General features: G+C 59.6%; 441 protein-coding genes, 17 tRNA genes, 9 rRNA genes, 1 other RNA gene, 4 pseudogenes and 1 riboswitch (2 of these 473 only partly in view). Of the genes and pseudogenes, 198 read left to right on the plus strand and 274 right to left on the minus strand.

The window, feature by feature from the left end; all coding sequences use genetic code 11:
* Positions 1-309, minus strand: the beginning of a protein-coding gene (gene ald, locus FY550_RS13170; protein ID WP_070978386.1) for an alanine dehydrogenase. It extends 810 nt beyond the left edge of the window; only the first 309 of its 1119 coding nucleotides appear in the window; its start codon is at positions 307-309; the stop codon falls past the left edge of the window.
* Here ald and FY550_RS13175 point away from each other — a divergent pair.
* Complete coding sequence (locus FY550_RS13175) at positions 308-490, plus strand: hypothetical protein (protein ID WP_070978385.1); 183 nt, start codon at positions 308-310, stop codon at positions 488-490. The genes ald and FY550_RS13175 overlap by 2 nt on opposite strands.
* A gap of 82 nt (positions 491-572) precedes the next feature.
* Here the strand turns inward: FY550_RS13175 and FY550_RS13180 are convergent, their stop codons facing one another.
* The 6 genes from FY550_RS13180 to radC form a co-directional block, all read right to left on the minus strand.
* The gene (locus FY550_RS13180; protein WP_070978384.1) at positions 573-908 is read right to left on the minus strand and encodes a putative signal transducing protein; all 336 of its coding nucleotides are present in this window, start codon (positions 906-908) and stop codon (positions 573-575) included.
* Positions 909-965: 57 nt separating this feature from the next.
* On the minus strand, positions 966-2156 hold the full coding sequence (locus tag FY550_RS13185; RefSeq protein WP_070978383.1) for a class I SAM-dependent rRNA methyltransferase: 1191 nt from the start codon (positions 2154-2156) through the stop codon (positions 966-968).
* 106 nt (positions 2157-2262) lie between these two features.
* Complete coding sequence (gene mutM, locus FY550_RS13190; RefSeq protein WP_070978382.1) at positions 2263-3078, minus strand: bifunctional DNA-formamidopyrimidine glycosylase/DNA-(apurinic or apyrimidinic site) lyase; 816 nt, start codon at positions 3076-3078, stop codon at positions 2263-2265.
* A 105-nt stretch (positions 3079-3183) separates the two neighbouring features.
* Positions 3184-3339: a 50S ribosomal protein L33 gene (gene rpmG / locus FY550_RS13195; RefSeq protein ID WP_070978379.1), complete on the minus strand. Its 156-nt coding sequence runs from the start codon at positions 3337-3339 to the stop codon at positions 3184-3186.
* Positions 3340-3404: 65 nt separating this feature from the next.
* Positions 3405-3641 carry a 50S ribosomal protein L28 gene (gene rpmB, locus FY550_RS13200; protein WP_070978374.1) on the minus strand — a complete coding sequence of 79 codons (237 nt, stop codon included), beginning with the start codon at positions 3639-3641 and terminating at the stop codon, positions 3405-3407.
* A 200-nt stretch (positions 3642-3841) separates the two neighbouring features.
* Entirely contained in the window at positions 3842-4516 is a 675-nt protein-coding gene (gene radC, locus FY550_RS13205; protein ID WP_070978402.1) for a RadC family protein, read from the minus strand.
* Positions 4517-4657: 141 nt separating this feature from the next.
* Here radC and FY550_RS13210 point away from each other — a divergent pair, with 141 nt between their 5' ends.
* The 7 genes from FY550_RS13210 (at position 4658) to slmA (ending at position 11589) form a co-directional block, all read left to right on the plus strand.
* Positions 4658-5671 (plus strand): zinc-dependent alcohol dehydrogenase family protein, encoded by a 1014-nt coding sequence (locus tag FY550_RS13210; RefSeq protein ID WP_070978372.1) that lies wholly within the window; start codon positions 4658-4660, stop codon positions 5669-5671.
* A gap of 66 nt (positions 5672-5737) precedes the next feature.
* The gene (gene gpmA, locus FY550_RS13215; RefSeq protein ID WP_070978369.1) at positions 5738-6430 is read left to right on the plus strand and encodes a 2,3-diphosphoglycerate-dependent phosphoglycerate mutase; all 693 of its coding nucleotides are present in this window, start codon (positions 5738-5740) and stop codon (positions 6428-6430) included.
* An 86-nt stretch (positions 6431-6516) separates the two neighbouring features.
* Positions 6517-7848, plus strand: coding sequence for a bifunctional phosphopantothenoylcysteine decarboxylase/phosphopantothenate synthase (locus FY550_RS13220; RefSeq protein WP_070978367.1), 1332 nt, complete (start codon positions 6517-6519; stop codon positions 7846-7848).
* Positions 7849-7894: 46 nt separating this feature from the next.
* Positions 7895-8377, plus strand: a complete 483-nt coding sequence (dut, locus tag FY550_RS13225; RefSeq protein WP_070978365.1) for a dUTP diphosphatase — start codon at positions 7895-7897, stop codon at positions 8375-8377.
* A gap of 56 nt (positions 8378-8433) precedes the next feature.
* A complete protein-coding gene (locus FY550_RS13230) occupies positions 8434-9840 on the plus strand; it encodes a phosphomannomutase/phosphoglucomutase (protein ID WP_070978362.1) in 1407 nt (468 codons plus the stop codon).
* Positions 9841-9940: 100 nt separating this feature from the next.
* Positions 9941-10888: an acetylglutamate kinase gene (gene argB, locus FY550_RS13235; RefSeq protein ID WP_070978360.1), complete on the plus strand. Its 948-nt coding sequence runs from the start codon at positions 9941-9943 to the stop codon at positions 10886-10888.
* Positions 10889-10968: 80 nt separating this feature from the next.
* Positions 10969-11589, plus strand: coding sequence for a nucleoid occlusion factor SlmA (gene slmA, locus FY550_RS13240; RefSeq protein WP_070978357.1), 621 nt, complete (start codon positions 10969-10971; stop codon positions 11587-11589).
* Between the two features lie 84 nt (positions 11590-11673).
* On the opposite strand, the gene rpoH is transcribed toward slmA, so the two are convergent.
* From rpoH to ftsY, 4 genes are all read right to left on the minus strand, one after another.
* Entirely contained in the window at positions 11674-12552 is an 879-nt protein-coding gene (rpoH, locus tag FY550_RS13245; protein ID WP_070978355.1) for an RNA polymerase sigma factor RpoH, read from the minus strand.
* 133 nt (positions 12553-12685) lie between these two features.
* Positions 12686-13657 carry a permease-like cell division protein FtsX gene (gene ftsX, locus FY550_RS13250; RefSeq protein WP_070978353.1) on the minus strand — a complete coding sequence of 324 codons (972 nt, stop codon included), beginning with the start codon at positions 13655-13657 and terminating at the stop codon, positions 12686-12688.
* Positions 13654-14322, minus strand: a complete 669-nt coding sequence (gene ftsE / locus FY550_RS13255; RefSeq protein WP_070978399.1) for a cell division ATP-binding protein FtsE — start codon at positions 14320-14322, stop codon at positions 13654-13656. Before ftsE ends, ftsX begins: the two co-directional genes overlap by 4 nt.
* A gap of 60 nt (positions 14323-14382) precedes the next feature.
* On the minus strand, positions 14383-15828 hold the full coding sequence (gene ftsY, locus FY550_RS13260; protein ID WP_070978351.1) for a signal recognition particle-docking protein FtsY: 1446 nt from the start codon (positions 15826-15828) through the stop codon (positions 14383-14385).
* 156 nt (positions 15829-15984) lie between these two features.
* Between ftsY and rsmD the strand changes: the two genes are divergently transcribed.
* Together rsmD and zapB are read left to right on the plus strand one after the other, a co-directional pair.
* Positions 15985-16611 (plus strand): 16S rRNA (guanine(966)-N(2))-methyltransferase RsmD, encoded by a 627-nt coding sequence (gene rsmD, locus FY550_RS13265; protein ID WP_070978350.1) that lies wholly within the window; start codon positions 15985-15987, stop codon positions 16609-16611.
* A gap of 146 nt (positions 16612-16757) precedes the next feature.
* Positions 16758-16952 carry a cell division protein ZapB gene (zapB, locus tag FY550_RS13270; protein WP_070978349.1) on the plus strand — a complete coding sequence of 65 codons (195 nt, stop codon included), beginning with the start codon at positions 16758-16760 and terminating at the stop codon, positions 16950-16952.
* Here the strand turns inward: zapB and FY550_RS13275 are convergent.
* The 7 genes from FY550_RS13275 to prfB form a co-directional block, all read right to left on the minus strand.
* Positions 16937-17410, minus strand: coding sequence for a GNAT family N-acetyltransferase (locus tag FY550_RS13275; protein ID WP_070978348.1), 474 nt, complete (start codon positions 17408-17410; stop codon positions 16937-16939). The genes zapB and FY550_RS13275 overlap by 16 nt on opposite strands.
* Positions 17407-18291, minus strand: a complete 885-nt coding sequence (locus FY550_RS13280) for a hypothetical protein (protein WP_070978347.1) — start codon at positions 18289-18291, stop codon at positions 17407-17409. The genes FY550_RS13275 and FY550_RS13280 overlap by 4 nt, the downstream gene beginning before the upstream one ends.
* Positions 18292-18314: 23 nt before the next feature.
* Positions 18315-18629 (minus strand): BolA family protein, encoded by a 315-nt coding sequence (locus FY550_RS13285; RefSeq protein WP_070978345.1) that lies wholly within the window; start codon positions 18627-18629, stop codon positions 18315-18317.
* Between the two features lie 82 nt (positions 18630-18711).
* The gene (locus FY550_RS13290; RefSeq protein WP_084388093.1) at positions 18712-20124 is read right to left on the minus strand and encodes an MFS transporter; all 1413 of its coding nucleotides are present in this window, start codon (positions 20122-20124) and stop codon (positions 18712-18714) included.
* A 35-nt stretch (positions 20125-20159) separates the two neighbouring features.
* Positions 20160-20546, minus strand: coding sequence for a hypothetical protein (locus FY550_RS13295; protein WP_070978339.1), 387 nt, complete (start codon positions 20544-20546; stop codon positions 20160-20162).
* A 95-nt stretch (positions 20547-20641) separates the two neighbouring features.
* Positions 20642-22159 (minus strand): lysine--tRNA ligase, encoded by a 1518-nt coding sequence (gene lysS / locus FY550_RS13300; RefSeq protein ID WP_070978337.1) that lies wholly within the window; start codon positions 22157-22159, stop codon positions 20642-20644.
* Positions 22160-22332: 173 nt separating this feature from the next.
* Positions 22333-23431 (minus strand): peptide chain release factor 2 gene (gene prfB, locus FY550_RS13305; RefSeq protein ID WP_149054589.1). Its coding sequence is split into 2 segments (ribosomal slippage): positions 22333-23355 and positions 23357-23431, totalling 1098 coding nucleotides; the frame shifts between segments, so codons are not numbered across the junction.
* Positions 23432-23571: 140 nt separating this feature from the next.
* Between prfB and FY550_RS13310 the strand changes: the two genes are divergently transcribed.
* The 15 genes from FY550_RS13310 to FY550_RS13380 all read left to right on the plus strand — a co-directional run bounded on the left by FY550_RS13310 (position 23572) and on the right by FY550_RS13380 (position 44494).
* Positions 23572-25167 carry a peptide ABC transporter substrate-binding protein gene (locus FY550_RS13310; protein WP_233350212.1) on the plus strand — a complete coding sequence of 532 codons (1596 nt, stop codon included), beginning with the start codon at positions 23572-23574 and terminating at the stop codon, positions 25165-25167.
* Positions 25168-25309: 142 nt separating this feature from the next.
* The gene (locus FY550_RS13315) at positions 25310-26911 is read left to right on the plus strand and encodes a peptide ABC transporter substrate-binding protein (protein WP_070978333.1); all 1602 of its coding nucleotides are present in this window, start codon (positions 25310-25312) and stop codon (positions 26909-26911) included.
* A gap of 123 nt (positions 26912-27034) precedes the next feature.
* Complete coding sequence (locus tag FY550_RS13320) at positions 27035-28621, plus strand: peptide ABC transporter substrate-binding protein (RefSeq protein WP_070978331.1); 1587 nt, start codon at positions 27035-27037, stop codon at positions 28619-28621.
* A 3-nt stretch (positions 28622-28624) separates the two neighbouring features.
* Entirely contained in the window at positions 28625-30262 is a 1638-nt protein-coding gene (locus FY550_RS13325; protein ID WP_233350213.1) for a peptide ABC transporter substrate-binding protein, read from the plus strand.
* Positions 30263-30312: 50 nt separating this feature from the next.
* Entirely contained in the window at positions 30313-31239 is a 927-nt protein-coding gene (oppB, locus tag FY550_RS13330) for an oligopeptide ABC transporter permease OppB (RefSeq protein WP_070978329.1), read from the plus strand.
* Between the two features lie 18 nt (positions 31240-31257).
* Positions 31258-32199, plus strand: a complete 942-nt coding sequence (locus tag FY550_RS13335) for an ABC transporter permease (protein ID WP_070978327.1) — start codon at positions 31258-31260, stop codon at positions 32197-32199.
* A 10-nt stretch (positions 32200-32209) separates the two neighbouring features.
* On the plus strand, positions 32210-33808 hold the full coding sequence (locus FY550_RS13340; RefSeq protein ID WP_149054590.1) for an ABC transporter ATP-binding protein: 1599 nt from the start codon (positions 32210-32212) through the stop codon (positions 33806-33808).
* 119 nt (positions 33809-33927) lie between these two features.
* A complete protein-coding gene (locus tag FY550_RS13345) occupies positions 33928-34242 on the plus strand; it encodes an EF-hand domain-containing protein (RefSeq protein WP_070978324.1) in 315 nt (104 codons plus the stop codon).
* 18 nt (positions 34243-34260) lie between these two features.
* Positions 34261-35421: a porin gene (locus FY550_RS13350; protein WP_070978322.1), complete on the plus strand. Its 1161-nt coding sequence runs from the start codon at positions 34261-34263 to the stop codon at positions 35419-35421.
* Between the two features lie 156 nt (positions 35422-35577).
* Positions 35578-37494: an oligoendopeptidase F gene (pepF, locus tag FY550_RS13355; protein ID WP_070978320.1), complete on the plus strand. Its 1917-nt coding sequence runs from the start codon at positions 35578-35580 to the stop codon at positions 37492-37494.
* Positions 37495-37611: 117 nt separating this feature from the next.
* Positions 37612-38067, plus strand: coding sequence for a MerR family transcriptional regulator (locus FY550_RS13360; RefSeq protein ID WP_070978393.1), 456 nt, complete (start codon positions 37612-37614; stop codon positions 38065-38067).
* Between the two features lie 443 nt (positions 38068-38510).
* Positions 38511-41096: a heavy metal translocating P-type ATPase gene (locus FY550_RS13365; protein ID WP_233350330.1), complete on the plus strand. Its 2586-nt coding sequence runs from the start codon at positions 38511-38513 to the stop codon at positions 41094-41096.
* A 188-nt stretch (positions 41097-41284) separates the two neighbouring features.
* Positions 41285-42511: an HlyD family efflux transporter periplasmic adaptor subunit gene (locus FY550_RS13370; RefSeq protein ID WP_149054591.1), complete on the plus strand. Its 1227-nt coding sequence runs from the start codon at positions 41285-41287 to the stop codon at positions 42509-42511.
* The gene (locus FY550_RS13375; protein ID WP_149054592.1) at positions 42508-44037 is read left to right on the plus strand and encodes a DHA2 family efflux MFS transporter permease subunit; all 1530 of its coding nucleotides are present in this window, start codon (positions 42508-42510) and stop codon (positions 44035-44037) included. Before FY550_RS13370 ends, FY550_RS13375 begins: the two co-directional genes overlap by 4 nt.
* A gap of 43 nt (positions 44038-44080) precedes the next feature.
* Positions 44081-44494, plus strand: a complete 414-nt coding sequence (locus FY550_RS13380) for a VOC family protein (protein WP_070978319.1) — start codon at positions 44081-44083, stop codon at positions 44492-44494.
* 67 nt (positions 44495-44561) lie between these two features.
* Here FY550_RS13380 and FY550_RS13385 read toward each other — a convergent pair whose 3' ends face one another.
* From FY550_RS13385 to FY550_RS13450, 14 genes are all read right to left on the minus strand, one after another.
* The gene (locus FY550_RS13385) at positions 44562-45185 is read right to left on the minus strand and encodes a YitT family protein (RefSeq protein ID WP_070978318.1); all 624 of its coding nucleotides are present in this window, start codon (positions 45183-45185) and stop codon (positions 44562-44564) included.
* 129 nt (positions 45186-45314) lie between these two features.
* Complete coding sequence (locus FY550_RS13390; RefSeq protein WP_070978312.1) at positions 45315-47123, minus strand: single-stranded-DNA-specific exonuclease RecJ; 1809 nt, start codon at positions 47121-47123, stop codon at positions 45315-45317.
* A 57-nt stretch (positions 47124-47180) separates the two neighbouring features.
* Positions 47181-48569 carry a threonine synthase gene (gene thrC / locus FY550_RS13395; protein WP_149054593.1) on the minus strand — a complete coding sequence of 463 codons (1389 nt, stop codon included), beginning with the start codon at positions 48567-48569 and terminating at the stop codon, positions 47181-47183.
* 61 nt (positions 48570-48630) lie between these two features.
* Entirely contained in the window at positions 48631-49944 is a 1314-nt protein-coding gene (locus FY550_RS13400; protein WP_070978310.1) for a homoserine dehydrogenase, read from the minus strand.
* Positions 49945-50042: 98 nt separating this feature from the next.
* On the minus strand, positions 50043-50834 hold the full coding sequence (locus tag FY550_RS13405; RefSeq protein ID WP_070978307.1) for a DsbC family protein: 792 nt from the start codon (positions 50832-50834) through the stop codon (positions 50043-50045).
* A gap of 6 nt (positions 50835-50840) precedes the next feature.
* Positions 50841-51731 carry a site-specific tyrosine recombinase XerD gene (xerD, locus tag FY550_RS13410; RefSeq protein WP_070978305.1) on the minus strand — a complete coding sequence of 297 codons (891 nt, stop codon included), beginning with the start codon at positions 51729-51731 and terminating at the stop codon, positions 50841-50843.
* A gap of 136 nt (positions 51732-51867) precedes the next feature.
* Complete coding sequence (gene rplS, locus FY550_RS13415) at positions 51868-52233, minus strand: 50S ribosomal protein L19 (protein ID WP_070978302.1); 366 nt, start codon at positions 52231-52233, stop codon at positions 51868-51870.
* A gap of 144 nt (positions 52234-52377) precedes the next feature.
* Positions 52378-53178 (minus strand): tRNA (guanosine(37)-N1)-methyltransferase TrmD, encoded by an 801-nt coding sequence (trmD, locus tag FY550_RS13420; protein WP_070978301.1) that lies wholly within the window; start codon positions 53176-53178, stop codon positions 52378-52380.
* A gap of 15 nt (positions 53179-53193) precedes the next feature.
* Positions 53194-53718, minus strand: coding sequence for a ribosome maturation factor RimM (gene rimM, locus FY550_RS13425; RefSeq protein ID WP_070978300.1), 525 nt, complete (start codon positions 53716-53718; stop codon positions 53194-53196).
* Between the two features lie 38 nt (positions 53719-53756).
* Positions 53757-54014 (minus strand): 30S ribosomal protein S16, encoded by a 258-nt coding sequence (rpsP, locus tag FY550_RS13430; protein WP_070978299.1) that lies wholly within the window; start codon positions 54012-54014, stop codon positions 53757-53759.
* Positions 54015-54227: 213 nt separating this feature from the next.
* The gene (ffh, locus tag FY550_RS13435; protein ID WP_070978298.1) at positions 54228-55688 is read right to left on the minus strand and encodes a signal recognition particle protein; all 1461 of its coding nucleotides are present in this window, start codon (positions 55686-55688) and stop codon (positions 54228-54230) included.
* A gap of 121 nt (positions 55689-55809) precedes the next feature.
* Positions 55810-56502 carry a LutC/YkgG family protein gene (locus FY550_RS13440; protein ID WP_199287813.1) on the minus strand — a complete coding sequence of 231 codons (693 nt, stop codon included), beginning with the start codon at positions 56500-56502 and terminating at the stop codon, positions 55810-55812.
* Positions 56486-57976, minus strand: coding sequence for a lactate utilization protein B (locus tag FY550_RS13445; RefSeq protein ID WP_070978291.1), 1491 nt, complete (start codon positions 57974-57976; stop codon positions 56486-56488). The genes FY550_RS13440 and FY550_RS13445 overlap by 17 nt, the downstream gene beginning before the upstream one ends.
* Positions 57977-57978: 2 nt before the next feature.
* Positions 57979-58734: a (Fe-S)-binding protein gene (locus FY550_RS13450; protein WP_070978289.1), complete on the minus strand. Its 756-nt coding sequence runs from the start codon at positions 58732-58734 to the stop codon at positions 57979-57981.
* A gap of 190 nt (positions 58735-58924) precedes the next feature.
* On the opposite strand from FY550_RS13450, the gene FY550_RS13455 reads away from it, so the two are divergent.
* The 5 genes from FY550_RS13455 (at position 58925) to FY550_RS13475 (ending at position 63607) form a co-directional block, all read left to right on the plus strand.
* Complete coding sequence (locus tag FY550_RS13455) at positions 58925-59728, plus strand: cytochrome C assembly family protein (protein WP_070978287.1); 804 nt, start codon at positions 58925-58927, stop codon at positions 59726-59728.
* Positions 59729-59813: 85 nt separating this feature from the next.
* A complete protein-coding gene (locus FY550_RS13460; RefSeq protein ID WP_070978282.1) occupies positions 59814-61100 on the plus strand; it encodes an HlyC/CorC family transporter in 1287 nt (428 codons plus the stop codon).
* A gap of 81 nt (positions 61101-61181) precedes the next feature.
* The gene (locus FY550_RS13465) at positions 61182-61571 is read left to right on the plus strand and encodes a PepSY domain-containing protein (RefSeq protein ID WP_149054594.1); all 390 of its coding nucleotides are present in this window, start codon (positions 61182-61184) and stop codon (positions 61569-61571) included.
* A gap of 6 nt (positions 61572-61577) precedes the next feature.
* Positions 61578-62258: a response regulator transcription factor gene (locus tag FY550_RS13470; RefSeq protein WP_070978280.1), complete on the plus strand. Its 681-nt coding sequence runs from the start codon at positions 61578-61580 to the stop codon at positions 62256-62258.
* Positions 62258-63607 (plus strand): sensor histidine kinase, encoded by a 1350-nt coding sequence (locus FY550_RS13475; RefSeq protein ID WP_084388088.1) that lies wholly within the window; start codon positions 62258-62260, stop codon positions 63605-63607. The genes FY550_RS13470 and FY550_RS13475 overlap by 1 nt, the downstream gene beginning before the upstream one ends.
* 21 nt (positions 63608-63628) lie before the next feature.
* Here the strand turns inward: FY550_RS13475 and FY550_RS13480 are convergent, their stop codons facing one another.
* Complete coding sequence (locus FY550_RS13480) at positions 63629-65482, minus strand: MFS transporter (RefSeq protein WP_149054595.1); 1854 nt, start codon at positions 65480-65482, stop codon at positions 63629-63631.
* 11 nt (positions 65483-65493) lie between these two features.
* Positions 65494-66114 carry a TetR/AcrR family transcriptional regulator gene (locus FY550_RS13485; RefSeq protein WP_070978272.1) on the minus strand — a complete coding sequence of 207 codons (621 nt, stop codon included), beginning with the start codon at positions 66112-66114 and terminating at the stop codon, positions 65494-65496.
* A gap of 163 nt (positions 66115-66277) precedes the next feature.
* Here FY550_RS13485 and FY550_RS13490 point away from each other — a divergent pair, with 163 nt between their 5' ends.
* A complete protein-coding gene (locus tag FY550_RS13490; protein WP_070978269.1) occupies positions 66278-66958 on the plus strand; it encodes an SOS response-associated peptidase in 681 nt (226 codons plus the stop codon).
* 31 nt (positions 66959-66989) lie between these two features.
* On the opposite strand, the pseudogene sbcB reads toward FY550_RS13490, so the two are convergent.
* The 4 genes and pseudogenes from sbcB to minC form a co-directional block, all read right to left on the minus strand.
* Positions 66990-68431: pseudogene (gene sbcB / locus FY550_RS13495) on the minus strand (exodeoxyribonuclease I).
* Between the two features lie 65 nt (positions 68432-68496).
* Positions 68497-68751, minus strand: coding sequence for a cell division topological specificity factor MinE (gene minE / locus FY550_RS13500; protein WP_070978264.1), 255 nt, complete (start codon positions 68749-68751; stop codon positions 68497-68499).
* Positions 68748-69566, minus strand: coding sequence for a septum site-determining protein MinD (minD, locus tag FY550_RS13505; protein ID WP_070978262.1), 819 nt, complete (start codon positions 69564-69566; stop codon positions 68748-68750). Before minD ends, minE begins: the two co-directional genes overlap by 4 nt.
* A 66-nt stretch (positions 69567-69632) precedes the next feature.
* Positions 69633-70373: a septum site-determining protein MinC gene (gene minC, locus FY550_RS13510; RefSeq protein WP_070978260.1), complete on the minus strand. Its 741-nt coding sequence runs from the start codon at positions 70371-70373 to the stop codon at positions 69633-69635.
* Positions 70374-70610: 237 nt separating this feature from the next.
* Here minC and FY550_RS13515 point away from each other — a divergent pair, with 237 nt between their 5' ends.
* Positions 70611-73415, plus strand: a complete 2805-nt coding sequence (locus FY550_RS13515; RefSeq protein WP_149054596.1) for a DUF349 domain-containing protein — start codon at positions 70611-70613, stop codon at positions 73413-73415.
* A 58-nt stretch (positions 73416-73473) separates the two neighbouring features.
* Positions 73474-73550: transfer RNA gene (locus FY550_RS13520), tRNA-Met, on the plus strand.
* 84 nt (positions 73551-73634) lie between these two features.
* Here the strand turns inward: FY550_RS13520 and FY550_RS13525 are convergent.
* Positions 73635-74384: a DUF3750 domain-containing protein gene (locus FY550_RS13525; protein WP_070978256.1), complete on the minus strand. Its 750-nt coding sequence runs from the start codon at positions 74382-74384 to the stop codon at positions 73635-73637.
* Between the two features lie 62 nt (positions 74385-74446).
* A complete protein-coding gene (locus FY550_RS13530; RefSeq protein WP_070978253.1) occupies positions 74447-75181 on the minus strand; it encodes an SDR family oxidoreductase in 735 nt (244 codons plus the stop codon).
* Between the two features lie 247 nt (positions 75182-75428).
* Between FY550_RS13530 and FY550_RS13535 the strand changes: the two genes are divergently transcribed.
* A complete protein-coding gene (locus FY550_RS13535) occupies positions 75429-76370 on the plus strand; it encodes a tetratricopeptide repeat protein (protein ID WP_070978249.1) in 942 nt (313 codons plus the stop codon).
* A gap of 59 nt (positions 76371-76429) precedes the next feature.
* On the opposite strand, the gene FY550_RS13540 is transcribed toward FY550_RS13535, so the two are convergent.
* Positions 76430-77584: a MalY/PatB family protein gene (locus FY550_RS13540; protein WP_070978247.1), complete on the minus strand. Its 1155-nt coding sequence runs from the start codon at positions 77582-77584 to the stop codon at positions 76430-76432.
* A 69-nt stretch (positions 77585-77653) separates the two neighbouring features.
* On the opposite strand from FY550_RS13540, the gene FY550_RS13545 reads away from it, so the two are divergent.
* A complete protein-coding gene (locus FY550_RS13545; protein ID WP_070978245.1) occupies positions 77654-78079 on the plus strand; it encodes a hypothetical protein in 426 nt (141 codons plus the stop codon).
* A 14-nt stretch (positions 78080-78093) separates the two neighbouring features.
* Here FY550_RS13545 and FY550_RS13550 read toward each other — a convergent pair whose 3' ends face one another.
* Positions 78094-78429, minus strand: a complete 336-nt coding sequence (locus tag FY550_RS13550; RefSeq protein ID WP_070978244.1) for a hypothetical protein — start codon at positions 78427-78429, stop codon at positions 78094-78096.
* Between the two features lie 88 nt (positions 78430-78517).
* Between FY550_RS13550 and FY550_RS13555 the strand changes: the two genes are divergently transcribed.
* From FY550_RS13555 to FY550_RS13565, 3 genes are all read left to right on the plus strand, one after another.
* Positions 78518-79042, plus strand: a complete 525-nt coding sequence (locus FY550_RS13555) for a DUF501 domain-containing protein (RefSeq protein WP_070978243.1) — start codon at positions 78518-78520, stop codon at positions 79040-79042.
* A 29-nt stretch (positions 79043-79071) separates the two neighbouring features.
* On the plus strand, positions 79072-79632 hold the full coding sequence (locus tag FY550_RS13560) for an LOG family protein (protein WP_070978242.1): 561 nt from the start codon (positions 79072-79074) through the stop codon (positions 79630-79632).
* Positions 79633-79703: 71 nt separating this feature from the next.
* On the plus strand, positions 79704-80672 hold the full coding sequence (locus FY550_RS13565; RefSeq protein ID WP_070978240.1) for an NAD(P)H-quinone oxidoreductase: 969 nt from the start codon (positions 79704-79706) through the stop codon (positions 80670-80672).
* A gap of 93 nt (positions 80673-80765) precedes the next feature.
* Here FY550_RS13565 and FY550_RS13570 read toward each other — a convergent pair whose 3' ends face one another.
* Positions 80766-81269 carry a tetratricopeptide repeat protein gene (locus FY550_RS13570; protein ID WP_070978239.1) on the minus strand — a complete coding sequence of 168 codons (504 nt, stop codon included), beginning with the start codon at positions 81267-81269 and terminating at the stop codon, positions 80766-80768.
* Positions 81270-81543: 274 nt separating this feature from the next.
* On the opposite strand from FY550_RS13570, the gene FY550_RS13575 reads away from it, so the two are divergent.
* The 4 genes from FY550_RS13575 to FY550_RS13590 all read left to right on the plus strand — a co-directional run bounded on the left by FY550_RS13575 (position 81544) and on the right by FY550_RS13590 (position 84804).
* Positions 81544-82581, plus strand: a complete 1038-nt coding sequence (locus FY550_RS13575; protein WP_149054597.1) for an NADP(H)-dependent aldo-keto reductase — start codon at positions 81544-81546, stop codon at positions 82579-82581.
* A 12-nt stretch (positions 82582-82593) separates the two neighbouring features.
* Positions 82594-83037: a DMT family transporter gene (locus FY550_RS13580; RefSeq protein ID WP_070978238.1), complete on the plus strand. Its 444-nt coding sequence runs from the start codon at positions 82594-82596 to the stop codon at positions 83035-83037.
* Between the two features lie 95 nt (positions 83038-83132).
* Positions 83133-83906 (plus strand): peroxide stress protein YaaA, encoded by a 774-nt coding sequence (gene yaaA / locus FY550_RS13585; RefSeq protein ID WP_070978237.1) that lies wholly within the window; start codon positions 83133-83135, stop codon positions 83904-83906.
* A gap of 43 nt (positions 83907-83949) precedes the next feature.
* On the plus strand, positions 83950-84804 hold the full coding sequence (locus FY550_RS13590) for a Tim44 domain-containing protein (protein ID WP_070978234.1): 855 nt from the start codon (positions 83950-83952) through the stop codon (positions 84802-84804).
* A gap of 78 nt (positions 84805-84882) precedes the next feature.
* Here FY550_RS13590 and FY550_RS13595 read toward each other — a convergent pair whose 3' ends face one another.
* From FY550_RS13595 to pssA, 7 genes are all read right to left on the minus strand, one after another.
* Positions 84883-85230 (minus strand): hypothetical protein, encoded by a 348-nt coding sequence (locus FY550_RS13595; protein ID WP_070978232.1) that lies wholly within the window; start codon positions 85228-85230, stop codon positions 84883-84885.
* A 288-nt stretch (positions 85231-85518) separates the two neighbouring features.
* Positions 85519-85634: ribosomal RNA gene (rrf, locus tag FY550_RS13600) — 5S ribosomal RNA — on the minus strand.
* Positions 85635-85743: 109 nt separating this feature from the next.
* A 23S ribosomal RNA gene (locus FY550_RS13605) occupies positions 85744-88636 on the minus strand.
* Positions 88637-88880: 244 nt separating this feature from the next.
* Positions 88881-88956: transfer RNA gene (locus FY550_RS13610), tRNA-Ala, on the minus strand.
* A 107-nt stretch (positions 88957-89063) separates the two neighbouring features.
* Positions 89064-89140, minus strand: a tRNA-Ile gene (locus tag FY550_RS13615).
* A 70-nt stretch (positions 89141-89210) separates the two neighbouring features.
* Positions 89211-90746 (minus strand): 16S ribosomal RNA (locus FY550_RS13620).
* Together the 16S, 23S and 5S rRNA genes with 2 tRNA genes alongside form the textbook arrangement of a ribosomal RNA operon.
* A gap of 451 nt (positions 90747-91197) precedes the next feature.
* Positions 91198-92142: a CDP-diacylglycerol--serine O-phosphatidyltransferase gene (gene pssA / locus FY550_RS13625; protein WP_070977934.1), complete on the minus strand. Its 945-nt coding sequence runs from the start codon at positions 92140-92142 to the stop codon at positions 91198-91200.
* 66 nt (positions 92143-92208) lie between these two features.
* Here pssA and FY550_RS13630 point away from each other — a divergent pair, with 66 nt between their 5' ends.
* The gene (locus tag FY550_RS13630; RefSeq protein ID WP_070977935.1) at positions 92209-92709 is read left to right on the plus strand and encodes an MOSC domain-containing protein; all 501 of its coding nucleotides are present in this window, start codon (positions 92209-92211) and stop codon (positions 92707-92709) included.
* Between the two features lie 69 nt (positions 92710-92778).
* Here the strand turns inward: FY550_RS13630 and ilvC are convergent, their stop codons facing one another.
* From ilvC to FY550_RS13645, 3 genes are all read right to left on the minus strand, one after another.
* Positions 92779-93795, minus strand: coding sequence for a ketol-acid reductoisomerase (gene ilvC, locus FY550_RS13635; protein WP_070977936.1), 1017 nt, complete (start codon positions 93793-93795; stop codon positions 92779-92781).
* A gap of 77 nt (positions 93796-93872) precedes the next feature.
* Positions 93873-94370 (minus strand): acetolactate synthase small subunit, encoded by a 498-nt coding sequence (gene ilvN, locus FY550_RS13640; protein ID WP_070977937.1) that lies wholly within the window; start codon positions 94368-94370, stop codon positions 93873-93875.
* Complete coding sequence (locus FY550_RS13645; RefSeq protein WP_070977938.1) at positions 94370-96094, minus strand: acetolactate synthase 3 large subunit; 1725 nt, start codon at positions 96092-96094, stop codon at positions 94370-94372. The genes ilvN and FY550_RS13645 overlap by 1 nt, the downstream gene beginning before the upstream one ends.
* A 642-nt stretch (positions 96095-96736) precedes the next feature.
* Between FY550_RS13645 and treF the strand changes: the two genes are divergently transcribed.
* A complete protein-coding gene (gene treF, locus FY550_RS13650) occupies positions 96737-98365 on the plus strand; it encodes an alpha,alpha-trehalase TreF (RefSeq protein ID WP_149054598.1) in 1629 nt (542 codons plus the stop codon).
* A gap of 76 nt (positions 98366-98441) precedes the next feature.
* Here treF and clpB read toward each other — a convergent pair whose 3' ends face one another.
* From clpB to rluD, 3 genes are all read right to left on the minus strand, one after another.
* A complete protein-coding gene (gene clpB / locus FY550_RS13655; RefSeq protein WP_149054599.1) occupies positions 98442-101063 on the minus strand; it encodes an ATP-dependent chaperone ClpB in 2622 nt (873 codons plus the stop codon).
* A gap of 241 nt (positions 101064-101304) precedes the next feature.
* On the minus strand, positions 101305-102051 hold the full coding sequence (gene pgeF / locus FY550_RS13660) for a peptidoglycan editing factor PgeF (RefSeq protein ID WP_070977941.1): 747 nt from the start codon (positions 102049-102051) through the stop codon (positions 101305-101307).
* Positions 102048-103037 (minus strand): 23S rRNA pseudouridine(1911/1915/1917) synthase RluD, encoded by a 990-nt coding sequence (gene rluD / locus FY550_RS13665; RefSeq protein ID WP_149054600.1) that lies wholly within the window; start codon positions 103035-103037, stop codon positions 102048-102050. Before rluD ends, pgeF begins: the two co-directional genes overlap by 4 nt.
* 212 nt (positions 103038-103249) lie before the next feature.
* Between rluD and FY550_RS13670 the strand changes: the two are divergent.
* Positions 103250-104044: pseudogene (locus FY550_RS13670) on the plus strand (outer membrane protein assembly factor BamD); the annotation flags it as partial.
* 260 nt (positions 104045-104304) lie between these two features.
* Here the strand turns inward: FY550_RS13670 and FY550_RS13675 are convergent.
* Both FY550_RS13675 and FY550_RS13680 read right to left on the minus strand, forming a co-directional pair.
* Positions 104305-105957, minus strand: coding sequence for an NAD+ synthase (locus FY550_RS13675; protein WP_149054601.1), 1653 nt, complete (start codon positions 105955-105957; stop codon positions 104305-104307).
* Positions 105958-106091: 134 nt separating this feature from the next.
* Positions 106092-107210 carry an NAD(P)/FAD-dependent oxidoreductase gene (locus FY550_RS13680; protein WP_149054602.1) on the minus strand — a complete coding sequence of 373 codons (1119 nt, stop codon included), beginning with the start codon at positions 107208-107210 and terminating at the stop codon, positions 106092-106094.
* A gap of 144 nt (positions 107211-107354) precedes the next feature.
* Between FY550_RS13680 and FY550_RS13685 the strand changes: the two genes are divergently transcribed.
* A complete protein-coding gene (locus tag FY550_RS13685) occupies positions 107355-107873 on the plus strand; it encodes a GspH/FimT family pseudopilin (RefSeq protein ID WP_139148679.1) in 519 nt (172 codons plus the stop codon).
* On the opposite strand, the gene FY550_RS13690 is transcribed toward FY550_RS13685, so the two are convergent.
* The 17 genes from FY550_RS13690 to rplU all read right to left on the minus strand — a co-directional run bounded on the left by FY550_RS13690 (position 107874) and on the right by rplU (position 128107).
* On the minus strand, positions 107874-110891 hold the full coding sequence (locus tag FY550_RS13690; protein WP_070977944.1) for an EAL domain-containing protein: 3018 nt from the start codon (positions 110889-110891) through the stop codon (positions 107874-107876).
* Between the two features lie 70 nt (positions 110892-110961).
* The gene (locus tag FY550_RS13695; protein ID WP_070977945.1) at positions 110962-114114 is read right to left on the minus strand and encodes a pilus assembly protein; all 3153 of its coding nucleotides are present in this window, start codon (positions 114112-114114) and stop codon (positions 110962-110964) included.
* Positions 114111-114683: a hypothetical protein gene (locus FY550_RS13700; RefSeq protein ID WP_070977946.1), complete on the minus strand. Its 573-nt coding sequence runs from the start codon at positions 114681-114683 to the stop codon at positions 114111-114113. Before FY550_RS13700 ends, FY550_RS13695 begins: the two co-directional genes overlap by 4 nt.
* On the minus strand, positions 114680-115564 hold the full coding sequence (locus tag FY550_RS13705; protein ID WP_070977947.1) for a PilW family protein: 885 nt from the start codon (positions 115562-115564) through the stop codon (positions 114680-114682). Before FY550_RS13705 ends, FY550_RS13700 begins: the two co-directional genes overlap by 4 nt.
* The gene (pilV, locus tag FY550_RS13710; protein ID WP_070977948.1) at positions 115561-116151 is read right to left on the minus strand and encodes a type IV pilus modification protein PilV; all 591 of its coding nucleotides are present in this window, start codon (positions 116149-116151) and stop codon (positions 115561-115563) included. Before pilV ends, FY550_RS13705 begins: the two co-directional genes overlap by 4 nt.
* A gap of 88 nt (positions 116152-116239) precedes the next feature.
* Positions 116240-116728: a sterol desaturase family protein gene (locus tag FY550_RS13715; protein WP_084388068.1), complete on the minus strand. Its 489-nt coding sequence runs from the start codon at positions 116726-116728 to the stop codon at positions 116240-116242.
* Positions 116729-116747: 19 nt separating this feature from the next.
* Complete coding sequence (gene ispH / locus FY550_RS13720) at positions 116748-117701, minus strand: 4-hydroxy-3-methylbut-2-enyl diphosphate reductase (RefSeq protein WP_149054603.1); 954 nt, start codon at positions 117699-117701, stop codon at positions 116748-116750.
* A 132-nt stretch (positions 117702-117833) separates the two neighbouring features.
* Positions 117834-118295: an FKBP-type peptidyl-prolyl cis-trans isomerase gene (gene fkpB / locus FY550_RS13725; RefSeq protein ID WP_070977950.1), complete on the minus strand. Its 462-nt coding sequence runs from the start codon at positions 118293-118295 to the stop codon at positions 117834-117836.
* Positions 118288-118815, minus strand: a complete 528-nt coding sequence (lspA, locus tag FY550_RS13730) for a signal peptidase II (RefSeq protein ID WP_070977951.1) — start codon at positions 118813-118815, stop codon at positions 118288-118290. Before lspA ends, fkpB begins: the two co-directional genes overlap by 8 nt.
* Positions 118808-121660 (minus strand): isoleucine--tRNA ligase, encoded by a 2853-nt coding sequence (ileS, locus tag FY550_RS13735; RefSeq protein ID WP_149054604.1) that lies wholly within the window; start codon positions 121658-121660, stop codon positions 118808-118810. The genes lspA and ileS overlap by 8 nt, the downstream gene beginning before the upstream one ends.
* 9 nt (positions 121661-121669) lie before the next feature.
* Positions 121670-122692: a bifunctional riboflavin kinase/FAD synthetase gene (gene ribF, locus FY550_RS13740; protein WP_070977952.1), complete on the minus strand. Its 1023-nt coding sequence runs from the start codon at positions 122690-122692 to the stop codon at positions 121670-121672.
* A 183-nt stretch (positions 122693-122875) separates the two neighbouring features.
* Positions 122876-124432 carry a murein biosynthesis integral membrane protein MurJ gene (murJ, locus tag FY550_RS13745; protein ID WP_149054605.1) on the minus strand — a complete coding sequence of 519 codons (1557 nt, stop codon included), beginning with the start codon at positions 124430-124432 and terminating at the stop codon, positions 122876-122878.
* Positions 124433-124565: 133 nt separating this feature from the next.
* Positions 124566-124832 carry a 30S ribosomal protein S20 gene (gene rpsT, locus FY550_RS13750; protein ID WP_070977954.1) on the minus strand — a complete coding sequence of 89 codons (267 nt, stop codon included), beginning with the start codon at positions 124830-124832 and terminating at the stop codon, positions 124566-124568.
* 165 nt (positions 124833-124997) lie between these two features.
* Positions 124998-126131, minus strand: a complete 1134-nt coding sequence (gene proB, locus FY550_RS13755; RefSeq protein WP_149054606.1) for a glutamate 5-kinase — start codon at positions 126129-126131, stop codon at positions 124998-125000.
* 44 nt (positions 126132-126175) lie between these two features.
* Positions 126176-127360 carry an Obg family GTPase CgtA gene (cgtA, locus tag FY550_RS13760; protein ID WP_070977955.1) on the minus strand — a complete coding sequence of 395 codons (1185 nt, stop codon included), beginning with the start codon at positions 127358-127360 and terminating at the stop codon, positions 126176-126178.
* 143 nt (positions 127361-127503) lie between these two features.
* Positions 127504-127761 carry a 50S ribosomal protein L27 gene (gene rpmA / locus FY550_RS13765; RefSeq protein WP_070977956.1) on the minus strand — a complete coding sequence of 86 codons (258 nt, stop codon included), beginning with the start codon at positions 127759-127761 and terminating at the stop codon, positions 127504-127506.
* 37 nt (positions 127762-127798) lie between these two features.
* Positions 127799-128107, minus strand: coding sequence for a 50S ribosomal protein L21 (rplU, locus tag FY550_RS13770; protein ID WP_070977957.1), 309 nt, complete (start codon positions 128105-128107; stop codon positions 127799-127801).
* 392 nt (positions 128108-128499) lie between these two features.
* On the opposite strand from rplU, the gene ispB reads away from it, so the two are divergent.
* The 4 genes from ispB to FY550_RS13790 all read left to right on the plus strand — a co-directional run bounded on the left by ispB (position 128500) and on the right by FY550_RS13790 (position 130985).
* Entirely contained in the window at positions 128500-129474 is a 975-nt protein-coding gene (ispB, locus tag FY550_RS13775; protein WP_070977958.1) for an octaprenyl diphosphate synthase, read from the plus strand.
* 74 nt (positions 129475-129548) lie between these two features.
* Positions 129549-129625 (plus strand) — tRNA-Pro (locus tag FY550_RS13780).
* 247 nt (positions 129626-129872) lie between these two features.
* Positions 129873-130178 (plus strand): hypothetical protein, encoded by a 306-nt coding sequence (locus tag FY550_RS13785; protein ID WP_070977959.1) that lies wholly within the window; start codon positions 129873-129875, stop codon positions 130176-130178.
* 84 nt (positions 130179-130262) lie between these two features.
* Positions 130263-130985: a DUF4396 domain-containing protein gene (locus FY550_RS13790; protein WP_233350214.1), complete on the plus strand. Its 723-nt coding sequence runs from the start codon at positions 130263-130265 to the stop codon at positions 130983-130985.
* Positions 130986-131035: 50 nt separating this feature from the next.
* Here the strand turns inward: FY550_RS13790 and FY550_RS13795 are convergent, their stop codons facing one another.
* From FY550_RS13795 to FY550_RS13805, 3 genes are all read right to left on the minus strand, one after another.
* Entirely contained in the window at positions 131036-131167 is a 132-nt protein-coding gene (locus tag FY550_RS13795) for an entericidin A/B family lipoprotein (protein WP_070977960.1), read from the minus strand.
* Between the two features lie 92 nt (positions 131168-131259).
* Complete coding sequence (locus FY550_RS13800; protein WP_070977961.1) at positions 131260-132771, minus strand: phospholipase D family protein; 1512 nt, start codon at positions 132769-132771, stop codon at positions 131260-131262.
* Positions 132764-132988, minus strand: coding sequence for a hypothetical protein (locus FY550_RS13805; protein WP_233350215.1), 225 nt, complete (start codon positions 132986-132988; stop codon positions 132764-132766). Before FY550_RS13805 ends, FY550_RS13800 begins: the two co-directional genes overlap by 8 nt.
* Positions 132989-133086: 98 nt before the next feature.
* On the opposite strand from FY550_RS13805, the gene FY550_RS13810 reads away from it, so the two are divergent.
* Together FY550_RS13810 and rapA are read left to right on the plus strand one after the other, a co-directional pair.
* Positions 133087-133911: a TlpA family protein disulfide reductase gene (locus FY550_RS13810; protein ID WP_070977962.1), complete on the plus strand. Its 825-nt coding sequence runs from the start codon at positions 133087-133089 to the stop codon at positions 133909-133911.
* A 112-nt stretch (positions 133912-134023) separates the two neighbouring features.
* On the plus strand, positions 134024-136951 hold the full coding sequence (gene rapA, locus FY550_RS13815) for an RNA polymerase-associated protein RapA (protein WP_149054607.1): 2928 nt from the start codon (positions 134024-134026) through the stop codon (positions 136949-136951).
* 11 nt (positions 136952-136962) lie between these two features.
* Here rapA and FY550_RS13820 read toward each other — a convergent pair whose 3' ends face one another.
* On the minus strand, positions 136963-137865 hold the full coding sequence (locus FY550_RS13820; RefSeq protein ID WP_070977963.1) for a TIGR01777 family oxidoreductase: 903 nt from the start codon (positions 137863-137865) through the stop codon (positions 136963-136965).
* Between the two features lie 336 nt (positions 137866-138201).
* On the opposite strand from FY550_RS13820, the gene FY550_RS13825 reads away from it, so the two are divergent.
* From FY550_RS13825 to fabB, 6 genes are all read left to right on the plus strand, one after another.
* Positions 138202-139218: a lipopolysaccharide kinase InaA family protein gene (locus FY550_RS13825; RefSeq protein WP_168169307.1), complete on the plus strand. Its 1017-nt coding sequence runs from the start codon at positions 138202-138204 to the stop codon at positions 139216-139218.
* A 373-nt stretch (positions 139219-139591) separates the two neighbouring features.
* Complete coding sequence (locus FY550_RS13830) at positions 139592-139993, plus strand: sirohydrochlorin chelatase (RefSeq protein ID WP_070977965.1); 402 nt, start codon at positions 139592-139594, stop codon at positions 139991-139993.
* Between the two features lie 167 nt (positions 139994-140160).
* Positions 140161-141105, plus strand: a complete 945-nt coding sequence (locus FY550_RS13835; RefSeq protein ID WP_070977966.1) for a MerR family transcriptional regulator — start codon at positions 140161-140163, stop codon at positions 141103-141105.
* Between the two features lie 91 nt (positions 141106-141196).
* A complete protein-coding gene (gene phrB / locus FY550_RS13840; RefSeq protein ID WP_070977967.1) occupies positions 141197-142621 on the plus strand; it encodes a deoxyribodipyrimidine photo-lyase in 1425 nt (474 codons plus the stop codon).
* Positions 142622-142781: 160 nt separating this feature from the next.
* Complete coding sequence (gene fabA, locus FY550_RS13845) at positions 142782-143297, plus strand: 3-hydroxyacyl-[acyl-carrier-protein] dehydratase FabA (RefSeq protein WP_070977968.1); 516 nt, start codon at positions 142782-142784, stop codon at positions 143295-143297.
* 13 nt (positions 143298-143310) lie between these two features.
* Positions 143311-144528, plus strand: a complete 1218-nt coding sequence (fabB, locus tag FY550_RS13850; protein ID WP_149054608.1) for a beta-ketoacyl-ACP synthase I — start codon at positions 143311-143313, stop codon at positions 144526-144528.
* A gap of 44 nt (positions 144529-144572) precedes the next feature.
* Here fabB and FY550_RS13855 read toward each other — a convergent pair whose 3' ends face one another.
* From FY550_RS13855 to ssb, 3 genes are all read right to left on the minus strand, one after another.
* Positions 144573-145331 carry a lysophospholipid acyltransferase family protein gene (locus FY550_RS13855; RefSeq protein ID WP_070977969.1) on the minus strand — a complete coding sequence of 253 codons (759 nt, stop codon included), beginning with the start codon at positions 145329-145331 and terminating at the stop codon, positions 144573-144575.
* Positions 145328-146206 (minus strand): sugar nucleotide-binding protein, encoded by an 879-nt coding sequence (locus FY550_RS13860; RefSeq protein WP_149054609.1) that lies wholly within the window; start codon positions 146204-146206, stop codon positions 145328-145330. Before FY550_RS13860 ends, FY550_RS13855 begins: the two co-directional genes overlap by 4 nt.
* Positions 146207-146586: 380 nt before the next feature.
* On the minus strand, positions 146587-147141 hold the full coding sequence (gene ssb / locus FY550_RS13865) for a single-stranded DNA-binding protein (RefSeq protein ID WP_070977970.1): 555 nt from the start codon (positions 147139-147141) through the stop codon (positions 146587-146589).
* 290 nt (positions 147142-147431) lie between these two features.
* On the opposite strand from ssb, the gene uvrA reads away from it, so the two are divergent.
* On the plus strand, positions 147432-150263 hold the full coding sequence (gene uvrA / locus FY550_RS13870; protein ID WP_149054610.1) for an excinuclease ABC subunit UvrA: 2832 nt from the start codon (positions 147432-147434) through the stop codon (positions 150261-150263).
* Between the two features lie 92 nt (positions 150264-150355).
* Here the strand turns inward: uvrA and rplQ are convergent, their stop codons facing one another.
* The 53 genes from rplQ to cyoA all read right to left on the minus strand — a co-directional run bounded on the left by rplQ (position 150356) and on the right by cyoA (position 190741).
* Positions 150356-150742, minus strand: coding sequence for a 50S ribosomal protein L17 (rplQ, locus tag FY550_RS13875; RefSeq protein WP_149054611.1), 387 nt, complete (start codon positions 150740-150742; stop codon positions 150356-150358).
* A 40-nt stretch (positions 150743-150782) separates the two neighbouring features.
* Complete coding sequence (locus FY550_RS13880) at positions 150783-151781, minus strand: DNA-directed RNA polymerase subunit alpha (RefSeq protein ID WP_070977971.1); 999 nt, start codon at positions 151779-151781, stop codon at positions 150783-150785.
* A 50-nt stretch (positions 151782-151831) separates the two neighbouring features.
* Complete coding sequence (rpsD, locus tag FY550_RS13885; RefSeq protein WP_070977972.1) at positions 151832-152452, minus strand: 30S ribosomal protein S4; 621 nt, start codon at positions 152450-152452, stop codon at positions 151832-151834.
* A 12-nt stretch (positions 152453-152464) separates the two neighbouring features.
* Entirely contained in the window at positions 152465-152851 is a 387-nt protein-coding gene (rpsK, locus tag FY550_RS13890) for a 30S ribosomal protein S11 (protein ID WP_009723883.1), read from the minus strand.
* A gap of 37 nt (positions 152852-152888) precedes the next feature.
* A complete protein-coding gene (rpsM, locus tag FY550_RS13895) occupies positions 152889-153245 on the minus strand; it encodes a 30S ribosomal protein S13 (protein ID WP_070977973.1) in 357 nt (118 codons plus the stop codon).
* Positions 153246-153370: 125 nt separating this feature from the next.
* The gene (gene rpmJ, locus FY550_RS13900; protein WP_070977974.1) at positions 153371-153484 is read right to left on the minus strand and encodes a 50S ribosomal protein L36; all 114 of its coding nucleotides are present in this window, start codon (positions 153482-153484) and stop codon (positions 153371-153373) included.
* Between the two features lie 24 nt (positions 153485-153508).
* Positions 153509-154843 (minus strand): preprotein translocase subunit SecY, encoded by a 1335-nt coding sequence (gene secY, locus FY550_RS13905; RefSeq protein WP_149054612.1) that lies wholly within the window; start codon positions 154841-154843, stop codon positions 153509-153511.
* Positions 154844-155278: a 50S ribosomal protein L15 gene (rplO, locus tag FY550_RS13910; protein WP_070978016.1), complete on the minus strand. Its 435-nt coding sequence runs from the start codon at positions 155276-155278 to the stop codon at positions 154844-154846.
* Positions 155279-155280: 2 nt separating this feature from the next.
* On the minus strand, positions 155281-155469 hold the full coding sequence (gene rpmD, locus FY550_RS13915; protein WP_070977976.1) for a 50S ribosomal protein L30: 189 nt from the start codon (positions 155467-155469) through the stop codon (positions 155281-155283).
* Positions 155470-155474: 5 nt separating this feature from the next.
* Positions 155475-155978 carry a 30S ribosomal protein S5 gene (gene rpsE / locus FY550_RS13920; RefSeq protein ID WP_070977977.1) on the minus strand — a complete coding sequence of 168 codons (504 nt, stop codon included), beginning with the start codon at positions 155976-155978 and terminating at the stop codon, positions 155475-155477.
* 11 nt (positions 155979-155989) lie between these two features.
* The gene (rplR, locus tag FY550_RS13925) at positions 155990-156340 is read right to left on the minus strand and encodes a 50S ribosomal protein L18 (protein WP_070977978.1); all 351 of its coding nucleotides are present in this window, start codon (positions 156338-156340) and stop codon (positions 155990-155992) included.
* 9 nt (positions 156341-156349) lie between these two features.
* Entirely contained in the window at positions 156350-156880 is a 531-nt protein-coding gene (gene rplF / locus FY550_RS13930; RefSeq protein ID WP_070977979.1) for a 50S ribosomal protein L6, read from the minus strand.
* 9 nt (positions 156881-156889) lie between these two features.
* On the minus strand, positions 156890-157282 hold the full coding sequence (gene rpsH / locus FY550_RS13935; protein WP_070977980.1) for a 30S ribosomal protein S8: 393 nt from the start codon (positions 157280-157282) through the stop codon (positions 156890-156892).
* 20 nt (positions 157283-157302) lie between these two features.
* Positions 157303-157608: a 30S ribosomal protein S14 gene (gene rpsN / locus FY550_RS13940; protein ID WP_070977981.1), complete on the minus strand. Its 306-nt coding sequence runs from the start codon at positions 157606-157608 to the stop codon at positions 157303-157305.
* Between the two features lie 10 nt (positions 157609-157618).
* Positions 157619-158158, minus strand: a complete 540-nt coding sequence (rplE, locus tag FY550_RS13945; protein WP_070977982.1) for a 50S ribosomal protein L5 — start codon at positions 158156-158158, stop codon at positions 157619-157621.
* A gap of 18 nt (positions 158159-158176) precedes the next feature.
* Positions 158177-158494, minus strand: a complete 318-nt coding sequence (gene rplX, locus FY550_RS13950; RefSeq protein ID WP_149054613.1) for a 50S ribosomal protein L24 — start codon at positions 158492-158494, stop codon at positions 158177-158179.
* Between the two features lie 16 nt (positions 158495-158510).
* Complete coding sequence (rplN, locus tag FY550_RS13955) at positions 158511-158882, minus strand: 50S ribosomal protein L14 (RefSeq protein ID WP_070977984.1); 372 nt, start codon at positions 158880-158882, stop codon at positions 158511-158513.
* Positions 158883-158932: 50 nt separating this feature from the next.
* Positions 158933-159193, minus strand: a complete 261-nt coding sequence (rpsQ, locus tag FY550_RS13960) for a 30S ribosomal protein S17 (RefSeq protein ID WP_070977985.1) — start codon at positions 159191-159193, stop codon at positions 158933-158935.
* Positions 159194-159195: 2 nt separating this feature from the next.
* Complete coding sequence (rpmC, locus tag FY550_RS13965; protein WP_070977986.1) at positions 159196-159387, minus strand: 50S ribosomal protein L29; 192 nt, start codon at positions 159385-159387, stop codon at positions 159196-159198.
* Positions 159387-159800, minus strand: a complete 414-nt coding sequence (gene rplP / locus FY550_RS13970; protein WP_070977987.1) for a 50S ribosomal protein L16 — start codon at positions 159798-159800, stop codon at positions 159387-159389. The genes rpmC and rplP overlap by 1 nt, the downstream gene beginning before the upstream one ends.
* A gap of 11 nt (positions 159801-159811) precedes the next feature.
* Positions 159812-160516 carry a 30S ribosomal protein S3 gene (rpsC, locus tag FY550_RS13975; protein WP_070977988.1) on the minus strand — a complete coding sequence of 235 codons (705 nt, stop codon included), beginning with the start codon at positions 160514-160516 and terminating at the stop codon, positions 159812-159814.
* An 11-nt stretch (positions 160517-160527) separates the two neighbouring features.
* Positions 160528-160863: a 50S ribosomal protein L22 gene (gene rplV, locus FY550_RS13980; protein WP_070977989.1), complete on the minus strand. Its 336-nt coding sequence runs from the start codon at positions 160861-160863 to the stop codon at positions 160528-160530.
* A 14-nt stretch (positions 160864-160877) separates the two neighbouring features.
* Positions 160878-161153 carry a 30S ribosomal protein S19 gene (gene rpsS, locus FY550_RS13985; protein WP_070977990.1) on the minus strand — a complete coding sequence of 92 codons (276 nt, stop codon included), beginning with the start codon at positions 161151-161153 and terminating at the stop codon, positions 160878-160880.
* A 42-nt stretch (positions 161154-161195) separates the two neighbouring features.
* A complete protein-coding gene (gene rplB / locus FY550_RS13990; RefSeq protein ID WP_070977991.1) occupies positions 161196-162026 on the minus strand; it encodes a 50S ribosomal protein L2 in 831 nt (276 codons plus the stop codon).
* Positions 162027-162042: 16 nt separating this feature from the next.
* Positions 162043-162339, minus strand: coding sequence for a 50S ribosomal protein L23 (gene rplW, locus FY550_RS13995; protein WP_070977992.1), 297 nt, complete (start codon positions 162337-162339; stop codon positions 162043-162045).
* On the minus strand, positions 162336-162944 hold the full coding sequence (gene rplD, locus FY550_RS14000; RefSeq protein ID WP_070977993.1) for a 50S ribosomal protein L4: 609 nt from the start codon (positions 162942-162944) through the stop codon (positions 162336-162338). The genes rplW and rplD overlap by 4 nt, the downstream gene beginning before the upstream one ends.
* Before the next feature lie 11 nt (positions 162945-162955).
* Positions 162956-163594 carry a 50S ribosomal protein L3 gene (gene rplC / locus FY550_RS14005; protein ID WP_070977994.1) on the minus strand — a complete coding sequence of 213 codons (639 nt, stop codon included), beginning with the start codon at positions 163592-163594 and terminating at the stop codon, positions 162956-162958.
* Positions 163595-163732: 138 nt separating this feature from the next.
* The gene (gene rpsJ, locus FY550_RS14010) at positions 163733-164044 is read right to left on the minus strand and encodes a 30S ribosomal protein S10 (RefSeq protein WP_070977995.1); all 312 of its coding nucleotides are present in this window, start codon (positions 164042-164044) and stop codon (positions 163733-163735) included.
* Positions 164045-164214: 170 nt separating this feature from the next.
* Positions 164215-165408 (minus strand): elongation factor Tu, encoded by a 1194-nt coding sequence (tuf, locus tag FY550_RS14015; RefSeq protein WP_070977996.1) that lies wholly within the window; start codon positions 165406-165408, stop codon positions 164215-164217.
* 31 nt (positions 165409-165439) lie between these two features.
* The gene (fusA, locus tag FY550_RS14020; RefSeq protein WP_149054614.1) at positions 165440-167557 is read right to left on the minus strand and encodes an elongation factor G; all 2118 of its coding nucleotides are present in this window, start codon (positions 167555-167557) and stop codon (positions 165440-165442) included.
* 42 nt (positions 167558-167599) lie between these two features.
* Complete coding sequence (gene rpsG / locus FY550_RS14025) at positions 167600-168070, minus strand: 30S ribosomal protein S7 (RefSeq protein ID WP_070977998.1); 471 nt, start codon at positions 168068-168070, stop codon at positions 167600-167602.
* Between the two features lie 111 nt (positions 168071-168181).
* On the minus strand, positions 168182-168556 hold the full coding sequence (gene rpsL, locus FY550_RS14030) for a 30S ribosomal protein S12 (protein ID WP_070977999.1): 375 nt from the start codon (positions 168554-168556) through the stop codon (positions 168182-168184).
* Between the two features lie 160 nt (positions 168557-168716).
* Positions 168717-172931, minus strand: a complete 4215-nt coding sequence (gene rpoC / locus FY550_RS14035) for a DNA-directed RNA polymerase subunit beta' (protein WP_149054615.1) — start codon at positions 172929-172931, stop codon at positions 168717-168719.
* A gap of 80 nt (positions 172932-173011) precedes the next feature.
* Positions 173012-177088, minus strand: a complete 4077-nt coding sequence (gene rpoB, locus FY550_RS14040) for a DNA-directed RNA polymerase subunit beta (RefSeq protein ID WP_149054616.1) — start codon at positions 177086-177088, stop codon at positions 173012-173014.
* 288 nt (positions 177089-177376) lie between these two features.
* Positions 177377-177754 carry a 50S ribosomal protein L7/L12 gene (gene rplL / locus FY550_RS14045; protein WP_070978000.1) on the minus strand — a complete coding sequence of 126 codons (378 nt, stop codon included), beginning with the start codon at positions 177752-177754 and terminating at the stop codon, positions 177377-177379.
* Positions 177755-177838: 84 nt separating this feature from the next.
* Positions 177839-178342 carry a 50S ribosomal protein L10 gene (rplJ, locus tag FY550_RS14050; protein WP_070978001.1) on the minus strand — a complete coding sequence of 168 codons (504 nt, stop codon included), beginning with the start codon at positions 178340-178342 and terminating at the stop codon, positions 177839-177841.
* Between the two features lie 256 nt (positions 178343-178598).
* Positions 178599-179291 (minus strand): 50S ribosomal protein L1, encoded by a 693-nt coding sequence (gene rplA, locus FY550_RS14055; protein ID WP_070978002.1) that lies wholly within the window; start codon positions 179289-179291, stop codon positions 178599-178601.
* 2 nt (positions 179292-179293) lie between these two features.
* A complete protein-coding gene (gene rplK / locus FY550_RS14060) occupies positions 179294-179725 on the minus strand; it encodes a 50S ribosomal protein L11 (protein ID WP_070978003.1) in 432 nt (143 codons plus the stop codon).
* Between the two features lie 85 nt (positions 179726-179810).
* A complete protein-coding gene (nusG, locus tag FY550_RS14065) occupies positions 179811-180344 on the minus strand; it encodes a transcription termination/antitermination protein NusG (protein ID WP_070978004.1) in 534 nt (177 codons plus the stop codon).
* 8 nt (positions 180345-180352) lie between these two features.
* On the minus strand, positions 180353-180727 hold the full coding sequence (gene secE / locus FY550_RS14070) for a preprotein translocase subunit SecE (RefSeq protein WP_070978005.1): 375 nt from the start codon (positions 180725-180727) through the stop codon (positions 180353-180355).
* Positions 180728-180800: 73 nt separating this feature from the next.
* Positions 180801-180876 (minus strand) — tRNA-Trp (locus tag FY550_RS14075).
* Positions 180877-181005: 129 nt separating this feature from the next.
* Positions 181006-181080, minus strand: a tRNA-Thr gene (locus FY550_RS14080).
* A gap of 15 nt (positions 181081-181095) precedes the next feature.
* Positions 181096-181169, minus strand: a tRNA-Gly gene (locus FY550_RS14085).
* 44 nt (positions 181170-181213) lie between these two features.
* Positions 181214-181297, minus strand: a tRNA-Tyr gene (locus FY550_RS14090).
* A gap of 106 nt (positions 181298-181403) precedes the next feature.
* Positions 181404-182243 carry a type III pantothenate kinase gene (locus FY550_RS14095; RefSeq protein WP_070978006.1) on the minus strand — a complete coding sequence of 280 codons (840 nt, stop codon included), beginning with the start codon at positions 182241-182243 and terminating at the stop codon, positions 181404-181406.
* On the minus strand, positions 182240-183220 hold the full coding sequence (locus tag FY550_RS14100) for a biotin--[acetyl-CoA-carboxylase] ligase (RefSeq protein ID WP_149054617.1): 981 nt from the start codon (positions 183218-183220) through the stop codon (positions 182240-182242). Before FY550_RS14100 ends, FY550_RS14095 begins: the two co-directional genes overlap by 4 nt.
* Positions 183221-183421: 201 nt before the next feature.
* On the minus strand, positions 183422-184426 hold the full coding sequence (cydB, locus tag FY550_RS14105; protein ID WP_070978017.1) for a cytochrome d ubiquinol oxidase subunit II: 1005 nt from the start codon (positions 184424-184426) through the stop codon (positions 183422-183424).
* Between the two features lie 11 nt (positions 184427-184437).
* Entirely contained in the window at positions 184438-185844 is a 1407-nt protein-coding gene (locus FY550_RS14110; RefSeq protein WP_149054618.1) for a cytochrome ubiquinol oxidase subunit I, read from the minus strand.
* Positions 185845-185994: 150 nt separating this feature from the next.
* Complete coding sequence (gene cyoE, locus FY550_RS14115) at positions 185995-186873, minus strand: heme o synthase (protein WP_070978008.1); 879 nt, start codon at positions 186871-186873, stop codon at positions 185995-185997.
* A gap of 12 nt (positions 186874-186885) precedes the next feature.
* Entirely contained in the window at positions 186886-187239 is a 354-nt protein-coding gene (cyoD, locus tag FY550_RS14120; RefSeq protein WP_070978009.1) for a cytochrome o ubiquinol oxidase subunit IV, read from the minus strand.
* Positions 187236-187865, minus strand: coding sequence for a cytochrome o ubiquinol oxidase subunit III (locus FY550_RS14125; protein WP_070978010.1), 630 nt, complete (start codon positions 187863-187865; stop codon positions 187236-187238). The genes cyoD and FY550_RS14125 overlap by 4 nt, the downstream gene beginning before the upstream one ends.
* A 3-nt stretch (positions 187866-187868) precedes the next feature.
* The gene (gene cyoB / locus FY550_RS14130) at positions 187869-189848 is read right to left on the minus strand and encodes a cytochrome o ubiquinol oxidase subunit I (RefSeq protein ID WP_149054619.1); all 1980 of its coding nucleotides are present in this window, start codon (positions 189846-189848) and stop codon (positions 187869-187871) included.
* Between the two features lie 5 nt (positions 189849-189853).
* Positions 189854-190741 carry a ubiquinol oxidase subunit II gene (gene cyoA, locus FY550_RS14135; protein WP_325062964.1) on the minus strand — a complete coding sequence of 296 codons (888 nt, stop codon included), beginning with the start codon at positions 190739-190741 and terminating at the stop codon, positions 189854-189856.
* A 648-nt stretch (positions 190742-191389) separates the two neighbouring features.
* On the opposite strand from cyoA, the gene FY550_RS14140 reads away from it, so the two are divergent.
* Together FY550_RS14140 and FY550_RS17145 are read left to right on the plus strand one after the other, a co-directional pair.
* The gene (locus FY550_RS14140; protein WP_149054620.1) at positions 191390-192760 is read left to right on the plus strand and encodes an MFS transporter; all 1371 of its coding nucleotides are present in this window, start codon (positions 191390-191392) and stop codon (positions 192758-192760) included.
* Positions 192761-192968: 208 nt separating this feature from the next.
* On the plus strand, positions 192969-193097 hold the full coding sequence (locus FY550_RS17145; protein ID WP_267902456.1) for a hypothetical protein: 129 nt from the start codon (positions 192969-192971) through the stop codon (positions 193095-193097).
* Between the two features lie 123 nt (positions 193098-193220).
* On the opposite strand, the gene rrf (FY550_RS14145) is transcribed toward FY550_RS17145, so the two are convergent.
* The 6 genes from rrf (FY550_RS14145) to tyrS form a co-directional block, all read right to left on the minus strand.
* Positions 193221-193336: ribosomal RNA gene (gene rrf, locus FY550_RS14145) — 5S ribosomal RNA — on the minus strand.
* A gap of 109 nt (positions 193337-193445) precedes the next feature.
* A 23S ribosomal RNA gene (locus FY550_RS14150) occupies positions 193446-196338 on the minus strand.
* A 244-nt stretch (positions 196339-196582) separates the two neighbouring features.
* A tRNA-Ala gene (locus FY550_RS14155) sits at positions 196583-196658 on the minus strand.
* Positions 196659-196749: 91 nt separating this feature from the next.
* A tRNA-Ile gene (locus tag FY550_RS14160) sits at positions 196750-196826 on the minus strand.
* A 70-nt stretch (positions 196827-196896) separates the two neighbouring features.
* Positions 196897-198432: ribosomal RNA gene (locus FY550_RS14165) — 16S ribosomal RNA — on the minus strand.
* Positions 198433-199146: 714 nt separating this feature from the next.
* Positions 199147-200346, minus strand: coding sequence for a tyrosine--tRNA ligase (tyrS, locus tag FY550_RS14170; RefSeq protein ID WP_149054621.1), 1200 nt, complete (start codon positions 200344-200346; stop codon positions 199147-199149).
* Between the two features lie 143 nt (positions 200347-200489).
* Between tyrS and FY550_RS14175 the strand changes: the two genes are divergently transcribed.
* Positions 200490-201611, plus strand: a complete 1122-nt coding sequence (locus tag FY550_RS14175; RefSeq protein ID WP_070978208.1) for an anhydro-N-acetylmuramic acid kinase — start codon at positions 200490-200492, stop codon at positions 201609-201611.
* 28 nt (positions 201612-201639) lie between these two features.
* Here the strand turns inward: FY550_RS14175 and FY550_RS14180 are convergent, their stop codons facing one another.
* Positions 201640-202653, minus strand: coding sequence for a type IV pilus twitching motility protein PilT (locus tag FY550_RS14180; protein WP_070978206.1), 1014 nt, complete (start codon positions 202651-202653; stop codon positions 201640-201642).
* A 29-nt stretch (positions 202654-202682) separates the two neighbouring features.
* Here FY550_RS14180 and FY550_RS14185 point away from each other — a divergent pair, with 29 nt between their 5' ends.
* The 7 genes from FY550_RS14185 to FY550_RS14215 all read left to right on the plus strand — a co-directional run bounded on the left by FY550_RS14185 (position 202683) and on the right by FY550_RS14215 (position 208794).
* The gene (locus FY550_RS14185) at positions 202683-203414 is read left to right on the plus strand and encodes a YggS family pyridoxal phosphate-dependent enzyme (RefSeq protein ID WP_070978202.1); all 732 of its coding nucleotides are present in this window, start codon (positions 202683-202685) and stop codon (positions 203412-203414) included.
* A 52-nt stretch (positions 203415-203466) separates the two neighbouring features.
* Positions 203467-204294, plus strand: a complete 828-nt coding sequence (proC, locus tag FY550_RS14190) for a pyrroline-5-carboxylate reductase (RefSeq protein ID WP_070978201.1) — start codon at positions 203467-203469, stop codon at positions 204292-204294.
* Positions 204295-204340: 46 nt separating this feature from the next.
* On the plus strand, positions 204341-204928 hold the full coding sequence (locus tag FY550_RS14195; RefSeq protein ID WP_070978200.1) for a YggT family protein: 588 nt from the start codon (positions 204341-204343) through the stop codon (positions 204926-204928).
* Between the two features lie 126 nt (positions 204929-205054).
* Positions 205055-206236, plus strand: a complete 1182-nt coding sequence (gene metX, locus FY550_RS14200; RefSeq protein ID WP_070978196.1) for a homoserine O-succinyltransferase MetX — start codon at positions 205055-205057, stop codon at positions 206234-206236.
* Positions 206236-206823, plus strand: a complete 588-nt coding sequence (gene metW, locus FY550_RS14205; RefSeq protein WP_070978193.1) for a methionine biosynthesis protein MetW — start codon at positions 206236-206238, stop codon at positions 206821-206823. Before metX ends, metW begins: the two co-directional genes overlap by 1 nt.
* 126 nt (positions 206824-206949) lie before the next feature.
* Positions 206950-208311: a hypothetical protein gene (locus FY550_RS14210; protein ID WP_070978191.1), complete on the plus strand. Its 1362-nt coding sequence runs from the start codon at positions 206950-206952 to the stop codon at positions 208309-208311.
* Positions 208312-208386: 75 nt separating this feature from the next.
* Complete coding sequence (locus FY550_RS14215; protein ID WP_070978188.1) at positions 208387-208794, plus strand: acyl-CoA thioesterase; 408 nt, start codon at positions 208387-208389, stop codon at positions 208792-208794.
* 29 nt (positions 208795-208823) lie between these two features.
* Here the strand turns inward: FY550_RS14215 and sfsA are convergent, their stop codons facing one another.
* On the minus strand, positions 208824-209540 hold the full coding sequence (sfsA, locus tag FY550_RS14220; protein WP_149054622.1) for a DNA/RNA nuclease SfsA: 717 nt from the start codon (positions 209538-209540) through the stop codon (positions 208824-208826).
* Between the two features lie 354 nt (positions 209541-209894).
* Between sfsA and dksA the strand changes: the two genes are divergently transcribed.
* The 7 genes from dksA (at position 209895) to FY550_RS14255 (ending at position 216184) form a co-directional block, all read left to right on the plus strand.
* A complete protein-coding gene (gene dksA / locus FY550_RS14225) occupies positions 209895-210332 on the plus strand; it encodes an RNA polymerase-binding protein DksA (RefSeq protein WP_070978182.1) in 438 nt (145 codons plus the stop codon).
* A 44-nt stretch (positions 210333-210376) separates the two neighbouring features.
* The gene (gluQRS, locus tag FY550_RS14230) at positions 210377-211267 is read left to right on the plus strand and encodes a tRNA glutamyl-Q(34) synthetase GluQRS (protein WP_070978180.1); all 891 of its coding nucleotides are present in this window, start codon (positions 210377-210379) and stop codon (positions 211265-211267) included.
* A gap of 880 nt (positions 211268-212147) precedes the next feature.
* Positions 212148-213503: a polynucleotide adenylyltransferase PcnB gene (pcnB, locus tag FY550_RS14235; protein WP_325062965.1), complete on the plus strand. Its 1356-nt coding sequence runs from the start codon at positions 212148-212150 to the stop codon at positions 213501-213503.
* 3 nt (positions 213504-213506) lie between these two features.
* Complete coding sequence (gene folK / locus FY550_RS14240; protein ID WP_070978175.1) at positions 213507-213992, plus strand: 2-amino-4-hydroxy-6-hydroxymethyldihydropteridine diphosphokinase; 486 nt, start codon at positions 213507-213509, stop codon at positions 213990-213992.
* 59 nt (positions 213993-214051) lie between these two features.
* A complete protein-coding gene (gene panB / locus FY550_RS14245; protein ID WP_070978172.1) occupies positions 214052-214843 on the plus strand; it encodes a 3-methyl-2-oxobutanoate hydroxymethyltransferase in 792 nt (263 codons plus the stop codon).
* 25 nt (positions 214844-214868) lie between these two features.
* On the plus strand, positions 214869-215720 hold the full coding sequence (gene panC / locus FY550_RS14250; protein WP_070978169.1) for a pantoate--beta-alanine ligase: 852 nt from the start codon (positions 214869-214871) through the stop codon (positions 215718-215720).
* Between the two features lie 20 nt (positions 215721-215740).
* Positions 215741-216184, plus strand: coding sequence for a GNAT family N-acetyltransferase (locus FY550_RS14255; protein ID WP_168201489.1), 444 nt, complete (start codon positions 215741-215743; stop codon positions 216182-216184).
* A 54-nt stretch (positions 216185-216238) separates the two neighbouring features.
* Here FY550_RS14255 and pnp read toward each other — a convergent pair whose 3' ends face one another.
* The 15 genes from pnp to rlmE all read right to left on the minus strand — a co-directional run bounded on the left by pnp (position 216239) and on the right by rlmE (position 231726).
* The gene (pnp, locus tag FY550_RS14260; protein ID WP_149054716.1) at positions 216239-218371 is read right to left on the minus strand and encodes a polyribonucleotide nucleotidyltransferase; all 2133 of its coding nucleotides are present in this window, start codon (positions 218369-218371) and stop codon (positions 216239-216241) included.
* Between the two features lie 192 nt (positions 218372-218563).
* Positions 218564-218833, minus strand: coding sequence for a 30S ribosomal protein S15 (gene rpsO, locus FY550_RS14265; RefSeq protein ID WP_070978164.1), 270 nt, complete (start codon positions 218831-218833; stop codon positions 218564-218566).
* Positions 218834-218937: 104 nt separating this feature from the next.
* On the minus strand, positions 218938-219885 hold the full coding sequence (truB, locus tag FY550_RS14270) for a tRNA pseudouridine(55) synthase TruB (RefSeq protein WP_070978162.1): 948 nt from the start codon (positions 219883-219885) through the stop codon (positions 218938-218940).
* Positions 219885-220304: a 30S ribosome-binding factor RbfA gene (gene rbfA / locus FY550_RS14275; protein ID WP_070978160.1), complete on the minus strand. Its 420-nt coding sequence runs from the start codon at positions 220302-220304 to the stop codon at positions 219885-219887. Before rbfA ends, truB begins: the two co-directional genes overlap by 1 nt.
* Positions 220304-222841: a translation initiation factor IF-2 gene (infB, locus tag FY550_RS14280; protein ID WP_070978158.1), complete on the minus strand. Its 2538-nt coding sequence runs from the start codon at positions 222839-222841 to the stop codon at positions 220304-220306. Before infB ends, rbfA begins: the two co-directional genes overlap by 1 nt.
* 43 nt (positions 222842-222884) lie before the next feature.
* Entirely contained in the window at positions 222885-224378 is a 1494-nt protein-coding gene (nusA, locus tag FY550_RS14285) for a transcription termination factor NusA (protein WP_070978229.1), read from the minus strand.
* Between the two features lie 31 nt (positions 224379-224409).
* Positions 224410-224883 (minus strand): ribosome maturation factor RimP, encoded by a 474-nt coding sequence (gene rimP, locus FY550_RS14290; protein WP_070978156.1) that lies wholly within the window; start codon positions 224881-224883, stop codon positions 224410-224412.
* Between the two features lie 172 nt (positions 224884-225055).
* Positions 225056-225132 (minus strand) — tRNA-Met (locus FY550_RS14295).
* A gap of 86 nt (positions 225133-225218) precedes the next feature.
* Positions 225219-225305 (minus strand) — tRNA-Leu (locus FY550_RS14300).
* A 50-nt stretch (positions 225306-225355) separates the two neighbouring features.
* Entirely contained in the window at positions 225356-225859 is a 504-nt protein-coding gene (gene secG / locus FY550_RS14305) for a preprotein translocase subunit SecG (RefSeq protein WP_070978154.1), read from the minus strand.
* Between the two features lie 4 nt (positions 225860-225863).
* Positions 225864-226613 carry a triose-phosphate isomerase gene (gene tpiA / locus FY550_RS14310; RefSeq protein WP_070978152.1) on the minus strand — a complete coding sequence of 250 codons (750 nt, stop codon included), beginning with the start codon at positions 226611-226613 and terminating at the stop codon, positions 225864-225866.
* Positions 226614-226739: 126 nt separating this feature from the next.
* Positions 226740-228101, minus strand: coding sequence for a phosphoglucosamine mutase (gene glmM / locus FY550_RS14315; RefSeq protein WP_149054624.1), 1362 nt, complete (start codon positions 228099-228101; stop codon positions 226740-226742).
* Entirely contained in the window at positions 228098-228922 is an 825-nt protein-coding gene (gene folP, locus FY550_RS14320) for a dihydropteroate synthase (RefSeq protein ID WP_233350217.1), read from the minus strand. The genes glmM and folP overlap by 4 nt, the downstream gene beginning before the upstream one ends.
* 160 nt (positions 228923-229082) lie before the next feature.
* Positions 229083-231038 carry an ATP-dependent zinc metalloprotease FtsH gene (gene ftsH / locus FY550_RS14325; protein WP_070978150.1) on the minus strand — a complete coding sequence of 652 codons (1956 nt, stop codon included), beginning with the start codon at positions 231036-231038 and terminating at the stop codon, positions 229083-229085.
* A 97-nt stretch (positions 231039-231135) separates the two neighbouring features.
* Positions 231136-231726, minus strand: a complete 591-nt coding sequence (gene rlmE, locus FY550_RS14330) for a 23S rRNA (uridine(2552)-2'-O)-methyltransferase RlmE (protein WP_070978148.1) — start codon at positions 231724-231726, stop codon at positions 231136-231138.
* A gap of 179 nt (positions 231727-231905) precedes the next feature.
* Between rlmE and FY550_RS14335 the strand changes: the two genes are divergently transcribed.
* Positions 231906-232217 (plus strand): YhbY family RNA-binding protein, encoded by a 312-nt coding sequence (locus FY550_RS14335; protein ID WP_070978146.1) that lies wholly within the window; start codon positions 231906-231908, stop codon positions 232215-232217.
* Between the two features lie 105 nt (positions 232218-232322).
* Here FY550_RS14335 and greA read toward each other — a convergent pair whose 3' ends face one another.
* The 6 genes from greA to dapB all read right to left on the minus strand — a co-directional run bounded on the left by greA (position 232323) and on the right by dapB (position 240019).
* Positions 232323-232799, minus strand: coding sequence for a transcription elongation factor GreA (greA, locus tag FY550_RS14340; RefSeq protein ID WP_070978143.1), 477 nt, complete (start codon positions 232797-232799; stop codon positions 232323-232325).
* Complete coding sequence (gene carB / locus FY550_RS14345; protein ID WP_070978223.1) at positions 232796-236029, minus strand: carbamoyl-phosphate synthase large subunit; 3234 nt, start codon at positions 236027-236029, stop codon at positions 232796-232798. Before carB ends, greA begins: the two co-directional genes overlap by 4 nt.
* A gap of 77 nt (positions 236030-236106) precedes the next feature.
* The gene (carA, locus tag FY550_RS14350) at positions 236107-237261 is read right to left on the minus strand and encodes a glutamine-hydrolyzing carbamoyl-phosphate synthase small subunit (RefSeq protein WP_070978140.1); all 1155 of its coding nucleotides are present in this window, start codon (positions 237259-237261) and stop codon (positions 236107-236109) included.
* Between the two features lie 235 nt (positions 237262-237496).
* Entirely contained in the window at positions 237497-238588 is a 1092-nt protein-coding gene (locus tag FY550_RS14355; protein ID WP_070978138.1) for an MBL fold metallo-hydrolase, read from the minus strand.
* Positions 238589-238595: 7 nt separating this feature from the next.
* Positions 238596-239162: a GNAT family N-acetyltransferase gene (locus FY550_RS14360; protein WP_070978136.1), complete on the minus strand. Its 567-nt coding sequence runs from the start codon at positions 239160-239162 to the stop codon at positions 238596-238598.
* Between the two features lie 47 nt (positions 239163-239209).
* A complete protein-coding gene (dapB, locus tag FY550_RS14365; protein ID WP_070978134.1) occupies positions 239210-240019 on the minus strand; it encodes a 4-hydroxy-tetrahydrodipicolinate reductase in 810 nt (269 codons plus the stop codon).
* A 101-nt stretch (positions 240020-240120) separates the two neighbouring features.
* Here dapB and FY550_RS14370 point away from each other — a divergent pair, with 101 nt between their 5' ends.
* The gene (locus tag FY550_RS14370) at positions 240121-241095 is read left to right on the plus strand and encodes an esterase-like activity of phytase family protein (protein WP_070978132.1); all 975 of its coding nucleotides are present in this window, start codon (positions 240121-240123) and stop codon (positions 241093-241095) included.
* A gap of 4 nt (positions 241096-241099) precedes the next feature.
* Here FY550_RS14370 and FY550_RS14375 read toward each other — a convergent pair whose 3' ends face one another.
* The 5 genes from FY550_RS14375 to grpE form a co-directional block, all read right to left on the minus strand.
* Entirely contained in the window at positions 241100-241507 is a 408-nt protein-coding gene (locus FY550_RS14375) for a septal ring lytic transglycosylase RlpA family protein (RefSeq protein WP_149054625.1), read from the minus strand.
* Positions 241508-241586: 79 nt separating this feature from the next.
* Complete coding sequence (locus FY550_RS14380; RefSeq protein ID WP_070978127.1) at positions 241587-241994, minus strand: Ohr family peroxiredoxin; 408 nt, start codon at positions 241992-241994, stop codon at positions 241587-241589.
* A 174-nt stretch (positions 241995-242168) separates the two neighbouring features.
* Positions 242169-243320 carry a molecular chaperone DnaJ gene (gene dnaJ / locus FY550_RS14385; protein ID WP_070978125.1) on the minus strand — a complete coding sequence of 384 codons (1152 nt, stop codon included), beginning with the start codon at positions 243318-243320 and terminating at the stop codon, positions 242169-242171.
* A gap of 86 nt (positions 243321-243406) precedes the next feature.
* Entirely contained in the window at positions 243407-245332 is a 1926-nt protein-coding gene (gene dnaK / locus FY550_RS14390) for a molecular chaperone DnaK (RefSeq protein WP_070978221.1), read from the minus strand.
* 124 nt (positions 245333-245456) lie between these two features.
* Positions 245457-246110, minus strand: coding sequence for a nucleotide exchange factor GrpE (gene grpE, locus FY550_RS14395; protein WP_070978123.1), 654 nt, complete (start codon positions 246108-246110; stop codon positions 245457-245459).
* A 232-nt stretch (positions 246111-246342) separates the two neighbouring features.
* On the opposite strand from grpE, the gene recN reads away from it, so the two are divergent.
* Entirely contained in the window at positions 246343-248016 is a 1674-nt protein-coding gene (gene recN / locus FY550_RS14400) for a DNA repair protein RecN (RefSeq protein WP_070978121.1), read from the plus strand.
* 122 nt (positions 248017-248138) lie between these two features.
* Here the strand turns inward: recN and fur are convergent, their stop codons facing one another.
* Positions 248139-248594: a ferric iron uptake transcriptional regulator gene (fur, locus tag FY550_RS14405; RefSeq protein ID WP_070978119.1), complete on the minus strand. Its 456-nt coding sequence runs from the start codon at positions 248592-248594 to the stop codon at positions 248139-248141.
* Between the two features lie 73 nt (positions 248595-248667).
* Between fur and FY550_RS14410 the strand changes: the two genes are divergently transcribed.
* Complete coding sequence (locus FY550_RS14410) at positions 248668-249078, plus strand: outer membrane protein assembly factor BamE (RefSeq protein ID WP_070978116.1); 411 nt, start codon at positions 248668-248670, stop codon at positions 249076-249078.
* Between the two features lie 20 nt (positions 249079-249098).
* Here FY550_RS14410 and FY550_RS14415 read toward each other — a convergent pair whose 3' ends face one another.
* Complete coding sequence (locus FY550_RS14415; RefSeq protein ID WP_070978114.1) at positions 249099-249401, minus strand: RnfH family protein; 303 nt, start codon at positions 249399-249401, stop codon at positions 249099-249101.
* Positions 249391-249825, minus strand: a complete 435-nt coding sequence (locus FY550_RS14420; protein ID WP_070978112.1) for a type II toxin-antitoxin system RatA family toxin — start codon at positions 249823-249825, stop codon at positions 249391-249393. Before FY550_RS14420 ends, FY550_RS14415 begins: the two co-directional genes overlap by 11 nt.
* Positions 249826-249991: 166 nt before the next feature.
* On the opposite strand from FY550_RS14420, the gene smpB reads away from it, so the two are divergent.
* The 3 genes from smpB (at position 249992) to FY550_RS14435 (ending at position 252161) form a co-directional block, all read left to right on the plus strand.
* Positions 249992-250471 (plus strand): SsrA-binding protein SmpB, encoded by a 480-nt coding sequence (smpB, locus tag FY550_RS14425; RefSeq protein WP_070978109.1) that lies wholly within the window; start codon positions 249992-249994, stop codon positions 250469-250471.
* 54 nt (positions 250472-250525) lie between these two features.
* Positions 250526-250907: a transfer-messenger RNA gene (ssrA, locus tag FY550_RS14430) on the plus strand.
* 423 nt (positions 250908-251330) lie between these two features.
* A complete protein-coding gene (locus tag FY550_RS14435) occupies positions 251331-252161 on the plus strand; it encodes an HNH endonuclease (RefSeq protein WP_070978107.1) in 831 nt (276 codons plus the stop codon).
* A 37-nt stretch (positions 252162-252198) separates the two neighbouring features.
* On the opposite strand, the gene FY550_RS14440 is transcribed toward FY550_RS14435, so the two are convergent.
* The 3 genes from FY550_RS14440 to FY550_RS14450 all read right to left on the minus strand — a co-directional run bounded on the left by FY550_RS14440 (position 252199) and on the right by FY550_RS14450 (position 255963).
* Positions 252199-252966 (minus strand): DNA adenine methylase, encoded by a 768-nt coding sequence (locus FY550_RS14440; protein WP_070978105.1) that lies wholly within the window; start codon positions 252964-252966, stop codon positions 252199-252201.
* Positions 252967-253081: 115 nt separating this feature from the next.
* Positions 253082-254149, minus strand: coding sequence for a phage portal protein (locus FY550_RS14445; protein WP_199287814.1), 1068 nt, complete (start codon positions 254147-254149; stop codon positions 253082-253084).
* Complete coding sequence (locus tag FY550_RS14450; protein WP_407657370.1) at positions 254146-255963, minus strand: terminase large subunit domain-containing protein; 1818 nt, start codon at positions 255961-255963, stop codon at positions 254146-254148. The genes FY550_RS14445 and FY550_RS14450 overlap by 4 nt, the downstream gene beginning before the upstream one ends.
* 143 nt (positions 255964-256106) lie before the next feature.
* On the opposite strand from FY550_RS14450, the gene FY550_RS14455 reads away from it, so the two are divergent.
* The 17 genes and pseudogenes from FY550_RS14455 to FY550_RS14530 all read left to right on the plus strand — a co-directional run bounded on the left by FY550_RS14455 (position 256107) and on the right by FY550_RS14530 (position 266105).
* Positions 256107-256925, plus strand: coding sequence for a GPO family capsid scaffolding protein (locus FY550_RS14455; protein ID WP_070978100.1), 819 nt, complete (start codon positions 256107-256109; stop codon positions 256923-256925).
* A gap of 14 nt (positions 256926-256939) precedes the next feature.
* Complete coding sequence (locus FY550_RS14460; RefSeq protein ID WP_070978098.1) at positions 256940-257998, plus strand: phage major capsid protein, P2 family; 1059 nt, start codon at positions 256940-256942, stop codon at positions 257996-257998.
* Between the two features lie 12 nt (positions 257999-258010).
* Positions 258011-258691 carry a phage terminase small subunit gene (gene gpM / locus FY550_RS14465; protein WP_070978096.1) on the plus strand — a complete coding sequence of 227 codons (681 nt, stop codon included), beginning with the start codon at positions 258011-258013 and terminating at the stop codon, positions 258689-258691.
* Between the two features lie 101 nt (positions 258692-258792).
* On the plus strand, positions 258793-259263 hold the full coding sequence (locus tag FY550_RS14470) for a head completion/stabilization protein (RefSeq protein ID WP_070978093.1): 471 nt from the start codon (positions 258793-258795) through the stop codon (positions 259261-259263).
* Between the two features lies 1 nt (position 259264).
* On the plus strand, positions 259265-259474 hold the full coding sequence (locus tag FY550_RS14475) for a tail protein X (RefSeq protein ID WP_070978091.1): 210 nt from the start codon (positions 259265-259267) through the stop codon (positions 259472-259474).
* A 94-nt stretch (positions 259475-259568) separates the two neighbouring features.
* On the plus strand, positions 259569-259778 hold the full coding sequence (locus FY550_RS16915; protein WP_070978089.1) for a hypothetical protein: 210 nt from the start codon (positions 259569-259571) through the stop codon (positions 259776-259778).
* Positions 259775-260278 carry a lysozyme gene (locus tag FY550_RS14485; RefSeq protein WP_070978087.1) on the plus strand — a complete coding sequence of 168 codons (504 nt, stop codon included), beginning with the start codon at positions 259775-259777 and terminating at the stop codon, positions 260276-260278. Before FY550_RS16915 ends, FY550_RS14485 begins: the two co-directional genes overlap by 4 nt.
* Positions 260275-260715: pseudogene (gene lysB / locus FY550_RS14490) on the plus strand (Rz-like lysis system protein LysB); the annotation flags it as partial. The gene FY550_RS14485 and the pseudogene lysB, both read left to right, overlap by 4 nt.
* Positions 260633-260851, plus strand: coding sequence for an Rz1-like lysis system protein LysC (lysC, locus tag FY550_RS17120; RefSeq protein ID WP_267902466.1), 219 nt, complete (start codon positions 260633-260635; stop codon positions 260849-260851). The pseudogene lysB and the gene lysC, both read left to right, overlap by 83 nt.
* Entirely contained in the window at positions 260848-261348 is a 501-nt protein-coding gene (locus FY550_RS14495; RefSeq protein ID WP_070978083.1) for a phage tail protein, read from the plus strand. The genes lysC and FY550_RS14495 overlap by 4 nt, the downstream gene beginning before the upstream one ends.
* Positions 261338-261793: a phage virion morphogenesis protein gene (locus FY550_RS14500; RefSeq protein ID WP_070978081.1), complete on the plus strand. Its 456-nt coding sequence runs from the start codon at positions 261338-261340 to the stop codon at positions 261791-261793. Before FY550_RS14495 ends, FY550_RS14500 begins: the two co-directional genes overlap by 11 nt.
* Positions 261794-261878: 85 nt before the next feature.
* On the plus strand, positions 261879-262424 hold the full coding sequence (locus FY550_RS14505) for a phage baseplate assembly protein V (protein WP_070978078.1): 546 nt from the start codon (positions 261879-261881) through the stop codon (positions 262422-262424).
* Between the two features lie 5 nt (positions 262425-262429).
* Complete coding sequence (locus FY550_RS14510) at positions 262430-262771, plus strand: GPW/gp25 family protein (protein ID WP_233350220.1); 342 nt, start codon at positions 262430-262432, stop codon at positions 262769-262771.
* Positions 262768-263679 carry a baseplate J/gp47 family protein gene (locus FY550_RS14515; RefSeq protein WP_070978074.1) on the plus strand — a complete coding sequence of 304 codons (912 nt, stop codon included), beginning with the start codon at positions 262768-262770 and terminating at the stop codon, positions 263677-263679. Before FY550_RS14510 ends, FY550_RS14515 begins: the two co-directional genes overlap by 4 nt.
* Positions 263672-264301 (plus strand): phage tail protein I, encoded by a 630-nt coding sequence (locus FY550_RS14520; RefSeq protein ID WP_070978072.1) that lies wholly within the window; start codon positions 263672-263674, stop codon positions 264299-264301. Before FY550_RS14515 ends, FY550_RS14520 begins: the two co-directional genes overlap by 8 nt.
* A complete protein-coding gene (locus FY550_RS14525) occupies positions 264298-265488 on the plus strand; it encodes a phage tail protein (protein WP_149054626.1) in 1191 nt (396 codons plus the stop codon). The genes FY550_RS14520 and FY550_RS14525 overlap by 4 nt, the downstream gene beginning before the upstream one ends.
* A gap of 2 nt (positions 265489-265490) precedes the next feature.
* Positions 265491-266105: a tail fiber assembly protein gene (locus tag FY550_RS14530; protein ID WP_070978067.1), complete on the plus strand. Its 615-nt coding sequence runs from the start codon at positions 265491-265493 to the stop codon at positions 266103-266105.
* Positions 266106-266370: 265 nt separating this feature from the next.
* Here FY550_RS14530 and FY550_RS14535 read toward each other — a convergent pair whose 3' ends face one another.
* Positions 266371-266700: a YegP family protein gene (locus tag FY550_RS14535; RefSeq protein WP_084388083.1), complete on the minus strand. Its 330-nt coding sequence runs from the start codon at positions 266698-266700 to the stop codon at positions 266371-266373.
* 222 nt (positions 266701-266922) lie between these two features.
* On the opposite strand from FY550_RS14535, the gene FY550_RS14540 reads away from it, so the two are divergent.
* The 15 genes from FY550_RS14540 to FY550_RS14610 all read left to right on the plus strand — a co-directional run bounded on the left by FY550_RS14540 (position 266923) and on the right by FY550_RS14610 (position 278067).
* Positions 266923-268116 carry a phage tail sheath protein gene (locus tag FY550_RS14540; RefSeq protein ID WP_070978066.1) on the plus strand — a complete coding sequence of 398 codons (1194 nt, stop codon included), beginning with the start codon at positions 266923-266925 and terminating at the stop codon, positions 268114-268116.
* 17 nt (positions 268117-268133) lie between these two features.
* Positions 268134-268646, plus strand: coding sequence for a phage major tail tube protein (locus tag FY550_RS14545; protein ID WP_149054627.1), 513 nt, complete (start codon positions 268134-268136; stop codon positions 268644-268646).
* Between the two features lie 50 nt (positions 268647-268696).
* A complete protein-coding gene (locus FY550_RS14550; protein ID WP_070978064.1) occupies positions 268697-269011 on the plus strand; it encodes a phage tail assembly protein in 315 nt (104 codons plus the stop codon).
* 26 nt (positions 269012-269037) lie between these two features.
* Positions 269038-269205: a GpE family phage tail protein gene (locus tag FY550_RS17265; RefSeq protein ID WP_084388082.1), complete on the plus strand. Its 168-nt coding sequence runs from the start codon at positions 269038-269040 to the stop codon at positions 269203-269205.
* Positions 269159-271930 carry a phage tail tape measure protein gene (locus FY550_RS14560; RefSeq protein ID WP_070978063.1) on the plus strand — a complete coding sequence of 924 codons (2772 nt, stop codon included), beginning with the start codon at positions 269159-269161 and terminating at the stop codon, positions 271928-271930. The genes FY550_RS17265 and FY550_RS14560 overlap by 47 nt, the downstream gene beginning before the upstream one ends.
* A gap of 131 nt (positions 271931-272061) precedes the next feature.
* Entirely contained in the window at positions 272062-272301 is a 240-nt protein-coding gene (locus tag FY550_RS14565) for a hypothetical protein (protein WP_149054628.1), read from the plus strand.
* A 106-nt stretch (positions 272302-272407) separates the two neighbouring features.
* Entirely contained in the window at positions 272408-272851 is a 444-nt protein-coding gene (locus FY550_RS14570) for a phage tail protein (protein ID WP_070978062.1), read from the plus strand.
* Positions 272851-273867 (plus strand): contractile injection system protein, VgrG/Pvc8 family, encoded by a 1017-nt coding sequence (locus tag FY550_RS14575; RefSeq protein ID WP_070978061.1) that lies wholly within the window; start codon positions 272851-272853, stop codon positions 273865-273867. The genes FY550_RS14570 and FY550_RS14575 overlap by 1 nt, the downstream gene beginning before the upstream one ends.
* Before the next feature lie 66 nt (positions 273868-273933).
* The gene (locus FY550_RS14580) at positions 273934-274431 is read left to right on the plus strand and encodes a hypothetical protein (RefSeq protein WP_070978060.1); all 498 of its coding nucleotides are present in this window, start codon (positions 273934-273936) and stop codon (positions 274429-274431) included.
* Positions 274432-274685: 254 nt separating this feature from the next.
* Positions 274686-274877, plus strand: a complete 192-nt coding sequence (locus FY550_RS14585; protein ID WP_070978059.1) for a hypothetical protein — start codon at positions 274686-274688, stop codon at positions 274875-274877.
* The gene (locus tag FY550_RS14590; protein ID WP_070978219.1) at positions 274877-275326 is read left to right on the plus strand and encodes a LexA family protein; all 450 of its coding nucleotides are present in this window, start codon (positions 274877-274879) and stop codon (positions 275324-275326) included. The genes FY550_RS14585 and FY550_RS14590 overlap by 1 nt, the downstream gene beginning before the upstream one ends.
* Positions 275323-276612: a Y-family DNA polymerase gene (locus FY550_RS14595; protein WP_070978058.1), complete on the plus strand. Its 1290-nt coding sequence runs from the start codon at positions 275323-275325 to the stop codon at positions 276610-276612. Before FY550_RS14590 ends, FY550_RS14595 begins: the two co-directional genes overlap by 4 nt.
* Positions 276613-276662: 50 nt before the next feature.
* On the plus strand, positions 276663-277103 hold the full coding sequence (locus FY550_RS14600) for a thermonuclease family protein (protein WP_149054629.1): 441 nt from the start codon (positions 276663-276665) through the stop codon (positions 277101-277103).
* Between the two features lie 171 nt (positions 277104-277274).
* Positions 277275-277520 carry an ArsR/SmtB family transcription factor gene (locus tag FY550_RS14605; protein ID WP_267902467.1) on the plus strand — a complete coding sequence of 82 codons (246 nt, stop codon included), beginning with the start codon at positions 277275-277277 and terminating at the stop codon, positions 277518-277520.
* Between the two features lie 274 nt (positions 277521-277794).
* Complete coding sequence (locus FY550_RS14610) at positions 277795-278067, plus strand: hypothetical protein (protein ID WP_070978056.1); 273 nt, start codon at positions 277795-277797, stop codon at positions 278065-278067.
* On the opposite strand, the gene FY550_RS14615 is transcribed toward FY550_RS14610, so the two are convergent.
* From FY550_RS14615 to FY550_RS14635, 5 genes are all read right to left on the minus strand, one after another.
* Positions 278053-278541, minus strand: coding sequence for a hypothetical protein (locus FY550_RS14615; protein ID WP_070978055.1), 489 nt, complete (start codon positions 278539-278541; stop codon positions 278053-278055). The two genes, FY550_RS14610 and FY550_RS14615, sit on opposite strands and share 15 nt — an antisense overlap.
* Positions 278542-279027: 486 nt before the next feature.
* Entirely contained in the window at positions 279028-279354 is a 327-nt protein-coding gene (locus FY550_RS14620; protein WP_070978054.1) for a hypothetical protein, read from the minus strand.
* 9 nt (positions 279355-279363) lie between these two features.
* Complete coding sequence (locus FY550_RS14625) at positions 279364-279699, minus strand: hypothetical protein (RefSeq protein ID WP_070978053.1); 336 nt, start codon at positions 279697-279699, stop codon at positions 279364-279366.
* Positions 279700-280098: 399 nt separating this feature from the next.
* On the minus strand, positions 280099-281205 hold the full coding sequence (locus FY550_RS14630; RefSeq protein WP_084388081.1) for a DUF4238 domain-containing protein: 1107 nt from the start codon (positions 281203-281205) through the stop codon (positions 280099-280101).
* A 9-nt stretch (positions 281206-281214) separates the two neighbouring features.
* Positions 281215-281874: a helix-turn-helix domain-containing protein gene (locus FY550_RS14635; protein ID WP_168169314.1), complete on the minus strand. Its 660-nt coding sequence runs from the start codon at positions 281872-281874 to the stop codon at positions 281215-281217.
* A gap of 107 nt (positions 281875-281981) precedes the next feature.
* Between FY550_RS14635 and FY550_RS14640 the strand changes: the two genes are divergently transcribed.
* Entirely contained in the window at positions 281982-282191 is a 210-nt protein-coding gene (locus FY550_RS14640; RefSeq protein WP_070978050.1) for a hypothetical protein, read from the plus strand.
* Here FY550_RS14640 and FY550_RS14645 read toward each other — a convergent pair whose 3' ends face one another.
* Entirely contained in the window at positions 282192-282671 is a 480-nt protein-coding gene (locus FY550_RS14645) for a hypothetical protein (RefSeq protein WP_070978049.1), read from the minus strand.
* An 82-nt stretch (positions 282672-282753) separates the two neighbouring features.
* Between FY550_RS14645 and FY550_RS14650 the strand changes: the two genes are divergently transcribed.
* The 11 genes from FY550_RS14650 to FY550_RS14690 all read left to right on the plus strand — a co-directional run bounded on the left by FY550_RS14650 (position 282754) and on the right by FY550_RS14690 (position 288446).
* On the plus strand, positions 282754-282981 hold the full coding sequence (locus FY550_RS14650) for a hypothetical protein (RefSeq protein ID WP_070978048.1): 228 nt from the start codon (positions 282754-282756) through the stop codon (positions 282979-282981).
* A gap of 40 nt (positions 282982-283021) precedes the next feature.
* Positions 283022-283207, plus strand: coding sequence for a hypothetical protein (locus FY550_RS14655; protein ID WP_070978047.1), 186 nt, complete (start codon positions 283022-283024; stop codon positions 283205-283207).
* 26 nt (positions 283208-283233) lie between these two features.
* Positions 283234-283497, plus strand: coding sequence for an ogr/Delta-like zinc finger family protein (locus FY550_RS17270; protein ID WP_407657389.1), 264 nt, complete (start codon positions 283234-283236; stop codon positions 283495-283497).
* Positions 283494-283724, plus strand: coding sequence for a hypothetical protein (locus FY550_RS14665; protein WP_070978045.1), 231 nt, complete (start codon positions 283494-283496; stop codon positions 283722-283724). The genes FY550_RS17270 and FY550_RS14665 overlap by 4 nt, the downstream gene beginning before the upstream one ends.
* Positions 283712-284047 (plus strand): hypothetical protein, encoded by a 336-nt coding sequence (locus FY550_RS14670; protein ID WP_070978044.1) that lies wholly within the window; start codon positions 283712-283714, stop codon positions 284045-284047. The genes FY550_RS14665 and FY550_RS14670 overlap by 13 nt, the downstream gene beginning before the upstream one ends.
* 11 nt (positions 284048-284058) lie before the next feature.
* Positions 284059-284514, plus strand: coding sequence for a hypothetical protein (locus FY550_RS14675; RefSeq protein ID WP_139148684.1), 456 nt, complete (start codon positions 284059-284061; stop codon positions 284512-284514).
* The gene (locus FY550_RS14680) at positions 284511-286463 is read left to right on the plus strand and encodes a replication endonuclease (RefSeq protein ID WP_149054630.1); all 1953 of its coding nucleotides are present in this window, start codon (positions 284511-284513) and stop codon (positions 286461-286463) included. The genes FY550_RS14675 and FY550_RS14680 overlap by 4 nt, the downstream gene beginning before the upstream one ends.
* Before the next feature lie 35 nt (positions 286464-286498).
* Positions 286499-286714: a TraR/DksA C4-type zinc finger protein gene (locus FY550_RS14685; protein WP_070978040.1), complete on the plus strand. Its 216-nt coding sequence runs from the start codon at positions 286499-286501 to the stop codon at positions 286712-286714.
* Complete coding sequence (locus FY550_RS16920) at positions 286714-286878, plus strand: hypothetical protein (RefSeq protein ID WP_168169312.1); 165 nt, start codon at positions 286714-286716, stop codon at positions 286876-286878. Before FY550_RS14685 ends, FY550_RS16920 begins: the two co-directional genes overlap by 1 nt.
* On the plus strand, positions 286875-287051 hold the full coding sequence (locus tag FY550_RS16925) for a hypothetical protein (RefSeq protein ID WP_168169311.1): 177 nt from the start codon (positions 286875-286877) through the stop codon (positions 287049-287051). The genes FY550_RS16920 and FY550_RS16925 overlap by 4 nt, the downstream gene beginning before the upstream one ends.
* A gap of 237 nt (positions 287052-287288) precedes the next feature.
* Complete coding sequence (locus FY550_RS14690; RefSeq protein WP_070978039.1) at positions 287289-288446, plus strand: Arm DNA-binding domain-containing protein; 1158 nt, start codon at positions 287289-287291, stop codon at positions 288444-288446.
* Here FY550_RS14690 and FY550_RS14695 read toward each other — a convergent pair.
* Complete coding sequence (locus FY550_RS14695; protein ID WP_084388076.1) at positions 288435-288938, minus strand: helix-turn-helix domain-containing protein; 504 nt, start codon at positions 288936-288938, stop codon at positions 288435-288437. The two genes, FY550_RS14690 and FY550_RS14695, sit on opposite strands and share 12 nt — an antisense overlap.
* Before the next feature lie 1554 nt (positions 288939-290492).
* Between FY550_RS14695 and FY550_RS14700 the strand changes: the two genes are divergently transcribed.
* Complete coding sequence (locus tag FY550_RS14700; protein WP_070978037.1) at positions 290493-291461, plus strand: calcium/sodium antiporter; 969 nt, start codon at positions 290493-290495, stop codon at positions 291459-291461.
* Between the two features lie 546 nt (positions 291462-292007).
* Here the strand turns inward: FY550_RS14700 and FY550_RS14705 are convergent.
* Positions 292008-292223 (minus strand): hypothetical protein, encoded by a 216-nt coding sequence (locus FY550_RS14705; RefSeq protein ID WP_070978036.1) that lies wholly within the window; start codon positions 292221-292223, stop codon positions 292008-292010.
* Between the two features lie 605 nt (positions 292224-292828).
* Between FY550_RS14705 and FY550_RS14710 the strand changes: the two genes are divergently transcribed.
* On the plus strand, positions 292829-293737 hold the full coding sequence (locus tag FY550_RS14710; protein ID WP_168201490.1) for an ATP-grasp fold amidoligase family protein: 909 nt from the start codon (positions 292829-292831) through the stop codon (positions 293735-293737).
* Between the two features lie 35 nt (positions 293738-293772).
* Here the strand turns inward: FY550_RS14710 and FY550_RS14715 are convergent, their stop codons facing one another.
* Positions 293773-293970, minus strand: coding sequence for a hypothetical protein (locus tag FY550_RS14715; protein ID WP_070978035.1), 198 nt, complete (start codon positions 293968-293970; stop codon positions 293773-293775).
* Between the two features lie 26 nt (positions 293971-293996).
* On the minus strand, positions 293997-294254 hold the full coding sequence (locus FY550_RS14720; RefSeq protein ID WP_168169309.1) for an ogr/Delta-like zinc finger family protein: 258 nt from the start codon (positions 294252-294254) through the stop codon (positions 293997-293999).
* A gap of 187 nt (positions 294255-294441) precedes the next feature.
* On the opposite strand from FY550_RS14720, the gene FY550_RS14725 reads away from it, so the two are divergent.
* On the plus strand, positions 294442-295164 hold the full coding sequence (locus FY550_RS14725; RefSeq protein ID WP_070978034.1) for a LexA family transcriptional regulator: 723 nt from the start codon (positions 294442-294444) through the stop codon (positions 295162-295164).
* A gap of 112 nt (positions 295165-295276) precedes the next feature.
* A complete protein-coding gene (locus FY550_RS14730; protein ID WP_149054632.1) occupies positions 295277-295639 on the plus strand; it encodes a hypothetical protein in 363 nt (120 codons plus the stop codon).
* Between the two features lie 533 nt (positions 295640-296172).
* Here FY550_RS14730 and FY550_RS14735 read toward each other — a convergent pair.
* From FY550_RS14735 to FY550_RS14760, 6 genes are all read right to left on the minus strand, one after another.
* A tRNA-Thr gene (locus tag FY550_RS14735) sits at positions 296173-296248 on the minus strand.
* 32 nt (positions 296249-296280) lie between these two features.
* A tRNA-Gln gene (locus tag FY550_RS14740) sits at positions 296281-296355 on the minus strand.
* Positions 296356-296361: 6 nt separating this feature from the next.
* Positions 296362-296437: transfer RNA gene (locus FY550_RS14745), tRNA-Phe, on the minus strand.
* An 88-nt stretch (positions 296438-296525) separates the two neighbouring features.
* A complete protein-coding gene (locus tag FY550_RS14750) occupies positions 296526-296798 on the minus strand; it encodes an oxidative damage protection protein (RefSeq protein ID WP_070978032.1) in 273 nt (90 codons plus the stop codon).
* Between the two features lie 38 nt (positions 296799-296836).
* On the minus strand, positions 296837-297955 hold the full coding sequence (gene mutY, locus FY550_RS14755; RefSeq protein ID WP_084388073.1) for an A/G-specific adenine glycosylase: 1119 nt from the start codon (positions 297953-297955) through the stop codon (positions 296837-296839).
* Between the two features lie 57 nt (positions 297956-298012).
* Positions 298013-300364 carry an AsmA family protein gene (locus tag FY550_RS14760; protein ID WP_070978031.1) on the minus strand — a complete coding sequence of 784 codons (2352 nt, stop codon included), beginning with the start codon at positions 300362-300364 and terminating at the stop codon, positions 298013-298015.
* A gap of 265 nt (positions 300365-300629) precedes the next feature.
* Here FY550_RS14760 and hisB point away from each other — a divergent pair, with 265 nt between their 5' ends.
* Genes hisB through hisF form a run of 4 tightly spaced genes read left to right on the plus strand, consistent with a single transcriptional unit; the run spans position 300630 to position 303487 of the window.
* On the plus strand, positions 300630-301232 hold the full coding sequence (gene hisB, locus FY550_RS14765; RefSeq protein ID WP_070978030.1) for an imidazoleglycerol-phosphate dehydratase HisB: 603 nt from the start codon (positions 300630-300632) through the stop codon (positions 301230-301232).
* 46 nt (positions 301233-301278) lie between these two features.
* A complete protein-coding gene (gene hisH, locus FY550_RS14770) occupies positions 301279-301923 on the plus strand; it encodes an imidazole glycerol phosphate synthase subunit HisH (protein WP_070978029.1) in 645 nt (214 codons plus the stop codon).
* A 32-nt stretch (positions 301924-301955) separates the two neighbouring features.
* Entirely contained in the window at positions 301956-302708 is a 753-nt protein-coding gene (gene hisA, locus FY550_RS14775) for a 1-(5-phosphoribosyl)-5-[(5-phosphoribosylamino)methylideneamino]imidazole-4-carboxamide isomerase (protein ID WP_070978028.1), read from the plus strand.
* 5 nt (positions 302709-302713) lie between these two features.
* A complete protein-coding gene (gene hisF, locus FY550_RS14780) occupies positions 302714-303487 on the plus strand; it encodes an imidazole glycerol phosphate synthase subunit HisF (protein WP_070978027.1) in 774 nt (257 codons plus the stop codon).
* Positions 303488-303525: 38 nt separating this feature from the next.
* On the opposite strand, the gene FY550_RS14785 is transcribed toward hisF, so the two are convergent.
* Both FY550_RS14785 and FY550_RS14790 read right to left on the minus strand, forming a co-directional pair.
* Positions 303526-304143 (minus strand): YjaG family protein, encoded by a 618-nt coding sequence (locus FY550_RS14785; protein WP_149054633.1) that lies wholly within the window; start codon positions 304141-304143, stop codon positions 303526-303528.
* A gap of 36 nt (positions 304144-304179) precedes the next feature.
* On the minus strand, positions 304180-304476 hold the full coding sequence (locus FY550_RS14790) for an MGMT family protein (protein ID WP_070978026.1): 297 nt from the start codon (positions 304474-304476) through the stop codon (positions 304180-304182).
* A gap of 29 nt (positions 304477-304505) precedes the next feature.
* Here FY550_RS14790 and FY550_RS14795 point away from each other — a divergent pair, with 29 nt between their 5' ends.
* On the plus strand, positions 304506-305228 hold the full coding sequence (locus FY550_RS14795) for a type 1 glutamine amidotransferase (RefSeq protein ID WP_325062966.1): 723 nt from the start codon (positions 304506-304508) through the stop codon (positions 305226-305228).
* A 70-nt stretch (positions 305229-305298) separates the two neighbouring features.
* Here FY550_RS14795 and mnmH read toward each other — a convergent pair whose 3' ends face one another.
* From mnmH to FY550_RS14830, 7 genes are all read right to left on the minus strand, one after another.
* The gene (mnmH, locus tag FY550_RS14800) at positions 305299-306420 is read right to left on the minus strand and encodes a tRNA 2-selenouridine(34) synthase MnmH (protein WP_070978024.1); all 1122 of its coding nucleotides are present in this window, start codon (positions 306418-306420) and stop codon (positions 305299-305301) included.
* Positions 306421-306426: 6 nt separating this feature from the next.
* On the minus strand, positions 306427-307464 hold the full coding sequence (gene selD / locus FY550_RS14805; protein WP_070978023.1) for a selenide, water dikinase SelD: 1038 nt from the start codon (positions 307462-307464) through the stop codon (positions 306427-306429).
* Between the two features lie 116 nt (positions 307465-307580).
* Positions 307581-308954 (minus strand): DNA repair protein RadA, encoded by a 1374-nt coding sequence (gene radA / locus FY550_RS14810; RefSeq protein WP_070978022.1) that lies wholly within the window; start codon positions 308952-308954, stop codon positions 307581-307583.
* Between the two features lie 145 nt (positions 308955-309099).
* Positions 309100-309558 carry a copper resistance protein NlpE N-terminal domain-containing protein gene (locus FY550_RS14815; protein ID WP_070978021.1) on the minus strand — a complete coding sequence of 153 codons (459 nt, stop codon included), beginning with the start codon at positions 309556-309558 and terminating at the stop codon, positions 309100-309102.
* 136 nt (positions 309559-309694) lie between these two features.
* The gene (locus FY550_RS14820; RefSeq protein WP_070978020.1) at positions 309695-310810 is read right to left on the minus strand and encodes an alkene reductase; all 1116 of its coding nucleotides are present in this window, start codon (positions 310808-310810) and stop codon (positions 309695-309697) included.
* A 91-nt stretch (positions 310811-310901) separates the two neighbouring features.
* Positions 310902-312575: an alkaline phosphatase family protein gene (locus tag FY550_RS14825; RefSeq protein WP_070978019.1), complete on the minus strand. Its 1674-nt coding sequence runs from the start codon at positions 312573-312575 to the stop codon at positions 310902-310904.
* 24 nt (positions 312576-312599) lie between these two features.
* Positions 312600-314498, minus strand: coding sequence for a DUF3413 domain-containing protein (locus FY550_RS14830; RefSeq protein ID WP_084388071.1), 1899 nt, complete (start codon positions 314496-314498; stop codon positions 312600-312602).
* A gap of 182 nt (positions 314499-314680) precedes the next feature.
* On the opposite strand from FY550_RS14830, the gene hisC reads away from it, so the two are divergent.
* Positions 314681-315739 (plus strand): histidinol-phosphate transaminase, encoded by a 1059-nt coding sequence (hisC, locus tag FY550_RS14835; RefSeq protein WP_149054634.1) that lies wholly within the window; start codon positions 314681-314683, stop codon positions 315737-315739.
* A gap of 123 nt (positions 315740-315862) precedes the next feature.
* Here the strand turns inward: hisC and rrf (FY550_RS14840) are convergent.
* The 9 genes from rrf (FY550_RS14840) to FY550_RS14880 form a co-directional block, all read right to left on the minus strand.
* Positions 315863-315978: ribosomal RNA gene (gene rrf, locus FY550_RS14840) — 5S ribosomal RNA — on the minus strand.
* A 109-nt stretch (positions 315979-316087) separates the two neighbouring features.
* Positions 316088-318980 (minus strand): 23S ribosomal RNA (locus FY550_RS14845).
* A 244-nt stretch (positions 318981-319224) separates the two neighbouring features.
* Positions 319225-319300 (minus strand) — tRNA-Ala (locus FY550_RS14850).
* A 91-nt stretch (positions 319301-319391) separates the two neighbouring features.
* A tRNA-Ile gene (locus tag FY550_RS14855) sits at positions 319392-319468 on the minus strand.
* 70 nt (positions 319469-319538) lie between these two features.
* A 16S ribosomal RNA gene (locus FY550_RS14860) occupies positions 319539-321074 on the minus strand.
* A gap of 460 nt (positions 321075-321534) precedes the next feature.
* The gene (locus FY550_RS14865; RefSeq protein ID WP_070979476.1) at positions 321535-322158 is read right to left on the minus strand and encodes an HAD family hydrolase; all 624 of its coding nucleotides are present in this window, start codon (positions 322156-322158) and stop codon (positions 321535-321537) included.
* 61 nt (positions 322159-322219) lie between these two features.
* A complete protein-coding gene (locus FY550_RS14870) occupies positions 322220-322900 on the minus strand; it encodes a metal-dependent hydrolase (RefSeq protein ID WP_070979478.1) in 681 nt (226 codons plus the stop codon).
* A gap of 110 nt (positions 322901-323010) precedes the next feature.
* Positions 323011-323550 (minus strand): gamma carbonic anhydrase family protein, encoded by a 540-nt coding sequence (locus FY550_RS14875; protein ID WP_070979481.1) that lies wholly within the window; start codon positions 323548-323550, stop codon positions 323011-323013.
* A gap of 34 nt (positions 323551-323584) precedes the next feature.
* The gene (locus FY550_RS14880; protein ID WP_233350222.1) at positions 323585-324946 is read right to left on the minus strand and encodes a sodium-dependent transporter; all 1362 of its coding nucleotides are present in this window, start codon (positions 324944-324946) and stop codon (positions 323585-323587) included.
* A 125-nt stretch (positions 324947-325071) separates the two neighbouring features.
* Between FY550_RS14880 and prlC the strand changes: the two genes are divergently transcribed.
* Together prlC and FY550_RS14890 are read left to right on the plus strand one after the other, a co-directional pair.
* A complete protein-coding gene (gene prlC, locus FY550_RS14885) occupies positions 325072-327135 on the plus strand; it encodes an oligopeptidase A (protein WP_149054717.1) in 2064 nt (687 codons plus the stop codon).
* A 72-nt stretch (positions 327136-327207) separates the two neighbouring features.
* On the plus strand, positions 327208-327465 hold the full coding sequence (locus FY550_RS14890) for a YheV family putative zinc ribbon protein (protein ID WP_070979486.1): 258 nt from the start codon (positions 327208-327210) through the stop codon (positions 327463-327465).
* A 75-nt stretch (positions 327466-327540) separates the two neighbouring features.
* On the opposite strand, the gene FY550_RS14895 is transcribed toward FY550_RS14890, so the two are convergent.
* Together FY550_RS14895 and metF are read right to left on the minus strand one after the other, a co-directional pair.
* A complete protein-coding gene (locus FY550_RS14895; RefSeq protein WP_070979488.1) occupies positions 327541-328068 on the minus strand; it encodes a superoxide dismutase family protein in 528 nt (175 codons plus the stop codon).
* A gap of 95 nt (positions 328069-328163) precedes the next feature.
* Positions 328164-329024, minus strand: a complete 861-nt coding sequence (metF, locus tag FY550_RS14900; RefSeq protein WP_070979490.1) for a methylenetetrahydrofolate reductase [NAD(P)H] — start codon at positions 329022-329024, stop codon at positions 328164-328166.
* Positions 329025-329595: 571 nt separating this feature from the next.
* Here metF and FY550_RS14905 point away from each other — a divergent pair.
* The 4 genes and pseudogenes from FY550_RS14905 (at position 329596) to FY550_RS17130 (ending at position 332976) form a co-directional block, all read left to right on the plus strand.
* Positions 329596-330867: a flippase gene (locus FY550_RS14905; protein WP_070979492.1), complete on the plus strand. Its 1272-nt coding sequence runs from the start codon at positions 329596-329598 to the stop codon at positions 330865-330867.
* Positions 330860-331870: a glycosyltransferase gene (locus FY550_RS14910; protein WP_070979495.1), complete on the plus strand. Its 1011-nt coding sequence runs from the start codon at positions 330860-330862 to the stop codon at positions 331868-331870. Before FY550_RS14905 ends, FY550_RS14910 begins: the two co-directional genes overlap by 8 nt.
* A pseudogene (locus tag FY550_RS17275) lies at positions 331867-332313 on the plus strand (glycosyltransferase); the annotation flags it as partial. The gene FY550_RS14910 and the pseudogene FY550_RS17275, both read left to right, overlap by 4 nt.
* A 39-nt stretch (positions 332314-332352) precedes the next feature.
* A complete protein-coding gene (locus FY550_RS17130) occupies positions 332353-332976 on the plus strand; it encodes a glycosyltransferase (protein ID WP_233350224.1) in 624 nt (207 codons plus the stop codon).
* Positions 332977-333160: 184 nt separating this feature from the next.
* Here the strand turns inward: FY550_RS17130 and FY550_RS14920 are convergent, their stop codons facing one another.
* The 3 genes from FY550_RS14920 to FY550_RS14930 all read right to left on the minus strand — a co-directional run bounded on the left by FY550_RS14920 (position 333161) and on the right by FY550_RS14930 (position 335705).
* Positions 333161-333976 (minus strand): UDP-2,3-diacylglucosamine diphosphatase, encoded by an 816-nt coding sequence (locus tag FY550_RS14920; RefSeq protein ID WP_070979502.1) that lies wholly within the window; start codon positions 333974-333976, stop codon positions 333161-333163.
* A gap of 101 nt (positions 333977-334077) precedes the next feature.
* Positions 334078-334938, minus strand: coding sequence for a UDP-2,3-diacylglucosamine diphosphatase (locus tag FY550_RS14925; protein WP_070979504.1), 861 nt, complete (start codon positions 334936-334938; stop codon positions 334078-334080).
* 182 nt (positions 334939-335120) lie between these two features.
* Positions 335121-335705, minus strand: coding sequence for a pesticin C-terminus-like muramidase (locus tag FY550_RS14930; protein WP_070979507.1), 585 nt, complete (start codon positions 335703-335705; stop codon positions 335121-335123).
* Between the two features lie 139 nt (positions 335706-335844).
* Between FY550_RS14930 and polX the strand changes: the two genes are divergently transcribed.
* On the plus strand, positions 335845-337560 hold the full coding sequence (gene polX, locus FY550_RS14935) for a DNA polymerase/3'-5' exonuclease PolX (protein ID WP_139148722.1): 1716 nt from the start codon (positions 335845-335847) through the stop codon (positions 337558-337560).
* Between the two features lie 40 nt (positions 337561-337600).
* Here polX and FY550_RS14940 read toward each other — a convergent pair whose 3' ends face one another.
* Positions 337601-338494 carry a polysaccharide deacetylase family protein gene (locus tag FY550_RS14940; protein ID WP_070979512.1) on the minus strand — a complete coding sequence of 298 codons (894 nt, stop codon included), beginning with the start codon at positions 338492-338494 and terminating at the stop codon, positions 337601-337603.
* Positions 338495-338529: 35 nt separating this feature from the next.
* A complete protein-coding gene (locus tag FY550_RS14945; protein ID WP_084388166.1) occupies positions 338530-339843 on the minus strand; it encodes an MFS transporter in 1314 nt (437 codons plus the stop codon).
* A gap of 140 nt (positions 339844-339983) precedes the next feature.
* Here FY550_RS14945 and FY550_RS14950 point away from each other — a divergent pair, with 140 nt between their 5' ends.
* Both FY550_RS14950 and FY550_RS14955 read left to right on the plus strand, forming a co-directional pair.
* On the plus strand, positions 339984-340763 hold the full coding sequence (locus tag FY550_RS14950) for an IclR family transcriptional regulator (RefSeq protein WP_070979514.1): 780 nt from the start codon (positions 339984-339986) through the stop codon (positions 340761-340763).
* A 196-nt stretch (positions 340764-340959) separates the two neighbouring features.
* Positions 340960-342090 (plus strand): glycerol dehydrogenase, encoded by a 1131-nt coding sequence (locus tag FY550_RS14955; RefSeq protein WP_084388167.1) that lies wholly within the window; start codon positions 340960-340962, stop codon positions 342088-342090.
* A 61-nt stretch (positions 342091-342151) separates the two neighbouring features.
* Here FY550_RS14955 and ahcY read toward each other — a convergent pair whose 3' ends face one another.
* From ahcY to FY550_RS15015, 12 genes are all read right to left on the minus strand, one after another.
* Positions 342152-343555: an adenosylhomocysteinase gene (gene ahcY / locus FY550_RS14960; RefSeq protein WP_070979516.1), complete on the minus strand. Its 1404-nt coding sequence runs from the start codon at positions 343553-343555 to the stop codon at positions 342152-342154.
* A 14-nt stretch (positions 343556-343569) separates the two neighbouring features.
* Positions 343570-343644: riboswitch (S-adenosyl-L-homocysteine riboswitch) on the minus strand.
* Between the two features lie 98 nt (positions 343645-343742).
* Complete coding sequence (locus tag FY550_RS14965) at positions 343743-344993, minus strand: cation:proton antiporter (RefSeq protein WP_149054636.1); 1251 nt, start codon at positions 344991-344993, stop codon at positions 343743-343745.
* Positions 344994-345132: 139 nt separating this feature from the next.
* Positions 345133-346356, minus strand: coding sequence for a methionine adenosyltransferase (metK, locus tag FY550_RS14970; protein ID WP_070979520.1), 1224 nt, complete (start codon positions 346354-346356; stop codon positions 345133-345135).
* A gap of 141 nt (positions 346357-346497) precedes the next feature.
* Positions 346498-348225: a putative bifunctional diguanylate cyclase/phosphodiesterase gene (locus tag FY550_RS14975; protein WP_070979522.1), complete on the minus strand. Its 1728-nt coding sequence runs from the start codon at positions 348223-348225 to the stop codon at positions 346498-346500.
* Between the two features lie 143 nt (positions 348226-348368).
* Entirely contained in the window at positions 348369-349118 is a 750-nt protein-coding gene (locus FY550_RS14980) for a GolD/DthD family dehydrogenase (protein WP_070979525.1), read from the minus strand.
* Positions 349105-350460: an MFS transporter gene (locus FY550_RS14985; RefSeq protein WP_070979527.1), complete on the minus strand. Its 1356-nt coding sequence runs from the start codon at positions 350458-350460 to the stop codon at positions 349105-349107. Before FY550_RS14985 ends, FY550_RS14980 begins: the two co-directional genes overlap by 14 nt.
* A 108-nt stretch (positions 350461-350568) precedes the next feature.
* Positions 350569-351684, minus strand: a complete 1116-nt coding sequence (locus FY550_RS14990; protein ID WP_070979529.1) for an MDR/zinc-dependent alcohol dehydrogenase-like family protein — start codon at positions 351682-351684, stop codon at positions 350569-350571.
* 367 nt (positions 351685-352051) lie between these two features.
* Positions 352052-353014 carry a D-ribose ABC transporter substrate-binding protein gene (locus FY550_RS14995; RefSeq protein ID WP_070979532.1) on the minus strand — a complete coding sequence of 321 codons (963 nt, stop codon included), beginning with the start codon at positions 353012-353014 and terminating at the stop codon, positions 352052-352054.
* A gap of 71 nt (positions 353015-353085) precedes the next feature.
* Entirely contained in the window at positions 353086-354189 is a 1104-nt protein-coding gene (locus FY550_RS15000; RefSeq protein WP_070979534.1) for an ABC transporter permease, read from the minus strand.
* 26 nt (positions 354190-354215) lie between these two features.
* Positions 354216-355769: a sugar ABC transporter ATP-binding protein gene (locus tag FY550_RS15005; protein ID WP_199287815.1), complete on the minus strand. Its 1554-nt coding sequence runs from the start codon at positions 355767-355769 to the stop codon at positions 354216-354218.
* Positions 355770-355786: 17 nt separating this feature from the next.
* Positions 355787-356440 carry a DUF2291 family protein gene (locus FY550_RS15010; RefSeq protein WP_070979540.1) on the minus strand — a complete coding sequence of 218 codons (654 nt, stop codon included), beginning with the start codon at positions 356438-356440 and terminating at the stop codon, positions 355787-355789.
* A gap of 79 nt (positions 356441-356519) precedes the next feature.
* Positions 356520-357635 (minus strand): MDR/zinc-dependent alcohol dehydrogenase-like family protein, encoded by a 1116-nt coding sequence (locus FY550_RS15015; RefSeq protein WP_149054637.1) that lies wholly within the window; start codon positions 357633-357635, stop codon positions 356520-356522.
* Positions 357636-358000: 365 nt separating this feature from the next.
* Between FY550_RS15015 and FY550_RS15020 the strand changes: the two genes are divergently transcribed.
* Entirely contained in the window at positions 358001-358663 is a 663-nt protein-coding gene (locus tag FY550_RS15020) for a GntR family transcriptional regulator (protein WP_070979554.1), read from the plus strand.
* A gap of 55 nt (positions 358664-358718) precedes the next feature.
* Here FY550_RS15020 and FY550_RS15025 read toward each other — a convergent pair whose 3' ends face one another.
* From FY550_RS15025 to rpiB, 7 genes are all read right to left on the minus strand, one after another.
* Entirely contained in the window at positions 358719-359477 is a 759-nt protein-coding gene (locus FY550_RS15025; RefSeq protein ID WP_070979556.1) for an SDR family NAD(P)-dependent oxidoreductase, read from the minus strand.
* Between the two features lie 13 nt (positions 359478-359490).
* A complete protein-coding gene (locus FY550_RS15030) occupies positions 359491-360372 on the minus strand; it encodes a sugar phosphate isomerase/epimerase family protein (RefSeq protein WP_084388168.1) in 882 nt (293 codons plus the stop codon).
* A 101-nt stretch (positions 360373-360473) separates the two neighbouring features.
* Positions 360474-361733 carry a TRAP transporter large permease gene (locus FY550_RS15035; RefSeq protein ID WP_070979558.1) on the minus strand — a complete coding sequence of 420 codons (1260 nt, stop codon included), beginning with the start codon at positions 361731-361733 and terminating at the stop codon, positions 360474-360476.
* On the minus strand, positions 361730-362299 hold the full coding sequence (locus tag FY550_RS15040; protein WP_070979561.1) for a TRAP transporter small permease: 570 nt from the start codon (positions 362297-362299) through the stop codon (positions 361730-361732). Before FY550_RS15040 ends, FY550_RS15035 begins: the two co-directional genes overlap by 4 nt.
* A gap of 68 nt (positions 362300-362367) precedes the next feature.
* Positions 362368-363441, minus strand: a complete 1074-nt coding sequence (locus tag FY550_RS15045) for a TRAP transporter substrate-binding protein (protein ID WP_084388170.1) — start codon at positions 363439-363441, stop codon at positions 362368-362370.
* A gap of 358 nt (positions 363442-363799) precedes the next feature.
* Positions 363800-364774 (minus strand): sugar-binding transcriptional regulator, encoded by a 975-nt coding sequence (locus tag FY550_RS15050; RefSeq protein WP_070979563.1) that lies wholly within the window; start codon positions 364772-364774, stop codon positions 363800-363802.
* 257 nt (positions 364775-365031) lie between these two features.
* Entirely contained in the window at positions 365032-365514 is a 483-nt protein-coding gene (rpiB, locus tag FY550_RS15055; protein WP_070979589.1) for a ribose 5-phosphate isomerase B, read from the minus strand.
* 438 nt (positions 365515-365952) lie between these two features.
* Between rpiB and FY550_RS15060 the strand changes: the two genes are divergently transcribed.
* From FY550_RS15060 to tkt, 3 genes are all read left to right on the plus strand, one after another.
* Positions 365953-367689 (plus strand): dihydroxyacetone kinase family protein, encoded by a 1737-nt coding sequence (locus tag FY550_RS15060; RefSeq protein ID WP_070979566.1) that lies wholly within the window; start codon positions 365953-365955, stop codon positions 367687-367689.
* Between the two features lie 36 nt (positions 367690-367725).
* Complete coding sequence (locus tag FY550_RS15065; RefSeq protein ID WP_070979568.1) at positions 367726-368493, plus strand: triose-phosphate isomerase family protein; 768 nt, start codon at positions 367726-367728, stop codon at positions 368491-368493.
* A 179-nt stretch (positions 368494-368672) separates the two neighbouring features.
* Positions 368673-370667, plus strand: coding sequence for a transketolase (gene tkt / locus FY550_RS15070; protein WP_070979570.1), 1995 nt, complete (start codon positions 368673-368675; stop codon positions 370665-370667).
* A gap of 142 nt (positions 370668-370809) precedes the next feature.
* Here tkt and FY550_RS15075 read toward each other — a convergent pair whose 3' ends face one another.
* Positions 370810-371862: a class I fructose-bisphosphate aldolase gene (locus FY550_RS15075; protein WP_070979573.1), complete on the minus strand. Its 1053-nt coding sequence runs from the start codon at positions 371860-371862 to the stop codon at positions 370810-370812.
* A gap of 608 nt (positions 371863-372470) precedes the next feature.
* On the opposite strand from FY550_RS15075, the gene FY550_RS15080 reads away from it, so the two are divergent.
* Entirely contained in the window at positions 372471-373637 is a 1167-nt protein-coding gene (locus FY550_RS15080) for a phosphoglycerate kinase (RefSeq protein WP_070979575.1), read from the plus strand.
* A 494-nt stretch (positions 373638-374131) separates the two neighbouring features.
* Here the strand turns inward: FY550_RS15080 and FY550_RS15085 are convergent, their stop codons facing one another.
* Positions 374132-374998, minus strand: coding sequence for a M23 family metallopeptidase (locus FY550_RS15085; protein WP_199287816.1), 867 nt, complete (start codon positions 374996-374998; stop codon positions 374132-374134).
* 172 nt (positions 374999-375170) lie between these two features.
* Between FY550_RS15085 and FY550_RS15090 the strand changes: the two genes are divergently transcribed.
* From FY550_RS15090 to FY550_RS15100, 3 genes are read left to right on the plus strand one after another with little or no spacing between them, the layout of a single operon-like run.
* Positions 375171-376118: a DnaJ C-terminal domain-containing protein gene (locus FY550_RS15090; RefSeq protein ID WP_070979578.1), complete on the plus strand. Its 948-nt coding sequence runs from the start codon at positions 375171-375173 to the stop codon at positions 376116-376118.
* A 3-nt stretch (positions 376119-376121) separates the two neighbouring features.
* Positions 376122-376436, plus strand: a complete 315-nt coding sequence (locus FY550_RS15095) for a chaperone modulator CbpM (protein ID WP_070979580.1) — start codon at positions 376122-376124, stop codon at positions 376434-376436.
* Positions 376437-376470: 34 nt separating this feature from the next.
* A complete protein-coding gene (locus tag FY550_RS15100) occupies positions 376471-377376 on the plus strand; it encodes a ketopantoate reductase family protein (protein ID WP_070979582.1) in 906 nt (301 codons plus the stop codon).
* Positions 377377-378065: 689 nt separating this feature from the next.
* On the opposite strand, the gene FY550_RS15105 is transcribed toward FY550_RS15100, so the two are convergent.
* The 5 genes from FY550_RS15105 to FY550_RS15125 all read right to left on the minus strand — a co-directional run bounded on the left by FY550_RS15105 (position 378066) and on the right by FY550_RS15125 (position 383631).
* On the minus strand, positions 378066-378407 hold the full coding sequence (locus FY550_RS15105) for a thioredoxin family protein (RefSeq protein ID WP_070979594.1): 342 nt from the start codon (positions 378405-378407) through the stop codon (positions 378066-378068).
* The gene (locus tag FY550_RS15110; protein WP_070979597.1) at positions 378379-378873 is read right to left on the minus strand and encodes a flavodoxin; all 495 of its coding nucleotides are present in this window, start codon (positions 378871-378873) and stop codon (positions 378379-378381) included. Before FY550_RS15110 ends, FY550_RS15105 begins: the two co-directional genes overlap by 29 nt.
* A 53-nt stretch (positions 378874-378926) precedes the next feature.
* The gene (locus FY550_RS15115; RefSeq protein ID WP_070979599.1) at positions 378927-379997 is read right to left on the minus strand and encodes a ribonucleotide-diphosphate reductase subunit beta; all 1071 of its coding nucleotides are present in this window, start codon (positions 379995-379997) and stop codon (positions 378927-378929) included.
* 73 nt (positions 379998-380070) lie between these two features.
* The gene (locus tag FY550_RS15120) at positions 380071-382386 is read right to left on the minus strand and encodes a ribonucleoside-diphosphate reductase subunit alpha (RefSeq protein ID WP_070979602.1); all 2316 of its coding nucleotides are present in this window, start codon (positions 382384-382386) and stop codon (positions 380071-380073) included.
* A gap of 423 nt (positions 382387-382809) precedes the next feature.
* Positions 382810-383631, minus strand: a complete 822-nt coding sequence (locus FY550_RS15125; protein ID WP_084388172.1) for a TraX family protein — start codon at positions 383629-383631, stop codon at positions 382810-382812.
* Between the two features lie 147 nt (positions 383632-383778).
* Between FY550_RS15125 and FY550_RS15130 the strand changes: the two genes are divergently transcribed.
* Entirely contained in the window at positions 383779-384261 is a 483-nt protein-coding gene (locus FY550_RS15130) for a hypothetical protein (protein WP_070979604.1), read from the plus strand.
* Between the two features lie 17 nt (positions 384262-384278).
* Here the strand turns inward: FY550_RS15130 and FY550_RS15135 are convergent, their stop codons facing one another.
* On the minus strand, positions 384279-384566 hold the full coding sequence (locus FY550_RS15135) for a DUF4235 domain-containing protein (protein ID WP_070979607.1): 288 nt from the start codon (positions 384564-384566) through the stop codon (positions 384279-384281).
* Between the two features lie 172 nt (positions 384567-384738).
* On the opposite strand from FY550_RS15135, the gene FY550_RS16930 reads away from it, so the two are divergent.
* The 21 genes from FY550_RS16930 to FY550_RS15235 all read left to right on the plus strand — a co-directional run bounded on the left by FY550_RS16930 (position 384739) and on the right by FY550_RS15235 (position 402809).
* Positions 384739-384897, plus strand: a complete 159-nt coding sequence (locus FY550_RS16930; RefSeq protein ID WP_168169336.1) for a hypothetical protein — start codon at positions 384739-384741, stop codon at positions 384895-384897.
* A gap of 247 nt (positions 384898-385144) precedes the next feature.
* Entirely contained in the window at positions 385145-385984 is an 840-nt protein-coding gene (phnC, locus tag FY550_RS15140) for a phosphonate ABC transporter ATP-binding protein (protein WP_149054638.1), read from the plus strand.
* 42 nt (positions 385985-386026) lie between these two features.
* Positions 386027-387052 carry a phosphonate ABC transporter substrate-binding protein gene (phnD, locus tag FY550_RS15145; protein ID WP_070979612.1) on the plus strand — a complete coding sequence of 342 codons (1026 nt, stop codon included), beginning with the start codon at positions 386027-386029 and terminating at the stop codon, positions 387050-387052.
* Positions 387053-387107: 55 nt separating this feature from the next.
* Complete coding sequence (gene phnE / locus FY550_RS15150; protein ID WP_149054639.1) at positions 387108-387908, plus strand: phosphonate ABC transporter, permease protein PhnE; 801 nt, start codon at positions 387108-387110, stop codon at positions 387906-387908.
* 37 nt (positions 387909-387945) lie between these two features.
* Complete coding sequence (gene phnF, locus FY550_RS15155) at positions 387946-388731, plus strand: phosphonate metabolism transcriptional regulator PhnF (protein ID WP_149054640.1); 786 nt, start codon at positions 387946-387948, stop codon at positions 388729-388731.
* On the plus strand, positions 388728-389201 hold the full coding sequence (phnG, locus tag FY550_RS15160; protein WP_070979616.1) for a phosphonate C-P lyase system protein PhnG: 474 nt from the start codon (positions 388728-388730) through the stop codon (positions 389199-389201). The genes phnF and phnG overlap by 4 nt, the downstream gene beginning before the upstream one ends.
* 4 nt (positions 389202-389205) lie before the next feature.
* Positions 389206-389856, plus strand: coding sequence for a phosphonate C-P lyase system protein PhnH (gene phnH / locus FY550_RS15165; RefSeq protein ID WP_070979619.1), 651 nt, complete (start codon positions 389206-389208; stop codon positions 389854-389856).
* A complete protein-coding gene (locus FY550_RS15170; protein ID WP_084388174.1) occupies positions 389856-391001 on the plus strand; it encodes a carbon-phosphorus lyase complex subunit PhnI in 1146 nt (381 codons plus the stop codon). Before phnH ends, FY550_RS15170 begins: the two co-directional genes overlap by 1 nt.
* Positions 390998-391906 (plus strand): alpha-D-ribose 1-methylphosphonate 5-phosphate C-P-lyase PhnJ, encoded by a 909-nt coding sequence (locus tag FY550_RS15175; protein ID WP_149054641.1) that lies wholly within the window; start codon positions 390998-391000, stop codon positions 391904-391906. The genes FY550_RS15170 and FY550_RS15175 overlap by 4 nt, the downstream gene beginning before the upstream one ends.
* Entirely contained in the window at positions 391903-392742 is an 840-nt protein-coding gene (gene phnK, locus FY550_RS15180) for a phosphonate C-P lyase system protein PhnK (RefSeq protein ID WP_233350225.1), read from the plus strand. Before FY550_RS15175 ends, phnK begins: the two co-directional genes overlap by 4 nt.
* A 7-nt stretch (positions 392743-392749) precedes the next feature.
* On the plus strand, positions 392750-393514 hold the full coding sequence (gene phnL, locus FY550_RS15185; protein ID WP_084388175.1) for a phosphonate C-P lyase system protein PhnL: 765 nt from the start codon (positions 392750-392752) through the stop codon (positions 393512-393514).
* Positions 393511-394653, plus strand: coding sequence for an alpha-D-ribose 1-methylphosphonate 5-triphosphate diphosphatase (locus FY550_RS15190; protein ID WP_070979621.1), 1143 nt, complete (start codon positions 393511-393513; stop codon positions 394651-394653). The genes phnL and FY550_RS15190 overlap by 4 nt, the downstream gene beginning before the upstream one ends.
* A 13-nt stretch (positions 394654-394666) precedes the next feature.
* Positions 394667-395263, plus strand: a complete 597-nt coding sequence (phnN, locus tag FY550_RS15195) for a ribose 1,5-bisphosphokinase (RefSeq protein WP_070979623.1) — start codon at positions 394667-394669, stop codon at positions 395261-395263.
* Positions 395260-395904: an LbetaH domain-containing protein gene (locus FY550_RS15200; RefSeq protein WP_149054642.1), complete on the plus strand. Its 645-nt coding sequence runs from the start codon at positions 395260-395262 to the stop codon at positions 395902-395904. Before phnN ends, FY550_RS15200 begins: the two co-directional genes overlap by 4 nt.
* Before the next feature lie 26 nt (positions 395905-395930).
* The gene (gene phnP, locus FY550_RS15205; RefSeq protein ID WP_084388176.1) at positions 395931-396779 is read left to right on the plus strand and encodes a phosphonate metabolism protein PhnP; all 849 of its coding nucleotides are present in this window, start codon (positions 395931-395933) and stop codon (positions 396777-396779) included.
* Between the two features lie 95 nt (positions 396780-396874).
* Complete coding sequence (locus tag FY550_RS15210) at positions 396875-397549, plus strand: alpha/beta hydrolase (protein WP_070979625.1); 675 nt, start codon at positions 396875-396877, stop codon at positions 397547-397549.
* Positions 397550-397567: 18 nt separating this feature from the next.
* Entirely contained in the window at positions 397568-398161 is a 594-nt protein-coding gene (locus FY550_RS15215) for a cupin domain-containing protein (protein WP_070979627.1), read from the plus strand.
* Between the two features lie 116 nt (positions 398162-398277).
* On the plus strand, positions 398278-399600 hold the full coding sequence (hisD, locus tag FY550_RS15220) for a histidinol dehydrogenase (protein WP_070979629.1): 1323 nt from the start codon (positions 398278-398280) through the stop codon (positions 399598-399600).
* 65 nt (positions 399601-399665) lie between these two features.
* Complete coding sequence (locus tag FY550_RS15225) at positions 399666-401027, plus strand: APC family permease (protein ID WP_070979633.1); 1362 nt, start codon at positions 399666-399668, stop codon at positions 401025-401027.
* A gap of 19 nt (positions 401028-401046) precedes the next feature.
* Complete coding sequence (locus tag FY550_RS15230; RefSeq protein ID WP_070979635.1) at positions 401047-401865, plus strand: nitrilase-related carbon-nitrogen hydrolase; 819 nt, start codon at positions 401047-401049, stop codon at positions 401863-401865.
* Between the two features lie 254 nt (positions 401866-402119).
* Positions 402120-402809 (plus strand): alpha/beta hydrolase, encoded by a 690-nt coding sequence (locus FY550_RS15235; protein WP_149054643.1) that lies wholly within the window; start codon positions 402120-402122, stop codon positions 402807-402809.
* 11 nt (positions 402810-402820) lie between these two features.
* Here the strand turns inward: FY550_RS15235 and FY550_RS15240 are convergent, their stop codons facing one another.
* The 3 genes from FY550_RS15240 to pdxR form a co-directional block, all read right to left on the minus strand.
* On the minus strand, positions 402821-403741 hold the full coding sequence (locus tag FY550_RS15240) for a DNA/RNA non-specific endonuclease (RefSeq protein WP_070979639.1): 921 nt from the start codon (positions 403739-403741) through the stop codon (positions 402821-402823).
* Between the two features lie 84 nt (positions 403742-403825).
* Complete coding sequence (locus FY550_RS15245; RefSeq protein WP_070979642.1) at positions 403826-404095, minus strand: DksA/TraR family C4-type zinc finger protein; 270 nt, start codon at positions 404093-404095, stop codon at positions 403826-403828.
* An 18-nt stretch (positions 404096-404113) separates the two neighbouring features.
* Positions 404114-405550 (minus strand): MocR-like pyridoxine biosynthesis transcription factor PdxR, encoded by a 1437-nt coding sequence (gene pdxR / locus FY550_RS15250; protein ID WP_070980400.1) that lies wholly within the window; start codon positions 405548-405550, stop codon positions 404114-404116.
* A 137-nt stretch (positions 405551-405687) separates the two neighbouring features.
* Between pdxR and FY550_RS15255 the strand changes: the two genes are divergently transcribed.
* From FY550_RS15255 to FY550_RS15265, 3 genes are read left to right on the plus strand one after another with little or no spacing between them, the layout of a single operon-like run.
* Positions 405688-406158: a GNAT family N-acetyltransferase gene (locus tag FY550_RS15255; RefSeq protein ID WP_070979644.1), complete on the plus strand. Its 471-nt coding sequence runs from the start codon at positions 405688-405690 to the stop codon at positions 406156-406158.
* A complete protein-coding gene (locus tag FY550_RS15260; RefSeq protein WP_070979647.1) occupies positions 406155-406886 on the plus strand; it encodes a GNAT family N-acetyltransferase in 732 nt (243 codons plus the stop codon). The genes FY550_RS15255 and FY550_RS15260 overlap by 4 nt, the downstream gene beginning before the upstream one ends.
* Before the next feature lie 3 nt (positions 406887-406889).
* Positions 406890-407540, plus strand: a complete 651-nt coding sequence (locus FY550_RS15265) for an FMN-binding negative transcriptional regulator (protein ID WP_070979650.1) — start codon at positions 406890-406892, stop codon at positions 407538-407540.
* A gap of 67 nt (positions 407541-407607) precedes the next feature.
* Here the strand turns inward: FY550_RS15265 and FY550_RS15270 are convergent, their stop codons facing one another.
* From FY550_RS15270 to FY550_RS15295, 6 genes are all read right to left on the minus strand, one after another.
* Positions 407608-408693: an SMP-30/gluconolactonase/LRE family protein gene (locus tag FY550_RS15270; RefSeq protein WP_070979652.1), complete on the minus strand. Its 1086-nt coding sequence runs from the start codon at positions 408691-408693 to the stop codon at positions 407608-407610.
* 203 nt (positions 408694-408896) lie between these two features.
* Positions 408897-409157: a hypothetical protein gene (locus FY550_RS15275; RefSeq protein WP_139148724.1), complete on the minus strand. Its 261-nt coding sequence runs from the start codon at positions 409155-409157 to the stop codon at positions 408897-408899.
* Positions 409158-409337: 180 nt separating this feature from the next.
* A complete protein-coding gene (locus FY550_RS15280; RefSeq protein ID WP_070979657.1) occupies positions 409338-409949 on the minus strand; it encodes a YqaA family protein in 612 nt (203 codons plus the stop codon).
* A gap of 126 nt (positions 409950-410075) precedes the next feature.
* The gene (locus tag FY550_RS15285) at positions 410076-410450 is read right to left on the minus strand and encodes a hypothetical protein (RefSeq protein ID WP_139148725.1); all 375 of its coding nucleotides are present in this window, start codon (positions 410448-410450) and stop codon (positions 410076-410078) included.
* Positions 410451-410566: 116 nt separating this feature from the next.
* On the minus strand, positions 410567-412021 hold the full coding sequence (locus FY550_RS15290) for a sodium:solute symporter family protein (RefSeq protein WP_070979661.1): 1455 nt from the start codon (positions 412019-412021) through the stop codon (positions 410567-410569).
* Complete coding sequence (locus tag FY550_RS15295) at positions 412014-412211, minus strand: hypothetical protein (protein WP_070979664.1); 198 nt, start codon at positions 412209-412211, stop codon at positions 412014-412016. Before FY550_RS15295 ends, FY550_RS15290 begins: the two co-directional genes overlap by 8 nt.
* Positions 412212-412505: 294 nt before the next feature.
* On the opposite strand from FY550_RS15295, the gene FY550_RS15300 reads away from it, so the two are divergent.
* Both FY550_RS15300 and FY550_RS15305 read left to right on the plus strand, forming a co-directional pair.
* Positions 412506-414740, plus strand: a complete 2235-nt coding sequence (locus tag FY550_RS15300; protein WP_070979666.1) for an NADP-dependent isocitrate dehydrogenase — start codon at positions 412506-412508, stop codon at positions 414738-414740.
* A gap of 112 nt (positions 414741-414852) precedes the next feature.
* Positions 414853-415260, plus strand: coding sequence for a VOC family protein (locus FY550_RS15305; protein WP_149054644.1), 408 nt, complete (start codon positions 414853-414855; stop codon positions 415258-415260).
* Between the two features lie 78 nt (positions 415261-415338).
* On the opposite strand, the gene FY550_RS15310 is transcribed toward FY550_RS15305, so the two are convergent.
* Positions 415339-415878 (minus strand): hypothetical protein, encoded by a 540-nt coding sequence (locus FY550_RS15310; protein ID WP_070980404.1) that lies wholly within the window; start codon positions 415876-415878, stop codon positions 415339-415341.
* A 189-nt stretch (positions 415879-416067) separates the two neighbouring features.
* On the opposite strand from FY550_RS15310, the gene FY550_RS15315 reads away from it, so the two are divergent.
* The 3 genes from FY550_RS15315 to FY550_RS15325 all read left to right on the plus strand — a co-directional run bounded on the left by FY550_RS15315 (position 416068) and on the right by FY550_RS15325 (position 418764).
* Entirely contained in the window at positions 416068-416973 is a 906-nt protein-coding gene (locus FY550_RS15315; protein ID WP_070980406.1) for a DMT family transporter, read from the plus strand.
* 204 nt (positions 416974-417177) lie between these two features.
* Positions 417178-417630, plus strand: a complete 453-nt coding sequence (locus FY550_RS15320) for a hypothetical protein (RefSeq protein WP_070979671.1) — start codon at positions 417178-417180, stop codon at positions 417628-417630.
* Positions 417631-417702: 72 nt separating this feature from the next.
* Positions 417703-418764 carry a PA0069 family radical SAM protein gene (locus FY550_RS15325; protein ID WP_070979673.1) on the plus strand — a complete coding sequence of 354 codons (1062 nt, stop codon included), beginning with the start codon at positions 417703-417705 and terminating at the stop codon, positions 418762-418764.
* 88 nt (positions 418765-418852) lie between these two features.
* Here the strand turns inward: FY550_RS15325 and FY550_RS15330 are convergent, their stop codons facing one another.
* Positions 418853-420058, minus strand: a complete 1206-nt coding sequence (locus FY550_RS15330; RefSeq protein ID WP_070979675.1) for a GGDEF domain-containing protein — start codon at positions 420056-420058, stop codon at positions 418853-418855.
* 376 nt (positions 420059-420434) lie between these two features.
* Here FY550_RS15330 and FY550_RS15335 point away from each other — a divergent pair, with 376 nt between their 5' ends.
* Entirely contained in the window at positions 420435-422129 is a 1695-nt protein-coding gene (locus tag FY550_RS15335; RefSeq protein WP_070979678.1) for a hypothetical protein, read from the plus strand.
* A 169-nt stretch (positions 422130-422298) separates the two neighbouring features.
* Here FY550_RS15335 and betT read toward each other — a convergent pair whose 3' ends face one another.
* Both betT and FY550_RS15345 read right to left on the minus strand, forming a co-directional pair.
* Positions 422299-424365 carry a choline BCCT transporter BetT gene (gene betT, locus FY550_RS15340; protein WP_149054645.1) on the minus strand — a complete coding sequence of 689 codons (2067 nt, stop codon included), beginning with the start codon at positions 424363-424365 and terminating at the stop codon, positions 422299-422301.
* A gap of 310 nt (positions 424366-424675) precedes the next feature.
* Complete coding sequence (locus FY550_RS15345; RefSeq protein WP_149054646.1) at positions 424676-425359, minus strand: hypothetical protein; 684 nt, start codon at positions 425357-425359, stop codon at positions 424676-424678.
* Between the two features lie 237 nt (positions 425360-425596).
* Here FY550_RS15345 and yciH point away from each other — a divergent pair, with 237 nt between their 5' ends.
* Both yciH and FY550_RS15355 read left to right on the plus strand, forming a co-directional pair.
* Positions 425597-425950 (plus strand): stress response translation initiation inhibitor YciH, encoded by a 354-nt coding sequence (gene yciH / locus FY550_RS15350; protein WP_070979683.1) that lies wholly within the window; start codon positions 425597-425599, stop codon positions 425948-425950.
* A 2-nt stretch (positions 425951-425952) separates the two neighbouring features.
* Positions 425953-426375, plus strand: a complete 423-nt coding sequence (locus FY550_RS15355; RefSeq protein WP_070979685.1) for a YbaY family lipoprotein — start codon at positions 425953-425955, stop codon at positions 426373-426375.
* On the opposite strand, the gene FY550_RS15360 is transcribed toward FY550_RS15355, so the two are convergent.
* Entirely contained in the window at positions 426356-427225 is an 870-nt protein-coding gene (locus FY550_RS15360) for an NAD-dependent protein deacetylase (RefSeq protein WP_070979687.1), read from the minus strand. The two genes, FY550_RS15355 and FY550_RS15360, sit on opposite strands and share 20 nt — an antisense overlap.
* 96 nt (positions 427226-427321) lie before the next feature.
* Between FY550_RS15360 and FY550_RS15365 the strand changes: the two genes are divergently transcribed.
* On the plus strand, positions 427322-428218 hold the full coding sequence (locus FY550_RS15365) for an NERD domain-containing protein (protein WP_149054647.1): 897 nt from the start codon (positions 427322-427324) through the stop codon (positions 428216-428218).
* A 15-nt stretch (positions 428219-428233) separates the two neighbouring features.
* Here the strand turns inward: FY550_RS15365 and FY550_RS15370 are convergent, their stop codons facing one another.
* Positions 428234-429022: a ribonuclease T2 family protein gene (locus tag FY550_RS15370; RefSeq protein WP_084388182.1), complete on the minus strand. Its 789-nt coding sequence runs from the start codon at positions 429020-429022 to the stop codon at positions 428234-428236.
* Positions 429023-429722: 700 nt separating this feature from the next.
* Between FY550_RS15370 and FY550_RS15375 the strand changes: the two genes are divergently transcribed.
* Positions 429723-431099 (plus strand): maltoporin, encoded by a 1377-nt coding sequence (locus FY550_RS15375; RefSeq protein ID WP_084388183.1) that lies wholly within the window; start codon positions 429723-429725, stop codon positions 431097-431099.
* A 92-nt stretch (positions 431100-431191) separates the two neighbouring features.
* Positions 431192-432145: a MalM family protein gene (locus FY550_RS15380; RefSeq protein WP_070979692.1), complete on the plus strand. Its 954-nt coding sequence runs from the start codon at positions 431192-431194 to the stop codon at positions 432143-432145.
* A gap of 54 nt (positions 432146-432199) precedes the next feature.
* Here FY550_RS15380 and FY550_RS15385 read toward each other — a convergent pair whose 3' ends face one another.
* From FY550_RS15385 to FY550_RS15405, 5 genes are read right to left on the minus strand one after another with little or no spacing between them, the layout of a single operon-like run.
* Positions 432200-433822 carry a glycoside hydrolase family 13 protein gene (locus FY550_RS15385; protein WP_070979694.1) on the minus strand — a complete coding sequence of 541 codons (1623 nt, stop codon included), beginning with the start codon at positions 433820-433822 and terminating at the stop codon, positions 432200-432202.
* A gap of 57 nt (positions 433823-433879) precedes the next feature.
* Complete coding sequence (locus FY550_RS15390) at positions 433880-434983, minus strand: ABC transporter ATP-binding protein (RefSeq protein WP_070979696.1); 1104 nt, start codon at positions 434981-434983, stop codon at positions 433880-433882.
* Between the two features lie 41 nt (positions 434984-435024).
* A complete protein-coding gene (locus FY550_RS15395; protein ID WP_070979698.1) occupies positions 435025-435867 on the minus strand; it encodes a carbohydrate ABC transporter permease in 843 nt (280 codons plus the stop codon).
* Positions 435864-436883, minus strand: coding sequence for a carbohydrate ABC transporter permease (locus tag FY550_RS15400; RefSeq protein ID WP_084388184.1), 1020 nt, complete (start codon positions 436881-436883; stop codon positions 435864-435866). The genes FY550_RS15395 and FY550_RS15400 overlap by 4 nt, the downstream gene beginning before the upstream one ends.
* Before the next feature lie 15 nt (positions 436884-436898).
* A complete protein-coding gene (locus tag FY550_RS15405; protein WP_070979701.1) occupies positions 436899-438167 on the minus strand; it encodes an ABC transporter substrate-binding protein in 1269 nt (422 codons plus the stop codon).
* Positions 438168-438472: 305 nt separating this feature from the next.
* Between FY550_RS15405 and FY550_RS15410 the strand changes: the two genes are divergently transcribed.
* Positions 438473-439255 (plus strand): ATP-grasp domain-containing protein, encoded by a 783-nt coding sequence (locus FY550_RS15410; RefSeq protein WP_070979703.1) that lies wholly within the window; start codon positions 438473-438475, stop codon positions 439253-439255.
* 8 nt (positions 439256-439263) lie between these two features.
* Here the strand turns inward: FY550_RS15410 and FY550_RS15415 are convergent, their stop codons facing one another.
* From FY550_RS15415 to FY550_RS15435, 5 genes are all read right to left on the minus strand, one after another.
* Positions 439264-440601 (minus strand): deoxyguanosinetriphosphate triphosphohydrolase, encoded by a 1338-nt coding sequence (locus tag FY550_RS15415; RefSeq protein ID WP_070979706.1) that lies wholly within the window; start codon positions 440599-440601, stop codon positions 439264-439266.
* Positions 440602-440650: 49 nt separating this feature from the next.
* Positions 440651-441514 (minus strand): isocitrate lyase/PEP mutase family protein, encoded by an 864-nt coding sequence (locus FY550_RS15420; RefSeq protein WP_070979709.1) that lies wholly within the window; start codon positions 441512-441514, stop codon positions 440651-440653.
* A gap of 157 nt (positions 441515-441671) precedes the next feature.
* Positions 441672-443087 carry a nitrogen regulation protein NR(I) gene (gene glnG / locus FY550_RS15425; protein WP_070979711.1) on the minus strand — a complete coding sequence of 472 codons (1416 nt, stop codon included), beginning with the start codon at positions 443085-443087 and terminating at the stop codon, positions 441672-441674.
* Positions 443084-444163, minus strand: a complete 1080-nt coding sequence (gene glnL / locus FY550_RS15430; RefSeq protein ID WP_149054719.1) for a nitrogen regulation protein NR(II) — start codon at positions 444161-444163, stop codon at positions 443084-443086. Before glnL ends, glnG begins: the two co-directional genes overlap by 4 nt.
* A gap of 166 nt (positions 444164-444329) precedes the next feature.
* Entirely contained in the window at positions 444330-444875 is a 546-nt protein-coding gene (locus tag FY550_RS15435) for a DUF4124 domain-containing protein (protein WP_168169337.1), read from the minus strand.
* A 275-nt stretch (positions 444876-445150) separates the two neighbouring features.
* Here FY550_RS15435 and FY550_RS15440 point away from each other — a divergent pair, with 275 nt between their 5' ends.
* Positions 445151-446680, plus strand: a complete 1530-nt coding sequence (locus tag FY550_RS15440; protein WP_070979716.1) for a hypothetical protein — start codon at positions 445151-445153, stop codon at positions 446678-446680.
* 99 nt (positions 446681-446779) lie between these two features.
* Here FY550_RS15440 and glnA read toward each other — a convergent pair whose 3' ends face one another.
* Entirely contained in the window at positions 446780-448186 is a 1407-nt protein-coding gene (gene glnA, locus FY550_RS15445; protein WP_070979718.1) for a glutamate--ammonia ligase, read from the minus strand.
* Positions 448187-448662: 476 nt separating this feature from the next.
* Here glnA and typA point away from each other — a divergent pair, with 476 nt between their 5' ends.
* Positions 448663-450495: a translational GTPase TypA gene (gene typA, locus FY550_RS15450; RefSeq protein WP_070979720.1), complete on the plus strand. Its 1833-nt coding sequence runs from the start codon at positions 448663-448665 to the stop codon at positions 450493-450495.
* Between the two features lie 118 nt (positions 450496-450613).
* Here the strand turns inward: typA and FY550_RS15455 are convergent, their stop codons facing one another.
* Together FY550_RS15455 and ligB are read right to left on the minus strand one after the other, a co-directional pair.
* A complete protein-coding gene (locus FY550_RS15455) occupies positions 450614-450817 on the minus strand; it encodes a hypothetical protein (RefSeq protein ID WP_070979722.1) in 204 nt (67 codons plus the stop codon).
* Positions 450818-451257: 440 nt separating this feature from the next.
* Positions 451258-452937 carry an NAD-dependent DNA ligase LigB gene (gene ligB / locus FY550_RS15460; RefSeq protein ID WP_070979725.1) on the minus strand — a complete coding sequence of 560 codons (1680 nt, stop codon included), beginning with the start codon at positions 452935-452937 and terminating at the stop codon, positions 451258-451260.
* A 137-nt stretch (positions 452938-453074) separates the two neighbouring features.
* Here ligB and FY550_RS15465 point away from each other — a divergent pair, with 137 nt between their 5' ends.
* Together FY550_RS15465 and FY550_RS15470 are read left to right on the plus strand one after the other, a co-directional pair.
* Positions 453075-453392 (plus strand): hypothetical protein, encoded by a 318-nt coding sequence (locus tag FY550_RS15465; protein ID WP_139148728.1) that lies wholly within the window; start codon positions 453075-453077, stop codon positions 453390-453392.
* A 171-nt stretch (positions 453393-453563) separates the two neighbouring features.
* Positions 453564-454199, plus strand: coding sequence for a peroxiredoxin (locus FY550_RS15470; protein WP_070979730.1), 636 nt, complete (start codon positions 453564-453566; stop codon positions 454197-454199).
* 89 nt (positions 454200-454288) lie between these two features.
* On the opposite strand, the gene wrbA is transcribed toward FY550_RS15470, so the two are convergent.
* Complete coding sequence (gene wrbA, locus FY550_RS15475; protein ID WP_070979732.1) at positions 454289-454888, minus strand: NAD(P)H:quinone oxidoreductase; 600 nt, start codon at positions 454886-454888, stop codon at positions 454289-454291.
* 227 nt (positions 454889-455115) lie between these two features.
* On the opposite strand from wrbA, the gene FY550_RS15480 reads away from it, so the two are divergent.
* Together FY550_RS15480 and FY550_RS15485 are read left to right on the plus strand one after the other, a co-directional pair.
* Positions 455116-456270: an efflux RND transporter periplasmic adaptor subunit gene (locus FY550_RS15480; RefSeq protein WP_070979735.1), complete on the plus strand. Its 1155-nt coding sequence runs from the start codon at positions 455116-455118 to the stop codon at positions 456268-456270.
* Entirely contained in the window at positions 456267-459377 is a 3111-nt protein-coding gene (locus tag FY550_RS15485; RefSeq protein ID WP_070979737.1) for an efflux RND transporter permease subunit, read from the plus strand. Before FY550_RS15480 ends, FY550_RS15485 begins: the two co-directional genes overlap by 4 nt.
* Before the next feature lie 22 nt (positions 459378-459399).
* Here FY550_RS15485 and FY550_RS15490 read toward each other — a convergent pair whose 3' ends face one another.
* Positions 459400-460395 carry an aldose 1-epimerase gene (locus FY550_RS15490; protein WP_070979739.1) on the minus strand — a complete coding sequence of 332 codons (996 nt, stop codon included), beginning with the start codon at positions 460393-460395 and terminating at the stop codon, positions 459400-459402.
* A gap of 295 nt (positions 460396-460690) precedes the next feature.
* Here FY550_RS15490 and FY550_RS15495 point away from each other — a divergent pair, with 295 nt between their 5' ends.
* On the plus strand, positions 460691-461373 hold the 5' end (the start) of the coding sequence (locus tag FY550_RS15495; protein ID WP_070979741.1) for an FAD-dependent oxidoreductase. Its footprint extends 832 nt past the window's final position; the window shows 683 of its 1515 coding nt (coding positions 1-683); it begins with the start codon at positions 460691-460693; its stop codon lies beyond the right edge, outside the window.

Below are 461373 nucleotides of genomic sequence, written 5' to 3' on the forward strand. Positions count from 1 at the left end.
CAGTTGCTCATCTGCGGCCAGATGCAGATAGGTAAACAGGGTATGTTCGGGCGTCAGCCGGTCGATTTCCTCGGGTTGCGGCTCCTTGACCTTGACGATCAGCTCGGCGCCAGCCCAGAGCGCTTCAACGTCACTCTCGACTCGGGCCCCGACCCCCTCATAAGCAGCGTCTTCGTAACCGGTACCGATCCCGGCCCCTCGTTGTACGGTAACGTCATGGCCATGTTCGACCAGTTCACGCACGCCTGCAGGGGTCAGGGCAACGCGATACTCGTGGTTCTTGATTTCGGCAGGAACAGCAATCCTCATGGCAAGAGCTCCAGCAGGCAGTTTGATTGTCGGCGATGCCGGCATTACAGCACAGCTTGACAATCAGCGAATCGGGTCAATCAAAATAACGATTCTGTCTGGAAAAATGCCTTTCCATCAGGGGATTTTATCAAAAATGGGCAATAAGGCAGTTGATATCACCACAAGGCCGTTTGGATGATGACCACACAAATCCATCGACATGACGTTGAGCCCGGATTTCGCACAGAGTCAGAGCACCGGACAGAAGCCACGCACTACGCTCAAAGGTGGGCCTGGAAGATAGCAGGACGCTCGCTGCCACACTGCCAGCAACGGTCAAAGTGGCCAGCATGGCGCTCGCCACAATGCGGACAGCACCAGTCGATTTCAGGCCCATCGGGCTCAAAACCGCGGCTGATCAGTGCCTCGGCTCGCTCGAGGTTATGTGGCGCCACCCACAGTTCGGGCTCGCACTCCAGTGGCGGTAGTTCACCCGCGCCACCGGCCAGTGACCAGTTACGCAATTCGCAAGGGATACCGGCGTTTTCCAGCAGATTGTGCAGATGGCCGATCAACAGCGAATCGGGATGGCAAAAGAGGCGCACGAATGCAGCCATGAGAACACTCCAGGCCCGCGGTCATGCCGATGTTCAACCATCGACATGACCATTGGATCAGTCGCGGAAGATACGCACCCCCAGCGCCTTGAGATAGGCCGTCTCGGGAATGGCAGGATGAATCGGATGATCCGGGCCCTGATGACCGTTGAAGATCAACTGGGCATGACGATCCTGATGCCGGGCCGCCCCCCGCACAATATCCACCAGACGCTCGTTCGCCAGATGCATCGAGCAGGAGGCAGAGACCAGCAGGCCATCACGCCCCAGCAGGCGAATCGCTTCACGATTGAGTCGCGCATAGGCGCGCTCACCGTTGGGAATATCCTTGCGCTTGCGGATAAAGGCCGGCGGATCGAGCACCACTACATCAAATTGCTCACCTTCAGCCTTGAGCGCCGCCAGCAATTCGAAGGCATCACCTTCGCGGGTGGTCACCCGGTCACCAACACCATTGAGCGCGGCATTCTCGCTGACCGCTTCCAGTGCCGGGGCAGAGCTGTCAATACAGGTCACCGACTCGGCGCCGTGTGCCGCAGCCTGGACGCCCCAACCACCGAGATAGCTGAAAACATCGAGTACCCGTTTACCTTCGACCAGCGGATTGAGCCAGCTGCGGTTAACGCGATGATCGAAAAACCAGCCGGTTTTCTGGCCTTCCAGAACCGGTGCCAGAAAGTGAACGCCATTCTCCTCAAGCGCCACCGGTCCATCGAGTGTTCCCTGTACCACCTCAACATCGGGTGCCAACTGCTCCAGCCGGCGGCCGGCACTGTCACCACGCAGCACGATCACACGTGGTTCGATCACCTTGTTGAGGGCATCAATGACGTCATCACGCATCCGATCCATCCCCAGGGTGTTGAGCTGCACGACCAGCACATCGCCGAACCGATCCACCACCAGCCCGGGCAACAGATCTCCCTCCCCGTGCACCAGACGATAAAAGGGCTGCTGAAACAGCCGTTGACGTAGTCCCAGCGCCTGATTGAGGCGATGGACCAGCAGTGAGCGATCGAGCCGGATATCAGGATCGCGCGATACGATGCGGGCACAGATCAGCGAATGCGGGTTGACGTAAGCCACCCCCATCGGTTTGCCGTTGGCTGCCTCGACAATGGCCTGAGCGCCCGGCTCGAAACCCTTGAGTGGCGTAGTCTCGGTATCGATCTCGTTGGAGTACAGCCAGAGATGGCCAGCCTTGAGTCGACGGTCAGCGTTTTTCTTGAGGCGCAGGCGTAGGGTCACGATGAAATCCGAAAGCTGTCAGTGAATCGGGACATGATATCAGCGCAGGCCGCCCGGGCCGATGGGTCTGCAGGGATCGACCGGACTGGCGTGATGTTGCCGTTTGTCAGGTCTGGCAAACCGGGCAGTAGACACTGGCCCGCTGCCCAAGAGTCAGGGAGAGTAACTCGGCCCCACAGACGCGACAGGGTAAACCGCTACGGCCATAGACATTGAGCTGCTGGGCAAAATAGCCCGGGCTGCCACTGCCACTGACAAAGTCACGCAGGGTAGTCCCGCCCTGAGTAATGGCCGCGGTCAATACCTGCTTGATCGCTTCGCCGAGGCGACTGTAACGCTTTTGACTGATGCGTCCGGCTTCCCGTCGCGGATCGATACCGGCCAGAAACAGGGACTCGGCCGCATAGATATTTCCCACACCGACCACTACAGCGTTGTCCATGATCAGTGACTTGACCGCCACACGCCGTCGCCGCGAAGCACGAAACAGATGAGCCCCATCAAAGCCGGTCGACAGCGGCTCGGGGCCCAGCCGCACCAGACGGCGATCCTGATACGGATCACCGGTAATAAAATCGAGCACCCCAAAGCGGCGCGGATCGTGATAGCGCAGCACAGTATCCGACCCCATGACCAGATCGACATGGTCGTGTTTTTGCGGAGGCGTCCCAATTGGCACCAGACGCAGACTGCCCGACATACCCAGATGCCAGAGCAGATGGCCGCCAGCTACCGGCAGCAACAGATATTTCGCTCGGCGTTCAATGGGGCCGACCCGTTCGCCCACCAGTCTTTCGGCGAGATCGTCGGGAATACGGGTACGCAGCTGCGGCTGACGCACGATGACCTCATTGATCATCTGGTGTTCGACCGCCGACATGATGCCACGACGGGTGGTTTCCACTTCGGGTAATTCGGGCATGGCTATCCTGACCGTTGTCCACACTTCCGGCGGGAATACCCCAGACGCAGGAAACCCGGCAACGGCCGGGTTTCCTTAACACACGCTCTGTCAGAGACAGCGGTGTTACTTGATCTTGGCTTCGCGATAAACCACGTGCTTGCGAACCACCGGATCGTATTTTTTGAATTCAAGCTTGTCGGGCGTATTACGCTTGTTCTTCTTGGTAGTGTAGAAGTGACCAGTGCCGGCGCTGGACACCATCTTGATCTTGTCGCGCATGGGTATGCTCTCCCGTAAACAGTATGCCCGCGCCTCTCATGGCGCAGGCCGTGAACATGGCGGCGTCAGACGCGGATATCGCGTTTCTTGAGGTCGGCAAGAACGGCTTCGATACCCTTCTTGTCGATGATGCGCAGCCCCTTGGTGGACACCTGCAGACGCACAAAGCGCTTCTCGGACTCGACCCAGAAGCGATGGGTGTGCAGGTTGGGCTCAAAACGACGCCGCGTTTTGCGCTGGGAGTGAGAAACGTTGTTACCGGTCATCGGACGCTTGCCGGTAACCTGACAGACCTGTGACATGGAAGCCTCCAGCCGTGAGCCCCGGATGCCGGGACGCAGTAGAAAGTGTCGGGATGATCTCGGGCAAACCGGTAAGCGTGGCAGGCATCCGCCTGGCTGCCCCTGTTCATGGCCCGCGGGAACTCAAAGGCCGTACTTTATACCAGAGAGCCCCTTTTCAGGCAAGGCATGGTCGATACAAAAGCGACCCTGGCCCTGGGTCACAACCAACCCCGCTCTGCCATCGAGATGACCACGCCGTCACCAATCACGAAATGATCCAGCACCCGAATATCGAACAACCCCAGCGCCTGGCACAAACGTTCGGTGATGCGCCGGTCGGCATCGCTGGGTTCAGCCATGCCCGAAGGATGATTATGGGCAAAGATCACTGCCCCGGCATTCAGTGTCAGCGCGCGTCGCGCCACCTCGCGGGGGTAAACCGAAGCTGCATCGAGTGTGCCGGTAAACAACCGTTCGAAGCGCAATACCCGGTGACGGGTATCAAGGAACAGTGCGGCGAACACTTCATGCTCGAGATCTCGCAGGTGCGCAGAGAGAAAGCGCCGGACAATCACTGGTGAGGTCAGTGCCTCGCCACGCTCGAGCAGGGTTTCCAGATGACGGCGCGACAACTCCAGTGCTGCTTGCAACTGCACATACTTGGCCTGTCCCAGTCCATGCGCCTGACAGAAACGTGCCTGGTCTGCGCTCAACAGCTGACGCAGTCCACCAAATTCACCCAGTAGATCGCGTGCCAGATCGACCGCCGAACGACCGCGCACACCGACCCGAAGGAAGATGGCCAGTAGCTCGGCATCGGAGAGCACCTGCGGCCCGAGGCTCATCAGTTTTTCGCGCGGACGCTCGCCTTCCGGCCAGTGGTTGATCCCCATGGTCATTCCATTTCATCGTATTATCCGAATATAACGACGAGATACGCACGGGCTTGAGGCGCGCGCCTGCCCGGGTGTATCAGCTACGCTATGAATCATCACCAGCGGCCCTGGGCCGTCATGCCAGACAAGGAGGGTTTCATGAAGCGTTATATCCTGCCGAAAACCGGTGCCATCAGTGATCTGACACTCGATGAGTGCGCCACACCGCAACCCGGACGCGGTCAGGTGCTGGTCAGGATGAAGGCGACCTCGCTGAATTACCGCGATCTGATGATCGTGCAGGGGCGCTATGCGCGCGGCGGTGTTGCCGCCAACCGAGTACCGCTCTCCGATGGTGCCGGCGAAGTGGTCGAGCTCGGCGAGGAGGTCAGTGACTGGCAGGTGGGTGATCGGGTAGCCGGTCTGTTCATGCAGGACTGGCTGGGTGGCGAGGTCGATGCACGCTACAGTGCCTCGGCGATGGGCGGCGCCATCGATGGGGCGCTCACCGAATACCGAGTCTTCGATGCTCACGGCCTGGTGCGTCTACCCGAGCACTTCTCGTTCGAGCAGGGCGCTACCCTGCCCTGCGCCGCCGTTACTGCATGGAACGCGCTCTATGCCGGTCAGCGCCCGTTGAAGAGCGGCGACAGCGTCTTGCTGCTGGGGACCGGCGGTGTTTCGATCTTCGCCCTTCAGCTGGCACGCGCAGCCGGTGCACGCGTCATTCAGACTTCCTCGAGCGATGACAAACTCAAGCGCGCTCGCGAACTGGGCGCCAATGACACCATCAACTACCGCCAGCACCCCGAGTGGCAGGAGGAAGTGCAGCGGTTGACCAATAATCGTGGTGTTGATCATGTGGTGGAAGTCGGCGGTGCCGGCACCCTGCCCCGCTCGCTGGCGTCAAGCCGGGTCGGTGGCACGGTCAATCTGATCGGCGTACTCACCGGCGGCGAAATCGATCCCAGCCTGATCATGCGCAAAAGCGTCACTCTACGCGGCATCTATGTGGGCTCAAGGGAGATGTTCGAAGCCATGAACCGGACCATCGAGTTGCACCACATCGAGCCGGTGATTGATCGCACCTTCGCTTTCGACGAAGCGCAGACGGCTTTCGAGCATCTCGAAAGCCAGCGCCACCTGGGCAAGGTGGTCATTCGTATTGACTGAGCACCACGGGGCGCCGTTCGGAGTCGGACGGCGTTTTCACCTTCATCTGCCATTTCAGGAGGACCCATGCCCCATCTGGTCATGGTGAGACACGGTCAGAGTGAATGGAATGCCAAAAACCTGTTTACCGGCTGGGTCGATGTTCCGCTCTCCGAGCAGGGTATCGAGGAGGCCCGTAACGCCGGGCGCCATTTGCGCCATGCCGGCTACCGCTTTGATATCGCCTACACCTCTGTACTCAAGCGCGCCATCCATACATTGCATCATGCACTTGGCGAACTCGAACAGGAGTGGGTCGACGAAATCAAGTCGTGGCGGCTCAACGAGCGTCACTACGGTGCCCTGCAGGGACTCGATAAGCAGGCCACGGCAGAGAAATACGGCGAGGATCAGGTCCATCGCTGGCGCCGCAGCTATGATGTGCTCCCACCGCTACTCGAAGAGAACGATGAACAGCACCCACGCTTCGACCCGCGCTATCGCGACCTCGATCCCAGGCTGCTGCCCGCCGGCGAAAACCTCAAGCTCACTCTCGAGCGGGTGATGCCCTTCTGGCAGGATCATATCGCCCCGGATCTGCGTGCCGGGCGTACCGTCCTGATCGCCGCGCACGGCAACAGTTTGCGGGCTCTGATCAAGTATCTTGATGGCATCAGCGATGAGGATATTCCGGGACTGGAGCTGCCAACAGGGGTGCCGCTGGTCTACGAACTTGATGACACCCTGGCCGTTGAAAAGCACTACCGGCTGGAAACGTAACCCGTATCGGCGCCGCTCCGGCGGCGCTACGCAATTCCCCCGGCCGAATGGTAAGGTAGTCCGCTGATGACTGTCGGAGCCTTCCCATGTCGCGACTCGTTGGTCGGCGCATCCTGCTGGGCATCACCGCGGGTATTGCTGCCTATAAATCCGCTGTTCTCGCCCGCCTTTTGAAAAAGGCCGGGGCCGAGGTGCGTGTCGTCATGACAGAAGGCGCTCAGGCATTCATTACGCCTCTGACCCTTCAGGCACTGACCGGGGAGCCGGTGCGTACCTCATTGCTTGACCCTGCCGCCGAAGCTGGCATGGGTCATATCGAGCTGGCCAGGTGGGCGGAAGATATCCTGATTGCGCCAGCCACGGCCGATATCATGGCACGCCTGGCGCACGGTCACGCTGATGACCTGCTGACCACCCTGTGCCTGGCCACCAAAGCTCATTGTTATTATGCCCCAGCGATGAATCAGGCCATGTGGCGCCATCCGGCGACCCAGGCCAACAGCCAGCGACTGGCAACGCTTGGGTGGCGCGCCCTGGGGCCCGATAGCGGCGACCAGGCCTGTGGCGATATCGGTAGCGGGCGAATGCTCGAGCCCGAGGCCATCGTGACCGAACTGACCCTGGCCATCGATCAAACCCGTCCGGGGCCTGGGGAGATACCACTGGATGCGCCACCGGCGCACGATGACAGGGAACCACCCGCCGATCCTCGAGCGCCTTTGAATGCTTCGGCAACCCCTCTGCTGCATGGCCTTCATATCGCCATTACGGCCGGCCCGACCCGCGAAGCCATCGATCCGGTGCGCTATCTCTCCAATCACAGCTCGGGACGCATGGGCTTTGCACTGGCCGAAGCCGCTGTAGCGCTGGGCGCACGGGTAACGCTGATCAGCGGCCCGGTCACCCTGGAGACCCCGGCAGGTGTCGAGCGCATTGATGTGGTCAGCGCTCTAGAGATGCTGGCGGCTGCCGAGCAGACGGCACCGCACTGCGACTGGTTCATTGGCTGCGCGGCTGTGGCTGACTATCGCCTTGCGCAGATCAGCGAACACAAGCTCAAAAAACAATCGGATCATGGCGCCATGACGCTGCATCTGATCGAGAACCCCGATATCATCGCCGCCGTCGCTGCTCGCCCGACGCCGCCCTGGACCATCGGCTTTGCAGCAGAAACCCGGGAGCTGGCGCAATATGCCGGCGACAAGCTGCGTCGCAAGGGGCTCGACATGATTGCGGCCAATGATGTGACCGCTCCGGGGCTTGGCTTTGGCGCCGAGGAAAACGCCCTGACGCTCTATCATCATGGCGAGGGTGCCGAACTGGTCAGCCATGTGTTGCCCACCTGCCACAAGCGTGCGCTTGCCGAAGCACTGCTGCGTTACGCGCATGACCGCTATCGAGCGCACCAGCCGCGCTAGCCCAACGGCCAAACCATTCAGGAAATTCTCGAATACTGGAGCATGCATGCCCGGTCCACGACTGGAAGTAAAAATCCTTGATGAGCGAGTACGCGAGTATCCGCTGCCACATTACGCCACCAGCGGTAGCGCCGGCATGGATCTGCGGGCCCTGCTCGATGAGCCGCTGCCTCTTGCGCCGGGCGATTGTGAGCTGGTTCGCACCGGTCTGGCCGTACATATTCGTGATCGTGCTTATGCCGGACTGATTCTGCCGCGATCAGGGCTGGGACATAAACACGGTATCGTGCTGGGCAATCTGGTTGGGCTGATCGATGCCGACTATCAGGGTGAACTGATGATTTCGGTCTGGAACCGTGGTCGGGACACCGTCACGCTCGATCCATACGAGCGCATCGCCCAGTATGTCCTCGTGCCGGTCATGCAGGCTGAACTGGACATCGTGGAGGATTTCAGTACCGCCGATGACCCCGACATCGAACACGAACCACGCGGCAGCGGTGGCTTCGGCCATTCCGGCCGCCACTGATCTGCCTGCAACCAAACCGGGTCAGGCGACCCGATGACCACGACAGGGATGCCAGCATGAGTTCATTGAACAGTTCTGCCCAAAAGCGGGTACCTGCCTCGATCTTTCGAGCCTATGACATTCGCGGCGTGGTCGATGAGCAGCTTACCGAGCAAAGTGTACGCCTGATCGGCCAGGCAGTCGGCAGTGCCGCACTGGCAAGCGGCGAATCCAGTATTGCGGTGGGTCGGGATGGACGACTTTCCGGCCCGCACCTGGCAACAGCCCTGATCGAAGGCGTACGCGCCGCCGGCTGCAATATCATCGACCTTGGCATGGTCCCCACGCCGGTCGTCTATTTTGCCGCCGCAACGCTGCCCGACACTCATTCCGGGATTGCTGTCACCGGCAGTCACAACCCGCCGAACTACAATGGCTTCAAGATCGTATTGGGCGGCGTGACACTCGCCAACGAAGCGATCTCCGATCTGTATCACCGTATCCGGGATGACGACCTGGCCGAGGGCCACGGTGATTATCGGGCACATGACATTCGCCCAACCTATCTCGAGCGTATTCTCGGTGATGTTCAGCTCGACCGCTCACTCAAGGCGGTAGTCGACTGCGGTAATGGTGTCACCGGTGAGCTGGGACCGGAACTGATCCGAAAACTGGGCGTGGACACCATCCCGCTGTTTGACGACATCGATGGTCGCTTTCCCAACCACCACCCCGACCCCGGGAAGTTCGAAAATCTCACGGACCTGATCGCTAAAGTGCGCGAGACCGGCGCCGATATCGGGCTGGCCTTTGATGGTGACGGTGACCGCGTCGGCGTGGTAACGCCGGCCGGCGAAATCATCTATCCCGATCGCCTGCTGATGGCCTTCGCCGATGATCTGCTCAAGCGTCAGCCCGGTGCTCGCATCATTTTCGATATCAAGTGCACCGGAAACCTGATCGATATTATCGAATCACGCGGCGGCACACCGGAGATGTGGCGCACCGGGCACTCGCTGATCAAGGCGCGCATGAAGGAGACCGGCGCCCAGCTTGCCGGCGAGATGAGTGGTCACATCTTCTTCGGCGAACGCTGGTACGGCTTCGATGACGGCCTTTACGCCGCTGCTCGACTGCTGGAAATCCTCTCCAGAGAGACCGGTAGTGCAGATGACTACTTTGCGCGGTTTCCACAGGATCACGGCACAGCCGAGATCAATGTTCGGGTGACGGATGACAACAAGTTCGATATCGTCAAAAGACTGGCACGCGATACCGATTTCGGTAACCACGCCACCAAAACCACGCTTGATGGCATCCGCGTCGACTACCCCGATTGCTGGGGATTGTGCCGTGCTTCCAACACCACTCCCATGCTGGTGTTTCGCTTCGAAGGTAGAACGCCGGAAGCGCTCGACCGCGTCCGGGATCGTTTCCGCGAAGCGCTCAGGTCGGCCGCTCCCGAGATCGAGCCCGACTTCTGAACCGAGTACCGGTCTCTCTCCGAGAGGCCTCCGGTACTGACACACTATGCCGTGCGGGGCGTCCCACAACGCCCCGTTGCATGACAAGGACCCGAGTTCGATGACCCAGTCCGAACGCGATCCCCGCCAGGTCGTGGAAATTCTTTCCGAGGCACTGCCCTATATTCAGCGCTTCTCGGGCAAGACCGTAGTGGTCAAGTACGGCGGTAACGCCATGACCGAGGATACCCTGATCGACTCCTTTGCACGCGATATCGTGCTACTCAAGGAAGTCGGGCTCAATCCGATTGTGGTGCATGGTGGTGGCCCGCAGATCGGCGAACTGCTTGAGCGCCTGTCGATCGAGTCGCGCTTCGTTGATGGCATGCGTGTCACTGATGCCCAGACCATGGATGTGGTCGAGATGGTACTTGGCGGCTTGGTCAACAAGAGCATCGTCAACCTGATCAATCGTGCCGGTGGTCAGGCCATCGGCCTGACCGGCAAGGATAATGCCCAGATCCGTGCCCGGCAGTTGAAGGTCACCCGCCAGACGCCGGAAATGACTGCCCCCGAGATTATCGACATTGGTCATGTAGGCGAGGTCGAACATGTCTCCACCGATCTGATCGAGATGCTCACAAGCGCCCATTATATCCCGGTCATTGCTCCGATCGGCGTTGACGAGGCAGGCAATGCCTATAACATCAATGCCGATCTGGTCGCCGGACGCGTCGCCGAAGCACTGAATGCCGAAAAGCTGATGCTGTTGACCAATGTGGCCGGACTGATGAACGAGCATGGCGAGATCGTCACCGGTCTATCAACGGCCGAAGTCGACCGTCTGATCGATCTCGGGGTCATTCACGGCGGCATGCTGCCCAAGATCCGTTGCGCTCTGGAAGCGGTCAAGCACGGCGTGGCCAGCGCCCATATCGTCGATGGGCGGGTCCCGCACGCCACCCTGCTGGAAATCTTTACCAACGCCGGAGTTGGTACCCTGATTACCGACACCCGGGAAGTACCCACGCGAGAGACTGATCGGTCGGACAACGCCGACGCCGGATAAACGGCTGACTGGCGGCAACGGATACCCGACAATAAACGGCTGGGCTTCGCTCAACGCCAACCGGAGAAGAATGTTCCATCATGACGCAGGCCAACCCACGCCCGAAGCGCCGCGATCAGATCCTGCAGGCGCTGGCGCATATGCTCGAGGAGGACCGTGGCCGTCGTATCACCACGGCAGCGCTGGCCCGTCAGGTCGGTGTTTCGGAAGCCGCGCTCTATCGCCATTTTCCCAGCAAGGCCAAGATGTTCGAAGCACTGATCGAGTTTATCGAGCAGTCACTGTTCGAACGGGTCCAGCGCATTCTGGAAGAAGAAAGCGATTCCCAAACGCGTTGTCGACTGGTGCTTGCCCTGTTGCTGGGCTTTGCCGAAAAGAACCCCGGGCTATGTCGCCTGATGACCGGCGATGCCCTGAATGGCGAAAACGCCCGGTTGCGAGCCCGTGTGGCCCAGCTGTTTGATCGTCTGGAAACCCAGCTCAAGCAGGTATTGCGTGAAGCCCAGGCACGCCAGGAGTTTCAGCCGGTCATAACCATTACGGCGACTGCCAATCTGCTGATGGCGACTGTCGAAGGGCGCATTACCCAGTATGTGCGCAGCGATTATCAGCGCCACCCCACCGAGCACTGGGAAGATCAATGGCAGTTGCTGGCGCGTCATCTGCTCACCGGTCAGTCGGTTTCATCATCGACCAGCTAAGACGAGGCAACGATGAGCGGCAAGCATGAAAAGGGCCCGCTCCATTCGGAGCGGGCCCTTTTATAAACATCCGCAGACAACAACTCAGGCGAAGTCGTGCATTTCCTCGCCCATGGCCTGCTTGAGCTTCTTCATAGCGTTCTTCTCCAGCTGGCGAATACGCTCCGCCGAAACACCATAGACATCGGCCAGTTCATGCAGCGTCGATTTGTGCTCGGAGAGCCAGCGCCGCTGCAGTATATCGCGCGAACGCTCATCAAGCTGCATCAGTCCACCCTGCAGACGCCGCATGGAATCGGCTTCCCAATCGCTGTCCTCGAGTGAGCGTGCCGGATCAAAGCGCGAATCCTCGAGATACTGCGAAGGCGATTGATAGCTTTGCTCATCGTCATCGCCGGGGGTGGCATCAAAACCGGCATCGTAGGCCGAGAGACGACTTTCCATCTCACGAACGACCGACGGTTTGACGTCGAGATCGGAAGCGATGGCTTCGACCTCGTCATTATTGAGCCACGATAGCCGCTTCTTGGCGCTGCGAAGATTGAAGAACAGCTTGCGCTGCGCCTTGGTGGTCGCCACCTTGACGATACGCCAGTTGCGCAGCACGAATTCATGAATCTCGGCCTTGATCCAGTGTACGGCAAACGATACCAGACGCACGTTCTGTGCCGGATCGAACCGCTTGACGGCCTTCATCAGACCGACGTTGCCTTCCTGAATCAGATCCGCCTGCGGCAGACCGTAGCCCGAATAGCTTCGCGCGATATGCACCACGAAGCGCAGATGCGACATGACCAGCTGTCGCGCTGCTTCCAGATCGCCGTGATCATGCAGCTTCACGGCCAGCTCGTGCTCCTCCTCGGCGGAGAGCACGGGAATGCCATTGATCGCCTGAATATAGCCGTTGAGGTCATGCCCCGGCGAAAGATGACCAATAGGCTGAAGACTGGTGCTGGTGGTCATAGATACCCTGTGTTGTTTCCTTGAGACTCGACCCTGAACCACTCTATATATTTGGACCACTACCGTTGTATTCGGTTCCGGTAGCGGTCTTCACATGACACTGACAAATCGGTCGAGTACCCGGTTGATCGTATCAGCGCGGCCGAATCCCCGCCAGATGTCGATCTACTGCCAACCATGCCCCTATCAAGCCTAGCAGGGTACCACATGATAGCAAAAACATTGAGCCACCGAATCCCAGGGCCGGCAGGGTATAGTGGGTGCCAAAGCTTTGGGCGAGCGCATTGATCGGCGCTGACAGCCAGTGCCGGCCAATGAGCAGAAGCACCAGCGCCATGAAACCACCGCCCAGGCCATACCAGGCACCGCTATAGAGAAAGGGCCTGCGAACGAAGGCATGAGTGGCTCCTACCAGAGTCACCACCTCAATCTCCCGGCGCCGGCTCTCCACGGCCAGGCGCACCGTGTTGCCCACGACCAGCAGCACACCACAGGCAAACAGCACGCCCAGCGCGATAACCAGTCGCTGCCCCAGTTCTGCAAGCTGACGCAGTCTTTCCAGCCAGGCCATATCCAGGCGGGCACTATCGACCCCCCTGAGCTGGCTCAATCGATCCGCCAGCGCCTGTACCTGCTGTGGGTCGCGGGAATTCGGCTGGACCACGATAGTGGCCGGCAGCGGATTGTCATCAAGCAGGGAAAGGATATCCCCACTGCCCAGACGTTGCTGAAACTCCTGCAATCCGGCTGCTGCGGTGATCAATCGGGTGGAGATCACCCCATCCATGCTGCCGACCTGATCGGAAATATCCATCGCCTGCGACTCGGTGAGCTGCGGCGCAAGATACAGCGTCATCTGGGCGCTGTCATCGAGGTTGCGATCCAGCAGCGAGGCGCTGCTCAACAACAACCACAGGATGGCGGGCAGCATCAGCGCCACGGCGATGGCCAGCATCGTCATCAGGCTGGCCAGCGGGCGCTCGCGCAAGCGCCGGGCACTATCGACCGCCATCTGTGCATGGTGGCGACGCCACGCTCGCGAGCGGCTATCAATGCCCATCCGATGACCATGACGACGTGCGCCCCGACGCGATGGCAGATTCATGCCGCCTCCTCGTCACCGATCAGCCGTCCTTCGCGCAAGCGCAGAACCCGATGGCGCAGTCGGGCAATCAGAGCCAGATCATGGCTGGCAATCAGCACCGTGGTCCCGATGCGATTGAAGTCTTCAAACAGGCGCATGATATCGGCAGAGAGCTGGGGGTCGAGATTACCGGTCGGCTCATCGGCCATCAGCAGAGCCGGCTTGTTCACCACGGCCCGTGCGATACCCACCCGCTGCTGCTCACCGCCGGAGAGTTCGATCGGTAGTGCATTCTCGCGATGCAGCAGACCGATCTTGTCGAGCGCAGCGCGCACCCGACGGCGTGCATCTTCCGGCATGACGCCACGAATGATCAGCGGTAGAGCAACATTGTCAAAAACGGTGCGATCAAACAGCAGCTGGTGATCCTGATATACCACACCGATCTGGCGCCGATAGTAGGGAATCTGCGACACCGGCAGACGACCCAGATCATAACCGCCAACCGAGAGCTTACCCCGGGAGGGGCGCTCCAGGCAGGTGAGCAGGCGCAACACCGAACTCTTGCCGGCACCGGAATGACCGGTGAGAAAAACCATCTCACCTCGCTCGATGGTGAAGTTGAGATCGGCCAGCGCCTCGAAACGCCCACCATATCGCTTGCCCACATGCTCAAAGGCGATCATGGCCATGTTGAACTCCACCTGCTCACTGCATCACCCCATCTGCCACCAGTGCCACAGCCCTTACTCGCGCTCACGGGAGAACAGCGCGCCAACGAAGTCTCTGGCCTCGAACGGGCGCAGATCATCGAGCGTTTCACCCACGCCGATATAGCGAATGGGAATGCCCAGCTGCTTGGCTACCGCAAAGATAATGCCACCCTTGGCAGTACCATCCAGCTTGGTAAGCGTAATACCAGTGATCGGCACCGCTTCATGAAAGGTCTGTGCCTGGCTGATGGCATTCTGGCCAGTGCCGGCATCAAGCACCAGCATCACTTCATGCGGTGCCTGCTCGTCGAGCCGTGCCATTACTCGCTGTACCTTCTTGAGCTCCTCCATCAGCGGCCCCTTGTTCTGCAGCCGCCCGGCGGTATCGGCAATCAGTACATCGATACCACGCGCCTTCGCGGAAGAGAGCGCATCATAAATCACCGAAGCGCTGTCGGCGCCGGTGTGCTGAGCCACAACCGGCACTTCGTTGCGCTCGCCCCACACCTTGAGCTGTTCAACTGCAGCAGCACGGAAGGTATCCCCCGCCGCCAGCATTACACTGCGGCCCTGGCGCTGGAAGCGCTGGGTGAGCTTGCCGATGGTGGTGGTCTTGCCCACACCATTGACCCCGACCATCAGAATCACGAACGGGCCCTCGCCCTTTGGCGGCAGCTTCAGGGTTTTTGCCACCGGCTCAAGCATATTCGACAGTTCTTCCTGCAGCGCCTCGTAGAGGGCTTCAACGTTCTTCAGCTCGCGCCGCGAAATACGCGCTTCGAGATTGGTCATGATCTCGGTGGTCGCCTCGACCCCGACGTCAGCCAGCAGCAACTGGGTCTCGAGCTCTTCCAGCAGATCGTCATCAATCTCCTTGTGGCCCAGCAGCAGCGTCGAGAGATTATCGGTCAGATTGGCGCGGGTCTTGCCCAGCCCCTGACGCATTCGCCTGAGCCACCCCTGCTTGCGCGGCGCGCTTTGCGCGTCATCGGCTGTTTCCGGGCCCACTTCGATTTCATCATCGCGGGGCTTGCCGGAGCGCCGCTCACCGGGGCGTAATGCCGGCTCGGCTGTCGAAGAAGGCGCATCGGCGGTACTCGCTACCCCGACATCCTCGGAAGCGGCGACATCCTCGGGCGCCGGCTGCAGTCCCGGAGCCGGCTCGGGAGCGGCCTCTTGCGGCTCCGGGATATCCGCGGATCGATCACGAGCCTCATCGGAGCGCGTCTGCTGATAGCGCTCTTTTTCATCGCCGGAGGTGTCATCCTGCTCGGGTTCGGCGACAGCTGATTCGTCTTCGACAGCGTCTTCACCGATATGCTCTTCTACCGGTTGCTGCCGGGCCGAAACCTCTTCCGGCGCCGACTGTTCATCAGACTCGGCAGGGGCATCGCTGCGTTCTTCGTCAGACGGATGCGCTGTCTGCTCCTCGTCGCGAGGCGGCTGGTTGTGCTTCCTGCGTTTCAGAAAACCGAACATGAACGCTCTACCATGAGAAATGAAGTCCAAAGGGCACGGGCGCAGGGAACGCCACAAGCGGCGCTGGCATGACACCGCCAACTGGCGCTCATCCTATCACTCCCGCCGGGGCGCGGGTACAATCGTGCCGCCCTCAGCACGATTCCGGAGCCCTGCATGGCACGCAGAACCTCTCGCCGGCCGGCCTCGAAAAGCGCCGACCGAGGGCGCGGCACGCTGCGCCTGATCGGTGGCGACTTTCGCCGTCGCCGTCTGCCGATCCCCGATCGACCGGGACTACGTCCGACGCCCGACCGCGTCAGGGAGACGCTGTTCAACTGGCTGATGCCGCTGCCCGGTACCGCCCGAGTGCTCGATCTCTATGCCGGGACCGGTGCGCTCGGGCTTGAAGCGCTTTCCAGGGGCGCAGGCACAGCCTGTTTTGTCGAGCATGACCCAGCCGCAGCCGAGCAGTTACGCACCAACCTTGCCACCCTGTTCAACTCCCCGCTGCCTGACGGGCGCCCGGTTCCCACTCATCAGGTCATCGAAGAGCAAGTCTCCGCCTTTCTGGCCCGCTCCCCCGAAGCGCCGTTTAATCTGGTGCTGCTGGACCCTCCCTTCCGTCAGGCACTGGTCGAGAAGGAGAGTCATCGGCTCGAAACCGGCGGCTGGCTGGCACAGGATGCTCGGATCTATATCGAAACCGAACCCGATGCCGAACCCATCCTGCCCACCAACTGGCAGCTTTACCGTCAGACCCGGGCTGGCGACAGTCTGGCGCGCCTCTATATTCGTCATTGATGACACTGTCCATCAAAGGCGCCATCATTAACCGCCTCGGCAGGCTTGCCCGTGTGGCAACGGGCGCGTAGGCTGGCTTCGAAGCGCCGCGCCGCCGGCCTGCCTTACCATTGGAATGACCAGGGCGTATCAGGAGACGGATCAGGATGAGTACCGAACTTTTCGATCAGCTCGAGCAGCGGGTTCACAATGCTCTGGAAACGATCGAAATGCAGCGCATGGAGCTTGATGAGCTGCGTCAGGAGAATGAGCAGCTCAAGCAGCAGCAACAACAGTGGGAAGGCCGTCTCAACAGCATCCTCTCCCGTTTTCGGGAACTGGAGGGTCAGAGCGGTGAGTGAGGCGCCGCGAGGGTGAGCGACATCAGTATCGCATCCTCGCGCTGACCGCCGGGTGCAGGCGCCTCATAGTAGGCCCGGCGGCGTCCATCGATCCGAAAGCCATGTCGTTCATACAACGCTCGGGCGGGTTGATTGCTGTGACGCACTTCAAGCAGCAACCGCTCACGCCGGGTAGTTTCCAGGCGCTCCCGCGCCAGTGCCAGCAAACACTCCCCCAGACCACGCCTTCGCCAATCGACATCCACACCGATCAATTCCAGTTCAATATCCCAGGGCCCGAAAGCCAGCACCATCATGGCAATCAGCTCGCCGGCATCACTCATGATGCCCCACAGCTCGGCCTCCTGACGCATGGCCAGCGCGTGATACACCGCTTCCGACCAGGGATCCATCCGCACTCTGCGATCCAGCGCCGCCATCGCCACCGCCTGTGCAGGCCCCAGTGCGACGGGTGTCATTCGCCTGCATCCGAAGATGCAGCGCCGGTGTCATGCCACCACCAGGTTGCCCATGACTGCATCTGTCGCCAGAGATCGCGACGTCCTTCGGCATGCGCCAGCGCCTCCGGAGCGGGCCCCTGCCAATAAGGTACGCCCAGCAGGGCCGCCTGCTCATCCCCCAGCTGTAATGCCCGCGCCAGCGACGGCGGTGTACCAAACAGCAGCACCCGCTCGATGAACCATCCCCGCCCACGGCGCCCGGCAATAAAGGCACGCAACCCTTCGCGAGCCTCGGCCAACGGATCCTCGACCGGCAAACCTTCCATCATCGGCCACTGAAAAAGCTGAAATTCGAAGGGCCGCTCAGGACGTACCCCGGCCGCGTGGAAGATATTACCAAGCAATTGGCGCTGCTCTGGTGAGGGCGGCTCAGCCTGCGCCAGCATGATCAGCCAGCGTCCATCCAGCGCCGCTACCTGCAGCGCAAACCGCAGCGGCTCAAGAGGTGCCGCTGTTTCAGTATTGTCCTGCTGCCGAGCCACGGGCGTCGAATCATCTGTCGCCGGCTCTGTCGTGGGCACACGCTCGGCGTCAGCCCCCCTGCTTTCGGAGTCCGGAACCGTATTCTCCAGCAGAGCCCGAGCCGAGCGGGGAGCACCAACTGCCCGGGGGGGGGCCACCGGCGCACTGTCTTCTTCACCGCGAACGTCATCGATCAGCGCATGCAGCTGGGCACCGTGATCGGCTGAAGGCGTATCATCCTGTGGCGATTCGGGCCAATCACAGACTGGCGTCGGCGCGGCGTTGGGCAGCCGAAAACGGGCCACATGCGGCGTAATGCCCATGGCCTCGAGATACTGCAGGCGTGCCTGCTCGGACACCTGAGTCGGCTGACCCATGACATGGCCTCCGTTCGGCGCGATCAGCGTCCGCCGCCGCCGCGGCAGTCAGGCGAATCCGGGCGGGTGTTGCCCCTCGCTTCCCATTGCGCTGGTGTATAAAGATGCAGCGCCAGAGCATGCACCGGGCCAGCCATTTCGTCAGCCAGTTCGCAGTAGATCTGCTGATGACGCTTGACCGGCATCAGCCCTTCAAACCGTTCACTGACCATGGTGACCTTGAAATGGGTTTCCGAATCCGGTGGCACATTGTGCATGTGGCTTTCGTTTTCGACGCTGAGCCAACGGGGTGCAAAGGCTTTCTGCAATTTCTCTTCGATCCGGGCCTGCATACTCATTGTTCACCTCCTGAGCAGGACATGTGCCTGGGGCAGCGAGGCAGACGAGAGGACACACGCCCTCGGCTGCTGCATCTTGAAATCAGTCGGATATGGTGCACTGACGCCGGTAGAGAGGTATGCGCAATGCGCACAGTCCGCAGGCAATGATGCCCGCCAGAGCACCACCCCAGAGAGCCAGACCTACCGGCATCGCCTCGGCCGACCCCTGAAACATTATCCCAGAAAGCACCAGTGCGACCAAGGCAGCACCCAGTGACTGACCGAAGGTTCGTACGCTGGCCATGACCCCGGCAGCACTCCCACTACGCTCACGTGGCAGACTGCCCATCAGTTCACGATTGTTGGGCGCCTGATAGAAGCCAAAGCCGATCCCGCATACGGCACTGCGCCAGAGGATATCGCCCACCGCAGCCTCCTGATCGAGCAGCGCCAGCAGTGCCATGCCGACAACCAGCACGGCCATGCCACAGGCCGCGATCAGCGGCGGGGAGAAACGATCTGCCAGTCGGCCACCCAGCGGCGCCCCGAGCATCGTCCCCAGTGGCCATGGGGTAAACAGCAATGCCGAAGCCAGCGGCGTATAACCCTGCACGCTCTGAAACAGAAACGGCAGACTGATAAAGGCCATGCTCTGGGCAATGAAAGCAAACAGTGACGTCAGCGCCGCCGAGGAGAAACGCGGCTCGGTAAAAATCGCCAGCGGCAGCAATGGATGGGCCACACGACGCTGACGGAGGATAAAGAAGCTCGCCGACGCCAGGCTTACTGCCAACAGCGTCAGGGTCTGTTCTGTCGACGTACCACGCGAAAAACCATCCACCATGATCACGAAAGCACCCAGCGCCACAGCTGACAACACTGCTCCGATCACATCAAAGGGAAAGCTGCGCCCCTGCTCAAAGGGTAGCGCACGTACCGCCAGGCAGAGCGACAGCACGCCTATTGGCAGATTGATCCAGAACAACCAGGGCCAGCCAGCCACCGCCAGGATAGCGCCTCCCAGCGTCGGACCACCGGCGACGCCGACCGACACGGTCATCGCGGTCAGCCCCATCGCCTGTCCCAGCAACCGAGAGGGAAAAATGACCCGATAAAGTGATGGCCCGATGCTCATCATGGCAGCGGCACCAAGCCCCTGAATAATCCGGAAGCCTATCAGCACCGGCAAGCCAGTCGAGAGCGCACAGCCGATCGAAGTCAGGGTAAAAACCGCCATACCACCGATATAGAGACGATAACGACCGATCCGGTAACCCAGTGCTGCAAAGGTCAGGATCGCAGCCGCCCCCACCAGCTGATAGACGTTGATGATCCATACCGAGGCCGACGATGACACCCCGAGATCACGAGCCATCGTCGGTAGCGCAATATTGATCAGATTGATGTTGAGCACCGCCATCAGCGAGCCCGACATCAGCACCGCTATCGCCAGGATGCGCTGCCGCGGAGGCAGCCCGTCATCACCTTCGCGCCATGACAGCAGTGCTTTCAAGAGAACACTCTTCGTCGGATAAATGCAGGCCTGGTTCAGGCCTCGTCGTTGTCCAGCAGGAGATCATCGTCCAGCTCAACACTGTCGAGCGCATCATCGTCACCCAGATCCAGCGTCATATAGCTGTACTCGATACGCAGCAGGCTTTCGAACAGGGCTTCGTCGAGCGGTTCAGGCCAGTAGCGGCGATCCTCTTCCCACGCCTGCAACTCGTTTTCGAGAATATCGAGATAGCGCTCCCGAACGTAGGCCTGCAGCGCCTCGAGCGAATCCATCTCAGGGATCAGGTAGACCGTACTTTCCTGCTCGACATCGGCCAGTGTCAGATCATCCTCGCCTTCCGTGGCTTCCAGCGAATTGATCCAATCGACAAAGGCATGGGTCGGGCGCACGCTGAGCGCCGAACGGTTGACCATTTGCATCACATGACTCCTCGAGCGGAAAGATAACTGCCAACAGCGGGACAGGCGGCCGACAGTATGGGCCCTTCCTGACGACCCGGCCAGTGCCGTAAACGCTAGCCGGACTGTGGCCGCATGGCGGGGAACAGCAGGACATCGCGAATCGAGGGAGAATCCGTCAGCAGCATGACCAGTCGATCAATACCGATGCCCTCACCCGCTGTCGGCGGCAGTCCATATTCAAGCGCCCGAATATAATCCGCATCGTAATACATCGCCTCAAGATCCCCTGCCTCCTTCTCCGCCGCCTGGGCCGCGAAACGCTCGGCCTGGTCTTCGGCATCGTTGAGCTCGGAGAAGCCGTTGGCAATTTCGCGACCACTGATAAAGAACTCGAAGCGGTCGGTAATGAAGGGATTGTCATCATTACGCCGTGCCAGCGGACTGACTTCGGCCGGATATTCGGTAATGAAGGTCGGCGCATCGAGTCGATGCTCGGCCACCGTCTCGAAGATTTCGGTCTGCAGCTTGCCGAGCCCCCAGCCGGCGCCGACTTCCAGTCCCAGTCGATCGGCAACGCCACAGGCCGCTTCGAAACTATCGAGCTCGGCAGCCTCGATACCCGCCCCATAGCGCAGAATCGCCTCGCGCATGGTCAGGCGCTCGAACGGCTGGCTCAGATCGTAATCCGCGCCCTGATAGTGAACCCGCGTCGTCCCCAACGCCTGCTCGGCACAGAATCGTACCAGTGCCTCGGTCAGATCGATCAGGTCATGATAGTCGGCATAGGCCCAGTAGAATTCGAGCATGGTGAACTCGGGATTGTGACGCGTCGACAATCCCTCGTTGCGGAAGTTGCGATTGATCTCGAAGACCCGTTCGAAGCCGCCAACCACCAGCCGTTTCAGATAGAGCTCGGGGGCAATGCGCAGATACATGTCGATATCCAGCGCATTGTGATGAGTGACGAAGGGTCGCGCCGTAGCGCCGCCGGGGATCGGCTGGAGCATCGGCGTTTCGACTTCCATGAAGTCATGTTCGGTGAAGTAGCGACGGATGGCACTGATCACGGCAGCACGAATTCGGAAGGTTTCACGCACTTCCGGGTTCATGATCAGATCAACATAACGCTGACGATAGCGCGCTTCCTGATCGGTCAGACCATGAAACTTGTCAGGCAGCGGTCGCAGGCTTTTGGTCAGTAGCCGGGCCTCGTGCATCATGACGTAGAGATCGCCCTTGCCGGACTTGTGCACCGGCCCGCGGCCGAAGACGATATCGCCGATATCCCAGCCGCTGATGTCTTCGAGCACTTCCGCCGGCAGTCCCTTCTTGTCGACATAGAGCTGAATCTGCCCGGAACCGTCCTGAATGACGATGAAAGGGCCGCGCTTGCGCATGATGCGCCCGGCAACCGCAGCATGACGATCAAGCTGCTCAAGGGTGGGCTTGTCGTATTCGCCCAGCTCTGCCTGCAGTGTCGACGCCAGGCTGTCACGGCGCAGATGATTGGGAAAGGCGCTCGTCCCACCGGCTTCGGCGCGCTCGCGATGCGCTGCCAGTTTGGTCCGGCGCTCACTGATCAGCTGATTATCGTCGTCGCGTAAAGTGTCCTGCTGATCCTGCTTCGCCATGATGCTACCTGTTGAAAAATACTTGAATCGTCGCTCTATTATCCGAGCCAGGCGGTTGCGGCAAGAGCAGAGGCAAGACCGGAAGTGAAGCGCTGCGCCCGCGCAGTTGAATACCCCCCACGGGCACGGCACATCACTTCACGACACTGCCTCGGCCACTACAACATCGCCGTTCACAGCCCCTGCTTGAGACTCGCCTCGATGAACTGATCCAGTTCTCCGTCCAGTACCTTCTCGCAATTGCTGGTCTGAACACCGGTGCGCAGATCCTTGATGCGCTGATCATCAAGCACGTAGGAGCGGATCTGGCTGCCCCAGCCGATATCCGACTTGGCATCCTCGGCCTTCTGCTTCTCGGCATTGCGCTTTTGCATCTCGATTTCCCAGAGCTTGGCGCGCAACTGCTTCATGGCGAAATCACGGTTGGCATGCTGACTGCGCTGGCTCTGGCACGACACCACAACACCGGTCGGCTCGTGGGTGATACGCACCGCGGAGTCGGTCGTGTTGACGTGCTGACCACCGGCTCCACTGGAGCGATAGGTATCGACGCGCAGGTCCGAAGGATTGATCTCGACTTCAAAGCTGTCGTCGATTTCCGGAGACAGGAAGACTGAAGCAAAAGACGTATGTCGCCGCCCGCCGGAATCGAAAGGACTCTTGCGCACCAGGCGGTGAACACCGGTTTCGGTACGCAGCCAGCCAAAGGCATACTCGCCCTGGATGTGGATGGTGGCAGATTTGATACCAGCCACCTCCCCGGCACTGACCTCGAGCAGGTCCGCAGTAAAGCCGTGATGCTCGATCCAGCGCAGATACATCCGCAGCAGCATGTTGGCCCAGTCCTGGGCCTCGGTGCCACCGGAACCGGCCTGAATATCAAGATAGGCGTTATTGGCATCCATCTCGCCGGCAAACATGCGCCGGAACTCAAGCTTCGCCAGCTCACGTTCGTAGCGGTCGAGATCGCTGCGGATCTCATCGACGGTATCGTCATCCTCCTCGCTGATCGCCAGTTCCAGCAGATCGGCATTATCGGAGACGCCAGTGGAGAGCCGGTCGAGGGTAGTGACCAGCTCATCGAGCTGGGCACGCTCACGGCCCAGTTTCTGCGCGTGATCCGGATCATCCCAGACGTGCGGATTCTCCAGTTCCCGGGTTACCTCTTCCAGCCGATCCTTTTTCTCGGCATAGTCAAAGATACCCCCTCAGGACTTCTGTCCGTTCGGACAGGTCCTTGATCTGCTGATTGATCGGTGTAATTTCCTGCATGCTGAACTCGCTCAGGCGAAGCCGGTAACACCCGCTCCGCGGGATTCATGGAACAAAAGGGGCATTTATTGTAGCCAACCGGTGGCATGGCCGTCATCCACCGGCTTTACTGACTGCCAGGGAATAAAAGGAAGACAATAATGCAACGACTGACGCTGATGATGGCGACCACCTCGCTGGCAGGAGCCCTGAGCCTCGCGCCTTCTTTCATCGATACCGCAGCAGCTGCCACGCTCCGGATCGGTATCAGCAGCGATCCGGCGTCACTGGATCCGGGTCACATCACCGGCGGGGTCTGGGAAGAAGATGTGCTGCGTGACATCTACGAGGGCCTGATCAGCATCGATGCCAGTGGTCACATCATCCCCGGGGTGGCCAAAAGCTGGCAGCTTTCCGATGACGGCACCACCTGGACCTTTGAACTGCGTCAGGATGCAAAATGGTCGGATGGCCAACCGGTCACCGCCGAGGATTTCGTCCGGGCGCTGCGCTATCACGCCAATCCGAAAACGGCCTCGAACTACGCGCATCGGCTCTATCCCATCGTCAATGCAGAGGCGATCACCCGGGGCGACAAGCCGGTCGACTCACTGGGTGTGGAGAGTCGCGACAACGGTAATACGCTGGTTATTCATCTGAACGAACCTACGGCCTATTTCCTGAAAACACTGGTCCTGCCCTTCGGTTACCCGTTGCCGAAACACGTGATGGCGCAATACGGAAAGTCCTGGAGCGATATCGACCATATCGTCACCAATGGCCCCTTCAGACCGGTCAAATGGGTCTCCAACACCGAGCTGGATACGGTAAAAAACCCGCAGTTCCATGACGCCGATCAGATCAGCCTCGACGGGGTCGACTTCTACCCGCTGGAAGACAAGAACGCGGCCATTACCCGGTTCCGCGCCGGCGAGGTGGATATCGTGCGCGACTTCCCGGCGGCGCGATATCAATGGCTGAAGGAACATCTGCCAGATGCCGTGCATCTGACGCCCTCACTGGGCAGCTATTATTATGTATTCAATACCCGCAAGGACACACCCACGGCCGACAAGCGCATTCGTCAGGCGCTGAGTCTGGCGATCAATCGCGATGTCATTGCCAACAAACTGCTCGATGGTGCGGTCAAGCCCTCTCATGCCCTGGTCCCAGGCGGGGTCAGCCACTACACGCCTCAGCCTCAGCCGGGACTTGAGGCCTCGATGGATGAGCGCATGAAGCAGGCGAAGCAGCTGATGCAGGCAGCCGGCTACGGTCCGGATCATCCGCTCAAGCTGACCCTGCGCTACAACGCAGGCACCGAGCATCAGCGGATTGCCGTGGCTGTGGCAGCGATGTGGAAGCCACTGGGGGTAGACGTCAGTCTGCGCTCCAGCGAAGCCAACGTGCATTATGCCGACCTGATGCAGGGCGATTTTCAGGTAGCCCGGGCCGCCTGGATCTCAAGCTACGATGACGCCCAGAACTTTCTGCAGCTGCTCTCGGCGGAGACCAACAACTACGGCGCCTGGCACAGTGATGAGTACAGCCGTTTGATGGCGCGCTCCGATCGTGAACAGGACCCCGACAAGCGAGAGGCACTGCTCGAACAGGCCGAACGGACAGGTCTGGCGGATTATCCGCTGGCGCCGATTTATATCTACGCCTCGCGCAATCTGGTCAACCCCGACATCGAAGGCTGGCAGGATAACGCACTGGACATGCACCCTTCGCGCTATCTTTCGCTGGGGCAGTGATCACCCGGCTCATCAGACCTTGGTATAACGGGATGGACACTACGTTCAACCAGAGATAAGGTCTTTGACAACGGTATGATCTACCGGCATCACAATCCTCCGCCATCCGCGGAAATAACAAGTACACAGATCAGGACATACAATGCATCATCCTCGTCTTCTCTCCAGCGCCATCGCGCTGGCTACGGCCGTACTGCTTACCCCCACACAGGCCACGGCCGCCGATCAGTCTCACACCCTCAATATCGGCATTACCGGTGAACCCGCTTCACTCGACCCGGCCAAGGCCTCGGGTGGTGTATGGGAATCCGACGTTTTCTATGACCTGTATTCCGGGTTGATCGTCGAAAATGCAAAAGGGGAACATATCCCCGGCGTGGCGAAGAGCTGGGAAGTCTCCGATGATGGCCTGACCTATACCTTCCATCTGCGCGATGATGCCAAGTGGTCGGACGGCCAACCGGTCACCGCGGAAGATTTCGTGTTCGGCTGGCAACATCAGCTCGATCCGAAGAGTGCCTCCAAATACGCCTACATGCTCTACCCGGTCAAAAACGCCAAAGCGGTCAATACCGGCAAGAAGCCACTGGATGCACTGGGGGTCAAATCACTGGATGACGGGCATACCTTCCAAGTGACGCTGGCCCAGCCGACGCCCTACTTCATCAAGATCCTGACGCATTACACCTCACTGCCAGTGCCCAAACACGTGGTCAAAAAGTACGGCGACCAATGGACACAGATGGATCACATCGTGACCGATGGCGCCTTCAAGCCGACCAACTGGATTTCCCACGATCACATCACGGCAGTCAGGAATCCGGACTTCTACGATGCGAAGGACGTATCGCTGGAGCAGATCAACTACTACCCCACCGAAGACGCCAATGCCGGGGTGCAGCGCTATCGTGCCGGTGAGCTCGATATTCTGCGCAACTATACGTCCGACCGTTATGACTGGCTGAAGAAAAATCTGCCCCAGGCCACACACATGGACACCTACCTGGGCTCGTACTACTACGTGCTCAATAGCCGCGACGGTCGCCCCACTGCCGATCCGCGTGTCCGTGAAGCGCTTAATCTGGCCATTCGGCGCAATGTGCTCTCCGAACAGATCATGAACGGCACCTTCAAACCCGCCTATGCGCTGGTGCCGCCGGGGGTTTCCCACTATGACGCCCAGCCCATGGCCCTCAAGGGCATGTCCATGGACGAGCGCATGAAAAAGGCCAAACAGCTGATGCAGGACGCCGGCTATGGCCCGGATCACCCGCTCAAGCTGATGCTGCGCTACAACACCAACGATGAGCACAAGAAAATCGCCATCGCCGTGGCGGCCATGTGGCGACCGCTCGGCGTACAGGTCGAGATGACCAATGCCGAGGTCACGGTACACTATCAGGCACTGCAGGAAGGTGACTTCGATGTCGGCCGCGCCGGCTGGATTGCCGACTACAACGACGCCGAGAACTTCCTCACTCTGCTGCACACCGGGGTGGGCAACAACTATGGTGCCTACCATAGTGAGCAGTTCGATCAGTTGATGGACAAGGCCAACGTCACCCTGGATAACGACAAGCGTGAAAAGCTCATGGAACAGGCAGAAAGCGTTGCCATGAATGATTACGCGCTGATTCCCCTGCTCTATTACGTGTCACGTAACCTGGTCAATCCGAAGCTGAAGGGCTGGCATGACAATATCGAGGACAACCACCCCTCCCGCTGGGTGAAGTTCTCGCAGTAATCTTCCCCTGACCTGATTGCGCACAGGTCTCGCGCAAGCGTTATTCACCCGCCCGGCAACGAGGCCGGCGGGTGCATGAACCATTGCCATAAGCGAGCGTTACGACACACAGGGGAACGACGCATGGTGAAATATCGTCTGGCTGCTGCAGCGGCCACGGGCCTATGGTTGTCACTGGCCAGCCTGACCGGGCAGGCCGCGACACTGAATATCGGCACCCAGGGTGAGCCGGCTTCACTCGATCCGGCACGCGTCAATGGCACGGTATTCGAAAATACCGTACTGGGCGATCTCTACGAGGGGTTGATCACGCTGGGCCCGGGTGGTGAGTACCTGCCTGGCGTGGCAAAGCAGTGGGACACCTCATCGGATGGCCGCCGCTGGACCTTTCATCTGCGTGATGATGCCCGCTGGTCCGATGGTGAACCGGTGACAGCAAGGGATTTCGTGGTGGCCTTTCGCCGCGTCCTCGACCCGGCCACCGCCTCGGTCTATGCCAGCCTGCTGTATCCGTTGCATAACGCCAGCGCCATCAGCCAGGGCAAGGCGTCCGTCGAATCACTGGGCATTTCGGCACCCGATCCTCATACCCTGGTGCTCGAACTCGATGACAACACGCCGTGGCTACCCTCACTGCTGGCACATATTGTCACCTCTCCGGTACCGGCGCATCTGATCGAGCGCTATGGTCAGCAGTGGAGCGGGATCGAGCATATTGCCACCAACGGGGCTTTCACCCCCGAAAGCTGGCGCTCGCATGATCATATCGCCGCAGTGCGCAACCGCTATTTCCACGATGCCGAAGATGTCGTCCTGGATGGAGTCAATTACTACCCCGCCGAGGATCTGCAGGCCGGGCTATCGCGCTTTCGTGCCGGTGAACTCGATATCATGCGCGACTTCGACCCACAGCGTTATCAGTGGCTCCGGGAGCATCTGGGCAGCGCCGTGCATTTGCATAACCAGCTGGCCACCTATTACTACGCGCTGAATTCGCGGCAGGGACATCCCACTGCGGACCCGCGAGTTCGCCAGGCACTCAATCTTGCCCTGCGCCGCCGCGTGGTCACCAGGCAGATTCTCAAGGGCGCGGTCGAACCGACCACATCACTGGTGCCTGCGGGGATCAGTCACTACCAGCCCCAGCCGATGCCCGGCCTCGATCAGCCCATGGCACAGCGTCAGAGCGAAGCACGCACCCTGCTCGAAGAGGCCGGTTATGGCCCTGATCATCCACTCACCCTGCGGCTGCGCTACAACTCCCGCGACGACCATCGCCGTATCGCGGTGGCCGTCGCCGCCATGTGGCGACCACTCGGGATCAGGGTCGACCTGATCAATGCCGAAGCCAGCGTGCACTACTCAAGCCTCGCCCAGGGTGACTTCGATGTCGGCCGGGCCAGCTGGGTCGCCGACTTCGACGATGCCAGCAACTTCCTCGGCATCCTGCAAAGCGGCAATCCCAAGAACTATGGCGGTTATCACAGCCCGGCGTTCGACAGGCTGATGGCAGAGGCCGCCACCGAAACCGATCCCGACCAACGCCAGGCGCTACTGGAACAGGCCGAACGGGTCGCCATGAGCGATTACGCCATGGCCCCCATCTATTCCGATGCCTCGCGCAACCTGGTCAATCCGAAACTCGCAGGCTGGCAGGATAACGCCATCAATCGTCATCCGGCCCGCTGGATGCATTTCGACGAGTCATAGGCCATGCAGAACAACAAACCGCTATTCGACATGAACCGTATCGCCCGACTGCGCGCCATGCCGACCGGAAAGATGCCAAGCAAGGCTTTACTGATTGGCAGCCTGCTGCTCAGCACCGCAGTGCAGGCCACGACACTGCGCATCGATAACGAAGGCGAACCGGGCTCACTGGACCCGCAGCAGTCCAATAACCTGTGGGACTCCCGTATCCAGCGCGAGCTGTTCGATCGGCTGGTGGACTATAGCGCCGAGGGTGAACTGGTCCCCGGTCTGGCCGAGCGCTGGGAAGTCAGTGATGACGGGCTGACCTGGACCTTTCATCTGCGCGATGCGCAGTGGTCGGATGGGCAGCCGATCACCGCAGATGATGCCGTCTACTCGTTGCGTCGGCTGCTCTCACCGGCGATGGCCAATCAGAACGCCAATCTTTATTACCCCATCGTCAATGCCCGGGCGATCAATACCGGCAAGCTGGCCCCCGAGCAGCTGGGTGTTAAAGAGCTTGATGCACACACCCTGCAGATCCGTCTCGAACAGCCCACGCCCTGGTTCCTCCAGACCATGGCGATGAGCGAGGCCGCCCCGCTGCCTCGCCACTACATCGAAGCCAACACGCAATGGATCAACCCCGGAGAAACGGTCGTCAGCGGTCCCTTCAGACTGGCCGAATGGGCCTCCCAATCGAAGGTAGTGCTACAGAAGAATCCGCGTTTCTACGCCGCTGATGACGTCGCCATTGACCGCGCCGTGTTCTATCCCATTGATAATAGCGGCGCCGCCCTGCGACGGTTTCGCGCCGGGGATCTGGACATCTCCTACTCAAGCGTCCCCTCCACCCGCTTTGACTGGGTGCGCGAGCATCTGGGCAAGTCGCTGCGCTCGGGGCCGCTGAATGCCGAATATTTCTACATGTTCAATCTGCGCCACGACTCTCCTTTGGCTGACAAACGCGTACGCGAGGCGCTCAACCTGGCAGTACGGCGTAACGTGATTACCGGGCAGATCCTGGGCATGGGGCAGCAGCCCAGCTACTGGCTGGTGCCGCACGCTACGGCTGGCGACGTCCGCAGTCGCATGGCATTTGCCGACATGCCCATGGAAGAGCGCATGGCCCGGGCGCAGAAGCTGATGCAGCAGGCAGGTTACGGCCCCGATCATCCGCTGTCGCTGACGCTGCGCTATAACACCAGCGAGGACCACAAGAAGATCGCCATCGCCATTGCTGCGATGTGGAAGCCGCTGGGTGTGCAGGTAAAGATGGTGAACTCGGAGGCCGCCGTACACTACGCCAGCATTCAGCAGGGCGACTTTCAGGTCGCTCGCTATGGCATGGTGGCCACGGTCAATGATCCCTTTGACTTCCTGGGCAGCTATGCCAGCGGAGGGTCTGCCGCACGCAGCAGCGGTTATCACAGTGACCGCTATGACGAACTGATCGAACAGGGCAACCGGACGCTGGAACCGCAGCAGCGCGCCGAAGTGCTTGGCCAGGCACAACAGCTGCTACTCGACGATTACGCCCTGCTCCCCATTTATGACTACGTCACTCATCACCTGGTGTCACCGCAGGTCCGGGGATGGCAGAGCAACGCCATGGACATTCACCCATTACGCTGGGTCAGCCTCGCACCGGAATCCTGAACGGAGCATCTCATGTCGATTTCACTTAACGCATCACGGGTTTTCAACGCATGCTGACCTATACCGCCAAACGGCTGGCCATGGCGATCCCGACACTGCTGATCGTCATTACCGTATCGTTTTTCCTGATGCGCGTGGCGCCCGGTGGACCGTTCGATGGCGAGCGCCAGCTTCCCCCCGAGATCGAACACAACCTGCAGGCGGCCTATCATCTCGATGAGCCGTTGCCCATGCAGTATCTGCGCTACATGGGCAATCTGCTGCAGGGCGATTTCGGACCGTCATTCAAGTACAAGGATTTCTCGGTCACCCAGCTGATCCTGCAGGGCTTTCCGGTCAGTCTTGAACTTGGCGGGCTGGCGATCGGACTGGCGCTGATCATTGGGCTGCCCCTGGGCGTTATTGCGGCGCTCAGACGCAATTCGACAGTCGACTACATGGTCATGGGGGTCGCGCTGGGAGGCATCGCCGTGCCCAATTTCGTGATCGCCCCGATCCTCGCGCTGGTCTTCGGCGTCCTGCTGGCCTGGCTACCGGCCGGGGGGTGGAATGGTGGCGCCCTTCCCAATCTGGTACTGCCGGTGATCGCGCTGGCGATTCAGCAGATCGCCTACATCGCCCGCATGATGCGCGCCTCGATGATCGAGATTCTGGGCAGTCACTTCATTCGTACCGCCCGCGCCAAGGGGCTCTCCGAACGCCAGGTCATCTGGCGTCATGCCCTGCGCCCGGCGATGCTACCGGTCATTTCCTATCTCGGCCCTGCCATCGCCGGCATCATCACCGGCTCGGTGGTGATCGAACAGATCTTCGGACTGCCCGGCATCGGTCGCTACTTCGTCCAGGGCGCACTCAACCGTGACTACACCCTGGTGATGGGCACGGTGGTGTTCTACGGCGTGCTGATCGTGCTGATGAATCTGGTGGTCGACCTGCTCTACTCCGCACTCGATCCACAAATCCGCTATGACGACTGACCTTCGGACCCTCTGCTCATGACCAGTCACACTTCTACCCATGACGGTTTCGAAGACCGCCACGACCGGCCGGCCGGCAATCCCAATCCACCGCCGGAACCCGACCTCGATCCCGGCGAGAGCCTGGGGCGCGAAGCCTGGCGCCGGCTGAAACAGAATCATGCCGCCATGTTCAGCCTGGTGCTGCTGATCGTGATCGCCATTGCCTGCGTGGCCGGCCCCTGGCTCTCTCCCTGGGGGCTCGCCGATGTCGACTGGAATGCCTTTGGCGTACCGCCGACGCTGGAAGGCATGCACCTGCTCGGCACCGATGCCAATGGCCGTGACCTGCTCACCCGTACACTTTATGGCGGCCGCGTATCGCTGTCGGTCGCACTGGTCGCGACCGTGGTCAGCCTGGTGATCGGCGTACTTTATGGCGCCATCTCAGGGTATGTCGGCGGGCGCACCGACAATCTCATGATGCGGTTTGTCGACATCATGTACTCGCTGCCATTCATGTTCCTGGTGATCCTGCTGATGGTGGTATTCGGCCGCAATATCTTTTTGATCTATGCCGCCATCGGTGCCGTGGAATGGCTCGACATGGCGCGCATCGTGCGTGGTCAGACACTCGCCCTCAAGCGTCGCGAGTTCATCGAGGCCGCCCATGCGCTGGGGGTCAGGGACAGTCGCATCGTTACCCGACATCTGATTCCCAACACGCTCGGCCCGGTGATCATCTACGTCACCCTGACCGTACCCAAGGTCATTCTGCTGGAAAGCTTTCTCTCCTTCCTCGGTCTCGGCGTGCAGGAACCGCTGACCAGCTGGGGCGTCCTGATCAGCGAAGGCACCGATCAGATGCAGAGCGCCCCCTGGATGCTGCTGGTTCCGGCGGTATTCCTCGCCCTCACCCTCTTCTGTCTCAACTTCCTCGGCGATGGGCTGCGTGACGCCCTCGACCCGCGAACGCGCTAGGAGTACGACCATGTCGACACCGCTACTTGAAATCGACAATCTCCAGGTCGACTTCCAGCTGCCCACCGGTACCGTCAACGCCGTTCGCGGCGTCAGCTTCTCGATCAACGAGGGCGAGACCATGGCACTGGTCGGTGAATCCGGCTCGGGAAAATCGGTGACCTCTACCGCGCTGATGCGCCTGCTGCCGGAGATGGCGCACGTCAGTGGGAGCGCGCGGCTGGGTGAACAGGACCTGTTGAAGATCACCAGCCGTCAGATGCGTCGGGTGCGCGGCGACGAAATGTCGATGATCTTCCAGGAACCGATGACTTCGCTCAACCCCCTGCACCGGATCGGCCGGCAGATCGCCGAAGTACTGGAACGCCACCGCGGCATGACCGGCCAGAAGGCCCAGGCACGAGTGCTTGAACTGCTTCATCAGGTCGGCATCCCCGAGCCCGAGCGACGCGTGCGCAGCTATCCTCATGAGCTCTCCGGCGGCCAGCGCCAGCGCGTGATGATTGCCATTGCGCTGGCCTGCGAACCGAAGCTTTTGATCGCCGATGAGCCCACCACGGCACTCGATGTCACCGTTCAGGCACAGATTCTGGCCCTGCTGAAGGATCTCCAGCAGCGTTACGGCATGGCCATCCTGTTCATCACCCACGACCTGACTCTGGTGCGCCACTTTGCCGAACGTGTCTGCGTAATGCGTTACGGTGAAATCGTCGAATCGGGCGACACCGCTACCGTCTTTGAGCAGCCGCAGCACGACTATACCCGCATGCTGCTCGATGCCGAGCCCAGCGGTACCAAGGCCGCCGCCGACGAGCAGGCGCCGATGTTGCTGGAAGCCCACGATCTCCGTGTACGGTTTCCGATCAAAAAGCGACTGTTCGGTAAAAGCGATTATTTCGAAGCGGTGCGCGGTATCACCCTGAACATCCGCCGCGGTCAGACAGTCGGCATTGTCGGCGAATCCGGTTCCGGCAAGTCAACTCTGGGCCGCGCATTGCTGCGCCTGCTGGAGAGCGAAGGCTCGATCACCTTCGACAATACCGATATCACCCATCTCGATAAATCCGCCATGCGGCCGCTGCGCTCGCGCATGCAGGTCGTCTTCCAGGACCCGTTCGGGTCACTGTCACCACGTCAGACAGTCGGCGAAATCATCAGCGAGGGGCTCAGGGTGCACTATCCCGAGCTTACCCGCCGCGATCGTGAAGCACGCATTATCGAGGCGCTGCAGGAAGTCTCGCTCGATCCGGCCATGCGCCGCCGTTACCCGCACGAATTCTCCGGTGGTCAGCGCCAGCGGATTGCCATCGCTCGTGCGCTGGTACTCAAACCCCGTTTTCTGCTGCTCGATGAGCCCACCTCGGCACTTGATCGTTCGGTGCAGATGACGGTCATCAAACTGTTGCGCGAGATTCAGCGCCGTCATGATCTGACCTATCTGTTCATCAGCCACGACCTTGCGGTCGTGCGCGCGCTTTCCGATACCGTGCTGGTCATGAAGGATGGCCAGGTGGTCGAACAGGGTACCTCCGAAACCATATTCACCCAGCCGCGCGAGGAGTACACGAAGACGCTGCTGAAAGCCGCGTTCATGACCAGCGCTGCCTGAACCCGATCACAGGGTCGCTCAAGCGACCTGCATGACTTGCGAATGCTCTCTCGCGAGGGCATTCCAGGGGGGCTTTTGCCTCGAAATACCCGAAGTCCAATACACAACAAGGGAAAACGATGCACAAGAAACGACAAACAACCGCGCTGATCGGCAGCGCCATCGCAGGCCTGACGCTGGCGGGATGTACCGGCCCGCTGTTCGGTCCCGGCGGTTTCGATGATGCAAAAATGGAGAGCAGTGCCCCACCTGCACTGGTGAAACAGTTCCACCAGGCCGATGCCGATGGCAATGGTGAAATCGATCCGACCGAAGCTTCGACAGCAGGACTCCGGGCCCAGTTCACTCAGCTGGATCTGGACCAGGATCGCAACATCTCCGAAGACGAATTCCTGAGCGGCATGCAGGAACTCAACAACAACAACACTCAGTGATTGCAGGGTTTGAACACAATGACATTCAACAGGACACGTCTGGCACTCTCCGTCTGTACCGCCACGCTGCTGTTCTCCCAGCAGGCCCTGGCCGTCAATCTCTACGAGGACACCCAGAACCGGCTGGAGTTCAGCGGTCGTATCGCCGCGGGCAGCTCCTACGTCGACGACATCGAGGACGATCATGATGTGGTCAATGCCGGCTCCCGTGTACGACTGATCTACGAGCACAACTTTACCGATGGCTGGTCATCGATCGCCCGTGCCGAGTGGGGGTTCGATCCGTTCTACCGTGATGGCAGCGATGCCCATTACAAGCGCATGCTCTATGCCGGGGTCAGCAACGACGAGTACGGCACCATCCTGATCGGCAAGCAGTACTCGATGTGGTATGACATGGTCGCCTACTGGACCGACTGGTTCTGGTATAACGGCGCCACCGCCCAGGGCAGCTTCAATGGTCGGGATGGCGATGGCGGCTTCGAGGGTAATGGCCGCCCGGATCGTGCCATCTCCTACAAGAACACCTGGGGGGACTGGTCGGTGGGACTGCTGTTCCAGACCTCGCGCGATGATCATGAGACCGACAGCGTACCTGAATACACCAACATCGGTGGTCAGCAGCTGGTTTCCGGTTATCGTCAGCGCGTCGACGGTTTTGATCGCAAGTATACCGGTCAGGGCGCAGTCGTCTGGCAGCCGGTCGAGGACTGGTCGTTCGGGGCCACTTATACTCACAGCTCGATCGACGCTTACACCACCGGTGAAGAGAAGGATGAGGATGTCGATGCCGGGCTGCTGGCAGCGCGCTGGACACCGGGCAACTGGTACTTCGCCCTGACCGCCGGCGAATATCACAACCTGGTGCGCAGCGACGATAACTTCGGCAACGATGAAGGCGATGGCATCGTCGACAAGGCACGCGGCTACGAAGGGGTGGCGCTCTATAACCTCAAGCAGCCGATGCCGGGTACGGTACAGCTCTATACCGGTTTGAACCGGCTGGAGAATACCGATACCGATGCGCGCCAGGCCTTCTATCTGGCCGGTGTGGCGTGGCTGACGTTCAACGAGAACCTGATCCTTTCGGTGGAACGCAAGTTCGATGATTCGAAGGGTGATGATGGCAGCGATGTCGGGCATGACGAGACCGACCTGCTGGTTCGTTACAACTTCTGATCCGTCGTGTTGACCGACCGGAGTGGCGCGCTCGCGTCGCTCCGGTTGTCATTGAATGATCGGGCTCGCCGCCGATTCCGGGATACCGCTAAACTGATCCCTCACCTGCCCGCCGGCGATGATGACACCATTCGCTCCATTTTGTGAGGTTCCGCCATGCCCTGTCGTATCGCACGCTTTTCCGGCCATCCGGCTTTCGGTCTGCTGCTTGCCGGCGCCCTGGCCCTGTCCGGTAACAGTACCTGGGCCGACGACGGCGAAGCCCGCGATGGCAGATCATCCCCAAGGGCGCCGGACGAATGGCAACTGAGCGATCTCTATGCCTCTGACAAAACCTGGCAGCAGGCCTTTGATCGCATTTCCCAGCGTATCGAACGCCTTGATCATTTCCAGAACACACTGACCGCGGCACCCGAAGCGCTGAATACCGCGCTGACGACCATCAATGAGGTGGAAAAGGACGCACTGCGGTTGCGTGCCTATGCCAGCCTGAATGCGGATGAAAACCTTCGCGACAGTGCTGCCCAGGAGCGCCGGGATCGGGTTGATCGTCTGCTGGCACGTTTGCAGACGGTGACCAGCTATGTGCGCCCGGCATTGACCTCGATGGATCAACAGAAGCTCTCAAAGTGGGCACAACAACCGGTACTGTCAGAGCATCAGCGCTTTCTCGAGCAGGTCATGCGCGATGCACCGCATACGCTCTCCCCGGCCACCGAATCAGCACTGGCAGCACTGTCGCCCGTGACCGATCGCGAAGACAGCTATTCCCTGCTGACCAACGCCGATATGCACTGGCCAGAGCTCATCATCGACGGCAAAAACAGAACGCTCGATCAGGCCGGCTATGCACGCTGGCGTGGCAGTGAAGACCGGGCACTGCGACAGCGGGTTTTCGAGACCTTCTGGCCGGTCTGGCAACAGTATGAGTCGACCTTTGGTTCACTGCTGGGCAAACAGGTACTGGCACATGTCATCGAAGCGCGTCAGCGTCACTACGACAGTGCACTGAGCGCAGCGCTCTCGCCCAATGATATTCCGGTGGCGGTCTATCATCAGCTGATCGAATCAACCAACGAGCATCTGCCCACCCTGCATCGGTATTTGCGCCTGCGTCAGCGCATGCTCGGCGTTGATCAGCTGCATTACTACGACATTTATCCACCGCTGGTAAAAAGCGACCGGACCTTCACGCTGACCGATGCGCGACAGCTGACCCGGGCTGCTACCGCGCCCCTGGGCGAGCACTACGCCAGCCTGCTGAAGCGCGCCACCGGTGCTCACTGGACCAGCGCCCGGCCACAGCCCGGCAAACGCTCCGGGGCCTACATGAACGGTTCAGCCTATGATGTACATCCTTATGTACTGATGAACTTCAACGGTCGCTATGAGGATGTCTCGACCTACGCCCACGAGTGGGGACACGGCATCCATTCGATGCTTGCCAACGAGCAGCAGCCTTACGCCACGGCCAGTTACCCCATCTTTACCGCCGAAGTGGCCTCGACCACCAATGAGCAACTGCTGGTCGATTACATGCGCCACCATGCGCAAAGCGATCGCGAAAAGCTTTTCTACATCGGTCAGGCCCTGGAGTCGCTGCGCAGCACCTTCTTTCGTCAGACGCAGTTCGCCGAATTCGAACTCGCCATCCACGAAGCCGTCGCCGATGGCCAGGCACTCTCCGGTGCGCGCCTGACCCGCATGTACGCAGATCTGTTGAAGAAGTATTACGGGGTTGATCAGGGCGTCACGAAGATCAATCCCGACAATTTCATTGAATGGGCCTATGTGCCGCACTTCTATTACAACTTCTATGTCTATCAGTACGCGACCTCGATAACCGCCGCGCATCAGTTTGCCGAACGGCTTGAACAGGGAAATGACGCTGACCGGCAGCGTTATCTGCAGGTACTCGCCAGTGGTGGTGCCGAAGGCGGGTATCAGTTGCTGAAGAAGGCCGGCGTCGATCTTGCCACCCCAGCCCCCTACGATGCGCTGATGGCCTGGATGAATCGACTGATGGATCAGGCCGAAACCCTGCTGGATCGGCTCGATCAACCCGGTAGCTGATACGATCTCGCCCGTTCGACCGGAACGGGCTCTCTCCCGGCTTTCTGCTTGACCCAGGTCCTACCCCAGGGTTTTAGGCTAATGATATCTTCAGCCTGATTCCCGAGAGGTATGCTCATGAAAGTCAGCCAATTGGCCCGTCAGGCCGGCGTCACGGCGGAAACCGTACGCCATTACACCCGACTCGGCCTGCTGACCCCGCAGCGCAACCCCAATAACGGTTATCAGCTCTATGACGAGGACGCGCTGCGACGACTGCGTTTTATTCAGCGCGCCCGCACCCTGGGCTTCAGCCTCGGCGAGATCGGCGAGATCTTCGAACATACCGATCACGGCGACTCCCCCTGCCCCCTGGTGCGTGATCTGCTCACTGAGCGATTGCCGCAGGTCCGTCAGCAGATCACCGAGCTGCAAGCGCTGGCCAATCGTATGGAACAGGCGCTGGAAACCTGGTCGCACATGCCTGATGGCGCTCCCGATGGCCATACCCTGTGCCGACTGATCGAACATTGGGAGCAACCTGCTACAGAAGAGACGACTTCGCCTTCAAGCGAAGTCAGGGAGGATGCATGACCGTACGTCGGACCCATCATCTTGAACTGGAAGGTCTTGCCTGCAATGGCTGCATCAGCAAGACCCGACAGGCGCTGGGCGAACTGGACCCTCAGGCGGAGATCGAACTCGATCGCCATCATGCTCGTATCACAACCTCGCATGAACCGAACGAACTTATTGCCGCCGTCGAAAGTGCCGGGTTTACTGCGCGGCCAGTGACGCGTGAACGCACCATCCCCGGCATGAACTGTCAGGGGTGCGTCGCCAATATGCGCCGCGCTGTTCAGGGCCATGATGAACAGGCCGAAGTCGAAGGTGAGCCCGAGCGCAAACGCCTGTCAGTGGTGACCACGCTTGATAACGACACGCTCGATCAGGTGCTCACCGAGGCCGGCTATCCACCGGATACAGGACACAACACCGGGCCCCAGCCGAGTGAACGAGAGCGTTATATTCCCGGCATGAGCTGCCAGGGCTGTGTCGCCAATATGCGCCGTGCGGTACAGGCCCATGATGAACAGGCCAAGGTCGAAGGTGAGCCCGGGAGCAAGCACCTGTCAGTGGTAACCACACTTGATAGCGACACGCTCGATCAGGTGCTCACCGATGCCGGCTATCCGCCGGGCGCCCCTGGCAACTCTCCCGGCGACAACGAGACCGACACCCGGACTTCGAATGCGTCGGCGGCCGATACGTCGACCGCCACCTCGTCAGCCCGCGGCAAATCCGACAAGGACGAGCATACGATCGAGCTGGCCCTGACCGGGATCACCTGTGCCGGCTGCGTGCAGACCATTTCCAATGCACTCAACAGTGTCAATGGCGTCGACAATGCTCAGGTCAACTTCGCCAGCCGTAACGCCCTGGTAACCGGTAGCGCCACACAGCAGCAGCTGATCGAAGCGGTACAGAATGTCGGCTATGGTGCCGAAGTGGTGGAAAGTGCCGAAGAAGGCGATGCCCGACGGGAGGAGAATTCGCGCCAGGAGTATCGCGCCAAATGGCGGGACAGCCTGCTGGCGCTGATCCCCGGCATACTGCTGATGGTGAGCATGTTTTTCCATGAGCCACAGCTGGCCGGCGCGGAGCGCTGGATCTGGCTGGGTATCGGTCTCGGCGTGCTGGGTATCATGGCCACAGCCGGACGCGGTTTCTTCTCCGCTGCCGGCAAGGCATTACGCCATCATCAGGCCAACATGGATCTGCTGGTCGCGACCGGTTCGCTTGCTGCCTGGGTCTACTCCATGGCCGTGGTCCTGGCCCCGGCCCTGTTTCCGGATGCTGCCCGCGCCCTCTACTTCGAATCACCCCTGATGATCATCGGTCTGATCAGCATCGGCCAGGCACTGGAGGTCCGCGCTCGCGGTCGCACCTCCAGTGCGCTGCGTCAGTTGCTGGAAATGCGCGCCACCACGGCGCGGGTGATTCGCAATGGCGAGGAGATCGACGTCGATATCAGCGATGTCACGGAAGGCGATCGGCTGCGGGTCCGCCCCGGCGAGCGTATTGCCGTGGATGGTGAGGTACTTGAAGGTGACAGCTTCGTCGATGAATCGATGCTGACCGGCGAGCCCGATCCGGTACGCAAGGCCCACGATGCCAGGGTCTCGGCCGGCACCGTCAACGGCCGCGGCACGCTGATCTATCGTGCCACTCGGGTAGGCAACGAGACCCGGCTGTCCCGCATCATCGAACAGGTTCGCAGTGCACAGAACTCGCGCCCGCCAATCAGTGCTCTGGCCGATCGGGTGTCGAGCATCTTTGTGCCGGCAGTAATGATCGTTGCAGTGCTGACTGCTCTGGTCTGGTTCAATTTTGGCCCCGAGCCGCGCATCACCCACATGTTGATCGCCGCCACCACGGTGCTGATTATCGCCTGCCCCTGCTCACTGGGACTGGCGACTCCGATATCAACCATGATCGGCGTCGGTCGCGCCGCCGAGCGCGGGGTACTGATTCGTCATGGCGAAGCGCTGCAGCGTGCCGGTGATCTTGATGCACTGGTAGTTGACAAGACCGGCACTCTCACCGAAGGCCGTCCGCGCGTGACCGAGTGTGAAACACCCGGCAGCAGTGCGTCGCTCTCCCGGGAAACGCTCGGTCTACTGGTCGGTATCGAGGCCGGTTCCGAGCACCCGCTGGCCACCGCCATCACGCAATGGTGTCAAAAGCAGGGAGCCACTGCCACGGAGGTTTCCGACTTTCAGGCGCACTCCGGTCGCGGCGTGACCGCCACGACGCACGATGGCACCCGGCTGGCACTCGGTAATCCGGCGCTGATGGCAGATCACGGGATCGATATCAGCGCTGTACGGGATCGCGTCGAAACGTTGGAGTCGCAGGCCCGTACGGTGATGTTGTTCGCTGTGGGCGACGAACTGCGCGCGCTGCTGGCGGTGCATGATCCACTGCGCGAGGATGCTCGCGAGGCTATCGCCCGTCTCAAGAAGGCCGGCCTTACCCCGATCATGCTGACAGGCGATGCCCCGGCGACTGCTCGAGCCATTGCCCATGAAGCCGGTATCGAGGAGGTCGAAGCCGGACTGATGCCGGAAGACAAGCACGCTCATATCGAACGTCTGCAGCAGGCCGGCCGGGTGGTCGGCATGGTAGGCGACGGCATCAACGATGCACCGGCGCTGGCACGTGCCGATGTCGGCTTTGCCATCGGCGCCGGCACTTCGGTAGCCATCGAATCCGCTGGCGTGGCGCTGATGCGCAACTCACTGCATGGTGTGGCCGATGCCATCGAGATCAGCCGTGCCACCATGCATAACATCCGCCAGAACCTGTGGGGCGCCTTTGGCTATAACGTGCTGGGCATCCCGGTAGCCGCCGGAATTTTCTATCCACTGACCGGTGCATTGCTATCACCGGTCATCGCGGCGCTGGCCATGGCAGCCTCCTCGGTAACAGTGGTCAGCAATGCCAGTCGCCTGCGCCACTTTACGCCAGGTGGCCCCGCGAACAAGGCATCGACACCCACAAAAAGTGACAGCACCCACCACTCAGGTCGTGCATCCGAAGCGACGGGAGGACAGCAATGAGCTGGCTGATCAATCTGGCAGGATTAGTGCTGATCGTGGCCATTGTCTACTGGTTCCGGCTCGGCCAGCGACAGCGCCATGACAGAGGGAATTGACGCTTACCCGGGGCTGAATTAGTCTGCTAATCCTTTTTCAGCGCCGTCTCTCGCCGCTTCGCTGTGACGGCAAAGCGGCTTGAGGAGAGCACGGTGAGCGATTTTGAACAAAACCCTTCCCCCGATGAAGCCTCCGATGATGGCCGGCGCAAGCGCCGTCTGAGAATCCGGCTACTGCTGGGTCTGGTCGTCATCTTTCTGCTGGCCGGCGCCGCCTGGGGCGCGTGGTGGTATTTCGTGGCGCAATATCGCGTTACCACCGATGATGCCTATGTACACGGCAATCAGATTTCGATCATGCCGCGCGTCTCGGGCACGGTGACTACCATCGAGGCGGAGGATACCGATCGGGTGCGTCAGGGCCAGACCCTGGTTCGGCTGGATGACAGTGACTATCGGGTGGCGCTGGATCAGGCACTCGCCAATCTCGGCCAGACGGTTCGTCAGGTCGGCCAGCTCTATGCCCAGCTGAATGAGCAAAAGGCCGTGATTGCCCAACGTCAGGCCACCCTTCGCCAGCGCCGCGACGACTATCAGCGCGCCCACTCCCTCTATCAGCGTCACGCGATCTCTCAGGCAGACGAGGAACAGGCGCAAACCGATTACCAGGCAGCACAGGCCGATCTGCAGGCCGCCCGCGGCCAGCTCGGCGCGCTCGAGACCCAGACCCGCGGGACCCAACCGGAAGAACATCCACGCATCCGAGCCGCTGCCCAGCAGGTGCGTCAGGCCTGGCTGGATCTTCAGCGCACTACCCTGCAGGCTCCGGTCAGCGGTCAGATCGCCCAGCGCAGCGTACAGCTGGGTCAACAGGTGTCGGGAGACTCCCCCCTGATGGCCATCGTGCCACTCGATCAGCTCTGGGTAGAAGCCAATTACAAGGAGACGGAGCTTGCGAAGGTGCGTATCGGCCAGCCGGTACGTATTGTGGCCGATTTCTACGGCGATGACGTGGTCTATCACGGGCGGGTGCAGGGTATCTCCGCCGGTACTGGCAGTGCCTTCGAGCTACTGCCACCGCAGAATGCCACCGGCAACTGGATCAAGGTTGTCCAGCGTGTGCCGGTACGCATCGGCCTCGATCCCGACGAGCTGCGCCAGCATCCTCTGCGCATCGGGCTATCCCTGACGGCCACCATCGACGTACACGACACCAGCGGCCGGGCGGTAACAGAGCAACCCATCACCTCACCCCGTTTTGCCACACCGGTCTATGACAGCGACCTGCAGCCGATCAATCGCCGCATCGAAGCCATCATCGGGCATAATCTCGATCACTCGCTGATGACAGCGGCCAGCGATGCGAGTTCGCGGGAATGAGTGACGCTGCCGCGCAGGCTCAAATGCCACCCCTGAGTGGTGTACGCCTGGCGGTGGCCTCGGTCTCGCTGGCACTGGCAGTGTTCATGAACGTGCTGGACGTGTCGATCGCCAACGTCTCGATCCCCACGCTGGCCGGTGATCTCGGCGTCAGTGCCAATCAGGGCACCTGGGTCATTACGGTATTTGCCGTCTGCAACGCAATCACCGTGCCCATCTCCGGCTGGCTGTCCCGTCGCGTCGGTCAGGTTCGACTGTTTGTCACCTGCACCCTGCTGTTCACACTTGCCTCGTGGCTGTGCGGCTTTGCCCAGAGCTTTCCCATGCTGCTGGCCTTTCGCGGTTTTCAGGGCGCGGTAGCGGGGCCGATGATTCCGCTGTCACAGAGCCTGCTACTGGCCTGTTATCCCCGCGACAAGCGCGGCGCCGCCAACGGCATCTTCGGCATGACCGCGGTGGTGGGCCCGGTAGCCGGCCCCATTCTGGGGGGGTGGATCACCGATAACATCAGCTGGCCGTGGATCTTCTATATCAACGTCCCGATCGGCCTGATCGTCGCCCCGATCTGCTGGACCCTGCTGAAGGAACGGGAAACACCGACTCGCCGGGATCCGCTCGATGTGATCGGACTGGTGCTGCTGATCATCGGTGTCGGCAGCCTGCAGGTCATGCTGGACCAGGGCAACGACAAGGCCTGGTTTCAGTCGGGCTACATCATTACTTTGGCCGTTATTGCGACCGTCTTTCTGTGTTTCTTCGTGGTCTGGGAATTGACCGCAGAGCGCCCGGTGGTCGATCTGAGCCTGTTTCGCGATCGCAATTTCACCATCGCCACCACTGTGCTCTGCCTGGGCTACATGGCGTTTTTCAGTGCCATCGTGATCCTGCCACTGTGGCTGCAAACCGGACTCGGTTATACGCCCACCTGGGCGGGGCTGGCGACCGCTTCACTGGGCATGATGGGTGTGGTCGCCTCACCCATCGCCGGTCGCCTGAGTGACAAAATGGACGCCCGCATTCTGGTCACCATCGGCTTCACCCTGTTTGCCGGTATCTCATTTTTCACCAGCAACTCCAGCACACAGATGAGCTTTGCCGAGATATTCCTGCCCCGGCTGCCCTGGGGCATTGGTACGGCATTGTTCTTCATTCCGCTTTTGAGCATTGCCTTTTCGCGCCTGCCCCAGGATGAAGTGGCCAGCGCTTCGGGAGTGCTCAATTTCCTGCGCCAGCTGTCTCTGGGCTTTGGGACCTCTTTTGCCACTACACTCTGGGATGACCGTACCAGCTTCCACGATCATCGCCTCAACAGCCACGTCACCCCCTTTGAGCCGGCAACGCAGCAGTGGCTGGATCAGGCGCAGTCACTGGGCATGACCAGCGACCAGGCACACCGTCAATTGGCCGATATCATCAGCAACCAGGCGCTGATGATGGCTACCAACGATCTCTTCTATATCTCCGGCTGGGTCTTCCTGGGCCTGATGCTGTTGATCTGGTTCGCCCGGCCGGCCCATCGCCACTGAGCAAGCTGCTACGCTGTGAAGAGTTTCTCACGGAGCGTGTCTCATGCAGCCTGACGGTATCATCGAAACCGTGCTTTATACTGGTGACATGACCGCCAGTCGCACCTTTTTCGAAAGTGTCATGGGGCTGGAGCCCCACAACAGCGACGAACGTTTCACAGCCTATCCGGTGGGTCACTCGATGCTATTGATCTTTCAGCAGGGTCAGACTGACGAAACCGTCCGATTACCCGAGGGCATGGGCACCATTCCACCGCATAACGGCGGCGGCGAGCAGCATATTGCGCTGGCCGTTGGGGCAGACACGCTGCCGGCATGGGAAACACGGCTGGCCGAACACGGTATCGCCATCGAGGGGCGTACCCACTGGCCTCCGGGCGGCGAGAGTATCTATTTTCGCGACCCGGACCACCATCTGATCGAGCTGGTCACCCCGGGGCTGTGGCCGAACTACTGATCACAGCGGCAAACGCAGCAGGAAAGACACAAGTCGGCTCAAGTGCACGCCGGCTTTTCGTCGGCGATCAATTGCTGCTTACGCCGGTATAGCGCCCGGGCCGGTGATTAAAGGTCAGGATCACCGCCAACACTACTGCGCCCAGCATCGAGTAGAGCACATTTTCGACCGGCAGTACGGAAAAGGCTGCCAGCATCACCAGTCCATCGAGCGCCATCTGAACGTTACCGGCGCGCCAGCCATGGCGATCCTGTACGTACAGCGCAAGGATATTGAAACCACCCAAACTGCCCCGGTGACGAAACAGTGCCAGTGCGCCCAGTCCGATCAGGGCGCCCCCCATCAGTGCAGCAAACAGCGGCTCGACCCTACCGATCTCGATCCACCCCGGCAGACACCAGCTGATCCAGGACAGCAGGGCAATGGCGGCAAAGGTCTTCAGAGTGAACTGGTGCCCCACTCGTTGCCAGGCAAGCCAGTAGAACGGCATGTTGACGACAAAGAACACCGGCCCGAAAGCCCAGCCGGTAGCGTAGCTGATCAACAATGAGATGCCGGCCGTGCTACCAATCAGTATCTCGGCATGCGCATAGAGCCCCAATCCCAGTGCGGCACAGGCCGACCCCAGCATAATAGCCATGAAATCTTCCCAGGGGCGATGGCGCTGGGCGATGGTCTCGGTAGAAGTCATCGTCGAGGTTCTCCTCGCTTTTTGTTTGTTATCAGGGTCATGGATCGCATGACGTATCCCGGGCCGGCGCTTGTGGCGCCAGCCCGACTCAGGCTCGGAGATTAACCGCCGCCCGGGCAGGTGTCGAGTTCAGGCGTCGGCGAGTTCGGCGTGCTCGATCATCAGCTGCAGACTCTCGCGCCCACGCCAGCGATTGCGGGAAAGCCGATAGGCACAGTGGATCGTTTCACCCAGCCCGAAGGGCGAGCGCTCGCCCGGTGATACCGCGCGGAACCAGATGGCACGCAACATGACCCTGCCACTGGAGAGATCCATCATCAGATGATTGCCCTCGGCGCCCACCAGTCGGGTCTTCTCCACCAGAAAACGGCCTTCGAACAGCGGCGCTTCGAATTCGCGGCCAAAGGGCGTCAGGGCTTCGATTTCGTCGAGAATGGTGAGTTGCAGCTGATCATCGGACAGCGCCCCATCGGAGAGAATCAGTGGATAGAGCTCTCGCTCGCCAAGCTGTTCATCCACCGCCCGGGTCAGCGCCTCGCGAAACGCCTCCAGAGACTCAAGCGGCACTCCGATACCGGCGGCCCCGCTGTGTCCGCCGAAACGCGGCAGTGCCTCGGGCGCGAGTTCATGTGCGCGCTGCAGGGCATTACGCAGATGGACACCCTCGACCGAACGCCCCGATCCGGTCAGCATGCCGGGCTGGGCAGCCGGCGTCAGTACAAAGGTTGGTCGCCCCCAGGCCTGGACCAGTCTTGAGGCCACAATGCCCTGCACGCCGGGATGGCCATCTTCCAGATGGACCGCCAGTACCCGTGCCCCCTCATCGAGCTGCGTCCGAGCCAGTGTGCGAGCACTCTCCACCATGTCGGCTTCGATCGACTTGCGCGACTGGTTGTCTTCATCCAGCACGGCCAGGTAGCGCCGGGCTGTAGCATCATCGCGTGCCAGCATGAAATGCAGCGCAGCGTAGGGATCATCGAGTCGGGAACGAGCGTTGATCCGCGGCCCCATCTGGAAGGCCAGCGTCTCGGCATCGAAGGGGGTACTGTCCTCGCCCAGCCACTCGGCCATTGCGCGCCAGCAGGGTTCCTCCATGCGATTGATCAGCGTCAGGCCGAGCGTCACCACGGCCCTGTTGATGGCACTGTCGCCCAGCGAGACACAGTCTGCCACCGTGCCCAGAGCCACATAGGAGAGCCAGGGCGAAAGTTTGGGCGTATCGGGCATCAGCAAGCCAAGTTCGATCAGCACCGCCCGAGTCAGCGACATCAGCAGCCACGACACCATACAACCGGCGATGGTGTTATCAGGGTAGTCGCAGTCATGACGCGACGGATTGACCACTGCATGCGCCGAGGGCGGGGGCCCCTCTACGGGCAGTGCGTGATGATCAGTGACGACCACATCGATGCCTGCCTCGCGCAACCGGGCAAGCCGTGGTTCATCGCTGGAACCGCAATCGGCGCTGATGATCAGGCTCGGTTGCGGCGCCAGCGTCAGAATGCGTTCGACCAGCGGCAGGCTGATGCCGTAGCCATCATGGATGCGATGGCCGATCAGACTATGTACGCGATCGGCGGGGACACCGAACAGTTCGGTCAGAGTACGCAGAATCACCACGTGCGAGGTAATGCCATCGACATCGTAGTCGGTGAGCACCCCGATATGCTCCCCCTCGGCCACGGCGCGAGCAATGCGCTCGGCGGCGCGGCGGCTGTCACACAGTTTTTCCGGATGCTCGATATACTTCAGCGCCGGGCGGATCAGAGCTTCCAGGGGCGCCCGGGGAGAGCCGAGGCGGCCGGCCACGATGCGAGCCTGCAGCTCCGACAAACCGGCGTCGAGCGCTTCGCGATAGAGCCCCTCATGACGCGGTCGGGAGGTGATGCGCTTGCGCAATGAGTCGGCAATGCGCATCGGAGCGGCATCAACTGGCATCGGAAGACCTCACAATCGGGCGAAGAGCCCCGGGGCCGCATGCCCCCGGGGAAATACTCAGTGGCGGTGCTCGGCAATAAAGCGCTGAACCTCGGCCAGTTCGGCCGGCAGGACATCATAACGCTCTTCACGGGTCATCAGATCCTGCATCGACTCGGGTAGCGGTGCACCTTCGAAGCCCGCGCGTACCACGGCCTCCTCGAACTTGGCCGGGTGAGCGGTGGCCAGCGTGATCATTGGCGTAGTGTCGTCCGAACGGGCACGCTGCGCGGCGCGGTAGCCAATCGCGGTATGCGGATCGAGCAGCTCCCCGGTGGCCGTGAAGGCTTCGCGGATCACTTCAAGGATAGTGTCGTCATCAACCCGATGGCTGGCAAACAGCCGGCGCAGCTCGGCCAGCGGTGCATCGGCCAGCATGGCAGGCTCACGCTGGAACCGCTCGAGCACGTCGCGTACCGCCGTACTGTCGCGGCCATAGGCCTCGAACAACAGACGCTCGAAGTTCGACGACACCACGATATCCATCGAGGGCGCCAGCGTCGCCTGCAGCTCTCGCTTTGAGAAGTCGTTTTCGGTCAGGGTGCGATGAAGGATGTCGTTGACATTGGTAGCAATCACGAACTGCTTTACCGGCAGTCCCATGCAGCGTGCCATATAGCCGGCAAAGAGATTGCCGAAATTGGCCGAGGGCACGGTGAAACTGACCTCGCGATGCGGCGCCCCCAGCGCCACGCCTGCCGCCACGTAGTAGACGATCTGGGCCATGATGCGCGCCCAGTTGATCGAGTTGACCGCAATCAACCGGGTTCCGCGCAGGAAGGCCTGATCGGCGAAGCTGCCCTTGACGATCGCCTGGGCGTCATCGAAGTTGCCCTCGATGGCGATGTTATGAACATTATCCGCCAGCACCGTGGTCATTTGACGGCGTTGTACCGGTGATACCCGGTTGTGCGGATGCAGAATGAAGATATCGAGATTATCGCAGTGTCGACATCCCTCGATCGCTGCAGAGCCGGTATCCCCCGAGGTCGCGCCCATGATGACACCCTTCTCGCCACGCCGGGAGAGAAAGTGATCCAGCAGCCGACCCAGCAGCTGCAGCGCTACATCCTTGAACGCGAGCGTCGGACCGTGGAACAGCTCGAGCAGCCAGTGATTGTGATCGAGCTGATTGAGGGGCGTAACGGCCGCATGCTTGAAGGTACCGTAGGTCTCCTCGATCAGCCGACGAAAGGTCGCATCGTCGATCTCGTCACCAACGAAGGGCTTCATCACCCGAAAGGCCACCTCGGTATAGGGCTGCCCCGCCATCGCCTCGAGTTCCTCGCGCGAAAACTGCGGAATCTCCTCGGGAACGTAAAGCCCGCCATCCCCGGCCAGCCCGGTCAGCACCACTTCCTCGAAATTCAGCGTCGGCGCCTGCCCACGGGTACTGATATAACGCATATCGATTCTCCTGATCGTCCCGTCCGAAGGTGAGTGACGATCCTCATCTGATGGCCGAAGGTCAGGCGTCGTCGAGATCCTCGACCCGAATGCGTGTCACCGAACCGGCCACATCGGCCAGCGACTCGAGCTGACGAATGGCCTCGTTCATGTTGGCCTCACGGGTGCGGTGGGTCAGGATGATGATCGGCACCAGCTCCCCTTCGGTCGCTTCCTTCTGGGTCAGCGCCTCGATGCTCACCCCCTGCTCGGCAAGAATGGTAGCCACGCGTGCCAGAACACCCGGGCGATCGACGGCCAGCAGACGCAGGTAGTAGGCAGTAACGATGCTCTCCATCGGCAGGATGGGCGGATGCTGATCATCGTGATCGATACCACTGAAGGCCAGATACGGGGTGCGATAATCGTGATGGGTGGCAATATCCCGGGCCACATCGAGCAGATCCGCCACAACGGCCGAAGCGGTCGGCTCGGCACCGGCGCCCGCACCGTAGTAGAGCGTTGGCCCTACGGCATCGCCCATCACTTCGATGGCATTCTTGACCCCGTGAACATTGGCCAGCAGCCGTTCCTTCGGGATCAGGGTAGGATGGACGCGCAGTTCGACACCTTCGTCGGTGCGCCGGGAGATGCCCAGATGCTTGATGATGTAACCCAGCTGATCGGCCTGCTCGACATCCTCGGCCGTAATGCGCGAGATACCTTCGGTATAGGCGCGTTCGAACTGCAGCGGTACGCCGAAGGCAATCGAGGCAAGAATGGTCAGCTTGTGGGCAGCATCAATGCCTTCAACATCGAAGGTCGGGTCGGATTCGGCATATCCCAGCGACTGAGCTTCGGCAAGCACATCATCAAAGGCCCGTCCCTCATCACGCATATGGGTAAGGATATAGTTCCCGGTACCGTTGATGATGCCGGCCAGCCACTGAATGCGGTTGGCGCCCAGCCCCTCGCGCAGTGACTTGATCACCGGGATACCACCGGCCACCGCAGCCTCGAAAGCTACAATCACACCCTGCTCGGCGGCCGCGCGAAACAGCTCGTTGCCATGCACCGCGATCAGCGCCTTGTTGGCCGTCACTACATGCTTGCCATGCCGGATCGCTTCGAGCACCAGCTCCCGGGCCACATCATAGCCGCCGATCAGCTCGACCAGGACATCGATATCAGGATTGCGCGCCACTTCGAAGATATCGCGGGTCACGTGGATATCTGTGAGATCGCACTCGGCATTATCGCGGCGGGCACCTACCTGCTCGATCACGATCGGACGACCGGCACGGCGTGCAATTTCATCAGCGTTGCGGGTCAGTACATTGAAGGTACCGCTACCCACCGTGCCCAGTCCACAGATGCCTACTCTCACTGGTTCCACACTCTATCCCCTGTCGCTGGAGCAAGCCTTGCAGCTGGCTCGCCGAATGGTTCATCACGTGTGGCGTAGTGTAACGCCTCAGGCCGCTGCAATGAACGCTACTGCCCGCTATCGGATGAACTGTCGCTCTCCTGATTGATCATCGCGGTCAGCCGATCTACCGGCAGATAGCCGGGAACCATGCGGCCATCAGGGAAAACGATGGCAGGCGTGCCCTGTACACCCAGTTGCTGGCCCAGTTGATACTGCTTCGCGATCGGTGCGTCACAATCGTCACTGCTCTGGTCAAGGTCGCCGTCAATGGCGGCCGTGAAGGCCTCGCTGCGATTATCGCTGCACCAGACCCGACGCAACTCCCGGGCGCCCTCACCATGAAGGCCGGCCCTCGGGAAAGCCAGATAGCGCACCTCGATGCCCCGCTTGTTGAGCTCCGGCACTTCATGGTGCAGTTTCTGGCAGTAGGGACAGGTGGTATCAGTGAAGACAGTCAGCACCGAGTGAACCTTGCCGGCCGGTTTGAACACCACCGCTTCGCTATCCGGGATATCCATGATGGCCTTGTGGCGCTGCTGATTCTGGGCCTGCTCGGTGAGGTTCACCAGCCGTTTGCCATTATTGTGATACAGGCTGCCCACCAGCAGATACTGACCGCTGCGATCGGTATAGAAGGTTTCACCACTATCGAGCTGAACTTCAAAGATACCTTCCATGGGCGTACTGCCGATCGACTGGACGGGCATCTTCTGGCCATTGACGACCAGTTTGTCGGAGAGATCCGCCGGCGTTGGAGCACTGCTGTCGGTCGCGGCCAGTGCCGGAGTCATGACACAGGCCCCGAGCGCAAGGACAGCGGTCAGACGACGAACAAGGGCGACAGGAGTCGGATTCATGAAGATTCAACCTCGTGGATGGTGTTGCGCATGAATGGCTTCCAGCCGGGCCTGGGCCACATGGGTATAGATCTGGGTCGTCGACAGATCGCGATGACCCAGCAGTTCCTGTACGACACGCAAATGGGCGCCATGATTCAACAGATGAGTAGCAAAGGCATGACGCAGGGTATGTGGCGACAGCGGTGAGGTAATACTGGCACTGACGGCATGGCGCTTGATGCGATGCCAGAAGGTCTGACGGGTCATGAAACCATCACCGCGTCCCGGGAAGAGCGGAGCACGACTGATGTCGCTCATCAGTTCGCTACGCCCCTGGCGCAGATAGCGCTCGAGCCAGTCCAGCGCTTCTTCTCCCATGGGGACCAGCCGCTCGGTTTCCCCCTTGCCGATGACACGTAGTACGCCCTGGCGCTGATTGACGCTATCGATACGCAGCATCACCAGCTCGGAGACCCGCAATCCGCAAGCGTAGAGCACTTCCAGCATCGCCCTGTCACGCAGACCCAGCGGCGTACTCACATCGGGCGCGGCCAGCAGGCGCTCAACTTCGGTTTCATCGAGAGTCGATGGCAGGTCCGGACGCACTCGCGGCGAGATCGCCTCACTGAGCGGATCGCGCTCAAGCCGCCCTTCCAGCAGTGCCCAGCGATAGAAGCGACGCAGACTCGACGTCAGCCGCGCATCGGAACGCGCCTGATAGCCGGAGGTCTGACGGTCATCGAGAAAACGCTCGAAACACTCGGGAGTGGCGGTCAGCAGTGAGGCCTCCCGCTCGATCAGCCAACGCTGCCAATGGACCAGATCACGGCGATAGGCCGCCAGGGTGTTGTCACTGGCGCCACGCTCAAGCCAAAGCGCATCCAGGAAAGCATCGCGCAGCTCATCGTCGGTCATGGTGATCCTCGTTCAATGACAATCCGGCCCGGCCAGCACCCGTTGAACATCAGCAGCCCCGTTCAGTCATGAAAAACCCCGCACCATCAACGATGATACGGGGCTTCGACTACCGGCCATCAGATGCCCGGGCTCATCACCGCTTGGTGGTGATTTTTTCCTTGATGCGAGCGGCCTTGCCACTGCGCTCACGCAGATAGTAGAGCTTGGCCTGACGCACATCACCACGACGCTTGACATCGATGGAGGCGATCAGCGGGCTATAGGTCTGAAAGGTACGCTCAACCCCAACGCCGCTGGAGACCTTGCGCACGGTGAAGGCAGAGTTCAGACCACGATTGCGCTTGCCGATCACCACGCCTTCGAAGGCCTGCAAACGCTCGCGATTGCCTTCCACGACCTTGACCTGCACGGACACGGTATCACCGGCTCCGAATTCCGGAATTTCGCGATTGACCTGCTCGGCTTCGATCGCCTGGATAATCTTGTTACGACTGCTCATGTGCTGCTCCTTGTTGCAGCCCGACGGCATGAATGGCCTGTTCGGGCGCTGATCCCGGCGCCGAAGCGCGGAACCGATGATGGGTGACGCGGGTCATCCGGGCGGTAAATCACCGCTACGCTCCCGCACCGCCGGCGGCGAGGTTCAGAAAATCCCGCCACCGTCTTCCGGAGAGCCCGAAGGATCCACTGCCTGTTCGGCAATGTACTCCTCGAGCAACTGGCGCTGTTCTTCATTCAGCGTTCTGCCGGCCAGCAACTCCGGTCGTCTTGACCAGGTCCGACCCAGCGACTGTTTGAGCCGCCAGCGTCGGATATGGTCGTGATTGCCGCCGAGCAGTACCGCTGGTACACGACGCCCATCAATAACTTCAGGGCGGGTATAGTGCGGACAGTCAAGCAACCCGTCGGCAAATGAATCGGCTTCAGCCGAACCACTGTGCCCCAGCACCTCGGGCACCATGCGTGCCACGGCATCGCAGACCACCATGGCTGGCAATTCACCACCGCTGAGCACGTAATCACCGATCGACCACTCTTCGTCGATATCGGCTTCGACCACGCGCTCATCAATGCCTTCATAACGCCCGGCTACCAGAATCAGGCGCCGATGACCCGCCAGCTCCCGAACACCTTCCTGATCCAGCACCCGCCCCTGTGGCGAAAGATAAATCACATGAGTGTCCGCGGTACTGCCGCCATCAAGCTCGGCAGCGCGCTGACGTGCAGCGTGGATGGCACCTCGCAGCGTATCCACTTTCATCAGCATGCCGGGACCGCCCCCATAGGGCCGATCATCAACACTGCGATGACGGTCGGTGGCGTGATCACGCGGGTTGAAGAACTCGATCTCTACCAGCCCGCGATCCACTGCCCGACCGGTTACCCCATGACGGGTCACCGCTTCGAACATATCGGGGAACAGTGACACGACACCCATCCACATGGTCACCGCTCCGCTTCAGAAATCGGGATCCCAGTTAACCGTCATGGTACCGGCATCCAGATCAATGTCCTGAATCACCTCATCAGGTAGAAACGGGATCAATCGCTCCCGATCGCCCTTGATGACCAGCACATCGTTGGCGCCGGTTTCAAACAGCCAGGCGACCGTGCCGAGAGACTGGCCATCAATCGTCGAAACCGTTAGCCCTTCGAGCTGATACCAGTAGTATTCACCCGATTCGAGTGTCGGCAGGGCCTCTGTCGGCAACAGAATACGGGCATTGGTCAGCTCTTCGGCGTCCGAGCGTGAATCGACGCCTTCGAGGCGAGCGATCAGCCCCTTGCCATGGCGCTGCCCCTCGACCACATTCAGACAACGTCGACTGTCACCCACTTCGACTGTCCAGCGCGGATAGTCGAAGATACCGTCGATGGGTGTGGTCCAGGAGTAGACCCGAATCCAGCCTCGCACACCGTGCGGGCTGTTGAGCTTGCCCAGCACCACGAACTCATCGTTACCGTTAGCGACCACTGTCTGCATCGACGCCTCCGGACTCATGAATCCGTGCGAGACTCGACTCAGGCCGCGCTCTGCTGCTTGCGTGCGTAACGCACCAGCTCAGCGACACGATCGGAGAGCTGTGCACCCTGGCTCTGCCAGTATTCGATACGCTCGAGATCGATACGCATGCGCTGCTGCTGCCCGCGAGCAACCGGGTTAAAGAAACCAACCTGCTCAATGAAACGACCATCACGCTTAACGCGCGAATCGGTCACGTGCAGGTGATAGAAGGGACGCTTGCGAGCGCCGCCTCGTGCCAGACGAATGGTTACCATGGCCTTGACTGTCCTTTGATTCACGGGTCCTTGCGCCCGGATCGGGAACACAACGGGACCGAGGATTCGTATCGAGCGCGCTTGCGTCTCATCGGCGAGACCCGGGCTGCGACCTGTCGATCGCCGACTAAACGCGCTACCCGGAAGGTGCGGCATTTTACGTGATAATTGCGACGTTGGAAACCACCCTCGGCAGTTCGTCACCCATTCGGCTCAGCGACGCGGAAAACGACCGGAACCGCCGCCCATGCCGGAGCCGCCCATACCACCCATGCCGCCACCGGGACCGCCCATGCCACCACCGGGGCCTCCCATACCACCGCCAGCGCCGCCACCCATCATGCCGCTCATGCCACGCATCATCTTCTGCATACCGCCCTTCTTGCCCATCTTCTTCATCATCTTCTGCATCTGACGGTGCTGTTTGAGCAGGCGATTGAGATCAGGCACCTGGGTACCGGAACCGGCACAGATACGGCGCTTGCGCGAGCCATTGATCAAATCGGGCTTGCGACGCTCTTTCGGCGTCATCGAATTGATCATGGCCTCGAGCTTGCCGAATTCCTTCTCGCTGTTCTGGCTCTGGGCCATCTCGGCCATCTGCCCCATGCCGGGCATTTTTTCCAGCAGGCTGCCCATGCCGCCCATATTCTTGAGCTGCTGAAGCTGATCGCGGAAGTCCTCGAGATCGAAGCTCTCGCCCTTCTTGAGTTTCTTCGACAGCTGATCGGCTTTGCTGCGATCGACCTTGCGTTCGGCTTCCTCGATCAGGCTGAGCACATCACCCATGCCGAGGATACGCGAGGCCACACGATCAGGATGGAAAGGCTCGAGGGCATCGACCTTTTCACCCATGCCCATGAACTTGATCGGTTTGCCGGTAATCTGGCGTACCGAGAGCGCGGCACCTCCGCGAGAATCACCATCCGCCTTGGTCAGAATCACGCCGGTCAGCGGCAATGCCTCGTGAAAGGCGCGAGCCGTGGTAGCGGCGTCCTGACCGGTCATTGCATCGACGGTGAACAGGGTTTCCTGCGGCGAGATGGCCTGATGCAGATCCCTGATCTCACTCATCATGTGTTCATCGACGTGCAGGCGGCCAGCGGTATCCACCAGCACCACGTCATGAAACTGAATGCGGGCATGTCGAATCGCTGCTTCGGCGATATCGGTCGGCTTCTGATCACTCGAGGAGGGGAAGAACTCGACACCGACCTCGGCCGCCAGCGTCTCCAGCTGATCGATGGCCGCCGGGCGATAGACGTCCGCCGAAACCACCAACACCTTTTTCTTCTCGCGCTCACGCAGGTACTTGGCCAGCTTGGCCACCGAGGTGGTCTTGCCCGCGCCCTGCAGACCGGCCATCAGGATGATCGAAGGCTTTTGCTTCAGTTCCAGCGGCACATTGGCCTCGCCCATGATCGCTTCCAGCTCCTGCTGAACGATCTTGACGAACTGCTGGCCCGGCGAGAGGCTCTTCGATACTTCCTGACCCACGGCGCGCTGACGCACGCGCTCGACGAAATCCTTGACGACCGGCAACGCCACATCGGCCTCGAGCAGCGCCCGGCGGACTTCGCGCAGGGTATCCTTGATGTTCTCTTCGGTCAGTTTCGCCTGCCCGGTTACCGACTTCAGTGTCTGCGACAGACGATCGGTCAAGCTGTCAAACATGGGCTTCTCCGACGATAGGGATGCGGCGCCAGGCAGTAGGCCGGCGCTGATGGCACACATTATAACCGGCCCGTCGAGATGGATGCATCCGCCCCGGCCGCTTCAGCCGATCAACGAAACGCTACGCTTCAGCCACCAGAATGACTTCCAGTCGGCGCGGGCCGTGCACACCGGCCACCCGACTCAGTTCGATATCGGCCGTTGCCGAGGGCCCGGTAATAAAGGTGATCGGCGCTCGGGTACGCTCTGCTGTTACGAGTTGCGACATCGCCTCGGGCACCAGACCGACAATCTGGTCGGCATGGATCACGCACAGATGGTAATCCGGCATCAGCGTCAGCAGTCGCCGGCCCTGGCCCGGCCCGGTATCGAGCACGATCGACCCGGTCTCGGCGATTGCCAGCCGACAGCCGGTAATCACGCCAGCAATGTCGTTGATCGCTTGTGCCGAGTGTCGGTCATCCTCGATGAGCGTGACCCCTTCGCCTTCGGGACGCCACGTCCGAGGCAGATCAGGCGGCACCATCACGGAAGCGACCGCATTCGCCTTCAAGCGCTGCTCAACAATGCCCACCACGTCGTTCACACTACCGGCATGCAACACCCGGACGCCGAGCCCCTCGAGGCGCTTTTCAAAGCGCTCAAGCAGGGTCTCGCCGTCGGCATCATCGCGTTGGCGATAACGCCGTTCGATACGGCCCCAGTCTTCCTGGCGGGATATGGCACCCGTTTCGACGGCCTGTGCCGATTCGCGCCCCAGCGCCTGACGGATAGCCCCGAGCATCACGTCGCGCCCATCAGCCCGTTGCGTCATCACTGTCTCCGCTGTTGCTGCTGCCATGCTGCGTTTCAGGTTGAGTTGAAGATTGGCGCGTCGCCCACCACTCGCGAAAGGATTGCCGTGGCAATGCCGGCAGGTCCCGGGTCCGGGTCCAGCCGCCCAATGCCCCCGGCAGGCGATCAATCTGCCCCTCACGGGCGATCAGCTTCTGCCCCTGGCGTGCCAGCCGCTGTAGTGAATGCAGCCGCTCACTACGCTCGAACATCCAGTGCGCGCTGCGCATCGCCAACGACTCCGGCGACCAGCGCCCGATCACTCGCTGTCGCTGGTAATCCACCTTCTCGCTTCGCAGGCGCACCAGAATCGAGGGGATATCAATCTTCACCGGACACGCCTCCTGACAGGCGCCACACAGGGTGGAGGCCTCGGCCAGCGTACCGGCCTGCTCCACCCCGCGCAGCTGCGGCGTAAGGATGGCGCCGATCGGCCCCTGATACATCGAATCATAGGCGTGACCACCGGTGCGCTCGTAGACCGGACAGACATTGAGGCAGCGCGAACAGCGAATACAGTGCAATGTCTGGCGTTTCTGCTCATCAGCAAGGATGCGGCTGCGACCGTTGTCGAGCAGCACCAGATGAAAGGTCTGTGGCCCATCACCTTCGTACACACCGGTCCATAGCGAGGTGTATGGGTTCATCCGCTCACCGGTCGAGGCACGCGGCAGCAACTGCAGAAAAACTTCCAGATCCTGCCAGCGCGGGATCAGCTTCTCGATTCCCATCAGGGAAATCATCACGTCCGGCACCGTCAGACACATGCGGCCGTTACCTTCGGACTCCACTACGCTCACGGAGCCGGTCTCGGCAATGGCAAAATTTGCTCCCGAGATTGCCACCCGGGTGTTGAGAAAGCGGCTGCGCAGGTAACGACGTGCGGTGGCCGTCAGTTCAGGAGGGTCATCGGAAAGGGTTTCGAAGGTCAGGTCCTGCATGTCGCGCATCTCACGCACGAACAGCTCGCGAATCTCGGCGCGATTGCGATGGATCGCCGGCACCAGGATATGCGACGGCCGATCCCCGCCAAGCTGTACAATCATGTCTGCCAGATCGGTTTCCACCGGCTCGATACCGGCCTCCGAGAGCGCCGGGTTGAGTTCAACTTCATCAGTGGTCATGGACTTGATCTTGATCGCTCGATCGGCCTCGTGCTCGCGCGCCAGCCCGACCACGATACGACGCGCTTCCTCGGCATCTCTCGCCCAATGCACCTGACCACCCGCCTCCTGCACCCGCTCCTCGAGTTCGAGCAGGTACTCATCAAGATGGGCCAGGGTGTGCGCCTTGAGGGCGCTACCGGCCTCACGCAGCGCTTCCCAGTCAGGAAGTTCACTGGTCATACGCGCAGTGCGTTCGCGTATGGTTGTAGTGGCTTTTTTGACATTACGACGCAACTGGCTGTCACGCAGTGCGTAATGGGCCCGTTCGGGAAAGGTGGTATCGCTCATGATCACTCCCTGCCTGCTGCCAGCGGCCCCGGCGCGGTCGAGGCGAGGATTTCCGCCAGATGCACGGTGCGCACCCCGGTCTGCTGACGCGACAACCCTCCACCAATATGCATCAGACAGGAGTTGTCACCGGCCGTGCAGATCTCGGCTCCGGTTTCCAGAATCGCAGCCATCTTGTCGCTCATCATGGCAGTGGAGACTTCGGCGTTTTTGATCGAGAAGGTGCCGCCAAAACCGCAGCATTCCTCTATTCGGGGCAACTCTACATACTCCAGACCGGCGACATTTTCGAGCAGTCGCTTCGGTGCCTCGCCAATCCCCAGAGCCCTTAGCGAGTTGCAGGAGGCGTGATAGGTCACCCGATGCGGGTAATAGGCGCCCACGTCGGTAACCCCAAGGATTCTGACCAGAAATTCTGCGAACTCATGTACCCGAGGCAGCAATTGCTCGAGTCGATGCAACAGAGCGTGGTCACCGGCCTGCCGGGCAAGCTGCGGGTACTGGTGCCGCACCATCGCGGTACATGAGGTAGAGGGAATGACCACGGCCTCGGCCGACTCGAACTGTTCGACGAAGCGATGCACCAGCGCCACCGCGTGATCACGATAGCCACTATTGTGATGCATCTGGCCGCAACAGGTCTGGCCCATTGGAAAATCGATCTGATGGCCGAGCCGCTCGAGCACCGACACGACCGCCCGGCCCGTCTCCGGAAAAAGCGTATCGTTGAAGCAGGTAACAAACAGGGAAACGCGCATTCCAACCTCGGCTTCCGCGTGACATGGATGATGCCGGGCAACGTCAGGTCGTCCGGTAACACCGACACCAGGTTTCGATCCACCCACGGCGCCGGTATAGTGGTTACTTAATGAAGACTGGCACCCCAAACCCGGTTGTGCGAGTTCCTTTCGATCATCACATGACGTCCCGAGGCCGTATTCGCCCCCGATGCCAACGTTGCTCATCGCTTTCCTGGCCGTGATGCTCTATGCCAGTGCCGCCCTTCATCAGGCGCTAGCGCTCAATCGCCTGGTGCCCATGCGTCCGCGTCTGATTCAGTGTGTTGGCGCACTGGCCGTGCTCTGTCACGCCATCATCGTCTACAACAGCCTCGCAGCACATGGCGGTCTGCATGTCGGGCTGTTCGAGAGCGCTTCACTGATTGCCTGGCTGATAGCCCTGACCCTGCTGCTGGTCAGTCTGTTCAGACCGGTCCTGGCGGCTGCTACCGGGCTTTTCCCGCTTGCCGCCCTTTCGGTTACGGGCGTTGTCGGCCTGCCAAGCCCCATGGTGGAGTCCAGTTTTCCACCGGGTCTGATCATTCACATCGTGACCTCGACGCTGGCCTATGCCTTCCTGATGATCGCCGCCGGCCAGGCCATATTGATTGCATTGCAGACGCAGGCACTCAAGCGTCACCGCATCCGCGGTATCATCCAGGTACTGCCACCGCTGACCAGCATGGAACGGCTGATGTTTCAGTTGATCATCTGCGGCATGGTACTGCTGACGGCCTCCCTGATCAGCGGCGCAGTCACTCTGGATCATCTGGTCGCCCGTCACCTGGCGCACAAGACAGGATTATCGGTGCTGGCCTGGCTGATCTTTGGTGGCCTGTTGTGGGGGCGCTATCAGCGTGGCTGGCGAGGGCCTCGCGCCATTCGCTGGACCCTGGCCGGCGTAGCCGTATTGCTATTGGCCTATTTCGGTAGCAAGTTCGTGCTCGAAATCATGCTGCATCGCAGCTGGTAGTGCAGCATGTATCGGCATTGCTTGACACTCGTCACGGGGGTTCCCAAGAATACGCAGACTCCCCCTACCCGAGGATCCGCCGACCTTGAGCGATGACACGCCCCTGACGCTCATGTTTGTAATGCTGATTGCACTGATCCTGCTGTCGGCATTCTTCTCCAGCTCTGAAACCAGCATGATGTCGATCAACCGCTATCGCCTGACCCATCGGGCCAACAGCGGTGATCGTGGTGCCCGACGTGTACTGAAGCTGCTTGCACGCCCTGACCGTTTGCTGGGTGTAATCCTGATCGGCAACAACATGGTCAACAATCTGGCGGCTTCGATTGCCACGCTGATCGCGATCCATTTCCTCGGTGAGGTCTCGGGTCCGGCCGTGGCCACCGCCGCATTGACGCTGGTAGTGCTGATCTTTGGTGAGGTGACCCCCAAGACCTTCGCTGCGGTTCGCCCCGAAGCCATCGCCATGCCGGCGACCTGGATTCTGCAGCCGCTGCTCAAGCTGCTCTACCCGCTGGTCTGGCTGGTCAACGGCATATCGAATTCGCTGTTGCGTCTGATGGGGCTGAAACACATCGACGGCGGCACCGCAAAGCTCACCCGCGAAGAGCTTCGCACCGTCGTGCATGAGGCAGGCTCGATGATCCCGCATCGCCACCAGGCGATGCTGATTTCGATCCTTGATCTGGAGAATGTCACCGTCAACGACATCATGGTGCCGCGCCATGAAATTGCCGGACTCGACCTCGAGGATGATGAGGAGACCCTGCTGGCCCAGCTACGTGCCAGTCAGCACACCCGGCTGCCGGTTTATCGCGGTCATATCAACGACATCATCGGCATCCTGCATCTGCGCAACGCGGCTCGGGTACTGTCTGCACCGGAGTTCACCAAGGCAGCCATCGTGCAGGAAGCACGCGAGCCCTATTTCATTCCCGAATCGACCCCGCTGCATACCCAACTGCTCAATTTCCAGCAGCAAAAGCGGCGTATCGGCATCGTGGTCGACGAATATGGGGATGTGCAGGGACTGGCCACTCTGGAGGATATCCTCGAGGAGATTGTCGGCGAATTCACTTCCGATGTTGCCGGTACCCACAAGGAAATTCATCCGCGTGACGATGGCAGCTACATCATCGAAGGCACGGCAAATATTCGTGAGATCAACAAGGCGCTGGGATGGCAGCTGCCCACCGATGGGCCCAAGACGCTCAACGGCCTGATACTTGAATATCTCGAATCCTTTCCGTCGGCTCCAGCCTGTCTGGAAATCGGTAATATTCGTCTCGAAATCGTCGATATCCGTGACAATCTCATCACTTCGGTGCGCTGCTGGCAGCAGTTACGGCGGGTACGACAGGAAACCGAATGAGCCGGTGCGTCCTGGGCTTGAATTAAGCGTGTTCTGCTAGCGTAAGGGCGCTCTGGTTGCTTCTTCGGATGACCTCGCCCCATGCCCTCGATCGCCAATGCCATTGACAGGACGCCCCGCTCTCCGGCTTCCCCCTGGCGCAGCGCCCCCGCGCGGTGCGGATTGCTGCTGGCTGCTGTCATGCTGTTGGCCTGGCATCCGGTTTACGGTTGTCCGGCGGGCGTACAGTCCCACTCCGAAATTTCCCAGGATGAGGTTCTCAGACTGACCGAATCGGGCCATATCCGTCCTTTCGGTGAAATCCTCGATCGCGCCCGTCATCATCGCAGTGGCAAGCTGCTGGAAGCCGATCTGGAGTGTCTCGGGGATCGTTATGTTTACGAAGTGGAGATACTCGATCATGATGGCAGAATCTGGGAATTGAGATTCGATGCCAGAACGGGTGATTATCTCTCCGCACAAAAGGATTGATGGGTTATGCGGCTGCTTCTGGTCGAGGATAATGTCCCGCTTGCGGACGAACTCAACGCCTTGTTCACCCAGCATGGTTATGCCGTGGACTGGTGTACGGATGGTCGTGATGCTGCCGTCATGGCAACCAGCGAACCATTTGATGTCATCGTGCTTGATCTGGGCCTGCCGGGCCGACCGGGACTGACCCTGCTGGAGCAGTGGCGTGAAGCCGGGCTGGATATCCCGGTTCTGATTCTGACCGCGCGTTCAAGCTGGAGCGAACGCGTAACCGGCCTGCGCGCCGGCGCGGATGACTATCTGCCCAAACCCTTTCACCCCGACGAGCTGATTCTGCGTCTTCAGGCGCTGGTGCGACGTCGACATGGGCAGCGCCCCTCGCCCACCCTGGAAGTGGCCGGTGTGACCCTGGACGAGAATGGCCAGAGTGCATGGCGCACCTCCAATACCTCGCCGGTCAATCTGACCCGGGCGGAGTTTGCCATTCTTCGTTATCTGATGCTTCACCCGGATCACGTGATCCCCAAGGACCGGTTGCTCGATCATCTTTACGACAGCGAGCATGATCGCAACCCCAACGTGGTCGAAGTACATATCAATCATCTGCGCCAGAAACTCGGGCGCGGCATCATCATCACCCAACGCGGGCAGGGCTACAGATTCGGCGGCGATACGGCAACCCCCTGATGTCGCTGACGCGACGTCTCGATCTCGGACTGCTCTCGGCCAGCCTCGTCGTTATGCTGATGCTGGCTCATGGCAGTGTCGTTTTATTCGATCATGTCACTCGGGACTATCTGACCGATCGGTTGCGCGAGGATGCCGAAAGTCTCGCCGCACTACCGATGTCGCACAACGCGGACAACGAAGACAGCGACCTCGATCCCTCTCGTCTGCGTTCTGCCTACAATCAGGTCTACTCCGGGTACTACTTCATCATTGATATTGATGACAGCATCCATATCCGCTCTCGGTCACTGTGGGACCATCGACTCAAGCCGGTATCAGGAGATACCGCTCAGTTGCGCCCCGGCCCCGAAGGACAAACCCTGCTGGTGTGGACCGGCCAGTATCAGCGGGGTAACCACCAGTACCGCATTACCACGGCACTCGATTATACCCCGGTGACTCAGCGACTGGACTGGCTGCGGCTCTGGATCTGGGGATTGGGAGGCGTGCTGGCGCTGCTGCTGGTCTTCATTCAGCGTCGTGTCATTCGGCTCGGCCTGCGACCGCTGGAGCGGCTGCGCCAGGAACTGGCCCTGATGCACCGCGGTCAACGCATGGCGCTGGAAACCCGGGTACCGGATGAGATCGCGCCGGTAGTGGACGAGCTCAACCATCAGCTCGGTCGCATCGAGCAGGTACTCAATCGCTCCCGGGATGGTATTGCCAACCTTGGTCACGCCCTCAAGACACCATTGTCCGTCATGGAGACCCAGCTGGCGCGTCGCGAATTCGAGAATATTCCGGAACTGAAACGCGCCCTGCACGAGCGACTTGATGAAATCCATCGGCTGGTAGAACGCGAACTGCAACGTGCCCGTCTGGATACCGGCGAGGCCTCGGCGGCTGCCCGCTTCCAGCCCGACAAGGATCTGGTCGGGCTGCTGGAGACGCTGCGTGAAATTCACGCTGACATCACCTTTATCGATGATAGCGGGCCATTACCGGTGCTCCCGTGGGACCGGGATGAATTACTGGAAGTACTCGGCAACCTGCTCGACAACGCCGGCAAGTGGGCCGCCACCGAAGTTCGATTGCGCCTGACACTCGAGCCCCAGGAGCTGCATATGCAGGTCGATGATGATGGCCCTGGCATCCCCCCGGAACAACGAGAGCGCGTACTGGGACGCGGCACCCGGCTGGATGAGCAGGTCAGCGGTCACGGGCTGGGGCTGGGTATCGTCGAGCAGATCGTCACCCACCATGGTGGATACTTCCAGCTCGACACCAGCCGCCTCGGCGGGCTCGCGGCCATCGTCGTTCTTCCCATGCCCTCCTCGGGCAGCCAGGCGCCTCCACCTCGCAGTTGAGGCAACCCGATCCTGCGCGGATCAGCTCGATGCCGCCAGCAGGGCGCGCACGGTGGCTTCCAGATTCGCACGCGATGCTTCTTCCGGCGGGATCGGCTCGGCGAAGGTCAGCGATACCCGGGCCCGAAAGCGTCGTGGCACACTGGTAAAGGGCGCGCCAAAACGACGTGACGACCACGAGCCCCATAGACCTGACAGCGCCGCCGGCACTACCGGCACCGGATTGCGTGACAGAATCAGCTCGATCCCACGGCGAAACTGTTGAACATCACCGTTCGGAGTCAGTCGCCCCTCGGGAAAGACCATCACGACTTCACCATTGCTCAACGCCTCACTGACCGTATCGAGTGCCCGACGCATGCCGCCCGGATCACGGCGCTCGGACTCTACCGGAATCGCTCCCGCCATGCGGAAGAACCAGTTCAGCCAGGGCGACTCATAGATGGGTTTGTCCATCAGAAAACGCAATGGTCGCGGGCTCGCACCGCCCAGAATCAATGCATCCATGAAACTGACGTGATTACAGACCACGACTGCGGCTCCTTCGTCGGGAATAAACTCCCGCCCACGCAATCGCAGCCGATACCAGAGGTGTACCAGCACAAAGATGGTAATTCTCATCAGAGGTCTTGGCCGAGCCAGCCCCGCCCCAATGGCAATGATCAGTGCCATGCTCGCCAGTAGTGCAAAGAACAGCGATAGCGAGGCCGACAGTACCCCCAGCACCAGAATCCCGAACAGCGCTGAGGCCACCATGAACAGGGCATTGAGCACATTATTGGCAGCAATCATGCGTGCCCGCTGCCCTTCCGGGCTGCGCAGCTGGATAAAGGTATAGAGAGGAATGATATAAAGCCCGCCGCCGATGCCGATCAGAGCCAGATCCGCCAGCATCCACCACAAGCGGGGCTGGATCAGCAGCTCTCCAAGTGCCATCGGATGAACGCTGATCGCTTCATGGTGAGCGAAGTCGAGCCCGGCCAGACCGATAATCGCCGCGCCCAGCGGAATCAGACCGATTTCCAGACGACCAGCCGATAGCCGAGCACAGATCAGTGATCCCAGTCCCACCCCGATGGCAAAGGCCGCCAACAGCAGACTGACGGCACCGGGGCCACCCCCCACCACACTGCGCGTCCACTGCGGCAACTGCGTGAGATAGCAGGCACCAAGAAACCAGAAGGCACTGATGCCCAGCAGTGCCGGGAAGATACGCTTCTCCTGCCAGGCACTGCGTACAACCGCTACGGTTTCGCTGACCGGTCGCCAGCCGATTCGCCCCCCTGCGACCGGGGGTGCAGCCGGAATGGCATAACTGATCACCAGGCCCACCAGCGCAATGGCGATCAATACCAGTGCAATAACACTGCGCCACGGGCCACCGGCCAGAATCGCCAGGGGCCCTGCCATCAGAGTGCCCAGCAGAATCGCCAGAAAGGTCCCCAGCTCTACCCACGCATTGGCGTGTACCAGCGAACCGCGTGACAGATGCTGAGGCAGGATGGCGTACTTGACCGGCCCGAACAGCGCCGACTGCAAGCCCATCATGAACAGTAACGCCAACAGCAGGGTATAAGCCTGCCACCAGATGGCCAGCCCGGCAGCTGCCATGGTAGCCAGCTCCAGCCATTTCAGGTTACGGATCAACCGCTGTTTATCAAGCCGATCGGCCAGTACCCCGCCCCAGGCCGAAAACAGCAGAAACGGCAGGATAAACAGTCCGGCGGCAATATTATTGACCAACCCCGGATTCCAGCCGTAACGCGGCACCGCCACGAAGGTGACCAACAGCAGCAGAACGTTCTTGAAGACGTTATCGTTGAAGGCACCCAGCGCCTGAACCCAGAAGAACGGCGCAAAGTGTCGCCCTCGCATCAACCGCTCATTCACTTCGATGACGACCTCGCCCGCAATCCGGCCAGTGTGGTGACCAGCAGCTGATCGAGCAGCTCCTCGACCACCAGCGGTTCGCCCTGCCAATAGCCCAGGCGCTCATTGAGTCCCAGCTGGACCAGGCCATGCACGCTGCCCCACAGGGTTCGCGCCAGCCGACTGGCCTCGGCATCACCAAGATTCGGGCTGATTTCCTTGAGCGTTGACTCAACACGGATGAACAGGGCTTCGATCATCTGTCCCTGGCGGGTATCAAGCTCACCCTCCTGGGCCAGGGGATAATCGAACAGCAACTGCCAACGATAGGGATAACGTCTTGCGAAGCGCCAATAGCTGCGCGCCAGTGCTTCAAGACGCTGATCGGGTGTGCCGGTACCATCGGTAATTTCATCAATGCTGGCACGCAGCCCGTCCAGGGTTTCCAGGTTGACGTACTGCAAAAGATTGTTGAAGCTGCTGTAAAGCTTGAGCAGGGTACTGGGAGCACAGCCCACTTCCCGTGCAATTGAACGCAGCGACAGCGAATGCACCGGGCGACTCTGCAGCCAGCCGTCACAGGCGGCCATCACGCTGGCGTGCAGTTCTTCGGGGGCATGTTGTCTCGGACGCGCCATTATCGTTCCCCGCTTCTATTGTGATCGAACACTGTTTTCGTACAGCATATCGACCCAGGCCCCAAACGCAAGTGCATTTGATATGGTGTAGACCATAGAAACGGATGCGATCTGTCGTGAAACCTCACGTTCATGTCGCCGACATCCTACTGTAGTGATTTCCATGGCCGGCCGACTTCATATCGATCAGTTCGATCCCACCGCCCTGCTGCCGCAATTGAAGACTCATGGCAACTGGATCACATCTCCCAACCTTGCGCCTCGTCGCCATCTGACAGCAGTGCGCCTGGAACATGGCACCCTGCAGGCCGTGCCGATGTTCTGGGGCATGACACCGGGCTGGCTCGAAGTGCTCGATCACGCTCCTCACAATGCCCGGGCGGAATCGCTCGATGAGCGACGCATGTTCCGCGAGGCCTTTGCTGCCCGGCGCTGTCTGGTGCCTGTCTCGGGGGTATACGTGTGGAAAGAGCAGCCACGCATGAAACAACCCTTCCTGGTTACCACGCCCCGCCGGACGCCCTTCATGCTGGCCGCTATCTGGTGCCGCTACTTCAGTGATGCCACTACCGCCTTCGATTCCCTGGCGCTGATCACAGTAGCAGCCAACGCCTTTCTAACTCCGGTGACGGATCGCTTCCCGGCTCTGATCGGGACGCACGAAGCGCGGGACTGGCTTGATCCCCAAACCCCGCAGGCGCAGGCACGTCAGATGCTGGCGCCGGCGCCCAATGAACAGCTGGGGCTGTTTCCCGTATCCCGGCGGGTCAACAATCCGGCCAATCAGGGACGTGAATGCGCCTGGCCCACCGGCCCCATGCATCTCAGGAACGAAGCCCAATAGGCGAATCATTCGGGCCGTGAGAGTGGCCCGATCATTCAAACGCCTGGGCAGGCATCATCGCCTCAACGAACATCACCAGCTCTTCGAGGCGCTGACGATCCCCCTCTGCCAGGTCGCTCTGATTGAGACGCTCGATCTCACGAGCAAAGCCGGAGAGCGTCAGCGAAGACGTGCCGGGAGAGTTCATCCTTTCCCAGCGAAACTGATCCCAGCGTTCACGCTCTTCACTGCTCAGCGTCTCGGGATAGCTGCGCGCCCGGTAGCGGAACAGCATCTCTTCGAGTCGTCCATCCTGGAAGGCCGGCTGCAGCTCTGCCAGTGTATCGGGATCGGTATCGCGGACCCGCGCCATTTCGCGCTTGTCACTGGTGGAGAAGAAGCCACCCGAATAAAGCATCAGATCGGGATCATCGGCCGGCGCCGCGGGCTCACTATCGAATACCGCCGCGGCCCGGGCCGCCACTTCGTCATGACCGGCCAGCCACTGCCAGTGCGACTCCGCGGTCGATCGATCCAGCGAGAGACGTTCGGCCACCCGGCTATCCACCGTACTGATCGGCAGCACCACCGGACTGCGATTGAGATGAATCACCTTGAGCGGAATGCGGGTCTCGCCTTCGGCCAGCTCATCGCTGCTGGCGAACACCCGCGCCCGAATAGCCTCGACATCAAGCTCGAACAGCGGCGTCGGATCAACCGACAGATCGTAGACGATCACCCCGTTGGGATTCTTCGGATGGCGCGCCAGAGGCACGATCAATGCACTGCAGCCCCGGGACGCGGGGTAGCGGCGCGAGATATGCAGCATCGGCTTGCGCGCCTCGACATCCAGCAGTCCCGCTACCCGGTGCTTGTCACGCAGGGATAGCAAATGATCGAACAACTTCTCGTTGCAGCGCCGCAGCAGTTTCGCCATGGCGATGGTCGCGCGCACATCGGCCAGCGCATCATGTGCATCGCCGTGCTCGATGCCATTGGCTGCAGTGAGATCCTCAAGTCGAAAGCTGGGGGCCTTGTCGGGCCGTTTCGGCCACTCGATCCCCTCTGGACGCAGGGCATAAAAGGTGCGTACGGCATCGATCAGATCCCAGCGCGAGTTGCCGTTCTGCCACTCGCGGGCATAGGGGTCGATCAGGTTGCGATAGAACAGATGCCGGGTGACTTCATCGTCGAAGCGCAGGGTGTTGTAGCCCAGCGCACAGGTGCCCGGCTGCTGCATCAGCGCCTGGATGCGACCGGCAAACTCGGCTTCGGGCAGCCCCCGGCGGGCGGCCTGCTGAGGGGTAATGCCGGTCAGCAGACAGGCCACAGGATGCGGCAGATAATCATCCGCCGGTCGACAGTAGAAACTTCCGGCTCACCGATTTCGTTGAACGCCTCGTCGGTGCGAATCGCCGCGAACTGGGACGGACGATCGCGCCGCGGATCGGCGCCGAAGGTCTCGTAATCGTGAAAGAGGAACGTGGATGACAACGGCAGTTATCCGTCAGACGGTCGACAGGCAGACCCCGGCCGCCCCGGGTCCGGCATGGCCGGACTCAGGAGCGGTTGGGCAGGGTCACGTTGAGTTCGAGTATCGAGCAGTTGTCCTCGCTGTCGAGGCTGATATTAATGGCATCCTGATCCACCTCGACATAACGACGGATCACCTCCAGCAACTCACGCTCCAGCATTGGCATGTAATCCGGCTGATCACGCTGGCTGCGCTGATGCGCCACGATGATCTGCAGGCGCTCCTTGGCAACCGAAGCGGACTTCTTGCGCTCACCCTTGAGAAAATCGAGTAGCTTCACCGACGACCTCCCCCGAACACTCGGCTCAGGAAACCGCGTTTGTGTGCCTGATGGAAACGCAACGGCACCTCTTCTCCCATGAGTCGGGCCACGGTATCAGCATAGGCCTGACCGGCATCGCTCTGCTGGTCATGGGTGACCGGCACCCCCTGGTTGGAGGCTCGCAGTACCGCTTCCGATTCGGGAATCAATCCCACCAGCTTGATGGCCAGAATTTCCTGGATATCCTCCAGATTGAGCATATCGCCGGTGTCTACCCGGTTGGGATCGTAACGGGTAATCAGCAGCCGCTCACGTACCGGCTCCATATTCTGCTCGGCACGGCGGGTCTTGGAGGCCAGCAGACCAAGGATTCGGTCGGAATCGCGAACCGAAGACACTTCCGGGTTGGTCACGACAATGGCCTCATCGGCGTAATACATGGCCAGTTGCGCCCCCCGCTCGATCCCGGCAGGAGAGTCACAGACGATATAGTCATACTCTTCCGACAGCGATTCCAGTACCCGCTCGACGCCCTCCATGGTGAGCGCATCCTTGTCCCGGGTCTGCGAGGCCGGAAGAATGTGAAGATTCTCGGTACGCTTGTCACGGATCAGAGCCTGATTGAGGCCGGCTTCGCCCTGGATTACATTCACCAGGTCGTAGACCACGCGACGCTCGCAGCCCATGATCAGATCAAGATTACGCAGACCCACGTCGAAATCGATGACGACGGTCTTGTTGCCACGAAGCGCCAGTCCCGTGGCGATGGCTGCTGCACTGGTGGTCTTGCCGACTCCGCCCTTGCCGGAGGTCACTACGATGATCTTGGCCAAAATGCATTTCCTGTTGTCACGGGTTGAACATGAGCCACGGGAGCGATGAGCGCCGGATGGCAGCAGTTAGAGCAGCGCCCGAATATTGAGTTGATCCTCGAGCAGACGCACCTCCACATTGGCGCCCAGCAGTTCGACATCGATATCCTCGAGTCGTTTGTAGTTGCCGGCAATCGACAGCAGTTCGGCATGCAGCTCGTGACAGAAGATACCGACATCGCGACTACCGTGAATGCCGGCCAGGGCTCGACCACGCAGCGGGCCATACACATGCACGCTGCCTGCCGCGAGGATCTCCGCGCCGGCGTTGACCGCACCGACAATGACCAGATCGCCATGGGGTGCACTGAGCTGCTGCCCTGAACGCACCGTCCCCCGAAAGATGCGCCCACCATCCAGTGCCGGCGCATCAAACGCCTCACGCTCTCCAACCGGCTCGGATGGCTCGTCCTGCACGGCCGCTGCCGACGCAGCGGCACGAAGCTCCTGGGGTGGAAACCAGCCCAGTCCCAGTGCCCAGGCCGATTGCTTGATGCCATCGCTGCCGCCACGCACGGCTACCGGCAACAGCTTATGCTCGCGACAGACCGCACAAAGCCGCTCCAGAGCCAGATGAGGAGCATCGAGCTTCTCCACGCTCAATACCACCGGCGTATGCTGAAAAAAGGCCGGTGACTGATTGAGCTTGCCGGCCAGCTGAGTCGCTACACGCTCGGGATCGGCCGTCGCCAGCTCCATCACTGTCATCGGCAGCATGCCACCCTTGAACGTGAAGGCGACCTCAGCCCTGTCCACCTTGAGACTCATGCCCGGCTCCCATCGGTAAAGATTGTCATGAATGCTAAAGCGAGGGTGGCTTCAGATGCCATTGATCATACGGCCTGTATCGCTCGCTGTCAGGTGTCTGCAAGCAGCGACGCCGCCCTTTCATGACGGCGCCTGACATGATTAGATGACAGGGTTTCGGAGCGCCACACCATCATCGTCGCCTGCTGCGACCCATGATGGGCTCCATCGCCTGCATTTCGGAAGAACACCTCCTTCATGTCCGGATTTCTGCAACGCCTGTTTGCGCCGCGCTGGCGCCACCCCGACCCACGGGTGCGCCGCACGGCGATTGATCGGCTCGACCCCGAGCAGGATCATGATACGCTCCGCCAGCTGCTTGACGATGCCGACGACAACGTCCGCCGTGCGGCACTCGACCGTCTCGGCGATCCCCGTGCCTGGCTTGAAAGCAATGATTCGCTGGATGACCCGGAGCAACGTCGTCGACTTGTCAGCCTGATCAGCGGTCAGCAAGCGGCGGCGCCGCCACTCGAGGAACGCCTGCCGCTGATCGAGCGCCTGCATGATCCCGACCTGCTGTCCGAGCTGGCCTACAAGGGAGACAATCAGCAATTGCGGCTGGCAGCACTGGCGCGGCTGCAAGACGAGGATCGGCTGGTCGAGCAGGCCTGTCACAATGGCATTGCCGCGGTACGACGCGCAGCAGCAGCGCGCGTCGAAAGCGATACCGGGCTGGAGCGTCTGACCAGGGAATCCCGCCGTGATCGCCATATCGCCCGCCAGGCGCGCGAGCGCCTGTCCGAACGGCGCAACCGCCTGCGCGAGCGTGACGAGCGCTTTCAACGCCGCGAAACTCTGATCGAACAACTCGGCCAGCTTGCCAGAGCTCGCTGGGAGCCCATGTATGCTGCCCGCCTGCGGCATTTACAGCGTGAATGGGCGTCGCTGGCAGAAGACGCCGAGGAAGATCAGCGTCAGCGCTTTCATGAATTCGAACAGCAGGCCAGTGAACGTATCGAGACGGAGCAGGCACGTCATCGCAATCAGCAGGCACGCGAACAGGCCGAGGCCGACGCACAGGCGATTGTCGAGGCGCTCGGAGAGACACTGGAACGCTTCGCTCAGCAGAGCACACTCACCGCTCAGGATATCGACTGGTTGCGCGCTCAGCGTCAGCTACATGATGAGCGCTGGCGCGAACTGACCGACCGCCACTCGCCCGAAGCCGATCTACAACAGCGTTTCGAGCATCGACAAAGCCGCTACAGCGCCATTCTGCAGGCCTGGCAGCGTTATTGCGAACATGCCGATGCACTTGAGCAGGCTCTTTCCGAACAGGATCATCTCGCTCTGACCACGCTCTGCGGGCACATCGCCTGGCCCGACGGGCTTCCGCAACCGGCCAGTCTGCAGGATGCACAGCGACGGCTGTCCCAACCCTCGGAGTCAGCGTCGGCCACCGCTGACGACACCTCATCGGATCACAGCGCAACCGATGGCCATTATCCTGGTGACGAGCGTTTCGTCGATGATCTGGAACAACTTGAACACTGCCTGGAACAGGGAGATCTGAACCGGGCAACCAGGTTGCATGACAGTCTGCAGCAGCGCCAGCAACGGCTTGACCCGGCCGAACGCTCCTCCCATGGCGCTCGTTTGCGTCAGTTGGGTGCCCGGGTTCTGGAGCTGCGCGACTGGCGCAATTTTGCCGCTGCCCCCAAACGCGAACAACTCTGCGAAGCGATGGAAACCCTGGCAGCCAACGAGCTCGATGAACGTACCCGCGACCAGCGTCACCGTCGTCTGGTCAATGAGTGGAAAGCTCTGGGGAGCGCAGCCGCTACCCGAGAGCTGGCCCAGCGTTTTCGTTCGGCTTCCGACCGCGTTCGTGAACAGCTCAGTGATTTTCATGCTGCGCGGGATCGGTTACGCCAGGATAACCTGGCGCACCGACACACCCTGTGCGAGCAGATTGAAACCCTGTTGGCACAGCCCGATGCCATCAGCGATCCCGATGAGCTGCGTGCCATCCGTGATCGTGCTCGTGAGGAGTGGCGGCAGTACGCGCCGGTGCCCCGCGAGGAAGGCGAAGAACTCAAGCGTCGCTTCTCGAAGGCCATGCGAACCCTGCAAGGTGTGATCGATCAGCAGGCACGTGCTGTCGGTGATGCCAAGCGCGAACTGGTTGAACAGGCGCGAACGCTCGAACAAAGCGATATGGGGGCCGTTGAGCGCGCCGAACAGACCAAGGCGCTCCAGCGCCAGTGGCGTGAACTCGGCAGAGCGCCTCGCGGTGATGAGCAGGCACTGTGGAAGGAATTTCGCCGTATCTGCGACAGCATTTTTGCCATCCGTGACGAGCAGCGTCAGCAACGACGTCGTCAGCAGGACACTCGCCTGGATGCCATGCAGGCGCTGATCGAACGTATCGACGCCTGGCAGCCTGAGCGCGCCGAGGAGCGTCGGGTTCTGGATGAGGCGCTTGAGGAAGCACAGGAACTCACTCCGCTACCGTCCGGCAATCGCGCCAACGGCATGCAGAAGCGCTGGAATGGCATTGTGCGCGATCGCGAAGCTCGGTTGGAAACACTTGAACTGCAAAGTCTGCATGCGCGCTGGCAACAATGGACACCGCTATTGCAAGCCCACGTCGCGGCCGATGATCAGCAGCTTGCCGGGCAGTCGCCAACGCCGGTCGAGCCGCCGCAGACACTGCGACTCTCACCTCAGGCGCGTCAGGCCCATGCGGATCGCAATACCGCACGCCACACGGTGACAGCCGAGCATGCTGAAGAATGGCTGGCCCACCTCAGGGTTTATCTGACCGTACTGGCCGGTGCTCCGATCGAGAATGCCGATGCCTCACGCCGCCTGGATGTTCAGGTCGCGCGTCTCAATGATGGTATGGGTTCGGATCTGACCCTGCATGACGAACTGGATCAGTTGCAGTGTCAGCTCCTGGCCAACGGTCCGATTACCAGCGCAAGCTGGCAGCACATCGCACCTCAGCTCGATAGGCTGATGGAACAACTTTGCTGGCCTGAATCTTCCGACACATGACATACGACGAAAGTGGTTGACGTCGCGTCAAAAAAGCGTAATATACATCGCACGTCGATGCGGGGTGGAGCAGCCTGGTAGCTCGTCGGGCTCATAACCCGAAGGTCGTCGGTTCAAATCCGGCCCCCGCTACCAAGATTCGATGAAAGCCGATACCTTTGGGTATCGGCTTTTTTCATGCCAGGTAGCTACTCGAGTCACTCAAACAAAGTGACGATCCTATTGCTCTGCCCAGGACGGCATCACCACGACGCTTCCCCAACCGGGCAACTTGAGTGCGCCATCATGGGGATCGATCCCGAAGACCAGTCCCAGCAGATTGAATTCCAGCCCCTCTTCCCGCGCCAGCATGACACCTGCCACCCCAAACAGCGATAGCTGGTAGCCACTACCACTGGGTGTCGGTGCCAGAAAACGAGCCGCGCGATCCTCGCTGTCCACCAGATAATCCTTGCCCAGTGCCAGCGCGGGCAACTCGATATTCAGCTCCGGTACCTGGCGTAACACCCAGGCCGTGAAGCTGTTGCTGTTGGGACCCGGCCAGATACGATAGGTTTGTGACCAGGGGTAATTCCGCACAGCAGAGCGCAATTCCTCGATGGCCTGCTGCGCTCGCTCTCCACGCACTTCTCCCAATAACTGCGGGGGCTGCCCATACCACTGACGATCAGGAAAACCATCGCGTTCACGCACTGTGGGACGCCGCCACCCCTGGACTTCATAGCTGACCCATTGAGCGGCATGTCGTGGCTTCACGGCCACCCAGGTATGCATTGCAAAGGCACCGCGCCACTCGAAGGCCCGAGCGCCATAGACCTGTACCACAGCTTCAGGCGTGGTGGCCGGATCCGGCGCCAGCTGCTCTTCCCTTGAATGACTGGCTGTCGCCCAGTTTCCTTCGAAGGCCACCTGTCCGGTCATCAGTAGCGAAGCCGGACCAAGCAGCAACAGTACGAGCAGGGCCAGCACTGCTGCCAGCCCCCTTGCCCACCATCGCGCTCGGGTGTGCTCTTCCGATCCGTTTCCAGTGTTCAGGGCGAGACCTGTTTGGTCGGCATGATCAGGAGTTCCTGCGGATTGACATGCCCTGGTTGAGCGAACGCATACACCAGCGCATTGGCAATATCATCGGCATGCAGTGCATCGACCTTGTCGCGGCGCTCCTTCATGGCTGCTTCCGAAACGTTGTAGCCCCAGTTGGTATAGACCGCACCAGGTTCAATCAACGACACGCGAATGCCTTCACTGCCAAGCTCCTTGCGCAGGGTGTCATGAAAGCCCACCACTGCAAACTTGGTCGCACAGTAGACCGACCAGCCCGGCACGCCGTACCGACCGCCCACGCTGGAAACGGTACTGATCATTGCCCCTTCACGACCACGCAGCAGCGGGATGGCCTGCTGGGTGCAATACAGCACGCCATAGAGATTGGCATCTATGGTCTTGCGCCACTCTTCCGGATCGCTCTGCTCGAATGCACCGTTGTAACCAACGCCGGCATTGTTGAAGACCAGATCAAGACCATCGAAGTGCTGGCGGATGGTAGCGAACAGCTGTTCGACCTGAGCGGGATCTCCTACATCGGTAGGTACCGCCAGGGCCCGCTCCCCCAGCTCGCTTGCCAGGGTTTCAATCTTCTCCCTGGAGCGGGCGACCAGAACGACTCGGACGTTTTCGGCGACCAGCGCCCGTGCAGCGGCCTCACCAATGCCACTGGAAGCGCCGGTAATCAGTGCTACCCGATCGGTCAGCTCACGAAGCTGCATGCTCTCTCTCCTGCTTAAGGCATGAACCGGAGTGGCTCATGGCTCCCGTTCACTCAGCGTAGAGAAGCTGCACTGAAAATTCACTAGTCGGCTAACGGCCTTGCCTCTGTCGCCTGATCACTGGCCCGGCCTTGAATTTCTACCGCTTCACCATTATTACCGAAGACATGACTGCGGTGATGAAGCCGACGGACTCGGGTTCCATCGCCTCCACCTACATGAATCCGCTGACAAGGGTTTGCAAGCCATGCAGATCGTCGACCCCCGGACCGGCTCACCGATGACGCCGCCCGACAACTCTTCCCAGCGCCAGAGTGGTGCCGCGCCCAGTGTCGATGACAGCCAGATCATCGTGGATGTCGACATGTCGAACTTCCAGCAGGTGGTGCTGGAAGGCTCACTGTCGACACCGGTACTGCTGGCCAGCTGGGGTCCGAGTTCCGAAGAGAGCCGCAATCTCTCGCCGGTACTTGAAAAACTGGCGCGCGAGTATGCTGGCGCCTTTGTACTGGCCCGTTTCAATGCCGAAGAGAATACTCAGATCGCTGCACAGCTGGGCATCCGCTCGGTGCCTGATGTCAAGCTGATCATGCAGGGTCAGCTTTACGATCACTTCCAGGGCGCCCTGCCGGAGCGGCAGATCCGCGAATGGCTGGGACGCTATCTCGAAGCCCCCGAATCCACCGGAGAAAGTACAGAGGAGCAGGCGAAAGCCGCCCTGGAAGCTGGTGACACGGCCAAAGCGAAGGCACTCTATCAGCAGCTGATCGAGGAACAGCCCAACGATCATGAGTATCGCATTGATCTGGCCAATGTGCTGGCTGCGGAAAATGATCGCGAGCAGGCGCTGGAAATCCTCGACAATCTGCCGCCGGAACATCGTGATGGCCATCGCGCCCGCGGCGTACGAGCCAGGCTCGACTTCGTACAGGAAGCACCGAGCGCCGAGGAAGTCGAAGCGCTGGGGGATCGTGATGACAGCGAGGCCCGCTTCAAACGCGCCATGCGGACCATTGCCGATGGCGACTACGAATCCGGTCTGGAGCAGCTGATCGAATTGATGAAGCGTGATCGCAGCTACAACGATGATGCACCGCGCAAGACCCTGCTGCGCGTCTTCGACGCTCTGGGCAATGATCACCCGCTGACCGTGACTTATCGGCGGCGCATGTTCACCCTGCTCTACTGATCTCTTCGGCTACCGCCACGCCAGGGGCCCCGATCTCGTGATCGGGGCCTTTCTTTTGATCAGCGTGCGGCCAGCAGTGCATCCATGCGCTCAAGTGCCTCTTCGAGGCGAGTGCGTTCGGTACCGAAGTTGAGCCGGACAAAGCCCGGCCAGCCGAAGTCGGCGCCATCCGAGAGCGCCACACGAGCGTGTTCCAGCAGCGCTTGCTGAGGCGAATTACCCAGTTCGGCCTGACGCAGATCGAGCCAGGCCAGATAGGTTGCCTCGGGCGATGCCATTTTCACCCCCGGCCAGCGTGCAACAAACGACTCCAGTAGCGCTCGGTTATCACGCAACTGCGCCAGCAACGCCTGACGCCATGACTCACCATGACGAAAGGCGGCTTCTGCGGCCGTTTCACCCATCACATTATCCGACGGCATCAGCCCCAGACAGCCACGTCTGAAACGCTTGCGCAGACGCTCATCGCTGATGATGGCACAGGCACTGGTCAGCCCGGCCACGTTAAAGGTCTTTGAGGGCGCCCACAGCGTGATCAGACGCGGGGCCAGCCTCGGCACCACACGACCCAGCGGCCGGTGCGGTGTATCGGCATCAAGGATCAGATCGCAATGCAGCTCGTCGGAACAGACCAGCAGATCATGGCGTTCCACGAAATCGGCCAGTTGCTCAAGTTCGGCTGGGGTAAAATTGCGTCCGGTGGGATTATGGGGGTGACACCAGAGCAACAGCCGCGTTTCGGGCGTCACGGCAGCTTCCATCGCTGCGAAATCGAGCGTCCAGCGCGGGGAGGTCTCGGTCGGCGGTTGCATCGGAGCCGTGCGGGTCTGACGCCCGGTATTCTCGCCCACTTTCAGAAAGGGGGGATAGATTGGCGTCACCGTCAACACGCCATCGCCCGGCTCGGTCAGGGTCAGCGCCGCTACATGCAGAGCCGGCACCACTCCGGGCAACCAGTGCTGCCAGTGCGGTTCGATCGACCAGTCATAATGTGAAGCGCTCCACTGACACAATGCATCACGCAGCTCATCACTCGGCTGAGTGTAGCCAAAAACCGGATGCTCGAGCCGCTCGGCCAGCGCCGTGCGAATGGCGGGCGCCACGGCGAAATCCATGTCGGCTACCCACAGGGGCAACACATCCTTGTCATAGCGTTGCCATTTGGTCGTGGCAAAGCGACGGCGATCCAGCGGTGTCGTGAAATCGAAACTCATGGTCGGGCTTGCTCCGGGACGGACATTCACCACATCCTATCAGGGCTTGTGAACCAATGAGGACCTTGCATGTCGGACAGCGGTTTCTATGCCACGGCCATGCGCGGCTTATCGGAAGTCATCGACCACTGGCTGACACTGGGGGATGCTTCGGTCGCCAGGCTGGGGATCATCCTGGCGGATACCGCTCGGGTCGCGAAACTGGGCACACCGGAGAGTGACCCGGGCATGTCCACGCTCGAACAGTGGCGTCGGGAGACTCCTCCGCCCCTGTGGGCAGCGCGCGCCGCGATCTTTTTGCTGACCCAGATGCCGGCACGCCCGCGACCCCGGACCTCAGCCGAGTGCGCTGCCTGGGGCTATGTCTGGATACGTTTGCGTCACCATGAATCTCCGGACGAAGCGGCAGCGGCACTGCCCGAGCATTTGCGCATACCGCTGACCCCGACCATCGAGCAGGCCTGGCAGGATCGCAATGACCTGAGACTGTTGTAGATTCATCAAACGAGTCAGCGAGAGCGAGGCTGGGAAGAACGAGGCTTGAAACCGGCCGGTTTGTCTGACAGCCAGTCTGCAAAGCGATGAATGTCCGGATGGGTCAACAATGCTTCACGGCTATGATAGTGCTCGGCCAGCTCACGTTCGCCCAGCACTCGATGCACATGGCTGTGGCAGGGGCGACAGATCCAGAGAATCGACTCTCGCATGGTCTCCCGCGAAAAGCGCCGCCGAAAGCGACGTCGACCATGCTGTGAACGTGGAATCAGATGATGCCGGGTCAGGGAAGCTGAGCGCCCACACAGTGCGCAGCCCTCGGCATGGCCCTGGTTGTGTTGTTCAGCCATTTCCCCTCTCCCTCTGCCGTGAATGCAGCAACCTGGTATAATTGCACCATCGCGCCATTTATCCGCTTCTCACGGAATTACTGCCGTCATGATCCAGCGTACCGATGACACGCCCAGTGCCCTCCAGCTCGAGATAATTCATCAGCAGCTCGGTCGCACGCCACGAGGTCTGCAGGCCATTACTGCCGTGGATGGCCAGGGCACGCCTCTCGCCGTACGCGTAGCCTCGCTGGTCGATGGCAAGCCCTTCCCCACACTTTACTGGCTCTCCAGTGACACGCTACGCATCGAGATTTCGCGCCTCGAAGCCGAGGGCGTGATCAAGGCTCTGGAAGCCCGGCTGCGTGAAGATACCGCATTGCGCGATGCCTATCGGCGCAGTCACGAAGCCTATATTGCCCGCCGCTGGCAGTATATTGATGATGCCACCCGTGCCGACATTGACGCAGCAGGCTTCACCCGCGCCCTGACCGAGCGAGGTGTCGGCGGCATTGCCGACTGGCAGCAGGTACGTTGCCTGCATACCCAGTATGCGCATCACATCAGCGATCACAATGCCATCGGCGAATGGATCGACCAACACTATCCGCAGGTCGCCGCCAGCGTGGCCTGACGAGACACCTTCCGATTCGGAGTACCGGCATGACTGCCATCTGTATCTATATGGGGTCGCGGGACGGCCATCATGGCTGCTGGCGCGAACTGGCCGAAGCCGTAGGTCGAGAGATCGGCCGACGCGGCTGGCGATTGATCTATGGCGGTGGCAGTACCGGCCTGATGGGACGGTGCGCTGATGCCGTGCTGGCAGCCGGTGGCCGGGTCACCGGCATCATCCCCGGCCAGCTGGTCGAACGCGAGGTCGCACATCGCGGACTCAGCGAGCTGATCGAGGTGCCTGACATGCATACCCGCAAGGCACAGATGGCCGAGCGTGCCGATGCTTTCGTGGTTCTGCCCGGAGGTATCGGTACGCTGGAAGAGTTTTTCGAGACCTGGACCTGGCAATATCTGGGTCTGCATGACAAGCGTCTGGGTCTGCTGCAGGCCCATGATTTTTTCACCCCATTGCTGCAGTTTCTGGATACCACGGTGGACGCCGGTTTTCTCAACCACCAGACCCGTCAGCGCCTGATTGTCGAGCATGATCCGGTCACCCTGCTGGATCGGCTGATCACGACTGAAACAGGCATGACGTCTCGATAGAGCTGACCTACGCTGAACACGCTTGCCGTGGCGACCGGCTTTCCCTTTCAGTTCAAGAGGAGTTCAAGACCATGTATGCGATTGCCGTCACGGATCAGCAACTGGCCTGGCAGGAACAACCCGATCCTGCAGCGCCGAAGGCCGGCGAGATTCGGATCGAGGTGGCCTGGGCCGGCATGAATCGTGCCGATGTCATGCAGCGTGATGGTGGTTATCCGCCGCCGCCGGGGGCTTCCGAAATTCTCGGCCTGGAAGTCAGCGGTATCGTCCGCGAGCTCGGTCCACAGGTAGAGCGCTTTCGGGTCGGTGATCGGGTCTGCGCCCTGCTTGCCGGCGGCGGTTACGCCGAGCAGGTCGTGGTCAGCGAGGCACAGGTACTACGCATTCCCGAGTCGCTCAACCTGCAACAGGCCGCAGCGCTGCCCGAGGTCTTCGCGACTGCCTGGCTCAACCTGTTCATGGAGGCCCGCCTGAGCGAGGGTGAGCGTGTCCTGTTACATGCCGGTGCCAGTGGTGTGGGAACCGCTGCCATCCAGCTCTGTCATGCCTTCGGCCACCCCTGTTATGTCACCGTCGGGAGTCAGGAAAAGCTGAACACCTGTCGCTCACTGGGCGCCGATGATGGCTGGAATCGCCACGATGGCAGCTTCGTCGAGGCCGTGCGCCAGTGGGGAGGCGTCGATGTCATTCTCGACCCGGTGGGAGGTGACTATCTGGGCTGGAATCAGCAGGTGCTCAATACCGAGGGTCGCATCGTACTGATCGCCTTCATGGGAGGACGTGACACCGGGATTGATCTGGGCCGGCTGCTGATCGGTCGTCAGCGTCTGATCGGCTCGACCCTGCGTTCGCGCTCCCCGGCCAGCAAGGGCAGTGTGATGGATGCCCTGCACACCCATGTCTGGCCGTTAATCGATAGCGGCCGCATAAAGCCGCTGGTAGATCGTACCTGGCCGATACAGGAAGCCGATACTGCCATGCGCTATCTGGAGAGCAACGACAGCACTGGCAAGCTGCTGTTGAAGGTATCGGGCGCCTGAACGAAGCAACGCCACAGGCCACAATATAATGCAATGAAAGGGGGAGAAACGGTCAGCGTTTCTCCCCCTTTCAATGTGTGACAGGCAGACTGGTCAGTGCGTCACGGCGACCATTCCTTCCAGCTGGAAGGCGTGTGCATGCAGACGCTGCTCCCAGTCACCAGCACGATCCGTATCCCTGGGCAGTCCCAGTTCACCGTGACGATAGGCCTGAGCAAGGCGACGGACTGCTTCTTCGTGACCGGCTTCAGCAGCTCGCGCATACCAGGTCACGGCCCGATCCTCACGCCGGACGAACTGAGCGCAACCGCGCTCATAAATACAGCCGGCCTGAAACTGGGCATGAGGATCACCGGCCTCGGCTGCCCTGATCACAAAACGAGCACCGGCAGCCTTGTCCTGAGGCGAAGCCCCACGATGAAAGAGCATTGTCCCATAACGGGACAGGGCATCAACATGACCGGCTCTGGCACAGCGGCGGAACAGATGCATGGTCAGACGCTGCTTTCGCGATGAGCGCGTGAGCCAGGGCGCCTCGAGCAAACGCTCCGCCAAGCGATATTCGAACCGTGTTAACATGGAAGCGGTCCGCAGCATGACAACCACCCAATCCTTTCTTTCGAAACGACAGTGCCTGACAACGCCTTCCCGGCGCGTCGATCAATTGTCAGCACAATGAAATCCATGCCTCGGCGGTTCGTCACTGAACGCCGGCGCGCCCCGCCACAGGGAGCAGCCGGAGGCCGATCCTTGCTGGGCACGCGGCAATATACGCCTCGTTGCAGGGTCGTTCAACCCCCTCGATTTGCGGCGCCAGTCCCCCCTGTCTAACATGGCGATTCCTGTCCCTTTTCTGGTAACGGAGCCTCCCATGCAACGACGTTCTCTCGGCGATAGCGGCATCAGTGTCAGCCGACTCTGCCTTGGCACCATGACCTTCGGTGAGCAGAATACCGAACAGCAGGCGCACGAACAGCTCGATCGCGCCCTGGCCGCCGGCATCGACTTCATTGATACAGCCGAGATGTATCCTGTACCGCCGCGCGCGGAAACTCAGGGGCGCACCGAGGCCTATATTGGCAGCTGGCTGAAAAAGCGCGGCCAGCGCGATGACATCGTGCTGGCCAGCAAGGTGGCCGGTGCCGGACGCGGCATGGAGTACCTGCGTGGCGGTCCGCGACTCTCTCGCGAGCAGATTCATCAGGCACTCGATGACAGCCTGCAGCGTCTCAATACTGATTATCTCGACCTTTACCAGCTGCACTGGCCCGACCGCCCCGCCAACTACTTCGGCAAACTCGGCTATCAGCACGAGGAAGATCCTCATGCCACCCCGCTGGAGGAAACCCTGAGCGCCCTGAAGGAAGCAGTCGATGCCGGCAAGGTGCGCACCATTGGCCTCTCCAATGAGACTCCCTGGGGTGTAATGACCTGTCTGCAACTGGCCGAGCGACTTGGTTTGCCTCGGGTCGTCAGTATTCAGAATCCCTACAACCTGCTCAATCGCAGCTTCGAGGTAGGTCTGGCCGAGATCAGCCATCGCGAGCGCGTGGGGCTGCTGGCCTATTCTCCGCTGGCATTCGGCGTACTCTCCGGCAAGTATCTCGGCGGTGCCCAGCCCGAGGGAGCACGGCTGTCACTTTTCGAACGCTTCCAGCGTTACACCTCACCGCTGGCCGAAGAAGCCACCTGGGCCTATGTCGATATCGCCCGACGCTTCGGGCTCGACCCGGCCCAAATGGCATTGGCCTATGTCAATTCGCGTCCCTTTCTGACCAGCAATATCATTGGCGCCACCACCCTGGAGCAGCTCGACAGCAATCTGGCCAGCGAAGAACTCATTCTCGATGATGCCGTGATCGAAGCCATCGAGGATGTCCACCGCCGTCTGCCCAATCCCTCGCCCTGAAGAGGAGCGATCATGCTGCTGCTATGGCTGGGGCTGGCCGCCGCTGCGGGAATGCTGATGCCGGTACAGGCCGGGCTCAATGCCACTCTCGCGAAGGAGGCCGACAGTGCGGTCTGGGCCTCCATGGTCTCTTTCGCTGTGGGCACACTGACCCTGCTGCTGACCTTTACCGCAAGCCGCCACGCCTGGCCGGCCATGGAGATGCTGGGGCGCGCGCCATGGTGGAGCTGGTGTGGTGGCCTGCTGGGTGCCTTTTTCGTGACCAGCTCGGTCATGCTGGCGCCGAAGCTGGGTGCTGCCACCCTGATGGCTACGCTGCTGATCGGTCAGATGATCGCCTCGGTGATACTCGATCAGATCGGTTGGAGTACCTTTCCCCAGCACTCCCTCTCCTTCGGTCGCCTGGCGGGTATCGCACTGCTGCTGGCCGGTCTCTACCTGATTCAGCGCTACTGAAACGGCTGTCGTGATAACCTGACAGTCTGCTTAACGGCGTCGCTCAGTGGCGACGCCGTCGCGTATTATCAGGTGATCGACCAAGGAAGCAATCCATGCTGAGCGTACTCTCTCCGGCCAAGACGCTGGATTTCGAAACGCCCCCCACAACCCGGACCCACACCCTGCCGGATTATCTGGATGCCAGCCAGCAGCTGATCCGGCAGCTGCGTCGTTACAACCCGCAGCAACTGGCCGAACTGATGCAGATCAGCGACAAGCTGGCCGGCCTCAATGCTGCCCGCTTTGCCGAGTGGCATCCCGAGTTCACCCTCGAGAACGCCAAACAGGCCGTACAGGCCTTCCAGGGGGATGTGTATCTCGGACTGGAGGCCGATCAGTGGAACGAAAGCCAACTGGCCTGGTCTCAGGAACATCTGCGTATCCTCTCCGGGCTCTATGGCCTGCTGCGTCCGCTGGATCTGATTCAGCCCTATCGCCTGGAGATGGGGACAAAGCTGGCCAACGAGGCCGGCAGGGATCTGTACGCTTTCTGGCGTGACACCCTGACCCCGGCACTGGCCAATGCCGTTGAGACCAGCGGTTCACCGGTACTGGTCAATCTTGCTTCCAATGAGTATTTCAAAGCCATTGATGAGCGGCGTTTTCCGCACCGGATCATTACGCCGGTCTTCAAGGATTACAAGAATGGCCGCTACAAGGTCATCAGCTTCCACGCCAAGAAGGCACGTGGCTGGATGAGTGCCTGGATGGTACGCCATCAGGCCGATGATCCCGAAGCCCTCAAGCAGTTCGATACCGGCGGGTATCGCTTCAACCCGGATCTTTCCGAAGGCGATCAGTGGGTCTTTACCCGCGATGCAGCCTGAGACGATTCATTCCTGACGTTGCGATCTCTCGGAGAACACTGATATGCGCAACCTGTTGATTACCCTGATGATCGGTCTGATGAGCTTCGGGCTCGCAGTCGAACATGCCGAAGCCAAACGCTTCGGTGGCGCCAAGAGCTTCGGCTCCTATTCGCGCTCCACCCATTCGTCCAACTCAACCAGTCGGGCCACAACGCCACCCCGTCAGGCCACCAATCCTGGCCGCAGCCATATGCCACGTTTCCTCGGCCCACTGGCCGGCGTGCTGGCTGGCGGGCTAATCGCTTCGCTGCTGTTCGGGGGTGCTTTCGACGGTATCCGATTCATGGATATCCTGCTGATTGCGCTGGCTGCCTTCATCGCCTTTCGCTTTCTGCGGCGACGCACAACCTCGCCTCAGACACAGAGTCATGGTGGTAGCTTCGGTACCGGTACAACGCAGCACCAGAATCATCAGCATCGTGATATGCAAAACGATGTCAGTAGCAGCACAGGACAGGATCATGGTTCGGCGCCGCTGTCCGGTACGACCACACCCGATTGGTTCGATCGGGAGCAGTTCCTGGGCGGGGCCAAGGAGCATTTCATGAGCCTGCAGCGGGCCTGGGACAATAACGATCTGGAAAAGATCCAGGAATACGTGACGCCCGAACTCTACAACCTGTTGCGCCAGGAGCGAGCAGAGCAGCCAGCCAATAACAGGACCGAGATCGTTCGGCTCTTTGCCGAACTGGGGGATGTGCGTGAGTTCGGTCAGCAGGCCGAAGCGACGGTTATCTTCCACGGCATACTGAACGAGAATGGCGAGCAAACCGAGTTCAATGAAACCTGGCACCTGACGCGTCAGGTGAAAAGTGGCGCACCCTGGTATATTCAGGGCATTGAGCAGAACAGCTGATCATCCATCAGCCAGTAAAAGCAAAAGCCGGCTTCAGGAGCCGGCTTTTCTGCAAGGGTCAAAGAAGCCTGCAGCGGATTACTGGTTTTCGTCCGAGGCATCTTCAGCCGCGTTGCTGACGCTATCACCGGCATTTTCAACAGCTTCACCGGTTTCCTCGGCAGCATTACTGGCAGCATCGCTTGCACTGTCAGCCGCATTATCCATGGCATCGCCTGCTTCATCAGCCGCATCGCCAGCGCTATCAGCAGCGTTGTCCATGGCATCGCCTGCTTCGTCAGTCGCGTTATCGGCTGTATCGCTCGCCTGCTCCGCAGCCTGATCCACCTGCTCGCCTGCCTGCTCGGCTGAACCATCATCACTGTCACAGCCAGCAATGCCCAGTACCAGCAGACTTGCAAACGCAATGCCCATCAGCTTTTTCATGTGCACTCCCTTGTCCATACTCGCACTCAATGGTGCGTTTTCTACGTTTCCCAATTCATGTCATGGAAATGACACGAAACGGGGCTTCCATGTATCGCGGAAAGCCATGGTGCTGTCAAACATACTACCGTGTAAAACAATTATCTTCAGTGCCAGAAAAGTTGGAATACCGATGTTTGAGACAGTCTCATACCACCATGACCTTTTGCGACACATCATACCGCTGCCGGCTGTCGTGCGGACATGAAAAAGCCCCGACCATATGGCCGGGGCTCTCTCGGAAGGGGTGCCTGACGATGACCTAGTCTCGCATGGGGAAGCCCCACACTACCCTCGGCGCTGAGCGGTTTCACTGCCGAGTTCGGCATGGGATCGGGTGGGACCCGCTCGCTGTGGTCGTCAGGCAATTCGGTGGTCGAATCGCCCGCAGGCGCTTCGACGGATTCGTGGATCATGCTGCGTGCTGCGTCTCGCGTATCCGGCACGTGTCATCACAGACCGCTTGGGCGTTATATGGTCAAGCCTCACGGGCAATTAGTACGCGTCAGCTCAATGCGTTGCCGCACTTACACACCGCGCCTATCGACCTCGTCGTCTTCGAGGGCCCTTCAGGGGGCGCAAGGCCCCGGGGAAGTCTCATCTTGAAGGGGGCTTCCCGCTTAGATGCCTTCAGCGGTTATCCCGTCCGGACCTGGCTACCCGGCGATGCCACGGGCGTGACAACCGGTACACCAGAGGTCCGTCCACTCCGGTCCTCTCGTACTAGGAGCAGCACTTCTCAAACTTCCGACGCCCACGGCAGATAGGGACCGAACTGTCTCACGACGTTCTAAACCCAGCTCGCGTACCACTTTAAATGGCGAACAGCCATACCCTTGGGACCGACTTCAGCCCCAGGATGTGATGAGCCGACATCGAGGTGCCAAACACCGCCGTCGATGTGAACTCTTGGGCGGTATCAGCCTGTTATCCCCGGAGTACCTTTTATCCGTTGAGCGATGGCCCTTCCATACAGAACCACCGGATCACTAGAACCTGCTTTCGCACCTGCTCGACGTGTCTGTCTCGCAGTCAAGCACCCTTGTGCTCTTGCACTCACTGCGCGATTTCCAACCGCGCTGAGGGTACCTTCGTGCTCCTCCGTTACGATTTGGGAGGAGACCGCCCCAGTCAAACTACCCACCACACACTGTCCTCGCACCGGCTCACGGTGCGGAGTTAGAACGCCGATGATGCAAGGCTGGTATTTCAAGGTTGGCTCCACCGCGGCTGGCGCCACGGTTTCACAGCCTCCCAGCTATCCTACACAAGCAACATCAGCGTCCAGTGTGAAGCTGTAGTAAAGGTTCACGGGGTCTTTCCGTCTGGCCGCGGGTACACAGCATCTTCACTGCGATTTCAATTTCACTGAGTCCCGGGTGGAGACAGCGTGGCCATCATTACGCCATTCGTGCAGGTCGGAACTTACCCGACAAGGAATTTCGCTACCTTAGGACCGTTATAGTTACGGCCGCCGTTTACCGGGGCTTCGATCAGGAGCTTCACCCCCGAAGGGGCTGACACCATCACTTAACCTTCCGGCACCGGGCAGGCGTCACACCCTATACGTCCGCTTGCGCGTTGGCAGAGTGCTGTGTTTTTAGTAAACAGTTGCAGCCACCTGGTCTCTTCGGCCGGTGTCCGCTCGAGCCGCGAGGGCTGTCACGGCCACCGGCGCACCTTCTCCCGAAGTTACGGTGCCATTTTGCCTAGTTCCTTCACCCGGGTTCTCTCAAGCGCCTTGGTATTCTCTACCTGACCACCTGTGTCGGTTTGGGGTACGGTCGCATGTGATCTGAAGCTTAGAGGCTTTTCCCGGAAGCGTGGCATCAGTGACTTCCACCCCGTGGGGTGTTCGTCTCGCATCTCGGCCGATGAGCGATCGGATTTGCCTGATCGCTCGGCCTACCTGCTTTCACCGGGGCAACCAACGCCCGGCTCACCTGGCCTTCTTCGTCCCCCCATCGCAATCACATCCGGTACGGGAATATTGACCCGTTTCCCATCGACTACGCCTTTCGGCCTCGCCTTAGGGGCCGACTCACCCTGCTCCGATTGACGTCGAACAGGAACCCTTGGTCTTCCGGCGGGGGAGGTTTTCACTCCCCTTATCGTTACTCATGTCAGCATTCGCACTTGTGATACCTCCAGCATGCCTCTCGACACACCTTCACAGGCCTACACAACGCTCCTCTACCGCGTGTCCGAAGACACGCCCGCAGCTTCGGTACCCGGTTTAGCCCCGTTACATCTTCCGCGCAGGCCGACTCGACCAGTGAGCTATTACGCTTTCTTTAAAGGATGGCTGCTTCTAAGCCAACCTCCTGGCTGTCTGAGCCTTCCCACATCGTTTCCCACTCAACCGGGATTTGGGGACCTTAGCTGGCGGTCCGGGTTGTTTCCCTCTTGACAACGGACGTTAGCACCCGCTGTCTGTCTCCCACGCTGTACTCACCGGTATTCGGAGTTTGCCTCGGTTTGGTAACCCGGGATGGGCCCCTAGCCGAAACAGTGCTCTACCCCCGGTGGTAATACGTGAGGCGCTACCCAAATAGCTTTCGAGGAGAACCAGCTATCTCCGGGCTTGATTAGCCTTTCACTCCGATCCACAGCTCATCCGAGTCCTTTTCAACGGACCCCGGTTCGGGCCTCCAGTCAGTGTTACCTGACCTTCACCCTGGCCATGGATAGATCGCCCGGTTTCGGGTCTGTATCCAGCGACTGCGCGCCCTGTTAAGACTCGGTTTCCCTGCGCCTCCCCTATGCGGTTAAGCTCGCCACTGAATACAAGTCGCTGACCCATTATACAAAAGGTACGCGGTCACCCTCCGAAGAAGGCTCCCACTGCTTGTACGCACACGGTTTCAGGATCTGTTTCACTCCCCTCACCGGGGTTCTTTTCGCCTTTCCCTCACGGTACTGGTTCACTATCGGTCAGCCAGGAGTATTTAGCCTTGGAGGATGGTCCCCCCGTCTTCAGTCAGGGTTTCACGTGCCCCGACCTACTCGATTTCACGACAATGGGATTTCGACTACGGGACTGTCACCCGCTATGGCGTGCCTTTCCAGACACTTTGTCTATCCGTCATGCCGCTTAAGGGCTGCTCCCCGTTCGCTCGCCACTACTTGGGGAATCTCGGTTGATTTCTGTTCCTCGGGATACTTAGATGTTTCAGTTCTCCCGGTTCGCTTCCATGAGTTATGTATTGGCTCATGGATACTCATCTGATGATGAGTGGGTTTCCCCATTCGGAAATGCCCGGGTCGCAGGTTATTTGCCACCTCGCCGAGCCTTATCGCAGGCTGTCACGTCCTTCATCGCCTCTGGCTGCCTAGGCATCCACCGTGTGCGCTTCATCGCTTGACCATATAACCCCAAGGGGTCTGATCAGGATGACATACGATTCGCCGGATACGCTTGAGACGTATCACGTTTTGTCCGGATCGGCGGTCACGACACGAAGCGTGTGCTTCGGTGTTGCCGCCGACCGGAACAGTCAGCATGATCCACATTGTTAAAGAGCGTACTGTCGCAAAGCGACAGTCGGAAATCGGCTCGATGCTGTCATCGAATCGACTTGCGACTGTGCTTTCCTGCATATTCGGGTCAGTGGTGGAGCCAGGCGGGATCGAACCGCCGACCTCCTGCGTGCAAGGCAGGCGCTCTCCCAGCTGAGCTATGGCCCCTCTGACGAACCCGAGGGTAGTCGGGTGATTTCATTCAGGGCAAGGCATTTCGTGACGCGGCATGGCCTGCCATGCAAGTCGCGAAATAACGAAGCACTGGATGAAATTGGTGGGTCTGGGCAGACTTGAACTGCCGACCTCACCCTTATCAGGGGTGCGCTCTAACCAACTGAGCTACAGACCCGAACAGTCTTCGCTCTATCCGATCAGGTAATTTGTTGTGGGCGCGCTGGCTCACGCGGGCGGTTTGCGTTTAAGGAGGTGATCCAGCCGCAGGTTCCCCTACGGCTACCTTGTTACGACTTCACCCCAGTCGTGAACCACACCGTGGTGGTCGCCCTCCCGAAGGTTGGGCTAACCACTTCTGGTGCAGTCCACTCCCATGGTGTGACGGGCGGTGTGTACAAGGCCCGGGAACGTATTCACCGCGCCATTCTGATGCGCGATTACTAGCGATTCCGACTTCATGGAGTCGAGTTGCAGACTCCAATCCGGACTGAGGCGAGCTTTACGGGATTGGCTTCACGTCGCCGCTTCGCAACCCTTTGTACTCGCCATTGTAGCACGTGTGTAGCCCTGCCCGTAAGGGCCATGATGACTTGACGTCGTCCCCACCTTCCTCCGGTTTGTCACCGGCAGTCTCCCCAGAGTTCCCGGCCGGACCGCTGGCAAATGGGGATAGGGGTTGCGCTCGTTACGGGACTTAACCCAACATTTCACAACACGAGCTGACGACAGCCATGCAGCACCTGTCTCTGCGTTCCCGAGGGCACCCCGGAATCTCTTCCGGGTTCGCAGGATGTCAAGGGCAGGTAAGGTTCTTCGCGTTGCATCGAATTAAACCACATGCTCCACCGCTTGTGCGGGCCCCCGTCAATTCATTTGAGTTTTAGCCTTGCGGCCGTACTCCCCAGGCGGTCGACTTAGCGCGTTAACTGCGCCACCAGCCTCTCGAGGAGGCCAACGGCTGGTCGACATCGTTTACGGCATGGACTACCAGGGTATCTAATCCTGTTTGCTACCCATGCTTTCGCGCCTCAGCGTCAGTGTCAGTCCAGAAGGCCGCCTTCGCCACTGGTATTCCTCCCGATCTCTACGCATTTCACCGCTACACCGGGAATTCTACCTTCCTCTCCTGCACTCGAGCCTGCCCGTTCCGGATGCCGTTCCCGGGTTGAGCCCGGGGCTTTCACACCCGGCGTGACAGGCCGCCTACGCGCCCTTTACGCCCAGTAATTCCGATTAACGCTTGCACCCTCCGTATTACCGCGGCTGCTGGCACGGAGTTAGCCGGTGCTTCTTCTGCGGGTGATGTCCTTCGTGGCGGGTATTAACCGCCACGCCTTCTTCCCCGCTGAAAGTGCTTTACAACCCGAGGGCCTTCTTCACACACGCGGCATGGCTGGATCAGGCTTTCGCCCATTGTCCAATATTCCCCACTGCTGCCTCCCGTAGGAGTCCGGGCCGTGTCTCAGTCCCGGTGTGGCTGATCATTCTCTCAAACCAGCTACGGATCGCAGCCCTGGTGAGCCGTTACCTCACCAGCAAGCTAATCCGACATGGGCTCATCCGATAGCGCAAGGTCCGAAGATCCCCTGCTTTCTCCCGTAGGACGTATGCGGTATTAGCCCGGGTTTCCCCGGGTTATCCCCCACTACCGGGCAGATTCCCATGCATTACTCACCCGTCCGCCGCTCGCCGGCACCCCGAAGGGCCCGCTGCCGCTCGACTTGCATGTGTTAAGCCTGCCGCCAGCGTTCAATCTGAGCCATGATCAAACTCTTCAGTTGAAAGTCATGCGATCCTGACCGATGACCGAAACCATCGTGGCGGATCAATCCTGGCTCGAAAACGAAAACTCGCGATTTGACGAGTCGTCTGTTTCCGATGATGCTGTGCCGCACCGTCGTGAACCAGACGCCCACACAAATTACCTGATCGACTTGTTAAAGAGCGTTCCCGCCGTGGCCTGCGCCGTTTGCGAGAGAGTGAGCATTCTACTCACCGCCACCGAAATGTCAATGCCGATTTCGGTGGATGCTGCCGAAGCGAGGCTTCGGGGAACAACCGATCGATTCGCAAAAACTTCAATCGAATCAGCTGTCTGCAGCTGCCGGCCCGGGTGGCTGTTGCCCTGTCCGTTGCCAGCGGATGCGTACTCTACGCCTCGCCGACCGACCTGACAACCCCCGACGTCAGAAAAAATTCAGGAAGCTGCAATCACCCGGTCATGTGAGGGTTTCAGTGTCGCTCATCTTCAGAGGGAGAATCATATCCATGGGCCGAATCCGCAGACGTCGTTTGCGGCTCCTCATTGCCGGTATCCTCCGATGCTTCCTGATTGTCATCCGCCATGGGTGCCGGCGCAGGAATACCCTTGTAACGTCGCCATAGCGACATCAGCGGCCCCGAGAGCGCATAGCCGCCAAACAGCAGCAACAACATGACCGCGGGTTCCAGAGAGATCACCACGAACCCGAGCACAATGGCCAGTAATGCCACAAAGGGGACAGGGCTTTTGAAGTCGACTTCCTTGAAGCTGTAATAGCGGATATTACTGACCATCAGGATACCGACCGCGGCTACGATGATCGCCATCAGCACCTTGAAGCCGAGTGCCGTGGCCGCAAAGCTGTGGAAAGTCCAGACGCAACCTGCCACTACTGCTGCCGCCGAAGGACTTGGCAGGCCAATGAACCAGCGCTTGTCGGTACTGCCAATCTGCACGTTGAAGCGCGCCAGTCGTAATGCGGCACCTGCTACATAGATGAAAGCCGCAATCCAGCCCAGATTACCGACATCCTGCAGAATCCAGCTGAAGGCGACCACCGCAGGCGCCACGCCAAAGGAGAGCATGTCGGCCAGGCTATCATACTCTTCACCGAACTCGCTCTGGGTATTGGTCATGCGCGCCACACGACCGTCGAATCCATCCAGTACCATGGAGACAAAGATGGCGATGGCAGCCGAACCGAAGTTGCCATTGAGAGCGGCAACGACCGAGAAGAACCCCGAGAACAGTGCCGCCGTGGTAAACAGGTTGGGCAACAGGTAGATCCCCCGCCGACGCACCCGTTTGCCATCATGCACTACGTCCTCGATTACTTCGGTTTCGTCCTTGAATTCGGAAAACGGATCTCGATGACGAGGTGGCCGCTTGTCCGAGGGCGGAGGTGTTGATGTCATGACAATCGTCCTTTAAGGCGAATACATTACAGCATAGATGATGACAGCCTGAGCCCCGAATCCGCCATGAGCGATTTATTCCAACTGCTTGATCACTACGCCTGTTGCGGTCACCTGGCGTGGCTGGGAATACGCCCAAAACGTCGCGCAGCAGTGATTGAGTCCGATACAGTGCAGGCCATCGCCGGCCATGGGCTGGAAGGAGATCATCACGCCAGCCCTGGTGGCAAACGTCAGGTCACTCTGCTTCAGGCTGAACATCTACCGGTCATTGCCGCCCTGAGCGGTCATGGGCACGTGCCCCCACACTGGCTCAGACGCAATCTTGTGATCTCGGGTCTCAATCTGCTGGCCATGAAGGGTCGACAGCTGCAGTTCGAAGAGGGTGTCATTCTGGAGATTACCGGCCCCTGCGCCCCCTGTAGCCGCATGGAAGAAACACTGGGACATGGCGGATATAACGCCGTGCGCGGCCATGGCGGCATGACGGCCCGTATCATCCGGAGCGGCCTGCTTCGACACGGCGAGCGCGTCATTCCCCTGCCCAGGCAGCCGGGCCCAGCATGACAAAGGGCGCCACCGAGGTGACGCCCTTCCCTTCAAGTAACGCTTCGATCAGGTGATCGGCTGCAATACTCAGTTCTTCGACTTGTCGACCATCTTGTTGGCCGCAATCCAGGGCATCATGCCGCGCAGCTTGCCGCCGACCTGCTCGATCTGATGCTCGCCACCAAGACGACGCTTCGCCTTGAGCGTGGGGAAGCCCGCCTGGTTCTCGAGGATAAAGTCCCTGGCAAAGGAACCATCCTGGATATCCTTGAGCACCTGTCGCATCGCCTGTCGGGTTTCATCGGTGACGATCTTCGGACCGGTCACATAATCGCCATACTCGGCCGTATTGGAGATCGAGTAGCGCATATCTGCCAGACCGCCTTCATACATCAGATCGACGATCAGCTTGAGTTCGTGCAGGCATTCGAAGTAGGCCATCTCGGGCGCATAACCGGCTTCTACCAGCGTTTCGAAGCCTGCCTGTACCAGTGCCGACATGCCGCCACAGAGTACCGCCTGCTCACCGAACAGATCGGTTTCGGTCTCTTCGCGGAAGGAGGTGTGAATAATCCCGGCCCGACCACCGCCAATACCACTGGTGTAGGAGAGCGCCAGATCACGGGCCTGACCGCTCTGGTCCTGATAGATGGCGATCAGACATGGCGTACCGCCACCCTGGGTGTAAGTCTGACGCACCGTGTGCCCGGGCGCCTTGGGCGCGACCATGATGACATCAAGGTCCTCGCGCGGTTCAATCTGCTGAAAGTGAATGTTGAAACCATGCGCGAAGGCCAGGGTGGCACCCTGTTTGAGATTAGGCTCGACATCCCGGTAGTAGACCTGCTTTTGCACCTCATCCGGTGCCAGCATCATGACTACATCTGCATTGGAGATAGCCTCGGTCACTTCAGCGACCTTCAGGCCGGACTGCTCGGCTTTCTGCCAGGACCCGGAGCCCTTGCGCAGAGCCACGGTCACATCTACCCCGGACTCCTTGAGGTTGTGGGCATGGGCGTGACCCTGTGAACCATAACCGAGAATGGTGACCTGTCTGCTCTGGATCAGGGAAAGGTCACAATCCTTGTCGTAGAAAACCTGCATGTCATTTCTTCCTGTCTTGGACGACCGCAGCCGTCGTTCAATGATTCATGAATCTGTTGGAGTCGCCTGCAAGCGGCTCAGGACTGAATACTGAGCAGCTTCTCACCCCGGGCGATACCGGCCACACCGGTACGCGCCACCTCGAGTACGCCGACCGGGCCCATTGCCTGTAGAAAGGCATCAAGTTTCTGGGTATCGCCGGTAATCTGAACCGTGTAGACACTGGGGGTTACGTCGACAATCTGAGCGCGGAAGATATCGACGGTCCGCTTGACCTCATCACGCGCGGCACCCAGCGCCTTGACCTTGACCAGCATCAGTTCGCGTTCGATATGCGCGCCTTCGGTCAGATCGACCAGCTTGACCACATCGATCAGCTTGTTCAGATGCTTGGTGATCTGCTCGATGATGCGATCATCACCATTGGTCGTCACTGTCAGCCTGGAAAGCGTTTCATCATCGGTGGGCGCCACATTAAGGGTTTCGATATTGAAATTGCGCTGCGAGAACAGGCCGACCACCCGCGACAGTGCACCGGGCTCATTCTCCATCAGAATCGAGATGATATGGCGCATCAGGTCCTCTCCGTCTTCGACAGCAGCATGTCCCGCATGGCGCCCTGAGGCACCTGCATCGGATAGACGTGTTCATACGGGTCGACATGCACATCGAGGAACACCAGCTCATCCTTCGAGCTGAAGGCCGCATCCAGTGCCGCATCAAGCTCTTCGGCAGTGTTGACCGTGATGGCCCGGAAGCCATAGGCATCCAGCAGTTTCTCGAAGTCCGGCATCGATTCCACATAGGAGTGCGCATGACGGGACTTGTAGTTGAGATCCTGCCACTGGCGCACCATCCCCAGCGAGGCGTTGTTGAGATTGACGATCTTGACCGCGATGCCGAACTGCTTACAGGTCGACAGCTCCTGCATCATCATCTGAAAACTGCCCTCGCCGGTGAACAGCACGACATGTTCTTCGGGGTAGCTCAGCTTGATGCCCATCGCGGCAGGGAAGCCATATCCCATCGTTCCCAGCCCGCTGGAAGAGATCCAGTGATTGGGCTGGTTGAACTTGTAGTACTGGGCGGCAAACATCTGATGCTGGCCGACATCGGTGACCACATAGGCATCACCGTTGGTCACGCGATGCACAGCCTCGATCACCTGCTGTGGCTTGAGCGGTTCGCCCGGTGACGATGGCTCATAAAGCTTGCCCTGACGCTCGGCACGCCAGCCATCGATCCGTTCCCACCACGCATCAAGTGCCTCCCGATTTTCCTGCTCGCGCTCGGAAAGCATCCCCAGCATCTCGTTGAGGACACTGTCAGCGGCTCCCACAATCGGAATATCAGCGCGCACGGTCTTGGAGATCGAGCTGGGATCGACATCGATATGCACGATGCGTGCACCGGGACAGAACTTCGAAACGTTGTTGGTGACACGATCATCAAAGCGCACCCCGATACCCACCACCAGGTCACTCTCGTGCATCGCCATGTTCGATTCATAGGAACCGTGCATGCCCGGCCAACCCAGTGACTGGCGATCGTTCTGCGGGTAGGCACCAATGCCCATCAGCGAGGTAATCACCGGAATATTGAGTCGACGGGCCAGATCAGTCAGCGCCTCCGAAGCCCGGCCGGTAATCACCCCACCCCCGGCAAACAGCACCGGCCGCTGCGACTTGAGCAGCATATCGACCGCCTTGCGGATCTGGCCGGTATGGCCTCGCGTTACCGGATTGTAGGAGCGAATCTTCGCCTTCTTCGGATAGACGTACTCATAGCGCTCGGTGGGGGCAGTCATATCCTTGGGGATATCGATGACCACCGGGCCTGGTCGCCCGGTCGCGGCCAGATAAAAGGCCTTGCGCATCACCGTAGGGATTTCGGAGGGGTGCCGGATGGAGAAGCTGTGCTTCACGATCGGCCGCGTGACCCCCACGATGTCAGTCTCCTGAAAAGCGTCTTCGCCGATCAGATGGCTGGCCACCTGACCGCAGAGCACCACCATCGGAATGGAATCCATATAGGCAGTGGCGATCCCGGTCACGGCATTGGTCGCACCAGGACCGGAAGTCACCAGCACGACGCCGGGCTTGCCGGAAGCACGGGCGTAACCATCCGCCATATGGGTGGCAGCCTGTTCATGACGAACCAGGATGTGTTTCACGTCCTCCTGACGGAACAGCGCATCATAGATATGCAGCGCTGCACCACCAGGATAACCATAGATATACTCGACGCCCTCATCCTTCAGGAAGCGGGCAATCATGTCAGCGCCGGAAAGCAGTTCCACTGGAGGTTCCCCTTCAAGGTCTCGAGTGCGTTAACGGTGCGGTGCGCACCAGCGTTCGAGGGCGGCTGTCGCCACCTGCCACAGGCCACCCGGCCTGTGACACCTGATATCGATCAAGCCCATGACTGGGGCTTGACGAAGACCTGCACTCAAACTCGCATCAGTTCGATGCGTCGGGGCGTTGGTTCAGGCGGGGTGGGTTGCACCCCTGGCCCGGTAGGTCCTTTGGCAGGCGGGTAGAGGTATTGAACCTACCCTCACGTGACCGATGGGGGGTTGCCCGCCTGGTTCACGCCCTGCAATCAGGAATATCCAAGAGTCCATGAGCCATCGCCGAGTGTCAAGCAGTACGCTTCACGACGAAGCGGCTGCTGTCAGCCCTTGCAGCCTCTGCACCATGGCAGTGCACCGAGTCTCATCCATGACGATTTCTCCGGAAACCGTACGGTCCCTCTTTGGCAGTGCATGTCTGCTGATCTATGATCAGGAACTATTGCTCATGACTGTTAATCCAAGTGCATGCTCTCCGACCGTTCAGGCACCAGTCCGGAAGCGGTCAGCGAGGCTGCCCGAACCTGCATTACGGTCGGCAAATCCTCGCAAATCCCTGACGATGCTCGATTCACGCAACCGGATGATTTCATGCCATCGAAGCTGACGCCGACACCGACCATGCCGGACAGCCGGGAAGTTGCTTCTCTCCCGCCTCTGCCCGAGCTGCTCTGGCAATCGCTGTTTTTCGACGTGCAGCAGTGCCTGGTTTACGAAGACAGCAAAACTTTTGTCGACCTGCTGCCGTTGGAGGAGCCGGAAACCATCCTCGAACGCTATCGTGAGCTGCGCACGAACCTCGACTGCAGCGACGGCAAGCTGTTGGAGTTCATCGAAACCCATTTCCACCACGTCGAGGCTGAGGCCAGCGTCGAGCCTCCAGTCCATCATCAGGATGTGACCGCTCATATCGACGCACTGTGGAATGTTTTGACACGTCAGCCCCAACCGCGTCGAAGCCCCTGGTCGTCACGGCTTCCCCTGCCCTATGCCTATGTCGTTCCAGGGGGGCGTTTCAACGAAATCTACTACTGGGACAGCTACTTCACCATGCTGGGGCTGGCCACCAGTCAGCGGCTCGACCTGATTCGCGACATGCTCAACAATATCGCGTACATGATCGGCGCCTACGGCCACATGCCCAATGGCAATCGCACCTATTACCTGTCTCGCTCTCAGCCTCCCTTCTTTGCCTGCATGGTGGAGTTGATGGCCGGGCTGGAGGGTCAGGAGGTATATGCCAAATATCTGCCTCAGCTGGAAACCGAATACGCCTACTGGATGGATGGCAGCGATCAGTTGCGTCCGCACGAGGCTTATCGACGTGTGCTGCGCACCCATGATGGTGCACTCCTCAATCGCTACTGGGATGATCTGAACACACCACGCGAGGAGGCCTTTCGCGAAGACATTGCGACGGCACAGGCATCCGACCGGGAGCATATCGAGGTCTGGCGCAACATTCGTGCCGGTGGTGAGAGTGGCTGGGATTTCAGCTCACGCTGGCTGGCCGATGGCAGCACGCTGTCCACCATTCGTACCGTCGAGATTGCCCCGGTCGATCTCAACTGCCTGATGTACCATTTCGAGCGTATCCTCGCGCACGCACACGCCCTTCAGGAGCATCACGACCGTGCTCACTTCTATCGCGAACGCGCCCAGCAACGCGCCGTGGAAATTCGTCAACGCTTCTGGGACAGCGCGGCCCGCCGCTTCGGTGACTATCTCTGGCATGACCTCCGGCTGACCGACTGCATCAGTGCCGCCATGGTCTATCCGCTGTATTTCAATATTGCCACTCAGGGGCAGGCAGACGGCGTCGCCGACATCATTCGCGGCACTCTGCTCAAAAGAGGCGGGCTGGTCTGTTCTTCGGTGGAGAGCGGCCAGCAATGGGATGCTCCCAACGGCTGGGCTCCTCTGCAGTGGATGGCCGTTCAGGGGCTCAAGCATTATGGCCATCATGAGCTGGCACATGACATCGCCCATCGCTGGATCACGACCAACCTCACGCACTTCACGCGGGAGCACAAGCTGATCGAAAAGTACAATGTGGTGGATCTGGGGCCACCCGGTGATGGCGAATATCCTGCTCAGGATGGCTTCGGCTGGACCAATGGCGTGCTACGCGCGCTGTTGGCGCAGTATCCGCCCGAGTGTGCCGCACAATTGCAATCGAAAGCCGCCGAGATCGCCCTGGGGGAAACCCCGGGCGCCTGATTGCGGCCCTGTTCTCACAACATGAAAGCGGGCCCGCGCCATTGGCGCGGGCCCGCTTTCGTTGGTACGCGAAGATTTACTTCGCTGCTGTGACGTCTTCCGACCGGTTCACCCGTTCAAATTTCAGATGATCCTCTTCGGCACTGACCCGAATGGTATCGCCAGCGCTGTAATGACCGGCCAGCAACTCCTGCGCCAGCGGGTTCTCGATGCGATTCTGAATTGCCCGCTTGAGCGGCCGCGCCCCATAGACCGGATCGAAGCCGACTACCGCCAGCTGAGCCATTGCATCGCTGCTCACTTCCAGCGCCATGTCACGCTCGGCCAGTCGGTTACGCAGCCGCGAAAGCTGAATATCGGCAATCTGCTGAATCTGCTCCTGCCCCAGCGCATGGAACACCACGACTTCGTCGATACGGTTGATCAGCTCGGGCCGGAAATGATTGGCCACTTCATCCATCACGGCTGCCTTCATCCGCTCATAGCCGTCTTCATCGGTCTCGCCGGCATAGCTCTGGATCACGCCGGAACCAAGATTCGAAGTCATCACCACGACCGTATTGCGAAAATCCACGGTGCGTCCCTGACCATCGGTCAGACGGCCGTCTTCCAGCACCTGCAGCAAAATATTGAAGACATCCGGATGGGCCTTTTCAACCTCATCGAGCAACAGTACCGAATACGGCTTGCGGCGTACGGCCTCGGTCAGATAACCGCCCTGATCGTAACCGACATAGCCCGGGGGCGCCCCGATCAACCTGGAGACGGAGTGCTTTTCCATGAATTCGGACATGTCGAGGCGAACCATCGCCTCCTCGGTATCAAACAGGAAGTTGGCCAGTGTCTTGCACAGCTCGGTCTTGCCTACCCCGGTCGGGCCGAGGAACAGAAATGAGCCATTGGGCCGATTGGGATCACTGATCCCTGCCCGCGAGCGACGCACCGCATTGGCTACTGCGCTGACTGCCTCATCCTGGCCGATCACGCGCTCATGCAACGCCTCTTCCATGCGCAGCAACTTCTCGCGCTCGCCTTCCAGCATTTTCGCTACCGGAATCCCGGTCCAGCGCGACACCACTTCGGCGACTTCCTCTTCGGTCACATTGGAGCGCAGCAGCTGATGACTGGCGGTATCGGCCTCGGCATCACTGGAATCAGCAATCTTCTTCTCCAGTGACGGGATCACGCCGTACTGCAGTTCGGACATGCGACCCAGATCACCCTGACGACGCGCAGCCTCCAGATCGGTACGCGCCTGCTCCAGCTCGGCCTTGAACTGCGCCGCGCCCTGAATGCTGGCCTTCTCGGCTTTCCATACCTCATCGAGATCGGCGTACTCACGCTCAAGCTCATCGATCTGCGCTTCCAGATGTTCAAGACGCTTGCGGGTGGCGTCGTCAGTCTCCTTCCTGAGTGCTTCACGTTCCATCTTGAGCTGAATCAGACGGCGATCGAGCCGGTCCATTTCCTCGGGTTTGGAATCGAGCTCCATGCGAATCCGTGAGGCAGCTTCATCGATCAGGTCGATCGCCTTGTCAGGCAACTGACGATCGGTGATATAGCGCTGTGACAGTTTGGCCGCTGCAATGATCGCCCCATCGGTGATATCCACACCGTGATGGACTTCGTAACGCTCCTTGAGCCCCCGCAGGATAGCGACGGTATCTTCCTCGGTCGGCTCATCGACCAGCACCTTCTGGAAGCGCCGTTCCAGTGCCGCATCCTTTTCGATGTCATGGCGATACTCATCCAGGGTGGTAGCTCCGACACAATGGAGTTCACCCCGTGCCAGCGCCGGCTTGAGCATGTTGCCGGCATCCATCGAGCCTTCGGTCTTGCCGGCGCCCACCATGGTGTGCAGCTCGTCGATGAAGAGAATTACCCGACCCTCTTCCTTCGCCAGCTCATTGAGCACGCCCTTGAGACGCTCCTCGAAGTCACCGCGATACTTGGCGCCGGCCAGCAGCGCGCCCAGATCGAGTGCCAGCACCCGCTTGTCCTTGAGCCCCTCCGGCACCTCACCGTTGACGATGCGCTGAGCCAGCCCCTCGACAATAGCGGTCTTGCCGACCCCGGGCTCGCCGATCAGTACCGGGTTGTTCTTGGTGCGCCGCTGCAGCACCTGAATGGTGCGACGAATCTCCTCGTCGCGACCGATGACAGGGTCGAGCTTGCCCTCTTCGGCCCGGGCAGTGAGATCGGTCGTGTACTTGTCGAGTGCCTCGCGCTGTTCCTCGGCTTCGGCATCATTGACCGTATCACCGCCACGCAATTCATCGATGGCCTGGCGAACGCTGGTCCGACTCAGGCCGGCGCCAGTGAGCACCCGGGTAACGGCATGATTCATTTCCAGTGCAGCCAACAGCACCAGCTCGGTGGCCACATACTGATCGCCGCGGTTCTGGGCTTCGCGATCGGCGAAGTTGAACAGTCTCCCCAGGTCCTGGCTCATGGCCACATTGCCATCAAAATTCTTGACGGTTGGCAGGTTATCAAGATGGCTGATCAGCCCCTCGCGAACCCGAGCCGGATCACCACCGGCCTTCTGGATCAGGGCTCGCATGCCGCTATCACGGCTGTCGAACAACGCCAGCAACAGATGGCCGGGCTGAAGTTCATTGTGACTGCGGCCTACCGCCAGTGACTGGGCTTCCGACAGCGCATTCTGCAACTTGCTGGTCAGTCGATCGATTCGCATCAGGCATTCCTCTCATCCGGCGCCGGACGCCTCGATCGGCCATACAGGCGGGTCGGGCGTAAATGGCGCAAACAGCTTGGTATTGCTGACAAGATGGGGACCGGCATTACGGTTTCAAGCGTGTCAGCCAATTTTTATGTTAAATCAATAATAGCTGAAGCAAATGACTGCCGGGATGCGGCGAAGCGTCGCCGGACATCACTCGACTGCGCGCCGGCGGGCAGCCCGGGCCCGGCAGAGGTTAGCCGCGCAACCAGATGACGGAGGCCATGCGGCCAGTCACACCATGATCACGACGATACGAATAGAATCGTTGATCCGAAGCAGTACAGAAGTGCCCGCCCCCGATGGATTGCACTCCCAGCGCTTCCAGTCTCAGGCGAGCCAGACGATATAGATCGGCCATGTAATGATTCAGCCGGTAGGGGCTGAACTCGAATGCGGTCTCGGCCTCGGGTTGAACCGATACGAAAGCGTCCAGTACCTCGCGACCCACCTCGAACTGTGCATTGGAAATGGCTGGTCCCAGCCACGCCATGAGTTCTTCGGACGGGCATTCGAGCGCAGCGACAGTGGCTTCCAGTACTCCTCCGGCCAGCCCACGCCAACCAGCATGAGCAACCCCCACCCGGGTCCCCCGGCGATCACAGAACAGTACCGGCAGGCAGTCTGCACTCTGTACCACACAGGCATAACGGGTATCGAAGGCCACCGAAGCATCGGCCGGCGGCGGAGGTGACTGATACGCCTGCAGGACCCGGACGCCATGCTGCTGATCAAGCCACAGCAACGGCCTCTCGTCGCCAATTCGGCGGCTCAGACGCTGGCGACAAAGCGCCACCATCGTTTCGTCGTCACCCACATGTGCAGCCGTATTGAAATGAGCAAAGGGCCCTTCGCTTGGCCCCTGCTCGCGGGTAGTGATGAATGCCCCTACCGTATCCGGCGCATTCCAGTCGGGCAGAATCAGGCCGGGCTGCTCGTTCATGACACCCCCTCATCATGTCGGGCCTGCCGATCAGCACGCAGCGTATCGAGCAGAGTCACCATGTCATCGGGGAGCTCGGCATGAAATTCCATCGACGCTCCATCGACAGGATGCTCGAAAGCCAGACGGCGCGCATGCAATGCCTGGCGTGGAAACTCGCGCAACAGCGTCTTGAGCGCTTCGCTCCCGCCCATCGGCAGCTTGAGGCGTCCGCCATAGAGCGGATCACCGATCAGCGGAAAGCGCCGGTGTTGCATGTGAACACGAATCTGGTGTGTACGCCCGGTTTCAAGCTGGCAACGGACATGCGTGTGTGCATGAAAACGCTCCTGCACACGATAATGGGTCACGGCGGGCTTGCCCCCACTGACAACGACCGCCTGACGCTTGCGATCGACGGGGTGGCGACCAATCGGCGCATCCACGGTGCCCCCGGAGATCATTGCGCCGGTGACCACGGCATCATATTCGCGACTGATACTGCGTGCCTGCAGCTGTTCCACCAGGGCGGTATGCGCCTGCAGCGTTTTTGCCACCACCATCAGACCACTGGTGTCCTTGTCGAGTCGGTGCACGATTCCGGCACGGGGGAGTGTTCCCAGCTGGGCATCATGGTGCAGCAGTGCATTGAGCAGAGTGCCATCGGGATTACCGGCCGCCGGATGGACCACCAGGCCAGCCGGCTTGTTGAGCACCAGTACAGCCTCGTCTTCGAAAACGATATCCAGTTCGATGGCCTGAGGCAGCCACTCCTCCCGCGCCTCGAGGGTTGCGGTCAGTTGTAACTGCATACCGCCGACGACCTTCGCACGCGGGCGTTGCGGCTCGCCATCGACGGTCAGGGCGCCCTCGTTGATCCAGCTTTTGAGGCGCTCGCGCGAAAACTCCCCGAACAGCTCGGCCGCCACCTGATCGAGACGCATCCCGGTCATGGTTTCCGGCACGCTGCGCTGGGCTTCAATGGTTTCACTCTGGGGTACGGACATGGGAACTCCGAACGACGTCATTCAAGACGGGCGTTTCGCGGCGGCTGGACAATGCTTTATAGTGCCTTGCCTGGATCGGTCCGATGCCGGGCGCGAGACCCGGCATTCGATTCTCGCAGCGCCGGGCCGTATAGTATGACCCGGATCATCAAGCAGCTGGCTGTCGACGGATTCTACCACGGCCGCCATTGATTGCCCGACATGAGGACGACATGCGCGCCATTTCCCTGAGTGCCCTGGCACTGGCCGCTGCCCTGCTCGCAGGCTGTGCCGGCAACGAGACCAAGCAGGACGCTCCGGACATCCCCGAGCAGGAGCTCTATCAGCAGATTCAGCAGGCACTCAACAACGGTAGCTACTCGGCAGCCGTCACCAAGCTGGAACAGCTCGAAAGCCGTTACCCGTTCGGTGATTACGCCGAGCAGGCTCAGCTGGAGCTGATCTACGGCTACTACGAAGTCAATAACTGGGAGCAGGCGCGAGCCGCTGCCAGCCGCTTCATTCGCCTGCACCCGGACCACCCCCAGGTCGACTACGCCTACTACATGCGTGGCCTGGCTGCCTGGCAGGCGGGTCGTTTCAGTCTGGAGAGCCTTGATCTGATCGATATCTCCCGGCGTGATCTGGGCGCCACTCGGGATGCCTATACCGATTTCGGTGAAGTGGTGCGCCGCTTCCCGGAGAGCCCTTACGCACCCGATGCTCGTCAGCGCATCATCTATCTGCGCAACGTGCTGGCACGCCATGAACTGCAGGTCGCAGATTTCTATCTGCGCAAGCAGGCTTATGTGGCTGCTGTCGACCGAGGCAAGTGGGTGCTGGAACACTATCCTCGCACTCCGGCCACGCGGGATGCCCTGGCTGTCATGGTAGAAGGTTACCTCGGACTGGACATGCGCGACCGCGCCCGTCAGACCCTGGCACTGCTGATCAAAAACGATCCCGATAATGCTCGTCTTGATGGCGACACCTTCGAGCCGCGCTATGTCGATGCCGAACCATTGACGCTGGACCGCACGCCCGGCAGTGGCGTCAGTGAGCTGACATCGAACACGCCAATGGGGTCGGCAGCGAATCAGCAGCAGGATGGCGCCTCTGGCGCCAGTCTGCCGGTCGGCCAGCCGCCAACCGCGGATCTGCCCGATAGCACTGACCCTGACATGGGCAATGCGCCCATCGCACCGGCCAACGCCCCGCGGCCCGATACGTCGCAGCCTGCCGGGCGCTGATGGGCAAGGCCGGGGCGATGCCCCGGCCTCGCCCTGGCTCAGTCTCCGGGCTGCCAGCCGTTGACGATGGGATAACGACGATCCCGTCCGAAACCACGCGGCGTGACCCGTACCCCGGGAGGGGCCTGACGGCGCTTGTACTCACTGCGATCGACCAGCCGAATGGTTCGGGTAACATCGTCCCGGTCAAAGCCGCGCTCGACGATCGCTTCCAGACTCTCATCTCCCTCGATGTAGTGCCACAGGATGGCATCCAGGGTGTCATAGCCCGGCAGTGAATCACTGTCGACCTGGTCGGGAGCCAGCTCTGCCGAGGGCGGACGCTCGATAACCCGCTGAGGAATCACTTCGGCCTCGCCTTCGGCACGCGCCTGCTCGTTGCGCCAGCGGGCCAGTCGATAAACGCGGGTCTTGTAGACATCCTTGAGGGCGCTGTAGCCCCCTACCATATCGCCGTAAAGCGTAGCGTAACCGACGGCCATTTCGCTCTTGTTGCCAGTGGTCAGCACCATCAGTCCTTTCTTGTTGGAGAGCGCCATCAGCAACACGCCTCGACAGCGGGACTGAAGGTTTTCTTCGGTCGTGTCGGCCGCGGCGCCGGCAAAGCTCTCTGCCAGCGTGCCGGTAAAGGCCTCCACCATCGGCGCGATTTCCATTACCTCATAATGCACGCCCAGTTGTTCGGCCTGTTGTGCAGCATCCTGACGCGAGATTTCGGCTGTATAGTGATACGGCATCATGACCGCCTGAACCCGATCGGGACCGAGCGCATCGACGGCGATCGCCAGCGACAGGGCAGAGTCGATCCCTCCCGAGAGCCCCAGCACGACGCCGGAGAACCCACTCTTGTTGACGTAGTCGCGCACGCCGGTCACCAGCGCACAATAGAGCGCCTCGTCCTCTTCGGGCAGCATCTCACGCTCACCCTCGAGCAGTCGGATACTGCCCTTGTCGTCACGTCGGATACCCACCGGCATCAGTCCTACCTGCCAGGTGGGCGCCTGCACCCGACAGACACCATCAGCATCAAGTGCAAACGAACCGCCATCGAAAACCAGTTCGTCCTGACCGCCAATCTGGTTGGTATAGATCACCGGCAATTGCGCCTCGCGAGCGCGGGCACTGAATAGCGCCAGCCGTTCGGCAGGCTTGTCGATGTGATAGGGCGAGCTGTTGAGCGACACGATAAGCTCGGCACCCGCCGCCCGGGCACGCTGGATCGGTTCTTCAACCCAGAGATCCTCACAGATCAGCACGCCGAGCTTCAGCCCCTGGTGTTCAATGACACAAGGCGCATCACCTGCCTCGAAGTAGCGACGTTCATCAAAGACCAGGTAATTGGGCAGGGCCTGCTTGGCATATTCGCCCAGCCACTCGCCATTGTAGAGGGCGCCGGCCATGTTGTGACGGCGCCCGTCGCGCTCGCCGGGATAACCCACCAGCACCAGTACATCGCTTGCCACACGCGCTGCCAGTTGCTCTCGCGCCTTCGCGATTCGTCGCTCCATCGCCGGACGCAGCAACAGATCTTCAGGCGGGTAGCCGGTCAGGCAGAGTTCGGGCAGGACCACGATATCGGCACCGTGTTCGATACGCGCTTCGCGTACAGCCTCGATTACCCGCTCGGTATTGCCGGGCACATCGCCGACCAGCGGATCGATCTGGGCCATCACCAGGGTCATGTCTTGCATGGCACACGGTCTCTCGATTGACGGATATAAACGATCAGATGACGAAAGCGGTCAAAAACCGCCCGATCCGTCATCCCGGGGGGCCTACACTAACGCAACCCTTGATGCGATGCGCGGCCGCCATTTGCCCTCTGTCATGACAACACTTCCTGATCCCGTCCAGCCAGGCTCGCATTGTCACAACGATAAGGTGCCGGATCGACACAGGGTGACTCATTGTTCATCAACTCACCCAGCAGTCGCGCCGAAGCCGGCGAGAGCACCACACCGTTGCCTCCATGCCCGGCATTGAGCCAGAGTCCGGCAAGCGTCGTCTCTCCGATAAAGGGAATACTGTGTGGTGAGCCGGGTCTCAGACCTGCCCAGTGGGCGATCACCCGAGCCTGGGCCAGGCCTGGTGCCATCTCCAGAGCACACGCCTGCAATTGCGTCCTGGCTGCCCGGGTTGTGGACTTGTCAAAGCCACATGATTCAAAGGTACTGCCGGCCAGCACCCGGCCATCCTGACGCGGAATCAGATAGTGTCCACCCATCAGCACCACCCGGTCCACGACATTCGGCGCACCCTCCAGCAGCAGCATCTGACCACGGACCGGCTGGATGGGTACTTCAATACCCAGTGGCGACAGCAGCGAACGTGTCCAGGGGCCGCAGGCCAGCACCGTATGATCTGCCATGAGCGTATCCGCTTCGGTCCTGATACCAGTCACCCGCATTCCCTGACGTACCAGACCGACTACCGGTCGATGTTCATGCAGGGTAATGCGTGAATGCTGTAGCACCCGGGTACGCAACGCCTGCCCCAGGCGTGGTGTTCGAATACTGCCATGCGTTGGCATCCAGGTTGCCGGAAGGGCCGTGTCAATCATGCCGGACGGCCAGTGTGGCAGTTTTTCTTCAGTGTAGAGTTCAAGCTTTCGACCACTACGCGCCCGCCAACGACGGATCTGTTCAAGCTCTTTTACCTGCAGGTGCGCGATACCATGCGCCGAAAACTGGGGGTCGATACCGCTCTCATGCTGCAATTGCTCGGCCAGGCCCGGCCAGGCCGGCTCCGCTACCGAAGCCAGTGCAGTCACGGCATCGTCATAGCGCCATGGGTAAAGGGGAGACAGGATACCGCCCCCCGCCCAGGAGGCTTCTCGCACGCACTCTCCCTGCTCAATCACGGTTACGCTGGCGCCCCGCTCCGCCAGCGTCAGGGCGCTCAACAGGCCGTTGATACCACCGCCCACGATGGCAATGTCACTCACTGATACCTCCCCCTGCTACACGGCTGAAGTGCTCTGCGCTCAAGTAGATATTCACACACGCCGTTATATCAGAAATATCTCATTAACCAGTCTCTTCCATACGCACGGGAGATCTTTCGGGTCACCGGCTACGGGGAATTATAAGTGATCGAGTCCTGTATCGTCCGTCGTCAGACAGGAATGACGCTGCTCGGCGCCGTGGTGACTCTGACCATTCTGAGTATCATGCTGAGCGTGGGCCTCCCTCAACTGAACAGGCAGGTGCAGGCGCGAGCGCTGCGTCTGGATGCCCGGGCACTGGCGGCCCTGGTCCGCCAGGCGCGCAGTCTCAGTCTGGAGACACCGCAAACGTTAATGCTGTGTGGCAGTCGGGATGGCAAACAGTGTGATGACAAAGGGTGGCAGCAGGTCATTCTGCGCCTTGCGGATGGCTCCCGGCTGCAACATCTGCGTCTACAGGGAGATGAGCATGTTGTCTGGCGCGGCGTCAGTACACCCCTGATTTTTCATCATCGCTGGCGCCACAACTTTCTCAATGGCACTTTTTCACTCTGTCCGATACAGGATACAGACATTGCGGCCTGGCGAATCATCATCAGTCGATTGGGCCGCCCGCGACTCGTGCGCGTACCGAACGATCCGCGCTGCGCCCCTACGCCGTGATTACCGGGCGGCCGGCACCATGGTCAACAGGGACTCCAGCGGCTCGGGCATCGCAATATGGAAGCCCTGAGCATAGTCGATTCCCATGTTACGGACCCGATCAAGGGTCGCGGAATTTTCGACGAATTCGGCCACCGTGGCGGCACCGAGTCGGTGGGCGATCTGATTGATGGAATCGACGATGACCTGATCCAGCGCGTTATCCGGGACATTGCGTACAAAGGCACCATCGATCTTGACCAGATCGACCGTAAAGCTCTGCAGATAACTGAACGAACTCAGGCCGCTACCGAAATCATCCAGCGCCACTCGGCAGCCACGATCACGCAGCATCGTGATCGCCTCACTGGCCATCGCCACATGGTTCATCAGCGCAGTTTCGGTAATCTCGAATATCAGCTGCCCGGGTGGCACCGGCGACCTGCTCATCAGCTCAAGCAACCATGGCATGAATGTCGAATCACTGAGCGAATTGGCCGAAAGGTTGATGCTCAGTTGCAAGGTCGGTCGCGCAGCGACCTCTTTACCCCGATGGAACAGCAGACGTTCCAGCACCCAGCGATCGATGGCCGCCATCATGCCATAGCGCTCGGCCACCGGAATGAAGGCGCCCGGTGGTATCAGCGAGTCATCCTTGCTACGCATGCGCAGCAGTATCTCATAATGCTCGCACTCACTGCCCTGCATGCAGAGGCTCATGATGCGCTGCGAGTAAAGTTCAAAACGATCAGCCTCGATCGCCTCACGAAGCCCCGCGGCCATGAAGATCTCGCGATGCTCGCGCTCAACCTCATGCTGCCCGGGCTCAAAGGCCGAGGAACGATTGCGTCCAGCGCGCTTGGCAGCATAACAGGCAATATCGGCCTTGCTGAGCAGGGCGCTGAAAGAGGCGGTTTCGGCATCAATGGCGACCATGCCGATGCTGGCGCCGATATCATAGATATTACCTTCCCAGACAAAGCGAAGAGCACAGATCAGTCCGATCAGCTTGTCTGCGACCTGCCTTGCCTGCTCAAGCGTGCAGTCCGTCAACAGCAACCCGAACTCGTCGCCACCCACCCGAGCCAGTACATCCTGATGACGCACATGACGGCCGAGCAGTGCGCTGACCTCGGTCAGCAGATGATCGCCTGCCATGTGCCCTGCCGAATCATTGACCACCTTGAAACGGTCGAGATCGATCATGCACAGCACATCGCGGGCTCCCTGACGACGTGCGCGCTTCAGTGCCTCGTCAATCACCTGCTCAAAGCGGGCGCGATTGAAAATACCGGTCAGTGCATCGTGAGAAGCCGTGAAACTGAGGCTGCGCTGCAACTCGCGTGCTCGTGAGACATTCTGGAAAACCAGCACGGCCCCCAGTAACGCACCGCCTGCTGCCCGGACCGGTGCCGCGGTAGCGTTGACATCGAAGCGCTCACCATCACGGCCGATCAGTACCAGATCATCTTCACGGCTGAAGATACTTGAGCGCTGCAGGCACTCTCGTACCGGGTTGGTCAGCGGCGCCTCGCTTTCAACACCGTCACGAACAACGTTGAAGATGCTTTCGATGGGCTGTTGACAGGCCTGCTCCAGGGACCAGCCGGTCATCCCTTCAGCAGTGGGATTCATGAAGTTGATACGAGCCTGATCATCGGTGGCAATGACACCATCACCGATCGATGAAAGGGTCACCTGTAATCGCTCGGTCTCTGCCTGCAGAGCATGCGAGAGCCGCACGCGCTCGATCTCGGCAGATTTTGCCGCGGTCACATCAATGATGGTGCCAATCAGACGCTGGGGTCGATCAAGCTCATCATGCGCCATGACACGCCCGCGGACCTGAAACCAGCGATAACCGAGCTCGGGGTGATACATGCGATATTCGATCAGATAGAGCTCGGTTCGTCCCTCGATATGTGCGCGCAGTTGTGATCGTACCGACTCGATATCGTCCGGATGAACAATATCCAGCCACTCGCTGCGAGAGAAAAGGGGCTGTTCGCGAGGCAGCCTCAGCATGCGCCGCGCTTCCATGGAAAGCTGTAGACTTCGCTCGGGTAGCTCGATCTCCCAGACACCCTGCCCGCTGCCATCAAGTGCCATTTTCCAGCGCTGTTCGCTGTCACGCAGGCGCTGACGCTCCCAGCGATTGCTCTGCATCATGACACCCAGCAATAACGCCGGCAGCACGATCAGCGCGGCCGTGAGATAGAACTGGCTCTCGAAATTCAGCAGTGCCGAACCGAGGGTCGGGGGAACGTCATTCAGAAACAGGATGGCGATCAAAAAAATCATGCTGATAGCGTTGAGCAGGGTACTGCGAAAGAAATCCAGCACCAGCGCCCCGATCAGCAACGGCAACCCGCAATAGATAATGGCCATCGGCAGTGACGGTACCACCAGCGCATCCACCACCAGCGTCAACAGCATCATCGGATAGAAGGGATTACGCCAGCCCCGCGCAAGAAAGGCGTGCCAACCCCGTATCGAACTGTTCAGCGCCGGCGGCAGCATGACCAGCAGGCCCACGGCATCGGCAATGTAATATTGCAGCCAGCCGCTCAGCGCACTGGCACCTCGACTCCACTCGATGAATGCTGAAGCGCTCGCCCCGAAAATCGGAGTAACAAGAACACCCAGCAGAAGGATGTGCAGCGTTGGTTTCAATGCCTGGAGCGAGACGGCGCCGTTGAAACGCTGCCTCAGCAGCATTGCCCCGAAGGTAATTTCAACCAGATGGATGGGGGTATAAATGAATGCCAGGGCCGGTGACATGAAAGGCAACAGCACCAGGAAATTGACCACTGTCAGCGCCAGCAGCGGCGACCACCAACGGGGGTAATCCAGTCGCACCAGCGCCGCTATCGCCAATGCATTGGGTAACCAGAGCGAAGCCTGGCCACCGGGTAGCTGCGCCAGCGACAGGCAGAGCACGCCAAGCGTCCAGAACAGACCACAAAAAAGCCCCAGCCGTACCCAATGGGTTGCCCGATCACTGGCATTCAGAAACAGTCGCTCATAAAGCTCGATCATGCGGGCGTGGTATCCGGTCCTGAAGCGGTAATGAGGGGTTGAAAGCCCTGAGTGGCAGGCACTCGACCCTTCATGGGTCTTGCTGATACCACCAGGTCGGCGTCAGCGGCGATTGAGTCAGGGTAATGCCGTTCAGCTCCGACAGCACCTTCGCCAGAGTAGCCCGTCCAGCCCCCGACAGTTCTATTCGATTACTGTCGACATGCAGTGACAGTTCATCGACCAGGGTGCTACCGATTGAAGCACTGACGACCCGGCCGTTACTACGCTGCACATACACCTGACCAGCACCGGCACTATCACGTTGTTCAAGCTCGGGAAAGACCAGCCCGTAGAGTACGCTCTTTCCGCCCAGTGGCGTGCAGGTACCTTCATCGTCGGCATCATAAGCGGTCATGAAGGTCACGCCCAGTACGGTACGACTTTCGGAGAGTGCCTTGCGTCGCGTCCCCATCGGTATCTGCCAGCCTCCGAAAGAAGCCGTTAGCCCGGTCGCCGCTGCCTGTAGCGTGTCATGTGATCGCAACACGCTTTCAGGCAATACCAGCTGCTGGTCATCGGACGTCGATGTGGCCCGAATCAGATCATTGCTACCCAGCGGCCACTGCATGACCTCGCGACCACCCCCAGCCATCACCGGCGTCACATTGAGCACAAAAATGGCGTCATTGGTATCATTGCGTCGCAGGTGTGCCCGATCGCCACTGGCTACCACCAGAAAGTCGAAATCGACATCGCCAAGCCGGGTACGAATCAGTTCAGGTGCAGTGAAGAAACGCCGATCGGCTCGGGGAGTATCGTGGCGGCCCAGTTGCGCAACGTTCACCAGGCGCCACTGATCGGGGTTCGAGGCGCGCAGATCAGCAAACCAGACATTGCCGCCGGTATCGGCAAAAAAGGCACCCTCGGTCACACCATCCCCATCAGCATCCACCGTAGTCATGTCACCGGCTATGCTGTCCTGTAGTTCCGGGTGATTCAGATGCTGTTCAAAGGCGCCCACCAGGGCACCCGTGCTCGCATCGATTACATAGAAGCCAGCACCCCGTGTATCCCGTTCAATAGCATCGACGGCCTGTGTATCGCCATCGGAGCGTCCGCTGATATCATCCTTGCGGCGATCGTAGCCACCACCGAAAAGGAAGACTCGCCGCTTCCTGTTGCCTTCTGATGCAATCAATGCCGGGCGCGGTGTCGACCAACTCTGCCCGAGCCATTCGAATCCGCTGTCCGCAGTCGAAATGCGCCATGCCTCTCGAGGACGGGCGGGATCTTTTACATCCAGACCGTAATAGCCATATCCTCCTCGCCGGAACCCGAAAGCCAGAATGGCCTGATCAGGATCATCGCCGATATAGCCATTATCGTTACCATCAACAGCCAGTAATGCCGGGCTACCATCGATACCATAATTGGTCCCCTGACTGCCCTCTTCCACCAGCACGTCATGCTTCCCATCGGTCCCACCCGGATAACGCGCCTGATAGACGGCATTGTCATTGAACAGGCGGAAAACCGGCGCATCGATCACCTCTTGCGGCCAGAAGGACCATGTCTCTCGGCCCGTCTCGGCATCAAAGGCATGCAACAGACCATCATTACTGCCTACAAACAGGGTAATACCACCACTATTGCGGCAAATGCCCTGATCCGGTGGGCAACCTCGGTTGAAGGCCAGCGGTCTGGAATGAATGATATCCGCCAGGGGCCAGACGCGATTCAATGCCGTTTGCCCGTCGACACGCCCCGTACGCAACCACTGCGCTACAGAGGAGAGCGTCAGGCGATGCTGTTCAAGCAGTTGTCGCGCGCTGTTGCCGGCAAGACCGCTGCCTATCACCGCGGTGTTGCTCGTCAGTTCACGAAGCCCTCCCCCTGACGAGCCAATATCCGAATACAGCCGTCGATCATTCTGCTCCGCCAGCAGAGCCCCAGCCCCCCCTCTCTCGACTTCATCCGGCGGAGCGCGACTCCCCGTCCAGCTCTCGCTGTCAGATAAAGTATCGTCATGATACGCGTATTTTTTCAGGTTGCCGGTCCAGGGGGCATTCAGCCGGGGCTGAAAGACAGGTACATACGCATTATCGAGATTGCGCAACTGATTGAAATCAGAGGCAAAAACCCGCACCCGGTTAAGCGTTTGCTGCTGACGGATATTGCCGACAATCGCGTCGAAGGCAGAAGTCAGTCCCGGTGTATCCTCAACGGTGAAATATCCTTTCTGACCGGTATCCCCGCCTTCGGCATCCAGCAGCGGAGAGGCAGCATCCCGCAATAGTGTCTGATCGGTGGCAAACCCGATGGTGTAGGTATACGCGTGCTGAGCACCGGGCAAATCAGGCGCCAGATCATGTGTCTGCATATAGTGCGTCAATACTGGCAGACAGTTCGTTGCCGGATAGGCTTCATAGCCGGCGTAAGGGGCCGCCCAGGGATAACGACGTTCGTCGCACGGCTCTCCGGTCAGTTGCCGGATCGCTTCGTTGGCACTCAGATCCCACTGTGGCTGACCATCGGTCATGTAGATGATGTAAACGCTCTGGCAGGCTCTGAGCGGAGAACGATAGCGGTTGCCTTCTTCAGCAGCATAGTCACGTCGCGGAGCACCATTGCCGCCGAGGTAGCCGTATTCGATTCGACTACCGGAGAAGTATCGGTAGACCTCGAACAGGGTTTCACACAAAGGCGTACTGGTTTCGGGAGTCAGGCTGTCGATCCGATTCTTCAGCTCAAGCCGTGATCCCGAGCTCTGCTTCTTGGCGCTCGGCAGGGCAAAAACCACCCTGCCGCCATCATCACCCCCATTTTCGCGCCAGCATTCGGGTGAATTTACCCGTGTCGAATAGGTCAGCGTGCCCCACCAGCTGTAGCTGTAGCACTCACTCCTGAGGGAGGTATTGCCATTGTTATTGAAGACGGCCAGACCGAAATTGATATCGGCATTTTCATCGATCAGGCGTTTGACCACGTCCCTGGCAATCGTCATCTTCGAGCGGCAACCGCTGCGGTAGTAGCAGTTGTTCGGATTCTCTCCCGATGGCGTATCCGCCATGCTGCCCGAGTTATCGAAAATGATGAGCACCTGAGGCTGACTGCCGACATCATCCTTTTGTAACCGGGCCTTGATGACATCGATATCGTCGGCCAGGACCGATCGGGCGCACAAACCCATCAGCAACAGGCAGCACAACATCAGCGAGAAACGATAGCCGGCCGCGCTCATCCGTCACGATCTCCCGACAGAATCAGCATGCGGTTGGAGACGGCCGACACCATGGTTTCCCGCAGACCGCGATGAAGCTCATGATCCGCGTTGATACCGGACGTCCGGGAATCACTTTCGTGCCTGATGCGCAGATCATAATAGCGGCAGCTGACCAGACCATTGCCAGTGGCGCGGCGGCGTATCAGTCGCTCATCCAGGCAAGGATTCTCGATTCGCTGGAGTACCACACGATTGTCCTCGCCACATTGAGGACGAGTTTCTCCCGCCACTACCGAAGTATCATCGATCATTATCGTGACGCACTGCTGCTGCCTTTCCAGGGAAACCAGGGCATGACGCACCTGCAATGTCTCTTCCGGCGCTGCCGTATCGACCGGTACCGCGGCCGCAGCGACAACGCGGGTCAGATCGCTTTCCGCCTGCTGAAAAGTGCGAGCATCCTGCCGATCGCTGAATGCGCCGCGAATATCCAGCAACCCTCGATCCATCAATGCAAGGCCGGTCAGGGTCATGCCCAGCAACAGCAGCATGCCGATCAGCAGCGTAAAACCACGCTGTCGCCTCATGAGCCCTCCCGTAATCGCGCCCGAGCGTTGCGCATCGTGACCGTGGTCACGAACACTCGGCGCAAACGCTGGTCATCCAGCGTTATCGCTTTCCCTGATAGCCGCAGTGGAAGCGCATTAACGTGCGAGTGAAGCGCAGGACTGCGCAATACAATGAAAAGACGGACGCTGACCACGGCGTTCCAGTCAGAGACAAGATCATCGGTCACGTAGCGATTGGCAGTACCATCACGATCGCTATCAAGCCCCCACTCCAGCGAGAGCGCTTCCACGCCACGCACCACTTCTGAAGAGTTGGTCCATGCGCCATTCTCATCCAGCTGGCGCATCATCAACGCCGGAACATGGCCTTCCGCAGCATCGGAGACATCACGCAGATAGTAGAGCGCCGCATAATAGCGGTCACTGCATGACGTGCCAGGCATTAATTGCAGCTCATGTCCGCTCATGCGAAAACAGCTCCCCTGAGCGTCGTCGGAACGCACATAACGTACTACCAGCACCCGAGCGGGCAGCGTAGCGTCCGTATCCACCCGGGTCAGAGTGGCGCTACCGGGAATCAGATGTTTCTGTTCAGCCTGCGCCAGGCTGCCTGCCCAGACAGGTTGCAACAATTCATCGTGAGAAATGGCCGGCAAATCCGCCGCATTATCCAGATAAGGCGTCAGTTCACGCCCCCAGTAACCGGTGCGCCGCAGTTCCTCGCTCAGCAACCGAGTCACCAGCCGACCACGCGCCTGGATATCGGACAGTGCCTGCTGCTGTTCGGAGGCATGAATGGTATGAAGGTAGAGGTTGACCGCGCCGGTAATGACCAGCATGCCAACCGCCAGTGCCACCATCAGCTCCAGCAGCCCGGCGCCAAGCTGACGGGTCCTCATGAATCCACCAGATAGCGAGTGGATAACATCACGAACTGTCGCGCTGCCGGAATGTCGTCACTGCCACAGCTGATCGGCTGTCCATTCGGCCCCGTGGCTCGGCTCGCTCCACTGCCCCGCCAGGCAAGAATGACCGTGGCGCTGGCTATCGACCCCGGTGCTGGATTGACCGGGCTGATGTCTATACACCCCTGGGCATCGAGTAGGCCATCACGAGGCGGGCCAGGCTCACTGCGCATCGAAATCTGCTGTGCCCAGTCATAAAGATCGAAACGCGCCATCTCTGCCGGGCTGCACTCGGTGGCACGGCAATCCCGCTCGGGCTTGTTTATCTGCGTCGGTACAACCGACGTCGAAGCACCATAAACTTCAAGCGCGGCAGCGGTGGTATTGGCACGCATGCGCTCAAGCAGATCTTCGACCAGCAGGGTGGCACGAGTGTTGGCCAGCGCCTGCTCATTGGCCTGACGAGCATGCAGTACCAATCCGACGACACCCAGCATGCCCACCGTCAACAGCACCAGCGTGACCAGCACTTCGAGTAGCGAAAAGCCCTGCTGAGTGGCGCGCGCTCCGGTATATGGCATGCCCAACATCCGTGAAACAGGGAATACCCGCTATAACGGCGCTGGTTGGGCAGGGCTTTAGTTGGCAGAAAAAGGCAAGGTGTTCACGCTAACGATGATCGTGTTCACCGGAACGCTTCTGTTTGAGCTCGTTTTTGAGCTGCGCTACCGATTTGACCACCAGAAAGCCGAAGGAGACGCCATCATGTTTGGTCTGTACGGCGTGATGGAGACGGTGCGCCTGGATACGCCGCCGCCAGAAGGGACGCTGTCGATTGAAGGGGACCGCGAAACGACGGTGAACCAGCCCATCGTGGAACAGAAAATAGACGGCGCCGTAGGCAGCAATACCCAGCCCAACGGCCATTGCCGCCGGATGGCCGCGCGTGCCCACAAGAATCAGGATGATCGAGGGAATGGCAAACAACACGGCGAACAGATCATTCATCTCGAACAGACCATGACGTTCACTGTGGTGAGACTTGTGCCAGCACCATAGAAAGCCGTGCATGATGAAGCGATGGGTAAACCACGCCATGAATTCCATGGCAAAAAAAGCCAGTAGAAAAAGTGCGCAGTACCCCAGCCAGATCATCATCACGGCCTCCCGGAGTGTCTCAGACGCTGGCGATCACCTGATCACGCAGCTCACGCGGCATAGAAAAGGTAATATTTTCCTCTCGACCGGCCAGTTCTTCCGGCGCCGTCGCGCCCATCTCCTTGAGGCGCTCGATAACCCCGCTCACCAGCACCTCGGGCGCACTGGCGCCAGCAGTCACTCCAACCGTTTCCACATTTTCGAACCATTGCGCTTGCAGCGACTCGGCATCATCGATCAACCAGGCCGGGGTGCCCATGCGCTCGGCCAGCTCACGCAGCCGGTTGGAGTTGGAACTGTTGGCACTGCCCACCACCAGCAGAACATCGCACTGCTCGGCCAGCTCGCGCACCGCGTCCTGACGATTCTGCGTGGCGTAGCAGATATCATCCTTGCGCGGCCCCTGAATGGCCGGGAAGGTTTCCCGCAAGGCATCAATGACCTTTGCGGTATCATCCATCGACAGGGTGGTCTGGGTTACAAAGGAGACATGTTCTGGATCCTTTACCTGCAGGTTGCGGGCATCCTCTTCGTTTTCGACCAGATGAATGGCACCGCCATAGCTGCTGTCATAGCGCCCCATGGTGCCCTCAACCTCGGGGTGCCCCGCATGACCGATCAGAATGCACTCACGTCCGTGTCGGGCGTAACGCAGCACTTCCATATGGACTTTGGTCACCAGCGGACAGGTGGCATCGAATACTCGCAGTCCGCGGCGATCAGCCTCTTCCTGAACGGCTCTCGACACCCCATGGGCGGAAAAGATCACCAGCGCGTCATCGGGTACTTCGTCGAGTTCATCAACAAAGATCGCACCACGATCACGCAGACTATCCACCACAAAGCGGTTATGCACTACCTCATGACGGACATAGACCGGCGCTCCGAAAACATCGAGCGCGCGGTTGACGATATCGATGGCGCGGTCAACGCCGGCGCAGAAGCCGCGGGGATTGGCCAGCTTGATCTGCATGGGCCACCTCGATTGATTCATGACAATAGGTCGCAAGCCACGACACGTATGGCTCACAGTGTGGCATGTCTGGGGCACCCGGAGCGATACCCGAGTGCCATTATCAGGTATTGGCCGAGCGCATGCCAGAGGCTAGTGCGTGGTTGCCGGCCTGACATCCAGCACTTCAACCTCGAAAAACAGGGTGCGCCCCGCCAGCGGATGGTTGAAATCCACCTCGACCCGGCGCCCTTCGATCGACTTGATCACGCCCGGCAGCTCACCACCGTTGGGGTCGGTAAAAGACATGACCGTGCCCGGTTCCGGCACATCCCCACCGAAGTCATCCGGCGACAGTACCTGCACATTCTGCGGATTGTACTGCCCGAAAGCCTGCTCGGGAGGGATTTCGTAGCGACCGCTCTCCCCGGCCGCCAGGCCGGTGATTGGTCGCTCGAAACCGGGCGGGAGATTACCGTCGCCATAAACGAACTCGGCAGGACGCTTGTCCCGAGTACTGTCCACTACCGAGCCATCTTCCAGCGACAGGGTAAAATGGAGCGAGATCGTCATGTTGTCTCCGATGCGATGCCCGCTATCGTTGCGTTCATTCATGCGCCTCTCCCGCTTTGCTGCGTCGCCCCGAAAAGAGTGACGTTACAATCAGCCCGATGGCACCGAGCGTGATCGCCGTATCGGCGATATTGAACGCCGGATAGTAGTACAGCTGCTGCCAGTGAAAGGATAAAAAGTCGATCACATAACCGTGTACAACCCGATCAAACAGGTTGCCGATGGCGCCACCGATGATCAATGCGATGGCGGCCCGGGTAAACCGCTCATGCAGAGTGGTGCGGGTCAGCCAGACCGACAGCGCCGCTACCGCCACGACCGCAATCACGGCAAACAACCAGCGTTGCCAGCCGGCGTGCTCGGCGAGAAAGCTGAAGGCAGCCCCGGTATTATGCAGCAGCAGCAGATTGAAAAACCCCGGGATCACCTCCACCGGTCGGCCGTAGGGCAGACTCGCACTCAGCCAGGCCTTGCTGCCCAGATCAAGCGCAATGACAAGCGCCGACAGCAGCCACCAGCGCAGTGCCGATGCGCCAAGCCGGACACCGGACGCTTCAGACATAGCGGCGTACCTCACCGGGGCCACCCGGCAGGTTGAGAATCGACCGCTCGGTCAGGGCAGGATGCTCGGGATGTGTACCAACATCCGGACGCCGCTCCCAGCTGCGTGCACACTTTTCCCAGGGGCTGGCAATCACACTGACCTTCACGCCTTCCAGTTCGGTCTCGGCTGCCTCCTCGCCCGCTTCGTTCAGCGACTTCAGTGTCGCCTCGGAAGTAATCAGCACGAAGCGCAGCTCTTCCCCCAGCATGGCAAGCTGGCCATAAAGGCGATCTTCAACGTACAGGGTGATCTCGCTATCGAGCGAGCCGCGGATAAGACCTTCATTACGCGCCGCTTCCAGGCGCTTGTTGACGGCCTGGCGCACCTCGAGCACCCGCTCCCAGAACTCACGCCCCATTGGCGCATCATCCGGCAATTGAGCAAGCCCCTCATAGAAGGTGGTAAAGAAGATGCTTTCTTCACGTTCACCCGGGATGTGCTCATGGATCTCCTCGGCAGTAAACGAGGTGATTGGCGCAATCCAACGGCTCATCGCTTCGATCACGTGATAGAGCGCACTCTGGCAGCTCCGTCGCGCCAGCGAATCGGCCTGGGTGGTGTACTGTCGATCCTTGATGATATCGAGATAGAAGCTGCCCAGATCGCGCGAACAGAAGGTATGAACCTGCTGGTAGATATCCAGGAAGCGATATTCGTTGTACGCCTGCTCGATACGCTCCTGCAGCAACGAGGCACGATCAACCAGCCAGCGATCCAGTGCCAGCATGTCATCAAAGGCCACCAGGTCACGCTTCGGCTCGAAGCCGGTGAGATTACCCAGCAGAAAGCGCGAGGTATTGCGGATGCGACGATAGGCATCAGCCGTACGCTTGAGGATCTCATCGGAGACGGCCATTTCACCGGAGTAGTCCGTTGAGGCCACCCACAGACGCAGAATATCGGCACCGAGACGATCCATGACCTGCTGGGGTGCAATCACGTTACCCAGCGACTTCGACATCTTGCGTCCGTCGGCGTCAACAGTGAACCCGTGCGTCAGCAGCGCCCTGTAAGGCGGATGGCCATCGATCGCGCTGCCGGTCAGCAGTGAAGAGTGAAACCAGCCCCGGTGCTGATCCGAACCTTCCAGGTAAAGATCGGCGATCGGCCCTTCCGCATGACCCATCGGGTGGGAACCACGCATCACATGAAAGTGGGTCGTACCCGAATCGAACCAGACATCCAGGGTATCGGTCACCTTTTCATACTGGTTGGCTTCTTCACCCAGCAGATCATGTGCCTCCAGCCCGAACCAGGCCTCGATCCCAGACTGCTCAACCTTTTGTGCCACGGCTTCCATCAGTTCCACGGTACGCGGATGCAGTTCGCCGGTTTCGCGGTGGAGAAAGAACGGGATCGGTACACCCCAGTTGCGCTGACGCGAGATGCACCAGTCCGGACGACCTTCGATCATCCCACGGAGCCGAGCCTGCCCCCAGGCAGGATGAAAGCGGGTCGCTTCGACACCGGCCAGCGCCCTGTCTCGCAATGACTCTCCCTGGCGGCCAGCCTGATCCATGCGGATGAACCACTGCGCGGTGGCGCGATAGACCAGCGGCGTCTTGTGCCGCCAGCAGTGCATGTAGCTGTGCTCCATACGCCGATGCGCCAGCAGTGTACCCGCCTGCTCCAGGATCTCGACGATATGAGCGTTGGCCTTCCAGATGTTCTGCCCCCCGAACAGAGGCAGCGACTCGGCATAGACGCCGTTGCCCTGGACCGGATTGAGAATGTCCTCGAATGCCATGCCGTAGCGACGACAGGTAAAGAAATCATCCTCGCCATAGGCCGGTGCCGAATGCACGATACCGGTGCCGGCCCCCAGCTCGACGTAATCCGCCAGTTGCACCGGCGAGACACGGTCGTAGCCACCGTCGACTCCAGCCAGCGGGTGACGGAACTCGAGCAGCTCCAGCGCGCTGCCGGAAGTGGTGGCCAGCACATCACCCTCCAGGCCATAACGCTCGAGACAGCTTTCCACCAGCTCTTCAGCCAGCAGCAACACCCGCCCACCACTGTGCACCAGTGCATAGGTAAAATCGGGATGCACGTTGAGCGCCTGGTTGGCCGGAATGGTCCAGGGCGTCGTCGTCCAGATCACCACTGCAGCCGGTGCGGGCAGAGCCTCCAGGCCGAATGCGGCAGCCAGCCGGCCGGCATCGACAACCTCGAACGCCACATCGATGGCATCGGATTCCTTGTTCTGATATTCCACCTCGGCTTCGGCCAGTGCCGAGCCGCAATCGAAACACCAGTTGACCGGTTTGAGGCCCTTGAACACGAAACCGTGCTCGACGATCTTCGCCAGCGCCCGGATCTCACCGGCCTCGTTGGCATAATCCATGGTGCGATAGGGATTTTCCCAGTCGCCGACCACGCCCAGGCGCACGAAGTCGGTCCGCTGAACATCAATCTGCTCGGCCGCATAGGTGCGACACAAGTCACGTGTCTTCTCCGGTGAGAGCTGCTTGCCGTAAGTCGTTTCCACCTTGTGCTCGATCGGCAGTCCATGGCAGTCCCAACCCGGCACATAGGGCGCATCGAAGCCGGCCAGCGTCTTCGACTTGACGATGAAATCCTTGAGGATCTTGTTGACGGCATGACCGATATGAATGCTGCCGTTGGCATAGGGCGGGCCATCATGCAGCACGAACTTCTCGCGACTGCGGCCAAGTTCACGCAGGCGCTGATACAACCCGATCTCATGCCAGTGCTGAATGCGCCGTGGCTCCTGCGAGGGCAGGTTGCCGCGCATGGGGAAATCGGTATGGGGCAGGTTCAGCGTGTGCTTGTAATCGCTCATGGTCGTGAGTCAGCCGTCTTCAGAATCGTTGGGCGAGAGTGTCGCAGCCAGTGGGGCGGATGCCAGCGGCAGGTCCGCGGCACCAAAATCGTCATGGGTCGGTATCGAGCGGGAGAAGAAATCACGCGCACGAGCGATGTCATCCGCCATCCATCGCTTGAGCGTCTCGATACCATCAAAGGTCATTTCGCCTCGCAGCCGGGCACACGGCATGACCGTCATTATCCGGCCATAAAGGCACTCATTGAAATCAAACAGATGCACTTCCAGTACCGGCCGCTCTCCCCCCACAGTGGGGCGCCAGCCGATATTGGCCACGCCGGGCAGGCGCCGGCCATCCTCCAGCTCGGTCAACACCGCATACACGCCACGCAACGCCATCGGCCCGGTCAGCAAGGGAACATTGGCAGTGGGTACGCCAATGGTACGACCCAGCTGACGGTCGCGAATGACGCGACCATGCAGCTGCCAGGGGCGGCCCAGCAGGCGCGCGGCCTGAAGAAAGTTACCCGACGCCAGCAGCGTACGCACCCGTGAACTCGAAACACGCTCGTTATCCAGCGTAAAGGTTCGGGTATGTTCCAGACTGTAGCCGCTCTCCTCGCCTACTCGCCGCAACAGCTCGAAATCACCGGCCCGATCACAGCCAAAGCGAAAATCGTCACCGACCACCAGATGACGCACACCCAGACCTTCGATCAATACCCGATCAATGAATTCACGCGCCGAAAGCTCACGCAGCCGACGGTTGAACGGCAGACAAAGGACCCGATCGGCACCATGAGCGGCCAGCAAACGCACCTTGTCGGAGAGCCGGGTCAACCGCGGTGGCGCCTGGTCCCCGGCAAAGTATTCACGTGGCTGGGGCTCAAAGATCACTACCACCGCCGGCAGGTCATGGGCCCGCGCGTGCGTCTTGAGTTGATCGAGAATCGCCTGATGCCCACGATGCACGCCATCGAAATTGCCAATGGTCACCACACTGTTGCGATGACGTGGGCGCAGATTGTGCAGGCCTCGGATCAGTTCCATGGAAGCATCGCCAGGATCATCGCTGAAAGGGATCGAGTATAGCCGGATGCACGCCAGCTCGACACCACCTGCACGGTTTCGGAAGAACGACGTCATGCAGATGGACACTGGTGGGGCCGCTGACACCACCACCCACGCCGTAGTAAATGCCGTGTAAACAGGACATGACAGCTCGACTGTCGGTCAACCGTGCAATCGGAAGTGCCTCAGGCGCACACCAGTCACTGCCAGCCAGGCGAAATAGACCGCTACCCCGCCACTCACCAGTGCAATGATCACGCCCAGCCGTCGGGGTAGCCCCCAGGCCAGCCAGTGATGCCACTCCGGCGTCAGCCACCACAATCCGCCCGTCAGCAGCAGACAGCCACCACCCAGCTGCCCCGCCAGCTTCCCCCAGCCGGGCTGAAAGTGCATCACGCCCTGCCGGCGCAGCCCTCGGGCCAACAGACCGGCATTGAGCCAGGCCGACAGCGAAGTGGCCAGCGCCAGGCCCGCATGGATGAATGGTCCCATCAGCAGCACATTGAGTCCCATATTGGCCACCATGGCAATGATGCCAATCTTCACCGGTGTCGCGGTATCCTGGCGAGCGTAATAGCCCGGCGCCAGCACCTTGATCAGCATGAAAGCCAGCAGCCCGACCGCATAGGCACGCAGACTCATGGCCGACATCATGATGTCATGCTCGGTCATCGCACCATACTGAAACAGTGTCACCAGCAGCGGCTCGGCCAGCACCAGCAGCGCCAGCGCCGCCGGCAGGCCGATCAGCAGTACCGCGCGCACGCCCCAGTCGATCATGCGCGCAAAATGCGCCGGATCATCGGTGGCATGCTGGCGAGACAATGCCGGCAGAATCACTGTACCGATGGCGATACCAAAAACGCCCAGCGGCAACTCGACCAGTCGATCGGAATAATACAGCCAGGAAACGCTTCCCGAGACCAGCAGCGACGCCAGTACGGTATCTACCAGCAGATTGATCTGTGAAACGGAAACCCCGAACATTGCCGGCCCCATCAAACGGAGAATCCGGCGTACACCCTGATGACGAAAACTCGGTCGTAGCCGGGGCAGCAGATCAAGTCGGGCCAGAAACGGCAACTGGAACAGCAACTGGGCCAGTCCGGCCAGCAATACTCCCCAGGCCAACGCCATCACAGGCACATCCAGTAACGGCGAGAGCCATAGCGCGGCGGCGATCATCACCAGATTGAGCAGTACAGGCGTAAACGCCGGGACAGCAAATCGACTGTAGCTATTGAGCACACTGCCGGAAAAGGCGGTCAGCGAAATCAGCAACAGGTAGGGAAAAGTGATGCGCAGCATGTCGGCGGTCAGCGCCAGCTTGCCGTGACCATCATCATGAAAGCCCGGCGCGAATACCCACACCAGCCAGGGAGCACAAACGACCGCTATCACGGTCAGCGCCAGTAGTACCAGTGTCAGGGTGCCGGCAGTGGCATCGAGCAGCTCGCGGGTCTCGCGATGCTCACGCTGAGTGGCGTACTCCGACAGCACAGGCACGAAGGCCTGATTGAAGGCCCCCTCGGCGAACAGTCGGCGCATGAAATTGGGAATGCGAAAGGCAATGAAGAAAGCATCTGCCCCGCTACCGGCGCCGAACAGGGTCGCGATCACCACGTCCCTTACCAGCCCCATGACGCGCGACAGCATCGTCATGGCACCGACTACAGCGCCGGAGCGCAGCAGTCCACTGCCCGATCGGGATTGATTCATGACAAGACGCTCGCTGCGAACTCGCTCAGGGTCGGCTGTTCGTCAGCCGAACCGGTAATCATTGCCGATCTGCTGCAGTGATCGGCGACAAAAAAACCGGCCGAAGCCGGTTTTTTCTACAGCGCTCCCGGCTTCAGGCCGCCAGCGCCTTGATACGGGCATTGAGTCGGCTCTTGACGCGCGCGGCGCGCTTCTTGTCATAGGCCGGCTTGTCGGCGATGCGATCAATCACTTTCTGGGCCGCGCGGAATTCACTCATGGCGGCGGCATGATCACCGCTGCGGATCGCCTTGACCACGCGCTTGATGTAAGTACGCACCATCGAACGCTGGCTGGCATTGTGCTTGCGGCGCAGTTCGTTCTTGAGGGCGCGTTTGCGGGCCTGCTTGGTATTGGCCATCGTCGTGTCTCCCTGGAGATGTGGACGTCGTGCATTGATTGGAGCGCCTCTTGGGTGGGCGCCTGCGACCGATCAGACCGTGGCGAATAACCGCTGGCCAGCGGTCGGATCCTGAAGCGTGCGGCATTCTAACAGCGTCGCGCTCGTCGTACCAGATGGCGATGATTACAGCACCACCAGATTGTCGCGATGGATCAGCTCCGGCGCTTCCATATAGCCCAGCACGCTGCTGATGGCGTGACTGGCCATACCGAGGATATGCGCCGCTTCACCTGCATCGTAATTCACCAGCCCTCGTGCAATCACACTGCCCTGCTCATCCACGCAGGAGACCATGTCGCCGCGCCGGAATGAACCGGTCACTTTTACCACCCCGACCGGCAGCAGGCTTGAACCGCGATCACGCAGGCCGGCTACCGCTCCTTCATCAAGCGTCAGGGTGCCACGCACCTGCAACTGACCGGCCAGCCAGCGCTTGCGCGCGGTCATTGGCGCATGCTCGGGATGCAACAGAGTGCCGAGTCGCTCACCGGCCATCAACCGAGTCAGAACATCAGGCTGCCGCCCACTGGCTATAGCCGTCACGGCCCCGGATCTGGCCGCCAGTCGCGCAGCACGCACCTTGGTCGCCATACCACCACGCCCCAGCGCGCCGCCGTCTCCGGCTACCCTGACCCAGCGCGGATCATCAGCCTCACCTTCGTGGATCAGGCTGGCCTGCGGGTTGTGACGGGGATCGGCATCGAACAGTCCCTCCTGATCGGTCAGGATCAGCAGGGCGTCTGCCTCCAGCAGATTGGCGACCAGCGCCCCCAGGGTATCGTTGTCACCAAAGCGAATCTCATCAGTGACCACGGTATCGTTCTCATTAACAATCGCCATGACCTGCATGCCGAGCAGGGTACGCAATGCCGAGCGGGCGTTGAGATAGCGTTTGCGATTGGACAGATCATCATGAGTCAGCAGAATCTGCGCGGTACGAATGCCAAAGCGAGCGAAATGCTGCTCATAGCACTGCACCAAACCGGTCTGCCCAACGGCCGCCGCAGCCTGCAGCTCATGCAGCGCTCCGGGACGGCGCATCCAGCCAAGCCGTGCCATGCCTTCGGCCACCGCACCGGAAGAGACCAGCACGACCTCGACACCACGATCATGCAAGGTCGCCAGCTGATCTACCCAACCGGCGATGGCGGCTTCATCGAGCCCGCGGCCATCATTGGTCAGCAGGGCACTACCGATCTTGACCACCACGCGCCGAGCTCGCTCCAGTACGGCACGCGTCGCTGCCTGTTCACTCATGCCTTGCTCTCCAACTGCCCCGGTATCATTGTCGCCAGCCTGAATCAGGGGGCGTACTCGATCTCCATATCGTGATCGTCATCGTCATCATCTTCATCGACGTCACTTCGCCGGGGTCGACGCTTCATTCGCTGCTCGGTGCGCGCAACGGCCTCGGCTTCCATGCGCTGACGCATGTCACGCTCATGTTCGGCGGCCGCCTCATCTTCCGCTTCCAGCTGACGCTGCTCGGTCAGCCAGCGATGAATCGCCTGCATCAGGGCGTCGGTACCTTCCCGACCGATGGCCGAGATGTGATACACCGGCCCTTCCCAGTTCAGACGAGTCCGGATCTCAGCGGTCAGCGCATCACGCGTTTCGTCATCGATCAGGTCGCACTTGTTGAGCACCAGCCAGCGCGGACGCTGCGCCAGCGTCGATGAAAAGTGCTCGAGCTCGGACACGATACGCTCTGCAGCCTCGGCCGGGTCACTCTCATCAAATGGCGCCACGTCGAGTACATGCAACAGCAGTCGGGTACGCGTGAGGTGTTTGAGAAACCGTAACCCCAGTCCGGCACCTTCGGCGGCCCCTTCGATCAGCCCGGGCACATCAGCCATCACGAAGTGCTCATGCATACCCAGCTTGACCACCCCCAGGTTCGGCACCAGTGTGGTAAAAGGATAATCGGCCACTTTCGGCCTGGCTGCGGACACTGATCGAATCAGGGTGGACTTGCCTGCATTGGGCATCCCCAGCAGTCCAACATCCGCCATCAGTTTGAGCTCAAGACGCAGCTGTCGTCGCTCTCCCTCGGTACCGGGCACGGTCTGACGGGGAGTGCGATTGGTTGACGACTTGAAATGCACATTGCCCAGCCCGCGACGACCGCCCTGGGCGACCTTCAACTGCTGGCCATGCTCTGTGACATCGCCAATCACCTCCAGGGTATCGACATCAATGACCGTGGTACCAATCGGCACCTTGATGACCAGATCCTCGCCACGTCGACCGTTCATCTGACTACCCTGGCCGGGCCGACCGTTTTCCGCCCGGTAGAAACGCTGATACTTGAAATCGATCAGCGTATTGAGCGCTTCATCCCCGAGCAGGATAACGCTGCCACCATGACCACCATCGCCGCCATCAGGGCCGCCTCTGGGGACGTATTTCTCGCGTCGAAAACTCAAGCAGCCGTTGCCGCCCTTGCCTGCTTCGACGGTAATTGCAGCTTCATCGACGAATTGCATGATCCTGCTCCCGGCGCACAAACGCCATGACCATGAGCCAGTTCACACTCACCGGACCGGCATTGGCCGGAGAACGGGCTCCACGAAAAAGGCCCCGCCGTGGCGGGGCCTTCCAGGATGCCGAACAGCGCAGATCAGCCGTCTCAGGCAGAGACGATGCTGACGTGCTTGCGCTGTTTGGGACCCTTGGTTTCGAACTTGACGACGCCATCCTTCAGAGCGAACAGCGTGTAATCGCGGCCCACACCCACATTGGCGCCGGCGTGAAACTTGGTGCCGCGCTGACGTACCAGAATGCTGCCGGCCGTGGCCGCCTGGCCGCCGAACAGCTTGACGCCAAGGCGTTTCGACTCGGAATCGCGACCGTTGCGCGAGCTACCTGCCGCCTTTTTGTGTGCCATGAGGCTATCCTCCTGTCATCAGGGAACTGCTGCCGAGTCAGGCAGAAATTCCGGTAATCTTCACTTCAGTATACCACTGGCGGTGGCCCTGACGCTTCATGTGGTGCTTACGGCGACGGAACTTGATGATCTGTACCTTTTCGCCACGACCATGCGAAACCACTTCAGCGCTGACCTTCGCGCCTTCGACCAGCGGTGCGCCGATCTTCACATCGTCTCCGCCGACCATCAGGACCTGGTCGAAATCAATGCTGTCACCGGTGGCTACATCAAGCTTCTCGAGCCTGAGGCGCTCACCTTCCTTAACGCGGTATTGCTTGCCACCGCTCTTGATTACTGCGTACATGAAATCTCTCCGAAAACTCATCCGTCTGGCTGCTTCATCGACCTGTGGCAAGTGGCACGCGCGGCACCATCTTACAGGGAGCCCGATGAGTCGAACCCTTTTCCGGCAATGCTGTCGTACCAGCAGCCGGTAAACACGATTCGGGGCGGCGGATTATATATCGCCACAAGCGTCGTCTCAAGCCCCGTATGCCAATAGCTTGACGCCCTTCAGGGGCCCGCCTAGCATAGCCGCAATTCAGGACCGTTCGCGTGTGCGCGTTCCGTAGTCAGACCGAAGCCGGGGCGTCGCCTAACGACCGTGTCGCTGGAACGATGCCTGCATCACTTCATCCTGCGTCGGTGCCAACACCTTCGCGGGACCAGCCCGAGGTTCCCGTGACCAGTCCAGTCATGTCCACCAGCGCTCCCCCCACACATGCCCCGGTGACCGAAGACTTTGCCGCGGTTGATCGCACCATACGCGACCGCCTCGCTTCCCGCGTGCCGCTGGTTCAGACAATCGGCACCTATATAGTGGAAAGCGGCGGCAAGCGCGTACGCCCGCTGCTGACCCTGTTATCCGCTCGCGCACTGGGCTATTCGGGTGATCGTCACATTGTGCTGGCCGCCCTGATCGAGTTCATGCACACCTCGACACTGCTGCACGATGATGTGGTTGACGAGTCGAAGCTGCGCCGCGGCCGTGCCACCGCCAATGACACCTGGGGCAATGCCCCCTCGGTACTGGTCGGTGACTTTCTCTATTCGCGCTCCTTCCAGATGATGGTGGATGTCGGATCGATGCGCATCATGGCCATCCTGTCCAACGCCACGTCCACCATTGCCGAGGGAGAAGTACTACAGCTGACCAATATCGGCAACGCCGATATCAGTGAAGCGGATTACTTTGAAACCATTCAGGGCAAGACTGCCATGCTGTTCGAGGCGGCCTCCCACACCGGCGCGGTCGTGGCCGAAGCCACCCCGGAACAGGAAGGGGCACTGCAACGTTACGGCCGCTACCTGGGTCTCGCCTTTCAACTGATCGATGATTTGCTCGACTATCAGGGCGATGCGGACACCATGGGCAAGAATGTCGGTGACGATCTTGCCGAGGGCAAACCCACCCTGCCGCTGATTCATGCCATGGCGATCGGCACCGCCGAGCAGGCCGGACTGATTCGCGAGGCCATCAGCGAAGGCGGCCTGAGCCGGCTCCAGGAGGTACTGGAGATCGTGCACAGTTGTGGCGCGCTCGACTATACCCGCCAGCGCGCCGAACAGATGGTTGATCTGGCCTTGTCCGAACTGGCCGTGCTGCCACCCTCGCCCTATCGCGACAGTCTGGAAATACTGGCCCATCAGGCTGTCGATCGACACGCCTGAGCCTTGCATTCGAAAGTGCGCCGTGTAAAATGACGCACCGTCAAGTCGACGTCATTCGCATCATGACTCGGCATCGGAGTGTAGCTCAGCTTGGTAGAGCACTGCCTTCGGGAGGCAGGGGTCGTAGGTTCAAATCCTATCACTCCGACCAGAGATCCCCGAAAAACCGCCATTCGGATAATGTGTCCGAATGGCGGTTTTTTTGTTTCCCCGGATTCCACTGCTTGCCCGCTACCGCTTTTTTGCATGGGGTGGGCCGTTTACGCCGGGACGATCGCCTCACGATTTAACACCGAATTACATCAGCCTTCCTTCAATTCGGATTCAGGTGACTACACTATTGGTCTGAAGTATCAGCATCGCCGAATCATTTTCGTTGTGCCTGAAAGGAGTTCGCCATGACCATTGAGCCCCGGGGTTATATCATCGCCAGTGAATCCGCGATTGTCGGAGCCGGGTCGACGATCGAGGAAGCCGCAGGTGAAGCGCTGGAATGGCTGGATGACTATGACACGCTTGAAGCGCTGATCACCGATCTGCGCAAAACTCCGGAGGCTGGCCACGAACAGGGCGCCAAACCCTATCTGCGTCGAGCCAGCGCGGGGCTTTTGAAGACCTGCCAGCATGCCGGCCCACCCGATACCTGGACTGATCATGAGGGGGTGGCCTGTACGGCCGAGGAGGCAGCCGAGGAAACTCGCTGAAGCACTATTGCATGCCCGATTTCCCTCACTTTCTGCCAACCTGCTGGCCCCACAACGGTTTGTCAGCTGGCCGGGAAAGGGCTAATGATCAGAGGAGCACTGATTGAAAACGACGACATGGAGTTGTCCGCAATGTTGTTATTCTGGTCTTGGGTATTCCTGCTACTGGGTGTAGCAACCTGTCTGGTGATCGCCGCCGACGTTCGCAAGCGCCCTCAGCACATGGCCGTAATGAACGTCACCTGGCCGATCACCGGCCTTTACATGCCCATCCTCGGCTGGTGGGCCTATAGCCGAATGGGGCGAATGCCGCCTGCCAATGAACAGCATGCCGATCATGGTCATCATCACGGCGGTGACAAACCGAAATGGCAGGGTGTCTTTGTCTCGGCAACGCATTGTGGCGGGGGCTGTACCCTGGGCGATGTGGTAGCAGCGCCACTGGCTACCGCCACCGGATTTGCCCTGTTCGGCTCCGAGATTGCCGGCCACTTCGTGCTGGCCTTCATCGCGGCCTATGCATTCGGCGTGCTCTTTCAATACCTGCCGATTCGCGCCATGAGCGATAGCAGCCCCGGTGAAGCGCTGCGTAACGCCATCAAGGCAGACACCGGATCACTGGTAGCCTTTCAGATCGGGATGTATGTCTGGATGCTGATCGCCGCTTTCGGCTGGATGGGAGGAACACTCGACGCCTTCACGCCGCAGTTCTGGTTCATGATGCAGATTGCCATGCTGGTCGGTTTTGCCACGTCCTATCCGGCCAACTGGATACTGGTCGAGCGAGGCATCAAGCACGCCATGTAGAAGAGTCATCACCCCCTTCGCAGATGGTGAAGGGGGTGATAGTGGATGAATCAGTCGGCAGCGTCCTGAATCTCTTCACCCCCCTGGGAGATATCTTCGCCAGCACCTTCCATCGTATTACAGCCGCTCATGACCACACCCGACAGCAGCAATGTAATCAACAGTGCGCTTGTTTTCCTCATCTTCTTCGCTCCTTGAATGAATGCTTGCAGGCCAGCGGCCTCGAAATTCAATGTAGCACTGCCACACCGGGTCTGCCTGCACGCAGCAAGGGCTACAACAGGCGGCTGACCCCGGGCAGTGCACCCACCCAGGCTTGTACACGATGCCACCAGGAACCCGGTTCGCGAGTGCTTGAGCGTTCGGCACCCTCATCCCGCCAGTGCCAGCTCAGTTGTCGATCTGCCAGAACCACCTGAAAGCTGCGCTCGGGGGCCAGCGAACGCTCAATGGTTTTCCGCAACTGCTCGTTGATTCGTTCACTTTCTACCAGCAGTCCCATCTCGGTGTTCCACCACATGGAGCGGGGGTCCATGTTGTAGGAACCAATGAAGACCCGATCCCGGTCCATGGCCATGGCCTTGCCGTGCAGACTTGACGAGAGTGCCCCGAACCGGCTGGCCAATCGTTTGCGCCGTTGATGCTTTCCAGGCCTGCGAGTGTCGAAGCGCAACTCATGCAAGCGCGCCCCGAGACGCAGCAGTCGAGGGCGCCAGAAGGCATAGCCGCCCTGAACAATGGGGGTATCGTTGCCTTCCAGCGAGTTGGTGAGCGCGACCAGGCTGACACCGCGCTTCAGCAGGGCCTCGAGATCGATATGCTCCCGCTCGCTGGGAATGAAATAGGCTGACACCAGATAGAGCTCTTTTTGTACCTCATTAATGGCATCCGCCAGCGCCGGGGTCAGACAATATTCCAATGGCGGACGTCGCCACCATGCACACTCGACCTTGGCAGGATTATCCCAGAGCAGCCGCGCTCGTGCCGGAATCAGCTCTTCAGTTGCCAGACGGCCGAGCCCCTCGAGCTGGTCACTGCTGCGCAGTCGTTCATCATTGAAGTCATCGCGCTGGTCGAACTGTTCAAGGCACCACTGCCATCCATGAGTTGCTGTTACCAGTCGATCGAGTCGCTCAACCGAGCGACTCGACCAATAGGCCTCAAAACAGCCGGTCATCTCATCGATCACCGGTCCACCCGCCATCAGCAGATCGAGATCGGCAAAGTTGTACTCGCTATCGGCGCTGAAATAGTCATCGCCCAGATTTCGACCACCAGCAATACCCACCCGTCGATCCACCAGCCACAACTTGTTGTGCATGCGCCGGTGGGAGCGCCAACCGGTCAAGACCATTGCCAGTCGCTGACTCCAGATGGACTGGCGCCAGAAACGCACCGGATTGAAGACTCGTACTTCCACATTGGGATGAGTGTCAAAGGCAGCAAGCATGGTCTGCAACTGAATGGCACTGAGATCATCGACCAGCAGACATACCTGAACATTACGTTCGGCCGCACAGAGCAGGTCATCCAGCAGGGCACGGGTTGTATTGCCCTCCTCGACCAGATAGGAGATCACTTCTATCCGGCGAGTAGCCAATTGCGCCAGGCGACGCCGCTTTTCCAGTGCGTCCCGCCCCTCGGTCAGCAGGCGTACGCCACCCTGCTCGGGATGATCGTGACGACTGACCCACTCGTCCAGCAGAGAGGCAGCCGGCCGCGTATTGAGCAGCGGCGTCACCGGCTCGCCGGGGGTAACGCCCTTGTCGGGTTCGGATTCAGTCATCGGAGTCCTCGGTGGCTCTTGCTGAAGAAGCGTGGCGCAACCGATCACGCCAGCGGCGATTGCGGCGATAGCGCCGCATCAGGGCCACGCTCACCGCGATGGTCAGCATGACGATCAACACAGCGGCCTGCAGCGGCCGTGCCTGAGAGGGAGGCAACAGCGTCTGCAGAATAATAATGAGGATGAACCCCACCATCTGCGAAGTGATGGCGAGCATCCGCAATGGGTCCCGGGGATTGTGCATCGCGTGCTTTTCGGACAGCATCCGCTCCATCAGCATTAACTTGTTTTCTCAGTCTGCGGCCAAAATCTGACATGAACGGTATTGCTTTCGGCCCCTGGCTGATCCCTCACGCCTGGCTTTATCTGCTGCCTTTAGCTTCAAGCCTGGCAGTTATCACCTTTCGCACACTCCCCGATGTCCAGCGCCAGAGAGAGTACTGGCTGGCAGGACTGATGTTCAGCTGGTGTCTGGGGGCTCGGCTGGGCGCCGTTGCCGCCGCACCTGAGGGCTGGCGAGCCATGGGATCGCTGGTTCTCGATCCCACACAGCCGGGTTTCAGTCCGATCGGCGGCCTGATACTGGCATGCATCTGGACATTCTGGTGGCTGCGCGGTCCCGCACGACGGCGAGCACTGGCTCTGGTATGGATGGCCCAGCTGGCATGGCTGGGATTGAATGCGTGGCATCCCCTGACATCATCTCCACCTCTGGAGCAGCTGCCCCGGCTATCCCTGACCGCTTTCGACGGCCGCAAGGTAGTTCCGGCTGCCAACGCCGGCAATCGACCCACGCTGATACTGCTATGGCGCAGCGATTGCCATCATTGTCTGGACACACTGTCACAGCTCTCTGCGCAATCGTCTACCATTGCGGCACAGACTGTTGCCATCAATGAAGGAGAGTCGTTATTGCAGGCATTGCGCCAGGCACCCGGCCCCGTCCGTGCCGACATGACGATGTTGCTTGATCCACGTCAGCACTGGTTGACCCTGACCCGGGCACCGGGCCTGCCTGCGCTGATGCTGTTCGACCACCATGGCCGGCTGATCGACTCGCATGCAGGGGCCATGAGCCCGGCCCGGTGGAGAGAGTGGCGCCAACATGCAATGACAACAACCAACGCAACCTCATACTGAAAAGCCGAATGAGCATACGCGCCTCTTAAGCCGGCAGGCGCTTTTCGTTAAGATACCGCGCCCGAAACCTGCCCGTGCCGGGCATCTCCTTCCGACATGCATTCGAGGCATCATGAGCGATTTCATTCCCGGCCAGCGCTTCATCAGTGATGGCGAGGCCGATCTCGGGCTGGGTACCGTGCTCAACTGTGATCAGCGCAGCGTTACTGTTCTGTTCGCCGGTGGCGAGCAGACCCGGACCTACAGTGTCCGAGAGGCGCCTCTCACCCGAGTCGTATTCGGCAGTGGTGATCGTATCGAGACCGATGAGGGCGAAACCCTCATTGTCTCCCATGTCGAAGAGCAACACGGCATGTTGATCTATCACGGCGATACCCGTGAGGGCGCATCCCGCCAGCTCCCGGAATCACGTATCAGTGACCGGATGCAGTTTCACCAGGCCCGCGACCGGTTGCTAACCGGCCAGCTCGAGCGCAACGATGCCTTCAATCTGCGTTATCGCAGCCTACAGCACCTGCAACGCATCGAGCGTCACCCAGCCTTCGGTCTCTCAGGGCCACGGATCGATCTCATCGGGCATCAGTTGCATATTGCCGATGAGGTCAGCCATCGACGGCTGCCCCGCGTGCTGCTGGCTGACGAGGTCGGGCTGGGGAAGACCATCGAAGCCGGCCTGATCCTGCATCGACTGCTGTTGACCGGCCGTGTTCGCCGCGCTCTGGTGCTGGTCCCCGAAAGCCTGACCCATCAGTGGCTGGTAGAATTGCTGCGCCGCTTTTCGCTCGAAGTAACCCTGCTCGATGAAGCACAGAGTCGCGAGCTGGACACCGACAGCAACCCTTTCGAAAGCGGCCAGATCGTGCTCGCCAGCCAGCAATGGCTGTTTGCCGATGAGCACCGCCAGCGTCAGGCCAGAGAGGCCGGCTGGGATCTGTTGATCGTCGATGAGGCCCAGCATCTCCACTGGTCTCCGGAAGGTAGCGATCATGGTTACGCATGCGTCGCTGCACTGGCCGCCGGTATCAGTGGCGTGATGTTGCTGACGGCCACGCCCGAACAATCCGGCGCCATGAGTCATTTTGCTCAGTTGCGCCTGCTTGATCCCGAGCGCTATCACGATTTCGATGCCTTCCAGGCAGAACAGAGCGGGCATGTCGCGATTGCCAATGCCGTGGAAGCCATCGAACACCTGCCCGATGAAAGCGCACGGGCTACCGTTGAAACCGCCAGCGATGACAGCGAAATACGGGAGCTGCTTGAACAGTTCGACACCGCGACCGTCAGCGAACGTCCCGGGCTGCAGCAGCAATTGCGCCGTATCCTGCTCGATCGTTACGGCGTGGGGCGGGTGATGTTTCGCAACAGCCGTCGTCATGTTGGGGGCTTTCCCGAGCGACGACTGCATGTCGAAACGCTGGAGCTGCCCCAGGGCTATCGACGCACCCTGCGCCGCCTCGAACGTGACGAGGATTACCTTGATGAGCTGTTGCTCGATACCGGCCTCAATCACCCCGATGTTCTGCTCTATCCTGAACTGACCTTCGAAGCATTGCGTCAGGAAGAGAGTGGCGAAGCGTGGTGGCGCTTCGATCCACGACTTGACTGGCTGCGCGGCTGGCTCAAGCAACACCCCGGTGAAAAGGCTCTGGTCTTGTGTCATCACGCCGACACCGCACTGGAGCTGGCTGCTGGCCTGCAGGTGCTCAGCGGCCTTCATGTGCCGGTGTTCCACGAAGACATGAGCATTATCGAGCGTGACCGGGCGGCTGCGGCCTTTGCCGACGCCGACCGTGAAGATGGCAGCCCGCTACTGATCTGCTCCGAAATCGGTTCGGAAGGGCGCAATTTTCAGTTCTGCCACCATCTGATTCTGTTCGACCTGCCACCGCACCCCGATCAGCTCGAGCAGCGTATCGGACGTCTGGACCGTATCGGACAGCACCAGCCGATTGACATTCACGTCCCCACACTGGCCGGTTCGCCCGGAGAAGCTCTGATGCTGTGGTATCGTGATGCGCTGGAGGCTTTCACCCGCTCCCATGGACTGGGCAGTCATGTTTTCGAGCAGCATGGCGATACCCTGTTCGATGCTCTGCTCGATCGCGAAGCACTGGACAGGCTTATCGGGGAAAGCCGAGCGTTACTGGAGCAGACCAGAGAAGAACGGGAAGCGGGGCGCGACCGATTGCTCGAGTATGGCGCCAATGATGAGCAGCACGCCGAGCGAATGATCAGCGCTGTCCGCGAACTCGACGAGGATGAACGTCTGGACCGCTGGCTCGACCAGGCATTCGAGGTTTTTGGTATCGAGGTGCGGGGACTGGATGATGAGCTGCGTTACCTCTACCCCGGCCCACATATGCTGGAAGGCATGCCGGGGCTGATTCGTGGCGAGGAAGGGTTCAGCGCAACCCGCTCGCGCGAAAAGGCGCTGGCCCGGGATGATGTCCAGCGACTCTCCTGGGAACATCCGCTGATCCGTGAAATGCTCTCCCGTGCTACCGAAGGCGCCCTCGGCAACGCCGCTCTGGCCTTGCTCGAGCATAGCGCCATTCCAGCCGGCCGGATCATGATTGAAGCCATCTTCCGCACTCGAACCAGCGAGGCGCACCACCTCCATCCAGCACGCTTTCTACCACCGACTACGGTTCGGGTACTGCTTGACGAGTCCGGCCAGGAGCTCTCCGACAAGGTTTCCTTTGGCGGTCTGGCCAAAAGCCTGCGCAATATCAGAAAGGCAGCTGCCCGTGACCTGATTCGGGAACGTCATGAACTCCTGCGCCAATTGCTCGATCAGGCCGAGGGCGTGGCCAGCGAGCGGCTGACGCCGATTATCGAGCACGCCGGCAGTGACATGCATCGCGCTCTCGAAGCTGAAATCGAGCGACTACGAAGTTTGGCACAACGCAATCCCGATGTCCGGGAGGCCGAGATCGAAGCACTGATAACGGAGCGGGACACCCTGGCTGAAGCCATTGACGGAACCCGATTACAGCTCGATGCAGTGCGTGTCATCGTGACGGTGGAACCCCGGCGCTGACGCCAGGGTGTTCAACGCTGACGCTTGACAATTTGTGCCAGTGCCTGGTCCAGCTCGGGATAGCGGAAAGTAAAACCGGCCGCTTCCAATCGAGCTGGCACCATGCGCGCCCCGGTCAATAGCAGACGTGACATTTCGCCCAGTGCCAGTTCGATCACGCTGCCCGGCACGGTAAACAGGGCCGGTCGATTGAGCTGATCCGCCAGTGTGCGAGTAAAGGTCTCATTGGTGACCGGATGCGGTGCCCCGGCGTTGAAGGCGCCAGCGAGATCCTCACGGGTCAGCAGGAAATCGATCGCCCTCACCAGATCTTCCCGATGGATCCAGGGCATATACTGCGACCCTTCGCCTACCTTGCCGCCGAAGCCAAAGCGAAACATCGGCAGCATTGGTTTGAGCATACCGCCATCACGATCAAGGACCAGGCCTATCCGGGTAATGGCGACCCGCACCCCGTGCTCTTCCAGCCGGAGCGCCTCTTTCTCCCAGATCCGACAGAGCTGATGCGCGAATTCATCATGAGGCTCGGTTTCCTCCGTGACTTCGCGCTCGCCCTGATCTCCGTAGTACCCCATGGCAGAGGCCGATATCAGCACTTTCGGTGGTGTGGACAGGCGCTGGCAGAGTTCGTTGAGTGAACGGGTAGCTTCAACACGGGAGTCGATCAGGCGCTGCTTCTGCTCTTCGCTCCAGCGCTTGTCGAAAATCGGCTCGCCCGCCAGATTGATCATGGCATCGATGGTGTCGTTTTCGAATTCAAGAGCACTGCCATGCGCTGTGACCGGCACCCCAATGGTGCCGGCAGCCTCGTTGGGGTGACGGCTGACCACCAGCAATTCGTGAGACTGTTCATGAAGATGCCGACACAGGGCCTGGCCGACGAACCCGGTCGCTCCAGTGAGCAGAATGCGCATGTCATGCCCTCCGCAACAGAAATATCAAAATGAACGCTCTTATTGGCGAGACGTTACGCTTTCTCCCGAGTCTAGGCAGTCATGCGCCTTGCAGCGAATGCAGTCGAGTCAAAACAGCGTGGAACACCTGCTCGCTCTCCTGACCTCATGACAACGTCCAAAACGCCGGCAGCGTTTCAGACTGTCGAAAAGATGCCGATACTGTTGGGCGAACCATGGCTTAAGAAAATATTAAGAGATACAATATGTCCAAATCGTTAACCGCCTAACAAACGACATATATGCAATAGAGAAGCTCCCCCAGCAAAGGGCTTCCTTGCTGCGAGCAGTATGCTGATGATTGACCATGAAACACTGACCGGCCGACATTCATTCCGCCCCCGCTTCCTGAAAACCCTCTTTTCGGGTCCTTTCGTCTTTTCCGACTCCGGCTGGCAGTGGTGGCTTCACGGCAGCGAAGCCGAAGCGGCAGCGCGTCTGATGGACAGCCATCAGCGAGGTGGCCATCCGACGCAACTCGTCATGCTCAGGAACTACAAGGGTCGACAGGCTTTTCGTCTGAACATCGACCCACTGCCCTGCTTTGCCAAGGAAGTGGCAATGACCTCGCTGAGAACGCGTATCGGCGCCCTGCTGGGGAGAAGCAATGTACTGCTGCGCTATGATCACGGTACGGCAGAAACCCGCCACAATCTTTTTTTGGACAGCCACACCCCGAATGGCGTCAGAACCCTGGCGCTGGGAGAACGCGTACGTCACGGCCTGCCAGACCGCCAAATCCTTATTCATGAATATCTGAGCGGCTGGCGACCACTTGGCGAAGTCTGGCAATCAACCGAACAGGTTGACGACCGAAAGGGACTGATCAATCGTCTCGAGGCGCTGTTAAGAGAGCTGTATACCCATCGTATCTGTCATCTCGATCTCAATGCGGGGCACATCATGGTTCCCGAGGACCCATCGATCCCCATGCGAGTGATCGATTGCGGGCGGATGTGCACCTCGGTCAGGAATCCACTCATCGCCACCGCCCTGCATGTTGGCAAGTTGATGCGTGATCTTGGAGATCCATCGCAGGGAGTTTCGGGGCGTCATGAGCAGGCGCGAAACATCTTCGGTAACATCGCCGGCGAGGCGGTCGAAGCCCCGCGAGCGCAACAGATTCTGCTGATGGCCTGCCACTACCGAATCAGCAAGAGAGTCAGCAAGCGTCGACTGGTGATGAACGCTTCACAAAAGGCGCTCGATCTGGCTGCCTTCGAAGCGCGCTTGCTGACTGATCATAGAAACCGGGCGCTCTTACCATTAACTGCCCGGAATGCCCTGCCCGCCCGGGCTTCGAGCCCACCGTAAAGCGAACAGGATTAAAGAGAAACATACGGATCAGGCAGACGGATTACCGCACCAATCGGGTGCTTTCGAATGAATTGAACTGATCCCGGGATGGGCATAAAGCCACAGGGTAATATGGCGCTATACAAGATCTGTACATGAAGCATCAGACCATACCAGGGGCTTTGCGAATTGATGTATCGCCCATGACGCACGGTTCTGTAACCGCTATGATCACTCTCCAGAGCGAAGCCTACCATTGCAATGAATACTGACGTACAGGATCGGGACAGGTTTTTCCTGCCGTCAATGACACGGGCTGACAGTCATTCGACAATGTCTATTATTCAACCCTGTCGGTAACGCGGTCACGTCATGACCCCGGAGAATATACGTGAACAAAGCCCTGATACTACTTGCCCACGGTTCTACTGACCCGCGCTGGCAGGCCCCCTTTCAGGCCATGGAAGAACATGTTCGGGCTCGCATGAACATGCCGGTAAGGCTGGCCAATATGGAACTCTGCGATCCTCTGCTCGAGGATGTGGTGGCCCACCTGGCCAGTGAAAACATGCGACACATCGATATACTGCCGCTATTTTTCGCTGCCGGGCGCCATCTACGCGAAGATGTCCCCGGCCAACTGAAAGCGCTCCGCGAAGCTCATCCGTCAGTCTCAATGGATCTACTGGATCCGGTTGGGCAGCATCCAGCTTTCATCGAAGCCGTTGTTCATATCGTGGAATCACGCGATACGGACTCGACACTTGTACAAGACGGCTCCCATGTACAATAATTACTGTCACACGATCAAGGGGAATACCACTCACTAGTTGGTATTCACTTACGGCTTGTGAAGCGGTAATAAAGCACTCAAGCCCAATACTACGCTAATTATCCTTCTGCACAGGATTCTTCTTTTCTACAGAGGCTGTACAGAAGTGGAGGAGGTCTGGTCACGCCATGACAGAGCACCTGAGCGAAGCCGCCGGTGGTCCCCTGTATCCGATTCGCGAGGTCTCGCGGCTGACCGGCGTCAACTCCGTTACCCTGCGCGCCTGGGAGCGGCGCTACGGGTTGATTCAACCAAGGCGCACACCCAAGGGACACCGCCTGTACGCTCGCGAGGATATCGAGCGGGTTGAACGCATACTGCAATGGCTCAATCGCGGCGTGCCGGTCAGCCAGGTCAGTGATCTGCTTGACCGTAACGCCACCAGCAGCGTTACGTCTGCTCCCAGGGAAACTACCGGTTCGATTGAGGCTGACTGGCAGCATCAGGCTCAGGAAGCGGTAATGGCTGTCGAGACCTTCGATGTGCCGCGGCTGGACACCCTCTTTACTCGCAGTATGGGGCTTTACCCGGTACATACGGCCATTTCCAGACTATGGCGACCTGTGGTCGAGCAGCTGGAGACGCGCTGGCAGAATACACCCGATGGTTGCGCCCAGCGCCACTTTTTTGAGTCCTTCCTGCGTACCCGGCTGGGGCTGAGACTCTATCATGGCAATCTTGAGCATAATGAGCCGAAGCTGCTGATGAGCCGGTTACCTGATGATCCCAGCCTGCTATGGCTGTTGCTGTTGGCCTTCACGGCCAGCAGCGGTGGCTTCAACATCACCTTTTTTGATGCACCTGTGCCGCTCGGCCAACTGCCCATGACGGCTCGACGCATTAACGCCCAGGCTGTGCTGTTGGCAGGCGGAACAACTGATCGTACCGGCGAAACGCGTAGCGCTCTGTTTGACCTGCGCTCGCAGCTCGACGCCCCCTTGTGCATCTGCGGGCCCTTTGCACGTGACAGCGAACAGGATTGCAGTACACATGACCTGCTGGCACTGGACGACGATCCTGCTCAGGCAGTCAGTCAGTTGCGCGCTCTGATCAATCACCCGATAGCGGGCTGAACAATCGCAGGAGAAGCGAACAGGCCACGCCTCGTTCGCTTCCCGGTATCGGCCACGCCGATATCCTGTCAGCACTGTAGTGGGGTGTCTCTTGGCTTCGCGGCAACTTGTCTGGTTTCGCACCGATCTTCGGACCATTGATCACACGGCACTTGCTCATGCTGCCGAGCAGGGGCCTGTCATCGGCGTCATCGTGAGAACACTCAAGCAGTGGCGCAATCATGGACACGGCGCCAACAAGCTCGACTTCTGGCAGCGTGGCATCGGTGCCCTGGCCGAGCAGCTCAAGGCCTTGCGCATCCCTCTTGAAATCCTGGACGCCGACACCTTTGACAGCACGCCCACCAGCCTGCTGAAACTGGCGCGTGAGTTACAGGTCGAAGCACTGCACTTCAATGACGAGTACGGACTCAACGAGCAACAGCGTGATCGTAGCGTGCAGGCGAAATTCTCGGAAGTCGGCATCGCTGTCCACCGCTATACCGATCAGGTCCTTTTCACCCCCGGCACTCTGAAGACTGGAAGCGGCGACTATTATTCTGTCTTTACGCCCTTTCTCAAGGCATGGCTCAAGCAAATCAGTGCCACTCAACTTGCTCAGCGAGAAGCGCCTACCCGCCAGGCGCCACTGTCGGATGTTACTACCGATCAGCTGCCAGCATTGCCCGAACGCGATCAAACGACTTCCTCGATCCGCGAATTCTGGCCCGCCGGAGAAGAGGCGGCTGCTGATCGTCTGGCCAGCTTCCTCGATGCCCGAGCCAACCATTACAAGGAGTACAGGGATTTCCCGGAGACCGCCGCGACCAGCGAGCTCTCTCCTTATATTGCGCTGGGCATGATCTCACCGCGTCAGTGCATCAATGCCGCGGCTGCCCGCAATCATGGGCACCTGGGGGATGGCGATAAAAACCTCACCAGCTGGATCAGCGAACTCGTATGGCGCGAGTTTTACCAGCATCTGTTGGTCGGTTATCCACGCCTGAGCCGAGGCGAACCCTACAAGCTTGAGACCCGCCGAGTGCCCTGGCGGGACAATGACGAAGATTTTTCCGCCTGGTGTGAAGGAAGAACCGGTTATCCGCTGGTAGATGCTGCCATGAAACAACTGACCAGCCGGGGGTGGATGCATAACCGGTTACGCATGGTCACTGCCATGTTTCTTACCAAGCATTTACTGATCCACTGGCATCGCGGCGAACAGTTCTTTCTGAAGCATCTGGTCGATGGCGAACTCGGCTCCAACAATGGCGGTTGGCAGTGGGCGGCCTCTACCGGCACCGATGCCGCACCCTATTTTCGAATATTCAACCCCACCACCCAGGCCAGGCGTTTTGATCCCGAGGGGGAGTTTATCGCTCGTTATCTCCCGGAACTGGCCGATCTTTCACCACGTGACCGGCATGACCCCAAGCCGCAACAGCGTCGGGAAATCGGCTATCCGGACCCCATTGTTGATCACCGTGCCGCTCGTCAGCGCGCGCTCGACGCCTTCAGTTCGTCCAGCGATGACTGAACGGGGCCTGAGCCGAGACCACAATCCATCGTCATGTGTATGCCGGATGTGACACAATGCCTCCCCTGTTGGTACCCGTGGCGTGCATTCAATCATGCCTGCCAGTACACTGGAGCGCGCCCGACACAGGCCCAATTCCAATGATTTCCGGAAAGAATCAGTGACGAAGCAACACTCCTTTACCCATGAGCAGCTACTGCAATGCAGTCGTGGCGAACTCTTCGGACCCGGCAATGCCCAGCTGCCGGCACCGAACATGCTGATGCTCGACCGCATCACACATATTCATGAAGAAGGTGGTCGATACGGCAAGGGCGAGTTGATCGCTGAGCTGGATATTCATCCGGATCTCTGGTTCTTCCAGTGCCATTTCCCGGGGGACCCGGTCATGCCCGGCTGTCTCGGTCTGGATGCGATGTGGCAGCTGGTCGGCTTCCATCTGGGCTGGCTCGGCAATCCCGGCAAGGGGCGAGCGCTGGGCTGTGGCGAGGTCAAGTTCTCCGGTCAGATACTGCCCGACGCCCACAAGGTGACCTATCACATTCATATGAAACGTGTGATTACCCGCCGGCTTATCCTCGGCATTGCCGATGGCACCCTGTCCGTGGATGACCGTGAGATTTATCAGGCCAACGACTTGCGTGTCGGCCTTTTCACTTCCACAGCGAACTTCTGATCGGGAGGCTCCCATGCGACGAGTGGTAGTCACCGGCCTGGGCATCGTCTCCTGCCTGGGCAATGACCAGCATCAGGTCCTGAGCTCCCTGAAAGAGGGGCGCTCCGGGATCCGCTTTCGTGAAGAATATGTCGAACGTGGCATGCGCAGCCATGTGGCCGGCACGGTCGACATCGATCTCGATGCCCTGGTGGACCGAAAGCAGCGCCGCTTCATGGGCGATGCTGCGGCCTATGCTCATGTTTCAATGCAACAGGCCATCGAGGATGCGGGTCTCGAACCGCATGATATTTCCAATACCCGCACCGGTCTGATCGCCGGTTCCGGCGGTGCCTCTTCGGCCAACCAGGTCGAGGCTGCCGATGTGCTGCGCGAAAAGGGACTGCGCCGGGTGGGCCCCTATCGGGTTACCCGGACCATGGGCAGTACGGTCTCGGCCTGTCTGGCGACACCATTTGCCATCAAGGGGGTCAATTATTCGATCTCCTCGGCCTGCGCCACCTCGGCACACTGTATCGGCGCCGCCATGGAGCAGATTCAACTCGGCAAGCAGGACATCGTCTTTGCCGGGGGTGGCGAAGAAGAACACTGGACCCTGTCCAGCCTGTTTGATGCCATGGGTGCGCTCTCGACCGGCTTCAATGATGCACCAGAGCGTGCCTCACGTCCCTATGACAGCAACCGTGACGGCTTCGTGATTGCCGGCGGCGGCGCTATGCTGGTCATGGAGGAACTTGAGCATGCCCGTGCCCGCGGCGCAAAAATTTACGCCGAACTGATTGGCTATGGCGCCAACTCGGATGGTTACGACATGGTCGCGCCCTCCGGCGAAGGCGGGGCCCGTTGCATGCGCCAGGCGCTGGCCAACGTGCAGGAACCGATCGACTATATCAATACTCACGGCACCTCGACCTCGGTCGGAGACATCAGTGAACTCCGCGGTCTGCGTGACGTCTTCGGCGACAACGTCCCCCCGCTCTCGTCGACCAAGTCTCTGACCGGGCACTCGCTGGGAGCGACCGGCGCCCAGGAGGCCATTTATACGCTACTGATGATGCAACAGGGCTTTATCTGCGCGTCGGCCAATCTTGAAGAGATCGACCCTGCCGCCGAAGGGTTTGATATCGTGCGTCAGCGTCGGGATAACGTCACCCTGAATCGAGCGCTCTCCAACAGCTTCGGTTTCGGGGGGACCAATGCCTGTCTGGTCTTCAGCCGCATGACCGACTGAAGACTCTGTGCGCCGGGCATCCGCCCGGCGCACGCTTCCAACCTTTAACCAGCCACTTTGGCCTCGGGCTCATCTGGTCCCGCCGGACGCGGCACTTCCGAGATGCGGGCGAGCTCTGTCTCCACGAATCTTTCCACTTCCGCCAGCACCTCATTGGGCCGACGCCCCTCGGTTTCAATCACCGGGCCTACGACCATTGTCAGCTGCCCCGGCGACTTCACCAGCCGCCGCCCAGGCCAGCGCTCACCGGCATTATGCGCCACCGGTACGATCGGCGCCCCGACCCGGCAGGCCACATGAATACCGCTTTTCTTGAAAGGCCGTCGGTGCCCTGGCGGCACCCGGGTACCTTCAGGGAAAATCAGCACCGACATGCCCGCCTTCAAACGCTCTGCGCCCTCGGTCAGGACCTTGCGTACCGCACTCGAGGGATTGGTGCGATCCAGTGGGATCGGCCAGATCAGTCTCAGTGACCAGCCAAAAATCGGAATATTAAGCAACTCCTTCTTGAATACCGTACACATTGGCGGCTTGAGCAGCTGCAGATAGAGGGTTTCCCATTCACTCTGATGATTGGAGAGCACCACACAGGGACGATCAGGCAGATTGCCGAGCCCCTCGATGCGGTAACGAACGCCACAGCAGAGACCGAACCAGAAGATAATGAAACGATTGTACTGATTAAGCACCCTGAAACGATGTCTCAGAGGCAGGCAGGCTGCCACAGGAACCAGTGTGAAAGCTGCCACCACAATGGCCAACAGGTATCCCATGTAGAACAGCAGGCTACGCAGCAACTTCATGGCAGGGTCTCTCCGCCCCCGTGATGCTCGGCGCACCAGCGCTCAAGCATTCTGTCGATTTCCACTCGCCAGGGCTTCTGGTGGATGCCAAAGGTCTCCAGCATCCGACGACAGTTGAGAATACGCTTTAGCGGTTCATCATGGTGATGATGCAGGGGAGCTACCTGGCCTGGCTCAATATCCACCGACAATCCCCGCAAACGAGTTTCAAGCTGATGCCGCACCACGGACAAAAAGGTAAAGGGGCTAACCGATTCGACACCGGCCAGATGATAGGCCCCCCAGGCGTGGGCACCGTGGTATTGCTGTTGCAGCATACCGATCAGCGCCATGGCCAGTGCCTCTACCGAAGTGGGGCAGATCAGACTGTCTTCGGCGGCACGCAGGGTTTCGCCCTGCTCCAGTGCCACCAACATTTCTTCAAGCCAGGCATCGCGTCCGGAAAGTCCGAAAAGCGGTCCAATGCGCAGGATGAAGTGCTCCGGCAAGCGTGCCCGAATCAAATTGCCGACTGATACCATCCGCTTGAGCCCCTCATCATATGGCGCGGGTATGGCGGTCTCTTCAATCGGCTGCGCACTGCCCTGCTCGAATATCTGATCACTGACACACCAGACCAGCGGCACACCCACACTCAGACAGTGCTCAAGGAGGCGCTCCACGGCCTCGGAATGTTCGAACACCAGACCGGGATCGATATCAGCAGGCCGCCCCAGCGGAGGAAGCAATACCGCATCGGGACGCAAGCGTTCGAGCGTTGCCGCATCCGTCGAAGTGTCCTCTGAAGTGATCAGTTCAACATCACCACGTGACTGGCAAAGCCGGCTTAGCGCATGTCCCAGACAGTGCTCTGCATCGAGTAGATATAGCTTCATGTCATTCGATCTGAGTGCATCGGAGTGAGCCTGTCGAGGTGGGCAGCATCGTAGCGGCAGGACAGGAAGGCGCCTGTATCGCACCGGGCGCCCACTTTACAGAAAATCGGAGAGTGGAGCATCCATCAGAGGGCCCCGAACGTGACCATAAACAGCCATACTGTCTCGCTTGAGCGCCCCCCTTTCTGTCCGGCCTTCAGCGCCCTGCCCCACCTGCATTGGCTCACCGTCGGAAAGCGCCATACCGGCAACCGGAGACAAGCAATAATGGAAAATGGCTTCGCTCTCCGGATGCCAGATCGACCGGACTGCAAATCGCTCATCATCGACTGATCAGCAGAACCGAGAAAGCCGAAGCAGGGGGGAGCGGCAGGCGACGACTAGAAGGGGATCTCGTCATCGAAATCATCGAAGCTTCCCGGATTGGGTGCGCCCTGACCCTGCCCGGAATTGCCCTGATTGCCCTGCTGGCCACCATTCGATTGACTGCTGCCATAGTGACCACCCTGCTGACCACCGTAATTATTACCCTGCTGGCCGCCACCACCATAATTGTTGCCGCTCTGCTGACTCCCGGCGAAATTACCGCCCTCGCCGCCTCGCGTATCGAGCATCTGCATATCGTTGGCCACGATCTCGGTGGTATAGCGATCCTGGCCATCCTGCCCCTGCCACTTGCGTGTCTGCAAGCGACCTTCAACATAGATGCGCGAGCCTTTTTTGACATACTGCTGCGCGATTTCAGCCAGCTTGTTGAACATCACGACGCTGTGCCATTCGGTGCGCTCCTGGCGCTGACCACTCTGGCGATCCGTCCAGCTGTCCGTGGTCGCCAGGCGCAGATTGCACACCGGATTTCCGGAAGGCAGATAGCGGACTTCCGGATCCTGTCCCAGGTTGCCGATCAGAATGACCTTGTTCACCCCTCGGGCCATGTCTCTCTCCTCTGTCGTGCGGCGCAGGACGCCTGAATGACCTGACTGTCAGGCATCACACCTTGACAGCGTCAGGTATTGTATACTGTATGGATATTCACTGTCCTGGTCGACATCTGCCGATCAGGTCACAGCAGGGCGCCCGGGACGATATGACAAGCGCATCCGGCATGAGTCGCGCCACTGAACTATTCTACCGACCCGGCACCCTGCCGGGAAAGGCGGTTGTCTTTGCGGGGAGCTCGGGCCACCGCCTATAGTATTCCATTGAGCCTGGTAGCGAGGTAGGTATGGATCGCATTTCGGTGCGCGGGGCGCGTACCCACAATCTGAAGAACATCGACGTTGAACTCCCTCGTGACAGGTTGATCGTGGTCACTGGTCTGTCGGGCTCCGGCAAGTCCTCACTGGCGTTCGATACGCTCTATGCAGAGGGGCAGCGACGTTATGTCGAATCGCTGTCCACCTACGCGCGTCAGTTCCTGTCGATGATGGAAAAGCCCGATGTGGATCACATCGAAGGGCTATCACCGGCCATCTCCATCGAGCAGAAATCGACCTCGCACAATCCGCGTTCGACCGTCGGCACCATTACCGAAATCCATGATTATCTGCGCCTGCTGTTTGCACGCGCCGGCACGCCGCGCTGCCCCGATCACGATATCGATCTGGAGGCACAGACGGTCTCACAAATGGTCGATCAGACTCTGGCACTGGAAGACAGCACTCGGGTGATGTTGCTGGCACCAGTGATCAAGGGCCGCAAGGGTGAGCATCAGCAGCTCTTGACCGAACTGCGCGCACAGGGTTTCGTGCGGGTACACATCGATGGCACTACCTTTGAGTTCGATGAGCTGCCGACGCTGGACAAGAACCGCAAACACGACATCAGCGTGGTCGTCGACCGCCTGCGTATCCGGGATGATCTCCAGCAGCGTCTGGCAGAATCCTTCGAGACGGCCCTGAATCTTGCCGATGGTGCCGCCATCCTGCACTTCATGGATGGTGACAGGGAAGACATGGTGTTTTCCTCCCGTTTTTCCTGCCCGGTCTGCGGCTATTCGATCTCCGAGCTCGAACCACGCATGTTCTCGTTCAACAATCCGGCCGGGGCCTGCCCCAGTTGCGATGGGCTTGGAGTACTGCAGTACTTCGATCCGGACAAGCTGATTCGCCAGCAGGAGCTCTCTCTGGCCGAAGGCGTTATCAAGGGCTGGGATCGTCGCAGTATCTACTACTTCAACCAGCTCGAAGCCGTAGCCGCCCACTTCAAATTTGAACTGGAAACGCCCTGGCGACAGCTACCACAACGTGCCAGGGATGTAGTGCTCCATGGCAGTGGCCGCGAATCGGTTGCCTTCAGTTACGTCAACGACCGCGGACGCAAGGTGACTCGCGAGCACCCCTTTGAAGGGGTACTGCCCAACATGGAGCGACGTTACCGCGAGACCGATTCAAATACGGTGCGCGATGACCTGGCCCGATTGCTCTCGGTACAGGCCTGCCCCACCTGTCATGGCAGCCGCCTGCGTCGTGAGTCACGCCATGTCTTCGTCACCGGCACCTCGCTGCCGGACGTGGTCCGCATGCCGATCGGCGACGCCCGGGAGTTCTTCAATCAGCTGGCCATCCCCGGCCGCAAGGGTGAGATTGCCAATCGCATCCTTCACGAGATCAGTAGCCGCCTGGAATTTCTGGTCAATGTCGGCCTGGACTATCTGACCCTGGAACGCAGTGCCGATACCCTGTCGGGTGGCGAGGCACAGCGCATTCGTCTGGCCAGCCAGATCGGCGCCGGCCTGGTAGGGGTCATGTATATCCTCGATGAACCCTCGATCGGCCTGCATCAACGTGATAACGACCGACTGTTGCAGACACTGACCCGGTTGCGCGATCTCGGTAATACGGTGATCGTGGTCGAGCATGATGAGGAGGCCATTCGCTCGGCCGACCATGTGCTTGATATCGGGCCCGGTGCCGGAGTCCATGGTGGCCACATTGTTGCGCAGGGTACGCCCGACGAAATCGAGCGCAACGAGGAATCCCTGACCGGCCGCTACCTGGCCGGTAGCCGGCGCATCGATATTCCGGCTTCGCGCACCCCCATTAACGAAGATCGCGTTATACGCCTGACCGGGGCCAGTGGCCATAATCTTTCCAATGTCGATCTGACCCTGCCTCTGGGCCTTTTCGTCTGTGTCACCGGGGTATCCGGGTCCGGCAAATCGACCCTGATCAATTCAACCCTGATGCCGGTCGCTGCCAGGGAGCTTAACAACGCTACCAGCCTGACGCCCGCGCCCTACAAGGAGATTCAGGGGCTTGATCACCTCGACAAGATCATCGACATCGATCAGAGCCCCATCGGCCGGACACCTCGTTCCAACCCGGCGACCTACACCGGAATTTTCACACCGATCCGGGAGTTGTTTGCCGGTACCGAGGAAGCTCGCTCACGAGGTTACAAGCCCGGACGTTTCTCATTCAACGTCAAGGGCGGGCGCTGTGAGGCCTGTCAGGGCGAAGGGCTGATCAAGGTTGAAATGCACTTTCTGCCGGACATTTACGTGCCCTGCGATGTCTGTGGTGGCAAGCGCTATAACCGTGAAACCCTCGAAGTGAACTACAAGGGGCACAATATCCACGAAGTGCTGGAGATGACTGTCGAGGAAGCCCTCGAATTTTTCTCTCCCGTGCCGGCCATTGCACGTCGACTGCAGACGCTGATGGATGTGGGCCTGTCTTATGTTCGACTTGGGCAGAGTGCTACCACGTTGTCGGGCGGTGAAGCACAACGCGTCAAACTGGCAAGGGAACTGGCCAAACGAGATACCGGGCGCACGCTCTATATCCTTGACGAGCCGACCACCGGCCTTCACTTCGAGGATATCAATCAGCTGCTATCGGTCCTCCATCGATTGCGTGATCACGGCAATACCATCGTGGTCATTGAACACAATCTGGATGTCATCAAGACTGCGGACTGGCTGATTGACCTGGGACCCGAAGGCGGTGCTGGTGGCGGTCAGATCATCGCCGAAGGAACGCCTGAACAGGTCTCAAGGCTTGAGCACTCGCATACCGGGCGCTTCCTTCTTCCGCTGTTCGAACGCGGTTACTGAATGTTCAGCAAAAAAGAGGCCGACCCAAAAGGGTCGGCCTCTTTCATTACCTGTCGTCTGTCAGAGTCGACGGCAGGAAGCTGCCTGACGACTTACTCGTCGCCGCTGGCTTCTTCCAGTACCGGTCGATCGACCAGTTCGACGTAAGCCATGGGGGCGTTGTCGCCAGCGCGGAAACCGCACTTCAGGACACGAACGTAGCCACCCGGGCGCTCGCTGTAGCGAGGTCCCAGCTCATTGAAGAGCTTACCGACGGTCGCATTGTTGCGTGTCCGGCTGAAAGCCAATCGACGATTGGCCACACTGTCATTCTTGGACAGGGTGATCAAAGGTTCGATATAACGCCGCAGCTCCTTGGCCTTGGGCAGAGTGGTCTTGATCATTTCATGCTCGACCAGCGACACGCACATGTTCTGGAACATGGCATGGCGATGCGAACTGGTACGACTCAGATGACGACCGCTTTTACGATGACGCATGGTTGTGATTCCTTACAGATCCTGGACTCGAGTCACCCGTTCAGGCGGAAGCCTTGTCGTCCTTCAGACTCGCCGGCGGCCAGTTTTCCAGCCGCATGCCGAGCGACAGACCGCGAGCCTCGAGCACGTCCTTGATTTCATTCAGGGACTTCTTGCCAAGGTTGGGCGTCTTCAGCAATTCTACTTCGGTGCGCTGAATCAGATCACCGATATAGTAGATGTTTTCGGCTTTCAGGCAGTTGGCGCTGCGTACGGTCAGCTCGAGATCATCGACAGGTCGAAGCAGAATCGGATCAATCTGATCCTCTTCCTCTTCGACTTCCTGCTCCTTGTCGGCTTCGAGATCAACGAAGGCAGCAAGCTGCTCCTGAAGAATGGTCGCACTACGGCGAATTGCTTCTTCAGGATCCAGCGTACCATCGGTCTCAAGATCGATGACCAACTTGTCGAGGTCGGTGCGCTGTTCAACACGCGCAGCCTCTACGGCATAGGAGACACGACGCACGGGGCTATAGGAAGCATCAAGCTGAAGCCGACCGATAGCACGCGTTTCATCATCCTGCTGAGCACGCACGTCAGCCGGCTCGTAACCTCGGCCACGCATCAGCCGCAGCTGCATCTTGAGCTCGCTGCCATCATTAAGATGAGCGATGACATGATCAGGATTGACGATCTCGACATCGTGGTCGACCGCGATATCGCCCGCTGTCATGACACCCGGCCCCTGCTTGCTCAGCGTCAGCACCACGTCATCACGGCCGTGCATGCGTGCTGCCACACCCTTGAGATTGAGCAGGATTTCGATGACATCTTCCTGCACGCCCTCGATCGCGCTGTACTCGTGCAGAACACCTTCGATCTCGGCTTCCACCACGGCGCAACCGGGCATCGACGACAGCAGAATGCGACGCAGCGCATTGCCCAGCGTATGACCGAAACCGCGCTCGAACGGCTCAAGCACGATTCGCGCGTGATTGGCGTTGACTTCTTCGACCTTGATATCGCGCGGTCGAAGAAACTCTGTTACTGAACGCTGCATATGAATACCTATCAGGCTGCCAAACGGATACTCGAAGTCACACTTACGGGTTACTTGGAGTACAGCTCGACAATCAGGTTTTCGTTGATGTCGGCAGACAGGTCGCCACGCTCGGGCAGGGCCTTGAAGGTACCCGTCATCTTGCCGGTGTCGACATCGATCCAGGTCACGTCGCCGCGGTTACCGGCCAGCGACAGGGCCTGCTGGATACGGGTCTGGTTCTTCGCCTTGTCACGTACGGCGATTTCATCACCGGGACGTACCTGATAGGACGGAATGTTGACGGTACGACCGTTGACGGAGATCGCCTTGTGGTTGACCAGCTGACGCGCCTCGGCACGCGTGGAGCCAAAGCCCATGCGATAGACGACGTTGTCCAGTCGGGTTTCGAGCAGCTGCAACAGAACTTCACCGGTTGCGCCCTTCTGCCGGGCTGCTTCCCTGTAATAGTTGCGGAACTGCTTTTCCAGTACGCCGTAGTAGCGACGTACCTTCTGTTTTTCACGCAGCTGAGTGCCGTACTCGGAAAGACGCTGACGGCGCTGACCATGTTGACCCGGGGGGGTCTCGGACTTGCACTTCTTCTCGAAGGGAGTCACACCGCTCTTGAGGAAAAGATCGGTGCCCTCGCGACGAGACAGCTTGCAACTTGGACCAGTATAACGTGCCATGAATCCGTCTCCTTAAACGCGGCGCTTTTTCGGCGGACGGCACCCATTATGGGGAATGGGCGTTGCGTCGGTGATGCTCTGCACTCGGAAACCGGCGGCATTCAATGCGCGCACGGCGGACTCACGGCCGGGCCCCGGGCCCTTGACCAGCACGTCGACGTTTTTCACACCATACTCGGCTGCAGCGGTCGCTGCACGTTCGCTTGCCACTTGAGCAGCGAACGGGGTGCTCTTGCGAGAACCACGAAAACCCGAACCACCGGCAGTGGCCCAAGAAAGGGCGTTGCCCTGGCGGTCTGTGATCGTCACGATCGTATTGTTAAAAGAGGCATGGATGTGGGCAACCGCATCCACTACCTGCTTTTTAACCTTTTTACGGTTACTGCGCGGGTTAGCCATGTTTGATGTTCCTGAATCCTAAACGCCGGACATGCGTTTACTTGCGAATCGGTTTGCGCGGTCCCTTACGGGTTCGCGCGTTCGTCTTCGTGCGCTGACCGCGCAACGGAAGACTGCGGCGATGGCGCAGACCCCGGTAGCAACCCAGGTCCATGAGACGCTTGATATTCAGCGTAATCTCACGGCGCAGGTCGCCTTCGACGGTATACTTGCCGACTTCGGTACGCACTTCATCGAGCTTTTCGGCGGAGATGTCGCCCACTCGAGTATTCGGTGCGATATCGAGCGCGGCACAGATTTCCAGTGCACGCGTCCGGCCGATACCGTAGATATAGGTCAGCGAGATCGCCGCGTGCTTGTTGTCCGGGATATTGACGCCTGCAATACGGGCCATCAGCTTTCTCCGACTTTGAGCGGCTTGCTCGGTTAATCAACTACAAAAGGCGCAATAGCATACCCCCTGATGCCGAGGCAATCAAGGGGCATGCCTGCAACCTGCCTGATCAGCGCGGCGGGCAATCAGCCCTGGCGCTGTTTGTGACGCGGCTCGGTGCAAATGACCCGAACGGCGCCACCACGTCGAATGATCTTGCAGTTACGGCAGATCTTCTTGACGGAAGCACGAACTTTCATGGTTCTCTCCAGTAATGTTCCGGCTCAGCGCATGATGCCGCCGCTGCCATAGCCCTTGAGGTTGGACTTTTTCATCACCGATTCGTACTGATGTGACATCAGATGCGACTGGACCTGCGACATGAAGTCCATGATGACCACCACCACGATCAGCAATGAAGTACCGCCGAAATAAAACGGTACCTGCCAGGCCACCATCAGGAACTGGGGCATCAGCGATACCAGCGTGATGTAAAGAGCGCCGAACAGGGTCAGGCGCGTCATCACCTTGTCGATGTAGCGCGCGGTCTGCTCACCAGGGCGAATGCCGGGCAGAAATGCTCCTGACTTCTTCAGATTGTCGGCTACATCCTTCGGGTTGAAGACCAGTGCCGTATAGAAGAAGCAGAAGAACACCACCGCTGCGGAGAACAGCAATATGTACAGCGGCTGTCCCGGCCCCAGCGCCTGGGAAACGGTTGTCAGCCACTCCATACCGGAGCCCTGGCCGAACCATTGGCCAATCGACGCCGGGAACAGCAGAATGCTGGAGGCGAAGATCGGCGGAATGACGCCGGCCATGTTGACCTTCATCGGCAAATAGCTGCTCTGGCCGGCATACATCTTGTTGCCAACCTGACGCCGCGGATAATTGACCTTGATCCGCCGCTGACCACGCTCGATGAACACCACGAAGGCGACCGTGGCAATCGCCAGCGCTGCCAGAGCCAGCAGCGGCAGAACATTCCAGGCACCATTATTGCGTGCCAGTTCGAATGATTGCCCCAGCGCACTCGGCAGACCGGCCACAATACCAGCAAAGATGATCAGCGAAATACCATTGCCGATCCCCTTTTCGGTAATCTGCTCACCCAGCCACATCAGGAACACGGCGCCGGCCACGAACGTGACGACCGCTGTAAAGTAGAAGCTGAAATCAGCGTGATAGGCGACCCCATTGCTGACCAGTCCCACTGCCATACCGATCGACTGAATCAGTGCCAGCACCACGGTACCGTAGCGCGTGTACTGATTGATCTTGCGTCGGCCGGCCTCGCCTTCCTTCTTCAGCTGCTCGAGCTGCGGCGAGACCACGGTCAGGAGCTGCATGATAATCGACGCGGAGATGTAGGGCATGATGCCCAGCGCGAAAATACTCATGCGCTGCAGGGCGCCACCCGAGAACATGTTGAACAGGCTCAGGATGGTGCCCTGGTTTTCCCTGAAAAGGGCAGCGAGCTGGTCAGGATCAATACCGGGCACCGGAATGTGGGCACCCAGACGGTACACCACAATCGCGATGAACACGAAGCGCAGGCGGGCCCAGAGTTCACTGAGTCCGCTCTGGGAGCCTGCCGGTACGTTTCCTGACTTGGCCATTTAGTCCTCGACCCTGCCGCCGGCCGCTTCGATTGCAGCCCGCGCGCCCTTGGTGACTTTCAGACCGCGCACGGTGATGGCCCGATCGAGCTCGCCGGCCAGCATGACGCGCGCATGGCGCGTGGCATTGCGCAGCACATTGGCCTTCTTGAGACTTTCAAGATCGGCCACATCGCCTTCAACCTTTGCCAGCTCATGCAGCCTGACTTCTTCGGTAACCATCGCCTTGTGCGAGGTAAAACCGAACTTGGGCAGACGCCGCTGAAGCGGCATCTGTCCGCCTTCGAAGCCGGGCCGGATCGAACCGCCGCTGCGCGAGGCCTGACCCTTGTGACCACGGCCGGCGGTTTTGCCCAGCCCAGAGCCGATACCACGCCCGACCCGCTTGGCCGAATGCTTCGACCCCGGAGCAGGGCTGAGCGTATTGAGTTTCATCGTCATGATTGAGCTCCCTCGACGCGCACAAGGTAGTTCACCTTGTTGATCATGCCGCGAACAGCCGGGGTATCTTCCAGCTCAACGGTATGATTGATGCGACGCAGCCCCAGTCCACGGATTGTGGCCTTGTGCTTTTCGATAACACCAATGGTGCTGCGTACCTGAGTAACCCTGATCGTGGCAGACATGACATTCACTCCGTAATCGCTTCAACGGACAGACCGCGCTTGGCTGCCACATCGGCGGGTGAATGCATCGATGCCAGCCCCTTCACGGTGGCACGCACCACGTTGATCGGGTTGGTCGAACCATAACACTTCGCCAGGACGTCATGCACACCGGCCAGCTCGAGCACCGAGCGCATCGCACCACCGGCGATGATACCGGTACCTTCGGAAGCCGGCTGCATGTAAACCTTGGAAGCACCATGGTTGGCGCGTACCGGATACTGCAGGGTATGACCGCGCAATTCGACCTTGACCATGTTGCGATGCGCTTGGTCCATCGCCTTCTGAATCGCGACCGGCACTTCGCGTGCCTTGCCACGACCGAAGCCGACGCGGCCATTGCCGTCACCGACCACCGTCAGTGCGGTAAAGCCGAAGATACGGCCGCCCTTGACCACCTTGGCGACGCGGTTGATCTGAACCAGTTTTTCCTGCAGATCGCCGCTGCCGCGCTGTTCATTATTCGCCATCGTAGACCCCTTTAGAATTGCAGACCGCCTTCACGCGCGGCGTCGGCCAGGGCCTTGACGCGACCGTGATAGCGATAGCCGGACCGGTCGAAGGCCACCTGAGTGATGCCGGCTTCCTTCGCCCGCTCGGCCAGCAGCGTACCCACGCGTGCAGCCGCATCGGCATTGCCGGTCGCATCGCTGCGCAACGTCTTGTCGAGCGTCGAGGCACTGGCCAGCACCTGGCTGCCGTCGGCGGAAAAGATCTGAGCGTACATGTGACGCGGTGTACGGTTGACGCTCAGACGATAAATGCCAAGCTCGCGGATCTTGGCGCGCGTGCGGCGGGCACGACGGAGACGAGCTTCTTTCTTCGCGTTCATAACCCTGCCTTATTTCTTCTTGGCTTCTTTACGCCGGATGCGCTCATCGCCATACCGAACACCCTTGCCCTTATAGGGTTCGGGCGGACGGAAGGCGCGGATTTCGGCCGCCACCTGACCCAGAAGCTGCTTGTCGATGCTTTTGAGTACGATAGTGGTGTTACGCGGCGTCTCCACCGAGACACCTTCCGGCACCTGATACTCGATCGGGTGCGAGAAGCCAAGCGTAAGGTTGAGTGTCTGACCATTGGCCTGGGCGCGATAACCCACACCAGTGATCTCCAGTGTCTTGCTGAAGCCTTCGGTAACGCCAAGCACCATGTTGTTGACCAGCGCCCGGGTAGTACCGGCCATCGCCCAGCCACGCGCATTGTCGCTGGGGGCGAAGGTCAGCATACCGTCCTGCTGCTCGATCTTCACATCACGGTGGACGTTCATCTCCAGCTGCCCCTGACCGCCCTTGACGGTCAGTTGGTCACCCTCGAACGTGGCTTCCACGCCGCTGGGCAGTCTGATCGGATATCTTGCGATCCTGGACATCTCTGACTCCTAGAATACGGTGCAGATGACTTCACCGCCGACGCCAGCCTGTCGGGCTGCGCGATCGGTCATCACCCCGTTGGAGGTGGAAACGATCGCAACGCCCAGACCTTCAGCCACGCGCGGCAGCTCGTTCTTGCCCTTGTAGATGCGCAGGGACGGCCGCGAGACGCGCTGAATGTGCTCAATGACCGGCTTGCCTTCGAAGTACTTGAGCTCGATGGTCAGCTGGCTTTTGACGTCACCCTCGACGGAATAGTCGGCGATGTAGCCCTCTTCCTTCAGTACTCGCGCAACGTCAACCTTGACCTTCGAGGAAGGCAGCGTCACCGATGCCTTGGTGGCCTGCTGCGCATTGCGGATACGGGTGAGCATATCCGCCAGAGTATCTTGCATGCTCATTGATGGCGCTCCTGAAGCGATTACCAGCTGGACTTGGTCAAGCCCGGTACATCGCCGCGCATCGCTGCTTCACGCAGCTTGTTACGTGCAAGACCGAACTTGTTGTAGTAGCCGTGAGGACGGCCGGTGATCCGGCAGCGGTTACGCCGACGGACCGGGCTGGAATCGCGTGGGAGCTTCTGCAGTTGCAGTTGCGCCTCGAAGCGATCTTCTTCCGTCGTATTGACGTCATGAATGATCGCCTTGAGCTCAGCGCGGCGAGCTGCATACTTTTTGATCAGCTCGTCACGCTTGAGTTCACGCTGGACCATGCTTTTCTTTGCCATGATTACACCTTTATTTCCGGAAGGGGAAGCTCAGCGCGCCGAGCAGCGCACGGCCTTCTTCATCGGTGCCGGCGGTCGTGGTGATCGTGATGTCCAGCCCGCGAATGCGATCTACCTTGTCGTACTCGATTTCCGGGAAGATGATCTGCTCGCGCACACCCATGGAGTAATTGCCGCGCCCATCAAAGGCACGCGGATTGAGGCCACGGAAATCACGAATACGCGGGATAGCCACATTAACCAGACGGTCAAGGAAATCCCACATACGTTCGCGACGCAGAGTCACCTTGAGACCGATCGGCCAGCCTTCGCGAACCTTGAAGCCGGCAACGGATTTGCGCGCCTTGGTCACGATTGGCTTCTGACCGGAAAGCTTCTCCAGATCGGACGCCGCGTTATCGATCAGCCTCTTATCGCTGGTCGCTTCGCCGATGCCCATGTTCAGCGTCACTTTCGTGATGCGCGGCACCTGCATTACGTTGGCATAGCCGAACTGCTCGTTGAGCGCGGCCTTAGCCTCGTCACTGTATTGCTGTTTCAAGTTCGCCATGTTGCTACTCGACTCGCGTTAGGCGTCGATCTGCTTCTGCGTCGACCTGTAGATACGGACCTTGGTACCGTCCTCTTTCACCTCGAAGCCGACACGATCGGCACGTCCGGTCTCCGCGTTGAAGATGGCGACGTTGGATCCGTGAATCGGCGCCTCGCGCTCGACGATACCACCCTGATTTCCCGCCATCGGGTTGGGGCGGGTGTGACGTTTGATCATGTTCACACCCGAGACGACAAAACGGCCGTCCTGCAGCACTCGTTTAATAGTGCCACGCTTCCCCTTGTCCTTGCCGGCGATGACGATGACTTCATCGTCACGTTTGATCTTGCGCATGGTTCTGCCTCGCTCCTTACAGCACTTCGGGCGCCAGGGAGATGATCTTCATGAACTTCTCGTTACGAAGTTCACGCGTCACCGGCCCGAAGATACGCGTGCCAATCGGCTGTTCATTGGCGTTGTTCAACAGAACCGCCGCATTGCCATCGAAGCGGATCAGCGAACCATCCGGGCGGCGGACACCGCTACGTGTACGTACCACAACGGCCTTGAGCACCTGGCCCTTTTTGACACGGCCGCGTGGAATCGCTTCCTTGACCGTCACTTTAATGACGTCGCCTACACGCGCGTAGCGGCGGTGAGAGCCGCCCAGCACCTTGATGCACTGGACGCGGCGTGCGCCACTGTTGTCAGCGACGTCCAGCATTGTCTGTGTCTGAATCATCGGTTATCTCCGAACCTGAACTGATGCACGAGTCGGGCGCCTTTGGGCAGTTAGCCCTTCGCCTGCTCGACTACTTCAACCAGTGTCCAGGCCTTGTGTTTCGAAATCGGCCGGCACTCTTCAATCGAGACCATGTCACCGACGTGAGCCTGGTTGGTTTCATCGTGAGCATGCAGTCGGGTGGAGCGCTTCATGATCTTGCCATAAAGCGGATGCGGTTCCCGGCGCTCGATCAGCACGACGATGGATTTTTCCATCCGATCGCTCACCACCCTGCCGGTGAGCCTACGGGTATTCTTTGCTTCGGCCATGTTCAGTTACCTGATTTCTGGTTGAGCACAGTCTTGACGCGTGCGATATCACGACGCACCTGCTTGAGCAGATGGGTCTGGCTCAACTGGCCGGTCGCTTTCTGCATGCGCAGATTGAATTGCTCGCGCAGCAGTTCGAAAAGCTGCTCGTTGAGCGATTCGGTCGACTTGTCACGAAGTTCCTGTGCTTTCATTACATCACCGTCCGTTTTACAAAGGTGGTGGCAATGGGCATTTTCTGCGCTGCCAGACGGAAGGCCTCACGAGCCAGCTCTTCGGAAACGCCTTCGATCTCGTAGAGGACCTTGCCCGGCTGGATCTGGGCAACCCAGTACTCGACGGAGCCCTTGCCCTTACCCATACGGACTTCAAGCGGCTTTTCGGAGATCGGCTTGTCGGGAAATACCCGAATCCAGATCTTGCCGCCACGCTTTACGTGACGAGTGATGGCACGACGACCGGCCTCGATCTGGCGGGCAGTGATCTGACCACGCCCGGTTGCCTTGAGGCCAAACTCGCCGAAGCTGACACTGCTGCCGCGGTGCGCCAGGCCACGATTGCGGCCCTTTTGCTGTTTGCGGAACTTGGTACGCTTGGGCTGTAACATCGCCTATCCCCTTACCTGGAGCCTTTCTTCTTGGGTGCCGGCTGCTGCTGCTGAGACTGCTTCTGCCTGGCCCGAACTTCCTCGATACCACCGAGGATTTCACCCTTGAAGATCCATACCTTGACGCCGATGACACCGTAAGTGGTGTGCGCCTCATGAACCGAGAAATCGATATCGGCACGCAGGGTATGAAGGGGAACACGACCTTCACGATACCACTCGGTCCGTGCAATTTCGGCACCACCGAGACGGCCGGAAAGCTGAATCCGGATACCCTTGGCACCGAGACGCATGGCGTTCTGCACTGCACGCTTCATGGCACGGCGGAACATCACACGGCGCTCGAGCTGACCGGCAACATTCTGCGCTACCAGAGAGGCGTCAAGCTCAGGCTTGCGCACTTCTTCGATATTGACGTGCACCGGCACGCCCATCATCTGCGTCAGATCGCGACGCAGACGATCCACATCCTCGCCCTTCTTGCCGATCACGATCCCCGGACGGGCCGTATGGATAGTGATTCGAGCATTATTGGCAGGACGTTCGATCTGAATGCGGCTGACGGAAGCGTTTTTCAGGCGCTCCGACAGGAAACGACGTACTTCCAGATCGTTGTTCAGCTTGTCGGCATAGGCACCGCCTTCGGCATACCACACGGAAGTGTGGTCCTTGACGATACCGAGACGAATCCCGACTGGATTGACTTTCTGACCCATCTGGTCGACTCCTACTTCTCGGCTACCTTGACGGTGATATGGCAGGTGCGCTTCATGATGCGATCAGCTCGGCCCTTGGCGCGCGGCTGGATACGCTTGAGCGTCGTGCCCTCATCGACACAGATGGTCGAGACGCGGAGCTCGTCGATGTCCATGCCGTTGTTTTCTTCCGCGTTTGCGATCGCCGACTTCAACACCTGGCGCACCACATGGGCCGCCTTCTTGGGGCTGAAGCTCAGCACATCAAGCGCCTCGGCTACCGACTTGCCCCGCACCTGATCGGCCACGAGACGAGCCTTCTGGGCGGACAGCCGAGCGCCGCGCAATTTTGCAGCTACTTCTTCCATTGCAGTCCTCTCCCTTACCGCCGGGCTTTCTTGTCAGCCGCATGACCGCGGTAGGTGCGGGTGGCAGCGAATTCGCCAAGCTTGTGACCGACCATCTCTTCAGAGACATGGACCGGCACATGCTGACGACCGTTGTGGACGGCGATGGTGAGCCCGACCATATTGGGCAGGATCATCGAACGACGCGACCAGGTCTTGATCGGTTTACGGTCGTTCTTTTCCGCAGCCGTCTCGACCTTCTTCAACAGGTGAAGGTCAATAAAAGGACCTTTCTTGAGTGAACGTGGCACAGCCGTTACCCCTTAAAACTGGTGTTTGCCTGGTGGCACCGATTACCTGGACTTGTTGCGACGACGCACGATCAGCTTGTCGGTACGCTTGTTCTTGCGCGTCTTGTGGCCCTTGGTCGGAATGCCCCACGGACTGACCGGGTGACGACCGCCACTGGTCCGGCCCTCACCACCACCATGCGGGTGGTCAACCGGGTTCATGGCCACACCGCGCACGGTCGGGCGTACGCCTTTCCAGCGCTTGGCACCGGCCTTGCCGAGCTGCGCAAGGCTGTGCTCGGAATTGCCGACTTCGCCCAGGGTTGCACGGCATTCGGAGAGAATACGACGCATCTCGCCGCTACGCAGACGCACGGTCGCGTAATTCCCTTCACGAGCCACCAATTGAGCACTGGCACCTGCACTGCGCACCAGCTGGCCACCCTTGCCGGGCTTGAGCTCGATGCAGTGAATGGTGGAACCCAGCGGAATATTACGCAGCGGAAGAGCATTACCGCGGCGAATCGGCGCATTGACACCCGATTCCAGCCGGTCGCCTGCTTTCACATCACGTGGTGCGAGAATGTAACGACGCTCACCGTCCACATACTTCAGCAGGGCAATGTGCGCACTACGGTTCGGGTCATATTCCACGCGCTCAACAATGGCCGGAACGCCATCCTTGTTACGCTTGAAATCGACCAGACGATAGTGCTGACGATTGCCACCACCGATATGACGAGTGGTAATGCGCCCATGGTTATTACGACCGCCGCTGCGCGACTGGACTTCAACCAGCGGGGCATGCGGACGACCCTTGTAAAGGTCCGCATTAACGATCTTGACCTTGTGGCGACGACCGGCGGACGTGGGTTTGGTTTTGACTACTGCCATGATCCGTTCTCCTGCCTCACTCGGTGCCGGTGAAGTCTTCGAGGGTCTCACCCGGTGCCAGGGTCACATAAGCCTTGCGATAGCCACTGCGCAGGCCTTCGCCGCGCACGCTGCGCTTGGTCTTGCCCTTCATGTTGAGCACCTGCACCTGCTCGACCTTCTTGTCGAACAGTGCCTCGACGGCCTTTTTGATTTCCGGTTTGGTCGCATCACGCGCCACCTTGAACACATACTGATTGTTCTCGGCGGCCATGGCGGCCTTCTCGGTCATGTGCGGCCCGAGCAGCACCTTGAATACGCGTTCCTGGTTCATCCCAGCTTCTCCTCGAACTTGCGCAGCGCAGGTACGGTCATCAGCACCTTGTCAAAGGCGACCAGACTGACAGGGTCGGCACTGGAAGCCTCGACCACGGCCACGTTGGGAATGTTGCGCGCCGCCAGGTAGAGGTTATCGTCGACCTCATCGGTCACGATCAGCACCCGATCCAGCCCCAGCTCGGTCAGCTTGCCAACCAGCTGCCGGGTCTTCGGAGAGTCCACACCAAAGCTGTCCACGGCGACCAGGCGATCCTGACGCACGAGCTCGGAGAGAATGGAACGCATCGCAGCGCGATACATCTTGCGGTTGACCTTTTGCGAGTGGTCCTGAGGACGCGCTGCAAAGGTCACGCCACCGGTACGCCAGATCGGCGAACGGATAGAGCCGGCTCGAGCACGACCGGTACCCTTCTGACGCCACGGCTTCTTGCCGCCACCGCTGACTTCACTGCGGTTCTTCTGCGCCCGGGTACCCTGACGAGCACCAGCCATATAGGCGGTCACGACCTGATGCACGAGAGACTCGTTGAACTCCCGCCCAAATGTCGCATCGGACAGCTCGACGGCACCGGCATCTGCGCCTGAAAGATTGAAATTCATCGTTTTACCCCTCAGCGAGCTTTCACGGCACTGCGAACGATCACTTCGCTACCGGTATGACCGGGCACCGAGCCCTTGACCAGTAGCAGATTGCGTTCGGCATCAACACGCACGACTTCCAGCCCCTGAACGGTGACGCGCTCATTACCGAGCTGGCCGGCCATTTTCTTGCCCTTGAAAACACGACCGGGGGTCTGGCACTGACCAATCGAGCCGGGAGCGCGATGCGACAGGGAGTTGCCGTGAGTATTGTCCTGGGTGCGGAAGTTCCAGCGCTTGACGGCGCCCTGATAACCCTTGCCCTTGGACTTGCCGATAACGTCAATGCGCTGACCGGCTTCGAAGAGGGATACATTGAATTCGCTACCGACCGAGGGATCCTCGTCGGCGTCGGCAAGACGGAATTCCGTCATTGACCGACCGGCTTCGACACCTGCCTGTGCAAACTGGCCGGCGACGGCGCGGGTGAGATGCTTGGACTTGCGGGAACCGGTTGTTACCTGCACCGCGCGATAACCGTCACGCTCCAGCGTTCTGACAGCGGTAACGCGGTTAGGCTCAACCTCAATAACGGTTACGGGCACGGAGGCCCCGGCTTCGGTGAAGATACGGGTCATACCGCTCTTCCTGCCGACCAAACCGATGGACATGTTAAGTCTCCTTTAGTGTACGGGGCTATCACCCGCTATGGCTGCCCTTTCCAGAGCATTCCACTAGCACATTGTGTGACGCCGTCCCGGCGTGGCGACCGGCCCCGTCTGGCCTGCCGCAAAGTGACTAGTGTGGTTTCAATCAACCTTGATCTGGACGTCGACACCGGCGGCCAGATCGAGCTTCATCAACGCATCGACCGTTTTTTCGGTCGGCTCAACGATATCCAGCACACGCTTGTGTGTCCGGATCTCATACTGATCGCGCGCATCCTTGTTAACGTGCGGCGAAATCAGGATGGTATAACGCTCCCGATTGGTCGGCAGCGGAATCGGACCACGCACCTGTGCACCGGTCCGCTTCGCGGTATCCACGATTTCCTGTGCGGACTGATCGATCAGGCGATGGTCGAATGCCTTCAACCGGATGCGGATTTTCTGGTTCTGCATTGCCCATAGCTCCAACGGATTCGGACTACCTCGGCGCCGATGGGCGCAGTGACCGCCTACGCACGCCAGAAAGGACGCGCATTATAAGCAGTCCACAGCGAGGTGTCAAACTGGCACAAGACAGGGGGCCCCCTTCCGGAGACCCCCTGAGATATCGAACGACTCGATGCTTACTGGATGATCTTGGCGACCACGCCAGCGCCGACGGTACGGCCGCCTTCGCGAATGGCGAAGCGCAGACCGTCTTCCATGGCGATCGGAGCAATCAGGGTTACGGTCAGCTTGACGTTATCGCCAGGCATAACCATTTCCACACCTTCCGGCAGCTCACAGGTACCGGTCACGTCAGTGGTCCGGAAGTAGAACTGCGGACGATAGCCCTTGAAGAAGGGCGTATGACGACCGCCTTCGTCCTTGGACAGAATATAGACTTCCGACTCGAACACGGTATGCGGAGTGATGGAGCCCGGCTGCGCCAGAACCTGACCACGCTCGACATCGTCGCGCTTGGTACCACGCAGCAGCGCACCGATGTTCTCGCCTGCACGACCTTCGTCGAGCAGCTTGCGGAACATCTCGACACCGGTGACGGTAGTCTTGACGGTGTCATGCAGACCGACGATTTCGACTTCAGAGCCGGACTTGATGATACCGCGCTCGACACGGCCAGTCACAACGGTACCACGACCGGAGATCGAGAAGACGTCCTCGATCGGCATCAGGAACGGCTGATCGATGGCACGCTCCGGCTCGGGAATGTACTCGTCCATGGCACGAACCAGGTTGGCCACGGCAGTGGTACCCATGCCGTTGTCGTCCTTGCCTTCCAGAGCCATCAGCGCGGAACCGACGATGATCGGGGTGTCGTCGCCCGGGAAGTCGTATTCGCTGAGCAGCTCACGCACTTCCATCTCGACCAGCTCAAGCAGCTCTTCGTCGTCGACCATGTCGGCCTTGTTCAGGAACACGACGATGAACGGAACGCCGACCTGACGCGACAGCAGGATGTGCTCGCGAGTCTGCGGCATCGGGCCATCAGCGGCCGAGCAGACCAGAATGGCACCATCCATCTGTGCCGCACCGGTGATCATGTTCTTGACATAGTCAGCGTGGCCGGGGCAGTCGACGTGCGCGTAGTGGCGAACCTCGGACTGGTACTCGACGTGGGCGGTCGCGATGGTGATACCGCGCTCACGCTCTTCCGGTGCATTGTCGATGGTGTCGAACTGGCGCCACTCGCCACCGAAGACCTCGGCGGACACGCGGGTCAGAGCCGCCGTCAGGGTCGTCTTGCCGTGGTCGACGTGACCGATGGTGCCGACGTTGACGTGCGTCTTGGAACGTTCAAATTTTTCCTTGGCCACTGCTATAACCTCTTCACTTGACTATCGGTGATCAGTTTTGGTTGATGACGGCTTCGACGATGCTGGACGGTGCCTCATCGTACTTCGCAAACTCCATGGAGTAGCTTGCGCGGCCCTGGGTCTGAGAACGCAGATCGGTCGCGTAACCGAACATCTCACCCAGCGGCACCATGGCGCGAATGATCTTCCCGGAAGAAGTATCATCCATGCCCTGCACAAGACCACGCCGACGGTTGAGGTCACCCATGACGTCGCCCATGAACTCCTCGGGCGTCACCACTTCCACGCTCATCATCGGCTCGAGCAGCACGGCTCCGGCCTTGCGTGCGCCTTCCTTGATTGCCATCGATGAGGCAACCTTGAAGGCATTCTCGTTGGAGTCGACGTCGTGATAGGAACCGTCGAACAGCGTGACCTTGACGTCAATCATCGGATAACCGGCGATGACACCGTTCTGCAGCTGCTCAAAGGCACCCTTTTCGACGGCTGGCACATACTCCTTGGGTACCACGCCGCCCACGATTTCAGAGGCAAAGGTGAACGTCTTTTCAGGATCGTCCCCTCGGTCCTCTTCCGTCATCGGCTCGATACGCAGGAAGACGTGACCGAACTGGCCGCGACCGCCCGACTGACGGACGAACTTGCCTTCCTGTTCAACCGAATGACGGATGGTTTCGCGATAGGCCACCTGCGGCTTGCCGATATTGGCATCCACCTTGAACTCGCGACGCAGTCGGTCGACGATGATATCAAGGTGCAGCTCGCCCATGCCGGAGATGATGGTCTGTCCGGTTTCCTCGTCGGTCTTGACGCGGAAGGACGGATCTTCCTGGGCCAGCTTGCCCAGTGCCGTACCCATCTTCTCCTGATCGGCGCGCGACTTGGGTTCCACGGAGACCGAAATCACCGGCTCCGGAAACTCCATGCGCTCAAGCACGATCTTGGCATTCGGATCGCACAGCGTATCACCGGTAGCAACATCCTTCAGACCGACACAGGCTGCGATATCACCCGCATAAACCTGCTTGATCTCCTGACGACTATTGGAGTGCATCTGCACGATACGGCCGACACGCTCTTTCTGATCCTTGACCGTGTTGTACACCTGGTCGCCGGAATTCAGCACCCCGGAGTAGACACGAATGAAGGTCAGGGTACCGACATAGGGATCGGTCGCGATCTTGAAAGCCAGGGACGAGAACGGCGCATTGTCGTCCGCTTCACGGGTTTCAATGGTCCCTTCGGCATCATCGAGCTCACCCTCGATCGCCTTGACTTCGGTCGGCGACGGCAGGTATTCGATGACAGCGTCAAGCATTGCCTGCACGCCCTTGTTCTTGAAGGCGCTACCGCAGGTCACCAGCACGACTTCGTTGTCGAGAGTACGACGACGCAGGCCGGCCTTGATCTCCTCGATGGAGAGGTCGCCTTCCTCGAGGTATTTCTCCATCAACTCTTCGGAGGCCTCGGCGGCGGACTCAAGCATGAACTCGCGCCATTCCTGGGCGGTTTCCTGCAGCTCTGCCGGAATGTCGACCAGATCATAGGTCATGCCCATGTCGGACTCATTCCAGAGAATGCCCTTCATCTGCAGCAGATCGATAACGCCCTTGAACTCGTCCTCGGCACCCCAGTTGATCTGGATCGGGACGGGGTTGGCCGCCAGACGCTTGCGCATCTGATCGATCACCATGAAATAGTCAGCGCCAGCACGGTCCATCTTGTTGACGAACACCATGCGCGGCACTTCATAGCGATTGGCCTGACGCCAGACGGTTTCGGTCTGCGGCTGGACACCCGAGCTGGCGCAGAGCACCACGATCGCGCCATCAAGCACACGCAGCGAACGTTCCACTTCGATGGTGAAGTCGACGTGCCCGGGAGTATCGATGATGTTGATGCGATGCTCATCGAACTGCTGGTTCATGCCGCGCCAGAAACAGGTTGTCGCAGCGGAGGTGATCGTAATCCCCCGCTCCTGCTCCTGTTCCATCCAGTCCATGACAGCCGCACCTTCGTGCACCTCACCGATCTTGTGAGAAAGACCGGTGTAAAAGAGCACGCGTTCGGTCGTCGTCGTCTTGCCGGCGTCGACGTGAGCGCAGATACCGATATTGCGGTAGCGCTTTAGAGGAGTCTTGCGTGCCACGATACGTATCCTGTTGGTTGAAAACGCCTTGCGGCGTCTCGCTTAGAAGCGGTAGTGAGAGAAGGCCTTGTTGGCTTCTGCCATGCGATGGACGTCTTCACGCTTCTTCACGGCAGCACCCTTGCCATCCGCTGCATCCAGGATTTCCCCGGCCAGGCGCTGCACCATGGTCTTCTCGCCACGATTGCGGGCGGCGTCGACCATCCAGCGCATCGCCAACGCCTGACGACGAGAGGGACGCACTTCGACAGGTACCTGATAGGTAGCCCCGCCAACACGACGTGATTTGACTTCGACCATCGGCTGGATGGCTTCCAGCGCCTTGTCAAAAAGGTCCAGCGGCTCTTCATTGGAGCGATCCGAGACGCGATCGAGCGCATTATAGACGATACGCTCGGCCACGGATTTCTTGCCGCTGACCATCAGATGGTTCATGAACTTGGCCAGACGCTCGCTGCCGAACTTGGGATCCGGCAGGATTTCGCGTTTCGCCGCAATACGCCTTCTAGGCATGATAAGCCCTCTCGGGAAGGGTCCTTCAGGTAAACCCGGGATTCAAACGCCCCGACAGGGCGCAACCCGACCTTACTCTTATCAGACCGTGGATTAATGAGGCCGAAGACTTCAGGACTTCGGTTTCTTGGTACCGTACTTCGAACGCGCCTGGCGACGGTTCTGAACGCCGGAAGTATCCAGTGCACCACGCACGGTGTGATAACGCACACCCGGCAGGTCCTTGACACGACCACCGCGGATCAGGACCACGGAGTGCTCCTGCAGATTGTGGCCTTCACCGCCGATATACGAGGAAACCTCGTAACCATTGGTCAGGCGAACACGACAAACCTTACGCAGTGCCGAGTTCGGCTTCTTCGGAGTCGTGGTATAGACACGGGTACAAACACCGCGTCGTTGTGGGCATGCCTCGAGCGCAGGTACGTCGCTCTTCGGATGCCGGCGCTTGCGCGGCTTGCGCACCAGCTGGTTGATAGTTGCCATAAACGGGCTCGCTCCAATGATGATTGACTTCAACAGCAGGCGAAGGCGCACCACCCCCTACTGTTAAAGGCTGCGAATTCTAAGGTGTTCGCGTTCTTCCCGTCAAGCCTGGGCCCCGCGGCTGCCGCGGGGCCCAGGTCAGGACCAGGCTGAAGAAACGTTACTGGTCGTCGTCGGCATCCAGTGCAGTCAGGTGCTCACCCAACTGCTGCTCGACATCCCAGGCCGACGGATGCTGCGTACGGTCGGCTTCCTCACGCTTGCGTCTACGTTCGGCGTGGTGTGCAAGCCCGGTGCCTGCCGGAATCAAACGACCCACCACAACGTTCTCCTTGAGACCACGGAGATAATCGCGCTTGCCGGTTACGGCCGCTTCAGTCAGCACACGTGTAGTCTCCTGGAAGGAGGCCGCCGAGATGAACGACTCGGTCGCCAGCGAAGCCTTGGTAATACCCAGCAGTACCCGTTCGAAACGTGCGGGGAACTTGTCCTGCTCGGCCAGACTTGCATTTTCCTCCAGCACGCGTACCAGCTCGACCTGTTCGCCGGGGATGAACGAACTGTCACCCACTTCGCTGATCTCAACCTTGCGCAGCATCTGACGCACGATGACCTCGATGTGCTTGTCATTGATGCCGACACCCTGCAGGCGATAGACGTCCTGGATTTCAGCGACGATGTATTTCGCCAACTCGGAGACGCCCAGCAGCCGCAGAATATCATGCGGGTTGCTCGGGCCTTCCGAAATTACTTCGCCACGCTCAACCGTTTCACCTTCGAACACCCCGATCTGACGCCATTTCGGAATCAGCATTTCGATCGGATCGCCGTCGGCCGGGTTGATCGTCAGACGCCGCTTGCCCTTGGTTTCCTTGCCAAAGGTCACGGTACCGCTCTTCTCGGCGAGAATGGCCGGTTCCTTGGGCTTGCGCGCTTCGAACAGATCAGCCACACGCGGCAGACCACCGGTAATGTCCTTGTTGCCGGACGCCTCTACCGGGATACGTGCCACGACTTCACCGATACCCACAGCAGCGCCATTATCAACCGAGACGATGGCGTTGCCCGGCAGCATGTACTGCACCGGCGTATTCGAACCCGGCAGTGAGATGTGCTCACCCTGCTCGTCCTGCAGCATGATCATCGGGCGCTTGTCGCGACCGGAGCTGGGACGGTTACCGGACTCGATCACCTCGATGGAGGAAAGACCGGTCATTTCATCAACGGTACGGTTGATGGTGACCCCTTCTTCCATGTCAGTGAACTGCACCCGACCCTCAACTTCCGAAACGATCGGATGGGTGTGCGGATCCCAGCGCGCCACGATCTGGCCGGAGTCGACCTCGTCGCCATCCTTGACCGACAACTCGGCACCGTACGGCAGCTTGTAGTACTCCCGTTCACGCCCATGCTCATCGGCAACCGCCAACGCACTGGAGCGTGATACCACAACCAGCTGGCCATCGGCGCGCTCAACATTCTTCATGTTGTGCAGCCGGACACGGCCACCGTGCTTGACCTGTACACTGTCGACTGCCGAAGCCCGCGAGGCAGCACCACCAATGTGGAAGGTCCTCATGGTGAGCTGGGTACCCGGCTCACCAATCGATTGGGCAGCGATAACGCCCACCGACTCACCGACATTGACCTGATGACCACGAGCCAGGTCGCGACCATAGCAGCATGAACAGACGCCGTGGGCCGTCTCACAGGTGATGGTGCTGCGCACCACGATCTCGTCGACACCCATGGTGTCGAGACGGGCACACCAGGCTTCGTCAAGCAGGGTGTTACGCGCAATCAGCACTTCCTGACTCTCGGGATCGACCACATCACGAGCCACCACACGTCCCAGCACCCGCTCGGCCAGCGAGACGATAATATCGCCCCCTTCGATGACCGGATGCAGGGTCAGCCCTTCCTCGGTGCCACAATCATGCTCGGTCACCACCAGATCCTGGGCCACATCGACCAGTCGACGCGTCAGGTAACCGGAGTTGGCCGTCTTCAAGGCCGTATCCGCCAGGCCCTTACGCGCGCCGTGGGTCGAAATGAAGTACTGCAGAACGTTCAGGCCTTCACGGAAGTTGGCGGTAATCGGCGTCTCGATGATCGAGCCATCCGGTTTCGCCATCAGACCGCGCATACCCGCCAGCTGACGAATCTGCGCCGCGCTACCACGCGCGCCGGAGTCCGCCATGATGAAGACGCTGTTGAACGACTCCTGCTCGACTTCGTTACCTTCCTGGTCGGTCACGGTCTGCTGGGAAATACCGGTCATCATTTCACGGGCCACACGGTCGTTGGCCTTGGCCCAGATATCGATCACCTTATTGTACTTCTCGCCGGCCGTCACCAGACCCGAGGAGAACTGGTCCTCGATCTCCTTCACCTCTTCCTCGGCGGCATCGATGATGGCGGTCTTCGACTCCGGGATAACGAAGTCATTAACGCCGATCGAAGCACCCGACCAGGTGGCCAGACGGAAGCCGGTATACATCAACTGGTCGGCAAAGATGACGGTATCCTTGAGCCCCACATGCCGATAGGCCGAATTGATCAGCTGAGAGATGGCCTTCTTCTTCATCGGCCGATCAACCAGCTCGAACGCCATACCCCTTGGCACGATGCGATAGAGCAGTGCACGTCCGACCGTCGTATCCTTGAGCGCAATCTGTTCGGTCAGAGTGTCCTGTACCTCATCATGCAGCCACTCGGTCAGACGCACCCGAATGCGGGCGTGCAGCTCGACACTCTGAGTGCCATAGGCACGCTCAACCTCTTCGAGATCGGAGAAGGTCATGCCTTCACCCTTCGCACCTACACGCTCACGGGTCATGTAATACAGACCCAGCACCACATCCTGCGAGGGTACGATGATCGGCTCGCCATTGGCGGGCGACAGTACGTTGTTGGTCGACATCATCATCGCCCGCGACTCAAGCTGGGACTCCAGCGTCAGCGGGACGTGGACGGCCATCTGGTCACCATCGAAGTCGGCGTTGTAGGCCGCACAGACCAGCGGATGAAGCTGGATGGCCTTGCCTTCGATCAGCAGCGGCTCGAATGCCTGAATACCCAGACGGTGCAGCGTCGGCGCGCGGTTGAGCAGCACCGGATGCTCACGAATCACCTCGGCGAGGATATCCCAGACCTCGGGGACCTCACGCTCGACCATCTTCTTGGCCGCCTTGATGGTGGACGCCTGGCCATTGGCCTGCAGCTTCGAATAGATGAACGGCTTGAACAGCTCCAGCGCCATCTTCTTGGGCAGACCACACTGGTGCAAACGCAGTGTCGGGCCCACGGTGATAACCGAACGACCGGAATAGTCGACACGCTTGCCCAGCAGGTTCTGACGGAAGCGCCCCTGCTTGCCCTTGATCATGTCGGCCAGCGATTTCAGCGGTCGCTTGTTGGATCCGGTAATCGCGCGGCCGCGACGGCCGTTATCGAGCAGCGCATCCACCGACTCCTGCAGCATGCGCTTCTCATTGCGCACGATAATGTCAGGCGCCGATAGATCGAGCAGCCGCTTGAGGCGGTTGTTGCGGTTGATCACGCGACGATAGAGATCGTTGAGATCGGACGTCGCAAAGCGACCACCATCCAGTGGCACCAGCGGGCGCAGATCCGGCGGCAGCACCGGCAACACTTCCATGATCATCCAGCCCGGATGATTACCCGAGCGGTTGAAGGCTTCCAGCAGCTTGAGCCGCTTGGAGAGTTTCTTGACCTTGGTGTCAGAGTTGGTCTGCGGGATTTCCTCGCGCAGTCTTTCGACTTCTTCGCCCAGATCGATATCGGCCAGCAGTGCCTGGACGGCTTCGGCACCCATGCGGGCATCGAAATCGTCACCAAACTCTTCCAGCGCTTCGAAGTACTGTTCGTCATTGAGCAGTTGCCCACGCTCCAGCGTGGTCATGCCCGGATCGATCACGACGAAGCTCTCGAAATAGAGCACCCGCTCGATATCGCGCAGGGTCATGTCCAGCAGCATGCCGATACGCGACGGCAGCGACTTCAAAAACCAGATGTGCGCGACCGGACTGGCCAGCTCGATATGGCCCATGCGCTCGCGACGCACCGCGGCCTTGGTAACCTCAACGCCGCACTTCTCGCAGATGATGCCGCGATGCTTCATGCGCTTGTACTTGCCGCAGAGGCACTCGTAGTCCTTTACCGGACCGAAGATCTTGGCGCAGAACAGCCCGTCGCGCTCCGGCTTGAAGGTCCGATAATTGATGGTCTCGGGCTTCTTGACCTCGCCATAGGACCACGAGCGAATCATGTCCGGCGAGGCGAGCGAAATCCTGATCGCATCGAACTCATCGGACTGGGCCTGAGATTTGAGAACTTTGACCAAATCTTTCATGAAATCGGCTCCGTTGCGGAGTTGTCATGAGCGGGCCCACCCAGGCGGGCCCGCGGACTGTCTGAAGCTTGCGGCTGTGCTCAGCTTTCCAGCTCGATATCAATACCCAGCGAGCGGATTTCCTTCACCAGTACGTTGAAGGACTCCGGCATGCCGGCCTGCATGCTGTGATCACCGTCGACGATGTTCTTGTACATGCGGGTACGACCCTCGACATCGTCGGACTTGACGGTGAGCATCTCCTGCAGGGTGTAGGCGGCACCGTAAGCTTCCAGTGCCCAGACCTCCATCTCGCCGAAGCGCTGACCACCGAACTGCGCCTTGCCTCCCAGCGGCTGCTGGGTCACCAGCGAATACGAGCCGGTCGAGCGGGCATGCATCTTGTCATCCACCAGGTGGTTGAGCTTGAGCATGTACATGTAGCCCACCGTGACCGGACGATCGAACTTTTCACCGGTCCGACCATCGTAGAGATCCATCTGACCCGATTCGGGCAGGTCGGCCAGTTTCAGCAGACCCTTGATCTCATGCTCCTTGGTACCGTCAAACACCGGTGATGCCATCGGGACCCCGGCCGAAAGGTTCTTCGCCAGCGCGATCACCTCATCGTCGGAGAGCGACCCGATATCCTCACGTCGACCGCCACTGCTGTTGTAGACCTTGTCGAGGAACTCGCGGATCTCACCGATCTGCTGCTCCCGCGCCTGATTGACCAGACGATCCAGCTTGCGTCCCAGCCCCCAGGCCGCAAGGCCCAGGTGGGTTTCGAGGATCTGGCCAACGTTCATGCGCGACGGCACCCCCAGCGGATTGAGCACCAGATCAACCGGCATGCCCTCGTTGTCGAACGGCATGTCTTCCACCGGCATGATCGCCGAGATCACACCCTTGTTACCGTGGCGACCGGCCATCTTGTCACCCGGCTGAATGCGACGCTTCACCGCCAGGTACACCTTGACGATCTTGAGTACACCCGGCGCCAGGTCATCGCCCTGAGTGAGCTTGCGCTTCTTGTCCTCGAAACGCTCATCCATCTCCTTGCGGCGAATCTCGAGCTGCTCATCTGCCTGGGCGAGCAGCTCATTGAGCGACTCGTCCTGCATGCGCAGCTTGAACCACTGCGGCCGCGGCAGTTCCTCGAGGTAGGCATCGTCGATGACGTCGCCCTTCTTCAGCTGCGGTCCACCGTTGACGGCCTGACCGGACAGGGTCCGCTTGAGGCGCTCGTAAGTGGCGTCCTCGGCGATGCGATAGGTCTCTTGGAGATCCTTGCGCACTTCGTCGAGCTGTTCCTGCTCGATGGAGAGGGCCCGCTGGTCCTTCTCCACGCCATCACGGGTGAAGACCTGGACGTCAATGACGGTGCCCTTCATACCGGTTGACGCGCGCAGCGAGGTATCCTTCACATCGCTGGCCTTCTCGCCAAAGATCGCTCGCAGCAGCTTCTCTTCCGGGGTCAGCTGCGTCTCGCCCTTGGGCGTTACCTTGCCGACCAGGATATCGCCCGGATTGATCTCGGCACCGATATATACGATACCCGACTCATCCAGCTTGCCGAGCGCCGCTTCACCCACGTTGGGAATATCGGAACTGATTTCTTCCGGTCCCAGTTTGGTGTCGCGCGAGACACAGGTCAGCTCCTGGATATGAATCGTGGTGAAACGATCCTCCTCGACCACACGCTCCGAGATCAGCATCGAATCCTCGAAGTTGTAGCCATTCCAGGGCATGAAGGCGATACGAATGTTCTGGCCCAGTGCCAGATCGCCGGTATCAACCGAAGGGCCATCCGCCAGGATATCACCCACCGCGACATTATCGCCGGGGCGAACGATCGGGCGCTGATTCTGACAGGTGTTCTGGTTGGAGCGCACGTACTTGGTCAGATTGTAGATATCGACCCCGGCCTCGCCGCCGCTGATCTCATCTTCATTGACCCGAATCACGATACGCTTGGCATCCACCGAATCGACCATACCACCACGACGCGCTACTGCGCAGACGCCGGAGTCACGAGCGACAAAGCGCTCCATGCCGGTGCCCACCAGCGGCTTGTCGGCTCGCAGGGTCGGTACCGCCTGGCGCTGCATGTTCGATCCCATCAGCGCGCGGTTGGCATCATCATGCTCGAGGAATGGAATGAGGGCCGCTGCCACCGATACAATCTGACGCGGCGACACATCCATCAGCGTCACCTTGTCAGGTGTCATGAAGGTGGTTTCACCCTTGTGACGCACCTGCACCAGATCATCGATCAGCCGACCGGATTCATCAACCGTCGCAGACGCCTGGGCGATGACAAAGTCGCCCTCTTCAATGGCCGACAGATGCACCACATCATCGGTGACCTGACGATCTTCCACCTTGCGATACGGAGTCTCGAGGAAACCATAGCTGTTGGTATGGCTATAGGTCGCCAGCGAGTTGATCAGACCGATGTTCGGCCCTTCCGGCGTTTCGATCGGGCAGAGACGACCATAGTGTGTGGCATGTACGTCACGCACTTCGAAACCGGCACGCTCACGGGTCAACCCGCCCGGCCCCAGAGCGGACACACGACGCTTGTGAGTCACCTCGGAGAGGGGGTTGTTCTGGTCCATGAACTGAGACAGCTGGCTGGATCCGAAAAATTCCTTGATCGCGGCAGCTACCGGCTTGGCGTTGATCAGATCCTGCGGCATCAGGCCTTCACTTTCAGCCATCGACAGGCGCTCCTTGACCGCCCGCTCGACACGCACCAGTCCCACGCGGAACTGATTTTCAGCCATTTCGCCGACACTACGGATACGGCGGTTGCCGAGATGGTCGATATCATCGACATCACCGAATCCGTTACGAATGTTGATCAGCTCCTTCAGCACATCAATGATGTCCTGATGCTCGAGCACACCGGGGCCCTTGTCACTGTCGCGACGCAGACGCCGGTTGAACTTCATCCGCCCGACGCCCGAGAGATCGTAGCGATCCTCGGTGAAGAACAGATTGTTGAACAACGACTCGGCCGCTTCCTTGGTCGGCGGCTCACCCGGACGCATCATGCGATAGATCTCGACCAGCGCTTCGAGTTGCGAGCCGGTGGTATCCATACGCAATGTGTCGGACATGAAGGAGCCCGTATCGAGATCGTTGGTATACAACGTCTCGAGGGTCTTGATGCCCGCCTGACCCAGTTTTTCCAGCAGCTCGGCATTAAGCTCGGTATTGCACGCACAGATCAGCTCACCGGTATTGGGATCGACCTGATCCTTCGCCAGTGTCTTGCCGAACATGTACTCCATTGGCACATTGAGCCGATCGATGCCCGATTTTTCGAGCTGTCGGATGTGCTTCTGAGTAATACGCCGTCCCGCCTCGACGATGACGCTGCCATCATTGTCGAGAATATCGAAGGAAGCCGTATCACCACGCAGCCGCGACGGCACCAGCTCTACCGTGAAGCCATCACGCTCCATGTGATAGATATCGGTGTCGAAGAACTGACCCAGAATCTCTTCGCCGCTGTACCCCAGAGCACGCAACAGCACAGTAGCCGGCAGCTTGCGGCGACGATCGATACGCACGAAGACGTTGTCACGCGCATCAAACTCGAAATCGAGCCAGGAACCGCGATAGGGGATCACTCGAGCCGAATACAGCAATTTGCCGGAGGTATGGCTCTTGCCCTTGTCGTGATCGAAAAAGACACCCGGGCTGCGGTGGAGCTGGGAAACAATGACGCGCTCGGTGCCGTTGACCACGAAAGTGCCGTTTTCTGTCATCAGGGGGATTTCCCCCATGTAGACTTCCTGCTCCTTGATATCCTTGACCGCCTTGTTCGAAGACTCCTTGTCAAAGATGATCAGACGCACCTTGACCCGGAGCGGTGCCGAGTAGGTTACGCCGCGCAGCTGACACTCCTTGACATCAAAGGCCGGGGTACCGAATCGATAGCTCACATACTCCAGCGCGGCATTACCGGAGAAGCTCTCGATCGGAAAGACCGATTTGAAAGCAGCGTGCAAACCGATATCGTGACGGTCCTCGATCGCACGATCCTGTTGCAGGAAGTCGTAATAGGAATCAAGCTGGATGGCCAGCAGGTAAGGCACATCCATCACTTGGGGCAGTTTGCCGAAATCCTTGCGGATGCGTTTTTTCTCAGTGTATGAGTAAGCCATCTGTAATCCCCAGCTTGTTCACCAGTGAGTGACCGGCGTGGTCGGCACGCCTCGAGGATAGGTCCCCGTCAGGCGGCTGACGGCGAGCCCTTCCCTGAAGGCACTCGCCGTCATGATTCCCGGATCGTCCCGAAACACTGTCTGTTGATGCCCATCGGGCGGTCTGGTCTGACTGCGATCCCAATGTGTCGGGATCGATCCGGCAACAGAAAAAGGCCGGCAGCGATCCGCGCAGCGGATCACCACCAGCCGAGACGCTAGCGCAGGATAGACAACCTGCGCACGTGGTTACTTGAGCTCCACGGAGGCGCCAGCTTCTTCCAGTTGCTTCTTCGCCTCTTCGGCATCTTCCTTCGACATACCTTCCTTCAGGGTTGCCGGAGCACCGTCGACAGCAGCCTTGGCTTCCTTCAGACCCAGCCCGGTGATACCGCGCACCACCTTGATGACGTTGACTTTCTTGTCACCACCAGCAGTCAGCACCAGATCAAACTCGGTCTGTTCTTCAGCAGCTTCAGCTTCGCCACCACCGGCACCAGGGCCAGCCACAACAGCAGCAGCGGCAGAGACGCCGAATTTCTCTTCCATCGCCTCGATCAGCTCGGCCACTTCCATGACCGTCATTTCGGAGACGGCGTTGATAATATCTTCTTTGCTCAGTGCCATGATTGCATTCCTAAACTCTGCAGAGCAATGCTTGCTCGTTCAATTGAAAAATCTTCGGGCAGATTGTGCCGACGATTCGTCGCCTCAGGCCGCTTCTTCCTGCTTCTGGTCACGCAGCGCAGCCAGCGTGCGCACCAGCTTGCCGGCGGAAGCTTCCTTCATCACCGACAGCAGTTTGGCAATGGCTTCGTCGTATGTCGGCAGATTCGCCAGACGATCAATGCTCTCGGCCGGGATCAGCTCGCCCTCATAAGCCAGCGCCTTGACCTCGAATGCCGGCTGCTGACGTGCAAACTCCTTGAGCAGACGCGCACCGGCGCCGGGATGCTCCATGGAGAACGCCAGCAGAGTCGGACCAACAAAGGTCTCATTCAGGCACTCCCAGGAAGTGCCCTGCAGGGCGCGGCGTGCCAGCGTGTTACGTACTACACGCAGATGCACACCATTGTCGCGGGCCTGCTTGCGCAGATCGGTCATGGCGCTGACCGCAACACCGCGAGAATCGGCCACGACGACGGAGAGCGCTGAAGCAGCGGTATCACTGACTTCAGCAACGATCGCCTTCTTGTCTTCAAGACGCAACGGCATGTGTCACTCCTTCGTGCCGGACCTCCGATTTCGAAGGCCCATCGTGGTTACCATCCCCCCACCGCATCAGAAGCGGGGGCTGGATGATGGCGGGGCATCGGAACTTGCCGATGCGCCGCGCCATCTGCGCAGGCGCGAAATGAATCTCGGCATTAAGTTCGCTTGCGCGAACACCTGCGGTCTTTGACGGCGCCCCGCCCCACTGGCACGGGGACCGCAAAGTTTGGTTCAGCATGGCGCCGAAAGCGTCGAGTCATCACACCAGATAGGAGTGATCGACGGTCAGCCCGGGCCCCATGGTCGTCGAGAGCGAAACCTTCTTGAGGTATATGCCCTTGGAGGTGCTCGGCTTGAGTTTTTTCAGGTCATTGACCAACGCATCAAGATTGCCCTTGATCGCATCAGCCGAGAAGTCGACCTTGCCAATACCGGCGTGAATAATGCCGTTCTTGTCCGTACGGAAACGAACCTGGCCAGCCTTGGCATTCTGCACAGCCGTAGCTACATCAGGGGTAACAGTACCCACCTTCGGGTTCGGCATCAGGCCACGCGGACCCAGGATCTGGCCCAGCTGACCAACGACGCGCATGGCATCGGGAGCTGCAATAACCACATCAAAGTCGAGCTTGCCCTGGCGAACCTGCTCGGCCAGATCATCCATACCGACAATGTCGGCACCGGCTTCCTGAGCAGCGTCAGCTGCAGCACCCTGAGCAAAGACGGCAACCCGGACATCACGGCCCGTACCATTGGGCAACACGGTAGCACCGCGCACCACCTGATCGGATTTACGCGGGTCGACCCCGAGGTTAACAGCAACCTCGACCGACTCCTTGAACTTGACCGAAGACAGCTCGGAGAGCAGGGCCACGGCTTCCTCAACGCTATAAACCTTCGAGGAATCAACCCGCTCACGAATCTGCTTCAAACGCCTGGTCTGCTTTGCCATGATCAGAGACCCTCCACATTCAGGCCCATGCTGCGTGCAGTACCGGCAATGGTACGCACTGCTGCATCAATATCGGCCGCCGTCAGATCGGGTTCCTTGGTGCGCGCGATTTCCTCGAGCTGGTCGCGGGTCACGGTACCGACCTTGTTCTTGTTCGGCTCACCCGAACCGGATTTGATACCGGCAGCACGCTTCAGCAGTACCGGTGCCGGGGGCGTCTTGGTCACGAACGTGAAGCTGCGGTCCGAATAGACCGTAATCACGACCGGCGTAGGCAAACCGGGTTCGACGTCCTGGGTCTCGGCATTGAATGCCTTGCAGAACTCCATGATATTCACGCCATGCTGGCCCAGCGCAGGACCAACGGGCGGACTGGGATTGGCCTTGCCAGCTGCAACCTGCAGCTTGATGTAGGCCTGAACCTTCTTAGCCATGAATTTACTCCGATTGGGTCATAACGCCTTGTGGCTGCCCGAGTGCAAAGATCAGCCAATGGCCGATCTCAGGAATTACCGCCAATCACTCTTTCTCAACCTGTGAGAATTCGAGCTCGACGGGAGTAGAACGTCCGAAGATCATGACACTGACCTGCAGACGGCTTTTTTCGTAGTTGACCTCTTCAACCACCCCATTGAAGTCGGCGAATGGCCCGTCAATGACGCGCACACTCTCACCAGCTTCGAAGACGGTCTTGGGACGGGGCTGATCGGTACCATCCTGCACACGACGCAGAATCCCTTCAGCCTCACGCTGCGTCAGGGGGGCAGGTTTTTCCGGCGTACCGCCGATAAACCCCATGACGCGCGGTGTTTCGTTGACCAGGTGCCAGGTTCGATCATTCATTTCCATCTCGACCAGCACATAGCCCGGGTAGAACTTGCGCTCGCTCTTGCGGCGCTTGCCTTCCCGCATCTCCACGACCTCTTCGGTCGGCACCAGAATCTGGCCGAACTGATCTTCCATCTCATAAAGCTTCACACGCTCATTCAAGGAGCGCATGACGTGCTTTTCGAATCCGGAATAGGCGTGAACGACGTACCAGCGCATAGCCATGGGGGCTCCTAACCAATAATGCTCGAAACCAGCCAGCCAAAGAGCATGTCGATCAACCAGAGGATCAATCCGACAATCAGCACGGCTGCCAGTACGATGGCGGTTGTCTGGACGGTTTCCTGACGCGTCGGCCAGACCACACGCTGAATTTCACGCTTGGAATTGCGAGCCAGCTCAGCCAGCGATTTACCACGCCCGGTAGTGAGTGCAACGGCAGCAGCCAGCAGGCCCAGCACGACGACACCGAGCACTCGATAAAGCAGCGCCTGATCGGCAAACCAGACATTACCAGCAACTGCTATCGCCACCAGCACGACTACCAACGCCCACTTCAGGCCGTCATAGCGCGACGATGCCTGCTGCATCTCGGCATTCTGTTTCATGGGCGGGATCTCCTCAGGGCGCACGGCAATAGCACAAGCGGAAGACTCGGGACGCGCCAGCCTGGGGAAGGACTGGCAGGCCAGGAGGGACTTGAACCCCCAACCTGCGGTTTTGGAGACCGCTGCTCTGCCAATTGAGCTACTGGCCTATTCTGTCCGGTCACTGCCGTCAAGGGCGCGGGTACTATATCCGAAGCTTCGATTACAGGCAACCACACCAACGACACCGGACTTTCGAAAACGGAATGGCGAGCCATCTGACTCGCCATTCCGGCATATGGAGCTCGTGGACGGATTTGAACCGTCGACCTCACCCTTACCAAGGGTGTGCTCTACCCCTGAGCTACACGAGCATGATGCTGCAATACTGGAGCGGGCAGCGGGAATCGAACCCGCACTATCAGCTTGGAAGGCTGAAGTTCTACCATTAAACTATGCCCGCTGCACCTTTCAGCACCGACTCCGAATACTTCGGAAGCCGAAAACTGGTGGAGGGAGGAGGATTCGAACCTCCGAAGCTTTCGCGGCAGATTTACAGTCTGCTCCCTTTGGCCACTTGGGTATCCCTCCGATGTGGCGGCACATCTTACCGCATCGAATTGTCGTGTCAAGCTTTACCAAAAGCCGTTGTTTTACAGCCTTTTCGAACGCTCCGTTCACGACGCGGCGCATTCTGTCAGAGCAGTGAATTGAATGCAAGTCCAGCCCGAATTCGTTCCAGCGAGGCTGGCTCTGGCAACAACGGCGCGCCGGACAACCGACCGGCGCGCTCGGCAGGCGTCAGAGGAAAAAGGGCTTCCAAACCGGCATAGACCATATCCGGCCAAAGGGCATGCGGTGGACCAACGCCTCGTGACACCACTCTGGCATCTCCACCGGTCAGCAGCAGAGGCAAGGCCATGTCTTCCCGATCGCATGTTTCGCTGTAAATACGGTTAATGGCGCTGATAGCCGCCAGATAAACCCCATGATTGACTGCATCGATCGTATTGCGCCCGGGACCGGGCAAGCCACCCGACTCCACTTCAGGGTCGATGGCGACCCTGCGGGTCCCGAGTTGAAGACTCTCCTTCATCAAACGCAAGCCAGGCAGAATGTACCCGCCCAGGTGGCGCCCCCCGGGGAGCACAATATCCATCGTAATGGCGCTGCCACAATCCACCACCATACAGCCACCGGTCAGCTGATAGCCGGCCAGACTTCCCAACCAGCGATCCACGCCAAGTCGCCCGGGCTCTTCATAACCATTGGTTACACCCAGTGCTTCCCGCCCGGAACGAGCGACATGGATGGTCGATACGCGACGCTTGAGCAATGAAACCGTGCGCTCCAGTACCTCGTTGCGCGCCACATTGGAAATACGGATGGCTGTAATCACCCCGAGATCGGGTATATCCGCCCCCGGTCGCCACTGCTCACGAGTCCATACAGCTCCTCTTGAGCGGATTTCACTGGTACCGCGATCCTTGAGACGCCACTTGGAGAGGGTATTACCGATATCGAGATCCAGGATCATCTTGAGGCTCGCAGCGAAACTTCACCACCTGAAAAAATCACTTCCCGCTCATCGATGCAGACGACAAGATTACCCTGCTTGTTCACCCCCTGGGCAATACCTTCCCATCGCTGACTGCCCTGCTGCAGGGTTACGGGCTGATTGGCATGATAATGGCGGGCGTTCCAGCCGGTCTGCCAGGCAGCAAAACCCTCATGCTCGAAATGCGGCAGCAATCCCATCAGGCCATCGATCATGCCGGTAATCAACTCATTACGGGAGAGCTCAGGCACCATTTCGTGCAACCCGGCTGCCGGTTGCTCAAGGCGCTGTCTATCCGCTTCTCCAAAAGAGACATTGAACCCGATACCGATCACTACTTCACAGGGCCCCTCCATGTCGCCACGCATTTCGGTCAGGATACCGCCCAACTTGCGCCCCTCACCCGCCTGCTCCACCAACAGGTCGTTCGGCCATTTCAACCGGACATCAACACCCAACGGATCAAGAAGCTCGGCCATCCGGACACCGAGCGCCAGACTCAATCCCTCAATGGCCGCCACTCCGCTATCGAATCGCCAGCCCAGCGAAAAGTGAATGCCAGCTCCCCAACGGCCGTGCCAGGTTCTTCCACGCCGACCTCGACCGGCAGTCTGCACTTCAGCAACACAGACTTCCGCATGCCCGGCGCCCTGAGCGAAGCGCTCCAGCAGAAAGGTATTGGTCGATTCCAGCTGGGACTCGATAAAAAGCCGCGACAACTGCTGACGTGACTCACGGGAGAGCCCTGCAACGATCCGGCCGCCATCCAGCAACTCCAGCGGTTGCGCTATGCGATAACCGCGCCCTCGCACTGCTTCAAGTACAATGCCGAGCGTTTCAAGCTTTTGTAGCTGTTTCCAGATGGCGGTTCTACTGACACCAAACGCCTCTCCGAGTTGCTCGCCCGAGTGAAACTGCCCATCACTCAATACGCGTACCAGATCGCGGACGTTCATTGTGTCTTCCTGTATTGCACCGCTTTCGGCCTGGCCGGCCCGAGCCGGCTGGCGGGAGCTTGAAAGGGAGGGGAACCAGCTGACCCAAACGTAAAAAGCGCCCCGAAGGGCGCCTGCAAGGCTAAACATTCATGCCATGATTGGCAAATGCCATGCCATCCGACCGGCAGCGCCGGTCGGGCTTTTAGAGCAAGCGAGAGCTCAGTGGTAACCATCCCCCTCACGGACCTTGCCGCGAAAGACATAATAACTGTACGCCGTATAGGACAGCACAATCGGCACCAGAACAGCGTAGCCAATCACGAGAAAGAGCTGACTGGATCGGGATGAAGCTGCATCCCACAGCGTCACATTGGGCGGAATGATAAGCGGGAAATAACTGATCACCAGCCCTGAAAGGCCAAGGAAGAATAACCCAAGCACCTTGAGAAAAAGTCGACGCTCATGCGAATGCGTCACACCATCCCAGATACTCCATGCCAGTAGTACAACCAGCACCGGTACCGGCGAAAACCAGAGAATATTGGGAAAGGTAAACCAGCGTTCGGCTACCCGACTGTTATCCAGCGGCGTCCAGATACCCACGATAATGGTACACAGCACCATCAGAATGGTCAGAGGGCGCGCCAGCTGGTAGCAGCGACGTTGCAGGCTTCCTTCGGTTTTCATGATCAGCCAGGTCGCTCCAAGCAGGGCATAACCGATGATCAGAGCCACCCCGATGAACAGGGCAAAGGGCGAAAACCAATCGAACGGGCCACCTGTGAAGGTCCGGTTTTCCACATCCAGTCCATTGATGATCCCGCCGAGCACCATGCCCTGACTGAAAGTTGCCACGATGGAGCCGCCACTGAAGGCGAGGTCAAACCACTTGCGTGATCGGGTCGACTTGAAACGAAACTCGAAGGCAATGCCACGAAAGATCAGTGATAGCAGCATCAGGATCAGTGGCAGATACAGCGCCGGGAGAAACGTGGCATAGGCCAACGGGAAGGCGCCATAGAGCCCAGCACCTCCCAGGATCATCCAGGTCTGATTACCATCCCAGACCGGTGAGGTCGTGTTCATCATGACATCACGGTGGGCATCATTTTTGAAGAACGGATAGAGAATGCCGACCCCGAGGCTGAAACCGTCCATGACCACATACATGGCCACGGCGAAGCCGATCAGGAAATACCAGATTAGCGGTAGATCAATCGTCATGGTCATCCCTCTCAGTTCTGTTCTTCAAATGCTTCATCAGCGCCCGACATCGGCCGCTTGGGCTGACGATTCTCCCCTGGGCCGCCATGAGGCTCCTGTCCCATTGGTTCGGTACGAATCAGCCTGACCATGTAATAGATCCCGATTCCGAAAATGATCGCATATACCAGAAGGAAGCCAATCAGACTGGCCCAGAGGCTACCGCCATGTAGTGGCGACACGGCATCAGCAGTGCGCAGCATGCCGTAGACGACCCACGGTTGGCGGCCTGCCTCGGTCGTAATCCAGCCGGTAAGCAGGGCAATGAACCCCACCGGCGTGGCAAACATCATGGCCCGATGGAACCAGGCACTGTCGTATAGTCGTCCCTTCCAGCGGAGAAACAGTCCGAGCAGACCTATACCCAGCATCAGCATGCCGAGACCGACCATGATACGGAACGTCCAGAACACCAGTGGAACATCCGGCCATTCATCCCGAGGCCACTGCTTGAGCCCCTCGATCTGACCATTCCACGTATGAGTCAGGATCAGACTACTGGCGTGGGGCACCGTAATTTCGAAACGATTGCTGGCACTGTCCATATCCGGCAATCCGAACAGCACCAAAGGCATACCCTGTGAGCCGGGTTCGTTCTCCCAGTGCCCTTCCATCGCCGCCACCTTGGCGGGCTGGTGCTCAAGAGTGTTGAGCCCATGCATATCGCCCGCCATGATCTGCAGTGGGAGGGCCACTACGATGGCCCACATGGCCATGGAGAACATCTTGCGTGCCGCCTCATCCCGACGATTGCGAAGCAGATGATAGGCGCCTACACCTCCGACCACGAAACCGACCGAGATGAAGGCAGCCAGTCCCATGTGGACAATGCGATACGGGAAGGAGGGGTTGAACATGATGTTCAGCCAATTGGCCGGCTCAAAACGACCGTCAACAATTTCGTATCCTGAAGGCGTCTGCATCCAGCTATTGGACATCAGAATCCAAGTCATCGAAATCAGCGTACCGATCGCCACCATGCATGTAGCAAAGAAATGCAGACGCTTGCCAACCCGATCTTCACCAAACAGCATGATGCCGAGGAATCCGGCTTCCAGGAAAAAGGCCGTAAGCACCTCGTAAGTCAGAAGCACCCCGGTAATGTCACCGGCGCGTTCGGCAAAGCCGCTCCAGTTGGTGCCGAACTGATAGGCCATGACGACACCCGAAACCACACCCAGGCCAAAGGCCACGGCAAAGATTCGAACCCAGAAGCGATAGAGGTTGTGATAAACATCACGACCCGTTTTGAGCCACAACCCTTCGAGGATCATCAGGTAGCTGGCCAGACCGATCGAAAAGGCGGGGAACAGAATGTGAAAGGAAACGGTAAAGGCGAATTGAAAGCGTGCCAGATCCAGCGCTTCTAATCCCGGCATCGATGATACTCTCCTGCCCAGATTCTGGGTTCCAGTAAGGTGTGCTATCACCAAACAATAGGCAAGAAAGCATGGAAAGGTAAGGGATTGCGACAACGTGTCGCATCCGTAGCAGGTGATGCGTGAGCGGCATGGCCGCCACACATCATGTCATGCTGACGCGGGAGTCAGTCCGCGTGGGGCAAAATCCACGGACATGGCAATACTCAGCATTGTCACGACCAGAATCGAACAAAGGAAGACCCGTTTCGCCCAGCCCCGGGCATCGTTCCCTTCACGATCAGCCAGTGCCAGTTTCAGCCAGTAACCACCAACGAGCGCGGCAATAACAAAATAGAGATAACCTGTATAACCACTCAGGGTCAATAGCAGCGAGGCTGCAATGAAAGCCACGATATAGCCGATGATATGCCGTCGTGCCGAAGCAATGCCCTGTCGCACTGGCAGTACCGGTATGGCAGCCGCTGCATAGTCATCATAGCGAAAGATGGCGATAGCGTAGGAGTGCGGCATCTGCCAGAGGCTGAAGATCACCAGCAACAGGAGTGCCCCAACATCGAAATGCCCGGTAACGGCACAGTAGCCAATCACCGGAGGAGAAGCACCGGAAAAACTGCCGATCACGGTACCATGCACTGTATGACGCTTGACCCAAAGGCTGTAGAGGCCGACATAGATCAGAAACCCGATCAACGCTACACCGGCTGCCAGCAGATTGGCACCGAAGGCCAGCAGAGCAAAGCCTGCCAGCCCCATCACGATGGCGTAAAGCAATGCCACCCTGACATCCACGGTACCCTGCACCAGCGAGCGGCCCTTTGTACGCTCCATGAGACGATCAATGTCGCGATCAATGATGTTATTGAGCACGCAACCGGAGGCCACGACCAGCGACACACCGATCACCGTGGCCAGCAGCAGCAACGGGTCGATATCCCCACGGGAAGCCAGCAGGAACCCGCCCGTTACTGTGATCAGATTGCCAGCGACAATACCCGGCTTGGCAAGATGCAGATATTTCCTGAACATCAGATGAGCTTCTTAATTGCTCATCATCATGAAGTGGTTCAGGTGGAACATGATCCAGAGCGAGCCGACAATCACGATACCTACAACCATGACCGCAAAGGCAAAGGAAATCATGTTCCATCCCTCTCCGGACTTGGTATTCATGTGCAAAAACATGATGAGCTGCACCATGACCTGTAGCACGGCGGAAATGGCCAGCACGATCACGGTGGGTACCAGTCCGAAATCTCCCAGCATGACCATTCCGAACGGAATAAGCGTCAGGATGATGGAGAAAATCAGTCCCAGCACATAGGTCTTCATGTTTCCTTCATGACCATGCCCGCCGGATGAACCGACGTCAGTAATGCCTGTCTTGTCGGTCATTGCAGAACCCCCAGCAGATACACAACAGTAAACACACAGATCCAGATGACATCCAGGAAGTGCCAGAACAGGCTCAGGCACATGATTCTGGGTTGATTGGTCGGGGTCAGTCCCTTTCTTGCCACCTGGAAGATCAATACCAGCATCCACAACAGGCCGAACGAAACGTGGAGACCATGGGTGCCAACCAATGTAAAGAAGGAGGACAGGAAGGCACTGCGATCAGGTCCATACCCCTCATGAATCAGGTGAGAAAACTCGTAGACTTCCATTGCCACGAAGCCGAAGCCAAGCAGGAAAGTCACAACGAGCCATAACAATACCTGTGACTTGTTACCCCGATGCATCGCCAGCACTGCAACACCGTAGGTAAAGCTACTGAAGAGCAACAGGAACGTTTCGATCAGAACAAAGCCGAGTTCGAAGATTTCAGGACCGCCGGGACCGCCGGCGGTTGAATTCATCAGTACGGCGTAGGTAGCGAACAGGGTTCCGAACAGAACACAGTCGCTCATCAGATAGATCCAGAACCCCAGATACTTGGTGGCTATGGTTTCCTGATGATGGTCGTGCTCATGATCGTCCGCATGATGCGCGTTTTGGTGATTCATGGTTTGACTTGTCATGACTTACGCCTGCATCTCCGCCTGTTGCCGATATTCCTTCTCGATTCGCTCGACTTCCGCAGCAGGCACGTAATAGTCGATATCCTCGTTGAAGCTACGCACGATAAAGCTCACGACTACACCCACAAAGCCGCCAATCGCCATCCACCAGATGTGCCAGACCAGGGCAAAGCCCATGATCAGGGCAAACAGGCAGATCACCGGGCCGGCCACCGTATTGCGTGGCATGTGGATATCCTCGTAATGCTCAGGCTCTTCGTAGATGTTTTCGCCACGCTCCTTGCGATCCCACAGGGTATCGATGGAGCTAACGACCGGCAGTTTGGCAAAGTTGTAGAAAGCCGGCGGGCAGTGTGTCATCCATTCAAGCGTACGCGCATCCCAGGGGTCGCCATTGAGTACGCGGTTCTTTTTGCGATCACGGATGCTGACATAGAACTGCATTACCGTGCACATGATGCCGAGCAGAATGCAGACTGCCCCAACCCATGCCACCACCATGAGCGGATGCCAGCTCGGATCAACGTAAGACTGCATGCGACGGGTAGCGCCCATGAAGCTGAGGATGTAAAGCGGCATGAAGGCCAGATAAAAACCGACCAGCCAGAACCAGAAGGAGCGCTTGCCCCACTTCTCATCCAGGGTGAAGCCAAAAGCTTTCGGGAACCAGTAGGTGATCCCGGCCATGGCTCCGAACACAACGCCGCCAATGATGACATTATGGAAGTGCGCAATGACAAACAGAGTATTGTGCAATACAAAGTTGGCACCCGGGACGGCCAGCATCACGCCGGTCATGCCACCGACAGTAAAGGTCACCAGAAAGCCCAGCGTCCACATGATGGCCGCGTTGAACTGCAGGCTGCCGCGGTACATGGTGAACAGCCAGTTGAAGATTTTCACCCCGGTGGGGATGGCAATGATCATCGTGGCAATGCCGAAGAAGGCATTGACGTTGGCGCCTGCCCCCATGGTGAAGAAGTGGTGTAGCCACACTACGAACGACAGCACGGTAATCGCCACCGTCGCCCAGACCATGGTGTTATAACCGAACAGCCGTTTTCTCGAGAAGGTAGCCACGACCTCCGAGAATACGCCAAACATCGGCAGAATCAGGATATAGACTTCCGGATGCCCCCAGGCCCAGATGAGGTTGACATACATCATCTGGTTACCACCCATGTCATTGGTAAAGAAATGGGTGCCAATGTAACGATCCAGCGTCAGCAGGGCGATGGTGACAGTCAGGATCGGGAAAGCGGCAATGATAAGCACGTTGGTGCACAGTGCCGTCCAGGTAAAGATCGGCATCCGGAACAGGGTCATCCCGGTAGTGCGCATCTTGAGGATGGTGACGAAGAAGTTGACGCCCGTCAGAGTAGTACCCACCCCGGATAGCTGTAGCGCCCATATCCAGTAATCCACGCCGACGCCGGGGCTGTACCTGAGCTCCGACAATGGCGCATAAGCCAGCCAGCCGGTCTTGGCGAACTCACCCACGAACAGTGACAGGTTGACCAGAATCATCCCGGCGGCAAACAGCCAGAAGCTGATATTGTTCAGAAACGGGAAGGCCACATCACGTGCACCAATCTGCAGCGGCACGGCAATATTCATCAGTCCGATGACCAGCCCCATTGCCACGAAAAAGATCATGATCACGCCATGGGCAGTAAAAATCTGATCATAGTGGTGAGGCGGCAGGTAACCTTCTGCCCCGCCATAGGCAATCAGTTGCTGAGTTCGCATCATGATGGCGTCTGCAAAACCACGCAGCAGCATGACCAGTGATACGATCAGGTACATGATGCCGATCTTTTTGTGATCGACCGAGGTAATCCACTCCTTCCAGATATAGGTCCACTTCCGGAAGTAGGTGAGCGCTGCCACAACGACCAGTCCGGCAAGCGCCATGCCCCCCACGGCGCCCATGATAATGGGCTCGTGATAGGGAATCGCTGATAGGCTGAGTTTTCCCAACATGATGATTACTCCGCTGCTTCTGCGCCCGTGGGCTGCTGGCCGTTTTCAGGCTGACCGTGACCACTCTGAAAACTGGTAATAACACGCTCATACAGCCCGGATTCCACAGGATGGAAGTATTCGACCGGGGTATTGACGCTGGGTTTGGCGACGTCCTGATAACTGCCGGTGTAGGCCAGTTCTCTGTCAGTCTGGCGCACCTTGTTCACCCAGTTGTCGAACTCTTCCTGGCTGGTTACATGCGTCTTGAAGGACATCTGGGAGAAGCCCTTGCCGCTGTAGTGGGCCGATTTACCGATGTAGACGCCCTGCTTGTCGGCTTCCAGAAAGAGGTCATTGTCCATTCCGGCCATGGCATAGATCTGACTGCCCAGACGAGGAATGAAGAAGGAGTTCATGACGGTTTCCGAAGTCACGTTGAAATGCACCGGGCGATCAACCGGAAAGTACAGCTCATTAACGGTTGCAATACCCTGCTCCGGGTAGATGAACATCCACTTCCAATCGAGCGAAATGGCCTGAATCTCCATGGCCTCGCCCTTGTTACCAAGCGGCTTGTGAGGATCAAGCGAATGCGAAGTCTGCCAGGTAATGATGCCCAGAAACAGGATAATTACAGCAGGTACAGCCCAGACCACGGCCTCGATCCGGTTGGAATGCGCCCAGTTCGGTGAATAGGTCGCCTTGCGATTGTTTCGGCGATAGCGCCATGCGAATACCAGCGTCATGATGATGACGGGTATTACCACAATCTGCATGATCCAGAAGGAACTCAAGATCAGCGACTTCTGCTCCTTGCCAACCGGCCCGCTGGGATCCATCAGTGCTGCATTGCAACCACTCAGCACCAGTGCGGACACGACCAGAGGGATCAGCGCCTTAAGCGACTTCAAGCTCTTCTCTATCATTTTGCGGTCTCTTGATGATTCCTTGTGCCATTGCGCAAACCTCCGGCTCGGAAGCGCCTGAGACCAGGCCCACCGGATAACCCCACCTGAAAAGCCTTCGAAAAGGATTGATGTCACCCGCAGGGGCGAATTGAACTTCAGGTAATGGGATAACGCCTGTCAGGGGTTGTCTGCTCGCAATCGAACAGGCATGCTCCTGAACTCAATCTTAACGAGCCATCTCCTGCAAAAAGGCTTGAGCAGATATGGCGTATTCCGATGCGGCAAGTGGTCGCATGGATGGCGGCCGACTATTGTTTGTTTTTTTATCCATGAGCCGCAAGTCGTATAAGTAGCATCCTCTTAAGACTTTAGTCTAATAGAGGGAAAGCAAAGGAACTATCAGGAGCACGAGACATCCATGTTACGGGACAATGTCCGAATCGGAGCCCTGTGCTGATTGCGCTTCCACTTGCACACCACCACGCTGCCAGCCCTGTACAATTGCCTGCCGCCGGGAAGGCTTGTTTTCCATGATAACAGCCTCGCAGGGACATGAGAGCCCCCGCGGTGGAGAAGGGTGCAACAAATTTTGTTTGCACATGCCGGCCAGACCGAGTGCTTCCTTTTTTTCAACACAACACGCCTGGATTCATGAAACGCTCTTCGCTACTTCTGAACATCGAATATCGCGCCATCAGCGGGCTCTCTCTGCTCTATGGTGTCAGAATGCTGGGCCTGTTCATGGTGCTGCCCATACTGGCGCTCTATAGCAGCCATCTCGAGCATGCCACTCCTACCCTGGTCGGGGTGGCTCTGGGCGGTTACGGTCTTACCCAGGCCATTTTGCAGATCCCATTCGGTATGCTCTCCGACCGAATCGGCCGCAAACCTGTCATCGCTCTGGGTCTGATGCTTTTCATCATCGGCAGCATTATTGCCGCATTGGCAACTTCCATATACGGAGTCATCATCGGACGTTGCATTCAGGGGAGCGGCGCTGTGGCAGGCGCCATCATGGCTCTTCTGGCCGATCGTACGCGTGAGGAAGTGCGCACCAGTGCCATGGCCACCATTGGCATGAGTATCGGAGTGGCATTTGCTGTAGCAATGGTCGCAGGACCATTGGTGGCACACGCTTTTGGGCTGGAAGGTGTTTTCTGGTGCACGGCGCTGCTGGCTGCTCTTGGGCTCCCGATCCTCTGGCGCTTCGTACCCGCTGCTCCACGTCAGCGACATCGGGATGTCGGCACGGACCGCTCCCAGTTTTTCAACATGCTTCGACGCCCGGATCTGTTGAGGCTGGACTTTTCGATCCTCGCCCTGCATGCCATTCTCACCGGTTGCTTTGTCGCCGTTCCTGTTCGTCTTGCAGCACTGGGTATACCGGCTTCAGAACATGGCTGGGTCTACCTGCCCGTTATGGCGACGGCTTTCATTGGCATGATTCCGCTGATTATCATTGCCGAAAAGTATCGCCACATGAAGGCGGTATTCACCGGCACTGTCATCTCACTGGTGTTCACGCTGACAGCCATGAGTCTCATACCGGCTGATAGCTGGTTACTGGTCGCCCTGCTCTGGTTGTTTTTTGTCGCCTTCAACCTGCTGGAGGCAACGCTTCCTTCTCTGATCAGCAAGTCAGCCCCGGCCGGCACCAAAGGGACCGCCATGGGGATTTACTCAACCAGCCAGTTCCTTGGTGCCTCACTGGGTGGCACCGTAGGCGGTATTGTTTCGGGGGCAATAGGCAGCAGTGCCGTATTCGGGGCCGGCGCCTGCCTGGCACTGATCTGGACACTGGTTGTCTGGCGCATGCCGGAGCCACGCTATCTTTCCAGTCAAATCATTTCGCTGGGACCGCTGCGCGAGGAGCCGGAACGCGTACTGACAGAGCGTTTTCAATCCATTGCGGGTGTCGAAGACGTGCTGGTAGCCAGTGACGAAGGCGTAGCCTATCTCAAGGTTGACCGCACTCGACTGGACGACGAAGCCCTGAACAGCCTCACAGGTAGCACCTCTTGAGATTGGAGAGCACAATTCTAAAGAGGTGAGTTCTGTTATTAACAGCGAATCGCCCTGGGAACTTACCGCGATTCTACCCATACACCGTAGTGGCGTGTATAGCCACCTTTCACATGGTCATTTCCGAGTGGTTCTCCGCACCCTGTAGGCATCGTCAGCCTGTTTTCCAGCTGTTACAGCATGCGTCAGGCGGGGTAAATATCGACGAATGACCATCGCTCCAGTGCCTGGCACTCAAGTAAATAGCTCAATTTGCGATTTTCTGCGGATTTCGATCGGCAGCGAGGCGGAGATGCAGGCCCTGATCGAGGCGCTGGGAGAGATCGGCGCCCGCTGAGGGCAGCCAGCCCGGCGCTGCCGCCGGGCTGCAGGCCGGTGTCGGACAGCAGGCCGCCGGGCCGGCTGTCGTGCGGACATGAAAAAGCCCCGACCATATGGCCGGGGCTCTCTCGGAAGGGGTGCCTGACGATGACCTAGTCTCGCATGGGGAAGCCCCACACTACCCTCGGCGCTGAGCGGTTTCACTGCCGAGTTCGGCATGGGATCGGGTGGGACCCGCTCGCTGTGGTCGTCAGGCAATTCGGTGGCCGGGTCGCCGCAGGGCGGCCCGACGAATTCGTGGATCATGCTGCGTGCTGCGTCTCGCGTATCCGGCACGTGTCATCACAGACCGCTTGGGCGTTATATGGTCAAGCCTCACGGGCAATTAGTACGCGTCAGCTCAATGCGTTGCCGCACTTACACACCGCGCCTATCGACCTCGTCGTCTTCGAGGGCCCTTCAGGGGGCGCAAGGCCCCGGGGAAGTCTCATCTTGAAGGGGGCTTCCCGCTTAGATGCCTTCAGCGGTTATCCCGTCCGGACCTGGCTACCCGGCGATGCCACGGGCGTGACAACCGGTACACCAGAGGTCCGTCCACTCCGGTCCTCTCGTACTAGGAGCAGCACTTCTCAAACTTCCGACGCCCACGGCAGATAGGGACCGAACTGTCTCACGACGTTCTAAACCCAGCTCGCGTACCACTTTAAATGGCGAACAGCCATACCCTTGGGACCGACTTCAGCCCCAGGATGTGATGAGCCGACATCGAGGTGCCAAACACCGCCGTCGATGTGAACTCTTGGGCGGTATCAGCCTGTTATCCCCGGAGTACCTTTTATCCGTTGAGCGATGGCCCTTCCATACAGAACCACCGGATCACTAGAACCTGCTTTCGCACCTGCTCGACGTGTCTGTCTCGCAGTCAAGCACCCTTGTGCTCTTGCACTCACTGCGCGATTTCCAACCGCGCTGAGGGTACCTTCGTGCTCCTCCGTTACGATTTGGGAGGAGACCGCCCCAGTCAAACTACCCACCACACACTGTCCTCGCACCGGCTCACGGTGCGGAGTTAGAACGCCGATGATGCAAGGCTGGTATTTCAAGGTTGGCTCCACCGCGGCTGGCGCCACGGTTTCACAGCCTCCCAGCTATCCTACACAAGCAACATCAGCGTCCAGTGTGAAGCTGTAGTAAAGGTTCACGGGGTCTTTCCGTCTGGCCGCGGGTACACAGCATCTTCACTGCGATTTCAATTTCACTGAGTCCCGGGTGGAGACAGCGTGGCCATCATTACGCCATTCGTGCAGGTCGGAACTTACCCGACAAGGAATTTCGCTACCTTAGGACCGTTATAGTTACGGCCGCCGTTTACCGGGGCTTCGATCAGGAGCTTCACCCCCGAAGGGGCTGACACCATCACTTAACCTTCCGGCACCGGGCAGGCGTCACACCCTATACGTCCGCTTGCGCGTTGGCAGAGTGCTGTGTTTTTAGTAAACAGTTGCAGCCACCTGGTCTCTTCGGCCGGTGTCCGCTCGAGCCGCGAGGGCTGTCACGGCCACCGGCGCACCTTCTCCCGAAGTTACGGTGCCATTTTGCCTAGTTCCTTCACCCGGGTTCTCTCAAGCGCCTTGGTATTCTCTACCTGACCACCTGTGTCGGTTTGGGGTACGGTCGCATGTGATCTGAAGCTTAGAGGCTTTTCCCGGAAGCGTGGCATCAGTGACTTCCACCCCGTGGGGTGTTCGTCTCGCATCTCGGCCGATGAGCGATCGGATTTGCCTGATCGCTCGGCCTACCTGCTTTCACCGGGGCAACCAACGCCCGGCTCACCTGGCCTTCTTCGTCCCCCCATCGCAATCACATCCGGTACGGGAATATTGACCCGTTTCCCATCGACTACGCCTTTCGGCCTCGCCTTAGGGGCCGACTCACCCTGCTCCGATTGACGTCGAACAGGAACCCTTGGTCTTCCGGCGGGGGAGGTTTTCACTCCCCTTATCGTTACTCATGTCAGCATTCGCACTTGTGATACCTCCAGCATGCCTCTCGACACACCTTCACAGGCCTACACAACGCTCCTCTACCGCGTGTCCGAAGACACGCCCGCAGCTTCGGTACCCGGTTTAGCCCCGTTACATCTTCCGCGCAGGCCGACTCGACCAGTGAGCTATTACGCTTTCTTTAAAGGATGGCTGCTTCTAAGCCAACCTCCTGGCTGTCTGAGCCTTCCCACATCGTTTCCCACTCAACCGGGATTTGGGGACCTTAGCTGGCGGTCCGGGTTGTTTCCCTCTTGACAACGGACGTTAGCACCCGCTGTCTGTCTCCCACGCTGTACTCACCGGTATTCGGAGTTTGCCTCGGTTTGGTAACCCGGGATGGGCCCCTAGCCGAAACAGTGCTCTACCCCCGGTGGTAATACGTGAGGCGCTACCCAAATAGCTTTCGAGGAGAACCAGCTATCTCCGGGCTTGATTAGCCTTTCACTCCGATCCACAGCTCATCCGAGTCCTTTTCAACGGACCCCGGTTCGGGCCTCCAGTCAGTGTTACCTGACCTTCACCCTGGCCATGGATAGATCGCCCGGTTTCGGGTCTGTATCCAGCGACTGCGCGCCCTGTTAAGACTCGGTTTCCCTGCGCCTCCCCTATGCGGTTAAGCTCGCCACTGAATACAAGTCGCTGACCCATTATACAAAAGGTACGCGGTCACCCTCCGAAGAAGGCTCCCACTGCTTGTACGCACACGGTTTCAGGATCTGTTTCACTCCCCTCACCGGGGTTCTTTTCGCCTTTCCCTCACGGTACTGGTTCACTATCGGTCAGCCAGGAGTATTTAGCCTTGGAGGATGGTCCCCCCGTCTTCAGTCAGGGTTTCACGTGCCCCGACCTACTCGATTTCACGACAATGGGATTTCGACTACGGGGCTGTCACCCGCTATGGCGTGCCTTTCCAGACACTTTGTCTATCCGTCATGCCGCTTAAGGGCTGCTCCCCGTTCGCTCGCCACTACTTGGGGAATCTCGGTTGATTTCTGTTCCTCGGGATACTTAGATGTTTCAGTTCTCCCGGTTCGCTTCCATGAGTTATGTATTGGCTCATGGATACTCATCTGATGATGAGTGGGTTTCCCCATTCGGAAATGCCCGGGTCGCAGGTTATTTGCCACCTCGCCGAGCCTTATCGCAGGCTGTCACGTCCTTCATCGCCTCTGGCTGCCTAGGCATCCACCGTGTGCGCTTCATCGCTTGACCATATAACCCCAAGGGGTCTGATCAGGATGACATACGATTCGCCGGATACGCTTGAGACGTATCACGTTTTGTCCGGATCGGCGGTCACGACACGAAGCGTGTGCTTCGGTGTTGCCGCCGACCGGAACAGTCAGCATGATCCACATTGTTAAAGAGCGTACTGTCGCAAAGCGACAGTCGGAAATCGGCTCGATGCTGTCATCGAATCGACTTGCGACTGTGCTTTCCTGCATATTCGGGTCAGTGGTGGAGCCAGGCGGGATCGAACCGCCGACCTCCTGCGTGCAAGGCAGGCGCTCTCCCAGCTGAGCTATGGCCCCTCTGACAATGCAATTCGTTTCTCGCGCGAAAGAAGGTATCGACGCATGGCCTGCCATGCGAGATGGCTTCTGACAATGCGAGAGACGAATTTGGTGGGTCTGGGCAGACTTGAACTGCCGACCTCACCCTTATCAGGGGTGCGCTCTAACCAACTGAGCTACAGACCCGAACAGTCTTCGCTCTATCCGATCAGGTAATTTGTTGTGGGCGCACTGGCTCACGCGGGCGGTTTGCGTTTAAGGAGGTGATCCAGCCGCAGGTTCCCCTACGGCTACCTTGTTACGACTTCACCCCAGTCGTGAACCACACCGTGGTGGTCGCCCTCCCGAAGGTTGGGCTAACCACTTCTGGTGCAGTCCACTCCCATGGTGTGACGGGCGGTGTGTACAAGGCCCGGGAACGTATTCACCGCGCCATTCTGATGCGCGATTACTAGCGATTCCGACTTCATGGAGTCGAGTTGCAGACTCCAATCCGGACTGAGGCGAGCTTTACGGGATTGGCTTCACGTCGCCGCTTCGCAACCCTTTGTACTCGCCATTGTAGCACGTGTGTAGCCCTGCCCGTAAGGGCCATGATGACTTGACGTCGTCCCCACCTTCCTCCGGTTTGTCACCGGCAGTCTCCCCAGAGTTCCCGGCCGGACCGCTGGCAAATGGGGATAGGGGTTGCGCTCGTTACGGGACTTAACCCAACATTTCACAACACGAGCTGACGACAGCCATGCAGCACCTGTCTCTGCGTTCCCGAGGGCACCCCGGAATCTCTTCCGGGTTCGCAGGATGTCAAGGGCAGGTAAGGTTCTTCGCGTTGCATCGAATTAAACCACATGCTCCACCGCTTGTGCGGGCCCCCGTCAATTCATTTGAGTTTTAGCCTTGCGGCCGTACTCCCCAGGCGGTCGACTTAGCGCGTTAACTGCGCCACCAGCCTCTCGAGGAGGCCAACGGCTGGTCGACATCGTTTACGGCATGGACTACCAGGGTATCTAATCCTGTTTGCTACCCATGCTTTCGCGCCTCAGCGTCAGTGTCAGTCCAGAAGGCCGCCTTCGCCACTGGTATTCCTCCCGATCTCTACGCATTTCACCGCTACACCGGGAATTCTACCTTCCTCTCCTGCACTCGAGCCTGCCCGTTCCGGATGCCGTTCCCGGGTTGAGCCCGGGGCTTTCACACCCGGCGTGACAGGCCGCCTACGCGCCCTTTACGCCCAGTAATTCCGATTAACGCTTGCACCCTCCGTATTACCGCGGCTGCTGGCACGGAGTTAGCCGGTGCTTCTTCTGCGGGTGATGTCCTTCGTGGCGGGTATTAACCGCCACGCCTTCTTCCCCGCTGAAAGTGCTTTACAACCCGAGGGCCTTCTTCACACACGCGGCATGGCTGGATCAGGCTTTCGCCCATTGTCCAATATTCCCCACTGCTGCCTCCCGTAGGAGTCCGGGCCGTGTCTCAGTCCCGGTGTGGCTGATCATTCTCTCAAACCAGCTACGGATCGCAGCCCTGGTGAGCCGTTACCTCACCAGCAAGCTAATCCGACATGGGCTCATCCGATAGCGCAAGGTCCGAAGATCCCCTGCTTTCTCCCGTAGGACGTATGCGGTATTAGCCCGGGTTTCCCCGGGTTATCCCCCACTACCGGGCAGATTCCCATGCATTACTCACCCGTCCGCCGCTCGCCGGCACCCCGAAGGGCCCGCTGCCGCTCGACTTGCATGTGTTAAGCCTGCCGCCAGCGTTCAATCTGAGCCATGATCAAACTCTTCAGTTGAAAGTCATGCGATCCTGACCGATGACCGAAACCATCGTGGCGGATCAATCCTGGCTCGAAAACGAAAACTCGCGATTTGACGAGTCGTCTGTTTCCGATGATGCTGTGCCGCACCGTCGTGAACCAGACGCCCACACAAATTACCTGATCGACTTGTTAAAGAGCGTTCCCGCCGTGGCCTGCGCCGTTTGCGAGAGAGTGAGCATTCTACTCACCGCCACCGAAATGTCAATGCCGATTTCGGTGGATGCTGCCGAAGCGAGGCTTCGGGGAACAACCGATCGATTCGCAAAAACTTCAATCGAATCAGCTGTCTGCAGCTGCCGGCCCGGGTGGCTGTTGCCCTGTCCGTTGCCAGCGGATGCGTACTCTACGCCTCGCCGACCGACCTGACAACCCCCGACGTCAGAAAAAATTCAGAGCCACATATTCATGACTGACCAGCGCTATTACCGAGAGCGAGAGACGCAAAAAAACAAAAGGGCCTGCAGCACATGACTGCAGGCCCCGCAATAATGGCCTTCCTGGCCGTCATAGGCACCTTCCGTGGCGCCTGCTGCAAAAAGTCATCGAGCGTCGCCATTCCATGGCTGCTGATACATCCTGTACCGCCTCGATGTGGAATTTACTCTACATACATGTACCGGACTTGTCCAACTTTTTATTGCCTGCACCCCTGCCTCACTCAAGGCTTGTACAAAAACGACAGTTTCATTACTGCAAGATGACCCGGGCAAAACGTTTCTTGCCGGCCTGAATCACGTGCGTGGCACCAGCTTCCAGCATTCGATCCCGCGCAACCACTTCGCCATCGACCCATACTCTTCCATTATTGAGCATATCCTTCGCTTGAGCGCTGTTTGTCACCAGGCCAGCTCGATTGAGGATTGCCCCGATTGGCATACGTGCCTGACCTTCCAGGTCGACCGTTACTTCTGGCAGATCCTCGGGCAATTCGCCCTCGGCCATCTGATTGCCACTGGAGCGATGAGCACTGGCAGCTGCCTCTTCACCATGGAAACGCGCCACCAGTTCACGTGCCAGTACCATCTTGATATCGCGCGGATTGGCCCCTGCTTCCACCTGTCCCATCAGTTCGCGTACCTCCGACATGGGCTTGAGTGACAAAAGCTCGAAATAGCGCCACATCAGACTGTCGGGCATGGAAACAATCTTGTTGAACATCTCCCCCGGCCGATCCGTGATGCCGACGTAGTTGCCCAGCGACTTGGACATTTTCTGCACACCGTCGAGCCCTTCAAGCAAGGGCATGGTGATCACGACCTGCGGTTCCTGACCATAGTGCTTCTGCAGCTCACGGCCCATCAGCAGATTGAATTTCTGATCGGTCCCTCCCAGCTCGACATCCGCTTCCAGGGCCACCGAGTCATATCCCTGAATCAATGGATAGAGGAACTCGTGAATGGCAATCGCCTGGTTGCCTCGGTAGCGCTTTTCGAAATCGTCCCGCTCCAGCATGCGTGCCACGGTTGACTGAGCCGCCAATTCGATCATGTCAGCTGCTGACAGCTTGCTCATCCACTCGGCATTGAATACCACCCGGGTCTGCTCGGGATGCAGAATCCTGAAGACCTGTTCCTGATAGGTGTGCGCGTTGGCCCGGACTTCTTCTTCCGTTAATGGTTTGCGCGTCACACTCTTGCCGGTGGGGTCACCAATCCGGCCGGTGAAATCGCCAATCAGGAACAGCACCTCATGTCCCAGATCCTGAAACTGACGGAGCTTGTTGATCAACACCGTATGCCCCAGGTGCAGATCGGGCGCCGTGGGATCGAAACCGGCCTTGATACGTAGCTTGCGCCCGGAAGCCAGTTTCCGTTCGAGCTCTTCCTCTACCAGGATTTCATGCGCACCACGCTTGATTACTGCCAGCGCCTCGGCGACCTCGGTCATGTTCTGCCTCTTCCGATCGTGATATCGACCCCCCCCTCGGCCCTGACGGGACCCGGCGGTTCCAGGACACGCATGATAGCATGCCCGCAGAGAGCGATTCAGCGCAGTACCAGCGCTGATCATGGCCTTATCGGAGAGATGCGATGCCCCTGATGATCGGACTGATGTCGGGTACCAGTCTGGACGGTATTGATGCAGCTCTGGTGCGCTGCAGCGACGACCATCCTCCCCGGTTACTGGCTACTCACGGTGAGGTCATGCCGGATGAATTGCGCCAGGCATTGTGGGAGCTGACCCACGCCGATACAGTGAGCTTCGCGCATCTGGCACGACTGGAGACGCAGTTTACCCGGTTACAGGCCGAGACTGTCGCCGCCCTGCTGACCCAGGCCGATACAAAAGCGGAAGAGATTGCGGCGATCGGCAGCCACGGACAAACCATTGAGCATCGTCCTGATGACGATTTTCCCTGGACCTGCCAGCTCGACAATCCCAGCCTGCTGGCCGAACTGACCGGCTGCCCGGTAGTCGGAGACTTTCGTCGCCGCGACCTGGCTGCCGGAGGACAGGGCGCGCCACTGGCGCCGGCCTTCCACGCCGCTCTGTTTCGCGATCCTCTGGAATGGCGGGTACTGCTCAACCTTGGTGGCTTTGCCAATGTCTCCCTGCTCCCTCCCACAGGGAGTACTCATCTGATCACCGGATTCGATACCGGCCCGGCCAATGCGCTGATGGATGGCTGGTATGCCCGTCATCATGCCGGCACTTTCGACCGCGATGGCGCCTGGGCAGCGACCGGCCGGGTGAACAATGCCCTGCTGCAGCGACTGCTGGCTGACCCCTTCTTTCATCGTCCGCCACCGCGCAGCACCGGTCGGGAGCACTTTCATCAACAGTGGCTGGATGAACAACTGACCGGGCAGGAAATGCCAGAGGATGTACAGGCCACCCTGCTGGAACTGACAGCCAAAAGTATTCGCGACGGCATTGTCATGGGCCTGTCCACAAGTTCGAACGCTCACCCTGTCAGCGTGGTGCCTTGCGGAGGCGGTGCGCACAACCACTGCCTCATCGAGCGACTCACGGCACTGCTGGCACCGATGACGCTGCTCCCCTGCGAACACCTGGGTTGGTCACCGGACTGGCTGGAAGCAGGCGCCTTTGCCTGGCTGGCCTGGCGACGACTGAACGGTCAACCCGGCAATCTGGCAACCGTTACCGGTGCACAGGGTGCACGTGTTCTGGGCGGCCTCTACGCCCGCTGAGTATGCAAGCAACCACCCGGCAGAGGAATCATTCGGTCGCGTGACCGCCATGGACGATCAGGCCCTCGGTAGCCAGCCGATTGATGGCCGCCTCCATGGTCTGCATGCCTGCTCCGCCCCCGGTCTGCAGTGCCGAGTAAATCTGCGCCACCTTGTCTTCACGGATCAGATTGCGAATGGCGGGCGTGGCTACCAGAACTTCATGCGCCGCTACGCGACCGCCACCGATCCGTTTGAGCAACGTTTGGGAGATCACGCCCTGCAGCGATTCGGAAAGCATCGAGCGCACCATCGATTTTTCTTCCCCCGGGAAGACATCGACAATGCGATCCACCGTACGCGCTGCCGAGGTGGTATGCAGAGTGGCAAACACCACATGCCCGGTCTCGGCGGCGGTCAGCGCCAGCCGAATGGTTTCCAGATCGCGCAGCTCTCCCACCAGAATGACATCCGGGTCTTCCCGCAAGGCCGAACGCAGCGCCGCAGCCACCCCATGGGTGTCCCGTCCGGCTTCGCGCTGGTTGATCAGGCAACGTCGTGCCGTGTGTACAAATTCGATGGGATCTTCGATGGTGAGGATATGCTCATGACGATTTCGATTGATGTAATCGAGCATTGCCGCCAGCGTAGTGGACTTGCCTGAGCCGGTAGGCCCGGTGACCAGTACCAGACCATGTTTGAGCGACGCCAGCTGACGAAACACTTCGCCCAGGCCGAGCTCCTCAAGCTCGGGCACGGTGGCGGGAATGGTCCTGAACACCCCGGCTGCACCACGCTGTTGGGTGAACACATTGACACGAAAGCGCGAGACACCTGACAGCTCGAAGGAGAAATCGATTTCCAGCGCTGTTTCGTACTCCGCTCGTTGCGGGTCAGTCATCACGGAGTGCAACAGGGCACGTACCGCACTATCATCCAGCGGCGGCACATTGAGGCGTCGAATATCACCATCAATGCGGATCATCGGTGGCAGGCCGGCCGACAGATGCAGGTCGGAGGCCTTCTGCTTTGCCGAAAATGCCAGCAGTTCGGTAATATCCATTCAACTTGCACTCCTTCGGACCTGGATGGATGACAGAGCATTACAACCGGCCATCCGCCGGCACAAGCAGCACTATCGAAGACCATATCGTCCGGGTACGGCATCGGCTTGAGCAGGCCCTGGACGCTGCCGGTCGCCCTGTTGATAGCGCACGTCTGCTGGCGGTCAGCAAGACACAGCCAGCATCAGCGATCCGGGCAGCCTATGCGACAGGTCAGCTTGCCTTTGGCGAAAACTACCTGCAGGAAGCACTGGAGAAACAACAGATGCTGCAGGATCTGCCGCTGGAATGGCACTTCATTGGCGCGCTCCAGTCCAACAAGACCCGGGAGGTCGCCGAGCATTTCGAGTGGGTCCATACCGTCGATCGGGAGAAGATCGCACGACGACTCAGCGATCAGCGTCTCGGGACGCAACAGCCGCTCAACATCTGCCTGCAGGTCAATGTCAATGATGAGTCCGGCAAAGCCGGCACCACTTTCGAGGCGTTACCCGCGCTGGCAGAAAGCGTGCTGGAACTGCCCAACCTCTCCCTGCGCGGATTGATGGCCATCCCGGCCGCCAGCAAAGACCACGAGACCCAGCGTCTGGCCTTTCGTCAGCTGCGTGAAGCGCTCTCCCGGTTGCAGGAAAGGTTTCCGGAGGCGCCACTCGATACGCTTTCGATGGGCATGAGCAATGACCTCGAAGCGGCCATTCTGGAAGGTGCCACACTGGTTCGGATCGGTAGTGCCATTTTCGGCGCCCGGCCAACCCCCTGAAAATCAGTGGTCAGTTTCGCACGTCATTCATGCAGCTACAGGAATTCACTACATGGCAAGCCAAATTACCTTTATCGGGGCCGGCAATATGGCCCGTGCCATTTTTGGCGGACTGATCGAGAGCGGCTACCCCGCTGATGCCATTACCGCTACTGCACGTCATCAACAAACGCTCGACACGCTGGCGGCGCGCTATGGCATCAATGTCACTACCGATAACGCCGGGGCAGTGGCAGACGCCGATGTAGTCATCCTGGCAGTCAAGCCACAACTCATGCGTAATGTATGCCAGTCACTTGGTGAAGCGCTCGCCATCGGCCGCCCGCTGATCATCTCGGTAGCCGCCGGTATCACCGTCGACACCCTGGCTGACTGGCTCGATGATCCCACTCTGCCCATCGTGCGCTGCATGCCCAACACCCCTTCTCTGGTAGGCACCGGTGCCAGCGGATTGTTTGCCGGTCAGCAGGTCAGTGCCGAGCAGCGTGAACTGGCCGAGTCGCTGATGCGCGCCGTGGGCATTGTCGAGTGGGTCGAAGAAGAGACGCTGCTTAGCGCCGTCACCGCCATTGCCGGCAGCGCCCCGGCCTACTTTTTCTACATGATCGAGGCCCTGGAAAAAGCCGGGGTAGCACGTGGGCTGTCTCCGGACAGCTCACGCCGGCTGGCCATTCAGACAGCACTGGGCGCAGCACGCATGGCCGATCAGAGCGAATACGATCCCGAAACCCTCAAGCAACAGGTGATGTCGCCGAAAGGCACCACTGAGCGAGCGATTCACTGCTTCGAGCAGGCCGGTCTGGAGCGCATCGTCGATGATGCGACCCGGGCCTGCTTCGATCGGGCCGAAGAGCTGGCCCGAGAACTCCAGCAGCGCTGAACAACATCAACCGATTTCCGCCACCCTGTCACGACGGAGAGCTCCCATGGGGACCCAGCTGGGCAATACCGGCATAATGCTGATCAACACTCTGATCAATCTGTACCTGTTCGTGCTGATGCTGCGCTTTCTGCTGCATGCTTCGAAAGCCGACTACTACAATCCCATCAGCCAGGGTGTGGTCAAGGCGACCTCTCCACTGGTGGCCCCGGTGCAGAAGGTACTGCGACCAATGGGTCCCATTGATGTCGCCACGCTGGTGGTGGGTCTGGTAGTCAAGGCGATCGGTATCATTCTGGTGCTGTGGATCGTCGGTTATGGCGTGCCGCCGATCATCAATCTGCTACTGGCGGCAGTAGCCGGCGTTGCCAATGCCATTCTCAAGATCTATTTCTTCGCTCTGATCATCATGATCATTCTCAGCTGGGTGGCGCCACGTGCCAGTCACCCCGGCGCGCTGCTGGTCATGCAGATCACCGAACCGATCATGGCGCCGGTTCGTCGCATTATTCCTCCGTTGGGCATGATCGATCTCTCACCGATCGTGGTCTTTCTGTTGATCAATGTCATCGACAGCCTGGTGGTCGGCTCACTGAGTCGCGCATCAGGGCTGGGAGCGCTGGTCGGGTTCTGACCCGAGACAGCTGTTTGATGTGCTACAGTGCGTCCTCGTGTCGATCACCCAGGGGACGCCTGTCAGAGTGCCGCCGACTTCGGTCAGGACACGCCTGTTGAACCCAACCGCGGATACCATCGTCGAATGCCTGACACCTCGTCTGCCGCTTCGGTCGGCCTGGTCACACCCAGCACGGCTTGCTTCGATACGCCGCTTGAACTCGCCTGTGGCCGCGTCCTGCCGGAATGGGAGCTGGTCTACGAAACCTATGGCGAACTCAATGACGAGCGCAGCAATGCCGTGCTGGTCTGCCACGCGTTGTCAGGCCATCACCATGCTGCCGGCTACCATCATGTCGACGACCGCAAGCCGGGCTGGTGGGATGCTCATATCGGCCCTGGCAAATCGATCGACACCCGTCGTTTTTTCGTCATTGTCATCAACAACCTGGGTGGCTGCCATGGCAGCACCGGGCCGACCAGTGTCAATCGAGAAAGCGGTCGTCTGTGGGGTCCGGACTTCCCACTGATGACGGTGCCCGACTGGGTCAACAGCCAGGCCATGCTTGCCGACCGGCTGGGTATTGAACGGTTCGCCGCGGTGGTGGGTGGTAGCCTGGGCGGCATGCAGGTACTTCAATGGGCACTGAGCTATCCGGAGCGCATTGCCAATGCCGTGGTGATCGCTGCCACGACACGCCTCTCTGCCCAGAACATTGCCTTCAATGAAGTTGCTCGTCAGGCCATTCGCTCCGATCCCGAATTTCATGATGGCTGGTACGCCGAACACGGTGTGGTGCCGCGTCATGGTCTGCGTCTGGCACGCATGGTCGGCCACATCACCTATCTTTCGGAAGATGCGATGGGCACCAAGTTCGGTCGTGATCTGCGTACCGAGAGTCCCAACTTCGGCTATGACGTGGAATTCGAAGTTGAGTCCTATCTGCGCTATCAGGGAGACACCTTCTCCACTCGCTTCGATGCCAACACCTATCTTCTGATGACCAAGGCGCTGGATTATTTCGACCCCGCCGGTACGCATGGCAATGACCTGGTAGCAGCACTCTCACCGGCGCAATGCCGCTTTCTGGTAATCAGTTTCACCAGTGACTGGCGTTTCGCACCGAGTCGCTCCAGAGAGCTGGTGGATGCTCTGCTGCATGCCGACAAGCCGGTCAGCTATGTCAATATCGACTCACCCTACGGCCATGACGCTTTTCTGCTTCCCAACCCTCGTTATGAGGCCGCCCTGGGCGGGTTCATGAAGCGCGTGGCTGCCGAGACGGCTGAAAGGGGTGAGACAACGCGATCGGGAGTATCAGGCTGATGCGCAGCGATCTTACCCTGATTCACCGCTGGGTCCCCGAAGGGGCCAGGGTGCTCGACCTCGGTTGTGGTGATGGCACCCTGCTGGCAGCACTGCATCAGAATAAACAGGTCAGCGGTTATGGGCTGGAAATTGACCATGACGGGATCAGTGCATGTCTGGAGAAAGGGGTCAATGTCATTGAACAGGATCTTGATCAGGGCCTGACCAATATCCCCGATGATGCCTTCGACCTGGTGGTCATGACCCAGGCACTTCAGGTATTGCGACGACCGGACCTGATGCTCGAAGAGATGCTTCGAGTCGCCCGTGAATGCATTATCACCTTTCCCAACTTTGCATGGTGGCGTCATCGACTGCATCTGGGCCTGCGCGGCCGGATGCCGGTGTCGAATGCGCTCCCTCACCAGTGGTACGACACCCCCAATATCCACCTGTCGACCTTCCGTGACTTCGAACAACTCTGCCGTGAACGGGGCCATACCATTACCGATCGGGCCGTGGGGAATGGCCACCGCGAGTATTGGCGGGCGCAGCGCTGGCCCAACCTGTTCGGTCAGGTGGCCATCTTCCGGGTGCGTCGCTGACACCGTTGATGTCGTCTAACAGATACCAGGTTTCGGGACAAAGCTGGCAGGACTGCTAACAGCACAGCTGTCGAACGCCGTTTCATGATAAAATTCGGGATACTCCAGTATTATTCGACAGCGCTCATGCCCCTTCCGGAATCGCTTCACAGCCCGGCGCCAACCGATATTGGTGTCTCCAGAGACGACAACATCCTCCTTCATCGCTGTGCCATGGGCGATACGACCGCCTTCAGGCAATTGCGTGATGTCGAACTGCCGCTGATGCTGGCAGTCAGTCGGGCATTCATGACAACCCCCTCACACTGTGATCAGGTCGTCCATGACGCCCTGGTGCTGGGCTGGAAGAATGCCCGACGCTTTTCATCCGAGGGAGGCCATGCCCGCCACTGGTTATGGCGCATATTCTGCTCACGCCTGGCCAATCAGCTGCGGGCTCTTGAGGCATGGCCGCTCGCTGAAGATGCCGAAAACGCGGTCGATCACATTGCCCGGGCGCTGCAACCACGACTGACACGATCCTCCCCGGCGGACCCGACTTCCGAGCTGCCGGCGCTGGCAGCGGCTCTTCCCGTCGCTGCGCCCTCCGATGCCCTGCTGAAACGTATCGATACCACCATCGGTTATCTTCCACCCAACTCCGGTACCGAGGGCATGCCGGCAGGTGAAACGATCTTCGGATCGCTTTATCACCCGGCACTGCGCTGGCCCATTGCGCGAGCGCGGCTGCAATACCGATTTCGTGAGGGCTTCAAGCATCTGATCGGCAGGCCCCTGGAAGATGCCTGGTTCGAGCGTTGGTGCAAGGGCTGGAAAGGGGCCCGGCTGGAAGCACTGGGTCTCCCCCGGCGCAGTGTAGAAGAGCGCCTCGATGCCCGACTCGATCTCTCACTGTCGCCACAGGACCTGCTCTGTTCGGTTTCCTTTCCCGATCGTGCGGAACGGCGTCGCCTGGCCAATCAGTTCATCTGGCAGGGTAACTGGGATCATCGGCTGTCGGATGTGCGTACCGGCAAGGCCTATCGCTTCATTGCCGATATCTGGCAGCACCGACTTGATCTTGCACAAAGTGATGCCTATCAGCATTACATGGAGCGCCTGCACCAGGGCCGGCCATGGCGATCACACCACAAGGGAGTATCGCTTGATACGCCCGAGCGCATCCTGCGCTGGCTGCGTATTTATCATCTTTATCTGGAAGACATGGCCTGCTTCGGTTTCGATGCCGGTCTGGGCAAGGATCGGCTGGGAGTCGCCATTGATCGTCATGGCCAGATCGTCAAGATCAACAAGGGGCTGCATCGGCTGGCCATGGCCCAGGTGCTGGGCATCAGCACATTACCGGTCAGGGTTCGTGGCGTACATCGCCAGTGGTGGGTTGATCAGGTGGGCCACCATCAGGGTGATGCCGCACTTGATGCCATGGCGCGTGCACTGCCAACATGCCGTCCTGCCCCGCTATCAGCCATTCGTGAATGGCAGCGCTGACCCCTGGACCAAAGTCGAATCCCCCTCGTCACTGCGTTATCATCCTGCATCGACATCGACGCCGCGGAGGGCCGCATGAATTTCCATACTCGCAAGTGGATCAAGCCCGAGGATCTCAACCCCAACGGCAGCCTGTTCGGCGGCAGTCTGTTACGCTGGATCGATGAGGAAGCGGCCATCTATGCCGTAATCCAGCTGGGCAATTCGCGGGTCGTGACCAAGTACATGTCTTCGATCAACTTCGTTTCCAGTGCACGCCAGGGCGATATCATCGAGCTGGGTATTACAGCTACCCACTTTGGCACCACATCACTGACGCTGCACTGCGTAGTTCGCAACAAGATTACCCAGAAGAACATTCTTACCATCGATGAAATTGTCTTCGTCAACATGGGTGAAGATGGCAGACCCACTCCGCACGGCAAGACACATATCACCTACCTGCGTGATCGCACGCTCGAGGATGCTGATCGAGCCACCTGACAACGGCGCCCCCTGATGCGGCGCTCACATCAGGGGTGTTCATCCATCACGATCGGCAGCATCCGTTTCACCCCGATTTCCCCGGGCGTGATGTCGCAGCCCACCGCCAGCACTTCCACGCCCTGCCGCCTGGCCTCCGCCAGAGTCTCGGCATAACGTGGATCGATGTGGCGGGCCGGTGCCACGCGTTCAATGCCGGTATGCGCCACACAGAACAGCAGCACGGCCCGCCAGCCCTCAGCCGACAGCGCCATCAGACTTTCCAGATGACGCCGCCCGCGCTCGCTGACGGCATCCGGGAAGCATCCCAGACCACTCCCCTCGTGCAAGGTGACCTGCTTGACCTCGACGAAAGCTGCCGGTAACTGATCGATATGTTCCTGCAGACAGAAGTCGAGCCTGGCCCCTGCCACTCTGACCTCCCGCCGCTGCGTTTGATATCCCTCGAATGATGGGAGATGTTGCCGAATGAATGCCTGCTCGATAACGGCATTGGTACGCCCGGTATGCACGGAAGCCATCGCCCCATCGGGCAGCTCGATCAGCTCCCAGGTCCACGACAGCTTGCGATGCGGAGCGCTCGAGTGCGATACCCAAACCCGGCAGCCGGGAATATTAACCGCTCGCATAGAGCCGGTATTGGGGCAATGAGCGACCACCTCCCGACCATCCGAGAGTCGGATGTCGGCCAGAAAGCGCTTATAGCGACGCAGCAGCACTCCTTCGGTCAGAGCCGGCAGCCTCATGACGCAACCTGCTGCACAGTGGCTCGACAAATGCCAGCCTTCCGATCAAGCTCATCTTCCGATCCTTCCCCAGTCGAATCGGCCCGTACCAGACTCCGCCCGTGCCTGAACCCCATCTGAATACTCCTGTCTGCCGCCTGTCCTGCTGTGGCCCGCTCCCGCCCGGTATGGCGGTGAACAAGAGCGGATATTCGACCATTACGCACACATTGATGGTTGCAAAAGGAGCCACTTTTCGCTAAATAGCACTCCTTCAGGCATCCGGGTTCATCAGGACGCCGTGATTCAATGGCAGTATTGCGCCCCGGGTGGCACGACTGCCACGTAGTCACATTATCAGTGAGGCACTCTCCCATGGCAGTAGCCGAGCAGCAGCCGCAAGCACTCGAAAAGTTCACTCCGTATCAACCGGAGCCGAATGAAGAGTACATGAATGACCAGCAGCTGGCGCATTTTCGCAACATCCTGCTGGCCTGGAAGCGCGAGCTCATGGAAGAGGTCGATCGCACCGTGCAGCATCTGCAGGAAGAAGCCAACAATTATGCTGACCCTGCCGATCGCGCTACCCAGGAAGAGGGATTCAATCTCGAACTGCGCACCCGCGACCGGGAACGCAAACTGCTGAAGAAGATCAACGAGACCATCGAACGCATTGACGAAGACGACTACGGTTTTTGTGAGGCCTGTGGCGTTGAAATCGGTATCCGTCGCCTTGAAGCGCGGCCCACGGCTACCTTGTGCGTTGACTGCAAGACCCTTTCCGAGCTCAAGGAAAAGCAGCTCGGTAGCTGACCCCTTCCGGCACGGCCTGGCCGTGCCACTCTGGTTTTCCGTGTATGCCCCGGTATATTGGCCGCTTTGCTCCTACCCCTTCCGGTCCATTGCATTTCGGCTCGCTGATTGCCGCACTGGCCAGCTGGCTGGATGCCCGATCGGTCAACGGTTGCTGGTATCTACGCATCGAGGATGTCGACACACCTCGAAGCTCGCAGCAGGCCATCGACACCATTCGTCGTCAGCTCGAGGCCTTTGGCCTGTATTATGACGGCCCCATCATGTATCAGCATACTCGCCATGAGGCCTACCGGCAGGCGCTGGAGCGCTTGCGCAGTCAGGGCATGGCCTACCCCTGCAGCTGCACCCGCCGCGAATTGTCCGGGTATCAGCGCTATCCTGGCTGGTGTCGCCAGTCGCCCCGACAACCGGACCGCGATCTGGCATGGCGGTTGCGCACCGATATCGGCGCATCAGAGATTGTCTGGGAGGATCGTCGGCTTGGCAGGCAGTGCTGGCCCCTTGATCACGCCGGAGATGTCATCCTCAGGCGCCGCGATGGCATCTGGGCTTATCAGCTGGCCGTGGTGGTCGATGATGCCGACCAGCAGATCACCGACATCGTGCGTGGCATGGATCTGCTCGACAACACACCCTGGCAGCGTCATTTGCAGCTGGCGCTGGGCATGACAGCACCACGCTACCTTCATCTGCCGCTGATTGTGGCCGCCAACGGCCAGAAGCTCTCCAAACAGAATCTGGCACCCGCCCTGCCGGTCGAGGGGGATGCACCACGCCTGTTACTACACCGCGCACTTACGGCCCTGGGACAGCAACCTGCTGAAGAGCTGGCCGATTATCCCGTTGCTCAGCAGCTCGCCTGGGCCGCCACCCACTGGTCAACAGAGCGTCTCGGGTGTACCGATCAATGGGTCGATCCGGGTTTCTCCTGAGCAGTGAACCAGCGAGACCCGCCCCTCGGGTATCGACCATGGTCGTCATTTTAATTTCACTCGGAATCCGTACCATGTGAATCGGATCGGTTACGCACCGCAACCGAGCAAGGCATGCACCAGAATGCACCATCAGGGGGCTCGAATCAGCCAACAAAAGCGCCCGATGGCCAAACAAACAATCCAAACAAAATGCAATTCGCTGTTTTTGAATGATTTTTTTGAAAATGGCACGAGTGCTGCTCTAGATAAACCAAGAAAAACAACATGCTCTTTCGACAGGCTTCAACAACAACAATCGCCTCTCGAAGCTGCCGGGCCCGATGACAACAATAACAATTGGGCGCCGTTGGTTTACCGGATACTCCAGCTCCAACAAGAATAATGGCTTCGGGTATCACCGGAGGACAACAACAATAATGTTCCGGGTGAAAAGCAGTACGCGATACCGAAACGCTGTAACAACAAGAACAATCACAGCGTTCGGAATGTTCCGGCCAATAACAACAATCGGAACAGAGCAGATGACTGACTGCTGTCGTGGCTGAATAATTGTTTTGAATACGAGGCGGTCGCAGCGGGTATCGCGCTAATAAAAACAATATTCGGGATATTCGTATCGAGACATTAACTGCGGACGCGTTGCGTATTCAGGGCGATGAGCCATCACGAAAAATCACGACAAGACAGGTTTTGCGGGGAGGCCATGTGCCTCCCCTTTTCATTGCAGCCACTGACGCTTTCCCTGTTCCGACTGCTCGGCTAGACTGGGGCCTCGTCAAGCGAGCATCCACAGGATGCACGACGCTTTCACACTCGATACGTTCTGCAAGGCATTGCGACACGTTTGAATACCCCATCCAGTCGACAGGGCACCCGTTTGACACCACATGTGCTGCCCCGTGACGAGCATCCTGTATCACGCAGAATGCTCAGCGAGAATGCGCTCAAGGTCCTTTATCGCCTCGATCAGGCGGGCTTCGAAGCCTACCTGGTAGGCGGATGTGTGCGGGATTCCCTGCTGGGCTTCATGCCGAAGGACTTCGATGTTGCCACCAGTGCCACGCCGGAACAGGTTCGACAGCTGTTTCGCAATGCGCGGGTCATCGGCCGTCGCTTTCGTATTGTGCATGTCCGCTTCGGTCGCGAAATCATTGAAGTCACGACCTTTCGCGGGACCCCGGGCGAGGAGCATGACGACAACCTGGCACGCCAATCCGATGCTGGATTGCTACTGAGAGACAATGTCTGGGGTAGTGTCGACGAAGATGCCATTCGGCGCGATTTTACGGTTAATGCCCTGTATTACAGCATCAGCGATTTCTCGATCCATGACTGGACAGGCGGTCTCGAGGATCTCGAGGCGCGTCGTCTGAGGCTGATCGGTGATCCGGAAGTACGCTATCGCGAAGACCCGGTGCGCATGCTGCGCGCAGTGCGCTTTGCCGCCAAACTCGATTTCTCCATCGACGCGGCAACCGGCGATCCGATCCATGAACTGGCGCCACTGCTGCTGCAGATTCCACCGGCCCGGCTGTTCGAGGAAGTACTGAAGCTCTTTCTCAGCGGTCATGCCGTCTCGACCTGGCGAATACTGCAGCACTATGGCCTGTTTGCCATGCTCTTCCCCGGCACTGAAGAAAGCCTCGAAGAGCTGGATTGGGCAGCGCCCATGATCGAACAGGCACTGGCCAATACCGATACCCGAATCCGCGCCGACAAGCCCGTTACACCGGCCTTTCTCTACGCTGCCCTGCTCTGGCCTGCAGTCGCGGTAACCACACGCACGCTGGAAGCCGACATGCCACCGGTTCCGGCCCTGCAACAGGCGACTCAGCAGGTGGTCAGTCGTCAGTTGCAGCACACGTCAATCCCCAAGCGTTTCAGCCTGCCGATGCGCGAGATCTGGGATTTGCAGGCACGCTTGCCACGTCGACGCGGCAAGCGTGCCTTCACGACGCTGCAGCACCCCCGCTTTCGGGCCGCCTACGATTTTCTCCTGCTGCGTGAAGCAGCCGGTGAGCTGGCCCCCGGTCTGGGCGAGTGGTGGACCCGTTTTCAGGATCTCGGAGATGAAGCGCAGCGCGACATGGTTCAGCAGCTGCAACATGGCCCTCATCAGGAAGATGAGAGCGACGAGCCCCTGGCTAGCGACGCTCAGCGCCCCACTGGCAAATCGCGTCGGCGACGCGCACCAAGGCGGCGCCGACGCACGCCTTCTTCCGACAGCAACTGAATCATGGCGGTCTTTGTCGGGCTGGGCAGCAACCTCGATCAGCCAAAGGTGCATATCCGCCAGGCGCTGGCAGAGCTTGCCACCCTGCCGCTGGTCCGCGAGTTCAGGGCGTCTTCCCTCTATAGCAGCCGCCCGGTCGGTCCGGCAGATCAACCCGATTTCATCAATGCCGTTGCCAGCTTCGAAACCGACCTGTCACCGCTGGCCCTGCTGGACCAGCTACAAGCCCTGGAGCAGCGTCATCGACGAGTACGACAGCGTCACTGGGGGCCGCGTACCCTGGATCTTGATCTGCTGCTCTATCACCAGCATGCCATTGCCCACCCAAGGCTGACGGTACCGCATCCTTATCTGCGTGAGCGCGGCTTCGTGCTACTGCCATTGGCCGAGCTGGCACCTTCTCTTGAACTGGCCGATGGCACTTCCATCACTGCACTGGCAGCAGCTCATCGACATGGCGATCCGAGACCACTGACAGACGACGATTGAAGCAGCACCTGCAGGACCTGTTATGCTTCAATCCATGACTCGGTTAACCGGATATCACCATGAGCGCAATCACTTTGGCAACCCTGCAGGCACACCGTCGTGACAATACCCGTTTCAGCTGTCTGACAGCTTATGACGCGACGCTGGCAAGTCTTGCCGCCGATGCCGGTATCTCGGTACTGCTGGTAGGCGATTCGCTGGGCATGGTTTTACAGGGACACGACAGCACGTTACCGGTCACGCTCGATGACGTGGTCTATCATACACGCTGCGTGGCCCGGGCCGGCGTCAGCAGCCTGATCATGGCCGACCTGCCCTTCATGACCAATGCCACCACCGGCGAGACTCTGAATGCGGCGGGCCAGCTGATGCGAGCCGGCGCTCAACTGGTCAAGCTCGAGGGGGAAGGCTGGCTGGCGGACGATATCCGCGAGCTGGTACGTCGTGGCGTACCGGTTTGTGCTCATCTTGGGCTGCGTCCACAAAGTGTCAATGCACTGGGGGGGTATCGGGTGCAGGGTCGGGAAGCGGCCGCTTCACAGCGCCTGATCGATGATGCCCTCACGCTTGAGGCTGCCGGTGCGGCGTTGATTCTACTGGAGTGTGTGCCCGCCGAGCTCGGTCAGCGAGTACGTTCGGCCGTATCAGTACCGGTCATCGGTATCGGCGCCGGGCCGGAAGTTGACGGACAGATCCTGGTCATGCATGACATGCTGGGCGCCACACGGCACCGACCACCACGCTTCGTCAGGGATTTTCTTGCCGAGGGCGGTAGCCTGAGCGGCGCCTTTCGTGCCTATCATGATGCCGTGGTAACGGGCAGTTTCCCGGGCCCTGAACACTCCTTCTGATCTTCATTGCCATACAACGAGCATCATGCAGACCTTTCACGATATCGCCTCTCTCCAGCAGCAACTCGGCCACTGGCGGCGGGCGGGTGAGCGCATTGCGCTGGTCCCGACCATGGGCAATCTTCATCGCGGCCATCTGGCGCTGGTCGATAGTGCACGACATCACGCCGATCGGGTCGTGGCCACTATTTTTGTCAATCCGCTGCAATTCGGCCCTGATGAAGATTTCGAGCGCTATCCTCGCAGCTTTGATGAGGATTGTCGCCAGCTTGAAGCAGCCGGGTGCGATCTCCTGTTTGCCCCTGCGGCAGAGACCCTCTACCCCAACGGCCAGAGCGAGCTGACACGGATCCATGTCCCCGGTGTGTCGGAGGGGCTCTGCGGCGCCCATCGTCCCGGCCACTTCGATGGTGTTGCCACCGTGGTCAGCCTGCTTTTTCATATCACCCAACCTGATGTGGCCTGCTTTGGCGAGAAGGATTTCCAACAGTTGGCGGTTATTCGCAAACTGGTGCGCGATCAGCATTTCCCTATCGACATCATCGGCGTACCCACCGTGCGCGATCACGATATGCTGGCCCTCTCTTCTCGCAACGCCTATCTGGATTCACAGCAGCGTGCACGCGCAGCCCGACTGCCACAGCTACTCAAACAGATGAGCGAGCGTCTTGGCGCCGGTGAAACCATCGAGACGGTGCTGCACGAGGGTGAACAAATTCTTCGCGAGGCCGGCTTTACGCCCGAATATCTTGAACTGCGCAACGCGCTAACCCTTGCCCCTGCCGAACAGGCCTCCGATGACGCTGTCCTCCTGGTCGCCGCCAGGCTGGGCCAGACAAGGCTGATTGATAATCGTCGACTAGCCAGCGACTCATGAGACGGTGGCGGAAAGCGAGATTGCGCGATATCGAAAAGGTCATCGACTGGATCGACTCGCCTCGAGCCCTTGAGTACTGGGCGGGTCCGGGACTCAGCTGGCCACTGGAACGACGCCAGCTATGGCGGGAAATTGACGGCGCTTCGCTATCCTCCTGGTGCCTTGTTGAATCCGGCCATCTGCTGGCCTTCGGTCAGTTCTCTCCAAAATCTCACCGACGCTGCCATCTGGCACGTATCCTGGTCGCCCCCAATCAGCGGGGTCGGGGCGTGGGGGAAGAGCTCTGCCGACGTTTGATACATGAAGCGCAGGCACGCATGGGAGCACAGCGCATCACTCTCAATGTCTATCATGACAACCATGCTGCACGCCGTCTCTATCATCGCCTGGGATTTACCGAGAGCGGTACGATCAATGAACGGGGTGTCCAGCCGATGATCCTGTTTCCCGATGAGATGCCATGAAAAAACCCCCGCCTGAGCGGGGGTTTTTCAATCCGGTCAAGACCTGCCTGACCGTTATACGCTCGAATCAGCAAGAGTGGCTTCAAAAGCCGCCTTCTCTTCCTCGCTGATCTCCTTGAGAGTCAGCTTGATGCGGCCGCGATTGTCGATATCCAGCACCTTGACGGTAACTTCCTGACCTTCGGTGAGATAGTCACGCACATCGTTGACGCGCTCGGGCACGATCTGCGAGATATGCACCAGCCCATCGGTACCAGGCATGAAGTTGACGAAAGCGCCGAAGTCGGCGATACGCACCACCTTGCCACGATAGAGCTTGCCGATCTCGGCTTCAGCCACAATCCCCTGCACCGTATCCACGGCCTGACGGGCACCTTCACGGCTTTCGGCATAGATACGAACAGTACCGTCATCGTCGATATCGATGGAAGCGCCGGTATCGTCACAGATCTGACGGATGGTCGCCCCACCCTTGCCGATCACGTCACGAATCTTCTCGGGATCGATCTTGATGCGCACCATGGTCGGCGCGTGCTCTGCCACTTCACTGCGGCTTTCACCAATCACCCGATTCATCTCGCCGAGGATATGCTGACGCGCCTCCAGGGCCTGGCCCAGCGCGGTCTCCATGATTTCCTCGTTGATGCCCTCGATCTTGATGTCCATCTGCAGTGCAGTGATGCCCTGAGCGCTACCGGCCACCTTGAAGTCCATATCACCGAGATGGTCTTCGTCACCGAGGATATCGGTCAGCACCGCAAAGCGGTCGCCTTCCTTGACCAGCCCCATGGCAATACCCGCCACCGGCGCCTTGAGCGGTACCCCGGCATCCATCAGCGACAGCGAGGTGCCACAGACCGAAGCCATCGAACTTGAGCCGTTGGATTCGGTAATCTCCGAGACTACCCGGATGGAGTAAGGGAAGTCGTCATGCGACGGCACCATCGCCGCCACACCACGCTTGGCGAGCCGGCCATGACCGATCTCACGGCGCTTGGGAGAACCGATGAACCCGGCTTCGCCCACGCTGTAAGGCGGGAAGTTGTAATGCAGCATGAAGCGGTCGTGGCGTTCGCCGTCGAGCCCCTCGACCAGCTGGGCGTCACGAGCCGTACCCAGTGTCGTGGTCACGATCGCCTGGGTTTCACCACGGGTGAAGATTGCCGAACCATGCGTCCGCGGCAGTGCGCCGACTTCGATCGACAGATCACGCACAGTGCGATGATCACGACCATCGATGCGAGGCTCACCTGACAGGACCCGTTCACGTACGGTGGTTTTTTCCAGCTTGTTGAGCGCGTTGCCGACTTCGTCGGCGCTGTACTGTGGCGTCTCGCCACCTGCCAGCTGTTCGATGACCTCACTGCGCAGTTCAGCCAGCGCATCCTGGCGCGCCATCTTGTCCGTAATCCGATAGGCTTCACCCACCCGGTCACCGACAGCAGCGTTCACCGCTGCCTTGAGGGTCTGGTTCTCTTCGGGTGGCTGCCAGGCCCATTTCGGCTTGCCGGCTTCGGCGGCAAACTCATTGATGGCCCCGATCACCGTCTGCATTTCCTGGTGAGCGTAAAGCACCGCACCCAGCATTTCATCTTCAGTGAGTTCGTGGGCTTCCGACTCCACCATCAGCACTGCCTTCTCGGTACCGGCCACGACCATGTCGAGCTCGGAACCGACCAGTGCTTCCTGCGTCGGGTTGAGGAAATAGCCCTGCTCTTCACTGAAACCGACCCGGGCAGCACCGATCGGCCCGGAGAAGGGAACGCCTGAAATGGTCAGGGCCGCGGAAGTACCAATCATGGCAGCAATATCCGGGTCCTGATTACGCTCGGCGGAAAGCACGGTACAAACGACCTGCACCTCATTCATGAACCCCTTGGGGAACAGAGGCCGAATCGGACGATCGATCAGCCGGGAGGTGAGGGTTTCCTTTTCACTGGGGCGGCCTTCACGCTTGAAGAAACCACCGGGGATCTTGCCAACCGAGTAGGTCTTTTCCTGATAGTGCACGGACAGGGGGAAAAAATCCTGCCCGGGTTTGATGTCCTTGCGCGCCACCACGGTGCACAGCACCACGGTTTCGTCCATGGTGACCAGCACACTGCCGGTCGCCTGACGGGCGATGCGCCCTGTTTCGAGGGTGACACTGTGGTCACCGTACTGAAATGTTTTCCTGACCGGATTCACGGCTTGTCCTTCGATATCGTCGTTGATCAACACTCGCAGGCATCTTAAATTTTCTCGCCACGGGTGTCACTGACAACAACGGTGGGAAACGGCCACGGTCAGGCAACACCTGATCGCAGCGCAGAATTGAAACGAAAACAGGCGGCCCCACCGGGGGCCGCCTGTCTCGTCAACCATACGGTTGTAGCGCAATCAGCGACGCAGACCGAGGCGTGCGATGATCTGCTGATACCGCTCAAAGTTCTTGCGATGGAGGTAGTCCAGCAATTTACGACGCTGGTTGACCATACGGATCAGACCACGACGAGAGTGGTGATCCTGCTTGTGATCCTGAAAGTGCCCCTGCAGACCGATGATATTTTCAGTCAGCAGTGCAATTTGAACTTCCGCGGAACCGGTATCCTTCTCATCGGTGCCGAATTCGCGGACGATTTCCGCCTTTCGCTGTGCAGTCAGTGCCATGCTGTACTCCAGTCAATATGCTGAAAATTGAATGCCGGGGACCGCGCATATTTGCAGTCCCCACGTGACGATTCACATCAGGTGAAGCGTCGTGTGAGCGAACTTCATTCGCCCGATGAGCCGGTCGCCGTGGCTACCAGCCGCTGCGGAGCACACTGCCCCGCCGCCATGACCCGAACCAGGCCCAGAAAGGCAGGGTCCGAAGTCTCGTTCAGGGGGCCGTAAATGCGTGCCAACGTTTGTGGCGCCAGATCACGGGTCGGCAATGTGATTGTCTGGCCGTTGAGCAGTTGCCGGCAATTCCCCGGTTCGGCCTCCAGCGCTGGCAGATGAGCGACCAGCGCATCACTCTCAAGGAGCGTAGCGTCACGTTCGGCTTCGCTCATTTCGCTTAACGCCTCGAGCGTCACCATCTGTCGAGGGTCATCAAAGGGGCCGGTAGAAAGTCTACGCAGCGCCTCAAGATGCGCCCCACAACCGATTGCAGCACCTATATCCTCGGCCAGAGTGCGTACATAGGTCCCCTTGCTGACCCGCACGTCCAGTTCGAGTTGCTGCTCGCGGCGAGCGAGAAGGCCGATATGATATATGCTCACCTGCCGCCGTGCACGCTCGATTTCAACGCCTTCGCGAGCATATTCATACAGCGGTCGCCCCTGATGCTTGAGTGCCGAATACATCGGCGGCAGTTGCCACTGCTCACCGGTGAAGCGTTCCAGCACTTCCTTCAGCGCCGCCTCTTCGAGCTGAGGCACAGGAGTGCGCGACAGTACTGCCCCTTCGCGATCGCCGGTGTCGGTAGTGGCGCCCAGCGCCACTTCAGCGATATAGCGCTTATCGGCATCAAGCAACCAGGCTGTGAACTTGGTGGCTTCACCGAAACAGACCGGCAGCAGCCCAGTCGCCATGGGGTCCAGAGTGCCGGTATGACCCGCCTTTTGTGCATTGAACAGGCGACGAACCTGTTGCAAGGCATGATTGGATGTCATACCGGCCGGCTTGTCGAGCAGCAGTACGCCATTGAGCGGGCGGCCGCGCCGTCGACGAGCCATCAGCGCTCCTCGCGGGGTTCGCTGTCCGGATCGACGGCACCATCATCTTCATCATGTCGACGCTGATCAGTGGCAACTGCCTCATCAATCAGCGACGACAGGGCATGCCCTCGCTCGACCGAATCATCATAATGAAAGCGCAGCTGCGGGACATGACGCAGCTTCAGCTGCTGCCCGAGCCGACGGCGAAGAAAGCCGCTGGCCCCTTCCAGAATGCGCAGATGATCACGAATACGCTCGTCGCTGTTATCGCCCATCAGCGTGATGTAGACATCCGCATAGGAAAGATCGCGACTGACCCGTGCCGAACCGACGGTCACCATGCCCAGCCGGGGGTCCTTGACCTCCCGCTGGATCAGCACCGCCAGCTCATGGGCCAGCTGCTCGGCCACCCGATCGGTACGACTGAACTCACGCATTACAGTGTCCGCTCGACCTGAACCTGATCGAAGACCTCGATCTTGTCCCCGACCTGCACATCATTGTAGTTGCGCACGCCGATACCGCACTCCACGCCACTGCGCACTTCGTTGACATCATCCTTGTAGCGGCGCAGCGATTCCAGCTCGCCTTCGTAGATGACCACGTTTTCACGCAGTACACGGATACGCTTGTTGCGATGCACGGTGCCCTCGATGACCATGCAGCCGGCTACTGCACCGATCTTCGGCGCGCGGAAAACGTCACGCACCTCGGCCACGCCAATGATCTCTTCCTTCCATTCAGGCGCCAGCATGCCGCTCATCGCCTGCTTGACTTCATCGATCAGGTGGTAGATCACACTGTAGTAGCGCAGATCCAGCCCTTCCCGCTCGACGATTTCGCGCGAGGTCGCATCGGCACGGACGTTGAAGCCAACAATGATGGCATTCGACGCTACCGCCAGGTTGGTATCGGTTTCGGTGATACCCCCAACGCCGGACGACACCACGGAAACCTTGACCTCTTCAGTGGACAGCTCTTCCAGTGCTCCACGAATGGCTTCCAGGGAGCCCTGCACATCGGCCTTGAGGACAATGTTGACCGTAGCGACTTCTTCCTTGCCCATCTGGCTGAACATGTTCTCCAGCTTGGCTTTCTGCTGGCGAGCCAGACGAACTTCGCGATATTTGCCCTGACGGAAGTTGGCCACTTCGCGTGCCTTGCGCTCATCGGCTACGGCCATGAACTCATCACCGGCTTCCGGTGTGCCATCCAGACCCAGCACCTCGACCGGCATCGACGGTCCGGCACTGTCCACCTGCTGGCCGAGCTCGTTGACAAGCGCACGTACACGACCATGGTGCAGACCCGCCAGTACCACATCACCCTTCTTCAGAGTACCGTTCTGGACCAGCACGGTAGACACCGGACCACGGCCACGCTCGAGACGTGACTCGACGACCACACCCTTGGCGGGCGCTTCCGGTACTGCCTTGAGTTCCAGTACTTCGGAGACCAGCAGAACCGCTTCGAGCAGCGCATCGATGCCTTCACCGGTCTTGGCCGATACCGAGACGAACTGAGTATCGCCCCCCCAGGCCTCGGAAATCACACCATGCTGGGAAAGCTCATTGCGGATCCGATCAAGGTCGGCACCTTCCTTGTCGATCTTGTTGACCGCAACCACCAGCGGCACTCCAGCCGCCTTGGCGTGCTCGATGGCCTCGATGGTCTGCGGCATCACCCCATCATCGGCAGCCACCACCAGAATGACCACATCGGTCGCCTGGGCGCCGCGGGCACGCATGGCGGTAAAGGCGGCGTGACCCGGGGTATCCAGGAAGGTTACATCACCATTGTCCTGCTCGACGTGATAGGCACCGATGTGCTGGGTAATCCCCCCGGCTTCGCCGGTCGCCACCTTGGTGCGTCGAATGAAGTCGAGCAGCGAGGTCTTGCCGTGATCGACGTGCCCCATCACCGTAACGACAGGCGCCCGGGTAATTTCTTCGCCTTCGTAGGAGAGCCCCTCGAGCACTTCTTCCTCGACGGCGTCCTCCTTGACCAGATGAGGCCGATGGCCCATCTCTTCCACGACGATCGAGGCGGTATCCTGATCGATGGTCTGGTTGATGGTCACCGCAGCGCCCATCTTGAACATCGCCTTGATGACCTCGTTGGCCTTGATCGCCATCTTGTCGGCGAGATCGGCCACACTGATCGATTCGGGAATGGCCACGTCGCGCACGATATTCTGTGCGGGCTTCTGGAAACCGTGCTGGTTATCACCACCACTGCGGCCACCACGACGACCACTGCGACGCTGCTCGGCACGCTTGACCTTCTTGCCACCGCGCTTGCGTTCGTTGCGTTCGCTGCGCTCATCATCCTCATCGCGACGCTGGTCACGACGACCGGACGAGGACTTGCCCTCGTTACGACGATTGCCACGGCGATTGTCGGTGCGCGGCTCCTTCGGCGGCGCCTCAACAGCCGGTTGCGCTTCAGTGGCTTCTGCAGTCGGCATCTCTTCTTCGGCAACCGGCTCTACCGGTGCAGCCTTGTCGGAGACCGTATTGGGAGCTTCACTCTCGACAGCAGCTGTTTCACCCGTTCCAGCCGCTGCACCGGGCGCTTCCGGTGCAGCGGTTTCGGTAGCAGCCTGCTCCTGAGGCGCAGCTGCTTCGCCTTCGGCTTCGTTGTCAGGCGCCTGTCCTTCACCACCTTCGATTTCACTGCGCTTGACGTAGGTCCGCTTCTTGCGCACCTGCACTTCGATGGTCTTGTTTCGACCATCACCGGAGCGAATCCGGCTGCGTGTCTTGCGCGTCAGCGTAATGCGATTGCGCGCGCCACGGCCCTCACCACCGCCATGGCTGCGCGTAAGATGATCGAGCAAGCGCTGCTTGTCCTCTTCCGAAACGGCGTCATTCTCGGCCTTGTGAGGCAGACCCGCTTCACTCATCTGTTCCAGCAGGCGGTTGACATCGCGTCCCACCTTGCCGGCAAATTCCTTGACTGTTAACTCTGCCATTATGACCTCCTCAACCCGTATCCCGATTCGATATGCGTCATATTCAGGACTGTCCCTCGAACCAGGGTGCACGGGCCGTCATGATCAGCGCCGCCGCACGCGTTTCATCCATGCCCTCGATGTCATGCAGATCATCGACGGACTGTTCGGCCAGATCTTCCATGGAGACAATGCCACGACTGGCCAGCTGGAAGGCCAGATCACGATCCATGCCCTCCATGTTGAGCAGATCCTCGGCAGGCTCGCTGCCGGCAAGTGCCTCTTCGGAAGCAATGGCCAGATTCAGTAGTTCGTCCTTGGCCCGCGCCCGCAGTTCTTCGACCATTTCCTGATCGAAGGCGTCGATTTCAAGCATTTCCTCGAGCGGTACGTAGGCAACCTCCTCGAGCGAGGTAAATCCTTCCTCGACCAGTACCCCAGCCAGCTCTTCGTCGACACCCAGATGTGTAATGAAGTACTCGACATAGCTGTCGAGTTCCTGATCCCGCTTGCCCTGAGCCTCTTCTTCGGTCATTACGTTGAGCGACCAACCCGTCAGCTCACTGGCCAGACGGACGTTCTGACCACTGCGCCCGATCGCCTGGGCAAGATTGTCCTCTCCGACCGCGACGTCCATGGTATGGCTGTCTTCATCAACCATGATGGAGGCCACATCCGCCGGCGCCATGGCGTTGATCACCAGCTGGGCCGGGTTGTCATCCCAGAGGATGATGTCGACTCGCTCGTTGCGCAGTTCATTGGAAACCGCCTGAACACGCGATCCACGCATGCCGACACAGGCCCCGACCGGATCGATGCGTCGATCATTGGTCTTGACCGCAATCTTGGCGCGGGACCCCGGGTCGCGAGCAGCCCCCTTGATTTCGATCAGCTGTTCGGCAATCTCCGGCACTTCGATGGTGAACAGCTCCACCAGAAATTCCGGACGGGTCCGAGACAGGATCAGCTGCGAGCCGCGGGCCTCGGGATCAACTCGCCACAATAGAGCCCTTACCCGCTCGTTGAGCCGGTAACGCTCACCGGGGATCATCTCGCCCCGTGGCAGGAAGGCCTCGGCATTCTCGCCAAGATCAATGACCAGGCCGTCACGGGTCGTCTTCTTGACGCTGCCACCGACCAGCTCACCTTCACGCTCACTGTAGTGGCGCACGATTTCCGCACGCTCGGCCTCACGTACCTTCTGTACGATGACCTGTTTGGCCGTCTGGGCTGCGATACGGCCGAACTCTGCCGATTCGATCTGCTCCTCGACCACCTCACCAAGATCCAGTGGCGGCTCTCTCTCCTGAGCAGCCGACCAGGGAATCTGGCTTGCGGAAGTGGTGTAATCCTCATCAGGCACCACGGTCCAGCGGCGGAAAGTATCGTAATCCCCGCTGGCACGATCAATGCGCACCCGCACGTCCACTTCCTTGCCTTCGAAGCGCTTGCGCGATGCGCTGGCCAGTGCCGATTCAACCGCCTCGAAGATGACTTCCCGGGATACCCCTTTCTCATTCGAGATCGCATCGACGACCAGCAAAATGTCCTTGTTCATGCCACTGCCTCGCCAGAAAAGTCGTTCTTTTTCATCGAGCACTCGAGGAATCGAAATCCGGCACTATCCTGGCCTGCTCGATGGTCTCAATGGGAAAACCGTACTCGTCACCATCAAACTGCAACAGCACTTCATCGTCATCAACGCCGGCCAGCAGCCCCTTGAAGCGCCGCTGCCCGTTGAAGGGCTCACGCAGGCGCAGGGAGACGGTATGACCGGCAAAACGGGAGAACTGCGACAGGGTGAATAACGGGCGATCGAGACCGGGAGAGGAGACTTCCAGCTGATATCGGTTGCTGATGGGATCCTCGACATCCAGTACGGCACTGATCTGACGGCTGACGTCAGCGCAATCATCAACACCGACACCATTTTCACCATCGATGTAGACGATCAGCTTCGAATGGCGGCCCTGGGATTTATAGTCGATCCCCCACAACTCGAACCCCAGGGCCGTCACGGCCGGCTCGATCAGCGCGGTAAGCGCAGCTTCACTGGTTGCCACGTTCGAAGACTCCTACAGCAGTTGCTACAGGCACCTGACCGGGAGTGTGACGAGGGAAAGGCGCCTGACCGGCATTGTGCCAGCAGTCCGATTGTCGTGTGGACCGCTAACAAAAAGCCCCTTCAACGGAAGGGGCCTTTCGGAAACTCTGCGCTAAAACACACGATGTGTTTGGTAGCGGGGGCCGGATTTGAACCGACGACCTTCGGGTTATGAGCCCGACGAGCTACCAGGCTGCTCCACCCCGCATCAAAATAGCGCCAACACTATAGTCCTGAACATCAGCCGAGTCAAACCACCGGCAGCCTGAACCATCGAAAATCAGGTCTTATCGATGGTGCCGAAGGCGGGACTTGAACCCGCACGACCGTGAGGTCACTACCCCCTCAAGATAGCGTGTCTACCAATTCCACCACTTCGGCTTTCGGGCCTTGCAGAGCATTGCTGATTCATACTCTGCGCAACTCGATGGTCACTGCGATGAGGAGTTGCTTTCGCTGCTCTCCACCGCTGGCGCAGCATTATGCTGATCGCTGCCCGCCGAGTCAAGGGCAGGCGCTTCGTCACTTGATGCACCGCCGCCATTCGAGCTGGACTCCGGCGCGGAAAGCGAGGCATTGTCGTCACCGCTATCCTGCGCTGCATTGCTGCTGCCAGTAGTACTGTCACCCTGATCCAGATCAGGCACGCTGTTCTGCTGCTGTTCGATGACACTGGCATCCGGCATGCCACTACCTTCATCACCACCCCGATCAACGATCCAGGCCAGCCCCAGGGAAGTGACAAAGAACAGCGCCGCCAGCACGCCTGTCAGCTTCGACAGAAAACTGGTACTTCCCTGCGAACCGAAAACCGTTTGTGAAGCACCACCACCAAAGGCAGCGCCCGCTTCGGCTCCCTTGCCCTGCTGGATCAGTACCAGCGCAATCAGCGAAACGGCCAGCAAGAGATGAACCAGAATCAGAGCGACATGCATTGACTTAACCTGCTGCGTAACAAATGGAGAGAAAATCGTCGGGCTTGAGCGATGCCCCGCCGATGAGTCCGCCGTCGATATCCGGCTGAGCCAGCAGCTCACCCGCATTATCCGGCTTCATGCTGCCCCCGTAGAGCAGCCGCATATCCGTGGCGAGAGTGCTGTCATATTCCGCCAGTCGCTGGCGGATCAGCGCATGCACTGCCTGCGCCTGTTCAGGCGTCGCTGTACGGCCGGTACCGATTGCCCAGACAGGCTCATAGGCAATGATCACCCGATGACGCTCAGCCGGTTCAAGCGTATCAAAAACCGTCGTCACCTGACTCAGCACCACTTCTTCGACGCGATTCGCGTCGCGCTGTTCAAGCGTCTCGCCGATGCACAGAATCGGGGTCAGCCCATGTGCCAGAGCTGCGGTGACACGCATACTCACATCCTGATCGTTCTCGCCAAACAGGGTACGCCGCTCTGAATGACCAGCCAGCACATAGCGCACGCCACAATCCTGCAGCATGGGACCACTGACCTCACCTGTCAGGGCACCATCAGGCGCCGGATTGAGCGTCTGGGCGCCAATACCTACAGAACGATCACGGAAGGTTTGCAGCGCTGGAACCAGATAGGGGAAGGGCGTAATAAGCGCCACATCCACCCTGTCAGATAGCGCCGAGCCGGAAAGCGCTGAACCGAAGCGCTCCAGCAGGGCCAGTGAACCGTTCATTTTCCAGTTACCCGCAATCAGAGGCTTGCGCATGATGCCTTACTCCACGCGTACAGATGGCATAACACATGCCATCTGTCGATCGAATGGTGAGGGGTACCGATGAACACGGAGGGGCGATGGTAATTGAGCCCCTGCGTGAATACAACCGGTGTTATCTCAGTGATTGGTACCAGCCATGCCGGTCTCGATTTCGGCCGCAATGGTCTGGGCCAGACCCTGCACATCAAGGTGTGGCCTGCCTTCAACCATCACCCTGATGAGAGGTTCGGTCCCGGAGGGGCGCAACAGTACCCGACCACTATCACCCAGCTCGGCTTCAACCTGCTCTACCGCCGAACGCAAGGAAGCCGCTGCCAGCAGCGCATCCTTGTCAACGCCCTCCCTGAGCCTGACATTGACCAGCGCCTGAGGTGCCTTTTCGTAGCCGGCCATCAGCGAGTCCAGGGAGCATCCTTCCACAATCATGATGGCCAATACCTGCAGGGCAGAGACGATACCGTCACCAGTGGTCTGCGCATCACCGCAGACAATATGCCCGGAAGATTCGCCTCCCAGCCGCCAGCCCAGCGCCTCCATGCGCTCAAGCACATAACGGTCACCGACCCTGGCGCGCTCGAAGGGAATATCCAGCTTTTCAAGTGCCGCGGCCAGCCCGAAGTTGCTCATCAGCGTACCGACCACCCCACCATTCAGGACTCCTCGCGCCTGACGATCGCGTGCAATCATGTAAAGGATGTCATCACCATCAATCAGCCGACCCGATGCATCACACATGATGACCCGGTCGCCATCACCATCGAAGGCAATCCCCAGGTCGGCCCCGATCGCAAGCACCCGGGACTGCATCGCCTCAGGTGAAGTCGAGCCGACCTGCTGATTGATGTTAAGCCCATCAGGCGTCGTGCCGAGCAGGGTGACATCCGCGCCCAGCTCACGAAAGACATTGGGCGCGATGTGGTAGGTAGCACCATTGGCACAGTCGAGGACCAGCTTCATGCCATGCAGACTGAAGCGCCCGGGCACACTGGACTTGCAGAACTCGATATAGCGCCCGGCCGCGTCATCGAGACGAACCGCCTTGCCCAGTCGGTCGGGCCCAACCGTTTCCAGAGGGCCATCAAGCTCCGCTTCGATTTCGGCTTCAAGCTCATCGGGGAACTTGGTGCCTTCGCCGGAGAAAAACTTGATGCCGTTATCCTGGTGGGCATTGTGGGAAGCACTGATCACCACCCCCGCGCTGGCGCGGAAGGTCCGGGTCAGATAGGCAATCCCCGGGGTCGGCATCGGCCCCAGCAATGCTACATCCACCCCTGCCGCAGAGAATCCCGCCTCGAGGGCAGACTCGAACATGTACCCGGAAATGCGCGTATCCTTGCCGATAATCACTCTCGGACGTGGATAGCGTCGCGCCAGAACCCTGCCTGCGGCCCAACCCAGACGTAGTACGAAATCTGCGGTAATCGGGGGAACCCCTACAGTGCCGCGTATACCATCAGTGCCGAAATATTGTCGACTCATTGCTCTCTGCCTTCCTGCACGACGGCCCGCGTCATGCGCACCACATCTACTGTCGGGGCCACATCATGCGTTCGAATGATTCGTGCGCCAGCGCGTATGGCCAGCGTTGTCAGAGCCAGACCGCCCGGGATGCGTTCCGAGACATCACGCTCGACCACCCGACCGATCATGCCCTTGCGGGAAGTACCGACCAGCATCGGCCGTTTCAATTCCTGCAAACACTCTAGTCGATTCATCAGGCGCAGGTTGTGCGCAAGCGTCTTCGCAAACCCGAACCCCGGATCGATAACCAGCCGTTCATCGTCAATACCCGCTTCTCGGCACGCTTCGAGTCGTGCCTGCAGAAAATCGATGACGGCACGTTCAATCGGTACATCGTAATGAGGCTGCTGCTGCATGGTATCGGGCTCGCCGACCATATGCATCAGACAGATATCAAGCCTGCTTTCGGCAGCCGCCTCCAGCGCCCCGGGACGGCGCAACGAGCGGACATCGTTAATCATGACGGCGCCAAGTCGTGCTGCTTCCCGCATGACCTCGGGAGCACTGGTATCCACGGAAACAGCAGCCCCCAGGTCTGCCACCAGGCGCTCGAGCACCGGTAACACCCGATCCTGCTCCTCCTGCAGACTGACCGGCGAGGCGCCAGGGCGGGTAGACTCACCGCCAATGTCGATCAGCGCGGCGCCATCGGTCAGCATGGCCTCGGCCTGGCGCAGCGCTGCATCCGGCACCTGATGTCGGCCACCATCCGAAAAGGAATCGGGCGTCACATTGAGAATCCCCATGACTCGGGGCGTTTCGAGATCGATCGGCAACATGGCCGGGGCGGCTCCAGAGTGGCATTCGGGGACCCAAAACTATACCGGCTCCATGCCCTCGGCCCAACCTCCCAACCCTCGTGAAGGCCAGCGGCAGCAGTCGGAAAACAGAGAAGCCGCCCTTTCGGGCGGCTTCTACAGCACCGGGAGGCAGCAACAGCTACTGCCCTGCTGTCCCTCCAAGCGGGTCCGAGGGGCGACGACGGCCATCGTCACCTTCCTCCTCACCAGTATCGCTATCGCTGGCCGCATCAGCCTGGGCGCCACCGCTGGGGCCACCGTCATTGGTGTCCTTGGGCGGCCTCGGGTCACGACCTTCCATGATGTCACGAATCTGATCGGTATCGATCGTTTCGTACTTCACCAGCGCCTCGGCCATGTTATCGAGTTTGTCACGATTATCCTCGAGGATCTGGCGAGCCTGCTGATAGCACTCATCGATGATGCGCCGTACTTCCTTGTCCAGGCGCGTACTGGTCTCCGGCGAGCTGAACTTGCTACCACCCTGACCAGGCCCGCCAAGGAACTGATGTGACTCATCCTCGTCATACATCAACGGCCCCATCTCGGCGGAAAGCCCCCACTTGGCCACCATGTTGTGCGCCAGCTCGGTCGCCCGCTTGATATCGTTGGAGGCCCCGGTCGTCACGCCATTGGGACCCAACGTCATCTCTTCGGCAATACGACCGCCGAACAGCGAACAGATCTGTGAAATGAGCTGCTGGCGGGTATAACTGTAGCGATCCTCGTTGGGGAGGAACATGGTCACGCCCAGTGCCCTGCCACGCGGAATAATGGTGACCTTGTAGACCGGATCATGCTCGGGCATCAGCAGACCGATGATGGCATGCCCCGATTCGTGATAGGCCGTATTACGCTTTTCCTTCTCGTTCATGACCATTGAGCGCTTTTCGGCACCCATCATGATCTTGTCCTTGGCCATCTCGAGCTCACTCATGCCCACCAGCCGACGGTTCTTGCGCGCCGCAAAGAGGGCAGCCTCATTGACCACATTGGCCAGATCGGCACCAGAGAAGCCCGGGGTACCACGAGCGATCATTTCGGGTTTGACATCCTCGGCCAACGGCACCTTGCGAAGGTGCACGCCAAGAATATGCTCACGGCCGCGGATGTCGGGCAGCCCAACCGTCACCTGCCGGTCGAAGCGTCCCGGACGCAGCAGCGCAGGGTCAAGTACGTCAGGGCGATTGGTGGCCGCGATCACGATAATGCCTTCATTGGCCTCGAAACCGTCCATTTCCACTAGCAGCTGGTTGAGCGTCTGCTCACGCTCATCATGGCCACCCCCCATGCCCGAGCCACGCGAACGGCCGACAGCATCAATTTCATCGATGAAGATGATACATGGCGACTGCTTCTTGGCCTGTTCGAACATGTCGCGAACACGGGAGGCGCCCACGCCGACGAACATCTCGACGAAATCCGAACCGGAAATGGTGAAAAACGGTACCTTGGCCTCGCCGGCAATTGCCTTGGCCAGCAGGGTCTTGCCGGTACCGGGCGGCCCTACCATCAGCACCCCGCGTGGTATCTGCCCCCCCAGCCGCTGAAACTTGCCGGGATCACGCAGATAGTCGACCAGTTCCTCGACCTCTTCCTTGGCCTCATCGCAGCCGGCAACATCCTTGAAGGTGGTCTTGATGTTCTCGTGAGAGAGCAGTTTGGCCTTGGACTTGCCGAAGCTCATCGGCCCACCCTTGCCGGCACCACCCCCCTGCATCTGTCGCATGAAGAACAGGAATATGGCCAGAATGATCAGAATCGGGAAACTGGCGATCAGCAATCGCGACCAGATGCTGGGCTCATCAGGTTTCTTGCCCTCGACCGTCACGTTGTGACTGAGGAGGTCATCCATCAGCTTCGGATCCTCGGTGGCAGGCCGGATGGTCTGAAAGTCAGAACCGTCCTTGCGCTCACCGCGGATGGTATAGCCATCAATGGTGACCTTGTTGATGCTGTCGTTCTGCACCTGCTGGACGAACTGGGAGTAGTTCATCGATTGCGGGGCATTGTCGACGCTGAAGTTGTTGAACACCGTCAGCAACACTGCCGCGATGATCAACCAGAGAATCAGGTTCTTCGCCATGTCGTTCAAGGGAACACCCTCACTGCGTGAATCTGCCTGCCGAACAGGCCATATACAGCCTGCATGGGGGCAGGGCCCGGCAAATGCAAATCAAAATCCGTACTACTCATCCCCTGAATCCCCGTCCCAGCAGATAAACTTCCCTTGAACGGGCGCGGGAGGCTTCGGGCTTGCGCGTCATGACCCGGTCAAAGCGCCGGCGCATGTCCCCAAGGTAGTCGTCGAACCCCTCACCCTGAAAGACCTTGACCAGAAAATCGCCGCCGGGCCGGAGAATCCGACCGGTCAGATCAAGCGCCAGCTCTACCAGATACATGGCACCGGGCTGGTCGATAGCGGCCTGACCGCTCATATTGGGGGCCATGTCGGATACGATAAGATCCACGGCGCGTCCCTCCAGTGCTGCCAGCATATCCTCCAGCACCGACTCCTCGGTAAAGTCACCCTTAAGAAAGGTGACGCCCGGCACAGGATCCATTTCAAGAATATCGGATGCGATAATCATCCCTTGATCGCCGATACGTTCGGCCAGCACCTGGGTCCAGCCGCCTGGCGCCGCGCCGAGATCAACCGCCGTCATGCCCGGCTTGAGCAGCCGGTCACGTCGATCGATTTCGAGCAGCTTGTAGCTGGCTCGTGAGCGGTAGCCATCAGCCCAGCTGCGCTGGACATGCTCATCGCTGAAATGTTCCCTCATCCAGCTGTTGCGCTGGCGACCGGAACCTGAAGAGTGGCCTTTACGGGGCGTCGAGCGAGTCACGAAAACACCTGCGGAGATTCTGGATCGGACGCACCGGTCACCGGATTGGCGGGCAGGACATGAACTGAAGTAGACTGGAGGTTTGACATCCAGCAATTTCGAGTTTGTAACATATCATGAGCCTGTCAGCGGCACAAAGAAAAAGCCTTCGCAGTATCGGGCACCAACTCCATCCGATTGTTCAGATCGCCGGTAACGGCCTCTCTGAAGGCGTTATCGGCGAACTGGAGCGCGCCCTGAACGATCACGAACTGGTCAAGATCAGCCTGGCCGTGGAGGATCGCGATGAGCGAGCACTGGCCATCGCCTCTCTGGCCGAACAGACGCGTTCGGAAGTCGTGCAAAGCATTGGCAAGACAGCCCTGCTCTATCGACGCAATCCGCGCGCCAACCCAAGGCTCTCCAACGTGGCACGTTACTCCGAATAATCCTCGGTCGCGCCTGAGCGGTAGAGACCTGCACGGCTGATCCATATCGTTGCATCAGGCTGCCACCATCGGCCCGGGCATTTCTCGCCCGGGTCGATGACATGATCAGAGATGCTCGACCAGACTGATCTCGTACTCGACCTCGCCACCCGGCGTGGAGACAGTGACGACATCACCTTCTTCCTTGCCGATCAGTGCCCGAGCGATGGGAGAAGTCACCGATATCTTGCCTTCCTTGATATCGGCTTCATCCTCGCCGACGATCCGGTAGCGGACTTCTTCGTCGGTATCGAGATTCATCAGCGTAACGGTCGTACCGAAGATCACCTTGCCGGTCTTGTCGATTTTTGTGACATCGATCACCTGGGCCGAGGCGAGCTTGGATTCGATTTCCTGAATACGCCCCTCGATGAAGCCCTGCTGTTCGCGAGCCGCATGATATTCGGCATTCTCCTTGAGATCGCCGTGCTCGCGCGCTTCCGCGATAGCCGCGATCACCTGCGGACGATCTTCGGTCTTGAGCCGATTCAGCTCTTCCCTGAGCGCCTGTTCACCGTAGACGGTCATCGGGACCTTGTTCATGATGTGCTTGCTCCTGCGTGCAGCTCCTGAAGCCTGCGCACTGTAATCTCGTTGCCATATTCAAGCGCCATGCATACCGCTCGGGCCCCGGCCAGCGTAGTGGCATAGGGTACCTTGCGTGCCAGTGCAGTGCGCCGAATCAGGGATGAATCGCTGATCGCCTGGCGGCCTTCGGTGGTATTGACAATATAAGCCACCTCATCGTTCTTGAGCTTGTCGACGATGTGCGGGCGGCCTTCAAATACCTTGTTAACCGGTTCCACCGGCAACCCGGCGGCGCTCAGGGCCCGGGCTGTTCCCCGGGTCGCAATCAGCGTGAAGCCCAATGTTAGCAGAGAGCGAGCCACCTCGATAACGGCCTTCTTGTCAGGATCACGCACCGACAGAAAGGCACAACGATCCCCCTCAAGCCGTGGGATCGCCTCACCGGCTCCAAGCTGTGCCTTGTAGAAGGCCTCGGCAAAGGTTTCACCGCTACCCATTACCTCTCCGGTCGACTTCATTTCCGGCGTCAGGATGGGATCCACACCCGGGAACTTGTTGAACGGGAACACGGCTTCCTTGACGCTGTAGTATCCCGGAATGAGTTCGCGGGTAAAATCCTGCTCGGCGAGCGTTTTACCGGCCATGCAGCGCGCAGCCACCTGGGCCAGCGAGCGGCCGATGCACTTGGAGACGAAGGGCACGGTACGCGAGGCACGCGGGTTGACCTCGATCACATGGATTTCGCCATTCTGCCAGGCGAGCTGCACGTTCATCAGCCCCACCACGTTGAGCTCCAGCGCCATGAGCCGAACCTGCTCGCGCATGCGATCCTGTACTTCGGCAGGCAGCGAATAGGGCGGCAGCGAACAGGCACTGTCTCCCGAATGCACCCCGGCCTGCTCGATATGCTGCATGATGCCGCCAATCACGACCTCGTGACCGTCACTGACCGCATCGATATCCACTTCGATGGCGGCATCGAGAAAGTGATCAAGCAGCACCGGGCTGTCGTTGGACACCCGCACTGCGTGAATCATGTAGTTCTCGAGCTCATCGGCACTATAAACGATCTCCATCGCTCGGCCCCCCAGCACATAACTGGGCCGAACCACCAGCGGATAGCCGATCTTCTCGGCCTTGACGAAGGCATCCTCGAAGCTGCGCGCAGTAGCATTCTCGGGCTGTTTCAGCGCCAGCTTCTGAATCATCTGCTGAAAACGCTCGCGATCCTCGGCACGGTCAATGGCATCCGGAGTAGTCCCAATGATCGGTACACCGGCCGCTTCCAGATCGCGCGCCAGCTTGAGCGGTGTCTGGCCGCCGAACTGGACGATCACCCCGGTCGGCTGCTCCTTCGCCACAATCTCCAGCACATCTTCCAGCGTAACCGGCTCGAAGTAGAGCCGATCAGAGGTGTCGTAATCCGTAGAGACCGTTTCCGGGTTACAGTTGACCATGATGGTCTCGTAACCATCCTCACGCATCGCCAGTGCCGCATGCACGCAGCAGTAATCGAATTCGATGCCCTGACCGATGCGATTGGGCCCACCGCCAAGCACCATGATCTTCTTACGATCAGTCGGATTGGCCTCGCACTCCTCCTCGTAGGTGGAATACATGTAGGCCGTTGAAGTGGGAAACTCGGCAGCGCAGGTGTCTACCCGCTTGTAGACGGGATGGATGCCAAGTGCATGGCGATGACCGCGCAGATCATGCTCGGAAACATCCAGCAGCTGCGCCATGCGTGCATCACTGAAACCACGCCGCTTGTAGTAGAACATCCGCCGCGCATCGAGATCGGCCAGATTGCCGCGGGCAATTTCGGCCTCCATTTCGACCAGCTCCTGGACCTGGATCAGAAACCAGCGATCGATATTGGTATAGGCAAAGACATCATCAAGCGACAGCCCTGCGCGGAAGGCATCACCGATATAGAAGATTCGATCGGCGCCGGGTCGCTGCAACTCGCCCTGCAGATGGGCCATGGCCTCGCCATCGAAGTGCGTCAGCTTCGGATTGAAGCCGTCGGCACCGATTTCCAGACCACGCAGCGCCTTTTGCATCGACTCCTGAAAGGTACGACCGATCGCCATGACCTCACCCACCGATTTCATCTGGGTGGTCAGCCGATCGTTGGCCTGCGGGAATTTCTCGAAGGTGAAACGCGGAATCTTGGTGACTACATAATCCAGTGCCGGCTCGAATGAGGCCGGCGTGGCGCCACCGGTAATATCGTTTTGCAACTCATCGAGGGTATAGCCCACCGCCAGCTTGGCAGCGACCTTGGCAATCGGGAAGCCGGTCGCCTTGGAGGCCAGCGCCGAGGAACGCGACACCCTGGGGTTCATCTCGATCACCACCATGCGCCCGGTGTCGGGATGGATGCCGAACTGAACGTTGGAGCCGCCGGTCTCGACGCCAATCTCGCGCAACACCGCCAATGAGGCGTCGCGCATGATCTGGTACTCCTTATCGGTCAGCGTCTGCGCCGGCGCTACCGTAATCGAGTCTCCGGTATGCACCCCCATCGGATCGAAGTTCTCGATGGCACAGATAATGATGCAATTGTCGTTTTTATCCCGCACCACCTCCATTTCGTACTCTTTCCAGCCCAGCAGCGACTCGTCGATCAGCAACTCATGGTTACTGGAAAGATCGAATCCGCGCTCACAGATCTCCTGGAACTCTTCCTTGTTATAGGCCACCCCACCGCCGGAGCCCCCCATCGTGTAGGAAGGACGAATAATGGTAGGAAATCCCAGCTCCGCCTGAATCTCCCAGGCTTCATCCATGGCGTGCGCCACCCGCGCCCGGGGGCACTCCAGACCGATGTTCTTCATCGCCTTGTCGAACAGGTCGCGATCCTCGGCCTTCTCGATGGTCTGCGCGTTGGCGCCGATCATCTCCACCCCGAAGCGCTCGAGTACGCCGTGTCGCTCCAGTTCGAGTGCGCAGTTCAATGCGGTCTGGCCGCCCATGGTGGGTAGCAGGGCATCCGGACGCTCGCGCTCGATGATGCGCGTGACCGCCTCGCGGGTAATCGGCTCGATATAGGTGGCATCTGCCATTACCGGATCGGTCATGATAGTGGCCGGGTTGGAGTTCACCAGGATGACCCGGTAACCCTCCTCACGCAGGGCCTTGCAGGCCTGGGCGCCGGAGTAATCGAATTCACAGGCCTGGCCAATGACAATGGGGCCGGCGCCGATGATCAGGATGCTGTGCAGGTCGGTACGTTTTGGCATGACGGATATCGCAGCGTTGGGAATTCGGAAACGGGGTATCGACTCATGAGCTCCGGCCACCAGGCCGGAGCTCGACATCAGGCAGCCTGGCGACGGGCCGCCATCATCGACACGAAACGATCGAACAGCAGCGCCATATCATGCGGCCCGGGGCTCGCCTCGGGATGGCCCTGAAAGCTGAAGGCCGGGCAGTCGGTCCGCTCGATACCCTGCAGGGTGCCATCGAACAGCGAGCGGTGAGTCGCACGTACATTGGCAGGCAGAGTCGCCTCATCGGCGGCAAAACCATGGTTCTGACTGGTAATCATCACATGACCGGTCGCCAGGTCGAGTACCGGGTGATTGGCGCCGTGATGACCCTGTCTCATCTTCACCGTGCGTGCACCGGAGGCCAGCGCCAGCAGCTGATGGCCCAGGCAGATACCGAATACAGGGGTTCCGGTTTCGAGAATCTCGCGAATCGCTTCGATGGCGTAATCACAGGGTTCCGGATCGCCGGGACCATTGGCCAGGAACACGCCATCGGGCTGCAGCTCCATGACCCGGCTGGCCGGCGTGCGAGCTGGCACGATCGTCAGACGGCAGCCACGACTGGTCAGCATGCGAAAGATATTGTGCTTGGTGCCGTAGTCATAGGCCACCACATGCCAGGGGCGCTCACGCCCGACGAAGTCGGCATGACCGGCGCCCAGCGTCCACTCCCCGGCATGCCAGTCAGCGATATCGGTCACACTGGCCTGATCGGCAAGATCCATGCCCTTGAGCCCGGGGAACTCCCTGGCCGCCGCCAACGCTCGTTCCTCGGCTTCGTCGCCCTCGGCCTCGGCGCCTGCGAGAATGGCCCCATTCTGCGCCCCCTTGTCGCGCAGCAGCCGGGTCAGCCGACGGGTATCGATATCAGCGATGCCAACCACATTCTGGGCGCGCAGATATTCATCAAGCGAACGCACGCTGCGGAAGTTGCTGACCAGACGTGGCAGATCGCGAATGACCAGTCCGGACGCCTGAATGCGCGTGGATTCGATATCCTCGTCATTGATGCCGGTATTACCGATATGCGGATAAGTCAGGGTGACAATCTGGCGAGAATAGGAGGGGTCGGTGAGGATTTCCTGATAACCGGTCATGGCGGTATTGAACACCACCTCGCCACTGGTCAGTCCGTCAGCCCCGATGGACTGACCATGAAACACGCTGCCATCCTCGAGCGCCAGTATCGCAGGTTTGATCAACGCAACATCCTCCCCGGGGCAAGTTGATCGCCAGCGGCCGCAAGCCGTCACAGGACACCTCTCGATGGGCCCTGTTATCAGGGTTACGGCCGGGCGTGAAAGAGCGAACCGAAACTGCCCGGGAGTCCACCGAGGCCGATATCAGGTTGCAAAAAAGCGGGAAGAAATCCCGAAGAATTTCATCCCGCTTGTGATCTGACAGGGCCTCGGGTTTTACCCGGCCAAATTGGGTCGATCATACCCGATCCTGATCGGTCACGCTATCCTGCGCCAGGCTAACCTGCCTCTCCGGCCCGATATCGATGACCCTTCCCGGTTGGGGAACCTGAAACGCCTCATCCGCCAGCCCGGCCGCCGCGCGCGCCTCGGCAAGCAACTGCTGTGCTTCATCCTGGCCTTCATCGGCCAACGCAAAACAGCCGAAATGGCAGGCGATACTGACTCTGCTATCCACCAGCCGATGCACTTCGACCGCTTCCTCCGGCCCCATGTGTACCGGCGCCATGAACCATTCTGGTCTGAAGGCACCAATTGGCAGCAGCGCACAGCGAGGCGCCCCCAGCCGCTCGGCCACAACCGCGAACAAACCCTCGTTGAAGCCGCTATCACCGGCAAAGTAAAGCGCCCCGGCGCGCGTTTCCAGCCACAGGCCACCCCACAGGGTGCAACGTGCATCATGGCGGGTGCGCGCACTCCAGTGCTGGGCGGGTGTAAAAATCAGATGTTCGCCGCTTGCCAGAGAATGCGTCTGCCACCAATCCAGCGCCACCACATGGGCAAAGCCCAGTTCACGCATCAGCGTCTCGTTCCCCAGGCCGGTGACCAACACGGCCTGCGGGTGACGATGCGCCAGTTGCCGCAGTGAATGGATATCGCAGTGATCATAATGGCTGTGGCTGACGAAGATGACATCCAGCGGCGGCAATTGTTCAAGCGCCAACCCCGGCGGGTGAAATCGCGCCGGCCCGACAAAGCTGAGCGGGCTGACGCGCTTCGACCAGACCGGATCAGTGAGCACGTTGAGGCCTCCCGCCTGGACCAGGAAGGTCGCATGATTGATCAGCGTGACCTGCAGCGCGCTTTGATCGACTCTCTCAGGCGGAGTGACCCCCTGTTCGATATCACGCCATTGCCAAACCGGTCGCTCCCGCCGCTCCTCGCGCCACTGGCGGAATGCACCCGGTGCCCGGGGCGGCAGGGGCGGTACATTGTGAAAGCGCTTACCATCGAAGTGATCGCTGACAGGCCCCCTGTAGCGATAGCCTCCGGCCAACCCCTTCAGCGACACCCACCAGAGCGGTGGCCACCCGCGCGCCAGACGGCTCATGCCCCTGTCATCCTTCATCCCCTCTCAGGCGCGCATAACAGCAGGTATTGCGCAGCTCTCCAAAATGATCGCGGCAGTCATGACGCCGGATACCTTCCAGACGATAACCGGACCGCTCGGCGACGCGACGGCTGGCAAGATTGCGTTCATCACAGGTTAGCGCCAGTCGCTGGAAACCATATTCGACCAGTAATGCATGACTCAACGCCTGCAGCGCCTCGGTGATCAACCCCTGCCCCTGAAAAGCCCTATGACACCAGTAACCCAGCGTGCCTGCCGGCACCTGCCAGTCGATGTCCCGCATCTCCATGACGCCCGCCAGCCTGGTGGGCACCTGCTCTACCGCAGGCCACAGTGCGTACGTGACTCCCGTTCTATCGTGCAGCGCACACTCAGCCTGCCTGCAGAAATCACGCCGCTCCTGCAGTGTCGAGTCGGGGCTCGCCCATGCCAGCCACGGCATCAGTACTGTCATGGACTCAAACAGGGCAGCGTGCAGCGCCTCGGCATCATCGACACTGATCGGCAGCAATGTCAGACGGTCGGTCACGAGACAGGCGGGTAGAGCGGTCATGACGATTCATCCTGAAACAGATGGCGGCGGTAGCCCTTCGGGTAGAGTCAGCCTTTCAGCCCCAGTACGTCCTGCATGTCATAACGGCCGGGCGTCTGGTCCATCAGCCACTGGGCCGCCCGCACTGCACCGTTGCCAAAGGTCAGCCGGCTTGACGCCTTGTGGGTGATCTCGATGCGTTCGCCATCTCCGGCAAACATCACTGTATGCTCACCGACGATATCCCCGCCACGAATGGTGGAAAAACCGATCTCGCGGTCGCTGCGCGCACCGATCTGACCATATCGTTCGAATACCCCATCCCGTTTCAGATCGCGCCCCAGCGATTCGGCCATGGCTTGTCCCAGCATCAGTGCTGTCCCGGAGGGTGCATCCACCTTGTGACGATGATGGGCCTCGATGATCTCGATATCAAAGCCGGCATCACCCAATGCGCGTGCCGCGGTCTTCAACAGGTTGGTAGCAAGATTGATACCGGTGCTCATGTTGGCGGCAAACACGAACGGGAGTTGGTCCGCATAGCCATCGAGTTCGGCAAGCTGCTCTTCATTGAACCCGGTCGTTCCGATCACCATGCGCTTGCCATGCCGGGCACAGAGCGCCAGATTGTTCATCGTGACATCAGGTGTGGTGAAGTCGATCAGAACATCGAAATCATCGATGATCGCTTCAACCGAGGTGCTCAGCGCAACGCTTGCACGGCCCAGCCCAATGACCTCCCCGATATCGGCGCCTGCCAGTGAACTCTCCGGGCGCACCACGCCACCGCTCAGCTCAGCCTGTTCACTGCGTTGCGCCGCCTCGACCAGAATGCGTCCCATGCGTCCTGTGGCGCCCATCACGGCAATGCGCGTCATGCCTGCTCCTGTCATGTTCGAAGATGTCCTCGGCACTATACCATTGCCACTGCACAACCATTGCCACTACGCACGGCTGATCGATTCCAGGAGTCCTACGAATGCCTCGCGCCCTTCGCGCTCGTCTGCCAGTACTGCTTATCACCTTGCATCTGTCGGGATGCACATTCGCCGGACCTGTCGATATGGGCAACAACAATGCCGACCCTTCCGCCCGGGTCAGCTGGTGTGGCGCGTTACGGCTGCCCGACCACACCCCCCAGGACGCTTCACTGGGAGGTCTCTCCGATCTTGCCTGGCAGGCCGACAACAATACGCTTTATCTGCTTTCCGACCGGGGATGGCTGTTTCAGGCGCAACCTCGTTTCGAGCGTGACACGCTGAGCGAGCTGACCATTACGGCGGCTCATCAACTGCGCAATCGTCACGGCCAGGTGCTGGAAATGCCACATGCCGATGCCGAATCCATGACCCTGGACGCAACTCACACACCGGCAACGCTATTGATCGGCTTTGAGCGCGACCACCGTATTCAACGCTTTTCGTTAACCGGGCAGGCCATCAGTGCCGCCGACAGGCCAAAAGCGCTTGAAGGCGTGCACTATAACGGCGGGATCGAAGCCATGACGCTGACGACACGATATGGACTGATGGCTGGGCTGGAAGTGCCACCGCGAGGCAATCCTGCCAGGACCACTCGCCTGTTCAACGATCGCGGACAGCAGTGGCAATACGTACTGGCGGACGAGCCGGCCAGCGCCCTGACCTCAATGGCGCCACTATCAATACCGAACCAGCCGGAGAAAGAGGCGCTGCTGACACTGGAGCGCGCCTTCGACCCGCCCCATCCGCTGGTTATCACCCTGCGCCGCACTCGTCTCAATGACGATGGAAGCACCAGCGTGACTACGCTGGCCAGGCTCTCCAGCGCCGATGGCTGGCGGCTGGATAACTTCGAGGGACTTACCCGTATCGGCGCGCACCGCTACCTGATGGTCAGTGACGACAACTACAGCCTGCTGCAGTCATCCCTGCTGAGCTGCATCGATGTCGATACCGATCAGCATCAGGACTAGCATGCTAGCGTGACAGCACTTCAAGGCGAACCGGTGCGGTGCCCGAGCGCAGCATGCCCAGGCGCCTTGCCGCCAGCGGCGAGAGGTCGATGATTCGACCGCGGGTAAAGGGCCCCCGATCATTGATGCGCACGATGACATGCCGATCATTATCGAGATTGGTCACCCGCACTCGGGTACCAAAGGGTAGGGAACGATGAGCCGCTGTCAGTTGCTGCGCACTCAGGCGCTCGCCACTGGCAGTCTGCTGGCCGACATAACGACTGGCATAATAGGAAGCTTCGCCTCGCTGTATGCTGCCCGGCGTCGAATCAACCGATGGGCCGGCACAGCCTGCCAGTAACAGCAACAGGCTGACAAGCGCCGCAATGATGGGCAGACGACAGGGCGGCAACAATACCCGGGCACTCATGATGACAGCCTGTTTTCAGAGAATGACGACCCCATCCGGCAGGCGCTGTTACCAGACCTGCCAGCAGTAGCAAGGGAAATTACTGGCCTCGAACCTCGAGTTCAACAGCGAGATTGCCGCGTGTTGCCTTCGAGTACGGGCACATCTCATGAGCCTGATGAATCAGTGTTTCAGCCTCCGATTGAGGCAGAGCCACTTCAGCAATCAGCTTCACACTCAGCGAATAGTCGTGATTTTCCGAATGTAGTGCGACTTCAGCAGTAACAGGAATATCACTCAGTTCATGGCCCTGTTTTTTTGCCAGTGCTGTGGCCGCGCTTGCAAAACAGGCGGCATAACCGGCGGCAAAAAGCTGTTCAGGATTGGTGGCCGACTCGCCGCTGCCCGGCATCGCCAGATCAACATCGAGAATGCCATCATCACTGCGCGCATGTCCGTTACGGCCACCACCGGAAACTGCAACGGATGTCTGATACATGACCGACATGATAAACCTCCTCTGAAGCAATGAAGCGGATCGAAGCTCGCGATCCGTTAATCGCTGACAGCGTAGTTCGCACATGGAGAATGTGAAACCGTCGCACCTGACCGGATACATCCAACAAAAACGGCCCCATCCGCCAACGCGGACAGGGCCGATAGGCATCTCGCCATGGGCTGATCAGGAGCGCATGTCCTCAAAGAACTTCTTCACGCCATCAAACCAGCTGCTCTTGCGCGGTGAGTGTTTGGTGCCGGTGCCATCCAGACTCTCCTGGAACTGGCGCAGCAGCTTCTGCTGCTCTTCTGTCAGGTTGACCGGTGTCTCCAGCACCACCTTGCAGATCAGATCACCGGGCGAGCCACCACGTACCGGCTTGACGCCTTTGCCGCGTAGCCGGAAGAGTTTACCGGTCTGTGTCTCGGCAGGAATCCGGAGCTTGACCCGACCTTCCAGAGTGGGCACTTCCAGCTCGCCACCCAGTGTTGCGTCAACAAAACTGATCGGCACCTCACAGTGCAGATCGCGCCCGTCGCGCTCGAATATCGGGTGGCTCTTGATCGCCACCTGAACGTAGAGATCGCCTGCCGGGCCACCATTGACGCCAGCCTCGCCCTCGCCATTAAGACGAATGCGATCACCGGTATCGACACCGGCCGGAATCTTCACCGACAGTGTACGCGTTTCCTGAACGCGGCCTTCGCCGTGGCACTTGCGGCAGGGGCTCTCGACCACTTCACCGCGGCCATGACAGGTGGGGCAGGTCTGCTGTACTGCAAAGAAACCCTGCTGCATGCGCACCTGACCCATACCGTTGCAGGTCGGGCAGCCCTTCTTGCTGGTGCCGGGCTCAGCGCCATCACCGCTGCAGCGCTCGCATTCAACCAGCCGCGGCACGCGGATATCGACTGTAGTGCCGGCCACCGCATCCTCGAGATCGACCTCGAGGTTATACCGCAGATCAGCACCCCGCTGCGGTGCATTGGGATTGCGACGGCCACCACCACCGCCAAAAATATCGCCGAAGACATCGCCGAAAATGTCGCTGAAACCGCCAGCTCCGGCGCCACCGAAACCGCCGCCGCCAAAGCCGCCACCGGCCTGACCGTCCACACCGGCATGACCGAACTGATCGTAGGCAGCCCGTTTCTCGTCGTCGCTCAGAACTTCATAGGCATCAGAAATTTCCCGAAATTTTTCTGCCGCTCCTTCATCTTCAGGATTGCGATCGGGGTGGTATTTCTGTGCCAGGCGTCGATACGCCTTCTTGATCTCTCTGGCATCGGCGCTGCGATCAACGCCGAGTACCTCATAATAATCACGCTTGGCCATGGATCACTGCGCCCTCCGAAGTCACTTGCCCGCAAAAACAACGCGGGAGCCAGGCCCCCGCGTTGTGCATCAGGCAGGTGCCTGCCTTACTGCTTTTTCTGGTCGTCGTTGACTTCTTCGTAGTCCGCGTCGACCACATCGTCGTCAGCCTTGCCGGTGCTGCCCTGAGTCTGTGCGCCGTCCTGGTTTTCACCCTGTTCGGCGTACATCTTCTGGGCCAGATTGCCGGAAGCCTCGGTCAGCGCATCCAGTTTCGACTGGATGTGTTCCTGGTCGTCGCCCTTGGTCGCTTCCTCAAGCTCGCTGATGGCGGTCTCGATCTGCTGACGCTCTTCGTCGCTGGCCTTGTCACCGGCTTCATCAAGCGTCTTGCGAGCAGCGTGAATCATGCCGTCGGCCTGGTTACGCAGCTGCACAAGCTCTTCGAACTTCTTGTCCTCGGCCTCGTGCGCCTCGGCATCCTGGACCATCTGGTCGATCTCTTCCTCGGTCAGACCACCGGAAGCCTTGATCTCGATCGACTGTTCCTTGCCGGTTGCCTTGTCCTTCGCAGAGACGTTGAGAATGCCGTTGGCATCAAGGTCGAACGCCACTTCGATCTGCGGAACACCGCGTGGTGCCGGCGGAATATCCGAGAGGTCGAAACGACCCAGCGACTTGTTCTGACCCGACTGCTTGCGCTCACCCTGCAGCACGTGAATGGTCACGGCTGTCTGGTTGTCCTCGGCAGTGGAGAAGGTCTGAGTCTTCTTGGTCGGGATCGTGGTGTTCTTCTCGATCAGCGGCGTCATCACGCCACCCAGGGTTTCGATCCCCAGCGTCAGCGGCGTCACATCAAGCAGCAGCACGTCCTTGACGTCACCACCAAGCACGCCGCCCTGCAGAGCCGCACCTACCGCCACGGCTTCGTCCGGGTTGACGTCCTTGCGCGCATCCTTGCCAAAGAACTCGGCGACCTTCTTCTGCACCAGCGGCATACGGGTCTGACCGCCGACCAGAATCACATCATGAATTTCGCTGCTGGACAGGCCAGCGTCTTCCATGGCGGTCTTGCAGGGTTCCAGCGAACGCTGCACCAGATCCTCGACCAGCGACTCCAGCTTGGCCCGCGTGACCTTGACGGCCATGTGCTTGGGACCATTCTGATCCGCAGTGATATAAGGCAGATTGACTTCGGTCTGCTGTGCGGCAGAAAGCTCGATCTTGGCCTTTTCGGCTGCTTCCTTGAGACGCTGCATGGCCAGCGAATCACCGGAGAGATCGATGCCCGAATCATTCTTGAACTGCTGAACCAGATAATCGATCAGCTTGAGATCAAAGTCTTCGCCACCCAGGAAGGTGTCACCATTGGTGGCCAGCACTTCAAACTGCTTCTCGCCATCGACGTCAGCGACTTCAATGATCGAGATGTCAAAGGTACCGCCGCCCAGGTCATAGACCGCGATGGTTCGGTCGCCACCACTGCGGTCCATGCCATAGGCCAGTGCAGCGGCGGTCGGCTCGTTGATGATGCGCTTGACTTCAAGACCGGCAATACGGCCGGCATCCTTGGTGGCCTGACGCTGCGAGTCATTGAAGTAGGCCGGCACGGTAATGACCGCTTCGGTCACTTCTTCGCCGAGATAGTCCTCGGCAGTTTTCTTCATCTTCTTGAGTACTTCCGCGCTGACCTGCGGCGGTGCCATCTTCTGATCGTTGACCTGTACCCAGGCATCGCCATTGTCGGCTTCGACGATCTTGAAGGGCACCATCTTGATGTCCTTCTGTACCACATCGTCGCTGAACTTGCGGCCGATCAGACGCTTGATGGCATACAGTGTATTGGACGGGTTGGTGACGGCCTGGCGCTTGGCCGCCTGACCCACCAGTGTCTCGCCGTCATCGGTATAACCGACGATGGAGGGCGTCGTGCGGGCACCTTCCGCGTTTTCGATTACCCGCGTCTTGTCACCATCGAGAACGGCCACGCAGGAGTTGGTCGTTCCCAGGTCGATACCGATAATGCGTCCCATGGTGTCACCTCGAAAAAAATCGTCTGACTCAATCATCTGCGGCAAGTGCCGCGTCGCTGTCTGCTTATGTGGGGTATGCCTGGGCCGCTTTCAAGGCCCGGGCAACACCTTCCGAATTCAGCAGTTATGAACCCTGCCCATCCGGGGCCTTGCTGACGACCACCATCGCCGGACGAACCAATCGACCGTTGAGGGTGTATCCCTTTTGCATCACATCCATCACGGTGTTGGGCTCCATCTCCGGGTTGGGCACCATCGACATGGCCTCGTGATACTGCGGATCAAAGGGCTCGCCCTGCGGCTCAACCTGCTCAACACCAAACTTGCCCAGCACATCGAGCTGCATCTTCAGGGTCATCGATACCCCTTCACGATGGGTCTCGGTGGCCTCATCACCCATGTTTTCCAGGGCCTTCTCGAGACTGTCGACGACCGGCAGCAGCTCCTTGACGAACTTCTCCAGCGCGAACTTGCGCGCTTTTTCGACATCCTGTTCGGCCCGCCGACGAGCATTCTGGGCTTCCGCGGAAGCTCGTAATTGCTGCTCCTTCGCCTGCTCGAGCTCTGTTTCCAGCTCGGCAACACGAGAAGCCAGCACATCGGCTTCGGGATCTCCGCCTTCGAACGTTTCCCCTTCTGCGTGAAGGGCGTCGCTCTCTTCCAGCGTCTCGCCAATGTTCTCGGACGCAACCTGTTCGTCTTCCAGCGGCTGAGGCTCGGCATCACGCTCCGCGCGCTCGAGCTCTTCATCCCTGGGCTGCTGTGGATCTCTGGCCATACGAGAAGCCTCCTGTTGAAAACCGTTGCCTCTCCGAACTCGTCATGTTCCTGACGATCGGACAATGCCGGCCGCGATAGCGGCGCTGTCTGCGCCCTGTAATGGGGATGATCACCGCAATCTCAAGTCTGTCGTTAAAGGAAAGGTCAATCAGAGAGGCAGGCAGGGATTGAAGGGCAAACCCGATCACTGTATAAAAAACCAGACCCGTACTTTTATACAGGGAGCGACCATGCTGGCACAGCTCACCATTCGTGATTACGCCATCGTCGAAGATCTGGAACTGGACTTTCGCAGCGGCATGACGGCCATTACCGGGGAAACCGGGGCCGGCAAATCCATTCTGCTGGGCGCTCTGTCGCTCTGTCTGGGTGAGCGTGCCGATGCCGGTAGCGTACGTCACGGCGCGCGCCGGGCTGAGCTCTCGGCCCGGTTTGATATCAGCCACCTTCCGGAAGCCAGGGCGTGGTTGCAAGAGCGTGAACTCGACGACGACGAGTGTCTGTTGCGTCGCACCATTGCCAGCGAAGGTCGCTCGAAGGCGTGGATCAACGGCACCCCCTGCACCATTGCCGACCTCCGGGCACTTGGTGAACAACTGATCCACATCCATGGCCAGCATGCTCATCAGGCACTGTTACGTGAAGACACCCACCTGCGGATGCTGGATGAATTCGCTGGCCTGCAAACACAGACTGAAACCCTGGCAAGCCATTATCGGCACTGGCAACAGATCCGCCGGCGGCTCAAGCAGGCGCGTGAAGCAGATGATGAAACCAGGGCACGACGTCAGTTGCTGCGCTACCAGGTCGAAGAGCTTGATCACCTCGCCCTGGAGGAGGATGAACTGACAGTACTGGAGCAGCAGCAGACCGAACTGGCCAATGCCGAGCAGATCGTTGGCGATGCCCAGTTCGCCGCAGACTGCTGCGATCATGATGAGGATGGAGCCCTGTCACGCCTCTCCAGAGCCATGCAACGCCTGGACCAGCTACCCGGTGCCGATCATGGCAGATTGGCCGAGGTGCGAGAAATGCTCGACAGCGCGCGGATTCAGCTTGAAGAGGCCGGACGCGAGTTGCACTACCATGTCGAAACTACCGAACTTGATCCCGAACGACTGGAGCGCATAGAAGAACGTCTGGCAGAAGTACATCGCATCGCCCGCAAGCATCATGTCATGCCGGAAGAAGTCACGACGCTGCATCGCCGGCTGCGCGATGAACTGAATCAGCTCGATGATGATGAACAGGATATCGATACCCTGGCCCGTGAGAGCGAGACGGCGCGAGAGAGCTGGCGGGAGCTGGCGCGTACCGTTTCGGAGCGGCGCCATCAGGCAGCCTCCGAGCTGGGTGAGTCGGTTCAACAGCAACTGACCTTTCTCGGCATGGAAAAGGCCCGCTTCGAGGTGGCAGTCGAGAAACGGGAGACCGCCCAGCCCGATGGCTTTGACCATGTTCGCTTTCTGATCAGCGCCAATCCGGGACAGCCGGCCCGACCTCTCACCCGGGTCGCCTCCGGGGGTGAACTGTCACGCATCAGTCTGGCCATTCAGGTCGTAGCAGCGCGTCACAGCGCCATGTCCCCACTGGTCTTCGATGAAGTCGATGTTGGTATATCCGGCGCCACTGCCGAAATTGTGGGTCAGTTGCTGCGCCAGCTTGGCACCCACGGTCAGGTACTCTGCGTCACTCACTTGCCTCAGGTGGCAGCTCAGGGCCATCAGCATTTGCACATCGAAAAACAGGCCGGCGACGACAGCACCCATACCTCCATGGCACTGCTGGATGAAAGCGGCCGGATTCGCGAGCTGGCCCGCATGCTCGGTGGTGTCAATCTCTCCGATCATACCCTGGCCCATGCCCGTGAAATGCTGACCAGCAGTCAGCACTCGGCACACTGAACCTGTTTCGTCCAGGCACTGGCCTGGCCGCAGACATCAGAGAAAAAAGGGGGCGCTGCAGCCAGACTGCAGCGCCCCCCTTTTTCATGCGTTTACAGGCTACTCGGCGCCACTAGCCGTAATCAGCGTCGATTACCACCACCATCCTGCCGTGTCGCCGTTGATCCTTTCGGACGCACATACAGTACCAGGGCATGGTCCACCAGCTCATAACCACGCTGCTCAGCCAGCTCACGCTGGCGGCGTTCGATGTCCTGATCGAAGAATTCAATGATTTCGCCGCTTTCCAGACAGAGCATATGATCATGATGCTCTTCCTGTGACATTTCGAAGACCGCATGACCGCCGTCAAAGTTATGACGTACCACCAGACCAGCAGCCTCGAACTGAGTCAGAACGCGATACACCGTAGCCAGTCCCACGTCTTCACCGGAGTCGAGCAGCGCCTTATAGACGTCTTCGGCGCTCATGTGGAGCTCCTCTGCCTCCCGGGTGGCTTCCAGGATCTGCAGGATCTTCACACGGGGAAGGGTGACCTTCAGCCCCGCCTTGCGCAGTTCCTGATTTCTATCGGACATGGCATCTCTTCGCAGTCACTTGATGTATCGGGTATGATCGGCTAAGGCAAACGATAGGGAAAGTCAGGGGCAAATGCAAAACACGTTCAGACTCGTCGCTTTTTGCTGCTTTATCAGTATTCTGACAGCAGGATGCGTCTACAAGAGAGATCTCCCGCAGGGCAATCTGATCACTGCCGATATGGTCTCTCAGCTACACCCCGGAATGAGTAGACAGCATGTCCAGCAGATCATGGGCAGTCCGCTGCTGGATGATCCCTTCGATGCGTCGGTATGGGATTATGTCTACCGCCTGAAAACCGCTGATGGAGAAATCATTCGCAAGCGAGTCACGCTGAGCTTCAATGACGGCCAGTTGACCAACATCGAGAAAACAGGCGATATCAATGCCAGTGAGCGGGCCACGAATGAAGGAGCGCCTGCCTCCGGTGCGGCGATCCAGCCCGGTGAAGTCGTCTCGCCCGATCAGACCGGCGGCTACTGATCTCATCTTGCGATCCGGCATCAGCGCTGATGCCGGGCTCGCGCCCGGCGCGCCTGCTTCGGATCGCGCCTGAGCGGGCGATAAATCTCGATACGATCGCCCGGTTGCACCACTCGGGAGGCTGGGTCGGGCACAGGTTCTCCGAAGATGCCAAAGTCGAGCTCCACCGCTGGCGTTTCAGCGAGGGTAGCAAAACGAATCCGCAACCCGGAGGACTCGAATGCCTCAAGTACCGTTGTGCCCGGGATCACCTCCAGCGCCATGACCTGCTGATCGGCCGGTTCAGCATAAGCAAGCTCGATGGTTATACGCTCAGCGTCCATAAACTTCATCGGCGCGTTTGACGAAGGCATCTACCAGCTGTCCCGCAATCTGGCCGAACAGACGCCCAAAGGCCATACCGATCAGACGGCTGGAAAACTCGAACTCCAGATTCAACGATACACGACACGCCTCATCGCCCATCGAGGTAAACAGCCACTGCCCTTCAAAGCGCTTGAAAGGGCCTTCATTGAGCCTCATCTCAATGCGCTGAGGAGGGTGCAACTCATTGCGGGTGCTGAAGGTCTGCTCGATGCCGCCCCGCCCTAGCGTCAGTTCACCGATCAAAAGATTCTCACGCTCTTCGATAACACGTGCATGGCGGCAACCGGGCAGAAATTCTGGATAGCTGGAAAAATCGTTGACGAGGTCGAACATCTGTCGGTCAGTATGTCGCACCAGCGCCGAGCGATTGACTTTAGGCATTCACCTCTCCGCTGACGGCCATGGCTTCACAGGCGTATCATGACCGATTTGAATCCAATGAAAACTTATTTTAACACAGCATGGCCGGTGGTCTGCCGGCCCCGACTCATCGCGTGAATAATAGCTTACACTGCTCATTTCATCCGAGACATCACACAGGACACCCATGGGCAAGAAGAAAGACAAGGCACAAGGTGGCAATCTGATTGCCCAGAATCGCAAGGCTCGGCATGAGTATTTCATCGAGGAAACCTTCGAAGCCGGTGTGGCCCTGAGCGGCTGGGAAGTCAAGAGCCTGCGTGCCGGACGCTGTCAGCTGGTGGATACATATATTCTGGTGCGTCGCGGCGAAGCCTGGCTACTGGGCACTCATATCACGCCGCTGAGTACTGCCAGTACACATACGGCGGTGGAGCCGGATCGCACTCGCAAACTGCTGCTGCACAAGAAGGAGATCGCACGAATCTTCTCTCGCACCCAGGACAAGGGCCATACCTGCGTACCGCTGCGACTCTACTGGAAGGGCCCGCTGGTCAAGTGCGAACTGGCACTGGTGGTAGGCAAGCAGCAGCATGACAAGCGTGATACCGAGAAAAAGCGTGACTGGGAGCGCCAGAAGGCACGCATCATGCGTAGCCCACGCTAACAGCTATACGGCTGTACATGACCCGCATTCATGACATACACTGAGAAACGTATCGGGGGCGTTCCGGATTCGACGCCGGTAGTGATCCCTGAGGTGCATGCCGAGAGCGTAGCGTATCTCGTAAATCCAACGTTACTTTTAAAATAGTCGCAAACGACGAAACCTATGCTCAGGAAGGTGCACTCGCAGCATAAACCCTGCGGGTAATCTTTCTACCCTGAAGCGATGTGCCTGTTCATCGTGGATGGGCGTGAGCCAAAGCTGACAGGATCGCGAATGACGGCGTCTTCACGTCATTCGTTAAAACTCCGGAGACTCGCTGTATCGGATCCTGATCGTCGGAGCCGATGCGGCTAAACCAAAAGACGGAACTAAGCATGTAGATCCGAAGGGCTAGCACCGGCGGACGCGGGTTCAACTCCCGCCGCCTCCACCAAACAGCAAAAGGGCCGCTGAGCAATCAGCGGCCCTTTTCTTTGCTTAAACAGTGACTTATGGCACTTTTACTTAGCGACACCCATGGACAAAAATTGATCAGATGGGCATGAAATGGGCTGTGATGGGCATAGCCAAGGCAACATTTAAGGCAACATTTTTAGCCCTTCCAGAAGGGTTTATCTCCCATTCCTGAGTCTTCCATCATCACCTCGCCCACGTCTCTCTTTCCGTATGGTCAAAACGCAACAAATCGCAACGTTTTCCCCTGCTCCAGTCTTCCACGCAGCCCGTGCTGCGGCTGGCGTTGTAGAATCTGCGGCACTGCATCAAAACCGACCCATTTAGCGCGCAGGCGGGGCGGGGAGTCGACGGCGCGCCGGCGGCTTAGGATGCAGCCAACCAGCTGTGGATAAGGTGAAGCATGGTAGAGCGGGTGATCGGTAATGCGGGACAAGAACTGAACGCTCAGTACAGTCTCGAAATCATTCAGGGCTTGGAGGGATTGGTACTTGCCTCTCGTAGTGGCAACCATCGAAACAGCGATTACGGTACCGCTCTGACAATACTACTCCAACGATGCCAAGCTATCGGGCTCGACTCGCTTTACATCTATGTCGTCTCACAGCTCATGCTGAAAGCACGCTCTTCTATTGAAGAGCTAAGCATCGCGATCGATGGGCGCAGGGATATCCCTCTGCAATCCTTCGACTGCATACGGCTTCATCATCTCATTGGTAGAGAGCAGGAGAAAATCAGAGCGGATTCTGACTCACCAGCCAAAGGCGGGAACCGCACCAAGCGAATCCTCCTGCACCATCCAAACGCTGATAGAGCATTCTGGAATGATATAGCGAACGCTTCACACCTTGGGCAGCAAATACATGCAGGCACCAAACCTTCCGAAGCACCGAGCGACGACAGTCACACATTACTTGGCACGACTATGCCAAAAGCTGCCGCTCGAACAGTAGTCACCTATGCCCGGGATCCGAAGGTGGTGGTTTGGGTAATAGCTCAGGCACAAGGTATATGTGAATTTTGCGGTTCGAGCGCTCCCTTTCACCGCAGTGATGGAACTCCCTATCTCGAAGTACATCATGTCCGACCGCTTGCTGCAGGTGGCAGTGACACCACCACGAACACAGTTGCCGTTTGCCCAAACTGCCATCGACGCTTCCACCATGCCGCCAATCCAGATGAGCTGATTACGGAGGCCATCCAGCAAGTCGATCGGCTCATAGATGAACGATAAAAGCCGCCCATTTGGGCGGCCCTTCGAGACTCCGTTCCTATCGATTCGAGATGATCAGCTCTCCTCGAGGCTCGGTGGCCTGCTTCCCGTTTTGATAGCGCAAGGTCGTGCGTCGGATACTCAGTCCCTCGAAAGCCGCGTGCATTTCGGGGATATCGTTCACGCTGATCACTACCTGCCCTTTGGCATCATGAGCCAGCTGCGCCATACGATCGTACTGCTCGAGTCCAAAGTCGACACCGTAGCCGGCTGTCCCCCAATAGGGCGGATCCAAATAGAAAAGCGTGCCTGGCCGATCGTACCGACTGATGCACTCCGCCCAGTCCAGGTGTTCGATGAGCGTGCGTGACAATCGAAGATGAGCCGCGCTGAGATCTTCTTCGATGCGCAATAGATTGAGCCGGGGCGGACTGACTGCAGAGGTGCCAAAGGTCTGCCCCTCTACCCTTCCCCCGAAAGCCAGCTTCTGCAGGTAGAAAAATCGCGCGGCCCGTTGGATATCAGTAAGGTGACGCGGCTCTATCTCACGCTGAGTCAGATATTCCTCGCGACTTACCAATCCCCAGCGAAACTGTTTCACCAGCTCTTCAAGATGATGCTTCACGATGCGATAGAGGTTGATCAGCTCGCCATGGGCATCATTGATCACTTCCACAGGACTGGGCTCCTTCATGAAGAAAAGGGCAGCCCCGCCACAGAACGGTTCTACGTAAGCCTGGTGCGGCTGGAAAATCGGCAGGATCTGTTTGGCCAGACGGCGCTTGCCGCCCATCCACGGAAGAATCGGTTTGGCGTGTAAGGTCATACTGCGACACCCTGAGTCAGGCCCGTCAGAAACGGGCAACTAATAGAATCGTGGTGTCAGTGGCTTGCCTGTCTCGCATCCCTGACGCGCCCGGCCAGCCCCGCCGGGCGCACCTTCACTCCATTGGTAGACGTTCATCCGCAGTGCCGCTCAGATCATACGGCCGAAACCGCACCACCCTTTCCCCCACGATGTCGTTGATCTCTTCGAACACCGCCTGCAGCGGTTCGAGCTCGTTGGTCACGAACACCCGTGCCGCCTTTTCGATGTCGCCAAATCCGCCGGTATTGTTCGGGATGATCCCCATCAACTGCGGCGGTACCCGGTGACCGGCCAGGGTGTCATCGCGGGTCGTGTTTTTGATGTTCGCGAACTCGTCCTTCGCGGCAACCTCGCTGATCGGGATGATCTGCACCCCGTCCTTTTTGCCATTCGGTGAATGCAGGAACAGGTTCCGGAAGTTGCCCACGCCCTTCGAGTTCTTCAGCGCCTCGCGCATCGCATCGATGTCTTCCTGATTCTGCGCGGCATCGCTGACGTACATCACGAAACCGGCGTGGCTACCATTCAGGTAATACTTGCGGCGGAACAGCGTGGCGTTCTCGTTAAGCAGGATCGACTGCATCGCGCCGAGGTAATCCGGCACGCCATAGATCTCCTGATTGATGTCCGGTTCCAGCAGATGGATCACCGAATCGCGCTCGAACTCATTGGGCAGTTGCCAATTTGTAACCCACCAGAACTGCCCCACCTCGGTCCCGCGTCGCACGTACTTCGCCCGCGCCGGGCGCAGGTCGAGCAACCGACCCAGCTGACCCCGCACCTGCTCTAGATACGCATTGCCGAACACCAGATAATCGGTTACCAGCTCCCGGAATGCCCGGCGCCCGAGTAGCGGATGTGGAATAAACGACCGGCTCAGAATGTTGCGCTTCACTTGCAGCCCGCTGCCGTGGTGCGCTGTCGCCCGATACATTTTGGCCAGTGCGGGCAGATCGATCGGCGGCTCATACCAGCGCGCATTCATCATCCAGCAGCCGGTATAGAGAAAATCAGCCAGGTCGGTGACCGGTACCGGCTCGCCGAACGTGAACGCCTCCGCCCGCGCCGGTGCCGGCGCTGCGGGCTGCTGCTCGAACTGCGCATACATGCGCTGACGCGGCTTATCTGCCGTGGCGGTCATTCAGACATCTCCATAATCGAGCCGCCGCGCTCACCCTCGGCGAGTACGTCGATCGGCTCATTGTTGAGGGCATGCATCGTCGCCCACGCGAGATCCGCGTGGCCGGTCTGGGCGTTGCGCCCGGCGGAATAGGTGAACTGCCGGCCGCTCGCGGTGAGCTCGCGGCGGATGGCAGTGAAACTTTGGGCGATGATCACGTCCCGGCTGTCGAACTCCAGCCGGCCACGTTCGATGATGTGCTGTGCCTGTCGCACCAGTGCCGCTTTCGAATCCGGCGTGTAGCGATAGCGCGTCACGCGTGGGAACCATTTGGCGACCAGCTGGGCAACGGCCTCGCCCATGCCATTGGTATCGATACCGATGAACTGGACGTTATACCGGCGGCTGACTTCGTGGATAAACTCGGCCTGGGCTTCGTAGTCATGGCCCTTGATCCGATGCTTTTCGAGTATCCGGTGCCGGTCATTGCGATTCTTCGCCGGGGCCAGCACGACCAGCCCGGCACCGTCGCTGCCCTCGCCGTCGCCCGCCGGGTCATAACCCAGCCACACCGGGGCATTCCCGAACGGCCGCGCGGCAAATGGCTTCCAGTCGCGCCAGAGATCCCACGAATCGACCATGCAGCGCTGCATGGTCATCATCGGGAATGCCGACTGCGAATCGTCGACGAACTCGCACATCAGCAGGTTCGCGAACTCGTCATCCGAGTACTCCAAGCGCAGCTGATCGAGGTCGAAGAGATCACAGCCCCCGGCAGTGGCATCCTCGATGGTCACGATCTGGCGCCACTGGCCGTCGCCGCAATGTGCCCCACCGGCCAGCGCCGCGTGGCTCACATCGATTTCGATCCGATCCGCCTTGGCCCGGCGCTTGTTGAACCGCTCGCCAGTCCAGAACGGATAGGCCTCGTGGGCCACGGACGACGGCGTGCTGAAGTAGGTCTGCTTCCACTTCTTATGCATCGCCATACCGCTGGTGACCTTCCGGAACTGCTCGAAGCCGTTGATCCAGAAGTATTCGTCGAGGTAGGTATCGCCGTGGTAGCCCTGCGCCGTTTTCGCGTTCGTGCCGAGGAAATGCAGCTCGGCGCCGTTGGCCAGCACAATGGGGTCGCCCTTGAGCTCGACGCCGGTCGTCTCTTTGACGAACTGAACGATGTAGTTGCGGAAGATGTGCGCCTGCGCCTTGCTCGCGCTCATGAAAATCTTGTTCTTGCCGGTCTCCACCGCATCGGCAATGGCCTCGCGGGCGAAATACCAGGTCGCGCCGATCTGGCGCGATTTGAGCAGGTTGCGGATGCGCTCATGTTGCCCGGCCCGGTACCAGTGGCGCTGATAATCAAACAGTGACGCCTCGAACGCCTCGACGATCTGGATCACGCCCTCATCGCCGACATCGTTGCGCGCGGGCTTCTTCTTCTCGCCGGTGTTGCGCCGCTCGATGTTCGGGTTGAGATCCGCTTCGCGCCCGGTTTCCTCGTACCGATGCACCCGAGCCAGCCGCTCGATCTGCCGGCCCAGCAGATCGATTTCCTTGAAGTCTCTCCCCTCTTTCGCATCCTTCGCGATCAGCTGGACCATCCGCGCTTCGAGCGCCCCCTCGACCCGTTGCGAAGGTGAGGCGTCATCCCACTTACCACGCTGCTTCCAGCTCGCGATGGTGCCGCGCGGCACGTCCAGAAACTCGGCAATGCGCGACATGCGCCACCCCATCCAATACAGGTGGCGCGCGCTCAGCCGGGTGGCGTCGGCCTGGTCCATCGTGAGTTCGGGCGATTCTACTGTGTCGGTCATCGCGGGGCCTTCGGTCGTCATGCGGCCAGCGTACCGACCTGCCGCCTACCGATATTGGCCCCCGGCTTGTAACCCTCGGTTCTACAACGCGGAAGCGTTGAGGGATGTCAGCGGAGCGCGGAACCTGACGCCCATACAGCACCGCACCGCCCCGAGGACACTCAATGAAATGGTTCCGCATCGCCACCGAAGGCGCGACAACAGACGGCCGGAAGATCACGAGCCAGTGGCTCGAACAGATGGCCAAGAACTTCGATCCGGAGAAATACGGGTGCCGGGTCAATCTCGAACACATTCGGGGTGTGCTGCCGGATAGTCCGTTCAAGGCCTACGGCGATGTGACCGCGCTGAAGACCGAAAAGAACAGCGACGGCAAGGTTCAGCTGCTAGCGCAGATCAACCCGACCGATGAGCTGAAGGCGCTCAATGACAAGCGCCAGAAGATCTACACCTCGATGGAAGTGGATCCGGAATTTGCCGACACCGGTGAAGCCTACTTGGTCGGCCTGGCCGTGACCGATTCGCCCGCGTCACTCGGTACCCAGATGCTGCAATTCAGTGCCGGGGCCGGTGATGCCTCCCCGCTGGCCGGTCGCAAGCAACGCGCCGAAAACCTGTTCTCCGCCGCCGTGGAAACCGAACTCGATTTCTCCGAGGGCGATCCCGAGCCCGACAAACGACCCTCGCTGCTCGACAGCGTCAAGGCGCTGTTTAAAAAGCACGACGCCAAAACGCGTGAAGGGTTTGCCGCTTTCAAGGGCGATCTGGAGCAGACCCTCGGCGTTATCGTCGAGCGCTATGGCGCCCTCGAAACCGAGCTGGAAAAGCGCCCCACCATCGAGGAGCACAGCGAACTGAAGCAGGCGCACGACCAGCTCAAGGCCCGCTTCGATGAGCTGTATGCCCAGCTCGACAACAGCCCACGCCATCACTCGCGCACGCCGGCTACCGGCAGCGACGGCACTATCGAAACCGACTGCTGAGAGACCACCGCCTCATGCGTAACGAAACCCGCATCCTGTTCAACAAGTTTGCCTCGCAAGTGGCGACGCTCAATGGCGTGCCTGACGCCACTCAAAAATTCGCTGTCGAGCCCACTATTCAGCAGCGTCTGGAAAAACGGATTCAGGAATCCAGTGACTTTCTGAGCCGCATCAACATGATCGGCGTCGACGAGTTGAAAGGTGAAAAACTGGCTCTGGGTATCTCGGGCCCTATCGCCGCCCGTACCGACGTTTCCAAACAGGACCGCAAGACTCGCGACCTGTCTACGTTGGATGCTCAGGGATACGAGTGCCGGATGACCGAGTTCGATACTCATGTTGGCTACTCCAAGCTCGATGCCTGGGCCAAGTTCCCCAATTTCCAAGCGCTGATCCGCGACGCGATCGTTCAACAGCAGGCGTTGGATCGATTGATGATTGGGTTCAATGGCAAATCGGCAGCGGTACAGACCGACCCCGCGGCCAACCCCATGCTTCAGGACGTCAACATCGGATGGCTCCAGCATTACCGTACTCAAGCGCAGAAAAGGGTTCTCCAGAAAGGCAAAAACGGCGCCGGAGTAGTGATCGACCCCACGAAAGCCAAGGATGCCGACGGCAATACCAGCGGTATTGTTGGTGACTACGCCACGCTCGACGCTTTGGTCTATGACGTCGTGAACAACCTGATTGAGCCTTGGTATCGCCGCGCTCCCGGGCTTGTGGTGATCGTTGGGCGCAGCCTCATGGCGGACAAGTATTTCCCCCTGCTTAATCAGAGCCTACCCAGCGAACAAATGGCTGCCGACATGGTAATCAGCCAGAAACGTATCGGCGGACTGCAGGGAATAGACGTCCCCTATTTCCCCGATAACGCGCTCATGGTTACCACGCTCGATAACCTATCGCTCTACTGGCAAAACGGTGCTCGGCGCCGCTACGTCTCCGAGAATCCCAAGCGTAATCGGATCGAGAACTACGAAAGCTCCAACGATGCCTATGTCGTCGAAGACTTTGGTGCCGGCTGCCTGGTCGAGAATATCGAGCTCTCTCCTACCGCACTCAACGGTTAAGGAAGGGCAGTAATGACAAGCCTCGCTCGACGCCACTTCCAACGTGTCTCGGCCGCACAGGCGGCCGAAGACGCTGGCAACCAGCCGATGCACGGCGATGCCTTCGAGCTCATGCAGGCACAGCTGTTCGAGGATTATCGCCGGCTGAAATCCATCCATTCGGTCGAGCGCAAGATCGAGGTCAAGCGCGAGCTGCTGCCGAACTACGCCGAGTACGTCGATGGCGTGCTCGATGCCGGTCAGGGTGCGCAGGATGAGGTGCTGATGCGCGTCATGCTCTGGCGCATCGATGTCGGCGATATCGACGGCGCCCTGCCGATTGCCCGCTACGCCATGCGCTATCAGCTCGATCCCGGCGAGCAGTTCCAGCGCTCCACCGCCGCGATCCTCGTTGAAGAGTCCGCCGATCAGGCACTCGCACTGCCCGACGATGACGACTCCTTGCTCGATGCTTTGATCGAGATCGACGCCCTCACTCATGAGGCCGACATGCACGACCCCATCCGGGCCAAATTGCACAAGGCACTGGGCAACGGCCATCGCGCACGTGGCGAGCTCTCCGACGCCCTCACGCACTACCAGCGCGCGCTGGAGCTCAATGACCGAGTGGGCGTGAAGAAAGACATCGAGAAGATCGAGCGCGATATCGCCAAACAGCAGGACCCGCAACCAGACACCAGCCCCGAGGGCTGAACCCGAGTCGACCGCCGACGCCAGGGGGCACGACGGCGACGGAAAGCACCACGCTCTCCCGAAGCCGTCGTCCACCCCCTGATTAATCCCGAGGCCCTGCAATGAGCAGCTTCATCGCCACCGGCAACACCAGCGCCCGCGCCGCCGAGCCGATTGAGAACAACGGATTCTGGCCCGAGATCGACCCCGCCGATTTTCGCGCCACGCATCGCATCGACGGCACCGTCACCCCGGTGCGCGTGCAGGACGTGCTGCTGACCGCAATGGCAACGACCAATCGCATCCTGCGGCATTGGCAAGCCCAGCAGATCGAGGCCGGCTACCTCACTGCCGAGGCAGTACCTGCCCCGGACTGGCAGCCGCCCAACATCTACCCAGCGCTCTATCAGCGCGCCGTGTTTGCCGAGGCACACGCGCAGCTCCTTGAGCGTTACCGCGACTACGACGCCACAGCCAGCACACGGGATCGCGGCGATCTCAATGAGTACACCGGCGACAGCTACCGGCGCGACGCCCGCTATGCCGTGAGCGAGATCACCGGCCGCAGCCACGTCACCGTGGAGCTGATCTGAGATGGCCCGCACGGTGCGCAGCCAGCAGGGCGATACTCTCGACCGGCTCTGCCAGCGCTATTACGGCCGTACCGACGTGACCGAACGCGTCTATGCCGCGAACCCCGGGCTCTGCGAGCTTGGGCCGATCCTGCCGATGGCCACGGCCATCACCCTCCCCGACATCACAACGCCTGCGCCGAAGGCGCGGACCGTGCAGCTGTGGGACTGACGCCATGACCACACGCACCCGAAACCACCGACAACACCAGCCCGATCCAATCGGCGTGCTGATCACGCTGCTCATAGCCTACGCAGGAACACTTATGGCCAGCCCGCTCCAAATCACTACCGAGGTCGGCCGGAACACGCCGCCGCTACTTGTCACCATCCTGCACGCCGGTGGCATGACACCGGCGGACTGGGTCAGTGTGCTGACGCTGCTTTATCTGCTGCTGCAGCTGGGACTGGTTGGCCAGAAGTATCTCGAAAAGATTCGCGACTGGTGGCGCGGCCGCCATGGCGGAGGCAGATGAGAAACATCGGACGCTGGGCGGGTGGTGGCGCCATTGGGGTCGTCGCCGGTGGCGCCCTGTCGCTCGCAATCGGCGTGGTCAAACACTACGAGGGCACCAGCCTCGAATCCTACGCCGACCCGGTCGGCATCCCGACAATCTGCACCGGCCACACCGGCCCGACCGTCAAATTGCATCAGACCAAGACGCAGCAGGAGTGCGACGACCTGCTCGCCGGCGATCTCGGCCGGGCATTCGATGCGATCAACCGCTACGTCGATCCCGGCATCAACCAGAACATGCCGACACCCCGCCGGGCGGCGCTGGCCAGTTTTATTTTCAACGTCGGGCCGGGCGCGTTTCGGGACTCGACACTGCTGAAGCGACTCAACGCTGGAAAGCCTCGTGCGGCGTGCAATCAGCTGATGCGCTGGGTCTACGCCGACGGCCGCAAACTAGCCGGGCTGGTCAATCGCCGCGCGGCCGAACGCAAGCTCTGCATGCAGGGGCTCGACCAATGAGCGGGCTGCTGGGACGCGTGCTCGGCGCGATACCGATCAGGGTCTGGCTGATCATCGCCGGTACCGGGCTCGCCGGCGCCGGTGGCTGGTATGCCTGGCATGAATACCGCACTGCCCTCACGGACGCTGCAACGGCTCGGCAGGCTCGCGATACCGCACTCGCGGAATCCGCGCAACGCCAGCTGGTGATCGATGCCCTCTGGGATAACGCCCAGCGTCTCGAAACCCAGCGACGGGCGCTGGCCAACACGAAAGCCGCCCTCGAGCGCGTCGCCTCCGACCGACTGGAGCAGATCAGGAGCCTGCAGCATGACAACGAACAGATTCGCCAGTGGGCTGACACTCGCCTGCCTGATCGGGTTATCCGGCTGCGCAACCGCCCCGCCGTCACCGGCGCCGCCAATTATCGTCAAGCGCTGCGCGACGCCGAGCCCCTGCACCCTGCCGGCGAGCCATCCCATGACCAACGGTGAACTGCACCTGCAATTGGAGAAGACGGAAGCCGCCTGGGCGAGCTGTGCCGCCGAGGTGGACGCCATCATCGCCTGCCATACAGCGGAGCCCGGGGAATGAAAAAGCTCACAGCGCTACGCCAATACCTGATCGACGCCGTACCGCACCTGCAGCGCGACCCGGATAGCCTGCTGACCTTCGTCGAGGACGGCACCATCGAGTTCGCGCGCGGCCCCAATCTCTCCCACGGCTACACCTTCACCGCCCAGTTGGTGCTGACCGATTTCGCCGATGAGGTGGATACCATCATGATCCCGCTGCTCGACTGGCTCTCGGTCTATCAGCCCGATCTCGACCCGCAGCAGGCCGTGTCATTCGAGGCGGAGATCCTCAATAACAGCGCTGTCGATCTCGCCCTGCGCGTGCAGCTGACCGAGCGGGTGGTCGCCAAACGCGACTGCGATACCGGGCAGATCCGGGTCGATCACCGCATGCCGCGATTCGAGCGCGAGGAATGCCCCGCTCCGCACTGGCAGATGATGATTCGCGCCCCCGGCGACGAGGACTACACCCCGGTAGCGGAGTGGGATACCCCGGGAGGCAGCGATGGCATCTGACGACATGCAGCAGCTCGACGACTGGCTCGCACCGCTGATCGCTCGGCTCGATGCGCACGAACGCCGCCGCCTCGCCCGGGTGGTCGCCACTGACCTGCGCCGCGCCCAGCGCGAGCGCATCAAACGCCAGCAGAACCCGGATGGCTCGGATTTCGCTCCGCGCAAAAGCCGCGACCGGCAGGGTGCGATTCGGCGCGGCGTCATGTTCAGCAAACTACGCACCGCCAAATACCTGCGCACCCGAACATCGCCCGACGGCGCGACAGTGGGATTTTTCGGCCGCGTGGCCAGCATCGCCCGCACACACCAGTACGGCCTGCGCGACCGCGTTACCGAGAATGGACCGCGAGTGAAATACGCCCAGCGTGAATTGCTGGGGTTTTCAGAGGCCGACCGCGAGCACGTCCGCGATCTGATCCTCGATCACCTCGGCGGCGCGCTGTAACGCCCGGTTCTACAACGCACAGCGCTCGCCATCGGTGCCAACGCTGCCGACGATAGCCCCATACCCATCAGCACCCGGTACGCCCATGAATCCTGTCGAGCTCGCCCGACTGCTGCACAACCTGATCCGCCTCGGCACCGTGGCCGAGATCGATCACGCTGCCGTGCGTGTGCGAGTGCAGTGCGGCGACCTGCTGACCGACTGGCTGCCGTGGCAGGTCGACCGCGCCGGCGCGACCCGCAGCTGGAACCCGCCGACCGTTGGCGAGCAGGTCGTGCTGCTGGCCCCGGGCGGCGAGTTGCGTGCGGCTATAGTGCTGCCGTCGGTCAACTCCGACGCGTACCCCGTGCCTGTCCATGACCCGAACCTGACCCACTGGCTGATGCCCGACGGCGCCGTGATCGAGTACGACCACAAGGCCCATCATCTGCGTGCTGATCTGCCCGGCTCGGCATCCGTCGCTGCGCCCAAGGGCGTGAAGATCACCGGCCCGGTCACCATCGACGGCACCCTCCACACCACCGGCAAAACGACCTGCGATGCCGACGTGGTCGCCTCGGGTATCAGCCTGGTCCACCACGTCACCACCGGCGTCGAGTCCGGTTCGAGCAAATCGGGGCCACCGGAATGAGCGGCATGAATCGCACCACCGGCACCGCCCTGACCGGCATCGACCATATCCGCCAAAGCGTGGCCGATATCCTGACGACTCCCATCGGCTCGCGCGTCATGCGTCGCGATTACGGCTCGCTGCTGCCCGAGCTGATCGACCAGCCCCTCAATGGCGCCACGGCCCTGCGCGCCTATTCGGCGACCGTCGTCGCGCTGATGCGCTGGGAGCCCCGCATCCGCGTGCAGCAGATTCAGCGTCTGGTCAGCACTGACCGCCCCGGCCGGCTGACGCTGGTCATGACTGCCCGGCTGGTTGACTCCGGCGAGGATATCGATATGACGGTACCGCTCGGGGGTGCGCAGTGAGCAGCCCGATTGATCTCTCCCAGCTCCCGGCCCCGGCCATCGTCGAAACGCTCGACTATGAGTCGATCCTCGCCGAGCGCAAACAGCGGCTGGTTTCGCTCTACGATGCCGACGAGCAGGCCGACATCGCCGCGAAACTCGAACTCGAATCCGAGCCGATCACCAAGCTGCTGGAAGAGAATGCCTATCGCGAGGTCGTACTACGTCAGCGCGTCAACGAGGCCGCCCGGGCGGTGATGCTGGCCTACGCCGGCGGCGATGATCTGACCCAGCTCGCGGCCAATTACAACGTCACCAAACTGACCGTCGATCCCGGCGATCCGGATGCCGTGCCACCGGTACCGCCCACGCTGGAGAGCGATACCGATCTGCGCCTGCGTGCCCAGCGGGCGTTCGACGGCCTGAGCGTCGCGGGACCGCGGGCGGCCTACGTGTTTCATGCGCTCAGCGCCGATGGCCGGGTGGCCGACGCCACCGCGATCAGCCCCTCGCCCTGTGTCGCCATCGTCACCGTGCTGGCACAGGCCGGTACCGGCGAGGCGAATGCCGAGCTGCTCGACATCGTCGAGAAAGCGCTCTCGGCGGAAGACATCCGCCCGGTCGGTGACCGGCTGACGGTGCAATCGGCCCGCATTGTCGATTACGCCATCGATGCCACGCTCTATCTCTACCCCGGCCCCGAGCAGGAGCCAATCATCGCCGCTGCGCAGGCCAAGGCTGAGACGTATGTTAGCGAGCAACGCCGGCTGGGACGCGATATTCGCCTCTCCGCGATCTATGCCGCGCTACACGTCGAGGGCGTGCAGCGTGTCGAGCTGACCAGCCCGAGTGACGATCTGGTGATCGACGAAACCCAGGCCTCGCACTGCACCGGTATTACCATCGCGAACGGTGGCACCGATGAGTAGCCCGATCCTGCCCCCGAACGCTACCGCGCTTGAGCGTGCCGCCGCCGAGGCGCTGGCCGAACTCGAACGCGTCCCGGTACCGCTGCGCACGCTCTGGAATCCCGACACCTGCCCGGCCCCGTTGCTGCCTTATCTCGCCTGGGCGTTTTCAGTCGACCGCTGGGATCCGACGTGGTCCGAGAGCGCGAAACGCAGCGTGGTGAAAGCCGCGTTCTACGTTCATCAGCACAAGGGCACGATCTCCGCGCTCAGGCGCGTGGTCGAGCCGCTCGGTTATCTGCTTGAGGTTGAAGAGTGGTGGCAGCAATCGCCCGAGGGTGAGCCCGGCACGTTCGCCCTGCGCATCGGCGTCACCGATACCGGCATCACCGAGGGTACCTATACCGAGATGACGCGGCTGGTCGAAGACGCCAAGCCGCTGACCCGGCATATCGTCGGACTCGACCTGCTCGGCGAGACGCGCGGCCCTTTCTACATCGGTACCGGCACCCAGGACGGTGACATCACCACCGTCTACCCCTTCATCGCTCCCGAAACCGACTCGACCGGCACCACTTGGCTGGGCGCCGGCCTCGATCTCATCGACTCCACTACCGTTTACCCGCAGGAGAGCGCGGCATGAGCCAGTTCTATACCCTGCTCACCGACATCGGTCAGGCCAAACTGGCCAATGCCATGGCGGTGGGCGAACCCTTCTCGATCAGCGAACTCGCCGTCGGCGACGGGGGCGGCAGCGTCCCGGCCATCGATGCCAGCGCCACGGCACTGGTTAACGAGGTGCGCCGGGCGCAGGTCAATCGCGTCGAGACCGACGCCGACAATCCCAACTGGCTGGTTGTCGAACAGGTGCTCCCGCCGAGTGTGGGCGGCTGGTATATCCGCGAGGTTGGCGTATTCGATGAAGATGGCGATCTGATCGCCATCGGCAACTATCCCGAGACCTACAAGCCCCAGCTCAGCGAGGGCAGTTCACGCACCCAGACGGTGCGATTCGTGATGATGGTCTCGGACACCAGCGCCGTGACCCTCAAGGTCGATCCCGGCGTGGTACTGGCCACGCGAGAGTATGTCGATGACTCAATCAGGGACCACGCAGAGAGCCGCAATCATCCGGAGGCCACGACCACTGCGCTGGGTTTCGTCGAGCTGGCCAATGGCACCGAAGCGAAGAATCGGTCGGATAAAAAGCGGGTGCTGACGCCGGATACTGGCGGCCAGATGCTTGCCGGACACGAGAAAGCCACGGAGGCACACAAGGCAGATCAGATCGGGCTCACGTCAACGCTATCTGTGTTCGGCAGCGCTGTCACCACTGTGCACGGTGTTCTGGCTGCATTGGGCAATTCATCCAAGGCCGGTATCGCAACTCAGCAGGAGGTCAACGACGGCAGCGGGGATAATGTCGTGACTGCATCAAAGCTCGGCGCCTGGGCGCGACTCGGATTCGAGTCGTCATTCGGTGAGACCGGCTATCTGGCACTGCCGACATGGCTGGGCGGTTTCATTTTTCAGTGGGGGCAGGTCAGCTTATCAGGACCTACCAGCGATGGTTCGGCGAATTCAGAGTATGACCACAAACACACTTATACATCATGGTCGATCAACTGGCCGATTTCTTTTCCAAAGGCTTGTTATTTTGGTCTACCCATTCCCCGGGATATAACTGACGGCCCGTCAGAAGGCGCTGAGCTGGTCGGGACGGTTGCAGAACTTGGCAAGACCGCGATGTCAGGCAAATCGGTACGTGTATCAGGAACCAATCAAGGGACAGAGCACTACATGCTGACGTATTTCGGAGTCGGGAGATAACCATGCCGCACCGTTTCAGCCCCTCGGAAAAAGCCTTTTACTCGGTCGCGCTCGAAGCACGTTATCGCGCGGAAAAGTCATGGCCGAATGATCTAGTTGACGTGACCGACGCCCAGTATCGCGAATACGCATTGAGTAGCCCGCCGGTCGGCAAGATGCTCTCAGCCGATGCTGCTGGCACCCCGACATGGATCGACGTGCCACCACCTGAGCCCGAGCCCGCCGAAACCCGCCGCGCCCGCGCCATCGCTCGCATCGACCGCGCTGCCGATCAGGCCCGCGCCGCTGACCGCTCGATCGGTCAGTATCTCGATGCCGAATACCGCGTGGTAAACGACGCGCTTGCCGAATGGCGCGCTCGGGAGTCCGATGATGCGCCGGTACCACCGGCCATCGAGGCATGGGCCGATGCCGAGGGCATCAGTGCTATTGAGGCTGCCGAGCAGATTGCCGAAGCCGCCGGCCGTGCTGAAGATCTGCTGCTGGCTGTCCGGCACGTTCGGCTGGCCGGGAAGGGAGCTATCAGAGATGCCGGCGATGATGCCGATTTCGACGCACTCGTGCAGACGTATATCGAGCAGTTTGAGCAGATCGAAGCGTCCGTGCCCGGGGCTTGACGTTGCCAAAAACCAAGTCGTGATGGCCTTCTGGCCACTCCTGCAGCCACTCGAGTAGCCACGATGTACGAAGACCAAACGATAAACAGCCTCATCCGGGACATGAATCTTGAAGACAATACTTCCCGGGGAGGTGAATCAAGAGCGCTGTTGCAAACAATCATAAGCAGTCGTCGAGATGAATTAACCGATGAGCAGATTCGCAACATTGAGAAAGCACTCGAAAGCTAGTCGCTAAAGCCCGCCAATCGGCGGGCTTTATTACTCAAGTCTTATCGCGAATATCCTTGGTAGGACCGTTTGTCTTACATGAAGCAATCCCATTCTCACGCGCTTGAGTCGAAGAATACATTTCACTCGTGCCAATCACCTGACCATTACGAGCCTTCAGATTGAAATACGGGCTCCCGTCTCTAGCGGTGAGTCGATCATATCGATCATCGTGAGGGCTATTTTCTTGGCATGATCCGATGCCATTGAGAGCTCCGGCCCTCGACTCGTAAGTTTCGCTGCTCAAAATAACTTGGTTATTGTCGGCCTTGAGATTGAAGTGGTAGTGGCCACCTCGTCGTGTTAACTCGTAATAACCTGCCATGGTTTCTTCCTGTTAATTCATCTGAGTTAGAGAGAGCGTCCCTTTCGGGCATTAAAGCTTGAACACTCTTCAAGAAGTAACGAATATATTTACACTTCGCAACATAAAGCAAATAATGTAAACCAAAGTTCTACAACGCCCAGCGCTCGCCATGCCCTACGCCCCGCCACACCATGAAGCCCTGACACCGATTCTGCCCCGTTTCCCTGATCAGGACTCACCATGGCACTCTCGCAATATCATCACGGTGTGCGCGTTGAAGAGATCAACGAAGGCACCCGCACCATTCGCACCATCGCCACCGCGATCATCGGCATCGTCGCGACCGCATCGGACGCCGACGCGTCGACATTCCCCCTCAACCAGCCCGCGCTGATCACCAATGTCTCGACGGCCATCGGCCAGGCCGGCACCCAGGGCACCCTGCGTCGCACGCTGGATGCCATCGGCGATCAGTGCTCGCCGGTCATCGTCGTGGTCCGCGTCGAAGAAGGCATCGATGCCGACGAAACCACCTCGAACGTCATCGGCACCACCACCGAGCTGGGTCAGCGTACCGGCCTGCAGGCGCTGCTGACGGCGAAGCAGAAAATCGGCGTGACGCCGCGCATCCTCGGCGTGCCCGAGCTCGATACCCAGCCGGTCGCCACCGAGCTGGTCAGCATCGCGCAGAAATTGAGGGCATTCGCCTATGTCCACGCAGATGGCGCCGAGGCCATCACCGACGCTACCGCCTACCGCGACAATTTCGGCGCCCGCGAACTGATGGTGATCTGGCCCGGGTTTCTCGCGTTCGACACTGCCGACTCGACGACCAAGGCCGTCAGCAGCGTGGCCCGGGCGCTCGGCCTGCGCGCCAAACTCGACAAGACCACCGGCTGGCACAAGACGCTTTCCAACGTCACAGTTAACGGCGTCACCGGCATCAGCCGGGATGTGTTCTGGGATCTGCAAAGCCCGGACACCGATGCCGGCATCCTCAACGCCGCCGACGTCACCACGCTGATCAATCAGAGCGGCTACCGCTTCTGGGGCTCGCGCACCTGCGCCGGGCCGGAATCGCTGTTCCCGTTCGAGAACTACACCCGCACCGCGCAGATTCTCGCGGACACGATTGCCGAGGCGCATCTCTGGGCTGTCGACAAACCGCTTCATGCTTCGCTCGCGAAGGACATCATCGAAGGCGTCAACGCCAAGTTCGCAGAATTGCGCGCCTTGGGCCTGATCATCGACGGCACCGCCTGGCTGAACACCGAGCTCAACACCGCGACCAGCCTCAAGGCCGGCAAACTGCGCATCGATTACGACTACACCCCGGTACCGCCGCTGGAAGATCTGGGATTTCAGCAGCGCATCACCGATACCTACCTCGCTGATTTCGCCGAGCGCGTCGGCGGCAACACGGCTTCGAGCTGAGCAGGAGACCCTGAGCAATGGCACTCCCGAAGAAACTGAAAGACCTCAACCTGTTCGGCAATGGCGACAGCTATCAGGGGCAGGTGCAGTCCGTCACCCTGCCGACCCTCTCGCGCAACGTTGAGGAATGGCGCGGGGGTGGGATGGATGGTCCGGTCGGCATCGACATGGGTATGGATGGGCTCATCACCTGTCAGTGGACCGTTGGCGGCCTGATCGAGTCGATTTTCGACAATTTCGGTACCAGCCGCATCGACGCCGACATCCTGCGTATGACAGGCAGCTATGAACGCGACGATGTCGACGAAGTCACCGCCGTCGAAGTGGTGATGCGTGGCCGGCACACCGAGATCGACATGGGCGACGCGCAAAGCGGCGAGAACACCGAGCACCAGATCACCAGCACGCTCAGCTACTACCGCCTCGACATCGACGGCTCGACCAAGATCGAGATCGATCTGCCGAACTACGTGTTCAAGGTCAACGGCGAAGATCGGTTGGCTGCCCGCCGGCGAGCGCTGGGCATCTGATCGCGAACCACTGACACTCCGAACCTGAATCAGCACTGGAGAACAGCACCATGGCCCAGGCCAAAGAAAACACTACCGCACACGTCAGCGAGCCGATCGAGCTCGACACGCCCATCCAGCGCGGCGATACGACCATCGAGCAGATCACCCTGCGCAAGCCGGCCAGTGGCGAGCTGCGCGGCGTCAATCTCGCCGACGTGCTGCAGATGCAGACCGACGCGCTGATCAAGCTGATCCCGCGCCTCTCGAACCCGTCGCTCACCGAGCACGAGGTGCGCCAGATGGACCCCGCCGATCTGGTCCAGTGCGGTGGAGAAATCGCCGGTTTTTTGCTGACGAAGCGGGCACGGGGCGAAGCCGCATAAACCTCCCCGGCAACGTCGAGGACGCGATGGCCGATCTGGCCATCGTGTTTCACTGGACGCCCGCCGACTGCGCGGAATTCACCCTGCGCGAACTGATGGAATGGCGCGAGCGCGCCCGCAAACGCAGCAATCCTGACGAGGGCAATCGTGGCCAATCCGCTAAAGCTTCAGGTCGTTCTCGACGCCATCGATAAAGCCACCGCCCCACTGAAGAAGATCACCCGGGGCAGCAGCAAGACGGCCGACGCTCTGAAGGCCAGCAAGCAGGCGCTGCGAGATCTCGAACGCCAACAGCGCGACCTCGGCTCATTCCGCAAACTCAAGGAAGCCACCCGCGAGAACGGCGAAGCACTGGCCGCCGCGCAGGAACGGCTGCGCAACATGCGTGCCGAGCTCAAGCAGACCGACGCCCCCACCGAGAAATTCCAGCGCCAGTTCAAACAGGCCAGCGATGAAGTCGACCGCCTGACCGGCAAGATGGGCGACCAGCGCCGCCGCCTGGGCGAGCTCCGATCCAGCCTCAAACAGGGCGGCGTCAGCACCGACAACCTCGGTCAGAGCGAGAACCGACTGGCCGAACAGATCCGCGAAGCGAATCAGCAGTTCGACGCGCAAAAGCGGAAGATGGGCGAGGTGGCCCGAGCGCAGAAAAAAGCTCAGCAGGCCGCCGATCAGTATCATCGCGGCGTCGGCCGGGCCAATGCCATGCGCGGCTCAGGGTTCACCGGGCTGGCCACCGGTGGCGCGGCACTCTATGGTGCCGGCCGGCTACTCGCGCCGGGGGTGGAATACGGCGAGCAGATGAGCGCCGTACAGGCGGTCGGCCGCTTCAATGCCAAGGATGAGCAGTTCAAGGCACTGAAACAGCAATCCCGCGATCTCGGTTCCAGCACCCAGTTCAGTGCCAGCCAGGTCGGCGCCGGGCAGGAATTCCTGCTGCGGGCCGGCATGAGTGCCAAGGCGATTCAGTCATCCATGAAGGACGTGCTGAACCTCGCCATCGCCAACAACACCGAACTCGGCCGCACCGCCGATATCGCCTCCAACATTGCCGGCACCTTCAAGATCGATCTGGAGAAGGAAGGTGCCATGGGGCATGTAGCCGATGTGCTTTCGGCCACAGCCAGTCGCGCCAATGTCGATCTGGAAAAGCTGGGCGAGACGGTAAAGTATCTCGGCGGTGCCGAGGATCTCGACCTGACCCTGGAACAGGCCAGCGCCATGGCCGGCCTGCTGGGCAATATCGGCATTCAGGGCAGTCAGGCAGGCACCACGCTGCGCGGCATGATGAACCGCCTCACCGATCCGTCGAAGGAGGCTGCCGAGGTCATCAAAAATCTCGGTGTGCAGGTCTCCAATGCCGACGGCGAAATGCGCTCCATGCCGGAGATTCTGCGCGACATCAACAATGCCACGAAGGATCTCGGCAACGCCGACCGGAAGCAGGCGCTACAGCAGATTTTCGGCGCCGAAGCCGGCTCGGGCATGGCGGAGCTGGTCAGCCAGATGAGCACCGGCGCACTGGATGAGCTGATCGAAAAGCTCAGGGTCGCCAGTGGTGAGAACGACCGCATGGCCAAAACCATGGCCGACAACATCGGCGGCGACCTCAAGAATCTGCGCTCGGCCTGGGAAGAGGTCGGCATCTCGATCACCGATACCAATGAAGGCCCCTTGCGCGATCTGATCCAGCAGGTCACCGGCATCACCCGGGGCATCGGAAACTGGATCAAGGCCAATCCGGAACTGGCCGGCGGTATCGCGAAAGCCGCTGCCGGGCTCGCTACGCTCGTTGCAGTGGGCGGCGCGTTTACCATCATGCTGGCCTCGATTCTCGGCCCGATAGTCACCGTGCGCTATGGCATGGCAATGCTGGGCCTGCGCACCGAGGGCCTCGGCGGCAAGATCTATTCACTGACCAGCCGCATCCTGCCGGCACTGGGTAGAGGCATCCTGCTGATCGGCCGCAGTCTGGCAATGGCCGGTCGGCTACTGCTCACCAATCCAATCGGCATCGCCATCACCCTGCTGGCGACGGCAGCCTATATGATTTATCAGAACTGGGCGCCCATCAGTCAGTTCTTCAGGGATCGCTGGGAAGACATCAAGACGGCATTCAACGGTGGCGTCGGCAGCGTGATGAAACTGCTGATGAACTGGAACCCCATCGCGCTGATCTATCGCGGCATCACCGCCGGGCTGGCAAAGCTCGGCATCGAGATCCCGGAGAAGTTCACCAGCCTGGGCGGCTTCATCGTCGATGGCCTGATCGGCGGCGTGACCAGCAAGATCGGCGCGCTGAAAGACCGGATCACCGGCATGGCCAGCAGCGTTAAAAGCTGGTTCGCGGACGTGCTCGGGATCAATTCACCGTCGCGGGTCTTCATGGAGTTCGGTGGCTGGACGATTGAGGGCCTGATCAGCGGTCTGACGAGCAAGTTGGCCGCGCTCAAGGATCGGGTAACCGGCATCGCCGGCAGCGTCGCCGGATGGTTCAAAGAGAAATTGGGGATCCATTCACCAAGCCGCGTGTTCACTCAGCTCGGCGGCTACACCGTGGATGGTCTGAATGTCGGCCTCGATGCCCAGCGCCACGAACCCGCTCGGCGGGTCGCCGAGATCGCCCGCAACGTGCAGCGCGCCGGGGCCGGTATGGCGCTCGGCGCCCTCGCCCTGCCTGCCGTGGCCGCACCCGGCATCGATCAGGGCGAGCCGATCCGGTTCGACTCGCGGCCGCCGCTTTCCCAGCAGGCAGCACCGAGCTACACGGATAATTCGACCAGCCACTACACCATCACGATCACCGCCCCACCCGGGAGCGACGAGCATGCGATCGCGAAAGCCGTAAGTCGCGAGCTAGATCGGAGGGAACAGGAGCGGGCTGCGCGCCAGCGGTCTTCGATGTGGGATCGGGAGTAACTTCCTTGCTCTTCGGTGTGGGATCAGAACCAACTTCCTTCTTCCCTTCACGGATATGTTCCCTAAAGGTCAGAACACATGCTACGAACATTGCAAACAGTCCACCAAAGAAAAAGGTCGGAAATCCCACAATGGCAAGATTTTTAGGATGTCCATTCCATAAAAGAAGGCCTGATGGTTGGGCAGGCATCATTGATGCAAGCAATTGTGCTAAAGCCATTATGAACCCGAAGGAGAAAATCACCCCTTTATACCTTCGACTTCCTGCTGAGTTCACACCCAAAGCAATTGCAACACCTGAAAAAGTAAGCAAGCCAGAGGTGTCTATATTTCTAAGAGAGTTGAAAAGCTGGCTCCACCCCAAAGAGTAACCAAAACCAATTGTTGCGGTAAAACCAAGAAAATACGCAGACAAGCACCCAAATAAGAACTCCTTTTCCTGTTTAGTTAATTTCTTTTTCCCCACTGGTGACTCCTATGCTCATGGCCCTTGGAATGTTCGTATTTGAGACAAGTACGGTCCCCTACCAGCAACTCCAGCGCCGCACCGAGTGGCGCCATGCCTCGCAGTCGCGTGTGGGAGACCGTCCCGCATATCAGTTTATCGGCCAGGGCGCCGATACCATTACCCTTTCGGGCACGCTCTATCCGGAGCTGACCGGCGGCCGCGTGGATCTCGACCAGATTCGGGACATGGCCGACCAGGGCAAGGCATGGCCGCTGGTCGAGGGCAGCGGCCGGCAGTACGGCTTGTGGGTCGTTACGGGTGTCGATGAGACATCGAGCACGCTGTTTCGCGATGGCGCGGCGGCAAAAATCGAGTTTTCTCTGACGCTCGAGCATGTCGACGACAATCAGACCGACCGCCTCGGCGATCTCACACTCTACAGCGCCGCGCTGCTGCAGGGAGCCTATGCCTGATGGCCGCGAATCAGCAGCGCCCCTACCGGCGCCCCGGCTACCGCATCACACTCGCCGGGCAGGACATCACCCCGCGTATTAACGGCCGGCTGATCAATCTGCGCATCCGCTCCCAGCGCGGGCAGGAGGCGGATCAGCTCGATATCAGTCTGACCGATCACGATGGCCTGCTCGATATTCCGCCCAGCGGCGCAACGCTCTCGGTCGCGATCGGCTGGCTGGATGAGGGCCTGATCGACCGGGGCGTGTTCACCGTCGACGAGATCACCCATTCGGGCAGCCCGGACCAGCTCACCATCCGCGCACGCGCCGCCGACATGGGCAGCCTGCTGCCCGGCAAGCGCTCGCAGTCATGGCACGACATCACCCTGGGCGAGATCGTCGACACCATCGCTGGCCGGCATGAACTCTCCCCGGTGGTAGGCGACACGCTCTCCGGTATCCGCATCGATCACATCGACCAGACCGACGAATCGGACCTCAATTTCCTGACTCGGCTGGGCAAGCGCTATGACGCCATCGCCGCAATCAAGTCCGAGCGCATGCTGTTCACGCTCGTCGGCGAGGCACTCACAGCCAGCGGGCTCGCTTTGCCAGCCGCCACCCTCACCCGCCGCGATGGCGACCAGCACCGGTTCAGCCGTACCGACCGCGACGCTGACAGCTACACCGGTGTAAAGGCGTACTGGAACGACACGAAAGGTGCCGAGAGAAAGGAAGTCATTGCCGGCGCGAAGGATAAATCCAAGGAGCTGCGCGAAACCTACGCCAGCGAGGCCGACGCAATGGAAGCCGCGAAATCGGAATGGCGCCGCATCCAGCGTGGCGCGGCCACGTTCGATCTCACCCTCGCCCACGGCCACCCGGACCTGATACCAGAAACGCCGCTCACGCTCAGCGGCTGGAAATCGCAGATCGACGGCACGGACTGGCTGATCACCGAGGTCGAAGACTCGCTCGATGACAGTGGGTATGGGACACGGATCAAGTGCGAGATACAGAATTCTTCAGAGTAAACCATCTTCGCCGATAGACCTTTCAAAGACACGGGCATGCCTCAAGGCCATCGGAGAATTATTCAAATGAAGAAACGGGCTTTTTTGCTATTAAGCACTATTTTTCTGTCCCCCCTCGCATACTCTCAACCCCAGGATATAACGCAGCTCAACCCAAATGTCGTAGCAGCGGCGAATTGCCAAGGGCAGATTACCGGAATAGCAATCAGCAACTACAGCTCTGGCATCCTGAATGAGCAGCGCACGAAAGCGATGATGTATGGCGCCACACTTTACGAATTTTTCGTCCTGTTCCAGGAAGAAAGCCTCAGCCATCTTCAGAAGTATCAGCAGCAATACGCTCAGTTCGAACAATCTGCTCGAACACAAGTGCTCGAATCCATCGATAATGGCAACTTCACCTGGGACTCGCAGGGCGATATTGATGTTTGTACAGCCCGCATGACCGAAGCGCTTACTTCTCCATACCCCTCTGAGATGACCCAGACGTTTCGAGATCACATCAAACAAAATCTCGACCAGCGCTTCGAAGCCATGAAAAACATCATGGGTGCAATGCAATAAGTGCCTGACACCGGCCTACAACAAAAAAGCCCCGGCCAAGGGGATGGCTGGGGCAACAAGCGAGGAAGGTGGAGTGCCTTACATTCATGATCCATATCGGCCGACGCTGATATAGCTTGAGTCTGATCCACCCCCTACCTACCCGTACCATTCCCCTCATCGATTGGTCTTGAATCAGCGATTGCAGATAGCCTGTTGGCTTGCCGATACTGTATAAAGATACAGTTTGGTTACATTCGTCAGGACATCCACTCATGCAACCCGCTCTGGAACTACTCACCCTCGATGCCACGCCCCTGCACTCCATGACCGTGCATCGGCCCTCGTGGATCTCGATTGACCGCTGGACCAACACGCTCGAAGAACTGACCCTCTACCCCTCCACCCTGGTCGACTGGCTCGATGAAGACACCGCCACGCTGACATGGCCGAGCGAAGTGATGTGATGCGCCTTATCGACCAACACCCCATGACCGTCGACCCGCCACGGCGCTCCATCCCCTGGGCGATCTTTCACGTTCGCGCCGGGCTCGCCGGCTTCCCCAGCCCGGCACAGGATTACGATGGCGGCTCCATCGATCTTAATGAGCAGCTGATCCCGCACCCCACCGCCACGTTCATGTTCACCGCCCAGGGCGATTCGATGTCCCGCGCGGATGGCTCGGGCATCTGTAATGGCGACCGCCTGCTGGTCGATCGCTCCCTCGACGCTACACACGGCGATATCGTGGTTGCCGTGGTCGATGGCGAACTGGTCGTGAAGGAGCTACGCACCAAAGGCGGCAGGCCAGCGCTGCACAGCGCCAATACCTGCTATGCCCCGATTCCCCTGCTCGACCGTGATGTACAGATCTGGGGCGTCGTCACCAACGTGCTGCGCACGCTACGGCGATGAAAGGCCCGATTGCCCTCGTCGACTGCAACAACTTTTACGCCTCCTGCGAGCGCGTGTTCGAACCGCGCCTGCAAGGCGCGCCGGTCGCCGTGCTCTCCAACAATGACGGCTGCGTGATTGCCCGTTCGCAGGAAGTGAAGGCCCTCGGCATCGAGATGGGCACACCGATTCACCACATCCCGCACGAGGCGTTCCGCGCCGGCTTGGTACTGCGCTCATCAAACTACGAGCTCTACGGCGATCTCAGCGCCCGGGTGCTGGCCACCCTGCGCGAACACACACCGGACGTGGAACCCTACAGCATCGACGAGAGCTGGCTCGGCTTCGGCGGCTTCGATCCGGCCGGGCTGACTGACTACTGCCGTAAGATGCGCCGCACCGTCCACCGCTGGACCGGCATTCCCGTATCGGTCGGCATCGCCCCTACCCGCACGCTCGCCAAACTCGCCAATCACTATGCCAAACGCCACGCAGCCACAGGCGGTGTTCATCAGCTGGGCGGACTGGACGACCCCGCGACTCGCGCCCTGCTCGAGCGCACGCCAGTGGGTGATATCTGGGGGATCGCCGGACGCATCGAAGCACGCCTGGCACAACTGAAAATCCACAGCGCGCTGGATCTCGCCCGCGCCAATCCCAAATGGATCCGGAGCCACTTCTCCGTGGTGATCGAACGCACCGCGCTTGAGCTCGCTGGCACGCCCTGTATCGAAATGCTCGACGAGCACGAATCTAAAAAGATGATCATGACCTCACGCAGCTTCGGCCGAATGACCGGCGACTACCATGAGATTCAGGAAGCACTGCGCGCTCACGCCTCACGCGGCGCCGAAAAGCTCCGCGCTCAGCGCAGTCTCACCAGTGCCGTGATGGTGATGCTCAAGACCAACAAGCACGCCCTGCATCTGCGCCAACACCAGGACGCGATCACCATCGCCCTCCCCCGGCCAACAGATAGCTCATTCGAGATCGTGCGCGCTGCCCAGCAGGGGCTGGAACGCATCTGGCGCAAGGGCTATCGATACCAAAAGTGCGGCGCCCAGCTGATGGATTTGATCGGCCGCGGTAACCAGCAGCTCGGTATCTTCGAATCATCACAATCCGACGCCGAACGGCAACGCAGCGACAAGCTAATGGCCACGCTCGATCAGCTCAATCGCAACTATGGCCGTGGTACGGTAACCGTAGGCATGCAGCGACAGGAAGCGGCGTGGCAGCTGCGCAGTAACTACCGCTCGAATCGATGGACGACAAGGTGGGAAGAACTGCCTACAGTCAAACTATGACAAGAGCACTTTAACCAGTGCTGATACACATCTTTGTCCAAGCATTACCCATGCGCTACCTGATCCTCCTGATACTGACCACTCTTCCCCTCATTGCCCAGGCTGACGACTACGGCTCGGCCACCGTCCAGCAGGTCACCAGCATCTACGATGGCGATACCTTCCGCGCCGATCTCGCAGGCCCCAACGGTGAACCATGGCCGGACATCATTGGACACCGTGCCCCGATCCGGGTCGCCGGTGTCGATACTCCCGAGATTCGGGCCGAATGCGACGCCGAAAAGCAGGCCGCACGGCAAGCCAAGCAATTTACCGTCGCCCACCTCCGTGACGCTGAAAGGATCCGTTTGGAGCATCTTGATCGCGGCAAATACTTCCGCTTGGTGGCCAATGTCATGATCGACGGTCGAGATCTGGGCCAGATGCTGATCGATGCCGGCCTGGGCGTACCGTACGGCGGCGGGCATAAAACCAACCCGTGGTGCGAGTAGATCCCAGCTAACAAGTACCAGCGAAGCAGGGCCGCTCATGCTATCCCGGTCTCTGCCGATATATCAGGCATCACGCATCATCAAGGAGCGATGACCATGTGCTCGGTAAGTGCAGTACGCCCCCTAACCCCAGACGCTAGTAACGATGGACATGACCGCGCAGCGGAAGTCATGAAGGCTTGTGGCAGTTCGGTCAGGCTGAGGATGCTAAAAATTATCGCTTCCGAAGACGAGATCATGGTGAGCGAGCTGAATAAACGGATCGACCTGACCCAGTCAGCACTATCACAGCATCTGAAGGTATTACGGGATGCGGATCTGGTACAGACCCGGCGGGATTCACAGCGGATCTACTACTCGATCAAGGGCGACGAGGTGCTCACCCTGCTGCGGTCGCTGAAAAGCCTATTTGGTTAACCCTTTTATTGCCGAGCATTAAAATCAACTAGCGTTTGACTTAGATGATAAATTGCAGCATTAAATGAGGGCATCCCGCCTTCAGTCTTTTCGTAACATCCAAAGATCCTGAGGAAAACAGAGCTGGCAGACCCGGCGAGACTTTCAACAGATAAATATTCTCCTCAATATTGGTAACACAACCAAGATTTATTCAGACCAAAGGAGTTAAAAACTCAGTTCAACAACGCACCCAAGCGAGAAAACATCTAGTCAAAAATCAAACGAGGATAAAATGAGCGACACTGAAGAAATTAAAAAATATATAACAGAAATCCAAAAAATAATAAAAACGATGGAGGCGCAGAGCGAATCTGAAGAAACAATAAAAGAGGAAATAGAAAAATATCTAAGAGGGAAGCATTCTGAACGTAAAGGTGTTTGCCATAAGCTTTCCCCGAAGCAGAAAAGATGCCTAAGGAAAGAGATAGATGCTATCTCGGCCAACCATCGCGCTATTAAACCCACTTACTACCGCATATACAAACACATATCACTTATCATATAAACAAGCGCTCCTGATATAATCCCCTAAAGGGACAAGAGACCGCTGAAAAGCTTTAGAACTATGAAGGATTTTAGTAACAGAAACTCTCAAGCTTTCGACTTGCTCGTTCAAAGCCAACAATTTTTCAACATCCACCGAATCTCTTATCTCTTTATAACCCTCTTTAGTTTTCTGCAACCTTCCATTAGAAACAGTTGACTCATATAACCGCCTAAACCTTTTTAACCACAAACCAACCATCTCTCTTTGCTCATCCTTACAAGCCATTTCTCTATAACCAAGGAGCTTTGACTCTATCTGTTCTCGAACATCAACAAGATCGCTATTCTTTATTTCTATCTCGCTTTGCTTAATCCCAATATTCTGATAAAACTCCAGCCTTTGAAAGTAATTATTTTGTCTCGATTGGTATATCGATACGACTAAAGCTAATATAGCTATTGATAGTGCAAGAATATCAATGAAACGTGACATCAGTTCAACCTGAATTGTTTAGTTTTAAAAAACATACCGCCTCGTCTGACTGATCACTACCCCCCGCAACCGTTCTGCGCATGCCGGCAATGATTCACCTTGGCGGCAATACGGTCGCACTCGCCAGCCAGGACGCCAAACCTGTACTAAGCGCTGTTCTCCCTCAATGTCGACGATCACAAGATCTCCGTGACCAGGGGAGCGTGCTTCATCGACAATCAGCATATCCCCCTCAATCAACGGACCAGTCACACCCGCGCCTTCGTGCACTGAGACCAGGTAGCAAGTCTCAGGGAATGCTTTGATGTTGAAACAGCTCATCTCCGGATGATTAACGCCCTCACTCAGCGGACCGACATACTCCACACGCATCACAATCGTCACCCAAATACTGTACGTATATACATATACGATAATTCAGGTTGTCTGATCAAACTTCAGGAGCAAGAAAGCCGCTCCTATGGGAGCGGCTGAAGCCTACCAGGATCAATTGAATTGAAAGGACTTCCTGTTGCTGGCCGCGTCGGTTTCCATTTCGATACAGCTTTTCAGGATCGAATAGCTGGACCCACCAACACTGGCCACCTGCTGACAGTAGTCCTGTGTTTTTGCAGGCACATCTGCCCAGCTGCTTTTCAAAACATCGTAAGCGTCCTGCTGCATATCGATGCAGCTGTTGTAGATCGCATTGCTGGAGCCGCCCACGCTGGAAACCTGCTTACAGTAGGCCTCCACATCAAAATGCGGCAGGTCCTCGGCATGGACAGCACCCGAAACCAGCATCAGTAGTGAAACACTGATGATACGTCGCATATCGCCTCCTCAATCGATAGCGTGCTGCAACATGGGCAACACCATGCCGACTTGGGTACCTGAATGATGCGGACTGGCAACCATGGCGCTGAAAATGGCGAGTCCAATGAAATAGATGGCAGGGGAGACGATCAGGGTACAGACGATCTGTGTGATCCCGGCACCAGTACGACCACGGGTGATCACCACGATCGCGGTAATGAACGCGACCAGATTGAGCGGCCAACCGACAAACATGCCCAGACCGGGGACAGGCACAAGAAAGCAGATCCACGCGACCAGCATTACAATCCAGGTCGCTTTGACCGGGGCGCGGGAGGCAAGAGAAGCAGTGGCTTCAGACATGATGGGTTCCCTTGAGTGTTATGACATTAGTAAAAAACGGCCGCTTTGTACCGTTCTTGAGGGCTTCTGCCAGAAACACTGATAAAGGGAAGGCTTAACGAAAAAGTTTGACGATAGCGAAGAAAATACCCGTCTACCCCGGTAGCAGCCGCCACCGGGCACTAGGGCGCCACAGGCGATAAAGCTGCTGGAAGCCCTCCACCTCAGCCACGACCAGATCGCCGTGCCCGGGCGTGAGGGATTCATTCACTACCAAAATATCGCCTTCTATTATAGGACCTTTAATACCTGCGCTTTCATGGAGATAGACGGCAAAGCAACTTGGTGAAGACTGAGGCATACTCAGCTTTTCAAACTCGGGAATACCAAGAAGCGGACACAAATATTTAACCAGTATAATCAATCGTGCATCATTCTATGAAAATCATCTCTTAATTCTCTATCCAACCTCTCCAACTCTTTACTTCTATAAAGAACTGGCAATCTCGAAACCTTCCTTCGATTAACCTCAACCCAATTTACTGCTTCCTTTCTAACCTTTAAGAAATTCAACCTCAAACCGATTTCAATGTCATTTCGAGATGTAATTACTAAACGCGCTCGCTTATCGGACGCTTCCATCTCATTTTTCCTAGTAAGATTTTCTCTTCTTAGGGACGACACATCAGATGGAAAATCAGCATCTGGAGCTTCTTCAGCACGAAAATAAATATTTTCTAGCGCAGACGCCCATTGCAGTTTATTCACACATCTCACATCAGCCGCACCGAGCGGCACACTACCATTTTTCTTGAATCTGCTTTCATAAGTACTAGAATCATAAAAGAGGATGACCATCCTAGGCGAAATCGGAATAAATATTTGAAGCCCTTTTTGTCCAAGAGCAGTTTTGGGAAACCCACCAACACCCTCAAAAAGCTGGTTGTACAAAACAACTGGATTATCGCTCGTTATGAATTTTTCTTCTGTAACACTTTTCAAGAGGCATATCTTGAGATCTTGCAACATTAAATAATTATTGAACGCCAGCGCAACGGCAAGAATTGAGACATGGTCTATCTTAGCCGAGACATTATCCAAATCTTCCGGATTCAAGTCCGAGTCATTAAATCTTTCAAGATGTAATTTTGCAACTGTTCTAGCTAGTCCCGACGTCACTTCATTTAACGAACTTACCATATGCTCTGTTCTAAAATGCTGAGTCAACGCGAATAGGCAAAGCCGAAAATGTAACTTAGGCGTCGCAGCAGGAAACCCACTAGGGAATTTTTCTACAGACAAAACCTTTCTGAAAATAGAAGAAATTGCCGACTCAAATTCAGACAAAACATTCTCAATTGTGGGATCTCTCCCGTAAAAATATTTTTTATAGCATTGACTTTTTAAAGGGGCAGACCTCACCTTCTTCCTCTGCGAGATATTAAATAACCCTATAGTAGACCCATCTTTAGAAAAATTTTTTAAATAAAACTGCGGAACAAAATGTTGTTTTTTTTTGCTTGGCATTTAACAGTCTCAACTAATCCGTCCAATCCTTACCCGGCACTCCCCGATGATCTCCAATCCACCCATCTCCTCGGGCTTGATCATCTCAGGTTGATACCGGCTGTTGTCGCTGATCAGCATGTATGCCCCACCGGCCACACGCTGCACGCGTTTGATCCGCAAGCCATCGTCCATTCGTAGCAGGAACACGCCGTCCGGTTTCTTGCTGCTGCAATCGACCAGCACCCGATCACCATCCTGCAACGTGGTATCCATCGAATCACCGCGCACACGGACCCCTACCAGCTTTATCGGATCGAGGCCGTCATGCTTGAGCTGTTCGGTATCGAAGTAGAGCGAAGTCTCGATGTTCTCGACCTCGAATAACCGGCCGTCGCCAGCGGCGGCTTCGATATCGTAGATCGGTACCGGGGTATATCCCTCGACAGGAGAAGTGAGCGATTCGAATTCTGAGCTCACCCTGTCTCCCAAAATGAGCCAATCCAGGCTCACACCTTTCTCTTTTGCGATACGGATACATTGCTTGATAGGGATATTGCCTCGGGATCGCCAATTGCTGACGGTACTCGTAGGCACTCCCAGCTCAATGGCGAGATCCCGGTCCTGCTCCACACCACACACAGACATCAATCTGTTCAGGAAATTAGGCTCAAATTGGGCGTCGCTCATCAGGAATGGGCTCTCTATAGCCATTTCCTATCCCAAAATGATTTACATAAATCAAAATTGGGCTTAGGCTTTAGGGTGTCAATCAAATCTTGAAGGAATCATACACGATGAGTGTTCAGGCCCCCACCACTCCCGGGCGTGTCTCCAACTCCCCACGCGGTTGCAACGCCCCCGTGATCGGCCTCGCGCTGAAACCCGATGAGCGCGAAGAGGTAAAGGCCATCGCCGGTCTCGAAATGAGATCTCTCTCCGCTACCGCGCGCGTGCTGTTGCTCAAGGGCATGGCCGCGTATCGGGCTGAACAAACCGACGCCTGATCAGTAAATCTCGACCGTCATCCGGGGCGGTTGGTCATAGGGGATTGAGAGATTACAGAGATGGCACATGAAGACCTTGCGTGGCTGCGACTTCGCCTCCGGCTGGAGTATCGAGCGCTTTCTCCGCTCAAAACAGGCTTGGCAAAAGTATTTCGGTTGGAGAACCGAATCGCCGGCGCTGCGCATTCGCTGGGCAATCGGCTTTTCGATAACCACCCAGGCCCCGGAAGGAAAGGCGTGGTCTTCGTAATCCGCCTGCTCGAGATCAAAGCGTTCGTACTCTCTGAGCTGATCTTCAAGCTCCATGACCTTGTGTTCCAGCGCCTGTCTTTCCTGCTGCAGGTCGAGGCTCTTGTCCTTGACATCGAGCAGCGCCTCCCGGAGTTCGGCAACTCGCGCAGCCGGGCTGCCGGTTTTACAGAGCTCCATGAGCGTATTCGCGATGTTGAGCGCGCTCTGAACGCTTTCCAGCGTGGCCATAACACTGACTCCCGGTCTTTTTCATCCGCTCGTCAGCATACCGCTGATCAAAAGAACCAAAAGCCTGAATAAGGACATTTCCATGTATCAGGACACTCGCCGCCTCAAGGCGCATCGCACCGGCATCAACCTCGATGAGTTCGAGGACAACCTGATCGAGGCACTGGCCGCTTACACCGGCGTCGAGAAGGCAACGCTGATGCGGGAAATGGTGATGCGTGGGGCCATGGACATGCTCGGTGTTTCCAGCGTTCAGGAGTTCGATGCCGTCAGCATGATCGAAGTGCAGCCGATCGCGAAGCTCCATTGAGGCACGCCGGGAAGCCATTTCAGGACCTCCAGAGGTGCCCATGACCGTTCGATATTCCGAGATTTTCACGACCGAGGAAGACCGCCGAATGCTGGAAGCCGTACGCCAACAGCAGGGGCTGGAAAACCTCGATCAGGCTGCAGAAGTGGCATTGCGGGGATGGATTCGCAAGGGCACGGGGCGCATTGCCCTGCCACGCGGCCCGCGAGCCATCGGGAGACGCTGATGCCAGTACAGGAGCCATTGATGCCAATGCGATGGGAATGCCCGCACTGCCTTGGCCCTTGTCGGGTACGTACCTCGAAAACGCTGCACGCCGATTATCGGGTCGCGTACCTGCAATGCCAGAACCCGCTGTGCGGGTGGTGTGGCAAGGGCGAGTACGTCGTCACCGAGACCACCGTACCCAGCGGCATGCCGAACCCGGCGTATCAGGGGCAGCTTGCCAAGCATGTGCCCTGGACTTTCAAACAACCCAAACCACCTGAAGACATGTTTCGGAGGGACGAATCATGATCGACCCGAACTACCAGATCGACCCGAACGACAGCGCACAGGAAGAAGCGGAGAAGTACATCCGCGCCAATCCGAACCGGCGCATGCCGCACCAGCTGGTCGAGGAATGCGGCCAGCATCTCGCCATCGGCTATCACCTGCGCGAAGACGAAGCACTGGCCCATGCCGGTTATGCCTTCGACCGTATCAACGCCGAGCGTCTTGGAGGTGCCACATGGGCGTTCTGAGTCAGGACAACGCGGCCACCGCTTACCTGCTGCGCCTGCCGCGCCAGATCCAGCGCCGTGATGCGATCAATCGCTGCACCTCGCACCTGATGCATGAACACGACATGAGCCGTGAAGCGGCCGGCCTGCTCGCCGTGCAGGCCATGGCGGAGCTGGAAGGACTCAATCGCCCGGCGTGGGTCGATGTCGATTCGACCACATCTCATGTCGTGGTCATCCGTCGCCCGGGCCGCGACCCCATCGCCATGACGGTCGGCGATCTGCTGCGCTTCGCGGAGAGCGAGTCGGCAGTGCGTCGCGCCGTTGAACCGGCTGCGCAGTGAGCACGATGGCCATGGCCACGGTTCACGCGATCCATCAGCAGCACGATCCTCGCGACGAGTTTCTCGCCGTGCGTGCCGAGCTGCATCGCCGCACCGAGGATCTGGATCTGATCGAGCTGTGGGACGAGCTGCAGCCTGCCGAACGTCAGCTGGTATTACGTTCGGCGGCTCAGCATCTGGTGCCGCTGCGCCCGCTCAATGAGATCGACCCGGACGAGCGCACGGCGGATCGCATCGTGGCCGATCTCACCCACTGCCCGATGGAGTGGATGAGACCGCAGGCACGCGAGGCCATTCGCGCCGCAATCCACCGCATGAGCACTTACGCCAATCGCCTGCGCGACCGGATGGAGCCGGAAGGCCCCCACCCGTCTCAGACGCTTGCCGCCAGTGCTCGGCACGCCCTCGCCCAGGGCGATACCGCCGCCGCAATGCACTATCTGCAACTGATCGAGCAGACCCGATGAACGCAATCGAGCAATCCCGCGCCTATGGTGCGCCGGGTGACCATCGTCACCTGAGCTGCCAACAGTGGCGCCAGAAATATGTGTTCGACCGCTACCCGCATTATGCCGAGCGACTGGCAGAGGGCTTTCTGGCCATCGCCCGTCGTGATGGCAACGCCGCCGGCAACCGCTGGTTGCGCAAGACCTGCAAGCAGTTGCACGTCGGCCCGTTTCGGGTCACCCATGACGACGAGGGCATCCGCAACCACGCCGAGGCGCAGTCGCTGGCCATCAAGCGTTCGCATGATGAACTGATCGCCAAGGCCACCCGTTCCGGGGGTAGTGAGCTGGATGCGGCAGAAGAAGCGCTGCGCCTCGGGCTGGAGCGCGTCGAGATCCACGAAATCGATCCGCCCGATAACAAGTCGACCATCCGCGCCCAGCTGGCGCGACTTGAGGATGCCAAGTGGTGGCGCCGCAAGCTGCGCGTGCTGGCCGGTCGCCGGCTGGAGCAGCTGGAGCGCGAGATCGGCAACGTCCATCGCCGGGCCGGCATCTACTGCTCGAATACCACGGTGGAGCGTCGCAAGGCGCAGAAAGCACGCAATCATGCCCTGCTGGAGGCCATCGAGGCGATCAACCAGCACGGCCAGTACTACACGCTGGCCGAACTCTCCGAATTGGGGCTGGCAAACCCGGATCACCGCCGTGCCGAGCTGATGCTCCGCATTCGCGAGACCGAAACCGAGGCGCGCCGGCTGGGTCACATCGGCGTGTTCTATACCCTCACCTGCCCGTCGCGGTTTCACCCGGTGCGGGCCAAGAGCTGCACGCGTAATCCGGTTTATGACGGGTACTCGCCACGCGATGCCCAGCGCTATCTGACCAATCTCTGGGCGCGTATCCGCTCCGCTCTCGCCCGCGAGGACATCGGCATCTACGGCGTGCGCGTGGCCGAGCCACACCACGACGGCACCCCGCACTGGCACCTGCTGATGTGGATGCAGCCCGACCATGTCGATCAGGTCGAGACCGTCATGCGTGACTACGCCCTGCAGGATTCGCCGGACGAGCCCGGCGCCGAGGCCAATCGCTTCCAGGCCAAGCTGATCGACTACTCGAAAGGCACCGCCGCGGGCTACGTCGCCAAGTACATCTCGAAAAACGTCAACGGCCAGCAGTTTGTCGAGGCCGACGAGTATGGCCGCGACATGAAAAGCAGTGCGCCGCGCGTCGAGGCATGGGCTGCAGTGTGGGGCATCCGGCAGTTCCAGTTCGTCGGGCTGCCGAGCGTGACTGTGTGGCGCGAGGTTCGCCGCCTGACCGAGCAGCAGGCCCAGCAGCTGGCCGCGTGGGAGGACGCCACCAACCCCGGCCGCAAGATCCGCGAGTTCATGGCTCAGGTGCGCACCGCGTGCAACGCCGGGGCGTGGGATCAGTTCCTGCGACTGATGGGTGGGCCGCTGACGCCGCGTGCCGATCAGCCCGTGCGGCCGTGGCGCGAGTGGCGCATGGCCACCGGCACGGATGCTGAGCGCTGCGATCAGGAAATCCCGTTCGCCCGAGGCAGCTATGGGGATCGGGTCGAGGTGACCTATGGCCTGTTGGTGAAAGGTGCCGAGTACCTGACCCGGTTTTACAGCTGGACCATGCGGCCGAAGGCGCGCAACAGCGCGTATGACTTCAGCCAGCGGGGTTCATATGGAGGCGGCGCAGCCGCCGACCCTTGGACTCGTGTGAATAACTGTACGGGGATCGACATCACCCCCCGACAGCCCGACCCGCAGACCGCCGAACAGCAGAAAAAGCACTATCAGGAATGGCGATCCCGCCCCGAGGTTCGAGCGGAGATCGAAGCGGAGCAGGAAGAAATCGACCGGGTCCGCGATGCGCTGGCCCGATTGCTCGCTCCACCGCCGAGCGAGGCGGTATTGCTGCCCGATGAATACATGCCGCCCGAGCTGGCATGACCCATAACCATTGCCCAACGCAGGGAGATAGCACCATGGCAGACGCTGCCGATTTCGCGACCGAGGCTACGGCCCGGCAACTGGAAGGCATTCTGGCCAGCCGCCCAAAAGTGGCGCCGGTCAGTTTCGATACCGAGTGCGAAGACTGTGGGCAGGAAATCGCACCGGCGCGTCGTCAGGCGGCACCGCATGCGACCACCTGCATCGAGTGCCAATCGATCCGGGAACATCGAGCACGGGGGATGCGGTAATGGAGAAGACACGCGAAGAGCTCTGCGACGAGATCGTGATGCTGCGGGATGAGATCGCCGGGATGGAAGAACAGATCGACGATCTGGCCCAGCGCAATGCGCGGCTACTGGCCGAGCGGGATCAGGCGCGGCTGAAATTACGCTGCACTCGGGAGGCCTCGTGAATCAGCAAAATCCTCCCATGCCGGAGAGCGTCCGCATTGTCTGCCTGGAGCTGGTAACCGATCGGCTGCTCCAGCTGCGCCAGGCACCGAAAACCGAGTTCAATGCCAGCGAGCAGATCCGGCTAACCCCGGTCGCGCGGTGGCTGGTTGAGCAGGGGGAATGGAAGGAATGAGGGAGCTGGCTCTATTTCGGGCCTTTCGAGGACCTCGGAATACCTGACTGATAGAGGATAATGAGGTAACAGAATGCTGGCGATAGGTTTCGTGACCATCGATCGATTCGCATCCGAATCGGGATATAGCAAGGCTGCGGTGATATCGAAGATCAAGCGCGGCCAGTGGCGCAAGGATAGGGAATGGATCAAGGCACAGGATGGCCGGGTACTGATTTCGATAGAAGGATATAACGAGTGGGTTCTCAGCAGTTCGAAGGAGTCAAACCGGGCTCGGCCAGCTCCATCCAGATCGACTTCGTCTACCAGGGAATCCGCTGTCGGGAACGCCTCAAGCTCAAGCCCACCCCCGCTAATCTGAAGCGTGCGGCGCGTCATCGCGCCGCGGTTATCGATGCCATCGAGGCCGGCACCTTCGATTACTCGGTGACTTTCCCCAATAGCAAAAATGCCCGCCGCTTCATCCGTCAGGATCGCCTCGACAACTATTTGCGCCAGTGGCTCGAGGCGAAGCGGCCGACTCTGAAGGCCAGCACGCACCATGACTATTACAAGATCATCGAGGGCCAGCTGATCCCGCAGTTCGGCCATTTGATGCTTTCCGAGATCAAACGTCAGCATGCGAGAGAATGGGCAGCCACCCTCACCTGCTCGAACAAGCGACTGGCCAACATCCTGAGTCCCTTACGTGCAGCACTGACCGATGCAGTCCACGATGAGCTGATTGCCATCAATCCGCTGGCCGGCTGGCACTATCGGCGCCAGGAAACTGAAGTGCGACGGATGCAAGATGAGCCTGATCCATTCACTGCCGAGGAACAGGCGGCAATACTGGCCAGCTTGCCGGATGAAGGCCGGCCGCTGATCCAATTCGCGTTCTGGACGGGGCTGCGTACATCGGAGCTGGTCGCCCTTGAATGGGGCGATATCGACTGGCACCGCAATCGGGTACGTGTCTCGAAGGTCATCACCCAAGCCGGCAGGTGTAAGGCCGAGCAGCCCAAGACCGCGGCGGGGATACGCGATGTGGATCTATTGCCGGCAGCGATCGAGGCACTCAAACAGCAGAAATCATTCAGCTATCTGCACCCGAGTGGTCGGATCTTTCTGAATCCTCGCACCGGCGAGCCATGGACTGGCGATCAGGCTATCCGGAAGACGCTATGGGCCCATGCACTGAAGCGCGCAGGGGTTCGATACCGACGTCAGTACCAGACCCGGCATACCTATGCATCGATGATGGTTTCTGCCGGCGAACCACTGGCGTGGGTATCGAATCAGATGGGCCATACGGACGTGATCATCACCGCCCGGATCTATGCGAACTGGATCCCGGTGAGCAGTCAGCAGGCAGGTCTAATGGCTGTGGCAAAGTATGGAGGTTCAATTTCCTGAAACATCAGAATTAGAGGGCAGTTTGGCAACTCTGGTTTGTCTAATATTTCTCCTTTCTCTTGCCTTTTGGCGTTCGCTGACTTCATGTGCAGCATGAGGCATTAAATACTCAACCAAGGGGGTAAGGTCATATTCATTGGTAAGATTACGATCTGCTTCTTGACGACGATACCTCCTTTCCAAGAAGCCTATCGCTTCCATTACACGGATCCGTCTCTGTACCGTCGACGTGCTAACGCCTATTGACTCTGCAATTTTTTTCTTCGAAGGGTATGGATGCTTCCCATCCTGCCACCAGTACATGAGCAGTTGCAGGAGTATATTGAGATCCGTAGGAGTAAGACCTAGGGTCTGTTGCCTCTGAAGTAATATATTAGGAACTGCCGTCCAGCCGGCAGCCACAATATCTTTACCCCACTTTGCTTCTAGTGCACCCGCACTTTCCCTACTAGCCGCAGCTTCAGCTGGGGACGCCGTTTTTAAGTCTGACATCGATTAATATCCCTTAAATTGTTCCCGGAAAAGCAAGTTACCCCAAGATCAGGTTCATGCAGAAGCCTTAGAAAGCAGGGGGTGGGGTTCACGAGATCCTACCAGGCGAATTGAATATGTGTCCTTGTATCACGGTTGCGTAGAGTTTCTAAGTTGCAGTGTTATTTGGTAGGAGTGCACGCACCCCACCTGGGAGGCAAGTGGACATACCAGGTGGGGTGCAATAAGGCTGCCCAATTGCTATGGAAGCCTGCTTCTAATCCACAACCTCTTACTTCACTATCGAGGCATTGAATACTTGGGAAAGGGGCTAGACATGAAGGGGGGCGGTGAGAGCTACACTACAAAAGAAAACGGCCTACCCGATAAGGTAGACCGTTTCCCAGTCTTATGTCCTCAGGTGGAGGCCGCAGCCCGCGAATCCCGAGGCGATTCAGGGTCAGAATACAACCAGAGTCATACAGAAAGCAAACCGAAAGTGGATTGTGGAATGCAGCAAGAACGTTTAGAGGCGCTTGTGAGGACACTATCTCCTGCAAGATTAGGCCCTTACGGAGCTCATAGAGAGAATCCTGAGCAATTAGCTGGTATGAATTTGTACGCTTGGAATGCCCAGCTATCTAGCTGCATGCTCCTGCCACTGCACTTCTGCGAAGTCACTCTCAGAAACGCAGTCTCGGAAGCTATAGGTAGAGTATACGGGCCGGACTGGCCATGGCATTCAGGCTTCGAAGGCAGCCTTCCGTCAAAGTTCGGCGGAAGGTATAAACCCTGCTTAGATCTTAGGAATGCAAGAGAAAGTATTGGTGCCGAAAGGCTCACAGGCAAAGTAATACCAGAACTGAAGCCAGTATTCTGGCTTCAGATGCTCAGAGCCAAAAATTTGGGCAGAATATGGCTGCCCAGCATTAAAACTGTATTTCCGCATGCGCCGTCAGATCAGCCTGCTGACGAGATTCGAGAATCTCTTTATGACGATTGGAAGCATGTAAAAGATGTAAGAAATCGGATAGCCCATCATGAACCCATACTGAAGCGCAATCATGTAGAAGATTTTGACCGAATGTGTCGCATAGTTGGGTGGCGCTGTGATCATACGCTTCAATGGATGCTTCAGCTCGAAAGGTTCCAAGAAATTTTAGCTAACCATCCTTTCCCTCAAGTCAACGGTTAGGCAACTTTCTTCGTAAAGCACTGAATTCAAAAGCTATTACGCGGGTTCAACTCCCGCCGCCTCCACCAAACAGCAAAAGGGCCGCTGAGCAATCAGCGGCCCTTTTTCTTGTTCGGGTATGGGCTTAATGATGGGAACTGGCCAGTAGGCCATACCCAAGGCACAGCCAGGTCTGACATATTTCATACTTCCCTGCGGCTTCCGGCCCCGGGATACCGAGCATGAAGCTGCAACTGATCAAACTTGCTGGATCCCACCGGCAGGAGCATCAAGCCAATCCTGCGTAAATACGAGTCGGAAAGGCACTGTTTTTCCTGAATGGATCAGGCATCCAGCAGATCAGGCTGACAGTGAACCGTTCGCCTGAAACAGGAGCCATCATGATACTCCCTCTTCTTGCTGTAGCTTGTGGCCTGGCGCTGCTGGTCTGGAGCGCGGATCGCTTCGTGGATGGCGCTGCCTCCACTGCCAGATACTTCGGTATGCCCCCTCTTCTGATCGGCATGGTCATCATCGGCTTTGGCACGTCCGCGCCGGAAATGGTGGTTTCGGCACTGGCTGCCAGCCAGGGTAACCCGGGACTGGCGCTCGGTAACGCCTATGGATCGAATATCACCAACATCGCACTGATTCTGGGTGTTACCGCGTTGATCAGCCCCATTGCCGTGCAATCCAATGTCCTACGCCGGGAACTACCTCTTCTCATTGCCGCAACGTTACTGGCCGCCTGGCAGTTATGGGACGGTGTGCTCTCCCGCCTCGACGCCGTGATCCTGTTATGCCTTTTTGGCGTGCTGATGGCCTGGACCCTTTATCAGGGGCTGCATCAAAAGGACGATGTTCTGGGTCATGAAATGGATCAGACATTACCCACGTCCGGCAACTCGCTTCGCAACTCCATATTCCGACTGATCATTGGCCTGTTATTGCTGATCGTAAGCTCAAGGGTACTGGTCTGGGGAGCCGTCGACATTGCCCACAGCCTTGGTGTCAGCGATCTGATTGTCGGCCTGACCATCGTGGCAATCGGCACTTCGTTGCCGGAACTGGCCTCTTCGATCATTGCCGCCCGCAAGGGCGAGCATGATATTGCCCTGGGTAATGTACTGGGCTCCAACCTGTTCAATACGCTGGCAGTTGTAGGCATCGCAGGAGTGATTCAGCCGATTCAGCCTGAACCGGAAGTGTTGTCCCGAGACGTGGCGATCATGATGGTACTGACTTTGTCACTTTTTGTTCTGGGGTATGCAAGAGGCAGGCAGGGGCGTATCAATCGGTTCGAAGGGGCAGTGCTACTGGTTTGTTTCGGGGGGTACAATGCCTATCTGATCGGCAGCGTCGTTACCTGAAAAGACCGGGCCGGTACCAGTTCTCACCCAGGCAGACGAACGACGCTTGCAAGGGGCCCAGACCCGGACTCGCCATGCTCCGAAAAGATAGCTCTCGATCCTGACGCTTTACAGCGCGCTGACCCGTCACCTGATCAGTCAGACTTGCTTTTGGGCATCTGCATCGCCCAACTCATCTTGCGATGGGCATTAACATCAATGGATGTCTGAAGCTCCTGCAGACTACACAGTCGCGCCCCACAATGGGCGCATAACACCGGGGAATCGGGCGTTCGCTCTCCCTGAAACTTGATCTGCCTGCTTCCGCAGCTGCGACACTTGCTAAGCATATCCTCTCCGGGATTCCTGATGCTTTCACCTGGACTGACGAGAAGGCCCGAAAAGCCCTATTTTCAGGCGTTAAAAGTTAAATTGAAACTGCTTTTAAAAGTCAAGGGAGCCTGGCATCCGGCTCACGGAATCTCTCCTGTTCCGCCTCGGCAAGCAGTGCATCCAATCCAGGCTTCTGGCAAGCGCGGCAGGCACTGCTACCGCGCCCAAAGTGCTCTAGCGCACGGCGCCTGATTGCAATGTCCGATAGTACGTCAAAAGCTCCCGATGAGCGGCCGTGATCGCCTTGCCCAGAGCCCCGCCATCGCCTTCATTACGAGCAACATTTTCGCCTCCGCTCCCGAATGCCCCATTGCGAGCCAGTTCGAGAATGACCTCATGGGCAGCATGTGTTGGATCATGACGAGGATTCACGGGTTTCCGATCAGGCATGGCACATTACTCCGGCAGATGAATGGATATTACCTTCAGAGTATCGGCAGCCTCTCATCATTTATTGAGCAATAACTGTTGCAAGAGAAGTTCCAGCCTCACAGTGGGTGCTCCCGACGAGAAGGCCTGCCGGCAAGCCCGGGTATACATGCGAAAACAGTGTAACCAGGCTACTGCCAGCTGTTGTTGCGAGCGCACCCGTGTATTAAAGAGCAAAGCGCCTACAATACAACCATTTCAGCACATCGCTGATTCCGTCAACGTGCCACCCTTGTCATCATATGGTGACACCTGCCGGCACGTGCGTTGCTCCTTCCCCGATGTCATTGCGCCGAAGAATGGCAGGCATGCTCCAGGGACCCACAGGACAGCGTTGATTCACGTCAGCACGATGACCTTTGTGACTGTTGGACCGTTACAATTCGCTCGGTTCATCACTCTGCTGTAAAACGCACGCATTGCCAGGGACAAGGGCGTCTGTATGCATGGTGAGCCACGATGCCCCATGCGCTGCGTCAGGCAAGTATCAGAGTTAAGGAGAACCAATGCCCCGGGCCATCAGAAACGCCATGCAAGGCTCGTTATCCATTGGCACAGGATCCGGTATGAAAGCGCGTGGCCCATCAGATAAACCGCATCTCGGCCGTCGCTTCGGGAATGCCATGGGCAGCCTGCGACACCGCATCATGCAATCACTGCCTGACCGGCTTCACATTGCCTTGCGCTATCGTCGGGTGTTCGGCAGGTTTCCAAATCTCCGGCATCCGCAAACCTTCAATGAGAAGATTTGCTATCGAAAGCTGCACCCCGAACCCAGCTATTCGATCCTGAGCGACAAGGTTGCTGCCAGGGATCATGTCGCCGGCGTGATCGGCAGTGAACATCTGGTGCCATGCCACGCTGTCTGTAGCGAACTGACACCGGATATCTATCATGGCCTCCCGGACAGCTTCGTCATGAAGGCCAATCACGGCTTTGGCTATAATCTGCTGGTGCGTAACAAGCAGGACTACCCCTACCCCATGCTCTATAACCTCAGTCAGGCATGGCTTCGGGAAGATTTCTCGAAAATCTCACGGGAAGCGCATTATCACGACATCAAGCCACGTCTGATCATCGAGCAACTACTGCTGGATGAAAGCGGTAATGTGCCAAAGGACTTCAAGTTTCACTGTTTCCGACGAACCGGTGAATCGCCGGTAGTGTTCGTCGAAGTGACTCATGATCGCTTTTCCGATTATCGAGTCGATTTCTACGATCAGGATTGGAACATGATTGAAGTACGTGAGGATCGTTTCAGCAGTGGCAAGCCAATGGCCAGGCCGGCATTGCTTGATGAAGCACAGGCGCTTGCCCTCAAGCTATCGGAAGGCTTTTCGTATGTAAGAGTCGATTTCTACCTGGTCAACGGTCAGATCTATTTTGGCGAGCTGACCTTCACACCAACCGCCGGCCTGATGAAGTTCAAGCATCATCAGACCGACGTGGAATGGGGTCGGCTTTTCGAACTCTGAAGTGGTCTGCAAATGGCTCCCGGGCCCGGCTGCCATCATGACTGGCTGTTTTCACGCTGAAACTGCCAGGCACAATGTCGTGAGGCCAGTGCCTCCTGCAGCTGTTCCACCTCTTCGAAGGTCAGCAGCATGGCCCGCTCGTAGCGATGAACTTCACCATCGCGAATGACTGTCAAAGCCCCGGTTTCGCATAGCGTTCCCCGGGGCTGCTCATCCTCCAGGATTCGCTCCATGGTCGTGTGATACTCCATAGCTCGCTTTACTGCACCATTAACTGATCGCGAATACTGTCACGCAGCCGGGGCGACATCGGTAACCGAATCTCTGGATTGGGCTGCTGACTGAAAGTCAGGGTCTGCGTCATTTCCAGTGCCATTTTACCTCGCCAGCCACAATCCGGGTTCTGGCATTCAACCGTTGCCTCCCGATAGACCGGGGTCAGCTGTTGGCTCTTGCGAATTCGCGCAAACTCACCGCAATGGGGGCAACTCAACCGCATATTGTTACGTCGTTCCATGAAACTCCCTCCTCTATTGTGTTGCGAAGCCCGGTTCACCGATGCCACAGAGGATCGAATCGGCATAATCCGATATTCAAAGCGGCGGACAACAACGGCAACCTGTAGTAAGCTCCTATAAGTTCATCACCTACGGCTCACAATCTATGCCCTATAAGGGGATTGGTCAACTTTAAGGCGATCAATTATGACTATGTCGCCCGCCCGGGACAGTGAAAGTCTGGCTATGACCAGTGCCATCATGGGTCGCATGAAACAGCTGCTTAACGTTTCATCGGACTATCAGTTGGCTCAGCGCTTCGGTAAATCGACCAGCGCTATCCACAACTGGAAGAAGCGTGGCACTGTCCCAATCGATGAATGTATTGAACTTTCAGTGGAATATGGTGCCAGCCTGGACTGGCTGATCATGGGAAAGGGTTCACCACCATGGGAAAAGCCGGCCATACCGGCCTGGAGCGAGCCAGACAACGACCAGCCTTCGCATTTCACCCTGCGAGACTTCGTGGGGGTGCCTCTTTATGACATCGAGGCCGCCGCCGGCCCGGGCCAGCTGTTCGATAGTGAGCAGGTTGAGACCTTTCTCAGCTTCCGCCATGACTGGATCCTCAAGGAGGGCCTGCATCTCAAGGATCTGGTAGCCGTGCGCGTCCGCGGGGATTCCATGGATGGCACGCTCAAGGACGGAGACACGGTGCTGATCAACCGCTCCATTATTCGCCCCGACGGCGTTTTTCTGATCCGTGTTGGTGATGAACTGCGTATCAAGCGGGTGCAGCGTCTGGCCAGCGGCGCCCTGCGCCTCTCATCGGACAATGATCATTACGCACCAGAAATCATTGCACCCGAACAACTGGGCAATGTGCAGATCATCGGCCACTGCTATTGGCACAGCGGACGGGTGTACTGACATGTCAGATTGGTGCCATACACGCTCCGCGCCCTACTGACTTACGCCGGGCACGAAGAGATTCTTCGGCAGTCAGCCCGCAGGATGGAGCGCTAACGGGAGACTGCACCTCATGCTGCTTCGTATCACGCTACTGCTTGCCTGCCTGTGGGTACTCAACGCCTGTGCCAATGATGTCCCACAAGAGCTCTCCCGGCCTGCCGCTGCACCACTGGAAGTGGATACACACCCAGGCAATGATGCCGACGACCTCCAACGGGCCTGCGCCGACACCATGCTGGCCTATTCACCTGTCGACCATGCAACGGATGTCCATGCCCGGGCCATGAGCCAGGAAAATGACTCTATTGTCATCGTACAGGCGGTACTGCTTGGCCTGAGCCGATTCGACCCACGATTACCGGTGACCTATCGATGTGACTATCACGACGGACGACTGGTGCGCGGGCGCTGGCTACAGGGGCTCAGTGACTAACCCGGCCTCTTTCGAAAAGCCCCTGACTTACCTGGCACCCGCGACATGCCGACGTGTATGCCCGGCGGGTTGACGCCTGTCCTCAACGAAACCAACAACCCCGCCTGGCCCGGTCATTCCTTTAACTCCAGCGTTCTGACAGACAATTCACTGAGCAGGTCCTCGACCCTCCCCAGATAGGCTCGACATCGGGCACATTTCACTCGACTTTCATCCGTTTCACCGGGCTCGATCACAAAAAGCTCGCTACCGCAGAGAAAGCAGTTTGGTGGGCAATGGCAGATACTGATATCCGGTGGCGGAAAATCCATCAGGCAAGGTCTCGGACGCAGGAAGGTGAGGCAATGACGTAAGATCGGCTGAAACGGCCGAAAGTGAAGTGCTCAGATCCGCCGATCATCTGAAAAAGCAGCGAACCTCAACCCGATAGCCACGTTGACACCTGGTTGCCACGTATATGAACAGACGCAAAAAAGGCCGCTTGATGAGCGACCTTTCAAGGTTCCAAAGCATTGATTTAGCTGAAAAATCAATGGTGCCGGCACGAGGAGTCGAACCCCGGACCTACTGATTACAAGTCAGTTGCTCTACCAACTGAGCTATGCCGGCAACAAAAACTTCTTTTGGAAGGCAGGTTGGCGTGGCTGGGGTAGCAGGACTCGAACCTGCGAATGCCGGTACCAAAAACCGGTGCCTTACCGCTTGGCTATACCCCACCAGAATGGTGGCCAGAGACGGAATCGAACCGCCGACACGAGGATTTTCAATCCACTGCTCTACCGACTGAGCTATCTGGCCGTCGCCAACGGCTGCGTATTAAACCGAAAACCGGTCCATGGGTCAAGCACTTGGTGTACATTTTCCCACACCGGTTTTTTTATGGTCCTCAGCTGGAAGGAGGCACATAGCCCTGAGCCTGATCGACTTCCTCGTTATCGAAAAAACGTTCCATCTGTTCCATCAGATAGCGGCGCGTTTCCGGATCGAGCATGTTGAGGTGCTTTTCGTTGATCAGCCGGGTCTGTTGCGCCTGCCACTCCTCCCAGGCCTGCTTCGAGACATTCTCGTAGACCTCCTGCCCTTTACTGCCGGGTAGCGGCGGCATATCCAGCCCTTCCATCTCCTGCTGGTACTTCCGGCAGAATACCGTACGTGCCATAGGGTTCTCCCTGCGGGTCAAAGTGTCGGTCGATTGTCTCATACCAGTGTGGCTGACGAAGACAGCCTGTCGAGCAGGGTTCGTACCGGGGCCGCCAGCCCCACGCTATCAGGGCGCTCAGGGTCGAACCAGCGCTGCCTTTCGCTTATACAGACTGGCGCGTCGATGAGCGCCGGCAAAGGGGTGATGGCGTAACGAAAGTGGGTAAAGGCATGCGTGAACTCGCCCCAGGCTGGCTCAAGCCTGGTCTGCGGCAGGTGCTCATCAAGCCAGTGACGGGCCTGCTGCAGTGACTCGAACTGAGGAAAACACCACAGTCCACCCCAGAGCCCCTCTGTCGGACGCTGCTCCAGCAGCACCCTGCCCTGGCGGTCACGTAGCATCAGAAAACAGGTCTGCCGGGTCGGCTTGTCGGTTTTCGGCTTCGACTCCGGGAAGTCGTGCTCACGGCCCTGCGTATGGGCCACACAGACATCCTCGAAGGGACAAAGCAGACAGGCCGGTCGACGGCGGGTACAGACCGTGGCCCCGAGATCCATCATCGCCTGGGTGAAATCACCCACCCGTTGATCCGGTGTATAGCGTTCGGCAAGCTGCCACAGCGTGCGCTCAACATGCGGTTTGCCCGGCCAGCCCGGGACGGCATGCAACCGGGTCAGCACTCGCTTGACGTTACCATCGAGAATCGGCGCCCGGGCTCCGGTCGACAGACTGATGATGGCCCCCGCAGTGGACCGTCCGATGCCCGGCAGCGCCGCCAGCGCCTCGACGCCATGGGTCGGAAAAATCCCATCATGCGCTTCGACCACCACCTGCGCTGCGCGATGCAGATTACGAGCACGAGCGTAATACCCCAGGCCGGTCCACAGATGCAGCACCTCATCCTGATCCGCCGCAGCCAGCGCATGGACATCCGGGAAGCGTGCCATGAAGCGCTGATAGTAGTCGATGACGGTCGCTACCTGAGTCTGCTGCAACATGATTTCCGAAACCCACACCCGGTAGGGGGTTTGATGCTTCTGCCAGGGCAAATGATGACGCCCATGGCGGTCAAACCAGTCCAGCAACCGGCTCTGAAAGCTCTCGGGGGGCAGGTCGATCTCGTGCACCCGGGCTTCATGTGAAGCCCGGGTATGGGTCTGATACGCGTCGCTCATGAAACCTCTGGCAGGGAAGGCCGCGCCCCTGGAGGGGAACGGCCGGATCGGGTGACTTTACTTGAACAGGCCTTCCAGACGGTCCTTGAGGTTTTTACTACCCTCCTTGCCAAGCTTATCGTCAAGCTTCTCACCCAGCTTGCCTTCGAGCTGCCTGTCGAGCTCCTTGCCAAGCACTTTCTGCCCTTTCGAGGCCGCCATCTTCGTCAATACCTTGCGAAAAGCATCCTGATCGAAATGGCACCACTGAGCGGGCGGAGCCGCAAAATCACCCTCGCATTGCACTGGCAGACGCACCTGTGTCAGGGCGTCGGTCACTCGGCAGGCATTGCTGTCGGCGGTATCTACAAAATGAGCGCCCAAATTGTAAGCGAACCGCTGGGTAACCAGATTGGCCTGGCCCTTGCCGGAGAGCTCGATGCCCGGAATGGCAACCTGAAGATCGTCGTTATGTACCACGCCATCGGTAATGGTTGCCGTAGCAGACAAACGATCAAAAGGCGTGTCATCACTCCACTGTCGGTCGGAGCTGCGCCCCTGCAGGGCCGCAGCTGTCGTGCAGAGCTGCTTCGAGATATTCGCCCCCAGCAACGCGCCATCCGTTACCTTCATCGAAGCCTGGCCATTGAGATTACGGGTCATGGTGTCCAACTGATTGGTACGTGAACGGAACTGACCATCAAGATCCAGCGTGCCGCGCATCAGCTTGCCCCGTTGAGCCACATCTGCCAGCAAAGCCTGCAATTGAACGCCATGGATCTTCTCGTCAAAAGACAGCTCAAGTGGCGTTTTGCGAACATCCAGAGCACCGGAAGCATTGAAGGTTCCGTTGTAAAGCCCTGCCGTCAGTTGTTCGAGCCGATGTTGACCGTTACTGCCAGCCACCTTCATCAATACGCCGGAGAGTCTGGCACCCCGCACAGTCAATGCATCCAGCCGGAGTCGACCATCCAGGGCGAGAGAACGCAGCAGATCAACCGGTAGCAGCTCGGCCCCTTCACTGGCAGCCATCGCTGGGCGAGTCCCCAGCATTTCAAGCATGGCGGTGCGATCGTCCTGCTGTGGCGCTTGCTGACGTGGCGGCAGGTAGCGATCCAGATTCAGAGCGTTACCGGTCAGATCGAAACTCAGCTGCTGGCCTTTGAGACCAATCCCTGCAGAGCCGGTTAGCCTGGTGTCATCCAGTGTCAGCGAAAGGTCACTGAAACGCGCCTGCTGTTGATTGCCGCTGATTTGGGTATCAAGGGCTACCCGAGTCAGGCTCTGATCGTCGGCACTGGCTGGGGCCTTGCCAAAGCGACCCAACCACTCTCTCAGGTTGAGTGGGTCGAGATGGAGCTGCCCGCGCCAGGCGGGTTGGGTAGTCAGGGATTCGGCCTGCAAGCCCCCCGTCAGACGCAGATCATCGCCACTGGTGACCACCAGATCATGCAGCTGCGCTGTACCTTCGTCGAGATCAGCTGCAGCGCCGAAGGTCGCATTCAGCGACAGGGGTTGTTCCTTGCCCTGTTCGGGATGCAGCTCGGCACCCAGAGTGGCGCCATCAAGCTGATAGCGGCGTATTTTCAGATCGGCAGTGAGCTGATCGCCGGTCAGGGCGAAATGCTGTGCCTTTTGCTCATTGAGCGTTGGCAACTGCAGATCTGTCTCCAGGTCGAAACCGCTCATGGCATAACGTTGATCCCTCAGGTTCAGCCGGGTACTGCCCTTGAGAGCCAGATGCCCATTGAGTGAGGGCTGAACACTGCTCATGTCAAACGAGAGCTGAAGCGGAAAGGGGCTGTCCAGGCTTACATTGCTGGCACCGAGATTCACCTGGGAGAGGGTCGCATCAACCGCCTTCTGTCGATCAATGTAATGCACCTGTCCATTGCTGACCTCGATACTGGCGATATCTATCGACAGCGGACGGTCCGCAGTGTGGCTGACGCCGCTTTGCGAGGCATTGCCGGAAGATGCCGGCCGGCTGTCATCTGTGCTCTGGTCAGTGCGCTCGGCCATCTCTTCAGCCAGCGTCTGCCAATTGCCATGACCCGAAGCATCACGCACCAGATTGAGCTTGAGCCCATCGAGTGTTACTCCGTCGACCGAGACATCACCGGTAATCAGCGGCGCGAGCCGAACCTTGACGTCAGCACGCGTGAAGGCGGCAAAGGGGTCACTGACCCGATCCTGATCAGGCAGCCGGGCCACGGCATCCTCGACGGTGACCCCCAGCCGCGGATAGAAGGTCCAGGAGATCGGTCCATTGAGCGACAGATCGAGCCCGGTGCGTTCCTTGACCGCTTCGACCAGGCGGGGCTTGAGGTCATTGGGATCGACAAAGGTCGTCACATAGACCACCCCGGCCACTGCCAGCAGGGCCAATACACCGATCCCGGCCAGCAGGATACGAAACAGTCGCTTCATCTGATGCACTCTTTCTTTTCTGTCACCCAGAACCGGCTGAAAATCCGGTATGCGTGCCCTTTCAGCCGGACCCGACCGCTGCCATGGTCTACCGCTGCATGACACGGCACTTACTGCACGCATCCGACCGCTAGTGTAGCGGATGGCGGCCCGGGTTCTCTATAATGCAACCCCTGCCTTCAGGGCGTTAGCCTGCGCCCGAGTACCGGGCATCGAATAGAGCCAGGCGTTCCCGGTTACAAGCCCGCGAACGCGAGGAGAAGCAATGAGCACCCCAGCCCAGCGTCGCGCCAGCATTACGCGCGATACCAGTGAAACCCGGGTCAGGGTCAGTGTCGATCTCGACGGCAGTGGGACACTGACGGCCGACACCGGCGTGCCCTTTCTTGAACACATGCTCGATCAGATCGCCCGCCACGGCATGATCGATCTGGAAGTGCATGCCGAGGGTGATCGTCATATCGACGACCATCATACGGTCGAAGACATCGGCATCACCTTCGGTCAGGCGCTGCTGGAAGCGCTGGGCGACAAACGGGGCATCACCCGCTACGGGCACGCCTATGTCCCGCTGGATGAGGCACTGTCGCGGGTCGTGATCGATTTTTCCGGCCGACCGGGGCTTTACATGCAGGCCGAGTTCACCAGCGAACGCATCGGCAGCTTCGATACACAGCTGTTTCGTGAGTTCTTCAACGGGCTGGCCAGTCACGCCCGGGCGACGCTGCATCTCGACAACCTCAGGGGTGTCAACGCTCATCATCAGGCCGAGACCCTGTTCAAGGCCTTCGGCCGCGCACTGCGTATGGCCATCGAGCCCGATGAACGCATGGCGGGGCGCATCGCCTCGACCAAGGGCAGCCTGTGAACAGCAATCCCCCCTTTCTTGCTGCGCGGCAACAGGAGCTATCGGCATGACCATTGCCATCATCGATTACGGCATGGGCAATCTGCACTCGGTCGCCAAGGCGCTCGAGCACGTCGCCGAGGATGAGCGCGTGACCATTACCCGTGATCCCCGAGCCATCAAGGGCGCCACGCGCCTGATCCTGCCCGGACAGGGCGCCATTCGCGACTGCATGAGTGAGCTCGAGCACACCGAACTGACCGGGCTGGTCAAGGAGATGCTGGCAGATGGCAACAAACCGCTGCTGGGTATCTGCGTCGGCCAGCAGATGCTGATGGACAAGAGTGACGAGAATGGTGGCGTCTGGTGTCTGGGGTACATGCCCGGACGAGTGCGACACTTCGAAGACACCATGCGCGATACCGATGGCAACCGTCTCAAGGTGCCGCACATGGGGTGGAATCGGGTGCACCAGCACCACATGCACCCACTCTGGGAAGGTATCCCGACCGGCGAGCGCTTTTATTTTGTGCACAGCTATTATGTCCAGGCCGAAGATGACGCCCATGTCATGGGCTATGTCGACTACGGTACGGTTCGCGCCCATGTGGCTACCGGACACGATGCGACCTTCGCTGTGCAGTTCCATCCCGAGAAAAGCGCTGGTGCCGGGCTGAAGCTGCTCTCCAACTTCATTCACTGGTCGCCCTGAACGGGCGCCCCGTCAGTACGAGGATCTCCTGCATGCTGGTTATCCCCGCCATCGATCTCAAGGACGGGCAGTGCGTAAGGCTCAAGCAGGGTCGCATGAATGAGGCGACCAGCTATGGTGACGATCCGGTCGCCATGGCATCGCGCTGGGTCGAAGCCGGTGCCCGGCGTCTGCATCTGGTCGATCTCAATGGCGCCTTTGCCGGCAATCCGGTCAATGCCGAAGCCGTCAACGCCATCGCCGCCGAATTTCCCGATCTGCCGATTCAGATCGGCGGCGGCATTCGCTCGCGCGACACCATCGCACGCTATCTCGACGCTGGCGTCTCCTGGGTCATCATCGGCACGCGAGCCGTTCAGGAACCGGACTTCGTGACCGAGATGTGTCGTGAATTTGCCGGCCATATCATTGTCGGCATTGATGCCCGCGACGGCTACGTCGCCACTGATGGCTGGGAATCGGTTTCCTCCGTGCGGGCCACCGATCTGGCACAGCGTTTTGCCAACGATGGCGTCTCGGCAATCGTCTATACCGACATCTCCCGCGATGGCATGATGCAGGGCGTCAACATCGATGCCACGGTAGAAATGGCAAGCTCCGGCGGGGTACCGGTCATTGCCTCTGGCGGTGTCACGTCGCTTGACGATATCCAGCAGCTGGCGGATGTCGCGCCCGCTGGGATTCTCGGCGCCATTACCGGCCGCGCCATCTACGAGGGACGACTCGATCTCACTGAAGCCCAGCTGCTGTGTGACACCATCGATCGTAATGCAGGGGAGGCCTGACAACCATGACACTGGCAAAACGCATTATTCCCTGCCTGGATGTCGACGGCGGCCGGGTGGTCAAGGGCGTCAACTTCGTCGGTATCCGCGACGCCGGCGACCCGGTGGAAGTCGCCAAACGCTATAACGAACAGAATGCCGACGAGATTACCTTTCTCGATATCACCGCCAGTCATGAAAAGCGTGGCACCACCCTGGAGATGGTCAGTCGTATCGCCGGTGAAGTCTTTATTCCGCTCACCGTGGGCGGCGGTGTACGGACCTGCGACGATATCCGGGCCCTGCTCAATGCCGGTGCCGACAAGGTCTCGATCAATACCGCTGCGGTCACCCATCCCGAATTCGTTCGCGAGGCGGCCGAGCGTTTCGGCAGCCAGTGCATCGTGGTGGCGATCGACGCCAAGCGGGTCAGCGAAGCGGGCGAACCTCCCCGCTGGGAGATCTTTACGCACGGCGGGCGCACACCCACCGGGCTGGATGCCATCGAATGGGCTCGCAAGATGGTCGATTTTGGTGCCGGCGAACTGCTGCTGACCAGCATGGACCGTGACGGCACCCGGGAAGGATTTGATCTTGGCATCACCCGAGCGATCAGCGATGCCGTGCCGGTACCTATCATCGCCTCGGGTGGCGTCGGTAACCTGGATCATCTGGTCGCCGGAGTAAAGGAAGGAGGCGCTGATGCCGTACTGGCGGCCAGCATCTTCCACTTCGGTGAGTACATCGTGGAAGAAGCCAAGCGCTACATGGCCGAACACGGTATCGAGATGCGACTGTAAGTCTGCCCTCGCTCCCGGCACAAGCGGGGGCGAACCAGCTACTCTGCCAGCGACAGCCCCAGGTTACTGATGCCGTCGTTGCGCCCCAATTGCCGCAGCCTCTTCAGGCGATCACGGTCCAGCGCGCCAGCATTGACTTCGTCCAGTACCGCCTGTTGAAAAGCACGCTCATCCGCCATCAGGGGATGAGCCGCCAGGGCTGCTTCACGCGCGTCTTCGTCCGTCCACTGTGCGCCTTCCACCATGTCGATATAACGTTCCACCCCGCCAATCGAAATACGACTGACTTCTACCGGCGCCCCCACGGCATTGCCCCGCAACAGGTCAAGACAGGCCGAGAGCGCCAGGGTCACTTCCAGTGCCGAACGGTCCCCGAAGCTGTCATCCTCGGCGGTCGGCTCACAGGCGACCAGTTTCTCCGCCTGTCGCTCGAAATCGATGCGTGCATCGCGCACTGCCAGCGCCTCCCAGATCAGATCCATCACGGCCCGGAGCCCCTTTGCATCCCCATCGCCGGTCAGCTCGACATAAAGTAGATGGTTGGGCAGCAGCCGTTCACACAGCGCCGCCATGAATGCCAGCCCCGGCCGGGGATCAAGCTGATCAAGGGTCCGATGCAATGTAACGGGGAAGTCGATCGAATAATCAGCACTCATGCAGCGACAGGCTCCATTGATAGTGGGAAGCGGCCCTCAATCCGGCCAGAAATAGTGGCTCGGGATACGTCCGCGCTCGTCGAACATGATCCCTTCGGCGGCCAGCTGCTGGCGCTGCTCGACCGCACCTTCATGATCAGCCAGCCGGCCACCGGCAGCGACCACACGATACCATGGCAGCTGATGCCCCGCCGGGAGGGTTCGCAGCACTGCTCCCACCGAACGTGCGGTGGCACCCTCGGTCATTTTCGCGATCCGACCATAGGTCGTCACCCGGCCACTGGGTATCCGTGCGATGATGGTCGTTACCTGCTCACGCAGTTGAGCACGCATGGTTTCTCTCCCACTGGACGGCTGCAGCCGTGTTGTCCATCATTGCCTCTATCATGCACATCTATTTTCTTCAGCATACGCCCGCGCAGGGTCCCGGCAGGCTGGCCGACTGGCTGGACAGCATGGGCCACAGCTTCAATACACGGCCGTTGTATAGCGGCGAGCTGCCCCCTCCTCAACTGCACGATTTTGATGCCCTGATCGTACTGGGGGGCGCCATGGACATTCATGACGATAACGCTCATCCCTGGATCAGGCGCGAACGCAAACTGATCGATCGGGTATTGAAAAGCTCCAAACCGTTGCTCGGGATCGGGTTTGGCGCTCAGTTGATTGCCGATGCCCTGGGGGCCATCGTCTCGCGCTCGACCCAACCGGAGCTGGGCTGGCATCGGGTGACACGCAGCGATCGCTGCGATCTCGATCTGCCGGAGAGCTTTGATGCCTTTCACTGGCATCGGGATATCTTCGGTTTGCCCGAGGGTAGCACCCCGATTGGCGCCAGTGAGGCCAGCCCGGTCCAGGGATTCAGCTGGGACGGTGCACGGGTGGTGGCCCTGCAGTGTCATCTCGAGACGACGCGCAGCTGGTTGAACGACTGTCTCGCCGGTGCAGATGACAGCGTGCACGAACTGGCTGGTCCCTGGGTTCAATCCTTCGATGAAATGCGCGACAGTCAGCGGCGGCTGGATCGACTGGCACCGACACTCGACCGGCTGATGACGGACTGGCTGCAGCCATTCATGTACTAGCGCCCGATCGCAACGGACCGAGTACGCTGGATCCAGCATCTCATTGTATTGCCCTGTCTGACAGGCATACTCAGAGTGCCATGGACTGCCCCAGCATCGGTTCGTCATGATGGCGCTGGCAATAGTCGGCCACGAACTCGAGGCATGCCTGCCAATCGCCCGCAAACAGTGCCTGCTGCCCATTGCGCGCCAACTGATGGTGGTAGAGCGGATCGTAATATTCCTGCAGCAGCGGGGCCAGCCAACTATTGTGAGCGCGACTGTTACCGCTGCGCCGATGCTGGGCAAAGGCATGCTGTTGACGCTGCAGCAACCGCTCCAGCCGCTCCTCACCAAGACGTTTGCGTAACCGTACCAGGGCACTGACCAGCTGACGCTGCATCAGCGCCCAGCCCAGCCACTGGCCATACTGATCGCGATAGCGCGCCCAGAGATCATCGATATAGTCACGGCGGATCTGCTCGATGCGCCAGTCCAGTGGCATCTCCACGCGTACGCGTGGCGCCTGCTTCATGGCTTCCCAAAGCGGCAAGGGAATTTCGACAGCTCCAATCGAGCGCGACTCGTCCTCCAGCACAAAGGGGGTCGGCCGTTCGGCCAGGTCAAGCGCCAGCTGATGCTCGAAATCGATCTGGGAGGGCGTCTCGACCGGCTGACGACCAAAGCTTGAGCCCTTGTGACGGGCATGACCTTCGAGATCAACACCATGCTCCAGATTCAACAGCAGTCGTGTCTTGGCACAGCCGGTCAGCCCCGACACGATCAGCATCGGCGCCCGGGCAGCCTGCTCGGTAGCCGCCATCAGGGTCTGCCGAACCGCCTTGAAGCCTCCCTGCAAGCGGGGCACGTCAACACCTGCTTCGGCCAGCCAGCGCTGACTGATCCCCGAACGCTGGCCACCCCGTGCGCAGTACAACAGCGCCCCGGGGTGGGCAGCGATGAACTCGCACCACGCCCCGAGTCGCCGCTCACGCAATCGCCCACTGACCAATTCATGCCCCAGTGCGACTGCTGCCTCATTACCATTGCGATGATAGCGCTCGCCTACCCGGCGGCGCTCGTCATCATCCATGAGCGGCAGATTGACGGCACCGGGGGCGGCGCCACGAGCGAACTCGATCGGCGCACGAACGTCTATCATCGCCGGTCGGTGATGCAACAGTTCCAGACTGACGGGCAACTGATGTGACATCACTGTTCAGCCACGCACCTGGATGACAGCTTCACCTTCACGGCTGATGCATTCACCGAAGGCTTCCAGACTCAGGCCATGGTCGCGACCAATACGCTCAACGTCATCTTCCCAGGCCGGATCGACCGCGATGACCAGTCCTCCCGAAGTCTGGGGATCGCACAACCACTGCCAATGGGTCTCATCCATTTCGGGCAGCAGAGAGCCCAGTGCCTGACGATTTCGCCCGGTCCCGCCCGGGATGGCACCACGACGCAGATAGCCTTCGGCTGCCCGCAGGCGTGGCAGTCGATTGAAATCGATACGTGCTGCCACACCACTGGCGGTACAGATCTCACCGAGATGCCCCGCCAGACCAAAGCCGGTCACATCGGTCATGGCGTGCACGCCTTTCACCTGTGCCAGCGCCCGCCCGATGGTATTGGGCTTGAGCATGTTGTCGCGTGCCAGACCGTGATGTTCGGCATCAAGCCAGCCACGCTTCTCGGCAGTGGTCAGAATGCCCACCCCCAGCGGCTTGGTGAGGTAGAGTCTGTCGCCCGGCCGGGCTCCGCTGTTGAGCTTGAGATGCGCAAGATCGATCAGACCGTTGACGGCCAGCCCGAAAATCGGCTCGGGCGAGTCGATCGAGTGACCGCCTGAGAGTGCCAGCCCCTGCTCACGACAGACCGTCTGTGCACCGGCCACCACTTCACCGGCAATACCGGGCGCCAGCTTGTCGACCGGCCAGCCCAGAATACCCAGAGCCAGGATGGGGCGCCCCCCCATCGCGAAAACATCGCTGATGGCGTTGGTTGCGGCAATACGACCGAAATCGAAGGGGTCGTCCACGATCGGCGTAAAGAAATCGGTAGTGGCAATCAGTCCCTGACCGTCTCCCAGATCGTAAACGGCGGCATCCTCGCGCCCCTGATTGCCGACGATCAGCCGGTCACTGGAAGCGCCTTCGCCGGCAGCAGCCAGAATGGAGTCGAGCACGTCCGGGGCAATCTTGCAGCCACATCCCGCACCATGGCTGTATTGGGTCAGACGAATCGAGGTCATCGGTCGCTCCTGTAATCCTTGTATCCCCCGCTTTCATCAATCGGGGCAGTGCCGGATGGGCATGCTAACGCACTCCGGGTCGAGGCACAGTGCCCATTCGTTTGAAACGCATCCGCTTACAGGGCATCCAGCGCTTCGGCCAGTCTTTCCACGGCGACTACTTCCATCCCCTCCGGTGCCTTGCGCGGGGCATTGCCACGCGGCACGATCGCTCGGGTAAACCCATGCTTGGCGGCCTCGACGATGCGTTCCTGACCACTGGGTACCGGGCGAATCTCACCGGATAGCCCGACTTCACCAAAGACTACCAGCTCTCGGGGCAACGGCCGATTCTGCAGGCTGGAAACCACCGCCAGCACAATGGCCAGATCGGCACTGGTTTCCAGCGCCTTGACGCCACCGACCACATTGACGAAGACATCCTGATCGCCGGTGAACAGCCCACCATGCTTGTGCAGCACCGCCAGCAATAGTGATAGCCGCTGAGCATCAACCCCGACCGCCACCCGGCGCGGGTTCCCCATCGCCGACTCATCCAGCAGGGCCTGGACTTCCACAAGAATCGGCCGGGTCCCTTCCCAGACCACCATCACCAGACTGCCAGCCGCCAGCTCCTCGCTGCGCGAGAGAAAAATGGCACTGGGATTCTTCACTTCCTTGAGACCCTGTTCGAGCATCGCGAACACGCCCAGTTCGTTAACCGCACCAAAGCGATTCTTCTGTCCGCGCAGGGTACGAAAGCGGGAATCGGTATCGCCTTCGAGCAACAGCGAAGCATCGATCATGTGCTCGAGCACTTTCGGCCCGGCAAGGCTGCCATCCTTGGTGACGTGCCCCACCAGCATCAGGACCGTACTGCTTTGCTTGGCATAACGGGTCAGGGCTGCGGCAGACTCACGCACCTGGGCAACACCGCCCGGTGCCGAGGTCAGATCGTCCAGATGCATGGTCTGGATCGAGTCGATGATCAGCACATCCGGACGTTCACGCTCGGCGGTGGCGAGAATGGTTTCAACGCTGGTCTCGGCCAGCATCTTCAACCCCTGCGTCGGCAGCGACAGCCGATGCGCCCGCATCGCGACCTGGGAGAGAGACTCCTCGCCGGTGACATACAGCACGCTACGCTGCTGCGCCAGCTTGCAGGCAGTCTGCAACAGCAGGGTGGACTTGCCCGCACCGGGGCTGCCACCGAGCAGAATCGCCGAGCCGGGCACCAGCCCGCCACCCAGCACACGGTCGAACTCACCGAAGGTGGAAGAGAAACGTGGCACTTCGGAAAGATCTACTGCGGAAAGGTCGGTGACGCTCGACGAACCTCCACCGGCATAACCCTGTCGGGTGCTCGCACCTCCTCCACTACCGGGCCTTGCCGGCGCCACACGCAGCTCGGTCAGCGTGTTCCATTCTCGACAGTTACTGCACTGTCCCTGCCACTTGCTGAACTCGGCACCGCATTCGGTACATACAAAGGCTGTTTTCGCTTTTGCCATGCTGAACTCATTGCATCACTGGCAGACGGATACGCACACCAAAAGGGCGGCGACTGCCGCCCATTCGATGCGGCGTCAACGCCGCCCCCATGAGGTTCATCAACCCCGGTTCGAAATATCCGCAACCGAGGGCGATACCTCCGGTTTACTGACGGGTCAGGCGAAGGTTCTGGCCATTTTCGAAACGACGCAGCTGAGGATCGATCAACTCAAGATGCTGCGGGTCCACCTTCTCAAAGTAGTAGGTCTGCCCTTCACCATTGGGCGTCAGTTCATAGACCGTGGCGGTGGGATCGTTCTGGGTACCGCTGATCACGTCCCAGTTCCCCTGATAGTGCTCGGTCGGTGGGTTCTGAGGATGCTGGAGATATTCCGCATCCAGCGAGAAGGTACGCTGCGCTGCTGGCGCATCCTCGCTTCCCTTGAGATTGACTGTCAGCGCAATGCCCTTGCAGCTGCGGCATGGCAAAGTACCGGTATAAGTGGCAGCCTGGGATTGCACGGCGCCCGCTTCGGTTTCGCCACCGCTCTGGGTTCCTGTACCGGCACAGCCGGCAAGCAGCGCCAGCATGGCAGACCCTGCCAGCAACGTCCTGATCTGCATGAGCTTCCTCCTGATGCATGGAATAACACCGCCGTTGGGCTGGTGGCGTCCCAGCATAGCGCCATCACTACCGCATCGGCCAGTCGCAAAAACACCCCGGCTGGACCGGGGTGTCTGACAAGCGCCAGGGAATCGCTCAGTGATCGCCCTGCTGCTCAAGGAAGGGATAGTCGATGTAACCTTCCGCTCCGCCACCATAAAAGGTATCAGGATCGGGCTCATTAAGTGCTGCTCCGATCCGGAAACGCTCCGGCAGATCGGGGTTGGCAATGAAGGGACGACCGAACACGGCGGCATCGCCGATCCCGCGCTCGATCAGGTCTTCTTCACGCTCAGGCGTATAGTGACCGCAGAACAGCAGGGCACCACTTCTGAACCGGGCTCGCACGGCACGTCGGAAATCATCGGTCAGATGGATATCATCACCAGCCCAGTCCGGTTCGTTGATGTGCAGGTAGGCCAGGCCGCGCACGTTGAGCTGCTCGGCCATGTAATACATCATCGCCTCGGACTCATCGTCCTTGAGACCAAAGATCTCGATGAACGGTGACATGCGGATACCCACCCGGTCATAGCCATAAACGCTGGCCACGGCATCGACAATTTCGAGCACCACGCGAGCGCGGTTTTCCAGCGAACCACCATATCGATCAGTACGCTGATTCGAACCGGTCGCCATGAACTGCTGTAGCAGATAGGCATTGGCTGCATGGACCTCGACCATGTCAAAGCCGGCGCGTTTCGAACGAAGGGCTGCCTGCCGATAGCTTTCCACCAGCTCGGGAATCTCTTCGGTCTCCAGCGCTCGTGGCGTCGCCGCATCATCGCGGCCGGCAGTACCATCTTCGAATTCGACAAAGCACTGTGCACCTTCACCACGAATGGCACTCGGCGCTACCGGTTTCTGGCCATTCGGCTGAACACGCTCATTGGAAACCCGACCCACATGCCAGAGCTGCATGGCAATGCGACCGCCACGAGCATGAACGGCCTCGACGACATGCTTCCAGCCGGCTTCCTGCTCGTCGTTCCAGATACCGGGCGTGTAAACATAGCCGACTGCGGTAGGCGAAACATTGGTCGCCTCACAGATGATCAGCCCGGCGCCAGCACGCTGACCATAGTAGGTGGCATGCATATCACCGGGGATGCGATCAGGCATCCGTGCCCGGGTCAGCGGTGCCATGATAACGCGATTGGGGATCTCCAGAGAGCCCAGCTTCAGCGGTGTAAAAAGTGTCGAATGTGCCACACGAATCTCCTTGTCGATAACGTCCGGACATCACACTGTCCGCACAGTCTCTGTAGCGTGAGAGACGACATGGAGGTCATTAGCTGGCTTATCAACCATTGGGCCGAGATTCATTTCCCGAACCTGACCGAGCAGCACTGAATCCGTCAATCAGACGCTGTCGAAATTCATCCATGCGCCATGTCGCGGCACTGTCATCGGGTATCATGCCCCTGCTCCATCCCCATTGCTCAAAGGCCTGCAGAACTTCGCGATCACGGGTCATGAGATGCACCGGTACTTCGCGTGTGGCCTGATCACCGGTAATGATCGAGGCCGGCTGATGATCCCCCAGCGCCAGCACGACCAGATCATCATCGCCATATGTCGCAACAAAGGAACCCAGTGCCTGCAGCGAATAGTCAATCGCCTTGCGGTACTGGTGTCTTACCCGGTCGCTGTCCTGCCAAACAACCGAAGGTGGATCATTGGCATCGGCCCATTGGGAAAAGATGCGGCCCTCTCCCACTTTCTCCCATGGCACCATGGGTGGCACCGGCACCCAGGGCGCATGACTCGAGACCGTGGAAATCATTGCCATCAATGGCGGCCGATCATTACGCCCCAGTTCGAGACGCTGGAAGGCCGAGTACGTGTACTGATCCGGCATGGTGATCCAGTTGTACGGCTGCCCCTGATAGCCCAGGTTGCGTGCATCCAGAGTCTCTTGAAAGCCGAACCAGCGGCCGGCCGGCCAGTCTCCGGTAATGGCCGGTGACACATCGACCGTGTACCAGCCGGCTCGTTCGAACAGTCGGGTCAGCGGCACCTGCCGGCTGCCAATGATCCAGTTGTAGCGACGCTGGCTGTTGATCCAGAGCCCGGTCTGCAACGTGGTATGGGCCAGCCAGCTCTGACCGCCTACGGTAGGTGAGCGCACCCAGGCACTACGCGCCTGAAAACCGGCCCGATTCAGCTCTCTGTTCACCTCATGCAGCCGATGATCGATCTGCGGGGCATAGCGGGCATCCTCGAGCGCGGTACGACCATAGGACTCGATGAACACGACCACGATGTCCTTGCCGGCAAGCTTCGAGAACAGCTGCTCGGCAGGCCTGTCGCTGTCAGGATGCTGCGCGACTGCCTCGCGCAGCTCTGCCAACTCATGCAGGTTGTGCCAGGACTGATGGACATGTGCCACCACCAGTCTTGAAGAGTGCGCCGGCGAAGGGGGTGACAGGGCCGGCATCGAGTGTCCGATGGCCAGTGTCATGATCAGCCAGAGTGCATAAAGCCCTGCTGCCCACCGCCAGGCATATCGACCGGCATGGGTGTAAAGCGCTGCTCTTGCATGGCGGGCAATGCGCATCAGCGCACAACGAAGCAGCCATCCCAGCAGCAACGCTCCCGCCAGAATGCCGCTCAGCAACGCGGCTGCGGGCAAAACGCCTATGCTGGCACTGAGCAGATCCCATGCCGGTCCCAGCAGACGCCAGTCGGCAACCGGGTCAAAAATGCGCCAGTAGGCTATCAGAGCAATGACATCAGCCAGTTTGAAGAGTGTCAGCAGGGTCAATAGCAAGGCCAGCACGCTGCACACCAGCAGGCGCAGCGCACGGGGCACAAATGCCAGTAGCAGCACGATCAGAGGCAGCTCGACTGGTGCCCAGAATCCGCTCAGTGGCGTCAGCAGCGCCCGCTGGTGAGGCAGTGCCAACACCACGAACACAAGCGTCAGGGCAACGAATGTTCCCCCTGCCCTGCCGAACCGTCCTGTGACACCCATTCCCTTGCGATCTCCCCTGCCGGATTACTGATAGAAGCGGGACATCGCGCGGATCACCTGGAGCGCTGTCCGATGGTCGAGCTGAAAGTCATCAACCGGCCGGTTATGCAAATTGAAGGTCTGATAATTGCCCCCCGGATAGGCCTCGAGAATATGATGCCGGGTGCGGACGGCGTAATCCATATAACTTCCGATCAGCCACCAGCGCCGATGATCCTCGTTGAACAGTGACTGACCGATGCCGTAGGCCGAGGCAGGCCCATGGCATCCCAACACCTGCTGCATCAGTGTGGGCACAATATCCATGTGACTGGTCGTGCGATCGATGGTCATCGAGTCCTCGCCCGGCCAGTGAATCACCAGCGGCACATGCGTCTGGGCGTCGGTATAGTTGCTACCGTGTCCCCAGAAATTGCGATGATTGTCATTGAACTCCTCACCATGATCACTGGTGAAGATCACGATGGTGTGATCGAGCAGCCCCTGTTGTTTCAGGCGAGCCAGAATCTGCCCTATCAACCGATCATCATACAAAGCTGCCGTCTGATAACGGTTGTAAAAGGGTGTGGGATTGAAATCCGGCCCCAGTTCGAGATGTTGCACTTCCTGCCAGTAGGGCTGAAACGGATGGGGAAAATCCGGCGGCACGCTATAACCATGAACGGCGTCATAGAACAGAAAACCGAAAAACGGCTGTGGCTGGCCGTTAACCTTATCGGGACGATGCGCCAGATAATGCAGAAAATCCCGGGTAATTCGAGCATCACGCTGCCACGGCGTATCTCCGGGCGTAGTGGTACGCAGTCCCTGTACCGAAGAGAAGGCCGTACGATCGAAGGCAGGACTGGTCAGTGTGGCCGAGCCCAGTATCTTCATGTCGTACCCCTCGCGCTGGAACTGGCGCATCATGACGGGCGCACGCTGGCTTGAAGCAAAGGCATCCCAATAGGTGCTGGGCAAACCATAAAACAGACTGAACAGCCCTGCTTTGGTGGAATTCCCCCCCGAGAGATGATGATGAAAGCGCAAAATGTGCTCGCCCCGGGCAAAATCGGCAATATGGGGTGTCGCCCGAGGATTGAGCGTGTCAGCGCGCCAGGCATCAATACCAATAATGAGTACATTGGGGCGATGCTCGGGGCGATTACACTGAAGTGGTTGAGTCGGATAATCGAGTGCTTGCCTGCGATCGTGATGTACCCTGAGCTCTGTTGGACGATGATTGCGCTGCTGCTGCAGATCAACCCAGCCATGATCGGCAAAAAAGCGTTTGGCAGTGGCCGGATAGAACAGGGGCAGGACACGATCGAGTGAGGTAATACCACGGTTATAGTGCGCATCCGCCCAGGCGTGCCAGCCATGTACCAGCGGCAGCAGCATGATCGAGATCACGGCAAGCACCCAACCAACGCCACTGGCTCCCCGCGTCGCCAGACGTTCACACAATGCGGAAAAGCCCATCATGATGACCAGCAGGCCGATCACGCAAAGCACGGCAATCAGCCATGTCAGTAATGAAAAGGAGAATATTTCTCCACCTGCATGCAGCAGCAGATCGAAAATGAAACCGCTGAGGTGAAATCGGTATTGATCAAATATTTCGGTATCGATCAGTAGTGCCAGCTGTGCAAACGTGGCGAGCAGTATCGCCAGCGATCGGATCAATACAGGTCGGGGCAGTATCAATAGCAACGGCCATAGCACAAGCAGAGCCAGTGCCGAGAGGCTCAGAAAATGCGCAGGCAGCGCAAGAGCCATCCAGAGCCGATCACTTTCATCCTGAGGATCAGCCCAGCCCAACAGGCGCAGCGCGATCAGTGAAGCCAGCACACCATTGAAAAAAACGAACCAGTTGCTCCAGCGCCATAACGTCTTGCGTGATGCCCGCATCCAACGCCCCAGGATCAGCTTCCTGACAGCCATGTATCCCCTCGTTCCCGAAGCCGTCGCGGTTCACACGACAGCGTTTTGATTAGCCTGTTAATGATACGCCAGAATTCGGTGAAGGGAACCTTGCGCCTGTCCAGCACCGGGCGGCATCATGAAAATTGATTCATGACGATCGCATGAGCGATCACCGCCACTCATCTCGAGTTCGATCACCAATGAGCCAGTTCTGGAGTCCCGGGGTTCATCAACTGACCCCTTATGTGCCCGGCGAGCAACCTCGCCAGAAGCTGATCAAGCTGAATACCAACGAAAACCCCTGGCCACCGGCGCCGGGTGTCGAACGGGTGCTACGCAACTTCGAGATCGAGCGTCTGCGTCGCTACCCCGATCCGGAAGCCAGCATGCTGCGTGAAGCACTGGCTCGGGAATACTCGGTAGCCCCCGAGCAGGTTTTCGTCGGCAACGGCTCGGATGAAGTATTGGCTCTGGCATTTCAGGCCTTCTTTCTGCATGACGCGCCCCTGCTGATGCCGGAGATCAGCTACAGCTTCTATCCGGTCTATTGCCGCCTCTATGGTGTCGAGCAGCGCACTATCCCGCTGGATGAGCAGTGGCGTGTGGATCTGGACGGGTTCGAGGGTGAGCATGCAGGTATCGTGTTTGCCAACCCCAATGCGCCCACAGGTCATGGTCATGACCTTGAAAGCATCAAAAAGCTGCTCCAGCGCATGCGCGAGCGAGTGGTTCTGATCGATGAAGCCTATGCCGACTTCGGTGGCGAGAGTGCCGTCCCACTGATTGATGACCATCCCAACCTGCTGGTCACCGGCACCTTCTCCAAATCACGCAGTCTGGCGGGGCTGCGGATCGGCTTTGCCATCGGCTCAAGCGAACTGATCGAAGGTCTCGACCGAGTGAAGAACTCCTTCAACTCCTATCCGCTCGATATGATTGCTATAGAAGCCGGTATTGCGGCACTGGCAGATCGTGATTATTACGAGCACTGCCGACGGGCTGTCATGGCGACGCGCGAACATACCCGTCAAGCCCTGGAGGCCATGGGCTTTGAAGTACTTCCTTCACAGACCAATTTCCTGTTCGTACGCTCAACCCATCAGCCCGCCGCCGATATCTTTGCGGCCCTGCGTGAACACGGCATTCTGGTCAGGCATTTCAATACCGAACAGCTGAACGATTTTCTGCGGATTTCGATCGGCAGCGAGGCGGAGATGCAGGCCCTGATCGAGGCGCTGGGAGAGATCGGCGCCCGCTGAGGGCAGCCAGCCCGGCGCTGCCGCCGGGCTGCAGGCCGGTGTCGGACAGCAGGCCGCCGGGCCGGCTGTCGTGCGGACATGAAAAAGCCCCGACCATATGGCCGGGGCTCTCTCGGAAGGGGTGCCTGACGATGACCTAGTCTCGCATGGGGAAGCCCCACACTACCCTCGGCGCTGAGCGGTTTCACTGCCGAGTTCGGCATGGGATCGGGTGGGACCCGCTCGCTGTGGTCGTCAGGCAATTCGGTGGCCGGGTCGCCGCAGGGCGGCCCGACGAATTCGTGGATCATGCTGCGTGCTGCGTCTCGCGTATCCGGCACGTGTCATCACAGACCGCTTGGGCGTTATATGGTCAAGCCTCACGGGCAATTAGTACGCGTCAGCTCAATGCGTTGCCGCACTTACACACCGCGCCTATCGACCTCGTCGTCTTCGAGGGCCCTTCAGGGGGCGCAAGGCCCCGGGGAAGTCTCATCTTGAAGGGGGCTTCCCGCTTAGATGCCTTCAGCGGTTATCCCGTCCGGACCTGGCTACCCGGCGATGCCACGGGCGTGACAACCGGTACACCAGAGGTCCGTCCACTCCGGTCCTCTCGTACTAGGAGCAGCACTTCTCAAACTTCCGACGCCCACGGCAGATAGGGACCGAACTGTCTCACGACGTTCTAAACCCAGCTCGCGTACCACTTTAAATGGCGAACAGCCATACCCTTGGGACCGACTTCAGCCCCAGGATGTGATGAGCCGACATCGAGGTGCCAAACACCGCCGTCGATGTGAACTCTTGGGCGGTATCAGCCTGTTATCCCCGGAGTACCTTTTATCCGTTGAGCGATGGCCCTTCCATACAGAACCACCGGATCACTAGAACCTGCTTTCGCACCTGCTCGACGTGTCTGTCTCGCAGTCAAGCACCCTTGTGCTCTTGCACTCACTGCGCGATTTCCAACCGCGCTGAGGGTACCTTCGTGCTCCTCCGTTACGATTTGGGAGGAGACCGCCCCAGTCAAACTACCCACCACACACTGTCCTCGCACCGGCTCACGGTGCGGAGTTAGAACGCCGATGATGCAAGGCTGGTATTTCAAGGTTGGCTCCACCGCGGCTGGCGCCACGGTTTCACAGCCTCCCAGCTATCCTACACAAGCAACATCAGCGTCCAGTGTGAAGCTGTAGTAAAGGTTCACGGGGTCTTTCCGTCTGGCCGCGGGTACACAGCATCTTCACTGCGATTTCAATTTCACTGAGTCCCGGGTGGAGACAGCGTGGCCATCATTACGCCATTCGTGCAGGTCGGAACTTACCCGACAAGGAATTTCGCTACCTTAGGACCGTTATAGTTACGGCCGCCGTTTACCGGGGCTTCGATCAGGAGCTTCACCCCCGAAGGGGCTGACACCATCACTTAACCTTCCGGCACCGGGCAGGCGTCACACCCTATACGTCCGCTTGCGCGTTGGCAGAGTGCTGTGTTTTTAGTAAACAGTTGCAGCCACCTGGTCTCTTCGGCCGGTGTCCGCTCGAGCCGCGAGGGCTGTCACGGCCACCGGCGCACCTTCTCCCGAAGTTACGGTGCCATTTTGCCTAGTTCCTTCACCCGGGTTCTCTCAAGCGCCTTGGTATTCTCTACCTGACCACCTGTGTCGGTTTGGGGTACGGTCGCATGTGATCTGAAGCTTAGAGGCTTTTCCCGGAAGCGTGGCATCAGTGACTTCCACCCCGTGGGGTGTTCGTCTCGCATCTCGGCCGATGAGCGATCGGATTTGCCTGATCGCTCGGCCTACCTGCTTTCACCGGGGCAACCAACGCCCGGCTCACCTGGCCTTCTTCGTCCCCCCATCGCAATCACATCCGGTACGGGAATATTGACCCGTTTCCCATCGACTACGCCTTTCGGCCTCGCCTTAGGGGCCGACTCACCCTGCTCCGATTGACGTCGAACAGGAACCCTTGGTCTTCCGGCGGGGGAGGTTTTCACTCCCCTTATCGTTACTCATGTCAGCATTCGCACTTGTGATACCTCCAGCATGCCTCTCGACACACCTTCACAGGCCTACACAACGCTCCTCTACCGCGTGTCCGAAGACACGCCCGCAGCTTCGGTACCCGGTTTAGCCCCGTTACATCTTCCGCGCAGGCCGACTCGACCAGTGAGCTATTACGCTTTCTTTAAAGGATGGCTGCTTCTAAGCCAACCTCCTGGCTGTCTGAGCCTTCCCACATCGTTTCCCACTCAACCGGGATTTGGGGACCTTAGCTGGCGGTCCGGGTTGTTTCCCTCTTGACAACGGACGTTAGCACCCGCTGTCTGTCTCCCACGCTGTACTCACCGGTATTCGGAGTTTGCCTCGGTTTGGTAACCCGGGATGGGCCCCTAGCCGAAACAGTGCTCTACCCCCGGTGGTAATACGTGAGGCGCTACCCAAATAGCTTTCGAGGAGAACCAGCTATCTCCGGGCTTGATTAGCCTTTCACTCCGATCCACAGCTCATCCGAGTCCTTTTCAACGGACCCCGGTTCGGGCCTCCAGTCAGTGTTACCTGACCTTCACCCTGGCCATGGATAGATCGCCCGGTTTCGGGTCTGTATCCAGCGACTGCGCGCCCTGTTAAGACTCGGTTTCCCTGCGCCTCCCCTATGCGGTTAAGCTCGCCACTGAATACAAGTCGCTGACCCATTATACAAAAGGTACGCGGTCACCCTCCGAAGAAGGCTCCCACTGCTTGTACGCACACGGTTTCAGGATCTGTTTCACTCCCCTCACCGGGGTTCTTTTCGCCTTTCCCTCACGGTACTGGTTCACTATCGGTCAGCCAGGAGTATTTAGCCTTGGAGGATGGTCCCCCCGTCTTCAGTCAGGGTTTCACGTGCCCCGACCTACTCGATTTCACGACAATGGGATTTCGACTACGGGGCTGTCACCCGCTATGGCGTGCCTTTCCAGACACTTTGTCTATCCGTCATGCCGCTTAAGGGCTGCTCCCCGTTCGCTCGCCACTACTTGGGGAATCTCGGTTGATTTCTGTTCCTCGGGATACTTAGATGTTTCAGTTCTCCCGGTTCGCTTCCATGAGTTATGTATTGGCTCATGGATACTCATCTGATGATGAGTGGGTTTCCCCATTCGGAAATGCCCGGGTCGCAGGTTATTTGCCACCTCGCCGAGCCTTATCGCAGGCTGTCACGTCCTTCATCGCCTCTGGCTGCCTAGGCATCCACCGTGTGCGCTTCATCGCTTGACCATATAACCCCAAGGGGTCTGATCAGGATGACATACGATTCGCCGGATACGCTTGAGACGTATCACGTTTTGTCCGGATCGGCGGTCACGACACGAAGCGTGTGCTTCGGTGTTGCCGCCGACCGGAACAGTCAGCATGATCCACATTGTTAAAGAGCGTACTGTCGCAAAGCGACAGTCGGAAATCGGCTCGATGCTGTCATCGAATCGACTTGCGACTGTGCTTTCCTGCATATTCGGGTCAGTGGTGGAGCCAGGCGGGATCGAACCGCCGACCTCCTGCGTGCAAGGCAGGCGCTCTCCCAGCTGAGCTATGGCCCCTCTGACAATGCAATTCGTTTCTCGCGCGAAAGAAGGTATCGACGCATGGCCTGCCATGCGAGATGGCTTCTGACAATGCGAGAGACGAATTTGGTGGGTCTGGGCAGACTTGAACTGCCGACCTCACCCTTATCAGGGGTGCGCTCTAACCAACTGAGCTACAGACCCGAACAGTCTTCGCTCTATCCGATCAGGTAATTTGTTGTGGGCGCACTGGCTCACGCGGGCGGTTTGCGTTTAAGGAGGTGATCCAGCCGCAGGTTCCCCTACGGCTACCTTGTTACGACTTCACCCCAGTCGTGAACCACACCGTGGTGGTCGCCCTCCCGAAGGTTGGGCTAACCACTTCTGGTGCAGTCCACTCCCATGGTGTGACGGGCGGTGTGTACAAGGCCCGGGAACGTATTCACCGCGCCATTCTGATGCGCGATTACTAGCGATTCCGACTTCATGGAGTCGAGTTGCAGACTCCAATCCGGACTGAGGCGAGCTTTACGGGATTGGCTTCACGTCGCCGCTTCGCAACCCTTTGTACTCGCCATTGTAGCACGTGTGTAGCCCTGCCCGTAAGGGCCATGATGACTTGACGTCGTCCCCACCTTCCTCCGGTTTGTCACCGGCAGTCTCCCCAGAGTTCCCGGCCGGACCGCTGGCAAATGGGGATAGGGGTTGCGCTCGTTACGGGACTTAACCCAACATTTCACAACACGAGCTGACGACAGCCATGCAGCACCTGTCTCTGCGTTCCCGAGGGCACCCCGGAATCTCTTCCGGGTTCGCAGGATGTCAAGGGCAGGTAAGGTTCTTCGCGTTGCATCGAATTAAACCACATGCTCCACCGCTTGTGCGGGCCCCCGTCAATTCATTTGAGTTTTAGCCTTGCGGCCGTACTCCCCAGGCGGTCGACTTAGCGCGTTAACTGCGCCACCAGCCTCTCGAGGAGGCCAACGGCTGGTCGACATCGTTTACGGCATGGACTACCAGGGTATCTAATCCTGTTTGCTACCCATGCTTTCGCGCCTCAGCGTCAGTGTCAGTCCAGAAGGCCGCCTTCGCCACTGGTATTCCTCCCGATCTCTACGCATTTCACCGCTACACCGGGAATTCTACCTTCCTCTCCTGCACTCGAGCCTGCCCGTTCCGGATGCCGTTCCCGGGTTGAGCCCGGGGCTTTCACACCCGGCGTGACAGGCCGCCTACGCGCCCTTTACGCCCAGTAATTCCGATTAACGCTTGCACCCTCCGTATTACCGCGGCTGCTGGCACGGAGTTAGCCGGTGCTTCTTCTGCGGGTGATGTCCTTCGTGGCGGGTATTAACCGCCACGCCTTCTTCCCCGCTGAAAGTGCTTTACAACCCGAGGGCCTTCTTCACACACGCGGCATGGCTGGATCAGGCTTTCGCCCATTGTCCAATATTCCCCACTGCTGCCTCCCGTAGGAGTCCGGGCCGTGTCTCAGTCCCGGTGTGGCTGATCATTCTCTCAAACCAGCTACGGATCGCAGCCCTGGTGAGCCGTTACCTCACCAGCAAGCTAATCCGACATGGGCTCATCCGATAGCGCAAGGTCCGAAGATCCCCTGCTTTCTCCCGTAGGACGTATGCGGTATTAGCCCGGGTTTCCCCGGGTTATCCCCCACTACCGGGCAGATTCCCATGCATTACTCACCCGTCCGCCGCTCGCCGGCACCCCGAAGGGCCCGCTGCCGCTCGACTTGCATGTGTTAAGCCTGCCGCCAGCGTTCAATCTGAGCCATGATCAAACTCTTCAGTTGAAAGTCATGCGATCCTGACCGATGACCGAAACCATCGTGGCGGATCAATCCTGGCTCGAAAACGAAAACTCGCGATTTGACGAGTCGTCTGTTTCCGATGATGCTGTGCCGCACCGTCGTGAACCAGACGCCCACACAAATTACCTGATCGACTTGTTAAAGAGCGTTCCCGCCGTGGCCTGCGCCGTTTGCGAGAGAGTGAGCATTCTACTCACCGCCACCGAAATGTCAATGCCGATTTCGGTGGATGCTGCCGAAGCGAGACTTCGGGGAACAACCGATCGATTCGCAAAAACTTCAATCGAATCAGCTGTCTGCAGCTGCCGGCCCGGGTGGCTGTTGCCCTGTCCGTTGCCAGCGGATGCGTACTCTACGCCTCGCCGGCCGACCTGACAACCCCCGGCGTCAAAAAAATGACAGAGCGATGACAGCCTCGTCATTGTTATCGGGTGTAATCCTTTCAGCTCGAGAGACAGCCCTCGGCTTCCAGGGCGGCTTCCAGTTCAGCCACGCCCCGAACAAGACTGGCCTGCATGCCCAGCTGCCGAGCAGCTTCAACGCATTCAGGGTTGTCATCAAAGAAGTGAAACGCCTCGGCCGGTTGCCCCAGAGCTTGCATGACATGATCAAAGGCTTCGTGATCAGGCTTACGCAAGCCGATCTCATGAGAGACAAAGAGGTGCTCGACATGACGATCTATTTGCGACTGCTCAACAAAACGATTCCAGTGCATCGGGTTGTTGTTACTCAGCACAGCGCGGATGAAGGCAGGCCGAATGCGCTCCAGCAGCGCCATCGCTCCCTCGAAGGGGCCTGCCATCCAGCTATCAAAACGCGCAGCAAACTCTTCGCGTGACATATCCAGCCCCAGTGCCTCCACTGCCGGACCGGTAAATTCATGCACACTCGCCCGGCCGGTTTCGAATGGCACCAACGGTTCGAACTCCAACCAGAAACGGCGCGCCCGATCACGATCGAAGCGTCCTTCTGTCAGTTCTACCAACGGGGTCGTGCCATCCCAGTCGGCCAACACTCCACCTACATCAAACAGCAATACCTGTGGCGCCATTTCCCTTTCACCCATTCCCTGGTCAATTCCGAATCCAGCGAAGCACGTACATTCGAAATGCGCCAGTGACCAACCGTTAAAATACGCTTGCCCAAAGGGCATGAACCCGCGTTCCCAATGTTCCCAACGCCTGCCAGGAAGGCAGCCAGGGCAGCAACCCGGCCATCAGCAATAGCATGGCGACCGCCGTTGCCGGAGCATGATGATCATAAAGCTTCAGAGCAGTGCCAAAGGAGCGCTTCAGCCGACTACCGGCCAGGTCAATGCTGTAACACTCATCCAGCAACAGATGAATCAGCATACCCAACCCCATGGCAGCGCCCTGACACCACGCCTGCACGGGGGATTGATGCAACAGCTGAAAACCGGCAGCCGTAATCAGCAGTGACATCAGCATGACAGCCATCAAGGAATGCCAGATACCGCGATGAGTCGTCAGACGACGAAATACAAGACTGAGAGGATAGCGGACCGCCAGATACAGCCCCCCGGCCACGGCCACCAGGCGTGCCATGGACAATTGCGGTTGTAGTACCACCACGGCCGCGATCACGGCCAGTATTGCCAGCAGGGTAAAAATCAGGCGAATGGAGTGGGAGTGATCGGCATCAATGTCGGGCATGATCCCCCCCAGGGTGGTCAGTCCCCCCAGGGTGGCTGCATCAGAGAAGTGCCACAGGCCGGCCTGCCAGCCGAGCCCGGCGGTTATCGCACCCCCGAGCGCCGCGACCGTAATATGAGTTCGAAAATTGGCCATGACTTCACTACTGGATAAAAATCCAGATTTTGAAGCAAAAAACCTTTACCGACAATCGCTTGTGAACAACTTTAACTTTCTGTCGCAGCAGGCACGACAGAACGCTCGTTTCAGTGGTCGCTCTCTGCCATAAACTGATCCTTGAGACGGACATAATTGCCGGCCGAGTAACCGAAGAAGGCGTACTCTTCCTCTTTCAGCGCCCGCATCTGACGCGCCGGGTTGCCTGCATAGACGAAGCCGCGCTCAAGTCGTTTGCCGGGAGTCACCACCGCACCAGCTGCAATCAGTACCTCATCCTCGACGATGGCACCATCAAGCACAGTGGCCCCCATGCCAACCAGCACCTTCGAGCCGATGGTACAGCCATGCAGAATGGCCCGGTGGCCCACGGTGACATCATCGCCAATACTCAACGGATAGCCTTCAGGGCTGTACTCGCTGGCATGGGTGATATGCAGAATCGCACCATCCTGAATGCTGGTACGCGCCCCGATCCGGATACGATGCATATCCCCCCGGATAACCGCTGTTGGCCAGACGGAAGTATCGTCTCCCAGCACAACATCACCAATCACCACGCTGGCTTCATCAACCATGACTCGTTCTCCGAGACGTGGCGTCATGCCCTGAAAGGTTCGTATTGTCATGCCCTTCTCCTGATCCGAATTCGTATGTTCCATTTCAGCCGGCAGTCACCAGGGTGGCAATGAATACCACCGCCAGCAATGGAATGGCACTGAAGCGCGTTACTCCACGCCACACCGCGAAACCCAGAGGGCCAGCACCCAACCCCTTGAAGGCACGACCGCGCTCGAGGCGCCAGGCTGCAAACAACGCAATGAGCAAGCCACCGATCGGCATCATGATATCCGTTGGCAGGGCTGTCATGACATCAAACAGGCTCATGCCTGCGAGCGGCCGCACGCCGGCAAGAACGGAAAACGAAAGTGCGGACAATAACCCAAGCGCCCAGGCACTACCGCCAACCATCCATGCTGCCCGTCGACGGCGCCAGCCAGCGTCTTCAAGCATGGCTACCAGCGGTTCGGCCATATTGATCGAGGAGGTCCAGGTGGCTACCACCAGCACCCCCATGAAGGCACCCAGCCACAGTGACCCGCCCGGCCACTCGGCAAAGGCAATCGGCAGCGTTACGAATACCAGGCCTGGTCCCTGGGAAACAGTCATGTGCTGATCGAATACGACGGCGAAGATCGCCACCCCGGCCAGCAAGGCCACCAGCACATCCAGTACCGCGACCGTAAATACCACCGGCAACACGCGCTGACGCGCCGGCATACCGGCCCCATAAGCCATCAGTGAACAGGCTCCGGTCGCCAGGGTAAAGAAAGCATGTCCCATGGCGTTGAGTACGACACTCCCATTGATCTGCGAAAAATCGGGTGTCAGTAGCCAGCGTAATGCCGGCAGTACGCCATCGGTCATGAAGGCGACCATGATCACCAGGGCAATCAGCAGCACATAAAGTAGCGGCACCAGCCAGTTGTTCAGACGTACGATCCCGCTTCGTACACCGGCCGCAACAACGCCCAGTGTCATGATCATGAACAGGGTATGATCAGCCACCACCCGCCACGGGCTGGCCAGCAGTGCATCGAACGCCCTTCCAATGGCCTCGGGGGAACGACCGGCAAGCTGTCCGCTGAGTGACTGCACCGTATAGTCCAGTGCCCAGCCAGCCACCACCGAATAGAACGACAGCACCATCAGAAGCGTGGCACCACCCCAAAACGCCACCCACCCCCAGCGCGGTGAGACACCACTGCGCTCGGCCAGCCACCGCATGGATTGCAGTGGCGCTCGTCCTCCAGCACGTCCGATCATGATTTCGGCGGCCATGATCGGCAGCCCCAGGCACAACACAAAACCGGCGTAGAGCAATAGAAAGGCACTTCCGCCATGCTCGCCAGCCATATAGGGAAAGCGCCAGATATTGCCAAGCCCGACCGCAGCACCGGTCACGGCAAGAATAAAGGAGAGTCCGGATGTCCAGCCGCGCTGAGCGGTTTCCTGCTCGCTCACAGCGCCTGCCCCTGCTGGCCGGTACATTGAAAGCCCGTGTGGCTGCCCTCATGATTGATCGAATACGGGCTGTTCATCATGACGTCTTTTATTCCGTTTTCCTTCAGGTTCGAGGTTCCGAGTCCATGAACGCTTCCAGCGAGAATCCGCTACTACTGTCCCATCGCCTTCCACCCTTTGACACTCTCCGTCCCGACCACATCGAACCGGCCATCGAACAGCTGCTCGATGAGAATCGCAAGGCAATCGAGACACTGGTACAGCAAGGCGAGTGCAGCTGGACGGGTCTGGTGCAACCGCTGGAGACGCTCAACGACCGATTGTCGCAGGCATGGTCGCCGGTGTCCCACCTCAATTCCACCATGAACTCGCCGGAATTACGCGAGGCTTATCAGGCCTGTCTCGGAAAACTCTCGGCCTATAGCACCTGGCTTGGCCAGCATGAAGGGTTGTTCCGAGCCTTTGAGACTCTGCGAAAAAGTGACGAATTCGCGCGTCTGGATGACGCTCAACAGCGGTCGATAGACAATACACTGCGAGATTTCCGGTTGGCTGGCGTTGACCTCGATCCGGAACGCAAGGCTCGCTTTGGCGAAATTCAGGCGCGCCTCTCGGAGCTGGCCAACAGTTTTGCCAACAATGTGCTTGATGCCACTCAGGCGTGGCATCTCGATGTCGAGGCCGAGCGTTTGACAGGGTTACCCCAGAGCGCACTGGATACCCTGAGTGCCAATGCAGAGGCCAAGAGCATCGAAGGCTATCGCATCACCCTTGATTTCCCGAGCTTCTTCCCGGTTATGACTCATGCCAGTGATCGTGAGCTGCGCAAGACGGTGTATACCGCCTTTGTCACCCGCGCCTCCGAGCAGGGACCCAATGCCGGCATGCATGACAATTCCGAGATCATGGCGGAAATCGTCACCCTGCGGCAGGAACTGGCAAGACTGGTCGGCTTTGACACCTATGCGGACTATTCACTGGCGACCAAGATGGCTGAATCACCGCAGCAGGTTCTCGATTTCCTCAACGACCTGGCAGGTCGCGCCGTACCTCAGGCCCGGCAGGAATTCGAAGCGCTGGCGGCATTTGCTCGCGATGAGCTGGGGCTGGAGCAACTTGAGCCATGGGATATCGGTTATGCCAGCGAGCGACTGCGTGAAGCTCGCTACGCGCTCTCCCAGGAAGCCCTACGTCCCTGGTTTCCGGCACCGAAGGTTATCGAGGGGCTGTTCAAGGTGACCGGGCAACTGTTCGGCATCAGCTTTCGCGAAAACCTCGAGGCGCCGCGCTGGCATGAGGATGTTCGCTTCTACGACATTCTCGAAAATGGTGTACCGATTGCCGGCTTCTATCTTGATCTTTACGCCCGCGAAGGCAAGCGCGGTGGCGCATGGATGGATGAGTGTCGAGTGCGTCGCCGCCTCGATGACGACAGCATCCAGCTGCCGGTGGCTTATCTGACCTGCAACTTTACCCGGCCAATTGGCGGCAAACCTGCACTGCTGACGCATGATGAAGTGCTGACCCTGTTCCATGAGTTCGGGCATGGTTTGCATCATATGCTGACTCGTCAGGAAGTCGCGGATATTTCCGGGATCAATGGCGTGGCCTGGGATGCAGTCGAGCTGCCCAGTCAGTTCCTGGAGAACTTCTGCTGGGAGCGCGAAGGGCTGGACATGATCACCTCACATATCGAGACCGGCGAACCGCTACCGGATGAGGAACTGGCCAAGCTACAGGCAGCGCGCAACTTTCAGTCGGCCATGCAGATGGCACGCCAGCTCGAATTTTCGCTGTTTGATCTGCGTTTGCACCACGAACACGAAGCGCCTGCTGCTGACGATATTCAGCAGTTGCTCGATGAGGTCCGGCAGAGTGTGGCCGTAGTGCCCCAGGCGCCTTTCAACCGCTTCCAGCATGGTTTCAGTCATATCTTTGCTGGCGGTTATGCCGCCGGTTACTACAGCTACAAATGGGCGGAAGTACTCTCGGCCGATGCCTACTCTGCGTTTGAGGAAGCCATCAGTCCGGTGGATGCCGCCATCGGCCAACGCTTTCGTGAAGATATTCTCGAGCAGGGAGGCGCCCGGGACGCCGCCGAACTGTTCCGCCGGTTCCGTGGCCGCGATCCGCAAATCGAACCTCTGTTACGTCATTCGGGGATTGCCGAGGCGACGCCCGCCGAATAAGTCGTCCCCTGTTTTACCTATCGCCCCATTGACCTATTCGTTGGGCGGTCAGTCGATCGCCCGGGAGAGAGCATGAGTGATTCCACCCCAAAGCGCTTCATCGCCGGTGCGGTCTGTCCCCGGTGTGGCGCCATGGATCGTGTTCGCAGCTGGGAACAGCACGGTATTCGCTATCGGGACTGCGTCAGTTGCGATTTCTTCGAGCAGCTACCCATCGAGGAAGAGACGACCGATGAACTGGAGACCCGAGTCAACCGGATCCGTGAATCGCAGCGTCAAAACGACATGCAGACAGTGAAGATTCTCGATCCCGGCAAGCCCTCGGATTGAGCTGAATACCTTTCGAAAAGACAAACGCCCTGCCGGCTCATCGGCAGGGCGTTCATGGCATGGCAACAAGGCGGCTCACGCTGATCCATTGATTACGCCACAAGCCAGGCGAGCGCCGCCACCGCCCAGCTTCGGCGGCTCGTCATAAGTGTCTCCTCCCTCATGCACGATCACGGCATGCCCCATCAAATCGGACTCCTTCAGCCGCGGCGCCAGCATGGGGGTAGTGGCCTTGCCCTGAGGACCAATCATCAATACCGGCATATCACCCAGGTGACTCTGCTCGACATAAGGGCCGGCATGCGTATCGGTGCCTCCGGGATCGAAGTGACCGCCCGCAGCACCACCGGGTGTCGTTTTACCGTTATGGGTGGCAGGCCCACAGTCAGGGTTCTGATGAAGATGGAAACCGTGAAGTGTCCCGGCCGGCAGATCGTGAAGCGCCGGCTGGATCAGCAAACCATACCGACTCTCCTCGAAGGTCACCGTGCCAATCGACTCACCGATTCCCTGAGCGTCGAGCCTGTGCATTTCGACTGTCACATCGGCCAGTGCCGGGGCGGCACATCCCAGCAGTGCCAAACTCATCAGCCATCGTCTCATGTCCGCCTCTCCTTGCAGGTGAAGGGGTCCAGAGCATCAAATGCGCCCTGACCGTCATCCACAAGATTAGTCGAACATGATGAAAACAGGCTGAATCAACAGGCAGACACCTGCCTTTGGCCCAGCCCGAGATTCCCGAGAATGGCAAGACTCGCATCAGCCTGATTGAGCGTATAAAAGTGCAAGCCCGGCGCACCGCCCTCGACCAGTCGTTGACAGAGCGTGCTGACCACTTCTTCACCGAAGGCCCGGATACTTTCGCTGTCATCACCGTAGGCCTCGAGCTGTCTGCGAATCCAGCGCGGGATATCAGCGCCACACATATCGGAGAAGCGGGCCAGTTTGGTGAAGTTGGTGATCGGCATGATGCCCGGCACGATGGGGACATCGACACCGCGCCGGCGCACCTGCTCAACAAAATGGAAATATGCTTCAGCATTGAAGAAATACTGGGTGATGGCCATGTCTGCGCCGGCACGAACCTTGTCAACAAAGTGATCGATATCCTGCTCGAAACTCGACGCCTGGGGATGGCACTCGGGATAGGCGGCTACTGAAAGCCTGAAGTGATCGCCGGTTTCGTGACGAATGAAATCGACCAGATCACGCGCATAACGCAGCTCACCGCCCGCCAGGGTGCCTGATGGCATATCACCGCGCAGAGCAACGATTCGACTGATCCCGGCTTCCTGATAGCGGTGCAGCAGATCACGCAGCGATGCCTTGTCACTGGCCACACAGGAAAGATGTGGGGCGGTATTGATGCCGGTTTCGCGGACCTGACACACCGTGTCGAAAGTTGGCTCGCGCGTAGAGCCCCCGGCGCCAAAGGTCACCGAGAAGAAGGAAGGGTCCTGCTCTACCAGACGGTCACGCACCCCCATCAGCTTGTCGCGGCCGGCTTCGGTACGCGGCGGGAAGAATTCGAAGCTGGTGTGAAAGGCGGTACTCGTCATTGGCACACTCCCTGGGCAGAGGTAAACGGACAACCGGATTTACGGCATTCTGCCGCCTGCCCTGAACAGCTGCCAATGAAAGTTTCTCGCCCCGGGATACAATCTGCGTCATGTTGCATGCAGACCCATCAACACTCTGCACAATCAGCTCTTCAGGCAATAGTCTGACGAACAATAGTCATTAACTTTGGGTATAAAAAGGAGGTGACTCGCTTTGGCCCATGGGCATCCACATACTGATCCTCCCCGGGAAAACTTCATTTTCATGATGGCAATACTGCCATCGCGTTTCGGAAGTTTTCATGGCGTATGCAAAACGCTCCGGACGTATCCATGCGTAACAGTTCATGGCTGTAATTCAGCGACAATGGCATAGACGCTTCGCTTATTGACTTCTATCCTGTGCCAACCGCTGGCTCCGGCATCGTTACGTTGGAAAGAGCTACAACAATCATGACACGATAACGACGTCCATGAGGGCGTAGTTTTGCCTGTGAGATCACCTCATGAGTTACTGCCGGAACCGGGGTAAAGCCATCCATTTTTCAGCCTTAAGCCGTTGCGCGCTTACATGATCAAATCTCAGCTTGCCAAGAATGTCTTTTCCCTGCTGGTGCTCCAGGGCGGCCAGTATATTCTGCCCCTGATCACCTTCCCTTATCTTGCAAGAGTTCTAGGCCCGGCCAATTTCGGTGTGCTGGGTTTTGTCTTTGCCATTGCTCAGTATTGCACCCTGTTTACCGATTACGGTTTCAATCTGACCGCCACCAAGAAAATCGCGGAAAACCGTGAGGATAAACACTATATATCGCAAATATTCTGGACAACCATGACCTCCAAGACGGTGCTGCTTGGCATCGTTCTGCTCGGTCTGTTGCTGTCCGTAATATTTGTCCCCTCGCTTAATGATATTGCGCTGATTCTGGCCTTTGCCGGCATCCAGGTCGCCGGCTCGGTACTGTTACCGGTTTGGCTGTTTCAGGGTATTGAACGGCTCTGGGCAGTCACGGTTTCCTCCCTAACGGCCAGGGCAACTTCAGTTCCACTGATTTTTCTGTTTGTACATAGCCCTGATGATCTCTGGGTAGCCGCACTGATCCAGTCTTCCACCTCGGTCATGGCAGGATTGATTGCCTGTTTCTTCGTACGGCATTATCGCGCCATCGCTTTCACCGCCATTTCACCTGCTGATGTGAAAGAGGCCTTCAGAGATGGCTTTCCGATCTTTATCGCCACCATTGCCATCAGCCTCTACACCATGAGTACGACTGTCATGCTCGGCATGGTATCGACGCACACCCAGACCGGCCTGTTTAACGCTTCCGACAAGATTCGCAACGCCATCACCTCGGCCTTTCTGGTATTGGGTAATGCCTTCTTCCCTCGGGTCAATGTGCTGCTCAAGGAAAGCGAAGCCAAAGCCAATGCCTTTCTTCGCAAGCTGATGGTTGGTCAATGCATCCTGACGCTGCTGATTTCGGTAGCTCTGTTCCTGTTCGCACCCCTGATCACCGAGCTGGCGCTGGGCGATCAGTATGCGGATGCCACGCCCATCATTCAGGTACTGGCGCCCCTGGTCTTCCTCGTCAGTACCTCCATGATCTTTGGCAATTACATGTTACTGCCCTACGGCTATCGCCGTATTTATACCCAGGTACCGGCCGTCATGGCAGTGGTACATCTGGTGGCCCTGATTCCCATGGCGCACTATTACGGCGCCATGGGGGGTGCCGTGACACTATTGACCACGGAGACCATTATCTTCTTTACCCTCGCCATAGTACTGTTACGCAATGGCATAATGGGCAATGTTCTGCGCGGAGAGGCAACGACTCATGCCTGATTTTCGGCTCTCCCTGATCGTCGCAACGTATAATCTGGAAAACATGATCGAGCCGGCTCTGGCATCGATCATGCCGGAGCTTCGTGATGCCATGGAGCTGGTCATCATTGATGATGGCTCGACCGATGGTACGCGGGAAGTCATACGCCGTTTTCTGGGCAACCGACTCGATCAGGAAAACATCCAGCTCATCGAGCAACCCAATGGCGGGGTTAGTGCGGCGCGCAACCACGGCCTGCGGGCCGCTCGCGGCGAATACATTGCCTTTTTGGATGGCGATGATCTGTTGTTGCCCGGCTATGGTGACCGGCTATTCGATATCCTCGATCACAGCACTACGCTACCGGATATCGTGGAATTCAACGCCATTCGCTTCGATCAGGTTGAAGGTGAGCGGTTCATTAACAGCTATCCGTTCAATACCACTGTGGTAGCGCCCTGCGAAGGTGAGGCATCCGAAGAGACCTTCAAGCGTATCTTTTCGCATGGCTGGTGGTTTTTATGGGCTCGTATCTATCGCCGGGAATTGTTTGAAGGACTGGAGTTTCCACTCGGCCGTCGTTATGAAGACATGTTTCTGTTGCCGCAGCTCTATCTGCGAGCAACACGCATTACGGCCATTGAAACCCCGCTGATTGCCTATCGCTGCAACATGGAAAGCATTACCCGCAATCCTTCACAAAAGGATCTTGAAGATATCGAAGCAGTCATCGACTATTACCTGGCCCTGGCGCGTAAATCGACCAGCGAGCTGACCCGCACTCTGGCACTGCATGTTGCCTTTCAGGCCACACTTTTTTACAAAAACATCAACAATGACATGTATGGTTATCGACGCGCCTTGCCCAATATAAGACGTATGGTAAAAAAGGTCGGTGTATCAAGACGCCAACATTCGATTGAACTGCCCTTTAATACGCGAGCCCTGTTCCTTTCACCTGAACTTTCCAATTTCTATTCATTCCTTAAATCCACCCGTTTCATGGCAAGGTTCAGAACATGAAGAAACTCTGTTTCATCATAAATCACATCTCATCGGGTGCGGGTACTGAACGTGTTGCCATCAACATTATCAATGGACTGGCCGAGCGTGGACACGACATTACTCTGGTCACACTCTGGAATAGTGGCGAAAGTTTTTTCGAGCTGAATGAGCGAGTACGTACGATTTCCCTGTTTGAGGAAAAGCTTCCTCTTTACCGGAATTATCTGAAGCTGGTGCTTGCCATTCGGCGCTTTCTGAAAGACGGCAATTTTGACATTGTCGTTAATATTGAAACCATGTTGACTCTGCTGGTCAGCCCGGCCGTCAGGGGGCTGGGGATCGCTCACGTCAACTGGGAGCATTACAACTTTACCGCCAGCAGTGATTCCATGCTTCGCCCGGTAGCTCGCTATGTCGCTGCCTGGACTGCTACAGCCGTGGTGACTCTGACAGAGGCTGACACACGCATGTGGCAGAACAGGACGCGGCCAAGAGCACGCATGAAGACCATCAATAACCCCCTTCCCTTTCGCAAACCCGACTATCATTATCACCCTGACTCCAGGGTCGTGCTGGCAGTAGGCCGCTTATTTCATCAGAAGGGTTTTGATCTGCTGTTACAGACCTGGCATCAGGTAATCGGTAAACATCCCGATTGGACCTTGCAAATCGTGGGTAGCGGTGAAGAGGAGCAGGCGCTAAAGGCCCAGGCGCGAGAACTGACGATTGAAGACTCCGTTGAATTCCATCCGCATACGAAAAATATAGAAGCCTTTTATGATCAGGCAGGTATTTTCTGTTTGAGCTCACGCTTTGAAGGCTTTGGTATGGTGCTGATCGAAGCTGCTGCTCATGGCGTGCCTCTGGCTTCCTTTGATTGCCTGGCGGGCCCTGCAGAAATTATTGATGATGAACATAATGGCCTTCTGGCCGAAGCCGAGAACACGCAAGCGCTGGCGGAAATTCTTGAGCGTCTGATGTCGGATGAAAGCCTGCGAAGTTCCTATTCCCGCCGCGCTTATGACAGCATTGATCGCTTCAAACCGGAAATCATCCTGCCAAAATGGGAAGCCCTGTTCGAAGAATTATCAATGACCACCTCCTCTACCTGCAGGACCGATTGAGCTTTCCGATAACCACCGGAACGCCTATCGATCAGGGGCCCTGCCCCTGATCACATGACCTCCTGCAGGCCAATCAATATTCCGATTTTCTGCGCGCATGAGACATTTTACTGCGTGTCTCATCATGACGAGCAAAACATTCCGGATGGTGCCAAAACCCCCGGGAGGGAGACCGGATCAGGCCTCAGGCAGGCGCGTGGGCCAGCGCCTCGTCGATATCGGCCCCGCAGTCATTGATCGGCTCGTTCAATAGCCGCTGACCACGCCAGTCGATGAGTTCAAGCGTACCACTGATTGTTTCCACCAGCGCTGTGCAGTGCTCAACCCAGTCACCGTCATTGCAGTAGAGCCGCCCGTCCTGCTGTGCAAAACCGGGCTGATGGATATGCCCTCCGATATACCCATCAAAGCCTTCACGTTCGGCCTGATGCAGGGCCAGGCGCTCGAACTGGGCCACATAGCGCTGGGCCGTGCCGGAGCGGCGTTTGACGGCGCCGGCCAGTGACCACCAGGGCCGACCGGTCAGGCGTCGCCAGTGATTGACCCAGCGATTGATGGTCATCACCACCCGATGCGTTCGATCCCCCAGCGTGATCAGCCAGGGCGCCATCCGCACATGGCCATCGAACTCATCACCATGAGCCACCAGCAATCGGCGGCCATCACCCAGCCGATGCACTGCCCGCCGTCGAACACTCACATTATGGATCTCGAGCCCGCATAGACGTCTGAAGGCGGCGTCATGATTGCCGGGAATATAGATAACTTCGCAGCCGCTGCGTGCCAGTCTCAGTATTCGCGCAATCACAGCCTGTTGCTGACGAGGCAGCACAGCGCGACGCTGCATGGCCAACAGATCGAACACATCGCCCACAAGATAGAGTCGCTCGGGCCGGGCACGCCGCAGTAGATCGACGAGCAACTGTGCCTGACAATCGGGCGTGCCCAGATGCAGATCAGAGATGAACAGGGTACGAATATCCTGACGAAAGCAAGTCATGACAGCGCTCCTGACAGGTGTGGGATAACACCATTCAGGATGGGATTACTGCATGACCATGCGATAACAGCCGGATGGCAGGGACGTGACAGCAGCCAAAGTCAGCGCTCGCGCGATTCGTCCGTAACCGCCTCTTCTTCCAGTCTCTGCTCCCCGAGCCAGCTTTCCGCTTCGGTATGTTCACGCACACCGGTGGGCGGACAGGGATCATCAACCAGGGTATTGCCATGCCAGTCGATCAGCCTGAGACGGCCATCCGATCCCTCGGCCAGCGCCGTGCAATGTTCTACCCAGTCCCCGTCGTTGCAGTAGAGAAGCCCTTCACGCAGCTCAAAACCGGGGATATGAATGTGACCGCCCACATAGCCATCCACCTGCTCGTGTTTGGCTCGGCTCAGTGCCGAAGCACGAAAGGCGGCGGCAAAGTCACGCACATTGCCGGAACGCCGCTTGGCTGCACCCGAGAGCGACCAGTAGGGGCGCCCCAGGCGGCGCCGCAAGCGCACTGTCCAGCGATTGATACGACGCATGCTCTTGAGCAGCATCTCGCCGATGATCAGCTTCCAGCGCGGTCCATCGAAATGGCCATCGAATTCATCCCCATGGCTGATCAGTAAACGTCGCCCATCACGGGTTTCATGGATCACATCGCGTTCGATACGCACATTATGAAACTTCTGTCCGCAAAAGGTCCGAAAGGCCGCATCATGATTACCGGGGATGTAGATCACCTCACACCCGGTACGTGCCATACGCAGAATGTGACGCACCAGTGCCTGCTGAGCACTGTCGAGTACGGCCCGATGCTTCATTGCGATCAGGTCGAACACATCTCCCACCAGGTAAACTCGCTCGGGGCGGGTCTGTCGCAGCAGATAACGCAACAGACTGGCCTGCGCATCCGGCGTGCCCAGGTGTATATCCGAGACGAAAAGAATCCGCACGTCACTGGCGTTGGCCATTGCGTTCTCCTTGAGCGAGCCGGGCCTGCACTGAATCCATGACCGCAACACACCATCGTGCTCCCTGTGGGCGACCACCGCCGGACGGTGAGCTGTTCATCGGTCACAGGGAACACATGATGGCACAGTTACCGGCTTCAATGCTTCCCGGGCACCCAATCGACGCAGGAGAAAAGAACCGATCAGTAGCTCTCTGCATCGAGCATGGTCTGCTCCAGATACTCGGTTGCCTGCATGACACGTTCAGCGGGCACCTCTCCGGTGTCGTGCAGCACCCGTAGCATGGCCGCCTGATCCCCGGCTACGGCGGCACGCCATAAACGTGGACATGAGCGCTCCAGCACGGTGTCCTGACAGAGCGCTTCCCGAACCAGCACAGTCGCCGCTGTCACCGAAAGCGCATGCCAGGCGATGCCTCCACAGCGTTCGAAACGCTCCATCAACTCGGCAATCAGTGGCTCGTGTACGGCCGTATCGAGCTGGCGTACCTGGGCGGGTGAAAGTCGCAATGGGCCAGCACTGAGCAGTGCTCTGGCCTCACTGCCGGTCAGTCCCAGATAGGGCGCCAGCTTGCGCCGCAACGCATCATCCACTGCCATCTGCGCGAATCGCTCATGATCGAGCCTGCCGAGGTCGACGCCATGGGCGACGATCACACCGCCCCGGTGGCCCCGTGCTTCGGGTACTGCTGCGCTGGTGGCATCACCCTGTTCGGGCGCCTGAAGAAATTCCAGATCAATGGTAGTTAATGGTGACATCACGGTCATGAGTCCCCCCTGGCTGCTGTATCCATCTCCAGATTAGGGGTCCCGCCAGGACGTTGACTGCAGCCCTGCCGGGTAACCGGGCTGTCCGACACCCATCGGACAGCTATGCTGTAAAAGTGGCTTGAAATCAGATGAGGGGATGATGCAGAACGCCGAGATCGCCCGCGCCTTCAATCAACTGGCAGATCTGCTGGAGATTCAGGGTGCCAATACCTTTCGTGTGCGCGCCTATCGCAGCGCGGCTCAGACCATCGAGGGCTTGTCAGTGGCCATCGCTGACATGCTTGAGCGGGAAGAAGATCTGACCACGCTGGACGGTATCGGCAAGGATCTGGCAGACAAGATCGCGACCCTGCACCGAACCGGATCTCTGCCTGCATTGGCAGAGGCGCAACAACAGGTCCCCCCTGGCCTGATCGAACTGACCCGAATCGACTCGCTGGGACCCAAACGGGTCAAGACCCTGTATGACGAGCTCGGCATCGATTCGCTCGACGCACTCAAGCAGGCCGCTCGAGAACAGCGCATCAGCGCCCTGTCCGGCTTCGGCGACAAGACCGAGAAAAAGATTCTGGAGGAAGCTGAACGCCTGAATCAGCAGGCGGGCCGCACCCGTCTGGATGAAGCTCAGCAGGCTGCGGAAGGATTGCGGCAACATATTGAACAGTGTGACGGCGTCGAACAGGTCGTCGTCGCCGGTAGCTATCGCCGTCGTCGCGAGACCGTGGGCGATCTCGATATCCTGGTGGTTGCCGAGGAGGGCCGGCGTGTCATGGCACACGTCGCCGAGTGGGAGGAAATCGAACGAGTTGCACTAAGTGGCGATACCAAGACCACTGTGCATCTGAAATCGGGATTGCAGGTCGATGTTCGCGTTGTGCCCGAAGAGAGTTTCGGGGCTGCGCTTTATTATTTTACCGGCTCTCAGGCGCACAATGTGGCCGTACGCAAGATGGCGGTTGCCCGCGGTCTGAAGATTAACGAATACGGTGTTTTCAAGGGCGACAGGCAGCTGGCCGGTCATACTGAAGAAGCGGTCTTCGCTCAGGTGGAACTGCCCTGGATTGCGCCAGAGCTGCGCGAGAATCGTGGCGAAATCGAGGCCGCGCAGAGAGGCAAGCTCCCCCAATTGATCACGCCCGATGACATCCGCGGTGATCTGCACATGCACACCACTGCAACCGACGGCAAGGCATCGCTTGAAGAGATGGCCGAAGCCGGACGGCGCCAGGGATACAACTACATCGCCATCACCGATCACTCCCAACGGCTGGCAATGGCCAATGGTCTGGACGCCAGGCGTCTACGCGAGCAGCTCACCGCCATTGACAAGCTCAATGAGCAACTCAAACGCTTCACAGTGCTCAAGTCGATAGAAGTCGACATCCTCGAGGATGGACAGCTCGATCTACCCGACGATGTCCTGGCCGAACTGGACCTTTGCGTGGCCTCGATTCATTCGCGCTTCAATCTCGACCGCGACCGTCAGACCGAGCGATTGCTGCGCGCCATGGACAATCCCCATGTCAGCATTATCGCCCACCCTACCGGGCGTATCGTCAATGGTCGCGACGGTTATGAGCTCGACATGCAACGGGTCGTGGATGGCGCCGCCGACCGTGGCGTCTGCCTGGAAATCAATGCCCAGCCGGCGCGACTCGACCTGCGCGACATTCACGTCCGCATGGCAAAGGAAGCCGGCGTCCTGATCTCGATCGCCACTGACTCCCACGCCACGGGGCAACTCGCTCACATGGCCTTTGGTGTCGATCAGGCTCGTCGGGGATGGCTCGAGAAGGATGATGTGCTCAATACCCGCACCCTGACGCAATTGCGCAAGGCGCTAAAGCGCTAAAGCGCTAAAGAAAGAGCGGATCTGCCGATATGAGCAGCGGCTAGCCAGCGTGGTCGCGCGCCCATTCAACGACCTGCTGATGCGTTGCAAACCAGATATCGCCGCGCTGTTTCATGTGTTCGATCAGACGCGCCAGAATCCAGATGCGCGATCGATATCCGATGATATGAGGATGCAATGTCAGCTGAAATACGCCGCCCTCCTCCCAGGCACCATCAAATTCACGCATGAAAATATCGAAGACATCGCCGGGCGGTGTATAGGGACGCAGGGACTGGAAACGGTTCATCATGAAATAAACGGCATCGTCGCGTACCCACTCCACCGGGAACTCGATCACATTGGAAGGTTTTCCCTCCCGAATCAGTCGATAACAATGCTCATCTGCCATCAGCGATGAGTCATAAAGCAGCGCCATCTCTTCAGCGATACGCAGTGTATGCGGGCTGTAATCCCAGGAGGGAGTACGCATGCCAACCGGCTTCACGCCCGTAATCTCGGCAAGTACACGAGAAGAGTTGAGCATCAGTCGCTTTTCATCCGCGTATTCAAGCACCGAGTTGAGTTCATGAATCCATCCATGCAGGCCGATTTCATGACCCCGGGCAATAATGTCGCGCTGCTCCTCGGGATAAAGCTGAGCGACCACTGCCGGCACGAAAAATGTCGCCGGTATATCGTGCTGCTCCAGCAGTGCCAGAATCCGCGGTATCCCCACTCGATTGGCAGCCTGCCCCCAGCTCATGCGACCGATGGACTTGCCCCCGTCACGCAGCTCACTGGTCTCGTGGTCACTGTCAAAGGACAGTGCCACGGCACAACGTGCGCCATTCGGCCAGTGCGTCGGGACCAGCCTCTCTCCCGCGCGCACCTGTTCAACCCTGTTACGCCAGACCGTTTCATCCCACTGCCACGAAGGCTGTTCCTGATCCATTGCTTTTCTCCCGCTCCGATTGATCCGAGTTGCGTTCAGCGCAGCGCCTGACGTGCGGTTTCCGGCATGGCGAATATAACGCTTCCGGAGATTACCGCCGCCGCCATCAGATACCAGGTCGGAGAGGTCACCAGCCCTGTCTGCTCGATCAGCACCGTAGCAATCAGTGGCGCGAAACCGCCGAATACCGCTACCGCCAGACTATAGCCGGTCGACATCCAGAGCGAGCGACTGCGGGTGGGAAACATTTCGGCAATCGCCGCCGGCCCGGGTCCGGAAAACATGGCAATCATGACGGCGAACAAACACTGCACCACGATGGCCAACCCCAGTGTGCGTGCACCCGTTACCCAGACAAACAGCGGCCAGGCCAGCAGGAAAAAGGCCACACAGCTGCTCAGCAGTAATGTCCGGCGTCCCCAGCGATCGGAAAGTGCGCCCATTAACGGGGCAGCAACCACCAGTACGCATAGCCCGATGGTGTTGGACCACAACGACTGAGTCCCTGTAAGACCGGCATGCTGCTGCAGAAAGGTCGGCATATAGGCCAGCATGACGTAATAGGCCACGGTCCAGAGCGTGGTAAAGGCGAAGGCACGTGCTGCTCGCTGCATCGACTGTCCGGCGCCTTCTTCGGTCACGTCATGCTGTTCGGCCCTGGCGGCTTCATAGGCTGGCGTTTCATCGATATCCCGGCGGATATAGAGCCCGACTGGCCCCAGAATGGCCCCCATGAGAAACGGAATGCGCCAGCCCCAGTCGCTCATGACAGCATCACTCAACAGGCTACCGAGTAATGCGATGACCCCCGATCCCAGCAGCAGACCCAACGCCACACTGCTCTGCTGAAAGCTGCCGAAGAAACCGCGACGATGACCAGGCGCCCACTCCACCATGAAGGCGGTAGACCCGCCCCATTCGCCTCCTGTTGAAAACCCTTGTACCAGACGCGCCAGCAGTAACAGCACAGGCGCCCAGAGACCGATGGTCGCCGCCGAGGGAATCAGACCGATGGCCGTCGTACTGACGGCCATTGAAAACAGGGTCAGCAACAACGCTTGCTTGCGTCCGCGACGATCGGCCACCCAGCCAATGACAATGCCACCAAGTGGACGCACCACAAAGCCCACGCCGAAGACGGCAAAGGTCGCCATCAGCGCTGCCGCTTCGCTATCGGAAGGGAAGAAATGGTGCCCGATCGTGGTGGCCAGAAAACCGTAAACGGCAAAATCATACCATTCCAGAACATTACCGAAGGCAGCCGCGACAACCGCCTTGCGACCCCGGCGCCGACGCTGCTGCTCCCGCAAACCTGACGCTTCCTCGGCCCTTTCAAACACCTCGGTCATCACGAATCTCCGCGCGGTATTGTTGTTGTTGCTCCGCACTGCTGCAGGGAGCACTCGGGGTCATGGTTGAATCAAGCTCTCCGGAATTGCAAGATTGCAATGACATAAATAATATTGCATTGCAATAAAAGAGACGCCTCATGCCCCGTAGCCGCCTGTTCGTGCACTCGCTTGAAAAGGCCATGACCGTGCTTTACGCCTTTACCGAACACTCGGTGTCACTGAGTCACCAGGAACTGGTAGAGGCCACCGGACTTGACCGCAGCAGTGTCCAACGCTTCACCCATACCCTGACTCGCCTGGGCATGCTGGAACAGCATCCCGACACCCGCCGCTTCTATCTCGGCAAACGAACCCTTGAACTCTCCTGGGCATATCTGCGGGCTCATCCACTGATCGACCGGGTCATGCCGACCATTCTTTCACTTCGAGAGAAATGCCATGAAAGAGTCAATCTGAGCCTGTTCGATGACACGACTCTGATCTATGTCGTACGTCAGTCCAGTCGCTACGACTATCCGGAGGCCTCACTGGTTGGGCGGCGCATGCCCCTGTTCTGCACAGCCGGTGGGCGTGCCATGCTGGCTCAACTGAATGACGGGCAAGTCGACGATATCCTGCGTCGCAGCGACCGAAGATCACTGACCCCTGACACGCTGACCACACTGACCGCGCTACGGCGGGAGGTAAAACGGGCGCGGCGTAATGGTTATGCCATGGCCATCGAAGAGTGTGTTCCCGGTGAACTGACCCTGGGCAAGGCAATCACTGATCGTCATGGTGCCCCCATGGGCGCCATACATATTGCTGCTACGCGAGAGCACTGGACACCCGAGAGATTTCGCTACCAACTGGCACCAATGCTGATGGAAGCCGTGGAAAATCTGAATCGTATCCCAATGATTCAGCAGCGCCCCTGATCAATACAATAAAAGCCCTCACCTGAATGGCAGATCACCCGGCACGAAACGGCACGCGACGTCGTGTCACACGTCCTGAGGTAGCCGTATACGCCATGCTGAGAAGGCACGACTTGCCCGGTCAATGGCCAGAACGCTGTCGAAGCGGGAGACATAGCGCCGCCGGGCTTTAGCCAACATCAGGGGGAGGTTTGTCATGGCTGCCGTACAGGACACCATTCGGGAGAAGGTCTTCATCAGCCCCGGCCGCTATATCCAGGGGGCACATGCGATTCAGCGCGCCGGCCACCATATCGGTCGGCTGGGCCAATCGGCCCTGATCATCGCCGACGATTTCGTCTGGCAGATGGCCGGTCAGGCGCTGACGAAAAGCCTTGAAGCCTCGAAGGTCAGCTTCGAGTACGCGCGTTTCGGTGGTGAAGCCTCCAGCCATGAGATTGATCGACTGGTCGCGCTGGGCGAACAGGCACTCGTGGTGGTGGGCTTCGGCGGAGGCAAGACGCTCGATACCGCCAAGGGCGTCGCCGACCGGCTGGGCACTCCCTGCGCCATTCTCCCTACCACGGCTTCGACCGATGCACCAACCAGCGCGCTATCGGTGATCTATACGGATGAAGGCGTTTTCGACTCCTATCGTTTCTACGATCACAATCCGGATCTCGTGCTGGTAGACACGCACCTCATTGCCCAGGCGCCCCCTCGCTTTCTGGCTTCCGGTATCGCCGATGCCCTGGCCACCTGGGTAGAAGCCCGCGCTGTCATCCGCTCCGGTGCTGCCAACATGGCAGGAGGCCTGCCTACCCTGCTGGGTCAGACCATCGGCGAAAAGTGCGAGCAGGTCCTGTTCGAACAGGCGTTGCTTGCCTGGGAGGCCAACCGTGCCGGCGTGGTCACTCCAGCCCTCGAAGCGGTAGTGGAAGCCAATACCCTGCTCAGCGGGCTCGGTTTTGAAAGTGGCGGACTGGCCGCCGCACATGCCATTCACAACGGTTTCACCGCCCTGCATGGCGCGATTCACGAACTGACCCATGGCGAGAAGGTCGCCTATGGCACGCTGACCCAACTGGTACTTGATCAGACACCACAGGTAGAGCTGGAGCGTTATCTGACGCTTTATATCGCACTCGGATTACCGGTGACGCTGGAAGCGCTCAAGCTCGCGCAGGCCACGGATAACGATCTGATGCGGGTGGCCGAAACGGCTCTGCAGGAAGGGGAATCCAGCCATAACCTGGCCTATCACCTGGCCCCAACCGACATCGTGGGCGCGATTCGGGCGGTGGATGCCCATGCCAAAGCCTTCATGGCCAGGCAACACCATCACTGAAGCGGCAACGCAAAACGCCGTCCCGGACCGGGACGGCGCTGACAACATATGGCAGGACTACTCAGTAGCGATAGGCATCCGGCTTGAAGGGGCCTTCCTGCGGCACGCCGGTGTACTCGGCCTGCTTCGCAGTCATCTTCGTCAGCGTACCACCGAAGCCTTCCACCATGTAGCGGGCCACTTCCTCGTCGAGCTGCTTGGGCAGCACCGCCACGCTGATCTCGGGGCGGTCTTCCTTCGGCAGATCGGCAAAGCGTCCCTGATAGAGATGAATCTGCGCCAGTACCTGGTCGGCAAAGGAGCCGTCCATGACCCGCGAGGGATGGCCGGTCGCATTACCCAGATTGACCAGGCGCCCTTCGGAGAGCAACAGCAGATAATCGTCGCTGGCAGGGTCGAAGCTGTTCGGTCCGCCATCGCGATAAATCTTGTGGACCTGCGGCTTGATCTCTTCCCAGCCCCAGTGCTTGCGCATGTAAGCGGTGTCGATCTCGTTATCGAAGTGGCCGATATTGCAAACCACTGCGCCCTTCTTGAGTGCCTTGAGCATGCCGGCATCGCAGACATTGATGTTGCCGGTGGTCGTTACCAGCACATCGATGCGAGAGAGCAGCTCGCGATTGACGCTGGCGTCGGATTCATCGTTGTTGCCATCGACATAGGGCGAAACGACCTCGTAACCGTCCATGCAGGCCTGCATGGCACAGATCGGATCGACCTCGGTAACCTTGACGATCATGCCCTCGTTACGAAGGCCGGCTGCAGAGCCCTTGCCGACATCGCCGTAGCCGATTACCAGCGCCTGCTTGCCGGAGAGCAGGTGATCAAGACCACGCTTGATGGCATCCGACAGCGAATGACGACAACCGTACTTGTTGTCGTTCTTGGACTTGGTGACCGAGTCGTTGACGTTGATTGCCGGCACCTTCAGCGTGCCCTGGCGCATCATGTCGACTAGCCGATGCACGCCGGTTGTGGTTTCCTCGCTGATGCCGTGAATGGCATCGAGCAGTTCGGGGCGCTTGTCGTGCAACAGACCGGTCAGATCGCCACCGTCATCCAGCACCATGTTGGGAGTCCAGCCGTTGGGCCCTTCCACGGTCTGTTCGATGCACCACCAGAACTCCTCCTCGGTCTCGCCCTTCCAGGCGAACACCGGCACACCGGAGGCCGCAATGGCAGCCGCAGCCTGATCCTGAGTGGAAAAGATATTGCAGGATGACCAGCGGACACTGGCACCAAGCTCAACCAGCGTCTCGATCAGCACCGCGGTCTGAATGGTCATGTGAATGCAGCCGGCGATCCGGGCGCCTGCAAGCGGCTGCTCGGCGCGGTACTTCTCGCGGATCTTCATCAATGCCGGCATTTCGGTTTCAGCGATACGGATCTCGCGACGACCCCAGTCGGCCAATCCGATATCGGCAACCTTGTAATCCTGTGCGACGGCGTTTTCAGCGGTAGCCATGCAGTGCTCCTGACAGACAGCGGGCGCCGTTACTGATAACCACCGCTTCGAGCCTCGCGAAAACCTCCGCTGCAGCGCCCCTCGAAACGGCAACACAATCCGATGCCGCCCCGCTGCGGCATCCCGGGGCATGATAGCGTGTCTGCCCCGGCCAGTGCCACGTTCTCACCTGTCACAGGGTTCAGGTTCAGGTAGCGGATGAGGAGGATCCATCGACCACGCCTTTCACGACTCGATCGATGGTCAGCCCCTGCACCAGAATCGAGAACAGCACAATAAGGTAGGTGATCATGACCAGCGGCTCACGCCAGGGAACGCTGGGTAATCCCAGCGCCAGTGCCACCGATATACCACCACGCAGCCCGCCCCATGTCAGTACTCGGGTAGTGCCTCGACGAAAGCCCACCCAGCGACGCAGTGTGGTCAGCGGGATACCGATGGTGAGATAGCGGGTAGCCAGAATGATCGCAATCAGTGGCAGCGCTACCCAGAGGTAGTGCAACTGAAAGGGAATCAGCAGCAGCTCCAGACCAATCAGCACAAACAGAATGGCGTTGAGCATTTCATCGATCAGTTCCCAGAACCCATCCACATAGGTGCGCGTGTTCTGCGACATGGCCCCGGTACGCGCCATGTTGCCGATGATCAGCCCGGCTACCACCATGGCAATGGGACCTGACACCTCAAGCTGCGAGGCCAGTGCATAGCCGCCCACTACCAGCGCCAGAGAGAGCATCACCTCGACCTGGTGCTGATCGATGGCCTTCATCAGGTAATAGACCAGCGCGCCGACCGCCATGCCCAGCGCAATGCCGCCGCCGGCCTCCTGGGCAAACAGCAGGCCGATATGAGGCAGCGTCAGTGCCTCATGTGTCGAAGCAGCCCCCAGCAGGGTCGAGAACACCACGACCGCTACGCCATCGTTGAACAGCGACTCGCCAACAATCTTGATTTCCATATCGGCAGGCGCCCCGGCGCTGCGCATGATCCCCAGCACTGCAATGGGATCGGTCGGTGCAATCAGTGCGCCAAACACCAGGCACCATAACCAGGGAATGCCGGCACCAAACACGGCAAACAGCGCCCAGGCAGCACTGCCTACCACCACCGTCGAAATAACCACGCCACCTGTAGCCAGCAGGCCGATCGACCACCGGTAACGTCTGAGCTGATCGAGATCGACGTGCAGGGCACCGGCAAACAGCAGAAATGACAGCATGCCGTCCATCAGCAGCGTGTTGAAGTTGATCCGCTCAAGCCAGTGGCGGGCCTGGTCAGTGATCACGGTGACACCAAAGTGATTGAGCACCAGCAACAGCAGGGAGATCAGCAGTGCAATGACCATCACGCCAATGGTCGCGGGCATGCGTATGAAGCGGTGATTGAACCAGGAAAACAGGGCAGTGATGGTAATAAAAAGTGCAGCAATATTGAGCATGCGGTCGTCATTCCGAAGCTGACTGGATATCGATGACTCAGGATAACGCATGCCCGATGCTACGGTAGCGCCGCATGATGTCGCAGAAATGAAAAGGCCCACCAGTCGGTGGGCCTTCGCATCGCCTGAGGTGAGGCGCTTATTCCAGACCCGCGGCAGCTTTCAGGGCTGCAGCACGATCGATCTTTTCCCACGGGAACGCCGTGAAGGTCTCGACATGCTCCTCGCCGTTGAAGTCCGTCCAGCGATAGCTGTGTTCGAACGGCTCGCGGCCGAAGTGACCGTAGGAAGCGGTCAGCTGATACATCGGGTGCAATAGATCGAGCATGCGGGTAATGGCATGAGGGCGCAGATCAAAATGCTCGCGCACCAGCTCGATGATGCGATCATCACCGATCCGACCGGTACCGAAGGTATTGATCGATACCGACGTCGGCTCGGCGACACCAATGGCGTACGAGATCTGAATCTCGCACTTGTCAGCCAGGCCGGCAGCCACGATGTTCTTGGCCACATAACGTCCGGCATAGGCGGCACTGCGATCGACCTTGGAAGGATCCTTGCCGGAGAAGGCACCGCCACCATGGCGGGCCATGCCACCATAGGTATCGACGATGATCTTGCGCCCGGTCAGGCCGCAGTCACCCACCGGACCGCCAATCACGAACTTGCCGGTCGGGTTGATATGAAAACGTGTCTCGTCGGTAATCCACTCAGCCGGCAGCACATCACGGATGATCAGCTCCTCAACAGCGTGACGCAGCTCTTCCTGTGAAATGTCGTCATCGTGCTGGGTGGAGAGCACCACGGCATCGACGGCAACCGGCTGACCATTGTCACCATAGCGGAAGGTGACCTGGCTTTTGGCATCGGGGCGTAACCAGGAGAGCGTGCCGTTACGCCGCAGCTGTGACTGACGCTCGACCAAACGGTGTGAATAGTGAATTGGCGCCGGCATGTAGGAGGGCGTTTCGTTGGTGGCGTAACCGAACATCAGCCCCTGATCGCCTGCCCCCTGATCCTCGGGTTTGCTGCGATCCACCCCCTGGGCGATATCGACGCTCTGCTTGCCGATCAGATTGATGACCCCACAGGTGGCCCCATCAAACCCCACCTGAGAGGAGGTATAGCCGATCTCGGTAATCACCCGGCGCACCAGGTCCTCCAGATCGACCCAGGCACTGGTCGTGATTTCGCCCGCCACGATCGCCACACCCGTCTTGACCAGCGTTTCACAGGCCACGCGTGCGTGTTTGTCACGAGCGATCAGCGCATCGAGCACCGCGTCGGAAATCTGATCGGCAATCTTGTCCGGATGACCTTCGGATACGGATTCGGAAGTGAACAGGGAATATTCGCTCATGAAGACCCTTGACCCTCTCGTCTTTGACACAGGAACTGCGGGTAGGCATTGGCCGAACGGCCATCGATACGGCATCGGCAAGAGGCCGACGACTGGTAGATAACCGAATCGGCAAGTGTACACGCTGAATTCGGATGGTGCCTACTCAAGCGCTTCCAGCGAACCGCCCATCATCCGTTCGATGTTCTCTGCCGGTTGTGGCCGGGCAAACAGGTACCCCTGCATGCGCTGAATGCCCAGGGTCTGCAACGTCTGTCGCTGAGCCTCGGTCTCGACCCCTTCTGCGACCACATCCAGATTCAACCCATCGGCCAGCGCCAGCATCGAACGAATGATGGAACGATCACTGTCGTCATCGGCTACGCCCTTGATGAAGGTGCGATCGATTTTCAGCGTGTCAAAGGGCAGATGCTTGAGATAAGCCATCGAGGAATAGCCGGTGCCGAAATCATCCAGCGACAGATGCGCACCGAGCTCTCTCAGAGCACACAGGGTGTCGGCAGATGCCTGAGGATCATGCATCATGACTGTTTCGGTGACCTCGAAACCGAAGCGGATGCGCTTACCGGAGGATGAAACACCTGCCAGAATGGTGCGGACATCCTCGACCAGACGGGGCTGGGCGATCTGTCGGGGAGAAAGATTGACCGATATCCGCAGTTCCGGGCTGCCCCCTTGCATATTCTGCCAGAGCACCGCCTGACGACAGGCCTGCTCGATCACCCAGCGTCCCAGCGGCACGATCAGCCCCGTTTCCTCGGCCATTGGAATGAAATCGCCGGGCATGATCAGCCCCCGTTCCGGATGCTGCCAGCGCAGCAACGCCTCGACAGCCTCGACACGCCCGGTGGCAGCTGATACGACCGGCTGATAGTAAAGCCGTAGTTCATCATGATGAATGGCGTGCCGCAGGGCAGCCTCCAATCTGATCCGTTCGGTGACGCGCTGTCTCAGCACAGGCTCAAAACAGGCATGCCGGCCGCGTCCCGAACGTTTGGCAGTAAACATCGCCATTTCCGCGGCCTGAAGCAGTGACTCGGCACTGTCTCCCGGCTCTGCCAGGGCGATGCCGATACTGGCGCTCGAATGAACCGAGTCGTCAGGCAACTCGATAGGCTGTTCCAGCGATGCCAGAATACGACGCGCCAGAGCCGTTACCTCTTGCTTCTCGTGAGACTGCATCACGATCACGAATTCGTCGCTCGCCAGCCGGCCGACGCTATCATGCTCCCCCACGCAGCCACGCAACCGCCGTGACACCTCGATCAGCACCTGATCGGCGGTTGCATGCCCATAAGTGGCATTAATGCGTTTGAAATGATCAATATCGACCAGCAGCACAGCAGTCGCGTGTTCATCCGAAGCCAGCATCCCGGTCAGGCGTTCGAAAATTGCCGTGCGATTCAGGGCACAGGTCAGAATGTCATAATGCGCCCGGCGACTCAGCTCCTGCTCCAGCTGCTTGCGTTCCGTGACATCGCGGGAAAAGGTGTAATACTCGATTCGCCCACCGAGATCGAGCTGCCAGACAGAGGTCTCTACGGTCTTCCGGACCCCGTTGCTGCAGACAATCGGGAGCTCCAGAATGGCGCCCTCCGAACCACGCACATCCCGGTTCAACAACCCTTCAATCTGCATCCGACGCAAGTCCGGACCTTCGTCTTCCGGCGTCAACAGCAGGAAGCCCTGTTTACCAATGACCTCCTCTCGCTGCCAGCCGAACAACCGCTCGGCAGCGCGATTCCAGTCCAGGATGCGCCAGTCGGCATCCAGTGATGCAAAGGCATCGCGAGCGCTATCAATGATGCGACGCTCGCGTAGCCGGCTCTCTTCCAGTGCTTCCCAAAGAGCCTTGATCCTGTATGGCATTGCCTCTGCACCCGAGTGTCCCGCCCGATGCGATACTTATCGGTCTGTAATGATGGTACTTGAGCCTCCTCCACTTCGCATACCGTATGGGCGCGATCTCCAGCGGCCCCATCCTCATCCTCTCTTCGGAATGTCAGTCGATGTCAACTGATGGTATAGCCACCATCGACCACCAGATTTTCGCCGGAAAGCATGGCGGAAGCCGGTGTGGCAAGATAAACAACCGCATGAGCTACATCCTCGGGCTCGGCGAAGCGGCGCAGGGGAATGCGCTCACGAGCGCGCTCCCCCTCGGGGCCGGACCAGGCCTGCTGGCCCAGCTCGGTCATCACGATCGTCGGCGACACCGCGTTGACCCGCACGCCCCGCGGTGACCACTCCAGCGCCAGTGAACGCGTCAGGCCGATTACCCCTGCCTTGCTGGCACAGTAGGCCAGGTGCTGATCCAGCGCGACCAGCCCGGCCTGGGAGGCGATATTGACGATTGCCCCTTCACCACGCTCGAGCATCTGGCGACCGAAGACCTGACTGCTCAGGAAAGTCCCCTTGAGATTGACGTCCAGGGTGCGATCCCAGTGCTGCTCGCTGAGATTTTCGGCTGCATCCAGGGCAATGACACCAGCATTGTTGACCAGCACATCGATCGGCCCCAGCCGCGCCGTCACTTCATCACGGGCCTGATCGAGTTCATCACTGCATGTCACATCGGCTACCACGCCAATGGCATCCTCGAAATGGTCGGCCGCCTCGATCACCTGTTCATCCCGATCAAGCATGGCCAGGCGGGCGCCCTGGCGCGCCATGGCAGTACAGATGGCCAGACCGATACCGGCAGAAGCGCCTGTCACCACTACCACGTGATCATCGAGGCGCCAGGGCTCATGCGTTGCCATATGCCACCTCCCCGGTATGTCCGGAAGACGCTTCGGCCATTTCCGCTTCGTCGCTCTGATCCACCTTCAGCCAGTGCAGCATCACGAAGGCGCTGGCATAGAGGGCTACAAAGGTCCAGACCACGCCAACATTACCCAGCAGGGGCTGCACCACAGCCACTACGGCCGTTCCCAGGAAAATGGCGCCGCCGGCTGCCGTGGTATACATCGCCATTGCCGCACCCTTGTGCTCGGGGACCAGCGCCGGCATGATCGCCCCCATCGGCACGAAACCGGCCAGCATGATACCGAATACGGTGCCTGCAGCCAGCGACACGAAGTAGCCCCAGTCCGACCCTGCCGGCACCATATGCGGCACATACCACCAGGCCAGCAGACCGACGGCCGAGCCCACCACGCCAAACCAGCGCACGGTACGCGTCCAGCCCCATCGATCGCCGAGAGTACCGAAGGCAGCGTTGAACAGAATATTGCCGGCATAAACCACAGTGGTCATCAGCAGCCAGCGCGACTGCCCCCAGCCCAGATCGTCAGCAATGACGGCCGGCAGGATGACAAACATGCCGAATTCGGGCGCAGTATTGATCAGACGCACCAGAAAGCCCATGGCCACCCGTGGCTCACGGAACGTCAGCCGCAGCCCGCTGGTGATCACTTCAGAGGCGGACTCGCCCGATGGCGCCAACCGCTGCCTGCCGGTCGGCTCACGAACGCCGAACCAGGCCAGCAGAAAGCCCAGCGTCACCAGGCCGGTCGAGGCCCACATGCTGCCAACTTCACCGGTACTGCCACCACCGAAAAACGGAATCGACACCACGGCAAACAGCGAGCCGAGTGTAGGCAGGCCACCGGTAAACATGACGTAGAACCAGCCGACCGCCGCACCGTTGCGACTGCGAGGTGACACGGCATTGATCCAGACCAGAAAGGCGAAGGCGAACAGCGGGAAGCCAAAGCCACGCATGAAATAGGTCACAAAGACCATCACGACAGAGTCGATACTCAGTGACCAGAGAAAGGCCACTTCGAATACCACCCAGATCAGAAAGCCCAGCAGCATTACGCGGCGGGGCCCGAACAGATCCGCCAGTGCGCCGGAGAGATAGGAAGCCAACAGCACCGCAAGGCTGTACATGGCAATAATGGTTGGCACCAGCGGTGCGCCGGCCTCACCCAGTGCCTGGGTCATGTGCGGAGCAATGAAATTGGACTCGACACCATTGCCGGTCATGAAGATCAGTACGCCGAGAAAGCCCCAGCGCAGACTATGGGGGATTCCGATGCGGTCCAGCCAGGATTCCCCCGGCTCGCCAGCAACTGCTTTCGTCGTTGTCGCGCTCATGCTGCCTTCCGTCCTTGTACACTGCGAGCACAAAAGATACGAAATCAACCGATGACAGCTGCCTCATGGCAGCTGTCATAAGAATGTCAACGTGGGCTGATTCGTACTTCAGGGGATGAGGATCACTTTCATCGAATTGGCACCGCTTTCCATCAGCTCGAAGCCCTCCTGGAATTGCGACAGCGGCAACTTGTGGGTCACCACCCCCTCGGTCGGGAAGCTGCCGTCACTGATACCGTCGATAACCAGCGGATAACAGTACGGGCCCAGATGCGAGCCCAGCAGGTCGAGTTCCTTGCGATCGGAGATGATGCTCCAGTCGACTGACACCGCATCACCAAAGACACCGAACTCCACGAAGCGTCCCAGCTTGCGGATCATGGAGAGCCCCTGCTCGACCGAGGAGGGATGGCCGGTCGCCTCGATATAGATGTCGCAGCCATAGCCGCCGGTCATCTCCTTGACGATACTGACCACGTCATCCTTTTTCGGATTGAGCACTACATCGGCACCAAACTGCTTCGCCATGTCGAGTCGGCCGTCGAACAGATCCAGCACGACCAGCTTCTCGGCACCCGCCTTTTTCGCTGCGCCAACCATGCCGAGCCCCAGCGGGCCGGCGCCGGAGAGCACTACCACATCGCCCAGCTCGATCTGCGCGCGCTGCACGGCATGCAGGGCGCAGGCGTAGGGCTCGATCAGGATCGCTTTCTCCAGCGGCAGATCCTCGGGCACGTGGTAGTTGATCGCTTCCTTCGTGAACTTCATGTACTCGGCCATGCCGCCGTTGACATTGTTCTGGAAGCCATAGAGATCGTGCTTCTCGCACATCCAGTACTGCCCGCGGTTACAGAAGCGGCAGTTCCAGCACGGCACGATCTGCTCGGAAATCACGCGATCTCCGACGCTGAACCCTTCGACCTGCGCCCCCACCTTGACGATGCGCGCCAGGAATTCGTGCCCTGGAATCATCGGCGCCTTGATATAGGGCGGCTGAAATTCATCACCCCAGAAGCTGGGCGCGCCGTGAAAGGATTTGATGTCACTGGCACAAATCCCACAGCCTTCGACTCGCACCAGAATCTCGTGCTCGTTCTCCAGCTCGGGGACCGGCACTTCCTCATAGCGATAGTCGCCAGGGCCATAGGCCACTACGGCCTGCATGGTGGCAGGAATCTCTTCGGTAGACGCCTGGCTGCGCTGATGGGTCGTCGTATCACTCATGACTGCTCTCCCGCTGCATAATCATCTGAACAGAATTCGATCATATGTACTGATAACAGTGCAGGCAGGCATGATGACCATCAAGCCAGAGGCGCTTATACTTTAGACTCACCTATTGTAGCTGCGGTCAAAAGGCCATGGCTGCAGGCCTGCAGTGATGTCATTCAGGCCAATATCGAGCGGCTTTCACCTTTAATACAAAAGATAACGCCCGGAACAAATGATCACGCTTCTGAGCACTCGGTAAAGCACCAGGTTCTCTCACGGACTCCATTAGCGGTCATCACAATGCAGTCGGCATCAAAAAAAGCGGCGACCCCATGGGTCGCCGCCTCGTCTGAAAGTAATGAACGTTCAGTAAGCTCGATTACTGCTCGATCACGAACGGCGAGGTGACCTGATCAACATTGTCCGGCGTGATCAGCAGGCAGTCGAACAGCTGCTTTTCGTTCTTGAGCCCGGTCTTGCCGGTACGAATATACTGATCGGCCAGACGCACGGCACGCTCGGAGAAGATAGCCACCGGCTGCAGCACGGTATAGGCCAGCTCACCGGATTTGACCGCATCCACGGCATCCGGCGAACCATCAAAGCCGCCGACTACGACATTGTCGAGCTTGCCAGCTTCCTTGAGGGCCGCAATGGCGCCCAGTGCCATTTCATCATTGCCGCTGATCACGCCCTGAATATCCGGATGCGCCTGCAACAGGCTCTGCATCTTGTTGTAGCCCTGGGTGCGATCCCAGTTGGCAACATCTTCGCCGACCTTCTGCAGATCCGGATATTGACTCAGCACGGTCTTGTACCCGTTGGAACGGGTAGCGGCATTGTTATCCGACGGCGCGCCCTTGAGCTCGACATACCTGGCCGAGTCGCCCACGGCCTGAACCCACTGCTGAGCCCCCAATGCAGCCCCCTGAGCATTGTTGGAGACCAGCTGTGCCTTGGCCAGGCCCTGCTGATTGATTTCAGCGTTGACCAGGAAGACCGGAATACCGGCATTGACGGCCTTGCGTACGGCGCCAACCGAACCATCGGCATTGGCCGGATCCAGAATGATGGCCTTGGCCTGATTGGTGATGGCGGTGTCGATCTGGCGGCTTTCGGTATTGGTATCTCCCTTGTGGGCACTAACGTTGGCCGTGTATCCCAATTCTTCAGCCGTCTTCTTCGCGATCTGGCCCTCGGTATACCAGTAAGGGTTGGAGGGATCATTGACGATGATCGAAATCAATCCCTTGTTCTGCTGCTGAGCCAGCGCACTGCCGCCGAAGAGTACGGTACTCACGGCCAGCAACGCGATCAGCAGGCGTTTGGCATTCCTGAACATGATGAGTTCCCCTTGCTTGCATGATGTAGTGCCGGCAGGCCGGCCCGGTCCTTTCCACAACGGGGGAGCGTTCAGCCCGCCGCCCCCGATTGCGGAGAAGCCTTTTTATCGCCGGAAGCGGGTTTGGCACTCTTCTTCCGACCACGGTACTGAATGCTGTTGAGCAGCACGGCGAGCACGATTACCGAGCCCATGAAAACGGTCTGCCAGTAGGACGATACGCCGATAATGACCAGCCCATCGGAGAGAAAGCCGATCACGAAGGCGCCCAGCAGCGTGCCGCGCACGTTACCCCGACCACCGGTCAGCGCCGCGCCGCCGATGACCACACCGGCAATGGCAGTCAGCTCATAGGTCGTACCGGCTGTCGGCCCGGCCGAGGTCAGCTGCGAAGAGAGCACCAGACCGGCGATGGCGGCGCAGATCCCCGACAGCACATAGACCGATACCTGCACTCGCTTGACCGGTACCCCGGAGAGCTCTGCCGCCCGCGAATTGCCCCCCGTGGAGTAGATCCAGCGACCGAAGGGGGTGCGATTGAGCATGAAGAGCAGAATGATCGCGACCGCAGCGAAGATCAGCACCCCGACGGGGACGCCGAACAGACGATTGAAACCGAGCCAGTCGAAGCCGGTATTGCCCAGTTCCGGGCTGCCACCGAGATTGTTGTAGGTCAGACCATTGGTCATCAGCAACGCTGCGCCACGCGCGACATAAAGCATACCGAGTGTGGCCACGAACGCCGGCACCTTGAACCAGGCAATGAGGATGCCGTTGATCGCCCCGACAAAGGCCCCCAGCGCACAGGTCAGGATGACCACTGCCCACACGGGGAAGTAGAGCGTCACGCCGGCAGACTCCAGCGTCACACCCTGCATCAGAAAGCCGGCGACCATGCCGGACAGGCCCAGCGTCGACCCTACCGAAAGATCGATCCCTCCGGTCAGGATGACCAGCAGCATCCCCAGCGACAGCAAGCCGAAGATGGCCACGTGGGAGGACATGGTCAGCAGATTGTTGGTTGAAAAATAAACAGGCGACAGGATCGAGAAAATAATGATGATGGCAATCAGGGCGAAAAAGGCGCGCCCTTCGAGCAACATGCGGCCCAGATCGAAATTGCCGCGCCCTTTGCGCGACTGCTCTCCGGAAGCGGTCTGACTGCTGTCGGACATGATGAAAACCCCGCTGTACAGTTTGATCAGGCGACCACGGCTTCGCCGGAGGCGGCCATGATTTCTTCTCTGGTAACGTCGGCGCCGAATTCCGCCGCAATGCGCCCGCGACTCATGACGATCACCCGGTGGGCCACGCTCAGACACTCGGCAAGCTCGGAGGTCGAAAACACCACCGCCAATCCGTTGGAGGCCCCCTCACTGAGCAGACGGAACACCTCGGCCTTGGCGCCGATATCGATGCCGCGACTGGGTTCGTCGAGCAGCACCACCCGGGGATGAGTCGCCATCATCTTGCCGATGACCACCTTTTGCTGATTACCGCCGGAGAGCGACCCGATGGCAGCTTCCGGACCGTCGGTCTTGATATGCACATTGCGAATGGACTCGTGTACCACGCTCTGCTCACGTCGATGCGACGTCGTGAACCAGCGGGTGAAAGCGCCAATACTGGCCAGCGACAGGTTCCGGCCTACCGACATGGTCTGCACCAGGCCATCCCGCTGACGATCTTCCGGTACCAGCACCAGCCCGCGTGCGATGCGTTCGGCGATGCTCAGCTGCGAGACATCCTCGCCTTCGAGCATCACCCGGCCCCCACTCATGTGAACGCGGCCGGCGGCACATTCGAGCAGTTCGGTACGACCGGCCCCCATCAGGCCATAGATGCAGACAATCTCACCGGCACGCACCTGAAGTGACAGGTGGTCCACCACAGAGCGCTCGGGCACCGCCACATCGGCTACCGAGATATCCTCCAGTGACAGGGCAACCTCTCCCATCTGATGGCCGGTCGGCGGCGAGCCGAGATCGAAGTTTTCACCTACCATGTGGCGCACAATCCACTCGAGATCGATCTCGGAGCGGCGACCATGGGCCGTCATCGCACCATCCCGCAGCACCACGGCGTAATCGGTGATCGTGAGCGCCTCTTCGAGATGGTGGGAGATGTAAACAATTGATACGCCGCGACTTTTCAGGTCGCGAATAACCCGGAACAGCACCTCGACCTCGGAGGCAGAGAGCGCCGATGTCGGCTCATCCATGATCAGAATGCGCGAATTGACCGAGAGCGCCCGCGCGATCTCGACGATCTGCTGCTGGCCCAGACGCAGATCCTCGACCGGTGTCAGCGGATCGATCGGCTCATCCAGCTCCTCCATCAGCGCCTTCGTCTGACGGGCTTCCTCGGCGTAATCCACGCCTCCCGGCCCACCCAGCTCGCGCCCCATGAAAATGTTGTCACGCACACTCAGGTTGGGCGCGAGGCTCAACTCCTGGTGAATGATCGAAATGCCGTGGCGCTGTGCATCGACGGTCGAGGAGAAGCTCACCGGGCGACCATCGAGGATGATCTCACCCGAAGAGGGCTGGATGACCCCCGAGAGGATCTTCATCAATGTCGACTTGCCGGCACCGTTTTCACCGAACAGGGTCGTGACCCGCCCCTTGTGGATATCGAAGTTGACGGTTTTCAGCGCCTGCACGCTGCCAAAGGACTTGGCGATGTGACGCGCTGACAGCACGATCTCGTCGGGTGCATCATCGTCGACCGGCCGATTCATGGGTTGCTCGTTCATCGTGGACTCCGTGCGACTCATTGCACTTCCAACCTGACCGGGGTAACGAGCCAGTTCTTCGGATTGATGAGCTGGAACACACCGACGACCGAGACCGTCTTGCCGCTCAGGTTGTCGGTATCCACATCCGCCAGAACCTGTTTCTTCATCGCATCATTAATGGCCGCACCAGCGTTCTGATATTCGATCTGATTGGTGAACTGACCAAAGTCGATATCTCCGGTCGCATCACGCAGCGCCGTGCCATTGATGGCCGGCCCGGTCTGTACCCGGATCGTCAGTTCCTGGGGCACACCCTCGACATTCACCGTATAGATGCCGGACTTGCCCTCCCCGACCTCGCCGGTAAAACGTACCGGCAGAATCGGGCCGATGCCGCCGGGAACGCCATACTGCTCACCAGCGGCATTCCTGTCCTCGGCAAGCGCTTCCGAGAGTTTTTCGGCCGGCACGGCACGTTTTTCGACGTTGTCACGAATAAGGGGGAATTGTTCCGCCCCGTACTGCTCGGGCGAGAACTGATCGCTCTGTGATGATTCCGAACCGATCGGAACGACAGTGACATCCATCGCCATGGCAATCGCCACAACGATAGCCACACCGGCGGCGATCAGCGGTCCACGCTTTCGACGCAGCCTGCCGGCAGATCTGGTAGCAGTTTGCGAGCTCATGTAAGGCACTCTCCTGAAGCGAAGCCAATGACTGAAGATCTTCCCGGGGCCACCGCGCACCCTGGCGGCGGCACGCCGCTTACGGAATCAGCACGATCTTCAGTGACTTCGATCCACTCTTCATCAGCTCGAACCCCTCTTCGAACTGTGACAGCGGCAGCTTGTGGGTCACCACGCCTTCGGTCGGGAAGCTGCCGTCGCTGATACCGTTGATCACCAGCGGATAGCAGTACGGCCCCAGGTGCGAGCCCAGCAGGTCGAGTTCCTTGCGATCGGAGATGATGCTCCAGTCGACGCTGACCGGATCCTTGAACACGCTGAACTCCACAAATCGTCCCAGCTTGCGGATCATGGAGAGCCCCTGCTCCACGGACTTCGGATGCCCGGTCGCCTCGATGTAGACGTCACAGCCATAGCCCTCGGTCATCTCCTTGATGATCGAGACCACATCATCGCGCCCGGGATTAAGCGTCAGGTCGGCTCCGAATTTCCGGGCCAGCTCGAGTCGCTCGTCAAAGAGATCCAGTACGACCAGCTTCTCGGCACCCGCCTTTTTCGCCGCCCCGACCATACCGAGCCCCAGGGTGCCGGCCCCGGAGAGCACCACCACATCGCCCAGCTCGATCCGCGCGCGCTGCACGGCATGCAGCGAGCAGGCGTAGGGTTCGATCAGAATCGCCTTCTCCAGCGGCAGATCCTCGGGCACGTGGTAGTTGATCGCCTCCTTCGTGAACTTCATGTACTCGGCCATGCCGCCGTTGACATTGTTCTGGAAGCCGTAAAGATCGTGCTTTTCGCACATCCAGTACTGCCCGCGGTTACAGAAGCGGCAGTTCCAGCACGGCACAATCTGCTCGGAAATCACGCGATCACCGGGTTTGTAGTCCGTTACCGCATCGCCAACCCTGACCACATGGCCGATGAATTCATGCCCGGGGATCATCGGTGCCTTGATATAGGGCGGTTGATACTCATCCCCCCAGAAGCTGGGGGCGCCATCGAAGGACTTGATATCCCCGGCACAGATACCGCATCCCTCGACCCGCACCAGAATCTCGTGGTCGTTTTCCAGTTCGGGCACCGGCACTTCTTCATAGCGATAATCACCGGGGCCATAAGCCACCACCGCATGCATGACCTTTGGCAGTTCACCCTGCTCGCCACGGGTAGAAGTAGAGGAAACGGTATCGGTCATGGCAGTCTCCGTAAGCTGTGTAATCATTTGATCCAATAATGTGCAAATGAAATAACCTGATTACCGCCCTGACTTCAATTGGAGAGAGCCCCTGCAACACTAAGACTTTAGAGTAACTTTTGTTAACTTTATGTTTTGAAAAATTTTTATTGCCTTATACCAAAGTCTTGCAAGACTAAAGTCATCGTCTTTGCCTTGCCCATCTGCCCCACCAATCAGAGAAAGAATGCCCGGGGCATATGTTCAACATATACACATTTGATCATTCTACTGAGCCATCCGATGATTCATTTGTTGACAGTTCACATCAGGCGCACTTTCATCGAATGCATTATTCCCGGCCGGATCAATCAGGGGACCGGACCATGATCAGAAACCTTCAGCGCACGACCCTGCGCGATCAGTGCCTGAACGCCCTGCGTTCAGCCATCACTTCCGGCCAGCTGCCTACCGGGCACCATCTGGTCGAAACCGAACTTGCCGAAGCCTTCGGCGTCAGTCGTGGCACCCTGCGTGAGGCCATGCGCCGTCTCGAACAGGAGGGGCTGCTGGTGGCCGGCTCACGCGGACAGCTCAGCGTACGTCACATCGAAGAGTCGGAGATTCGCGACATTTACCGGGTGCGAGCCGCTCTGGAAGCGCTGGCCGCCCGCACCCTGTGCGAACAGCCCGATCGTGACGAGCGTATTGCCACGCTCGAAGCACATGTCAGGCGGATGCACGAGGTTCAGGATAATCTGATCGAGCAGATCGAAACCGACCTGAATTTTCACCGCGCGTTATGCGAACTCAGTGGCAATCAGGCCCTGTTGACCACCTGGCTGACGCTGGAAGGCCCCATACGGATCTCGATCATGCATGCCGGGCTGGAGCACGCCCTGCACAACATGGCCGCCGATCGCCATGACCTGATTGTGTGCACTCTGGCGGAGAACGATGCAGCCCATATCGAGCAGGTGCTGGTGGAACACATGGATGAAGCGGCCAGGCGTCTGATGACGGCACTGGAACAGCGCGCGGAGGGGTAGGCAGGCGCCGCCGGCAACCTGCCGGCGGCAGTCAACATTACACCTGGACCAATGATCAGTACATGTGCATACCGCCATTGATATCCAGCACGGCACCGGTGGTATAGGAAGAGAGATCCGAGGCCAGAAACAGAAAGCCCTTTGCCACATCCTGGGCATCACCCAATCGATTCAGCGGAATGCCGGTCAGGATCTGTGTTTTCATCTCGTCGGTGAGCTTGCCGCCGGTAATATCGGTCTGGATCAGACCGGGCGTGACCGAGTTGATGCGGATATTGTACTGCCCGTATTCCCGCGCCATGGCCTTGGCCAGCCCCAGCATGCCCGCCTTGGCGGCGCTGTAGTGCGGACCGCCGAAAATGCCGCCACCCCGCTGGGCGGAGACCGAAGAGGTGTTGACGATGGCACCGCCGCGCTGTTCCGCCATGTGTGGCAGCACGCTCTGTGACATGTAGAGCATACCGCGCAGGCTGACATCAGTGACCTGTTCGTAGTTTTCCGGGGAAATCTCCAGAGTCTTCAAAGGCTGAGTAATGCCAGCGTTATTGATCAGGACATCAACGCGGCCGTAACGCTCCATGACGGCTTTGACGGCAGTTTCACAGGAGGCCTTGTCGGTCACATCACAGGCCACTCCCATGGTCCGCTCGGCGGCGATTTCGGCCGCCGCTTCACGGCTCTTCTCCTCGTCCAGATCGGCGATAACCACCGTGGCACCATGCTGATGGAAGAGTCTGGCGGTGGCCTTGCCAATGCCTCGCGGGCCAGCCCCGCCGGTAATGATGCACACCTTGTTGTCGAGCAGCTGGGTCATGCTGATTTCTCCATCAGAGAGATTGAAGGCCCGGGTAGTGCGCCCGGAGCCACTGCAGTGAATCGGTCACGCCCTGTTCGATGGTCTCGAGCGCCAGGGGCGCGCTGCCTTTCCAGGGCTGAGCGTGACTGTCACGCCTCAGTCGAAAAGGCAGTTCCAGGCTGAAGGGCAGGCGTCGTTTTGCAATCGCGGCGAGAATCGGGACGTAATCGATATCGCCCTGCCCCATGGGGGCAAAGCGATAGCCCTCCGTATCACGGTGCACGGCCTTGAGATGAAAGTGATCGCTCAGAGCCACGGCTTCGAGCGCATCCTCGACCGGCTCAAGCGCCGGCCGGTGGGAGACCAGATTGCCGGGGTCGTAATTGATGCCGAAGACCGCCCGGTCAAGCCGCTCCAGCACCGCGGGCAGATCAGCGGCCCGATCGAGCAGGTTGTCGCTCCCATCGCCGGGGTTCTCCAGACAGACCCGCACGCCGGCCTCGCGGGCCAGATCGGCCATGGCGTCGGCATTGGCGAAAAAGCGGTCACTGCCGGCTCGGCTGGCGGCATTGGTAATCAGATAGTCAGCACCCAGCTCGGCGGCAAAGCGCACCCGCACGGCGAAACTTTCCAGCGCCCCGGGCTCCCCCAGGTCGATATGCGCCGACAGGACCCGGCAGTGCTGACCATGGCGTGCCATCTCATGGCGCAGTTCCCGGGCCAGCGCGGTATTCAGATCGCTGTCAGTAAATTCGTTGACATATCCCCGGATATAAGCGATTTCCACGCCAGTAATGCCCAGGCGCGCCATCGACGCCAGGGCTTCCGGCAGTTCGTAGCCATCCCAGGCGGCGGTACTGACCGACAGACCGAGGGCTTCTGCCAGCTTCGCGTTGCTTGTCTGCGGCGCCACGTCCTCTCCCCCGTGTGATCTGAACCTTGCGGATTTGTGTTGACTGTTAACATCGTATTCGGGCACAGCGATTCTCCTGGGCTGCCGCACGGCAGGCGCCCTCAGGCGCCCACAATCAGGGCCGGTACATAACTGACCATCAGCAGAACAATGATCGCGAAGATATAAAACGGCACCAGAGCTCGCGCCGTCTCCTCGATCCGGACCCCTGCGATCGACGACGAGATGAACAGTGTTGTCCCCACCGGGGGCGTGAACAGCCCGATCGACAGATTCAGCACCATCAGAATACCCAGCTGAATCAGGCTCATGTCGATCGCCTGCGCCAGCGGCATCAGGATCGGCGCCAGCAGCAGAATGGCCGGGGTCATGTCGATGACCGCGCCGACCACCAGCATCAGCAGGTTCATGAACACGATGATCAGCACATCCGGCAGCCCCATGGCGTTAATGGTATCCACCAGCCGGGAGGGCAGCTGATCCACGGTCATGATCCAGCCGAGCACCGAGGAGGCCATGATCAGCAGCATGACGGCCCCGGTGGCACGGCCGGCACTCAGAATCGATCCCAACACGCCGCGCCAGGAAAGATCGCGATAGCACAGTCGCACGATCAGGGCATAGAACACGGCCACTACACTGATTTCGGTCGGCGTCGCTACCCCACCGATCAGGGCGCCGAGAATGATGACCGGCATGAAAAGCGCCGGCAGCGAGCTCAGGAATCCCCGCACCACGGCTGCCAGTGAAAAGCTCTGTTCGGTGCGAGGAAAGTCGTTGCGCCGGGCGATCAGATAGACCGCCGCCAGACTGGCGATGCCGAAGATCAGCCCCGGGATGAGCCCCGCCAGGAAGAGCGCGCCCACCGAGACCTGAGAGACACTGGAGTAGATGATCAATGGAATCGAGGGCGGAATGATGACGCCGATCACGGAGCTGGCGGCATTGACCGCCGAGGCAAAGGGCGCCGGATAACCCTCGCGCTTCTGCCACGGAATCAGTACCGATCCCAATGCCGAGGCGTCGGCCACGGCCGAGCCCGAAACGCCGGCGAACAGCATCGAGGTCACCACGCTGACCTGGCCCAGTGCCCCGCGCACCCGCCCGACCAGCAGGCTGGCGAAATGGATGATGCGCTGGCCGAGCACCCCCGAAATCAGCAGCTCGCCAGCCAGAATGAAAAACGGTATCGCCAGCAGCAGTGAGCTCTGGGTAGCATCGAACAGCCGCTGAGCCACGATCGACAGCGGATACTGTCCGCTGACGAGAATGCCGGCGCTGCTGGCGGCCATCAGGGCATACCCGATCGGTAACGCCAGTGCCAACAGCAGCAGAAAGACAGGGAGCGCCAGCAGCGTCATGAGTCGTTCTCCTCTGTCGGGATAACAAGGCAGCCTGCTGCAACCGCCACCAGCTCAAGCAGCGCGATCATCATCACCCCGGCGGCGCCCAGCGGCAGGCTGTAGAAGGCCCAGCTGGCTGGCCAGCCCAGCACCGGAGAGCTCTGGTATTGCATGAACATCAAAAGCGACTGCGACTGGTAGATCAGCATGCCCATCAGGCCGATCACCAGCATCTGCATCAGCACAGCCACCCCTTTGGCCACGCCGGTCGGCAGGCGACGCACGAAGAAGTCCACCCCCAGATGCTGCTGACGAGCGGCAGCCATGACCACACCCCCCATGACCAGCCACGGGAACAGGATGACAGGCAGCTCATTGCCCCAGGCCAGCGATCCGGCGAGAAAGTAGCGCACGATCACCCCGGCCATCAGCGTGGTGCCGATGACGACCGTGGTGACCACGACCACGAGACTGCCGAGCAGATAGAACAGTTCACGGCCTCGCTTCAGCACTCGTGACAATGCCTGCAGACGTTGTTCGTGCTGGCTGCTACCGCTTTTGTCATGCATCACGTCATGCGCCATGTCTCTCCCTCCGCGAGCCGAATCCGGATATCTTCCTCGCGGGCCCGGCGGAGCCGGGCCCAGTACCATCAGGAGTGATCATCGCGACGACTGTCAGCAGTGCTCTGATTGGCGTCCTGAGCAGCTTTCTGCGCTCGGTTCACAATGCCACCCAGTTTTTCCTGCCAGGTGTCGTAAACCGGCCGGGTCGCCTTGCGAAAGGCCTCGGTATCGACCGTATTGACCTTCATGGCGCCGTTCTCGCGGATCTTCTTCAGCAGCTCATCGGTCTGGTCGAGCAGAGTCTGACGCTGGAAAGCGGTGGTCTCACGGGCAGCTTTCGCCAATGCCTGACGATTCTCTTCCGAGAGACGCTGCCAGGTGGGCAAACCGATCACTACGGGCGTGGTTTCGTAGCGGTAATCGGAAAGGGATAGATACTTCTGCACCTCATCCAGGTGGCTGGACATGATGTTGACGACCGGATTCTCCTGACCATCCACCGTGCCCTGCTTGAGCGCCACATACAGCTCGCCGAAGGCCATTGGCGTGGGATTGGCACCCAGCGTGCGCAGCGTATCGATGGTCACGGCGTCCTGCGAGGTGCGCATCTTGAGCCCTTCGAGATCCCCGGGTGCCTGGATCGGTCGCACGTTGTTGGTGAACTGACGCATGCCATTGCTCCACCACGCCAGCACCTTCAGCCCACGCTGTTCGGCCTGTTCTTTTACCTCATCCCCGATCGGGCCATCAGCCACCTGCCAGGCCGCCTGTGGCGAATCGAACAGAAACGGCAGGCCAAACACGTTGGCTTTGGGCACGATGGTGGCCAGCGCCCCCTGGCTGTTGGCTGTCAGGCCAATGGCACCGCTCTGCACCTGTTGCAGCATCTGGACATCCGACCCCAGTTGCTCGGCGCCCTGGATACGCAACTCGAGATCACCATTGCTGTACTTGTCGACCAGCTCGGCCATTCGTTCAGCCGCCAGCGAGCGCGGATTGCCTTCCGCCGCCCCATGGCCGAACACCAGTGTCTGCCCAGCCTGGGCACCGCTCGCCAATACGCCCAGACTCAGGCCTACTGCCAGTGCCACGCCCTTGCGCAACCTTCCCGACCCGATATCGGCTACCGCGGCGCTATCCGTAAGAAATGCCTGCTTCATGACTGCCCCCTGGATCGTTGTCGTTCGGGCCGGGTTCCATGGCTTCCATACCCGTCCCCGAGTGCCCGAACAGCAATACCCGGGTTCATTGTTAACAGTCAACCGAGATAACTAACCGACTTTTGTCTAACGCCTCATGTTGCTGATAAAAAAGGCGTATTCGGTGCCTCGGGGAATCGAATAAGACCAAAGCAGAACGCTGTATTGCGGCTCTACATGACCGGCAATCGTACGCAATGGCAGAGGGCATCATGCGCGCATGAGAGCGGCTGGCATGATTGAACATCGGCCCGGCACCGGCGCCCTGATAACCGGCTGGCAGCTCAGGGCGCTACAAGGTGAGGGAAAGGCAGGGGGCTCAGCCGGGGCGGGAGGCCTCATCCAGATGCAGGATGGTATGGGCATTGGTGGCGCTGGTGGCCAGCACATCGATCACGCCAGTGCGCAGCGCCCCGAGGATACCAGCGGCCTTGGTGCTCTCGCTGGCAATCGCAATGACTTCAGGGATACGCGCCAGATCAGGAATGGTCAGCCCGATGACCCGGCTCTGCATGGGGGTTTGCGAAGGCTGTCCGTTCAGGTCAATGAAGTCATACCCCATCATGTCGCCAACGGTACCCGATAGCCGCGCCTCGGCGATCTCCTGGGGAGAGAACCAGCCCATACGCACCATATTGCTGTCCTCGGACAGATCGCCGACTCCGATCATGGCGATATCGGCTCGCCGTGCCCGATCCAGTGTCTGGCGTACTGTCGGATTGGCCAGCATGGCATCGCGCAACTCGGCGTTGGCAACCATGGCCGGTGCATAGAGGGTTTCACTCTCGCCGCCGAAACGGGCTGCCAGCCGCCGACAGATATGATCCGGATTCATGTATTCACCGGCACGCAGCGAGCCACCGATGGCGCAAATGAAGGAGCAGCGTCGGGTCCGCTGGGTGAACACGTTATCTGCCACGGTGCCGACATTGCGCCCCATGCCGACGGCCACCAGCGTGCCATCATCGAGGGTACGTGACAGATGATCCGCTACCAGGCTACAGACCTCATGACGCTGGCGATCGGGATCGGAGTGGTCGAGCGCAATCAGCGCTCGACGGATACCAAAGCGCTCGACCAGCGCCTGCTCGATCTCGGTAGAGACCGAAGGATGCTGACGCACCCTGACATCCACAATGCCTTCACTCTGGGCCCGCTTGAGCAGTCGCCCGACCTTGACGCGGGAGAGCCCCAACCGGCCTGCAATCGTCTCCTGGGTCTCGCCCTCGATGTAATACAGCGAGGCGATTTCGGTCATCAGGGCGATATCCGGATCGGTGCTGCGCTCTGTCATTGCCGAACCACTCCCGGCTGCCAGCCACCCTGTCGGCGACTTCTCCCGCCCTTCATGACCACCTGTCGCGGGCACCCACCATCTATTGTATTCATGGCCCCTGCCTGTTGTTTCACGAACTCAAGTCAAGGCGGAGCGAGCGCTCCGTCAAGGTCTACCATGTTGCCATGCCCATGGGCGATGGCCCATGAAAAACGGCGCCCTCCATCGGAGTGCGCCGCTATCCTTTACGCCCGACGTTTTAACCGGACGCGTCCTCAGGCGCCAGAGGTGGACGAACCGTGCTCCTGCTCGAACTCCCGGATGCGATCCACCTTGGCCTGGGAGCCACCGCCCTGGAATTCGCTGGTGAGGAACGAAGTGACAATCGACTTCGCCAGTTCGACACCGATCACCCGCGCTCCCATGGTCACGATCTGGGCATCGTTACTCTTGCGCGCCCGCTCGGCCGAATAGGTGTCATGCGCCTGCGCAGCTCGAATACCCGGCACCTTGTTGGCCGAAATGGCCACGCCGATACCCGTGCCACAGCACAGAATGCCCCGGTCTACCTTACCCTCATTGATCGACTGCGCCACCTTGAAGGCGATGTCCGGATACAGCACCGGTTCGGCATCATAAGTACCGAAATCCTCGACCTCATGACCCAGCGACTTAACATGCTCGATCAGTGCCTGCTTCATGTCATAGGCGGCCTCGTCACAGCCGAGCGCCACGCGATACTTCTTCTCTTCCGCCATCTCTGCTTCCTCCTGAAAGGGGAATACATCCATAAACGACCACTTTCATGATACGCCGGATCGATCATTTGAACAAAGGCAACTCAAATGATCCTTAGGTATACCCCTTGACAGTCAGCATATTCGGATAGCCGCTCGGACACTCCCGAAAGCCGCCACACACGGCACAATGCCAGACGCTACCATCCATGAACTTCGTTTTGACAACACCATATGCCACTAAAGTCGGATGCTTTTCGAGGTCATCCAGACGCTACCATGACGAAAAGAAGCACCTTTCAAATGAACAGACAAGGATCATATTTTCATCGGCTCTGACACGATGATGCTCGCCGATGTCGCACAATGACTGCCGTCCGGCTGATGCCGCTCGGGTCTGGTGCATGATCCGTATCACTCACCCTGTAAATTCCCGCGGCATCAGGAGGCCCTTCCGCCATGACTCGCCTGTTCAACGATCCCGCTGCATTCGTCGATGAGGCCACGGAGGGATTCGTGGCCGCCCACCCCGGACGCGTGCGTCAGGTCCCGGGTGGCGTAATCCGTAGCACGAAGAGCGAACCCGACACGGTTGCCGTGGTTATCGGTGGCGGTTCGGGTCACTACCCGGCCTTTGCCGGACTGGTTGGCCAGGGGCTCGCTCATGGCGCTGCCATGGGCAATCTGTTCGCCTCACCCTCCGCCCAGCAGATCTACTCGGTGGCCAAGGCAGCCAATAACGGTGCCGGGGTACTGCTGAGTTACGGCAACTACGCCGGCGACGTACTGCACTTCGGTCAGGCGCGGGATCGGTTGGTCAGCGAAGGCATCCCCTGCGAAATGGTCAAGGTGATCGATGACGTCTCCAGCGCCAGCCTCGAGGAGATTCGCAAGCGTCGCGGTATCGCCGGCGACCTGACGGTCTTCAAGATCGCCTCTGCGGCTGCCGAGGCCGGTTACTCGCTCGAGGAAGTCGTCCGCGTTGCCGAGGCTGCCAACCTGCGAACCCGCTCCTTTGGCGTCGCCTTCGATGGCTGCACGCTCCCGGGCGCCGATGATGCCCTCTTCCACGTACCGGAAGGCAAGATGGCAGTGGGACTGGGCATTCACGGTGAGCCAGGCATCAGCGAGCAGGAAGTACCGAGCGCCGATGAGCTGGCCGAACTGCTGGTGGCCCGGTTGCTCGAAGAGCTGCCGGAAGGCGTCAGCCAGGCCAATGGCGCGCGTGCCAGCGTGCTGCTCAACGGCCTGGGCACGATCAAGTACGAAGAGCTGTTCGTCGTCTATCGCCGGGTCAATCGACTGCTGGAAGAAGCCGGTGTAGTCATTGTCGAACCGGAAGTCGGCGAACTGGTCACCAGTCTCGACATGGCGGGTGCGTCGCTGACCCTGTTCTGGCTTGATGAGGAACTGGAACGCTTCTGGCAGGCGCCTGCTGATGCCCCCGCCTATCGCAAGGGCAGTGTCGCCGAGGTGGAACAGATCGACGCGGCCGAACTCGACATCCCCGATCCCGATGCCATTCCTCCGGCTTCCGAGGAGTCGCGTCAGTCTGCACGCTGCATCATGGAAGCTCTCGAAGCGACCCGCAAAATCATTGGCGAAAATGCCGAGGAACTCGGTCGCATTGATGCCGTGGCCGGTGACGGCGACCATGGTATTGGCATGGAACGCGGGTCGCGTGCTGCCGAGGAAACGGCACGGGATGCCCTCGAGCGTGGTGCCGGTGCCGGGACGCTGCTGCGCATGGCCGGCGATGCCTGGGCCGATCGCGCCGGTGGCACATCGGGGGCCATCTGGGGCGCTGCCCTCAACGCGCTGGCCGCGACCATCGGTGACGAAAAGGCACCTGATGCCGAGACCATCGCCAACGGTGTCGAGAAGGCGCGCGACAACATCATGCATTTCGGCAAGGCCCAGGTCGGCGACAAGACCCTGATCGATGTGCTGGTCCCCTTCAGCGATGCGCTGACCGAACAGGTCAATCGCCAGGCCTCCCTGAGCGACGCCTGGGGCACCGCTGCCGAACGCGCCGAGGAAGCCGCCCAGGCGACAGCAGACCTGACGCCGAAGATCGGCCGCGCCCGCCCGCTGGCCGAAAAGAGCGTGGGAACCCCGGATGCCGGCGCCATTTCGCTGGCAATGATCGTGCAAGCCGTCCACGCTGTCATCAGTAACAACGCCAACGGTGGGTAATACCCGAGTGCACGCACTGACAGGGAGTGAACGCTGATGACGCCGGCACCACCATGTCTCGGTACCAGTCTGAAAATGTACTTCGGCTATCACGAGACACTGGCCTGGTGTCGGGCCATAGCCGATATGGCCCGGCATCATCCGCTCGTGACCGACGGGGGCGTGGAACTCTTCGTACTGCCCAGCTTCCCGTTACTGGCACCGGTACTGGAGATATTCCGTGATACCGGCGTCGGGGTTGGCGCCCAGAACCTGCACTGGCAGGACAGTGGCGCCTTTACCGGCGAAGTCAGTGGCGCGCTGTTGGCCGAGATGGGTTGCCAATACGTCGAGGTCGGCCACGCCGAGCGGCGGCGCCTGTTCGGTGAGGACGAAGAAGTTGTCACCGCCAAGACCACGGCGGCAGCCCGTAATGGCCTCATACCGATACTGTGCATCGGCGAGGCCGAACGCGGCCCATCCGATCAGGCCGCCGATGAGTGCATCCGGCAGGTGGAAGCGGCCATGTCCGGCATGAGTCGCTCACAGTGCGAACGTGGTCTGATCGTGGCTTATGAACCTCACTGGGCCATCGGTGCCAGTGAACCGGCTTCGACAGCCCATATCGGCGAAGTCTGTGCCCGATTGCGGCAACATCTGGCCGCCTGGCCGGCAACCCGGGTGATCTACGGCGGTAGCGCCGGGCCCGGCCTGCTGACCCGGCTGAGTGGTCAGCTCGATGGACTTTTCCTGGGGCGCTTTGTCCACGATCCGGCGGCCTTTGCCCGCCTGCTCGACGAGGCAGCGGCACTCAACCAGCGCTGATCCTGTTGCCAGACCGATCGATCCGACCATCGGGGGGCGACAGCAGGCCATCAGAACGCTACTCTTGGTGGCAGCGGAATACGATAATGTAGCGTGCCTACAGAAGGCGTTCTGTCAGGATGCCTTCAAAGGCGCCTTAATCGTTCATCAACACTTCGACCGAAGGAGCCTGAACCCTCATGCCATCTCGTCGTCATCTTGCCAACGCGATTCGAGCGCTCTCCATGGACGCCGTTCAGAAGGCCAACTCCGGCCATCCGGGCATGCCCATGGGGATGGCGGATATCGCCGAAGTGCTGTGGAACGATCATCTCAAGCACAATCCCAACAATCCCGACTGGGAAGATCGCGACCGCTTCATTCTTTCCAACGGCCATGGGTCGATGCTGCACTATTCGTTGCTGCATCTGACCGGCTACGACCTGCCGCTGGACGAACTCAAGAACTTCCGTCAGGTCGGCTCGAAGACCCCCGGTCATCCCGAGCACGGTTATACCCCGGGTATCGAAACCACGACCGGCCCACTGGGTCAGGGCCTGGCCAACGGTGTCGGCATGGCGATTGCCGAACGGACGCTGGCTGCCCAGTTCAATCGTGACGGTCATGAAATCATCAACCATCGCATCTGGGTCTTCGCCGGCGATGGCTGCATGATGGAAGGCATCAGCCACGAAGCCTGTTCGCTGGCCGGCCATCTGGGCCTGGGCAACATCACGGTCTTCTACGATGACAACGGCATCTCCATCGATGGCGAGGTCAAGGGCTGGTTCAGTGATGACACGGCGTCACGCTTTGAAGCCTATCACTGGCACGTCATTCGTGATGTCGACGGTCACGATGCCGAACAGGTCGATCGCGCCATTCGCGAAGCGAAGGAAGTGACCGACAAGCCGACCCTGATCATGTGCAAGACCGTGATCGGCTTCGGTTCGCCCAACAAGGCCGGCAAGGAAGAGAGCCACGGCGCTGCTCTCGGCGAGGAAGAAGTCGAAGCCGCGCGCAAGCAGCTCGGCTGGGAGCATCCGGCCTTTGAAATCCCGGATGACCTGTATGCTGCCTGGGATGCCCGCGAGAAAGGCGAGAAACTCGAAGCCGAATATCGCGAGAAGATGGCCGCCTACGAGAAGGAATATCCGGAGCTGGCCCAGGAGCTCAAGCGTCGCTACAGCGGTGAGCTGCCGGCCGACTTTGATGGCGATGCCCTGATCCAGCGCGCTCAGGAGAAGATGGAAACCACTGCCTCGCGCAAGGCCTCGCTTGGCGTGCTCAACGAGCTGGCGCCCAGCCTGCCCGAGCTGTTTGGTGGCAGTGCCGACCTGGCGCCCTCCAACCTGACCCTGTGGGAAGGCGCGAAGGCGATCAGCAAGGAGCATCACAACGGCAGCTACGTGCACTATGGGGTACGTGAGTTCGGCATGGGTGCGATCGCCAACGGCATCGCCACGCATGGCGGTTTCATCCCCTATGACGCCACCTTCCTGGTGTTCATGGAATACATGCACAATGCCGTGCGCATGTCGGCGCTGTCGCATACGCGCATCATCCACGTCTTCACCCACGACTCCATCGGTCTGGGCGAGGATGGTCCGACGCACCAGCCGGTTGAGCAGCTCTCCGACCTGCGTAACCTGCCCGGTCTGGCCACCTGGCGTCCGTGTGACGCGACCGAGACTGCCGCGTCCTGGGTGGAAGGCCTCAAGCGCGAAACCGGTCCGACTGCGCTGATCTTCTCGCGTCAGAATCTGCCGGCCCAGCAGCGTGACGAGGAGCAGGTGAAGAACATCCGTCGCGGCGGTTATATCCTGCGCGATTGCGACGGCCAGCCCGATCTGGTCATGATTGCCACCGGCTCCGAAGTGGATCTGGCCATGCAGGCCGCCGGCGAGCTTGAAGGCAAGGGTCACAAGGTGCGCGTTGTCTCGATGCCCTGCACCAGCCAGTTCGACGAACAGGATCAGGGCTATCGTGACTCGGTGCTGCCGCCGACGGTACGCAAGCGGCTGGCGATCGAAGCCGCCATTCCGTCGACCTGGTACAAGTACGTGGGTCTCGATGGCGACGTCTTCGGCATGACCACCTATGGCGAATCCGGCAAGGGTCCGGACCTGTTCAAGCACTTCGGCTTCACCGTCGAGAAGGTGGTTGAGCGCGCCGAGCAGCTGATCAAGGCGTAACGATCACGCCAGGCTGCCGGCTTGCCCGGTAGCCAGCGTTCGCTTACAGCGCCTCAATGAAAGGCCCCGCCGGGAATCCGGCGGGGCCTTTTTCATGGCATCAACATGCCGGCATGGTGCTGCCGCCACGCTCGGGCGCCTGTCAGGCGATGGTGACGTCGCTGGAGAGATAGACGTCCTGGATGGCGTTGAGCAGCTCTACGCCCTCCTTCATCGGTTTCTGGAACGCCTTGCGTCCCGAGATCAGCCCCATGCCACCGGCTCGCTTGTTGATAACGGCAGTGCGTACCGCTTCGCCAAGATCCGAGTGCCCCTTGGAACCACCACCGGAGTTGATCAGCCCGGCTCGGCCCATGAAGCTGTTCGCCACCTGGTAACGCGCCAGATCAACGGGATGATCGGATGTCAGCTCACTGTAGACCTTGTCATGAGTGTGACCGAAACCGATATCACGGAAGCCGTGATTGGTCTCCGGCAGCTTCTGCTTGACGATATCAGCCTTGATGGTGGCCGCCATGTGGACCGCCTGACTGGTCAGATCCGAGGCAACATGGTAGTCAGTACCCTCCTGCTTGAACTCGGGATTGCGCAGGTAGGCCCAAAGCACCGTCACCATGCCCAGCTGGTGGGCACGCTCGAAGGCAGCGCTGATTTCCTGGATCTGACGACGGCTCTCGGGAGAACCGAAGTAGATGGTCGCACCCACGGCGACACACCCCATCTCGTGCGCCTGTTCGACATCGGCAAACAGGGTCTGGTCATAGATGGCCGGATACGTCAGCGACTCATTGTGATTGAGCTTGAGCATCATCGGAATCTTGTGCGCATAGCGCCGCGCCACCGAAGAAAGCGCGCCCAGCGTGGTCGCCACGCAGTTACAGCCGCCCTCGATGGCCAACTCGACGATGTTCTTCGGATCAAAGTACTGCGGGTTGGGGGCAAATGACGCCCCGGCAGAGTGTTCGATGCCCTGATCGACCGGCAACATGCCCAGATACCCGGTACCCGCCAGGCGGCCGTGATTGAACAGGGTCTGCATATTACGCAGCACGTGTGGACTGCGATCGCTGTCCGCCATGACCCGATCAACGAAATCGGGGCCCGGCAGATAGAGATCTTCCTTGCGAAAGCCCGTGCAGGTGTGGCTCAGCAGGCTTTCGGCTTCCTCTCCCAACAACCTGGTGATGTCGGTCATTATCGTGTTCCTCGTTCCTTCCATGAGTCGCAAAGCCGATCGGCTGTCCTGCAGCGATCGGCCTGGCAGCATATGGGCGCTTCCGACGACTGCCCGCGGCAGGTCGGTAACGCTCCGTAACGTCCGGCAGGCCGGGAACGTTGCTGACCCGATGGATTCTGTCCGCCACCATCGGAGGCGACTTGATCGCATTGATCTTCGACCAACGATATAAGACCAAAGAGGCATCAACGAAAGTCTTACAACACGCACTCCTGGCAAAGGCTGTCATGGCGTGGGTTACAGCCATTGTGGCCGCTGCATGAATCAGGCATGTTGTCAGCTCCTGTCCGGGTCGTCGGCTGCCTTTATCAGGACGCGCCCGTTACCAACGGTGACGAATGAGACGGCCGCAGTCTGCAGCAAGCATCACAAACACCCTGGCAGCAGATCTCCGATCCGGGGCGTATGGCCGTTTCACCGCTGATCAAACTGCTATGCTGGTTCGATAATGAGCGGGGTCAGGCCAACGGTGGCTCGACATCACCCAGCGCTGCCCCCTGTTGAAGACCGGCTTTTCCAAAAACCGGGCCGGGTATCTCGGCCCCTGGCATAAACGAGGATGGACCATGAACGTGCGCAAGATGTCCGAGCTCGATCTCGCTGGCAAACGCGTGTTGATTCGCGAGGATTTCAACGTGCCGATCAAGGACGGCCGGGTCACCTCTGATGCCCGCATCCGCGCCTGCCTGAAGACCATCAAGACCGCTCTCGAGCAGAACGCGAAGGTCATGCTGATGAGCCATCTCGGGCGCCCGACCGAAGGGGAGCCTGATGACGAGCTCTCGCTGGCCCCGGTCGCCAACCATCTTGGTGAGCTGCTCGGACGCACCGTGCGGCTGGAACGCGACTATCTCGATGGTCCGCTGGAGCTTGCCGATGGTGAAGTGGTGCTGCTGGAGAATGTCCGCTTCAACAAGGGCGAGAAGAAGGATGATGAAGCACTGGCGAAGCAGTATGCCCAGCTCTGCGACATCTATGTGATGGACGCCTTCGGTACCGCGCATCGCGCCGAGGCCTCCACCCATGGTGTTGCCCGCTTCGCGCCGGATGCCTGCGCCGGCCCGGTGCTGGCCTCCGAGCTGGAAGCACTGGAGAAGGCCCTGTCGAATCCGCGGCGCCCGATGGTCGCTGTGGTCGGCGGCTCCAAGGTGTCGACCAAGCTCGACGTACTGACCGCACTGGCCGAGAAGTGCGATCAGCTGATCGTGGGTGGCGGTATTGCCAACACCTTTATCGCCGCCGCCGGTTACAACGTGGGCAAGTCGCTGTATGAAGCCGATCTGGTCGATCAGGCAAAAGCCTTCATGGAGAAGGTCGATGTGCCGCTGCCGGTCGATGTCATCGTGGCCACCGAATTCGCCGAACATGCCAGGGCCGAGACCCGGCCGATCGATGATGTCGGTGATGACGAGATGATTCTCGATGTCGGCCCGAAAACTGCCGAGACCTATGCCGCCGCCTTCAAGAGTGCCGGTACCATCCTCTGGAACGGTCCGGTGGGCGTCTTCGAATTCGACCAGTTTGGCGGTGGCACCGAAGCCATGGCGAAGGCGATTGCCGAAAGCGATGCCTTCTCGATTGCCGGGGGCGGCGATACCCTCGCGGCCATCGACAAGTACGGTGTAACGCAGGATATCTCCTACATCTCTACCGGTGGCGGTGCTTTCCTCGAGTATGTGGAAGGCAAGGAGTTGCCGGCGGTGCAGGCGCTCAAGGCCGCTGCTGGTCACTGAGCTCGCGCTCTGAGGCAGATACCACAGGCCCCGCAACAGCGGGGCCTGTTTTTTGTTCGTCAGAGGTTCGTGAAAGAACCCCCTTCGCGACTGAAGTCGCTCCTACAACACCGGTTGGGCCCCCTCCAGGAACGTCTTCAGCCGCGAGGGGCCGAAGCAGCCGATGACGACCACCGAAACCACCCCCATCGAATGTCCCCATGGGGTTGCAGGAGCGACCTCAGCCGCGATGGGCCGAAACACCCGATGGCGACGACCGAAACCACCCCCATCGAATGTTCCCATGGGGTTGCAGGAGTGGCTTCAGCCGCGAGGGGCCGAAGCAGCCGATGACGACCACCAAAACCACCCCCATCGAATGTCCCCATGGGGTTGCAGGAGTGGCTTCAGCCGCGAGGGGCCGAAGCAGCCGATGACGACCACCAAAACCACCCCCATCGAATGTCCCCATGGGGGTTGTAGGAGCGGCTTCAGCCGCGATGGCTCGTGATTCACTACGGTTGGGTACGCTCAAGCACCAGCAACGGGTCGATCCGGGTATCGAACCAGTTCATCCCCCAATGCAGATGCGACCCGGTGGCGCGACCACTCGACCCCACCTCACCAATCACTTCGCCCTGCTCAACATGATCGCCGACTTTTACATCGAGCTGCGAGAGATGCAGGAAGTTGGAACTGATGCCGAAACCGTGATCGAGCAGCACGGTACCGCCGGTGAGGTAGAGATCAGGCTCGGCGAAGGTGATCACCCCGGCGGCCGGCGCCCTGACCGGTGTACCGGTCGCTGCGGCAATATCCATGCCGGAGTGCGCTGAACCCGGCGTACCATTGTAGATGCGCTGCCGCCCGAAACGGCCACTGATGCGCCCCTCTACCGGCCAGATGAATGCCTGGGTAAAGCCGATTCGATCGTCATTGCGGGTGCGCGCCCGGCTGACGGCAGCCTGCTCACGGCGGATACGCTCGGCAATCTTCGGCGGTGGTGAGACCGTGGCCGGGGGCACGCCATCGATGCGCTCGATCGGCCAGTCTCTCGGTGTCACTTCGACCCGTGCGGTCATGGTCGAACCTGCCGGTGGCGTCACCGTGATCAACTGATCGCTACGGGCATCTCGCCCTATGCCGAAGACCACCGTCCCGTAATCGGTGACCCGCAGGGTGCGACCCTCGTACTCAACCCGAGAATTCGGTGGCACCTTGCCGATGACCATGGCCCCCTGCTGAACATGGTCGGGGAAGATCACCTCCGGCGAGGCGGCCCGGGCTGAGCCATTCAGGCAAGCCATCAGCATGAGCACCAGCGTCAGGCCGGCCATCAGCAGTCGTGCAGCGAAACGCTCGGGGCGTCGAAGTGCGTCCAATGGTCCCTCCTTACAGGCATCAGATTCGGCCACAATCTGCCTTATACTGCATGGCACAACCGCGTGATGACAGCGCAACATGATGAGACGGCAATACCAGGAGGATGAGCGCTGTCCGTTTCCCATTGGATAGCCCGGGGCCATATGCGGCCCTTCTGACGGAGCCCGAACCGTGGAATTCAGGGATTACTATCAGCTGCTTGGCGTTGAACGCACGGCGACGCCGGAAGAGATCAAAAAGGCCTATCGCCGGCTGGCGCGGCGCTACCATCCCGATATCAATCGGGAGGCGGATGCCGAGCAGCGCATGCAGGAGATCAACGAAGCACGCGATGTGCTGGCCGATCCCGAGCGGCGCGCCGCCTATGATCAGCTCTACGAGTATCAGCACCATGGCGGCGGAGAGGAATTTCGTGCGCCCCCCGACTGGGATGCCGGCTTCGAGTTTTCCGGCAGCGGCTTCTCCAACGCCGATGCAGGCGACTACAGTGACTTCTTTGCCAGCATCTTCGGCCATCCCGGCGGCCGACGTTCCCGCGGCAGTCATTACCGCATGCGTGGCGAGGATCGCCACGCCCGCATCTACATCGATCTGGTCGATACCTATCAGGGCGCTACGCGCACCATCGTCCTGCACAGCCCCGAACCGGATGCCACGGGGCAGCTCCACCTGGTCGATCACAACCTCAGTGTGCATATCCCGCGGGGGGTAAAGTCCGGCCAGCACATCCGCCTGTCCGGCCAGGGGCATCCCGGCATGGGTGGCGGCCCACCCGGCGATCTTTTTCTCGAGATCGCCTTCAACGAGGATTCGCGCTATCGCATCGAGGATCGGGATGTATACACCAGCGTCCCGGTCGCGCCCTGGGAGGCAGCCCTGGGCGCCTCGATCGAAGCGCCCACACCATCGGGCCCGGTGCGCCTGAAGGTGCCGGCAGGATCACAATCCGGCCGACGTTTACGTCTCAAGGGACGCGGCATTCCGGGGGAACCGGCCGGTGATCTCTATGTCGAGCTCAGGGTGGTGCTCCCCCCGGCCAACAGTGAGCGAGCGCGTCAGTTCTATCAAACCATGGCGCAGGAAATGCCGTTCAATCCACGTCAGTCACAGGAAACCTGAGCCATGAGCCATCATGACATCATCGCGGGTGAGCTGCTGGATGAGGAGAACCTCTCGCTCGAGGAACTGGCTCGCGCCTGCGCCGTCGATCGACGCTGGGTGATCGAACGTCTGGAAAGTGGCCTGCTCGATCAGGGCGGCCATTACGTGACCCATCAGCGCTTCACCAGCCATACCCTGACCCGGATACGTCGTATGCGACAGATGGAGCAGGATTTCGATGCCGTCCCGGAACTGGCAGCGCTGGTCGCCGATCTGCTCGAGGAGATGGATCGACTGCGGACACGGGCACGCGCTGCCGGCGTGAAACTGGACTGACAGCGCGCAGCACCGCTACCGAAGGAGCATGTACATGAAGATCGCCATCATGGGGGCCGGTGCCGTCGGCTGCTACTACGGTGCGATGCTCGCTCGCGCCGGCCATGACGTCACTCTGATCGGCCGGGCGGCCCATGTCGAGGCCATCCGCCAGAAGGGGCTGTTGCTGGAGACCGCCACGCTGCATGAGTACATTCCGGTGAACTCCTCCACTACTGCAGAGGAGGTGCAGGACGCCGAACTGGTGCTGTGCTGCGTGAAATCCACCGATACCGTCGCCGCTGGCGAAGCGATGGCGCCCTGGCTGGCCGAAGAGGCCGTGGTGCTGAGCCTGCAGAATGGCGTCGATAACGCCGAGCGTCTGCAACAGGTACTGAATCGCCCGGTGATGCCCACCGTGGTATATGTCGCCACCGCCATGGCCGGGCCGGGGCACGTGCAGCATCATGGTCGCGGCGAGCTGGTGCTCGGCCCGGGCCCGGTGAGCGAGCGTATCGCCGCCCTGCTCAGCGAAGCGGCGATTCCCACCGAGGTGTTTGATAACGCCATCGGCGCGCTGTGGGCCAAGCTGATCATCAACTGTGCGTGGAATGCGCTCTCAGCGATTGCGCAAAAGCCCTATGGTGAGCTGTCTCGGGGGGCTGGCGTGACGAAGGTGATGGACGACGTGGTCAGCGAGTGTCTGACGGTGGCACGAGCCTGCGGCGTCCGGGTACCGGGAGATGTACGCAGAGCCGTTAGCGCGATCGCCGAAAGCATGCCGAATCAGTTCTCCTCGACCGCACAGGACCTGGCGCGGGGCCGCACCAGCGAGATCGATCACCTCAATGGCTATATCGTGCGGCGCGGCGAAGCGCGCGGGGTGGCCACCCCGGCCAATCGCACACTGCATACATTGGTGAAGCTGCTGGAAGGCCGAGACGCCGCCGCAGGGCAGTAGTCATGCATTGAGGTATGGTGGCGCAGCAGCCGGCATGATCGCGACTGAAGTCGCTCCTACAAAACCCCATGGAAGCTTCGATGAAGGTGCTCTCAGCCGTCACCGTGGGGGTTGCTGCCTGCCGGGCAATCGCGGCCAGAACCACCCTTGGAGGAATACCAACCGGTGTTGTAGGAGCGACTTCAGTCGCGATGGATACATGACACCATGGCAGATGTCGTCCCAGACACTTGGCGTGAGGCTGTACAAGCAAGCTCGATAGCCTCAGCGACTATTTTATGCGGCGCTGTAAAGCACGTGGCGTAGCCGCTCTAGTCAACCGCATGATAAAGCCCCACAAATATGTGGGGCTTTTTATAGCTACTTACTGAGAATCGTCTTTCACCCAGAAGCAGAACATGCGGCCATTTTTTGGATAAATCTTCTTACCCGTCTTGGGGTTAGTCACCCACGGGCGACAAATCCACTTGTAGCCTTCTCGAGACTCCGGTTTGCTCATTGCAACACCTTACATCTCAGGCGTTGATTATCACCGAACCAAAGCCTAGACTCATGCTGCGTTTGATCAGCTGGCTAGTCCGGTTGATCCTCCCATGACAGCTAGCCTGTTTTCCGTATGGGAGACTTAAAGCAGAAGGTTGCCGCCTTCTGCTCATTCAGGCCATGCGCTTAGCATGGCCTGAATTCTTTTACACCTCCGACGACACCAGATTCGAAGCCACCAGCGCCTCGATCTTCTCCGGCGCATTGAAACCGGCCAGGCGTCCCACTTCCTCACCATTGCGGAAGAGCAGCAGCGTCGGGGTCTGACGCAGTCCGTGCTGGTGAAAGAAATCTTCCCCCACAACTTCCAGCTGCACCTTCACCAGGGTCACGCCCTCTGCCGTTTCGCTGGCAGCAAAACGCTTGAGCGCCATGTCGAGCATCTTGCAGCCCGGGCAGTTGTTCTTGAAGAAATCGACCAGTACCAGCTCGTGTTCGGCCAGCAGGGCATCGAATTCATCAGGCGTGGTGAGTGTGAGCGTCTGCATGAGCGAAAGCTTCCCGTTGTGTCATGATCCGGCGCGTCCAGTCGGCAATGGCCGCGGCATCCCTGGGGGCCGCCGGCATCTGCTCGATGGTGAGCTTCGGATAGCGGCTGTTGAAAAAGCGGGCCATGCGATGGACAGCGCCGCAGTAATACTCTTCGCCCCACTGGGTTTCACCGGTGCCGAAGACAGCAACATGCTCGGGGCGAAAACCGTCATCGCCAAACAGTTCGGCAATGAACTCCTTCATCTCCGGTGGCGTACGACCGCCATTGTCGCTCCACGATCCCAACAGATAGAGATCGAAGGCGCGCGCAGCACGCTCATCGGCAACAACATCGAACAGCGATTCGACCGTGACGAATACCGATACCACCCGATGGCCGAGCCGCTCGCACTCGGCGCCAATCAGCTCGGCCACCTCGCGGGTATTGCCGCTCAACGAGTCATAAGCCAGCAGGATATCCATCACCGTCGTCCCTGCGCTGTGCGTCGGCGCCTGCGCGTCATCACGGGATGACCTCAGAGATCGTCGAAACCGTTGTCGAGATTGGTCTTCTTGTAGCTGGCGTTGCGCGCCTCGAAGAAGTCCGTCTTGGTATCCGTGGTGTTATCGGCATAGGCGCGAATCCACGGCATCACGTTCTCGCCCACTTCCGAATAGAGCGGCTCCATGCCCAGCATGCCGGACATCTTGTTGGCCCGATATTTGACGTAGCTGAGCATCTCATCGAGATCGATCCCGTCGATGCCATCGAGCACCTCGCCGGACCACTGGGTCTCTAGGTCAACCGCATGACGGAACGCCTGATGGGTGTACTCGGTCAGGGCATCAGTCTGCAGCTGCGGATTCTCGCCAACGATGGCGCGGATCAGCTCGCTGATGAACTTGGAGTGCGCCAGCTCATCACGATTGATGAAGCTGATCACCTTGCCGGTACCGTTCATCCGGTTCTGGCGCATCAGGTTGTAGAAGTACGCAAACCCGGAATAGAAGTTGATGCCTTCCAGAATCGACGACTGGATCAGCGCCTTGACCAGCGTCTCCGGCGTCTTGTCGGTCATGAAGTCGTTGTACGCCTTCATGATCGGCTCATTGCGCGCAATGATGGTCGGATGGGTACGCGCCAGCTCGAATACCCGCTTCTGCTCCTGCAGATTGGTAATCGAGGCCAGGACGTAGGAGTAGCTCTCGTTGTGGATCACTTCCTGCTGGCCGATGATCGCCGAATTGGCGTGTGCCGCAGGATCGGTGATGTACTCCGCCACGTTATAGATGAAACGCGTCTGCGGCGAATCGAGTGTCGCCAGCAGGCCGATGATGGCGTCAAAGGCGTACTTCTCGCGCCCGGAAAGCTCCTGGTACTGCTTGGCATCCCCTTTCATGTCGACTTCATCGGGGATCCAGTAGTTGGTCGAGAGCTCCTTGTAGGCACGGTAAAAGGACGGATACGGAATATCGTTCCAGTTCAGGATGCCGCTCGTCTCGCCGTTGATGATGCCGGTCGAGCGATTGGGATAGGTCGGCTCGAGAATCCGGATCCGCCGCAGCTGATCGGCGCTTTCCGTCCTGTCCGCCACGGGTGTGGTCATGAACGAATCTCCTTGCATGGCGTCCGCATCAGGCGGACGCCGTCGGTAACGCTTTAACGGGCCAGCCAGAACCTTAGCTGGCGCACCACTCGCACTCTTCGATATCGATATCGTTGGAGCGCACGTAGTAGGTGGTCTTGAGCCCTTCCTTCCAGGCGGTCATGTGCAGATTGAGCAGCGTGCTCGCCTTGATGGTGCTGGGCACATAGAAGTTGAAGCTGATCGCCTGATCGACGTGACGCTGGCGACGACCGTTCTGACGCACGCTGGCAAACTGGTCGACCCGATAGGCCCCCTTCTCGTAGTAGGGGTAGGTCTCCATGTTCAGCCCGGGCGCCACCACCGGCCGGCGATAGTCCTTCTTCTCTTCGTAATAGAAGGCGCTGTAGATCGGATCGATCGAAGCGGTCGAGCCGGCGATCTGGGCGGTACTCATGTTGGGCGCGACGGCCAGCACGTAGCCGTTGCGCATGCCGGTGCGCGCCACCTCTCCGGCCAGCTGCTGCCACTGCTCACTGTTATAGCCGCGGCGCTCGAAGTACTCGCCGGTCTGCCAGTCACTGCCGGCAAAGACCTTGTAGGGCCCCTTCTCGGCGGCCAGCTCCTTGCTCGCCTTGACCGCGTAGTAATTGATGCGCTCGTAGAGCTCGTCGCAGTACTGCTCGGCCTCTTCGCTGTTCCAGTCGATGCCCTTCTGAGCCAGCAGGTGGTGCCAGCCGAAGGTGCCCAGACCGATGGCACGATACTTGCGATTGGTGATCGTCGCCTGCGGGACCGGCAGCTGATTGAGGTCGATGACGTTGTCGAGCATGCGCACTTCAATGGCAATCAGCCGCTCGAGGATGTCCTCTTCCACCAGATCGGACTCGGCAGTCACCGCACGGCCGAGATTGACCGAGGAGAGGTTGCAGACCACGAAATCGCCCGCCTGCTTGGAGGTGACGATCTGATCGCCGCTGATCGTTTCCTGGATCAGTTTCGTCGGACTCATGTTCTGCAGGATTTCGGTACACAGGTTGCTCGAATACACCCGGCCGACGTGCTTGTTGGGATTCATCCGGTTGACCTGGTCCCGGTAGAACATGAACGGCGTACCGGTTTCGAGCTGGCTGACCATGATCCGCTTGAAGATATCGATCGCCTTGACGATGCGCCGGCTGATGCTCTCGTCGGCCACCAGCTCCTCGTACTTCTCGCGGAAGCTGCCCTCGCCACGGCGTTCGTCGAAGAAGTCCTGCAGATACCAGCCCTTCTTCTCCTTCACCTCGTGCGGGTCGAACAGATACCAGTCGCCGCGCCGCTCGACCGTTTCCATGAACAGATCCGGGATGCACACCGCCGTGAAGACGTCATGGGCGCGCAGGCGCTGATCGCCGTTGTTCAGGCGCAGATCGAGAAACGCCTCGATGTCCTTGTGGAACACATCGAGATAGACCGAGATGGCGCCCTTGCGCTGGCCCAGCTGATCGACACTGACCGCGGTGTTGTTGAGCTGCTTGATCCACGGCACCACGCCGCCACTGGAGCCCTTGACGCCGCGGATTGCCGAGCCGGTGGAGCGTACATAGCCAAGATAGGCACCCACGCCACCACCATGCTTGGAGACCCGGGCCACATCAGTGTTGGAGTCATAGATGCCCTGCAGGCTGTCATCGACAGTATCGATGAAGCAGCTGGAGAGCTGACCGCCGATCTTGCCGGCATTGGCCAGCGTCGGCGTGGCCACGGTCATGTAGAGATTGGAGAGCGCCCAGTACGCTTCACGCACCAGCTCCATGCGACGCGTACGCGGCTTCTCTTCCTGCATCAGGTAAAGTGCGATGGTCAGCCAGCGCTCCTGAGGCAGTTCATAGACGTTGCGATCGGTATCGGTGGCGAGATAGCGCGTCGCCAGCAGATAGAGGCCGTTGTAGGAGAACAGCTTGTCGCGTTCCGGCTCGATCATGCCGCCGGCTTCAATCAGCTCATCCTTGGAGTAGTTGCGCAGCACATCACCCGAGTAGATGCCACGCTCGCCCAGGCTCTCCTGCAGACCGACGTAGGAGCCGTATTTGTCATCGTCGTTGTAGAAGCGGTTCTTGCTCGCTTTCTTGTAGAGGCGATTGAGATAGAGACGCGCTGCGAAGAACTCCCACTCCGGCGTGGCCACATCGGTGTTGGCCTCTGCCTCGCGGATCAGGTAATCGACCATCTCCTCGGCCGCCAGACGCTCCTTGCGTTCGATGAAGGCAAACGCCTTGCGCTTGTAATCATCGATCTCGAGCTGCGGAAACTCTTCATGGATGCGATCCAGATAACGCTCGAGTCGAGCGCGATCCCACGGCATCTGCCGCTTGCCGCCGTCCTTGGTGATCCAGGTGGTCCGGGTGGCCGCTTCTACAGTCGTCATGGGCGTGCTCTCGCTATCTCGTGGCCCTCGAATGGGCGATCGAAAACGTCGTGACGACCTCGATCGGCCATCACGAAGCAATGGAATATGGGGTGTTACAGGGTGCCTTTCGGAAGGTGCCCAGCGTACACCGACCAGCGATCCATGGCTATAGGAACATGATGATCTTTTACCAGATGTAGTACTGCAATCGGAAAAAGATCCAATATATAGTGCCTATTCACAGGTTTGCCCTGGACAGGGAAGTACTCACTTACCTGCTGGGCCTGCCGTAGAGAGGGATAAGCAACAGGAGGAAAACCCTTCATGACTGCGGCCCTTCAATGACCCACAGTCAGATCACAACTCATGCACAGGGTTACCCACAGCCTGTTGGCCAGGGCCACCAATAACCCGCTGTGGGTAACCGAATCAGCCCCGGGGTCACCGCCCGCTCAAAACGACCCAGAGCGCAATCAGGGCCAGGTGGCCAGGATACCAGCCGAGCCATAAAACGCGAGGCATGACAAAACGACGCGGCAGGGCAGGCACATGTTGTGCGCCTCCCAGCGCCAGCCCTGTCACCAGCAGGCAGGTCATCAGTGCAATCCACTGGCTGATCGGAACGATATTAAGCGGCCAGGCTACCAGAGCCAGCAGCCCGGTGGCCGGCAGTATCAGCAGCCGTTGCAGGCCATCCGCCCGAGCTGCCAGGTGCAGGACCAGCATGAAGACGGGAATCAGCAGCACGCCGGTCCAGCCATACTCCAGGCGCACATGGAAGAGATCCTCGAAGAGCAGTGCCAGCATACAGGCGAACAGCACCATCAGCATGGCCGCAATCTGCATGGCGAGCGTACGAGGTGGCTGCTGTGCCAGGCGCAGTAGCGCGCTGCCCACGATCAGCCCCAGCGCCAGCGTAAAGCAGACATTGAGCACCGGCATGCTCAATACCCGTGGCATCAGCATATAGGGCAGCTGCGCCACCAGCCCGATCATCACGATGCGCCGCGCATAGCGCCACGGATTACGGGTATCGAACAGCGCATGCCAGGCGACCATGGCAGCAAACAGCGGAAAGGCCACACGCCCGACGGTGTCACTGGCCCAGCCCAAGGGCCAGGCAGCCGGCAGCGCAAAACGGGTAACATGGTCGACACTCATGCTGATCAGCGCCAGCCATTTACCCCAGTCCGTCCAGTGCGAGGCAGGGCGACGGCGCTCGCCGGAGGGCACTCCTGCGGGCGCTGCAGGGTATGACGTCATGGAAATGCTCTCCGGCAGCACGACGGTGACCCAGCATATCGGCAACGCTGCCCGCTGACGATTCCTCCCAACCCTGCCATTATGGCAACCGAACGTAACAGGACGACACATCGACCGGACGGATCGCCATCGAATGGATAACCTCTGATGTCAAAGCGCTATTTCCATCCCGAGCGCTGGTACGACACCATCGCCGTGAGCGAAGGAGCCTTCTGGGTCTGCTACCTCTGGTGTGCCCAGTGGTCACTGGTCAATGGGCAGAGCACACCCTTTCTACCCGCCACCATTGTCATGGCCGCCGTGATTCTGGCCATCGTGAGTCGCCGCTCCATGCGCCTGGCACTGCGCCGCTTCCGGGTGCGCAAGCGACGCACCGAGATGCTGATGCATCTCATGCTGCCGCCCCTGTTGCTGGGACCACTGATCTGGTGGCTGCTGGAAAGACTGGTGGGTGAGCTGCCCGGCGCTCAACGCTGGACGCTGGCCGCTCTGCTGGCAAGCGCGGGCTGGGCCGTGTTCGTGATCTCGGTATTGATCAAGCGACTGATCCGACACTACCAGGAGGCTTCTCCGACGGCCGATGAAGAGACTACCGTCGAAGAAGATCCACCGCCCCCCGGCGCCGCCTGAGCGCAACCAACCGCGATTCAGTCCTCGAAGCGTGACAGTACCCGCTGCCCTTTCGGATGACGGCGGGCGCGCTTCATTGCTTCGGAGCCCATACGCCAGCCCAGAATACGTGCCATGCCGACCAGCATGCCCGAGCAGGCCCCCCACGCCAGGGCATCGCGCCAGCGCACATCCGGATCATCGGGATTGAGCGGCGGCTCGAAGCCATAACGACGCGAAGTCCGCTTCATGGTCTGACGTACCAGTACGCCGGTGGTCAGTGCCGTCGCGGTTCCGAAAAGAGTCCACACCGTTTGCGGTTTCATCCTGCTGTACTCCTGTGCCCTGATAACCCTGTGTCCCAGCGTAGACCACTCGCTCGCTGGGAGCGTCCGACATTCGCACGTCACGTCAATACGGCCATTAGTGTATTGTCAGGCAAATGTCACAGCGGTTCGCTATGCTCGACACAAGGTACGTTGACAAGGGAACAATACAATGATGATTTTCGAACCCATGCCTGCATTTTCCGGCCTCTCCGAAGGCAGTACCGAAGAGGTGGCCGAGAACACGATGGCCGAACTCTGCTGGCAGCAACTGTGTCTGGAGAGCGGCTGCCCCGAGCAGTACGATGGCCGTGCCGCCATCGCCGAATGAGCGCCTTCCATCGGTCGGCCGATATGCCGCAGGCCGGCCGATGACAGTAATGTGACCAGGTGGTGACAAGGCCACCCTCCCCTGCATGCTAACCGACTGATTCAAAAGGCTCTGATCAGTAGCTCCTGCCTACCGGAACCTCGAATCAAACGGACAATCGTCATCAAATCGACATTGTCTAGACAAGTGATCGTCATCCCTCTCCCTCAGACTCCCCTCATCGATCACCTCCGAGAGGGCGTGTCACATGACTACCGCCACAGCCGCAACGCCGACTGCCATTGACGTTCGCTCCCTGAGCAAGTCCTTCGGACGCAAACGCGTGCTCGAGGAGATTGCCTTCACCATTGCACCTGGTGAGCGCATCACCCTCATCGGCCCTTCCGGCTCCGGCAAATCCACCCTGCTGCGCCATCTGGTCGGGCTGACCGCCGCCGATCGTGTCGGCAGCAGGATCACGCTGCTGGAGCGCACCGTGCAGAGCGATGGGCGACTGCTGTCGGCACCGCGCCGCGAACGCTGCCGGGTGGGGTACATTTTTCAGAACTTCAATCTCGTCAATCGACTGAGCGTGCTCCAGAACGTCCTGATCGGCCGGCTGGGGCGCATGCCGCGCTGGCGTGCACTGAGCGCTCGTTTCAGTGCCGACGAGCACCGCATGGCGCATGAAGCGCTGGCACGGGTCGGGTTGCACGATCTCGCCGCACAGCGTGCCAACACTCTATCCGGCGGCCAGATGCAGCGCGTGGCGATCGCCCGGGCGCTGGTTCAGGAAGCCGAGATCATTCTTGCCGATGAACCCATCGCCTCGCTCGATCCGAAAAGTGCCCGCGAGGTGATGGATATCCTCCGTCGCATCAACGAGGAGGACGGTCGCGCCGTGGTGGTATCGCTCCATCAGATCGATATCGCCCGTCAGTGGTGCGATCGCGCCATCGCCCTCAAGCGCGGCCGGCTCTACTACGACGGCCCGACCCGCGCCCTGACCGATCAGCGCCTCGCTGCCCTCTACGACGATGCCGGCCTGGAAGAGCTGCTGGCTCAGCCCGCACCAGCCGGCCGACAGAGGCTGGCGACCGCCGGCTGACACCGACCCTCCGATGTCCCTCCCAACCACAGGAAAAGCACCATGAGTATCCGTTTCTGGCAGCGCTGGGCGCTGGCCGCTGTTGCCACCTTCGGTCTGACCACCGGTAGCGTGCAGGCCGCCGAACAGCAGACCCTGAATTTCGGCATCATTTCCACCGAATCGACCCAGGCACAGCAGGATCTGTTCAAGCCATTTCTGCATGATCTGGCCGAACAGACCGGCATGAAGGTCAGGCCCTTCTTCGCCACCGACTACGCAGGCGTGATTCAGGCGATGCGTTTCAACAAGGTCGATGTTGCCTGGTTCGGCAACAAGTCAGCCATGGAAGCGGTCGACCATGCCGGCGGCCAGATCTTCGCCCAGACCGTGCCGGACAATGGCGAGCCGGGCTACTGGAGTCTGATGATCGTCAACCGGAACAGCCCCTGGCATACGGTTGACGACGTACTGACACATGCCAGCGAGCTGACCTTCGGCAATGGGGACCCCAACTCCACTTCCGGCTATCTGGTGCCCGGCTACTATATCTTCGCCAAGCGTGGCATCGACCCCAAATCGGCCTTCAAGCGCACGCTCAACTCCAGCCATGAAACCAACGCTCTGGCCGTGGCCAATCAGCAGGTCGATGTCGCCACCTTCAATACCGAGAGCATGGCGCGCCTGAAGGAGACGCATCCGGACGCCGCCCAAAAGCTGCGTGTGATCTGGAAGTCTCCGCTGATTCCCTCGGATCCTCTCGTCTGGCGCGAGAATCTCGCCGACAGCACCAAACAGAAGCTACGCCAGTTCTTCTTCAACTATGGCAAGACGCCCGAGCAGAAGAAGGTGCTGGCAAAACTGCAGTGGTCGGGCTTCGATCGCTCCAGCAACGCTCAATTGCTGCCCATCCGTCAGATCTCGCTCTATCGCCAGCGTCAGGAAATCGAGCATGACGACTCACTCTCCGCCAACGAGCAACAACAGAAAATCGCGGCCATCGACAAACGCCTGAAGCAGATCGATCAGCAGATGGATCAGCAACAGAACCGGCAGGCGAGCCAGACCTCGACCACCGACCAGAGCTGAGCCCACCGGGGCGGCCTGGTGCCGCCCCGTGTCGGAGCTGTCATGGAGCCTTCTCATGAGTGATTCCGCACTGAATCCCGCCACCCACAGGGACCATTACGGCAAGCGCCGCTGGCTGTCACTGTTCGGCTGGGCCATTGCGCTGGCAGTACTGGGCTGGTCATGGCAGGGCGCCGAGATGAACCCGGCGATGCTGGTCAGCAATGCCGGCAACATGGCCACGCTCGCTGCCGACTTCATTCCTCCCGACCTGCACCGGTTACCGCTCTATATAGAGCAGATGATCACCACCATTCAGATCGCGATATGGGGCACCGTGCTGGCCGTCGTCTTCGCCATCCCCTTCGGACTGCTGAGTTCAGCCAATCTGGTGCCGTGGTGGGTCTGTCAGCCGGTACGCCGCCTGATGGATGCCTGTCGCGCAATCAACGAGCTGGTATTCGCGATGCTATTCGTTGCTGCCGTCGGGCTCGGCCCCTTCGCCGGCGTGATGGCGCTGTTCATCCACTCCATGGGCACGCTGGCCAAGCTCTTTTCCGAGGCCGTCGAAGCGGCCGAACCCGGGCCGATGGAAGGCATTCGGGTGACCGGCGCCGGACGCCTCGAAGAGATTCTGTTCGGACTGATTCCGCAGGTCCTGCCGCTATGGATTTCGGTGAGTCTGTATCGCTTCGAGTCCGACATGCGCTCGGCCACGGTGGTCGGCATGGTGGGTGCCGGGGGCATCGGCGTATCGCTGTGGGAAACGCTGCGTGGCTTCCAGTACCCCCAGGTCGCCACGATTCTGCTGGTCATCGTATGTGCCGTCACCGGCCTTGACCTGCTCTCCCAGCAGATTCGCAAGCGCTTCATCTGACCCCTGATCCTTCCGGCCGACTGACGGACGCCTGTAGATGTCTAGACAACTTCACGACAGTTCGAGTCATACCGCTACTGCCGGTGCCACTCAGCCCCGCTACCGTCGGCTGGCACGCACCCTGGCCGGCGAGATCCGCCGCGACTATCGCCCCGGCGATCTGTTGCCGCCCGAAAAGGCGCTCGCCGAGCGCTTCGGTGTCAATCGCCATACCGTGCGCCGCGCACTCGATGAACTGGTCTCCGCCGGCCTGATCACCCGCCATCAGGGCATTGGCAGCCGGGTGGTCAATCATCGGCTCGATTACAGCCTGTCAGCGCACAGCAAGGTCACCCGTAACCTCGCCGAGCTGGGGCTGGGCATGAAGACCGACTGTCTGTGGCAGGGACTTGCCACGCCTCCGGCGGCGATTGCCCACCGCTTTGGCCGTCTTCCCGGCGGACCACTGCTGTGCGTTGACACCCTGCGCATCACCGGCGAGCTGCCACTTTTGCGCCTGCGGCATTGGTTCGACGACACCCGCCTGCCGAACTGGACCCACCGCTATCAGGGCGGCTCCACCCGGGCGCTGCTCGCCCAGCACTACGGTCTGACGCTGACGCGCCGCCACGTCTCGATCGAGGCGGTCAGCGCCGAACGCGACGACTATCGCCTGCTGGAGTGCGCTCGCGGTACACCGCTGCTGGTGGTCACCAGTGACAACGTCGATGACGCAGGCGCGCTGGTCGAGGTGTCCATCGGTCGCGCTCGTGCCGATCGGCTCGCCTATCACATCGACTTCAACCACGAAATGTCCTTCCCCGACTCCGAGGAGCTGTCATGACCGCCGCCTGTGACCTCGACAATCACCCTGCACAGCCGCCGGGGCGTGCCGCCCGTCATCGACTGCTGGCACTGAGCGATTATGCATTGCTGGCCGAACAGTGGCGCGCCCTCGCCATCGATCGCCCCTGGCGCTGTATCCGCGGCCCCGACATCGGTATGGCGATGGTGCGCGGTCGCATCGGTGCCACCGGACGCGTCTTCAATCTCGGTGAAATGACGCTCTGCCGTGCCAGTGTCGCGCTCGATGACGGTACTACCGGGCACGGCTGGGTGCGTGGTCGTGACCGCCACCACGCCGAGCTGATCGCCCTGATCGATGCCTGCGCCCGACACGAGCGCCACCGCATGCTGATCGACGACACCCTGCTACCGGCCCTGGCGGCAGCGCTGGACAAGCGTCGCCGCACCGAGACCGCCGAAACCGCGGCCACCCAGGTCGATTTCTTCACCATGGTGCGAGGAGAGTAACCCCATGTTCGATGCTTCCCCTGCTGATGGTGCGCTGCATGATCCGACCCACGACGCCCAGCGACACTTTCGTGCCCTGCTCTCGGCCATGGCCGAACCCGGTCGGGAACAGCGTATTGATGGGCCGATACCGCCGGAAGGCATCCCTGGCCCGGCGCTGTGGGGCATGCTGCTGAGCCTTGCCGATCTCGACACGGCGATCTGGATCGATCAGCGCATCAGCACTGACGCGCTGTGGCGCACACTTGCGTTCCTGACCGGCGCCACCCTCACCGAGGCACCCGAAGCTGCCGACTTCGCCGTCGTACTGCCGGACACCCCGATCGAGCGCCTCCCCTTTCGTCATGGCGAGCCGGACTGGCCGGAGCGCAGCACGACCCTGCTGGTAGTGGCAGACGTACTGGATTGCGCGCAGGCCGAGCATGGCTGGCGACTCAGCGGCCCCGGCATTGCCGGGGAGCGCCATCTCACCCTCGATCCGCCCGGGCTGAGTAAAAACAGCGATACCCTGCTTGGCGCCCTGGCAGCAACCCGGCAGCACTTTCCGCTGGGACTCGATGCAGTACTGGCCTGTCATGACCGGTTGGTCGCCCTGCCTCGCTCGACGCGCCTGACACGTGCTCGCCCCCAAGAACCGAACCGGGAGGTGGCCTGATGTATGTTGCCGTCAAGGGGGGCGAACGTGCCATCGACAATGCGCACCGGCTGCTCGCCCATCAGCGCCGTGGCGATCGCTGCGCCCCGGCTGTCACGACCGACCAGCTGCGCGATCAGCTCGGGCTGGCCGTAGCCCGGATCATGAGTGAAGCCTCGCTGTTCGATCCCGATCTCGCCGCGCTGGCGCTCAAGCAGGCCAGCGGAGACAGTGTCGAAGCCGCCTTTCTGCTGCGTGCCTATCGCACCACCCTGCCACGGCTGGCTGACAGCCGCCCGATCGACACCGGCAGCATGCGTTTACATCGCCGTATCAGCGCCATTTACAAGGACATCCCCGGCGGCCAGCGCCTGGGTCCTACCTACGACTACACCCATCGCCTGCTCGATTTCATGCTGATGGCGGACGGGGAAGCCGCAGCCCCCCCACCCCCTGAAACCGGTGAGCATGATGACACCGCATGCCCTTCGATCCTTGAACTGCTCGATCATGAGGGCCTGATCGAGCGGGAAACCGATGACGGCAGTACGCCGTTCGACATTACCCGGGATCCGCCCGACTTCCCGGTGACCGAACGCGCGACCCGGTTGCAGATGCTGGCCCGGGCGGATGAAGGCTATCTGCTGGCACTGGGCTACTCGACCCAGCGCGGCTACGGCCGCAATCACCCCTTCGCCGGTGAAATCCGCATCGGTGCGGTGGAGATCGAGCTTGATCTCGACGACTTCGACGACCCGGTCTGCATCGGTGAAATCACGCTGACCGAGTGCCAGATGGTCAATCAGTTTACCGGCAGCGCCGCACAGGCACCGCGTTTCACCCGCGGCTACGGACTGGCCTTCGGCCACAATGAGCGCAAGGCAATGGCCATGTCGCTGGTCGATCGCGCGCTGCGCTGCGGGGAACTCGGCGAAGAGGCTGTGGGCCCGGCCCAGGATGGGGAGTTCGTACTCGCCCATGGCGACTCGATCGACGCCTCGGGCTTTGTTTCCCATCTCAAACTACCGCACTACGTCGACTTTCAGGCGGAGATGGAACTGCTGCGCCGGCTGCGTCGCGAACATGCAGCGCGGCGCCAACGCGACGTCGACCCATCCGGCGACGTCTCCGACCCCCATCCGCAGACCACGGAGGATGCGCCATGAGTCAGACGGCATTGGCGTCGGGTACGGCGGGCTACAACTTTGCCTACCTCGACGAACAGACCAAGCGCATGATCCGCCGCGCCCTGCTCAAGGCGGTCGCCATTCCCGGCTATCAGGTGCCTTTCGGCGGGCGTGAAATGCCGATGCCCTACGGGTGGGGGACTGGTGGCGTGCAGCTCACCGCCAGCGTGATCGGCCAGACCGATGTACTCAAGGTAATCGACCAGGGCGCCGACGATACCACCAACGCTGTCAGCATCCGGCGTTTCTTTCAGCGTGTCACCGGGGTCGAAACCACCGAATCGACCACGGCGGCTTCGCTGATTCAGACCCGCCACCGCATTCCCGAACAGCCGCTTTCGCGCGACCAGATTCTGATCTTCCAGGTCCCGATCCCCGAGCCGCTGCGCTTCATCGAGCCGCGCGAGGAGGAGACCCGACGCATGCACGCGCTCGAGGAGTATGGCGTGATGCACGTCAAGCTCTATGAGGACATCTCGCGACACGGCCACATTGCGACCACCTACGCCTACCCGGTGCGGGTCGATGGCCGCTACGTGATGGATCCCTCGCCGATCCCGAAGTTCGACAATCCCAAACTGCACATGAGCAATGCTCTGATGCTGTTCGGTGCCGGACGCGAGAAACGCCTCTACGCCATTCCGCCGCATACCCGAGTGGAAAGCCTCGACTTCGAGGATTACCCCTTCGAGATCCAGCACTGGGAGGAAGACTGCGCGCTGTGCGGGGCCAGCGACAGCTATCTCGATGAGGTGATCACCGACGATCGCGGCACTCGCATGCATGTCTGTTCCGACACCGACTGGTGCACCAGCCGTCGTGCCGCCGGCCATGGCCCGGCCGGCTCGCCCTCTCCTGCCACCAGCAAGGAGCCTCTTTCATGACTACTGCCTTTGTGCCACCGCGCGCCGAGCCCGGACAGGCCATGCGTCGTCCGCAGCTGGAGACGCCGACACTGCTGGAGGTCGACGCCGTCACCCGGCTCTACGCGCCAAATCAGGGCGCCGATGGTATCGACTTCCGACTCCATCGCGGCGAAGTGCTGGGTATCGTCGGCGAATCCGGCTCCGGCAAATCCACCCTGCTGCGGCTGCTCTCCGGTCTGGAAACACCTGACCGCGGTGCGGTGCGCTACTACCGCGATGCCGCGGACGAACCGCTCGATCTTCACGCCATCGATGAATCAACCCGACGCGCACTCCTGCGTCGGGAGTGGGGACTGGTCCACCAGAATCCTCGCGACGGTCTGCGCATGGGCGTCTCGGCCGGTGCCAACATCGGCGAGCGGCTGATGGCGCACGGCTGGCGACACTATGGCGCCATTCGCGAACGCGCCGCGCACTGGATGCGCGAGGTCGAACTCGACCCGGCGCGTATCGACGATCGCCCTTCGACCTTCTCCGGCGGCATGCAGCAGCGCCTGCAGATCGCTCGCACGCTGGTCACCGAGCCCCGACTGGTTTTCATGGACGAACCCACCGGGGGGCTCGACGTCTCGGTGCAGGCGCGTTTGCTCGACATGATCCGCACGCTGGTACGCCGGCTCGGCCTGTCGGTAGTGCTGGTCACCCACGACCTGGCGGTAGCACGCCTGCTCGCCCACCGACTGCTGGTCATGAAAGGCGGCCGGGTGATCGAGTCCGGCCTGACCGACCAGATTCTCGACGATCCGCAGCACGCCTATAGCCAGCTGCTGGTCTCTTCCGTGTTGACGCCCTGAGGCTGCCATGACCGTGACGACATCCACTTCGCCCTCCAGAGCCAGTGCACCACCTTCCGCTTCCGGGTTACGCCTGAGCGTGCGCGGACTCGACAAGCGCTTCGTGCTGCACGGCCAGGCCGGTGCAATCATCGAAGCCTTCTCTGCCGTATCGTTTGATCTGCATGCCGGCGAGTGTCTGGTACTGGCCGGCGAGAGCGGTGCGGGCAAGAGTTCACTGCTCAAGCTGCTTCACGGGCATTACCGTTTTACCCACGCCCGGAACGATACCGCCGGCGAGGCCACGCTCCATTTCGATGATGGCCCGCTATCGCTGAACACCCTGCCCGCGCAGGCCTGGCACCCGCTGCGACGCGACGTGATCGGCTACGTCAGCCAGTTCCTGCGCGTAGTGCCTCGAGTCGGCACCCTGGAGGTGGTGATGGAGCCACTGCTCGCCCGGGGTGTTGATGAGCACAGCGCCGAAGTCCGTGCCCGTAAACTGCTCACCCGACTCAATCTTGCCGAACGGCTCTGGTCACTGCCGCCGGGCACCTTCTCCGGCGGTGAGCAGCAGCGCGTCAACATCGCTCGCGGCTTCATCGCCGAGCACCCCATCCTGCTGCTCGATGAACCCACCGCGTCGCTGGATGCTGCCAATGCCGCGGTGGTCATCGAGCTGATCAGTGAAGCACGTGCCCGTGGCACCGCCATGCTGGGCATCTTCCACGACGCGGCGGTGCGCCAGCGGGTCGCCGATCGTACGCTGACGCTGGGGCGGGAGGCTGCATGAGCGAACAGATACTGACCAACGCCCGACTGGTGCTCGATAACGAAGTGCTGACAGGCAGTCTGGTGATCCGTGATGACCGGATTACCGACGTGGCGGCCGGTGCCAGCCATGCTCCCGGCGCCATCGATTGCGACGGCGACTATCTGCTGCCGGGGCTGATCGAACTGCACACCGATAACATGGAGAAGTACTTCCAGCCGCGGCCGAAGGTGGCCTGGCCGGAGCGTCAGGCCGCCCTCGCCCACGATGCCCAGATGGCTGCCAGTGGTATTACCACGGTATTCGATGCGCTCTCCATCGGCGATATCGATGAGGACGGTATGCGCGAAGGCGCGCTGGAGGCGATGGCGCGCTCGCTCGGCGAGATCGGTCGACACGGTCTCGCCAGGGTGGATCATCGCCTGCATCTGCGCTGCGAGGTCTGCCATCCCCAGACCCTGACGCGTTTTCGTGAACTCTGCGAACTGCCCGAGCTGGGGCTGGTGTCGCTGATGGATCACTCCCCGGGGCAGCGCCAGTTCGCCAGCCTCGAGCACTATCGTACCTACTACCAGGGCAAATACGGGCTCGACGACACCGCCATGGAGACCTTCATGGCCCGGGCACTGGACAACAGCCGGCGCTACAGCGGCGCCCATCGCAGCGCCATCGCCGAGCTCTGTCACGCCCGCGGGCTGGCACTGGCGAGCCATGACGACGCGACCCTGGCCCACGTCAGCGAGAGTCACGAGTACGGCGTCCGGGTAGCCGAGTTTCCAACCACCCTGGAAGCGGCCCGCGCTTCGGGGCAGGTTGGCATGGCAGTGATGATGGGCGCGCCCAATCTGGTCCGTGGCGGCTCGCACTCCGGCAATGTGGCGGCCATGACGCTGGCCGAGGCAGGGCTGCTCGATGTGCTCTCCTCGGACTATTACCCGGCGGCGCTGCTCGATGCCGTGTTCAGGCTTGCCCATAGTACGGCGGACTACAACCTGCCGCGGGCAGTAGCCTGCGCCAGCGCCCACCCTGCCGAAGCGGTGGGGCTTGCCGATCGCGGCCGGCTCACGCCGGGACGACGTGCCGACCTGATCCGGGTACGTGAGATCGATGACCATCCACTGATCCGGCGGGTGTGGTGCGCCGGGCGCATCGTCCATTGAGTGTGGGGGAGAGATGTCACGTCTGATCTATCTGATGGGCGCCAGCGGCGTCGGCAAGGATTCGCTGCTACGCGGTCTGCGCGAGATGGCGCCGGAGCGGCTGGTGGCACATCGCTACATCACTCGCAGGGGCACCCTCGACGAGCAGCACATCGCTCTCAGCGAGGCAGAGTTCGAGCGTCGCCATGCGGCCGGGCTGTTCTGTCTGCACTGGCACGCCCATGGTCTGCGCTACGGCGTGGGCATCGAAATCACCCAGTGGCTGGCGCTCGGCCACAGCGTCATCGTCAACGGCAGCCGGGGCCATCTCGACACTGCCCGGCGGCGCTTTGATGTCCAGCTGACACCACTGCTGATCACCGCCGAGGAGCCGGTGATTCGCGAGCGGCTCAAGCGGCGTGGTCGCGAATCCGATGACGAGATCGAGGCCCGGCTGCGCCGTCATCACGATGAGACCGCCTCGCTGCCCGATGATGTTAATCGGCTCGATAACAGCACCACGCTTGATGCCGGGGTGACTCGTCTGTGCCACTGGCTCGACGCGCTCGATTCGACAGTATTACCGGCGACGCCCCATCTGCGCCCGCTGACGTCCGGAGCCCCATCATGAGCGATGCCCACAACATGGACACTGCAGCCGACATGCCCCGGCTGACACCCGAACCGACCATTCATGCCACTGCCAGCGTGCGCGACTGCCGGCTGGGTCGCTATGTGGAGATTCGCGAACGAGCCCGGCTGCTGGAATCCACGCTGGGGGATTACAGTTATGTCATGGAAGACGTCGATGTGGCCTATACCGAGATCGGCCGCTTTGCCAACATCGCCGCCCAGGTGCGTCTCTGCCCGACCCACCACCCGATGACCCGCGCCTCGCTGCACCACTTTACCTATCGCAGCTCGATGTACGATCTCGGCGAGGACGACACCGATTTCTTTGCCACCCGCCGCGCCCATGGTGTCAGTGTTGGTCATGACAGCTGGATCGGGCACGCCGCCATCGTATTGCCCGGCGTCCGGGTGGGGATTGGTGCCGTCATCGGCGCCGGCAGCGTCGTGACCCGGGATGTCCCGGACTGGACGATCGTCGCCGGCAACCCTGCCCGGGTGCTCCGCGAACGCTTTCCCGAGACAATTCGCCAGCGGCTGGCGGCCTCGCGCTGGTGGGAGATGACCCACGCCGAGCTGCGTGAACATCTGCCCTGGTTTCGTCTCGATGTCGAAACCTTTCTCGATCACCTCGGCCATTGAGTCGTATCACTTCCACGAGGCCAGGCATGAGCGAGCCTTTCCCGACAGCGGCCCTTTCCGACAGAGAGCGTGCCGGCGTCACCCTGACCTTGCGGATGCTTGGCACCGGTAATACGGCCCAGGTTCCCCGGTTCGGCTGTCGCTGTGCGGCCTGCCAGCGCGCCCGGCTGATCAGCGGTCATCGTCGCCTGCCGGCGTGCGCCGAGCTGATACGCACGACCCGGGAAGAAGACGATGCCTCACCCCAGCGGCTGCTGCTCGATGCCGGGCGCATGGATCTGGCCGAGCGCTATGACGGTCACCCGCCCGAGGCGATCGTGCTGACCCACTATCACGCCGATCATGTGCAGGGGCTTTTGCATCTGCGCTGGGGCTGCGGCGATCCGATCCCGGTGTTCGGGCCACGCGACCGGGTGGGATTTGCCGATCTCCACAAGCATCCCGGTCTCCTGTCATTCCAGCGACCACTGCGCCCACTACAGCCCTTCATGCCAATCGAGCAATGGCCCGAGCTCGAACTGACGCCGGTACCACTGCGCCACAGTCGACCGACGCTAGGCTACTGCATTCAGGGGCCGCAGAGGCGACTCGCCTGGCTTACCGATACCTGTGGGCTGCCCGAGGCAACCGAGCGTTTTCTCGATCAGTGGCAGCCGGATATCGTCATCATCGATGCCGCTCATCCACCCACCGAACAGGCGCCACGCAATCACAACAGCGTGCCGCTGGCACTCGGGATCCTGCACCGCCTCGCCCCTCGCCAGGCCTGGCTGACACATCTCGGTTGCGAAGTAGATACCCTGGCCATGGCCGGCGAGCTCGAACTGCCCCCCGGCGTGGCACTGGCAGCGGACGGTCAGACGATCACACTGTAAAGGGCTCGCCGGCTGGGGGCATGGACAATCGGCGCCGACTGACACACCCTATGGCGCAATCCCATTTGAACTGCGAACCCCCGCGAGAGAGTGCCATGGTCGCCGACGCCCCGATCATCATCGAGCCCGCAAGCCCGGCCCGGGCCACCGTGATTATCCTGCACGGCCTGGGTGCCAACGGTCACGATTTCGAATCGATCGTGCCATTGCTGGAACTGCCGGAGGAGCTGGCGGTGCGTTTCGTGCTGCCACATGCCCCCACGCTGCCGGTCACCATCAATGGTGGCATGACCATGCCGGCATGGTATGACATCCTCGATATGGATCTCGGTCGGCGCATCGACGAGCCACAGCTGCGTGACTCGGCCCAGCGGGTGCAGGGGTTGATTGACGAGCAGATCGATGCCGGCATCGACAGCCGTCGGATCATTGTCGCCGGCTTCTCCCAGGGCGGTGCCGTCGCCTATGAAGCGGCCCTCTCCTATCCTCGGCCGCTGGGCGGCGTACTGGCGCTGTCGACCTACCTTGCTACCGCTGACAGCCTCCAGCCCAGTGAGGCCAATCGCAATATCTCCATCGAGGTCCATCACGGTACCCAGGACCCGGTCGTGCCAGAGACGCTGGGCCGTCAGGGCGCCGAACAGCTGGCGGCGATGGGTTATCCGGTACGCTATCGGACCTGGCCCATGCCGCACTCGGTCAGCCCCGAGCAATTGCCGGAAATCCGCCAGTGGCTGCTTGAGCGATTGCAGCCTTCCGCAGACGAATAACCCTCGGATCGAACGTACATGGCGGCCCTGACCCCTCCCGTCACACCTGCAACCGGTGACACTACCGGCCCACGGTTGCGAGCGCTGCGCCTGGCGAAAGGGCTGTCCATTCGCGAACTGGCCAGACTCAGCGGCGTAACCCATGCCTCGATTTCGCTGATCGAGCGTGATCGCCACAGTCCTTCGGTCAGCTCCCTGAAGCGCATTCTGGATTGTCTCGGCGTCACACTGAGTGACTTCTTTTCCGATCAGGTGCCTGCTTCCTCTGCCGATCGTGCCATCTTCTACCGTGCCGATGAGCTGATCGAACTGGCCGATGGGCAGAGCCTCTCCTACCGCCAGGTTGGGGCTCATCTGAAGGGCGCCGCCATGATGATTCTGCATGAGCGCTATGCTCCCGGCGCTGATACCGGGGCCCAGCCCTATCGTCACGAGGCCGAGGAAGGGGGCGTGGTGGTTCAGGGTCGGATCGAACTGACAGTGGATGGGGAGGTACGCATCCTCGACACCGGTGATGCCTACTACTTCGATAGCCGACTCCCCCACCGCATGCGTAATCCCTTTGAGGAAGAGTGCGTGGTGATCAGCGCGATCTCACCCCCGACCTTCTGAAACCCTTCGACTTTTGTCGCGGTGATCCACCTGTCAATTGACACGCGCAAAAAGTGGTAAATATGCTTACCACTGTCCGAGCGATCAGCCATTCATGCGCAGCGGAGGGACCCATCATGCGTCAGCTGGATTCGCAGCTCGCCTCGAGCGTGCAATTTCTCAAGCAGGCCCGGATACCGGATACCGATTCTGACCTGGAGCTGTCACGCAGCGTGATGGAGATCATTTTCGGTGTACGCGAGCGTGGTGATGCCGCCATCAGGGAGTATTCAAATCGCTTTGATGGCGTCGAGCCGGAATATTTCGAGGTCACCCGGGCCGAACGGGAAGTCGCATTGAATGAGCTCGACTCTCGGACCCGCCAGGACACCGAATTCGCCATCGCCCAGGTGCGTCGGTTCGCCGAAGCGCAACTGGCTACGCTACAGCCGCTGGAAATCGAAACTCTCCCCGGCGTGCATCTCGGTCACCGTATCCTGCCGATCGCTGCCGTGGGCTGCTACGTGCCCGGCGGTCGCTATCCGCTGCTTTCCGCGCCGATCATGTCGCTGGTACCGGCAACCGTCGCCGGCTGCTCACAGATCGTGGCCTGCCTGCCACCCAATGCTCACCCCTCGGTGGTCGCCATCTGCCATCTGGCGGGTGCTCATCGCATCTTCCGGATCGGCGGCGCCCAGGCGATTGCCGCCATGGCTCACGGTACCGAAAGCGTTCCCGCAGTCGACAAGATCATGGGGCCAGGCAATGCCTTCGTGAACGAAGCCAAGCGTCAGGTCTTTGGCAGCGTCGGCATCGATGCCCTGGCCGGGCCCAGTGAAATCTTCACGTTGGCCGATGACAGTGCCGATCCTCGCATTCTTGCGGCCGACATGCTCGCCCAGGCCGAGCATGACCCACACGCCCGCCCCGGTATGGCGACTACCAGTGCACGCCTTGCCCGCGACACTATCGCCGAGGTCGAACGACAGCTGGAAAGCCTTTCATCACGCGAAGTAGCCGGTGAGGCCTGGCGCCAGCAAGGAGAAGTTGTGGTATGCGCCGATGAAGAGAGCCTGATCGGCTTTGCCGACTACATGGCAACCGAGCATCTGCAGATTCATGCCCGTAATGCGCATGCCCTGCTCGAACGCATCAGCAATTACGGTTCAGCCTTTATCGGCCAGAACGCCAGCGTGGTCTTTTCCGACAAGTGCTGCGGTACCAACCACACTCTGCCAACCGGACAGGCAGCACGTTATACCGGCGGTCTCTGGGTCGGCACCTATCTCAAGACCTGCACTCATCAGTGGATTGAGCCGAACGGTATCGAAGCGCTGGCGCCTTCTGCCATACGTCAGAGTCTTACCGAGCGCATGGAGGGACATGCCCGAGCGGCCGCCATCCGCCTGTATCCCGATCAGTTGGAGGAGATCGTCAACGGTCATATTCCCGACGCCTGAACCCACTCAATCTACCTACCCACGCGCCGGGCCTGCCCGGCCCATGATCAGCACCGGAGACAACAATGGCCAATACTCACGGTACGCAGGATCAGCAGCCCACCCTGAGCCGGACACTCGGGCTCGGCTCGGTCGTCATCTTCGGCATTGCCTGGGTCACGCCACTGATCGCACTGGCGACCATCGGCATTATCGTCCAGCTCTCCAACGGCACTGCACCCACGGCCTATCTGGTCACGCTTGCCGCAATGCTGTTCACCGCCTGGAGTTACGGGCGCATGGCCTCCGTCCATCATCAGACCGCCGGCTCCGCCTATACCTATGTCGGCAAGGAGATCGGCCCACGGCTGGGCTTTCTGACCGGCTGGCTGATCCTGCTGGATTACTTCTTCATCCCGCTGGTGGTCTGGTTGATTGGCGCCGCCTACCTGGCCCAGCACTTTCCGGCGATTCCGATGAGCATCTGGATCATCGGTTTTATCGTGCTGACCACGGTACTCAATATCATCGGTATCAAGGTGACGGTACGCGCCAACATCCTGCTGGTCGCCTTCCAGCTTCTGGTCATAGCCATCTTCATTGCCCTGAGTCTGAGCTATTACGCCGGGGCTGATACCGGAGCCAGTCTGCTGACCCCGTTTTTCAATGAACACACCACATCAGCGGCGATCGCTGCAGCGGCCGCCGTAGCAGCGTACTCCTTCATCGGCTTTGATGGCCTGACGCTGCTGACCGAAGAGACACGTCGTCCCGAGCGCACCATTCCGAAGGCGATGATGATTGTGGTGCTGTTCTTTGGCGTACTATTTGTCAGCGTGGCCTGGTGCGCACAACTGATTCATCCCGGCAGCAGCTTTAACAATACCGACTCCGCCGCGCTTGAGCTGGCCTCCATGATCGGTGGCAATCTGTTCGCTGCCTTCCTGCTGGCAGGACTGGTAGTGGGACAGTTCGCCTGTGGGCTGGCAATCCAGGCCGGCGCCTCGCGGCTGCTGTTCACCATGGGGCGTGATGGTGCCCTGCCGCGTGCACTGGCTTATGTCTCTCCCCAGCAACGCACACCGGTAGTGAGCATCATGCTGATCGGCCTGACCGGGCTGGCGGGTATTTTCCTGGATGTCACCACCTCGGCATCCTTCATCAACTTCGGCGCCTTCGGTGCCTTCACCCTGGTCAATATCAGCGTCATTGTGCACTGGTGGCGACATCGTCCTCAGCAGGGTGCTGTCGGCCTTCTGAGCTGGGTCATCCTGCCGCTGGCCGGCGCCGTAATCGATTTTTACCTGCTGCTGAGTCTGGAGAGCAATGCCACACTGGTGGGTAGCATCTGGCTACTGATCGGGCTGGTCTGGCTCGCCGTGCTAACCCGGGGCTTTCGTCAGCCCCCGCCGCGGCTGAGTCTGGACGAAGCTGAACAGACCGGCTGAGCACAACGGGAGAATGTCCATGACACACTCACTGACGCTGGGGCTGGCCCAGCTCACCCCCAAGGTGGGCCATATCGACGCCAACCTGGCCAGTCTCGGACAAACACTCAAGGCGCACCCCGAAGTCGATCTGATGGTGCTACCGGAGCTTTTCCTGGGCGGCTATACCACTCGCGATCCTGCTGCAGGGGCCGTCACCCCCGAAGATGTGCGCATACATGAGCTGTCCGAACTGGCTCGCCGCCATGACACTGCGCTGATACTGGGGGCCGCCGAGCACTACGCCGGCGGTATCGCCAATTCGGCGCTGTGTCTGGATCGCCGTGGTCAGCTGCTCGGCAGTTATCGCAAGGCGCAGCTGTTCGGTGATGAAAGTACCGTATTCACCGCCGGCGATGCTCTGACAGTGATCGAATTCGATGGTGTACGTATCGGTCTGATGATCTGCTTTGACCTGGAGTTTCCGGAGGTGGCGCGCGCTCTGGCGCGTGAAGGCGCCGATCTGCTGGTGACAATCTCTGCCAACATGACGCCGTTCGGTCAGGATCACCATGTCTTCGCCAGGGCCCGGGCCATCGAGAACGGGCTGCCTCATGTTTATGTCAATCAGGTGGGTGCAGGCGAGGTATTCACCTTTACCGGTGGGTCGATGGTGGTATCACCGGACGGCCAGATCGACGCAGCAGCCGGGGACAACGGCGAAGCCGTCACGGTCGCTCATCTTGAGCTGCCTTTCATCAGCACCCTGCGCCCCCGCTATCTGGAATTGCTGCGCGATCCACCCCCCACGGTCAGAACGGCCGGGCGTGACGGAAAGGCCTCAAGCCCGACGGAGTGAACACTCACGGTACCGGAGTAAACAACGGGGCCGAGCGAAAATCTGCGCCGGCCGCCGGGTATCATGGACCTGCGCTGCCAGCCTCTCATGCTGGAGTCTGAGACCTTCGCATGAGAACACTCCCGCGGAGCATGAACCCAGTCACCGGCGCTGTGCCGCAACGCGCCTTATCGGGCAATCGGCGCGGATCGGCATGATGATGTCGGCGCTACCGGGTAATCCTGAGGCATCGTTTCATTGCCCAGGATCGCGCCATGACCCACACACTCACCACCATCCTCGAGCCCGACAGTGACCAGTTCGCCAATGCCAGCGTCATCGTGCTGCATGGTGCCGGCGGTCAGGGCAATGATTTTCGTCCGCTGATGCCGCTTTTGAAGTTGCCCGCCAGCCAGGGGCTCATGCGGTTTCTGCTGCCCGATGCCGCCCTTCGACCGCTGGACGACAGCGAGATCGAACGCAGCGCCTGGTATAACCGACCGGATGACAACGGCAAGCGCGATGACACCGGGCTGGCCATTGCCACTGCCTGGGTGCAGGTATTGATCGAACACGAGATCGAGCAGGATATCGACAGTCGACGCATCTTCCTCATCGGTTTCCAGCAGGGCGCCGAGGTGGCCTGTCGTGCCGCCCTCACCTTCGGATCGCGTCTGGGCGGGGTGGTCGCCATGTCGGCCGATCTCACCACGCTTGCTACGACGGATGTCAACGAGGCCAATCGCGACCTGCCACTGCTGATTCAGCATGGCTTCCGCGACGACATGATTGCCGAGCACCGGGCCCGGGCCGGCGCCGACCGGCTGAAGCACCAGGGGCTGACGGTGGACTACCACCCCTATGATATGCCCCACGGTTTCTGTACCACTCAGCTGCACGATGTGCGTCGCTGGCTGGGGGCGCGACTCAAGGCCGCGCCGTTACCGGTCTGGCGCTGCTTCTGAGCCAGCGCAGGTCAGAGGCGAATATCCTCCGGTCCGTTGATCACGGCATCAATACGGGTACCGGTATCGTGCTCCTCATTGGAGAAGCCATCAAAGCCCGCAAGCGCACCGAAATCGAGCTCGACCAGTGATGCGATGCGCGACACGCTGCGCTGATAAGTGCGGTACTGGCCGAACATGAACCCGAGCCGGTCGAGATCCTCGGCCTGCTCGATCATGTAACCACTCGCTGAAGGCTTGCCATCGCGATCGACAAAGGCCACTACCTTCCAGAAGGCTTCGGGGATCTGCACCCCCCGATAACAACGATCGCTGTCACGCAGCACCGGACCGGTAAACACCGTGATGCGCTGGTCATCGGCACGCGCATGATCGATCAGATAATCTTCCAGTCCCAGCCATGTCTGCTGATTGAACCCCGCCATCTGCGGGCTGCAGTTGGTGAAGTGGAAGGTATCACGATTGGCCTGCTCGGCCTGCTCACCCCAGTTGGGTGCCGTACGGCGTACCAGATGACCGCGATCAAGTGGATTGTCGGCGTAGAGTGCCTCGCCGAGCTGACACTCACGCGGGATGCGATCGTCATAACGCCAATGATCATCGCCCCGCTCGATGCGACGCAGCTGCTTGCCATCGATATTGAGTGCGGTGAAGATCGCCAGCCGTCGCGAGCGCGACATCACGATCGAGAAGTGGGTGTAGTCGAGCCGATTGTCACTGCTGCCCTCGACCGGGGTGACGTCATCGGCACGCTGGCCGACCGGCGTCGGTAGCGGCACCTCGAAATCGGGTAGAAAGTCACTGTCATACCCCTGTCGATCAGCCAGCGATTCAGCAGCAGAAGCCGTCGCCGTGCGCTGTGGTGCCTGAGCCGGGGAAGGGACAAGTGCCGATAGATCCCTCAGCACTGGGCGGTGGTCGCGGTCGGTCATGAAGACGCTCCGAAACGGATGGAACCTTCAGCCTGGCAGACACCGATCACTTTCACGTGACAGTAACGCGACAGCCCGGCGCGCTCAGCGTAACTGACTGTCCTTGCTGCCGCGGCGATTGATACTGCCGCTTTGCCGCAGCCGACGATCCTCTTGCGCCTGACACTCGACACAGAGTCGTACGCCGGGGATCGCCTCACGGCGTTTTTGAGGAATCTCGGCATCGCACAGCTCGCAGTGGCTCAGACTTTCGCCACTTTCCCCCAGATGACTGCGTGCCTGACGAATGCCGTCCTCGACGGTGTCGTCAATCTGCTCCTGTACTGCACCATCTCTTGCCCAACCGTTGGCCATGGAAGCTCTCCTCCTTCATCAGGTGCCGGTACGCAGCGTCTGCCAGGCTCGCACCAGCCAGCCACCGGCACGCGTGATTCTTTCTTCATTACTACCAGCGTAGCCCAGCACCAAACCGGGCTCAGGCTTGTTTCCAACGAAATATTTCGACAGCGGCGACAGTACGGTGCCTGCTTCATTACCCGCTTCAACCAGCGTACGCTCCAGTGATGCCGATTCCAGCGAGGCCAGCAGATGCATACCGGCGTGCCCGGCAGAGAGGCTCAACCCCTCGGCAGTCGCCGGCGCCAGTACCTGGCGCAGCACTGTCTGGCGGTGCTGATAGACACGGCGCATGCGCGCTATATGGCGGGCGAAATACCCCCGCTCGATGAAATCGGCCAGAGCCGCCTGGGTAACATACTGCCCCTCCCGGTTGAGTCTCGCATTGGCACGCCGAAAGGGCTCGATCAATGAGGGCGGCAGCACCAGGTAACCCAGTCGCAGACCGGGATAGAGCACCTTGCTGAAGGTGCCAACGTAGATCACACGGGTCCGCTCGCTCAGCCCTTGCAGCGAGGCAAGCGGCGGCGTGGCATAGCGAAACTCGCTGTCGTAGTCATCCTCGATAAGCCAGGCATCGTGTCGCTCGGCGCTTTCCAGCAGCGCCAGTCGACGGGCCAGAGACAGCGTTACGCCACGCGGATACTGATGCGATGGCGTCACATAAATCAGCGCTGGCGGCTTTGCATCGCTCGGCACCCGAGCAGGATCCATCCCTTCGTCATCAACCGGCACCGGTACCAGTGCAAGCCCCGCTGCACGAAAGGCCGCCTGCGCCCCGCCGTAACCCGGCTCCTCGATCCAGGCACTGTCGCCGGGATCGGCCAGCAACCGGGCAATCAGCTCGAAGCCCTGCTGCGCGCCCTGGGTGATCAGAATCTGTTGCGGCGTGCAGCGCACCGAGCGTGACAGCCGCAGATAGTCGCAGAGCGCTTCCTTCAGTGCCTGTACGCCACCCTCCATGCGATAAGCCAGCCACTGCTCGGGGGCACGCTGCTGATGCCGGCGCAGCAGTCGCTGCCACTGCTCACGGGGGAACAGATCCAGCGCCGGCACACCAGGGGCAAAGGCATGATGTGATGTGTTGAGGACCGCGCAGTGCGCCAGCAGGGCACTGCCGCGGGCAGAGAGCGCGCCTTCGGCAGTATCCATCGGACCTGGCGACTCGAATGCAGGCAGTGCCAGCCGGGCCACAAACAACCCCGCGCCCGGTCTGGAGATGACAAACCCCTCGGCCACCAGACGTTCCAGCGCGGTCAGTACCGTATTGCGTCCGATCGAGAGTTCCCCGGCCAGTCGCCGCGAGGAGGGCAACGCAGCGCCCGGGGTCAGCGTACCGGTCTGAATCCAGCCACGCAGTGTGGTATAGAGCGCACCGCTCAATGTCGCACTACCACGCTGAGGCAGCTCCATGGCCAGGGCCTCGATAATTCGATCGCTGTGGGCAAACTCGCTCACCGGTTCCCCCTTTTTTGTTTAAACCGGCTCTTATTGGAGAACCAGTATGCCGCGATCATATCGATACATCATGACCCGAGAGAAATGCCGCCATGGCCATTGTTCGCCCTGCCACCCACGATGATCTCGACGCACTGGTCACGCTGCTCGATGACTATCGCGTCTTCTATCGACAGCCAAGTGATAAACGCGCTGCCCGCGACTTCCTGTCCGCACGCTTCGGTCGTGGTGACTCGCATCTGCTGGTACATGAAACGCATGACGGACGTGTGACCGGGTTTGTGCAGCTCTATCCGGTGCTCTCCACTGTCAGTCTGCCACCGCGCTGGATTCTCAACGATCTGTTCGTCGCTGCTGACGCGCGCAGCCGGGGCGTCGGGCGTGCGCTGATGATGGCCACCACCGAACTCGCCCGCGAACATGACGTACCCCGGCTGACACTGGTGACTCAGGTCGACAACCATTCAGCCCGGCGGCTCCATGAGTCGCTGGGCTGGCAGCGTGTGAATGATTTCTACAGTTATACGCTGGATCTGACGCCGGGTGAGGCTGAGACACCATGAACGAACCATGGACCCGCGTCGAGCAGCCGGTCGGGTTTGCGGTGCCTGACTGGCAGCCGCCGCCACATCCCGGCCCGCCGCGCCTGGCCGGCAGCTATTGCCGTATCGAACCGCTGGAGGCATCACGCCATTCAGACGCACTATTCCAGTCCTGGCAGTCGAGTGAAGAGTGCAAGGCACGCTGGGTCTACCTCGGTGGCTGCCCCTTTGATGACCTTCCCGGCTGCCGGAAGTGGCTGGCCCATCAGGCCGCAAATGATGATCCAGCCTTCATGGCCATCATCGATGCCGCCAGCCATCAGGCAACCGGGACGGCCGCGTATCTCAATATCGTGGCCGAACACGGCACCATTGAACTCGGACATCTGAGTTTTTCATCCCGTCTGGCTCGCACGCCGGCCGCCACCGAAGCCCTCTATCTGCTGATGCGTCACGCCTTCGCGCTGGGTTATCGCCGCCTGGAGTGGAAGTGCGATGCGCTCAATGTACCTTCACGCCGGGCCGCCGAGCGGCTCGGGTTCAGCTTCGAAGGTATCTTCCATCAGCATCGGGTGGTACAGGGCCATAATCGCGACAGCGCCTGGTTTGCCCTGCTCGATCATCAATGGCCGAGACTGGTCCCGTGCTTCCGACAGTGGCTGGCACCGGAGAATTTCGATGCCGGGGGAAGACAGCACACAGCGCTGTCGACGCTTACTGCGGCTGCCTTGCAACGAGAGGAGGCATAGTCCATGTACCTGCCCTGCCATTTCACGCTCGACGATCCGCTTGCCCTGCAGGCGACGATGCATGCACAGCCGTTCGCTACCCTGGTGACTATCACCAACGCCGGGCTGACGGTGGATCACCTGCCATTGCTGTTTGACCCGAATGATGCCGAGCACGGGGTACTGCGCGGCCATATCGCCCGCGCCAATCCCTTGTGGCGGGAAGATATCCTTGAAGCGCTGGCGATCTTTCATGGTCCGCAGCACTACATTACTCCTGCATGGTATCCGGCCAAACGCGAACACGGCCGGGTGGTGCCGACCTGGAACTATCTTGTTGTGCATGCCCGGGGCAGGCTTGCCTTCATCGAGGACCCTGGATGGCTGAAGGCGCATGTGGCCGCACTCGCTGTCTGCTTCGAAAAGCATCGAGCCCAGCCATGGTCAATCGCGGATGCGCCACAGGAGTATATCGATGGCATGTGCCGCGGCATCATCGGCCTGGAGCTGACCATCACTGGCCTGACCGGCAAGCACAAGGCCAGCCAGCATCGCGATGAGGGTGAGCGTACCGCCATCTACGCAGGCCTGCAGGAGGAATATGGTCTTGATGCCGATGACGCCGCGACGCTAATTGGCCTTTACCCGCTCAATGAGAAGGAGATATCCGAGTGAACGCGCCTCTTGGCCGAACATGCGCCCGTGACACGCCGGCCGCCTGGTTGCAGGCGGCCGGACAAGCTCAGAGCGTACCGCGGGTTGCCGTGTAAATCGTATAGACCGAGCGGCTGGCGAGCATCAGCAATCGATTACGATGCTCACCTACGAAACAGAGATTGGCGCAGTGCTCAGGAAGCACAATGGCACCGAGTCGCTTGCCGTCAGTGTTGAAAACCACCACCCCGCTGTCATCTTCTCCCGAGCCGGCGGCACTGGCCCAGAGATTGCCATGGATGTCACAGGCGATGCCGTCGTGCGTCACCGATTTGGCTGTCACGAAGGTGCGTCGGTTCTGCAGCCGTTTGCCGCCATCGGCGACATCCCAGCAGTAGATGCGTGAGGTGTAGCTGTCGGTGCTTTGCGTATCGCAGGCATATAAACGCTGATGATCGGCGGTTAACGCCACCCCATTGGGGCGCTCCAGGGTTTCGTCGAGCACGATCGGTGCCTGGAGCGAGTCATCGATATAGTAGATTCGGGTCGGCAGCGACAGTTCGCGTTCCAACCCTTCATAATCAACCCGGGCGCCATAGCCGGGATCAGTGAAGATGATACCGCCACCGGGCAGGGTCACCAGATCATTGGGGGCATTCAGCGGTTTGCCATCCACATGACTGACCAGCGTGGTCACGCTGCCATCCCACTCATAACGCACGACTTGCGGCGGGTAGTGTTCGCAGCTGACCTGGCGGCCGTGGTCGTCGAATTCGTTGCCGTTGGAATAGCCCACTTGCTCACGCAGCAGGCTGACATCGCCGGTAACTTCATCCCAGCGCATCTGGCGCTGGCGAGGGATATCGCTGAATACCGCATAACGCCCTACCGCATTCCAGGCAGGGCCTTCCAGCCATAGCCCTCCCGTATAGTGACGTTGTAGCGGCGTATTGCCGATAAACAACTGCTTGAAGGCAGGATCATCGATACGCCATGCAGGGTCCGGATACCCCCGTGGACGATTGAAGGCATCCTTTGAAGTATCGGCCAACGCCATGCCCGGCAGCGCCGATACCGCCAGCGCCGTAGCGCCTCCTGACAGAAAGCCGCGCCGTGACAGACCCGTCCGCTCGGTCGCGATGTGCTCATCCCTGTCCTGCTGTTGATCCGCCATACTGGCTCCCTCCTTTGATTACCCCCTGCCGATATGGCAGCGACGTCACGCCCACCGTACGACGAATGGCGCCGAATAGCCTGAAGACACGACCAAGGTGCAATACGGCCATTGCCTGAAGAGAAGGAAGAAGGGAGGCAGACCATGGCAGTGGCGACGACTCAACCGATATCGACACTGCCGGGACCGAAATCCGTCAGGACCTAGGCAGCGTGACCAAGGGCCATATGCCGCAACGGGCATGGCTGATGGTTGAGCGGGCACCAGGGGAAGGGTTGGCTCAGCATCGCATCCCGGATGGAGAGGATGCGTGCCCGCTGACTGCCGGTCGAGGGGTCGAGCAGCTGATGAGGGCGACCATTGAGTGTCACCATGACCGGCTCGGCGAATACCACGGCATCATTATCGAGATCATTGCGACGAACGTTCTCAAAGCCGAAACGAAGCTGGGCTGCATGGTGCATGGTGGCTCTCCCGCGCTCGAAAAAAAGGGCGCATCCGATGATATGCCACTCATTATCCCTGATGTGCAGGAAAACGCCAATACCCCGCATTTTTACGCGCTTTGAGCGATGATCGATACCAAATGATAATTTTTCCCGTTTGAAATCGACTCCTGCCCTTGTGGTGGCAGCCACCACGCCTCAGCCACTGCCGGTCCACCAGCCGAAGAGCTTGTAGAGCAGATACGCGGCCACCAGAACCACCAGCACGAGCTTCATCACGCGTTCGTGACGGCGCCAGATCTCACGAGCGCGATCGCCGGCGAAGCGAACCAGCAGCGCCAGACCAAAATATCGCACGCTACGCGCCAGCAGCGAGGCCAGTACAAACAACACGAAGGAGTAACCGGTACTGCCGGCAACCAGCATGGCTATCTGAAAGGGAATCGGAATGATGGCGATCGACAGCACGGCAACAAACCCATTGTCGCTGAAGCGCTGGTCGAACTGATCGAAGGCGGCCTGGCCACCGAACAGTTGAATCAGCTGGTCACCAAACTGATTCATTGCCCAGGCCCCCAGTGCATAACCGATGCAGGCTGCCGTCAGATTACCCAGCAGTGCCACCAGTGCCAGTCGCCACAGCTTCTTCGGACGAGCCACCATCCAGGGTAACAGAATGGTTTCGATCGGGATCGGCACGATCAGCGTCTCCATGATCGATGCCAGAAAGAGCCCCCAGTACGCGCGGGGGTCATCCATCCATTGACTCAGGCGCTGCCCGAGCCGTTGCTGCCAGTGCTGCCAATCCATGCGTGTCTGCCTGTTCGATTGCGAGTCCTCAGCATGGAAAAGAGTGCCCGATTTCTACAGTCCCAGCCTGTCATGAAAATAAAAAAAACCTCCTGTAGAAGGAGGCGATGGCATGGCTGAGCGCGCTTATTGATCACCGTCGTGATCAGCCTGTCCGTTACTGTCATGCTGGTCCGCATCCTGCTGTCGGACCCAATCCTCCAGACCGCCATCCGCGTGCCCGGTGTTATCGTGATGACGGCTGTCAGGCTGTGGCGTGGCTTCCCTCTCTCCGGGCCCGGTATCACTGGACCCGGGATGGGCTTGACTGTTATCGCCTCGCAGCTCGTTGGACATGCTGCGCTGGTCCCGTTGCTGTCGGGTCGGCGGGATGTTCTGCGGCAGTTCGCGGCGCTCCTGCGCCTGTGGGGTGTCCGTATCTGTCTGCGAAGCGGTTGCCAGCGTCGGCACGACCACCAGGGACAGCACCAGGGGCATCATCCTCCATGCAAACCGTTTCATGAGCGCTCCTGACATAGGGGTATACCATCACGCTAGTGTGCCTGAGCGCTTCGAACCAGATCGCCCATCGTCTCATGTCGGCATTGGGCGACAGAGCGGGACTGCCTGCCCTCCCTTCAACGACCATTGGCAGCCTGCATGAAGTCAACGGCTCGCTCATCAGCCGCTCGGGTCAGCAGGCTCACGCCCACAAAGAGCACACCCGAAAGCCCGATACCCCAGATCCCCGGCGGTAATCCCAGTGGATGAAAGCCGCTGAACTGACTGACAAGTACGGCCCCACCGGCACCGAGAATGCTGATCAGCGCTCCGGCCGCGGTACCCCGGCGCCAGAAAAAGGCACCGATGATGGCCGGCACGATCACCACCAGCCCGGCCGAGGCCGCCACCGACAGCACCGCAATCAGATCGAGCTGCAGTTCGGCAAAGGCCAGCGCCAGCAATGCAATCAGCGGGATCACCCAGACCCCGCACCGTAGCTGCGCGCGTTCGCTTACTGACGGTCGCGCTCGGGCATACACGTCCCGGGCGATCATCGAAGAGAGGGTGAGCATGATCGAATCGATGGTCGATACTGCCGCCGCCAGAATGCCCACCATCACGATCACACCCAATAGCGGCGGCACATGGGTGGAGGCAAGCAGAGTGGGTGTAGCCAGATCGGCCTTGGCGAGACCGGGAAAGGCGACCAGCGCCGAGAAGCCCCATAGCACCGACACCAGGGTATAGATGAGACCGAACACCATGAAACCCAGCAGCATGCGGCGCATCGCGCCCAGTGAGGCCGGCATGAACAGACGCTGACTGACCTGCGGATTGGAGAGCGAGAAGAAAAACCACGGAATGGTCAGCCCGAGAAAGGTCGTCAGACTGAATAGACCGCTACCCGGCACACTCAATGCCTGTGGATGTTCGCTTGCCAGGGTGTTGAACAGCGCCCCGAAACCGCCCAGACCATGGACCACCAGCAGCGCCACCAAAGTGGAGGCAACAATCATGAACAGCGCCTGCAGGGCATCGGTCCACATCACCGAGCGGATACCCGAGATCCAGCTGAACACCAGCGCCAGCAGGGTGGCCACGATGACACCGGTGGTAAACGAAATCGCCCCACCACTCATGCCGGAGAGCAGATACCCGACACCGGCGAGCTGAACTGCCGCATAGGGGATCAGAAACAGGCAGCTGGTCAGCGCCACGACCACGGCCACGACACTGCTCGCATAGCGGTGACCGAGCATCTCGCTGGGGGTAATGAAACCGAAGCGGCGCCCGACCGTCCAGAAGCGTGGCCCGAAGATGGCCACCAGCGAGACGCCAGCGAAGTAGACGATCTCGAAGCCGAATGCCCCGACACCGCCGGCGTAGGTCAGCCCGGCCAGCCCCACCATCATGAAGGCACTGTAGGTGGTGGCACTATAGCTGAGTGCTGACACAAACCCGCCCATACGGCGATTACCGAGAAAATAGCCACTCATGTCCCGGGCCGTGCCCGAACGAGAGCGCCAGGCAGTGATCAATGCGGCCAGCAGATAGACCGCGATAGCCGCCCAGATCAGCAGTTCACTCATCCTTGCTCTCCCACCCGGTCAGAAAACGCCGGGTCACCAGCGCATTGATGATGATCACCAGCACACCAATAACCGCCCATGCCAGAAAGCTGCCATACCAGGCCTGGACGTGGCGTAACGGCCCAAACGGGAGCAGATAGCAAAGCGCCACCAGCACCCAGACGAGATGTATCCAGCGACTTGTTCTCATTGCGGGCTCCCTGGCCCACACATCGGGCCCCTCGACAGAGCCGCCAGCATAGCGCAACGGACTTATGTTCGAAATAAGCAAAAGTGGCATTTTATCCTGCCTGTTCACTTCCGCCTCTCGCCGCCATACAGGACATGAGCGCGCCCGAGTGCGCTGTTATACTCCAGCCGGATTATCCGATTGTCGACACTGGCCCCGAATGGCCGGCCGATTCGCCTGACATCTCCTATCCTGACAAGCCGATTATCACTCAGGATTCATGCCATCGCAGTGACAAGAGAGGTTAACGCCACGATGTCCGAAACGCCGAAGATCATCTACACGCTTACCGACGAGGCCCCTGCGCTGGCCACTCACTCCCTGCTGCCGATCATCGATGCCTTTACCGATTCGGCCGGGATCACCGTGGAGACCCGGGATATTTCGCTGGCCGGTCGGATCATCGCCCAGTTCCCGGATTATCTGAACGATGATCAGCAGATCGCCGATCATCTCGCCGAGCTGGGGGAAATGACTCAGAAACCCGAGGCCAACATCATCAAGCTGCCCAACATCAGCGCCTCGGTACCTCAGCTCAAGGCCGCCATTCGGGAGCTGCAGAGCCAGGGTTACAATCTGCCGGACTATCCGGATGAGCCCGCCGGCGACAATGAGAAGGACATTCGCGCACGCTATGACCGGGTCAAGGGCAGTGCCGTCAATCCGGTGCTGCGCGAAGGCAACTCCGACCGCCGCGCGCCTCAGTCGGTCAAGAACTATGCGAAGAAGTACCCGCATCGCATGGGGCAGTGGTCGAGCGATTCGAAGTCGCATGTCTCGCACATGAGCGAAGGCGACTTCTATGGCAGCGAGCAGTCCGCAGTCATCGACCGCCCCGGCTCGGTGAAGATCGAGCTGGCAACGAAGGACGGCAACACCAACCTGCTCAAGGAAGTCGCCGTTACCGAGGGCGAGGTGATCGACGGCGCGCGCATGAGCGAGCGACAGCTGCGCAAGTTCATCGATGGCGAGATCAAAGACGCCCGCGAACAGAACATCCTGTTCTCGCTGCACCTCAAGGCGACCATGATGAAGGTCTCTGATCCGATCATCTTTGGCACCGTGGTCAGCGAGTTCTATCGCGAGGTACTGGAGAAGCATGCTGATACCCTGAAGACACTCGGCTTTGACCCCAACAGCGGCGTCGGAGAGCTTTACTCGGTCATCGGCTCGCTGCCGCAGGATCAGCAGGACGAGATCAAGGCCGATATCGACGCGCTCTACAAGGAGCGTCCGCCGCTGGCGATGGTCGACTCCCACAAGGGCATTACCAACCTGCACGTCCCCAGCGACGTCATCATCGACGCCTCGATGCCGGCGATGATCCGTGATTCCGGGAAGATGTGGGGCGCCGATGACGCTCGCCACGACGCCAAGGCGGTGATCCCGGATCGCTGCTATGCCGGCATCTATCAGACCGTGATCGAGGACTGCAAGGCCAACGGCGCCTTCGACCCGACCACCATGGGCAGTGTCCCCAATGTCGGCCTGATGGCACAGAAGGCCGAGGAGTACGGCTCCCACGACAAGACCTTCCACATCCCGAGCGATGGCACCATGCGAGTGACCGACGCCAATGGTCAGTTGCTGTTCGAGCATGAGGTCGAACGCGGCGACATCTGGCGCATGTGCCAGACGAAGGATGCGGCCATTCAGGATTGGGTCAAGCTGGCGGTCAACCGTGCCCGCGATAGCGAAACACCGGCCATCTTCTGGCTCGATCGCGAGCGCGCCCACGATGCGCAGTTGATCGAGAAGGTCGAGCGCTATCTGAAGGAGCATGACACCAGTGGCCTGGACATCCGCATCATGGCACCGAACGAGGCGATGCGGGAAACACTGGCTCGTACCCGTCGCGGCGAAGACACCATTTCGGTGACCGGCAACGTGCTGCGCGACTACCTGACCGACCTGTTCCCGATCATGGAACTCGGTACCAGCGCCAAGATGCTCTCCATCGTGCCGCTGATGAATGGTGGCGGACTGTTCGAAACCGGTGCCGGCGGCAGCGCACCGAAGCACGTCCAGCAGCTGCTCGAGGAGAACCACCTGCGCTGGGATTCACTGGGTGAATTCCTGGCGCTGGCAGCCTCGCTGGAGCATCTCGGCAAGACCTTCGACAATGCCCGCGCACGCATCCTGGCGACCACGCTGGATCAGGCCAACAGCGAATTCCTCGCCAGCGACAAATCGCCCAAACGCAAGGTTGGCGAACTCGACAACCGGGGCAGCCACTTCTATCTCGCGCTCTACTGGGCGCAGGCGCTGGCCGAACAGGATGAGGACAGTGAGCTCAAAACGCTGTTCGGTGAGCTGGCGCAGACGCTGAGCGACAATGAAGCTGCCATCGTCGAGGAACTCAACGGCGTGCAGGGTCAGCCGGTGGAGCTCAAGGGTTACTATCACCCCGACCACAAGCTGGCCAGCCAGGCCATGCGCCCGAGTCGGATTCTCAACGATGCGCTGAACACGCTGTCGAGAAAGAGCTGAACCGGACTCGATTGACCGGGAACAGCAAACGGGCGCCAACAGGCGCCCGTTTTTTCTGCCTGCTATCGTTAACGACAGGAAGCATCGTTACGATTAAAAGAGGAGTTTTCCGATGCCAGTCCTGAAAGGCGTCGATCATATCCATGTTTTCGTGACCGACCGCCATGCTGCCGAGGCCTGGCACCACCGGGTACTTGGCATGACCCGCATTGAGTCGCTGGCTTTCTGGGCCGCAGATCCACAAGGCCCGCTGATGATCGCCGATGCATCGCAAAGCGTGTGTCTGTCACTTTTTGAGCGCCCGGCCCAACCCTGTCGGTCAACGCTGGCAATGAGGGTTTCCGGTGAGGCATTCCGCCAGTGGCGGGCTCATCTCGGTGAACAGCTGGCCACCCCACCAGGGCTGGAAGATCATGAGGTCGCCTGGTCGCTCTATTTCAAAGACCCTGATGGCAATCCCTTTGAAATCACCACCTACGAGTACGCCATGCTGGTCGACGAACTGCACGCTGCAGCATAGGCCGGCCCTCTTCCATGGAAGCCCCACCCTCGGCGGGTGTGTTACAACCATCAGTCATGATGGCCTGTAATGTACCGACTATCGGCTCAGCTCCACTTCGACCGTACTGTCCTTGCGTACCCTGACCTGCTTGAGAATGAAAGGGCTGCGTCCCCCACCCGGTAGCGCTACCGTACCGGCGACATAAAACACGCCGGCCGGAATACCGCTGGCGCTGAAATAGCCGCGGCTGTCGGTGGTTGTCGTATGGGTATAGGCACGGGCTCGTGGATCGGCAGGCTCGACCCGCTTGCCGGCCAGTGCCTGGCTTGCGGCTTCAGCAGAATATTCAGTGACCGGGGCGATCGATACCTGCTCATGATCGCCGTATACGGTGCCCCCCTCGGGACGCTGGTAGAACAGTCGCCCTTTCACTGTCGCGATACCGCTTTTCGGCAGCGCCGCATAGGTTTGTGCCGGAAACGGCACCTGGCGCCTGACGACCGGGCCGGTGGATTTCTCCGTGCCCGGCAACCACTCGCTGATCTGACGCTGCACGCTCTGACAGCCCGACAGTGCCAGCAGCAGCGCCACAGTGACCACGACCTTGCCGGTTCGCCGGTTGTTCCCTGCTCCCATGCCCCGCTCCTCCCCGATGATCATGCTCGACGCCCGGTCAGCGTTATACCGTGTTTTCTCAGCTTGCGCACCGCACCCTCCGGAAGCTGTTAATATTATTGAGGTGTCCTGCTCCAGGCATGCTGCCCCTCAGTACCATGGCGGTCAGCCCCCGGAGACCGCCCCCCTCTGCTGCACATGGGAGCCCTCGTGCCGCTTCGCGATTTCTATCTGGTCCTGACCGTCATCCTGATCTGGGCGTTCAATAACATCATGATCAAGCTGGGTCTGGCCGAGATGCCGCCACTTTTGATGACCACTCTGCGCTTTGCGCTGGTGGCGATGCTGATCGTGCCGTTCACAAGAATCACGCACGTGCAGCTGCCACTGGTGCTGAAGCTGGCCGCCAGCTTCGGTCTGATGCATTTCGGGTTTCTGTTCATCGGGCTCAACTATGCCGAAGCAGGCACCGGGGCGCTGCTGGTGCAGCTGGGCACGCCCTTTGCCACCATTCTGGCCGCCATTTTCCTGAAGGAGCGCCTGCGGCTGAAGCCGGTCATCGGTATGCTGGTCTCCTTTTCCGGTGTCGTGGTGCTGGCCGGTGGGCCTACCCTGCCCGGTCCGCTGGCGCTGACACTACTGCTGCTGAGTGCGCTGGGCTGGGCCATTACCAATCTGCTGGTCAAGACCGGTCCGGAGATCGAGCCGCTGACCATGGCCGGCTGGCTGTCGATGTTTGCCATCCCGCTGGTCGGCACAGGCTCGCTATTGTTTGAACAGCAACAGTGGACAGCCATGATGCAGGCCGGATGGCGGGGCTGGGGCGCGGTCATCTACAGCGCCGTGATGTCATCGATCATCGCCTACGGGCTATGGAATACCCTGCTGCGACGACATTCGGTGGCACGCCTCATTCCGCTGTCGCTTCTGACCCCATTGGTAGTGGTGCTGCTGGGCGTGCTGATGCTCGGCGAGAGCATGGCACTCAACAAGCTCATTGGCGGAGCGCTCGTGGTTGGCGGCATCGCTATTATCAACGTGCGACGGCTCAGGAAACCACCCGTTGGGGCGGCGCCCGAGGATAACGCACCCACCCGTCTACCAGAGCAGAAATGATCCTGTCACCGGGGCCTGGCCGTCTCCTGCTCAAGTAAAGCAGAGGTGAGACCAGGATTGATGTCACTCGCTGGCCCGATTGAGAAGGGACCGGCGCCCGGGTGCCGCGTGCCCTGGCGCTTCACATCCTGACAGAACAGGGTTAGACTTTGGTCTATATCGACCAAGGTCGTAGATGGCGTTCCCGTCAGGAGATCCCCCCTCATGTCACTGGCCACTTTCATGCCCCGGCTGTCGCGTTATACGGCGACGCTGCTCTCTTCGTTCACCGACACACCCACCGAACGCCCGCAAGTGGCACCGGCACCGCGTCGGACAGAGGCCCTCAGATATCAGGCCGTGCGCTCCGGTGGTCACTGCCTGTGTCTGGCCGAATTCAGTGACCCGGCAACGCCTCCCCTGCCGCTGTCCCTGCGCGATGACCTGCTTGATGATGCCTCTATTGCCAGCGATGCCGAACGCTTCGCCGTCACCTGGCTTGCGCATTATTTCGGCGATGATGAGCGAGCTCGTGAGCACAGCACTCACCTGGCCGATGTCATCGACCATCGACTCGCAGCCGGCGGCTTCATGACGCTTTATACCAGCGAGCTGAGTCATCTGATCAGTAGCGAACACGCCGGTCATCAGCCCAGCTGGGGCGCCTATCGTCTGTAATCCGATTCACCACTGGTAACCCCGACGCTTCCGAGATACTGTATAAAAGAACAGTAAATCGGGAGCATTTTCATGTGCGCCTCACCTATTCGCGGCCGTGGCGCCAGCCATAATCCACATCACCGTTTCGAGCAGATTCAGGTGGAGGCCGTGGACGACGGCTGGTGGCAGGACGACACCGAACCCACGCATGCCACCGAGGTACGGCTTGAGCAGAGCCGTTCGGCGATCTCGCGCAACAACTCGCCGGATATGCCCTTCGAGCGCTCGCTCAACCCCTATCGTGGCTGCGAACATGGCTGTATCTACTGCTTTGCCCGTCCGTCTCATGCCTGGTGGGATCTCTCCCCCGGACTCGATTTCGAAACCCGACTGATTGCACGGACCAATCTTGTCGAACAGCTCACCCGAGAGTTGCAGCATCCGGGCTACCAGTGCCAGCCGATCTGTATCGGCGCCAATACCGATCCCTATCAACCCATCGAGCGCGAACATCGTCTCACCCGTGGCGCGCTGGAAGTACTGCTCACCCATCGTCATCCGGCCACCGTCACGACCCGCAGCACGTTGATACTGCGCGATCTTGATCTGCTCACCCGCCTGGCCGAGCAGCGTCTGGTACGCGTCTTTATCAGCTTCACGACCCTGGATCGCGAGCTCAAGCGCATCATGGAGCCCCGAGCGGCTTCACCGCAGGGCAGGCTGCGTATCATCAAAACGCTCAACGAGCATGGGGTTCCGGTCGGAATCATCACTGCACCGATGATTCCGATGATCAACGACATGGAGCTGGAAAGGCTGCTCGAAGCCGGCTGCAATGCCGGCGCCACCAGCGCCGGTTACACTTTCCTGCGCCTGCCTCATGAAGTTCGACCACTGTTCGAACACTGGCTCTCGGAGCACTTCCCCGAGCGGGCCGAGCATGTCATGAGCCTGATTCGTCAGTCGCGGGGCGGGCGTGACTACGATAGCCGTTTCGGCCATCGCCTGCGGGGAGAAGGGCCGTTTGCCGAGCTGCTGGCGCAACGTTTTCGCCTCGCCATTCGAAGGCTGGGGCTCAACCGACGTCGCCAGGAACATGCGCTGGACTGCTCGCAGTTCAGCCCCCCGGGCCAGCAGATCGATCTGTTCTGAAATACCTTCGGATTTCTTGTGCCCAGGCACACCAGTACCCGACATGAGATACACTGTCGCCCTCCCGCTGGGCTCTCAGGGAGCGGGATTACTGTGCGGTGGGAGTCGCGTCCAGTATCACAACACGATTGCGGCCTGCCCGCTTGGCCTGGTAAAGCGCTTCATCGGCTATTCTGAAAAGCGACTCGATATCCCCTTCTCTCACGGGGCCTCGGGCCACACCCACACTGATGGTCAGCACCTCTGCAGTACTGCTGTAGTGATGAGGGATGCCAAGTCGCTGGATACTGGCATGCAGGCTCTCGATCCGGGTAATGGCGGCCTCCGCCCCGAGGGCGGTCATCGCAACGGCAAACTCCTCACCGCCCAGTCGTCCAACGCGCACATTCGGCTCCGAGAGCGTATCGAGAACCGCCGCAACACTTTGTAGCGCCTCATCGCCGGCAGGATGGCCGTACTGATCGTTGTAGGCCTTGAAGCTATCGACATCGATCATGGCAACAGTCATTGGCAGGCCGGATACATCGGCCCGGATATCCCCATTCAGTGCCGCATAGAAGCCACGTCGATTGGCCAGTCCGGTCAAGGGATCAAGCGCTGCCAGCCTGCCCAGCAGATCACGCTGACCGGCCAGCTGGCGCAACCGCACCTGTTCGCGTCTGAGCATCAGAAAATGGCGGCGGCGTTCGTTTTCCAGCATCCAGTTGGCTACCAGCGCCGGGCCGAGAATCACAAAGCCTGTCAGCAGATTATGCAACAGGAGAATCGGCGGCAGCACTGGAGAGTAAACGATCGCGGCCGTCTGTATGGCAAAGCCGACAAGTGCAATGATCAGCGCTACTTCGAAAGGCAGCGCCATGGCAATCACGGCACATATCAGAATGGCGTAATTGCCGATCAGAAAGCCCAGCGCCTGGAGGGAAGTCGACAAGCCCACCAGTATTGCCAAAAGCGCCACACCCAACAAAAGGTAGGCAGACACAGCCATCTGCTGAAAAAGAAAGGGACAGTCCGCCTGTCTCAACAGATAGAGCACGGCGAGGCCGCAGGGCAGCACGATACCGAAGCGAAAAGACAGTGCCACCCCTACCAGATCCGGGACCATCAGCCAATCGAGCAGGCCGAACCCCATGTAGAGTACCAGTGTTGCGATCAGCGACAGGACCATGACATGGCGCCGGTAGGCAATACCATGAGTCGCAAATGCCTGTTGCAGGGCCGATGGTATAGCGACCCGACGCAACACGCCTTCGGCTGCCAGCAAACGGTCCAGCTCGGCGATCTCTCTGTGCATGGCGAACTCCGCTTTCCCGATCACACCATCAGACCTGCCCCGAAGCATGTCGGCATTACCGCTTGCCCCTGGCAATGGCGTGCGGCAGAGCGAAAGGCTCGATGCTGGTTACCTTTCATATCGGCTCTGATAGCTAAAGATTGCTGGTCGCGCCGTTCAATTGACATTTAGTAACAATTATCAGGTAATGCCTTTTATTCAAAAACAATCAATTAAACGTTACTAACTCACCATCATTGAATTTCGTTCGATGCCGATAACCTGTCTGGCGCCACATCATGCCTTGATCGAATACAGCTCCGGGGCATGCGTTACGCCCGATCATTGAGCCAGTGGCACTCAACCAATACGGCAGGAAAGGGACAACAGGGGAATCATGAAACAACGCGGATTACTATTGACCACGGCACTCATCGGCAGTTTATGGCTCGGCGGGTGTGATCAGAAGGATACGTCAGAGGCACCACTGGCCCATGTACCGGCCAGCACCCCCTTCCTCTTCTCCAGTCTCGAAAGACCCGATGATCACACTCTGGAGGCCCTGCTGAAGCCGGCCAATGCAGCGCTCCAGAGCAATATCCTTCAGATGCGCCAGGTGGCTTCGCAGCTGGCCGATGATGGCTCCGAGGGGATGGCCAGGGCGATACGAATTATCGCGGATGAACTCGAAAACCAGCAGAGCTACCAGCAATTTGCCCGGGATATCGGCCTCGACCTCAAGGGACGCAGTGCTTTCTATGGTCTGGGCCTGATCCCGGTCATGCGCAGTACTGTCGCGGATAACGAACGCTATCGGCATTTTATCGATCAGTTGGCTGGTGCTGCCGGTCAGCCACTCAAGGAGCAGACACTCGATGATGTGACGTATCGTACTGCCGATCTCGGAGATTTACCGCTTCAGCTGATCAGCTCGGTCAGCGACCATACCGCTCTGCTGGCGATCGCTCCGAAGACGCTGGATGAGAGCACGTTAAAAGAACTGCTGGGCCTCTCGCTGCCGGAGAAAAGCATTCAGGACAGCCAGCGTCTGAGTCAGATTGCCGATAACAAGGGCTATCAGCCTTATGCCCTGGGTTACATCGATATCCAGCGATTGGCGACACTGATTGGCAAGGGCAACGACCCGATGCTGGTGGCACTGCAATCGACATCATCCGGCGCCGAGCTCAAGCAGATGGATGAAGCGTGTCAGGCCGACCTGTCTCGCCTGGCCGCCAGAATGCCTCGGTTCAGTACCGGCTATACGCAGATCGAGAGCGATCATCTCACACAACGTAGCGATCTGAGCCTGGCATCGGATATTGCCGCCCCCTTCGCCGCTCTTGAGGTGCCTCTGCCCGGTCTGGGTGATGCATCCAGCGATGCACCATTCGATCTGGCCATGGCCCTGCCTGTTGGCCAATTACGCGACTTTCTGAATCAGCAGCTCAAGCATATCCGAAACAACCCCTTCAACTGCGAAACCCTGGCCGATCTGAATCAGCAGGCCGATGATCTGGCCGGTAAAACCCATATGCTGGCCATACCGCCCTTTGGCAGTATTCGCGGCCTGCGGCTGGTACTTGATGACATCACACTCCCGCAGGATGGAACCGAACCCGACGGACGAGGCGCCATGGTACTGGCCTCAACCGATCCCGCCGGCACCCTGGCCATGGCCCAGGCAATGAGCCCGCTACTGGCCGGCATTGATCTCTCCCCCGATGGCAGCAGTACTGCACTTCCCGCCGCGCTCAGCGCGCTTGCCGATAACAAACCGCTCTGGGGTGCCATGAACGACAGGGCCCTGGGCCTGGCAGTGGGCAAGGATGAACAGACCCGTCTGGAACAACTGATGCAGGGAGAAAGCGGTCATCCCGGTCAGCTCATGAAGATGCAGATTTCCGATAAGATGTATGCCAACTGGATGCAGTTGTTCGAAACCCGCATGGCCGAGCGAGGCAATATGGAGATGAGTGACTATCTCTCATCGCTGCACAGCAAGCTTGACCGCATCCAGTCGATGTCATTCGACCTGCACATGGAAGATGACGGACTGGTCTTCGAAAATCGTACCGACTGGAAACCATGACGTTCAGACGAGACGAGCTTTCATCAGTCTGACCGGGGTCATCTAAACACCGCGGGCCCATGGCTCGCGGCCTTGTTTCAACACCTGTGGTGTCATCCCGCATTGAAAAACCCCGGTCGCGTATTGCGACCGGGGTTTCTGTTTCAGCAACGTTGGCTGCTCAAGTGTCTCAGGCAGGGGGCTGCTCAGGGCTATCCGGCATGTTGATGCTGCCGGGCTCCTGCCGGTTAAGATGCAGGAAGTGCAGGTGCCGCTCGTACTGATCGAGAATGTCCTCGATCACCTGCTCACGGCTATACCCCATCAGATCATACCCCTGACTGCCCTCGAGCAGATGCACTTCAAGGCGATAGTACTGCGATGACGCATGCGGGGTACGCATGGCGAACGACGGCGTCGCGTAGCGACAGGTCCAGACCTGATAAGTGAAGTTCTGCTCCTCATCCATTTGGACGTTCAGGGAGAGATAGTGATCATCGTTTTGCACGCCCTGATTGATATCGACCTGAACGCCCTGCGCCTCGATCTCCTGACTGACCGATTCCATCGCCGGCCGTACGGTCTCCTCGAGAAAGCGTTTTGACTGCTTGAGATCGGGGAAACTCATGGCGCGCTTGAGACGCTGCTGCCAGCTGCGGTTACTGCCACGCTCACCACCCCCACCGGTGCGCCCGGAGAGATGCCCGGCCAGACTGAGACGGTGGCTGTCCTCCTTGAAGGCCTCGACCTTGAGCGCCTTGTAGAGCCCCGCGATCATGAAGAACAGCACAATCGAGAAGGGCAAGCCGGTGATTACCACCGCACTCTGTAGCGCGGAAAGCCCCCCGGCAAGCAACAGCGCCAGAGTCAGTACGCCGATCACCCCTGACCACAGGATACGCATCCAGATCGGCGCATCACTGTTGACGTCCTTCAGAATCGAGGTGAAGTTCGACAGTACCAGCGCCCCCGAGTCACCCGAGGTGACGAAGAACACGATCGCCAGGATACTCACCGCGATGGTGGTCAGCACCGGGAACGGATACTCCTGCAGGAACAGGTAGATACCGGCCGGCGGCGTATTCATGACCTGCTGACCGAAATCGGTCGCACCGTTCATGGCCATGTCGATGGCACTGTTACCCAAAAGCGACATCCAGATCATCATGAAGGCGATCGGCAATGTCAGCGTCCCGGCGACGAAGGTACGAATGGTGCGGCCCCTGGAGATGCGCGCCAGGAAAAGTCCCACGAACGGCCCCCAGGCAATCCACCATGCCCAGAAGAACAGTGTCCAGGCGTTGAGCCAGCTGGTGGGCGGGTCAAAGGCATAGGTATCAAACGACATGGAGACGAAGCCGGCCAGATAATCGCCAACGTTCATGACCAGCGCATTGAGCAGAAAGATCGTCTTGCCGGCAAACAGCACGAACAGCAGCAGGGCGACTGCCAGCAGAATATTGAACTCGGAGAGACGGCGAATGCCCTTTTCCACCCCGGTTACGGCAGAAATGGTGGCAAAGACCACGATCATCAGCACCAGAATGGTCTGTGTCCAGGCACTCTCGGTAATGCCGAACATGAAGTTCAGCCCATAGTTGAGCTGGATCACGCCGATCCCCAGGCTGGCCGCTATACCGAATACGGTGCCCAGTACTGCAGCGATATCCACTGCATGACCGATGGGGCCATAAATACGCTTGCCGAAGATGGGATACAGCGCACTACTGATGGTCAGCGGCAGGTTGTGCCGATAGCTGAAGAAAGCCAGCGACATACCCACCAGCGTGTAGATCCCCCAGCCTGAGAGCCCCCAGTGCATGAAGGTCAGCTGCATGGCATGACGTGCCGCCGCAACCTGATCATCGGGCGCATCGGGGGCGTTGTAGAACTGGGTCAGCGGTTCGGCCAGTGCAAAGAAAATGACGCCGATACCGATACCGGCAGAAAACAGCATCGCCGACCAGGAGAAGATATTGAAATCGGGACGCGCGTGTTCCGGCCCCAGCCGAATCTTGCCGAAGCGGGAGAGACCGATAAACAACACGAAGGCGAGATAGATCACAACCGTGAGGAAGTAATACCAGCCAAAGGTATGGGATATCCAGCCCAGAATGGCATTAATGACGGCGTTGGCCCGCTCGGTATCGATCATCGTCCACAGCGAGAAGACGACAATACCGATCACCGAGCCATAAAAGACCACCGGATTGAGCCGATCCCGCGATGCGGTGTCATTGTCGGTTTGTGCGCTCATGGGGTTCCTGATGGTTCAAGAAGTGAAATGAAAACGATTGGATCGCCGAAGATGCGATCCTCGACAGGCAGGTCCAATGCATGGGGCATCCTCGGGAAGCGGTCTCCCTGAAAAACCGGTTGAGCGATGCTGCATCAATAGCTGCCGCCACTATCGTCTCTTTATTTTAATGAGTGTTCAAGAAAATGCACTTATAGAAATAGTGCTTTTTAAAAATCGTTTTTTATTAATGAAAGAAAAGGAGGGGCATTAAACAATACGAGCGCCCGGGACCGGGCGCTCTGGGAGGGCATCAGGCAATCACGCGCCTTCAGAAGGTATATTCGATACCGATTACGGCCACCGGGTAAACATGATACTTGTTCAGATCATCCCGGATGTCATCTTCCTGGCGATCCGCTTCGCGACGCAGCTCTTCCCGAACGGCCGGGTTGGAGGTCGCGCTGCCACGTGGCGTAATGGAGACATCAGGATCGATCCAGAAAGCGCCGGCCTCGGCATAGAAACCCAGTCCGGATTTCATGCTGTTGCGCCAGCCCAGTCCCAGGTAGGGTTCCACGCTGTCGGACAGCTTCGCTCGACCATCAAGACGCGCCAGATCATCGGTGCTGTAGGTATTGCCACCATACTGGAACGAGTCCGGTGCACCTTCATAATGACCCGTTGCCTTCAGCTGAACATCCGGGCGCACTGCACCGGCAGACAGGAAGAATCCTCCGGCCCAGGGGAAGTAATCCAGCTTGAGACTATAAATATCGGAATCGATCTCGCCGTCATAGTCGACGTCACGATTGTTGTAATCGAGGCTGTCATAATTGAAGCCGCTATAGCCGGCGGTCAGTGCAAAGTAGTCACTGAAACGCCAGCTGACACTACCGCCAAAACCGGTCGTACCGGCCTGCGCACCGACCGACCAGTGATCAGCCGCCTGAGCGTTCAAGCCGGTAGAGAGCAGCAGCGCCCCGGTCAGCGCCGTCGAAGCAAAACGAAGCATGTCAGACGATTCCCCTGAATGGTATTTGGTATTCGTGTAACGATGATCACTGGCAAAACAGTTCTGCTGCCGTCTCCGGTGATCGACTGGCTCTCATGTTGCCCCATTCCCCCCGGGCGCAAGGATCGAATACCCTGTGGTAATACGTTCTATTCAGGCTATGGTGTCGTCCCGGACAAAACGCTCCCTGACACTTGCCATCCATTTTTCCATGGCGCCACACTCCGGAGAGTCAGCATGTCCTCACTGCGTGATCAACTGAGCCGCCAGGTGTATTCCACCGAGCAGGGTGATCTGCGCAAGCAGTCGTCCGATACGCACGATGCCGAAGACGACCGGCTGGCGCAGCTGGATGGCATTGTGCGTATCCGACGTGAAAAGTCGGGTCGCAAGGGCAAGGGGGTCACTGTCATCCAGGGCTTACCGCTGCGTGAAGCGGAACTCAAGCCCCTGTTGCAGGCGTTGAAGAAACGCTGCGGTAGTGGTGGCGCGCTCAAGGACGGGGTGCTGGAAATTCAGGGGGATCATCGCGACACCCTCAAATCGGAGCTCGAGCGGCGCGGCTACACTGTAAAACTGGCGGGTGGTTGAGCATGCATCGACGACATATCGGCAACCGGCTGGCGCTGCTCTTCATCGCCATGACAATGAGCGGATGCAGCCTGTTTGGCAGCAGTCAACAACTGCAGACGGTCTCGGGACAGCTGACCACCGATACCGCGACCACCCTGCCGGCATCCGCCACGGTTGAAGTGCGCCTGATCGAGGTCGGTAACGCTCATGCCACGCTGGCCACGACCGAGCTGCCCTCACCCGGCCGCTTTCCGATCGATTATCAGCTTCGCTACGCCAGCGATATTCACCAGACCGATCACCAGTACATGCTGGATGCCACCATTCGCGTCAACGGTCAGGTGCGCTATCTCAACGAGCACCCTGTCTCCCTGCCCACGAATGATCAGTCCGGCCAGGTGCGAGACATTCCCATGGTCCCGGTCAATCACTCGGGGGCATGACCGCAAGCAGGGTCGCCAGCCCCACATCGATCCGGTCATGCTTGAAGGTGAAAAGCTCATCGGCCCGGGTACGACCGCGATTGAAGCAGAAGATCGGCATGGCTTGTCGTGCTGCATGACGGGCGAAGCGATAGCCCGAGAACACCATCAGCGATGAACCGATCACCAGCAGTGCATCGGCTCGCGCGAGCATGCCCATGGCTCGGTCGAGGCGCGGACGTGACACGTTATCGCCGAAGAACACCACATCAGGCTTGAGAATACCGCTGCTGCAGCGGGGGCACTCTGCCAGCCGAAAGCTGGAAAAATCCACCTCCTCGAGATCGGCATCGCCATCGGGCGCCACTTCGGCCTCCATCCCGACCCAGTCGGGATTGAGCGTGGCGAGGTGTTCATGCAACGCATTACGCTTGAGCAGCAGATTGCACTGCATGCAGCGCACCAGATCGGCACGTCCGTGCAGATCAATGACCTGTCGAGTGCCGGCCTTCTGATGCAGCCGATCGACATTCTGGGTAATGATGCCTGCCAGATGACCGCGCCGCTCAAGCTCGGCAAGATCACGATGTGCCGTCCCCGGCACTGCTCCGGCCAGTAGCCGATATCCCACCAGACTGCGCGCCCAGTAGCGACGGCGTGACCACTCGCTGGCCATATAGGTCTGATGGGTCATGGGTTGAGGGCGCTTCCAGGCCCCGCTTTCATCACGATAATCGGGAATACCGCTATCGGTGCTGATACCGGCGCCGGTCAGTACACACAGCCGCCGGCCCTGCACCCTGTCGGCCAGCTCTGCGAGAACATCGTCACAAGGTGACACTTCGTGGTTGCCGGTTACCTGCAAACTCATGACACTGCTGCTCTCCTGGTCGATCGGACGTAGTCCCCGCGAGCGACTACCGTTACCATGAGTCCCTGTCAGCTCTCACTTCCGTGGAACCTGCCCATGGCCTGGCTTGAATACCTGCTGCCCCTGATCTTTCTCGCCCCGCCCTGCGCCACCGCACTCGTGGTCATTGCTCTGCGCCATCTGTTTACCCGCCGGCTGATCTCTCCGATCGATCACAAGCCACTGCGCGAACCCGGCCAGAACGTCCGCGACCGACTCGATATCGCCCAGACCCGGTTATTTCTGGTCGGTGCCCTGGGGCCCATCATGGTCATGCTGCCCCTGGTGTATGGCATGGGCCGCATGCTGTTTGCGCCACGCCAGGACTGGGTCGAATGGAGCCTCTATGGCCTGTTGTGCACGCTCGCGGTCATGATCGCCTGCGGATTGCTGATGCGCCTGCACTACCACATCACGCATCTGCGCCTGAGCCTCTCCTGTGCTCTGGGCGTACACCATACGCTCAACGAGGTCTGCCATCAGGCCTCACTGGAAGAGCAGCGTGTCATCGATCTGCTGCATGACATTCCCGGCGATGGTTTCAGTATCGGTCATGTAGTGCTGACCCATCAGGCCATCTTCGCGATCACGACCAAGGGACGTCAGCGTCCGCCCTATACCACGGCAGAGAGCCCGGTCAGGGTCAGCGGGGAGCGTTTGCTGTTTCCGCATAATGAGGAACGTCGCCCCCTGCGTGAAGCGCGTCGCGCCGAACGATGGCTGGCCGCACAGATCAATCGCCATGCCAGCGATACCATTCCGGTGTACGCCGTACTGGTGTTGCCGGGCTGGCAGATCGAACATGACGACAGGATGGGGGATGTCAGCGTCGTCAATGAAACCGGGCTGGCGAAGCTGATTACAGAGGCCAGAGCCGAGAACATTTCCATCGAACAGTACCGGCGGATTGATCGCCTCCTGCGCGAGCGCCTGCGCCACGACCTGCGTCCCTGAACGCCACCCTATCGGTCATTTTAGCCCCCGGCGGGAGGCGTCAGTGATCAGTAGCCGCCCCGGACAGTTGCCCGGCTCGAGCGGTGCCAGCGAATGCGGCTGTGGAAAATCTTCCAGCGCCTGACGATGAATGCCGACAGCGATACCGGTCAGCCATGCCACATTATCCCGGCGCTCGCAGGTCAATCTCAGTGCGCGACTGTTTTTAACATGAAAGGTGGCTCGAAAGCGCTCCAGCAGGGTCTCACGCGCCACCATGGTGCCTGCACGCAAACGTACGAAGTCACTCCAGTCACTGTCATTGAACTGCCGATACAGACGAAGCGCCGTATCGAAATATGTTTGTGCCGAAACACCGAAACAGACGGCATGTTTGGTGTATTCATGACGCTCCAGACAGCTTGCCGTACCGGGCATGGCCTGATCGAGCTGGTTCTGCAGGGTATCGTCCAGTACCAGCGGTGTCAGGCGACAAAAGCCACCCTGTGGTTCACCACTGAAATGATAACAGCCCGTCTGCCACCACTCGCTCTGCGTCACCCCCTGGTGTTGCAGCTGGTCAGGTAGCGAGGGCCAAAGCCCATGCAGTACCAGCTGGGCACCGGGGCGGGCCGCACCACACTCTGACCGGCCCCGCCCTTCGGTCTGACAGAACCCGGGATGCCAGCTCAGCGCCAGAGTGTAATGATCGAAATCGGCAAAACGCACCGGGGTCAGCGGCGGCTGCGCTGTAGCCGCTTTCATGGCCAACAGGGCAGCAAGTACCACGCCGATGAATCGCCATACCCCTGATGCCATTCTCATCGTCAATCTCTCCCGGCCTCTTCCAGCCTTTGCGGCAGAGCAGAGCCTGTCATGTCATGCCGATCACATGATGCATTCAGCACAATTTCGGCATCCGGACCGAGCATTCTCTATCAGGCATTCAGTCTGAGATCCACACGCTCAACACCACCTTTTCGATACACGGAATTCGACTTTGGTCATCATATACCATTGTCAAAGTGACAAATATCTCATGTTCCACAAAGATGGCAGCACAAGGGAATACAAGCATTCATAACGATACCAACGGAGCCAGCGCAATGGGGACAATCTGCAACCGTACCCGAGCCGGAATGCGCATCAACAATAATACTTCATGCATGACGGCTACCGCTGAAAACGTCTCCGAATACCGGTTTGGCGCCCTTGGAACCTTCTGCCTGAACGATGCCACTCCGGTACTGAAACTGCAGAGTATCGATATATCGTTTTGTGCAAATTCGGCCATACCACCGTCATGATGACACATCAGGCGGTGGCTTTTGCCTGTCCTGTTGCAGAGGACTTCGACCATTTTTCGATGCCCCACTTTCAAATAAAAAAGGCTTTTTATGGAAAAGAAGGCATCGACCAATAACAAGACAAACACACAACCAACGAATATTTCAGAGCTGATTGCTTAACTACCGGAACGCCCTTCTGGCCTGACAACAACCTGTAAAAATCAAGGGATCAACACATGAAAATCAGAAACTGCCACGCCTTTCACCGGCCATTGATGCTGGGTTTGCTGGGGGCCACCTGTCTGGCACCAACGCTGGCACATGCTGCCATCAATCCGGATTTCTTCGGTTATGCGCGTTCCGGTATCGGTTCGACTGCCGGCGGCGGTAGTCAGACCTGTTTCAAGGCCGCCGGCGCCCCGGCCAAGTATCGTCTCGGCAACGAGTGCGAGACCTATGCGGAAATCGGACTGGGCGCTCAGCTCTATCAGCAGCAGGACACCACCTTCGGATTTTCCAGCCGAGTGGCTTATGTCACTGATCAGGGCAATGACTCTGAATCACTTTATAATGACGGCAATGATATCGCCCTGCGCGAGATGTATGTGACCGGCACCAATGCCATTGATGGCCTGCCGGGCGCCGAGCTCTGGGCGGGCAAACGCTTCTACAAGCGTCACGACATCCACATGAATGACTTCTACTACTGGGATCTCTCCGGCCCCGGTGTCGGTCTGGCGGATATCGATGTCGGTACCGGTAAACTCAGTTTCGCCTGGGTACGAAGCAGCAGCAGCGATACTGAAAACTTCCCGGATGCCAACGAACGCCTTTCCGACGACACCATTGATGTCCGCTGGACGGATATCCCGGTCAACCCGGATGGCACCCTGCAATTGGGTATCGATTACGGTCGGTCTTCCATTGCCAACTGGCAGAAGGATTTCTACGACGATAACAACATCGATTACGACGATGGCGACAAGGGCTGGATGGCCACCGTCGAACACACCCAGGCCAACTGGTTCGGTGGCAACAATATCATTGCCCTGCAGTATGCCACCGATGGCATCATCACCAGCGATGGCAATGCCGTGGGCCGGGCTGCCGGCGGATCGGTCTCTCAGGATGGCGATATGTGGCGCATCCTCGATCACGGCCATACCTGGCTGATCCCCAACAAGCTCGATATGCTCTACGCCGTCATCTACGAAGACAAGGATCTGGATGACAACACCGGCCGCAAGTGGTTCTCCGCCGGCGTTCGCCCGGTCTACTACTGGACCGATATCATGAGCACGGCCGTCGAGCTGGGCTATGACCACATCAACCCGCAGAGCAATGTCGGTTACAATGATAACAACCATCATGTGACCAAACTGACCATTGCCCAGCAGTGGTCTGCCGGTCGCGGCGCCATGGTGCGGCCGACCATCCGTCTGTTCGCCACCTATGCCAAGTGGAACGGCGACGCCTATACCGAGCGTAACCCCGACACTGGAGCCGCAGGAGCCAACTCACTGGATACCTCGGCCGGGCCCAACAACGTCGACTTCGATGATGGCGATGGCCTGACCTTCGGTGCCCAGATGGAAGTCTGGTTCGGTGGCTAAGCAACGCCGGTGATTCACTTATAGTCTACTGTTCATGTCTTTGGCCCCGAGGTTGTGCTTCGGGGCCCTTTTCCGTATCGGGATACAGCTTCATGAAACGAACCCCGCTTACCCTGTTGACCACTACGCTGGTGATTGGCCTGGCCGGTTGCTCATCGATGTCCGCTCAGACTGCCTCGTCAGCACAGATGAGCCGGGGCGGCCAGGCACTGCTGAGTCAAACCAGTGACTGTTGCAGCACTCTGGCCGGACTGCCCTATCAGTCACTCCAGAGCGGTCAGAGTCGCACGCTGACGTTCAACGCCGATACGCCAGCGCATCAGTTCAGCGACGGCAAGAGCTTCTTTCACGCCTTTGCCCTGCCGGACAGCCGCCAGCCGCTGGTGCTGCAAGTCACCAGTCCGATCGATCAGCAGCAGGTGTTTGCGCCTTCCCTGTTGTTGCTCGACAACAACTTCCAGCCGGTAGAGCGGGTGGGGAGCGACCAGCTGACCTATCAGGGCCCCAATGGGTTCCGCGACTCCCGGCTGACCGGGAGTTTCAGCGTCATGCCCGGGCCTGATGCTGCCTATGTGGTGCTCTACACCAGTGACAGCGATCGCGCCGCCACGACCACGTATGAAAACCCGGAAAAGGTCTATGCCCGCGTTCGCGGTTTGGCTGAACCCGCGCTACCCGATCCGGTAGCCGCACATACGGCGACCGGCAAGATGACGCTCGAGGTGTCCAACGCAGCCGAGCGTAACGGTTTGCTGGCGCCACTGACCGGTGACGCTGTGCCTACGCCACTCAACGATACCCGGCCCCGCTCGGCAGCCCCGACAGCCACTGCCGGCAGCACCGGGATGCGCTCGTCCTCCGCGGCCGCACCATCACAACAGAACGCACCGGCACAACAGGCGCTGGATTACCGCCGCATGATTCGAGCGGCGCTCAAGGCAGGTGATATCGAACTGGCCATGCAACTGGCCGATCGTGCCGAAAGTGCCGGACAGACCGGCACACGTGCCTGGTTGGCGAAGCAGCTCAAAACAGCCACGCCCTGATCGTTCACGACTCGCGGCCACCACGTCACTGACGTGGCGGCCGCTACAGTGGCATCAGTCGACCAGCCAGACTGCGGCATTACCGGAGAGCGTATCGACCGGCAGCGGACCGGGCAGGCTGCAGGCCAGCACACTGCCGGCTGATGAAGGCAGGGCAACAGGCTCACTGCCGAGATTGATAAGGGCCGTCAGCCTGCCATTGCGCAGCATCAGCGCGGTCTCGCTCGGACTCTCCAGCCACTCGAGCTGGCCTTCTCCCAGATCATGTTCACGGCGCAGCGCCAGCAGCTGACGATAGAGTGTCAGGGTGGACGTATCGTCCGCCTCCTGGACATCCACCGCATAGCGGTGGAAAGTCTCCGGCTGCGGCAGCCAGGGCATGCCCTCACAGCCGAACCCATACGCTGGCGCATCCGCCTGCCAGGGCAATGGAACACGACAGCCATCACGCCCGATCTCGCGGCCACCGGTGCGGCGATAGGTCGGATCCTGACGGTATTCGGCCGCCATGGTGGTGTGATCCGGCAGGCCAAGCTCCTCGCCCTGATAGAGATAGACAGAACCGGGCAGTGCCAGCGTCAGCATGATGGCCGCTCGGGCACGGCGCAGTCCCAGCGCCTCATCAGGCTGTTCACCATGGGCATCGATACCATGCGGTCGGGCACCAGGCTGCGACAGCCCCAGCCGTGAGGCATGACGCACACCATCATGATTGGACATGACCCATGTGGTCGGCGCGCCCACCGCATGGGTCTGGGCCAGCGAGTCATCGATCACTTCGCGTAATTCCCCGGCATCCCAGCGCGCCAGCAGATAGTCGAAGTTGAAGGCCTGCTGCATCTCGTTACGACGGATATAGTGCGCCAACCGCGCCTGTGGTCTGACCCAGGCCTCGGCGACCATCATGCGGTCACCGTCGTACTCCTCGAGAATCTGATGCCAGCGACGATAGATATCGTGGACTTCGTCCTGATCCCACATCGGCCCCATACTGCCGCCTTCCACCATCGCCTGGCTGCCATCCCAGTCGGGTAGACCGGGCTGCTTGATCAGGCCATGTGCAACATCAACCCGGAAGCCATCAACCCCGCGATCGAGCCAGAAACGCAGGACATCATCGAACTCGTCGCGCACTTCCGGATTGCGCCAGTCCAGATCGGGCTGCTTGCTGTCAAAAAGGTGCAGATACCACTGTCGCTCACCCGGCACCCGGGTCCAGGCCGCGCCGCCAAAGACGCTCTGCCAGTTGTTGGGCGGCAGCTCACCATGCTCCCCCTGCCCCTCCCGGAACATGTAGCGTGCCCGCTCCGGACTACCTTCGGGGGCAGCCAGCGCCGCCCGGAACCAGGCGTGCTCATCCGAGGTATGGTTGGGCACCAGATCGACTATGATCCGCATGTCCAGGGCATGAGCCTGCTTCAGCATGGCATCGAAATCGGCCAGCTGACCGAACAGCGGGTCGACATCACGATAATCCGCCACGTCGTAGCCGGCATCTGCCTGTGGGGATCGATAGAACGGTGACAACCAGATGGCGTCAACGCCCAGCCGAGCCAGGTACGGCAGACGATCGACAATGCCCGGCAGGTCCCCCAGGCCATCGCCGTTGCCGTCCATGAAGCTGCGTGGATAGATCTGATAGATGACCGCACTGCGCCACCAAGCCTGCTGCGTCATGTTCTACTCCCGGAGTCATTGGTATTGGACCATGAGCGATCGTGACAGCCTGCCGTATCAGGCAGCAGCCTGCGTACGGGTGATCGGCAATGCGTGCCCCTCGCGATCGAACAGATGAACGTGTTCGGTTTCCGGCTTCAGCGCCACCCGATCACCGCGCGCCAGCGCGGAAGGCGCCTCGACCCGACACACCAGCGTGCCGCTGTTGCCACCCTCAAGATAGAGATAGACCTCGTTGCCCAGATACTCCACATTGGTCACGGTAAAGCCGTGGCTATCCTCGGCAGGACACGGACGCAGGTGCTCCGGACGAATCCCCAGCGTGAGCGTCTCACCGGCACTTCGGGAATGCGCCTGCTGTCTCAGCGTCAGCTTGCCGATACCGTCCAGATGTACCTGGCACCCTTCATCATGGGTCTCGATCAGTGTGGCGTCGAGGAAGTTCATCTTCGGTGACCCGATGAACCCGGCCACGAAATGCGATGCCGGCTGCTCATAGAGTTCACGAGGGGTACCCACCTGCTCGACCCGCCCGGCATTGAGCACCACGATCCTGTCAGCCAGGGTCATCGCCTCGATCTGGTCATGGGTGACATAAATCATGGTCGATCCCAGGCGAGCATGAAGCCGGGCAATCTCATTGCGCATCTGCACCCGCAGCGCTGCATCCAGATTGGAAAGCGGCTCGTCAAACAGCAGGATACGCGGCTCGCGCGCCATGGCGCGTCCTATGGCGACCCGCTGGCGCTGCCCCCCGGAAAGGGCTTTCGGACGTCGATCCAGCAACGCTTCGAGTTGTAGCGTGGCAGCTGTCTGGCGCACCCGTTCGTCCACGGTCTGTCGGGAGGTCTTGTCCAGCTTCAGACCAAAGGCCATGTTCTGGTAGACCGTCATGTGCGGGTAGAGCGCATAGGACTGGAACACCATACCGATACCGCGTTCACGGGGGGTGAGCTGATTGACCTGCTGCTCCCCGATACTAAGGGTCCCTCGGGTAATCGATTCCAGACCGGCGATCAGTCTCAGCAGCGTGGATTTGCCACAGCCGGAAGGGCCGACAAACACCACGAACTCACCATCGTTGATGGCCAGTGAAACGTCCTCGATCACCCGGGTACTGCCAAAGCGCTTGCTGATCCGTTCCAGTGTGACATTCGCCATGTCGCCTCCCGAGGCAGGAAGTCCGAAAAGAGAAAACCCGGTCAGCCCTTGACCGCGCCAGCCGTCAGGCCTGACACGATACGGCGCTGGAAGATCAGCACCAGAATCACCAGCGGCACGGTGACAATGACCGAAGCGGCCATGATCGGCCCCCAGGGCAGTTCGTACTGACTCCCTCCCGAAATCAGGGCAATGGCCACCGGCACGGTGCGCTGGGAGTCAGTCAGGGTGAAGGTCAGCGCAAACAGAAACTCGTTCCAGGCTGCAATAAAGGCCAGTAGACCGGTCGTTGCCATGGCCGGCCACATCAGCGGCATGAAGACTCGGGTCAGGGTGACCCAGGGCGTGGCACCATCCACGATGGCGGCCTCTTCGAGTTCATCGGGGAGCTGACGCATGAAGGTGGTGAGAATCCATACCGTAAATGGCAGGGTAAAAATGATATAGCTGAGGATCAGCCCACCCGGAGAGTTATAGAGATTGAGTGTCCGAATGACTTCGAACAGCCCGGAGAGCACGGCCACCTGCGGAAACATCGAAACGCCAAGCACGATCATCAGCACCGTGGCACGCCCGCGAAAACGAACCCGACCGAGAGCGTAGGCCGCCGTCAGCCCCAGCAGCAGAGCGATCGCCACCACGCTGACGGCCACCACAATCGAGTTCCAGATACTCGCAACAAATGATCCTTGCGACAGCACGCTGGCATAGTTGGAAAAATCCAGACTGCTCAGCCAGTAGTCGACCCGAAAGAGTTCACTTGACGGCTTGAGCGAGGTAATCACGGCATAATAAAAGGGGAAGACGGCATAGAGCATCAGTACCGCGACCAACAGCCAGAACCCGATCCCGAGCAGCACCTGTTTGAAGCGACGCAGCGTCATGACCCACCTCCCAGCTGACGGCGGCCAAGGTAGAGATAGATGACAGTGATCAGGGCAATGATCAGAAACAGCAGCGTCGATGCCGCGCTGCCATACCCCACGTCCTGAAATTCCACCAGCTGCTGACGGGCATAGACCGACATGGTCATGGTATTGGCGGAATTCGAGGTCAGCACATAAATGACATCGAATACGCGCAGTGCATCGAGTGCCCGGAAGATGATCGCCACCAGCAGCGCCGGCATGATCAGGGGCAGCGTCACCCGAAAGAACACCCGTACCGGATGGACACCATCCACTTTCGCGGCTTCATAACAATCCGAGGGCAGCATCTGCAGCGCTGCCAGCACCAGCAACGCGACAAAGGGCGTGGCCTTCCAGACATCCACCATGATCACTGCCCACATCGACAGATTCGCATCTGCCGTCCATGCCAGTGGTGTATCAATCACGCCCAGCGTCATCAGCAGGTGGTTGATGATGCCGAACTGGTCATTGAGCATCCACGCCCACATCTTCGCCGACACGATCGTGGGAATGGCCCAGGGGATCAGCATGGCGGCCCGCACCAGCGTTCTGCCCGGGAAACGGGCATTGAGCACCAGTGCCACGATAATGCCGAGCACGGTTTCCAGACTGACCGAGACGATCGTGAAGTACACCGTGTTCCATACGGCCTGCCACCATAGAGGATCTGCCAGCAGGCCATACCAACCGCTGTCGTCATGAACGAGGTAGTTCTCGAAGCCGATGAAATGCGCCCCGCTCATGCTGCCGAGATCGGCGTCGGTAAAGCTGAACCAGAAAGTGCGCATCAGCGGCCAGCCGGCGACCAGTGCCAGACCCACCAGCATCGGCGTCAGAAACAGCCAGGCCGCCCGAACCCGCTGTCGGCGCACACGGGTACCACGTTCACGCCTCTCGGGCTCATCCTCCCGTTCGACCTGGCCTTGAGCGTGAGCCACGGCAGACTGTGGCTCTGCTGTACCGGGTGGCAGTGTATTGCGAGTCGACATGACCACCCCCTGTACTTACCAGTGGCGCCGCTTGATACGCTTGAGCTCGCCTTCCAGATTCGACAGCCCCTGCTCGGGCTCGACGCTTCCCGCCAGTACGCTATGCACGGTATTGAAAAAGGCATTCGAGACTCGGCTGTAATTATCGCCGGTCACGGCAGAGGGGCGGGGCACACCGGACGTGAAGGTCTTGTAGAGCGTGCCGAAGAAGGGCACGGCAGCAAGCACCTGCTGGTCCTTGTAAAGCGACTCGATGGTCGGGTTGTAGGAAGCTTCAATGGCGCGTCGCTTCTGTTCTTTGGGCCCGGTCAGATAGGCGACCAGTTCCGCGGCCAATTGCGGATGCTGACTGTATTTCGAGACCGCCAGGTTCCAGCCCCCGAGCGTGGCCACATGCTGTCCGTTTTCTCCCCCCTTCGGCAGTATTGCGACACCCACCTTGTCCTTGATGTCACTCTGATCGCTCTGCGCCAGCGCCCATGCATAGGGCCAGTTGCGCATAAAGACAGCATCGCCGGACTGGAAGACCCCGCGCGCTTCCTCTTCGGTGTAATTGAGCACGCCGCGCGGTGAGATGGTGCCAATCCAGCTCGATGCCAGCTTCAGAGCCTCTGCCGCATCGGGATTGTCGATGGTGATATCGCCCTGCGAATTGACGATGGTGCCACCGTTCGGATAGCTGTCGATCCACTCCAGCGCATTACAGGTCAGCCCCTCATAGGCCCGGCCCTGGAAGACATACCCCCACATCCGGTCATGCCCGGCCTTGCGCTCTCCCTGCTGAATGGTTGTGGCAGTATCCGTCAACTGCTGCCAGGTCTCTGGCACCGGCTTGTCATACTGCTCCAGCAGATCCTTGCGGTAATAAAGCACGCCGGCATCGGTAAACCACGGCATCGCCACCAGCCGACCATCAATGGTGTTGTTATCGATCAATGCCTTGAACTGACCCTGTGTTGCATCCTCGGGCAGATACTGGTGCAGATCGGCCAGATGCGATGCCAGCATGCCCGGCCAGACCACATCGATCTGCATGACATCAATATCACTGGACTGTGCATTGAGGATCTGCTGATAGAGCGACAGGCGCTCGGTGGAGGAGTTCGGTGTCGAAATCACATTGACCGTATGCCCGGTCTGTTTTTCCCAGATCGCAACCCCTTCCTTGCACAGCTGAAGTTCGGCGCCCACCGCCCCACAGGAAATGGTGAGATCCGCCGCCTGTGCCTGAACGGCCACCAGCCCGGTCAGGGCCACGATATTCACCCAGGAGAACACTTTCATGAGACCTCCGGCTGCATCCAGCGCCTGTTTTAATTGTTGACAGAACATCAGTAACAACCGGCAAACGGCCCCACAAGCTGTACCTTGGTCGCTTGTGCCAAGGTCTATACCACCTATGGCACAGGCGCTGCGGTCCATGCCTGAACCACGAGATCGCTTTCATCAGCTTGTCAGAAGACGCTCATGACGCCTCATTGGGTTAATGCCATGGGAGCGGGCTATCATGGCCCGATGAGATTGGTGTCAAACAATTGATGCAGGATGTACCCCACCCGACCCGAATGATCCGGACATACAGTCGCGTTATGAAACTGATTACCTTCGACGCTTTTCGTACCCTGGGCGTGGCCGGCGTGCGCTATATCAAACCCGAGCGCATGTACGATCATCTGGAAGAAATCCGCTCGGCCGACTGGCTGCTGTTCCCGAGCTACTGGCAGATCAATACATTGCTGTTCGGTCTGCACAAACGGACCTTTCCCTCGCCGGCCACCTACTATCTGGGACACAACAAGGTCGAACAGACCCGGGTCATTCGGGCAGTCTTTCCCGATGCCATGCCTCCCACCGAGATCCAGCCCGCCACACGTGCCGGTATCGACGTGATCGAGCAGGCCTTCGATTACCCGCTGATCGTCAAGGAGATCCGCAGCGCCCAGGGCCACGGTGTACATCTGCTCTGGAATCGCGAAGAACTGGAACGCTTTGCCGAAGCGCACGAGACCCTTTATGTGCAGCCACGACTACCGATCGACCGTGACCTGCGCATTGTGATCGTGGGGGATGAAGTACTCACCGCCTATTGGCGAATTACCCCCCTCGGCGGCTATCGGGCCAATGTCTCTCAGGGGGGTGATATCGTCTTCGATGAGATACCGCAGGCCGCCATCGACATGGCGCTTGATGTGGCCAAACGGCTGGATATCGATCATGCCGGCTTCGATATCGCGATGGTCGAGGGGGTACCCGTACTGCTCGAATTCAACCGGCTCTTCGGCAATCAGGGCATCGCGAACGCCAGTCGCGAGCTGGGCGGCGCCATGCAACGCTGGCTGGAGCGATGTTCACGAGCACGCTCACCCGAATGATGGCGCCATCATTCCCCCCGTAACCGCCCACCCATCTCCTGGGCGAGATCAACCGCATAGTGGTCGGTCATGCCACCAATGAAATCGAGCATGCGGCGGTAGCTGTCATAGAGCGGCCATTGAGCCAGCGGCGTGTTCTCGCCAATCAGCATCAGCACACGCTGATGCTTGTAGCTCGACTGGCCGGTATGGTGCAGTTCGTGCGCTGCCCCGATGAAGGTCTCCAGCAGTAGCCCGAGGGTGGTATGTGCGCCAATTTCCATCTTGGCCTTGCGGGCATTGCGAAAGATGCGCTCGCGGGCAGTCTTCTTGGCCTCACTGACCCCCCAGCCGAGATCGGGATGGCAGAGATCCAGCAGATCATCCTCGAGCCGCCCGTGCAGCAGCTCCTGCTCATGCTCGACAAAGGCGTCGGCGACTTCGTTGACCGCGCGCTCCATCGCCGCCCCACGCAGGGCGGCAATCCGCCGACGCTGAGAAACGCCTTCGCGCTCCATGCGTTCGTAGCCTTCGGGCGGGGCACCGGCAATATGTGTCAGGATATCGGCAACCTCCTGATAGCGCAGGATGCCCATCTCCAGCCCGTCCTCGAGATCCAGCAGCGCATAGCAGATATCGTCGGCAGCCTCGACCAGCCACGCCAGCGGATGCCGACACCAGGACCAGTCGCCGGTTCGCAACAGCCCCAGGCTGTCGGCCACCTCTGCGAGCATGCGCTTTTCCGACTGATAAGCACCGAACTTGCCGGACTGACTGGCGCTCTCCACGGTCCAGGGGTACTTCAGCATCGCGCCCAGGGTCGGCATGGTCAGCCGCATGCCACCGCGAAACTGGTTGTACTCGATCTGGGTGACCGTCCGGAACCCCTGGGCGTTGCCTTCATAGGTGAGCAAATCGGCCCGCTCGATCTCGTCGAGATCGTCGAGCAGCCCACTGCCATTGTGAACAGCACTGGTAAACCAGTCGCGAATCGCGTACTCGCCAGCGTGGCCGAAAGGCGGGTTACCGATATCGTGCCCCAGGCAGGCCGCCTGCACGATAACGCCCATATCCGCCGGGGCAATCCAGCTCGGCAGATGATCGGCCAACTGTTCCCCGACGATCATGCCCAGACTGCGCCCGACACAGCCGACCTCCAGCGAGTGTGTCAACCGGGTGTGGATATGATCGTTTTCGGTCAGCGGATGGACCTGGGTCTTGCGTCCCAGACGACGAAACGAACCCGCGAACACGATGCGGTCGAAATCCTTGTGAAAGGGACTGCGGCCAATCTCGCGCTCACTGCCGGAGGGCTTGTCATTGAGCCGCGTCGGGTCCAGCAGCTGTTGCCATTGCATTCGCGTCATGCATCCATCCCGTTGCCGTTACCTCTTTTGGACTCAAACGCAAAAGGGGTTATTCACGCACATCCATATAGCGACGCGCCCACTCACGATTTTCCTCGAGCGTAGAGTAGCGGGTGGAAAGCTCGGAAGCATCCAGCTCGCCGGCCGCAATATCGCGCTGCTCACGCAGACAGTCGTAGGTGGCCTTGATGGCCGCGAAATAGGCCGCGTGTCCGTTGACGACAACCCGCACACCGGCCTCGGCCAGCCGCGCCCGATCGCGCAGCTCGGGATTGTCATAGGCAACCAGCATGATGGGTACACTCAGATGCCGGGCCACTTCTTCCAGGTGATCGAAATCGCGGATACCCACCATGCAGATGCCATCGGCCCCCGCGTCCTGGTAGGCGACGGCACGGGCAATGGTGTCCTCGATGCCAAGACGGCCGGCGTTGGTCCGGGCAAAGATCGCCATGGCCGGATCGATACGGGCCTCCAGTGCGGCCTGAATCTTGCCGACCCCTTCCTCGAGCGGAATCAGATCGGTTGATTTGTGGCCATACTTGGCCGGCAGCAGCGTATCCTCGATGGTCAATGCGGCAACACCTGCCCGCTCCAGCTCGGAGACGGTACGCATCACGTTGAGCGCATTGCCATAGCCATGGTCGGCATCGGCAATGATCGGCAGCCGAGCGACACGGCCGATCCGGGTGGCCTGCTCGGTAAATTCACTCAGCGTGATCAGGGCAAAATCGGGGGCCGCGAGCACCTGCAGCGAAGCCACCGACCCGCCCAGGATACCGACCTCGAAACCGAGATCAGCGGCAATGCGTGCCGACATGGGGTCAAACGTCGAAGCCGTGTAGTAACACTGCCGGTTATCGAGCAGCGCGCGAAATTCCTTGCGCAGATCGTGCTGGGAAGGCGTGGCCATGAGAACTCCTGAAACCGCCGAAAACGGTCAATACGACCCTGGTATGATGGCGCGTTACTTTAAACGTTTGCGCTCAAGGGTACCAATCATGACGGGGTGAGCGCGCTATTGTCAGCCCGCTCACCTCCTGGAGATCTCTCGCCTGCCCATGCGGGTGCTAATCACTGCCATCGGCCAGAGCCGGCAACAACACCTTGAGCTTGCGGGTCAGGGTATTGCGCCCCCAGCCCAGCAGCTCGGCGGCTTCCCCCTTGCGCCCCCCGGTGTGCTTGAGCGCCGTTTCGATGAGAATGCGCTCGAAATCAGGCACGGCTTCCTCGAGCAGGTGGGTATGTCCTGCGGCCAGGGCACGATCAGCCCATTCGCGGAAGGCACCGCGCCAGTCACCGGCCGCCATCTCGGCACTGCCGATTTCACGCAGCTCGGGGGGTAGATCGTCGACCAGAATTTCACGCCCCGAGGCCATGACCGTCAGCCAGCGACAGGTATTTTCGAGCTGGCGCACATTGCCCGGCCATGAGAGCCTGGCCAGGTGCGCCTCGGCTTCCTCGGTCAGAAGCTTGGGTTCGGCAGAGAGCTCCTTCGCCGCTTCGGCCAGGAAGTGACGGGCCAGCCGCGGGATATCCTCGCGCCGCTCGGCCAGCCGCGGCAGATGAATGCGGATGACGTTGAGACGGTGATACAAATCCTCGCGAAAGCGGCCTTCACTCACCAGCTGCTCAAGATTCTGGTGCGTGGCGGCAATGATCCGCACATCAACCTTCACCGAAGTGTGGCCGCCCACCCGATAGAACTCACCATCGGCCAGCACCCGCAGCAGCCGGGTCTGGGTTTCGGCCGGCATGTCACCGATCTCGTCGAGAAAGAGCGTACCACCATCTGCTTGTTCGAAGCGTCCGCGACGCTGCGAAGTCGCCCCGGTAAAGGCGCCCTTCTCATGACCGAACAGCTCGGATTCCATCAGATCGCGCGGAATGGCCGCCATGTTCAGGGCGATGAAAGGCGCTCGAGCCCTGGGGCTGTGCTGATGCAGGGCCTGGGCGACCCGCTCCTTGCCGGTGCCCGATTCGCCATTGATCATCACCGTGATATGGGACTGCGACAGCCGGCCAATGGCGCGAAACACCTCCTGCATTGCCGGTGCTTCACCGATGATCTCGGTATCGATACCTTCCGGCTCCCGCGCAGGCGTTCGACGCTCCCGGGCGTGGGCGATCGCTCGACGCACCAGCGCCAGGGCATCATCGACATCGAAGGGCTTGGGTAAATATTCGAAGGCGCCCCCCTGATAGGAAGCCACGGCGCTATCGAGATCGGAATGTGCCGTCATGACGATGACCGGCATGTCCGGATGGCGTTCCCGGGTCCGGGCCATCAGATCCAGGCCATCAATCCCCGGCATGCGAATATCGGTCAGCAGCACGTCCGGCGGCTGGCGATCCATGGCGATCTCGGCCTGATCGGCGCGCTCGAAGCAGGCCACCTCGATATCAGGCTGCGCGAGCGTGCGTTCGAGTACCCAACGAATGGCGCGGTCATCATCGACGATGTAAACGCGTGCGGTATCACTCATGCCTGGTCTCCATGCACGGGCCTGGTGTTGTTCTCGCCGGCAATATCCAGCGGGATCAGCAGGCGAAATTCGGTATGCCCGGGTTGACTGTCACACTCGATCAGCCCCTGGTGCTGATGCAGGATCGACTGGGAGATCGACAGCCCCAGCCCACTGCCCTCGGCTCGGCCCGAAATCATCGGATAGAAAAGGGATTCCCGAAGTGCCTCGGGAATGCCGGGACCGTTATCGATGATGGATACCTCGCAGACCAGCCGATGGCGCTCGGCCCCCAGCGTAAACTGGCGCCGGGCTCGGGTTCGCAAAATGACGGCAGGCTCGGTGGTAGCGCTCTCTTCCAGTGCCTGTACCGCGTTGCGGGCCACATTGAGTACTGCCTGAATCAGAGCGGCTTCATCGCCTGTAATATCGGGCAAACTGGGATCATAATCGCGTGCCAGGCTGACCCGCTGCGTTTCGGCTTCCAGCAGGGTCCGCACCCGTTCGAGTACCGCGTGGATATTGAGTGGCCCGTGCTGAACCGGTTTATTGGGCCCCAGCATGCGGTCGACCAGATCACGCAGGCGATCGGCCTCCTCCACGATAATGCGGGTAAATTCGGTCAGACTCTCATCAGGCAGATCGCGCTCAAGCAGCTGCGCCGCCCCGCGAATGCCACCCAACGGATTCTTGACCTCGTGTGCCAGTCCGCGGGTCAGCACCTTGACCATCTCCTGGCGGGCAATCAGGGTTTCCTCGCGGGAGATACGCATCAGACGATCACGCGATTCGAACTCCAGCAGCAGCTCACGCGGAGAAAGCGGCGTCGCCGTGTAATCCACGGTGATATTCTCTCCGCTGTTCAGCAACAGCAGTGCCTCGCGCTGGGTATAGGGGTGCTGATCACGTAATGATTGCCGCAACATGGCGCTGATGCGGCCCCCTTCTCCGTCCAGACACTCCAGAACGGTATTGCCGGCCCGAGTGAGGCTGACCCCCAGCAGCGCCTCGGCTGCCGGATTGAGCCAGCGCACCCGCAGTTGTTCATCGAGCAGCACGACCGCTGTGGTGAGATGTTCCAGCAGCCGCTGATGCATGCCGTGTTCCGTCATCGTGATCTCTCCCGGTAGTGCCTGAGCTGGTGCAAGAAGCGCGCCAGTCTCGTGCAATCCGCCATCCGATACTGCACCAGAACCGACAATACGGCTTAACGCTCACCGTGACAGTTCATGGCAAGTCAGTGGGCTACCGAACACTGCACCATTATTGTGCATCACGTGAAGCACGCTGACACTCTGAAGTGCAAACGTCGGAGGGGGATTCAACCACCTGCACCGATAGCACAGGCGAGCTTCGGCGTATCCGACCCTCGCGATCTACCAGCTCGGCTTGCAAGCGGTGTCTACCGGGAGCAAGTCCGGGCAATAGAAAAACCGTGGTATGCAGGGGAGACTGACTGAGCTGGCCATCTACACGCAGCTGCACGCGAAGCGGGTCTGACAGTGATGGTAAACACTCGACGCGCAGGGCAATACCGCTGGCCGCTTCAGCGAGCGCAATCGGACGTTCGGGCGCGGGCAACACCAGGGTCAGCCGCTGGCAGCTGCTTACCGGCGTTCGGATAACGTGCTGGCCGGATGGCGCATCAAGGTGGATCACCGAGGGCGTGGGTAGCGTATGACGCTCCCCCTGGGGGAGATCACTCCAGTGAACCCGGCCCTGCTCATCGACCTGACGATACAGCGCTGACTCGGCCGATGCCGTGCCTGCCATCAGCCACAGTGCCAACACCCACCCGAATCCTTTCACTGCGCCTCTCCCACGCGCTGGCCACCCGATATTGCGACAGCAATGCGACATATCCCTTGCTCGAACCACTGACGGTAGCCGAGGCGCCGGGCCTCCCATCGGGTAAGCACCCCCTCTCCCGTGGCACTGTTCGAGAGGCAGGCAAATTTATCGAGAAAAATGGTCCCGAAAGAATGACGCGTGTAAGCCTTTTTACTTACATCTGCCACCGCTAACGGTAACCCAACACTCTTTCGTACGGTAAAACCTCATTCACGAAGTAGCAGGAGATTGATATGAGCGATTACAAAACCGTACTCGATTATGGCGCTGATGCGAGCGGCAAGAGTGATTCCAGCCAGGCTTTCCAGAAAATGGCCGATGATTCTTCCGTTTCGGCGCTGATTATCCCGAGCGGTATCTTTCGCATCGATAATACCGTCAACCTCAATAATCGTGATGTCTTCGGGCCCGGCAAGACGCGCTTCGGTCAGGACACCAAAAACATCAGCTACATCACCACCGGCCGGCTGAAAAACGACGGCGACTATCTGTTCAAAAACCAGGGGCCCACCTTTGATGGCATGACGTTCGTCAATCTCGAAAAGGGTGGCGTACTCGACAGCAACGGTTACAACAGCCGGGTCTCGAACTGCTATTTCGAAACGCTGGGAACGGCCATTCATCAGGGCAATATCCTGGTAAACTTCCGTCTCGAGTTCTGCAACTTCACATCGGTCGGCTACGGCATCCGCCAGACCAAAGAGGGCGGCCTCAACACGACCGTGCATGTCACCGGCTGCGAATTCAACAGCACTCATAATGGTCTGGTATTCGCAGGTCAGCTGCGCGGCTCCAACATCCGCGAGAACATCTTCGAGGCCATGGATGGTGATGCCGTGCTGGCGTCGCATCTTTACAACAACAACTTCCAGGGCAACTGGTGGGAAGGACACAACGGTCACGACAGCGACCGCTATCCGGATGGCTATCCCTGCGTTCGGGTGACCGAATCCCAGCAGATGATGCAAAACTTCGCCTCGGCCAACCATGTGTCCCATAACTGGCAGAACGTGTTCGAGCTCGAAGAGGAAGGCCGTAACGGGGGCGGCATGGGTGGTGTTACCACCGACGGCGGCACACTGCGCATTGTCAGCTGCGTCGGCAAGGCCATGCACCTGACCTGTGACGGGCTGAGTGCCAGCCGCGCCGACTGGATTGGCTCTGATCCGATGGTGATCCGCGCCGGCCGAGCCAAGGGCGGCGGCTGGTCGCAGGATCTTACGCTGAGGACCGGGGGCGCCGGGGGCGATGGCGGCCACATCACCATCGATAACTATCCCGAAAACGGCAACGGCGGTGTCTTTGAAAACTCGTTGCGCTTTCTGAAAATGGTGGATGGTGAAGACAAGCGTTATGAGTCACTGCATCTGGAACGCGATGGCGCCGGCCATCCCCAACCGGGTCTGGTCGGTCGTTCCGAACTGGAAGAGGGACATGTAGCTCGTACCGGTGTACCTGCCCAGTGTTATGTGTGTGAAGGCGAGCGTGCCCGGGGACTGGAGGCCTTTACCAAAATTGATCGCGGCACCGAAGGCGAAGTCTCGATGGCAGCTGTCTATGGCTTCGACAACCCCATGATCAGCGTCACGGTCGAGGATCGCGGCATCGTGCTCGACGGGATCACCTACGACAAGGGAGAGACCTGGAACCACAGCGACTCCCGCTCGTCCCGGTGGCTGACGCTGCACTTCGTTGATCGTCAGACGGGGCAGCCGAAGACACCGAAAGGCTTCTGGCTCTGGTTCAACCTGCACACCTGCTGATCGGTATACTCTGCCCACCACGCAAAAAAACGCCCCGCATTGCGCGGGGCGTTTCCCTATCCGACATATCCGAACCGCCGAGGCGGCTCGGTCATCGATTCAGACGCTGTAGTAAAGCTCGAACTCGACCGGCGTCGGCGCCATGCGCACTGCCGTGACTTCTTCCATCTTGAGTTCGATGTAGGCCTCGATCATGTCCTCGCTGAACACACCACCTTCAGTCAAAAAGTCATGATCTTCCTTCAGCGCCTCGAGTGCCTGGTCCAGGCTGCTGGCCACGGTGGGCACCGATTTGCCCTCTTCCGGCGGCAGGTCATAGAGGTTCTTGTCCATGGCATCGCCGGGATGGATCTTGTTGCGGATTCCATCGATGCCTGCCATCAGCATGGCGGCAAAGGCAAGATAGGGGTTGGCCGCCGGATCCGGGAAACGGGTCTCGACACGCTTGGCCTTGGGGCTCGACGTATACGGAATACGCAACGAGGCGCTACGGTTGCGGGCACTGTAGGCCAGCATGACCGGCGCTTCGAAGCCCGGCACCAGACGCTTGTAGGAGTTGGTCGAGGGGTTGGTGAAGGCATTCAGCGCACGAGCATGCTTGATGATGCCGCCGATGTAGTACAGCGCCGTTTCGGAAAGCCCTGCATAACCGTCGCCGGCGAACATGTTCTCGCCGTCCTTCCAGAAGGACTGGTGAACGTGCATACCGGAACCGTTGTCACCGTTCATCGGCTTGGGCATGAACGTGGCCGTCTTGCCATAGGCATGCGCCACGTTGTGGATCACATACTTCAGGGTCTGCACCTCATCGCACTTCTGCACGAGGGTGTTGAACTTGACCCCGATTTCATTCTGACCGGCGTTGGCGACCTCGTGGTGGTGCACTTCGACGCCCTGGCCCACGGATTCCAGCGTGGTGCACATGGCACTGCGGATATCGTGGAAGGAGTCGACCGGCGGTACCGGGAAGTATCCGCCCTTGACGCGCGGCCGGTGACCCATGTTGCCGCCTTCGAAGGCTTCATCGGTCGCCCAGGCGCCCTCTTCGGAGGAGATCCGATAGTAGGAGCCACGCAGGTCGGTCTTGAAATGGACCTCATCAAAGATGAAGAACTCGGGCTCGGGACCGAAAAAGGCGGTATCCCCCAGGCCGGTGCTCTTGAGATACGCTTCGGCACGCTTGGCGATGGAGCGCGGATCACGCTCATAACCCTGCATGGTCGCCGGCTCGATGATGTCGCAGCGCAGCACCAGCGTCGGGTCCTCGGTAAACGGATCGAGGTAGGCCGTGCCGTCTTCCGGCAACAGGATCATGTCGGACTCATTGATCCCCTTCCAGCCATCGATGGAGGAGCCGTCGAACATCTGGCCGGTCTCGAAGAACTCTTCATCGACACTGCGTGCAGGAATGGTGACGTGCTGCTCCTTGCCTCGGGTATCGGTAAAGCGCAGATCAACCCACCTGACGTCGTTTTCCTCGATCAGGGCAAGTGTTTTCTCTGACATGATGGTCCTCCGTTATGAGCGTGACGGCTCGGGATCGGTAAACATCTTCTCGGATTGTCGTTGTAACACGCTCACCTGTAGTGCATACAGGTCGTGTCCTGTCCCCAAATAATGCATGCAGCGTGCCAACCGCTTCGGCATCGCGCCTGCCATTGGGATATCTTCATGTTTTATAAAACAAATTCACTCTTCTCAAACGAATGAAGCGCAGTTCTGCGGCGTGCCATGGAATGCGCCCGACCTTCGTATTGCACTCTTGTGATGCACCTTATGGGTGCATGCACCACAACAGAGCGTGACAGCAGTCCTCTCTGCCCGGGAGCCCGCTTTTTATGTTCTTCTTTCGTTTGAAGCCTCCAGCAGCTATTCGTCACGCCCGTGAGTCGCTACAATGCGCGCAAATTTCCACACGTCATCCATTCGGCGTACATCGTCGAAGAAGGTGAACGCGTGTTTCCACTTTCGGGTGATTATCCATGACCAGTCAGGACATCGCCGGCGATATCAGCAAGCTTCGCAATATCGCCATCATCGCTCACGTTGACCACGGCAAGACCACACTGGTCGATAAGCTGTTGCAGCAATCCGGTACCCTGGACCGCAAGGCGGAAAACCAGGAGCGGATCATGGATTCCAACGACCAGGAGAAGGAACGCGGCATTACCATCCTGGCAAAGAATACCGCGATCAGCTGGCACGACTATCACATCAATATCGTCGACACCCCTGGCCACGCCGATTTTGGCGGTGAGGTCGAGCGTGTCATGTCGATGGTCGATTCGGTGCTGCTGATGGTGGATGCTGTCGACGGTCCCATGCCGCAGACCCGCTTCGTGACCCAGAAGGCATTTGCTCAGGGGCTCAAGCCCATCGTGGTCGTCAACAAGATTGACCGTCCCGGCGCCCGTCCCGACTGGGTCATTGACCAGATTTTCGATCTGTTCGACAACCTCGGCGCTACCGAGGATCAGCTCGACTTCCCGATCATCTACTGCTCGGCACTCAACGGCGTGGCCGGTATGGAACCGGATGAAATGGCCGAGGACATGACGCCCATGTTCCAGTCCATCGTCGATATCGTCGAGCCGCCGACCGTCGAACTCGATGGTCCTTTCCAGATGCAGATTTCGGCACTGGACTACAACAGCTATGTCGGCGTCATCGGTCTGGGACGCGTCAAGCGCGGCAGTGTTCGTCCCGGTCAGCAGGTCACCGTGGTCTCCCGCGACGGCGCAACCCGACGCGGCAAGATCGGCCAGGTCATGACCCACATGGGTCTGGAGCGCATGCAGGCAGATGCCGTCAGCGCTGGTGACATTGTCTGTATTACCGGTATCGACGATCTGGCGATCTCCGATACGCTCTGCGATCCCAATAATGTCGAGGCCCTGCCGGCTCTGACCGTGGATGAGCCTACCGTCTCGATGACCTTCCAGGTCAACGACTCTCCTTTCGCCGGACGCGAAGGCAAGTTCGTGACCAGCCGTAATATCAAGGAACGTCTCGAGCGCGAACTGATTCACAACGTGGCGCTGCGCGTCGAACAGGGTGAATCCCCCGAGAAGTTCAAGGTATCCGGTCGCGGCGAGCTGCATCTGTCGGTGCTGATCGAAGCCATGCGCCGTGAGGGCTACGAGCTGGCCGTAGGCCGTCCCGAGGTCATCATTCGTGAAATCGATGGTGAGCAGCAGGAGCCCTACGAAGAAGTCATCATCGACTGCGAAGAGCAGCACCAGGGCGCCATCATGGAGGAGCTCGGCTACCGCAAGGGCGAGATGACCAACATGAACCCGGATGGCAAGGGTCGCGTTCGACTGGACTTCATCATCCCGTCACGCGGACTGATCGGCTTCCGTGGTCAGTTTCTGACCCTGACGTCCGGCACCGGCATCCTGACCAGCCGTTTCGATCATTACGGCGCTCTCAAGCCGGATGCCACCATTGAACGCCGCAACGGTGTTCTGGTCTCCATGGTCTCCGGAAAGGCCCTGGCGTATGCCCTGTTCACCCTGCAGGATCGCGGCAAGCTGATCATCGAGCAGGGCACCGAGGTCTACGAGGGCATGCTGGTCGGTATCAACAACCGCGCCGATGACATGGTCGTCAATCCGACCAAGGGCAAGAAGCTCGATAACATGCGCGCCTCGGGCAGCGATGAAAACATCGTGCTGACACCGCCGATCCGCTTCAGCCTCGAGCAGGCGATCGAGTTCATCGATGATGACGAACTGGTCGAAATCACGCCTGAGCATGTTCGTCTGCGCAAGAAGCAGCTGACCGAAAACGAGCGCAAGCGCGCTCGCAAGTAAGGCTGCAGACCGCCCGGGTCGTGGCCCGGGCGGCTACTCGGACAGCAGCGCTACAAACGAAAACGCCGCCGGATAGCCGGCGGCGTTTTTCATGTCCTGCAGCTTGTGCAGGGACAGATCAGGCAGCGTGCTGCTGCGGATGTGGATGCTGCTGCGGAGCCACCTTCAGTTTCATCTGACCGGCTTCGCTGGTCGCCGGGACCTGCACCGTCTGGCGCTGCAGCTCTTCGCGATCGGAAGCCCGACCGGAAACCATCATGGCGCCAACGACAAACAACATCAGCAGTGCGTAGGCGGTACCACCAATCATTAACAGTGTCATGTCTGCTCTCCTGGATCGCTATCGCTCGTATGGCGATACACGCGGGGCGGGACTGATCGCAGGCTCATTCCCTGACACGTCGCTGCACCCCTGCAGCTCCTGCATATCGCGTCGCTGACGACGCTGCCCGTTTGTTTAATCCTGTGGCTCTTGTTCGACCCGGTTACTGCACTGCGATGAAGTCTGAGGTCCATCTTCATGATCGCAGCCAACCAGTCGCTGGCCCTTGCATGAGTGTCATGATGTCAGAAGCATGACAACATGCACTGCTACCTTAGTCGTCATGTAACAGAAAGTATATACCCCAAAGTATGGTTATCGTCACACAAAGGCATCATCCCTGGCATGTTTCAAAAACAGCGTTTCCTTATTGAAATCCGCCAGTGACGGGCTACTCAACTTCTCAAACCGGTATTAGCCATCGCTCGGGCATGACCTCATCAGGCCTCATTCGGCTGACGTTCGGGATGACGTATTTGTTGCCACAGTGACCGAATGTGTACAGACGTAAAAAAGCGCACAAGCTGTCCTGCATGAACCGCGCCAATACCGGGGAACTGCTGCCATTGCCGGGCAGAGCGCGCGGCCAGCTGATCAAAGGTCACGGGGGCTTCGGATGACCAGACCTCCTTCGGCAGCGACGGTATACCCAGCGCCTTCAGCCAGCGACGATCACTCTGACGCAGCGTCTGCTGGAACTGCTGCTGCCACTGACGAGCGCGTGCTTCACCAACGCCCGGTAATGCCGCCAACTGCTCGGGCTCAAGTGTCAGCCAATCCAGTAGCCCATGAATCAGGCCGGCATCCACCATGGCCTGCCAACTGCCCTCACCAATGCCGTGCAAATCCAGGCCATGAGGCCCCCCCAGCCAGGTCAGTCGTGCGAGAAACTGCTGCCGACAACCCGGTATCAGGTTCAAACAGCTCAGCCGATCGTATTTCCGTTCATCGGGCACCTGCAGCGTCGGCCGTGGCTGCACGGCTATTTCACGCCCCTCCAGGCGAGGAATGGTCAGCCCGGCCAGGGCAATGCGCACCTGATCACCAGGACGAATATCCAGCCTGCGCCAGCGTGCCATCGAGCCGACACTGACGGCCGTGACCTGTCGGTCGTCGAGCTGTACCGGTGCCAGTGCCAGCACCGGGGTCATCCGACCGGTACGCCCGATATGAAATTCGACCCGCTTCACCGTAGCCAGCACTTCACTGGCCGGATACTTCCATGCCACCACCCAGCCGGGAGGCTCGGGTTGCCACAGCTGACCCTCAGGGCGGCGACTCTGACGAACAACAATGCCATCGCTGGCAAATGGCAGTGGCGTGTGAAACCAGTGTTGTCGCCACCTGGCAACTTCCTTCACGGAGGCCACTGGCTGGCTCAGGGCCGCTACACCGGTAAATCCCCACTGTTTCAGCAATGCATTGCGCCGAGGCAGCTCTGCCGGCCCTTCAGGCCAGCCCCAGGCAAAGAAACCGATGCGTTCGCCTGCACGGGTCGAAAGGTGGGTTCTCTGAAGCAGTCCGGCCGCGATGCTGCGCGCCCTGACACTCCCCTGCTCAGCCTGCAGATGGTGACTCAAACGCAGATAGAGTTCGCCCTGAAGCACCAGCTGCGCCGGAGCATCATCGGGCAGATGCTGAACAACATGCGATAGTGCCTGCACCTGAGACGTCCAATCGTGGCCGGTGACCCCGTCCCCCCGGCTGATCGCCTGCACCAGCCGGTGATCCCTGTAGATCAGGGTCACCGCCACGCCATCTACCTTGGGCTGTACCCACAGCGAGCGCTCGCGATGCGCATCGATCCAGTGGGCCATGGCGGCGCGATCGGGTAATTTCTCGAGCCCGGTGTGCACAAAAGGGTGCGTAACGCCGTCATTTGGCCGCAGCGTGCCCGCCCTGGACTGATGGAGACAAGCCAGTTGCCGGCGGGCACTGTCATAGACGCCATCGCTGACGAGGCGCTGGCCATGCTGGTAATACGCCTCATCCCATTGGGCGATACGTTCGGCAAGTGCATTATCATCTGCCTTGAGCGCCGTGGGCTCGGGGCACGCCATCGCCAGGGACGGCGTGGCCACCAGCAGCAGTATCACCAGAACGCCTGCAAACTTTCCCATGCCTCCTCCCGGTAAATCAGAAAATACTGTTAGACCGGTATCGACTTATCGAGCATTCGCTTGAGCAAAGCGCATCATCAAGACCGCCAGGCAACTGCTAGAATGGAAACCGGGACTTTGCATCACGGTGAAACGGCATGAGCGACATGAGTGAAGTACGTGAAGTCAATTGGGAAACGCCAGGTCACGAGGGCGTACAGGAACATTACAGTGATCTCTGGTTCCTCAAGCAGAAACCCGAAAAGGGCAGCATCATCACGGCGCGTTACGAAGGCGCCAGTGTGCGCATGGAAGTGCTCGAGCGGCCGGATGCCGAGACTTCCATTGCACGCGTGATCGGCATTCAACCGGATGACACCAGCCCACGTGATACCCACAAGGGGCTGAAGTTGGGAGAGCGGGTCAGAGTGCCCGACAGCCGGCGCGCCTTCGTTCGTTATAGCGAAGAGGACTGAGCAGGCTGTTTTTTATACCCGAATTGCCAGACTCTTATTCAAACTTGTTGTTTGGCTTGCGCAGCCAAAATCGTCACTATCAGGCAAGGAATGCCCGGAGGCTTATGATGTCTCCATCGGGAAACATCGAGCCAACGGATGACTCACCCACGCACTGACAGGAGTTTTCGCATGGCGCTGCAACTTGGCGATACCGCCCCGGACTTTACCCAGGAGAGTACCGAGGGCACGATCCACTTCCATGAATGGCTGGGTAACAGCTGGGGCATCCTGTTTTCGCATCCGGCCGATTTCACGCCGGTCTGCACGACCGAGCTGGGAGAAGTCGCCCGACTCAAGCCGGAATTCGACAAGCGCAATACCAAAGCCATCGGTCTGTCGGTGGATCCGGTCGAAGATCACCATGCCTGGAAGGGTGACATTGAAGAAACCCAGGGTTGCGGGCTGAATTTCCCGCTGGTGGCGGATGCCGATCGCAGCGTCAGCGAGAAATACGGCATGATTCACCCCAATGCCAACTCTACCCTGACGGTGCGCTCTGTCTTCGTTATCGATCCCGACAAGAAGGTCCGGCTGACCCTGACCTACCCCGCCAGCGCCGGTCGCAACTTCCAGGAGATCCTGCGGGTGCTGGACAGTCTGCAACTGACCGACAACGAAAAGGTGGCCACGCCGGTCAACTGGAACGACGGTGACGATGTCATCATCGTGCCCTCGCTCTCCGATGAGGACGCGAAAAAGCTTTTCCCGCAGGGCTGGGAGGCCAAGAAGCCCTATCTGCGCATGACCAAACTGAACAAGCGCTGAGTTCGCCTTTTTCAGAATCATCTGCACAGAATGGAACGGGCCCGGCACTGAAGTGCCGGGCCCGTTCCATTCATGGTCGTGATGCGCGATCAGCTGCTGAGCTTGCTCGCAAAACCGGCCACGTATTCCCCCTGGAAGCGGGCAATCTTCAGCTCACGCTCACTGGGCTGACGAGAGCCGTCACCGCCGGCGATGGTCGAGGCACCATAGGGGGTGCCACCGCTGACCTGCGAAATATCGAACTGCTCCTGAACACCGTAGCCGATCGGCACGATCACCATGCCGTGGTGGGCCAGCGTGGTCCAGCTGGAGGTAATGGTCATCTCTTCCCCACCACCGGTACCGGTCGAGGTAAACACACTGGCCACCTTGCCGCGCAACTTGCCCTGGGCCCAGAGCTGCCCGGTCTGATCGAGGAAGGTACGCATCTGGCCGGCCATATTGCCGTAACGGGTCGGCGTACCGAGGATGATGGCATCATAATCGGCCAGCTCGCCAGGCGATGCCACCGGTGCGCTCTGTTCTGTCTTGCCGCCCGCCTGTTTGAAGGCCTGCTCGTCCATGGTTTCCGGCACACGCTTGATCACGACCTCACAGCCGTCGACGCTACGCGCGCCTTCCGCCACGGCCTGCGCCATCGTTTCAATGTGACCGTACATGGAGTAATACAGCACCAGAATGCGTGTCATGAGTCTGCTCCTTCGACCTGATCAGGACCCTTGTTGAACCACCCGACGGTGGTACTCCCGGTCAGCATAATCCTCCCGCGCAGGAGGGGAAGTGAATAAAATCACCGGGCGCTTTCGATCCTCTCGAACCGAACGAGCTTAAACCGGCTTGAACCGGCAAGACTCGCAAAGCCGGGCCAGTCTTGCCATTCTCGATGAAGTTCTCCTGCCCCCATTCAAGAGCCGGTATGACCGACCCTTCCCATGATTTTCGCCAACCCCGTACCTGGCTGGTGGCGCTATTGTTGCTGGGCATGTCAGTAGCACTCGGCTGGTGGTTGCTGCGCCCGCAGGTCTCTCAACAGGCAGCCAGCCCCGCGCCAGCACCGGTTGGTGTAGCCAGTGTCATCGAGCGTGCCATCAGCGATCGCCTTGAAGGCATGGGTAGCATTCAGGCCCGCGATGCCCTGTCACTGGCTTCACTGGTGACCGAACGTGTCGATGAAGTGTTGTTCGAAAGCGGGGATCGGGTCAGCAAGGGCGAGCTGCTGATAGCCCTGGATGATCGCACCGAGCACTTCGAGCTGCGTGCTGCGCGCGTGGCGCTGGAAGAAGCCGAACGGGAATATGACCGCATCGAACCCCTGGTGCGTCGCGGCTCGGTCGCCTCTCAGCGACTCGATGAGCTGCGTACCCGCCGTGAAACGGCACGTGTTGATGTAGCACGGCTGGAACAGGCGCTTGATGATCGCGCCATCCGTGCGCCAGTGGATGGCGTGATGGGACTGCGGGACGTGTCGCCGGGTCAGCTGGTGACCCCCGGCGAGCAGCTGGCAACACTGGATCGCATCGACCGGGTCCATGCCGATGTCCCCCTGCCGGAAAAGACACTTTCAAGACTGGCCACCGGGATGTCGGTCACCGCCACCTCGGTCGCCTGGCCGGACACGACCTTTACCGGCCACATCAGTGCCATCCGCACCCGCCTTGAAGCCGGCACGCGCAGCCTCATGGCACGCGCCCGTTTCGACAATGCCGAAGGTCGGCTACGTCCGGGCATGTTACTGCATATCGCCATCGAAACGCCCGCCGAACGCCAACTGATTGTCCCGGAGAGTGCTCTGGTGGGAGAAAATCTGCAGACGTCGCTCTACCGGCTGGCAGCGGCTGACGATGACGGCATACGCGTTGAGCGGCTGCCGGTCACGGTACGCCAGCGTCGTCCCGGCTGGGCTGCCGTGTCGGCCGAGAATGGCGGCATACTCAAGCCGGGTGATCGGATCGTGGTCAGCGGCCAGCGCCAGCTCGGCGATGGCCGGCGTGTCACGCTGGATGAGGATGCCGGCAGTGATACCGCTGCGCTGTTCGAGGCCGGTGATGAGCCGATCGGGGCGCATCCATGAAACTGGCCGATCTGGCTGTCCAGCGTCCGGTCGCCACGGCCGTGGCCTCCACGCTGCTGGTCCTGTTCGGTGTACTTGCGTTTCTGGAACTGCCGATTCGCGAATATCCTGCCATCGAGGAGCCCGAGGTCACCGTCGAGGTCGGCTACCCGGGCGCCTCGGCCGCGGTCGTGGAGTCGCGCATTACCCAGCGGGTGGAAGATGCCGTCTCCGGCATCGAGGGACTCAGGACCATCGAGTCCGAAAGCGAGGATGGCGAGGCCGATATTTCACTGATCTTTACCAGTGATACCGACCTCGACACCGCCGCCAACGATGTCCGCGACCGGGTCGGTCGAATCGTTGATAACCTGCCTGACCAGGCCGATCCCCCCGAGATCAGCAAGGATCAGGGGGGCAGCGACACCCTGATGGTGCTGGCCCTGCAAGCGGAGTCGATGAGCGCCATGGCGCTGTCGGACTACGCCGATCGCTACCTGCTCGACCGCTTTTCGACTATCAGTGGCGTTTCCCGGGTACGCCTGTGGGGAGCGCAGCTGCCCACCATGCGCATCGAACTCGATCGTCAGGCGATGGCCGCGCGTGATGTGACTGTCGAGGATGTCGCCGATGCCCTGGCCCGTGAGAACGTGGAGTATCCGGGCGGACGCATCGAATCTGCCACCCGCGAGTTCAGCGTCCGCCTGCTGCCGGGTTACGAGCGCAGCCGTGATTTCGAGTCGCTGGTCGTTCACCGTGGCGAGGCCACCGATACGGTTACGCTGAACGATATTGCCCGGGTGCGCCTCGGGCCGGATACCCTGCGCGAAGCCTTCGAGGATGATGGCAACCCCATTGTCGCGATCGCCATCAGTCGCCAGAGCACGGCCAATACACTGGCCATCGCCGAGGGCGTTTATCGGGTTCTCGACGAGCTGAAAGACGATCTGCCGGAAGGCCTGTCGATCGACGTGCGCAATGACGATACCCGCTACATTGCTGCCGCCCTGCATGAGGTCAGCGTGACCCTCGCAATCGCGGTACTGATGGTGGTGGGCGTTATCATCGCGTTTCTCGGCTCCTGGCGGGCGGCGCTGGTCGCGGCCGTGGCGATCCCGGTCTCGCTGCTGGCCAGCGGCATCGTGCTGTTGTGGCTCGGTTTCAGCCTCAACCTGCTGACCCTGCTGGCGCTGGTGCTGGCGGTCGGCCTGGTGGTAGATGATGCCATCGTCATGGTGGAAAACATTCAGCGCCACCTGGAGGCGGGTGACACCCCGCTGGTCGCCGCCTGGCGAGGCGCCCGGCAGGTTGCCTTCGCCATTCTCGCCACCAGTCTGGTGCTCAGTGCCGTCTTTCTGCCGATCACCCTGATGAGCGGACAAACCGGCCGACTGTTTACCGAATTTGCCGTCACCATTGTGGCCACCATCGCCTTCTCCACTTTTGTCTCGCTGACCCTCACCCCCATGCTGGCTTCCTGCCTGCTGCGTTTGCTCCCCGAGCGCTCGAACCGTCGTCAGCCCGTCATCGATCGGCTGCTGGCCGCGCTGGAAAGGCGCTACGCGGGGATGCTGCAACGCTTGCGCAGTCGGCCGCTGCTGGCCGGCGCCGGCTTCATGGCCATCACCCTGACCGCGGTGGCCCTGACCCTGAGCCTGCCGGGTGAGTATGAGCCCTATGAGGACCGCGGCAGCCTGCGCCTTTACGCCCGCGCCGAAGAGGGGACCAATTTCGAGGAGATGGTCAGACGCATGCACGCCATGGGTGAGGCCATGGGCCCGGCCCTGCCCGATTCGGCCATCAGCAACGTGCTGATGCGTGTCCCTACACCCGGTAACAGTGAAGGCGCCGTCAACGTCGGCCGCTGGATCGTCAGTTTTGCGCCCTGGCATGAACGCAGGCTCACCACCCGTGAAGTGGCTGGCAAGCTGCGCCAACAGCTGAGCGACTTTGCACCGCTACAGATTTCGACCTGGCTGCCGGAAGGGCTCTCTTCCAGTCACGGCGCCCCGGTCCAGTTCGTACTCGGTGGCCCCTCCTATGAAACACTCAAGCGCTGGCAGGAAATCCTGATGCCACTATGGGAGCGTTATCCCGGGCTGGAGGAGCTACAGAGCGATTATGTCGAGAGCACTCCACAGCTCGAAGTGCGGTTTGATCGCGCCCGCGCCGCCCAGCTGGGAGTGAATGCCGAAACCGTCGGCGAGGCGCTGGAGACCTTCTTCGGCGGTCGAACCCTGACCACCTTCGAACGCGATGGCCAGTCCTATGATGTATTGCTGCAGGGCCAGCGCAACGATCGCCTCACCCCCGAGGCAATCGGCGAGCTGCGGGTGCGCACGGCCAGCGGCGAACTGGTGCGGCTGGATAACCTGGTCAATATCCGCGAAGTCGCTGTTTCACGCACGCTCAACCGCTATAACCGATTGCGAGCGATCACCTTCTCTGCCAATACCACCGATGGCTACGCGCTCTCCGAAGTGCTCGAGCACATGCGCGGGACCGTTGAGCAGGCACTGCCGGACAACGCTCGGGTGGACTACAAGGGCGCCTCACAGGATCTGATCGAGGCTGGCCGGGATCTGGCGCTGGTATTTACCATCGCCCTGCTGGTGACCTGGCTGGTACTCGCCGCGCAGTTCGAGAGTCTGCTCAGCCCGCTGGTGGTGATGCTGACCGTACCGCTCGGCCTGATCGGTGCCAGCACCGGGCTGGTGGTGTTCGGCCAGAGTCTGAGTCTTTATGCCCAGATCGGACTGCTGATCCTGATCGGGTTGGCGGCCAAGAACGGCATCCTCATCGTCGAGTTTGCCAATCAGCTGCGCGATCACGGTCACGCCCTGAGCGACGCCGTGATCGAGGCCTCGCGAGCGCGACTGCGCCCCATCCTGATGACCTCGGTCTCGACCATGGCCGGCGCCCTGCCCCTGCTGCTGGCCACCGGCCCGGGGGCCAACAGCCGGCTGGGACTGGGCGTGACGCTGTTCTTTGGCTGCGCCAGCGCCGGCCTGCTGACGCTGATCATCGTACCGCTGGCCTATCAGTGGCTGACCGGCCGCCAGCGCAGTCCCGGCCATCGTGCCCGCCAGCTCAGGCAGGAGCTGGATGAGCGACACCGGGAGGAATGAGCGGGCACGCTCCGCATCGCGTTCAGCCGCCCAGGTGCAATGACTCCGGCAGTGCCTCCAGCGTCACTCGGGCACCGAAGGCGCGTCGCTGGCCGGGCTGGATAATCCGCTGTTCGGCAAGCTCCGGGCGATTGAAGGCATCAGGGATGAATTCGGTGGGCTCCATGGCCACTGCCTGACGCCGTCGATTATCAAGCGTATCGCCGGTGAAGACGTGTACCGCGCCGTAAGGTTGAGCAAGTACCAGCGCCAGCGCACTGTGCGGGACTTCCAGCCGGGTACGGCAGAAACCGTCATCGTCGCGTTCCAGCTCGCTAAAACACCGATCCAGCGTCTGCCCTGCCAGCGTCAGGGTACGACTCTCAAGTCCGGTTTCACCAGCCTCGCCGCTCAATGGAATCAGCCCTTCATCGGTCACTACGCGACGCGTTGCGGGCAGCACCACCCGGGCATCGTCGACGGCGCCACCGGGCGGAATGAAATAGGGGTGCCAACCGCAACCGAAAGGCGCCTCACGGTCACCGATATTCTCGGTGACCAGCGACCACTCCAACCCCTTTTCATCCAGGGTGAAGGTACAGTTCAGACGCAGCGCAAAGGGATAGCCGGGCAAGGTGGTCTCGCCCACCCGAGTGGTCAGCATGATGTGTGCCGAGTGCTCATCAGCATGCTGCTCGGAGAGTTCCCAGTCCATGCCGCGCACTACGCCGTGCATGGCATGCCCCTCACCCGCCACGATGGGCAACTGGTGTTCATGGCCATCAAAACCATAGCGCCCCTGAGCGATACGATTGGAGAAGGGCGCCATGATCGCACTGCGGGCGCCACTGCCCTCGGCCAGCTCGGTCGCACTGCGAGCACCATCGATGACCGGCAGGGGCTGCCCTTCCGGGCTGATCAGCACCAGGTCGAGCAGGGTCGCGCCCCGCTCGGCCAGCCGCAGACGCAAGCCGTGCTCATCGTGCACCTCGATAACCGGCCAGTCCCAGCAAGTCGTGCGATGAATCGTGAATGCCATCGTCGTGCGCTCCTCGAATTGCCTGAGTATCCGCAGAGCGTAGCCGAACGTCCCCATGACTCGCGATAGCCGTAAGCATTGATCCTGCCGGGACGGAGGGTGGCAGCACCGGCTGACAGCGGGGATCGGCCAGAGCAGGCAATGCTCGATAAGGGCCACACGGCACAATTAATACAAGCGAACCTTAATGAAATGTTCACTTCTGCAAAGTAACCGCTTAAGCCCCGACCAAGAATGACTCCGTTGGCCTGCCTGCTCGCTCACCCGACCGATAACTACATCACGAGGACCCGTCATGCCTGATTACATGCGCCGCTGGTTTCCACAAGCCGGCTTGCTGTCCCCCGCCGGTCTGGAGTTTCATTCCATTGCCGGTGCCAGCTTTCGACCTGCCAATGATGATCCGCTGTCCCCGACATCGTCTGCTACGGCCCCTGCCGGCCAGCGCATTCACACTGCTATCATCATTGGCGGCGGCCCCGCTGGTACCGCACTGCTGATCGCTGCTTCCAAACAGAAAAAACTGTGCGAACTGGCCCGCGCGGGGCTGGTCATGGTAGAGCGCGAGGCCGCCATTGGCGGCGGTCGGCTGGGCCAGTATGCCATTACCTCCGATACCACCGCCGCTACCTTCCTGAGCGCCGTGAAGGACAACCCCTATCCCGAACTGGCAGCGCTGATCGATCATCCCACCGCCCGGCAAATCGCCCATCATGATGACACGATGGGGGTCCCCCTCGCTCAGGTCGGCCCCTTCCTGCGGGAGTGTGGTCAGCGGCTCCATCGCATCGTGGAAGACCATGGGGGCGACGTGCTGACCGGGCATGAAGCCATTGACGCTCGACAGCGCAGTGACGGGCTCTGGTGCGTCCGGCTGCGCCGCGTGGCAGATGGCAGCGAACGAACCCTGCTGAGCCGAAGCGTGGTCATTGCTACCGGAGGTCATCAGCCTCTGGAGCGGCTGACACATGAACGCTT

This window comes from Kushneria phosphatilytica (assembly GCF_008247605.1).
GTDB classification, from domain to species: domain Bacteria; phylum Pseudomonadota; class Gammaproteobacteria; order Pseudomonadales; family Halomonadaceae; genus Kushneria; species Kushneria phosphatilytica.

Coding starts and splice junctions, on each gene's coding strand:
- FY550_RS14535 (WP_084388083.1), bottom strand. CDS start 266,700: ATGGCAGGTTATTACGAGTTAACACGACGAGGTGGCCACTACCACTTC.
- rpmD (WP_070977976.1), bottom strand. CDS start 155,469: ATGTCTGCCACGATCAGGGTTACTCAGGTACGCAGCACCATTGGTGTT.
- rplR (WP_070977978.1), bottom strand. CDS start 156,340: ATGAACGCGAAGAAAGAAGCTCGTCTCCGTCGTGCCCGCCGCACGCGC.
- rlmE (WP_070978148.1), bottom strand. CDS start 231,726: ATGAGGGAACATTTCAGCGATGAGCATGTCCAGCGCAGCTGGGCTGAT.
- FY550_RS14445 (WP_199287814.1), bottom strand. CDS start 254,149: ATGACCGCCACGGCAGATAAGCCGCGTCAGCGCATGTATGCGCAGTTC.
- rpmJ (WP_070977974.1), bottom strand. CDS start 153,484: ATGAAAGTTCGTGCTTCCGTCAAGAAGATCTGCCGTAACTGCAAGATC.
- FY550_RS14790 (WP_070978026.1), bottom strand. CDS start 304,476: ATGCGTGCTCAACTGCGTGAGCAGGTAACGACCATCATCGCACGGATA.
- FY550_RS13275 (WP_070978348.1), bottom strand. CDS start 17,410: ATGACACCCGTCGCACTGGGGCCTGCACAGGCGGTGGCGATGGCGGCG.
- selD (WP_070978023.1), bottom strand. CDS start 307,464: ATGACCTCGATTCGTCTGACCCAATACAGCCATGGTGCGGGATGTGGC.
- FY550_RS13485 (WP_070978272.1), bottom strand. CDS start 66,114: ATGGCGCGTCCGAGACAACATGCCCCCGAAGAACTGCACGCCAGCGTG.
- FY550_RS14930 (WP_070979507.1), bottom strand. CDS start 335,705: ATGACCGTGATGTCACCATTAACTACCATTGATCTGGAATTTCTTCAG.
- FY550_RS14905 (WP_070979492.1), top strand. CDS start 329,596: ATGATCAAATCTCAGCTTGCCAAGAATGTCTTTTCCCTGCTGGTGCTC.
- FY550_RS14410 (WP_070978116.1), top strand. CDS start 248,668: ATGCAAAACACGTTCAGACTCGTCGCTTTTTGCTGCTTTATCAGTATT.
- rpoB (WP_149054616.1), bottom strand. CDS start 177,088: ATGGCTTACTCATACACTGAGAAAAAACGCATCCGCAAGGATTTCGGC.
- FY550_RS14725 (WP_070978034.1), top strand. CDS start 294,442: ATGACTATGTCGCCCGCCCGGGACAGTGAAAGTCTGGCTATGACCAGT.
- FY550_RS15080 (WP_070979575.1), top strand. CDS start 372,471: ATGAACGTGCGCAAGATGTCCGAGCTCGATCTCGCTGGCAAACGCGTG.
- rplC (WP_070977994.1), bottom strand. CDS start 163,594: ATGTCCATCGGTTTGGTCGGCAGGAAGAGCGGTATGACCCGTATCTTC.
- FY550_RS14215 (WP_070978188.1), top strand. CDS start 208,387: ATGAATTTCCATACTCGCAAGTGGATCAAGCCCGAGGATCTCAACCCC.
- FY550_RS13795 (WP_070977960.1), bottom strand. CDS start 131,167: ATGAGGAAAACAAGCGCACTGTTGATTACATTGCTGCTGTCGGGTGTG.
- FY550_RS14785 (WP_149054633.1), bottom strand. CDS start 304,143: ATGAGTGCTGATTATTCGATCGACTTCCCCGTTACATTGCATCGGACC.
- secE (WP_070978005.1), bottom strand. CDS start 180,727: ATGAAACAGAATGCCGAGATGCAGCAGGCATCGTCGCGCTATGACGGC.
- rpiB (WP_070979589.1), bottom strand. CDS start 365,514: ATGGCGGAAGAGAAGAAGTATCGCGTGGCGCTCGGCTGTGACGAGGCC.
- FY550_RS13535 (WP_070978249.1), top strand. CDS start 75,429: ATGCAGATCGTCGACCCCCGGACCGGCTCACCGATGACGCCGCCCGAC.
- pgeF (WP_070977941.1), bottom strand. CDS start 102,051: ATGAACGAGCAGCCCGGCCTGATTCTGCCCGACTGGAATGCGCCGGAT.
- FY550_RS14195 (WP_070978200.1), top strand. CDS start 204,341: ATGGGGACCCAGCTGGGCAATACCGGCATAATGCTGATCAACACTCTG.
- cyoE (WP_070978008.1), bottom strand. CDS start 186,873: ATGTTCAGGAAATATCTGCATCTTGCCAAGCCGGGTATTGTCGCTGGC.
- FY550_RS15310 (WP_070980404.1), bottom strand. CDS start 415,878: ATGGGAGCAGGGAACAACCGGCGAACCGGCAAGGTCGTGGTCACTGTG.
- FY550_RS15405 (WP_070979701.1), bottom strand. CDS start 438,167: ATGAAAGTGTTCTCCTGGGTGAATATCGTGGCCCTGACCGGGCTGGTG.
- fkpB (WP_070977950.1), bottom strand. CDS start 118,295: ATGAATGAACGCAACGATAGCGGGCATCGCATCGGAGACAACATGACG.
- FY550_RS13700 (WP_070977946.1), bottom strand. CDS start 114,683: ATGAGGCGACAGCGTGGTTTTACGCTGCTGATCGGCATGCTGCTGTTG.
- FY550_RS15465 (WP_139148728.1), top strand. CDS start 453,075: ATGAGCGACATGAGTGAAGTACGTGAAGTCAATTGGGAAACGCCAGGT.
- FY550_RS14895 (WP_070979488.1), bottom strand. CDS start 328,068: ATGAGACGATGGCTGATGAGTTTGGCACTGCTGGGATGTGCCGCCCCG.
- pilV (WP_070977948.1), bottom strand. CDS start 116,151: ATGCCATATACCGGAGCGCGCGCCACTCAGCAGGGCTTTTCGCTACTC.
- FY550_RS15125 (WP_084388172.1), bottom strand. CDS start 383,631: ATGACGTCATACCCTGCAGCGCCCGCAGGAGTGCCCTCCGGCGAGCGC.
- FY550_RS14460 (WP_070978098.1), top strand. CDS start 256,940: ATGCGTAACGAAACCCGCATCCTGTTCAACAAGTTTGCCTCGCAAGTG.
- FY550_RS14605 (WP_267902467.1), top strand. CDS start 277,275: ATGAAGGCTTGTGGCAGTTCGGTCAGGCTGAGGATGCTAAAAATTATC.
- rplW (WP_070977992.1), bottom strand. CDS start 162,339: ATGAACCAGGAACGCGTATTCAAGGTGCTGCTCGGGCCGCACATGACC.
- FY550_RS14335 (WP_070978146.1), top strand. CDS start 231,906: ATGAGCCTGTCAGCGGCACAAAGAAAAAGCCTTCGCAGTATCGGGCAC.
- cyoB (WP_149054619.1), bottom strand. CDS start 189,848: ATGTTGGGAAAACTCAGCCTATCAGCGATTCCCTATCACGAGCCCATT.
- ilvN (WP_070977937.1), bottom strand. CDS start 94,370: ATGCGCCATATCATCTCGATTCTGATGGAGAATGAGCCCGGTGCACTG.
- FY550_RS15020 (WP_070979554.1), top strand. CDS start 358,001: ATGATCAGAAACCTTCAGCGCACGACCCTGCGCGATCAGTGCCTGAAC.
- tkt (WP_070979570.1), top strand. CDS start 368,673: ATGCCATCTCGTCGTCATCTTGCCAACGCGATTCGAGCGCTCTCCATG.
- rluD (WP_149054600.1), bottom strand. CDS start 103,037: ATGTCCGTACCCCAGAGTGAAACCATTGAAGCCCAGCGCAGCGTGCCG.
- FY550_RS14925 (WP_070979504.1), bottom strand. CDS start 334,938: ATGGCCAACGCCAGTGACGTGCGGATTCTTTTCGTCTCGGATATACAC.
- ahcY (WP_070979516.1), bottom strand. CDS start 343,555: ATGGCTACCGCTGAAAACGCCGTCGCACAGGATTACAAGGTTGCCGAT.
- zapB (WP_070978349.1), top strand. CDS start 16,758: ATGAGTACCGAACTTTTCGATCAGCTCGAGCAGCGGGTTCACAATGCT.
- FY550_RS14440 (WP_070978105.1), bottom strand. CDS start 252,966: ATGACCTTACACGCCAAACCGATTCTTCCGTGGATGGGCGGCAAGCGC.
- FY550_RS14715 (WP_070978035.1), bottom strand. CDS start 293,970: ATGGAGCGAATCCTGGAGGATGAGCAGCCCCGGGGAACGCTATGCGAA.
- FY550_RS14760 (WP_070978031.1), bottom strand. CDS start 300,364: ATGAAGCGACTGTTTCGTATCCTGCTGGCCGGGATCGGTGTATTGGCC.
- FY550_RS14625 (WP_070978053.1), bottom strand. CDS start 279,699: ATGTCTGAAGCCACTGCTTCTCTTGCCTCCCGCGCCCCGGTCAAAGCG.
- FY550_RS13790 (WP_233350214.1), top strand. CDS start 130,263: ATGATCAGAGGAGCACTGATTGAAAACGACGACATGGAGTTGTCCGCA.
- FY550_RS14685 (WP_070978040.1), top strand. CDS start 286,499: ATGGCAGACGCTGCCGATTTCGCGACCGAGGCTACGGCCCGGCAACTG.
- FY550_RS13350 (WP_070978322.1), top strand. CDS start 34,261: ATGACATTCAACAGGACACGTCTGGCACTCTCCGTCTGTACCGCCACG.
- FY550_RS14360 (WP_070978136.1), bottom strand. CDS start 239,162: ATGACCGCTCTACCCGCCTGTCTCGTGACCGACCGTCTGACATTGCTG.
- glnA (WP_070979718.1), bottom strand. CDS start 448,186: ATGTCAGAGAAAACACTTGCCCTGATCGAGGAAAACGACGTCAGGTGG.
- FY550_RS14825 (WP_070978019.1), bottom strand. CDS start 312,575: ATGGGTGTCACAGGACGGTTCGGCAGGGCAGGGGGAACATTCGTTGCC.
- FY550_RS14665 (WP_070978045.1), top strand. CDS start 283,494: ATGATCGACCCGAACTACCAGATCGACCCGAACGACAGCGCACAGGAA.
- FY550_RS13325 (WP_233350213.1), top strand. CDS start 28,625: ATGCAGAACAACAAACCGCTATTCGACATGAACCGTATCGCCCGACTG.
- FY550_RS13590 (WP_070978234.1), top strand. CDS start 83,950: ATGCGCAACCTGTTGATTACCCTGATGATCGGTCTGATGAGCTTCGGG.
- FY550_RS14890 (WP_070979486.1), top strand. CDS start 327,208: ATGAGTGATTCCACCCCAAAGCGCTTCATCGCCGGTGCGGTCTGTCCC.
- FY550_RS17145 (WP_267902456.1), top strand. CDS start 192,969: ATGACCATCGCTCCAGTGCCTGGCACTCAAGTAAATAGCTCAATTTGC.
- hisB (WP_070978030.1), top strand. CDS start 300,630: ATGAGCACCCCAGCCCAGCGTCGCGCCAGCATTACGCGCGATACCAGT.
- FY550_RS15005 (WP_199287815.1), bottom strand. CDS start 355,769: ATGAACGAGCAACCCATGAATCGGCCGGTCGACGATGATGCACCCGAC.
- polX (WP_139148722.1), top strand. CDS start 335,845: ATGATGCAGAACGCCGAGATCGCCCGCGCCTTCAATCAACTGGCAGAT.
- FY550_RS15045 (WP_084388170.1), bottom strand. CDS start 363,441: ATGAAGCAGGCATTTCTTACGGATAGCGCCGCGGTAGCCGATATCGGG.
- FY550_RS14370 (WP_070978132.1), top strand. CDS start 240,121: ATGCCTCGCGCCCTTCGCGCTCGTCTGCCAGTACTGCTTATCACCTTG.
- FY550_RS13810 (WP_070977962.1), top strand. CDS start 133,087: ATGAACGGTATTGCTTTCGGCCCCTGGCTGATCCCTCACGCCTGGCTT.
- treF (WP_149054598.1), top strand. CDS start 96,737: ATGCCATCGAAGCTGACGCCGACACCGACCATGCCGGACAGCCGGGAA.
- FY550_RS14505 (WP_070978078.1), top strand. CDS start 261,879: ATGAATCCTGTCGAGCTCGCCCGACTGCTGCACAACCTGATCCGCCTC.
- ftsY (WP_070978351.1), bottom strand. CDS start 15,828: ATGTTCGGTTTTCTGAAACGCAGGAAGCACAACCAGCCGCCTCGCGAC.
- FY550_RS14980 (WP_070979525.1), bottom strand. CDS start 349,118: ATGGCAACGCATGAGCCCTGGCGCCTCGATGATCACGTGGTAGTGGTG.
- FY550_RS14615 (WP_070978055.1), bottom strand. CDS start 278,541: ATGTCACGTTTCATTGATATTCTTGCACTATCAATAGCTATATTAGCT.
- FY550_RS14355 (WP_070978138.1), bottom strand. CDS start 238,588: ATGAGCCGTCTGGCGCGCGGGTGGCCACCGCTCTGGTGGGTGTCGCTG.
- rplP (WP_070977987.1), bottom strand. CDS start 159,800: ATGTTACAGCCCAAGCGTACCAAGTTCCGCAAACAGCAAAAGGGCCGC.
- ftsX (WP_070978353.1), bottom strand. CDS start 13,657: ATGAATCTGCCATCGCGTCGGGGCGCACGTCGTCATGGTCATCGGATG.
- FY550_RS14590 (WP_070978219.1), top strand. CDS start 274,877: ATGCGCCTTATCGACCAACACCCCATGACCGTCGACCCGCCACGGCGC.
- FY550_RS16915 (WP_070978089.1), top strand. CDS start 259,569: ATGGCCAGCCCGCTCCAAATCACTACCGAGGTCGGCCGGAACACGCCG.
- FY550_RS14485 (WP_070978087.1), top strand. CDS start 259,775: ATGAGAAACATCGGACGCTGGGCGGGTGGTGGCGCCATTGGGGTCGTC.
- FY550_RS13695 (WP_070977945.1), bottom strand. CDS start 114,114: ATGAGCGCGGCCGGCTATCGTTTCTCGCTGATGTTGTGCTGCCTGTTG.
- mnmH (WP_070978024.1), bottom strand. CDS start 306,420: ATGTCACATCAGTTGCCCGTCAGTCTGGAACTGTTGCATCACCGACCG.
- phnH (WP_070979619.1), top strand. CDS start 389,206: ATGTTCGATGCTTCCCCTGCTGATGGTGCGCTGCATGATCCGACCCAC.
- FY550_RS14580 (WP_070978060.1), top strand. CDS start 273,934: ATGAAGAAACGGGCTTTTTTGCTATTAAGCACTATTTTTCTGTCCCCC.
- FY550_RS14720 (WP_168169309.1), bottom strand. CDS start 294,254: ATGGAACGACGTAACAATATGCGGTTGAGTTGCCCCCATTGCGGTGAG.
- FY550_RS13490 (WP_070978269.1), top strand. CDS start 66,278: ATGGCCGGCCGACTTCATATCGATCAGTTCGATCCCACCGCCCTGCTG.
- panC (WP_070978169.1), top strand. CDS start 214,869: ATGCAGACCTTTCACGATATCGCCTCTCTCCAGCAGCAACTCGGCCAC.
- FY550_RS14945 (WP_084388166.1), bottom strand. CDS start 339,843: ATGACCGAGGTGTTTGAAAGGGCCGAGGAAGCGTCAGGTTTGCGGGAG.
- FY550_RS14470 (WP_070978093.1), top strand. CDS start 258,793: ATGAGCAGCTTCATCGCCACCGGCAACACCAGCGCCCGCGCCGCCGAG.
- FY550_RS14730 (WP_149054632.1), top strand. CDS start 295,277: ATGCTGCTTCGTATCACGCTACTGCTTGCCTGCCTGTGGGTACTCAAC.
- FY550_RS14595 (WP_070978058.1), top strand. CDS start 275,323: ATGAAAGGCCCGATTGCCCTCGTCGACTGCAACAACTTTTACGCCTCC.
- hisD (WP_070979629.1), top strand. CDS start 398,278: ATGCGTCAGCTGGATTCGCAGCTCGCCTCGAGCGTGCAATTTCTCAAG.
- FY550_RS13555 (WP_070978243.1), top strand. CDS start 78,518: ATGATCCAGCGTACCGATGACACGCCCAGTGCCCTCCAGCTCGAGATA.
- FY550_RS17130 (WP_233350224.1), top strand. CDS start 332,353: ATGAAGACCATCAATAACCCCCTTCCCTTTCGCAAACCCGACTATCAT.
- FY550_RS15410 (WP_070979703.1), top strand. CDS start 438,473: ATGAAACTGATTACCTTCGACGCTTTTCGTACCCTGGGCGTGGCCGGC.
- FY550_RS14435 (WP_070978107.1), top strand. CDS start 251,331: ATGGTAGAGCGGGTGATCGGTAATGCGGGACAAGAACTGAACGCTCAG.
- FY550_RS15170 (WP_084388174.1), top strand. CDS start 389,856: ATGTATGTTGCCGTCAAGGGGGGCGAACGTGCCATCGACAATGCGCAC.
- rpsD (WP_070977972.1), bottom strand. CDS start 152,452: ATGGCACGTTATACTGGTCCAAGTTGCAAGCTGTCTCGTCGCGAGGGC.
- nusA (WP_070978229.1), bottom strand. CDS start 224,378: ATGAACAAGGACATTTTGCTGGTCGTCGATGCGATCTCGAATGAGAAA.
- prlC (WP_149054717.1), top strand. CDS start 325,072: ATGAACGCTTCCAGCGAGAATCCGCTACTACTGTCCCATCGCCTTCCA.
- proB (WP_149054606.1), bottom strand. CDS start 126,131: ATGAGTGAACAGGCAGCGACGCGTGCCGTACTGGAGCGAGCTCGGCGC.
- rpsT (WP_070977954.1), bottom strand. CDS start 124,832: ATGGCCAATACCAAGCAGGCCCGCAAACGCGCCCTCAAGAACGAACTG.
- dapB (WP_070978134.1), bottom strand. CDS start 240,019: ATGACGCGCATTGCCGTGATGGGCGCCACAGGACGCATGGGACGCATT.
- folP (WP_233350217.1), bottom strand. CDS start 228,922: ATGTTGCCGATCGATCTCGAAACGCCCCGAGTCATGGGGATTCTCAAT.
- rpsH (WP_070977980.1), bottom strand. CDS start 157,282: ATGAGCATGCAAGATACTCTGGCGGATATGCTCACCCGTATCCGCAAT.
- rpsJ (WP_070977995.1), bottom strand. CDS start 164,044: ATGCAGAACCAGAAAATCCGCATCCGGTTGAAGGCATTCGACCATCGC.
- rsmD (WP_070978350.1), top strand. CDS start 15,985: ATGGCACGCAGAACCTCTCGCCGGCCGGCCTCGAAAAGCGCCGACCGA.
- FY550_RS15200 (WP_149054642.1), top strand. CDS start 395,260: ATGAGCGATGCCCACAACATGGACACTGCAGCCGACATGCCCCGGCTG.
- rpsE (WP_070977977.1), bottom strand. CDS start 155,978: ATGGCGAATAATGAACAGCGCGGCAGCGGCGATCTGCAGGAAAAACTG.
- FY550_RS14600 (WP_149054629.1), top strand. CDS start 276,663: ATGCGCTACCTGATCCTCCTGATACTGACCACTCTTCCCCTCATTGCC.
- infB (WP_070978158.1), bottom strand. CDS start 222,841: ATGGCAGAGTTAACAGTCAAGGAATTTGCCGGCAAGGTGGGACGCGAT.
- FY550_RS15365 (WP_149054647.1), top strand. CDS start 427,322: ATGGCCTGGCTTGAATACCTGCTGCCCCTGATCTTTCTCGCCCCGCCC.
- murJ (WP_149054605.1), bottom strand. CDS start 124,432: ATGAATCAATCCCGATCGGGCAGTGGACTGCTGCGCTCCGGCGCTGTA.
- FY550_RS15275 (WP_139148724.1), bottom strand. CDS start 409,157: ATGCACCATGCAGCCCAGCTTCGTTTCGGCTTTGAGAACGTTCGTCGC.
- folK (WP_070978175.1), top strand. CDS start 213,507: ATGGCGGTCTTTGTCGGGCTGGGCAGCAACCTCGATCAGCCAAAGGTG.
- dksA (WP_070978182.1), top strand. CDS start 209,895: ATGGCAGTAGCCGAGCAGCAGCCGCAAGCACTCGAAAAGTTCACTCCG.
- FY550_RS14455 (WP_070978100.1), top strand. CDS start 256,107: ATGAAATGGTTCCGCATCGCCACCGAAGGCGCGACAACAGACGGCCGG.
- mutM (WP_070978382.1), bottom strand. CDS start 3,078: ATGCCCGAATTACCCGAAGTGGAAACCACCCGTCGTGGCATCATGTCG.
- metW (WP_070978193.1), top strand. CDS start 206,236: ATGCGCAGCGATCTTACCCTGATTCACCGCTGGGTCCCCGAAGGGGCC.
- FY550_RS14910 (WP_070979495.1), top strand. CDS start 330,860: ATGCCTGATTTTCGGCTCTCCCTGATCGTCGCAACGTATAATCTGGAA.
- FY550_RS15210 (WP_070979625.1), top strand. CDS start 396,875: ATGGTCGCCGACGCCCCGATCATCATCGAGCCCGCAAGCCCGGCCCGG.
- FY550_RS15105 (WP_070979594.1), bottom strand. CDS start 378,407: ATGCAGACGCTCACACTCACCACGCCTGATGAATTCGATGCCCTGCTG.
- clpB (WP_149054599.1), bottom strand. CDS start 101,063: ATGCGAATCGATCGACTGACCAGCAAGTTGCAGAATGCGCTGTCGGAA.
- FY550_RS15400 (WP_084388184.1), bottom strand. CDS start 436,883: ATGTCGACTCGCAATACACTGCCACCCGGTACAGCAGAGCCACAGTCT.
- FY550_RS15355 (WP_070979685.1), top strand. CDS start 425,953: ATGCATCGACGACATATCGGCAACCGGCTGGCGCTGCTCTTCATCGCC.
- trmD (WP_070978301.1), bottom strand. CDS start 53,178: ATGTGGATGGGTGTCGTGTCACTGTTCCCCGATATGTTCGAAGCGGTG.
- FY550_RS15295 (WP_070979664.1), bottom strand. CDS start 412,211: ATGAGAACAAGTCGCTGGATACATCTCGTCTGGGTGCTGGTGGCGCTT.
- FY550_RS15290 (WP_070979661.1), bottom strand. CDS start 412,021: ATGAGTGAACTGCTGATCTGGGCGGCTATCGCGGTCTATCTGCTGGCC.
- rpmA (WP_070977956.1), bottom strand. CDS start 127,761: ATGGCACACAAAAAGGCGGCAGGTAGCTCGCGCAACGGTCGCGATTCC.
- rpsG (WP_070977998.1), bottom strand. CDS start 168,070: ATGCCTAGAAGGCGTATTGCGGCGAAACGCGAAATCCTGCCGGATCCC.
- FY550_RS15415 (WP_070979706.1), bottom strand. CDS start 440,601: ATGACGCGAATGCAATGGCAACAGCTGCTGGACCCGACGCGGCTCAAT.
- FY550_RS15320 (WP_070979671.1), top strand. CDS start 417,178: ATGTCACTGGCCACTTTCATGCCCCGGCTGTCGCGTTATACGGCGACG.
- FY550_RS15270 (WP_070979652.1), bottom strand. CDS start 408,693: ATGGCGGATCAACAGCAGGACAGGGATGAGCACATCGCGACCGAGCGG.
- rpoH (WP_070978355.1), bottom strand. CDS start 12,552: ATGACCACCAGCACCAGTCTTCAGCCTATTGGTCATCTTTCGCCGGGG.
- FY550_RS14380 (WP_070978127.1), bottom strand. CDS start 241,994: ATGTCGGTCATGTATCAGACATCCGTTGCAGTTTCCGGTGGTGGCCGT.
- FY550_RS14545 (WP_149054627.1), top strand. CDS start 268,134: ATGGCACTCCCGAAGAAACTGAAAGACCTCAACCTGTTCGGCAATGGC.
- FY550_RS15120 (WP_070979602.1), bottom strand. CDS start 382,386: ATGACGACTGTAGAAGCGGCCACCCGGACCACCTGGATCACCAAGGAC.
- FY550_RS14650 (WP_070978048.1), top strand. CDS start 282,754: ATGTATCAGGACACTCGCCGCCTCAAGGCGCATCGCACCGGCATCAAC.
- FY550_RS13385 (WP_070978318.1), bottom strand. CDS start 45,185: ATGACTTCTACCGAGACCATCGCCCAGCGCCATCGCCCCTGGGAAGAT.
- FY550_RS15330 (WP_070979675.1), bottom strand. CDS start 420,058: ATGCACAGAGAGATCGCCGAGCTGGACCGTTTGCTGGCAGCCGAAGGC.
- FY550_RS15235 (WP_149054643.1), top strand. CDS start 402,120: ATGACCCACACACTCACCACCATCCTCGAGCCCGACAGTGACCAGTTC.
- FY550_RS13805 (WP_233350215.1), bottom strand. CDS start 132,988: ATGCTCGCCATCACTTCGCAGATGGTGGGGTTCATCCTCATTATTATT.
- rplN (WP_070977984.1), bottom strand. CDS start 158,882: ATGATTCAGACACAGACAATGCTGGACGTCGCTGACAACAGTGGCGCA.
- FY550_RS14530 (WP_070978067.1), top strand. CDS start 265,491: ATGCCGCACCGTTTCAGCCCCTCGGAAAAAGCCTTTTACTCGGTCGCG.
- FY550_RS15240 (WP_070979639.1), bottom strand. CDS start 403,741: ATGACCGACCGCGACCACCGCCCAGTGCTGAGGGATCTATCGGCACTT.
- FY550_RS13550 (WP_070978244.1), bottom strand. CDS start 78,429: ATGGCTGAACAACACAACCAGGGCCATGCCGAGGGCTGCGCACTGTGT.
- FY550_RS13180 (WP_070978384.1), bottom strand. CDS start 908: ATGGCTGCATTCGTGCGCCTCTTTTGCCATCCCGATTCGCTGTTGATC.
- FY550_RS15280 (WP_070979657.1), bottom strand. CDS start 409,949: ATGGATTGGCAGCACTGGCAGCAACGGCTCGGGCAGCGCCTGAGTCAA.
- rplA (WP_070978002.1), bottom strand. CDS start 179,291: ATGGCAAAGCAGACCAGGCGTTTGAAGCAGATTCGTGAGCGGGTTGAT.
- FY550_RS14815 (WP_070978021.1), bottom strand. CDS start 309,558: ATGCAGATCAGGACGTTGCTGGCAGGGTCTGCCATGCTGGCGCTGCTT.
- FY550_RS13340 (WP_149054590.1), top strand. CDS start 32,210: ATGTCGACACCGCTACTTGAAATCGACAATCTCCAGGTCGACTTCCAG.
- FY550_RS14705 (WP_070978036.1), bottom strand. CDS start 292,223: ATGCCTGATCGGAAACCCGTGAATCCTCGTCATGATCCAACACATGCT.
- FY550_RS14990 (WP_070979529.1), bottom strand. CDS start 351,684: ATGAGTGATACGACGACCCATCAGCGCAGCCAGGCGTCTACCGAAGAG.
- fur (WP_070978119.1), bottom strand. CDS start 248,594: ATGTCCGATAGAAATCAGGAACTGCGCAAGGCGGGGCTGAAGGTCACC.
- FY550_RS13310 (WP_233350212.1), top strand. CDS start 23,572: ATGCAACGACTGACGCTGATGATGGCGACCACCTCGCTGGCAGGAGCC.
- fabB (WP_149054608.1), top strand. CDS start 143,311: ATGCGACGAGTGGTAGTCACCGGCCTGGGCATCGTCTCCTGCCTGGGC.
- FY550_RS15135 (WP_070979607.1), bottom strand. CDS start 384,566: ATGAAACCGCAAACGGTGTGGACTCTTTTCGGAACCGCGACGGCACTG.
- phnK (WP_233350225.1), top strand. CDS start 391,903: ATGACTACTGCCTTTGTGCCACCGCGCGCCGAGCCCGGACAGGCCATG.
- FY550_RS13570 (WP_070978239.1), bottom strand. CDS start 81,269: ATGCTGCGGACCGCTTCCATGTTAACACGGTTCGAATATCGCTTGGCG.
- FY550_RS15190 (WP_070979621.1), top strand. CDS start 393,511: ATGAGCGAACAGATACTGACCAACGCCCGACTGGTGCTCGATAACGAA.
- FY550_RS14095 (WP_070978006.1), bottom strand. CDS start 182,243: ATGATCCTGGATCTCGATATCGGTAATACCCTCTCCAAGTGGCGTCTC.
- FY550_RS14140 (WP_149054620.1), top strand. CDS start 191,390: ATGAAACGCTCTTCGCTACTTCTGAACATCGAATATCGCGCCATCAGC.
- FY550_RS15060 (WP_070979566.1), top strand. CDS start 365,953: ATGACTCGCCTGTTCAACGATCCCGCTGCATTCGTCGATGAGGCCACG.
- FY550_RS13690 (WP_070977944.1), bottom strand. CDS start 110,891: ATGATCGAGCTTTATGAGCGACTGTTTCTGAATGCCAGTGATCGGGCA.
- FY550_RS14865 (WP_070979476.1), bottom strand. CDS start 322,158: ATGGGTGAAAGGGAAATGGCGCCACAGGTATTGCTGTTTGATGTAGGT.
- rplS (WP_070978302.1), bottom strand. CDS start 52,233: ATGAGCAGTCGTAACAAGATTATCCAGGCGATCGAAGCCGAGCAGGTC.
- FY550_RS13560 (WP_070978242.1), top strand. CDS start 79,072: ATGACTGCCATCTGTATCTATATGGGGTCGCGGGACGGCCATCATGGC.
- FY550_RS15040 (WP_070979561.1), bottom strand. CDS start 362,299: ATGGCGCATGACGTGATGCATGACAAAAGCGGTAGCAGCCAGCACGAA.
- secG (WP_070978154.1), bottom strand. CDS start 225,859: ATGCATGTCGCTCTGATTCTGGTTCATCTCTTGCTGGCCGTTTCGCTG.
- FY550_RS14610 (WP_070978056.1), top strand. CDS start 277,795: ATGAGCGACACTGAAGAAATTAAAAAATATATAACAGAAATCCAAAAA.
- recN (WP_070978121.1), top strand. CDS start 246,343: ATGCTGGCACAGCTCACCATTCGTGATTACGCCATCGTCGAAGATCTG.
- phnL (WP_084388175.1), top strand. CDS start 392,750: ATGACCGTGACGACATCCACTTCGCCCTCCAGAGCCAGTGCACCACCT.
- FY550_RS15035 (WP_070979558.1), bottom strand. CDS start 361,733: ATGACGCTGCTGGCGCTCCCTGTCTTTCTGCTGCTGTTGGCACTGGCG.
- radA (WP_070978022.1), bottom strand. CDS start 308,954: ATGGCAAAAGCGAAAACAGCCTTTGTATGTACCGAATGCGGTGCCGAG.
- FY550_RS15050 (WP_070979563.1), bottom strand. CDS start 364,774: ATGACAGAGCGCAGCACCGATCCGGATATCGCCCTGATGACCGAAATC.
- dnaK (WP_070978221.1), bottom strand. CDS start 245,332: ATGGGACGCATTATCGGTATCGACCTGGGAACGACCAACTCCTGCGTG.
- rplF (WP_070977979.1), bottom strand. CDS start 156,880: ATGTCCAGGATCGCAAGATATCCGATCAGACTGCCCAGCGGCGTGGAA.
- rplE (WP_070977982.1), bottom strand. CDS start 158,158: ATGGCGAACTTGAAACAGCAATACAGTGACGAGGCTAAGGCCGCGCTC.
- FY550_RS13580 (WP_070978238.1), top strand. CDS start 82,594: ATGCTGCTGCTATGGCTGGGGCTGGCCGCCGCTGCGGGAATGCTGATG.
- ribF (WP_070977952.1), bottom strand. CDS start 122,692: ATGGAACTGATCCGAGGCCTGCACAATCTGCGCCCACGTCATCGCAAC.
- phnD (WP_070979612.1), top strand. CDS start 386,027: ATGAGTATCCGTTTCTGGCAGCGCTGGGCGCTGGCCGCTGTTGCCACC.
- FY550_RS14475 (WP_070978091.1), top strand. CDS start 259,265: ATGGCCCGCACGGTGCGCAGCCAGCAGGGCGATACTCTCGACCGGCTC.
- rplD (WP_070977993.1), bottom strand. CDS start 162,944: ATGAATTTCAATCTTTCAGGCGCAGATGCCGGTGCCGTCGAGCTGTCC.
- FY550_RS13380 (WP_070978319.1), top strand. CDS start 44,081: ATGCAGCCTGACGGTATCATCGAAACCGTGCTTTATACTGGTGACATG.
- rpsK (WP_009723883.1), bottom strand. CDS start 152,851: ATGGCTAACCCGCGCAGTAACCGTAAAAAGGTTAAAAAGCAGGTAGTG.
- FY550_RS14495 (WP_070978083.1), top strand. CDS start 260,848: ATGAAAAAGCTCACAGCGCTACGCCAATACCTGATCGACGCCGTACCG.
- FY550_RS15265 (WP_070979650.1), top strand. CDS start 406,890: ATGTACCTGCCCTGCCATTTCACGCTCGACGATCCGCTTGCCCTGCAG.
- FY550_RS13210 (WP_070978372.1), top strand. CDS start 4,658: ATGAAGCGTTATATCCTGCCGAAAACCGGTGCCATCAGTGATCTGACA.
- metF (WP_070979490.1), bottom strand. CDS start 329,024: ATGACGAGTACCGCCTTTCACACCAGCTTCGAATTCTTCCCGCCGCGT.
- rplB (WP_070977991.1), bottom strand. CDS start 162,026: ATGGCAGTAGTCAAAACCAAACCCACGTCCGCCGGTCGTCGCCACAAG.
- FY550_RS15390 (WP_070979696.1), bottom strand. CDS start 434,983: ATGGCGAATGTCACACTGGAACGGATCAGCAAGCGCTTTGGCAGTACC.
- rplL (WP_070978000.1), bottom strand. CDS start 177,754: ATGGCACTGAGCAAAGAAGATATTATCAACGCCGTCTCCGAAATGACG.
- FY550_RS15480 (WP_070979735.1), top strand. CDS start 455,116: ATGACCGACCCTTCCCATGATTTTCGCCAACCCCGTACCTGGCTGGTG.
- FY550_RS15285 (WP_139148725.1), bottom strand. CDS start 410,450: ATGAAACGGTTTGCATGGAGGATGATGCCCCTGGTGCTGTCCCTGGTG.
- FY550_RS14680 (WP_149054630.1), top strand. CDS start 284,511: ATGAACGCAATCGAGCAATCCCGCGCCTATGGTGCGCCGGGTGACCAT.
- FY550_RS14750 (WP_070978032.1), bottom strand. CDS start 296,798: ATGGCACGTACGGTATTCTGCCGGAAGTACCAGCAGGAGATGGAAGGG.
- FY550_RS13220 (WP_070978367.1), top strand. CDS start 6,517: ATGTCGCGACTCGTTGGTCGGCGCATCCTGCTGGGCATCACCGCGGGT.
- FY550_RS13470 (WP_070978280.1), top strand. CDS start 61,578: ATGCGGCTGCTTCTGGTCGAGGATAATGTCCCGCTTGCGGACGAACTC.
- tyrS (WP_149054621.1), bottom strand. CDS start 200,346: ATGACCGAGGTCGCCGAGGCGCTGGCAGTAATCAAGCGTGGTGCGCAT.
- FY550_RS14700 (WP_070978037.1), top strand. CDS start 290,493: ATGATACTCCCTCTTCTTGCTGTAGCTTGTGGCCTGGCGCTGCTGGTC.
- FY550_RS13575 (WP_149054597.1), top strand. CDS start 81,544: ATGCAACGACGTTCTCTCGGCGATAGCGGCATCAGTGTCAGCCGACTC.
- FY550_RS13335 (WP_070978327.1), top strand. CDS start 31,258: ATGACCAGTCACACTTCTACCCATGACGGTTTCGAAGACCGCCACGAC.
- FY550_RS15255 (WP_070979644.1), top strand. CDS start 405,688: ATGGCCATTGTTCGCCCTGCCACCCACGATGATCTCGACGCACTGGTC.
- FY550_RS14550 (WP_070978064.1), top strand. CDS start 268,697: ATGGCCCAGGCCAAAGAAAACACTACCGCACACGTCAGCGAGCCGATC.
- rplQ (WP_149054611.1), bottom strand. CDS start 150,742: ATGCGTCATCGTAAAAGCGGTCGTCATCTGAGTCGTACCAGTTCGCAT.
- FY550_RS14670 (WP_070978044.1), top strand. CDS start 283,712: ATGGGCGTTCTGAGTCAGGACAACGCGGCCACCGCTTACCTGCTGCGC.
- FY550_RS15370 (WP_084388182.1), bottom strand. CDS start 429,022: ATGAGAATGGCATCAGGGGTATGGCGATTCATCGGCGTGGTACTTGCT.
- lspA (WP_070977951.1), bottom strand. CDS start 118,815: ATGTCTGAAGCGTCCGGTGTCCGGCTTGGCGCATCGGCACTGCGCTGG.
- rpmG (WP_070978379.1), bottom strand. CDS start 3,339: ATGCGCGACAAGATCAAGATGGTGTCCAGCGCCGGCACTGGTCACTTC.
- pdxR (WP_070980400.1), bottom strand. CDS start 405,550: ATGGAGCTGCCTCAGCGTGGTAGTGCGACATTGAGCGGTGCGCTCTAT.
- FY550_RS14630 (WP_084388081.1), bottom strand. CDS start 281,205: ATGCCAAGCAAAAAAAAACAACATTTTGTTCCGCAGTTTTATTTAAAA.
- FY550_RS15440 (WP_070979716.1), top strand. CDS start 445,151: ATGAGCGATTACAAAACCGTACTCGATTATGGCGCTGATGCGAGCGGC.
- FY550_RS15225 (WP_070979633.1), top strand. CDS start 399,666: ATGGCCAATACTCACGGTACGCAGGATCAGCAGCCCACCCTGAGCCGG.
- gpmA (WP_070978369.1), top strand. CDS start 5,738: ATGCCCCATCTGGTCATGGTGAGACACGGTCAGAGTGAATGGAATGCC.
- FY550_RS15485 (WP_070979737.1), top strand. CDS start 456,267: ATGAAACTGGCCGATCTGGCTGTCCAGCGTCCGGTCGCCACGGCCGTG.
- yciH (WP_070979683.1), top strand. CDS start 425,597: ATGTCCTCACTGCGTGATCAACTGAGCCGCCAGGTGTATTCCACCGAG.
- FY550_RS14640 (WP_070978050.1), top strand. CDS start 281,982: ATGAGTGTTCAGGCCCCCACCACTCCCGGGCGTGTCTCCAACTCCCCA.
- argB (WP_070978360.1), top strand. CDS start 9,941: ATGACCCAGTCCGAACGCGATCCCCGCCAGGTCGTGGAAATTCTTTCC.
- FY550_RS14110 (WP_149054618.1), bottom strand. CDS start 185,844: ATGCCGGGATTAGAAGCGCTGGATCTGGCACGCTTTCAATTCGCCTTT.
- FY550_RS14655 (WP_070978047.1), top strand. CDS start 283,022: ATGACCGTTCGATATTCCGAGATTTTCACGACCGAGGAAGACCGCCGA.
- rpsN (WP_070977981.1), bottom strand. CDS start 157,608: ATGGCAAAGAAAAGCATGGTCCAGCGTGAACTCAAGCGTGACGAGCTG.
- FY550_RS13280 (WP_070978347.1), bottom strand. CDS start 18,291: ATGGGTCAGCCGACTCAGGTGTCCGAGCAGGCACGCCTGCAGTATCTC.
- proC (WP_070978201.1), top strand. CDS start 203,467: ATGGCAAGCCAAATTACCTTTATCGGGGCCGGCAATATGGCCCGTGCC.
- FY550_RS15100 (WP_070979582.1), top strand. CDS start 376,471: ATGAAGATCGCCATCATGGGGGCCGGTGCCGTCGGCTGCTACTACGGT.
- FY550_RS14565 (WP_149054628.1), top strand. CDS start 272,062: ATGGCAAGATTTTTAGGATGTCCATTCCATAAAAGAAGGCCTGATGGT.
- FY550_RS13295 (WP_070978339.1), bottom strand. CDS start 20,546: ATGCAAATGGTCAACCGTTCGGCGCTCAGCGTGCGCCCGACCCATGCC.
- hisF (WP_070978027.1), top strand. CDS start 302,714: ATGACACTGGCAAAACGCATTATTCCCTGCCTGGATGTCGACGGCGGC.
- FY550_RS13365 (WP_233350330.1), top strand. CDS start 38,511: ATGAGCTGCCAGGGCTGTGTCGCCAATATGCGCCGTGCGGTACAGGCC.
- ffh (WP_070978298.1), bottom strand. CDS start 55,688: ATGTTTGACAGCTTGACCGATCGTCTGTCGCAGACACTGAAGTCGGTA.
- FY550_RS14875 (WP_070979481.1), bottom strand. CDS start 323,550: ATGACAATACGAACCTTTCAGGGCATGACGCCACGTCTCGGAGAACGA.
- rplO (WP_070978016.1), bottom strand. CDS start 155,278: ATGAAACTCAATACGCTCAGCCCTGCTCCGGGGTCGAAGCATTCGGCC.
- tpiA (WP_070978152.1), bottom strand. CDS start 226,613: ATGCGCAAGCCTCTGATTGCGGGTAACTGGAAAATGAACGGTTCACTG.
- yaaA (WP_070978237.1), top strand. CDS start 83,133: ATGCTGAGCGTACTCTCTCCGGCCAAGACGCTGGATTTCGAAACGCCC.
- FY550_RS15245 (WP_070979642.1), bottom strand. CDS start 404,095: ATGGCCAACGGTTGGGCAAGAGATGGTGCAGTACAGGAGCAGATTGAC.
- FY550_RS14950 (WP_070979514.1), top strand. CDS start 339,984: ATGCCCCGTAGCCGCCTGTTCGTGCACTCGCTTGAAAAGGCCATGACC.
- FY550_RS14500 (WP_070978081.1), top strand. CDS start 261,338: ATGGCATCTGACGACATGCAGCAGCTCGACGACTGGCTCGCACCGCTG.
- rplJ (WP_070978001.1), bottom strand. CDS start 178,342: ATGCCGTTGCGTCTTGAAGACAAGAAGGCGATCGTTGCTGAAGTCAGT.
- FY550_RS15015 (WP_149054637.1), bottom strand. CDS start 357,635: ATGACCGATACCGTTTCCTCTACTTCTACCCGTGGCGAGCAGGGTGAA.
- FY550_RS14520 (WP_070978072.1), top strand. CDS start 263,672: ATGAGTAGCCCGATCCTGCCCCCGAACGCTACCGCGCTTGAGCGTGCC.
- phnC (WP_149054638.1), top strand. CDS start 385,145: ATGACTACCGCCACAGCCGCAACGCCGACTGCCATTGACGTTCGCTCC.
- FY550_RS15215 (WP_070979627.1), top strand. CDS start 397,568: ATGGCGGCCCTGACCCCTCCCGTCACACCTGCAACCGGTGACACTACC.
- FY550_RS15375 (WP_084388183.1), top strand. CDS start 429,723: ATGAAAATCAGAAACTGCCACGCCTTTCACCGGCCATTGATGCTGGGT.
- FY550_RS15325 (WP_070979673.1), top strand. CDS start 417,703: ATGTGCGCCTCACCTATTCGCGGCCGTGGCGCCAGCCATAATCCACAT.
- FY550_RS13315 (WP_070978333.1), top strand. CDS start 25,310: ATGCATCATCCTCGTCTTCTCTCCAGCGCCATCGCGCTGGCTACGGCC.
- FY550_RS14375 (WP_149054625.1), bottom strand. CDS start 241,507: ATGAGTGCCCGGGTATTGTTGCCGCCCTGTCGTCTGCCCATCATTGCG.
- typA (WP_070979720.1), top strand. CDS start 448,663: ATGACCAGTCAGGACATCGCCGGCGATATCAGCAAGCTTCGCAATATC.
- FY550_RS15300 (WP_070979666.1), top strand. CDS start 412,506: ATGTCCGAAACGCCGAAGATCATCTACACGCTTACCGACGAGGCCCCT.
- FY550_RS16920 (WP_168169312.1), top strand. CDS start 286,714: ATGGAGAAGACACGCGAAGAGCTCTGCGACGAGATCGTGATGCTGCGG.
- thrC (WP_149054593.1), bottom strand. CDS start 48,569: ATGCGTTATATCAGTACCCGTGGGCAGGCGCCGACGCTGAATTTCGAG.
- FY550_RS15455 (WP_070979722.1), bottom strand. CDS start 450,817: ATGACACTGTTAATGATTGGTGGTACCGCCTACGCACTGCTGATGTTG.
- hisA (WP_070978028.1), top strand. CDS start 301,956: ATGCTGGTTATCCCCGCCATCGATCTCAAGGACGGGCAGTGCGTAAGG.
- FY550_RS14415 (WP_070978114.1), bottom strand. CDS start 249,401: ATGGACGCTGAGCGTATAACCATCGAGCTTGCTTATGCTGAACCGGCC.
- FY550_RS13360 (WP_070978393.1), top strand. CDS start 37,612: ATGAAAGTCAGCCAATTGGCCCGTCAGGCCGGCGTCACGGCGGAAACC.
- mutY (WP_084388073.1), bottom strand. CDS start 297,955: ATGAGCGACGCGTATCAGACCCATACCCGGGCTTCACATGAAGCCCGG.
- FY550_RS14125 (WP_070978010.1), bottom strand. CDS start 187,865: ATGACAAGTCAAACCATGAATCACCAAAACGCGCATCATGCGGACGAT.
- FY550_RS13445 (WP_070978291.1), bottom strand. CDS start 57,976: ATGAGCGATACCACCTTTCCCGAACGGGCCCATTACGCACTGCGTGAC.
- FY550_RS14975 (WP_070979522.1), bottom strand. CDS start 348,225: ATGCCATACAGGATCAAGGCTCTTTGGGAAGCACTGGAAGAGAGCCGG.
- betT (WP_149054645.1), bottom strand. CDS start 424,365: ATGAGCGCACAAACCGACAATGACACCGCATCGCGGGATCGGCTCAAT.
- FY550_RS15305 (WP_149054644.1), top strand. CDS start 414,853: ATGCCAGTCCTGAAAGGCGTCGATCATATCCATGTTTTCGTGACCGAC.
- FY550_RS13860 (WP_149054609.1), bottom strand. CDS start 146,206: ATGAAGCTATATCTACTCGATGCAGAGCACTGTCTGGGACATGCGCTA.
- FY550_RS14175 (WP_070978208.1), top strand. CDS start 200,490: ATGCCCCTGATGATCGGACTGATGTCGGGTACCAGTCTGGACGGTATT.
- FY550_RS15260 (WP_070979647.1), top strand. CDS start 406,155: ATGAACGAACCATGGACCCGCGTCGAGCAGCCGGTCGGGTTTGCGGTG.
- minC (WP_070978260.1), bottom strand. CDS start 70,373: ATGAGTCTCAAGGTGGACAGGGCTGAGGTCGCCTTCACGTTCAAGGGT.
- metX (WP_070978196.1), top strand. CDS start 205,055: ATGCCTGACACCTCGTCTGCCGCTTCGGTCGGCCTGGTCACACCCAGC.
- FY550_RS15110 (WP_070979597.1), bottom strand. CDS start 378,873: ATGGATATCCTGCTGGCTTATGACTCGTTGAGCGGCAATACCCGCGAG.
- FY550_RS15000 (WP_070979534.1), bottom strand. CDS start 354,189: ATGTCCGACAGCAGTCAGACCGCTTCCGGAGAGCAGTCGCGCAAAGGG.
- FY550_RS14620 (WP_070978054.1), bottom strand. CDS start 279,354: ATGCGACGTATCATCAGTGTTTCACTACTGATGCTGGTTTCGGGTGCT.
- FY550_RS13375 (WP_149054592.1), top strand. CDS start 42,508: ATGAGTGACGCTGCCGCGCAGGCTCAAATGCCACCCCTGAGTGGTGTA.
- grpE (WP_070978123.1), bottom strand. CDS start 246,110: ATGGCCAGAGATCCACAGCAGCCCAGGGATGAAGAGCTCGAGCGCGCG.
- FY550_RS13530 (WP_070978253.1), bottom strand. CDS start 75,181: ATGCAGCTTCGTGAGCTGACCGATCGGGTAGCACTGATTACCGGCGCT.
- FY550_RS14920 (WP_070979502.1), bottom strand. CDS start 333,976: ATGACTTGCTTTCGTCAGGATATTCGTACCCTGTTCATCTCTGATCTG.
- wrbA (WP_070979732.1), bottom strand. CDS start 454,888: ATGACACGCATTCTGGTGCTGTATTACTCCATGTACGGTCACATTGAA.
- rplV (WP_070977989.1), bottom strand. CDS start 160,863: ATGGAAGAAGTAGCTGCAAAATTGCGCGGCGCTCGGCTGTCCGCCCAG.
- FY550_RS15345 (WP_149054646.1), bottom strand. CDS start 425,359: ATGCTTCGTTTTGCTTCGACGGCGCTGACCGGGGCGCTGCTGCTCTCT.
- phnG (WP_070979616.1), top strand. CDS start 388,728: ATGACCGCCGCCTGTGACCTCGACAATCACCCTGCACAGCCGCCGGGG.
- FY550_RS15075 (WP_070979573.1), bottom strand. CDS start 371,862: ATGACCGACATCACCAGGTTGTTGGGAGAGGAAGCCGAAAGCCTGCTG.
- FY550_RS15470 (WP_070979730.1), top strand. CDS start 453,564: ATGGCGCTGCAACTTGGCGATACCGCCCCGGACTTTACCCAGGAGAGT.
- ilvC (WP_070977936.1), bottom strand. CDS start 93,795: ATGCAGGTTTTCTACGACAAGGATTGTGACCTTTCCCTGATCCAGAGC.
- FY550_RS13475 (WP_084388088.1), top strand. CDS start 62,258: ATGTCGCTGACGCGACGTCTCGATCTCGGACTGCTCTCGGCCAGCCTC.
- FY550_RS13440 (WP_199287813.1), bottom strand. CDS start 56,502: ATGACGCAACGGGCTGATGGGCGCGACGTGATGCTCGGGGCTATCCGT.
- carB (WP_070978223.1), bottom strand. CDS start 236,029: ATGCCAAAACGTACCGACCTGCACAGCATCCTGATCATCGGCGCCGGC.
- FY550_RS14985 (WP_070979527.1), bottom strand. CDS start 350,460: ATGAGCGCGACAACGACGAAAGCAGTTGCTGGCGAGCCGGGGGAATCC.
- FY550_RS13515 (WP_149054596.1), top strand. CDS start 70,611: ATGTCCGGATTTCTGCAACGCCTGTTTGCGCCGCGCTGGCGCCACCCC.
- FY550_RS13595 (WP_070978232.1), bottom strand. CDS start 85,230: ATGAAAAAGCTGATGGGCATTGCGTTTGCAAGTCTGCTGGTACTGGGC.
- rpsM (WP_070977973.1), bottom strand. CDS start 153,245: ATGGCCCGTATTGCAGGCGTCAATATCCCGGACAACAAGCACGCGGCG.
- FY550_RS13675 (WP_149054601.1), bottom strand. CDS start 105,957: ATGCAAGACATGACCCTGGTGATGGCCCAGATCGATCCGCTGGTCGGC.
- FY550_RS15095 (WP_070979580.1), top strand. CDS start 376,122: ATGAGCCATCATGACATCATCGCGGGTGAGCTGCTGGATGAGGAGAAC.
- ftsE (WP_070978399.1), bottom strand. CDS start 14,322: ATGATCGCCTTTGAGCATGTGGGCAAGCGATATGGTGGGCGTTTCGAG.
- FY550_RS13450 (WP_070978289.1), bottom strand. CDS start 58,734: ATGCGCGTTTCCCTGTTTGTTACCTGCTTCAACGATACGCTTTTTCCG.
- phnF (WP_149054640.1), top strand. CDS start 387,946: ATGTCTAGACAACTTCACGACAGTTCGAGTCATACCGCTACTGCCGGT.
- greA (WP_070978143.1), bottom strand. CDS start 232,799: ATGAACAAGGTCCCGATGACCGTCTACGGTGAACAGGCGCTCAGGGAA.
- metK (WP_070979520.1), bottom strand. CDS start 346,356: ATGAGCGAATATTCCCTGTTCACTTCCGAATCCGTATCCGAAGGTCAT.
- FY550_RS13855 (WP_070977969.1), bottom strand. CDS start 145,331: ATGAAGTTGCTGCGTAGCCTGCTGTTCTACATGGGATACCTGTTGGCC.
- FY550_RS13630 (WP_070977935.1), top strand. CDS start 92,209: ATGAGCGATTTATTCCAACTGCTTGATCACTACGCCTGTTGCGGTCAC.
- rpsO (WP_070978164.1), bottom strand. CDS start 218,833: ATGGCACTGACTGCACAGCGAAAGGCGGAAATCGTCCGCGAATTCGGC.
- rpmC (WP_070977986.1), bottom strand. CDS start 159,387: ATGAAAGCACAGGAACTTCGTGACAAGTCGACCGAATCGCTCAACGAG.
- FY550_RS15175 (WP_149054641.1), top strand. CDS start 390,998: ATGAGTCAGACGGCATTGGCGTCGGGTACGGCGGGCTACAACTTTGCC.
- gpM (WP_070978096.1), top strand. CDS start 258,011: ATGACAAGCCTCGCTCGACGCCACTTCCAACGTGTCTCGGCCGCACAG.
- rplK (WP_070978003.1), bottom strand. CDS start 179,725: ATGGCTAAGAAGGTTCAGGCCTACATCAAGCTGCAGGTTGCAGCTGGC.
- FY550_RS13540 (WP_070978247.1), bottom strand. CDS start 77,584: ATGAGTTTCGATTTCACGACACCGCTGGATCGCCGTCGCTTTGCCACG.
- glnL (WP_149054719.1), bottom strand. CDS start 444,163: ATGCATCAGCGGCTGCTGGAACATCTCACCACAGCGGTCGTGCTGCTC.
- smpB (WP_070978109.1), top strand. CDS start 249,992: ATGGGCAAGAAGAAAGACAAGGCACAAGGTGGCAATCTGATTGCCCAG.
- FY550_RS15385 (WP_070979694.1), bottom strand. CDS start 433,822: ATGACGCAGCAGGCTTGGTGGCGCAGTGCGGTCATCTATCAGATCTAT.
- FY550_RS15335 (WP_070979678.1), top strand. CDS start 420,435: ATGAAACAACGCGGATTACTATTGACCACGGCACTCATCGGCAGTTTA.
- FY550_RS13835 (WP_070977966.1), top strand. CDS start 140,161: ATGACAGAGCACCTGAGCGAAGCCGCCGGTGGTCCCCTGTATCCGATT.
- FY550_RS13785 (WP_070977959.1), top strand. CDS start 129,873: ATGACCATTGAGCCCCGGGGTTATATCATCGCCAGTGAATCCGCGATT.
- FY550_RS13820 (WP_070977963.1), bottom strand. CDS start 137,865: ATGCGCATTCTGCTCACTGGAGCGACCGGGTTCGTCGGCCAGGCCCTG.
- phnE (WP_149054639.1), top strand. CDS start 387,108: ATGAGTGATTCCGCACTGAATCCCGCCACCCACAGGGACCATTACGGC.
- FY550_RS13565 (WP_070978240.1), top strand. CDS start 79,704: ATGTATGCGATTGCCGTCACGGATCAGCAACTGGCCTGGCAGGAACAA.
- FY550_RS14575 (WP_070978061.1), top strand. CDS start 272,851: ATGGCCGCGAATCAGCAGCGCCCCTACCGGCGCCCCGGCTACCGCATC.
- FY550_RS14955 (WP_084388167.1), top strand. CDS start 340,960: ATGGCTGCCGTACAGGACACCATTCGGGAGAAGGTCTTCATCAGCCCC.
- FY550_RS14995 (WP_070979532.1), bottom strand. CDS start 353,014: ATGTTCAGGAATGCCAAACGCCTGCTGATCGCGTTGCTGGCCGTGAGT.
- FY550_RS13545 (WP_070978245.1), top strand. CDS start 77,654: ATGTCGGACAGCGGTTTCTATGCCACGGCCATGCGCGGCTTATCGGAA.
- uvrA (WP_149054610.1), top strand. CDS start 147,432: ATGGATCGCATTTCGGTGCGCGGGGCGCGTACCCACAATCTGAAGAAC.
- rpmB (WP_070978374.1), bottom strand. CDS start 3,641: ATGTCACAGGTCTGTCAGGTTACCGGCAAGCGTCCGATGACCGGTAAC.
- FY550_RS15360 (WP_070979687.1), bottom strand. CDS start 427,225: ATGAGTTTGCAGGTAACCGGCAACCACGAAGTGTCACCTTGTGACGAT.
- FY550_RS13715 (WP_084388068.1), bottom strand. CDS start 116,728: ATGATGATCTGGCTGGGGTACTGCGCACTTTTTCTACTGGCTTTTTTT.
- FY550_RS13465 (WP_149054594.1), top strand. CDS start 61,182: ATGCCCTCGATCGCCAATGCCATTGACAGGACGCCCCGCTCTCCGGCT.
- oppB (WP_070978329.1), top strand. CDS start 30,313: ATGCTGACCTATACCGCCAAACGGCTGGCCATGGCGATCCCGACACTG.
- cgtA (WP_070977955.1), bottom strand. CDS start 127,360: ATGCAATTCGTCGATGAAGCTGCAATTACCGTCGAAGCAGGCAAGGGC.
- dnaJ (WP_070978125.1), bottom strand. CDS start 243,320: ATGGCCAAGCGTGATTATTATGAGGTACTCGGCGTTGATCGCAGCGCC.
- FY550_RS15130 (WP_070979604.1), top strand. CDS start 383,779: ATGTCAAAGCGCTATTTCCATCCCGAGCGCTGGTACGACACCATCGCC.
- rpsL (WP_070977999.1), bottom strand. CDS start 168,556: ATGGCAACTATCAACCAGCTGGTGCGCAAGCCGCGCAAGCGCCGGCAT.
- ispH (WP_149054603.1), bottom strand. CDS start 117,701: ATGCAGATCAAGCTGGCCAATCCCCGCGGCTTCTGCGCCGGCGTTGAC.
- FY550_RS13345 (WP_070978324.1), top strand. CDS start 33,928: ATGCACAAGAAACGACAAACAACCGCGCTGATCGGCAGCGCCATCGCA.
- lysS (WP_070978337.1), bottom strand. CDS start 22,159: ATGGCGAAGCAGGATCAGCAGGACACTTTACGCGACGACGATAATCAG.
- FY550_RS13825 (WP_168169307.1), top strand. CDS start 138,202: ATGATTGACCATGAAACACTGACCGGCCGACATTCATTCCGCCCCCGC.
- pepF (WP_070978320.1), top strand. CDS start 35,578: ATGCCCTGTCGTATCGCACGCTTTTCCGGCCATCCGGCTTTCGGTCTG.
- FY550_RS14830 (WP_084388071.1), bottom strand. CDS start 314,498: ATGGCTGTCAGGAAGCTGATCCTGGGGCGTTGGATGCGGGCATCACGC.
- FY550_RS13800 (WP_070977961.1), bottom strand. CDS start 132,771: ATGACTGAATCCGAACCCGACAAGGGCGTTACCCCCGGCGAGCCGGTG.
- FY550_RS13880 (WP_070977971.1), bottom strand. CDS start 151,781: ATGCAGCGTTCAGTAACAGAGTTTCTTCGACCGCGCGATATCAAGGTC.
- rapA (WP_149054607.1), top strand. CDS start 134,024: ATGAGCGATTTCATTCCCGGCCAGCGCTTCATCAGTGATGGCGAGGCC.
- FY550_RS15420 (WP_070979709.1), bottom strand. CDS start 441,514: ATGGCCACGCCTTCCCAGCACGATCTGCGCAAGGAATTTCGCGCGCTG.
- FY550_RS14100 (WP_149054617.1), bottom strand. CDS start 183,220: ATGAACGTCCGCGATCTGGTACGCGTATTGAGTGATGGGCAGTTTCAC.
- rplX (WP_149054613.1), bottom strand. CDS start 158,494: ATGCGCAAGATCAAACGTGACGATGAAGTCATCGTCATCGCCGGCAAG.
- rpoC (WP_149054615.1), bottom strand. CDS start 172,931: ATGAAAGATTTGGTCAAAGTTCTCAAATCTCAGGCCCAGTCCGATGAG.
- FY550_RS17270 (WP_407657389.1), top strand. CDS start 283,234: ATGCGATGGGAATGCCCGCACTGCCTTGGCCCTTGTCGGGTACGTACC.
- FY550_RS14695 (WP_084388076.1), bottom strand. CDS start 288,938: ATGTCAGACTTAAAAACGGCGTCCCCAGCTGAAGCTGCGGCTAGTAGG.
- FY550_RS14570 (WP_070978062.1), top strand. CDS start 272,408: ATGCTCATGGCCCTTGGAATGTTCGTATTTGAGACAAGTACGGTCCCC.
- FY550_RS15230 (WP_070979635.1), top strand. CDS start 401,047: ATGACACACTCACTGACGCTGGGGCTGGCCCAGCTCACCCCCAAGGTG.
- FY550_RS13480 (WP_149054595.1), bottom strand. CDS start 65,482: ATGCGAGGGCGACACTTTGCGCCGTTCTTCTGGGTTCAGGCGCTGGGT.
- ileS (WP_149054604.1), bottom strand. CDS start 121,660: ATGAGCGATTACAAGCACACGCTGAACCTGCCCCATACCGATTTCCCC.
- rpsC (WP_070977988.1), bottom strand. CDS start 160,516: ATGGGTCAGAAAGTCAATCCAGTCGGGATTCGTCTCGGTATCGTCAAG.
- FY550_RS14210 (WP_070978191.1), top strand. CDS start 206,950: ATGCCCCTTCCGGAATCGCTTCACAGCCCGGCGCCAACCGATATTGGT.
- FY550_RS13455 (WP_070978287.1), top strand. CDS start 58,925: ATGCCAACGTTGCTCATCGCTTTCCTGGCCGTGATGCTCTATGCCAGT.
- hisH (WP_070978029.1), top strand. CDS start 301,279: ATGACCATTGCCATCATCGATTACGGCATGGGCAATCTGCACTCGGTC.
- FY550_RS15380 (WP_070979692.1), top strand. CDS start 431,192: ATGAAACGAACCCCGCTTACCCTGTTGACCACTACGCTGGTGATTGGC.
- FY550_RS17265 (WP_084388082.1), top strand. CDS start 269,038: ATGGCCGATCTGGCCATCGTGTTTCACTGGACGCCCGCCGACTGCGCG.
- truB (WP_070978162.1), bottom strand. CDS start 219,885: ATGGCTCGTCGACGGCGCGGCCGCCCGCTCAATGGCGTACTGCTGCTC.
- hisC (WP_149054634.1), top strand. CDS start 314,681: ATGAGCCAGTTCTGGAGTCCCGGGGTTCATCAACTGACCCCTTATGTG.
- rplU (WP_070977957.1), bottom strand. CDS start 128,107: ATGTACGCAGTAATCAAGAGCGGTGGCAAGCAATACCGCGTTAAGGAA.
- FY550_RS13705 (WP_070977947.1), bottom strand. CDS start 115,564: ATGAGGACCCGTCAGCTTGGCGCCGGGCTGCTGGAGCTGATGGTGGCA.
- slmA (WP_070978357.1), top strand. CDS start 10,969: ATGACGCAGGCCAACCCACGCCCGAAGCGCCGCGATCAGATCCTGCAG.
- FY550_RS14180 (WP_070978206.1), bottom strand. CDS start 202,653: ATGGATATTACCGAACTGCTGGCATTTTCGGCAAAGCAGAAGGCCTCC.
- rpsP (WP_070978299.1), bottom strand. CDS start 54,014: ATGGTAACCATTCGTCTGGCACGAGGCGGCGCTCGCAAGCGTCCCTTC.
- FY550_RS16930 (WP_168169336.1), top strand. CDS start 384,739: ATGATGATTTTCGAACCCATGCCTGCATTTTCCGGCCTCTCCGAAGGC.
- gluQRS (WP_070978180.1), top strand. CDS start 210,377: ATGCCCCGGTATATTGGCCGCTTTGCTCCTACCCCTTCCGGTCCATTG.
- ligB (WP_070979725.1), bottom strand. CDS start 452,937: ATGGGAAAGTTTGCAGGCGTTCTGGTGATACTGCTGCTGGTGGCCACG.
- xerD (WP_070978305.1), bottom strand. CDS start 51,731: ATGACCGACGATGAGCTGCGCGATGCTTTCCTGGATGCGCTTTGGCTT.
- FY550_RS14450 (WP_407657370.1), bottom strand. CDS start 255,963: ATGACGACCGAAGGCCCCGCGATGACCGACACAGTAGAATCGCCCGAA.
- rimM (WP_070978300.1), bottom strand. CDS start 53,718: ATGCAGACAGTGGTCGCTAACGGTAACGATGAGTTCGTGGTGCTGGGC.
- FY550_RS14870 (WP_070979478.1), bottom strand. CDS start 322,900: ATGGCCAATTTTCGAACTCATATTACGGTCGCGGCGCTCGGGGGTGCG.
- dut (WP_070978365.1), top strand. CDS start 7,895: ATGCCCGGTCCACGACTGGAAGTAAAAATCCTTGATGAGCGAGTACGC.
- FY550_RS15490 (WP_070979739.1), bottom strand. CDS start 460,395: ATGGCATTCACGATTCATCGCACGACTTGCTGGGACTGGCCGGTTATC.
- pssA (WP_070977934.1), bottom strand. CDS start 92,142: ATGACATCAACACCTCCGCCCTCGGACAAGCGGCCACCTCGTCATCGA.
- cydB (WP_070978017.1), bottom strand. CDS start 184,426: ATGACGATTGATCTACCGCTAATCTGGTATTTCCTGATCGGCTTCGCC.
- FY550_RS14540 (WP_070978066.1), top strand. CDS start 266,923: ATGGCACTCTCGCAATATCATCACGGTGTGCGCGTTGAAGAGATCAAC.
- FY550_RS15395 (WP_070979698.1), bottom strand. CDS start 435,867: ATGACGCTGCGTCGCTTCAAACAGGTGCTGCTCGGGATCGGGTTCTGG.
- FY550_RS14710 (WP_168201490.1), top strand. CDS start 292,829: ATGAAAGCGCGTGGCCCATCAGATAAACCGCATCTCGGCCGTCGCTTC.
- FY550_RS13175 (WP_070978385.1), top strand. CDS start 308: ATGGCAAGAGCTCCAGCAGGCAGTTTGATTGTCGGCGATGCCGGCATT.
- FY550_RS14585 (WP_070978059.1), top strand. CDS start 274,686: ATGCAACCCGCTCTGGAACTACTCACCCTCGATGCCACGCCCCTGCAC.
- FY550_RS15115 (WP_070979599.1), bottom strand. CDS start 379,997: ATGACCACACCCGTGGCGGACAGGACGGAAAGCGCCGATCAGCTGCGG.
- FY550_RS14940 (WP_070979512.1), bottom strand. CDS start 338,494: ATGGATCAGGAACAGCCTTCGTGGCAGTGGGATGAAACGGTCTGGCGT.
- FY550_RS14185 (WP_070978202.1), top strand. CDS start 202,683: ATGACAGAGCATTACAACCGGCCATCCGCCGGCACAAGCAGCACTATC.
- FY550_RS13320 (WP_070978331.1), top strand. CDS start 27,035: ATGGTGAAATATCGTCTGGCTGCTGCAGCGGCCACGGGCCTATGGTTG.
- secY (WP_149054612.1), bottom strand. CDS start 154,843: ATGGCCAAGTCAGGAAACGTACCGGCAGGCTCCCAGAGCGGACTCAGT.
- FY550_RS13390 (WP_070978312.1), bottom strand. CDS start 47,123: ATGCCAGTTGATGCCGCTCCGATGCGCATTGCCGACTCATTGCGCAAG.
- FY550_RS13285 (WP_070978345.1), bottom strand. CDS start 18,629: ATGAGTATGCAGGCCCGGATCGAAGAGAAATTGCAGAAAGCCTTTGCA.
- nusG (WP_070978004.1), bottom strand. CDS start 180,344: ATGGCTATGCGCTGGTACGTCGTTCACGCCTATTCCGGATTCGAAAAG.
- FY550_RS14965 (WP_149054636.1), bottom strand. CDS start 344,993: ATGCTCAATATTGCTGCACTTTTTATTACCATCACTGCCCTGTTTTCC.
- FY550_RS14635 (WP_168169314.1), bottom strand. CDS start 281,874: ATGAGCGACGCCCAATTTGAGCCTAATTTCCTGAACAGATTGATGTCT.
- phnP (WP_084388176.1), top strand. CDS start 395,931: ATGAGCGAGCCTTTCCCGACAGCGGCCCTTTCCGACAGAGAGCGTGCC.
- FY550_RS15010 (WP_070979540.1), bottom strand. CDS start 356,440: ATGAGCTCGCAAACTGCTACCAGATCTGCCGGCAGGCTGCGTCGAAAG.
- FY550_RS14420 (WP_070978112.1), bottom strand. CDS start 249,825: ATGCCTAAAGTCAATCGCTCGGCGCTGGTGCGACATACTGACCGACAG.
- FY550_RS13405 (WP_070978307.1), bottom strand. CDS start 50,834: ATGAATCCGACTCCTGTCGCCCTTGTTCGTCGTCTGACCGCTGTCCTT.
- glnG (WP_070979711.1), bottom strand. CDS start 443,087: ATGAGTGATACCGCACGCGTTTACATCGTCGATGATGACCGCGCCATT.
- ssb (WP_070977970.1), bottom strand. CDS start 147,141: ATGGCCCGAGGGGTGAACAAGGTCATTCTGATCGGCAACCTGGGACAG.
- FY550_RS14525 (WP_149054626.1), top strand. CDS start 264,298: ATGAGCCAGTTCTATACCCTGCTCACCGACATCGGTCAGGCCAAACTG.
- phnN (WP_070979623.1), top strand. CDS start 394,667: ATGTCACGTCTGATCTATCTGATGGGCGCCAGCGGCGTCGGCAAGGAT.
- radC (WP_070978402.1), bottom strand. CDS start 4,516: ATGGGGATCAACCACTGGCCGGAAGGCGAGCGTCCGCGCGAAAAACTG.
- FY550_RS15025 (WP_070979556.1), bottom strand. CDS start 359,477: ATGACCCAGCTGCTCGACAACAAGGTGTGCATCATTACCGGCGGGGCT.
- FY550_RS14645 (WP_070978049.1), bottom strand. CDS start 282,671: ATGGCCACGCTGGAAAGCGTTCAGAGCGCGCTCAACATCGCGAATACG.
- FY550_RS14675 (WP_139148684.1), top strand. CDS start 284,059: ATGGCCACGGTTCACGCGATCCATCAGCAGCACGATCCTCGCGACGAG.
- glmM (WP_149054624.1), bottom strand. CDS start 228,101: ATGAGTCGACAATATTTCGGCACTGATGGTATACGCGGCACTGTAGGG.
- sfsA (WP_149054622.1), bottom strand. CDS start 209,540: ATGAGGCTGCCGGCTCTGACCGAAGGAGTGCTGCTGCGTCGCTATAAG.
- FY550_RS15065 (WP_070979568.1), top strand. CDS start 367,726: ATGACGCCGGCACCACCATGTCTCGGTACCAGTCTGAAAATGTACTTC.
- rpsQ (WP_070977985.1), bottom strand. CDS start 159,193: ATGGCCGAAGCAAAGAATACCCGTAGGCTCACCGGCAGGGTGGTGAGC.
- FY550_RS13230 (WP_070978362.1), top strand. CDS start 8,434: ATGAGTTCATTGAACAGTTCTGCCCAAAAGCGGGTACCTGCCTCGATC.
- panB (WP_070978172.1), top strand. CDS start 214,052: ATGAGCGCAATCACTTTGGCAACCCTGCAGGCACACCGTCGTGACAAT.
- ispB (WP_070977958.1), top strand. CDS start 128,500: ATGTCCACCAGCGCTCCCCCCACACATGCCCCGGTGACCGAAGACTTT.
- FY550_RS14510 (WP_233350220.1), top strand. CDS start 262,430: ATGAATCGCACCACCGGCACCGCCCTGACCGGCATCGACCATATCCGC.
- cyoD (WP_070978009.1), bottom strand. CDS start 187,239: ATGACCGACAAGACAGGCATTACTGACGTCGGTTCATCCGGCGGGCAT.
- rbfA (WP_070978160.1), bottom strand. CDS start 220,304: ATGCGTGAGTTCAGTCGTACCGATCGGGTGGCCGAGCAGCTGGCCCAT.